Source organism: Halorubrum xinjiangense, from assembly GCF_049604745.1.
GTDB lineage: Archaea > Halobacteriota > Halobacteria > Halobacteriales > Haloferacaceae > Halorubrum > Halorubrum xinjiangense_A.
Genome location: NZ_CP187140.1, coordinates 2,655,019 through 3,098,115, shown reverse-complemented (window position 1 = coordinate 3,098,115; position 443,097 = coordinate 2,655,019). Strand labels below are relative to the sequence as shown.

Genomic DNA, 443,097 nt, shown 5'->3' with positions numbered 1-443,097 from the left:
TGCACCCACCACGGCCCGACGGACGTCGCCGTCCCCTCGCTGTTCGTTGAGCTGGGATCGGACGAGCCGCAGTGGGAGGATCCGGAGGCGGCCCGGGCGGTCGCGCGGGCGGTCCTCGACCTCCGGGGGACCGGCGCGGACTTAGTCGACGCCGACGCCGAGGGACACCCCCGCCACGTCGTCGGCTTCGGCGGCGGTCACTACGCGCCGCGGTTCACCCGCATCGTTCGCGAGACCGAGTGGGCGGTGGGCCACGTCGGCGCCGACTGGGCGCTCGCCGACCTCGGCGCGCCCGACGCGAACCGCGACGTGATCGAGGCCGCCTTCGATCGGAGCCGCGCCGACCGCGCCGTGATCGACGGTGACCACCCAGACCTCGTCGCGGTCGTCGAGGAGCTCGGGTACAAGGTAGTGAGCGAGACGTGGGTCCGCGAAGTCGGCGACGCGCCGCTCCCGCTCGTCGAACGCCTGGAGGCCGAGATCGGTCCCGTCGACGAGGGACTGCGGTTCGGTGGGGTCACACTCGACGGAGGGACGATCGACGACGCGGTCCGCGTCCGCGACCTCCCGGCGGACCTACTTGCGCGGGCGCAGGGGCTCGACGCCGACGCGGCGCGGGAGGCGGTCGAGTCCGTCGCCGTCGCGTTCGACACGGAACAGGGGGGGACCCGCGCGGCCGGGCGAGTCGCGTTCGCGACGGCCCCGGAGACGCGGGGGTACGCGGATCTCGTCGAGGAGTTGGCCGAGGTGCTGGAGGCGGGCTACGACGCGGTCGAGGTGGCGCCGGATCAGAATGCGGTCGTCGCCAAGGAGACGGCGTTCGACCCGGCGCTGGCGGCCGAGCGAGGCGTCCCGGAAGGGCCGGCGTTCGGGCGGCTGGCCGAAGGGGAGACCGTCGCGGTCGACGGCGAGACCGTCGAGCCGGAGGACGTGTCGCGGACGCGCACGGACCGGTTCCCGATCGACGCCGGCTCGCGCGACTGATTTATAAATAACGTCGCGATCGGCTGGCACGGGCGCGACGCCCGTACTCTCGGCGGTCGGCGGCGGACGCCGGTGATTTCGGCGTCCGACTCGCGTCAGACGAACGGGCAAAAATAAATACGTCCGGGTCGCAACCACACCATATAATGGACTCCATCGTTGAGGACGCCATCGACGAAGCCGAAGAGGCCCCCGCAGAGGACGCCGGGGGAGCCGGCGAGAGCGCCGCCGGAGGGAGCGCCGGCGCGCCGCCACAGACTGGAACGATGACCGACGACGAGCTGCAGGACGTCCTCCAAGACCTCCAGACGAACATCACGGTCGTCGGCTGCGGGGGCGCCGGCGGCAACACGGTCAACCGCATGACCGAGGAGGGCATTCACGGCGCGAAGCTGGTCGCGGCCAACACCGACGTCCAGCACCTCGTCAACATCGAGGCGGACACGAAGATCCTCATGGGCCAGCAGAAGACGCAGGGCCGCGGCGCCGGCTCGCTTCCGCAGGTCGGCGAGGAGGCCGCCATCGAGTCCCAAGAGGAGATTCAAGACGCCATCGACGGCTCCGACATGGTGTTCGTCACCGCCGGGCTCGGCGGGGGCACCGGAACCGGCTCCGCGCCGGTCGTCGCGAAGGCCGCCCGCGAGTCGGGGGCTCTGACCATCGCCATCGTCACGACGCCGTTCACGGCCGAGGGCGAGGTCCGCCGAACGAACGCGGAGGCCGGCCTGGAGCGCCTTCGAGACGTGAGCGACACGGTCATCGTCGTCCCCAACGACCGCCTGCTCGACGCGGTCGGGAAGCTCCCGGTCCGGCAGGCGTTCAAGGTATCCGACGAGGTGCTGATGCGCTCGGTGAAGGGGATCACGGAGCTCATCACGATGCCGGGGCTCGTCAACCTCGACTTCGCTGACGTCCGCACGGTGATGGAGAAGGGCGGCGTCGCGATGATCGGCCTCGGCGAGTCCGACTCCGACTCGAAGGCGCAGGACTCCGTGAAGTCGGCGCTCCGCTCGCCGCTGCTCGACGTCGACATCTCCGGCGCGAACTCCGCGTTGGTGAACGTCACCGGCGGCACCGACATGTCCATCGAGGAGGCCGAGGGCGTCGTCGAAGAGATCTACGACCGCATCGACCCCGACGCGCGGATCATCTGGGGGACCTCCGTCGACGACGAGCTCGAAGGCGAGATGCGCACGATGATCGTCGTGACCGGCGTCGAGTCGCCGCAGATCTACGGCAGCAACGGCGAGCCGCCGGAGGGGGGCGCGCCGAGCGACGTCGAGGACATCGACTACGTGGAGTAGTCCGCCCGCTTCGGGGCCGCATCAAAAGGTAAAAACCGTCTCGTCTCGAATCGTTCGGTAACATGGACGTTCCGTACGACCTCAACAGCTACATTCGGGTGCTGAAGCTGGCGAGCACGCCGAGCACCGACGAGTTCCTCCAGGTGTCGAAGATCGCTGGCGCCGGGATTCTGCTCATCGGGTTCATCGGGTTCCTGATCTTCGCGATCATGAGCCTGATCCCGGGGGTCGGCGCGTAATGCCGATCTACTCGGTCAAGACGACGGCGAGCCAAGAGCGCACCGTCGCCGACATGGTCGCCGAGAAGGAGGCGCCGGAGATCCAGGCCGTCATCGCCCCCGACCAGCTCACGAGCTACGTGATGGTCGAGGCGACCGACGGGACCGCATTCGGGCGGATCCTCGACGAGATCCCGCACGCCCGCGGCGTCATTCAGGGCGGCGACGGGCCCGCCGAGAGCCCCTTCTCCGAGGTCGAACACTTCCTCTCGCCGACCCCGGACGTGGAGGGGATCGCCGAGGGCGACATCGTCGAGCTGATCGCCGGCCCCTTCAAGGGCGAGAAGGCGCGCGTCCAGCGGATCGACGAGGGGAAAGACCAGGTGACCGTCGAGCTGTACGAAGCGACGGTCCCGATTCCGGTGACGGTCCGCGGCGACCAGATCCGCGTGCTCGACAGCGAGGAGCGGTAGCTCCTCATATTGAGCGAGCGGCGCTGAGGCGAAGCGACGCGCGGCGGACCGGTCCGGCGCTCTGACGCCGGCGCCGCACGCAACGACAAGGGCTTTATTCGACGACGACCGACCGCACGGATATGTTCGGCCACGGCGCGCCGGCGGTGTTGAGCGTGATCCCCGACACGTTCACGTTCGCGTGGATCGTCGCGATCCTCTTCGCGACGGCGTGGCTGCTCGACAGCCGCGGGCTGTCCGCGGGGCGGACGCTCGCGGCCGCGACGTGGGCGCTGTTCGGGCTGTTCTGGCTGTCGACGGTGCCGTACTTCGCGTTCGAACACCAGAGCTACGTCGAGTCGATCCTCGCGCTCGTCGGCTTCCCCGCCAGCGTGTACGCGGGGTACCTCCTGTACGACGGTCGGGCATCGCTTTTCACCCTCACCCGGGCCATCGCACTCATGTTATTCATCTACCTCCCGTTCGAGACGATCCCGGCGTTCACGTTCGCCGGGATCGCTGTCCCGGAGCCCCGTCGGGTCCTCATCGAGATCGTCGCTTCACAGACCGGGACCCTCATCGACCTCCTCGGGTACGCGCCGGAGGCGGTGACGAGCAGCGAGGGGTACGACGCCGCGTACTCGTGGACGCTCGACGACGGCCACACGGTCATCATCCACATCGTGCTGGCGTGTACAGGACTGGGGAGCATGGCCATCTTCGGCGGCCTCGTGGCCGCCGTCGAGGCGCCGCTCTCGCGGAAGCTCCGCGCGCTCGCGGTGTCGCTCCCGCTCATCTACGTCCTCAACATCCTCCGGACGACGTTCATCTCGGTGGTGGCGGGCAACCAGTACATGCACTGGTACCCGGACCTCGTGTTGACGATGTTCGGCGCGACCGACCCGTACCGCGTCTCCTTCCTCATCTCCGACCGGATCATGAGCCAGCTGTTGGCGGTCGTGGCGCTCATCGCGATCACCTTCCTCGCGGTGCGCGAGCTGCCAGAGCTCGCGGTCATCTTAGAGGACGTCCTCTACCTCATCACCGGCGAGGAACACGACCTGACGGAGTCGCTCGACCTCCCGCGCGAGCCGACGAACCGATAGGGCCGGAACCCGGTTCCCGGCACCGGCGGGCGGCCGAGGGCGGTCGCGTCCCGGAGTAATTCCGAGAATACATAGCGCTATATAGCAAGCTATAGGCGTGGGCGACGGATACGAGCGACAATGACTGCGAGGACGCGAGACTGGTCGCCGGGCTCCGACCGCAGAGCGCGGCCGCGACGGGGTGGTCGCCGGTGCTGAGCGGGGTCGATCCGTTCGTCTACCTGGAGACGAACGTCGCCAAGCTGGTCCTCGCGACCGCGCTCGGGATGTTCCTCGGGCTGGAGCGGGAGTGGTCTCAGAAGTCGGCCGGAATCCGGACGTTCGCGCTCGTCAGCCTCGCCGCGGCCGTGTTCTCGCTGCTCGACGAGCCCGGGCTGCTCGTCATCGGGGGCGTGCTGGTGGTCGCCAGCGCGGTGTTGCTCGCGGTCCGGAGCTTCGTCGAGCCCGACGTCGACGGGCTCTCGCTGACGACGTCGGCGTCGATGCTCGTCGCGTACGGGGTCGGGGTCCTCGTCGCGGAGGGGCTGTTCATCGAGTCGGTGACGGTGGCGGTGCTATCGTCGCTGCTGCTCGTGTTGAAGCGAGAGCTCCACGAGTTCGCGTGGGGGCTCTCGCGCGAGGAGGTCCGCAGCGCGGTGGAGTTCACCATCCTCGCGTTCGTCGTCTTCCCGCTCTTACCCGCCGAGACGGTCGACCCGTGGAACGCGGTCCAGCCGCGGCTCGTCTGGTCGCTGGTGGTCGCGGTCAGCGCCATCGGCTTCGTCAACTACGTCCTCGTCAAGCGGTACCAAGGGCGCGGCTACGCGGTGACGGGCTTCTTCGGCGGGCTCGTCAACTCGACGGCCGTCGTCGCCGAGATGGCGAAGCGCGCGAAGGGGCGCGCGGACCTCGGCGACATCGCGGTGGGGTCGATACTCCTCGCGAACGCGGCGATGGCCTTCCGGAACGCCGCGGTGGTGGCCGTCTTCGTCCCCGAGGCGGCGCTCGTCGTCGGCCTCCCGCTCGGCGCGATCACCCTCGCGGGGATCGGCGTCGCGGTGTGGCGCAGCGACTGGCGGACAACGATGGAGGCCGAGCTCACCTCCCCGTTCAGCCTCCGGAACGCGCTCACCTTCGGCGGGCTCTTCCTCGTCGTGCTGCTCGTCTCGGCGGTCGCCGAGGAGACGTTCGGCGCGGGCGGGTTCGTCGCCACCTCCTTCCTCGCCGGGCTGGTGTCGTCGGGGACCTCGACCACCACGGCCGTCTCGCTGCTCGGGACCGGTCAGATCGGGGTCGACACCGCGGTCGCGGGCGTGGTCGCCGGCACCGCAGCCAGCATCCTGATCAAGACCGCCTTCGCGGCGAGCATCGCGCGCGAGCTGGTCCGGCCGGTGTTCCTCTGGAACCTGCTGTTGATCGTCGTGGGGATACTCGCCGGGCTGCCGCTGTTGTTATTTTAAAAAAGCCTCGGCCGCGGCGTGCGGTCGGTTTCGGGGGCGCCTCGCCTCAGGAGAGGTGTTCGGCGATGTCCGTCGACGAGACCATCCCCACGTAGTCGTCGTCGACGACCGGGAGGTGTTTCACGCCGTACATCGTCATCATCGCGGCGACCTCCTGCATCATCAGGTCGGGCGTCACCGTCTCGACGTCCTCGGTCATCACGTCGCGGACCGTCGTCGCCTCGGGGTCGCGCCCGTCGGCGACCGCCCCGACGACGTCGCTCTGCGTGACGATACAGCCGCCGCCGGTCGTCACGACCAGCGCGCTGATCCCCCCGTCGCGCATCCGTCGGGCGGCGTCCCGAATGGGCTCGTTCGCGCCGATCGTCTCCAGCGGCGTCGACATCACGTCCGCGACGCGGGTTCTGTCGTCGAGATCCATGCGACGATGTGTGTTACCGTATCACATTACTCTTCCGGAACGCACAACGCGAGGCGCGTTTCGGTTCCGGTCCGTCCGTCACCGCGCCTTCGAGAGGTGCGCCGTGAGGTCCGTCGTCGACACGATCCCGATCGCCCTGCCGTCGGCGTCGGTCACCGGGAGGTGAGTGTAGCCGTGCGCGGTCGGCTGCGCCAGTTCGGCGACGGTGTCCTCGCGGCCGACCGTGACGACGTCGGTGGTCATGAACGCCTCGACCGGCGTCCGGTCCTTCGGATCGTTGTCGCGGACAAGCGCGACGAAGTCAGTCGCGGTGATCAGCCCGGCGAGCGTCCCGTCGGGCTCGACGACGAGGATCGAGCTGACGCCGGTCTCGCGCATTTTCTTCGCCGCGTCGGCCGCGGCGGCCCCGCGGTCGATCGTGGTGAGGTCGGTCGACATGAGCCGGTCGACGGGCACGTCTTTCATGGAACGTGGTAACGCGAGGCACGGTAATCAAACGTCCGGTCGGCGGGGGCAGTCGCGGGACCCGACCGTGCGGTCCGACCGCGAGCGGCCTCAGTCCTCGACGAGCGACTCCGGAGCGCCGGCGAGCCCGACGAGGGCGTCCGCCTCGACGTGGTGGAGGTCGCCGGGGATCACGAGCAGGTGGAGCGGGTCACCAAACTCGCGGTCCGCGAGCGCGCTCAGCCGATCGGCCGCGACGACCGCGTCGGGAGAGCCGGCGCGCGCGACGACGACCGCGAGCTCGTCGCCCCAGTTATCAGCCAGCAAGCCGGCGGCGACGTCCGCGGTCATGTACTCCTCGTGGTCGGGGTCGGGGCCGGTCGGCCCCGTCCCGACCTTGATGTCGAGGTAGACGACGGTGTGGAGCCCGCGCTCCCGGTTCGCCTCGATGGTCTCGATCACGCTCGCGGGCACGTCGTCGCCGCCGTGCGCGTACGGGAACGGCAGCGTCGTCGCCTTGCCGAACCGGTAGTTCTGGAGCCCGGTCAGGCTCGACGCGGCGGACTGAGCCGTCACGCCGTGGATCACCCGCGTGTCGATCCCGCGCTCCTCGGCGCGGAGGCGGAGGTCGGTGTGGGTGGTCGAGATCATCGTGTCGCCGGCGGTGAGGAACGCCGCGTCGCCGGACGCGGCCGCCTCGAGGATCGGCTCCGGGTCCTGCTCCACGCCGGCGCGGTCGCGGACCTCGACGTCGACGCCGTGGTGCGCCTCCAGGTCGGCGACGTCGGCGCCGACCAGCCGGCTTGTGTAGAACTCCGCGAAGACGCGGTCGGCCGCGCGCAGCGCCTCCCGTCCCTCGACGGTGACGGAGCGCTCGTCGTAGAGGCCGAGCCCGATGAACGTGAGCATGCGACCGCTCGGCGCGCGGCGAAGTAAAAGGGCGCGAAACCCCGGCCGACACCAAGGGCACGAAACCCCGGCCGACACCATGAGACTATGTGACACCCTAATAGACCTTCATGATTGTTCCTTGTGATTCCATAGCAAGCCCTAAGAGGGAACCAACACAACTTCGTGCCACGAGGCCCACTCGGGCTCACACACCACTATGACTGACGACGAACTCATCTGGCGGATATCGGGGGGATCCGGTGACGGGATCGCTTCGACCAGCCAGAACTTCGCGAAGGCCTTGATGCGATCGGGGCTCAACGTCTTCACGCATCGGCACTACCCGTCGCGGATCCGCGGCGGTCACACCTACACGGAGGTCCGCGCGTCGGCGGGCCCCGTCGAATCCCGGGGCGACGGCTACAACTTCCTGCTCGCGCTTGGCGACTCGTTCGCCCGCAACCCGCAGGAGGAGGCCGTCTACGGCAACGAGGAGATCAAGCCGCTCTCGGAGAACTTAGACGAGCTCCGCGAGGGCGGGGTCATCGTCTACGACGAGGGACTGTTAGACGCCTCGGAGATTCCGAACTTCGACGAGCGCGTCGAAGAGAACAACTGGCACGTCTACCCCCTCGACCTCCGCGGGCTCGCCCGCGACCAGGGGCGCGAGGTCATGCGGAACACCGCCGGCGTCGGCGCGACCTGCGCGCTGACCGGGATGGACCTCGACCACGTGCAAGACCTCATGCGCGACGCGATGCCGGAGAAGATCCTCGAGCCGAACCTCGAGATCCTCCAGATCGCGTACGACCAGGTCCGCGAGGAGTACGACGTGGACGCCCCGGACGTGTCGGTACCGACGGGCGAACACGACGAAGAGCAGCTGCTCATGTCCGGCTCGGACGCCATCTCCTACGGCGCCATCGACGAGGGCTGCCGGTTCATCGCCGGCTACCCGATGACGCCGTGGACCGAGGTGTTCACCATCATGACGCAGAACCTGCCGAAGCTCGACGGTATCTCCGAGCAGGTGGAAGACGAGATCGCTGCGGCCGCGCTCGCGGTCGGCGCCTCGCACGCCGGCGTCAAGGCGATGTCCGGCTCCTCCGGCGGCGGCTTCGCGCTGATGTCCGAACCGCTCGGGCTCGCGGAGATGACGGAGACGCCCGTCGTCCTCGTCGAGGCCATGCGCGCCGGCCCCTCGACCGGGATGCCGACGAAGCCGGAGCAGTCCGACCTCGAACACGTCCTCTACACCTCGCAGGGCGACTCCCAGCGGGTCGTCCTCGCCCCGGGGACCGTCGAGGAGGCGTACGAGCAGTCACGGCTCGCCTTCCGGCTGGCCTACGAGTACCAGATCCCGTCGATCCTTCTGTACGACCAGAAGCTCGGCGGCGAGCTGAAGAACGTCCCGAAGAGCCACTTCGACCGCGAGCCGAACCCGACGCTCGGGAAGACGCTCTCGGAGGACGCGCTGGCCGACGAGCCGCACAGCGAGGACGGGAAGTTCCACCGGTTCCAGCACGACGTCGAGGACGGCGTCTCGCCGCGGTCGATCCCCGGCCAGAAGGGCGGTCGCTTCCTCGCGACCGGCAACGAGCACGACCCCACCGGGCACATCGCCGAGTCGCCCGACAACCGCGTCGCGCAGATCGACCGGCGGACCCAGAAGCTGGAGGCCATCCGCGACGACCTCGATCAGGAGGATACCGGCTCGTATGCCGGCCCCGAGGACGCCGAGTACGGCATCCTCACGTTCGGTAGCCAGCAGGGGACCGTTGAGGAGGCCGTCGGTCGCCTCAACGACGCCGGGATTTCGGTGAAGTCCTACGGCGTCTCCGACATGCTCCCGTTCCCGACCGAGCAGGTCGAGGCGTTCGTCGAGAGCGTCGACGAGGTCCTCGTCGTCGAGATGACGGCGTCCGGACAGTTCCGCGGGCTCGTTCAGAAGAACCTCGGCCGCTACGGCGAGAAGCTGTCGAGCCTGCTGAAGTACAACGGGAACCCGTTCGAGCCGGCGGAGATCGTCGACGGGTTCGAGGCCGCCATCGTCGAGGGCGACGGCGACGCGTCCGGCCATCAGACCACCTTCGTCCCAGCCGCAGGTGACTAACCAATGAGCACGTTTTCAGCAATCGGTGACGAGCGAGAGATCGACCGCGACGAGTACACCCCCGGCGTCGAGCCGCAGCCGACCTGGTGTCCGGGCTGCGGTGACTTCAGTGTCCTGAAGGCGCTGAAACAGGCGCTTCCGGAGGTCGGGCGCACGCCCGAGGAGACCCTGCTTTGCACCGGGATCGGCTGTTCGGGCAAGCTGAACAGCTACCTCGACACGTACGGGTTCCACACGATCCACGGGCGCTCGCTGCCCGTGGCCCGTGCCGCGAAGCTCGCGAACCCCGACCTCGAAGTGATCGCCGCCGGCGGCGACGGCGACGGCTACGGGATCGGCGGGAACCACTTCATCCACACGGCCCGGGAGAACCACGATATGACCTACATCGTGTTCAACAACGAGATCTTCGGGCTCACGAAGGGGCAGACCTCCCCGACCAGCCCGAAGGGCCACAAGTCGAAGACGCAGCCCTCGGGCAGCGCCAAGGAGCCGATCAAGCCGCTCTCGATGTCGCTGAACGCCGGCGCCTCCTACGTCGCCCGGACGGCCGCGGTGAACCCGAACCAGGCGAAGGAGATCATCATCGAGGCGATCGAACACGACGGGTTCGCGCACGTCGACTTCCTCACCCAGTGTCCGACTTGGAACAAGGACGCGCGCCAGTACGTCCCGTACATCGACGTCAACGAGTCCGACGACTACGAGTTCGACAAGACGGACCGCGTCGAGGCCGCGGAGATGATGCGTGAGACCGAGGAGTCGCTGTACGAGGGCGAGGTCCTCACCGGCCGCTTCTACGTCGACGAGGAGCGTCCCTCCTACGGCGAGGAGAAGCAGGCGATCGGCGAGATGCCCGACGAGCCGCTCGCCGAGCGCTACTGGGACGACGACTACGAGTGGGAGCGCTCCCACGACATGTTCCTCGACAAACACGCCTGAGCGGGATCGGCGGCCGTTCACGGCGCCGTGCGTTCGTTTTTTGATTCGCAAGGTATTTTTTCATTGGTGACAAACGGAGTAGTATGAGTACCGTATCGACGGAAGAACGGATCCTCTCCGTGTTAGAAGAGGACGCGCAGGCGTCCTGCGGGGAGATCGCCGAGCGGGCCGACGTCTCGAAGCCGACGGTGCGGAAGTACATCGACCGCCTCGAGGAGCGAGGCGTGATCGTCGGCTACTCGGCGGAGGTCGACCCGAAGAAGCTCTCGTCGCAGTCGATCGCCATGGTCGGGATGGACGTCGACTCCGGACAGTACGTGGAGGCCACCCGCGAGCTGAAGTCGCTCGACGAGGTCCAGGCGCTGTACACTTCCTCGGGCGACCACATGCTGATGGCCGAGGTCCGCGCCGGCGACGGCGACGAGCTCGGCGACGTCATCTCCGAGAAGCTGCTCGGCGTCGACGGCGTCACCGCGGCGCACCCCTCGTTCCTCCAAGAGCGGCTGAAGTAGATCGGCCGGCGGCCGGAGCCCTTTCTCGCCGTACCCGCGTCAAGCGAGCACCCGCGGGTCCGCGACGACGACCGACTCGTCGCCCGCCGGCCCTCTGCGGGTCCCGCGCGGCGCGAACCCGTGCGCGCTGAAGAACTCCTCTGCGCTGGGGCGGTCCGGCGGGACCGTCGCACGGAGCACCTCGATGTCGCGGTCGGCGAGCGCGTCCCCGACGCGGGCGAGCAGCTCGTCCGCGACTCCCTCTCCCGCGCGGTTCGGGTGGACCCACAGCGCCAGCAGCTCCGCTTCGGTGCCGTCCGGGTCCGGGTGCGCGATCGCCAGGCCGACGGGCCCCTCCTCGTCGTGTTCCATCAGGAACGACCACTCCGCCTCGGCGGCGGCCTCGCGGACTCCGGCGGCGGACACGTCAAGCAGGGGCGCGCCGATGTCGTCGAACACCGTCTCCTCGCGGGCTCGTGACACCGCGGTCCGCAACGCCTCCGCGTCGTCGGGGCGAGCCGCCCGGACATACATGGTCGACCGTGAGTAAAGAACGCACCTATAGGTTTCGGCGTCGGCTCGATTCGCGGCCCGCGGCGGGGCGCGCGATCCGCTTCGGCGGGCGATCGAAAACCGGCCCGTACCCCGATCGAACCCCTACGCGACCGGCTCGATGCCGATCGTGAGGGTCGTCTCCTCAACGTCCCACTTCTCGACGAGGCCGCCCGCGGCCTCGGCGGCGTCGCTCGGGTCGTCGAGCCACGCGTCGGCGCGCACCTCGCCGGCGATGAGGTCGGCGTGGTCGTCGACGAAGCCGGCGACGCGCTCGTCGTCGACGGCGACGCCGACGCGGATCCGCGCCTCGACATCCAAGTCGAGCTCCTTGCGCATCTCCTGGATGCGCCGGATAACGTCGCGGGCGTACCCCTCGGACTCGATGTCGGGCGTCAGGGAGGTGTCGACGTAGACGGTGCCGCCCTCGAACTCTGCGCCGGAGACGTTCTCCGGCGGCTCCGCGACGTACTCGACCATCTCGTCGTCGAGGTCGACCGGCTCGCCGTCGACGGTCACCTCGCCGCCCTCGACCGCCGCGCGGGTCGCGCCCTGCACCGCCTCCATCACCTTCTGTGCGTCGCCGCCGAAGGCGGGGCCGATGGCGGCCATCTGCGGCTCCGCGGTCTCGACCAGCTCGTCGAAGGCGTCGGTGACGACGACCTCGCGGGCGTTGACGCGGTCGGCGATCAGCGCTTCGAGCCGGTCGACCGCGGCCGCGACCGTCTCGTCGTCCGACTCGACGACGACGCGCGGCACGGGCCAGCGGAGCTTGCGGCCGGCCTGCTGGCGCGCGTTCGCGGCCGCCTCCTCGACGTTACGGAACACCGCCACGTCGCGTTCGAGGTCGGTGTCGCGCAGGGCGGCGTCCGGCTCGGGGTACGACAGCGCATGGACCGTCGTCGCCTCGCCGTCGAGCCGCTGGTACATCCGCTCGGTCAGGTACGGAGCGATCGGCGCGAGCATGCGGATCACCTCGTCGAGGACGGTCGCGAGTGTGGCGTAGGCGCCGCGCTTCGAGGCGGAGTCGGCCTCCTCCCACATGCGGTCGCGGACCGCCTTCACGTAGAAGCGCGAGACGTCCTGCGTGACGAACTCGATCACGGCGTTGACGGCGTCGCTGACCTGGTAGTCCGCCCAGGCCTCGGCGACCTCGGCCTCGACCGACTGGAGCCGCGAGAGCACCCACTCGTCGACGAGCTCGAGCTCGCCGTCCGCGAGGTCGGCGTCGGCGGGGTCGTAGCCGTCGAGCTCCATGTACTCCAAGGGGAACCGGAACACGTTCCAGAGAATGTTGAGCTTGCCCTGCAGCTCGGCGAGCCCGTCCCACTCGAACGCGAGGTCGACCCCCTGCTGGTCGTGACTGAGGAGGTAGGTCCGGAGCGGGTCGCGGCCGGCGCGCTCGATTGCCTCCTCCGGCGTGACGATGTTGCCGACCGACTTCGACATCTTCCGACCGTTCTCGTCGTTGGCGAAGCCGTGCATCAGCACCTCGTCGTAGGGGATCTCGCCGACCGCGGCGGTCCCCATCCCGAGCTGCGACCAGAACCAGCCGCGCGTCTGGTCGTGCGCCTCGATGATCAGGTCGGCGGGCCACAGCTCGTCGTGCGCGGCCTCGTCGCTCGGGTAGCCGAGCGTGCCCCACGAGGCGACCGAGGAGTCGAGCCACACGTCGAACACGTCCTCGACCCGGCGGTACGTCGTCCCGTCCTCAACGATGGTGAGGTCGTCGACGGCGGGGCGGTGGAGGTCGATCGAGTCGGGGTCGACGTCCTCCTCGACGCGCTCGGCGAGCTCCTCGCGGGTGCCGATCACGATCATGTCCTCGTCGAGGTTGCCGGCCTCGGCGTCCTCCGGGACCCAGATCGGGATCGGGACGCCCCAGTAGCGCTGTCGGGAGACGTTCCAGTCGGGCGCGTCCTCGATGAAGTCGCGGAACCGGTTGTCGCGGGCCCACTGGGGGTGCCACTCGGAGTCCTCCATGTTGTCGAGGAGGTCCGCCTTCACGTCCGTGATCGAGATGAACCACTGGTCGGTGACGAGCTGGATGATCCCGGTGTCACACCGCCAGCAGTGCCCGTAGCTGTGCTCGACGGTACCGTGCGCGAGCATGTGGCCGTCGGCGACTAAGTCCTCGATGATGTCGTCGTTGGCGTCGCGCACGAACTGGCCGGCGTACTCGCCGGCCGCCTCGGTGAACTCGCCGTTCGGCCCGACGGGGCAGTGGATGTCCAGCCCGAGCTCCGTGCCGCGGTGGAAGTCCTCCTCCCCGTGGCCCGGCGCGGAGTGGACGAGGCCGGTGCGGTCGGCCTCGACGTAGTCGGCGGCGTACACCTGCCCGGCGCCCTCGAAGTCGGGGTACTCGGCGACGCGGTCGGCGAGCGGGTGGTCGTACGCCCAGCCGACGAGCTCCTCGCCCGTGAGCTCGGCCTCGACCTCGTAGCTCTCGTAGCGGCCCTCGCCGAGCACGTCCTCGACGCACTCGGCGGCGACGTAGAGGAGCTCCTCCTCGCCGTCCTTCTCCGCGCGGACCGCGTTGTAGGTGAGCTCCTCGTCGACGGCGACGAAGGTGTTCGCCGGGATCGTCCACGGCGTCGTCGTCCAGATGACGAGGCTTCCCTCGCGGTCCGCGAGCGGGAACTTCACGTAGATAGAGGGGTCCTCGACGTCCTCGTACTCGACCTCGTTGTTGGCGAGCCCGGTCTCGCAGCGCGGGCACTGCGAGATCGAGCGTTTCCCCTGCTCGACGAGCCCGTTGTCGGCGACCTCGGAGAACGCCCACCAGGCGGCCTCCATGTACTCCGGCGAGATGGTCTCGTACGGGTCGTCCCAGTCCATCCAGACCCCGATGGACTTGAAGTCCTCGTCCATCGCCGCCCGGTTCTCTAAGGCGAACTCCTTGCACTTCTCGATGAACGACTCCATCCCGTACTCCTCGATGTCCCGCTTGTTCTCGAAGCCGAGCTCCTCCTCGACTTTTACCTCGATCGGGAGCCCGTGCATGTCGTAGCCGGGGCGGTCGGTGACGCGGTGGCCGGTCATCCGCTTGTGCCGGATGACGGCGTCTTTCAGCGTCTTGTTCCAGGCGGTCCCGAGGTGCATCTGCCCGGAGGTGTACGGCGGCCCGTCCACGAAGAAGAACGGCGGGTCGTCGGCGTGCGCCTCTTTCGCCGCCTCGTAGGCGTCCTGCTCGTCCCAGTACTCGTCGACCGCGGCCTCGACGTCCGCGGGCGTGTACTGGTCGTCGATCTGCTCCATACGCGTTGGTCTTCGCGCGCGTATTTGAATACGGCGGAGTCGTGGGAACGGTTCAGCGGCCGCGGACGGGGACAAGAAACTTCTGCCGGGACCCGAACCCTCCGGACATGGAGACGCCGCCAGTCGTGCGCGAGAACCTCGGGTACGCGCTCCTCGGTGGGCCGGCGCTGGCCGCTGTCTCGTTCGTCGTCGGCGCGCAGTTCCTCGGTACCGCCGCGGGCGTCGCCGTCGCGGTCGCGATGTACGCGCTCGGCTGGGCGCTCTCGGCGCGGCGGTCCGGCTCGGCGCCGGAGCGATCGGCGTCGGACGCGAACGACGATCGCGAGCGCCGCGAGCGCGAGGCCGAGGCGGGGAAGGGCGGCTTCGGCGGGGGCGGCGGCGGGTAGCGGTCGAGGCAGCCGCCGTCGCTCACCGCGAGCCGGGCACGCCGTCGCTCACCGCGAGCCGGGCACGCCGTCGCTCACCGCGGATCGGCCGGCGTTTCCGGCGCGCCGTCCGCGAAGTAGTCGGCGAGCCGCTCGGCGGCCTCGGTCGCGCGCGGCGTCACCAGGGCGAACCGGATCCACTCGTCGCGGGCGGTGCCGAACGCCTCGCCCGGCATGCCGGCGACGCCCGCCTCGTCGACCAGCCGCTTGACGTTCGCCATCGTGCCGGGGAACCCCTCGAAGCGCGCGAGGACGTAGAAGGCGCCCTCGGGGCGGCTGTACTCCGCGCCGGCCGCGTCGAGCGCGTCGGTGAACGCGTCGACGCGCTCGGCGAGCAGCTCGCGTGACTCGGCGTAGTACTCCGGCGGCGTCTCGGCGAGCGCGTGGTACACCGCGTACTGGGAGGGGCGCGCACCGGTGACGTTCACGAGCATGTGCCGGGTCTTCGCGTCGCCGACGTGCGCCTCGGGGAAGATGCCGTAGCCGACGCGGAGCCCCGTGATCGCCATCGACTTCGAGAAGCCGCTGGTGACGACCACGCGGTCCGAGTCGAGGGTGAGGGCGGACTCGAACGAGCCGGCGAGGTCGAACTGGTCGTACACCTCGTCGACGACGACGAGCGCGTCGACCGCCTCGGCGACGCCGACGACATCGCGGACCGCGTCGATGTCGTACACCGCGCCCGTGGGGTTGTTCGGGGTGTTGAGGACGATGAGGGCGGTGTCCTCGCTCGCCGCCTCGCGGACCGCGTCGACGTCGAGGCCGCCGTCGCGCTCCGTGGGAACGAGCGTCGGCTCCCCGCCGAGCAGATGCGTCTTCCCGGGGTAGTACGGGTACACCGGGTCCATGAGCAGCGCCTCGTCGCCGGCGCCGCGGTCGAGCGCGCGCGCCATCGCGAGGTAGTTTGCCTCGCCGGTGCCGTTTGTGACGACCACGCGGTCGGGGTCGACGTCGCGGCGCTCGGCGATCGCCTCCCGCAGCTCGCGAAGCCCGTCGCTCGGCGGGTACTGGAAGTCTGCGGGCGGCAGGTCGGCGTACTCGCGGAGCGCCTCCCGGAGTGCGACGGGCGGCTCCCAGTCGGGGTTGCCGCTCACCATGTCGATGACGTCGCCGTCGGCGGCCGCGGCGTACTGCATCACGTGGAAGAACTTCGGCTCCTCGTACTCCATACGGGCGGGTCGGGCGCCCCCGCCGTGGCTCTTTCGGCCCGGGAGCGGCGGCCCGGTGGGGCGGACCGGGGCGGGTAAGCACCGCTTATGCGCGTCGCCGCGATCCGGTGGTTTGACCTATCGACACGCACAGCGAGCGATATGAACAAACGCGGTCACGTTCTCAACGGCCTGCTGCTCGCCCTCGGGCTCGGGTTCATCGTCGAGCCCGGCCTCGACATGGCGACCGCGACGACCGTCGCCGAGATCACCGTCCCGGTCGTGTTGGGGGCGCTGTTCCCCGACGTCGACACCGCCTTCGGGCGCCACCGGAAGACGCTCCACAGCCTCCCCGTGCTGGCGATCTTCCTCGCGTACCCGATCGTGTTCGGCAACCTCCAGTACGTGTGGATCGGCGTGTTGACCCACTACCTCCTCGACGTGGTCGGGAGCCGGCGCGGCATCGCGCTGTTCCACCCGCTCTCGGACAAGGAGTACGGACTGCCGAGCGGCGTGACGACGAGCAGCAAGTACGCCGACCTCGTCACCGTGATCATCACCGCGATCGAGCTGGCGGGCTTCTGGGCGATCCACACCTACGTCGTCAACCTCGATCTCGACCTCTCGGCGGCCTCGCAGGCCGCGGCCGGATTCGGTTTATAAATAAATCGCGGGTGTGGCGGTCGTGTGATCTGCGGCATCGACGATAGCGTGGAGGGCTCAGTCGGTCGCTTATAAATGAGTCACCGTGGATCGCCGGAGGACAGCTTTGGATTTTCAACCGTTTTCTTATAAATAAATGACCGCGGATCGGTAGATAGCACCGCCAAATCTCCAATCGATCACGTATAAATGAGTGACCGCTGATCGACAGAGGACACCTCCAAAGCCCCAGCCGCGAGGGCGGCGCACGCTCGCTGCGCGCTTCGGTCGTTCGCTTCGCTCACTCCCTCCAGTGCTTACGTCGCCTGCGCCGCCCTCGCGACTGCCCCTTTGAGTCCCGCCCCGCACCGCCCTACACGGCACCGCAGCCTCAAACCTCCCCAGCCTCGTCAGTCGCCTCCGCTTCGCTCCGGCGACTGACTCCCTCGCGCGTGCTGACTCGCGGCCGCCGATGGCGGCCGCTCGCAGGCACGCGCCACCGCATCTGTTTATAAACAAGCATCCTCGTCCCGGTGGCTTTTCGTCGTCGCTCGCGTGTCCCGAGGCATGATCGAGGAAGACGTGTCAGCGCCGACGGTCGCGGTCATTGGCGGCGGCGCGGTCGGCGTCACGGCGGCCCACGACCTCGCGGCCCGGGGCGCCGACGTGACGCTCTTCGAACGGGGGGAGCTGGCTGCCGAGAGCTCTGGGCGCGCGGCTGGGGTCCTCTACGACGCCTACGCCGAGGACGTCGACGCCGCGGTCGGCGCCCGCGCGCTGGCGCGGTTCCGCGCGTTCGACCGGTCGCTCCCCGGCTTCTCGTTTTCCGCGTGCCCGTACGTGATCGCAGTCCGCGAGGGCGACCCCGACGCCGACGCCGTCCCGGCGATGGTCGAGCGCATGCGCGACCACGGGCGCGAGGTGTCCCTCGTCGACCCCGACGAACTCGGCGAGCGCTTCCCCGCCCTCCACACCGACGACCTCGCCGTCGCGGCGGTCGCCGAGGGAGCGGGGTGGACCGACCCGCCGAGCTACGTCCGCGCGCTCGGCGAGCGGGCCGCCCGGGAGGGCGTCGCGGTCGAGACGGAGACCGTCGTCGAGCTCGGGGACCGGACTGACGCGGAACGAGAGCTCCGGATCCGCGAGGCCGGGGGCAACGGGAGTTCGGAGACCGAGACGCGCGCGTTCGACGCGGTCGTCGTCGCCGCCGGGGCACACACCCGGTCGCTGCTCGCGGACGCCGGGATTTCAGTCCCGGTCGTCCCCTACCGCGTTCAGGCGCTCGTCGCCCGATGGACCTACGACGGCCCGATGGTATACGACGCGAGCGCGGACGCGTACCTCCGCCCGCATCCGGACGGACTGCTCGCGGGCGACGGCACGGAGCCGGTCCCGGCCGACCCCGACGGCTACCGGCGCGAGGCGGACGACTGGTTCCGCGAGGACGTTGCCGCCGTCCTCGACGAGCGGCTCGTCGGCACCGAGCGCGGCGACGGCCGCACCGAGCGAATCGATCCCGACGCGGACGTCTCCCGGGCGTGGGCTGGACTCTGTACCGCGACGCCCGACGGCGACCCGCTCGTCGGGCCGATGGACGCGAGCGGGGAGGCCGACCCCACCCTCTTCGTTGCCGCCGGCTGGCAGGGACACGGGTTCATGCGCGCGCCGGCGATCGGCGAGACGGTCGCCGAGGGGGTGCTCGCGTCGCTCGCGGGCGTCGCGTTCGACGATCCGGATTCCCCGTGGATCGGCGCGTTCGATCCGAACCGGTTCGACGGTGACGAGGAGTTCGAGATCGCGGAGGGGATGTCGCTGTCGAACCGGACGGACGGGGAGTAAGGGATCGAAAAGGCGCGGTCAGTCGTCTTCTTCGACGACGTCCACGTCGCTCGACCCGCCGCGTTTGGGGATCTCGACGTGGAGCGTGCCGTTGCGCGTGAGCGTCGCGTTCGCGCCCTCGGGCGTCACGTCGGCGTCGCGCGGGAGGTCGACGCTGCCTGACAGCGAGACGCCGCGGCCCGGGAACACGAGCTCGTGGCCGTCGTAGAAGTCGCGGAAGCGTTCTAAGTTCACCTCGACGGTGCGGTCGAGGAAGGTGACGTCGACGTCCTCGCCCCGGACGCCGGGGGCGTCGAAGACGACGAGGTAGGCGTCGTCGCTCTCGAGGAGGTCGTGCGAGAGCGGGCGGCGCTCCTGGACGCGGCCCCACCCGCGGCCGACGCGTTCGAGGGCACTCCGGAGCGCGGACCGACCGGTCTCGACGAGTCGGCTCACGGACTCACACCTCGATTTCGACGAGGTCGCTCCCCCCGCAGTACGGACACGAGAGGTCCTCGACAGCGTGGTCGTCGGGCACGTCGTAGGTGTAGTGGTTCTCGAACATGTCCAGCTCGCAGTCGTCGCTTTCGCACTTGACCTCCATCGTCGATGGCATGCCCGACAGTTGTGTCGGCGAGGGCTTAAACGGCGTGGCGGCGGCGACCCGGGGGCGCGAACGCGCGGCGGTCAGAGCCCCGAACCCCGCATGCGCTCCGGAACGACCGTTCGCTCCGCGAACAGGACGACGAGGGTCCCGAACGCGACGCCGGCGGCGAACCCCGGGCCGTACGGGAACAGGCGCGGCGCGAACGCGAGCGAGACGCCGAGCCAGACGATCGCGGCGAGCATCGCGGCCCCCGCGGCGACGTACGCGAGCGTCTCGTACCGGTCCGGCGGGAGCCGGTCCCGCGCCAGCCACGCGAGCGGGCCGACGAGTAAAGCGGTGACGACCGCCCACGCGGCCGCGGCTCCCCACGGGCGCGGGTCGGCGCCGTAGAACTGCGCCGCGCCGAAGGCGCAGACGAGGGCGACCGCGAGGTACTGTCCGAGTCGCTGCCGGCGAGCGGGCGTATTGGAGGACACGAGTCGCGGTTTCGAGCGATCCGATATAAGCGATCGGCCGGAGTTCCCGACGTTCCGCACGCTTTTCCCCTCTCGGCCGACTACGGAGGGTAACATGACCGATTCGCCCGCGTCGGCTCGGGGGTCACTCCCGGCCGACCCGAACGACCTCTCCGTCACGATCGTCGACGGGTACGTCGACGAGCCGGCCCACTTCGGCGTCCCGCCGTACCTCTCGACGTACCCGCGGTACACGGCGGGCGCGCTCGTCGATGCGGGCGTCCCGGAGTCGCAGATCACCTACCACACCATCGACGAGCTCCGCGAGGACCGGGGCAAACACGCCGACGTCGCCGACGCGGACCTCATGGTGTACGTCGGCGGGATGACGGTGCCCGGGAAGTACGTCGGCGGCACCCCCGCGGAGCCCGACGAGGTGCGCGAACTCGGCTGGACCGCCGACGGCGTGACGCTGCTCGGCGGCCCAGTGCGGTTCGGGGTCGGGGAGGAGAACGCGGGCGCACAGGAGACCCAGCGCGACGACCTCGACTACGACTTCGTCGCGATGGGCGACGTCGAGGCCGCGGCCCACGACCTCGTGCGCGAGGGGTTAGAGGGGTACGGGAACCGGATGCGGACGAACGAGGAGGTCGACCGCTGGGCGCGGCGGGGGGCGTTCGTCGTCGAGCAGCACCCGAACCACCCCGACTACCTCATCTGCGAGATGGAGACCTCCCGCGGATGCGCGTACCGGTGTTCGTTCTGTACGGAACCGCTGTACGGCGACCCGGCGTTCCGCGCGGCGCGCTCGGTCGTCGACGAGGTCGACGCGCTCTCGAATCGGGGAGTCAGGCACTTCCGGCTCGGCCGACAGGCCGACATCCTCGCGTTCGGCGGCGACGGCGAGGCGCCGAATCCCGACGCGCTCCGCGACCTGTACGGCGGAATCCGCGAGGTCGCCCCCGACCTCCGGACGCTCCACCTCGACAACATGAACCCCGTGACGATCACGGATTACCCGGAGGCGTCGAGGGAGGCGATCCGGGTCATCGCCGAGCACAACACGCCGGGGGACACGGCCGCGTTCGGGCTCGAATCCGCCGACCCCGTGGTTCAGGAGGAGAATAACCTGCTCGTCACCGCCGAGGAGTGTCTGGAGGCCGTCCGCGTCGTCAACGAGGAGGGCGGCTGGCGCCCGGGCGACACGCCGGAGACGACGCCCGGCGACTCGACGCGCGTCACCGGCCCCTCCACCGGCCCGGACGCCTCGCCGCGGCTGCCGAAGCTGCTCCCCGGGATCAACCTCGTCCACGGGCTGACCGGCGAGCGCCCGGAGACGTACGAGCACAACAAGGAGTTCCTCCAGACGGTGTACGACGAGGGGCTGATGCTCCGCCGGATCAACATCCGGCAGGTGATGGCGTTCGCGGGCACGGAGATGGCCGAGACGGGCGCGGACGTCGCACAGGAGCACAAAGACCAGTTCCAGGCGTACAAGCGGGAAGTGCGCGAGACCATCGACAACCCGATGCTCGACCGCGTCGTCCCGCCGGGGACAGTCCTCCCCGACCTCCACTTGGAGTACCACCAGGACGGCAAGACGTTCGGGCGTCAGCTCGGCACCTACGCGCTCCTCGTCGCGGTGCCCGGCGAGCGCGAACTCGGCACGACCATCGACGTGGCGATCACCGACCACGGCTACCGCTCCGTGACGGGCGTCCCGTACCCGCTCGACGTCAACGCGGCCTCGATGGACGAGCTGACCGCCATTCCCGGGATCAACCGGAGCCGGGCCGGCGACATCGTGGTCGGCCGCCCCTACGAGTCGGTCGACGCGGTCGACGCCGGCGTGGCCGACTTGGCGGCGTACGCCGTCGCCGGCGACACCGACGTGCCGATCCCCGGCCGCGAGCGCCCCGGATCCGGTCCCGGTCCCGCCGCGCAATCCTCGCTCGGGCGTGGGGACTGAGCGATGGCTGGCAACGGTCCGAAATCGGGCGACGACCCCGCGGTCACCCGCGTCGAGGTCCCCGTCGACACGCGCGCCCCGGGCGGCACCACGAACGCGTACCTGCTCGACGGGGTCCTCGTCGACCCGGCGGCCCGGACCGACGCGCTCGACGCCGCGCTCGCAGAGCGTGGGTCGGCCGACGCGGCCGCCCCCGCGGTCGAGGCGATCGCGGTCACCCACGCCCACCCGGACCACGTCGGCGGGGTCGCGGAGTACGCCGCCGCGACGGGCGCGACCGTCGTCGCCCGCGAGGGGCACGCCGACCGGTTCGCCGCGGCGGCCGGCGTCGACCCCGACGAGACGGTCGCGCCCGGTGAGACGGTCGGCGACACCGCGGTCCGCGTCGTCGACACGCCGGGGCACACGCCGGACCACGTCGCGTTCGCGGCGGGTGAACCGGGGGAGAGTCCGAGACGCACCGCCCTGTGCTGTGGCGACCTCGCCGTCGCGGAGGGGAGCGTCGCGGTCGCCGCACCCGAGGGTGACCTGTCCGCGTACCTCGCGAGCCTCGAACGGGTGCGCGACGCCGGCTACGGCCGACTACTCCCCGGTCACGGGCCCGCGATCGACGACCCGGCGGCGACGTGCGACCGGCTGATCGAGCACCGGCTGGCGCGCGAGCGCGACGTGATCGCCGCGATCGACGACGGCGCGGCCGACCTCGACGCGGTCGTCGACGGCGCCTACGAGAAGGACCTCTCCGGCGTGCGGGACCTCGCGCTGGCGACGGTCGCCGCGCACGTCGAGAAACTTGTCGCGGAGGGGCGGATCGGCGGGGCGTGGCGCGCGCGGCTGGCGGACCGCGGTTTCGACTGACCGCGTCGCGCTCGCGCTTCGCTCCGGCGCTCTATCGGCCGCCGAATCCGCCTACGGCTCCGCTTCGAGCTCGCCGACGACCTCGGACAGCGGCGTCTCCGTCACGTCGACGAAGCGGCCGCCGGCGGCGACGATCCCACCGTCGGTCTCCGCGTCGTCGCCGACGTGGACGAGCCCGGTCGTGGTGGTCCCGAGCGCCTCCGCTGCGGCCTCGAACGCCGAGGGGTGCGGCTTGCGCCACCCGCAGCCGACGCTGGTCGTGACCGCGTCGAACTCGCCGCGGAGGCCGGCGCGGATCAGCGTCCGCGGGACGAGTTCGGGGACGGCGCAGTTCGAGAGGAGGCCGACCGGCCCGCGCTCGCCGGCACCGTGGACCGCGTCGAGTGCGCCGTCGCGTCGGGTCACGTCGGGGTCGAACGCCGCGATCACGGCGTGTCTGGCGACGTTCTGATCCGCGTCGACGCCGCGGGAGTCGAGCGCGCGGGCGACGTGCGCGGGGAGAGGGACCTCCGTGCCGGCGGGCGCCTCGACGTGTTGTTCCCCGTACGCGACGTGCCAGTCGTCGGGGACCGTCACGCCGCGGGCCTCCAGTTCGCGCGCGACCGCTTCCGCCGGGTCGGATGGGTACTCGACGTCGACGAGGGTCCCGAAGAGGTCGAAGGTGACTGCCACGATACCCCTGTTACGAGCAAACCCGGATTGAAGCTGTCGGTCGTGGGGAGGGGGGTGGCGGCGGGGACGGGCGTCGGCGGGACCGTTCCCGGCGCGCCGTGGTCAGATCATCGACGCGAGGTGGAGCGTGTACAGTCGGTAGAGTCCGGTCACCCACGCGCACAGCCACAAGAGCATGAAACCGAAGACGCCGGCGCGGAGCCGCTTCCGCCAGTGGCCCATGTCCTCGTGGATCTCGTCGATATCGACGTCGAGGTCCTCGTAGGCGTCCGCGTTCCGCTTCGCCTGGAAGATCCGCACGATTCCGGTGAGCGCGAACGCCAGGAGGGCGTACGCCTGAACGCCGAAGAACGCGTGGAGGATCGCCATCCCCGTCAGCTGTTCGAGGACGCGCGGGATCATCCACCCGACGATGGGGACCGTCGTGAGCACCAGTCCCGCGACGATGTACCGGAGGTGTCGCATCAACACGTTCCACGACACCGTCTCCGCGTCGATCATGATCCAGGCGCCGTACAGGAGGAAGGGGAGGCTCGTCGTCACGGACACCCCGGCGAGCGCCGCGATGACCGACTCGTCGACCATGCGAGCGGCTACGTACTCCGGCGCGTAAAGCCCCGCGATTCGCGTCCGGTGACGCGGTCCCCGAGCGTCCAGTCCTCGGGTGTCCGGTCCCCCTTCTCGGTCCTCGGGCGCGGACGAAAACAGTTAGCGTCAGGAGCACGTAGCGCCGAGGTGATGGAGGACACCTCGACGCGGTCGGAGTCGGAGTCGCCGCCGGAGGAGTCGGCCGATCCGGCGTCCGACGGTCCGGACGACCCCACGTCAGCCGACGACGGCGAGTCCGAAGCGGGCGAGGGAGACGAGTCCGCGGCAGCCGACGCCGACGACCCCGCGACGGCCGACGCCGACGGAACCCCAGAGGACGAGACCGACATCGAGGCCCTCCGCGAGCGCGTCGAATCGGAGTACGACTTCGACGACTTCGGGCCGTCTGACATGGCGCAGATGAGCGCCGAGGAGTGGGACGCCGCGTTCGACCCGGACACGTGGATCACCGGCGACGAACTCCTCGACCGCGTCGACGCCGAACTGAAGTCCCGAATCGCGACCCGCGACGTGTTCGGCGTCTTAGAGCGCGTCCGCGAGGACGGCGAGGAGCGCATCCTCGTCTACTCTGACGAGGGATACGCGATCATCCGCCCCACGGGCGAGGTGCGCGGCGAGGGGACGGTGCTTCGGGACATCGAGCCGGTCGTCGCGCTCGCGGCGATGGAGTCGTACGAGGTGGCCGAACCGCCGGAGAACTGGTCGCTCCCGCACCCGGACAGCGTCCCGGAGGGCTCCGGCGAGTTCGGCAACCTCGTGGTACAGGCTATCGCCGCGGTCCAGGTGCTCGCCGGTGCGGCGCTCCTCGTCGCGAGCGCCGTGGCCGACCTCGGGACGATCGTCGCGCCGACGATGGGCATCGTCTTCCTGTTGGTCGGCCTCTTCCTCTTCGCGATGGTGGCGAACGCGCGGCTCTCCGACCGGTTCCGCTCGGAGGAGTACCGGGACCGGCTGCGCGCGCTCCGCGAGGCGAAACAGCGCCCCGAGTTCGTCCCCGTCGAGGACGGCGTCGCGAGCGGTGAGGACGGCGACGCGACCGAGCGTGAGCGAGAGGAGTAATCCGACGATTTCGACGGTTTTAGCCCCCGAGACCTCCTCCACGTCGGCGGTTTCAGTCGGTGGGTTTAAGCGAACCCCGTCCCGAGTGAGCCTGTATGAAAAGGCGGGACTTCGTGCGGACGGCCGGCGGCGCGACCGCCGCCGTCGCGGCCTCCGCCGGGGCGACCGGAACGGTGGCTGCACAGGAGGTACAGCCCGACTGGCCCAGCGGGGCGGCCGACGGGAACGTCGGGTCGTACACCGACGCCCGCGGCCAAGACGAGGTGACCATCTCGGTCGGCGCCGGCAGCGACGGCCTCGCGTTCGACCCGACGCTGGTGTGGGTCGACGAGGGGACGACCATCGTCTGGGAGTGGACCGGTAACGGCGGCGACCACAACGTTCAGACGGTGGACGACGGCGGTCCGGCCGACCTCGACAGCGGGAACCCCGTCGGCGAGGAGGGGTACACCTACGAGTACGAGACGTCCGGCGAGGACGCCGGCATCACTCACTACCACTGCGTTCCCCACACCGCGGTCGGTATGCACGGCGGCCTCGCCGTCGGCGAGGACGTCGAAACCGTCGAGACAGGCGGCGCGAACACCGGGTGGCCGGAGGACATCGCCAAGGTCGGCGTCCCCCTCCACGCCCACTGGGTCGGGATCTCCGCGATCCTCGGCATCGGGATGACGTTCGTGTTCACGTTCTACATGCTCAAGTACGGCGAGTCGGCCCACACGGGCCACGGGGGTGCGAGATGAGCTCCGGCGGCTCCTCGTACGGCGACATCCACCGGTACGAGCCGGCCCGCGAGAGCACCGCCGCCGCGATCGCGATCGTCCTCCTCACCGTCATCGAGGTCGTGTTCGTCGCCCTGTTCACCTACGGACTGATGTCCGCGTGGGCGTCGACGGAGGCAGGGAACATGTACGTCGGCGCGCTGTTGGCGTTCATCTTTATTGATCTCGCGTTCATTCTACTCCTGTACCGGAAGGAGTTCCTCCCGGACGTGATGATCGTGAAAAAGCGCCGGCGGAAGTGGGAAGACCTGTACGTCCGCGAAGAGGACAAGGAGGGGAAGGGAATCGACACCGGCGGCCTCGCGGAGACGCTGAAGCGCGCGGTGTACCCGTACTACAAGAAGTGATTCGACAATGAGTCTGAAAAAACAAGACGACATGGACCACAACGCGTGGCTCAAGAGTCAGGACCTCACGGCCATCGAGACGGCGTTCCTGACCACGCTCATCTGGCTGGACAAGCGGCTCCGCATCGTCGACTACCTCGAGCTGCTGGAGACGATGTACTACCGCGCGAACCTCCAGATGCCGAAGAGCCACACCGAGCAGTACGACCTCGACAACAAGTTCTGGTACTGGTACCCGCTGTACTCGCTCGGGTCCCTCTCCATCATCGCGTACCTGCTCGCGGCGGTCTCGGGCGCGCTGCTCGGGTTCTACTACGCGCCGTCGACCGCGGGCGCGGCGGCCCAAGGCGACCCGACCGCCGCGTACGACTCGATGGTGATGATCATGAAAGACGTCCAGTTCGGCTTCATGCTCCGGTCGATCCACCGCTGGGCGGCACAGTTCATGGTGGCGGCGGTGTTCCTCCACATGCTGCGGGTCTACTTTACCGGCGCGTACAAGGAGCCGCGCGAGGTCAACTGGATCCTTGGCGTCGTGCTCATCGCCCTGACGCTGCTGTTCGGCTTCTCCGGGTACGTCCTCCCGTGGAAGCAGCTGTCCTTCTGGGCGGCGCAGATCGGCGTCGAGCTGGCCCTCGCGACGCCGATAATCGGCGAGTGGGCGGCCCAGCTGCTGTTCGGCGGCTTCACCCTCGGACAGGCGACGCTCGTGAGAATGTACATCCTGCACGTGTTCGTGTTGCCGTTCGTGGTCACCGCGCTCATCGCGATCCACGTCGGCATCGTCTGGGTGCAGGGCATCGCGGAGCCGCACTAATCCAATGACCGACGACACCACACCCATGACGGACGGAGGCACCGACGACGAGGCGCGCACCGACGGCGGCCCGCCGGCGACGGTCCCGCCGGACGACGAGACGCCGACCTGGTCCGATCGGAAGGAGCGCAGCCAGGGGCTCGCACAGCTCACCTACCAGTACTTCGAGCGCTCCCGGCGCGAGGACGAGGACCTGCGCGCGGAGTCGACGTACGTCGAGCGTGACGTGCTGGGCTTCCCGACGTGGCCTCACGAGACGATCCGCAACCTCGCGATCACCTCGTTCTTCCTCGGGGTCATCCTGCTCGTGGCTTCGATCCTGCCGTCGCACTTCGGCGACCCGGCGAACCCCGGCTCCACGCCGGCGATCATCCTGCCCGACTGGTACCTCTACTGGTCGTTCGGCCTGCTGAAGCTCAGCCCGATCAACCCCGAGCTCGCCGTGTTGGGTGGTAACATCATCGTGTCCAACGAGCTGTACGGGCTCATCGCCCACGGCGCCATCTTCGGCGTCATCACGCTCGTCCCCTTCCTCAACAAGGGCAACGCGCGGCGCCCCGTCGAGGAGCCGGGGTGGGCCGCGCTCGGCGTGGCCGGGGTCATCCTAGCGATCACGCTGGCGGTGCTGGCGATCCAGAACTTCTTCCCGGTCCCCCTCGAGCTGCTGTTCTCGCTCGTGTTCATGCTCCCAATCGCGGGCGGCGTCGTCACCTACGCGGTGTTGAAGACGATGCGCGAGGGGTACATGTACGACCTCAACCGGCGGTACTACATGCTGCGGCCGCCGAAGTAAGCGGCCGAGACCAGTCCGCTGCGGTCCCGCGACCGAAGCGCAGCCGGGCCCCCGTTCTCGGGCCCCGCCCCCGCCGTTCCGACGCCTCGTATCACCCATGTCATCCTCAACAGACGGCGACGCCTCGCAAGCGTTCGACGAGACCGGCGATCCGATCGCGGCCGACGACGACGAGGACCCACGCAACGAGCCGACGGGCCCACGAGACGGGCCGAGCGGCCGGGAGGTCGTCGTCCCCTTCCGGCTGTACAAGGCCGTCACCGTCTTCTCGACGCTCGCCGCGGTCGTCACCTACTTCGTCGGGTTCACGCTCATCGACGCCGCGACGCTCCAGATAAGCTTCGTCCGGACGACCATCGTCTACCTGCTCGACAGCGCCGGGATCTTACCGCCGGAGGACGTGCTCGTGGCGATACTGGCGATCACCGGCGTCGGCTTCATCGTCCTCGGGACCGCCGTGTACGTGCTCGGGACCCGGTTCCGCGGACAAGGGATGGGAAAGTCTCAAGACGACTCCAGCGAAACGTGAGATAATGGCAGACGAGTTCATGAAGGGCTTCGCCCTGTTCACGATTGGCGGTCTCGGGTGGATCACCTTCGGCGGCTGGTACCGGACGCCGTCGTACTACCAGGTGTCACAGCTCGTGAACCCGGCGGAGGGCGTGAACACGGCGTACGGCGAGGTCGGTCTGCTCGCGGGCGACGTGTTGTTCTGGCTGATGATCCTCGGCGCGCTGACGTTCTGGGTACTTATCCCTGCCAGCCGACAGCTCCGCGATTCCCTCAACGACGGCGACGACGACGCGGCCGCGAACTGAACGCACCCCCCTCGTCTCGCTTTTGCCGTCCGTTCCGCCGCCCGAGAGCGGCGGCGACGGTCCGCGCCGACGAACCGAGAGCTTTTCACCGCCGCTCGCCCCAGCCTCGCGCATGAGTGAGCCGACGCGCCGCCTCGCGGTTCTGGGCGACGGCGACCCGGCGGCGGCGATCCGATCGGCGGCCGACGGCGCGGGCGCCCGTCTCGTCGACCGCGCCGAGGCTGACGCGGTCGTCGCTGTCGGGGACGCCGCGCTTCGTGAGGCGATGCGCGCGGCCGCGACCGACGACGGGCGCTCGGGTCCGATCCTCCCGGTCGGAGACGGGCGTCACGCGGTCGGCCCGGACCTCGCGGCCGACCGCATCGCGGACGCCGACGACTGGCTCGGCGGGTCAGCGCGCGCGGTCGACGGGTTCTCTCGCGTCGCGCATCCGGTCTTGGCGGTCGACGGCGTTGGCGGCGGTCGCCGTCGGTTCGCGGCCGCGGACGTCGCCTTCGTGACGGCGGCGCCGGCCCGGATCTCCGAGTACGGGATCGCCTTTACCGGCGGGGAGTCGGTCTCGGTGCGCGCTGACGGCGCCGTGGTCGCGACGCCGCTCGGCAGCGACGGCTACGCGGCAGCCGCGGGCGGGCCGGTCGTGTCGCCCGGCGGCGGCCTCTCGGTCGTTCCCGTCTCGCCGTTCACGACTCGCCCCGACACGTGGGTCGTGAGCGGCGGCGTCCGCGTCACGGTCGAGCGGGAGGCGGAGCCGGTCGCGCTGGTCGTCGACGGCGATCGCCGCGGGACCGTCGAGCCGCACCGCGCGGTCAGCGTCGAGATCGCGTCGACAGTCGACCTCCTCTCGGCGACGGCGGAGTGAAGGGGACACCCCCACGGCCAGGGGCGTCCGCGACCCCGTCGCGAGCGCGCCGATCGGAAACACTCTAATACGTCGTGAACGGAAAAGGTGGATATGGACCCACTGCAGTTCCTTGTTCCCCTCGGCTGGCTGGCGGCCGCCGGGCCGGCGCTGCCGTACGCGATCTTCGTGATGACCGTCGCGAACCTCGCGACGCGGCACCTCGCGCACAGGCGACATGTCGATCAGGGAGAAGAGGCCGACAGCGTGGAGGCGTACACGCCCCACGTGTTCACCAACGTCGGGCTCGTCCTCCTGTCGTTCGTGTACATCCTCGTTGCGCCCGTGAGAGGGACGATCCTGTCGATCCTCGTCCTGTCGATGTTCATCGCCGACTTCTTCGAGCTGGAGGCGCGCAACGTCGAGGCCCGCAACGACATGGAGATCGAGGCGCCGAAGAGCTCGATCGCCGCCTCGCTCGTCGTGTTGGTGTGGTCGTCGTACTTCGCGCTGTTCTTCGTCGTCGAAGGGATCTGGAACCAGTTCGTCGTCGCCTGACGGACTCCGCCCCCGACCGCGGTTTCCCTTTCCGCCCTCCGCTCAGAACGTCCAGTCGCCGGTGAGCTTCATCCCCGTCGCCTTCCCCTCGGCTTCGAGCGCCGCGGCGATCTCGTCGGTGTCCCGGCGCGGGATCGACGCGTCCGCCTCGGCGAGGTCGACGACAAGTTCGGTGAGGAGGATCGCCTGTTCCCGGAGGTTCCGCGACTCCAACTTGTCGAGCGTGTCCGCGTGGGTGTGACCCCAGCCGCGGCCGCGCCCCTCGGTCTCACCGGAGACCATGTACCCGGGGATCCCTCGCTTCACGAACGGCCAGTGGTCGCTGTGGGGGACCAGTTCGCTCCCCGTCGCGATCGGGTGGTCGAAGCGGTCGCTCACGCGCTCGGCGGCGGCCGCCAGCGCGTCGAAGTCGTGGTGATCGAGCCGCAGCGTCCGGCCGAACACATTGCTGTCGACGTTGACGACGGCGCGGACCGCGTCCCGGTCGGCGGCCTCGGCGGCCACCGACGAGCCGACAAGGCCGACCTCCTCGGCGCCGAAGGCGGCGAACCGCACCCGCACGTCGAGCTCGTCTTCGCGGGCCGCGAGCGCCCGTGCGACCTCGACGATCGTCGCCGTGCCGGCCCCGTTGTCCATCGCGCCCTCCGCGAGGTCGTGGGCGTCGACGTGCGAGGAGACGATCAGGTACTCGTCGGTGTCGGGCCCCAGTTCGGCGACCGCGTTCCCGCTCGTCGCCGTCGGCGTCTCGCAGTCGACCGCGACGGTCAGGTCGTCGCCCTCGTTCCGTCGCGCGAGCCGGGCGCCGGTCTCCTTCGAGACGCCGACCGCGGGGATCGCCCCGATCGGGTCGTCCGCGGTCCCGACGCTCCCGGTCGGCGGGAGCGTCCCCTCGACGTGGTTAGCGAAGACGAAGGCGGCGGCGCCGGCGTCAACCGCGCGGTAGTACTTCTCGCGGCGGTGAATGAACCGGTCGACAGAGTCGGGGGTGTCCGACGAAACCATCACGACCTTCCCCGCTAGGTCGGCCTCGAAGTCCTCGGGGATACCGTAGCCGAGATCGACGAACTCGCCGGTCGCCTCGCCGCTGGGGCTGCGCGGCAGCGCGATACACTCGTTCGGGCCGGCCGCGACCGGCTCGTCGGCCGTCGCGTCCCGGACCGCGCTGTCGCCGCGCTCCCAGCCCTGGATCTCGAACTCCTCTATCGCCGCGTTTCGCGCGCCCGCGTCGGCGAACGCGTCGCGGGTCAGCTCCAGCGCCTCGCGCTCGCCCGCCGAGCCGGCCATCCGGTCGCCGACGTCGACGAGGTCGAGGAGGTGGTTCCAGCCCGCGTCGCTCGTGAACGTCTCGCCGATCCACTGTGTCATGGGTAGGCGTGTCGCGGCCGCCGCTCAAGCGTTTCGGTGGCGGCGGGGGCGGCCGGGATCGGGGGACGGACGGACGTGTGGGCAGCTTGGAGGGGGACGTCGATCAGACCGGTACGACCGGCAGGAGGACCGCTGCGGCCTCGGCGGCCGCGAACGTCGAGTCGTACAGGTGATTGAGGAGGAGGTAGGTGACGACCCCGAGCACGAGCGACAGGATCCACGCGCTCGCGGCGATCCGCCCGACGCGCCGGTGGGGCGTCTCGTTGCGAAGTTCCCGCTCGGTGTGTGTGAGCCCGAGGACGAGGGCGTAGAGGACGACGGGGACGGAGACGACGGAGAGGACGATGTGGATCGCGAGCATGATCAGGTACGCGGGGTACACCCAGTCCCACAGCGGGACCCACGCGTACGCCGAGTCCAGCACGAACTCCTTGGTACCGCCGCCGGCGACCTTCGGGAGGTACATCCCGAGGAACAGGAGGATGAGTCCGAACGAGGTCGTCATCGCGGCGGCGTGTTTCTTCACCTCGTCGTTGCGGATCCAGTACCAGCCGAGCGAGAGCGTGATCACGGTGACCGTGTTGACGGCGGCGATGGCGTGCGCGAGGAGGTTTACGGTCTCCTGCGTGAGCGTCGGGAACAGCGCCTGGAACTCGGGGACCAGGAACACGCCGCCGACGGCGCCGTAGCCGACGACGGTGAGGAGGACGGTTATCGCTGTGGCCCGCTCCTTGGCCCGCTCGCGAACGCTGGCGGTGGACATATCGGAGGGAGGGAACGGAGCGATAAGTCGGCTTCGGGTGCTCCCGCCGGTCGGGAGGTTTCGTCCCCTCTCGTCCCCACCGCGCCGTCGCTCCTACCGCTCGATGACGCCCGTCGCGGTCGCGACCTCTATCGCGGCCTCCTCGTTGATCCCGCCCTGAAGGATGGTGTAGCGGTCGCGGATCTCGTGGGCGCTCGTCAGGGCGGCGAGCAGCTCCGCGTCGTCGATCCCCAACCCGCTCGCCGTCGTCGGAGCGTCGAGCTCGTCGAGGGCGTCGCGGATGGCGCTCCACCGCCCGTTCTCGCCGCTGTGGAGGTACTCCGTCATGATCGAGGCGACGCCGACCTGGTGGCCGTGGAGCGCCTTTCCAGGGGCGATCCGGTCGAGCTGGTGAGAGATAAGGTGTTCCGCGCCTGAGGCGGGTCGCGAGGATCCCGCGATGGACATCGCGACGCCGGAGGAGACGAGCGCCTTCACGACGACCCACGCGGACTCCTCTAAGCCCGGGCGGATCATGTCGGCGTTCTCGACGAGCAGCTCTGCGGTCATCTCCGAGAGCGCGCCCGCGTACTCGCTGTACTCGACGTTGCGCAGGCGGCGGGCGAGCCGCCAGTCCTTCACCGCGGTGTAGTTGGAGATGATGTCCGCACAGCCCGCCGTGGTGAGCCGCCACGGCGCCTCCGCGAGCAGCGTCGTGTCCGCGACGACGGCGAGTGGCGGGTCAGCAGCGACTGAGTGGCGCGTGTCCCCCTCGGGGATCGAGGAGCGCCCGGAGACGATGCCGTCGTGGGAGGCGACGGTCGGGACGGAGACGAAGCCGACGTCGAGGTGGTCGGCGGCCATCTTCGCGATGTCGATCGGCTTCCCGCCGCCCAAGGCGATCAGGTAGCCGGGGTCGACCGCCTCCGCGGTCTCCTTCAGCTCCTCGACCGCGGCGAAGGAGGCCTCCTCGACGACGGCCGTCGCGGGGTCGTCGAACTGCGCCCGGACGCGGTCGCCGGCGATCTCGTTGGGCGTCGGGCTCGTCACGATCAGCGGCCGCCCCGTCAGGTACAGCTCGCCGACCGCCTCCCCGAGGTCGTCGATGACGTCGTGTCCCACGAGGACGTTCCGCGGGAGCTTGATCCACGTCGTCTTCTCGAACATACGGGTCGGTCGCGCCGACGGGTCAAAGCCGTTGTCCATGCGGGTCGCGACCCGCCGGCGGGCGGGGCGATCGGTTCGGTCGCTCGCGCTACGCGCCGAGCGCGGCCAGCGTCGTCGCCGCGTCGTAGAGGAAGTAGACGCCGAAGCCGGCGAGCACGACCGCGGAGGCGATGGCGACGAGCGGCGCGAACGTCTCGATCCGGCGCTCAGCGGCAACGAGCCCGGTCGGGAAGCTCACGATCCACGTCAGCACGCCGAGGAAGAACCCGCCGATGAGCGCCGGGGAGCCCGTGGCGACCACGAGCGTCCCGGCGAGGTCGCTCCCGACGACGGGGAGCCGGGCGAGCACGTCGAGCTCTCCCGGCCGGAGGAGGCCGACGCCGATCGTCAGCCAGAACAGCACCTGGTACGGGTTCGTTAAGGCGAGCACCAGCGCCTTGCGGAATCCCTTCCCCTCCGCGGCGATCGGTTCCTCGACCGAGGTCGGGCGGAAGGACGCCCGCGCGCCCTGTGCCGCGCCGACGGCGAAGTACAGCATCAAGACGCCGCCGACCGCGACCATCGCACCCTGTAACAGCGGGAACGACTCCACGACCGCGACGACGCCGACGTACGCGAGGACGAAGAAGATCGCGTCGGCGGTCGCCGCGCCGAGCCCGGCCCGGAACCCGGCGAGGCGTCCGCGGAGGACGGACTCCTCGGCGATCACCGCGTTCATCGGACCGGGCGGCGCCGCGAGCGCCAGGCCGAAGACGACGCCCGCACCGAGCGTAACGAGGGTACTCACACCGCTCGCAACGCCCGGTTTCGTGAAAAACCTCGCGACAGAGAGGCGGTCAGTAGCGGTCGGTTCCGGGCCGTGTGCCCGGGATCGACGCATCGAGGGACAGATCCGATCACGCTCGGCCGGGGAGACAGACGCCCGCACCGCGTATCGCTCCCGCGGCTACGCGTCTTGGAGTTCGGCCTCGCGAAGCGCCTCGTTGAGGTCCTCGCGGACGCGCTCGCCGGTCTCGCGGTCCATCGCCGTGGTGACGATCCGGTTCTCCTGAACGCTGGAGCCGTCGCGCAACAGGAGGCGGACGTTGCCGTTCGTCCCCGCGCGCGTCGCCTTCGCGCGGAGGCCCGTCCGCGACCCCGTCCCGCCGGCGTCGATGGGACCGGGGACGATCTTCTTGACGTGCGGGTGTTCCGCGACGGTCTGGACGGCCTTGCGCCCCTTGCGGTCGCCGATGAGCGTGGAGTGCGACCCGCCGATCTTCTCTCGCGGCGGCGTCTCGACGACCGCCAGCGACCGGTCACCCCGCCGGTCGAGCACCCACGCGACGACCGGGCTCACGTCCGCCTCGCGGTCGGTGCCGCCGTCTTGGTTCGGCCCGCCCGCACCGCTCGCACCGCCGTCGGGCACGCGGTAGAACTCGTGGTGGAGCTGTGCGCGCGTCTCGCGGAGCGGCTCGCGCTCGCCGGCGGCGTAGACGGTTTCGGGGCGCTTCCGTCGGATTTCGTCGGCGACGCGGCCCGCGAAGTTCCGGAGTTGGACCTCGCTCAGCCGCTCGCCCTCCTCCGGGCGCGTGGTGACCGTCGTCTCGCCGACGACGTCGTCCTCGTCGAGCATGGTCAGGTGTGCGCGGTCGGTCTCGAACTCGGCGACGACCGCGTCGGCGTTGGCGGTGTTGCAGGTCAGACAGTAGTCCCCCGGCTTCTCGATCGGGGTGCCACACCGCCGGCAGTTCATACCGATCGGACGGTCGTGTGCGGTAAAAGGGCGTCCGTTCGGCGTGGGACCGGGATCCCTTCGGTGTCCGGCCGACCTCCGTTCGACGTCCGCTCGGCTCCACCGAAGCGCGATCCGCGCTCGGCTCCGCGATCCGGAGCGACAGGTTATAACCCGCTCCGGTCTCCGTACCGAGTATGGATGGAAACGGGCGGCGCGACGTCGACGACGGCGCCGAGGTGGACGTCGGTGACGGGGCGGCGGATGCGAGCGTCGGTGACGGGGCGGCGGATGCTGGCGTCGGTGACGGAGCGACCGAGGCGGGCGTCGGTGACGGAGCGGCCGAGGCGGAGACCGTCGAGGACCGGCTGGCGCGGCTGGTTCGCGACGGCCGGCTTAACGCGCTCGTCGCGTGGGCGATGATCGCGGTCCTGGCGGGGGTCCTCGTCGAGAGCGCGCTCGATTACGACCTGCTGTCGGCGGCGATCGTCGTCGGCCTCGGCGCGGTCGTGCTGGCGCCGACGGCCGCGGCCCGGGACTGGCGGACGATGCTCCCGGCCGAACTGGTCGGACTGGCGCTGTTACCGATCCTAGTTCGGGTGTTCCGCGGCGGCGAGCTGGGGACGTTCGCAACGTACGTCGCCATCGCGGCGCTGGCGCTCGTGATCGCGGTCGACCTCCACATGTTCACGGCGCTGCGGCTCACGCACTGGTTCGCGGTCGCGTTCGTCGTGATGGCGACGCTGGCGACGGCGGCGATGTGGACGGTGCTGCGCTGGAACCTCGACCAGCGCGTCGGCACCGAGTTCCTGACGACGAACGACGCGCTGATGATCGAGTGGATCTACGTCACGCTGGCGGGGATCGCGGCCGGGGTTCTCTTCGACGGCTACTTCCGGCAACGCAGGCTCGTGCTCCGCCGCGCCATCCGGCGGGTGATGCGGTGATGACGCGGCTCCCCCGCCCGTCGCTCCGGTCGCAGCGGCGGCTCACCGGCGCGATGCAGGTCCTGCTCGTCGGCATCGTCGCGTACGGCTTCCTCGCGGGCGAGCAGAAGGCGATAAGCAACGGGATCATCGGGTTCCTCGTCACGCTGATCCCGGCCGCCTCGGAGCACCGATACGACCTCCCGCTCGACCCGTGGCTCGCGCTGTGGATCACGTCCGCCGTCTTCCTCCACACCGTCGGGTCCGCCGGCTTCTACGCCCGGATCGAGTGGTGGGACCACGTTACCCACTCGCTTTCGGCCTCGGTCGTCGCGGCCGCCGGCTATACGGCGCTCCGCGGGGTCGACCTCCACAGCGACGGGATCCGGATCCCGTCGCGGTTCGCGTTCATCTTCATCGTCGTCGTCGTGCTGGCGTTCGGCGTGCTCTGGGAGCTGTTCGAGTTCGGACTCGACATCATCGCGACGGAAACCGGGATCGACATGCCGCTGGCCCAACACGGGCTCGAAGACACGATCTCCGATCTCACCTACAACACGGTCGGCGCGGTCCTCGTGGGGCTGTTCGGGCAGGCGCACCTGTCGGGCCTCGCGGAGCGGGTCCGCGACCAGCTGTTGGCGCGCACACAGGGGTGAGGCTCCCGCGCGGCCGTCGTGCCCCTCGCCTCCGTCTCCCTCGCCTCCGTCGCGGACCGTCTCTACAGCTGTCGTCCGCACCGACAGCAGGCGGGCGCACCGACAGCAGGCGGGCGCACCGACAGCAGGCGGGCGGCACCTACGGCAGACGGGCGCACCTACGAGAGGCAGGCCGCCACGACCCGAAGCGCCGCCTCGCCCCGCACCTCGTTGGCGAGGAGGGGGACGCGCTTCACCTCCCGCCCGCGGAACAGGTCGGTGGCCTCCCGGAGCGCGTTCTGTTGGACCTCCCAGCGGCGCGCGCAGAACTCGCAGGTGTCCGGGTTCGGCTCGACCACCCAGTCGGGGTCGATCTCGGAGCCGTCCCCGCCGGTCACGTCGCCGACGCCCTCCATCACGCGGTTGACGACGAGGGTGTTCACCGGAATCTCGAACTCGTCGAGTCGGGCGACGAGGCGCTCGGACTCGACGACGCTCATCTCCTCGGGGATCATCACGACGCGGAAGTCGGTCTTCTCGGGGTCGCGCAGGACGGCTCGTAGGCGCTCGATGCGCTCGCGGAGCTCCTCGAGGTCGGCGGAGGGGTCGGGGTCGTCGTCGCCCCCGCCGAACATCCCCTTGATCCCGTCCATCATCCCGGAGAAGCGCTGGCGGAGCTTCATCACGCGGCCGAGCATCGAGTCCATGATCTCCGGCAGCTGGAGCAGCCGGAGGGTGTGGCCGGTCGGCGCGGTGTCGACGACGACGCGGTCGAACCGCGGGTCGTCGAGGTACTCCAACAGCTGGCGCATCGCCGCGGCCTCATCCGCGCCTGGCATCGTCCCGCCGAGGAGACCGCCGAGGCCTTCTCCGTCCTCGCCCGCGGCGCCGGGGTCGCCGGGACCACCGGCGCCGCCCATCCCGCCCATCGCGTCGCCCATCTCGCCGAGTCCGCCGAGCGGGTCGGCGTCGGCTCCGAACATCCCCTCGTCCATCGCGGCGTCGGGGTCGATCTCGGCGGCGTACAGCGGCATGTCCTCGCGGATGCGCGCCGGCTCGGCGGGAATTTCGGTCTCGTAGGTGTCTGAAAGGGAATGGGCTGGGTCGGTCGAGACGACGAGCGTCCGGACGCCGCCCGCGGCCGAGGCGAGCCCCGTCGCAGCCGCCATCGTCGTCTTCCCGACGCCGCCTTTCCCGCCGTACAGCACATAGTCGGGCGCGTCGACGCCCGCGGGAAGGTCGGCGAGGTCGTCGTCGACGGTCAGGGATTCGTCGCCGTCGGCCGGCTCGACGGCGGTCTCGTCTTCGGGCTCGTCGACCCGGTCGACGGGTTCGACGTCGATGTCGTCCATAATTGCGTGTCGTTCCGGCGGGCTTGTGTACCCGTCGGTCCCGAGACTACAGAGACGCGATTCCCGCGACGAACTCATTCGATCACTTATAAATGGTTGACTACGGATCGACCGCGAACACTCCCAGAGACTCAGTCGTTCGCTTATAAATGACTGATAACGGATCCATCGCGAACACCTCCAAAGCCCCAGCCGCGAGGGCGGCGCAGGCGACGTAAGCACCGCAGGAACGAGCGAAGCGAGTGACGAGGAGCGCAGCGAGCGTGCGCCGCCCTCGCGGCTGCCCCTTTGAGTCCCACCCCGCACCGCACAGCACCTCACGCCTCCCCAGCCTCGTCGGTGGTCCTCCGCTTCGCTCCGGACCCCCGACTCCCTCGCGCGTGCTGCTCGGCCGCAAAGCGGCCTCGCAGGCACGCGCCACCGCACCGCCGTTTGTTTATAAGGGGTTATTCGATCGCGCCGTCGCGCTCGACGTCCATCCCGAGGTCGGCCATGGCGTCGAAGAAGCCGGGGAACGAGACGTCGACGTGTTCGGCGCCGCGGACGGTCGTCGTCCCCTCTGCGGCGAGCGCGGCGACGGACAGCGCCATCACGATCCGGTGGTCGTGGCGGCCGTCGACGGTGGCCCCCTTGAGATCGCTCTCGTCGCCGTGGATCGTGAGCACGTCCGGCTCCTCGGTCGTCTCTGCTCCCAGCTTTTCGAGTTCCTCGGCCATCGCGGAGACGCGGTCGGTCTCCTTGTAGCGGACGTGCTCGCAGTTCTCGATCCGCGTGTCACCGTCCGCGACCGCGCCGAGCGCGGCGATCGTCGGGAGGAGGTCGGGCGTATCGCCCACGTCGACCGTGACGCCCGAGAGGTCGGCGCGCTCGACGGCGATCTCGCCGGCCTCGCGGTCCCAGTCGACGGGCGCGCCCATCTCCTCGACGATCTCGACGATGGCCGCGTCGCCCTGCGCGCTCGGTCGGGCGCCCTCGATCCGGACCGTCTCGCCGGGCGCGGCCGCGACCGCGCCCGCGCCGAGCAGGTACGAGATGGACGAGAAGTCGCCCGGCACGGCGTAGCTGCCGCCCGCGGGCTCGTAGGTCTGTCCGCCCGGAACGGAGAAGCCCGCGGCGCCCGCGGCGCCGTCGAGAGGATTGCCGGCCGCGTCGATTGGGGTCGCCTCGACGCCGAAGTCGGCGAGCAGTTCGAGCGTGATGTCGACGTACGGCGCCGACTTGAGGTCGGTCGTGAGCTCGACCTCGACCCCCTCCTCGGTGACCGCGCCGGCCATCAGCAGCGCGGTGACGTACTGCGAGGAGACGTCGCCCGGGAGCGCCACCTCGCCGCCTTCGAGGGGACCGGTGACGACGAGCGGGGCCTGTCCGTTCCCCCGCGTCGACTCCGCGCGCACGCCGAGCTCGTCGAGGGCGCCGAGGAGCGGGCCTTGCGGACGAGATCGGAGGGAGCCGTCGCCGGTGAGGATGGTCGTCCCGTCCGCGAGCGCGGCCGCGGCGGTGACGAGCCGCATCGTCGTCCCCGAGTTCGCGCAGTCGATCACGTCGTCCGGAACGGCGGGGCGGCCGCCGAACCCCTCGACTACGAGCGCGTCGGCGCCGGCGAGGTCGGCCTCGTCTAGGCCCGGCTCGGCCCCGCCGGTCGACACGTCTTCGCCCGCGGGCGCGACCGCTCCGCCGAACGCGGTCACGGCGCGGGCGGTCGCTCGCGTGTCCGCGGATATCAGCGGCGACTCGACGGTCGCGCCGTCGCTGTAGCCGGCGGCGAGCAGCGCGCGGTGGGTGTAGCTCTTCGACGGCGGCGCGCGGGCGGTCCCCCGGAGGTCTGAGCGCGTGACGTGGACGTCCATACCCCACTCTGCCGGCCGCGGCGACAAGTCGGTACCGACCGCGGCACGATTGCGCGCGGGGCGCGGTCGGCACACGTCCGCCCGCGCCACGGCGCCGGAACCCGATCGCGTCGTCGCGGCGCCGCGGCACACCCTTTATACCAACGGGAGCGTTAGCGTCGCGTATGCCCCAGTGTGAGATGTGTGGCGCCGAGGAGGCCTCGCTGACGACGACGAAGGTCGAAGGCGCCGAACTGGAGCTCTGTAGCTCGTGTACGGACTTCGGCACCGAGGTCCGCGACGAGTCGACGAGCTCCGGCGGCGGCAAGTACTCCACCAGCTCCAGCACCGGGAAGTCGTCCTCGTCGTCCGGGTCGTCGGGTGGCTCCTCCGGCTCTGGCGGCTCGTCGGGGAGTTCGACCCGTCCCCGCGACATGTTCGACGACATGGACGAGATCGCCACCGACTACGACGAGCGCATCCGAGAGGCGCGGGAGTCGAGCGGGCTGAGCCAGGAGGAGCTGGCCGACCAGCTCAACGAGAAGGCGAGCCTCATCCGCAAGCTCGAACGCGGCGACACGCTCCCGACCGACGAGGTCCAGCGCAAGCTCGAACGCGCGCTCGACATCTCGCTGGTCGAGGGCCAGTCGTCCGACGACGCCGACTGGGAGACGAACGACGCGGGCACGATGACGCTCGGCGACGTCGTCAAGCGGAAGGACTGACGCGTCCGCTCGCCTCAACCGACCCCTCCCCGTTTTTTCGCCTCCGCATTCGCTCAGAATCGTCGCCAGGTTCCGACCAGCAGGACCGCGAGCAGCCCGAACGCGGCCAGCGAGAGATTCGGAATCGTGAGTCCGAGGACCGGATCTTGCCACTGAACGGCCGCGCACGGCCCGCCGAGCGTACACTGCTCCTGCGTCGCTTGGAGATACGAGTGGTACGCGGCGAGGCTCAGGCCGACGGCCACGAGCGGCAGCGCGGTGCGCCGGACCGCCGGCCGCTCCTCGACCGCCGCTACGCCGAACACCACGACGAGCGGGTACATGGCGATCCGCTGGTACCAGCACAAATCGCAGGGCGTGAGCCCGAGTCCGAGACTGAACCAGAGGCTCCCCGCGGTCGCGACGGTCGCGACGAGCGTGGCGATCGAGAGCCACGCGGTCGGCGCCGACAGCCACGTAGTCGACGCCGACGGTCGGGCCGTCACGCCGGCGCGCCGCCGTCGTCCGTCTGCTCCGAGCCCCCGTACCGCTCGGTGAGGTAGTCGATAATGTAGTCGACCGTCTCGGGGTCGTAGCTCCAGAACCCGTAGAACTCGCCGGGGGCGCGCTCCTCGGCGAGCAGCGCGCACTTCGCGTCCTCGTAGCCGCCCCCGTCGTACGCGACGAACCACGTCTCGCGGATCTCGGCGGTCTTGCCGACGTGGACGGTGTAGTGTTCGACATCGGGCGCCTCGCCCTCGTCGGCGGCGTACGCGTGGACGTCGAGCCGCTCCTTCTCGCCGAGCAGGTCGTAGGTGTCCGCCTCGCCGGTGAGCACGTCGAGCGTCTGGAACCCCGCGTGGAGCTCGCCGTCGCCGACCCGCCAGGCGCGGTCTTCGATCTCCCGCGACGCGGCGACCATGTCCTCGCGGGAGTAGGAGGTAAACATCGTCTCGTCGAGGTGGTCCAACACCGGCCGCCCGACGCGGTCTCCGGTTGCGCCCGCGCGGCGCAGCTCGCCGTCTCCCGCGTCCCCCGCCTCCTCCGTCTCGTCTCCGCCGGGCCGCGACAACAGGTCGTCGACGGACGCGGCCGTGACGAACTCCCCGTCCCGCGCCAGCACGGCGAACTCCTCCGGTCCTGAGGCGGTCTGGTCGTCGACGATCCGGACGTTGCGGTCGGCGAAGTGTTCCCGGAGTTCGTCCGTCACCGCCGGATCGGCGTTGAACACGGTTAGCGTGGCCTCGTGCGCCTCCACGCCAGCGATGAGCTCGATGAGGGACATCCCTTGCCCGGACCCACAGCATCGGGGTATAAGGTCGTTTCTGCACCCGAAACCGCGAACGCCCCTCGGAACCGGGATTCGGGGTCGTGGCCGGAAGGCGAGTCTCCGAGCGGAGCGTCGCGAAGCATGAAGCTATTTGCGCCGCGGCCCCCGAGAGAGCGTATGTTCATCCTGGTGAACCTCAAGGCGTACCCGTGCGATCCGATCGAGGTAGCGAACGCGGCCCGCGACGTCGCCGAGGCGTCCGGCGCGCGGATCGCCGTCTCGCCGCAAGCGGCCGACATTAGCCGCGTCGCGGACACCGGCGTCGAGACGTGGGCGCAGCACGTCTCACCGAACGCGCACGGCTCGCACACGGGGTCGACGCTCGCCGAGGCCGTCGCCGACAACGGCGCCGAGGGGACCCTCATCAACCACTCCGAGAACCGGCTGAAGCTCGCCGACGTCGACGGCTCCGTGCGCGCCGCCGAGCGCGCCGACTTGGAGACGATCGTCTGCGCGAACAACCCCGCGCAGGTCGGCGCCGCGGCCGCGCTCGGCCCCGACGCGGTCGCCGTCGAGCCCCCGGAGCTCATCGGCGGCGACGTCTCCGTCGCCACCGCTGACCCGGGGATCGTCGAGGATGCGGTCGCGGCCGCCGAGGCCGTCGACCCCGCGGTCGACGTGTTCTGCGGCGCCGGCGTCTCGACGGGCGAGGACGTGTCGACCGCCGGCGAGCTCGGCGCCGCCGGGGTCCTGCTGGCCTCCGGCGTCGCGAAGGCCGACGACCCCGAGGCCGTGCTCGAGGACCTCGTGAGCGGGATCTGAGTCGGTAGTCCAAGCCGAAAATCTACGTCCGCGCTCGCGAACCCGCCGCGAGCGATCCCGACGGCCGCTGCGTTTGCGGATCTGTATAAAGACACCGATGTGAGCGACTCACACGATCGACAAATCGCACGACTGCGGCGGGTTCTCTCGTTCCGGAGTATGGCAGCATCTAGTAACCTTTAACCGAAACAAGCCGCTACCTATGAGCAAGATGGCGAGCAACAAGATTCTCGGTATCGACCTCGGTACCACCAACTCCGCGTTCGCGGTGATGGAGGGCGACGAGCCCGAGATCATCGCCAACGCGGAAGGCGACCGAACCACTCCGTCGGTCGTCGCCTTCGCCGACGACGGCGAGCGACTCGTCGGCAAGCCGGCGAAGAACCAGGCCGTCCAGAACCCCGACCGCACGATCCAGTCGATCAAGCGGCACATGGGCGAGGACGGCTACTCCGTCGAGATCGGCGACGAGGAGTACACGCCCGAGCAGGTCTCGGCGATGATCCTCCAGAAGATCAAGCGCGACGCCGAGGAGTACCTCGGCGACGACGTCAAGAAGGCGGTCATCACGGTCCCCGCCTACTTCAACGACAAGCAGCGCCAGGCGACGAAGGACGCCGGCGAGATCGCCGGCTTCGACGTCGAGCGCATCGTCAACGAGCCGACCGCCGCCTCCATGGCGTACGGCCTCGACGACGAGTCTGACCAGACGGTCCTCGTGTACGACCTCGGGGGCGGCACGTTCGACGTGTCGGTCCTCGACCTGGGCGGCGGCGTCTACGAGGTCGTCGCCACGAACGGGGATAACGACCTCGGCGGCGACGACTGGGACGAGGCGCTCATCGACCACCTCGCCGACGAGTTCAAGAACGACCACGGGATCGACCTCCGCGACGACCGGCAGGCGCTCCAGCGCTTGAAGGACGCCGCCGAGGAGGCGAAGATCGAGCTGTCGAACAAAAAGGAGACCACGGTCAACCTCCCCTTCATCACCGCGACCGACAGCGGCCCGGTCCACCTCGAACAGTCGGTCACCCGCGCGACGTTCGAGAACCTCACGTCGGACCTCATCGAGCGCACCGTCGAGCCGACGGAGCAGGCGCTCGCCGACGCCGACTACTCGAAGTCCGACATCGACGAGGTCATCCTCGTCGGCGGCTCGACCCGGATGCCGCAGGTTCAAGAGCAGGTCGAGGAGCTCGTCGGGCAGGAGCCGAAGAAGAACGTCAACCCCGACGAGGCGGTCGCGCTCGGCGCGGCAGTTCAGGGCGGCGTGCTCTCCGGCGACGTCGACGACATCGTCCTGCTTGACGTCACCCCGCTCTCGCTCGGGATCGAGGTGAAGGGCGGGCTCTTCGAGCGGCTCATCGAGAAGAACACCACCATCCCGACCGAGGAGTCGAAGGTGTTCACCACGGCCGCGGACAACCAGACCTCCGTCAACGTCCGCGTCTTCCAGGGCGAACGCGAGATCGCGGAGGAGAACGAGCTGCTCGGCGCGTTCCAGCTCTCCGGCATCCCGCCGGCGCCCGCCGGAACTCCCCAGATCGAGGTCTCCTTCAACATCGACGAGAACGGCATCGTCAACGTCGAGGCCGAAGACCAGGGCTCGGGCAACGCCGAGTCGATCACCATCGAGGGCGGCGTCGGCCTCTCCGACGAGGAGATCGAGGAGATGCAGGAGGAAGCCGAGAAGCACAAGGAAGAGGACGAGGCCCGCCGCGAACGGATCGAGGCCCGCAACGAGGCCGAGACGACGATCCAGCGCGCCGAGACCCTCTTAGAGGAGAACGAGGAGGAGCTCGACGACGACGAGCTCGTCGCCGACATCGAGGCGGCCATCGAGGACGTCGAGGACGTGCTCGAAGACGAGGACGCCGACACCGACGAGATCGAGTCGGCCACCGAGGCGCTCACCGAGGAGCTCCAAGAGATCGGCAAGCAGATGTACGAGGGCCAGGCCGCGCAGGCCGGGCCGGGCGGCGCGGGCGGCGCCGGTCCCGGCGGCATGGGTGGCATGGGCGGTGCCGGCGGTCCGGGCGGCGCGGCGGGCCCCGGCGGCGCCGGTCCCGGTGCCGACGGCGACGACGAGGAGTACGTCGACGCCGACTTCGAGGACGTGGACGACGACGAAGAGTAACTCCCCCCGACCCGACTTTCGAGGCCGCGACCCCGCCGCTTAAATCGACCCGTCGATCAACACCACTCAACCAACGCAACGCATGAGCGAAGATTTCTACGACGTCCTCGGCGTGTCGCGGGACGCCAGCGAGGAGGAGATAAAGAAGGCGTACCGCAAGCAGGCCGCAGAACACCACCCCGACGTCAGCGACGACGAGAACGCCGAGGAGCGGTTCAAGAAGATCCAGAAGGCCAAGGAGGTGCTCACCGACGAGCAGAAGCGCCAGCAGTACGACCAGATGGGTCACGACCGGTTCACCGAGGCCGACAAGCGCGGCGCGACCGGCGGTGGCGGCGGCCCCGGCGGCGCCGGCGGTCCCTTCGGGGGCGCGGGCGGTGCCGGCGGCGCAGGCGGGTTCGAGGACATCTTCAACCAGTTCTTCGGCGGCGGGGGCGGTCGCGGCCGCGGCGGTGGCGGCGGCAACCGACCGCGACAGGGCCGCGACCTCAAGACGGGCCTGACGATCGACCTCGAGGAGGCGTTCGAGGGCGCGACCAAGGAGGTCACGCTCACGCGGCCGACGACCTGCGACACCTGCGACGGCGCGGGCCATCCCCCGGACGCGGACGTGGAGACGTGCCCGCAGTGTAACGGTCGCGGACAGGTCCAGCAGGTCCAGCAGACGCCGCTCGGGCGCGTCCAGCAGACCTCGACCTGCCCCCGCTGTGAGGGCGAGGGCGAGCTGTACAGCGAGGACTGCGCCGACTGCGGCGGCGACGGCGTCGTCCGCGAGGAGGCGACGCTCTCGGTCGAGATTCCGGCCGGGATCCGCTCCGGACAGAGCCTCCGGATGGAGCGCGAGGGCGCGCCCGGCGAGAACGGCGGCCCGAAGGGCGACCTGCTGATCGAGGTCGACGTCGAGGTCGGCGACCGGTTCGAGCGCGACGGCGACGACCTCCGCGTCAACGAGGCGATCTCTTTCCCGCAGGCCGTCTTCGGCGACACCGTCGAGGTGGAGACGGTCGACGGCAGCGTCGAGATGGACGTCCCCGCCGGCACGCAGAGCGGCGAGACGTTCCGGCTCCAGGGGAAGGGAATGCCCCGGCTCCGGCGCCGCGGCCGCGGCGACCTCTACGTGCAGGTCGGCGTCGTCGTCCCCGAGTCGCTCAACGACGAGCAGCGCGAGGCGCTGGAGGCGTTCGCGGAGGCCGGCGGCGAGGACATCGACGTCGGCGGCGGCTTCTTCGAGAAGCTGAAGAGCTCCTTCTGACCTTCCGCGGCCCGTAGCTTTTCCGCCCTCCAGCCCCATCACCGACGCATGGGCTACGACACGACGGCCTACGACGACGTCGAACCGCGCGCGCCCGGGATGTACTTCCTCCGTGACGCGCTCGACTGCGAGCACCTCGGCGTGACCGTCGTTGAGGCCGACGACGGCTGGGAGGGGATGGAACACGACCACGCCGACGGCGACCACGAGGAGGTGTACGTGCTGCTCCACGGCGAGGCGACGCTCACCGTCGACGGGGACGCCGTCGACCTCGCCCCCGGCGATGCGGTCCGCGTCGACCCCGAATCCACCCGCGACCTCACCTTCTCGGCCGACGGCTCGAAGATGGTCATCGCCGGCGCCCCCTGACGCCGGCTCGATGATAGTCATCGCCGGCGCGCCCTGACGCCGGTCGCGACTCGGCTCGGTTCGGTCGGGGACTCTTCTCGTCGACGCCGCAGCGTTAAGGCTCGCGCGCCCCGAGAGCTGCGTATGGAACTCGTCGGGGACCTGCTCGCGCGCGACCGGCGCACCCGCGATACGGCGCTCGTCACGGCGGACGGACGGGAGCGGAGCCACCACGACCTGATCACGAACGGCTACAAGGCGGCGAACGTGCTCCGGTACCTCGGCGTCCGCGCGGGTGCGTCCGTCGCCGTCGACCCGACGCCGGGCTTTCACACGACGCTCGCGTTCCTCGGCGCCGCCGCGGTCGGCGCGCCGGTCCGGTTCGACCCGAAGGCGGGAATCGAGGCCGGCGACCGCGTCGTGCTCGCCCCGGTCGCGGCCGCTGCCGAGTTCGATCCGGCGCCCGGTACGAATCTCGCCGCGTTCGACGGCCCGCCCGAGCGCCCCGAGACCACGCACTGGGAGCAGGAGCTGTGGAGCGAGAACCCCGGGATGCCGCCGAGCGACGTCGACCCCGACGACGCCGCGATCGTCGGACCGGCTCGAGAGTTCAGCCACCGCGAACTGTGTTCGCTCGCCGCGGCCGCGGTCGAGACGGCCGAGATGGACGCGGAGACGCGTGTCGTCCTCCGGCGCCCGTTCTCCGATTCGCCGGCGGTCGCGGCCGGGCTCGTCGCTCCGCTCTCCGTCGGCGGGACCGCGGTGCTCGCGGCGCCGACCGGGGACGGAGAGGAGTTGGATGACGAACCGCGCGGCGACGTGGCGGTGGCTCTGGGTGATGTGAAGGTGCCGGAGCCGCGACGGATCGATCCGGCGTCGATCGCGTCGGCGGCGGAGTGACCCGTTCTGGCCCGGGTCGCGTCGGGCTCAGTCGTCCGCGGGGTTCGGCTCCGCGGCGGCCCGCTCCTCGTGTCGGAGACAGGCGGACTCGTGGTCGGACGCGTGGACCGTCGTCGCGGGCTCCTTCTCGGCGCACGGCGTCGTGATTTCATCCAAGAGGAATTCCCGCGCCATTTCGGCGTTATCACCCAGTAGAAGGTTCATCGCCTCCGAGAGCGTTTCCTCGAGGTCGGGGTCGTCGACCGTCTCGCTGATGTCGAACTCACGGCGGATCTCCGCTCGGATCTCTGAGTCGCTCGGGTCGGTTCCGCCGGCAGCGACGTTCTCACGGACCTGCTCGATATCTATCTCGCCAGTGGTAACCTTCTCGCGGAAGTTCAACAGCCCCCGCCAGTCGTCTTGATCGATGTCGACGCCGTCCGGCTGAATCACTTTGTGGCACCGGGTGTGGAACCGACAGCCGCTCGGCGGGTTCGTTGGGCTCGGGACGGTTCCCCTCAGCTCGATGCCGCCGATGCTCGCGCGGGGATCCGGTGTCGGAATCGACGACAACAGCGCCTCGGTGTAGGGGTGTTGCGGGTTGGTGAAGATCTCCTCGACCGGGCCGATCTCGACGATCTCGCCGAGGTACATCACGGCCACGCGGTCGCAGATCTGGCGGATCACGGACATGTCGTGGCTGATGAACAAAAGCGACAGGCCGAACTCCTCTTGGAGGTCGTCGATCAGCGAGAGGATCTCCGCCTGGATGGAGACGTCGAGCGCGCTCACCGGCTCGTCGGCGATGATGAGGTCCGGGTTCAACACGAGCGCCCGGGCGAGCGCGATCCGTTGTTTCTGCCCGCCGGAGAACTCGTGCGGGTACCGGTCGAAATCGCTCGCCGAGAGCCCGACGCGCTCAAGCAGATCCTCGACGATCGCGCGACGCCGGTGGCGGTCGCTCATCCCGTGAACCTTGAGCAGTTCGCCGACCCCGTTCCCGACCGACATCCGCGGGTCGAAGCTCGAGGACGGGTCCTGGAAGATCATCTGGGCGCCCCGCCGGAACTCCATCAGCTCGTCGTCGTCGAACTTCGTCACGTCGTTGGGATGGGTTCCATCGGAATTGCGGGTCGCGCTCCCGCGGTCGCCCCCGTTGAAGATGACCTCCCCGGACGTCGGCTCCTCCAACCGAATGACCGAACTCGCCGCGGTGGACTTCCCGCAGCCGGACTCGCCGACGAGTCCCAGCGTCTCGCCTTGGGCTATGTCGAAGCTGATCCCGTCCACCGCGCGTGCGGCGCCGACCTGCCGGTTGAAGATTCCCTTCCGGATCGGGTAGTGTTTCTTCAGGTCGCGAACCGAGAGTAGGGGCTCAGTCATCGGCCGGACCCACCTCGCTGTCGCCCTCCGCCGCGCCGGTCTCTCCGGCGATTCCGAACACCTCTCCGCCGATCACCGAGGGATCGCCGCCCGGACCGTAGTGGACACAGGAGACCCACTGCCCGGGTTCGACCTCGACTTCCTCCGGCTGCTCGCCGGTCCGGCACGCCTCCTCGGCGTACTCGCAGCGCGGCGCGAACCGACAGCCGTCCGGTGGATTGTGCGGATCCGGGAGCGTTCCCGGTATCCCGCCGCCCGTGCCACCGAACTCCGGCAGGCACTCCAACAGCTGCCGGGTGTACGGATGCGTCGGGTTGTCGAAGATGTCGAGGACGTTGCCGCGTTCCATGACCTTCCCGGCGTACATCACCACGATCCGGTCGGCGATCTGTGCGACGACGCCGAGGTCATGCGTGACGAACAGGATCCCCATTCCGAACTCGTCCTGTAGGTCGTCGAGCAGTTCCAGGATCTGCGCTTGAACCGTCACGTCGAGCGCGGTCGTGGGCTCGTCGGCGATGAGCAGGTCAGGGTCGCTCACGAGCGCCATCGCGATCATGATGCGCTGCTTCTGTCCGCCGGAGAACTCGTGCGGGTAGTCGTCGAACCGCGAGCTCGCGTTCGCGATCCCGACGCGGTCCATGAGTTCGACCGCCTTCGTACGCGCTTCTTCGTCGGAGACGTCCCGGTGGATCTGGAGCGCCTCGGTTATCTGCCACCCGACTGTGTAACAGTGGTTCATCGCCTCCTGCGGGTTCTGGAAGATGTGCGCGATCTCGTTGCCCCGGATCTGTCGGAGCTCCGACTCGGGAACCGACAGCAGGTCGCGCCCGTTGTACCGGACGGTTCCCTCGATCTCTCCCGGCGGGGTGTTGATGATCCTGGTGATCGACTCCGTCGCGACCGTCTTCCCGGAGCCCGACTCGCCGACGATACAGACGGTCTCTCCGGTGTCGACACTGAAATCGATCCCATCGACCGCGGTGAGCGTTCCGTCTTCGGTACTGAACGTCGTCGTGAGGTTTTCGACCTCGAGTAGTGGCTGATCGTCGGACATTATTCGCTCTCCGCCTCCGCTTCGGGATTCAACGCGTCCAACAGCGCGTCGCCGAGGAAGTTGAACGCGAGGATGGTTAAGAACAGCACGATGCCGGGCGCCAGCACGATCCACGGGGCGTACGAGAGGTCACTCCGACCGGCCGAGATGAGTTGGCCCCACGAGGGGACCGACGAGTCGCCGACGCCGAGGAACGCCAGCTGCGCCTCGAACAGCAGGAAGCCGGGGATAAGGAGCGTGAGTTGCGTGATGATGCTGCTCGCCACGTTCGGAACTACGTGGCCGCGGATCACCTGATACGTGCTCGCGCCACTGATGCGGCTCGCCTTGATGAACTCCTCTTCGGAGATCGACAGCGATTTACTGCGGACGTATCTCGCGGTTCCGCCCCATGCGAACAGGGAGAAAACGACGATGAACATCCCCAAGCCGCCGCCGTAGATGTACAGGATGAGCAGGAACATCAGGAACGTCGGGAACGAGAGGATGATGTCGACGAACCGCATCATGATCTCGTCGACCCACCCTCCGGAGTACGCGCTCAGCGTGCCGAACGTGATCCCGATCGTCGCGACGATGGTCGTCGTGATGAAAGCGATTTGCATGCTGATCGTCATCCCGTAGACGATCATCGTGAACACGTCCTTGCCGGCGTTCGTTGTTCCGAGCGGGTGCTCCCAAGTCCCGTAACAGCGCCCGTTCATCACTTCGCCGACACAGGTCGCCGGCGTCGATTCGACGACTGACGTGAACACCGGCGGCTGGTAGGCGATGAGCAGCTCCTGTTGCGGTGCGCTCATCACGAGCGGACCGATGATACCCCCGACGAACACGATCGCGAGCCAGATCATGCTCACGACCGCCGGTCGGTTACGCTTGAACTCCTTCCAGTAGTACCGCGTCATCCGCGGGTTCTGGTACAGCGGCAAGACGAGATACCAGAACGCCAACAGCAGCGTGAAAATGAAGAAGAAGTCGACCGCCTCCAGCGTTCGGTCGAGCCCGATGAACTCGAAGGTCGCGGTCCGCCGACCGGTGAACTGCCAGTCGTACACGGCGAGCAGCGCGACCGGGAGCGTCGTCAGCAGCATCCCGATCGAGTTGATCGACAGATCGAACCGCCCCGACCGCGAGAGGTCGCTCCAGTCGACTTGATCGAATCGTTCCGAGCCTTCAGTTGCCATTGTTTTCAGTTGAATTATCTGTCATCGTAGCTGATACGCGGGTCGAGTACGGTGAACACGAGGTCCTCGATGAGGTTCCCCACGACGGCGACGAACGTGAAGAACAGCGTTGTTCCCAGTACGAGGTTCGTGTCCTGTGCGGTTAGCGCCTCGAAGATGAGCCGACCGAGTCCGGGAATCCCGAACACGACCTCGACGAGCAGTGACGATCCAAGGAACAGCGCGAGGAGCTGTCCGACGAGCGTCGTCGAGAGAGGCACGAGCGTCGGCCGCATGACGTGATACGCGTACGCCCGAAGCGGCGATACACCCTTGGCCTTTGCCGTCTTCATGAAGTCCGCGTTCTGGAACTCGGCGGACTCGTTCCGGGAGACGCGCATGACCGCGCCGATCGAACCGGTCACCAGCACGAACACCGGAATCGCCAGCTGAATGGCGTTCTCGACGCTGAAGACCGCGACATCCGTGTTGTAAACGATCGGTATCACCTCCAGCCACACCCCGAAGATCAAAAGGAGGATGATGCCGAAGAAGAAGTTCGGGATGGCGTAGCCGAAGAAGGCGAATCCGGTCGCCGCGTGGTCCCTCCAACTGTACATGTTCGCGGCGGAGTACACGCCGACGAGCGGTCCGAGGATGACCGTGAGGACCGTCCACGGAATGGAGTACTGCGCGGTGTAGTAAAGCGAGTTGCCGACCGCCTCGATGACCGGCTGGCTCCGACTGCTCGACCAACCCCAATCGAGGGTGTACACTCCTTGGATGAAGTCGAAGTACCTGACGTAGAGCGGTTCGTCGAGCCCCCTGAGCTCTCTCGCTCGCTGTGTGGCCTCCGCAGGATCGCCCCCTTGGAGGGCCGCTTGTGTGGCTGCCTGCTGTACGTCCGGATTCGGAGCGGCCGACAGCAGCAGAAACGTGATCGTAGTGATGATTAGCGATACAACTCCTGCCCAGAGAACGCGAGCGGTTACGTACCTTCCAAATCCCATGTTGATATCGTAGAGGACGTGTGGTGGAGGCGAGCCGAGCTACTCCCCGTATCTCCACGCCGGGAGGTTCCAGCCGTTGGAGAAGTTCTCGATGGGACCTTCGAGCCCCTCGCGGTACCCGACCGTATCGTCGGGGAACGCGAGCATGATGTACGGCTGCTCTTCGGCGAGGTTGACGAACAGTTCGACGAGTGCGTCCGCCAATTCGTCCTCTGAGGTCGCCTCTCGCGCGTTCTGGAACAGCTCCTCCGCGTTGAACCCCGGGTAGTAGCCGACGGGGTTGTACAGCGGGTTCGCGCCCTCGAAGAAGACGCTGTTAGTGAGCGGGTTCCGTGGATACGTGTTCAGGCCGAACACGACCTCCATGTCCCACGCCTCGTTTGACGTGACATTGCGCGGACCGGGGTTGGTCGAGGTGGGCTGGGTCCACTCTACCTCCTCGCCGTTCACCGTGTCGACGAGCTCGTCCGGCACGTTGGTGACCTCTCCCTCCTCGTTCGTCTCCGGAGTCGGGTAGTCGGTCTGCGTCCAGTACTCGTTGTTGAATCGGGTCCCGTCGATAGCTTCGACGGACACGTCGATACCGAGGTTCTCACCGAGCTCCTGCGCGATGAAGTCCGCCATCAGCTGCTCGGTGTTCTGCCCGGCGCTGTGATAGAGACTGAGCTGTACTTGGTTTCCGTCGGGGTCGACCATCGTCTCCCCGTCGAACCGGTAGTCGTACTCGGACTGCTCGAACGCGTCCTCGGCCAGCCCGCGAGCCACCTCGCTCCCGTAGTTGTCTCCGACGCCGAACTGCGGGATATCCTCCTCCGGCGGGTAGAAGTTGCTGAACCGCGGCTGCCACGTGAAGTGCGTCTGGGCGAAGTCGCGGAACACGCCCTGAATCAGCCCCTCCTTGTCGATCGCGCAGGCCATCGCCTGCCGGAACGGCACGTGCCGGAACATGTTGCCCGGGCCAGTCGTCCACCCGTTGTCCCGCATATTGAGCGAGATTTTCTCGTTGTACGGCTGCGGGATCCGGTTGACGTATATCTCGTCGTTGTTCTGGTACGCTTCAACCTGATTCGGCGGGATCGCCGCCGAGTCGACCTCTCCCGTCTCCAGCGCACCGAGCCGCGAGGCCTGCTCACTGATCACTCGGATTTCGGCTTCCTCGAAGTACGGCGCCTCGTCGAACACGTCCGGAAGATCGTCCGCGTCTTGGAGGTAGTAGTCGTCGTTGCGGCTGTACCGGGTTCCGCCGTCTCGCTGCCACTCGTCGAGGACGTACGGACCGAGGTTCCCCGAGAACTGGAGTTCGAGCAGCTCCTCGTCCTGTCGAAGCCCCTCGGTGTCTTCCTCTTCGACGTACGGCTCGAGCAGTCCCTGCGGGATCGGGTAGAGCTGCGGCTCATAGCTCTCGGGCCACAGGAGCTGCGGCGTGTTCAGCGTCGCCTGGAACTCGTACTCTCCGGTCTCTTCGACCGTGACTCCGTCCCAATCCGCCGACGCGACCGAGCTCGCCCAGCTGCTCTTATGGACCTCCTGAATGAGGTAGACGAAGTCGCTCGCGGTCACTTCCCCGTAAGGGTCGCTGAATTCGAGCCCCTCGCGCACCTCGAACGTCCACACCTCACCGTCCTCGGTGGACATGTCATAGAGGAGCGGGACGTACTCGTTGTTCTCGTCGAACGTGTACCCCAGATCGAGCGCTCGGGCGATCGCGTTTCCGGCGCCGTTCTCGTCGTTGTATATGGGGTTGAGCGTCGAGAAGGAAGAAGCTGCGGCCGTCGCGTATATCTCCTCTTGGCTGAGTTCGTCCGATCCGTCGGAGCCGTCAGACCCGTCACCGCCGTCGGAGCCGTCGCCGTTTCCGGAACAGCCGGCAAGCGTTACTGCGCCGGCGAGGCCGAGCGCGGAGAGCCATTGTCGCCGGCCGACATGACGGGAATCATCACGATCTTCAATGTCTCGCCGTGGCATACCATGTAGTACGAGTGGGTATATAAAAAACTTCAGACTTCGGGACAGTTGTCGGGGACGATCATCTTACATCCGTTTTGATAATTGGCGGATTCAACGAGGAAACTGAACCACCAACGCATATTTCATCGAGTATCAGAGAGTTTGATGCGAACAGTGTGGTGAAATTTACCTCGATTGCCCAATTTCACGTCGCGCGCGAGTAGCCGACGCTTACCGGAGCGTTTTCCGGAGGTAACAGTTCGGAGCCAGTCGCTCTCCGCCCACCGCAGGAGGGTTTTCAGTCGCCGCGGCCGTCTCGACTGGCGGCGTCGGGCTCGGAGCCGGGAGTCCGCGTCGTGCGACCTGCCTCGGCGCTCCCGTCGGCCTCGCCCGCAGGACCGTCGCCGTCGGCCGCCGCCGACTCCTCGACCGCGTCACCGCCGATCGCCCGCTCGTACCGGACGATCTGTTCACGATGGAGCGAGTGGATCATGTCCGCGAGGAACCCGAACACGAGCAGCTGGATCCCGAGGATCGTGGCGCCGACCGCGCCGACGGCGATGACATTGTGGCTGATACCGAACGCGAGGTACCGATACAGCACGAACGTACCCATCGCCAGCCCCGCCGCGGTCGCGGCCGCGCCGACGCTCCCGAAGTAGAACAGCGGGTTGTTCGTCTTCGCCTTCCGGTACAGCTCTAAGAAGATCACGCCGCCGTCCCGGATCGGATGGAGGTTCGTCGCGGAGCCGCCGGGTCGCTCCCGGTACGTGATCGGGACCACGGCGACCGAGACGCGGTTCTTCACGCACTCGACGGCCATCTCCGTCTCGATCCCGAACCCGTCCGCGGTGAGGTGGAGCCGCAGGAACGACTCGCGGGTGAACGCGCGGTACCCCGAGAGGATGTCGCGGTAGCCCTCGCGGTGGATCGCCCGGAACGCGAGGTTGATCAGGCGATTGCCGATCCGATTGAGCCGGGTCATCGCGCCCGGGCGCATGTCCGCGAACCGGTTCCCGATGACGTGGTCGGCCTCGCCGTCGAAGAGGGGCTCGAGCATCGCCGCGGCGTCGTCGGCGTCGTACGTGGCGTCGCCGTCGGCCATCAGCACGTACGGCGCCGCGACGTGGTCCCGGACGGCCTCCCTGACCGCCTGTCCCTTCCCGCGCCCCGACTGCTCGACGACGCGCGCGCCGGCCTCGCGGGCGATAGACTGCGTCTCGTCGGTCGAGCCGCCGTCGATCACCAAGACGTTCCCGAATCCGGCGTCGCGGAAGTCCGTGACGACGCGTGCGACCGTCTCGGCCTCGTTCATCGTCGGCAACAGGACGCAGACGTCGTCGTGGTCGCTCATCAGACGAGCGATCACGGGGGAGTCGGTAAACTCTGTCCCTCCCGGTCGCCGCCGCGGGCCACCCGCGACGCCAACGCCTCGGGCGGGACCGCACCCGCGGGTGCTGCGGCCACCCACACGCTCATGTATGTGAGCATTGATCGTGGTCGTATGTCCCATCCACCGGACGAACACGCCGACGAACTACTGAGCGCGGCCCGCACGGCGACGGGCGACGAGCTGCGGAGCCTCACGTACTTCACGGAGGAGGCGGTCGAGCAGCTGTACCTCCGAAGCGACCTGAGCCGGACCGCCGACCTGATCGGGTTCGCCGAGAACGAGCGGCAGGGGTTCCACGCGCAGTCGATGTACGCGGACACCCAGCTCGGCGACTACCAGTTCACGGTCCGCGTGTTCGAGAACGGGTACCTCACGCGCGTCATCGCGAACGACCACGGCGTCTGGGTGACCACCGACTCGATGGAGATGGACCGGTTCGAGGAGCTGGCGAGCGCGCTCGCGTCGATCCTCCGGTCGTTTGACCCCGCCTGACGCTCCGTTGCTCGACCCCGCCCGATTCCGCACCGGCTTCGCGACTACGCTACCCGAGGTGGCTCTCGAACTCGCCGACCAGCTCGTCGGCGTCGACGGGCTTGGTCACGTACCCGTCGGCGCCCGCCTTCACCGCCTCCATCATCTTCTCCTGCTGGTCGACGCTCGTACACATCACGATCACCGCGTCGGGCCAGCGCTCCTTGATCGCCGCGGTCGCCTCGATCCCGGTCATCTCCGGCATCACGACGTCCATCGACACCGCGTCCGGCTCATACGCCTCGAAGAGGTCGACCGCTTCTGCGCCGTTTTCCGCCTCGTCGACGACCTCGAACCGGCCTTCCAGCGCGTCCCGGACGACCGTCCGCTGGAAGGAGGAGTCGTCGACCACGAGTACCCGCTCGGTCATATCCGTTCTCTCCGCCTGACAGACATAAGCGCGCGGATCGCTCGGCAAGAACGGACTTCGATACGCGAGCAAGCGCAGGTCACGACCGGCGTCAGTGTGTGACACCCTCTCAACCGCTACCCCTTGTATATTCGATGTAGCATATAATGAACATGGGAACAAGGTTAAGGTCTATCCCGCGATACGGTCGCGTATGGAAACGCGGAAGGTCCAGCGGTTGGGGCCGTCGACGCTGGCGATGACCCTCCCGGCCGAGTGGGCACAGGAACACGGCGTGAACAAGGGCGACGAGGTGTCGCTGCGGATGGGCGGCAAGGGGACGCTCACGGTGCTCCCCGAGTCGGTGAGCACAGAGGAGTCGGAGGCCGTCATCAACGCGGACGGGCTCGACGCGCGCTCGCTCGAACGCGCGATCGTCGCGCAGTACGTGCTGGGGCGGCGCGTGATCCACGTCCGCAGCGAGGGGACCCTCGACAGCGAGCACATCAACGCGGTGTACAAGGCCGAGACCCAGCTGATGGGGCTCGGCGTCATCGAGGAGACCCCGGAGGACATCTCGATCCGCTGTTCGGTCGACCCCGAGGACTTCACCCTCGACAACCTGCTCGAGCGGCTGGAGAACACGGGTTCGACGATGCGCGGCGAGGGCGTGAAGGCGCTCGCGCACGGCAACCCTGACCTCGCGCAGCGCGCGCTCAACCGCGAGCGGCAGGCGAACAAGATCTTCGTCCTCCTGCTCCGGCTCATCTTCACGGCCTACCAGAACCCGAACCTCGCGCGCGCGGTCGGCCTCGAGGAGGGGTTCCCGCTGATCGGCTACCGCTCCGTCGCGAAGAACCTCGAACTCACCGCCGACAACGCGGAGGACATCGCCGAGATCGTGATGGAGGCCGACGGGCACACCCTCGACGTCGACAGCGCGACGATGCGACAGATCCGCGAGTTCACCGACCAGGTGGACGAGCTGACCGCCCTCGCGGTGCGCGCCGTCGTCGAGCGCGACTACGACCTCACCGTCGAGTGTCGTGACCTGTTCTCCCGCTTGGAGGACCGCGAACAGGAGATCCTCGCCGAGCTGCCGGACGACCTGGACAACGAAACGCTGCTGATGACCCGCGAGGTGCTCGTCAGCCTCCAGCACACCGCGGAGTACGCCATGCGGAACGCGGAGATCGCGGCGAACCTCGCGCTCAACGAGGCGTCGGACCACGTCGAGATCATCTAATTGTGTCGCGTCGCCCGCGCCCCGGTCGTCGCCGGCGTCCCTCCGCGGCGGTGGCCGTCGGCCGCCGACCGCATCCGGTGGCCGTCGGCCACCCGCGTCGCGCGGTTCGCATGAACTAAGTGGTCCCCCGCGAAGCGGTTCGTATGAGCGAGGGTTCCATCGAATCGGACAAGGAGGTCGGCGTCGCGCTCGCGCTCGGTGCCGTCGCGGTCGTCGGCGCCGGAGTGATGGTAGCGTACCCGGGGCAGCTCGGGAAAGCGTGGGGATTCGCGGCCGCGTTCGTCTTTGCGACGCTCGCCGTCGGCGCGGTCCAGCTGTTCGACTGACCGACCGATCCACGGCGCGGACCGGTCACCCGGTCCGAACGACGAGAAACCGTTAAGGACGTCAGACGCGTACAGCTGATAATGAGCGAGTACACCGAGGAGGAACAGCGGATCCTCGCGTACCTCACGGACAGCGTCACCCGTGGCGAGCGGTACGTTCGCTCGAAGACGATCGCCGACGCGATCGGGCTCACCGCGAAGCAGGTGGGCTCGCGGCTCCCCAGACTCGCCGAGAAGTCGGACGATGTCGACATCGAGAAGTGGGGCCGCGCCAAGTCGACCACCTGGCGCGTGACCCCGGACGGCTGAGGACGCGGCCGGGCCTCGACGCGCTCGCGTCCCGATGCGCTCGCATCCCGACGCGGTCGCCGCGTTCTCCGAACCCGACTCCGCCGACGCGCATTTTTAATCCCCGTCGCCCCAAACGGGATCGTATGACCGTTCGAGTCTCCCGGACGTTCGAGTTCGACGCGCCGCCGGCAGACGTGTGGGCGTTCATCTCGGACGCGGAGCAGCGCGCGGGCGCCATCAGCGTGGTCGACTCCTTCGAGGTTCACGACGAGCGGAACGCGACCTGGCACGTCGCGCTCCCGATCCCGATGATCCGCTCGACGATCGACGTCGAGACGGAAGAAGTCGAGCGCGACCCCCCGCACCGAGTGAAGTTCGTCGGGAAGTCGCGGGCGTTCCGCGTCACCGGCGAACACGAGATCACGGAGACCGACGACGGCGGCTGCCGGCTCGCTAACGAGTTCGTCGTCGACGGGAACCTCCCCGGCGTCGAGTCCTTCTTCAAGCGCAACTTCGACGCCGAGCTGGACAACTTGGAGGACGCGCTCCGCGCCTCGCTCGCCTCGCCGGCATGAAGCTCGCCGGCGTCCAACTGGCGGTCGAGGGCGGCGCCGTCGAGGAGAACGTGGAGCGGGCGCTCGACCGCATCCGGGCGGCCGCCGACGAGGGGGCCGACCTCGTCGTCCTCCCGGAGCTGTTCGACGTGGGCTACTTCGCGTTCGACGCGTACGGCCGCGCCGCGGAGAGCCTCGCCGGCGACCGCCTCGCCCGATTCGCCGCCGCGGCCGACGAGTGCGATGTGGCGGTGCTGGCCGGAACGGTCGTCGAGGACCTGTCGGCGTCGGCCGCTGACGGGCTCGACGTGCCCGCCGAGTCCGGCCTCGCCAACGCCGCGGTGCTGTTCGACGCCGACGGCGAACGCCGGCTCGTCTACCGGAAGCGCCACCTCTTCGGGTACGGCTCCGAGGAGACGGACCGGATGGTGCCCGGCGAGCGGACGCCGGTGGTCGACCTCGCGGGCGTCACGGTCGGGGTGACGACCTGCTACGACCTCCGGTTCCCGGAGCAGTTCCGCGCGATGGTCGACGCCGGCGTCGAGTGCGTGCTGGTGCCGAGCGCGTGGCCGTACCCGCGGATCGAACACTGGCGGACGCTCGGCCGCGCGCGGGCCATCGAGAACCTCGCGTACGTCGCCGCGGTCAACGGGAGCGGCCGGTTCGGCGACGACGCGCTCTGTGGCCGGAGCGCAGTGTACGACCCGTGGGGCACTGCGCTCGCGTCGATCGGCGACGAGCCGGGCGTCGTCACCGCGACCGTCGACCCCGAGCGGGTCGCGGCGGTCCGCGAGGAGTTCCCCGCGCTCCGCGACCGTCGGTAAGTCCGCCCCCGCGTCGTGGGCCGGTTTTTCGCGGCAACCAACGCGTCCGGTTCGGATCCGAATCTCACACATTTATACCTGTGAGGCACGTACCATCTCTTGCCGAAGACCGACGCTTTTCTCGTTGGAATTCGGCGTTAATCGATCCGCGCGCCCGTCCCGACCACTGGGCGGCGTCGCCGACGACAGCCTGGGGGTCCGCTGTCCGGCCGCCGCCCGTCCGCCTCCCGCCGCTTCGCCTTTCGCCCGCCTCCCCTTCCCACTTCCACCCTTTCCCCCTTCCACCCTCTCCCACTTCCACCTCGTACTGACGAACCCCGGATCGATTCGGGGACGCCGCGGCCGGATTCGCTCCGTCCGGACCCGAGTATCCGTACTGATAACTCGGCCGGTAGGTTCTTACGTCGCTCGCAGGAGCAAGTAAACGCCGCGGACGAATCCGGTCGGCCCCATCCCGTTCCGGGCGGGCCGGCCGGCCACTCGCTTCCACCGTCCGTCGTCCGTCGGCTTGGGTTCGGGTCCACCCGCTCCCACACCGAGCCCGAACCCCTTTCGGTACGTGCCTCGCTCCGCCGGACAGCGGCGGCCAACGGAGCGCGCGGCCGAAGCGCAAGGCCGAAACCCTCGGCCGACGAACCGGCGGTCGAATGTTCCCCCGCGAGTACCGCGGCGTCGCCTTCGTCGTCGGGCTGTTCCTCGTCGTCCAGGTGGGCGCGCTGGCGCTGGTCCCCGAGTTCGCCGCGAGCGGCTATCAGGCGGTCGAGAACCCCGACAATCCCGCCAACAGCCTGCTGTACGTCGTCGCCATCGTCGCGATGACCGGGCTGATGCTCGCGGCGTTCCGGTACGACTTCGACGGGGCGATCCGGCTGCTGATCGTCGGCGTGTCGGCGTGGCTCTCGTGGTACGTGTTCTCCGCGCTCGTCTCGCCGCTCGCGGCCGCCGTCCCCGCGGTCGCGGTCGCCGTCGGCCTGCTCGTCCACCCCGAGTGGTACGTGATCGACACCGCCGGGGTGTTGATGGGCGCGGGCGCCGCCGGGCTGTTCGGCATCTCCTTCGGCCTGCTGCCCGCGCTACTCCTCCTCGCCGTCCTCGCCGTCTACGACGCGATATCCGTGTACGGCACCGAACACATGCTGTCGCTCGCGGAGGGTGTGATGGACCTGAACATCCCCGTCGTGTTGGTGATCCCGCTGTCGCTGTCGTACTCGCTGCTCGACGGCGAGTCGGCTAGCGACGAGGCTTCGGGGGTCGGCGACGAGGCGGATGCGGAGTCGGACGCAGATTCGGAGGATGCCCCAGATGACGAGGACGAGGCCGGCGACCGCGACGCCTTCTTCATCGGCCTCGGCGACGCCGTCATCCCGACGGTGCTCATCGCGAGCGCGGCGACGTTCTCGCCGGCGACTAACCTCGCGGTCCCGCTCCTCGGCGTCAACCTCCCCGCGCTGCTCGCGATGGTCGGGACGCTCGCGGGGCTGCTCGTGCTCATGCGGTGGGTGATACAGGGCCGTCCCCACGCGGGGCTCCCGCTTTTAAATGGCGGCGCGATCGGCGGCTACCTCATCGGCTCGCTCGTCGCCGGTGTCCCGCTTATCGAGGCGCTGGGGCTCGCGGGGTTCTTTTAAATCGATTCGGGCGTACGACGAAATTGTTTATAAACTGCTGATCGACACGAACACCACCGAAGCCCCAGCCGCTCGCTTATAAATGACTGACTGTGGAACGCCGGTGAACACCACCGAAGCCCCAGCCGCGAGGCGGCCAGACGCTCGCTGTGCTCCTCGTCGCTCGCGCTGCTCGCTCCTGCGGTGCTTGCGTCGCCTCTGACCGCCTCGCGGCTGCCCCTTCGAGTCCCGCCCCGCACAGCAACCGCGCCTCACACCTCCCCAGCCTCGTCGGCCTCCCTGCGGTCGGCCGACTCCCTCGCGCGTGCTGTCTCGCGGCCGCCGAAGGCGGCCGCTCGCAGGCACGCGCCACCGCAGAGAAATAACCGCAGAGAAGTTCGTCAGTCGCCGTCCGCGGGGTTCCCGTCGCGCGTCTTCACGGCGACGCCGGATCCCAGTTCCTCGGCCTCCGTACCAGAGAGTTCGGCCCGGCCGACCCCGAATATCGCGTCGCTCTCATCGACGATGAGGACTTCGTCGCCCGGCCGGATCCCGTCGTCGGCCGCGGTGACGAACTTCGCGAACGCGTTGCGCCCCTCGCGCACGAACGGTTCGCTCTCCTCGCCGACAACCATCCGGTGTCGCGGTTCGGGGAACGCCTCGCCGATCCGTTTCCCCCCCGCGAGCCCGAGGGTGAACCGACCGTCGGTACCGTAGGAGACGAGGCGGTTGCCCTCGCTGCTGCCCGGGGTGTCGTCGACGTCGCCGTCGATCACCTGGCGCGGGCGGCCGCCGCTGGACCGGCGCACCGTGAGGGCGTCGTCCGGCGGGAACAGGGCCTCGCCCGCGCCGGCCCCGAACTGGTAGTCCGCGGCGGTCCGCAGGTCCGCGAGCGTGTCGGCATCGGTCATGGCCGCGGTTCTCCGCGCGCGCTGAAAGCGATTGCGACACCGCCCGGGCGCGATATCCTCTCTCGACGCTCCCCAGCGATCTCGACTGGTCTCTCAGCCCAGCACGGGGTACGCCGCGGTGACCTCGTTACCCTCGACGCGCCAGCGATCGGCGATCTCGCGGTACGCCCCCGGATCCGTGACCGAATCCGCCGGGATCGGTTCCGGCGGTGCCTCCCGGAGAGCCTCGATCAGCGCCTCGCGGTCGACCGGATTCGACCCGACGACGCTCCCGGAGAGCAGGTCGGCGAGCCGGTCGGCCGCCGAAACGACCGCCCGCGCGCCCTCGATTCGGTGGCCCAGATCGAGGGCCGCGGTCAGCCGCTCGGCCGCCGCGACGGCGTCGCCGCGCTCGGCTTCCACGGCGCCCAGCGAGGCGAGCGCCTGCGCCTCGACCTGCGTGAACCCGCCCGCCCTCGCGGCGTCGACCGCGTCCGTCAGCGCCGCCGCCGCGGCGTCGCCGTCGCCGCGAGCGAGCGCCAGCCGTCCTCGGATCCGGTCCAGCTCGGCCAGTCGCTTGTGTCCGGCGTGGTCGTCGAGCAGCGACGCGGCACGCTCCGCCCGCCGCTCCGCCTCGGTCAGGTCGCCGCGGTCGATCGCCACCTCCGCCAAGATTCCGTCCACCATCGCGCGCCGCGTGTCGGCGTCGAGCGCGTCAAGCCGGTCGGCCGCAGCCGTCAGGAACCGCTCCGCGCGGTCGAGGTCGCCGGCGAGGTGCGCCGCGCTGCCGAGGTGGCTCAGCGCGAACGCCTCGTACATGTCCGAGCCGATCCGCTCGGCGATGGCCCGCGCCTCGGAGGCGCAGGCGACCGCCTCGTCGACGGCGCCGCGCTGCTCGGCGACCGCAGAGAGATTTAAAAGCGCGATGGCCTCGCGGTGCTCGTCGCCGACCGTCCGGTAGCCGTCGAGCGCGCGCCTCGCCGTCCGCTCGGCCCCGTCGAGGTCGCCGCGCCGCCGCAGCGCGACCGCGAGGTTCGCCCGGACGTTCGCCTCGCCGTGCGTGTCGTCGTAGGCGCGGAACAGGTCGCCGGCGACCCGGTAGTGGTCGAGGACGGCGTCCGTCCCGTCGAGCGCGTCGAGCGCGTTCCCGACGTCCATCAGCGCCTTGGCCCTCGCGATGGGGTCGCCGACCGCGGCGGCGATGGCGTACGCCCGCGAGGCCGCCTCGTAGGCCACCTCGTAGTCGCCGTCGAAGTGCGCCGCCTGCGCCCGCCCCCTGACCGCCGCCGCGAGCCCACCGCGGTCGCCCGCGGCCGCGAACAGCTCCTCGGCACGCTCGTACCGATCCCGCGCCGCGTCGTACTCGCCGCGCCGCCGCGCGACGTCGCCGTACCCGCGCTGTCGCTCGGCGGCGCCGGCCTCGTCGACCGGCTGCCACGCGTCCAGCGCCGCCGTCGCCCCGTCGAGGTCCCCCGCCTCGACGTACATCCGCGCCACCCACTCCGGCGGCCGGTCTCGCAGGTCGTCCGGGCATGCGTCAGGGAGGTCGATCCAAGCGTAGCGCACGCGCCCGTACAGCGGCGCGAGCCGGGGGTAGCGGCGCCCGACGCCGTACACCGCCCGGACCGTCTCCGCCGCCCACGCGCCCGGGTCGCGCTCGATCCGGTTCACCGTCGGCGCGTCCCCGCCGACGGCGCGCCGGACGCGGGCGCGTCGCGCGGGATCGTCTGCGAGCGCGAGAACCCGCGAGACAGCCCGTCCTACGCGCCTGGCGACGACCGGCGCCGGCTCCCGCTCGACCAGCCGCTCTAAGAACAGCACCGACCACTCGTCGTGGACCGCACGGTACTCTCCGTCGCCCGACCGGACGAGGGCCGACCCGACGAGGCGGTCGAGCGCGCGGCGAACGCCGTCGACGGTCGGCGACGGGTCGCGGTCCGCCCCCTCGCCGTCGGTCCCCCCTGTCCCGGTCCCCGATCCCGCGCTCCCGTCCGGGCCGTCGACGAGCGCGTACGCCAGCGTCCGGACATCTGCCACGCCGGCGACGTTGAGGAGGTTCACCAGCACCGCGACGTCTGCGGTCGGCGGCGGGCGGTTCCGGACCTCCCGGACCGCCTCGGCGACCGCCGCCTCCAGTCCGGACTCGGGGCCCCCGTCGTCGCGGCCGGCCGGCGCGTCGCTCGGGTCGGATTCCGTCCCCGACGTGCCGCGGACGCTCTCGCCTCCCTCGCCGACGCCGGTCGCGCCGTCACCGGTCGCGCGGACGAGGCGGTGGACAAGCGCGAGCAGTTCGCCGACGCGCTCGTCGTCGGCGCGCCGCACGTCGTCGAGCAGCGCGGCCGGGTCGGCCGCCGGCGCGGCCCCCGTACAGTCGGCGACGTGATCGACGAACCGCGCCACCTCGCGCTCGTCGAGCCGCGGCATCCGCACGGTATCGATCGCCCGGCGGTAGCGGAGGTGGGCGGGGGAGAGCGGGAGTCCGTCGGGGTCGTCGTACGGCTCCTCGCGGGCGTCGAACAGGAAGGAGACGTCGTCGCGGTCGGCCAGTTCGCGGGCGACGCCGAACGCCTCCGCGGCCCCGGGATCGACGGCGTCCTCGACGACGACGAGGTGGTGACCGTCGCCCTCAGTGACGCGCTCGCGCAGCCGCTCCGTCGCGGAAAACGGGTCGCCGCCGTCGCTCGGGCGGTACGTCACCGGACCGCGACCAGACCGGTACCACTCGACCGCGACGCTCCGGCAGACGGTGCTTTTCCCGCTTCCCGGCGGGCCGACCAGCACGTGGTCCGTTCCCTCGGCGAGGCCGTCGGCGAGCAGCCCGGCGATCGAGTGTCGGTCGCCGTCGCGCACCGTCGTCCTGTCGAGAACGTACCCCGCGTCGACTTCCGGGAACGACGCCGTGGCCCGCAGCGGTCCGTACGGGTCCGGGTCACCGGAGAGCCGCTCCCCGTCAACCGCGTGAAACCCTTGCGCCGAGAGCGCGCTCCGACTACCGTCACCCGAGCCGATCCGCCCGAAAAGCCCGCCGGCGGCGCTCGCTCCCCGCCCGTCCGCTCCGTCGTCTCGATCCGATCGGTCGGACGAGTCAGCGTCCCCGTCGCCCGCCGAGCCGTCGGACCCTTCGGTCTCGGCTCGGTCGCCCCCGGTTCGGTTGCCCTCGGCTCGGTCGCCCTCCGTCCGTTTCGGCTCGGAGCGATCCATCGCCGCGAGCGCCTCGCCAGCGTCGCGTCCGCGGTCGACTAGGTCTCGTACCTCGGTCTCCGCCCACGCGACCGCCTCGGGGTCGGTCGACGCCGCCGCGCCGTGGAGCGTGCCGTCACCGTCGAAGGTGAGGAGCAGCGCGGTCCCGTCGGCCGCGACGACCCCCGCGTCGACGGCGTCGACCGCGGCGACCCGGCAGTTGTCCCGCCGTGCGACGGCGCCAAGGTCGTCCGCGAAGCGTTCGGCCGCGTGTCGGTACGCCCGGTCCGCGAGCGCCAGATCGACGGCCCCGCCGCCGGCGGCCGCGCGCCGGAGCCGCTCCGCGACCCGCGGGTAGGGGAATGCGGGCAGCGCGGCGGCGACAGTGTCCGCGTCGGCCAGCGCCTCGTCGAGAACCTCCAGCGGTCGGTAGGGATCGGGGGCCGCGGCGCGGTACGTCTCCGCCTCGCGGAGGACAGCGGGGTCGATATCGACGTCCGCGCCGAGGGGGTCAAGCACGTCGCCCGCGGCCGCGAGGTCGTCGGCGACCGTCAGGAACTCGCGGTACTCGGTCGCGAGCAGGCGGCCGGAGACCGTCGTCCGGTAGCCGTCGGTCTCGCCGGCGACGAGCCCGGCCGCCTCCAGCTCGTCTATCGCGCGGTTCACCGTCGACCGGGAGTGGCCGAGCGCGTCGACGAGCTCGTGTTTGCGCAGGGGATCCGCGGCGAGCCGTTCGAGGAAGTCGAGGCGGCGCTCGACGACGCCCACGAGTTCCGACGGCTCCGTCATACGTCCGCTCGCACCGACCCAACCAACATAACTGTTTCTTCAGTGAAGACTCTCGCGCGTGGTGGCACAGTGTTTCACGGGGTGAGAATAAGCCGGATACCGACGCAGTGGGGTCCATGAAGGACCGCACGGGCGAGGGCGACGATCCCGGCACGGCGACCGGCCTCGACGAGGTGGAACCGACCGAACGAGACGGAGCGGCGGCGACCGAGGACGCCGAACCGACCTCGGCGGTGGAGGCGGACGCGACCACCGACAGCGCCGATACCGACACCGTCGTGGAGGGTGCCGCCCGCGAACCGACGGACGGCCGATCCGAAACGGGCGCCGCGGATCTGCCGAGCCGCGCGTCGCTGGCCGTCGGGACTGCGCGGACGGCGGCGGACGAACTGGCAGCATGGGACCCCGACGATGTCGACGCCCTCGTGCGGTCGGTCGGCGAGCGGTTGGCCGACAGAGAGACGGTCAGCCGCCTCGCGCGGTCGGCGGCCAACGAGACGGGACGCGGCCATCCGGGTACGAAGGCCGAGAAGGTCGCGACCGCGCTCGACGCCGCTCGGCAGACGCTGCGAGACGCGCCGACCGCCGGCGTGGTCGACCGCGACGGCGCCGCGGGCACGGTGACCGTCGCCGGACCGACCGGCGTCGTCGGCGCGGCGGTCCCCGCGACGCACCCGGTCGTGATCCCCGCGGTCCTCTCGCTGTACGGGCTCGCTGCCCGGAACGCGGTCGTGTTCGCGCCCTCGCCGTCGACCGTGGAGACGTGCGACGTCGTCGTCGAGACCGTCCGCCGCGCGCTCGCCAACGCGGGCGCGCCGACCGGGGCGGTCTCGATGCTTCCCGCGCCGCCCTCGAAGCCCGAGACGGACGCGCTGTTCGAGCGGGCCGACTTCGTCGTCGCCGCCGGCTCCGAGGCGACGGCCACCGCGGGGCAGCGCTGCGGGACGCCCAACGTCGCCACCAGCGCGGACGGCGTCGTCTCCGTCGCGGACGGCTCGGTCCCGGCCGAGGCGGTGGCGACCCGGGTCGCGGTCGGGGCGACCTACGACTTCGGCGCCCACCCCGCGAGCGACGCTGCGGTCGTCACGGTGTCCCCGGCCGTCGACCAGCTGTGTGCCGCGCTCGAAGCCGAGGGCGGGTACGTCCTCGACGCCGCCGAGCGCGACCGCTTCCGGGCGCTCCTCGACGAGGATGAAACGGACGAAAACGCCGAGGCGGACCCGCGCGGGAACTCGCCGCGGTGGCTGGCGGCCGCGCTCGACCTCCCGAGCGCGGCCCGCGAGGCGGCGTTCCTCATCGCCGAGCCCGACGGCGCCGACGACCGGCTCGCGACGCTGTCGGGGATCCCCGCGATCGCGGTCCACGGGCGGAGCGGGTTCGACGCTGCGACCGCGCTTGCCGCCGAGATCGGGTCACCCCACGCCGCGGCGGTCCACACCACCCAGCAGCGCCGCGCTCGGCAGGTCGCGGAGCGGCTCGCTCCCGGCCGTCTCGTGGTCAATCAGGCGGGGATCGCGGCGACGGGCACGCGCTCGAACGGGTTCGAGGCCGCGCCCGTCCTCAGCGGCGGGACCGCAGGGGGGAGCCAACTGTGTGGGGGACTCACGCCCGACCGCCTCGCGCAGACGACGACCGTCGCCGCGACGACCGTCGCGGACGAGGCGTCCCACCGGAACGGGGCGGGCGACACGCTCCGCGGACCCTGAGTCGAGACGATCCGACCCGGCCGCGACCGATTAGAGTTCGATCCGGTCGACGATGGGGCCGTTCCCGTCGTTCCCGTCGCTGTGGGTGTTGATCGCGACGGTCCGGATCCGGTCTTCGAGCAGCGATCCGTCGATCTTCGCCTTCAACAGCGAGTCGACCTGATAGACGCCGGCGGCGTTGTTCATCCGGATCACGACCTGTACCGGCGTCTCGTCGCCCGCGCGGAGCGAGACGCGCTCGATCGCCTGCGAGGAGACGGTGTTGATCCCGCGGCCGCCCTCCTCGTAGGGGACGCGCGAGCGCCCGCGCTCCATGTCGAGGCCGTCGGCGATCCGGACGACGCCGGCCTCAAGCGTGAGCGGCTGTTCCTCCGTGTGGTGGCACAAGATTGCGTGGAGCACCTCGGCCTTCACGCGGACGCAGTCGCCCACGTCGTAGAACGTGGGGAGGAGGTCGTCCAGCAGGTCCGCCGCCAGCGGGATCGAGTAGTACGGGTGGTCGTGGCGGTGGACGACGTGGCCGATGTCGTGAAGCGTCGCGGCCAGCGCGACGATCACCGGCTCGTCCGCCTCGTCGAGCCCCTGCTGGCGGGCGCCGTTGAACTCGACGCCGCCGGACTTCAGCAGGTCGTACAGCCGGAGCGCGCGGTCGCGGACGATCTCGACGTGTTTGGACCCGTGGTCGTTGTACCCCTTCCGCGCGACCGGGTTGACGTTCTGCGCCTCCAAGTAGGCGACGACCTCCTCGTCCGATTCGAGCCGGGCGAGGACCTCGTTGAGCCGCTCGTCGGGGAACGCGTGGTCGGCGTCCGGGTCGTACTCGTGGCGGCCGGCGTCGGTGTCGGCGTCGACCTCGTCGCGCGGGGTCGGCGCGTCCTCCGCGGTCGGATCCGGGGCGTCTTCCGTCGGGTCGGGAGTGTCGTCGGCAGGGTCGCTCATGCGTCTCCCAGAGTCGCCCGCCTCGGATAAATGTGCGAGCCGCTGGACGCTCCGTCCGGCACGCGGGTCGCCGTGTGTCGAACTGTGGGATCCTGCCGGCGCCCCGGCCGCTTATCCGGCCCCCTGCTGTGGCCCCGCACATGGCGTTCGATCCCGACCGCGTCTCGACGGTGACGTTCGACTCGTACAGCACGCTCGTGGACGTCGAGGCCGCCGAGGCTGCGCTCGCGGACCGCGTCGCCGACCCCGAGCCGGTGTCGCGGCTGTGGCGGTCGCGATCGCTGGCGTACACGTTCGTCGCGAACGCGGTCGACGCCTACCAGCCGTTTTATGAGATGAACCGCGACGCGCTGACGTACGCGCTCGACGCGCACGGCGTCGACCTCCCGGACGCGGAGCGCGACGAGATCCTCGCGGTGTACCACGAGCTGGAGGTGTTCGACGACGTGCGCGACGCCATCGGCCGGCTCCGCGACGCCGGCTACGACTGCTACGTCCTCTCGAACGGCGACCCCGAGATGCTCGCGTCGCTCGTCGACCACGCCGACATCGCGGACCTCGTCGCGGACACCATCAGCGCCGACGAGGTGGAGACGTTCAAGCCGGCCGCCGAACTCTACCGACACGGCGCGGCCCGGACCGGCACGCCGATCGACGAGGTGGTCCACGCGACCGCCGGCTGGTTCGACGTGCTGGGCGCGCGAAACGCCGGGATGCAGGCCGCGTGGGTCGACCGGAAGGGGACGCCGTGGGATCCGTTCGGCGGCGACCCGGACGCGACCGTCGAGACGCTCCACGAGCTCGCGGACCTGCTCGGGGCCTGACGGTGCAGCCGGCCCGCCCCGCCGGAGCGACCCCCGGAGCGGGGCCGCGACCGACCTCCGCGGCAGTTTCCACCCGAGACACAACGCATAAGCGGGCGACCGATCCATATATCCGTGTGATTCGACCCGCGTCCGAACGCGGCCGGCAGTCGGCGCCAGCGACGCGGCTCTTCTCGAAAAAACGCGCGTGAACCGTCCGTCGGCGGGAGTGGCGACCCTGTCCCGGACGACCCCCGACGCGCGCACAGGTCCGCTCACCGACCCGAACTCACCGCAGCACCCATGACAGACACGACCACCACGACACCCTACGCGACGCAGGACGAGACGGACAGCGAGAGGACAGACGCGCCCTTCGAGGGCGTCTATCCGGCGATGACCACGCCGTTCACCGACGACGACGCGGTCGACCACGACCAGCTCGCCGCGAACGCCCGCTACCTAGAGCGGGCCGGCGTCGACGGGGTGGTCCCCGTCGGCTCGACCGGCGAGTCGGCGACGATGAGCCACGACGAACACGTCGCGGTGATCGAGACGGTCCGCGACGCGCTCGACGACATCCCCGTCATCGCGGGCACCGGCTCGAACAACACCGCGGAGGCGCTCTCGCTGTCGCAGCGGGCGGCCGACGCCGGCGCCGACGGCCTGCTGCTCATCTCGCCGTACTACAACAAGCCCGAGCCGCAGGGGTTCTTGGACCACTACCGGACGATCGCCGACGAGGTCGACCTCCCGCAGATCGTCTACAACGTGCCGAGCCGAACAGGGCAGTCGATCCCGGCCGACGTCACCGTCGAGCTCGCCGAACACCCGAACATCCGGGGGTACAAGGCCGCCTCCGGCGACCTGAACCTGATCAGCGAGGTCATCGAGCGCACTCGCGACGAGGCGTTCGCGGTGCTGTCGGGCGACGACGGGCTCACGCTCCCGGTCCTCTCGATCGGCGGGACGGGGACGATCAGCGTGGTCGCCAACGTCGAGCCGGAGCGGACCTGCGCGATGGTCGGCGCCGCGCTCTCGGGCGACTACGACCGTGCGCGGGCGCTCCACCACGAGCTGTCGCCACTCGTCCGCGAGCTGTTCGCCGAGACGAACCCCATCCCGGTGAAGGAGGCGATGCACGTCCGCGGGCGGGGCGGCCCCCGCGTCCGCTCGCCGCTCTCGCGGCTCTCCGAGGATCGCCGCGAGTCGCTCCGTGAGCTGCTGGCCGCGTACGACGAGCACGCGCCTGGAACGCTCGACCCGACGGTTCTCGGATCGGCGGCGACGGGGGCGTCAGAATGAGCGAGGAACCGCTGTCTATCGCCGTCACCGGCGCCGGCGGCCGCATGGGCCGCGAAGTGATCGAAGCGGCCGCCGACCGCGAGGGAGTCGCCGTCGCGGTCGCGGTCAACCGCACCGCGACCGACCCCGTCGCTGGCGTCGCGGTCGACGACGCCGACGACCTCGACGGCCTGCTCGCGAGCGAGGAGCCGGACGTCCTCGTCGACTTCACCGGGCCCGACTCGGCGGTCGCGTACGCCGAGGCCTGCGCGGACGCGGGCGTCCCGCTCGTCACCGGGACGACCGGATTCGCGGAGTCCCAGATAAACGACCTCCGAGCCGCGAGCGAGACGGTGCCCGTCCTCAAGGCGTCGAACTTCGCACGCGGCGTCGCCGCGCTGCGCCGGGCGGTCCGCGAGGCGGCCGCGGCGCTCCCCGGCTACGACGTCGAGCTGACCGAGACGCACCACAACGCCAAGCGGGACGCCCCCTCGGGCACCGCGAAGTCGATCCTCGACGACGTGGAGGACGTCCGCGACGACCTCGACGAGCGCGTTCACGGGCGCGAGGGCGACGCGCCACGCGAGGCCGGCGAGATCGGGGTCCACGCCCGCCGCGCCGGCGACGTCACCGGCGAACACGAGGTCCTGCTGGCGGGGAACCGCGAGACGCTCGAACTCACCCATCGCGCCGGCGACCGCGGGGTGTTCGCCGAGGGCGCGCTCGACGCCGCCGCGTGGCTCGCCGGCCAGGATCTCGGCTGGTACGGGTTCGGCGACGTGCTGGACGGCGGCGAGGCTCGGGACGACGATGAATAACTACGGGGAATCAGTATATCGACGAGTAAATACCGACACTCATCCATACACTACCCAATGAGCCTCGAAGCCGACGTAGCCGACCTCTGGAACCGCTATCAGGACGGACTGACCGCCGCGGACGCGACCGACGAAGACGCTGTCGTCATCGACGAGTTCCTCGCCGCGCTGGAGGCCGGCGAGGTCCGCGCCGCCGAGAAGACCGGCGACGACGTCACCTCGTGGGAGGCCAACGAGTGGGTGAAGCGAGGGATCCTGCTCAACTTCGGCCTGCGCGAGACGGAGCCGCGCGAGTACGGCGGCGTCACCTACCACGACGTGCTCCCGCTGCGCGACACCGACGACCTCGCGGAGCGCGGCACCCGGAACACGCCCGACGGCACCGCGATCCGCCGCGGTGCGTACCTTGGCAGCGACTGCATCATGATGAGCCCCTCGTTCGTCAACATGGGCGCGTACGTCGGCGACGGCACGCTCGTCGACTCCTGTGACACGGTCGGCTCCTGCGCACAGCTCGGCGAGAACGTCAAGCTCGGCGCCAACACGCTGATCGGCGGCGTCCTCGAACCCGTCGAGGACGCGCCGGTGATAATCGAGGACGGCGTCTCGCTCGGCGCCGGCTGTCGAGTCACCTCCGGCTTCCGCGTCGGTGAGAACTCGATCGTCGGCGAGAACACGCTGCTGACCCCCCGCATCCCCGTCTACGACCTCGTCGAGGAGGAAGTGATCTACGGCCACCTCCCGGCCGAGCGCCGCGCGTTCACCCGGATGGTGGAGTCGTCCGTCGGCGACCACGAGCTCTTCGAGGGCGGGGCGTACAAGCCCGCCGTCGTGGCGACGCACGTCGAGGAGGACACCCTCGAAGCGACGCAGCGGGAGGACGCGCTCCGCGAATGAGTGGTCCCGAGTCGGGCGCAACGGACGCGCGAGAAAATCCCTCGGTCCGCCGCGTGAGCGACTGGGACGCTGAGCGGCTCCACGGGCTCGCCGACGCCCACGAGACGCCCCTGTACGTCCAGGACCTCGACCGCGTCCGCGAGAACTGCGAGCGCCTGGTCGCGGCGTTCCCCGACGCGGACGTGCGGTACGCCGTCAAGGCGCACACCGGGAAGCGGGCCCTCGAAGCGGTCCGCGACGCCGGCCTCGACGCCGAGTGCGCCTCGGCAGGCGAGGTCGACCGCGCGCTCGCGGCCGGCTTCGACGGCTCGCGGCTCCACTACACCGCGGTCAACCCGCCGGCCCGCGACCTCGACTACGTCGTCGGCGTCGCCGAGGCGGAGCCCGAACTCACGGTCACCGTCGGCGCGGTCGACACCCTCGACCGCCTCGCGGAGCGCGGCTACGACGGTCGGGTCTGCGTCCGCGTGAACCCCGGCGTCGGCGCCGGCCACCACGAGAAGGTCACCACCGGCGGCGCCGCGAAGTTCGGGATCCCGTACGACCGCGCCGCGGAGGCGGCCCGAGCGGCGGCTGAGCGTTTCGACGTGGTCGGAATCCACGCGCACGCCGGCTCAGGCATCGACCCGGACCAACTGGACAGCCACCGCGAACTGGTCGCGCGGATGGGCGAGCTGGCGCGGGAGTTGGCCGAACCGAGCGGCGAGGACAGCGACGTCGGCAGCGACGCCGCCCCCCTCGACCTCGAATACGTCGACATCGGCGGCGGGTTCGGCGTTCCTTATAAAGAAGACGCCCCGGCGCTCGACCTGCCGGCCGTCGCCGACGCCACTCGCGAGGCCGTCGCGCCGCTCCCCGCGGGCGTCGACCTCGCGATCGAACCCGGACGCTACGTCGTCGCCGACGCGGGCGTCCTCCTGACGCGCGTGAACACCGTGAAACCGACGCCGGACGAGACGGTCGTCGGCGTCGACGCGGGGATGACGGACCTCCTGCGTCCGGCGATGTACGACGCCTATCACCCGATCCGCAACCTGGGGGGCGGACGGGAGCGCGACGGAGGCGACGTACCCCCGGTCGCCGAGCGGGAGGCAACCCCTGTCACGGTCGCCGGACCTATCTGTGAGACCGGCGATACGCTGGGTAGGAACCGAGCGCTCGCCGACCCGAGCCGCGGGGATCTCCTCGCGGTCGGCGTCGCGGGCGCGTACGGATACGAGATGGCGAGCCAATACAACTCACGACCGCGGCCCGCGGAGGTCGCGCTCGACGACGGAACCGCGGCGATCGCCCGGCGCAGAGAGACGCTCGGCGACCTGACGACGGTCGAGCACGAGGCCGGCCGCGACCGAACCGACCGACTGGAGGGAGACCGATGAGCACCCACGCCGTCCCGGTCGAGAAGTACCACGGCACGGGCAACGACTTCCTCGTCGTCGACGCGGCCGCCGAGAACGTCGGCGACCGCGCGGCGTTCGCGCGCGCCCACTGCGACCGCGGGACGGGCGTCGACGGCCGCGACTTCGGCGCCGACGACAGCGGCGCGCCCGCGGACCGCCGCGGCGCCGACGGCGTCCTCTTCCTCAGCGTCGAGGAGCGGTTCAATCCGACCCGCGTCGTGATGACGCTGGTCCAGCCGGACGGCTCGACGGCAACGATGTGCGGCAACGGCGCCCGCGTCGTCGCGCGGTGGGCCCACGACCGGACGGGCGATCACGAGTTCATGATCGACACGCAGGCCGGCACCCGACGCGCCACCGTGACCGCGGACGCGACCGCGGCCACCATCGAGATGGGCGAGCCGACGTTCGATCCGCGCCGGGTCCCGGTCGCCCGCGACGGCGCGCTCGCGGACGAACCGCTGATCGACGAGCCGGTCGAGGGGTTGACCGTCACCGCCGTCAACACCGGCGTCCCGCACGCGGTCGCGTTCGTCGACGGCGGCCGCGACGATCCCGACGGGATCGACGCGATCGATCTTGAATCTGTCGCGCCGCCGGTCCGCCACGCCGACGTCTTCCCCGAGGGCGCAAACGTGAACCTCGCGGCGGTCGTCGACGACGGCTCCGGCGACGGCCCCGCGGTCCTCGACCAGCGCACCTTCGAGCGCGGCGTCGAGGGCGAGACGCGCTCCTGCGGCACCGGCGCGGTCGCGGTCGTCGCGGTCGCCCGCCGGCTGGGACTGATCGACGGCGACGCCGCGGTGAGCCGCCCGCCGGGCGGCGAACTGGAGATCACGGTCCCCGACAGGGGCCACGCCACCCTCACCGGTCCCGTCGCCCACGAGTTCTCGGGGACGCTCCCCGCCGACCCGCGATGAGCGACGGGAGCGACGCCGATTCCGACGCGGACGCCGGATCCGACTTCGATCCGGTCTCGTTCCTCGAAGACGCGGTCCAGATTCCCTCGCAAGAGTCGCCCGACGAGATGCGTGAGTTCGTCGTCGACCTGCTGGACGACCGAGGCGCCGACCCCGCGGTCGTCGCCGACGGCTGCGTCCTCGCGAAGAAGCGCTCACCGGCGCCCGAGGCGGGCCCGCACCTCGTGTTGAACACCCACCTCGACACGGTGACGCCGCACGTCCCGTTCGAGCGGGGCGAGGCGCGCGACGGCGAACGAGGCGCCTCCGCGGCAACCGCTGACGGGCCGGACGAGGTGATCCGCGGTCGCGGCGCCTGCGACGCCAAGGGGCCGCTCGCGGCGCTTTTAAATGCCTTCCTCGCTGCCGACCCCGACCGCGGGCGGCTCACGCTCGCGCTCACGCCCGACGAGGAGGCGCTGTCGCTCGGGGCGGCGGCGTTGACCGGGCGGCTTCCGGGGACCGAGGACCGGCTCGACGGCGACCTGTACCTGGTTGGCGAGCCTACCGGTCTCGACGCGTGTACCGCTGCGAAAGGGCGGTTTCAGGCGAGCGTCGAGCTGTCCGGGACCGCCGCGCACGCCGCGGAGTTCGCCGGCTCCAACGCGGTCGCGGCCGCGGAGGACGCGCTCGCGGCGATCCGGACGTTCGACGACGGGGCCGACGCGCACCCGCAACTGGGCCCGCCGAAGCTCACCCCCACAGTCATCGAGGGGGGCGCGGCGACGAACCAGGTGCCGGCGGACTGTGCGATCACCGTCGACCGGCGGAGCGTCCCGCCGGAGACCGCAGAGGGGTTCCGGTCGTCGCTCGCGGACGCGGTACGGGAGTCGCTCACGACTGCTACCGACGACCGCACCGGCGTCGACGCCGCGGTCGCACTCACCGACCGCGAGTCGCCGTTCTTGGAGGCGTTCGCGACGGACCCCGACCACGAACTCGTCCGCACAGTCGCGAACGCGGCGCGCGAGGCGGGCGACGCGGTCGGCCTGTCGAGCGACCGCGGCGGCGACGCCCGGCCGTTCGGCGCCGCGACGGAGGCCTCCTACTTCGCGCCCGCACCGACGGTCGTGTTCGGGCCCGGCGACCTCGCCGACGAGGCGGGCGCCGTCGCGCACGCCGAGCGGGAGTACGTGCGGGTGCGCGAGGTCGAGGCGGCCGCGGCGGCGGTCGAGGACGTGGTGGCGACACTGCTCGGCGCCGAGTAGCGGAACGCCGCAGACGCGCGACCGACTACAGCAGGAAGGTGTCTTCCTCCTCGGCGAGGTCGACGAAGTCGTCGGCGGCCTCGATCAGCTCGTCAGCCGCCGAGTTGCCGAACCCCATCGCCTCCACGCGGACGCCCTCGTGGCGGAGGTGCGAGCAGAGCCGGGCGAAGTCGCCGTCGCCGGTGCAGAGGACGACGGTGTCGACGTGGCTCGCTAAGGAGACGGCGTCGAGGCTCATCCCGAGGTCCCAGTCGGCCTTCTTCGAGCCGTCGGCGAACGTCTTGATCTCCTTGATCTTCGTCTCGAAGCCGATGTCGCGGAGCGCCTCGAAGAAGCTCTCCTCCTCGGGCGAGTCGGCGCGGATCACGTACGCGATGGCGCGGACGAGCGACCGGTCCGCGACAGCCTCGTCGAGCAGGCCGGAGTAGTCGATGTTCCGTGAGTAGACGCTCTGTGCCGAGTGATACAGATTCTGTGAGTCCGCCAGCACGGCGACGCGCTGGTCCGGGTGAATATCGCTCATGCCTCCCCCTTCACCGCCCGCCGTTAGGGGCTTTGGGATCCGCGCGACCGCGATTTCGGGGCGCGTCGAGGTCGCAGCGACCACCATGGTTTATGTCCGGCGCTGGCGACCGTAGCCCATGGACGAAAAGCGGTTCGTCGTCGCCCTCTTCGGCCTCGCGGTCGCGCTCGTCGCCGGCTACGTGGCCTATCGGTTCATCGCCCCGCTCACCGTCGCGGTCTTCCTCTACTACTCGACGCGGCGCTTCTACCACCGGCTCGAACGCTTCCGGCTCCCCTCCCGGGTGCGCGCTGTCGTGTCGCTGTCGGTTATCGGCCTCCCGCTCATCGGCCTGGTGAGCTACACGCTGGTGTTGCTCATCCTGGAGGCGCGGCGGTTCATCGAGACGTACCCCGTGGCCGACACCATCGGCGCGGAGAACTCGGTGATCGGGGACCTCGCCCAGCTGTCGAATCCGACGATGGACGAGCTGGTCGCGGCGTACCGCTCCGGGCAGTTCGACCCCCTCATCGAGCTCGTCTCCGAGCAGGCGTCGCTTTTGGCCAGCACGCTGTCGGGGCTCGCCCTGAACCTGCTCATCACCGTGATCGTCACGTACTACCTGCTCATCGACGGCTCCAAGCTCCACGACTGGCTGCTCCGCTTCGACGACGACGCGATCGTCCGCGAGTACCTCGAGACCGCGGACGACGAGCTGGAGGCCGTGCTGTACGGGAACCTGCTCAACGTCATCGCTATCTCGATCATCGCCGTCGTCACCTACCTCGCGTACAACGTGGTCGCTCCCGCCGCGGTCGAGATCCCGTACCCGACGCTCGCGGGCGCGCTCACCGGCGTCGCCAGCCTGATCCCCGTGATCGGGATGAAGATCGTCTACATCCCGATCGCGGCCGCGATGTCGATTCCGATCGCGCTCGACGGCGACCTCTCGCTGCTCGTCTACGTCGCCGGCTTCCTCGTCGTCGTGGCCGTGGTCGTCGACACCATCCCCGACATCGTCCTCCGGCCGTACTTCAGCGGCGAGACCACCCACGTCGGCCTGCTCATGCTGGCGTACATCTTCGGTCCGGTCGTGTTCGGCTTCCACGGGCTGTTCCTCGCGCCGATCATCCTCGTCGTGGCGCTGACGTTCGCGGACACCGCGCTGTTGCGCCTGCTCGGCGTCGAGCCGGACCCGGGGCCGGAGATCCCCGCAGATCAGCGCCGCCTCGAAGAGTTCTGAGCTGTCGCGGGCGCACGGCGGTCCGGTCGCGGCGGCAGCGCCCGACCGCGGCGGCTGCGTCCGATCACGATGGGTCACCCGACCGCGGCGGGACAGCCGACGGCTCGGCCGCAACTCGCGCCGAGCCGAAGTCATATATCCCCGGTCGACGACCGCCCCACATATGCGACTACACGTCATCGGCCTCGGCGGGGCCGGGGGGCGGATCGCCGACCGCCTCGCCGGCGACCACGACGGCGACCCGTTCCTCGCGGGCGTCCACGCCTTCGACACCGACATGGACGCGCTCGGGGCCCTAGACGCGCTCGGCGAGGAGCGCCGGTACCGGTTCGGCGACGCCGCGGGCGGGGACGGGCTCGAGGGGGACCTCCACGCCGGGCGCCGCCTCGGCGACGCGCACGCGAGCGAACTCGGCCGGGCCATGGACGACCAGCAGCCGTCGGTCGCGGAGGCGTTCCTGATCGTCGTCGGCCTCGGCGGCGCGGCCGGCGCGGGCGCGGCCCCCGCGCTCGCCGCGGAGCTCTCGCGGCTCTACGACGCCCCGGTCTACGCCTTCGGGTTTCTCCCCACTCACGACGAGACGGAGGAACCGGACGACGACGGGCCGCGGAGCGCGTCGGACGCGGCGGCCGGCGCCGCAGCAGCCCCCGGGGACGAGCCGGTGCCGTCGACGCCCCACCGCCCGCTGGCCGAGCGGAACGCGGCGCGGACCCTCGACGCGCTCTCGGACGAGTGCGCGGCGGTCCTCCCGTTCGACAACGGTGCGTGGCTCCGGCCGAGCGAGACACTGGGCGGGGCCCGCGACCGGCTCAACGAGGTCGCCGTCGAGCGGATCGCGGCGCTGTTCGGCGCCGGCGAGACGCCCGAGGGGACGGCGACGCCCCAGCAGGTGCTCGACGCGAGCGACGTCGCCCGCGCAGCGGGGAGCGACGGCGAGATAGCGGTGATCGGCCACGCGACGCAGGCGGTGGAGCCGCCGGAAAAGGAATCGAAGTTCGGGCTCGGGCTGTTCGGCTCCTCTGAGCCGGCCGAGGTCGACACAAGCGCCGCGGTGTCGGCGATCGAGACGGTCATCCGGAAGGCGGCCCGCGGGAAGAACACGGTCGAAGTCCCCGAGGGGCGCGCCGACCGGACCCTGCTCGTGGTCGGCGGCCCGCCCGCGTGGCTCAACCGGGAGGCGATCGCCGAGGGGCGGCGCTGGCTCGCCGAGGAGACCGGCTCGGACGCCATCCTGAGCGGCGACGCCCCGGTCCCCGATGGTGAGGAGGTGTTCGCGGTCGTGGTCCGCTCCGGGGTCGACGAGCCGGACCGGATCCGCGAGATCCGCGAGACGATCGGGTGACTGGCGCGTTGCCGCTGCGAACCGAGGGTCGGACGCCGCCGGCCGACCCGAACCGGTTAACCGGATGGCGCACCCACTGAGACCGTGACGACGCAGGCAGACCTCGGGATCGACCTCGACGTGCGCGACGCCGCGGCCGTCGCGGAGCGCCGCGACGAGCTCGTCGCCGCGGTGCGCGACCACGCCGGGCAGATCGCCTACCAGCTCGCGCGGCTCCAGGGCGGCGACTACGGCCGCGAGACCCTCTCGACGCCCGGCGGCGAGTGGACGGTGAAACACGAGGCGGGCGAGCTGGAGTTCCTCCTGTTCTCGCCGAACTCGGGCTCGGACACGTACGTCATCTCGACGAAGCAGCCGCCGGAGCCGGCGGCGCTCGCGACCGCGCTCGACGACTACGCGGCGTTCGTGGCGGCGTGGAACGACCACGTCGACTCGCTGTCCGGCGTTCTCGACGGCGTGAGCGCCGAGTTCCCCGACCCGGCGACCACCGACGGGCTGGTGGCCGAACGCGACCGCATCCTCGATGAAATCCGCGACACCTGCGCGGTCATCGCCGGGGAGATCCACCGGTACGAGGGGGACGACTACGGGACGTTCACCGCGCGCGTCGAGGGGGACCGCTGGGAGCTGAAGTACGACGAGGGGGCGGTGTCGTACCTCCGGATCGGCGGGTCGGGCGGGCTCTACCTCCTCTCGCAGTACGGCGCTCCCTCCGCGGCCGACGTCCGAGAGTACGCCGACCGGTTCCGCGGCTTCGTCGATGCGTACAACGAGTTCGTCGACGAGCTCGAAAGCGACCTCGAACGGATCTCGGTCTGACTCGGCCGCGCGCTCGGCAGATCGATCCGTATCTGTGCGTATTCTCTGGCTTGTTTGACAATACTTATTCACTCCTGTCCAGTACCGACACGCACATGTCGATCACTCTTCCGGGGCCGACGCTCGGCGTCGTCGGCGGCGGACAGCTGGGCCGGATGCTGGCCGAGGCCGCCGCGCCGCTCGGCGTCGACCTCGTCGTGTTGGACCCGACGCCCGACTGTCCGGCGGCGCCCGTCGCGAGCGACCAGATCGTCGGCGACTTCGACGACGCAGACGCGATACACGAGCTCGCGGCCCGCGTCGACGCCCTGACCTTCGAGATCGAACTCGCGGATCCGGAGGTCCTCGCGGCCGCGAGCGAGGAGCACGGCGTGCCGGTCCACCCCGACCCGGGCACGCTGGAGACGATCCAAGACAAGCTGGTTCAAAAGGAGGCGCTCGCGGACGCCGGGATCCCCGTCCCCGAGTTCGTCGCGGTCGCGACCGCCGAGGGGCTCGAACGCGTCGTCGAGGAGTTCGGCGGCGTCATGCTGAAGGCCCGCGAGGGCGGCTACGACGGCCGCGGGAACGTCCCGGTCGAGACGCCCGACGAGGCCGCCGGCGCGCTCGACGCGGTCGGCGGCGCCGCGATGGCCGAGGAGTTCCTCGACTTCGAGCGCGAGATCGCCGTGATGGGCCTGAAGGGCGCCGACGGCGAGACGCGGACCTACCCCGTCACGGAGACGATACACCGCGAGGAGATCCTCCGCGAGAGCGTCAGTCCGGCCCGCGCCGACGACGCGGTCGTCGCCGAGGCCGAGTCGGTCGCCAACGACGTGCTCGACGTCCTTGACGGCCGGGGCGTCTACGGGATCGAACTGTTCGAGACGCGCCAGGGCGAGGTGCTGGTCAACGAGATCGCGCCGCGCCCGCACAACTCCGGCCACTGGACGATCGAGGGCGCGCGCACCTCGCAGTTCGAGAACCACGTCCGGGCCGTCCTCGGCTGGCCGCTCGGCCCGACGGACCTCGTCGCGCCCGCGGTCACCGCGAACGTGCTCGGCGACGTGGACGAGACCGAACCGGCGACGCTCCGGAACGTCGAGACGGTCCTCGACGCGCCCGACGCCGACCTCCACTGGTACGGCAAAGACGACGTGTACCCGCTCCGGAAGATGGGCCACCTGACGGCGACGGAGCGGGACGCGGAGGGGTCCGCCGCCGAGGGGACCGACCGCGACGCCCTGCTCTCTCGGGCGCGCAATCTCCGCGACGGGCTGACGTTCCGGGACGCATAGTCACGTCCAGGTCGGTTCTCACGAGTTTCGGTCGATCCACGCACAGAAGGCGTCGAAATCGCGCGCTCCGGCGTCGTCCGCGATGCCCCTGAGCGTTCCCTTCCGAAGTTCGTCGTGGAGCGGGACGGTGACGTGTCTTTTGTCCGCCTCGTTCGTCGGGTGTTCGTAGTAGAGCCGCGCGTGGTCGCCGGTCGTTCGCCGCCACTCGAACCCGCCGTGGTTGACAAGTACTTTCACGACCTCTCGCCCGGAGAACGTGCGCTTCGCCACGCTATTCGAGGATGTCCGGCGGCTCTGTGTCCCCGGTCGCGTTCTCCTCGGGATCGATCCCGAGTTCCCGAAGCTCTTCGTCGGTCGGTTCGCGGCCGACCTCTCCTCGGTGGAGCGCGACGGCTTCGTCGAGGTTCTCCAGCGCGTCGGACCGGGACTCTCCCTGCGTCGTGACGCCCGTCCCCACGTCTCGGGCGATCCACCACCCCTCCTCTCGCCACAGGCGGATCTCGCCGTCGTAGTCCGCTCCGTCGTTCGTCGAACTCGCCATTATCGTATAGTTCGGGCGATTCGGTTGATAAGGGTTGGGCAGACGAACCACTGATACGGGTGCGCCGGCCAACGAATAACCCGATGACAGACGGTCTCGCACCGGGTGCGCCACGCGAACGCCAGTCGATCCGGCTCCCGTCGAATCGGATCGAGGCACTCCGCGAGTGGGCAGAGGAGGGAACTGCGCTCACCGCCGCCGCCCGCGTCCGAGGTCCTGACGGTCGGCTCGCGTTCGTGAAGACCGCGTGGTCGGACGGCTGGGTCCTCCCGGGCGGCGCGGTCGAACCCGGTGAGTCGCCGTCGACTGCGGCAGCGCGGGAGGTCCGCGAAGAAACGGGGCTCGACGCGGCGATCGGTGAGCCGGTCGTCGTGTTCGAGCAGTCGTACGTCGACGCCGAGCGGGACGAGGTCGCGTTCGAGGCCGACTACGTCGTCTTCGCGGCGCGCGCCGAGGGGCGTATTCCGGACGCCACCGATTTGGGGGTCGATCCGGACGAGATCCGCGCCGCGCGGTGGTTCGAAAATGTCCCGAGGGATCTCCACGACGGCGACCTCCTCCGATCACATCTCTGAGGGAGATCCGAGACGATCTATCGATCCCGGCGTCGCGCATCCGGGAGTTCCTTGTAGCCCTCCGCCGAACCTCCGTACATGACCACGGTGGACGACCTGATCGACCGACTGGAATCGGAGGCGGCGGCCGACGCCGACCCAGAGACCACCCCTGACGTGGGGATCATCATGGGCTCCGACTCGGACCTTCCCGTCATGGAGGAGGCCTACGACGCGCTCGACGACCTCGGCTTCGCGGAGCAGACCGACTTCGACGAGGCGCCGGACGCGCGGTTCACCTACGAGAGCTACGTCGTCTCCGCGCACCGGACGCCCGAGCTGATGTACGCGTACGGGGAGACGGCGACGGAGCGCGGGCTCGACGTCATCATCGCCGGCGCGGGCGGGAAGTCCGCCGACCTGCCGAACATGACCGCCTCGATCGCCTACCCGGTGCCCGTGATCGGCGTGCCGGTCCAGGAGAAGTCGGTCGACTCCGTCATCGGGATGCCGACGGGCGCGCCGATCGTCGCCGTCGACGCCGGGAAGTCGTACAACGCGGCGCTGTCGGCCGCGCAGGTGCTCGCGCGCGAACACGACGAGATCGAGGAGCGGCTGGTCGAGCTCCACGACGAGCAGAAGGCGGGCGTCGCGGACGTCTCGGCAGACCTCCACGATCTCGGGATCGACGGGTTCCGCGATCGGTGAGGGTTACTCTCGGTTTTATAAACGCGTACACGAGGTGCCTGCGGCGCGGTGAGCCCTTTCAGGGTCGGTTGTTTGCTTATAAACAACGGCTGACGTATCGACGGTGAACACCCTCAAAGCCCCAGTCGTTCATTTATAAATAGTCGTCAACAGATCAACGGTGAACTCCCCCAAAGCCCCAGTCGCGAGGATTGCGCACGCTCGCTGCGCTCCTCACTCGGTCGCTCACTTCGTTCGCTCCCTCGTTGCGGTGCTTACGTCGCCTGCGCAATCCTCGCGACTGCCCCTTTGAGTCCCGCCCCGCACAGCAACCGCACCTCACACCTCCCCAGCCTCGCCGCTCGTTCCCTCCGGTCGCTCGCGGCGTCCCTCGCGCGTGCTGACTCGCGGCCGCCGGTGGCGGCCGCTCGCAGGCACGCAGGGAGGCGCGACGCGCCTCTTGCAGCCGGCGGCTCCGCCGCCGGCGACGCCACCGCGGAACTACTTATAAAGGAGGTCGGCTCGTTCACCGTCGAGTCGCTGCGCCGCCATCGACTCGAACGCCGGTTCGGATCGAGGGTTCTCACTCGGTTCGAGGGTGCTTCCACCGCGAACGGCCGATACCGGCCCGCACGCCCGCGGACGCACAAGACTCAACGCTTATGAGGGGGCGGTCCAAAGGCCAGCACGTTACGGAGACCTATATGAGCGATTGGATAGCGATTGGCGCCTTGGCGGTCGTCGGCCTGCTCATCCCGATAGCGATGATGACAGTGTCGGCGTTGCTCCGTCCGAGCGTGCCTGAGACCGGTAAAAGTACCACCTACGAGTCCGGCGAGACCCCGACGGGCGGGACGCGGATCCGGTTCAACATCCAGTACTACATGGTCGCGTTGTTGTTCGTCGTGTTCGACATCGAGACCGTGTTGCTGTTCCCGTGGGCGGTCATCTACCGTCCGGCCGTCCAGGCCGGCGTGCCGATGGCTGACCTGCTGTGGCCGATGTTGGCCTTCGTCGGGATTCTCGCGGTCGGACTCGTCTGGGCGTGGCGGTCGGGGGCGATCAGCTGGGCTCGCAGTCCCCGCGCGACCAGCAGAAAAACGACGGAGGACATCAACTAATGAGCAGCGATCAACCGTTTATCACCGACGAATCGCAGGTCGTAACCGAGACCAGAGACGCCCGGATGACCGGGCAGGGAGACCGGTTCAACTCCCGGCTCCGGGAGGCGTTCGGCTCCTCGCCGTTCATCCTCACCAAGTTCGACAAGTTCCTGAACTGGTGTCGGGGCTCCTCGATGTTCATGCTGCAGTTCGGCATCGCCTGCTGCAGCATCGAGATGATGCACACCTACGCGGTGAAACACGACCTCGACCGCTTCGGGTCGGGCGTCCCCCGCGCGTCGCCGCGTCAGGCCGACGTGATGATCGTCCCCGGGACGATCGTCTCGAAGTTCGCCCCGCGGATGAAGCGCGTCTACGACCAGATGCCCGAACCGAAGTTCGTCGTCGGCATGGGTTCGTGTACCATCTCCGGCGGCCCGTTCCAGGAGGGGTATAACGTGATCAAGGGCGCCGAGGAGGTCATCCCGATCGACATCCACGTCCCCGGCTGCCCGCCCCGCCCCGAGGCGCTCGTGTACGGCGTCGTGAAGCTGCAGGAGCGCGTCGCCAACGGCGAGGCCGCGCCCGTCACCGTCAAGCCGTACGAGCTGGAGGAGTTCTCGGACCTCGAACGCGACGAACTCGTCGACAAGCTGGCCGACGAGATCGACGACGACGAGCTCGTCATGCGGTACAACTTCGCTGATTCGCCATGAGCCTCGAACGACCAGACACCGTCGACGACGGCGCCGTCAAGCAGACGCCGGACGAGCTGGAGGCGCTGCTCGGCGACCTCGTCGTCGACCGCGACGACCACCTGAACGCGCCCGGCTTCGTCATCCGCCCGGACACCGTTCAGGAGACGCTTCGGACCCTGAAAGAGCAGGCGGGGTACGATCACCTCTCCGTCGTCTCCGCACAGGAGTACGAGAACCGCTACGAGTCGATCTACCACCTGAAGAAGTACGACGACCCGACTCAGGAGGTCAGTATCGTCGTTCCCGCCGACAAGGATAATCCCGTCTCCGAGTCGGCCGAGCCCGTCTTCCGCACGGCCGACTGGCACGAGCGGGAGGCGTACGACCTGATTGGGATCGAGTACGACGACCACCCCGACCTCCGCCGGATCCTGCTGCCGGAGACCTGGCAGGGCCACCCCCTGTCGATGGACTACGACAAGGACCGGCCGCAGATCGCCACGCTGCCGGAGCACGCGAACCCGCTCGAGGACCACCACAAGGACGCTGAGTCCGACACGATGTTCCTCAACATCGGGCCGCACCACCCGGCGACCCACGGCGTGCTCCACCTGAAGACGGTCCTCGACGGCGAGCAGGTCGTCGACGTCGAGCCCGACATCGGCTACCTCCACCGCAGCGAGGAGCAGATGGCGCAGTCCGGGACGTACCGCCACCAGATCATGCCGTACCCGGACCGCTGGGACTACATCTCGGCGGGGCTGCTCAACGAGTGGGCGTACGCCCGCGCGGCCGAGGAACTCGCGGACATCGAGGTGCCCGAGTACGCGCAGGTCATCCGGACGATGGGCGCGGAGATGTGCCGGATCGCCGCGCACATGCTCGCGCTCGCCACGTTCGCGCTCGACATCAACGGCGACTTCACGGCGACGTTCATGTACGCCATCAACGACCGCGAGCGCGTCCAGAACCTCTTGGAGGATCTGACGGGCCAGCGGCTGATGTTCAACTACTTCCGGCTCGGCGGCGTCGTCTGGGACCTGCCCGAGCCCCGCGAGGAGTTCTTCTCGAACACCCGCGACTTCCTCGACCAGCTCCCGGAGTCGATCGAGGAGTACCACAACCTGATCACCTCGAACGAGGTGTTCCAGATGCGGACGATCGACACCGGGGTTCTCCCGCCGGATGTCGCGAAGAACTACGGCGCGACCGGGCCCGTCGCCCGCGGCTCGGGCGTCGACTACGACCTGCGCCGCGACGACCCGTACGGGTACTACGACGAGCTCGACTGGGACGTCATCACCGAGGAGGGGGGCGACAACTTCAGCCGCCTCCTCGTCCGGATGCGCGAGGTCGAGGAGTCCGCGAAGATCATCGAGCAGTGTGTCGACCTGCTCGAAGACTGGCCAGAAGACGAGCGGAACATTCAGGCGAACGTGCCGCGCACGCTGCGCCCGGACGACGACACGGAGATCTACCGGGCTGTCGAGGGCGCCAAGGGCGAGCTCGGCATCTACATCCGCGCGGACGGAACGGACAAGCCGGCCCGGTTCAAGATCCGGTCGCCGTGCTTCTCGAACCTCCAGACGCTGCCGGAGATGGCGAACGGGGAGTACATCCCCGACGTCATCGCCGCGCTCGGTAGCCTCGACGTCGTTCTCGGGGAGGTGGACCGCTGATGGGCACGGCGCCCGCGCAGCTGTTCCCCGAGTTCATCGTCGACACGCTCGGGCTCGACAGCGTCATCGGCGAGGTCGCGGCCTCGCTCGTCGCCGCGTTCGTCGTCGGCAACATCATCCTTGCGTTCACGGGCGTCGCGGGCCCGTGGGCGAAACGGAAGATCACGGCCGCGTTCACCGACCGGATCGCGGTCGACCGGATCGGTCCCTACGGACTGTTAATCATCCCGGCGGCCGCGGTCCAGCTCCTCGCGAAGGAGCTCATCATCCCCGAGGGCGTCGACCGCCCCTCGTGGGACATCGCGCCGATCCTCCTGCCGGCCTCGGCGCTGCTCGGCTTCTCCGTCATCCCGATGGGACAGCTCGGCCCGATCAACCTCCAGCTCGCGGACCCCGAGGTCGGGTTCGCGCTGGTGTTCGCGTTCGCGTCGATCGCGTCCGTCTCGCTGGTGATGGCCGGCTACGCGTCGAACAACAAGTACTCGCTGCTCGGCGGGCTCCGCGCGGTCGCGCAGAATCTCGCGTACGAGATCCCGCTCATCGTCACGGCGATGTCGGTCGTGATCTTCGCCGGGACGCTCCAGATGAGCGGCATCGTGGGCGCGCAGACGGAGACGCTGGTGACGATCGCCGGGGTCTCGATCCCGTCGTGGTACGCGCTCGTGAACCCGTTCGCGTTCGTGCTGTTCCTCACCGCGAACATGGCCGAGATCGGGCGGAACCCGTTCGACATCCCCGAGGCGCCGACGGAGATCGTCGGCGGGTACCAGACGGAGTACTCCTCGGCGTACTTCGTCCTCTTCTACCTCGGCGAGTTCGTCCACATCTTCCTCGGCGGGGCGATCCTCGCCGTGACGTTCCTCGGCGGCGCCTCCGGGCCGGGCCCGGAGAGCATCGGCTTCATCTGGTTCGTGGTGAAGATCTGGGGCTTCTTCCTGTTCACGCAGTGGGCCCGCGCGGCGCTGCCCCGCGTCCGTATCGACCAGCTGATCGAGATCGGCTGGAAGGGAATGCTGGTGCTGTCGTTCGCGAACCTGGTTCTCACGGCCGTAATCGTGGGGGTGATCGCGTAACATGATCGGACTCATGAAATCCATGGCGACGACGATGAAACACGCGCTGGACGGGTCGACGTTCACGGTGGAATACCCGGAGGACGCGCCCGAGGTGAGCCCGCGGTTCCGCGGGGTCCACAAGTTCAGCCAGGAGCGGTGTATCTGGTGTCGGCAGTGCGAGAACGTCTGTCCGAACGACACGATCCAGATCGTTCAGGACGACCAGCGCAACGGGGAGCAGTATAACCTCCACATCGGGCAGTGTATCTACTGCCGGCTCTGCGAGGAGGTCTGCCCCGTCGACGCCATCCTGCTGACGCAGAACTTCGAGTTCACCGCCGACACGAAAGACGACTTCGTGTTCAACAAAGAACAGCTCAAGAACGTCCCGTGGTACAAGGGAATCGACCCGCTGGAGTCCCGCAACCCCGATCGCGGCGCGTGGATCGGGGAGGGCGACGGCGAGGTCGACTACCAGTAACGGGCACGTCTCGAAATCTTCAAAGGGGTTCTCATAGGAGACAAACACAATGGTTTATGCTACCATCGCGTTCGGGCTGTTCGCCGCGGTCACGCTGGCGTTCGCCCTCGGGGTCGTCCTAGCGCGCGACGTGTTCCACGCCGCGCTGCTTCTGGGCGGAGCCCTCACGAGCGTCGCGGTGCACTACGTGATGCTGCGGGCGGAGTTCATCGCCGCCATGCAGATCCTCGTCTACGTCGGCGGGGTCCTCATCCTAGTCACGTTCGCCGTGATGCTCACGCGATCGGACACAGAAACGGAGGTGAGTAGCGCGTGAGCAACGACGAGAGCCGCGGCTCCCGGATCGCACCCGCGATCGCCGTGGGCGGGCTGTTCGCGGTGTTGGTCGCGACGGTCAGCGGGGCGACGTTCGGCTTCGGGGAGGTCGGCTTCCCGGCGGACGCCTCGATCGTCCACAACATCGGGTACGCCCTCTTCAACCTCGCCGAGTACGAGCTCGGCTCGGTGCCGTCCGAGGGGTTCCTCGCGGCCTTCCTGATCGCCGCGGTCGCGCTCGACGTCGCGGTCGACGGCGCAGTCTACCTGGCGAAGCGCGAGGAGGACGACTCCATCGTCTCCGCGCTCGGTCAGGCGTTCACCGACGGGGGTGAGCGGCGATGACCGCCGTCGCCGCCTCGATCCCGCCGTCGTGGTACCTGCTGTTGGCGTCGGCCGTGTTCTGTATCGGGCTGTTCGGCGTGTTGACGCGACGGAGCGCGCTGTACTTCCTCATGAGCGTCGAGCTCATGATGAACGCGGCCAACATCAACTTCGTCGCGTTCGCGCTGTACTACGGCGACCTCACGGGGCAGGTGTTCGCGCTGTTCGTCATCGCGCTCGCCGCCGCCGAGGTCGCCATCGGCATCGGCATCATACTCGTGTTATACCGCAACTTCGGCACGACAGACGTGACTGTTCCCGCGGAGATGAGGTGGTAAGATGGTGGACGCATTCGCATACGTTCCGGCGATCGTACTCCTCCCGTTCTTCTCGTTCCTGGTCGCGCTCGGCGCGGGCAGGTACCTCCCGAAGGGCGGCGCCTTCGGCGGCATCGCGGCGACGGCCGGCTCGTTCCTGCTGTCGATCTGGGTCGCCGCGACCGTCGCGGGCGGGCGGGCGTACAACGAGACGCTGTACTACTGGGCGAGCGAGGGCGGCGCCGGGATTGGCCCGACGGACATCGAACTCACGTTCGGCGTCCTGATCGACCCGCTGTCGGCGCTCATGCTCGTCATCGTGACGCTCGTGGCGCTCTTAGTCCACGTGTTCTCGCTCGGCTACATGAACGACGAGGGCGAGACGGGCCTGCCGCGCTACTACGCCGGGCTCGGCCTGTTCACGGCGTCGATGCTCGGCTTCGTCGTCGCCGACAACCTGCTGATGGCGTTCATGTTCTTCGAGCTGGTCGGGCTCTGCTCGTACCTGCTCATCGGCTTCCACTTCCGGGAGCCGGGCCCGCCGTCGGCCGCGAAGAAGGCGTTCCTCGTCACCCGCTTCGGGGACTACTTCTTCCTCGTCGGCGTCGTCGCGGTGTTCGCCACCTTCGGCACGGCGCAGTTCGCCGGCCCCGAGTCGTTCCCGGCGCTCGCTGACGCGGCGCTCAACGGCTCCGGCTCGGTCGCGTGGACGCCCGGCGGCCTCGACCTCGGGACGTGGCTGACGGTCGTCGGCCTGCTCGTCTTGGGCGGCGTCGTCGGCAAGTCCGCGCAGTTCCCGCTTCACACGTGGCTCCCCGACGCGATGGAGGGCCCGACGCCCGTCTCCGCGCTCATCCACGCCGCGACGATGGTCGCGGCCGGCGTCTACCTCGTCGCGCGGATGTACGGCTTCTACGTGCTGACGCCGACGACGATGGCTGTCATCGCCTTCATCGGCGGCTTCACGGCCCTGTTCGCAGCGACGATGGGCGTGGTGAAAGACGAGCTGAAGCAGGTACTCGCGTACTCCACCATCTCGCAGTACGGCTACATGATGCTCGCGCTCGGGGCGGGCGGCTACGTGGCCGCGGTCTTCCACCTCACCACCCACGCGTTCTTCAAGGCGCTGCTGTTCCTCGGCGCCGGGTCGGTCATCATCGCGATGCACCACAACGAGGACATGTGGGACATGGGCGGGCTCAAATCGCGGATGCCCGTCACCTACTACACCTTCCTCGCCGGCTCGCTCGCGCTCGCGGGCATCTTCCCGTTCGCCGGCTTCTGGTCGAAAGACGAGATCCTCTACGAGGCGCTCGTCCACGGCCTCAACGACCCGCTGCTGCTCGGGGGCTACCTGATGGGACTGCTCGCGGTGCCGGTCACCGCCTTCTACACCTTCCGGATGGTGTTCTTAACGTTCCACGGTGACCCGCGCAGCGACACCGCTCGCGACCCCGAACCCGTCGGCTGGAACGTGAAGGGGCCGCTGACGGTCCTCGGCTCGCTCGCGGTCGTCACCGGCCTCATCAACATGGTGCCGGTCCAGAAGGTACTCGGACTCGAGGGGATCGACCTCCTACACCGCTGGCTCGACAACGAGTGGGGCGGCATCGAGGGGCTCTCCTCGCACCACTACGCCGACATCGGCCCGTACAGTAGCGCGTACCTCGTCGGCGGTGAGGTCGGCACCGTCCTCGTCGGCGCGGCCGTCTCGCTCGGCCTCGCGCTGCTCGGACTCGGACTCGCCTGGCGGCTCTACAACGTGGCGTCGCCGACGGAACACACCGCCAAACTCGGCGGGGTCAAAGACGTGCTGTACAACAACTACTACCTCGACGAACTGCAGGTCTGGCTCGCGTATCGGACGGAAGACGTCGCGGGCGGCGCGAACACCTTCGACCAGGGGATCATCGACGGCGTCGTGAACGGCGTCTCGTCGGTGAGCCTGACCGGCGGCGGCCGGATCCGGAAGCTCCAGTCGGGGGTCGTCTCGCAGTACGCCGCGCTGCTCACCTTCGGACTCGTCGCGCTGTTGCTCGTGCTCGGCGCGACCGGGGGGTGGTTCCTGTGATACTCGAAGCGCTCATGGCGGCCGCGTTCGTCGGCGCGCTGACGGTGTTCCTCGCGCCCGACGAGTGGGCCGGCCGGCTGGCGTTCGCGATCAGCCTGATCCCGTTCGTCGGCAGCCTCTACCTCTGGTCCGGCTTCGAGGCCGGCGGCAACGCGCTGCTCGGCGGCGAGATCGCGTACGCCACCCAGATCGAGTGGCTCGAAGTGGGCGGCCGCAGCGTCTCGTGGTTCGTCGGGCTCGACGGGATCAGCCTCCCGCTGTTCGTGCTCACGACGTTCCTCGTGCCGCTGGCGATCCTCAGCGCGTGGACGCCCGTCGACACGCGACAGAGCCAGTTCTACGGGCTCATGCTGTTCATGGAGGCGAACCTGCTCGGCGTCTTCGCCGCGCTCGACTTCTTCCTCTGGTTCGTCTTCTGGGAGGCCGTGCTGGTCCCGATGTACTTCCTCATCGGGATCTGGGGCGGCCCGCGCCGCAAGTACGCCGCGATCAAGTTCTTCGTCTACACGAACGCGGCGTCGCTGCTGATGTTCATCGGCTTCATGAGCCTCGTGTTCGCGCTCGGCGACTCGGTGTCGTCGTTCGCGCTGCCCGAGATCGCACAGGCGATCGCCGCCGGCGACCTGAGCGCGTGGTTCGGCATCCCGCCGGACCGGATCGCGATGGTCGCGTTTCTCGCGATGTTCCTCGGGTTTGCGGTGAAGGTCCCGATCGTTCCGTTCCACACGTGGCTGCCGGACGCCCACGTTCAGGCGCCGACGCCCGCGTCGGTGCTCCTGGCCGGCGTCCTCCTGAAGATGGGGACGTACGCGCTACTTCGGTTCAACTTCACTATGCTGCCCGAACAGGCGTCGATGCTCGCGATGCCGATCGCCGCCATCGCCGTCATCAGCGTCATCTACGGCGCGATGTTGGCGCTGGCACAGAAGGACCTCAAGCGGATCGTCGCCTACTCCTCCGTCTCGTCGATGGGGTACGTCATCCTCGGACTCATCGTCTTCACCGAGTACGGGATCGGCGGCGCGACGTTCCAGATGGTCGCGCACGGCCTCATCTCGGGGCTGATGTTCATGGCGGTCGGCGTCATCTACAACGCGACCCACACCCGGATGGTCGGCGACATGGCCGGGATGGCCGACCGGATGCCGGTCACCGTCGGCATCCTCGTCGCCGGCGCCTTCGGCTACATGGGGCTGCCGCTGATGGCCGGCTTCGCCGGCGAGTTCTTCATTTTCGTCGGCTCGCTGTCCGCGCCGGCGCTCCCGTACGCGCCGGTGTTCACGGCGCTCGCGATGTTCGGTATCGTCATCGTCGCCGGCTACCTGCTGTCGGCGATGCAGAGCACGCTGTTCGGCCCGTTCGAACTTGAGACCGACTACGAGGTCGGCCCCGCGGCGTTCCACGATGTCGCCCCCCTCGCGGTGCTGCTGGTGGCGATCATCGTGCTGGGCGTCGCGCCCGACATCTTCTTCGAGATGATCCGTGACGCTGCCCTGCCGGTCGTCGAGGGGGTGACCGTCGATGGTTAACGGACTTCCCGCCGTGACGGCGCTGCTGCCGGCGCTGCTCTTAGCGTTCACCGGTCTCGCGCTGCTGTTAGTCGACACGATCCGGCCGGACGCGCGGTCGAACACGTCGATGGCGGTCGTCGGCACGGTCGGCTCGCTCGCCGCGCTGGCGGCCACCGTCTGGCTCACCGCGAGCGGCGGCGTGAGCCCGGACGGCGGCGCCGTGTTCCTGTTCGCCGACGCGATCAAGGTGGACACATTGGCGCTGTTCTTCACCGCCATCTTCGCGTCGGTGACCGCGCTGGTGCTGGTCGCGGCGCACGACTACTTCCACGACCACGCCAACCCGGCGGCGTTCTACTCGCTCGTGACGTTCGCCGCGACCGGGATGGCGCTGCTCGCGGCCGCGAACTCGCTCGCGGTCGTGTTCGTCGCCTTGGAGATGGTGTCGCTGCCGTCGTACGTGCTCGTCGCGTACCTCAAGCACAACCGCGGGAGCGTCGAGGCGGGGCTGAAGTACTTCCTCGTCGGCGCGCTCTCGTCGGCCATCTTCCTGTTCGGCATCTCGCTCGTCTACGCCGCGACCGGGTCGCTCATCCTCGCCGACATCGCGTCGGCGTCGGTCGAGGGCGTCACCGGCGTCCTCGGCGTTGGCGTCGTGATGATGATCGGCGGCGTGGCGTTCAAGACCGCCTCCGTCCCGTTCCACTTCTGGGCGCCGGAGGCGTACGAGGGCGCGCCCGCACCGGTGAGCGCGTTCCTCTCGTCGGCCTCGAAGGCCGCCGGGTTCGTCGTCGCGTTCCGCGTGTTCACCGAGGCGTTCCCGCTGGAGCTGGCGGTCTCGGCGAACATCGACTGGATGCTCGCCTTCGCGATCCTCGCGGCCGTCACGATGACGCTCGGTAACTTCGCGGCCGCGGTCCAAGAGGAGGTCAAGCGGATGCTCGCGTACTCCTCCATCGGTCACGCCGGGTACGCGCTCATCGGCGTCGCCGCGCTCACGGTCGACGGGCCCGCCAACGGCACCGTCATGGGCGCCGCGATGGCGCACCTGCTCGTCTACGGGTTCATGAACACCGGCGCGTTCCTCTTCGTCGCGATGGCGGAGCGCTGGGGCGTCGGTCGCACCTTCGAGGACTACGCCGGGCTCGCGCGGCGCGCGCCCGTCGCCTCGACGGCGATGGCCGTGTTCATGTTCTCGCTCGCCGGGCTCCCGCCGTTCGCCGGGTTCTTCTCGAAGTACTTCCTGTTCCAGGCGGCCATCGACAACGGCTTCCTGTGGCTCGCCGGCCTCGGCGCGATAAACAGCGTCGTCTCGCTGTACTACTACAGCCGGGTCGTGAAGGCGCTGTGGCTCGACGACCCCGAGTCGCCGAGCGCGCTCGACGCGATCGACGTGCGCCCGACGGCGCTGTACGCCGCGGTCGTCTTCGCGGCGGTCGCGACGGTGCTACTGCTGCCCGGCTTCGGCCCCGTCATCGAGACGGCTGAGGCGGCGGCCTCCGCGCTGTTCTGAGCGGCCGGGCTTCTTTCTCTTTCGACGCGTTCGACGCCCCAGCGACGGCTCCCGTCGCCACGGCTCCTGTCGCCACGGATCGCGACGCGCCGGCTCCCGATGCGACGCCTTCCGCTCGGCGAGCCGCGCGCCGGCGCCCACAGATACTCCTTCGTTCGGCCCTTCTGTTCGCTCGTGTCCCGGACTCGCACCTATCGGTGTCTAAGCTGTCTCGACGAGGTCGTCACGCGGGCGTTCGACACGTCGCACCTCTCGCGGACCTGCCCGACCTGCGGGTCGTTCGAGCGGTTCGCCAACCAGACGGTCGTCGACCGGTTCGAGGCGCTGGAGGCGTCGCCGCCGGCCGAACTCGACTGGGAGCGGCTGGAGCGACGGGAGAAGCTGCTCGTCGCCGAGCGGCTCGCGCGCACGGAGAAGACGCTCGCCGACTTCGACGTGACCGACGCAGCCGACGCGGTCGCAGCGGAGTGAGCGGAGGACGTTACCGCGCGTACAGCTTCCCGCCGACGAGGTCGGCGAGCCCGACGCCGTCGCCGGGCGTGACGGCCACGTACGGCTGCTCGACCGGCCCGAACACGTCGACGACGCGCCCGACCGTCGAGAGCGACTCGTCGACGACGCTCGCGCCGATACGCGGTGGGTCCGCGTCGGGGTCGCCGCGGGCGATCGCGAGCCCCCCGGCGGTCCGGACGACGGTGCCGACGCGCCGCACGGTTACTCCCGTAGCACGCCGAGGTACGCGGCGATCGCCTGAACGAGGTCGTTCTTGGCGGTGTCCTCGGTGCCCTTCACCACGACGGAGCCGCGGGGTTCGAACTCCCGGGAGTACGTTGCGTCGCGCTCGACGACCGCGTCGTAGCCGACCTGCTGGACGGCCTTCGCGATCTCGTCGACGGTCGGCGCTTCGACCGCCAGGTCCGTCGGGACGCGGCGGCCCTCCGAGCGCGACAGCTCGGCGTCGAAGTAGGCGGGGTAGACGACGTTCTCGACCATACCGGATACCTTCGCGCGCGGCGTAAGGTCGTTTCGGACCGGCGCGCGTCCGACGGCCGCTCAGCCGGTACGGAACTCGAAGCGAGCCCCGCCGTCCGCGCCGGCGAGCGCGTGGGCGGTCCAGCCGTGCGCCTCGGCGATGCGCTCGCTGATGGCGAGCCCGAGCCCCGTGCCCGACTCCTCGGTCGTGAACCCACTCTCGAACACGCGGTCGGCGTCTTCCGGGAGCCCGACCCCGTCGTCTTCGACGTAGAACCCCGGTACGGCTTCCCCGTCGTCGTCGTGGAGCGTCCCAGCTCCGACGCGGACCGAGAGCGGGTCGTCGGGTGAGTCGCGGCCGTGCTCGACGCTGTCGTCGGACCCCGTCCGACTGCTCGTGGAACCGTGTTCCACGCTGTTCCGAAAGACGTTCTCGAGCAGTTCCCGGAGCCGCGTCCGGTTCGCCTCCAGCGTCCCGTCGGCCTCGACCGTCAGGGTCGCGCCGTCCGTGTCGACGCTACTCCACGCCTCGTGGGCGATCGCCGCCAGCGAGACCGACTCCGTCTCGCCGACCGACCGCCCCTGCCTGGCCAGCGAGAGGAGGTCGGCGACGAACTCGTCCATCCGGTCGATCGCGTCCGCGGCCTTTTCGAGGTGGTCGACGTCGCCCGTCTCGCGCGCGAGGTCGACGTACCCCTCCGCGACCGACAGCGGGTTCCGGAGGTCATGGGAGACGATGGAGGCGAACTCGTCGAGCCGCTCGTTCTGCCGCCGGAGGGTCTCCTCGCGCTCGCGCCGGTCGGTGACGTCGGTGTAGATGGCGTAGCCCGCCGCGTTCGCGGCGTCGAGGTGGATCGGGATGACGTGGAGGATGAAGTGGCGCAGCCCCTCGGTCGTGGTCCGCGTCACCTCCCGGCGGACGTTCTCGCCGCGCTGTAGCCGCTCGTTGAGGTCGTCGGCCTCCGACTCGGCGTCGGCGGGGACGATATAGTCGTCGACGGACTCGCCGAGGACCTCGTCCGCGTCGTAGCCGAACGTCGCCTCGAAGGCGTCGTTCACCTGTCGGACGATCGGGTCGCCGTCGACGTAGTCGTAGGCGATGGCGGGGTCCGGGACGTTCGTGAACAGCGCGAGCAGCCGGTCCCGCTCGCCGCGGAGCGTCTCGGTGACGTCGATCCGATCGAGGGTCTCCTCGAGGTGGGAGGCGAGCAGCTCCGCGAGCCGGCGGTCGGCGCCGTCGAACTCGTCGGCGTCCGCGCCCGCCGCGAGCTGGAAGACGACGTCGTCGCCCACGGGGACGGTGAGCACCGTGTCGAACCGACTCTCGGGGTTCGGGTTCGGCGCGATGGAGGCGTCGCCGGTCTGGACGGCCCTGCCGGCCACGCCGGCCCCGACGCGGACCCGGTTACAGTCCTCGACGGGCGTCCCGCTGGAGGCGACCACGGGCTCGACCCACTCGCCGTCGCGGACCGCGACCACGCACTGGAACTCGGGAAACACCTGCTCGGCGACCGCGATGGTCGCCCGGTACGCCTCGTCGACCGACCTGACGGCGGCGAGCTCGGTCATCCCGGCGTTGAGCTGTTCGATCCGAGAGGGGGTCCGCGTCGGTTCCGACCGGACGACGGACCGTCGGTCCCGGGCGAGCAGCCACGACACCGTCTCCGAGAGCGCCTCGGGCGAGCCCGCGACCGCGTCCACGAGCGGGTCGGTCGCGATCCGACCCGTCGGGTCGTCGACCGACGCGACCACGGCGCCGACGCGCTCAACCGCCCGAACTCGGTCGAGCCCCGCCTCGTCGACGACGACGGTCACGTCGGCCCCGACGAGGTGTTCGTCGCCGACGCCGTCCGGGGCAGCGGCGTGCGTCTCGACCGCCTCGCCGTCGTCGGAGTCGCGGCGCTCGGCGCCGAGGTGGGACCCGAGTTCGACGGCGAACTCGGAGTCGTCGTCGAGCACGAGGACCGAGGCGTGCTCGCCCAACGCAGCAGTCACAATTGTACGTCTAAGGCCGCGCGGAGCGTATAAACCTTCGTACCGATCGGCGAAACGCGGCGCCGTCGTCCGTTTCCGACTGACCGGCGGCGTTCTCAATCGGCCGCGGGATCGGCCGTCGTCACTCTGTCCGAGAATGCTCCGTCGAGCCCGCCTCGCGGCGGCGAGCGGCGCCGTCGCGGCCGACGAGCAACCCCGGAACCCTTTTGGAGCAACACGGGCCACGTTCGTGTAATGAGCGATCTCGAAGCGGAGTACCGTCTCGACTACTTCGAGGAAGAAGGGTTCGAGCGCAAGGAATGTACCTCCTGTGGCGCGCACTTCTGGACCCGCGACGCGGAGCGAGAACTGTGCGGCGAGCCGCCCTGCGAGGACTACAGCTTCATCGACGACCCGGGCTTCCCGGAGGCCCACTCGCTGTCGGAGATGCGCGAGGCGTTCCTCTCCTTCTTCGAAGAGCACGGCCACGAGCGGATCGACCCGTACCCGGTCGCCGCGAACCGCTGGCGCGACGACGTCCTCCTGACGCAGGCGTCGATCTACGACTTCCAGCCGCTCGTCACCTCGGGGCAGACGCCGCCCCCGGCGAACCCCCTCACCATCTCCCAGCCCTGTATCCGGATGCAGGACATCGACAACGTCGGCAAGACGGGCCGACACACGATGGCGTTCGAGATGATGGCCCACCACGCGTTCAACACGCGCGAGGAGGTCGACGAGGGCGAGTACGCCTACCATGGCGAGGTGTACTGGAAAGACGAGACGGTCCAGTACTGCGACGAGCTGTTCGAGTCCCTCGGCGCCGACCTCGAGGAGATCACCTACATCGAGGACCCATGGGTCGGCGGCGGCAACGCCGGCCCCGCCATCGAGGTCATCTACAAGGGCGCTGAGCTGGCAACGCTCGTCTTCATGTGCATGGAGCAGGACCCCGACGGCGACTACGAGATGAAAGACGGGAACACGTACTCGTTCATGGACACGTACATCGTCGACACCGGGTACGGGCTCGAGCGGTGGACGTGGATGAGCCAGGGGACCGCGACGGTGTACGAGGCCGTCTACCCCGACGCCATCGACTTCCTGAAGGACAACGCCGGCATCGAACACACCGAGGCGGAACGCGAGATCGTCCACCGCGCCGCGAAGCTCTCCGGCCGGCTCGACATCGACGACGTCGACGACGTGGAGGCCGCCCGCGGCGAGATCGCCGACCGGCTCGACGTCGACGTCGACCGCCTGCGCGAGCTGGTCGAACCCCTGGAGTCGATCTACGCGATCGCGGACCACTCGCGGACGCTCGCGTACATGTTCGGCGACGAGATCGTCCCCTCGAACGTCGGCACGGGCTACCTCGCCCGCATGGTGTTACGCCGGATGAAGCGGCTCGTCGACGAAGTCGGCGTCGACGCGCCCCTCGACGAGCTCGTCGACATGCAGGCCGAGCGGCTCGGCTACGAGAACCGCGACACAATCCGCGAGATCGTCCGCAGCGAGGAGCGGAAGTACGAGCGGACGCTGGAGCGAGGCGCCCGGAAGGTCGAGCAGCTTGCCGACGAGTACGCCGGCACCGGCGAGCCGATCCCGACCGAGGAGCTGCTGGAGCTGTACGACTCCCACGGGATCCAGCCCGACATGGTCGCCGACATCGCGGACGATCGCGGCGCGACCGTCGACGTGCCCGACGACTTCTACGCGCTCGTCGCCGACCGACACGAGGAGGGCGACGCCGCGGCGGCGGCCGACGAGCGCGACGAGCGGCTCGCCGACCTCCCCGAGACGGAGAAGCTGTTCTACGACGACCAGGGGCGTACGGAGTTCGAGGCGGTCGTCCTCGACGTGGTCGACGCCGAGGAGGGGTACGACGTCGTCTTAGACCAGACGATGTTCTACCCCGAGGGCGGCGGCCAGCCGGCCGACAGGGGCCAGCTCACGGTCGGCGAGACGACCGTCGACGTCACTGACGTCCAAGAGCGCGACGGCGTCGTCCTCCACCGCACGGACGCCGACCCCGGAAAAGGCGAGTTCGTCAAGGGCCAGGTCGACGGCGACCGCCGCGAGCGGCTCCGCGCGCACCACACCGCGACCCACCTGATCGGCCACGCGGCCCGCGAAGTGCTCGGCGACCACGTCCGGCAGGCGGGCGCCCAGAAGGGGACCGACTCCGCGCGGCTCGACGTGCGCCACTTCGAGCGCATCACCCGCGAGGACGTGAAGGCGATCGAGCGCGTCGCCAACGAGCTCGTTCGCGACGACGTCCCCGTCCGTCAGGAGTGGCCCGACCGCAACGAGGCCGAGGCGGAACACGGGTTCGACCTGTATCAGGGCGGCGTCCCGCCGGGAACGAACGTCCGGCTGATCCACGTCGGCGACGCCGACGTCCAGGCCTGCGCGGGCACCCACGTCGACCGGACCGGCGAGATCGGCGCCGTGAAGGTGCTGAAGACGGAGCCGGTTCAGGACGGCGTCGAGCGCATCGCCTTCGCCGCGGGCGCCGCGGCGGTCGAGGCGACCCAGCGCACCGAGGACGCGCTGTACGACGCGGCCGACGTGTTGGACGTCGACCCGCTCGACGTGCCCGACACCGCCGAGCGCTTCTTCGAGGAGTGGAAGGCGCGGGGCAAGGAGATCGAGTCGCTCAAAGAGGAGCTGGCGGCCGCGCGCGCCTCCGGCGGCGCCGACGCCGAGGAGGTCGAGGTCGACGGGACGACCGCGGTGATCCAGCGGCTCGACGGCGACGCCGACGAGCTGCGCGCGACCGCCAACGCCCACGTCGACGACGGGAAGGTCGCGGTGATCGGCAGCGGCGCCGACGGCTCCGCGAGCTTCGTCGTCGGCGTCCCCGACGGGGTCGACGTGAACGCCGGGCAGGTCGTCTCCGAGCTCGCCGGCCGCGTCGGCGGCGGCGGCGGCGGCCCGCCGGACTTCGCGCAGGGCGGCGGCCCGGACGCCGACGCGCTCGACGACGCGCTCGACGCGGCGCCCGACGTCCTTCGCAGCCTCCAGGAGGCCTAGTTCCTTCCCCGCGAGTTCGATATGCCCTACGCGACCAACGCCGGCACCGAGATCCGGTACGAGATGGACGCCCCCGACGCCGGCGATCCCGACGAGGCAGTCGTCTTCTGCGGCGACGTCGGGCTCGGCGCCTGGCAGTTCGGCTGGCAACACGCCGCGCTGGCGGGACCGTACACGGTGATCACGCCCGAGACGCGCGGCGTCGGCCGGTCGGACGCGCCGCCCGGTCCCTACTCGGTCGAGTCGCTCGCGGCCGACCTCGACGCGGTCTGCGCGGCCGAGGGGATCCGGAACGCCCACCTCGTCGGCTACGGCCTCGGCGGGATGGTCGCCCTTACCGCCGCGCTGACCTCGTCGCGGCCGGCGAGTCTCGCCCTAGTGGGAACGCCCCCCGCGGGCGACGCGTACAATCCCGACGGCGTCTGGGCCGACCCGGCCGACCCGGCCGCGGTCGAGGGATCGCTCTCCGGGCTGCTCTCGCCCGACTTCCGCGAGGCGCACCCGGACGCGCTCTCGCGGATCGCGGAGTGGCGCCTCGCGGAGGACGCCGACCGCGAGACGTACGAGGCGCACCGCGCCGCGGTCGAGGGGTTCGACCTAACGGACGGCCTCTTCAAGGTCACGACGCCGGCCGTGGTCGTCCACGGGAGCGACGACACCGCCTGTCCGGTCACGGCCGGCGAGACGCTCGCGGAGGGGCTCCCCCGCGGCGAGTTCCACGCCGTCGAGGGAGCCCGACATCTCGTCGGGGTCGAGGCGTCGGCGGCGGTCAACGACCTGCTCGTCGGCTGGCTCGCGGAACACGCGAGCGCGAGCTTCGAGTAGGCTCGGCGGTCCGCAAGCGACGCCACGCGTCCGCGTCCTCGGCCGGCGTGTCCGACGCCGCAACCGTTTTGTCGCTCTCGCCTCTCCGTTCGGTCGATGACTCGCCTCCGGTTCGCCCTGTTGAACGCTGCCCACGACGGCGCGAACACCCGTCGGAACTTCCGCCGGGAGATCGACGCCGACCTCGTCGAGTTCGACGCGGTCGACGGAGACCTCCCCGACCACACCGAGTTCGACGGCGTCGTGGTGACGGGGTCCCGCTCCTCGGTCTACTGGGACGAGGCGTGGATCCCGCCGCTCGTCGACTACGTCGCCGACGCCGCCGAGGCAGGCGTCCCGGTCCTCGGCGTCTGTTACGGCCACCAGGTGCTCGCGGAGGCGCTCGGCGGCCGCGTCGCAGGGATGGACGGGTTCGAGATCGGCTACAACGAGATCCGCCGCCTGCGCGACGACCCGCTGTTCGAGGGGATCGACGAGTCGTTCACCGCCTTCACGACCCACGGCGACGCGGTCGTCGAGCTCCCGCCCTCTGCGACGCTGCTCGCCGAGAACGACCGCGGTGTCCACGCGTTCCGCGACGGGCACTGCTGGGGCGTCCAGTTCCACCCCGAGTACGACATCGAGACCGCCCGCGACGTGACGGACGGGAAGCGCGACCAGATCGGCGACGCCCGCGTGGACGGCGTCCTCGAATCGATCACCCCCGAGGCGTACGACGCCGCCTGCGAGGCGAAGGCGCTGTTCGAGAACTTCACCGCCTACGCCGAGCTGCTGGCGGCCGACGAGGTGGAGGCGGAAGCGGAGGCGGCCGCCGCGGACGACTGATCGACGACGTCGACGCGACCGCCGCGACCACCACGAACGACTGAGCGGAGTCGACCGCCGCGGACGACCGAGCGCCCCCGGTCGAACACCCTTATACGGTTCCCGGACCGATCCGTTGTATGAACGTAGTACCGGACACGAGCGCGGTCGTCGACGGCCGCGTGTCCGAACGCGTCGCGGACGGGACCTACGAGTCGGTCACCGTGTTCGTCCCCGAGGCGGTCGTGGGCGAGCTGGAGTCGCAGGCGAACGACGGGCTCGAATCCGGCTGGGACGGGCTGAGCGAGCTCAAGCGGCTCGCCGACTTCGCCGACGACGGCCGGATCGAGCTCCGGTACGTCGGCGAGCGCGCCAGCGGCGACGCCCGCTCGAACGCCCACGAGGGCGACGTGGACGCGCTGATCCGCGACCTCGCCGCCGACCACGACGCGACGCTGCTCTCCAGCGACGTGGTCCAGGCCGAGGTCGCCCGCGCGAAGGGCCTCGACGTCGAGTACGTCGAGCCCGTCGCCCGCGGCGTCGTCGACGACCTCCCGATTCAGGAGTTCTTCACCGACGAGACGATGTCCGTCCACCTCAAGACGGACACCGTTCCGAAGGCGAAGCGCGGGACGCTCGGCGAGATGCGCTACGTCGAGATCGACGACGAGCCGAGCGACGAGGAACAGATGCGCGAGTGGGCCAACTCGATCGTCGACCTGGCCCGCCAGTCGAGCGACGGGTTCATCGAACTCTCCGACGACGGGATGGACATCGTCCAGTTCCGCGACTACCGGATCGCGGTGGCCCGACCCCCCTTCGCGGACGGGATCGAGATCACCGCGGTCCGCCCTATCGCGAAGACGACCCTCGACGACTACGAGTTCGCCGACGAGCTGCGCGACCGGTTCACGGAGCGGAAGCGCGGCGTGCTCATCTCGGGGTCGCCCGGCGCCGGCAAGTCGACGTTCGCGCAGGCGGTCGCTGAGTTCTTAAACGACAGCGACTACGCGGTGAAGACGATGGAGAAGCCGCGCGACCTCCAGGTCGGCCCGGAGATCACCCAGTACGGCGCGCTCGGCGGCGAGATGGAGAACACCGCCGACTCCCTCCTCCTCGTTCGGCCCGACTACACCATCTACGACGAGGTCCGGAAGACGAACGACTTCGAGGTGTTCTCGGACATGCGGATGGCCGGCGTCGGCATGGTCGGCGTCGTCCACGCCTCCCGGGCTATCGACGCGCTCCAGCGGCTCGTCGGCCGCGTCGAGCTCGGGATGATCCCGCAGATCGTCGACACCGTCGTCTACATCGAGGCCGGTGAGGTCCACACCGTCTACGACGTGACCACCGAGGTGAAGGTGCCCGCTGGACTGACGGCGGAGGACCTCGCGCGCCCGGTCATCCAGGTGTCGAACTTCGAGACGGGCCGGCCGGAGTACGAGATCTACACGTTCAACCGGCAGGTCGTCACGGTGCCGCTCGACGAGAACGGCGGCGAGGCGGAGACGGAGAGCGGCGTCGGCCGCATCGCGAAAAAGGAGATCGAACGCGAGATCAAGTCGGTCGCGCACGGCCGCGTCGACGTGGAGCTCAACGGCGACGACGAGGCGGTCGTCTACGTCACCGAGGGCGACATCGGCACCGTGATCGGGAAGGGCGGCGGCCGCATCGCCGACATCGAGAACCGCCTCGGGATCGACATCGACGTCCGCACGCACGATGAGAAGCCGGGCGGGTCGGGCGCGGGCGCCGCGGGCGGCGCCGCCGAGAACGGCCGCGGCGACGGGCAGGTCGGCGCCGAGCGCGGGACGGTGGTCGCGCCGGAGATCACCTCCCGGCACGTCGTCATCGACGTCGACGACGGCGTCGGCGAGACGGTCGAGGTGCGCGCCGACGGCGAGTACCTCTTCACCGCCACGGTCGGCCGCGGCGGCGAGGTCCAGGTCTCCCGCGGCTCCGCCATCGCCGAGGAGCTGGAGGACGCGATCGACCGGAACCGGACGGTGACGGTCGTCCCGGCGCGCTGAGAGAGGGTAACTCAGCCGCGCCGCGACCGGACGCCGACGTTTCCGAACCCTGTCACGTCGTCGTCCGACGCGGTGGCGTACCACGATCGACGTATCGTATTCCTCCTGAAAGATAACGCTTTTTTGCCGTTGGTCGGAACGACGTGGTATGGCCGATGAGTTAAAACGCGGGCTCGAGGGCGTCCTCGTCGCGGAGTCGGATCTGAGCTACGTCGACGGCGAGGTCGGGAAGCTCGTGTATCGCGGGTACGACATCGAGGACCTCGCGCGCGGCGCGAGCTACGAGGAGGTGCTGTACCTGCTGTGGCACGGTTCCCTGCCGGCCGCCGCGGAGCTCGACTCGTTCGCCGCCGACCTCGCGGCGGAGCGCGAGGTGAACGACGACGTCATCGAGACGGTCCGCGCGCTCGCGGACGCCGGCGAGCGACCGATGGCGGCGCTCCGGACCGCGACGTCGATGCTGTCGGCGTATGACCCCGACGAGGAAAGCGACGACGGCGGCGAGGCCACCCTCCGTCAGGGCCGGCGGATCACGGCGAAGATCCCGACGGTCCTCGCCGCGTTCGAGCGCGTCCGCCAGGGCGAGGAGCCCGTCGCCCCGGACCCGGAGCTCTCACACGCCGGGAACTTCCTCTACATGCTCACCGGGACCGAGCCGGACGACGTGAGCGAGGAGACGTTCGACATGGCGCTCACGCTCCACGCCGACCACGGGCTCAACGCCTCCACGTTCACCGCGATGGTGATCGGCTCGACGATGGCCGACGTCTACTCCGGCGTCACGGGCGGTATCGGCGCGCTCTCCGGCCCGCTCCACGGCGGTGCCAACCAGGACGTGATGGAGGTGCTCCACGAGATCGACGCCTCCTCGAAGGACCCCGTTCAGTGGGTGAAAGACGTCCGCGCCGACGGCGGACGCATCCCCGGGTTCGGCCACCGCGTCTACAAGGTGAAAGACCCCCGCGCGAAGATCCTCGAAGAGAAGCTCCGCGACCTCTCGGAGTCGTCGGGCGACACGAAGTGGCTCGACTACACCACCGCCATCGAGGAGTACCTCACCGATCAGGGGCTCGTCGAGAAGGGGATCGCCCCGAACGTCGACTTCTACTCCGGCTCCGTCTACGACTCGCTCGGCATCCCGGTCGACATGTACACGCCCATCTTCGCGATGAGCCGCGTCGGCGGCTGGATCGCCCACGTCGCCGAGTACCAGGAGGACAACCGCCTCATCCGCCCGCGCGCCCGGTACACCGGTCCCGAGGGCTCCGAGTTCGTCCCCCTCGACGAGCGATAGACCGCCGCGAGCGCCGGACGCCCGCCTTTTTCCGCCGGTTCTCCGTCACTCGAACGCGGCGATCCCGGTTAGGTCCTCGCCGAGCACCAGCGTGTGGATGTCGTGGGTCCCCTCGTAGGTGTAGACGGTCTCGAAGTTCGCCATGTGGCGCATCGGCGAGTAGTCGGTCGTGATCCCGTTGCCGCCGAGCATCTCGCGGGCGACCCGCGACTGGTCGCGGGCCATCCGGACGTTGTTGCGCTTCGCCATCGAGACGTGCTGGGGCGTGAGGTCGCCGCGCTCTTTCAGCTCCGCGAGCCGGTGCGCGAGCAGCTGGCTCGTCGTGATCTCGGTCGCCATCTCCGCGAGCTTCTCCTGTTGGAGCTGGAACCGCGCGATCGGGCCGCCGAACTGGTCGCGGTCGAGCGCGTACTCCCGGGCCTGCTCGAAGCAGTCGCGGGCGGCGCCGACCGCCCCCCACGCGATCCCGTAGCGCGCCTGCGTGAGACACGAGAGCGGGCCCTTCATCCCGCTCACGTCGGGGAGAACGTTCTCCTCGGGGACGGAGACGTTCTGGAGGCTGATCTCGCCGGTGATCGACGCCCGGAGCGAGAGCTTGTCGTCGATCTCGTTGGTGGTGACACCGTCGCGGTCGGTCTCGACGAGGAAGCCGCGGACGGGGCTCCCCTCGGCGGACGTGTCGCGCGCCCAGACGACCGCCACGTCCGCGATGGGAGCGTTCGTGATCCACGTCTTCGAGCCGTCGAGGACGTAGCCGTCGCCGTCCCGCTCCGCGGTCGTCTCCATCGCCGAGGGGTCCGACCCGTGTTCCGGCTCCGTCAGGCCGAAACAGCCCACCGCCTCGCCGGTGCCGAGTTCCGGGAGCCAGCGCTCCTTCTGTTCGTCGCTGCCGTACGCGTGGATGGGGTACATGACGAGCGCCCCCTGGACGCTGGCCATCGACCGGAGCCCGGAGTCGCACGCCTCCAGCTCCTGCATCAGGAGGCCGTAGGCGGTCTCGGAGACGTTCGGCAGCCCGTAACCGTCGAGGTTCGAGCCGTAGAAGCCGAGCTCGCCCATCTCTTCGATCAGGTCCGTCGGGAACGTCCCCGCTTGGAAGTGGTCGCCGATGTCGGGGCGGACCCGTTCGTCAACGAACTGGCGAGCGGTGTCGCGGATCAGCCGCGCCTCCTCGTCGAGGTCGGCCTCCAGTCCCACGTAATCGAGCATGATCGTTCGTGTGCGTCGCGTCGGCAAAAGCGGTTCGACGTCGTCGCCGCTCTCTCGGCCGCCTCAGAGATCGAACCACTCGCGCCCGAACTTCGCGAGCAGCGGGGCGTCGTCGAGGTGGAGGAGCTTCGCCATCGCGCTTTTGTCGCCCTGGTTCGCCTTTTCGAGGGTGTTGTCGTCGGTTCGACTGAGGTCGCGCATGAACCGGTCGTACCGCTCGTTGGGCGCGAGGTACAACAGCCGCGTGAGCATCAGCCGCGCCTTCATCCGCGGAGCCACGTCGCGGTGCCAGAGCCGCTCGTACACCTCGAGGCTCTCCGCGTCGAGGCGGCGCTTCGAATCGGTGAGACAGCGGTCGACGGTGGCCGCCGCGGCGCGGGCCGACTTCATCCCCTTGTGGATCCCCTCTCCCCACAGCGGGTCAATCGAGGGGACCGTGTCACCGATCGCGAGGAAGCGGTCGGTGTGCATCTCGTCGGGCATCTGGATGTGCGCGGAGCCGCGGTGGACCTTCCCGCCGATCTTCTCGGCGTCGGCGAAGCGGGGGTCGCGGCTCACCCAGTCGTCGAGGTAGCCGTCGACGGTCTTGCCCGCCTCGGCGAACTCCCGGTGGCGGTCGTTCTGGATGTAACAGATCCCCACCTTCGCGGTGTCCTCGCCGGTCGCGAAGATCCACGAGTAGCCGCCGGGCGCGATGTCGTGGTCCAAGCGCAGCATCATCGCGCGCCGGAGGTCCGCGTACTCGGGGTGGTTCATCTCGACGCCCTCCATCTCGTACTCGATGCCGATCGCCTGGTTCTCGCGTTCGAGGTCGACGACGTCGAGCGCGCTCGCGAGCGGCGCGGCCGGCCCGGTTGCGTCGATCACGACGTCGGCGTACACCTCCTCGTCGCCGTTGTACCGAATCCCCTCGATCACGTCGTCGTCGTCGAGGATCGGCCGCGAGACCCGCGCGTCGAAGCGGTACTCCGCGCCGTTGTCGCGGCCGTCCTCCACGAGGAACCGCTTGAACTCGGCGAACTCCAACACCGCTCCCGGCTGGTAGCTCTCGTAGTACTCGTTGGGCGACTCCAACACGACGTCGTCGGTGTACGACATCACGACGTCGTCGGGGATCCCGAACGAGGACATCATCGACGGGAATGTGCCCGCCGTCGACTTGTTGCTCTGTCGCGGGAACTCGTCTTCCGACTCCGTCTCCAAGACGACGACGTCGTAGTCGCGCGTCGCCAGGTCGCGGGCGCACTGCGCGCCCGCCGGACCGGCCCCGGCGATAGCGACGTCGTAGCGATCAACCATACACGCCAGTTGCGGACCCTCCTAATTAGGCTTGCTGAAACTTGCCGAAAAATCCGTTCGAACCCGCCCGTTCGGCCGGTTTTGGCCGTCGAGAGAGGTCGGAATTACCCCGCCCTCCTCGGGCGGTCTCAGTAGAACTCGCGGACGAGGTCGGTCGCGCTCTCCGGGGCGCCGTCCGGGATGACGGACATGTCCTCGTCGACGCCGTGCTGCTCGTGGTACGGCACCGACGACTCGTCTTTGTAGATGACGCCCTGGTGTTCCTTCTCGTTGTCGAGAATGACGTCCTTCGCGTCCTCGCGGGAGGTCGGGTCGTGGTCCTCCTCTTTCAGATCGACCAGCGAGTCGCGGAAGTAGTCGTACGTGTCGACGTCGTTGAAGGTGACGCAGGGGGAGTAGACGTTGACGAAGCCGAACCCGTCGTGTTCGATCGCCTCCTGGATGATCTCCTGGTGGCGGAGCGCGTCCGAGGAGAACGACTGCGCGATGAACGTCGCGCCCGAGGCGAGCGCCAGCGCGTGCGGGTTCACCGGGGGCTGTTTCGGGCCCTCGGGGCTCGTCGACGTCTCGAAGTCCTCGCGGGAGGTCGGGGAGGCCTGTCCCTTCGTCAGCCCGTAGATGCGGTTGTCCATCACGACGTACGTCATGTCGACGTTGCGCCGGACGGCGTGGACGAAGTGGCCCGCGCCGATGGAGTAGCCGTCGCCGTCGCCGCCGGCGACCATCACTTCGATGTCGGGCCGGGCCATCTTGACGCCGGTCCCGACGGGGAGCGCGCGCCCGTGAACGCCGTGGAGCGCGTAGCTGTGCATGTACGTGCCGATCTTGCCGGAACAGCCGATGCCGGCGACGACGAAGGTGTTGTCGGGGTCGTTCCCCGTCTCCGCGAGGGCCTTCATCATCCCGTTCATCGTCCCGAAGTCGCCGCAACCCGGGCACCACGTCGGCTGCTTGTCGGACTTGAAGTCGGTGAATCGAATGTCTGAGCTCATTGGTTACGCCTCCGCCCCCGCCGCGAGGGTCGACTTGATCTCCGCTGCGAGTTCGTCGGCCTTGAACCGCACGCCGTTGTACTTGTTCACGCGGTCGACCCGTTCGAGCACGTCGTGCTCGACGAGGTCCGCGAACTGCCCCTGCTCGTTACACTCGACGACGACCGTCGTCTCGGCCGCTTCGACGTCCTCCGAGAGGTCCGGTCGCGGGAAGATGTACGGGACCGAGAGGACCCGCACGTCCTGCCCCTCCTCGTCGAGGATCTCGACCGCCTCGGCGAGCGCACCCTCGTTCGACCCCCACGTGATCACGAGGTCGTCGGCGTCCGCGTCGCCGAACTCGCGCGGGCTCCAGTCCTCGCGCTCGCGGGCCGTCTCCACCTTCCGGTTGCGCTTGTCGACCTGCGCGACGCGCATGTCGGTGTCCTCCGTCCGGCGGCCCTGCTCGTCGTGTTCGAGGCCGGTGGACATGTGGGCGCCGTCGGCGGTGCCGGGGAACGCCCGCGGCGAGATCCCGTCGTCGGTGATCTCGTGGGGCTGGAAGCCGCCCGACTCGCTCATGTGGTCGTCGATCGTCGTCTCGTCGACGACGTTGCCGCGGTCGACCTCGACCTCGTCCATGTCGAACGTCTCCGGGGAGAACGTCTGCTCGGTGACCGCCATCGAGAGGTCGGCGGTGAGGTAGACGGGGAGCTGGTACTTCTCGGCGAGGTTGAACGCCTCGACCGTCTTCCAGAAGCACTCGTCGATGGTGGTCGGCGCGAGGACGAACCGCGGCACCTCGCCGTGGCCGCCGTACAGCATCTGGTTTAAGTCGCCCTGCTCCTGTTTCGTCGGCATCCCCGTCGAGGGGCCCGAACGCATCACGTTACAGATGACGAGCGGCGTCTCCGAGGTGGCGATGAGCCCGAACGTCTCCGTCATCAGGTCGATCCCGGGGCCGGAGGTCGCCGTCATCGCGCGGGCGCCGCCGCGGGCCGCGCCCAGTGCCATGTTGATCGCGGACAGCTCGTCTTCCGCCTGGACGACGTGGCCGCCGAACTGATCGATGCGGCCCGTGAGGTACGTCATCACGTCGGTCGCGGGCGTGATCGGGTAGCCGGCGTAGAAGCGGCAGCCGGCCGCGATGGCGCCCATCCCGATGGCCTCGTCGCCGTTGAGGAGGACGTAGTCCTCGTCGGTGGTCTCTAAGTCGTAGTCGAACTCGTGGTCATACTCGTCGGCGACGTACGACTGACCGGCGCGCGCGGCCTCCTTGTTGTTGTCGACGAGCTTCTGCCCTTTGTCCTTGAAGCGCTTTTCGAGGGCGGAGTCGAGGTTCTCGATGGGGAACTCGGCGACCTCACACGCTGCGCCGAGCGCGACGACGTTCCGCATGATGGCGCCGCCGGCCTCTTCGGCCAGGCTCTTGAGCGGCACGTCGAGCCCGATCATCTCCTCGGGGATCTCGACGTCTTGCATCGTGGTCCGCTCGCCGTCGTAGATGATCACCGACCCCTCGTGGAGCTCGTCGAGGTTCTCCTCGATCGTCCGGGGGGTCAACGCGATGAGCACGTCGAGTCGGTCAACGACGCTCTGTACCTTGTCGACGGAGGTCCGCACCTTGTAGGCGGTGTACCCGCCTCGGATCCGCGATGCGAAGTCCTTCGACGTGAACACGTGCCGACCCGCGCGGGAAAGCGCCTGTGCGAAGATCTTCCCCGTCGAGTCGATGCCGTCGCCGGCCTCTCCGCCGACAGCCCAGTTGAAATCCGCGGCCATGTGCTATGGGCAAGGTTCCGGCGGACTCATCAAAAGGCTTCTGGAAGGAGCCACCGAGGTGTTTCTGGACGAACGTGTCCGTCCTCGCGAATATTGTCGGCTCTGAGCGGTGTATTCGGCCACTATGCGAAGATAATTGAACATACATCCACCGAATTCCTCACGATCGACCCCTCGCGTCGGACCCGTTTTCGACGATCATCGAATGTACTCGGCAGAGAACGGACCTCCCGGACGCGTCGGCGAGAGCGGGGATGTGACGATGGTGTACGTGTCCCCGAGCGCGCGCGTGTCGATCGAGTCGGGGCGCGCCGCCGGAAGCGGTTTCGACACGGGCAGGACCGACGCCGACGGGAAGGGGTTTGTGTCTCCCCCGCCGATCCGACGTATGGACACGACAGCGACGGTCGAGGCGGTCGAGGCGGTCGGCCCCGACACGTACGCCCTCCGCTTCCGCGCGCCCGACGGGTTCGCGGCCGAACCCGGACAGTTCGTGAAGCTCGGCACCGAGATCGACGGCGAGTCGGTCGCGCGCTTCTACACCCTCTCGTCGCCCCGCGTCGGCGAGACGTTCGAGGTCACGGTCGGCATCGACCCCGACGAGGGCGGCGAGTTCTCGGCGTTCCTCTCCGACGCCGAGGCCGGCACAGAGATGACGCTCTCGGGGCCGTTCGGCGACCAGCACTACGACGGCGAGCCGCGTGCGGTCGTGATCGCTGGCGGGCCCGGAGTCGGCCCCGCGGTCGCCATCGCGGAGCGCGCGCTCGACGAGGGCGCCGAGGCCGCGGTCGTCTACCGCGACGACGACGTCGCCCACGCCGACCGGATCGATTCCCTCCGCGAGCGCGGCGCCGAGTTTCGGCTCCTCGACGCGGACGACCCCCTGACCGACGCCGTCGCCGACGTCCTCACGGGCGCGGACGGCGAGACGGTCTTCGTCTACGGGTTCGCCGACCTCGTCGCCGACGCCGAGGCCGCGGTCGACGCTGCGGGCGGCGACGCCGACGCCGCGAAGGTCGAGAACTTCGGGTAGTCGCGGTCGTCGAGAGTACCGCTCTGCTGCCGGCCTCGCCCGCCGGTGCCGCCACGCTTTACGTACTCCCCCGAGAGGTGTGGGTATGGACTATCGACGACTCGGCGACACCGGGCTCAGCGTCTCTGAGCTCTGCTTCGGCACGTGGCGGTTCGGGCGCGAGACGAACGGCGTCGTGGAGACGGGCCGCGAGGAGGCCCACGAGCTGCTCGACGCGGCCGCGGACCGCGGGATCAACTTCATCGACACGGCCAACGTGTACGGGTCGCCGCACGGGACGAGCGAGGAGTACGTCGGCGAGTGGCTCGCGGACCGCGACCGCGAGGACTACGTGATCGCCTCGAAGGTGTACTTCCCGTTCGACGGGCGCGGCGAGCCGGGCCCCAACGACTCGGGGCTCGGCCGGAAACACATCCGCGCGCAGATCGAGGGCACGCTCGACCGGCTCGACACCGACTACCTCGACATTTACTACATCCACCGCTGGGACGACGAGACGCCCATCGAGGAGACGATGCGCGCGCTCGACGAGCTGGTCGCGGAGGGGAAGGTCCACCACCTCGGCGCGTCGACGATGGCGGCCTGGCAGCTGACGAAGGCGCAGTGGACCGCCGACGTCAACGACTACGCGAGCTTCGACGTGGTCCAGCCGCTCCACCACGCGGGCTACTACGAGGACGTGAGCGAGTACCTCGACGTCTGTATCGACCAGGACCTCGCGGTCTGTCCGTACTCCCCGCTCGCGGGCGGGTTCCTCACCGGCAAGTACGAGCGCGCCGACCCCGACGACCCCGAGCAGGTGATCGCGCCCGACGGCTCGCGCGCGAGCTTCGACGACCGGTTCGAGCGGTTCTACCTCTCCGAGCGCGGCTGGAAGGTGCTCGACGCGGTCCGCGAGGTCGCCGACGAGCTCGACGCGACGCCCGCGCAGGTCGCGCTGGCGTGGCTCACCGAGTGGGACGAGTTCACCTGCGTTCCCATCGTCGGCGCGCGGACGGTCGACCAGCTCGACGAGAATGTCGCCGCGGCCGACCTCGACCTCTCCGACGCGCAGTGGGACCGGATCATGGACGCGCGCTACGACCCGGACGGGAACCTCTGGGGGCACTAAACCGCGGAGACCGCGCAGTCGGACCGCGTTACTCGTCGAAGTCGGGGAGGTCGTCCGGCGCGTCGAAGTCGGCCTCCCAGTCGATGTACTCCTCCTTGAGCGTCTCGCAGACGATCTGTCCCAGCTCCGTGAGCCCCGCGTTGATCGCGGAGACGGTCCCCCACGAGTCGAGGTCGGGGTGGAGGTCCCGCTCCTTCCAGTCCTCTGGGAGCCCGGGCGCGTGGTAGCCGACGCGGTCGGCGAAGTCGTCCCAGAAGAAGTCGAACCGGGAGACGAGTTCGAGGTCGAGCGCGATTTTCCAGTCGGACTCGTCCATGTCGGTGGTGTCGGCCCACTCCGAGAACGCGTCCTCCCACGCGCCCTCGCGGAGGAGCGCCTCCAGGTCGTCGCGGCGGTACTCCCCGCCCGCGACCTCGGCGTCCTCGTACTCGTTGGGATCGACGGCGGCGAGTTCGGGGGGCTCCGGCGGGTCGACGTTGAGTGGCATGCCCGGAATTGGGCGCCGACGGGGCAAAACCCTACGGGAACGGGTCGCGCTCGGTCCGGTCCGGCTCTAGTATAAGCGCGCGTTCGTCCGGCACGCCCGATCCGGTCCTTTTACCGCGGTTCCGTTCCGAGAGCAGGTATGGACCTCCGCGCCGTCTCGCGTCGCGTCGGGATCGCCGCCGCCGTCGTCACCGTCGTCGCGCTCGTCGCGCCGTACGCGGTCATCTCGGGGCCGGAGTACGCTGACCAGCTGGCCACGTACTACGCCTCCGGCGTCGTCGGCTGGACCGGGATCGCGCTGTTCGCGCTGCTTTCCGCGGTCGTCATCGCCTCCGTCGAGCAGGGGAACGTCGACCCCGGGACGCTCGCGGGCGTGGCGGTCGTCCTCGGGGTCGCGACGACCGCGAGCGCGGCGACGTGGGCGCTGGCGGTCGAGCCGAGCCCGGTGTTCCGCGACCACCTCTGGCTCGTGTGGCACGCGCGCGCCGTCGTCGCGCTGTCGATTCCCGTCCCGCTCGCCGCCGCGGTGTACGCTCGGGAGCTGTTGGCGTAGCCGCGCCGTCGATTCCGGTCCGGCGCCGCCCGCCGAACGAAAGGCCCTTATGCCGCACCCGAATATTGTCGAACGGACTAGGTCGGGCGGTTAGGCCCCGCTCGTAACCCGTGAGGCAGTCTTTAGCGGGGACCGAACAGCGGGCACGTCCGGTCAGACCGGCGCGGGCCCCGAGAGCCAACGTGGAAGCCTCGTCCGCCGGGGACAGCGGTCCGTGGCGCCCGCTCGCAGGAGCGGTCCGTCGCGGTTCGTCGGCGACACTGGGTCAGGCGCGGAAGCGAGCAGCCCACCGCCGGACGCCCGTCGCTCGTCGGGTCGCGGGGTGGAGGAGGCAATCGGGATACCCCGTGCCGGAACGCCGGGCTACCCCGCCTGTCCGCCATTCATACTTCGTTTCATTCGCTGAGTGGTGACGCTACGATGTTGTCGTCGCCGGTGAGAGAGTCGACACCGTGAGTGTCTACTTATAAACAAACGCAGTCTGCTCGGAGATCTGCTTATAAATAATCGACGACGGATCGGCCACGAACACCGCCGAAGCCCCAGCCGGGAGGACGGCGCACGCTCGCTGCGCTCCTCACTCGGTCGCTCACTCCGTTCGCTCCCTTGTTCCGGTGCTTACGTCGCCTGCGCCGTCCTCCCGGCTGCCCCTTCGAGTCCCGCCCCGCACCGCAACCGCACCTCACGCCTCCCCAGCCTCGCCGCTCGCGCTTAAAAGCGCTCGCGGCATCCCTCGCGCGTGCTGACTCGCGGCCGCCGATGGCGGCCGCTCGCAGGCACGCGCCGACCGCAACCGCGGAAAACAGGCAGTTGTCGCGATTCAGCGACCGGTGTCGTACTTGTAGGTCGCCGAGTCCGGATCGATCCCGAAGTCCTCGGCGGACTCCTCCGGCTCGTCGTCACCGGTCGGCTCGGCGTCTTTGAACGCCTTCCGGAGGCTGTTCGGCATCTCGAACTCGTCGACGGCCAGTTCGAGGCCGACGACGCCGCCGCCGAGGAACTCCCGCTTCTCGGTGAGGCGGTCGGAGAGCGCGGGCGGGAGGTCGTCGGTGTCGACGCGCTCGAAGCCGAACTGCGCGAGGTACTCCGGCTGGTCGGTGAGCACGTACACCGTCTCGAACCCGTCCGCCGCCGCGGTGTCGACGAGGCGCTCGACGACGTGCGCCCCGACTCCGCGGTGCCGCCACTCGGGGAGAACGCCGATGCCGGTGAGCTCGATCCGGTTCGCCTCGTCTTCGTCGCCGCGGTGGAGGCGGAGCCGCCCGAACCCGGCCCGGTCGCCGGACTCCTCGTCGACCGCGATCACGTAGTCCCGTGACCGGAAGGCGACGTCGTCGAGCCCGAGCTGCTCGATCGCGTCCAACAACCACGCCTCGTCACGGTTTTTGGCGTCGCGGACGTACATAGAGAGCCGTACGAGACCGGAGGTGAAAAGCGGTTCCCCGGCGGCCCCTCCCGCGTCTCCCGACTCCGACGCCGGCGCGGATCGGTTCGCGCCCCCGAGGCGGGCCGCTTTTGCCCTCCGGCCGCCGACCGGACGCGTATGGAATTCGCCGCGCTGGCGGAACGGGCGGAACGGGTGGCCGCGAACGACGGCGACATCGAGACGACGCTCGCGGTCGCCGACCTGCTCGCGGACGCCGGCGCCGGCCACAGTGCCGAGGACGACGGCGCCGAGGCCGACGGGTCGACCGACGGCCTCCCCGTCGTCGTCCGGTTCCTCCTCGGCCGCGTCTTCCCCGCCCACGACACCCGAACCCTCGACGTCGGCCCCGCGCTCTGCCGCGAGGCGATCGCCCGCGCCGCGGGCCAGAACGTCTCCGCGGCGGACGTCGAGGACCGCCTCGCGGAGCGCGGCGAGATCGGCGCCGTCGCGGCCGACTACGACTTCGGCGGCCAGCGGGGGCTCGCCGCGTTCGGGAGCGGCCGCGACGCGCTCACGGTGGCCGCGCTCGACGCGGAGCTGCGCGGCCTCGCGGCCGAGAGCGGCGACGGCAGCGAGTCGCGCAAGCGGGACGCGCTGTTCGGGCTGTTCACGCGCTGCTCGCCGAGCGAGGCGGCGTTCCTCGCCCGACTTGTCCTCGGCGAGATGCGGCTCGGGGTCGGCGAGGGGACGGTCCGCGACGCGATCGCCGAGGCGTTCCTCGCGCCGGAGAAGGACTCCGAATCCGCCGACACGGACGCGACCGACGACCCCGAACCGGACGACTCGAACGCGACCGATGATCCCCGACTCGCCGCGCCAGAGGACGCCGTCGCGGCCGTCGAGCGCGCGCTTCAGGTGACGAACGACTACGGCCGGGTCGCGGTCCGCGCCCGCGACGAGGGGCTCGCGGGACTCCGCGAGGAGTCGCTCCGGGTGGGGCGTCCGGTCCAAGCGATGCTCGCGCAGGCGGGCACCGCGACCGACGCGGTCGACTCCTTCGGCGAGGTCGCCGTCGAGACGAAGTTCGACGGGGCCCGTGTCCAGGTCCACTACGCACCGGCTGACGCCGAGCCGGGAGGAAACGAGGCGCTCGGCCCGCGGCTCTACTCACGGAACATGGACGACGTGACTGAGGCGCTCCCGGAGATCGTCGAGTACGTCGCCGAGCGCGTCGACGCCCCGGTCATCCTTGACGGCGAGGTCGTTGCGGTCGACGACGACGGCGACCCGCTCCCGTTCCAGGAGGTCCTGCGGCGGTTCCGCCGGAAACACGACGTCGACCGCATGCGCGAGGCCGTCTCCCTGCGGCTCCACGCCTTCGACTGCCTCCACGCCGACGGGGACGACCTGCTCGACGACCCCCTCCGCGACCGCCACGAGCGGCTCCGGGAGGTCCTCCCGGACGCGGCCGCGGACCTCACGCTCGCCGCCGACGCGGACGCGATCGCGACCGAGGAGCGGGCCGCCCTCGACGCGGGCCACGAGGGGGTCATGCTGAAGAACCCCGCGGCGGCGTACACCCCCGGCGACCGCGGGCGCGACTGGCTGAAGCGCAAGCCGGACGTGGAGACGCTCGACGCCGTCGTCGTCGGCGCCGAGTGGGGCGAGGGGCGCCGCGCTGAGCTGTTCGGCACGTTCCTGCTCGCGGTTCGAGCAGAGGAAACCGAAGGCGACGCCGACGACCTCGCGCCCGCGGGCTACGCCACGGTCGGGAAGGTCGCCACCGGGATCACCGACGAGGTGCTTGCGGACCTCACCGAGCGGCTGGAGCCGCACGTCGTCGACGAGACGGGGACGGAGGTCGCGTTCGACCCCGAGCTGGTCGTTGAGGTCGGCTACGAGGAGATCCAGACCTCGCCGACGTACTCGGCCGGCTACGCCCTCCGGTTCCCCCGCTTCGTCGGGGTGCGCGAGGACAAGGGGGTCGACGACGCCGACTCGCTCGCCCGGGTCCGTCGGCTCGCCGGCGACGACTGAGCCGACGCGTAACGGTGCCCGACGACCACCCCATCGGCGTTCCGCCACGCGAAACCCCTTCACGGTCCGGCTCGTAGGTAATCGCATGCCAGGTCCGCTCGGCGACGCGACGCGACGCGACCTCACCGACGCGGCCGCCGCCCGGCTCGCGGCCGACGGCTTCGAGGTTGAGCGCCCGGAGAGCGGCGCTGAGCCGCCGGCGGTCGCGACCCGCGGCGACGACCGGGTCGCGGTGGAGCCGCTCGCCGCGGACGACGCCACGCCCACCGTGATCGTCTCGCGGCTCGGCCACGCGCTCGACCGCGACCGCCGGGTCCTGTTCGTCGCACGCGACGCCGACACCGCCGCCGCCGTCCGCGACCTCCTCGCCGACCCGCCGCTGCTCGCCGACCGGACCGACGGCCGGCGAACGTTCCACCTCGGCCCCGATCGGATCCCGGTCTCGGGCGGCGGCTACGCCTGCGTCCGCGCCGACGGCCTCGGCGAGCCGACGTTCCGCTGGCGGGAGACGGACACCCCCGTCGGCCCGGTGACAGCTCACTCGGACGTCGACGCCGCCGCGGTCGACGACGAGGGGCGACCGGTCGTCCCGCGGCTCGTCTGCGAGGTCGAAGGGGCGCCCGTCGCAGTCCTCGCGGGTGTCGAGAGCCTCCAGACTCCGCCGGACGCGGCGTTCCCGTTCGCATACCGCCGCGACCCGACGGACAAGCGGTTCCGCGTTCGACGAGGGGACGACGGGACCGTCGTCGAGACGGTCGGCGGGTTCGGCGCGATGCGCGAGGCCGGGTACGTTCCGGTCCCGATGCCGCTCGTTCCCGAGCACGCGCTAGGACGGTCGATCGACGACGAGGCGCTCGCGGCGGCGTGGGACCTCTCCGTGATCGACGAGGGGGAGCGATAGCCACCCTCAAGGCGCCCGCGGCCGCAGTCGGTGACATGACGGTCCGCTACGAGGAGCTCGCGGTGGAGTGGCTCGGCTACGCGACGGCGCGGCTGGAGACGGACGCGGGGGCGGTCGTCTACACCGACCCCGGCCGGTACGGCGTCCTCGACGACTACTGGGCACGCGACGGCGACCTCGTCGTCGTCACCCACGACCACCACTACGACAGCGACGGGATCCGGTCGGTCGCGAACGAGGACGCGACGCTCGTGATCTACGAGGCGGTCGACCCCGCCGGCATCGACCGCGACGTGGAGCCGATCGATGCGCTCGCGGCCGACTTCGAGGTGGTCCGCGTCGGCGAGGAGGACCGCGTCGACGTCGACACGCCCGCGGGCGAGGTCACGGTCTGGTCCGTCCCCGCGCACAACGACCCCGAGGGCCCGAACGCGGACGCGGACGGTTCGGTGGCACACCCACCCGGGTTCGGCTGCGGCTTCCTGCTGTCGCTCGGCGGGCGCACCGTCTTCTGGCCGGGCGACTCCGACGCGCTCGACGGCTTCGCCGAGCTCGACGTCTCCGTCTTCCTCGCGAACATCGGCGGCGGCGGCATCGTCGCCGACCGACACGAGGCGGCGGAGTTGGCCGAGGCGATGGGTCCCGACCTCGTCGTCCCGATCCACTACGACACGTTCGAGGGGCTGGAAGCCGACGGCGAGGCCTTCGCCGGCGACGTGGCGAGCCGGTCGATCCCCGTCGCGCTCGACGCGCGCTCGGCGAACCAGTAGTCGGGCGAGTAGCGCGGTAATCCCGCGGCCGGAGGCCTTTTTACCTCGCCGTGTCCTTCCTCGGTCGCATGACCACCGAGTCCGCGCTCGCCGACGGGGTCCGAGAGGCGCTTTCGGTCGACGCCGAGGCGTTCGCCGAGCGCGCGGCCGAGGAGGCCGAGATCGTCAAACAGGAGCTTCGCGACGGCTCCTTCGACAACCACCAGTCGATCGTCGGCTTCGAGTACGAGTTCTACGCGGTCGGCGACGGGCGGTGGAGCGAGGAGTCGCGGGCGGGCGAGTACGCGCTGATGCGCGTGCCCCGCCGGATGCTGGAGCTGATGGGGTTCGAGAAGGAGCTGGGGCTCCACAACGCCGAGATGTCGACGAGCCCGCAGCCCCTCTCCGACCACGGGCTCCGCGCCCAACTCGCCGAGGTCCGGGCGCGCTTGGAGGCCGCGGAGAACACCGCCGGCGTGGAGGGGATGCGGCTCGTCTCCGACGGGCTCTGGACCATCCCGCCGGCGGGCGAGACCGCCCGCGAGTACCTCACCGACAGCGTCGAGGTCGACGGGGTAACCGTCGCGGTCAACATGAGCGACTCGGTCCGGTACCACGCGATGGCCAACGCGGACCCCGACGGGGCGGACGGGTCGGCGGATGACGCGCGGTCGGCGGACGACCGGCTCGAGCTCTCCGCCCCTGGCGTGTCGCTGGCGGCGGACACGGTGATGCCAGAGAGCCTCATCACGTCGATCCAGCCGCACTACCAGGTGGCACACGCCGAGACGCTGCCGCGGCACTTCCGGTACGCGCTCCGCATCGCCGGGCCGCTGCTGGCGCTCGGTGTCAACTCCCCGTTCTTCCCGCCGGACCTGTACGACGACGATTGGGACGGCGAGCGGGTCCTCGCCGAGGGGGCGACCGAGAACCGCGTCCACGTGTTCGAGTCCGTCCTCAACGCCCGGACCGACGCGGACAAGGTGCGGTTCCCGCGCGACTTCCGCGACGTCGAGACCGCGGTCGACCGCATCGCAGGCGACGAGACCCTGATCCCGATGCCCGACCCGGGCGGCAGCGACCGCTTCGACGACGCGTTCGCGACGTTCCGGACGAAACACGGCAGCTACTGGCGGTGGGTCCGCCCGGTCTTCGAGGGGCCGAGCCGCTCGGCGGCCAACGCCCGGATCGAGTTCCGCCCGATCCCCGGCCAGCCCACGGTCCGCGACTCCATCGCGTTCCAGGCGGCGTTCGCGGGGCTGATGCAGGCGCTCGCCCAGCGGGAACACCCCGTCATCGGCCTCGACTGGGAGACCGCCCGCGACAACTTCTACGCCGCCGTCGCGGACGGCCTCGACGCCGACATGGAGTGGATCGGCCGCGACGGGGAGCGCACGACGGACGCGGAGGCGATGTACGCCGACCTCCTCGACCACGCGGAGGCGGGGCTCCGGACCGCGGGCTGCGCCGACGACGAGGCCGCCAAGTGGATCGCGCCGCTCCGCTGGCGCGTCGCGAACCGCACGACGCCGGCGAGCTGGAAGCGCGACCGCGTCCGGGCCCGCCTCGACGCCGGCGACGACTTCGAGACGGCCGTCGTCGACACCCAGCGCGAGTACATCCGCCAGCAGGCCGAGACGCTCATCGACGGCGGCTTCTCGGCGTGGACGGACGACTCCTGACCGGCCGACCGTTCTCCCGCGACCGCGACACAGTACAGTTATCGGCCCGCCGCGACATCTGAGGATATGGACGATGACGATCTGATCGCCGCGGCGCGCGAGGCCTTAGAAGCGGCCCACGTCCCGTACTCCGAGTACCGCGTCGGCGCCGCGCTCCGGACCGCCGACGGCACCGTCTACACCGGCTGTAACATCGAGAACGCGAACTACTCCAACAGCCTCCACGCCGAGGAGGTCGCGCTCGCGGAGGCGGTGAAGAACGGCCACCGCGAGTTCGACCGGATAGCCGTCTCCTCCGGCGTCCGCGACGGCGTCACCCCCTGCGGGATGTGCCGGCAGACGCTCGCGGAGTTCGCGGCCGACGACCTCGTCGTCGCCTGCGACGAGGGCGGCGACGAAGTGACGGAGTACACGCTGGGCGAACTCCTCCCGAACACCATCTCGGAGGGCACGCTCGACGACGCGCGCGGGAGGTGACGGCGGCCGAGAGCCCGCGGACCGAGACGGAACTACTTTTAAACGGCTCGCCGAAGGTCGGGGACATGACCGACGAACCCGACGCGAGCGGTTCCGACGGGGACTCCCCGGCCGCGGACGCCGAGAGCGAGGATCCGAACGACGGGGCGGGCTACCACGTCGAGGCCGCGCCCGAGGACGTCGCGGACGCGGTCCTCCTCCCGGGCAACCCCGAGCGCGTCGACAAGATCACGGCGCTGTGGGACGACCACGAGGAGGTCGCGCGCCACCGCGAGTACCGCACCGCGACCGGCACGTACGACGGGGCGCCGATCTCCGTCACCTCCACCGGGATCGGCTCTCCCTCGGCCGCCATCGCCGTTGAGGAACTCGCGCGCGTCGGCGTCGACACGTTCATCCGCGTCGGCTCCTGCGGCGCGATCCAGCCCGAGATGGACGTGGGCGACCTCGTGATCACGACCGGTGCCGTCCGCCAGGAGGGGACGAGTGACGAGTACGTCCGCGAGGACTACCCCGCGGCCGCGGACGGCGAGGTGGTCTCCGCCCTGGTCGCCGCCGCCGAGCGGCTGGGCCACGACTACCACACCGGCGTCACGATGAGCGCCGACTCCTTCTACGCCGGCCAGGGCCGCCCGGGGTTCGAGGGGTTCGAGGCCGCCGGCTCCGATGAGCTCGTCGCGGAGCTTCAGGACGCGAACGTGAAGAACATCGAGATGGAGGCGTCGTCGATCCTCACGATCGCGAGCGTGTACGGGCTCCGCGCTGGCGCGGTCTGCTCCGTCTACGCGAACCGCGTCACCGGCGAGTTCCGGACGGAGGGCGAGTCGCGGGCGGCCGAGACCGCGAGCCTCGCGGTGAAGCTGCTGGCGCGCATGGACGAGGTCAAGCGGGAGGCCGGCGCCGACCGCTGGCACGCCGGCCTCTCGCTGTAGCGGGCGCGCGGTCCCGCCCGAGTCGGCGATTCTCGCCTGCGAGCGTTCCAAAGCGACTTTATCTGCGCGCCGTGGAGTTACGGCCATGAGTACACAGGTCGTCGTCGTCGGCTCCGGGTACGCCGGCGCAGGGGCGGTGAAGGCGTTCGAAGACGAGGTCGGCGAGGGCGAGGCGGAGCTCACGTGGATCTCCGAACACGACTACCACCTCGTCTTACACGAGGTCCACCGCGCGATCCGCAACCCCGCCGTCGAGGACAAGATCACGATCCCCGTCGACGAGATCAAGTCGCCCGAGTCCGACTTCGTCCAGGGCCGGGTCGTCGACGTCGACACCGACGACCGCGTCGTCGAGACCGACGACGGGACGACCGTCGACTACGACTACCTCCTCCTCGGTATCGGCTCCACGACCGCCTTCTTCGGCATCGAGGGGCTGAAGGAGAACGCTCACCAGCTGAAGGGGCTCGACGACGCGAAGGCGATCCACGAGGACGTCCGCGAGGCGGCCGCGGACGCGACCCGCTCGGACCCCGCGCAGGTGATCGTCGGCGGCGCCGGCCTCTCGGGCATCCAGACGGCCGGCGAGATCGCCGCGTACCGCGACAAACACCGCGCGCCGCTCGACATCAAGCTGGTCGAGGGGCTCGACGAGGTGTTCCCCGGCAACGACCCGCAGATTCAGGGCGCGCTCCGCCAGCGGCTCCAGGACGCCGACGTCGAGATCCTCACCGGCGACTTCATCTCGGAGGCCGACGAGGACGCCGTCTACCTCGGCGGCGGCGACGAGGAGGAGCCCGAGGAGCTCGCCTACGACGTGCTGATCTGGACCGGCGGCATCACGGGCCAGCCCGAGCTGGAGAACGTCGAGGTCGAGAAGGACGACCGGTCGAACCGCGTCCACGCCGGCTCCGACTTCGCCACCAGCGACGACCGCGTGTTCGCCATCGGCGACACCGCCCTCGTCGAGCAGGGCGACGACGACGTCGCCCCGCCGACCGCGCAGGCCGCTTGGCAGGCCGCCGAGGTCGCGGGCGCCAACCTCGCGCGCGCCGCCCGCGGCGCGCCGCTCCGCTCGTGGACCCACGAGGACAAGGGAACGGTCATCTCCGTCGGCGAGGAGGCGGTCGCCCACGACGTGATGGGCATGCCGATCAAGACGTTCGGCGGCACGCCCGCGAAGCTGCTGAAGAAGGCTATCGCCACGCGCTGGATCGCCAAGGTCTCCTCCGCGAGCCGCGGCGTCGGCGCGTTCGGCGACATGTAGGCGCGGGCGACTCGCGACGGCAACGCGTCTCTCGGCTTCGAATTCCGACTCTTCTCAGCGACGAACCGGTCCGTTAGTTCCGTAAAACAGCGTTCGAAGCGGTCGAAGAACCGCTCTCGCAGTCAGTGCTCGGCCGGCTCGTCGGGCGCCCGCATGTCGTCGATCCGCAGGATGAGCACGTTCGCGGTGTCGTCTTTCCCGTCGACGGTGCCGTCGATGACGAGCTTCGAGAGCGGCGTCGGGCCGACCGTGACGCTGTCGCCCTCGTGGAAGTCTCGGACCGAGCCTTGGACGTGAATCTCGGCGCGACACAGCTCGGGGTGGTGGACGCTTGAGAGGTCGATCCCGTCGACGTTGACGCCCTCGATCTGCTCGCCCTCGTGGAAGATCGGGACGTCCGCCGGCTCGTCCATGCGCTGGATGTCGAGCGCCTCGTAGGCGTTCGAGGTGGGCTTGTAGCCGCCCTTCGGACCGGGTACCCCCTCGACCAGCTGGAGGGCCTTGAGGCTCTGCATCTGGTTGCGGATCGTCCCGGGGTTGCGGTCGACCTCCTCGGCGATCGCCTCGCCTTTCACGGCGTCCTCCTGTTCCCCGTAGAGGTTGATGAGGGCCGTGAGGATGCTCTTCTGGCTCGACGTGAGCTCGATCGATGACATGGTGCCGAATACACCGCGCCCCCGCTTAAATGCGATGGAATTCACTTATAAATGATCGTGTGGGATCTGCTCGACGAGCGGGCTCCGCCGGCGCTGCGCGTTCCGGGCTACTCGCCGCGCAGCCGCTTCATCCGGACGTACGCGAGCGGGCTCGACAGCGCGACGACGACGCCGACGCCGACCAGCGCGACCCCGAAGTCGACCGCGACGAACGACACTGCGGCGCCGACGAGCCCGATCGCCGCACCGGTGAACGCGACCGCGATGGTCGCGCCGATCGGCTCGATGTCGCCGGGGTCGACCGAGTAGGGATCGGAGTCGTCCATGACCGTCCCGTGGCGGGCCGGGCGCAAAACGGTGTCCGATCCGGCGAGGCGAGAGCCGGGGGGACCACCGGCGAACCGCCGACCACGGGCGCGTCGATCCCCACCATTGAAGCGGCGGCGCGCCGCGTTGCGGGTATGACCACGGTCAGGATCATCGGCGCGCCGACCGACTACGGGGCGAACCGACGCGGAGTCGACATGGGGCCTTCGGCGATTCGCTACGGCGGGCTCGCCGACCAGCTCGCCGGCGCCGGCGTGGAGACCGTCGACGCGGGCGATCTCCTCGTCCCGCGGGCGGAGGAGCGCGACCCGGACGCGGACGCGCCCAGCGAGGGGAAAGCGAAGTTCCTGCGCGAGACGGCCGACGTCTGCCGGCGGCTCGGCGACGAAGTCGCTGCCACGCTCGACGCCGGCGAGGTGCCGCTTGCGCTCGGCGGCGACCACTCCATCGCCATCGGGAGCCTCTCGGGATCCGCACGCGACGCCGACATCGGCGCCGTCTGGTTCGACGCGCACGCCGACCTCAACACCCCCGCGACGACCCCCTCGGGCAACGTCCACGGGATGCCGCTGGCGGCCGCGCTCGGGATCGACGAGTTCGCGGACACCGAGTGGGCGAACGCGGCGGGGCTCTCGCCGGAGAACGTCGCTCTCGTCGGGCTCCGCTCGGTCGACGAAGCGGAGGCGGAGCTGATCAACGAGCGCGACTTCGCCGCGTACACGATGTCCGACATCGACGAGCGGGGGATCACGGAGGTCACGGAGGAGGCGCTGTCGGTCGCCGGGGACGGCGTCGACGGGATCCACGTCAGCCTCGACCTGGACTGGCTCGACCCCAACGCCGCGCCCGGCGTCGGGACGCCCGTCCGCGGCGGGGTCACCTACCGCGAGGCGCACAGCGCGATGGAGATCGTCGACGAGACGGACGCGCTCCGCTCGATGGAGATCGTCGAGGTGAACCCGACGCTGGACCAGCACAACGAGACGGCCGAGCTGGCGACGGAGCTGGCGGCGAGCGCGTTCGGAAAGCGGGTTTTATAACTCGGGGTCGGGCAGGGGCCGAGGAGAGGTCTGGGTGTCGGGGAGAGGTCGGGGGGTCGGGTGGAGGTCGGCGGATCGGAAGAGCGGGTCAGACGCCCCGATCGAGCTCCTCGACGACCCGCTGGAGGTCGGCCGCGGACTCGATCTCGCCTTTGATCTCCTCGCGGCGGCGGACCGCCGCCGAGTCGGCGTCGTACGCGCGGACGAACTCGGCGCGGGTGTGTTCGTCGAACGCGTGGCGGATCGCAAAGTAGCCGTCCGGGACGATGGTGCCGCAGACCTTGCACTCGTGGCGCTGGTGCTCGTTCGTCTGGTGGACGATCGCCGCCTCCACGTCGTCGAAGGCGGCGTCGCAGTCGCCAATGCCGCACGTCCAGCGAGGGGCCATACCCCGAACTCTCGCCCGAGGGGGATTAACGGTTTCCCACCTCGGCGGGGGCGTGCGGCGGCGGCGGCGCGATGCGGCGGGGCGAGCGCCGTGAGTCCCCGTCACCGTCCGCGGTCGCGGCACCGTCGTCGTCGAACGATACGCCTTTGCGCGGGCGCGACGACCGTGCGACTGTGACCCGATCGAGAACGCGCGTCGACGCCCACGTGAAGGTGCTCGACGACGAGGTCGTCGCCCGCGCGAAGGCCCGCGGGATCGACGCGCTCGTGTACGCGCCGCACTTCACGCGCCTCCCGACGATCCGCGAGCGCGCGGCGCGGTACACCGACGACGAGCTGACCGTCGTCCCCGCCCGCGAGGTGTTCACCGGCGACTGGGGGAACCGGCGCCACCTCCTCGTCGTCGGGCTCTCCGACCCGGTCCCCGACTACATCACCTTCGAGGGCGCGATGGCCGAGTTCGAGCGCCAGGATGCGGCCGTCCTCGTCCCCCACCCCGGCTTCGCCACCATCTCGCTCACGCGGCCCGAGGTCGACGCGCACGCCGCACGGCTCGACGCGATCGAGACGTACAACACGAAGCTGCTCCCCCACCAGAACGCGCGAGCGCGCCGGACCGCCGAAAAGACCGGCTGCGCTGGCTTCGGCTCGTCGTACGCCCACCTCCCCGGGACGGTCGGCGAGGCGTGGACCGCCTTCGAGGGGGACCTCGACGACGAGGAGGCGATCGTCGACGCGTTCCGCGAGCGCCGGCCTCGGACGGTGATCCACCGCGGCGGCGCCGGCCACCAGCTCCGCGGGCTCGTGGAGTTCGCGCACCTCGCTTACGAGAACACGTGGGTGAAGCTCGACCGAATGTTCCTCTCCGGCAACGAGCCCACTCTCCCGTCGAACGTCGCCTACGAGGGTCGGTTCGACGGCGTGAGCGTCTACGAGTAGGAGGGGTCAACTCCGGCGGTCCGCTCCGCGTTCGGCGGGTGACACGCGTGTCCCCGCCCACGTTATACGGACGGAGGCCCACGTAACGGACATGAATCAGCTCGTGAACGGCGAGTGGCGCACGGACACCTACGAGGCGACGGACGAGGGCGGCGCGTTCCAGCGCGGCGAGACGACCTTCCGGAACTGGATTGCGGGCAGCGACGTGCCCGACCACGTCGACGCGGAGCCGGACGAGCGCTTCCAGCCGGAGGCCGGGCGGTATCACCTGTACGTCTCGTACGCCTGCCCGTGGGCGCACCGCACGCTGCTCGCGCGGTCGCTGCTCGGCCTCGAAGACGCGATCAGCGTCTCGGTCGTCGACCCGTACCGCGACGAGGACGGCTGGCAGTTCACCCCCGAGAAGGCGGGCTGCACCCGCGATCACCTCCACGACAGCGACTACCTCCGCGAGCTGTACGTCGAGGCCGACCCCGACGCCACCTGCCGGGTGACCGTCCCCGTGCTGTGGGACAAAGAGGAGGAGACGATCGTCAACAACGAGTCGCGCGAGGTCCTGCGGATGCTCTCGACCGCGTTCGCCGACCTCGGCAACGGCGTCTCGCTGCTCCCCGACGCGGACGACGACGCGACCGTCGCGGACGTCGACGAGGTGATCACCGACATCTACGAGCCGATCAACAACGGCGTCTACCGCGCCGGCTTCGCGACCTCGCAGAGCGCCTACGACGAGGCGATAGACGACCTGTTCGGCGCGCTCGACCGCTACGACGAGCGGCTCGCCGACCGGCGCTACCTCGTCGGCGACTCGCTTACCGAGGCGGACATCTGTATGTTCACCACGCTGGTCCGCTTCGATCAGGTGTACCACACGCACTTCATGTGCAACCGGAAGTTCATCCACCAGTACGAGAACCTCTGGCCGTACCTGCGCGACCTCTATCAGACCGAGGGCGTCGCGGAGACGGTGAACATGGAGCACATCAAGGAGCACTACTACACCACGCACCCCGACGTGACCCCCTCGGGCATCATCGCGCGCGGCCCCGACCTCGACTTCGAGGCCGACCACGACCGCGAGCAGCTCGGCGGCGAGGCGCCGACGCCGACCGCGGACGACTGAGAGGAGGCAGTTTCGACCGGCTGCGGCTCTTTTCGGAACAGTTTCGCGGTGGCGCGTGCCTGCGAGGCCGCCCCGCGGCCGAGCAGCACGCGCGAGGTCGCCGGCGCTACGCGCCGGCTGCCAGAGGGACCTTCGGTCCCTCGCTGGACGCGGCGACCGGAGCGAAGCGGAGGGAGCCGCGAGGCTGGGGAGGCGTGAGGTGCCGTGCGGTGCGGGGCAGTGCGGGGCGGTGCCGACGATCGATCACGGAGCGGAGCAGCTCATCGAGGGAGGGACGCAGCAGCGAAAACGAGAAACGAGAAACGCAGATCGGCCGAAGGCGGACCGCGCTCGGTCCGTTACCCCTCCATCCCGCCGAACGAGAGGCCGTCCTCGACGGAGCGCTGGGCCGCGAAGTAGACGATCGCGACCGGCAGCGCGAACAGGTTCGCGAACGCCGCGAAGCGGGTCCACGGCGTCGAGAACCGGCCCTCGGTCGCGATGTTGTACAGCTCCACCGAGAGCGGATAGTTCTCGGGACGCAGCAGCGTCTGCGCGATGATGAACTCGTTCCAGCCGGCGAGCCAGACGAAGATGAGCACGACGGCGAGCCCCGGCTTCGTCAGCGGGAGGATGACCTCCCGGATCGTGTCGAGGAAGCTCGCGCCGTCGACCATCGCCGCCTCCTCGTAGGAGACGGGGATGTTGTCCATGTACGTCTTCAACAGCCACGTGTTGAACGGGATCGCCGACGCGGCGTAGAACAGCCCGAGGACGAACAGGTTGTTCGTGAGCCCGTAGCTGCTGAACAGCGAGTACAGCGCCACGAGCGTCGCGATCGACAGCCCGGCGCCGATCTGCGTGAAGAGCACGTAGCCGTAGAGGATGCGCTTGCGGCCCATGAACTTCCGGCGCGAGAACGCGTACGCCGCCGGGACGATCATCCCGAACCCGGCCGCGAGCGTCACGCTGACGATGTAGAGGCTGTTGAACACCGCGCCGGGACCGGTCTCGGTGCCGGCCCACCGGAAGCTCACCAGCCCGCCGCTCCCGCCGAGGACGAGCTGGGGGTACCCCCAGTCGCCCTCGACGAAGAAGAAGTCGGACTCGAAGATCACCCACCGGTACGCGCCGAGGTTGTACGTCGACGGGTCCGGGAAGATGCCGCTGGTGGTGAACAGCCGCGTCCCCTCCGCAAGCGACGCGGCGAAGATCCAGAACAGCGGGAACAGCAGCACCAACACCATCGCGAACCCGAACAGCGTCATCAGGACGCTCTTCGAGACGTCCCACGCGGTGCGCTTGCCCGTGCGGAGGTCGTAGATCGCCCGCTGGACGGTGACGACGAAGCGCTTGGGTGCGGTCGCGAACGCGACCAGCTTGGCGGCGACGAGCGCCGCGAACGAGCGGAGCACGCTCATTCCTCACCCACCCCCTCTGCGAGGCCGCCGTAGCGCACGGCGACGAGCATGAAGAGTCCGACGAAGGCGATGGCGACGATGAGGATCGCCGCGGAGAGCCCGAACTCGTTGAAGCTGATCGCTTCGCGGTAGCCGTACACGATGATCAGCTCGTTCTGTCTGGCCGGCCCGCCCTGATTGAACACCCACGGGATCAGGAACTGCTGGAACGACGTCGCCGCCGTGAGGATCGAGGCGAACAGCACCGGCCCCTTGATCGCCGGGAGGGTGACCGTCCGGAACCGCTGGAGCCACCCGGCGCCGTCGACCATCGCGGCCTCGTGGAGCGACCGGGGAACGTCCTGTAAGGCGCTCACGATGATGATCACCATGAACGGGTACGCGAGCCACACCTCCGTGGTGACGTACGCGAAGAACGCCTCCCAGCGGCCGCTGAGGAAGCCGATCGGCACGTCGAACAGCAGAGCCTGCGGCGCGGACAGCGACGACATAACGTCGTTGTAGCGGCCGAGCAGCGTGTTGAACACGCCGAATCGGGCGTCGCTGAACATCCCGCGCCAGACGGTGATCGTGAAGATGCCGGGGAACCCCAGCGGGACGATCACCGCGGCGCGCATGTAGCGTTTCCCGACGACCCGCGCGTGGTTCAAGAGGAGCGCGATGCCGACGGCGACGAACACCTTGACGACGAGCGAGACGGCGACGAACAGCCACGTCGTCGACATCGACGTCCAGAACTGCGGGTCGCCGAACAGCTGTACATAGTTCTCGAGTCCGATCAGCTCGGCGCCGCCGCCGATCACCGACCCGGCGAACGTCGCGTCGGTCAGCGAGATGTAAAACAGGTAGACGATCGGGTACAGCATGAAACTCGAGAAGAGGACCACGCCGGGGATGACGAGCAGCAGTCCCCAGTCGCGGCCGGTGAACGGCAGCGCTGACCGGAGCCGCGAGAGCCCGTCTCTGCCGGCGTCGAGTTGTGAAGAGGCCATGGTGGCTGGTGGAGAGGCCGCCTACTGGTTCTCCCGGATCTCCGATGCGGCCTGGTCGAGGGCCGGACCGCTCTCCTGATTGCCGTTGAAGACGCGGGTCAGCGCCTCGGTCAGCGGCGTCCAGACGGCGTTCATGTTCGGGTGGGTCGGAATGGGGACGCCGTGGTCGACCTGCTGGGCGAACGCCTGAACGTCGGCGGAGAGGTCGCCGTCCTCCACGACCGAGGAGAGGACGGGGATGTACCCCTGCTCTTCGGCGTTGGTCTCGATGACGTCCTCGTTCGTGGTGTACCACTCGGCCAGCCCCGTCGCGGCGTCGACCGTGGACTGGTCGGCGTCGGACAGCATCGCGCTGAAGTAGAACGTCTGGATCCCCGAGTACGTCCGGGGGTGGTTGCCGTCGACGGTCGGCAGCGTCGTGACGCCGAGGTTCTCGATCTCGCTCTGGAGGTTCGCGATCTCCCACGGGCCGTTGATCGCGAACGGCGCGGCGCCGTCGGCGAACGCGACGATCTGCGACTCGTAGCCGGGGTCGGCCGGCACGTAGTCGAACAGCTGTTCGAGCGCGTCCATCCCCTGCTTACACTCCTCGCTGTCGAGGCCGGTCTCGAGGCTCTCCGTGTCGAAGATGTCGCCGCCGTACGCCTGGATGAACCCGCTGGCGAAGTAGGGGTCCGTCACGGGGTACGAGAGGCCGTACTCGCCGTTCTCGGGGTTGTGGTACTCGTCCATCACCGAGAGCATGTCCTCGAACGTCTCGGGCGGCTCGTCGACCATGTCCTCGTTGTAGAACAGCGTGACCGTCTCCGAGGCGAACGGAAGGCCGTGGAGCGCGCCGTCGAACTGGACCGCCTCCTGGGCGGTCTCGGTGAACACGTCGAGCGAGCCGTCGATGTCGTCGCTCGCGTCGTAGAGGAACGGCGGCTCCTCGCGGACCGCGAACCGGCCGATCCAGTCGTGCGCCCAGATCCACGAGTCGGGACCCTCTCCCGACGGGATGGCGGTCTCGAGCTGCTGGTCGAGCTCGCCGCCCGGCTCGTTCTTCTCGATCGTGTTGGAGCTCTCGGACTCGTACTCGTCGATGTACGAGGAGAGGGCCTCGTCCTCGCCGTCGGAGAGGTCGATCCACAGCGTCGCGGTTCCACCGCTTTCGCCGTCGCCGCCGTCGGAGCCGTCGGAACCGTCGCTTCCGTCGGAGCCGTCACCGCCGTCGCCGCCGGTGCTGATACAGCCCGCGAGTCCCGCGAGCGCAGTCGTTCCCCCCATCGCCTTGAGCAGCGTTCTACGTTTCTCGTTCATGTGGCTATAACAAATGATGAATTATATTTTCATACATTTAGTGTTTGGGGTACATCCCGATCGATCCGGATCGATCCGCGTCGACCGTGGGATTCGACGATCGACTGTCTCCGCGCAGCGGGCCGATATTTGAGAAGAGATTCTTCACCAAATATCAGGAAAACAGCAAAGAACTCATATGCCAGCGGACCAGTCTTCAGGGAAATGGCACGCGTCACGCTCGATACGCTCCGGAAGGAGTTCGACCGGGGAACCATCGTCGCCGTCGACGACCTCGACTTAGAAATCGACGACGGGGAGTTCGTGACCGTGGTCGGGCCGTCGGGCTGCGGGAAGACGACCACGCTCCGGATGGTCGCGGGGCTCGAAGAGCCCACGTCGGGCACCGTCAGCTTCGACGACGAGGACGTCACCGACATCCACGCGAAGGAGCGCCCCGTCGCGATGGTGTTCCAGAACTACGCGTTATACCCGCACAAGACGGTCCGCGAGAATATGGCGTTCGGGCTCAAGATGAGCACCGAGATGACGACCGAGGAGCGCCACGAGCGCGTCCGCGAGATGGCGGAGATGATGGGCATCGCGGACCTCCTCGACGACAAGCCCGACGAGCTCTCCGGCGGGCAGAAGCAGCGCGTCGCGCTCGGCCGGGCCATCGCGCGCGAGCCCGAGGTGTTCCTCTTCGACGAGCCGCTCTCGAACCTCGACGCGAAGCTCCGCACGGAGATGCGCGCGGAGATCCAGAAGCTGCAAAAGGAGTTCGGCGTCACCGCGATGTACGTCACCCACGACCAGGAGGAGGCGATGACGATGGGCGATCGCCTCGCCATCCTCAACGACGGCGAGCTCCAGCAGGTCGGCGCGCCCACCGAGGTGTACCAGAACCCCGTGAACAAGTTCGTCGCCGGCTTCATCGGCTCCCCGTCGATGAACTTCCTCGACGTCGACGTGGAGACGGACGGGACGACGGCGACGATCCGCGACGAGTCGTCGGGGCTCGCGTTCGCGCTCAGCCGCGAGTACGTCACGGGCCACGACCTCGAGAGCGGCCCGTACACGCTCGGGATCCGCCCCGAGAACATCGGGATCGTCGAAGAGCCGACCGGCGAGGAGACGCTGACCGCGACCGTCGAGGTCGTCGAGCCGATCGGCTCCGACAACTACGTCCACCTCGACGTGAACGACGACTTCCTCGCTCGGGCGCCGGCGGACGTCCAGCCCGAGGCCGGCGACGAGGTCGGCGTCGTCTTCGAGGAGGCGGACCTCCACCTGTTCGACGTCGAGACCGGCGAGGACGTGTTCCTCACCGACGAGGAGATCGCAGCCGCAGTCGCGTAAGAAGAGTCGATTTTCGCAGACCGGTTCAAAGTGTGAACCGATCGTTCGTACTTTCTCACTGCTCGGAGATCGAATTCCATTGAGAGCGTCAATAGATCCGTGACTGCTGCCATCGCGGTGAACACCGCCAAAGCCCCAGACGCTCGTTTATAAATAGTTGAGCGTGTATCAGCGCTGAACACCGCCAAAGCCCCAGACGCTCGTTTATAAATAGTTGAGCGTGTATCAGCGCTGAACACCTCCAAAGCCCCAGCCGCTCGCTTATAAATAGTTGAGCGTGTATCAGCGCTGAACACCTCCAAAGCCCCAGCCGCTCGCTTATAAATAGTTGAGCGTGTATCAGCGCTGAACACCTCCAAAGCCCCAGCCGCTCGCTTATAAATAGTTGAGCGTGTATCAGCGCTGAACACCTCCAAAGCCCCAGCCGCGAGGACTCGCGCGGCTCGCTGCGCTCCTCGCTCAGTCGCTACCGCTCCTTCGCTCCGGTGCTTGCGCCGCCGTGCTTCGTCCTCGCGGCTGCCCCTTTGAGTCCCGCCCCGCACCGCTCCGCACAGCACCTCACGCCTCCCCAGCCTCGTCGGTCGCCGTCGCTTCGCTCGGCGACCGACTCCCTCGCGCGTGCTCCTCGCGCCCGCTGGGCGCTCGGAGGCACGCGCCACCGCAAACGTTTATAAATGATATACTCTCTGTGCCTCGGTCCGTCTCGCGTCGCCGCGGGCGACAACGGCTTGAAGTGCGCGCTCGTCAGACGGAGCGTACGAATGGAGCCGCCAGACATCGAGCGGTTGGACGAGCGGACCGTCCAGCGGATCGCGGCCGGCGAGGTCGTCGAGCGCCCCGCAAGCGTCGTGAAGGAGTTGGTCGAGAACAGCCTCGACGCGGGCGCGAGCCGCGTGGCGGTGTCGGTCGAGTCGGGCGGCACCGAGGGGATCCGCGTCCGCGACGACGGCGTGGGAATCCCCGCGGACCAGCTGGAGGCGGCCGTCGCGGAACACGCCACCTCGAAGATCGGCGACATCGAGGACCTCGACCGCGGCGTCGGCACCCTCGGCTTCCGCGGCGAGGCCCTGTACACCGTCGGCGCCGTCTCCCGACTGACGGTGCGGTCACGCCCCCCGGACGCCGAGGCGGGCGCGGAGATAACCGTCGAAGGCGGCGAGGTCGGGGAGGTGCGCCCCGCCGGCTGTCCGGCGGGCACGACCGTCGAGGTCGACGACCTCTTTTATAATACCCCCGCCCGCGAGAAGTTCCTCAAGCGGACGGCCACGGAGTTCGATCACGTGAACACGGTCGTGACCGGCTACGCGCTGGCGAACCCCGACGTCGCGGTCTCCTTAGAACACGACGGCCGCGAGACGTTCGCGACCGAGGGGAACGGCGACCTCCGCTCGGCCGTCCTCGCCGTCTACGGCCGCGAGGTGGCCGAGTCGATGATCGACGTGGACTGGACGCCCGAGAGCGAAGAGAACGCGGACGGAGCGGCCGACGACGCCGTCGAGGGCGACGCCCCGGTCCGACGGGTCACCGGGCTGGTCTCGCACCCGGAGACGGCGCGCTCGACCCGCGACTACCTCTCGACGTACGTCAACGACCGCTACGTCACCGCGAGCGCGCTCCGCGAGGCGACCCTCGACGCCTACGGCGGCCAGCTGGCGCCCGACCGCTACCCGTTCGCCGTCCTCTTCGTCGAGGTTCCGGCCGGCGACGTCGACGTGAATGTCCACCCGCGCAAGCTGGAGGTGCGCTTCGACGAGGAGCCGGCGGTCCGCTCGGCGGTCGAGGACGCAGTCGAGTCGGCCCTGCTCGACCACGGCCTGATCCGCTCGACGGCGCCCCGCGGCCAGTCGGCGCCCGACGAGACCGCGGTCGACCCCGAGACTCCCGACGTCGAGGCCGTCGGGGGCGCGAACACCGATCACGAACGCGCCGCGCGCGAGGGGCGCGAGTCGGATGAGCCGGAAGCGTCGGCGGGCGCCACAGACTCTTCCGACCCCGGCGACCCCGCGACGCCAACCGAACTGGACCCCTCGGACGACGACGCGTGGGCGGTCGACGGCCTGAGCGGCGAGGACGCGGCGACGAGCGAATCGACCGACAGCTCTACGGAGCGGGGACTCGGTGACGCGGGCGACGACGCCCGTCCCTCGCCGCGGAGCTGGCAGGACGACTCCGCGGAACGCGATCCGGATCCGTCGACAGACCCCGGTGACAACGGGAGCAGGACCGGCACCGCCGCGGAGACCCTGACCGACGCGGTCGACCGCGGGATCGATTCGGCGGACGCGGACACGCCGCCCCGAACGCCCTCAGTCGGCAACGGACTGGACCGCGACGAAGAGTCGGTCGACGAGGACGCGTCGACCTCGATCGAGACAGATTCCGCAGACGACGCCACGCGTCCGAGCCCCCGAACGCGACCCGCGACACGCCAGCGCACGCTCGACGGCGACGGGACGGAAAGCGAGCGCGAGTTCGACTCGCTGCCCTCGCTGCGGGTACTGGGGCAGCTCCACGAGACGTACGTCGTCGCCGAGGCGCCCGACGGACTCGTGTTGATCGACCAGCACGCGGCCGACGAGCGGGTGAACTACGAGCGGCTGAAGGCGGCCTTCGCGGACGGCGCGGACGCGCAGGCGCTCGCGGAGCCGGTCCGCATCGAGCTGACCGCGCGCGAGGCGGCGCTGTTCGAGGAGTTCGTCGACGACCTGGCCGAGATCGGGTTTCGGGCCGAGCGCGCGGGCGACCGCGAGGTCGCGGTGACGGCGGTCCCGGCCGTCTTCGACGCCGCGCTCGACCCCGACCTCCTGCGAGACGTGCTCTCCGCGCTGGTCGACGACGCCGCCGCGGGCGACGAGCCGGTCGCGGACGTCGTCGACGAGCTGCTCGCCGACCTCGCCTGCTACCCCTCCGTCACGGGGAACACCTCGCTGACAGAGGGGCGGGTCGTCGACCTCCTCGACCGCCTCGACGCCTGCGAGAACCCCTACGCCTGTCCGCACGGGCGCCCGGTCGTGATCCGGCTCGACCGCGACGAGATCGGGTCGCGGTTCGAGCGCGACTACCCCGGACACGGTGGGCGACGGGCGGAGTGAGTCGGCGGGGAAGCCTCCCCTCCGTCGACCGCAGAGAGGTACGTTTTAGGCGACCCCGGTGGACCCATCGATATGGAACGCGTAGCGATCGTCGGCGCGTCGATGACCCGGTTCGGGCAGCGCGACGCCTGGGTGCGGGAGCTGCTGGCGGAGGCGGGCGCGGCCGCGCTCGACGACGCCGGCGTCGACGGCGACGACCTCGATCACCTGTACGTCTCGAACATGGCCAGCGGCGAGTTCGAGGGACAGACCGGCGTCCCGAACGCGCTCGCCCACGACCTCGCGGCTCAGCCGGCCTACACCGCCCGTATCGACCAGACCTCCTCATCGGGCGGCGCGGGCGTGTACGCCGCGTGGCAGTCGGTCGCCTCCGGCGCGAGCGACCTCACCATGCTCGTCGGCGGCGAGAAGATGACCCACCGGACGACGTCGGAGGCGACCGACGTGATCGCGTCGCTCACCCACCCGGTCGAGTACAAGCAGGGCGTCACGCTCCCCTCGTTCGCGGGGCTCACGGCTCGCCTCTACCTCGACGAGTACGACGCGCCCCGCGAGAGCCTCGGGAAGGTGGCGGTGAAGAACCACAAGAACGGCGTGGACAACCCCCACGCGCAGTTCCGGAAGGAGGTCGACCTCGACACGGTCCTCGACTCGCCGGTCGTCGCCGACCCCCTCCGGCTGTACGACTTCTGTCCGATCACGGACGGCTCCGCGGCGCTCGTGTTCTGCCCCGAGTCGGTCGCCGAGGAGTACGCGCCCGACGGGAACTACGCCGTGATTTCCGGGATCGGCGGCGCGACCGACACCCACGTCGTCCACGAGCGCGCGGACCCGACGACGATGGGTGGCGTCGTCGACTCCTCCGATGTCGCCTACGAGATGGCCGGGATCGGCCCGGACGACGTCGACGTGGCCGAGCTCCACGACATGTTCACGATCCTCGAGTTCCTCCAGAGCGAGGACCTCGGCTTCTTCGAGAAGGGCGAGGGGTGGAAGGCGGTCGAGGAGGGCGTCACCGACCGCGACGGCGAGCTCCCGATTAACACCTCCGGCGGGCTCAAATCGAAGGGCCACCCGCTCGGGGCCAGCGGCGTCGCGCAGGTGTACGAGATATTCAAGCAGGTCACGGGCGACGCCGGCCCGAGGCAGGTGGAGGCCGACACCGGCCTCGCCTGTAACGTCGGCGGGTTCGGGAACTGTGTGACCACGACGATTCTGGAGGGAAGCCAATGAGCGACAACGAGCACGACGACGCGACCGGACAAGACGGACGAGAGAGCGACGAGCCGGCGAACGGCGACGAACCGACGTTCGAGGCGGCGGAGTACGCGGACGGGACGGTCACCTACCCGCCCCACACCGTGAGCCCGAACGGCGCCGAGCGCGTCGGGACGGTCGACCTCCGCGAGTACGAGGGCCGCGTCGTCACGTGGACGACCTCGACCGCGACACCCCCGGGCGTCCGAGAGCCCAACACCCTCGCCATCGTCGAGTTCGAGATGGGCGGCGGGTACGACGGGCCGCCGGTCCGCGCGCTCGGCCAGATCGCGGAGCGCGAGGACGGCTCCGGGGAGGCGTTCGACGTCGACATCGGCGACCGCGTCGAGCCGGTCTACGCCGACGAGCTGCGCGAGCCGGGCGCCGGCATCCGCGAACCCGAGAGCCAGGACTGGGACGGGTTCCGATTCCGGCCGCTCTGAGAGGCCGGCGAGGCCGAGCGCTCAGGCTGTCGCGGGCTGCTCTTCCAGCGGAACCTCGGCGCACTCTATCTCGAATCTCGCGCCGCCCTCGTCGCTTTCCGAGACCGTGATCTGCCACCCGTGCGCCCTGACGATGTCCCTGACGATCGCGAGCCCGAACCCGGTCCCCTCGCGGTTGGTCGTGTACCCCTGTTCGAGCACTTTGCCGCGCTTGTCCTCGGGGATCCCCGTGCCGGTGTCCTCGACGTAGAACCCGAACGTCTCGGACAGCGACCCGACCCGAACGGTCAGACCCGTCGTCTCGTTGTGTTCGGCGCTGTTTCGATACAGGTTCTCGAAAACATTGAGCAGCCGGTCTTTGTCTGCGTCGAGGGTGAGCGACGTGTCGACGACGAGGTCGGCCTCGGCGGTGTCGACGTTCTGCCACGCGGTGCGGGAGATGTCCTCGAGCCGCACCTCGGTTGTCTCGGTGATCACCTCGCCCGACCGAGCCAGCGTGAGGGCGTCGCTGATGATCGCCTCCATCCGTTCGAGCTGCCGCTGAACCGTCACGATGGAGTCTTCCTGCTCGCTTCCGGCGTCCGATGCGAGCATGTCGACATGACCGGTCGCGACGTTCAGCGGGTTTCGGAGGTCGTGCGAGACGATGCTGGCGAACTGGTCGAGCCGCTCGTTCTGTCGCTCCAGCTTTCGCTTCTGCCGCTCTTTTTCCGTGACGTCGCGGGAGTTCAGCACGATACCCTCCACAAATTGGTCTTTGAGCAGGTTCCGCGCCCGTACTTCGAGAACCCGCCACTCTCCGTCGGCGTGCCGGAACCGAACCCTGTAGGAGCTGGTGTAGCCGTACTCGGTGCCGTGGGCGGAGAGTTCGGCGCGGAGTTCGTCTCGGTCGTTGGGATGGACGTTCTCGATGACGTTCGCACCGATCAACGCCGTCGGGCCGTAGCCGAGAATCTCTTCAACCGACTGGCTGACGTGCGTGATGTCTCCGCTCTCGTCGATCACCGCGATGACATCCGAAGACTGTTCGATGAGCCGTTTGAACCGCTCTTCGGCGATGTGTCGCTCGGTGACGTCGCGATAGATCAACAGCGACCCGATCGTCGCTCCGCTCCGGTCGGTCAGCGTTGTTCGGTTGATGTCGAAGAATCGAAGCGACCCGTCGCGCTCGACGGTCACGTCCGAGTCGGCGTCGTCGGTGCTCTCGTGGAACGAGTCGTACAGCGGAACCACCTCGGCCGCCGGTCGTCCGACTGGTTCACCCACTCCCTCGTCGAGAAGCTCCATCCCGGCCACGTTTACGTCGACGACGCGATCGTCGACGTCGACGACGTACACCGGGTCGACCATCTCGTCGACGAGGGTATGCCTCGCGATGGGAGCCAAATCGAGGAAGCCGAACCCGAAGAGCGCGACGGCGAACACGACGCCGGTAACCGTATTGGCGAACGCGGTCGGGTCGAAGGCCGACGACAGGTTACCCCTGTACAAGAGGAGGAAACTGCCGATAACCGGAATGATTCCACCGGAGAGCATCAGCAGGACCTGCGTGCGGTATTGGCCGCCACGCCTGATCCCGAAGACGAGCAGCAACGAGTACGTGGTGAGTATCAGGGTGTAGGTGTACGCCAGCGTCAACCAAAACAGCGGCCCGTTTGCTCGGTCGACGGCGGCCAGCGGAGCGGCGCTGCTGAACCCGCGAACGGTCCAGAGCAGGTCGTGTGCCGGTGCGGTCGCGACGAGCGCAAAGACGGCGGCCGGCCACGCGAGCAGGAGTGCCCAGCGGCGGCGAGTGAGGAGAGACTCCCGGCCGGTGTATATCAGTCCGAAGCGGAGTTGGGTCGGCCCGAGTCCGAGGATCCCGCCGAATTTGACGACCGTCCCGACCTGATACAGCGAGAGCGTCGTGCTCCCGGCGCGGATTCCGGTGCCCAGCGAGTAGAGGGACACACAGATCATCACCAGCGAGAACGCGACCGCGCCGCACACCTCTCTGCGCCGGACCGCGACGGCGGCGATGCCGAGGTTCAGCCCAGAGATGCCGAACAGGGCCCAAGAGACGATACCGGGTGAAAACCCCATACGAGGACGAATCCCCACCCGACAGATAAATCTATGGACATGTTTTCAGGCGTGGTAATAAGACCCGATCTGATGTGCGTTCGACGACCTCCGTAGGTCGAAATGATCGCCCTACACAGCCAAGAACGGTGTTTCACCGTACACACTCGCGGCTGTCGAGATCCGATTTGCTGTTCTTGCCTCGTGAGAATTACCAAGATTCCCGGTGAAAGTACCGCCTATGTGCCCGTCGACGAGGAGCGAGAGAGCGGGCCGAGGCAGCGCGTGCGAGCGACGAACGCACACGTTATCGATCCGCCGCGGGCTAAGCGGGCCGTGGCCAACGGCGACGCCTCACACCCGCCGGTACTCTCCGAGTCGCGTCCCGTCGAGCAGGTACGCGTCCCCAGTCGGGAGCGCGGCAGGGAGGAACGGTGCGAGGAACGACTGCCCCTCGACGTTGACCCACGTCCCGCCGGAGCGTTCGTTGAACGCGGGGAAGACGACGAGTTCGGGCGGGTCGGCGCCGTACTCCTTGTATCCGCCGTCCTCCACGAACGCCGCGGGATCGAGTGCCCCGCGGAGCCATGCGCGCTCGACGCGCGAGCCGCCGACCGCGTCCTCCAGTCGCACTTGGGGGTGTTCGTGGCCCATACACACCACGTCGGCGTCGAGCAGCTCGAGGTCCGGCCACGTGTGTCCGTGACAGACGGCGACGGTATCCCCGAGCACGCCGCCGCCCGCTCCGATCACGTCGAGGTCGTCAGAGAACGCCTCCGCGACGCCCGCGTCGTGGTTCCCCTCGACGAGCGTCATCGGGACGCGGTCCGTGACGGCGGTGATTAGGGTTTCCAGCTCATCGCGCTCGTCGCCGTCGGGCGCGCCGATCCGATGTGCGAGGTCGCCGAGAACGACGAGCCGGTCGGCGTCCGTCTCGGCGACGAGGTCGCAGAGCCGCTCGCGGCGCGCGTCGGCCCGGGAGTCGAGTTCGACGCCGCGCTCGTAGCGCAGGCCGACCTCGATGCCCGCGTGGACGTCCGCGACGAGCAGCGCGCGCTCGCCGCCGAGGTCGGCCACGGCCGCGGGCTCGCCGACGACCGGCTCGACCCGCGCCATCAGATCGGCTTGAGCAGCCCGTCGCCGGGCTCATAACACTGCCCGCTCATCAGCGCGTCCTGGATGGCGTCCTCGACCGCGCCGGGGTCGGCACCGTGCTCGTCGGCGACGCGCTCGACGACCGCCTCGCGGGGCGCCCCGTCGCCGTCGTCGAGGTCGTCCATCGCCGCGACCGCCGCGGCTTCGAGGTCGACGTCGCCGGCGTCATCCTCGTCGATTTCTCCGCCTGTCTCGGCCCCAGCCTCGGCATCGTCATCGGTCGTGGAGTCGGTGGCTTCGGGCTCGTCGCTTTCAGCACCGGGCGCGACCGCGTCGTCCGCGGCCGCCGCGGGATCCTCGGCCTCCTCGGCGAGTTCCTCCGGGTCGGGCACGTCGATGTCGGCCTCGCCGGGCTCGTCGACCTCGGTCCCGGTCGAGAAGTCGGTGCCGAACTCGGACTCGATCTCCTCGCGCTCCTCGTCGTCGAGCTGGTACATGTCGTCTGCGTCGGCGTCCGGGTCGAGGTCCGGGGTCGCGTCCGCGTCGCCGTCGGCGTCAGGTTCGAGGTCCGCGTCGCCGTCGGCGTCGAAGTCGCCGAGCCCACCTTCGCCGGTCGCGGCGTCGTCCTCGTCGACCGGGGCGTCACTCTCGGTGGAGTCGCCCGCGTCGCCGGGCGACTCGGGCTCGACAGACGGATCTGGTTCCGAATCGGTCGTTTCGTCCGCCGGGGATTCGGCGGACTCGTCGGTCGCCGTCTCGGTCGAGTCGTCGAGTGACAAGTCGGTATCGGCGGCCGATCCGGAGTCCACGGTCGGTTCCGACTCTGCGATCGACTCCGACTCCGCGGTGGGTTCGGCGTCGCCCTCTTCGGGAGACGGTTCCGGATCGGAGTCGTCGTCCTCGCCCGCGACCTCCTTGCTGTCGACCGTCTCCGTGGGCTCCGCGACCGTCACGTCGGTGTCCGGGAGCGGCCCGATCGCGGTCGCGTCGCCCTCGTCGGGGCTGATGTCGAGCGGACGGACCTCGTCGCGGTCGCCCGCGATCATCTCAAGGGCGTCGACCGCGAGCCGGCGGACCGCCTCGGCGTAGGCCGCGGTGGTGCCGTAGTGGTCGAGCGCCTTCGGGATCCCGGCCGCGAGGGGGGCGGGAGCGCCGCCCGTCTCCAGCGCGGCGCGGAGGTCGTCGCCCCGCAGGTCGGAGTCGAGGGCCTTCGCGAACACCGCGAGGCGGTCGAGGGTGGCCTCGGCGGCGGAGACCACCCAGCGGTCGCGGGTGTCGGCGTCGACCTCGTTGAGGCTCTCCGGGCGGACGGAGGTGAACACGCGGTCGGAGTCCTCGGGCTCGAAGGTGCGCGCCTTACCCGTGAGCGCGACGAACGCCGGCGGCTCGGCGCGTTCGAGGAAGGTCTGCGCCTCCGGCTGGTACTGGCCCGCGTACGTGACGAACGCGCCGGTGGGGTCGACGACGCGGCCGCGGCGCGTCTCGTCGTTGACGCGCTCGACCTCGGTGAGCACGCCGGCGGTGAACAGGCGGTTCACGCGCGCGCCGGTCGGCGTGACGACGTAGTTCGGGGCGCGCTCCTCGTCGCTCTCGGAGTAGGAGAGGGACGCGTCGTCGAACTCGGCGGCGAACACCCGGTAGGCGACCTCCCGGGCGCCCGGCCCGTCGTCGCTCATTCGCCCACCTCCGCGAGCGCGGCCCGGGCGTGGTCGGCCGGGTCGTCGTCCGCGAGCTCGAACTCGACCGCGTCGAGGGTGGCGCCGTAGTCGTCGACCGAGAGGTTCCCGCGGACGCGGTAGGCGCGTCCGACGAGCGTGTCAGCGATGTCGTCGGCGACGACCGCCTTGTCCATCGCGTCCTTCGCGGCGTCGAGGGCGTCGTCGAGCCCGCCGCCGTACACCTCGGCGGTGAGCTCGTCGTCCAAGACGACCGTGACCGTATCGGTGCCGTCGTCGAGGATCGCCTTCACGCGCAGGTCGTCCTCGCCGTCGACGTCGCCGTGGCTCCGGCACTGGCCGTTCTGGACGACGCGGCCGCACTCCGGACAGCGCTCGATGAGCCCGGAGCCGTCGCGCACTTCGAGGACGTTCCCGACGACCTCGACGTCGAACATCCCGCCTGAGCCGACCGCGTCGGCGACCGAGAGGCGCGGGGCGTCCTCGGCGACCTCGACCGGGTCAGGGAGCGGCGTCACCGTCGAGAACTCGGTGAGGTTGATCGAGGGGACGCCGCGGAACTCCCGAACGTACACGTCCTCGATCCGGAGGTCGGCGCCGGCCTCGATCTCCGAGCGCGGCTGCCAGTCGGTGAAGGGGAGCTTCGCCGTCTCGTCGCCGACGACCCCTTCGAGGATCTCCGTCTCGCCGTCGCGCCCGGAGATGGTCTTCTCGTCGACCTCCAGCACGCGGACCTCGACGTTGCGGCCGCGGTCGCCGGCCTTGATGTCGACGAGGCTGCGGTCGCCGCCGACCTCGCGGTCGACCTCGACCTCCTCGTCGGCGATGGCGACCGTCGTCGAGTCGTTGAGGTTGAGCTCCGGCGCCCCCTCCCACTCGCGGACGCCGGCGTTGCCGATCGTCAGCGAGTCGCCCGGCTCGAAGCCGAAGTCCTGCCACGCGGTGTAGGAGATCACGCCGGTCTCGTCGGCGATCTCTCCCTCGCGGATCGTGAGGTCGTCGCCCTGGTAGCGGATCGTGCGCGTCCCCTGGGTGAGGACTTTGACCGTGACCGTCACGCCGTCGTGGTCAGTGGTGATCTCGCCGACGTCGACGGCGTCGGGCGTGGGCGACGACCCGCCGCCACCGCCGCCGTGCTTCCGGCGGACGCTCTGTTTCGCCTCGTCGATCGGGACGCTGTACTCCAGTAGGTTCTCCAGGTCGGCTTTGACCTCCTCTTTGTCGACGCCGAGGTCGGAGGCGAGCTCCTCGGCATGGCTGTTGACGTCCATCGAAGCGAGGTTCGGCGCCGCCGCACAAAAGGATTCACCACCGCTCGGGCGACCCGCGCCGGGTCGGCGCCCCCCGAGGCGTCGCGGGCTCGGCGCCCCGCGCCCCCGCCGCGCCGCCGGCACAGCTAAACCGCTCCCGGTCGCAGGGGCCCACATGGACGACACCGACATCAATGTCGACGCGCGGATCGCCGAGGACCGCACGGTCATCGACGTGACGGGCACGAGGGACGTCGCCGTCGTCGTGCGGTCGGACGGCGGCGAGCGCATCTACCTCCCGCCGGAGGGGTTCGACGACCCGGTCTCCGGGTCCCCGTACACCTCACCGTACCAGGGCGCCGGCGCCGGCGGCGAGGAGAGCCCGTACGGCGGCGCGACCGGCAGCACGCGCGGCGTGATGGAGACCGCGGACGGCTTCCGGGTCACGCATCCGGAGCCGGTGACGGAGTTCGACGTGTTCCGAGGCGGCGAGGACTGACGGACGGATTCGCGAAGCGGGGGTTCGGACCGATTAGGCGACGTCTTCGTACACGGCGAGCGTGTCCTCGGCGACGTCTCCCCACTCGCGACGCTCGTACTGCGGCGGCTCCTCGCGGTCGAGCGCCTCGATGAGGCCGTCGACGATCGACTCGGAGTCCGTCTCGACCTCGACGAGGCAGCCGTCGGGGAGCACCTCCGCGACGCCCGAGGGGGTCGCGACGACCTGCGTCCCGGCTTCTAAGGCCTCCGTGATCGTGATCCCGAACGGCTCCGCGTAGGAGGGCGAGACGAACGCGTCCGAGGCGGCGTAGTAGTCACCCAGCTCGGCCTCGGGGACGTAGCCGACGAACTCGACGCGGTCCTCGATGCCGAGCAGCTCGGCGAACCGCTTCAGCTGGTCGGTCTGGTGGCCCGACCCGCCGACGACGAGCGTCACGTCGCGGCCGCGCAGCTTCTTGGTCGCGTACAGGAGGTGGGAGATCCCCTTCTGGTCGGTGTGGCGGCCGACGAAGAACAGCATCTCGCCGTCGATACCGAGGTCCTCGCGCACGTCCTTTCCGGAGAACTTCGGCGTCGAGAAGCCGTTGTACACGACCCGCGAGTCCGCGTCGTACAGCTCCCTGATGTCTTCGCGGACGATCTCGCTGACCGCGATGTTCGTGTCGGCGGCGTTCGCGAGCCGGCGCTCGGTCTCGACCTCGCGGCTCGGCGGGTCGATGTTGCGGTCGCTCGCCAGCGAGTGGAACGAGGAGACCCAGGTGGCGTCGGACTCGCGGGCGGCGGCGCGGCCGGGGCCGTACCCGAACCAGTCGTGGGTGTGGATCACGTCGTGGTCGGGCGCGAGCTCGGCGAAGCGGTCGGAGAGCTGCCCGACCCGCGCCGCGACGTCGCCCTCGCCGGTCTCGACGGGTTCGAGGCCCGGCTCGTCGTCGGGCGCGAACTCCGCGGGCAACACCAGCGTGGCGTCGACGCCGAGGTCGTCGCGAAGCCCGGTGAACAGTTCCCCTACGTGGACGTCCAGCCCGCCGGTGATGTTCGGCGGGAACCCCCACCCCAGCATGAGTACGCTCGGCGGCATACACCCCCGTTTCGGGAGTCGGCACTTAGGTATGCCCCTCGTGGCGTGCGGCGAAGCGAGGCAGAAAGGGGTGGAGGGAATCGGAGAGAGTCGGGCGGAGAAGGAAGTCGCCCGCGATCAGGCTGGGTGGAGAAGGAAGTCGGTCCGCTGTCAGGCGGCGCAGAGAAGCGAGTCGGTCCGCTGTCAGGCGGCGCAGAGAAGCGAGTCGCCGCGGTCAGGCCGCGCGGACCGCGTCGCGCAGCGCGTCGGTGCGCTCGGTGATCGACCCGGCGGCGTCCGCGAGCACGTCGAGCGGGTCGCCCTCCTCGGCCTTGACGGTGAGGACGGGCTCGGTCTGCCCACCGGACTGCTCGGGATTCATGTCGTAGGTCGCGGCCGCGACGTCGTCCGACTCCAGCAGGGCGCCCTTCAGCACGTTCATGAACGTGTGGTCCTCGCCCGCGATCTCGATGTGGAGTTCCGTGTCGGTCTTCTCGATGACCCGCAGTTCCATACCCGAGAGGTCGGGCGAGCGGCGTTTCAAGCTTTCGTCTCCCGAATATCGACGGATGCGGACGGATCGCACGCGACCCGAAAGCGTATGCCCCCCGCTCCGGTGCCCGCCGTATGGAGATCCGACGGTTGCCGGCGACGGAGCCGGCCGCGGAGCGGTACGCGAGGGAGCTGTGGCTTCCCTACCACCGCGACCTCGCGGCCGCCGTCGACGCCCACTCGCTCGCCGACCGGCCCGACGACGAGCTGATCGCCGCGGAGGCCGCGTTCCGGCTCGACCTGCTCCGTGAGGACGCGGACCGTCGCCTGTGGGTCGTGTCGGTCGATTCGGAAATCGCTCCGGGCGACGTCGATTCCGGGGCGCTCGATCCCGAGGAGCCCGCGCCCGTCGGGGTCCCCGACCCGGACCGCGACCTCGTCGCGTTCATCTCGACGAGCGTTGACGAGTGTCCGGAGGTGTTCGACCGGCCGGACCGGCTCGTGGTCGGCGATATCTACGTGGACGAGTCGTATCGGGGGACGGGACTCGCGGACCGGTTGATGGGGCGAGCAGAGGTAGATGCGCGCGGGCAGGGCTGCGGAGAACTCCGCCTCGACGTGGACATCGACAACGAGCGCGCGACGGCGTTCTACGAGAAACGGGGGTTCGAGCCGTACCGGAAGCAGCTGACACGAGAGGTGGAGTGAGCGGACTGTTTATAAGTCGTTGATTGAGGATCGGTGACGGACTCCGCCAGATTCCCAATCGTTTGCTTATAAACCACTAATCCCAGATCGGCGGCGAACACCTCCAAAGCCCCAGCCGCGAGGCCGCAGTACGCTCGTTGCGCTCCTCGCTCGCGTTGCTCGCTGCGGTGCTTACGTCGTCATCAGAACGCGGAGCGTTCTGATTGGCTCACGAGAGCTTTGCTCTCGTGAACGCCTACTGCGGCCTCGCGGCTGCCCCTTTGAGTCCCACCCCGCACCGCACGGCACCACCGGAAGACGTTCCTGCTCGCTCACTTCGTTCGCTGCGCGGGCTGCGACTTCCGTACTCCCGCTCGCTCCCTTCGGTCGCTCGCGGGGCCACAGCCTCACGCCTCCCCAGCCTCGTCGCTCACGCCCTGCGGGCGTTCGCGACTCCCTCGCGCGTGCTGTCGCCGGCGCGGAGCGCCGGCTTCCAGAGGGACCTTCGGTCCCTCGCGGCTCGGCCGCGGGGCGGCCTCGCAGGCACGCGCCACCGCATTATTCCGCACACCGATCAGAAGTTGGGTTTATAAATAGTGCCACGAGCGGTTCCTCGTTCACGACGACCTGCGGCAGCGCGGCCGCTACACGGTCGATAAACGCAAAACGGGTCGCGTCGGTCGGCCGAGTCGTTACTCGTCGGCGTCGACCGCGACTTCGTCGGCGTCGACGTCGACGGCGGCCTCCTCTTCGGCGGCGACCTCGCGCGGGCGCGCTTCGAGGGTCAGCTTCTGGACCTCGACGCGACGCAGCGGGTAGATCTCCTTGGCGTCGCCGTAGATGGCCGACGAGAGGTTCCCGTCGACGATCGCGTCGACGAACGCCTCGAAGGTGCGCTCCTCGGCGGCGGCGTGGACCTTGTCGATCATGATCCGACGGATCGCCTTCTCCTGGGAGCGGTCCGCCTTCTTCGTCGTCAGCGCGACGGGCTGGACGCGGATCCGGTAGTCGTCCGTCGTCAGCACCGTGATCGACGCCTCGACCTTCGAGGCGCCGCGGCGGACGAGCGAGCGCAGGTAGTCCCGCGTCAGCTCGTATTTGATGAACTCGGTGTACGCCGAGTCGCTGCCGACGTCGGTGATCTTGAACGTCAGCTTCGTGTTGTTCGCGTTGGAGTCGCCCGTCAGCTGGTCGAGCGTCGTCGTGATCGTGCGGCCGACGACCTGCTGGGGCTCCTCGGCGAGCGTCTCGCCGAGCTCCTGTCGGTCGAACTGTTCGGGCGCCAGCACGGTGTACCAGCGCTTCTGTTCTCTGCTCTTGGATACGGATCGTTCGCTCATATGTCGGGTTGTGTGTCGGTGTCGGTCGTCTGCGGTTCGTCTGTGGAGTCGAGGGTGTCGGTGGAGTCGGCGTCCGCGGCGGCAGCGGTGTCGGCGTTCGCGGCGATATGCGACTGAGCGCGCTCGACCACGCGGTCGGCGACGCGCAGGTTCACGAGGTGGTCGTCCAGCGTCGACTGGAGCCCCCCGGTCGTCGGGCGCCCGACGGCACAGGCGACGACGTCGCCGTCGACGCGCGTGCGCATCGAGTCGGTCTCGTCTGGTCCGAGCGCGGCCGCGACCGTCGCGGCGTCGTCGTGCGTCGTCCGGACCGTCGCGGTCCGTTTCGCGTCGTCGACCATCTCAGATCGCCTCCCTGAGCGCAGCGAGCGCCGCCGTAATGTCGGCGTCGCTCGCATCGCTTGCGTCCGGTTCGACGGCAATCCCGCCGCGTGCGGGGGTCCCCCAGCCGTCGCCGCCGACCTCGCCGGCGGCGGTGCGGCAGGCGTCGCCGAGGCTGATCGGCTCGGCGGCCGCGTCGCCCGCTGCGCGGCCCCCACCGGTCGCGGCGGCCGCCAGCCGACCCGCGCCCTCGTCGAGCGCGACTGCGACGGGCTCCGGCGATCGGAAGTCCCGGACGAGCCGGGCGACCGTCGGCAGGACCGCCAGCGAGGCGTCGACGCGGGCGACGACGCAGCCGTCGTACCGGCCGACCGTCGCGGCGTCGAGCGCGCGGTGGGCCGCCAGTCCGTGGCGGCGCCACGCGTCGAGCGCGGCCGACCGGAGCGACGGGTCCGGGTCACTCGCGAGCGCGAGCGCGACGCCCGTCCCGGGCGCCTCCCGGGCGAGCGCGTCGAGCACGTCGGCGTAGCCGCCGACCGTCTCGAACGGGTCGTCCGTCGCGTACGGGCGGAGCGCGCGCTCGACCGCCGAGGCCGCGCGCTCGCTCGCGTCGTCGCCGTCGACCGCGTCGACCGCGACCAGCGACGCGAAGCGCCGGCGATCGTCGGCGTCGGGGTCAGCCGGCAGCCCGAGGGGGGCGAGCGCGTCGCGCGCCGCCTCGGGGTCGCCGGAGTACCGCGTCGACGCGAGCGTCGAGGCCGCGAGGGCCTCGGCTCGGGACGGTGAATCCTCGGTCGCACCTGAAACCGGAAGCGCGACGCCGGGCCGGCGCTCGACGCGGCCGGCCCGCTCCGCGGCGTCGAGCGCGTCGCCGGAGCCGTCAGCGCCAGGAATCGACCCGGCCGCGACGACGCCGGCGAGCGCGACCACGGGGTCGGGCTCGGCGCCGAGCGCGCGGGCGACCGCGAAGGCCGCCGTGCTTGCCGGCCGTCCCGTGCCCGGAATCGCGTGCGGGCCGCGGTCGACGCCGACGGCCACCGCGACGCCGTCGTCGACGTCGTCGGGGACCGGGCCGGGGTCGACGCGCGCCTGGAACGGCGTGCCCGTCGCTCGGAGCGCTCGCGCGAGCAGCCCCGCGGCTGCCAGCGCGTCGCCGTCGTCGGTCGCGACGAGCCGAACGAACGGCGCGTCTGCGAGGACGCCGGCGAGCGCGTCGGGGGCGGGCGTGGCGGACGTCGCTTCGGTCATGGGGTGGGTCTCGTGGTGGGCTGTCGCCGCGTCGGGCCGCTTACTCCTCTAAGAGCTCGACGGCGTTCTCGTAGGTGTACGTGAATTCCTCGTCGATCTCGTCGCCGCGGTAGTAGTTCGCGAGGCGGCGGATCTTCGACTCCGTGTTCTGGAGCGCGCGCTTGTTCTGGTGGTCCTGCCCGTTCTCCTCCATGTGGCGGCGCAGGCGGATCGCCTGCGTCATGAGGTTGCGGAGGTCCTCCGGGATGTCGGCGTCGGCGTCGTGTTCCTCGAGGATCTCGGTGACCTTCTTGCCGGTCGCCAGCTTCACGTCGGGGACCGGGACGCCCTTGACGCCCTCGTCGCGCAGCTTGAGGCCGATGACGCTGGGGTCGTGGCCCTGCTCCGCCAGTTCGACGACGCGGGACTCGATGTCCTCGGCGTCGACGTCGCTCCACTCCGGGGTCTCGTCCGTCGCCGGTTTGTCCGAACCGGACGAACCGCGACGGCGCGTGTGCATTCGTGCCATTGTCTGTCTGGTTGGAACGGCACAACCGCAACGTGACCGCGACTCCGCGCGGCGCGGCTACGAATCCCTCGCGGAGCGAGCGATCCGACCGGACGGGCCGCGCGAGCGGCCCGACCGACCGCGACGCCGGAGGCGTCGGCGCACTGCTACATTCCCAAGCCGCGGGCGAAAGGGCCCCGGCGAGTCGGATCTGCAGCTGTGCTGTTCCCGTGTGTGGAGTCGCCGTCGGGGTCCTTAAGCGTGTTCTTGTGGACTGGAGCGGTGAGGCCCTCCCCGCGCCCGCCACGACCCGTTTCTCCCGCGTCAGTCGCTGGTTCGTTCCGCGCGAACTCTACGCAGAGGGGAGGATTTAGGTAGGTCGTCGGTATCGGGAGGGTTGTGAACGATCGATGACCGACACGACAGACGAGGGTCCGTCGGCGACCGACGGCGGGGACCCGCCCGACGGAAGCGAGTTCGGCGTCGGCGAACAGGACAGCGACGGCCCGCGGATCGAGTTCCGCGGCGGGAAGTGGGCGAGCACGGTCCCGCTCGCCTTCTTCATCGGCTGGGCGATCTTCCAGAGCGGCGTCCTCGGGATCGGTGACACCAACGGCCTCGTCGTGGGTGCGCTGATCGGGACGACGCTCGGGATGTTCCTCGTGCGCGGCGACTGGAAGGCGTACGCGGACACCATCTTCGAGGGGATGACCCAGCGCGTGGCCGCGACCGCGATCGTCGCGTGGCTGTGGGCCGGCATGTTCGCCGAGACGCTCCAGGTCGGCGGGTTCGTTGAGGGGCTCATCTTCGCGGCCGACGCCCTGAACGTCGGCGCAGCGACGTTCCCGGCGGCCGCGTTCATCCTGTGCGGCCTTCTCGCGACCGGCATCGGCACGGGGTACGGCGCGACCGTTGCGTTCGTCACCCTGTTCTTCCCGGCCGGGGTCCTCATCGGCGCGAACCCGGTGTTGCTCTTCGCCGCGATCTTGTCCGGGGCCGTCTTCGGTGACAACCTCGCGCCCGTCAGCGACACGACGATCGTGAGCGCGGTGACACAGGACGCCGACATCGGCGGCGTCGTCGCCTCGCGGTTCAAGTACGCCATCGCGGCGGCGATCCCGGCGCTCGTCGCCTACCTGATCGCCGGCTCCGTCATGTCCGGCGTGGAGCTTGAGGGCGCCGTCGCGCTCCGCGAGTCCGCGAACGCGCTCGGCTTAGTCCACCTGCTCTCGATGGGGATCGTCATCCTCACCGCCGTCGCCGGCCGCCACATCGTCGAGGCGATCTCGTGGGGCCTGCTGGTCGCGGTCGTCTTCAACCTCCTGTTCGGACTGTCGAGCGCCAGCGACATCGTCGTCTTCACCGTCACGGAGGCCGGGTCGCTCTCCGGGCTCCCGGTCGTTGAGGTCGGTGAGACCGCGGGCGTCGGCGGGAGCCTCTACTCCGGCGCGGTCGGCTTCTTCCCGCTCATCGTCCTCACGCTGCTCATCGTCGCGATGGCGCAGATCATGATCCGCGGCGGCGGCTTCGAGGCGATCCAGACGTTCCTCCTCGACCGCGTCGCGACGACGGTCCGCCGCGCGGAGCTGACGATGGTCCTCGGCACCGCGACGATCAACGGGATGATCACGATCAACACCGCGGCGGAGATCGCGATCGCCCCGTACGTCGCCCGCATCGGCGAGAAGTTCAACATCAACGGCTACCGCCGCGCGAACATCCTCGACGCCAACACCTCCGCGCTCGGCTACATCTTCCCGTGGGCGGGCGGCGTCCTGGTCGGGTACCAGGTGATGGTCGGTCCCGACGGCCTCGGTTCCCAGTACGGCCCCGAGATGGTCGTCAACCCGATCGAGGTCGTGCCGTACGTGTTCCACGGCTGGTTCCTCGTGGCGATCTTCGTCCTCGCCGCGATCACCGGCTTCGGGCGGGAGTACATTCCCGACCGCGTCTCCGAGGAGGTGTCGCGCGCATGAGCGTCTTCGACAAGTTCCTCGCCGGCTGGTCGTTCCGGGGGTCGAGGCCGGACTACGCGGCCGGTGACGTCCTCGAAGTGATGGTGACCGGCGAGGACGGCGGCGGTCACGTCGCCCGAATCGGCGACTCGACGCTCCAGATCGAGGGCGCGCCGGACGACGCGATCAACACTCGGATCATCGTCGACGTGGAGTCGTGGGACGACTCGGCGCACGCCGGCCGAGCGACCTACCGGAAGACGGTGGGCGAGAGCGCGTTCTAATCGGCGGTCGACGGTTCGGTTTACTTTTTGATCGATTCCGTCGATCGTTTATAAACGGCTGATGGCGGAGCGACAGCGAACGCCTCCAAAGCCCCAGCCGGTCGCATATAAATGGCTGCCGGCGGAGCGACGGCGAACGCCTCCAAAGCCCCAGCCGCGAGGACTCGATGCGCTCGCTGCGGTCCTCGGCGCTCACTCCGTTCGCGCCTGCGGTCCTTACGTCGCGCGTCTTCGTCCTCGCGGCTGCCCCTTTGAGTCCCGCCCCGCACAGCACCGCGCCTCAGGCCTCCCCAGCCTCGTCAGTCGCCTCCGCTTCGCTCCGGCGACTGACTCCCTCGCGCGTGCGACTCGCGGCCTGTCGGCCGCTCGTCGGCACGCGCCGCCGCAGTTGTTTTTAAATATAATGTCGTCGCAGCGATGTTCAGCCGCCGCGAATCGCCGCGGACCCGCGCGGACCGGGGCGCTTTTTATGACCACGCTCGAATCGGAGGGTGTGCTATCGGTCGAGCTACACGCGCACTCCGCGCTGTCGTACGACGGGCGCGACCCGGTCGAGCTCCTCTTGGAGCAGGCGGCCGCGGTCGGGCTCGACGCGCTCGCCGTCACCGACCACGACGAGATCGACGCCAGCATCGAGGCGGCCGAGAAGGCCCCCGAGTACGGCCTCGTCGGCATCGTCGGCATGGAGGTGACCTCGGCGGTCGGCCACGTCCTCGCGTTCGGCATCGAGGAACGCATCGAGACCGGCCTCCCCTTCGACGAGACGCTCGACCGCATCCGCGACCAGGGCGGGATCGCGGTCGTCCCCCACCCCTTCCAGAAGTCCCGCCACGGCGTCGCCGCCCACATCACCGACGAGCAGCTGGCGAGCGCCGACGCCATCGAGGTGTACAACTCCCGGCTGTTCACCGGGCGCTCGAACCGACAGGCCGAGAAGTTCGCCGTCCGCAACGGCCTCCCGATGACCGCCGGCAGCGACGCCCACATCTCCGAGATGGTCGGCCAAGCGGTGACGGAGGTGGGTGCCGACGAGCGCTCCGCCGCCGCGATCCTCGACGGCATCGCCGACGGCCGGACGAGCGTCGTCGGCAAGCGCACCCCGTGGCGGATCTCGCTCAAGCAGTTCGGCGGCGGCGCCAAGCGCCGCGCGCTCCGCACGCTCGACGCCCTCCGGTGACCGCGATGCCGACTTCACCGCCAACCGAACTGCGCGGCGCCTCCGCAGACCGCGTCCGCACCGCGCTCCGCGACGGCGAGCCCCTCCCCGGCGGGCGCGGCTTCGCCGGCCTGCTGGCCGAAGCGCCAGATCGCGAGGGACCGGTCCTCGTCCGCGACGTACTCGGCCGGCAACCGCTGTTCGTCGAGCGCGAGGCGCTCGACCCCGAGACCAACCGCCGACCGACGGCCCCAGAAGCGTGGGCCTTCGACCGTGACGGGCTCGACGACCCGGAGTCGGTTCCCGCCGGGAGCGTCGTCTCGGCAACGGGAGCCGAACGCGTCTGGCGACTCCCCGACTCCGAGCCGACCGCTGACCGAGAGGCCGCGCTGTCGGCGGTCGACGACGCGGTGAGCGCGGCGCTCGACGACCTCGGATCCTCTCCTTCCTCGGTAAACACAGACGGAACCGCTGACGGCGACCTCGCGGTCGCCTTCTCCGGCGGCGTCGACTCCGGGCTCGTCGCGGCCGCCATCCCAGAGGCCCCCTGTTACGTCGCCGGCTTCGAGGGGAGCCATGACGTCGCCGCCGCGCGCGACGCCGCGGACACGATGGACCGCGACCTGCGGGTCGTCGAGATCACGCACGACGACCTTAGGCGCGCCGTCCGCGCCGTCGCGGCCGCGACCGGTCGCCGAAATCCGATGGACGTCGCCATCGCGGTGCCGCTGTTCCTGACGGCCGAGGCGGCCGCCGCGGACGGGTTCGACCGGCTCGCGGTCGGGCAGGGCGCCGACGAGCTGTTCGGCGGGTACAGCAAGGTGGTCGACCCGGCGGACGACCCTCGCGTCAACGCCGAAACCGTCCGCGGGGCGCGGACCGAGACCGTCCGCACGCTGCCCGACCAACTGGAGCGGGACGCCCTCGCGCTCCGCGCCGCCGGCGTCGAGCCCGCGACGCCGCTGCTCGACGACCGGGTCGTCGCCGCCGCGCTGGCGCTCCCCGACGACCTCCTCGTCGACGGCGGCGAGCGGAAGGTCGCGCTCCGCCGGGTCGCGGCCGGGCGCGTGCCGGAATCGGTTCACGGCGCGGACAAGAAGGCGGTCCAGTACGGCACGTACGTCTCCCGCGAACTCGACCGCCTCGCGCGGCAGGCAGGCTACAAGCAACGGATGGACGACCACGTCGAGAAGTACGTCGACGCGCTGTGTAGCGAGGAAAAACCGGCCGGTGAGGGCCGGAGCTGACCAAGTCGCCGCGTGGAGTACCAGTCCTGCGGCCGACGCCCATTCGAACGGGCGTCTACTGAAATATCGACAGGACGGATATAAAATCCGGGCAGTAGTGACAAATATGACTCGGCCGCGGCCGGGTAGAAAACGATCGTCCGCGGATGCGACCGATTACTGCCGAATCACTGCATCGTGAACCCGCTTTGCCGGAGAAAGTTCACGACCATCCGGGCGAAAACCGACCGGATCGCTGGCTCGCGGGCGGTCGCCGCGTCAGCGGACCAAGTACGGCTCGTTGCCGGCGACGAACCGTCCGAGGTCGCTCTCGCGCCGGAAGTCGGTCGAGCGCAGCTCTCCGAGCGAGTCGACGAGGCGGTCGGCGTCGCCGTCGGTCCAGTCGGCGGGGTCCTTGATCGGGACGACGAGCCACCCGGCGCCAAGCAGCTCCTCGCCGTGGAGCGCGTCCATGTCGATCTCGGTCTTCCAAGCCCGCGCGGTGTAGGTCTCGAGGACGTGTTCGGTCGCCCGCGCGCCCACCGGGAGCAGCACGTGGGCCGCGATGGCGCGGAGCTCGGCGTCGAAGAAGCGCTCCATGTCGTCGTAGGCGTCGTCGTCCGGCATCCCCTCGCTCTCGCACATGTGGAGGTACGAGAGGAACGTCCGGTCGGTCAGGACGGGGTCGATCGCCGTCGGGTCGCCGTCGCTCGCCACCCCGTCGGGAGCGACGCCGTCGGCGAGTCCCGCGATCAGTCCGGCTTCCGCGAGCGCCGACAGGAACGCGGGCGACCACGCCTCCCCGGTGAAGGGGACGCCCGCCGCGCTCCCGCCGTGGACGCCGGGGTGATCGCCGACGACGTGGAAGTCGGCGTTGGCGTCGCCGTAGCCGGGGACGAACGATGGGCAGTCGGGACGCATCCCGAAGGGGTTCCGGATCCGGTCCGTGACGTTCTTCACGCGACCGGTTAGGCGCGCAGTCGGTTAAATCCCGTTCGGTCCGGCGCGGTGCCCTCGCATGCGGTCGGAGCCGGCGGGACAGCTCCGAACGCGATCCGCCGATGCGAGGCGCACGAACCCCCGTGAATTCCCATAAGTTATGGAGATAAACGCCGTCGGGCCGGCTTGGGATACGCGTCGATCGGCCCGGGACGAGCGAAGTTTCAGGATCGTTAATTTATAACCGAAAAACGCATGACTGCGTCGGGGTCGCCTCGGCGCTAGGCACGGAAGATATTTATATATCCCCGCGTTCGGGTCGGGCAGAAGTCCAATGTTCGACCGCATCCGAACCGCGGCCCTCTTCGGGCTGCACCAAGCGACCGTCGCCGTCGGGATCTCGCTGTTCCCGATGGCCGTCTTCGCGCGTCAGCGCCTCGGTATCAACGTCCCCGTCGGCCGGCTCGTCGAGACCACCACCGAGGCGTTCGAGAGCGCCGCCGAGGAGTGATCACGCGCCCGCAGTAGCTCGTTTTGCCCAGCCGACTGAACGCCGAACCGACTCGGAGCGGCCGCGCCGTCGATCTTCTCGGGGCGCCGCTCCCGTCACCGCCCGGCTTCGAGACGGCGTACCTCCCCGCCGTCGGCCGGTCGTGACCCGGCGACGGATAGGCCCGTCGGAACCGGTCGGCGGCCCCCGAAGGGTTGCCTTTATCAGCGCGCCGAGCCAACGAACGTGTAATGCGAACACCGACTGGCGACCTCTCCGACGGGCCGTCCGCCGACCTGGGCCGCGACCAGCCCGTCTTCGGACCGGAGCTCGGCGAGTTCGAACACAGCGAGCGCCGCGCCGCGAAGGCGGAGGAGGACGGCGAGATGAAGACCGGAACCACGACCGTCGGCATCAAGGCCGACGACGGCGTCGTGATGGCGACCGACATGCGCGCCTCCCTCGGCGGCATGGTCTCCTCGAAGGACGTCCAGAAGGTCGAGGAGATCCACCCGCGCGGCGCCTTAACCATCGCGGGCTCCGTCTCGGCCGCCCAGAACCTCATCTCGACGCTCCGCGCCGAGACGAGCCTCTACGAGGCCCGCCGCGGCAAGGACATGTCGATGGAAGCGCTGTCGACCCTGACGGGGAACCTCCTCCGCTCCGGGGCGTTCTTCGTCGTCCAGCCGATCCTGGGCGGCGTCGACGACGAGGGCGCTCACATCTACTCCATCGACGCCCTCGGCGGCACGACCGAGGAGGAGTACACCGTCACCGGCTCCGGGTCGCAGTACGCGCTCGGTGTCTTAGAACAGGAGTACGACGACGACGTCACCATCGACGAGGCGAAGACCATCGCCGCGAAGGCGATCCAGTCCGCCGTCGAGCGCGACCTCGCCTCCGGCAACGGGATCAACGTCGCGGTCGTCACGGACGACGGCGTCGAGATCACCCGGTACAAAGAGTTCGACGACCTGCTGTAAGGCGGCCCGCCGACGAGGCGAGTTCGCCGACCGCTTTTCGCTGCGATTTTCGATGAAATCCGCTCGCTACCGGCTGGATCGTTCGCTGATCCGTTCGCTGTTCCGTTCCGAACTCACCGCCGCAGGCCCGGCGGGGCGCGGATCCCGTCGCCCCAGTAGAACCGCGGGCCGAGCAGGAGGTAGCCACAGGAGAGGAACAGCAGCGCGAACGCGAACCCCTCGCCGATCCACGCCGGGAGCGCGCCCGTCGCCATGTGGCCCGCGGGGGTGAGTATCACGGCGGCCTGCACGACGCCCATCACGAGCGCGTCCTGCGCGTGAAGGTCGGGGTACGTGACGGTCGAGCCCATGAGCAGCGCGAACGCGGTCGTCGCGGCGACAAGGAGGAGGGGCGCGGTGTAACCCGCGATGACCGCGGCCGCGAGCACCGTCGCCGCCAGCGTCGTCGGGACACCCACCGTCTCCCGGGCACCGTCCTCGTCGACCGTGTAGAGCCCGAGCCGGGCGACAGCGGCGGCGACGAACACCGCGCCCGCGCCGACGCCGGCGCCGACGAGGACGGGGTCGGTCGCGAACGAGCGCCCGTCGCAGACCACGGCGGCCACGAGCGCGGCGGGCGCGACCCCGAAGGACGCGACGTCCGCCAGCGAGTCGAGGTAGGGGCCGGCCGGCGTCGACCCGCGGTGGCGGGCGACGACGCCGTCGAGCCCGTCCGCGACCGCGGCGAGGAGGACGAGCCGGGCCGCGAGCGCGACGTCGACCGTCGCGGCGACGACGGCGAGGAAGCCGACGGCGGCGTTGGCCACGGTCACCGCGTCCGCGAGCCCGAGCCGCCGAGCGAACCGCAGAGGCATACCGTATCGGTCGACGAGCCGGGTTTTAGGGCTTGTTATCTCGTCGACCGCGGGCGGGCGGCCCGCGTCGTAGCGGCGGTTCCGCCGACGGTTCGCCAGTCGTCAGGGCACGTACCAGATGCCGCGCCCGAAGTCCAGCCACTCGCCGACGACGACGTGCGGCATCGCGATGACGCAGACGAAGATGGTGTAGAAGGCGACGGCCCCGGACAGGAGGGAGCCGCCGGCCAGCGGGTTCGGCGCGACGGTCCACAGGCCGGCCGCGACGGTTGCCGTCACCAGCGCGCCGACGACGAGGACGCCCCACGCGACGACGAGCGAGACGCCCTCCGTCCGGTCGGGCTGCTCCTGCTCGACGACCATGCTCCGCGCCGACTGCCGCAGCGAGTACCACAGCGGGAAGTAGAGCCCGATGGCGACGACGACGGGCACCAAGGCGAAGTACGCGACGAGCAGCAGCGTCTCCGCGGCGTCGAGGAGCCACGAGCGCTCGATGCCGCCGGTCGAGCGCAGGCTGGTCGCGAGCCCCCCGCCGAGGTGCGCGAGGACCGCCAGCCCGAACGCCCCGCCGAGCACGGTGGTGAACCCCTCGGGGTTCGACGCCGCCGGGCCGGCCAACCGACCGTCGAAGACGCCCAGCATGATGCCGGTGAAGCCGTAGAAGGTGTCCGTCCAGAAGACCGCAGGGACGACCATCACGGCCCCGCCGCGCACCAGCGCGGCCAGGGCGCGCTGCGGTCTGGTCGGAAGGTGGTCGGTGCCGACAAGCGCGTCCATTACGCGGAGATCGCCGTGTCCGCCCTTCGCGACCGCCGTCCCGAACGCGAGCGCGAGCGCGGGCAGGGGCGCGACGACGAACAGCGCCACGAAGGAGGCGACGAAGCCGAGGTACAGCGCCACGTACCGCGCGCCGAACGGGAGCCCCCGCCGGCGGAGGTTCGAGAAGTGTTCGTACCCCCCGTGCGGGAGGTTCAGCGCGACCATCCCGACGAGGTACGCGATCATCTGGGTCCGGAGCGACACGTCGGTGCCGGCCGCGGAGAGCGCGCCGAATCCGACCGCGAGCAGGAGCAACGCCGCGCGGGACGCACCGATGGCCGTCCGTTCCGGTTCACCGAGGAGCCGCCGCACTGGACTCGCCGTCGACGTCGACATGGGTGTCTATTGGGACGTTACGGGGTTAGGGCCTCGTCGCCATTATTCGGGCTTTTATGTTCCCGTTCGGCGGCGCGGCTGGGAACGAGGATATCGGGACGGCTTGCGTCAGTACGTGTGGATCACTTCGCCGCAGCGCGTACACTCGATCGTGTCCGACCGGAACAGCCGCTCCTTCTTCTCGGTGGGGCCGTTACATTCGGGGCAGACGCCGAGGTTCCGGCCGTCGGCCACGCGCGCGGACAGGTCGAGGAACTGGTCCTCCAGCTTGTCGATCTGCTCTGACTGCTCTTCGACGACCGATCGGAGCTCCTCGATCGTCTCGTCGCGCTCCTCGACCGCGGTCGACAGCTCCTCGATGCGCTGCTCGTACTCGTCGATCGCCTCGACGTCGATGGTGACGTCGTCGGCCGCTTCCGTTTCGACCTCCCGCTCCGCGGTGGTTTCTGTCGTCGACTCCGCTTTCGCTTCGGTGTCGTCGTCGGCCATACAGCATCACTAGGGCCCCAGGTTGATTACTTTCGGGCCGACAACGTATCCCTCGACGGGCGACGCGACGCCGGCAGCGACCACCGAGGAGCCCTGACGGTCGACCGCCCGCGGACGCCGATACCTAACTGGGTTGGCATCGATCTGAATAGAATATATACAGTATCATGAAGTGGGTATGGACCCGATAGCGCTACAGGCGGGATACGACCTGCTCGGGGACGGTCGCCCCGAGACGCTCTGGTTGGGTATAGGCACGCTACTAATGTTAATCGGGACCTTCTACTTCATCGTCAAAGGATGGGGGGTCACCGACAAGGAGGCTCGCGAGTACTACTCGATCACGATCCTCGTGCCGGGGATCGCATCGGCGGCGTACCTGTCGATGTTCTTCGGCATCGGCCTGACGGAGGTCACGGTCGCCGGCGAAGTGCTCGACATCTACTACGCGCGGTACGCGGACTGGCTGTTCACCACGCCGCTGCTGCTCCTTGACCTCGCGCTGCTGGCGAAGGTCGACCGCGTGAGCATCGGGACGCTCGTCGGCGTCGACGCGCTGATGATCGTCACCGGTCTCATCGGTGCGCTCTCGCACACGCCGCTCGCGCGCTACTCCTGGTGGCTGTTCAGCACGATCTGCATGATCGTCGTGCTGTACTTCCTCGCCACGAGCCTGCGCGCCGCGGCGAAGGAGCGCGGACCCGAGGTGGCGAAGCTGTTCAACACGCTGACCGCGCTGGTGCTCGTCCTCTGGACGGCCTACCCGATCCTGTGGATCGTCGGCACCGAAGGAGCCGGCGTCGTCGGCCTCGGCATCGAGACCCTGCTGTTCATGGTTCTCGACGTGACCGCCAAGGTCGGCTTCGGCTTCATCCTGCTCCGCAGCCGCGCGATCATCGGCGACACTGAGGCCCCGGAGCCCTCCGCGGGCGCCGAGCCCTCGGCCGCCGACTGATCGGCGGACCCGATCGACGCAGCGGAACAGCACGATTCAACCGTTTTCACCGTTCATTTTTCGACATGACCGACACTACACCCGAACAGCCGCCAGTGTTGAATACGCGCTCCGTCGTTGGGCTGGGCGCGTGCGCCGCGATCGCCCTCGTCGGAATATTCGTGATCCCGACGCTACAGGAGCCGAGCGGCGGACTCAACGTGCGGTTCTGGACGATGGCGGCGCTGGAGTTGCTCGCCATGGGCGGCGTCGTCTACTTCGTCCTCAACCTCCACGAAGAGCCGGAGTAACGACGGCGGTCCGCCGCCGAAGCCCGGGACGCCGCCCTCACTCCGCCGGCGGGTCGCTTCCCGACCGCTCGGCGTCGCCGCGCCCGTCGGGGGTCGAGGGCGACGTCTCGGCGAGCGCGCGCTCGAAGTGGTCACGCCCGACGGTCGGGTCGGCGGGCGGGCCGTCGTCGACGATCGCGTCCTCGATCGCGAGCAGCCCGGCCTCGCGGACCAGCGCCGCGAGGTCGCCGCCGCTGTACCCGGCGGTGCGGTCGGCGAGGGAGTCGAGGTCGACGCCGGAGGCCACCGGCATCTCCCGGACGTGAATCTCCAGGATCTCACGGCGCGCCTCGCGGTCGGGAAGCGGCGTCTCGACCGCCTTCTCGATCCGGCCCGGCCGGAGCAGCGCCTCGTCGATGGCCTCCGGGCGGTTCGTCGCCGCGATAATCGCGACGTCGGTGAGCGGCTCCAGCCCGTCGAGCTCTGTCAATAGCTGCGACACCACGCGCTCGCCGGCGCCCGTGTCGTCGCCGCTGCGCCTCGGCGAAATGGCGTCGACCTCGTCGAAGAAGATCACCGCCGGCGCGTTCTCGCGCGCCGTGGCGAACAGGTCGCGGACGGCCTTCTCCGACTCGCCGACGTACTTGTCGAGCAGCTCGGGGCCGTTCACCGGGATGAAGTTCGCGTCGCTGAGGCTTGCCGCGGCGCGCGCGAGCAGCGTCTTTCCGGTCCCCGGCGGCCCGTACAGCAGCACGCCGGACGGCGGTTCGATCCCCAGCGCCGCGAAGCGGTCGGCGTACTCCAGCGGCCAGTACACCGCGCGGACGAGCTCGCGCTTGGCGTCGTCGAGCCCGCCGACCTCGTCCCAGCCGACCGCGGGGAACTCGACGGTGACCTCCCGGAGTCCGGTGGGCTCGACCACGTCGAGCGCGGCGTCGAAGTCCGCCATCCGGATCGCGGTCCGGCCGTCCCGGCGGACCGCCCGCTCCAGCGCCGCGTCCGCGAGGACCGCGAGGTCGGCGAACACGTAGCCGTTGAGCCGCCCGGCGACCGACTCGAAGTCGACGTCCATCGCGAGCGGCGCGCCCTCGCAGAGCGCTTCGAGCGCGGCCGCGCGCTCCGCGGTCGTCAGCGGCTCGATCTCGATCTCGCGGTCGAACCGGCCGCCGCGGCGCAGCGCCGACGGTACCTCGCTCGGGTCGGTCGTCGCACCGATCACGACCGTCCGCTCCCCAGAGCGGAGTTCGTCGACGGTCGAGCGGAAGCGGTCCGCCAGCGCGGAGCCGCCGTCCTCGGCTCCGAGCGCCTCGAGGTCGTCGAGGAGGACCACGGTCGGCTCGCCGGCCGGGACGGCCTCGACGACGCGGTCGAGCCGGTCCGACCGGTCGCTCGCCCGCTCGCCGCGGAGCTGCGCCGCGGAGGCGCGGACGAGCGCCGCATCGGTCGCGGCCGCGACGGCCTCGACCAGCGTCGTCTTGCCCGACCCCCGCGGGCCGTGGAGGAGCAGCCCCAGCGTCGCGGATCCCGCAGACTCGAACGTCTCGGCGGCGTCGAACCGGGTCGCGACCGCGTCCCGGAGGCGCTCGAACGTCGCCGTCGGGACGAAGCCGTCGCCGGCGCCGGCCCCGCCGGGGCGCTCGGCCTCGACCGCCGGCGTTCCGTCGTCGGCCGCGACGGTGATCTCGGTCTCGTCGCCGACGACCGCCGGCGAGGAGGGAGACACGTCCCGCACGTCGAACCGGAGCGTGAGCGCGCCGCCGAGGCGCGTAACCTCGACCTCGTCGCCGACGGCGACCACGCGCCGGTCGAGCCGGCGGCGGATCGCGTCCTCGCTCCGCTCCAAGTCGACCGACTGGCGGAGCCGCAGCGTGACCGAGGCGGCGACCGGGAGGTCGGACGCCGCCACGGTGGCGGCGTCGCCCGGCTCGACCCCGGCCGTCCGCCGGAGCCGCTCGGGGAGGAAAACGGCCCGGGCCTCGCCGTCGACCGCGACGACAGGGGCGGCGACGCGCCGCGCGCCCTCGACGGTCACCGTGTCGCCGAGGCCGATCCCGAGGTCGTCGAGGACGGCTGCGGGGAGGCCGACTCGGTCACCGGGAACCGACGTGGGGGGCTCCCGGACGGGGACGCGCACGCTCATGTTCCGCGGGCCCGCTCGCGGGACGGCTCCTCGTCGACGATGGTCGACACCATACGTCGGTCCCACGCGTAGCGACCCCAAAGTACCCGGGCCTAACTGGACAGTCGCGCCCCGACGGCCACCGCGATCGGCCGGTCGAACGCCGACGCTTCGGACTCTCGGAACGTAGGCAACCGTTAACCCGTCCGGGTGCGAACGGACGCCCATGGCGAACGCTCGAGCGCTCCTCGTCCACCCGGAGGAGGGGAGCGATCGGATCGAGACTGCGCTCGGCGCCGCGGGGTTCGAGGTGACCCGCACGGACACCGCCGCGTCCGCGGTCGCGAAGGCGACGACCGGGGAGTACGACTGCGTCGTCAGCGAGTACGCGCTGGCCGGCGACGACGGGGTGGCGCTCGCGACCGCGATCGAGGAGTCCGACGCCGGCGTGCCCGTCGTGATGTTCACGGCGACGGACGAGGAGGGGGTGCCGGAGGCCGCCTTCGAGAACGGCGTCGACAGGTTCCTCCAGAAGAACGGGTCGGCGTCGATCGACAAGCTCGTCTCCGACGTCTCGACGGTCTGCTCGGGGGTCCCGACCTCGGAGCCGCGACAGGACATCTCCGACCACGAGCCGACCGCGTCGGAGGTGACGCGCGCCGTCGAGGACGCGCCGATCGGGATCAGCATCAGCGACCCGGATCTCCCGGATTACCCGCTCGTGTACGTCAACGACGCCTGGGAGGAACACACCGGCTACCCGGTCGAGGAGGCGCTCGGCCGCAACCCGCGGTTCCTCCAGGGGCCGGGGACGGACCCGGAGACCGTCGAGGAGATCGGAGACGCGATCGCGAACGAGGAGGAGGCGACCGTCGAGATCCGGAACTACCGGCGCGACGGAACTCCCTTCTGGAACGAGCTGACGGTCGCGCCGGTGTACGACGCGGACGGCGACCTGGCCCACTACGTCGGCTTCCAGAACGACATCAGCGACCGGAAGGAGGCGGAGCGGCTCGCCGAGGAGCGCGCCGAGAAGCTCGCGACCGAGCGGCGCTCGCTCGACAGGGTCCTCGGTCGGGTGAACGGGCTCCTCAGCGACATCAGTCGCATCCTCGTCGAGAACCGGGACCCCGGCGTCATCCCTGAGCGCGTGTGCGAGGTCGTCGCCGGCGAGCCGGGGTACGCCGGCGGCTGGATCGGCGAGGTGTCGTCGGCGACCGGTCGCCTCGAGATCCGCGCCGCGAGCGGCGTGTCGGTCGAGGCCGGCGCGTCGTTCGACGTCGACGAGATGCCGACCGAGGTCCGGGAAGCGATCGAGACCGAGGAGATCCACAGCGGGTCGATAGAGCACGTCGCCGACGGACCGCTCGAACCGAAGTCCGCGGGCGGGCGGCGGCTCCTCGTCGTCCCGCTCACGTACGGGGACCGGCGGTACGGGCTGTTGGGGATCTACGGCAGCGGGGCGGACGTCCTCGACCGCCGCGAGCGGCGGGTGTGCGAGTCCGTCGGGAAGATGATCGCGAACGGGCTCCACTCGCTTGAGACGACGAAGATACTCACGACCGACCGCGTCGTGGAGCTCGTCGTCGAGATCCGCGACCCGGCCTCGTCGCTCGCGCAGATCGCCGACGCGGTCGGGGAGCCGGTCGAACACCTCGGGACGACGCGGCTCGACGACGACGCCTGCGAGCTGTACTTCCGCGTCGACGGCGAGGGCGTGAGCCTCGACGAGCTCGCGGCGCTCCCCCTGGTCGAGTCGATGCGGACGGTCTCGGAGACGAACGACGGCGTCACCTTCGGCGTCACGATCACCGAGTCGCCGCCGTTCACGCAGCTGGCCGACCACGGCGTCGTCGTCGCCGAGGCGACGGCCACCGCGGACGGGGCGACCCTGACGATCGAGGCGCCGCCGGAACACGACGTCCGGTCGATCCTCGACGTGTTCCGCGACGAGTACGAGGGCGTGGAGCTCCGGTCGCGCGTCGAGCGCGAGAGCCGGGACCGCACCGTCGCGGAGTTCGCGGCCGCGGTCGACGAGCGGCTCACCGAGCGCCAGCGCGCTGCCCTGAAAACCGCCGAGCTGAACGGCTACTTCGAGTGGCCGCGACCGGTCGACGGCTCGGAGATCGCGGAGCAGATGGGGATCACCCGACAGACGTTCCACCAGCACCTCCGCGCAGCTGAGCGGAAGCTGGTCGAGGCGTACGTCGACCCGCGGCCGAGCGAATGAATCGGGAGCGCGCCGCGGCCCCGAGAGATGGCGCGACCCCGGGAGGCGACGCATGAGCGACGACCCTTCGGACGCGGACGACGACCCGTTCGCCGCGAGCGACTCGGTCGTCGTCGCGGCCGACCCGGAGACCGTGTTCGCGTTCCTCGACGACCCCGCGAACCACGCGGCGATCACCCCCGGGCTCACGGACGTGCGAGTCGTCGAACCGCTGGCGAACGGCGGGAAGCGGCTCTCGTACACCTACCGGATGGCCGGGATCGGCATCGACGGCGAGATCGTCCAGACCGTCCACGAGCCGCCCGAGCGCCACGTCTTCGAGCTCCGCGGCCGCCTCACCGGCACCATCGACCTCCGGCTCGCCCCCGTCGACGGGGGGACGGAGCTGACGTACGCCGCGACGTACGACCTGCCGGAGAACGCGCTCACGAGGGTTGGCGCGCCCGCGATCCGCCGATTCAACGAGCGACAGCTCCGAGCGGCGCTGGAGAACGTCGCCGCAGAGTTCGACGCGGACGGGTGAGGACGTCTGACGGATGAGGACGTCTGACGGGTCCGTCACCGGCGGCCGAGGTCGGCCGAGGGGTAGCCGAGGGGCGGCGAGCCGACCGGGAGACGGCGCACCGATTCGGGGGCGGTGGGCGAACTATTAAGCGTACGATGGCCTAAACGAGAGGCATGGATCCGATCACCCTCCAAGGCGGGCTCGGTCTCGGGCTCGTGAGCGTCGGCCTGCTCGCGCTCTTGCTCGTGGTCGTCACGCTCTGGCAGTCGTTCGAGATCGTCGACGCCTACGAGAAGAAGACGCTCACCGTCTTCGGCGAGTACCGCAAGCTGCTCGAACCCGGTATCAACCTCATCCCGCCGTTCGTCTCTCGCACGTACCCGTTCGACATGCGGACCCAGACGCTGGACGTCCCCCGTCAGGAGGCGATCACGCGGGACAACTCCCCGGTGACCGCCGACGCCGTCGTCTACATCAAGGTGATGGACGCGAAGAAGGCGTTCTTGGAGGTCGACGACTACAAGAAGGCCGTCTCGAACCTCGCACAGACCACCCTCCGGGCCGTCCTCGGCGACATGGAACTCGACGACACGCTGAACAAGCGACAGGAGATCAACGCAAAGATCCGCAAGGAGCTCGACGAGCCCACGGACGAGTGGGGGATCCGCGTCGAGAGCGTCGAGGTCCGCGAGGTCAACCCCTCGAAGGATGTCCAGCAGGCGATGGAGCAGCAGACCTCCGCCGAGCGCCGCCGCCGCGCGATGATCCTCGAAGCGCAGGGGGAACGCCGCTCCGCCGTCGAGCAGGCGGAGGGTGACAAGCAGTCCAACATCATCCGCGCGCAGGGTGAAAAGCAGTCCCAGATCCTCGAAGCGCAGGGGGACGCCATCTCGACGGTCCTCCGCGCCCGTTCCGCCGAGTCGATGGGCGAGCGCGCCATCATCGAGCGCGGGATGGAAACGCTCGAAGAGATCGGGAAAGGCGAATCGACTACGTTCGTCCTCCCGCAGGAGCTCACGAGTCTGGTGGGGCGCTACGGCAAGGCGCTCTCCGGCTCCGACGTTCAGGAGATGGAGGGGCTCGACGGGAAGGAGTTCGACGACGACACCCGGAAGATGCTCGGGCTCGACGACATCGACGAGATCCTCGGCCAGATCGAGGAGTCCGCGGAGATGAACGTCGAGGAGCTCGAGAAGGAGGCCGAGGCCGTGAAGTCGGGCGACGCCGGCGCGAGCATCAGGTCCGCCGACGAGGTCATCCAAGAGATGGACGACGAGGAGGCCCCCGCGGAAGTCGAGAAGGAAGAGTAGCTCGGCGCGAAACGGGGAAGTTCCGGCGATTTCCGCCGCGAATCGCCCGCGAGCGAAGTGCTTTTGTCGAGGCGCCGACTAATACAGCTGTGACAGAGGGGTTCGACGGCCGAAAGCGTGAGACGCTCCGGCGGTTCGCCGCGATCGGAGCCGCCGCGCCGTTCGTCGGGACCGCGAGCGCCGACGACGCCGACGACGCGAACGAGACGCGGGAGGCGATCCGCGGCTACGTGCCGACGACCCCCGGCGCGCACTTCTCGAAGCTCCGCGACGACCTCCGCCTCGGCACCGGCGAGGCCCAGTACCACCTCCGGAAGCTGGAGGAGGCGGGCGCGATCGAGTCGGTGAAGGACGCCGACTACCGGCGCTTCTTCCCCGCCGGCCGGTTCGACGAGACGGACAAGCGGGCGCTCGGCTACCTCCGCCGGGAGACGCCCCGCGGGATGATACTCGCGCTGTTGCGCGACCCCGACGCGACCGGCGCCGACCTCGCGAGCGCCCTCGGCGTCTCGCGGCCGACGATAAGCGCCGCGGCCGCCGACCTGGAGCGGGCGGGCCTCCTCGACCGGACCGACGGCTACGCGCTCACCGAGCCGGAGCGGCTGCTCACGCTCGTCGTCCGGTACGCGGACTCCTTCGACGCCGAGGCCGTCGCGTTCGCCGACGAGGCGGCGTCGCTGGTCGCGTACGACCCCTGATTCCGACAGCTGTGAGGGATTTCAGGCGGTGACCATCCACGTCGTCCCCGACGAGTACCCCCACTTCTCGACATCGACGTCGGTCGCCGCGTCGGCGACGGCGCTCATGTTCGCGCCGACCTCCTTCGCCGAGAGGCCGAGATCGTCGGCGATCAGCCGCGATTTGAAGTACGTTCGGTCGGCCGCGTTCTCGCGGAGGTACCGCAGGATACGCGCCTGTTTCGCGGAGAGGCCGGTCGATTCAGCGGCGACCGCGTCCGGGTGGGCAGTGCTCATACGAGTACCACGTCGGCACGCCGCATAAGGCGGTTGGTAGACCGAACTAACGCCCCGCAGTCGTGCGATTTTGTGTATCATCGGGGCCGTGAGTCCCGCCCCACGACCGCGTTTGGGTACGGCCTTCGAACCGCGGCGGCGCCGCGCCGATGCCGTCGCGCCGGAGTCAGTACAGCTCGGTGACGAACGGCCCGAGCGCGCCGCTCACCCCGGCCGCGAGCGCCTCGGCGCGGTCGACGCGGCCGTTCGTCAGCGCGCCCGCCGCGCCGCCGCGCTTCGCGACGCCCTCGGTGTCGAGGAGGTCGTCCATCACCGGGCCCAGCTCTTCCCCGTCGTCGATGCGGGCGGCGACGTCCGCCGGGAGCGCGAGGCTCGGGCCGGCGCCGCGGCCGACGCGGTCGCCGTCGGTCACCGCGGCCCACATGATCAGGTAGCGGCCGTCGGCGCCGTCGAACGCCGCGACGCCGCCCTCGACGCCGACGCCGAGGTCGTAGGCCGGTTCGCTGTCCCTCGGTTCCGCGTCGAGAACCGCAGCAGCCCGGTTCTCGGCGCCCGCGATCGTCTCCGCGTGACCCGTCGGCTGTTCGCTCACGCCGGAGTCGACGGGGATCGACTCGATCGCGACCCCGGTCGGGTCGCTCGGCAGGTCGTCGTCCGCCGCCGATCCGAGCGCCAGTTCGACCGCGCGCCGCTTCACCGGGTTGCCGCTGCCGACGCCGACTCGCAGGGTCGTCATGTCCGGTCGTCGGCGTCGGCGACTGAAAACGCGTCGGGATGGAGCAAGCGCGCCAGCCGCTCGACCCCGTCCAGGAGCGCGGGGCTCGGCTGGTTGAGGAGGGAGTCGTCGATCACGCTCACAGGGGCGTCGACCCAGTCGCGCTCGGCGACGGTCGCGGGGTCGACTCGGTCGCCGTGCCCGCAGATGTGGACGACGACGTGGTCGGGGTCGGCCCGCTCGACCGCGGCGGGGTCGACCTCCCGAGAGCGCTCGCCGGCGTCGACGAACGGGTAGCGGCCCCCCGCGGCGCGGACGGCGTCGGGGACCCAGTTGCCGGCCGCCATCGGCGGGTCGGACCACTCCTCGCAGTAGGCGGTCGGTCTGGGGCGGTCGGCGACGGCGTCGGCGATCCGGTCGAGGCGGTCGCGGGCGTCGGCGGCGAGTCGCTCGCCGGCTTCGGGTCGGCCCACGTCGCGCCCGCGGGCCGCAAACCCGTCGACCACGTCGTCGAGCGTCGCGGGTTCGCGGTGCGCGACCTCAAGGCCGCGGTCGCGGCAGTCGTCGGCGAGGTCGGCCTGGAGCGCGTCGCTCGTGAGGACGACATCGGGGTCGAGGGCGGCGACGCGATCGAGGTCGGGGTTCAGCCAGCCCCCGACGGTGTCCGGGAGAGAGTCGCCGTGTGCCGATCCGGCGTCCGGGTCGTCCGACAGGTCGCAGTGGGCGGTGACGCCGACGAGGTTGTCGGCCGCGTCGAGCGCGGCGACCGTCGCGGTCGCGCTCGGCGCGAGCGAGACGACGCGGGGCGAAGACATGGCGTTCGGTCCGACCGCGAGCGTGTCAACGGTTTCGGTCCCGTCGACGTTCCGGCGAGGTCGGCCGCGTCGAGCGCGGTCGACGGCGCGTCACCGCCGATCGCCGGATCGGCGAAAACACGTGATAGATCGTGTCCTTTCGTCGGGATTCGAGCGACACGTTCCGGTCGTTTTAAGTTGTGTTCCGCCGACGGTAAACCAAGATCGCTCTCGGGCAGTTTCAGTTTCCGGGGGCAACCGAGCTATGAGTGAACGACTACACAAACGGGGGAGTCGCTCCCGAACGGAGACGAACGAGGAGGAATCGGAGAGCACCGACGAGACGCTCAGCTGCCCGGAGTGCGGGGGCCACGTCATCAACGACGAGGAACACGGGGAGACGGTCTGCAGCGACTGCGGGCTCGTCGTCGAGGCAGACTCGGTCGACCGCGGGCCGGAGTGGCGCGCGTTCGACTCCCGCGAGAAGGACGAGAAGAGCCGTGTCGGCGCCCCGACGACCAACACGATGCACGACAAGGGGCTCTCGACGAACATCGACTGGCGCGACAAGGACGCGTACGGCCGGTCGCTCGGCGCGCGCCAGCGCCAGAAGATGCAGCGCCTCCGCAAGTGGAACGAGCGGTTCCGCACTCGCGACTCCAAGGAACGCAACCTGAAGCAGGCGCTCGGCGAGATCGACCGGATGGCCAGCGCCCAAGGCCTCCCGGACAACGTCCGCGAGACAGCCTCCGTCATCTACCGCCGCGCGCTCGACGAGGACCTCCTCCCCGGCCGCTCCATCGAGGGCGTCTCGACCTCCTGCGTGTACGCCGCCGCCCGGATGGCCGGCGTCCCCCGCTCGCTCGACGAGATCGCCGACGTCTCCCGCGTCGAGAAGGCCGAGATCGCGCGGACGTACCGCTACGTCGTCCGCGAGCTGAAGCTCGAAGTGAAGCCGGCCGACCCCGAGCAGTACGTCCCCCGGTTCGCTTCCGACCTAGAGCTCTCCGAGGAGTCCGAGATGCGCGCGAAGAGCCTCCTCCGCAACGCGAAGGAGAAGGGCGTCCACTCGGGCAAGTCGCCGGTGGGCCTCGCCGCGGCCGCCGTCTACGCCGCCGCGCTCCTCACCAACGAGAAGACGACGCAGGCCGCCGTGAGCGAGGTCGCCGACATCTCTGAAGTCACCATCCGGAACCGCTACCACGAGCTGTTAGAGGCCGAGGACGGCCTCGTCGCGTAAGCCGCGCGCTTTTCGCCGCTCGTTTCGCTGACTCGTTTCGACCTCACGGTCCGCGCTAACCCGACCAGCTAAGACCCCGGCGACGGAACCGCCGCGTATGTTCGAGGAGTTCGTTCTCGCCGCGAGCACGGCCGACCTCACGGAGGAGCCGCGCGCCCGCGAGGACGCCGACGCGGTGGAGTTCCGGATGGACCTCGCAAACTCCCCGCTCGACCAACTGGCGGGCTACGACGGCGAGCTCCCGCTGCTCGTCACGAACCGGGCGTCGTGGGAGGGCGGCGAGGCCGAGGGGCTGGGGCGGTACGACGCGCTCTCGACGGCGATCGGTAACGACGCGGTGGCCGCCGTCGACATCGAGCTCGCTGCGCTGCGCGGGACGCGCCCGGACCCGGGCGAGGAGTCGCACGCGACCGCGCTGCGCAACGCGGCCCGCGAGGCCGGGGTCAAGGTGGTCGCGTCCGTCCACGACTTCGAGTCCACCCCGGAGCCGGCCGCGCTCGTCGACCTCCTCGCGGACGCCGCGAGCGAGGGCGACGTGGGGAAGCTGGCGACGACCGCGACCGCGCCGGCCGACGCGCTCGCGATGATCGAGGCGACCCACGAGGCGACCGCCGCGGGTCACCGCGTCGCGACGATGTGTATGGGTGAGCCGGGACGACACACCCGCGCGGTCACCCCGGTCTACGGCTCGAAGATCGGCTACGCGCCCGTCGACCCCGCGGAGGCGACCGCGCCCGGACAGTACCCGCTCGCGACGCTTAGAGAGCTCGTTGACGGGCTGCGAGAAGGTGACGCAGGCGAGTGATTGTTTGTAAGTAATTGATCGCGACTGCGGCGACTATTTATAAGTAAATACTGTGCGGTGGCGCGTGCCTCCGAGTGGCCGCCGAAGGCGGCCGCGAGGAGCACGCGCGAGGGAGTCGCTGGCTCCCGGAGCGAAGCGAAGGGTGCCAGCGACGAGGCTGGGGAGGTGTGAGGCGCGGGGCGGTGCTGTGCGGGGTGGGACTCAAAGGGGCAGCCGGGAGGCGGGCGCAGGCGAAGCAAGCACCGCAAGGAGCGAGTGGAACGAGCGACTGAGGAGCGCAGCGAGCGTGCGCCCGCCTCCCGGCTGGGGCTTTGGAGGTGTTCGCCGTCGATCCGCAGTTAACCATTTATAAGCAATCGGCTGGGGCTTTGGCGGTGTTCGCCGCGATACCACCAAACACTATTTATAAACAATCACCGAGACCGCCGACCGCCTCACGACAAACCACGTAGAGAGCCAAACCGCTTTACGACCGCCCCCGTAAGTGCCGGCAATGGCGACGTGCGACGTGTGCGGGGAGTACGAGAACCTCCCGTACCAGTGTAAGCGGTGCGGCCAGACGTTCTGTGCCGAGCACCGACTACCCGAGAACCACGACTGCCCGGGCCTCGCCGAGTGGGACGACCCCGGCGGCGTCTTCGACAGCGGCTTCGACGAGAGCGTCGAGGGCGGAGGCGGCGCGGACGGTGGTGGCCGCACCGGCGGCGCCTCCGCGGGGGTCGTCGGCCGCGTCAAGCGTCGGATCGACCGCGAAACCGGCACCGGCGGCATTCTAGGATACTTCCGCAACAACGCGACGTACGCCCTGCTGTTGGCGATGTGGGTGACGTTCGTCGCGCAGTTGGCGGTACTGTACTTCGGCGGGCAGTCCCTTCACAACACGCTGTTTGTGCTTCAGTCGAACGAGCTCCTCAACGTGTGGACCTGGGTGACGTCGGTGTTCTCGCACTCGCCGGGAGTGCTGTACCACATCATCGGCAACAGCGTCGTCATCCTGTTCTTCGGCCCCCTCGTCGAGCGCGCGGTTGGGTCGAAGCGGTTCGTCGGGTTCTTCCTCCTCTCGGGGATCATCGCCGGCCTCGGCCACGTTCTGTTCGCGATCGCGACCGGCGCGCCCCCGACGGGCGTCCTCGGCGCCAGCGGCGCCGGCTTCGCGATCCTCGGCGTTCTCACCGTCTGGCGGCCGAACATGCAGGTCCTTCTCTTCTTCGTCATCCCGATGAAGATCAAGTACCTCACGTGGGGGATCGCGCTCATCTCGGCGGTCCTCGTTGTCCAGAGCCTCCAAGCCGGCGGCGCCGGCAGCGCCGGCGGCATCGCGCACCTCGCGCACCTGATCGGCTTCGCCATCGGCCTCGCCTTCGGCAAGCGCAACGAGGGGCTCGCGCGCTCCGCGGGCGGCATGGGCGGCGTCTCGATGGGCGGCGCCCGCGGCCCGCGCGGACCGGGTGGCCCCGGTGGACCCGGTCGGCGACGCTGATGGACCTCGCGCGACCCGACCTCCGGCCGGATCCGTCGCTGTCGCACGACGAGATGGAGGCCCTCCAGCGCGACATCGCGGCGGCCGCGACGTTCGCGGACGACCACGGGCTCGACCCGGCCGCGATCGCGGTCGACGAGGCCGCCTCGCTCGCGGACGGGCTCCCGCCGGCGCGCGACGGGGCGCAGGAGCGGTTGGGGACCGGCGCGGGCGTGGAGTCGGAGGACGCAGGGGGTCCGGAGAGCGATCCCGACGCCCCCACTGTCGTCGGCGTCGACCAGGCGTTCCTCACCGACCGCGACGGCGACCGCCCCGACGCCGCCGTCTCGGCCGCGGTCGCGCTCCGCGGCGGGACCGTAATCGAGTACGCGAGCGCGACGACGCCGCTGTCGATCCCCTACATTCCCGGCCTGCTCGCGTTCCGGGAGGGCGAGCCAATACTCGCCGCGCTCGACGCGCTCGACGCCGACCCCGACCTGCTGGTCTGCGACGGCTCCGGTCGGATCCACTTCCGCGAGGCGGGGCTCGCGACCCACGTCGGCGTCCTCCGCGACACCCCGAGCGTCGGCGTCGCAAAGAACCTCCTCTGTGGCGAGCCCGACGAGTCGACCGCGGAGCGCTCCGAGGGCTGGTGGACGCCGATCCGCGCCGACGACGCGGTGACGACCGCCGAGCCGGGGACGGTGATCGGCCACGCGTTCCAGTCGCGCCAGTACCCGAACAGCAAGCGAGTGAACCCGCTGTACGTCAGCCCCGGCCACCGCGTGTCGGCGGAGAGCGCGGTCGAGTTCGTCGAAGCGCTCTGCGCGGGGTACAAGCTCCCGGAGCCGACGCGGCTGGCGGACGCGTACGCCGATACGGTGAAGCGGGACGCGGAGTAAGGGAACAGCGACGAGCCCGGCGCCGAATTCATGTCACCAGTTGCCACGGACAGGCGATTTTTATACGATCGACTCCGAACGCGAACGCATGGGAGACGACGACGCGGAGAGTCCGATGTCCGCCGAGGAGTTCCGGTCGCTGACCGACGGGTTGGTGCGACAGAGTTCAGGCGGCGGGACGACCGTCTACAAGAACGCGGCGGGCGTCGGCTGTCCGAACCCCGACTGCGACCGCGGCGTCTTCCAGACGCTGTTCGTCAGCGACCACGGCTGGCAGCAGATCGGCGCGACCCGCGACGGGATCGACCTCTGTCTCGTCAACACGGAGTCGAAGCGGCTCGTCTTCATCCACGACGAGTGAGTCGGGGGCGGCGAGTCAGGCGGTAGCGAGTCGGACAGAACGGTGAGAACCCTTTTCAGGAATCACGTACCAGCGGGCGTATGCCGTTCGCCCTCCCCATCAGCGCCGAGGATATCGCCGATGCGCTCTTCATGTCGGTCACGACGCTCATCGGGTTCCTCATCGGCGGGGTCATCGGCCTCGTCGTCGGCTTGTTCGCCGGCTACGCGTACCTCGATCTCACGAGCCGTATCGCCGACCTCGAAGCGACCGTCAACTCGCTCGCCCGGGACCGGGGTGATCTCCGCGAGCGCGTGGCGGAGTTGGAAGCCGACCGAGACGACGCGGCCGATCGAGACAACGCGACCGGTGGAGACGACCGACCGGACGACCGATAGCCCGCTATCGGCTGCTCAGTGGTGCGGATCGGCTTCAGTCGTCCGCAGCGGACCCGGTGTCGGGCTCGGCCGCACAGCGATTCGGGCCGAGTTCGAGCTCGATCGCCGCGGTCTCGTCCGGCGGCGACTCGACCCCGCGGTTGGCCGCGATCACCGACTCGTAGTTCGGCGGCTTCTCCGGGAGCGTCCGGGTGATACGGTCGACGAACTCGTCCGCGTCGAGGGCGAGCACCTCAATTTCGCGGCGCGCCGCTCCGACCGTCGTGAAGACGGGTTCGCCCGGGACGACGTCGCCGGTCGTCCCGTCGTTCGCGACCGCGAAGTGGCCGGGGCAGACGACGACGCCGTCCGGCTGCGCGAGGAGCGTCCCGTGGAGCGAGTCGTACAGCCGGCGAGCGGCGCCCGCGGCGCCCGTCTCTGACTCGTTTTCGTCGCCGCCCGCCGAGAACTGGAGCTCCGTCCGCCCGACGCTGTCGGTGAAGAGCGTGTCGCCCGTGAGGACCGCCGCGTCGCCGACGAGGTAGCTCGCGCCGTCATCGGTGTGGCCGGGCGTCGCGAGCGCCTTCAGGCCGACGCCGCCGACGTCGAGCGTCTCGTTGCGCCCGATCGGCTCGAAGGCGTGCGCCACGTCGCGCTCGGCGGCCGCGGCGGGCAGGTAGTACGGCACCCCGAGCTCGTCCGCGAGCGCCCGGCCCCCCGAGAGGTGGTCCGCGTGGACGTGCGTGTCGAGGACCGCCGCGATCGACGCGTCGTGCTCGGCGGCCGCCTTGACCCACTCCTCGCCGTGTCTGGAGACATCGATAGCGACGGCAACGCGGTTGGAGCCGTCGGAATCAGCAACGACGTGATCCGCGTCGCCCGGCTCGCGTCCGCCGACTACGAGGTATCCCAGACACCCCTTTGCGCGGCGCTGGACCTGGACAATGTCGAGCGGCGGCGCGGAATCGGGCGTGTCGGGGAGGGGGACGGAAGTTCGGTCATAAACGCCCGACCACCCGCGCATCCCGTCGGCGACGACCGTCACGTCCTCGTACCCCGCCGCGTCGAGTTCGGCGGCGAAGTCCTCCGAGGCCTTCCCCTTCGCGCACAGGGTTATCACGTTATCGTCGGACGAGAGACCGTTCTCGCGCTCGAAGTCGTCGACGTCGAACTCGTGGAACGGCTTGTAGAAGTAGTGGACCGCGTCCGCCACGCGCCACCCCTCGAAGCTCTCTTCGGGTCGCGTGTCGACGACGACGAACGAACGGTCGCCGCGCCGACGCGCGTCGATCCTGTCGCGGAACTCGTCGGCGGAAATGGTCTCGACCATGATCGTGATTCGGTCCGCTGGATCAAAAGCTCTCGGTGGACGAGAAGTACGAAGGAATCTCCGGCGGCAAATCAGGGGTGAACGTTTCCTACGCCCCAGCCGCTCACTTATAAATGACTAATGGTAGATCGGCGGCGAACACCGCCAAAGCCCCAGCCGCTCGGTTATAAGTGACTGACTGTTGAACGGCGGAGAACGCCTCCAAAGTCCCAGCCGCTCGCTTATAAATGACTGACTGTTGAACGGCGGAGAACGCCTCCAAAGCCCCAGCCGTGAGGCGGGCGCACGCTCGCTGCGCTCCTCAGTCGCTCGCGCTGCTCGCTCCCTGCGGTGCTTGCGTCGCCTGCGCCCGCCTCACGGCTGCCCCTTTGAGTCCCACCCCGCACCGCCGGAAGACGGTCCTGCTCGCTCACTGCGTTCGCTGCGCGGGCTGCGACTTCCGTGCTCCCGCTCGCTTCGCTCGCGGGAACGCTCCGCACAGCACCTCACGCCTCCCCAGCCTCGTCAGTCGCCCTCGCTCCGCTTCGGGCGACTGACTCCCTCGCGCGGGCTCCTCGCGGCCGCCGAGGGCGGCCGCTCGCACGCACGCGCCACCGCGATCGGCAGCAGGTGGGAATCACCGCGACCGCGATGAATAGCTTTTATTCGGACCGCCGGGTGAGCGGGCGTATGGTCGAGGCGTTCGCGGTCGCCAGCGGGAAGGGCGGCACGGGGAAGACGACGAGCACGCTCGCGCTCGGGATGGCGCTCGCGGCCGACCACGACGTGACGGTCGTGGACGCCGACACCGGGATGGCGAACCTCCTCTTTCACGCCGGGCTCGACGACGCGGCGGTCACCCTCCACGATCTGCTCGTCGAGGGCACCGCGACGGACGTGAGTGAGGCCACCTACGAGCGCTTCGGACTCTCGGTCGTCCCCTGCGGCACCTCCCTTGCCGGGTTCGAGGCCGCGGAGCCCGAGCGGCTCCGCGACGTGGTGGCCGAGCTCGCGCGCGACACCGACGTGCTCCTGCTCGACTCGCCGGCCGCGCTGGGGTCGAAGTCCGCCGTGCTGCCGGTCGTGCTCGCCGACCGCGTCGTGGTCGTCGTCGAGCCGACCATCCCCGCGCTCTCGGACGGACTCAAAGTCCAGGAGTACGCCCGCTCGTACGGCACGGAGACGGCCGGCGTCCTGTTCAACAAGGTCCGGGACGAGGCCGACGACGTTGCCGCGCAAGCGGAGCGCCACTTCGGCGGCCCCGTCCTCGCGAACGTCCCCGAGAGCGACGACGTCCGGGCCGCGCGCCGAGCGGGGAAGCCCCTCCTCGCGCACGCCCCGGAGAGCGAGGCCGCCGCGCGCTTCCGACGGGCCGCCGACCGGCTCGACGTGCGCGACGGCGACGGCGACGCGGTCGCCGACCGGTTCCGCAGCGCGGTCGTCCCTGACACGCCATGAGCGGGAGCTCGAAGAGCGACGGCTCGGAGCGCGACGGCTCGGAGCCGGCCACGCTCACCATCCCGCGGGGGACGCTCCTGCGCTCGCGCGTGGTCTCGGACGTGGGGACGACGCTCTCGCGAGCGCTCGACCGCGAGCTCACCGGCTACGCGACGCTCGTTCCCCAGGAGACGCTGCTGTTGTCCGGCGAGGCCCGCGGCGTGATCACCTTCGACGACGGCGTGCCCGTGCTCGCGTACAACACCGTGACGGACAGCGGCGGCCCGGACGCGCTCGCGGAGCTGGCGGTCCCCGGGCCCTACCGCGTCGAGCTCTACGCCGTCGACGCGAGCGGGCTGGCCGCGGCCCACGAGGAGGAGGCGCTGCGCGTCGCGCCCGACGCGGCCGCGACCGAGCTGGCCGACGACGCCGCCCTCGCCGAGCGGACTCGCGAAGCCGCGCCCGAGGAACGCCTGCGGGACGCTTCCGACGAGGACGACGCCGTCGCCGCCTTCCTCGCGGACGAGGAGCGGATCGACGCGATCCGCGAGCAGGCGCGGTCGGAGGCCCGCGACCGCGCCGTCGAGTGGGGGCTCGACGACGCGCTCGACGATCCGGATGGGACGGGTGAGAGCGACGCCGGCAGCTTGATCGAGAGCGACGCCGAGGGCGTGGTCGAGGGCGACGCCGGCGGCTCCGTCGACGGCTGACCGACCGAACAGTTATTTCGGCGCGGCCCCTCCGATCGGTATCACAGTCCTCCAACTCCTGCGCCTGACGACGCCCGCCGACTTCGCGGCCTGGTACGCCGCCGGCCGCGCGTACACGACCGAGGTGGCCGAGGGAATGGGCTTCGCCGGCGTCGACGAGCTCGACGCCGACCGGATCGCGCGGCGGCTCCGAACGGCACCCGACGAGCTGACGCCCGCCGAGGCGCGCTCGGTCGCGGCGACGCTGCTCGCGGACGGCGCGTTCTCGGAGCCGTACTGCGAGTGGCTGCCGACCTGGTACGAGCTCGCGCTGATCGCGCCGGTCCGGTACGGCGACTGGCGGCTGCGACGGGTCGCCGGCGCGGTCGCCGAGCGCGCGTCCGTCACCGCGACAGCGCCGCGGTTCTCGCGACCGACCGACGTCCGGATCGACGGCGCCCCGGCGCTGTCGCGGGTCTCCGGCTTCCGCAAGCGGTTCCTCCTCGCGGACTCGCTGCTCCACCTGGAGTGGTTCGACCACGTCGCCGCCGCCGACGGTATCGAGGTGCCCGACGGCCTCGTCGCGCGGACCCGCGAGGAGTCGCTGTCCTACTACGGCGGCGACCGCGACCGCCTCTCGCCCGAGGTCCGACGGTTCCAGCGCCACCTGTTCGCCGACGATCGCTGGGTCCGCCGGGTCGACGAGGCGTACGGCCTCGACAGCGCCCTGTTCGGGCTCTGGGAGCGGCTGCTCCGGGACGAGCGGCGGCGGCTCGGCGGCGACTGATCAGGGGCGACGGTCGACCGAGTCGCGGTGCGAGTCGACCGAGTCGCGGTGTTACAACTCCGGTAACAAGTTACGAGCCCTAATCGCGGAACCGGAGATAAGTATAGGCCGGCCCCTCCATTACTGCGTTGTACGAACCGCGATTCGGTTCGCTGTCCCCGACCTTCGGCCCTCGTTTTCGTTCGCGGTCGCAGGGTTCCCGACCAGATACCCCCTCCACGACGGCGTCGGACCCGAATGAGGCGTCGCGCGTCCGCTCGTACCCTTTCGCCTCGTTGAATTGCCGTCTGCCACGACCGAACACAACTCGGCGGCGAGTAATCTTTTATTCAGCGTTTCGGCCGCCGGAAGCTTCATAGGTCGCCTCGCGGATCCTCAGAGTACACGAATGGCAGTACTCTTGCTGGAGGACGTCGACGCCGACGACGTCGGGACCGTCGGCGGAAAGGCCGCGTCGCTCGGCGAACTCATCGGTGCGGGGCTCCCGGTGCCGCCGGGGTTCGCCGTCACCGCGGGCACGTACCGCACCTTCATCGAGGAGGCCGGGATCGACGCCGAGCTGTTCGACGCGGTCGACGTCGACCCCGAAGACTCCGCGGCGCTCCGCGAGGCCGAGGCGCGCGCGGAAGAACTCATCCTCGACACGCCGTTCCCCGACGAGGTGCGCGAGGAGATCCTCGAACAGTACCGGGCGATGGCCGAGGACGGCGAGGAGGCGTTCGTCGCGGTGCGCTCCTCGGCCACGGCCGAGGACCTCCCCGACTCGTCGTTCGCCGGCCAACAGGAGACGTTCCTCAACGTCCGCGAGGACGACCTCCTCCGGCGCGTGAAGGAGTGCTGGGCCTCGCTTTTCACCCAGCGCGCGATCTACTACCGACAGCAGCGAGGGTTCCCGCACGAGGACGTCGACATCGCGGTCGTCGTCCAGCGGATGGTCGACGCCGAGAAGTCCGGCGTGATGTTCACCAGCCACCCCTCGACGGGCGAGCCGCAGGTCACCATCGAGGCCGCGTGGGGGCTCGGCGAGGCGGTCGTCTCCGGCACCGTCTCCCCCGACAACTACGTCTACGACCGCGAGCGCGGCGAAGTCGACCAGGTCACCGTCGCGGACAAGAAGGTGGAGATGGTGAAAGACGAGGAGACCGGCGAGACGGTCCAGCTCGACGTCGACGAGGAGCGCCGACACGAGCGGGTGCTCTCGGACGCGGAGATCGGCGACCTCGTCGAGCTCGGCGAGCTGGTTGAGGACCACTACGGGTCTCCGCAGGACGTCGAGTGGGCGATATACGACGGCGAGATCTACATGCTCCAGTCGCGTCCGATCACGACGATTCAGGAGAACGCGGGCGAGGAGGACGGTGCGGACGCGGGCGGAACCGGCGGCGAGACCCCGCGGAAGTCCGCCGTTGGGGACGCGGCGTCGGGCCAGCCCGGCGCGGCCGGGGACGGATCCGCCGGAGACGACGCGGACGTCCTCGTCGACGGGCTCGGCGCGAGCCCGGGGATCGTCTCCGGCGCGGTCCGGATCGTCCACAAGCTTGACCACCTCGATCAGGTCCAGGAGGGCGACGTGATGGTGACGGAGATGACGATGCCGGACATGGTTCCGGCGATGAAACGCGCCGCCGGCATCGTCACCGACGAAGGTGGGATGACGAGCCACGCGGCGATCATCTCCCGCGAGCTCGGCGTCCCCGCGGTCGTCGGCACCGGCAACGGGACCCGCGTCCTCGAGGACGGCCAGCAGGTGACCCTCGACGGCGACAAGGGGACGATCCGCGCGGGCGAGTCGGAGTCGGCCGAGTCCGGCGAGGAGTTCGAGCCGGTGGAGGCCGCGCGCCCCGAGACCCCCGTCAAGCCGATGACGGCGACGGAGGTGAAGGTGAACGTCTCGATCCCGGAGGCGGCCGAGCGCGCCGCGGCGACGGGGGCCGACGGCGTCGGCCTGCTCCGGATCGAGCACATGGTGCTGTCGCTCGGGAAGACGCCCGAGAAGTACATCGCCGACCACGGCGCCCGCGCGTATCAGGACGAGCTCATCGAGGGCGTGCGCCGCGTCGCCGACGAGTTCTACCCCCGACCGGTCCGGGTACGCACCATCGACGCGCCGACCGACGAGTTCCGCGAGCTGGAGGGCGGCGAGGGCGAGCCCGCCGAGCACAACCCGATGCTCGGCTGGCGCGGGATCCGCCGGAGCCTCGACAAGCCGGAGCCGTTCCGGCAGGAGCTGGCCGCGTTCGCGCGGCTCTACGACATGGGGTACGACAACCTGGAGGTGATGTTCCCGCTCGTCAACGACGCGGCCGACGTCGAGGGGATCACGGGCCACATGCGCGAGGCCGGAATCGACCCCGAGACCCACCGCTGGGGCGTGATGATCGAGACGCCCGCCAGCGCGCTCCAGATCGAGGAGCTCGCGGAGGCGGGGATCGACTTCGCCTCCTTCGGCACCAACGACCTCACGCAGTACACGCTGGCGGTCGACCGCAACAACGAGCACGTCGCCGACCGGTTCGACGAGCTCCACCCGGCCGTGTTGCGGCTCATCGGCGACACGATCGAGACGTGCCGCGAGCTCGGCGTCGACACCAGCATCTGCGGCCAGGCCGGCTCGAAGCCCGAGATGGTCGAGTTCCTCGTCGAGAAGGGGGTCTCCTCCATCTCCGCGAACATCGACGCGGTCCGCGACGTCCAACACGAGGTCAAGCGGACCGAACAGCGCCTGCTGCTCGACTCGGTCCGCTGAGGCCGCCCGAACAGCGCCTGCTGCTCGACTCGGTCCGCTGAGGCCGCCCGCGGTCGGTCTCCGGACGCACCCCAGAGCGGAACGGGTAAGAGCCGCCCCCGGCAACAGGGGGGCAGATGCGACAGCCGGAACCGGAGCCGCAGTCGTTCGATCGGGTGCTCTCCTCGATGTGCACCGAGCCGCACCCGGAGGCCCGCGCGGCCGCCGAGCGCTTCCTCGCGACGAACCCCGGCGACCCCGCCACCTACGAGGCCGTCGCGGACCTCGAGGCGCGCGCGGTCGAGGGGCTCGCGACGCTCGCGGCCCACCCGGATCCGGAGTCCGCCGCCGGGTACGTCACCTCCGGCGGCACCGAGGCGAACGTTCAGGCGGTCCGGTCGGCGCGGAACCGGCACGAAGGGACCGATCTCAACGTTGTCGCGCCCGAGAGCGCACACTTCTCGTTCACGAAGGCGGCGGCGTTGCTCGACGTGGAACTCCGGACGGTGCCCCTCGACGACGACTATCGAGCTGACACCGACGCCGTCGCGGCCGCCGTCGACGACGCGACCGCGCTCGTCGTCGGCGTCGCCGGCAGCACGGAGTACGGCCGGGTCGACCCGATCCCCGAGCTGGCAGCGATCGCCGACGAGGTCGGGGCGCGGTTCCACGTCGACGCCGCGTGGGGCGGGTTCGTCCTCCCGTTCACCGACCACGCGTGGTCGTTCGCCGACGCGCCGGTCGACACGCTGACGATCGACCCCCACAAGTTCGGGCGGGCGCCCGTCCCGGCGGGCGGCCTACTCGCCAGCGAGGACGCTGCGCTCGACGCGCTCGCGGTCGAGACCCCGTACCTGGAATCCCGGTCGCAGGCGACGCTGACCGGGACCCGGAGCGGCGCCGGGGTCGCGGGCGCCGCCGCGGCGATGGACGCGCTGTGGCCCGACGGCTACCGCGAGACGGCGGAACGCGCGGCCGAGAACGCCGAGTGGCTCGCCGACGAGCTCGTCGACCGCGGGTACGACGTGGTCGACCCCGAACTCCCGCTCGTCGCGGCGGACGTGCCCGAATCCGAGTTTGCCGCGCTCCGCGACGCCGGCTGGAAGGTGTCGCGGACCGGGACGGGAGAGCTCCGCGTGGTGTGTATGCCGCACGTGACGCGCTCGGCGCTGCGGGCGTTCCTCGACGACCTCGACGGGATTCGGCGGTAGATCTTATTTAAATACGCGACCGCGGTGGCGACGCTCATTTATCAATAGACGATGCGGTGGCGCGTGCCGACGAGCGCCCGCAGGGCGCGAGTCGCACGCGCGAGGGAGTCGGCGGTCCGGAGCGAAGCGGAGGACCGCCGACGAGGCTGGGGAGGCGTGGGGTGCGGAGCGGTGCTGTGGGCGGGACTCAAAGGGGCAGCCGGGAGGCGGGCGCAGGCGACGCAAGCACCGCAGGAACGAGCGAAGCGAGTGACGAGGAGCACAGCGAGCGTGCGCCCGTCTCACGGCTGGGGCTTTGGAGGTGTTCGTCGTCTTGTGCTCAGCCATTTATAAGCGAGCGGGCGGGTATTCGGAGAAGTCCGCCGCAGGGCCGCAAACCGCTTATAAATAATCACCGGCACCGAGCGGCCCATGATCTCGCGTTCGGATCAACATATTCACTACGGGTCACCACGAACCGGGCTGTATGAGTTCGGACGACGTCTCTCGGCGCGCGTTCATGCGGACGGCCGGCGGTGCGGCGGCCGCCGCCGGCGCGGCGACGGCGACGGCGGGGACGGCGGCTGCACAGGAAGTGGCACCCGACTGGCCGAGCGGGGCAGAAGGGAACGTCGGGTCGTACACCGACGCCCGCGGCCAGGACTCGGTGACCATCTCAGTCGGCGCCGGCGACCAGGGCCTCGCGTTCGACCCGACGCTGGTGTGGGTCGACGAGGGGACGACGATCACCTGGGAGTGGACCGGCGCGGGCGGTTCGCACAACGTCCAGACGGTCGACGGCGGCGGTCCGGCCAGCCTCGACAGCGGCGACCCCGTCGGCGAGGAGGGGGCCACATACGAGTACGAGACGTCCGGCGAGGACGCCGGGATCACCCACTACCACTGCGTCCCCCACACCGCGGTCGGCATGCACGGCGGCATCGCCGTCGGCGAGGACGTCGCCACCGTCGAGACCGGCGGCGGCGGGGGCTCGAACGTGGTGTTCGTCCCGGACGCCGCCCGGGCGCTCGGCATCGCGACGTTCATCGCGATGGTGAGCACGCTGGGGCTGGCGTTCGTCTTCATGAAGTACGGCGGCACGATCACCCAGCAGGAGTAGACGTAGCGGACGCCGGTCGCTCTCTTCTCGGATTCCCCCGTCCGCGCAGCCCCGGTCACTCCCCGTCGACGAGCTCCTCGTACAGCGCCACGTAGCGGTCGATGACCGCCTCGTGGTCGAACGAGGCGAACTCGCGGTCGACCGCGCGGCGTTCAAGGTCGCCCACCGCGACGAACTCGTCGGCTAACTCCGCCGGGCTCGTCACGAGCCGCCCGCGCTCGCGCCCCTCGACGAGCTCGTGTGCGCTGGAGTCCGCCTGGTACTCGACGAGGGCGACGCAGCCGCAGGCGACCGCCCACAGCAGGTCGGTCGCGAACGTCTCCCACGTCGCGGTCGCGACCGCGACGTGCGTTCCTTTAAATATCGGAAGCCGCTCTTCGGTCGGAATGTCGCCGAGGAACTCGACCCGGTCGTCGATCCGAAGGTCGCTCGCGGTCGACTCGATCCGGCCGCGCTCGGGGCCGTCGCCGATCACCGCGGCGGTCCAGTCGCGACCGCGGAGCTCCGCGAGCCCGAGGAGGAACGTCTCGACGTTGGCGTGGCGGTCGAGCCGCCGCGAGTACACCGCGTCGAACCGGTCGTCGACGCCCGCGGCCTCGACGGCGTCGAAGTCGATGCTCTCGGGGAGGACGCGCACGTCGGCGCCGTCGGCGCCGTGTTCGCGGACGCGCGTCTTCGTGGTCCGCGAGGGGGTCGCGACCGCGTCCGCCCGCCGGGCGAGCGGCCGGTACCAGCGGCGGGCGTCGGCCGGATGGTCGCGCCACCAGTCGACGACGACGGGCGCCCGGGAGAGCGACCCGGCGACCGTGGCGGCGAGCGCGGGCGTCGGCGGGCTGTTGACCGCGTGGACGACGTCGGGCCCGACGCGCCGGAGCGCGGCCGGGAGTTTCGCGGCGAACGCGACCGGCGCGGGCTCGACGGTGACCGCCCGGTACTCGACCCCGTCCTCGTCGAAGGTTGCGTGGTCGCCGCCCCACCACTGCGCGCAGAGCCAGGTCACGTCGTGGCCGCGGTCGGCGAGCGCGCGGGCGGTCCGCAGGGTTCGCGTTCGCGCCGGGGTCTCCCCGTGTCCGGGGGCGAAAAGCGAGACGAACGCGACGCGCATACGCCGACCGCACGGCGGGCGCCGGTAAAAAGACACGGCATCCGGGTGTCAGACACCGTGCCGCGCCGGGGTTCCGTCACCCGAAACGGTTTCACGGCACGCGCGGAACCGGTTGGCATGCGACAGTACGACATCGAACGCTACCTCAACGTCCGGAACGCGGGCGGCGCCGACCTCGGTCCCGACGGCCGGCTGTCCTTCCTGCTCGACACGACCGGGACGGGCCAGGTGTGGTCGGTCCGGGAGCCCGAGTCGTGGCCCGAACAGCACACCTTCTTCGAGGAGTCCGTCTCCTTCGTCGACTCCTCGCCCGAGCGCTCCGAGGCCGTCTTCGGCATGGACGAGGGCGGCAACGAGCGCGCGCAGCTGTACCGGCTCGACTACGAGTCGGGAGAGATCACGGACCTCACCGACATGCCCGAGGCGAAACACCGGTGGGGCGGGTGGGACTCGACGGGCGACCGGTTCGCGTTCGACTCGAACCGCCGCGACGAGGCCGTCTTCGACGTGTACGTTCAGGGGCGCAACGAGACCGGCGACGACGCCGAACTCGTCTACGAGGGCGACGGCTGGCTCTCGGTCGCCGGCTGGTCGCCGAGCGACGACCGGCTGATCGTCCACGAGGCGCACTCCTCGTTCGACCACGACGTGTACACCCTCGACCTGTCGACCGGCGAGCTGACCCATCACACGCCCCACGAGGGGGACGTGCGGTACTCCGGCCCGGAGTGGGGGCCCGACGGCGAGGGGATCTACCTCGTCACCGACCGCGACACGGACACCCTCCGGTTAGAGCGGCTCGATGTAGAGACCGACGAGTTCGAGGTCGTCGCTGACGGCGGCGAGTGGAACGTCGACGGCGTCGCCATCGACGAGGACTCCCGCCGGGTCGTCTACTCCCGGAACGTCGACGGCTACACCGAGCTCACTGCCGGCGAGCTCGTCGCGCCCGCCCGGATCGACGAGTTCCCGGCGCCGGACCTCCCGGACGGCGTCGCGGGCGGCGTGAGCTTCGGCCCCGACGGCGACCGGTTCGCGGTGACGGCGACGGGCAGCACGCACAACGCGAACGTCTACGTGGTCGACGCGACCACGGGCGAGGCGGAGCGCTGGACGCGCGCCTCGACCGCGGGGGTCCCGCCGGACACGTTCGTCGAGCGCGAACTCGTTCACTACCCGACCTTCGACGGGCGGGAGATACCCGCGTTCTTCTCCGTGCCGGAGACGGAGCCGCCGGAGTCGGGCTACCCCGTCGTCGTCGACATCCACGGCGGACCGGAGTCGCAGCGGCGGCCCTCCTTTGCCTCCGTCACGCAGTACCTGCTGAACAACGGCTACGCCGTCTTCGAGCCCAACGTCCGCGGCTCCTCGGGGTACGGGAAGGCGTACTCCGGGCTCGACGACGTGGAGAACCGGATGGACTCGGTGAAAGATATCCGGGAGGCCGTCGGCTGGCTCCACGACCACCCCGAGGTCGACCCCGACCGCGTCGTGGCGATGGGCGGCTCCTACGGCGGCTTCATGGTGCTCGCGTCGCTGACGGAGTACCCCGAGCTGTGGGCCGCGGGCGTCGACATCGTCGGCATCGCGAACTTCGTCACGTTCTTAGAGAACACCGGCGACTGGCGGCGCTCGCTGCGCGAGGCCGAGTACGGCTCGCTCGACGAGGACCGCGAGTTCCTCGAGTCCGTCTCGCCGATCAACAACATCGAGCGGATCGAGGCCCCCCTCTTCGTCCTTCACGGCGAGAACGACCCGCGGGTGCCCGTCGGCGAGGCCGAACAGATCGTCGAGGAGGCCCGCGAGCAGGGCGTCCCGGTCCGGAAGCTGATCTTCGACGACGAGGGGCACGGCTTCGCGAAGCTCGACAACCGGATCGAGGCGTACCGCGAGATCGTCGACTTCCTCGCGGAACACGTATAGAAATATACATTTTTGGCAGAGGTCGTTCGGCGATATCCAGACGGGTCAGGGCGGCCGTGATGGTTATACACGTACGCGAGCTAATACGAGGAGATGGAACGGTCTGAGCCCTTCGGGTTGCTGCTCGACCAGGCCCAGGACAAGGTCGCCCTGTTGGACGAGGGGGGGACCTACACCTACGTCAACGGGGCCGTCGAGCGGATCTTGGGCTACGAGCCCGACGAGCTCGTCGGGACGAACGCCTTCGAGTACATACACCCGGACGAGCGGGCGGCCGTGCGGGACACCTTCGAGCGGGCGATCCGGGCCGATGAGTTCACCGAGGTCACCGCGGAGTACCGACACCGGACCGCGGACGGGTCGTGGGTCTGGCTGGAGAGCCGGATGTCGAACCTCACCGACGGCGCGCTCGACGGGTTCGTCGTCAGCTCCCGGGACGTCAGCGACCGCGTCCGGGCGGAGCGCCGGCGCGCGGAGGCGACCTCACACCTCGAGGAGATCGCCGCGGTCTCCAGCGACGTCCTCTGGATGTTCAACGCCGACTGGTCGGAGCTCCTCTTCGTGAACCCGGCCTACGAGGAGATCTACGGCGCGTCGGTCGACGAGCTCCGCGGCGACACCGAGGCGTTCATCGAGGCGATCCACCCGGACGACCGCTCCGGCGTCGAGGAGGCGATGGCACAGCTCTCCGCGGGAACGGCGGTCGACGTCGAATACCGGGTGAACGCCGGCGAGAACTACAACCGGTGGGTGTGGGTCCAGAGGGAGCCGATCGTTCGAGACAGCGAGGTCGTTCGCATCACGGGGTTCACCAAGGACGTCACCGACCGCCGACGGCGCGAGCGCCAGCTGGTCGTGATGGACAACCTCCTGCGGCACAACCTGCGGAACGACCTCAACGTCGTCCTCGGGACCGTTGAGGAGCTCGAAGCCGACGTGCCGAACTCGGCCGAACACACCGCGGTGATCCGGCGGGTCGGCGAGGGGCTCCTCGAGACCGCACAGAAGGAGCGGGAGATAATCGAGCTCATCACCGACCACCGCGAGACCGACCAGATCGACCTCCGGAGCCTGGTCGAGGAGTGCGTCGAGACCGTTCGCGACCGGTTCCCGGAAGGCTCGATAACGGTCGACGGCCTCGACGCGGTCGCGGTCGACGGGCGCTGCGAGCTCCGATCGGCGGTGATCGAGCTGCTGGAGAACCCGTTCCAACACAGCGATGGCGGGACGGAGACGGTGCGGGTGCGCCTCCGCCGCACGGAGGCCGGCGCCGAGCTCGTCGTCGAGGACGACCTCCCGGCGATCCCGGCCGTCGAGGCCGACGTGCTCACCGGCGACCACGACATGACCCGAGTGTACCACAGCAGCGGCCTCGGCTTCTGGCTCGTCTACTGGAGCGTGGAGCTGTCGAACGGCACCGTCTCGGTCGACGCCGGCGTAGCGGAGAACGGGCACGACGATCGCGGCGCGGCGAAGGCCGAGCGCGCCGACCGAGACGCGGCAGAGGGCGACGCCCGCGGCAACCGGATCACGGTGTCGCTGCCGCTCGCGTCGGAGTGAGGAGAGCGTTCGGCGCGCCTACCAGTCCGGCCCGAAGTCGGGGTTGAGCTGGCGGTCGGTGCGGCCGAGCGAGTCGATCGCCGCGACGTCCTCGTCGTCGAGCTCGAGGTCGACGCTCGCGAGGTTGTCGCGGATGTGGTCGATCCCGGTCGCCTTCGGGATGGCGGTGACGCCGGACTCGCGGAGCCACGCGAGGCTCACCTGCGCGGCGCTGACGCCGTGCTTCTCGGCGATGTCGACGATGTCCGGGTCGTCGAGGATCTCGCCGCGGGCGAGCGGCGAGTAGGCGACGAGCTCGACGTCGTTGGCGTCGGCGTACTCGCGGAGCTCCTCCTGGCGGAGCAGCGGGTGCATCTCGACCTGGTTCGCGAACGGCGCCTCGCCGAGCGCGTCCGTCGCGGCGTCGAGGTGTTCCGGCTCGAAGTTGGAGACGCCGATCCGGTCGATCAGGCCGTCGTCGCGCAGCTCGGCAAACGCCGGCAGCGTCTCCTCCGGCTCGTACTCCCCGGCCGGCCAGTGGACGTACATGAGGTCGACCGCGTCGACGCCGAGCTTGTCGAGGCTCTCGCGGGTCGACGAGGCTACGTCGGCGGGCGCGAGGTTGTCGATCCACACCTTCGAGGCGAGGAAAATGTCCTCGCGGTCGACGTCGCTCTGGGCGATCCCCTCGCCGACGGCCGCCTCGTTGCCGTATATCTGGGCGGTGTCGACGTGGCGGTAGCCGGCGTCGAGCGCGTTCGCGACCGACTCGGTACACTGCGCGGGGTCGTCGTTCTCCCACGTGCCGAGCCCGAGCACGGGCATCCCGTTGCGGGTCGGTACCGCGGGCTGCTGCTGTTGGTCTGTCATCACCCCTCTCTACTCGCGTGAGCCGAAAGTCGCTTGCGGTCGGGGCGGGTGCGGCCGCTTCGCGCCGGCCGCCTCACTCCTCGGAGAGCAGCGCCCGCGAGGAGTTCGTCACCACGAGCAGGCTCGACGCGCCCATCGCGACGGCGGCGAACAGCGGGTTGAGCAGGCCGGTCGCCGCGAGCGGGATGGCGACCGCGTTGTAGCAGAACGCCCAGCCGATGTTGCCCTTCACGCGCCGGCCCGCCGCCCGCGCGAGTTCGAAGACGGTCGCCACGGAGCCCAGATCGTCGTCGACGATCGCCACGTCGGCGGCGTCGGCCGCCATCGCGGTGCCGCCGCCGAGCGCGATCCCGAGGTCCGCGGCGGCGAGCGCCGGCGCGTCGTTCGTGCCGTCGCCGACCATCACGGTGACGCCGCGCTCCTTCAGCCGCCCGACCGCCTCGGCCTTCCCCTCCGGCGGGACGCCGGCGAACACCGACGAGACCGCGTCGTGCTCGGCGAACACCGTCGCCGCGCGCTCGTCGTCGCCGGTGAGCACGATCACCTCGACGCCCGAATCGTCGAGCGCCGTCACCGTCTCCTCCCACCCCTCGCGCAGCTCGTCGCCGACCACGACGAACCCCTCGGCGGCGCCGTCGCGGCCGACCGCGACCGGGACGCGGCCCACGTCGCGCGCGTCGGCGACCGCCTCGCGGATCTCCTCGGGGACGGTCCAGCCGCGCTCGTCGAAGAGGTCGGGGTGGCCGACGACGACCTCGACGCCGTCGACGACGCCGGAGACGCCGCGGGCGTGGCTCTCGAAGGACTCGACGGCGGGAGCGTCGCCTCCCTCGCCGGCGGCATCGACGGCTTCCGCACCGCCGTCGGCGACCGCCGGCGTCGCGCCGTCGTCACCGGCCTCGCCGGGGGCGGCGTCGACCGCGTCCGCCGCGGACCGCGCCGCGGCGATCGCCTGTCCCACCGGGTGCGCGGACCGCGATTCGAGGGCGGCCGCGAGCCGGAGCAGGTCGTCGTCGACTCGGCGGTCGAGCAGCCGCATCTCGCCGGTCGTCAGCGTCCCCGTCTTGTCGAAGACGACCGTGTCGGCGTCGCGGATCCGCTCGAAGACGGTGTCGTCGAAGACGACGATGTTGCGTTCGAGGGCGTCGCGGATCCCCGCGGCGACCGCGAGCGGCGTCGCCAGCCCGAGCGCGCACGGACACGAGACGATCAGCACCGTCAGCCCGACGAGCATCGCGTCCGTCGGCGCGCCGCCGAGCGCGAGCGACGCGCCGGCCGCGACGATCGCGATGACGAGGACGGCCGGGACGAACACCGTGGCGAGCCGGTCGGCGAGCTTCTGGACGCCGTGGTTCCCGCTCTGGAGGTCGTACACCAGCTCCGCGACGCGGTCGAGGCTGGAGGTCGCGTCCGGGCCGACCGCGACCGTGAGCGAGCCGTCGGTCACGACGGAGCCGCCGACGACCGCGTCGCCGGCGACCTTCCGGACCGGGAGCGACTCGCCGGTGACGACCGACTCGTCGACCGCGGCGTCGCCGTCGACCGCCTCGCCGTCGACCGGGACCCGCTCGCCGGCGCGCACGAGGAGCCGGTCGCCTGGTTCGAGCGCCTCGACGTCGACGGACTCGGCGTCGCCGTCGGGGGTCAACCGCCGCGCGTCGTCGACCTGGACCGCGGTGACCTCGGAGAGCAGCTCCGTCGCGCGGTCCTTCACCGAGTCCTCGTAGTGGTTCCCGACGGTGACGATGACGATGATCGCAACGGTCACGTCGTAGTAGATGGAGGGCGACTCGACGAAGATCACGGCGAGCGTGCTGTAGAGGTACGCGCTCATCGCCGCGATCGCGACGAGCAGGTCCATGTTCGGCGAGCGCGTCTTCGCGCTGACGTACGCGCCCCGGAGGATTGGCTTCCCGGTGAAAAAGAGGACGATGGTGGTCAACACGCCGATGACGATGAAGAAGTACGTGCCGGAGGTCGAGGCCATCGCCTCGTTGAGGTAGTCGAGGGTCCGCTGGTCGTAGAAGGGGAACGCGAAGTACGTCGGGTAGATGAGGACGATGTACTGCAGCATGACGGCCATCCCGACGAGGACGCCCGCTGCGAGCCGCGCCGTCGCCATGTTGCTCGCCTGCCGGCGCGAGAAGGCGTCGTCGCGGGCGTACGCGCTGTACCCCAGCCCGCTCACCGTCTCGGTGAGGTCGTCGATCGAGACGGCGTCCGGGTCGCGGTCGATCCGCACCGTGTCCGTGACGTAGCTCGCGCTCGCGCCGCTGACGCCGTCGGCGTCGGTCGCCACCGTCTCGATGAACGCCTCGCAGGTCGCGCAGTGCATCCCGTCGACCTCCAGGTACGTCGCCTCGTGGCCGTCGGGCACGTCGCGGTCGCCGTCGTCCGCATCGTCGCCCTCGGCGTCCTCGCCCGCCTGCCGGCGCTCGCGGACCGCGTCGGCGTCGACGTTCGCGTCGCCGAGCGCGCCGTACACGTCGCGGCAGCCGGTACAGCAGAACCGGTTCCCCTCGTCGTCGGTGACGTCGACGCCCTCGGTCGGGAGCTCACAGAGGGTACAGGCGTCGGTGCCCCCGCTCATCTCACATCCCCCCCATCATCCCGGCGTCGAGCGGGTTCCAGAACGGGAGCCGCGGGTGCGGCACGTGAATCCCGACGGACATCAGCCCGTGGGCGAACAGGACGTAGCCGAGCGCGACGAACGCGACGCCCAGCAGCCGGTGGATCCGGCGGCGGTGGACGGGGTCGACGCTCTCGATCAGCGTCCCGTACGCGAAGACGGCGGGGATCGTCCCGAGCCCGAGCGCGCCCAGCGCGACGCCGCCCGCGACCGCCGAGCCGCTGGCGAACGCGTACAGGTACGCCGGGTAGAGGATCGGACAGGGGAGCAGCCCGTGGACCGCGCCGAGCGCGACGATTCCTGGACCGTTCGCAAGCCGGTCGACGTGGCCCGTGAGCCACCCGGTGACGCGTTCGAGCCCGGGGAGGTGGACCCCGCCGGTCGCCCCGCCGAGGAGGTACCGGACGCCGACGAGGATCACGGCCGCGCCCACGAGGAGGCCGACCCCGCCGCGGACCGCCGTCGCGGCGCCCGTCAGGGTCGCGGTGGTGACGAGGACGGCTCCGCCGAGCGCGCCGAGGAGAGTCCCGATGGTCGCGTAGCTCGCCGCGCGCCCGAGGTTGAACAGCGCGTGCTGGCGGACCTCGTAGGTGGTCAGGTGTCCCTCGCGGCCGGTCGCCCCGCCGGCGGTGCCCGCGGCGCCCGCCCCGCCGCCGTCGGTTCGGCCGCCATCGGCGTCCATCCGACTCGCGTAGACGGTGACGAGCGGGCCGCACATGCCGATGCAGTGGGCGCCGCCGAGCAGCCCGATGGCGGCGAACAGCAGCACGTCGGTACCGAGGAGCGGCGAGAGGGCCATATCGATCAGTCACCGACCGTTCGGGGCGCGAGCGGAAACGGGTTTCGGCGGCCGAAACCAGCGGTGCGGGCCGCGGTGCGTCGGGCGGCGTCGAGACGGGCCACGCCGCTCACTCCTCGACGACGACGGTGCCGTACATGCCGCCCTTGCGGTGGGGGATACAGACGTACTCGTAGGTGCCGGGGACCGTGAAGGTGTGCTCGAAGCGGTCGCCGCTCTCCAAGCCGCCGCCAAGGTCGGACTGCCAGGCCGACAGGGCAGTCTCGTAGTCGTCGAAGCCGCCCGACGCGAAGAACTCTGCCTCGCCGGGGATACCCCCCGCGGTCGCGGTGACCGTGTGCGCTCGCACGCTCGTGTTCTCCCAGACGACGGTGTCGCCGACCGAGACCGTGACCTCTCGGGGTTGGTAGGCGGACGCAAGCATCCCGACGTCGAAGTCCGGTTCACCGCCGACGCCCGCGCACCCGGCGAGCCCGACGGTCGCCGCCGCGCCCCCGACGGCGCCGGCCTCTCGGAGGAACCGTCTGCGATACATACCCTGTCTGGGGGCCTGAACGGTTTCAATACCGCGGTCGACCCCGCCGCGTGGGAACGGATTTCTCGCCGCGGGCCGAGCGCGAGTCTCCCCGACGTGCCGGGCCGAGCGCGGCCGGCCTCACCTGCCGACGAGCTCCTCGAAGACGCGGCGCTGCGCCGCCGCGAGGTGTTCCGAGAAGGTCGCGCGGGCGATGCCGATGGCGTCGGCCACCTCCGTCGCGCTCGCTCCGCGGGGATGGTCGAAGTAGCCGAGCCGGTGGGCGGTCCGGACCACCTCGCGCTGCCGCTCCGTGAGCCGCCCGCGGTCGACGACGACCGGGTCCGAGCGGGTGTCGGCCCCGCCGGAGCTCGTGAGCCGCTCGAGTCGGACCGAGCCGCCAGTCGCCTCCAGCGCGTCGATCACGTCGCCGAGCGGGTCGGCCGCGGGCAGGGAGAGCCCCAGCCGAACGCGGTCCGGCGCCGTCCGGACCGTGACCGACGAGACGGGGTAGCCGAGCGACTCGACGGCGTCGGAGGGGAACTGGCCCGCCGCTCGGCTCCGGCAGCGGTAGACGAACTCGTCGCCCCCGTCGAAGACGAGTTCGGCGTCGACCGCGCGGTCGGCGCGGAACTGGGAGACGACCGCGTCGTCGACGCGGACGCGGTCGACGTCCTCCGCGACCGCGCCGGGCGGCAGCGCCGCCGCCACCGGCGCGGGCGTCGGGTCGCGGACGACCACCTCGACGCGGACGCCGGCGTCGCCGGAGCGGTCGGAACCGCACGATTCACCGGCGTCTCGGGGCGCGTCCGAACCGCCCCGAGCCGCGTCCGAGGGGCCGCCGCTGTCGGAGCCCGAAGGGTCGCCGCCGTCGGAGCCCGAGGGGCCGGCCGGACCCGACGCTGGGCGTTCGGCGCGGCTGGAGTCGGACGATCGCGACCGCCGTCCCATGTATCGATCTCGCGGCCGAAGCCGGAAAAAAAGGAACCCGAACGAGTACGCGTCGCGGCCGCCCGGCGGGTCGGTTGATAAAGCCCCGTCGAGAGTTGGCAACGACTCACACGGCGTGAGCCCCTACCATACCCATGAGCGACGAGTCGCTCCGCGGGCGGTCGGTCGGGGTGGTCGGGGCGGGCGTCGGCGGGCTCTCGGCGGCCGCCTACCTCGCGGCCGCCGGCGCGGAGGTGACGGTGTACGAGCGCGCCGAGCGCGTCGGGGGCGTCGCCGGGCGGCTGGAGCTCGACGGGTTTCAGTTCGACACCGGCCCGTCGTGGTACCTGCTCCCGGACCTCTTCGAGCGGTTCTTCGACGACTTCGGGCGGTCGCCGGAGGAGTTCTACGAGCTGACGCGGCTCGACCCGCACTACCGGGTGTTCTGGGACGACGGCGACCGCGCAGACGTACCCGCCGACCCCGCGGCCGCCGCCGACCTGTTCGAGTCGTACGAGGCAGGCGCGGGCGAGGCGTTCCGCGAGTACCTCGACGACGCCGAGCGGGCGTACGACGCCGGGATGGAACGGTTCGTGCTCCCCGGGCGGTCGCGGTTCCGCGACTACCTCTCGCTCGACGTGCTCGCGGGCGGCCGGGAGTTGGATCTTCTGTCCAGCCTCGACGAGCGGGTGCGGTCGTACGTCGACCACCCGAAGCTCAGGCAGCTGCTGGAGTACACACTGGTCTTCCTCGGCGGGTCGCCGCACAACACCCCGGCGCTGTACCAGCTGATGAGCCACGTCGACTACGGGCTCGGCGTCTACTACCCGCTGGGCGGGATGTACGAGGTGATCGAGGCCGTCGAGACGGTCGCCCGCGACGCCGGCGCCGACGTTCACACGGGCGTCGAGGTGACGGGGTTGGAGCCGATCGACGGCGGCGTCGCGGTCGAGCTCGGCGGCGACCGCTACGTCCACGACCGGGTCGTCTGTAACGCGCCGCCCGCCCACGTCGAGCGCGAGCTGCTCCCCGAGGGGACGGTGCCGCGGCTCGGCGACTACTGGGACCGACGGACGTACGGCCCCTCGGCGCACCTGCTGTACCTCGGCGTCGAGGGGGAGCTGCCGGAGCTGGAGCACCACACGCTCGCGCTCCCGACGGACTGGGACCCGCACTTCGCGGCCATCTTCGACGACCCCGCGTGGCCGACGGGGGAGACGGAGCCGGTCGTGTACGTGAACGTGCCCTCGCGCACCGATCCCGCCGTCGCGCCCGAGGGCCACGAGGCGGTGGTCACGCTGGTGCCGCTCGCGCCGGGGCTCGACGACACGCCGGAGCGACGGGCGGCCCTCAGGGAGCGCGTTCTCGACGCAGTGGCGTCGCGGACCGGCGTCGACCTCCGCGACCGGATCGTCGCCGAGGAGTCGGCCTGTGTCTCCGAGTTTGCGGGGCGGTTCGACCAGCCCGGCGGGACCGCGCTCGGGCTGGCGCACACGATGCGACAGACCGGACCGCTCCGCCCCGGCCCGCGGGTCCGCGGGACCGACCGGCTCTACTACGTCGGCGGGAGCAGCAACCCCGGGATCGGCGTGCCGATGTGCCTGCTCGGAGGCGAGCACTGCGCGGCCGCGGTCGAGGTGGACGCGGCCGGTGGGGGGCCCCTCGACCGGCTGCCGCTGGTGGGTCAGTGAGTGGCGCCGGGAAGAGCGGAGCGGCGAGGAGCAGAGAGGGGCGGGCGAAGAACGGAACGACCGTCCACAGTTAGTGAGGAAAGAAAAAATATTTCGAAAAACAGGCCGTGAGATCGGCAACTAACAGAAAAACCTTACCAGTCAGGTTAGTACATTTAATAAATACGCCACGTGATTAGCACTGTCGCATGATCGAAACAGCAGCGGCTGACTTACTCGCAAGCGGAACAGTCCCGCTCGAAATGACGCAGACGGAGATGTTCCAGTTCATTCAGGGTAACACACTCTTGAGCGCGTCGCTCTGGGTGAACATCGCCCTCGCCGGGCTGTCGATCCTCCTGTTCGTCTACATGGGACGGAACGTAGAGGACCCCCGCGCGCAGCTCATCTTCGTCGCGACGCTGATGGTACCGCTGGTGTCCATCTCCAGCTATACGGGGCTCGTCTCCGGACTCACCGTCAGCTTCCTCGAAATGCCGGCGGGGCACGCGCTCGCCGGTGCCGGGGCCGGGCCGGAGGGCGGCGTGTTCACCCCGTGGGGACGGTACCTCACGTGGGCGTTCTCGACGCCGATGATCCTCGTGGCGCTCGGCCTGCTCGCCGGGTCGAACATCACCAAGCTGTTCACCGCCGTGGTGGCCGACGTCGGGATGTGTATCACCGGACTCGCGGCCGCGCTGACCACGTCCTCCCTCCTGTTGCGGTGGGTCTGGTACGCCATCAGCTGCGCGTTCTTCGTCGTCGTCCTCTACATCCTGCTCGCCGAGTGGTCGCAGGACGCGGAGGTCGCCGGCACCGCGGACATCTTCAACACGCTGAAGGTGCTCACCGTGGTCCTCTGGCTCGGCTACCCGATCTTCTGGGCGCTCGGCGCGGAGGGGATCGCGGTACTGGACATCGCGGTCACCTCGTGGGCGTACAGCGGGATGGACATCATTGCGAAGTACCTCTTCGCGTTCCTCCTGCTGCGCTGGGTCGTCAACAACGAGCGGACGGTCGCCGACATGGCGTCCGGCCTCGGCTCGGCCTCCGCCGGCGGCGCGGCGCCCGCCGACGACTGAGGTCGACGCCGCCGCGGTCGCTGTCGCCTTCTGCGAACCCGTTTTCGCCGTTTTTGACGTCCGCCAGCCCGCGACGCGGAAACCGAGAGAAAAGCGCTAAACCCGCGGCGGCGGTGGAGACGGTATGAAACAGGCCATCGTCGCCCGGACGGACATCGGCATGGGCGAGGGGAAACTCGCCGCGCAGGTCGCGCACGCGTCGCTGTCCGCGTACCAAGACGCGGGCAAGCGCGCCCGGAAGAAGTGGCAGGGCGAGGGACAGAAGAAGGTCGTGCTGAAGGGCGACTCCGAGAGCCAGCTGTTCGAACTCGCCGACAAGGCCGACAAGGAGGGGCTTCCCTACGCCATCGTCCGCGACGCCGGCCACACCCAACTGGAGCCCGGCACCGTCACCGCGCTCGCAGTCGGGCCCGCCCGCGACGACAGCGTCGACCGCGTGACCGGCGACCTCTCGCTGTACTGAATGACCCCCGAACGCACCCTCCGCGAGGCGCACCCGACCGAGCGCGCGGTCGGCATCGCGTGCTACGTGAGCGGGGCCGACGGCATCGGCGGGCGGCTCCGCGAGTCGCCCGAGGACTTCCGTGTCCGCGAGCTGGAGGCGTTCGACGCGGAGCCGCTCGACGCCGACCCCGGAAGCTACCCCGAGCTCGTGCTCCGGGCGACGCTCCGCGACTGGGACACGAACGACTTCGCGCGCCGGCTTTCGGACGCGCTCGGAATCAGCCGCGAGCGCGTCTCGTGGGCCGGAACGAAGGACAAGCGCGCCGTCACGACGCAGCTGTTCACGGTCCGCGGGGTCGACGCCGACGAGCTCCCCGAGATCCGGGGCGCCGACATCGAGGCGCTCGGCCGGGCGGGGCGGAGCCTCTCGTTTGGCGACCTCGCCGGCAACGCCTTTGAGATCCGGGTCGCGGACGCGGTCGATGACGCCCCCGAGCGCGTCGCAGACGCGGTGCGGGACCTCCGGGGGTTCGCGGGCGACGGAGAGACTCCATCCGACGATGAGGGGGACGTTCCGATCGAAGCGACCGTCGGCGTCCCAAACTACTTCGGTCAGCAGCGATTCGGCAGCCGGCGGCCGGTGACGCACCTCGTGGGGCTCGCGATCGCGCGGAAGGATCCCCGCGAGGCGGTCCGGTTGTACGCCGGCAACCCCGCCGAGACGGAGCCCGACGACACCCGGGCCGCGCGCGACCGCGTCGACGCCGCCTTCGGGGTTAGCGGAGGTGGGGATTCGGATCCCGCCGCCGACGGCACGGGCGACGGCAACTGGGCCGACTGCCTTGACGCGATCCCCGGCAAGCTCCGGTTCGAGCGCTCGATGGTCCACCGGCTCGCCGACCGCGACGTCGACCCGGGCGCGCCGCCCGACGACGAGGACTGGTGGCACGCGCTGGAGGCGGTGCCCTCGAACCTCCAGCGGCTGTTCGTCAACGCCGCCCAGTCGTCCCTCTTCAACCGGGTCGTGAGCGAGCGGCTGCGCCGGGGGCTCCCGTTCGACCGTCCCGTCGCCGGCGACGTGGTCTGTTTCGCCGACGGCGACGCGCCCGAGGAGCTGTACGCCCCGGACACCGACCGGCTCCAGCGGGTCGACGCCGACCGGGTCGACGTGGTCTCCCGGCACTGCGAGCGCGGGCGGGCGTTCGTCACCGCGCCGCTCGTCGGCACCGAGACCGAACTCGGCGACGACGAGCCGGGCGAGATCGAGCGAGAGGTCCTCGCCGACGCCGGGATCAAGCCGGGCGACTTCGCGCTTCCCGGCGAGTTCGACTCCAAGGGTACCCGGCGGGCGATCCTTCTGCGGACGGACCTCGACGTGTCGTTCGAAGACGGCGACCCCCGGTTCGCGTTCGCGCTCCCGAGCGGCTCGTACGCGACCGTGCTGCTCCGCGAGTTCACGAAGCGCGGCCCGCTCGATCTGTGAGCGACCTGCGCCAGATCGATCCGCGTTCGTGTACTATCGTCCTCGAATCGCTGCCGAAACCACCACATTACTGTGTTCCGTTCCGAGCCGTTTTTGTGCGACAGCCCGCAATCGATGCCATGACCCGGATCGTCGTCATCGACCTCCACGGCCAGTTCACCCACCTCGAACGGCGGGCGCTCCGCGACCTCGGCGTCGACACCGAAATCATCTCCGCGGACACACCGGCTGACGAGGTCGACGCGGACGGGATCGTCCTCTCTGGCGGCCCGGACATGGACCGCGTCGGCAACGCCCCGGACTACCTCGAACAGGACGTTCCCGTCCTCGGGATCTGCCTCGGGATGCAGCTGATCGCCGCGGAACTCGACGGCGAGGTGGGTGAGGGAGATTACGGCGGCTACGCCGACGTCGACGTCGAGATCGTCGACGACGAGGACCCGCTCGTCGGCTCGCTCGCGCCCGAGACGCGCGTCTGGGCCTCCCACGCCGACGAGGTGACGGCGCTGCCCGACGGGTTCGGCCGCACCGCCACCTCCGACGTCTGCGGCATCGAGGCGATGTCGAATCCGGACGCAGGACTGTACGGCGTCCAGTGGCATCCCGAGGTCGCCCACACGGAGCGCGGCGAGGAGGTCTTCGAGAACTTCGTCGCGATCTGCGAGTCGGCGTAGGAACGTCGGGAGGAGGCGGAAGAGTAGCGCGTCAGGAAAGCCGCCGAGACTATTTGCCGATGTGCGCCGTCAACACCGGGAGATCGCTGTGTCGCACGACCCGCTCGGCGACCGACCCCGCCGTGACGAAGCGCCCGATCCCGGTGCGGCCGTGGGTCCCCATCACGATCAGGTCGACCCCGTAGTCGGCCGCGGCGTCGAGGATCGCCTCGTGCGGGCGGCCGCGCCGGAGATGGAGCTCGGCTTCGACGCCGCGCTCCGCGGCCGCCTCCGCGACGGCGTCGAGCGCGCGCTCGCCGCGCTCCTCCTCGCGTTCGACGACCATATCCCACTCGTCGGCGCCAGCGATGCCCTCGTCGACGACGAACAGCGCGTGGATCCGGGCGCCGGTCAGCGCGGCGAGGCCGCAGGCCTGCTCGATCGCCGCGGCGCTCCCGGCGCTTCCGTCGGTCGGACACAAGATCGCGTCGTACATCGGGACCAGCCTCACGCCCCCGTCTCAGAGCCGGTATCGCCGAACCGTCGTGTCGCCACAGCCGGGACACTCGTGGCGGTACGCGACGGTCGCGCCCGTCGTCGCGGCCGTCCACTCGCTCTCCTCGTCGACGAACCCGCACTCCTCGCAGGCGTGCGGCTGACCGTCGAAGCGCGCCCGGAGTCGGTCGAACGCCGTGGTACCGCCGTTGCGAGATGACATGTGGTAACGGTACTCAATGACATTATTAATAGTTTACTACGAGGGGTAGCAGCGGCGCCCAGCGGCAGGAGTGGCTCTTCGCGTCCGACGTCGACACCGAAAAAACGGGAGTGCCGCCCGTCTGACGAACGGACGGGAGCGCTGCCCGACAGTCAGGCGCGCCGCCTGACGAACGGGCGCGCCGCTTACTCCGCGAACAACTCGTCGACGGCCTCGCCCGCGGTCTCGACCGCCTCCTGCGCGACCGCCTCGCGGTCGGGCTCCGCGTCCTCGGGCGCGTTGAGGTAGACGTCCACGTCGAGGACGCCCTCCTCGAACGTGACGGTGACGTCGAGGTCCGTGACCGTCGACTGGTCGTAGTGCTTGAACACGATGCCCTCGGCCGCCTCGGCGGCGGTGCGAACGACCTCGTCGTCGCTCGGCTCCGCGGCGTCGTCGGCCTCGGAAGCGTCGGTTCCGTCGTCGGTCACGGCCTTACGCGCCGCCGGCGCCCGGGCCGCCCGGTCCCATCGGGCCGCCGCCGCCGCCCGCGCCGCCCTGGAGCATCTGCTGGAGCTCGCTCTGGAGGTCGTCGAACTGCTCTTCGACGCGCTCCTCCTGCTTCTGGAGCTGCTCGACGCGGACTTCGAGCGAGTCGACCTTGTCTTCGAGGTCGTCGTAGGCGGACTCGTAGTCCGTCTCGACGAGGACCTCGCCGATCTCGCGGTACATCCCCGCGTCCTCGTCGACGTCTTCGAGGGCGTCGAGGGCGGTCTTCGACTCGTTGAGCGCGGACTCCGCCTGCTCCTTCTGCTCGGCGACCTGCTGTGCGGTCTCCTGAAGCTCCTGCAGTTCCTCGATCTTCTCCTGTGCCTCGGGCGGCATGTTCCCTTGCATGGGCGGACCGAGGCGGCCCGGACAGAAAAACCCCTTACTTCTCCGACGAGGGGGAGATGGGCTCGCAGCGGCCCAAAGAGCCGCGGTATCGGCATATTCGGAGAACCTCAATCGCGTCCCGCGCCGACGCGTTCGGCGACGGAGACCAGCCGCGACCAGCTGTTGACGCCGGCGCGCAGCGCCACGAGGTCGTCGGCGAGCACGCGGACGCGGACCGCGTCGCCCTCGCGGTCGACGGTCGCGCTCGATCGGGCGTCGTCGATCTCGCCGACTTCGGGGCCGAGCGCGTCGGCCACGACACGGGCGCGCCGCTCAGTGGGGTAACTGAAAGAGAGGACCGTCTCGTGTGCGCGCGTCACGGTCCGAAATGGAGGGGGTCGCTTACTCGACGTCGACTTCCTTGATGTCGCCGCCGCGCTCCTTCAGGAGGACGCGGTGGCCGCAGTACGGGCAGCGCACGCCGCCGTACTCGTCGAGGGTGACGTCGCGCTTACAGCGGGAGCACTTGTAGCTCATCGTCCTATTCCTCGTCGGCGAGCGCGGCGCGGATAGAGCGGCGGACGGTGCGACCGCCGGGCGTCTCGGGGCGGTACGCGCCGCCCGTGAACGTCTCGCCGGTCTCTTCGTTGACCCAGATGCCGGTACCTTTGCGCGTGACGTCGTCGCCGTCGACGGTCGCGTTGCGCATCTCCGCTTCGATGTCCTGGACCCGCTTGCGGGAGACCCGGCCGTAGCGGGCGCCGAATCGGCCCGCGCTGCCGGTGCTTCGAGCCTTGTCCTCAGCCATAGTAGCCACTTCTACCGCCAGCGTAGGTAAAAAGGCTGCGAGTTGGAGGCGGACAGGAAATCACGCGCGACGATAGAAGACAAGCCGAAGGCGGTGGCGCGTGCCTGCGAGCGGCCGCCATCGGCGGCCGCGAGGCAGCACGCGCGAGGGAGTCGGCGGTCCGGAGCGAAGCGGAGGACCGCCGACGAGGCTGGGGAGGCGTGAGGCGCGGTGCGGTGCGGGGCGGGACTCAAAGGGGCAGCCGCGAGGGCGGCACAGGCGACGCAAGCACCGCAGTGAGTGAGTGAAGCGAACGAACGAGGAGCGCAGCGAGCGTGTGCCACCCTCGCGGCTGGGGCTTTGGCGGTGTTCTCCGCCGATCTGACAGTGGTCATATCTAAATGAGCAACTGGGACTCTGGCGGTGTTCGTGTCGGTAGCGTACGTGTATCACCGAGCGACTGCGGCTCTGGCGGTGATCGCCGCCGTTCCTGTTTCGGTCACTTATAAATGTACGAATTGGGCCCTGGCACGATCTCTCACATCTCCACCGTAACACCTATCACAACCAAGTAATACTACCAAGTTGTATGAAGGGATTCAACGGCTTCGCGGACGTGAGCGAGACCGACGTGACGAGAGCCATAGGCACCGAGTGGACGGACGGGTTCCTCGATTTCACCGATTCAGAGGTGATCATCCTCGGCGGCGGCCCCTCCGGGCTGATGGCCGCGAAGGAGCTGGCCGAGCGCGGCGTGAAGGTGATGATCGTCGAGAAGAACAACTACCTCGGCGGCGGCTTCTGGCTCGGCGGGTTCCTGATGAACACGGTGACGGTCAGAGACCCCGCCCAAGAGATCCTCGACGACCTCGACGTCGACTACGAGCCGGTCGCGGACGTCGACGGCCTCTACACCGCGGCCGGCCCTGAGGCCTGCTCCGGGCTGATAAAGGCGGCCTGCGACGCCGGCGCGCGCGTCCAGAACATGACCGAGTTCACCGACCTCGTCGTCCGCGACGACCACGAGGTCGGCGGGATCGTGATGAACTGGACGCCCGTCCACGCGCTCCCGCGCGAGATCACCTGCGTCGACCCCATCGCGGTCGAGTCCGACCTCGTCATCGACGCGACCGGCCACGACGCGGTCGCGATCAGCAAGCTCGACGAGCGCGGCGTCCTCTCGGCGCCCGGCATCGAGCACGCGAAGGAGCACAACACCGGGATGGACCAGACCGGCGACGGCGAGTACGGCGCCCCCGGCCACGACTCCCCCGGCCACGACTCGATGTGGGTCGGCGAGAGCGAGGACGCCGTCGTCGAGCACACCGGCGTCGTCCACGACGGCCTGATCGCCTCCGGCATGGCGGTCGCGACCGCGCACGGCCTCCCGCGCATGGGCCCAACGTTCGGCGCGATGTTGGTGTCGGGGAAGCGCGCCGCCCAGACCGCGCTGGACGAGTTGGAGGTGGACGCACCTGAGGTGTCGCTGTCGACCGGCAGCGCGCCCGCCCCCGCCGACGACTGATAAATTACCGCTGACGCTCCGGCAACGGTCCCCTCCAACGTCTCATTATCTCATTTATAAATCGGCGACTGTAGATCGACAGCGAACTCCGCTAAAGCCCCAGCCGATCACATATAAATGACTACCGACGGATCGACGGTAAACACTTCCAAAGCCCCAGCCGATCACATATAAATGACTACCGACGGATCGACGGTGAACACTTCCAAAGCCCCAGCCGCGAGGCCGCCGTACGCTCGCTGTCGCCCGAAAATCTTCGATTTTCGGGATGACGAGAGAGCTTTGCTCTCTCGAACCACGCTCCTCACTCGGTCGCTCACTTCGTTCGCTCCCTCGTTCCGGTGCTTACGTCGCCTACGGCGGCCTCGCGGCTGCCCCTTTGAGTCCCGCCCCGCACCGCACAGCCCCGCACCTCACGCCTCCCCAACCTCGCGGCTCACGCTTCGCGGCTCCGCCGCTCGCGTTCGCCGCGTCCCTCGCGCGTGCTCCTCGCGGCCTCCGCTTCGCTCCGGCCGCTCGCAGGCACGCGCCGACCGCGTGTTGACTCTGCGCTGTTGAAACCCTCATTGTCTGATATTTCGGAAGGTGCGTACCGAATACGGAACGCCAGTCTTGGAGGATTTCACCACCCGCCTCCTGTGGCGGAATCGCGGAGTGTGCGAGAGGGGGGGGTATCGCGTCGAAGCACCTCTTTGTATCTCGAGCGGGAACGTGGCGCGTATGGTCCCCTACGTCAGTGACGTGCTGTTCAACGAGCCACAGGGACGTGGAGTTGCGCTGGTTCAGTTCGGCGCGTCGCTCATCTTCCTGTGTCTGTTCGTGTACGTCTGGAGCGCCGGCGACGCGGCCGACGCCCGGTGGATACTGTTTCTCGTCGTCGGAAGTGCGCTGTCCGGCATCGCCGAGTCCCTCCCCGAGGACTGGCGACGGACGGCTGGTGTACTCCGCGCTGCCGGCATTCTGGTGTTACTAACCCTCGTCGCGACGGCCGTTCAACGGCTGTGAATTCGGTCTCGGAGGGCAGCCGCCCGCCTCAGACCGTTCCTCACGAACGTTTACTCGGGAGCGACGCAACCGGATGCCTTTTTCCGGCCATACGTCGAACCGGGCGACATGCGAAACGCCAAGATCGTCTGTACGATCGGTCCCGCCTCGGACGACCGGGACACGATCCGCGGCCTCGCCGACGCGGGGATGTCCGTCGTCCGGCTCAACGCCAGCCACGGAACGACCGACCACCGAGAGACGGTGATCGAGCGCGCCCGCGAGGTCGACGAGGAAATCGACGACCCGCTCGCGGTGATGGTCGACCTGAAGGGCCCGGAGGTCCGCACCGCCGAGATCGACGAGCCGATCCAGCTCGCCACGGGCTCGGAGGTCACGTTCGTCGAGGGCGACGAGGCGACGCCCGAACGCGTCGGCCTCACCCACTCGATCGGGGCCGCCGAACCGGGCGACACGATCCTCCTCGACGACGGCCGGATCGAGTGCCGCGTCGAGGACGTCGAGGGCGAGTCCGTGGTCGCGGGCGTCGTCTCCGGCGGGAAGCTCGGCTCCCGCAAGGGCGTGAACCTCCCGGGCGTCGCCATCGACGTCGACCTGATCACGCCGGAGGACGAGGCGGAACTCGACCTCGCGGCCCGGACGAACGCCGACTTCGTCGCCGCCTCCTTCGTGCGCGACGCCGACGATGTGTACAAGATCGCCGACGAGCTGGAGGCCCGCGGCGGCGAGGACATCCCGATCGTCGCGAAGATCGAGCGCGCCGGCGCGGTCGAGAACCTCGAGGGGATCGTCGACGCCGCCGACGGCGTGATGGTCGCCCGCGGCGACCTCGGCGTCGAATGTCCCCTGGAGGACGTGCCCGTGATCCAAAAGCGGATCATCCGGACCTGCGTCAACGAGGGCGTCCCGGTCATCACCGCGACGGAGATGCTCGACTCGATGGTCTCCTCGCGGCGGCCGACCCGCGCGGAGGCCTCCGACGTGGCCAACGCCGTCCTCGACGGCACCGACGCGGTCATGCTCTCGGGCGAGACCGCCATCGGCGAGGACCCCGTCAACGTCGTCGAGACGATGGACCGGATCGTCCGGCAGATCGAGGCCAGCGACGAGTACGCGGAGACGCGCGAGCAGCGGGTCCCGACCGCGGAGGAGGGGTCGCGCACGGAGGCGCTGGCGCGCTCGGCTCGCTACCTCGCGCGCGACATCGGCGCCTCGACCGTCGTCGCGGTCTCCGAGTCCGGCTTCACCGCGCGCAAGACCGCCATGTTCCGTCCGGGCGTCCCGGTCGTCGCCACGACGCCGGACGACCGCGTCCGCCGCCAGCTCGCGCTCTCGTGGGGCGTCCGCCCCGTCCTGACCGAGTACGCCAGCGACATGGAGGGGATCCTCGACAACGCGGTCGACGCCGCGCTCGACCGCGGCGGCGCCAGGTCCGGCGACACCCTCGTGGTCCTCTCCGGCATGCTCACCGAGTTCGAGGGGACGAACACGACAAACACCCTGAAGGTCCACGTCGCCGCCGAGACGCTTGTGACCGGGAAGGCGGCCGTCGCCGGCCGCGTCGCCGCCCCCGTCCACCGGACCGCGGACGGCGACCTCGACGCGCTGCCGGACGGCGCCGTCGTCGCGCTCGACGCCGACTTCGACGGCGAGTTCTCCGGCGACCTCGACCGGATCGCCGGCATCATCGACGCCCGCGAGGGGATGACCGGCTACCCCGCCGTCGTCGCCCGCGAGCTCGGCGTGCCGATGGTCTCGGGCGCCGGCCTGCCCGAGTCCGTCGCGGACGGGACCACGGTGACCGTCGACGGCGAGCGCGGCGTCGTCTACGACGGCGACGTGCTCCGCGCGGCCCGCGAGCGGTAGGTCGCTCCGCGTCGCGCCCGCCGCGACCGTTCCGCCCGCGCCCGCCGCGACCGCTCCGCCCGACCCAACCGCCCGCGCCCGCCAGCCATTTATTACGCAGTCGCGTACGTCCGGCCATGAGCGACGAATCCGGCGACGACGCCCGCGAGGGGGACTCGGCCGACGCTCCGGAGTCGGCGGAGTTCGGCGAGCGGAGCCGGGCCAACGACGCCGGCGACGAGAGCGCGGACGACGAGCGCGAGTGGCGCTTCGCGGTCGACGACGTCGGACCGGACGGGATCACGGAAGACACCGCCACGCCGGCGGACGAGCCGATAGAGCCGGGCGACGTCACCCTCGAACACGCGGTCTTCGTCGTCCTCGGCGTCGCGCTCACGGTCGGCGTCCTGCTGCTCGGCTTCTGAACCAGGTCGCCGCCGGTCGGGCGCGAACCGCGCGCCGACGGCGACCGACCCGACCGACGCCGCGGCCGCGCGCACCACCACTTATCAGGCCGCGGCCGTAGGACCGAACATGAACGCGCTCGCACAGTCCGGGCTCCTCTCGCCGGACACCCTCCCGCTCCTGCTTTTGACCGCGGGGCTGCTGCTCTCGATGGCGGAGGCGCTCGCCCCGGGAGCGAACTTCATCGTCGTCGGCATCGCGCTCATCGGCGCGGGGATCGGCGGGCTCGTGTTGAGTTCGCTCGGCGTCGCCGGCGTCCTCCTCACGCTGCTCATGGCCTTCCTCACGCTGGCGTTCGGCGCCGCCGCCTTCTACGGCTACCACGAGTTCGACCTCTACGGCGGGAAAGGGCAGCAACAGACCAGCGACAGCGACTCGCTGAAGGGGAAGACGGGGACGGTCACCGAGCGGGTGACCCCCACGGGCGGCGAGGTGAAGCTCACCGGCGGCGGCTTCAGCCCCCACTACTCCGCCCGGTCGATCGACGGCGAGATCGACGAGGGCGAGGAGGTGATGGTGGTCGACCCCGGCGGCGGCAACGTCGTCACCGTGGAGTCGATGGGGTACGTCGAGGACGACATCGACCGCGAACTGGCGGCCGACCGCGCCCGCAAGGCCGCCGCGAGCGACGCCGAGACGGACGGGACCGAGGAGGGGGACGCCGAGGCGGAGACAGAAGTCGACCGGGAGTGATGCGGCCCGGCGGAAACGCCGACCCGCGGCCCCGAACCGCGAGCGGAAAAGCACTTCTCAGTCGGCGCAGACCACCCGACGATGCCCTCCCCGCTCGCCGCCCTCGCAAGCCTGCCCAGTAGCCTCCTCGACCGCGTCCGCGACGCCTTCGACTCCCCCCGAGCCGGGACCGTCGCGGTCGCGATGGTCGTCGTCGTCACGATCGGCACCAGCGTCGGAATCATCGCGCTCGGCGCGGTGTTCGACGCGACCGTCGACCAGCAAATAACCGTCGACAACCCGGACCGGCCCCCGGAGTCGACCTGCGAGTCGTTCGGCGACGACTCCGACTCCGTGTTCGCCGAGGAGTGCGACGAGCCGGCGCGGATCGAGGTCGACGCGGGAGAGGAACTGCGCGACGCCGCGGGCGAGCTCCTCCACTACGGGCTGCTCGGCGTGCCGATCTGGTGGGCGCTGTTCGGGGTCGCGCTCCACGTCGGCGCGCGCGTCGCGGGCGGATCGGGCTCCGTCGGCGACTCCTTCGTGATCGCGGGCTGGGCGATCGGCGTCGAACTGCTCCGGCTCGCCGTCGGGCTCGCCGCGATCTGGTACGCGCTCTCGACCGCGTCGATCGCGGGGTCGACGTTCGAGGCGCTCTCGAACGAGATCGTCGCCGCCATCACGAGCGCGACGGGACCGCTCCTCGTCGCGTCCGCGGTCGGCATCGCGGTCCAGTGGGTCGTGGTCGTCGGCGGGCTGGAGGCGGAACACGACCTCGACCGCGGGACCGCGGCGGGCGTGGCGACGTTCTTTGCCGTCATCGCGCTACTGCTGGCGGCGATTTGAAAGCCTCCCGGAGCGCCCGCGACCGCGGATTCGGGAGTTTTTAAGCGCCGGCGCTCCCCCTCTCGGTATGATCCTGTCCGACGCCGACATCCTCGACCGGCTCGCCGAGGGCGACCTCGCGATCGAGCCGCTCGACGACGTCGACCAGCAGGTCCAGCCCGCGAGCGTGGACCTCCGGCTGGGCGAGCGGTTCCTGGAGTTCCAGCGCACCAACATCCCCTGCATCCACCCGACCGACGCGGGCGAAGTGAGCGAGTACGTGACGGAGACGACCGTCCCCGAGGGCGACGAGTTCATCCTCCACCCCGGCGACTTCGTCCTCGGGACGACCGTCGAGCGCGTCGCGATCCCCGACGACCTCGTCGCCCACGTCGAGGGGCGCTCCTCGCTCGGCCGGCTCGCGATCGTCGTCCACGCGACCGCGGGCCTCTGTGACCCCGGGTACGAAGGGCAGATCACCCTCGAACTCTCGAACCTCGGCACCGCCCCCGTGGCGCTCTCGCCGGGCATGCGCGTCTCGCAGCTCACCTTCACGGAGCTGAAACGGCCCGCCGACCGCCCGTACGGCGCCGAGCGCGGCTCGAAGTACCAGAATCAGGACGGGCCGCAGGCATCGCGGATCGGCGACGACCCCGAGTTCGTGGGCGAGGGAGGCGGGGGCGGCGAGGGGGGCGAGGGCGGCGACGCAGTTGACCGGGCGGGGGACCGGGAGGGCGACGAGCGATGAGGTTCATCGAGGAGGTCGTCGTCGACGAGTTCCTCCCGACCGTCCGCTCGATGCTCGCGGAGGACCTCCGTGACCGCGGGTTCACCCAGTCGGAAGTCGCGGACGCGCTCGGCATCTCGCAGTCCGCGGTCTCGAAGTACGCCGCCGGCGACGTGGCGAGACACGAGGACATCGTCGCCGACGAGCGCGTGCGCGACCTCGTCGAGCGCGTGGGCGAGGGGCTCGCGAGCGGCGACCTCACTCCGGTGGCCGCGCTCGTCGAGATCGAGGTGCTGATCCGCCAGCTGGAGGAGGGCGACCTCCTCGCGGACCTCCACGAGGCGGCGATGCCCGCGCTCGCCGACGCCGACGTGGAGTTCTCGGTCCACGACCCGGACAGCGGCCTCCGCGAACGCGAGCGCGTCCTCACCTCGGTCCGACGGGGGCTCCGGTCCCTGACGAACGCCTCCGGCTTCGCCGGGCTCATTCCGAACGTCGGCGCGAACGTCGCGGAGTGTCTCGCCGACGCAGCCACCGTCGACGACGTCGCCGCGGTCCCCGGCCGGCTCGTCGACGTGAAAGGGAGGGCGATGGTGCCGGGCGAGCCGGAGTTCGGCGTGAGCGAACACGTCGCGACGGTGCTGCTCGCGGCGCGCGAGGCGGGCGCCGGAGTCCGGGGCGCGGTTAACCTCCGATACGACCCGGAGACGGTCGAAGCGCTCGACGAGTCCCACCCGACCGTCGAGTTCGACGCGGAGCGACCGACCCGCGAGGCAGTCGCCGACGCGGTCGCGGCCGCCGACCGCGCGGCCGGCGAGGAGACAGAAACCCTCGTCCTGTACCAGACCGGCGCGGTCGGCGTCGAGCCGATCGTCTACGTCCTCGCGCCGACCGCCGCGGAGGCCGCGCGGATCGTCCGCGAGCTGCTGTGAGCCGGCTCGGGCCGCCCGCGGCTCGCTACGAATCAACCGTCGGCGACGCTTTTTAGACCGAACCGCACGAACGGCGGGGTGTGACTCGGATCCGACGGTTCGGGATGCGGATGCGCCCCTTCTAGCGACGGGCGGACCCGTCGCGTCGACGTCGGCCGGTAACGCGGTCGGCGCCGACGCGGCGGTGAATCCCGTCGCCTTCCGCAGCCCCGAGCCGTCGGCCTCGCGAACCGCGGAGCGGACGGCGATCCGCGACCGATCCGCACCGGCGCCGACGGCCCCGAACCAGCGGGCTTTAGGCCCGTATCCACGACAACTCGATACACACACCACATGAGCCACGACGACTTCCCCACCGACCGCCCGGCGGTGGTAACCTGTGGACTGCCGTACGCCAACGGCGACCTCCACATCGGCCACCTCCGCACCTACGTCGGCGGCGACGTGTACAGCCGCGCGCTCGAACGACTGGGCCAGGAGACCGCGTTCGTCTCCGGCTCCGACATGCACGGCACGCCGGTCGCGGTCAACGCCGAGCAGGAGGGCGTCTCCCCCGAGCAGTTCGCGCTCGACTGGCACGAGCGCTACGCCGAGACGTTCCCGAAGTTCAACGTCGACTTCGACAACTACGGCCACACCCACGACGAGACGAACACCGAGATCACCCAGCAGCTCGTCCGCGACCTCGACGAGGGCGGCCACCTCTACGAGAAGGAGATCATGGTGGCGTACGACCCCGTCGACGACCAGTACCTCCCCGACCGCTACGTCGAGGGGACCTGCCCGTACTGCGGGGCGCACGCCCGCGGTGACGAGTGCGACGAGGGGTGCCAGCGCCACCTCGAACCCGGCGAGGTCGAGGACCCCGAGTCGACGATCACCGGCAACCCCGCGGAGTACCGCGAGCGCACCCACCAGTTCTTCGCGGTCTCGGAGTTCGCCGACTACCTCTCCGACTTCCTCGACCGGCTCGAAGGCACCTCGAACGCCCGGAACCAGCCCCGCGAGTGGATCGAACAGGGGCTCCAAGACTGGTGTATCACCCGCGACATGGACTGGGGGATCGACCTGCCCGGAGAGAACCCGCAGGACCTCGTCCTCTACGTCTGGGTCGACGCCCCGATCGAGTACATCTCCTCGACGAAGCAGTACACCGAGCGCGTCGGCGCCGACGCGTTCGACTGGGAGACCGCCTGGAAGGAGGGCGTCAGCGACGACCACCCCGAGGGCGGCGAGATCGTCCACGTGATCGGCCGCGACATCATCCAGCACCACACGATCTTCTGGCCCGCAATGTTAGAGGCGACCGACCACGCCGAGCCGCGTGCGGTGATGGCGAGCGGGTTCGTCACCCTCGACGGCAAGGGGTTCTCGACCAGCCGCGACCGCGCGGTCTGGGCCGACGAGTACCTCGACGAGGGGTTCCATCCCGACCCGCTGCGCTACTATCTCGCGACCAACGGCGGGTTCCAGCAGGACGTCGACTTCTCGTGGGAGAAGTTCGCCGAGCGCGTCAACACCGAGCTGGTGGGCACCGTCGGCAACTTCCTCTACCGCTCCCTGCTGTTCGCCCACCGCAACTACGAGGACGGCCCAAACGCCGATGCCCCGAGCGACGACGTGGCGGCACGGATCGACGAGGCGGTCGACGAGTTCGCGGCCGCGGTCAACGACTACTCTGTCCGCGCGCTGGGCGACGCCGTCACCGATCTCGCGCGGTTCGGCAACGAGTACATCCAGCGCAACGAGCCGTGGAAGCTCGTCGACGAGGAGCCCGCGGAAGCGGAGCAGGTCATCTACGACTGCGTCGCGCTCGCGAAGGCGATCGCCGTCCTCTTCGAGCCGCTGGCCCCCGAGAAGAGCGAGCGCCTCTGGGCCCAGCTCGGCGAGCCCGGCACCGTCCACGACGCGACCGTCGAGGCCGCCCGCGAGGGCCCCGCCGGCGACCTGAGCGAGCCGACAGAGCTGTTCGAGCAGGTCGAAGACGAGCGCGTCGAGGACTTGAACGAGAAGCTCGAAGCCCGCGTCGCCGAGTCCGAATCCTCCGACGACGGCGACGAGAGCGACGACGACGAGAACGACGACCAAACAGACACCACAGACGACACCGACATGACCGACATCGAACCCCTCAGCGACGACCGCATCAGCTTCGACGACTTCCAGGAACTGGACATCCGCGTCGGCCGGATCGAGGAGGCCGAGGGGATCGAGGGCGCCGACGACCTCGTGAAGCTCACCGTCGACCTGGGCGCTGAGACCCGAACGATCGTCGCGGGACTCAAGCAGCTCCACGACGTCGACGACCTCCCCGACACGAAGGTGATCGTGCTCGCAAATATGGAGAAGGCGGAGCTGTTCGGCGTCGAGTCGAACGGGATGGTCCTCGCGGCCGGCGAGGACGCCGACCTCCTCACCACCTACGAGGACGCCGGACCCGGGACGAAAGTGAAGTAATCCGAACCGCGGTGGACTGCGGTGCGGCTTCTCGAAGTTTTATTTGATTGACTATTGAACACGGGACCGCAATGGCCCTCCTCCCCCGCTGGTTCGAAGCACTGTCGTTTCAGGCACAGATCATCCTCTTCGCGGTGGTGTTCGATCCGATCGGCTTCGCCGCCGGCTACCTGCTCGCCCCCGAGTTCGGCGTTGAGCCGATCCTCGGCGGCGCGTACGGGCTCGTGATCGCGAGCCTCCCGGTGACGCTGCTCGTGATGCGCGAGGCGAATCGGTAGCTGGCAAACGCGCGCGCCGCAGCCCGCATCGGGCGCCTTAGGCGTCCAACACTTCGATCAGGTTCCCCTCCGGATCGCGAACGAACAGGACGGTCGTCCCGCTCTCGGTCGTCCGCGGCGGGCTCAGCGTCTCCACGTCGTCCGCGAGGTCGGCGTAGAACGCCTCGACGTCGTCGACGGACAGGCCGAGGTGGGTCGCGCCGGGGCGGTTCAACTTGGGGCGGTCGACCGGGCCGGCGTCGTCGATCGGACCGTCGCCCGCCTCGTCCGCGGCGTCGTACGTCACGAGTTCGACGCGGACGCCGTCGGCGTCGAGGTGGGCGAACTCGGCCGCGGCGCCCTCGACGGCGACCGCCTCGGCGAAGGCGTCGCCGCCGACCGAGAACTCGGCGACGACGTCGAGGTCGAACGTCGTTGTGTAAAACTCGACGGCGCGGTCGAGGTCGGCGACGGTGATCCCGACGTGGTGTGCGGTTGGGTCGGACACGGTCCGCGGGTCGGCGGCGGGCGAGAAAACGGTGTCGGGCCGGACCGACCCCCGCGACCGAAACGACCATTCCGCGTCCGAACGACCCTCGCGTATGCACGTGGTCGTCAACGCGGCCCAGAGCGTCGACGGGAAGCTCGCCACCCGCCGCCGGGAACAGCTCCGGATCTCCGGCCCCGAGGACTTCGACCGGGTCGACCGCGTCAGGGCGGCCGCGGACGCGGTGCTGGTCGGGGTCGGGACCGTCCTCGCGGACGACCCGCACCTCACGCTCGACGAGGAGAACCGCCGCGTCGAGCGCCTGCGGAACGGGCGCCCCGGCGACCCCGCCCGCGTCGTGGTCGACTCGACCGGTCGGACGCCAACCGACGCCCGGATCCTCGACGACGCGGCGACGACGTACCTGCTCGTGGCGGCGGCGGCCGACCGGGAGCGACGGGAGGCGCTCGCCGACGCCGGCGCGGAGGTGATCGTGGCCGGCGAGGAGCGCGTCGACGTCGCCGAGGGCGTCGAGAAGCTCGCCGACCGCGGCGTCGACCGGCTGATGGTCGAGGGGGGCGGCGAAGTGATCTTCTCCTGCTTCGAGGCCGGCGTCGTCGACGAGCTTCACGTCTACGTCGGCTCGCTCGTGATCGGCGGCCGCGACGCGCCCACGCTGGCAGACGGCGCCGGGTTCACCGAGGAGTTCCCCGAACTGACGCTCACGGAGACAGAGGCGTTCGACGACGGGGTCGTCCTCTCGTACGAGGTCGGGGACGGCGACGGGCCCTGATCGGCGGTCGCGGATCCGCGCCTCCGTGTGAACGGTAACCACGGAAATCGCCGGGTACACGCGCCGTGGCACCGGTACGCACGAAAATCACCGAAGTATTTATGTATCGGCCGTGGGTAGTTGCGGGTACCAGAACGCCTCTGGCGCTGGTGGAATCGCACGCTGAAATGAACGGGAGTTCTTACAGACGGCCCGACGCACCACAGCGAGCGTCCGCTATCGCCGGAGCGGTGATGGAGAGATAACAAATGGTAACGAAAGAAGAAGTCATCGAGCAGTACGACGTGGAACCGATGGACGAGGCGGACAACGTGGACCTTTCTGAGGACGACCTGGAGAACGGCTCCAAGGGTCAGCTCATCAAGCGCGCCGGTCAGCTGCGAGACCGACGCAACGAGCTGAACCAGATGGCGTCCGAGCGCGCCTCCAAGCGCGACGACCTCAACGCGAAGACGCGCGAGAAGGTCGACGAGGCCCAGGAACACCGCGAGCAGCGCGACGAGCTCAACGAGCAGGTCCAGGAACACAAGGACAAGCGCAACGAGCTCAACGCCGAGGCCAACGAGCTGTTCGACGAGGTCGAGGAGCTCAAACAGGACCTCGAACTCGGCTCCGGGAAGTCCATCGAGGAGCTCGAAGAGGAGATTGAGGACCTCGAGTTCCGCCAGCAGACCGAAGTGCTCGACGCGGAGGACGAGCGCGAGCTGATCGAGAAGATCGACGACAAACGCGAGAAGCTCGCGGAGAAGAAAGAGAAGGTCGACGACACGAGCGAGCTCGACGACCTCGTCGAGGAGGCCGAGGAGGTCCGCTCCGAGGCGTCCCAGCACCACCAGAAGGTGACGGAGCTCGCGGACAAGGCCCAGGAACACCACAACCAGATGATCGAGGCCTACCGCGAGGCCGACGACATCCGCGACGAGGCCGACGAGATGCACGAGCTCTTCGTCGAGGCCCAGGAGGCGGCCGACCGCCACCACGAGGACTTCGTCCGCGTCCAGAAGCGCCTGCGCGAGCTCGACAAGAAGGAAGAGGAAGAGCGGCAGGACGAGCGCGCCGAGAAGCGCGAAGAGGAGAAGGAAGAGGCCGAGGAGATCTATCAGAAGTTCAAGGAGGGCGAGACGCTCGACACCGAGGACCTGATGAAGCTCCAGAAGACCGGCCTCCTGTAAGTCGGTCGACCCCCGGTTCCGACGTGGTTTTTCTGCGGTTTTTCGCGGCCGACAGCGTCGCCGCCGTCGAGCGGAGAGACCGACCACGACGGCCGGCGGGACCGCCACGGCAGCTTATAAACGCGTGCGCCGTCAACCGTCGGTATGGACGACGCGCCGACGAACGGACGGAAGGGGTTGCTCGCGGCCGCCGCGATAGGCGCGGCGACGACGCTCGCGGGCCGCGCGGTGCTCGCGCGGCTCACCGGCGGGCGGTTCGGTGACGCCGACGAGTACAACACCGCGAAGGTGACCGTGTCGGGGCCGATCCGGCGGAATCAGGGACGACCCTCGCCGCTGTCTGGCCCGGGCGGCGCGACCGCGGACGACGTGGTCGAGCAGATCGAGGCGGCCGACGAGGACGAGGACGTCGAGGCGCTGCTCGTCGAGCTCAACACGCCCGGCGGCGAGGTCGTGCCGAGCGACGACATCCGTCGGGCCGCCGCCGAGTTCGATGGGCCGACGGTGGCGTACGCGACCGACCTCTGCGCGTCCGGCGGTTACTGGATCGCGAGCGGCTGCGACGAGCTGTGGGCGCGCGACGCGAGCCTCGTCGGCTCCATCGGCGTCGTCGGCTCCCGGCCGAACGCGAAGGGGCTCGCCGACAAGCTCGGCATCTCCTACGAGCAGTTCACCGCCGGCGAGTACAAGGACGCCGGCGTCCCGCTGAAGGAGATCGAGGAGGACGAGCGCGAGTACCTCCAGGGGATCATCGACGGCTACTACGAGCAGTTCGTCGAGACCGTGAGCGAGGGCCGCGACATGGACCCCGAGGAGATCCGCGAGACGGAGGCGCGCGTGTACCTCGGCGACGACGCCGCGGAGCTCGGGCTCGTCGACGAGCTCGGCACCGAAGACGACGTCGAGGACCGGCTCGCCGACCTGCTCGGCGCCGAACCCGAGGTCCGGGAGTTCACCCCCGAGCGCGGGCTCGCCGAGCGGCTTGGCATCGGGGCCGAGCGCGTCGCGTTCGCCGCTGGAAGCGGCGTCTCGGACGCCTTCGTCGACGACGGCGGCGACATCGACGTGGAGTTCCGATAACGGGCGGAAGGCGGCCCACCGGAGCCGAACGACGCGCGGCGGTCGACGGGGAGGATTTTTGTCCGGTCGCGGTGTGGGTCGACACGTGACGACGCTGGTCATCTGCGTCGACCGGTCCGGGGCGATCGGTCGCGCCACCAACGTCCCGATGCCGGTCGCCGGCTGGGAGGCCGTCCGGTCGCTGGTCACGGACGCCGGGCTGGACGACCCCGAGGACGCCAGCGTGAACTGCCTGCTGGAGTCGCTGCGCGTCGCGCGCGACCTCAGAGACGAGCGCGAGGAGTCGGTCGTGGCGGTCGTCTCCGCCGAGAGCGACACCGCGGTGGGCGCCGACCGGTCGATCGCGTCCCAGCTCGACGACCTCGTGGACCGGTACGACCCGCGGGCCGCGATCGTCGTCGTCGACTCCGCCGAGGACGAGCGCGTCCTCCCGGTCGTCGAGTCGCGGATCCCGGTCGACTCGGTCGACCGCGTCGTCGTCCGCCAGGCCCGCGACATCGAGTCCACCTACTACCTCCTCAAGCAATTCCTCGCCGACGAGCAGCTGCGGTCGACGATACTCGTGCCGTTCGGCGTCGCGCTGCTTTTGGTGCCCGCGCTGTTCTACTGGTTCTCCGCCGGCGAGGCGGTCGCCGGCGTCGCCGGCCTGCTCGGCGCCGCGCTGCTGTACAAGGGCCTCGCGATCGACCGGTTCGTGGCGGGGATGCCGGAGCGGGTCCGCGAGGCGCTGTACGCCGGGCAGGTGTCTATCGTGACGTACGTCGTCGCCGGCGGACTCGCCCTCGTCGGCGGGTTCTTCGGTTTCCTCGCCGCCTCGGACCTGGGGCCCGGATCGCCCCGGCTCGTCGAGGTCGTGGAGTTCGCCTACGCCGCGGTCCCGTGGTTCGCCGTCGCGGGCGTGACCGCGGCCGTGGGGCGGCTGCTCGACGAGCTGATCCGCGATGAGGGGATCCGGACGCCGTACCTCAACCTCCCGTTCGTCATCGCCGCGGTCGCCCTCGTCGTCCGCGGGTTCGCCGGCTACTTCCTCGCGCAGGAGGCGATCCACGAGCCGCTGTCGATGTACGGGATGACGATGACTCCGGTCCAGCAGCTCGCGGCGTTCATCGTCGGCGGCATCGTCGTGTCGCTCGTCGGCGTCAAGGTCGCCAGCGACGTCGGCACCGAGACCCTCGAGGACGTCATCGACGCCGAGCGGGACGCCGAAGGGCGACGGGAGTGAGACCGGACGGAACCGGAGGAGCCGCCCCCGACCGACCGCCTTTTGTCGGTCGCGGCCGCGTGAGCGGGCATGGACGTGTACGGACTGATCGGGAACCCGGTCGGCCACTCGCTGTCGCCGCCGATGCACGAGGCGGGCTACGAGGCGCTCGGGCTCGACGCGCGGTACGTGACCTTCGAGCCGGACGCCGACGCCGCGGCCGCAGCCGTCGCGGGCGCGGCCGACCTCGGCGTGGCGGGGCTCAACGTGACGGTCCCGTTCAAGCAGGACGCGCTGCGCGCGGTCGACGCGGCCCCGCTCGCCGAGCGCATCGGCGCGGTGAACACGGTCGACTTCTCGCCGGTCCAGACCGGCGAGGCCGACCGCCCGCGCGGGCACAACACCGACGCCGCCGGGGTGACGCGGGCGCTCGCCCACCACGACGTAGCCGTCGACGGCCGCGACGCGCTCGTGGTGGGCGCGGGCGGCGCGGGGCGCGCGGCGGCGTTCGCGCTGGCCGACGCGGGCGCGACGGTCCACGTGGCGAACCGCACCGCCGAGCGCGCGGTCGAGTTGGCCGAGGACGTGCCGGGCGCGACCGGCGGCGGCCTCGACGACCTCGCTAACCGCGTCGCGAGCGCCGACCTGCTCGTCAACGCGACGAGCGTGGGGATGGAGGCGCCCGAAGAGACGCCCGTTCCCGCGGAGCACCTCCACGGCGATCTCGCGGTCCTCGACGCGGTGTACGCGCCGATCGAGACGCGCCTGCTGCGTGAGGCCGCCGCGGCGGGCGCGACGACGGTCGACGGCGCGTGGATGCTCCTCTACCAGGGGGTCGAGGCGTTCGAGATATGGACCGGCGAGGACGCGCCGGTCGAGGCGATGAACGCGGCGCTGCGGGCGGAGTTGGAGTGACTCAGTAGAGCGATTATTTATAAGTGAAGATGCGGTGGCGCGTGCCTCCGAGCGCCCGCAGGGCGCGAGGAGCACGCGCGAGGGACGCCGCGAACGCCCGAAGGGCGTGAGCGGCGAGGCTGGGGAGGCGTGAGGCTGCGGTTGCGGTGCGGGCGGGTGGGGCTCAAAGGGGCAGCCGTGAGGCGGCAGTAGGCGACGGAAGCACCACAGGAACGAGCGAAGCGAGTGACGAGGAGCGCACCGAGCGTACTGCCGCCTCACGGCTGGGGCTTTGGAGGTGTTCGCCGTCGATTCAGCAGCGACGTTTTATAAGCGATCGACTGGGGATTTGGAGGTGTTCACCGCCGATCTGTTGTCAGCCATTTATAAGCGAGCGACTGGGGCTTTGGAGCTATTCGCCGCCGATCTGCTATTAGCTATTTATCAGCGGTCGACGACATCTTAAAAAGATCGGACTACCCGACCCGGATATTTTTAAAATAGCGTCGGACTCGCGAGCAGTCCGGCGGTGACGATGAGCCCGACGGAAACGGCGGACGCCCCGTAGAGGAACGGCTTGGCGTCGCGGGCGGGCTCACGGAGCTTGCCGGCGTCGAGACCGTCGACGATTTTCGAGCCGGCAACCTCAACAAGTCCGGTGCCGACGAACCAGAGCCCCAGCATCGTCAACACGAGGTGACCGCTGGCGGTGCTCGTCAGCCCCGTGAACGTGTACTGCGTCCCGGCCATGTGACCGCCGGAGGCGACGAACGCGACCGCGGCGATCCGAGTGATCCAGCGCAGGCGGCCGACGACCGAGCCGAGCGCCTCGCCGCCGATGTCGCCGCGGAGGGCGGGCGGGAGGATCGCAAGGGTGACGAACAGCACGCTGCCGACCCAGAGGACGGCGAAGCCGACGTGGACCGACCACATGACCGGATTGAGAGCGTTCATACCATCAGAACGCGCCGGTCCCACTTATAAACCGGCGGGACGGCGGCGGCGGTTGCTTGCGGCGGAGAGGGTTTTTAAATATCTCGCACGTGTAGCCGCCGGCAATGGCTCTACTCCAGAAGCTCAAAGAGAAGCTCGGATTCGGGAGCGGTTCGAGCGAGCGCGAGTCCGGCGAGACGGAAGTGACGGTCGAGCGCGAATCGGAGCCGGCGGCCGACGCGTCCGCGACCGACGGCGATCCGACCGACGACGCCGAGGCGAGCGATCCGGTCGAGGCAGAGGAACCGGAAGCCGCCGAGGAACCGGAAGCGACAGAGAGCGAAGTAGCGGAAGCCGACGAGGTCGACGAGAGCCCGGAGGCCGAGGAGGACGACGAGGCCGACGACGACGACGAGGCCGACGACGAGGCGGTCGCCACCGAGACGGAGGCCGCCGCTTCGACCGAGTCCCTCGTCGACGACGAGGGGGCGGCGGCCGACGAGGCGGCCGAGCAGGCGGAGGCCGCGGGGACCAAGGCGGACGACGTCGCGGTCGACGACGACGACCGCGGGCCGAGCGTCGAGGAGATCAAAGGGATCGGCCCGGCGTACGCCGAGCGGCTCGCGGAGATCGGTATCGAGACGGTCGACGACCTCGCCGGCGCGGACGCCGCGGCGGTGGCCGAGGGGACGAGCGTCGGCGAGAAGCGCGCCGCGACGTGGATCGACCGCGCGAGCGAGTTCTGAGGGCGGGTCGGGCGACCGCAACTGTTTCGTCGCCGCCGCCGAACGGAGTCCCATGAGGCGAACGGTACACACCGACCGGGAGCGGTTCCGCGCGGTCGCGGCCGCGGCCCCGGACGGCGCGCGGGTCCCGGTCGAGCTCCGCGTCGCCGTCGACGACCCCTTCGCGGCCTACCGCCGGGCACGCGACGGCCCCGGCGGCGTCTTCTACGAGACGACCGGCGGCCAGTCCGGGTGGGGGTACTTCGGCGTCGACCCGGTCGAGCGGCTGACCGTCGCCGGCGAGGCGGTCGTCGCCGGCGCGGGTGACGGCCCGGAGCGATCCGGCGACGGCCCGGAGCGATCCGGCGACGGCCCGGAGCGATCCGGCGACGGCCCGGAGCGATCCGGCGACGGAGGCGACTCCGGATCCGCTGGCGATTACCGGCGCCCCTCGCCCTCGCTCGCTGCGCTGGAAGGGATCCTCGACGGCGAGACGCTGGTGCGCGGCGACTGCGAGGTGCCGTACCCCTGTGGCGCGTTCGGCTGGCTCTCCTACGACGTCGCCCGCGAACTCGAGGCGTTTCCGCCAGCAGCGCCCGAGGGCCCCGGCGCGGTCGACGACCGCGGGCTCCCGCGGCTCCGGGCCGCGCTGTTCGACCGGATCGCGGCCTGGGAGTGCCCGGTGGAGACGGGTGATAGCGACGAGGCCGTCACGCTCCGGGTGACCGCCTGCCCGCGCGTCCCGAACGGACTCGACGACCCCGAGGCCGACCGCGACGCGCTCGACGCGCTGTTCGACGAGGGCCGAACGCGGGCCGGGGACCTGATAGCCCGGATCGAGACCGGCGAACCGGCCTCGGGACCGGCGCCCGATCCGACCGCCGAGAGCGCGACCTTCGAGAGCGACGTGGGTCGCGAGGGGTACGCCGACGCGGTCCGGCGGGTCAAGGAGTACATTCGCGAGGGCGACACGTTCCAGGCAAACATCTCCCAGCGGCTGACCGCGCCGGCCGCGGTCCACCCGGTCGAGGCGTACGACGCGCTTCGGGAAGTGAACCCGGCGCCGTACTCGGGACTGATCGAGTTCGGCGGGAGCGGGGCCGACCGTCCGACCGGCGTCGACCTCGTGAGCGCGAGCCCGGAGCTCCTCTTGGAGCGCGAGCCGACGGAAGACCCCGAGCGCGGCGCGCGCCTCGTCACGGAGCCGATCGCGGGGACGCGGCCGCGGGGGGAGACGGAGGCGGCCGACGCCGAACTGGAGACCGAGCTCACCGGCGACGCGAAGGAGCGCGCCGAACACGCGATGTTAGTCGATCTGGAGCGCAACGACCTCGGGAAGGTGTCGCGGTTCGGCACGGTCGACGTCGCGGAGTACCGCCGCGTCGACCGCTACAGCGAGGTGATGCACCTCGTGAGCCTGATCGAGGGCGAGGCCCGCCCGGACGCCGGGTTCGCGGACGCGGTCGCCGCCTGCTTCCCCGGCGGGACCATCACGGGTGCGCCGAAGCCGCGGACGATGGAGATAATCGACGAGCTGGAGCCGACCAGACGGGGGCCGTACACCGGGTCGATGTTCGCGGCCGGGTTCGACGGCCGCGCAACGCTGAACATCGTCATTCGGACGCTCGTGCGCCACGCAGCCGAGTACCATCTCCGGGTCGGGGCCGGGATCGTCCACGACTCCGACCCGGACGCCGAGTACGAGGAGACGCTCGCGAAGGCGCGCGCCCTGGTGAGCGCGGTCGACGAGGCGCTCGCCGCCGGCGGGATGGCGGTCGACGAACCGGTGGAGGAAGCGGCAGAGGAGGCGGTGGAGCGATGACGGGCTCAGACGTCGAAAGTGCGGACAGAGACGACTGGCGCCCGGGCGCGGGCGAGTCCGACGCGCGGGTCCTCGTCGTCGACAACTACGACTCGTTCGCGTACAACCTCGTCCAGTACGTCGGCGAGGTCGCCGGCGCGGTGACGGTGCGGCGGAACGACGCGGTCGATCTCGCGGGGATCCGCGCACTCAACCCCGACGGCGTCGTCGTCTCGCCCGGGCCGGGCACGCCGGCCGAGGCGGGCGTCTCGACAGCCGTCTTCGAGCTCGACCGGCCCGTGTTCGGCGTCTGCCTCGGCCACCAGGCGCTGTGCGCCAGCCGCGGGAGCCGCGTCGGTCACGCGCCCGAGGTCGTCCACGGGAAGCCCTCGACGATCACCCACGACGGCGAGGGCGTCTTCGCCGGCCTCCCCGACAGGCTCCGCGTCGGGCGGTACCACTCGCTGTGCGTCGAGCGCGAGGACCTCCCGGACGAACTGATCGAGACCGCGCGCACCGCCGAGGAGCGCGAGGTCGTGATGGGCGTGCGCCACCGCGAGAAGCCCCACATCGGCGTCCAGTTCCACCCCGAGAGCATCCTCACGCCTCGCGGGAAACGGCTGGTGAAGAACTTCGTGGAGGTGTGCGAAGCGCATGAGTGACGACCCGCTGCGGTACCACGTCGACGGCGAGCTCGTCCCCGCCTCTGAGGCGACCGTCTCCGTCGAGGACCGCGGGTTCGCCTACGGCGACGCCGCCTTCGAGACGATGCGCGCGTACGGCGGCGACGTCTTCCGGTGGGAGGCGCACGCGGACCGGCTCGCGGACACCTGCGAGACGCTCGCGCTCGACCACGGAATCGCCGACGCGGAGCTGAAACGGCGGGTCGACGAGACGCTCGCCGCGAACGACCTCGCAGACGCGTACGTCAAGCTCTCGATCTCGCGGGGGGTCCAGCCCGGCACGCTCGACCCGCAACCGGAAATCGACCCAACCGTCGTCGTGATCGCGAAGCCGCTCCCGCGGGGCGGCGTCGAGAGCGACCCGGTCCACGACGGCCCGGCCGCGCTCCAGACGACGAAGACGCGCAAGCCCGCGGACCGCGCGCTCCCGGCCGCCGCGAAGACGCACAACTACCTCAACGGAATCCTCGCCCGGCTCGAACTCCGCGTCACCGACGCCGACGAGGCGCTCATGCTCGACCCCGACGGCAACGTCGCCGAGGGCGCGACCTCGAACCTCTTCTTCGTCGACGGGACCGCCCTCAAGACCCCGTCGCTCGACGGACCGATCCTGCCCGGCGTCACCAGAGCGACCGTGATCGATATCGCGGAGTCGGAGGGGATCCCGGTCGAGGAGGGAACGTACGCGCCGGACGCGGTCCGCGAGGCCGACGAGGCCTTCCTCACGAACTCGACGTGGGAGATCCGACCGGTTGCGACCGTCGACGGCATCTCGGTCGGCGGCGAAGGGGGCGGCGGCGAGGGCGAAGGGGGCGACGACGAGGGCGTCGCCGGCCCGCTCACGACCCTCCTCTCGCGGCTGTTCGCCCGACGGATCGAGGAGTCGCACTACGACGGCGAGCGGCTGTAGGCGGGACGTCGGGCCGCTCGACGGATTCCGCGGGCCACCGCCGAACCGGTCTGCGAGTCACGCTCGACCACACCGTTATCCCGCCGGAAGCCGTAGATAAGGAATGGCAGACGACAAGGACGGACGAGAGAAACAGGCAGCAGACGAGGACCGGCGACAGCGCGAGCGAGACATGGAGGAAGCGCAGGACCGCGCCGACGAGCCCGAGCCGCCGATCGACCCCGACGAGGCCGACGAGTTCGAGTCGGCGCTCGAACCGCTGACGTTCCCGGCGACGGGCCGCGAGATCGTCGCCGCGATCGGGAGCCGCGAACTCGAGTCCGGGGCCCGCGTGTACAACGTCGCGGACCTCCTCCCCGACGCCGACATGGAGGCGTTCGACACGCCCGCGACGGTCCGGGAACGGGTCCGCCGGCCGGCGGTCGCGGCCGCGATGAAACGGGTGGTCGAGGCGGCGGCGACGCTCCCGAACGAGGAGTTCGGGCGGTCGCAACACGAGGCGTTCGAGCGGACCTTCCGCGCGCTGAGCGACATCGACGAACTCGACGACGAGGAGGGGGTCCGCGCGATCGCCGACTGGGTCGTTGACCAGATAGCCGAGACGGAGTCGGTCCCCGGGTCGCGGGACCTCCGCCGACAGGCGGCGAAGTACTGTCGGAAGCACGGCTACGAGGTGCGCGACGACGAGTGGCTCGGGGTCTGATTCGGACCGTCCGAGGAGTTCACTTCGGCAAGCGGACCGCGTCCGACGCCGGAACGCACAACGTTCAAGCCGGTCGCCGGCCTCGCTCGGGCATGGACGAGCACCGCCGGATCGCCGGCGTCGAGGAGGTCCCGGAAGAGAGCACGCTGCTCGCGACGCTGCGCCCGGTCGATTCCGCGGCGGTCGACGAGGGCGAGGGCGACCTCGGAGAAAGCGAGGACGGGACCCCGGAGGTCGAGGCGATCCTCACCCGGGCCGCCGGCGAGGTGCGCGCGTTCCGGAACTACTGTCAACACTGGACCGACGTCCGCCTCGACAAGGACGAGGGGGCGTTCGTGCGCAACGGCGAGGTGTTCTGTCAGACGCACGGGGCGACGTTCGAGGCCGACGGCGGCTACTGCAACTTCGGCCCCTGTGAGGGCGCCGTCCTCGAATCGGTCGACGTCGCGGTCGCGGACGGCGCGGTGTACCTCAACGACGACGCCTACGAGTTCGTCCGGCTCGGCCCCTCGGCCGGGAAGGGCGACGGGAGCGGCTCGCGGATCGACTTCACCGGGAACTGACCCTCCCGAGCGCGTCCGGTCAGAAACGCGTCCGACCGCCGCCGCCGCTCGCGTCGTCGCGGCCGAGCGCCTTCTTTAAGAAGTTCATCCAGCGCTTCCGGTCGGCGGCCTCCTGCCGCTTCGCCTCGGTCTCCGGGTCGGGCGCGTCGAGCCCCTCCAGCGCCTCCAGCGCGCGGTCGATACCGATGATCGACGCCGCCAGCCGCTCGCCCTCCTCGTAGCTGACCTCGTTCTCCTCGATGGGTTCCAGCCGGTCGAGCCGCTCGCGTCGCAGGTTCCGCTTGGCGCGGTCGACCCGGTCGCGCTCGCCGGGCGGGACCGAGTCGCGGCGCTTGATCTCGAAGACGAACGACCGGAGGTCGATCGCCTCGCCCTGGATCTCGATCGACTCCGGGATGTCGACGCCGATCGTCGAGGACTCTCGGTTGACCCGTTCCAGGAGCTGTTTTCGCTCGAACTCCTTCACGCTGAGTCGGTAGGGAGCGGGCGTACTTCGCTCCTTCGACCGGGGTCGTCGTCGGCCGAGCGGGGCGTCCGGGTCCGGCCAAACGCGTCGCACGCCCGCAAGGGACGATGTTAACCGCGCCGCGCCGCAACCGGGAGACATGAAGTCGCTCGAAGCCGAACTCGCCGCGGCCCGCGACCTCGACGTCGCGGAACTCGCGGACGCCATCGAGTCCATCGGCTTCGAGTGCACGCGCTGTGGCGGCTGCTGTACGGGCTACGCCCCCGACGAACCGGGGGGTGCGCCGGCGGAGGAGGGAAGCGGAAGGGACGGCGGCGGCGGAGAACGCGACGAGAGCGCCGAGACCGATTCCGGATGCCACGACGGCGGCACGGACGACGACGCCGACCGCGAGCCCCACACCGCGACCGTCTTCCCGGACGAGGTGCGCCGCGTCGCCGACGCCGCCGAGGAGATGTCCGGCGAGTCGTACGACTGGCGGGACGTGGCCCGGCCGATGCCGTTCGGCCTCGACGCCGACGCGGACGGCGAGCCGGTCGGCGAGACGTTCGAGTGGGCGCTCGCGACCGACGACTGCGGCGACTGTACGTTCTACGAGGAGTCAGACGGGCAGGGCGCGTGTACGGTCCACGACGCGCGGCCGCTGATCTGCCGGACCTACCCGTTCAGCGTCGCGCTAGAGGGGACGAGCCAGCCGATGGGCGAGGCGGTCGACGAGGCGGGCGTCGTCCGCGCCCACGAGTGCGAGGGGCTCGGCCGCGACATCTCCCGCGAGGACGCCGAGGAACTGGCCGGCGCACTGAAGGAACGCGCGGTGCGCGAGTTGGAGGAGGCGATCGGCGTGCGCGACAACTACGATCCGAGCGCGCGAGAGCGCGCCGACGGTGACGTCGTCGTCTTTGACTCCGAGGGCCCGAAGGAGGCCGACGGGGCCCCTATCGGCGGAGAGTAGGAGTCGGGTTCCGGATTTTCGGCGCGCTCAGACCACGTCCAGCGCCGCGTCCACGTCGGCGCGGATCGCCTCGCGGGCGTCCTCGTCCGGGAGCGTGAGCGGCGGGCGCACGGCCGGGTCCGGGATGAACCCGCGGTGGGCGGCCGCGACCTTCGTCGCGGGCGCGAAGCCGTGGTCCCCGCACCGGTCGAACAGCGGCGCGACCGCGCGGCGGTGAAGCGTCAGCGCCCGCTCGTCGTCGCCGTCGCGGATCGCCTCGCCGAGCGCGACGAAGACCTCCGGGATCACCTGCGAGAGGGCGTGGATCCCGCCGTCGACCCCGAGGCTCGCGCTCGGGTACAACAGCGCGTCGACGCCCTGGAAGACGGTGAACTCGTCCGGGGTCCGGTCGACGGCGGTGTCGACCGCCGAGATGTCGCCGCTGGTGTCTTTCAGCCCGACGACCGACTCGCGCTCGGCGACGGCCGCGAGGACGTCGGGGTCGATCGGCTCGCCGACCGTCGACGGGATGTCGTAGAGGTAGATCGGGAGCGGCGCGTCGTCGGCGACCGCGTCGAGGAAGGCCCGCTGTCCCGCCGGCGCCGTGGAGTTGTGGTAGTACGGGAGGGTGACCAGCGCCGCGTCCGCGCCGGCTGCGTCGACGGCGTCGAGGCGCTCGCGGACCCCCGCGACCGAGGTATCCGCCGCGCCGGCGATCACCGGGATCCGCCCGTCGGCCGCGTCGACGACGGTCTCGACCACGGTCCGCCGCTCCTCGTCGGTGAGGCTGGCGAACTCGCCCGTGGTCCCGCAGGGGACAATCCCGTCGAGTCCGGCGTCGACGAGCGCGTCGACGTGGCCCGCGAGCGTGTCGGTGTCGACGTCGCCGTCGGCGTCGAACGGGGTGACGATCGGTGGTGAAACGGCGCCGTGTCGGAACTCCGGAGCAGTCATGTGAGCCGGTTCGACGGGGCGTGACAAAGACCTTGGTCCGGTGGCAGGCGGTGCCGAAGAGGGCGGCGACGGAGGAGAAGAGAGCGACCGCAGCCGTCAGTCGACGTCGACCGGGTCACGCTCGGGGAAAGTCCGGTTGGCCGTGCCGCGGTACCGGTCCCAGAGCCCTCTCGCGAGGGCGCCGAGGCCGAGCAGGAGGACGAGCAGCTCGACGAGCCCGCCGACCCACGGGAGCAGCCCGATCAGGGCGACTCCGCCGACGCCGATCAGGAGCGCCGCCCACCGGTTCCGGCCGCCGACGCGCTCGAGCACCCACGCGCCGAGCGCGTACCGACCGTACACGGACCCGACCCAGAGCGCGACGCCGTAGGCCGCGAACCCGGCGAGCGCCAGCGGGATCCCGACGACCGTGACCGCCACGAGGGCGAGGGCGATAGGGGTGAGGACCAGCGCGAGGAGACCGATCCCGCCGCTGACGAGCGGGTCGGCGCCGACGCGGTCTCCGACCGCCCGGGAGAACCGGGGGAACGCGAGCAGCAGGACCGCGCCCAACAGCAGGTTGGCGGCGACACCGTACGCGGACCCGGCCCACGGGGGCAGCCGATCGGCCCCGCCGGCGACGCCGGTGCCGCGGTCGCCTCCGAGGCTCGTGTCCTCGACGACGCCGCCGGCGACCGCCGCGTTCGGGCTCTCAGTGAACTCGTCGGCGTCGTACCGGAACTCGCCGCCGACGTCCGCGTTCGGCCCGAGAACGACGGAGTCCGCGCTCACGCGGACGTCGCCGCCGACCGCGCCGTCGACGCGGACCGACCCCGCACCCGCGTCGAGCATCCCGTCGATCCGCCCGGTCTCCGTCAGTTCGAAGGATCCGGCACCGACCTCGACGCTCCCGTCGACCGTGCCGGCGACGGTTACCGACCCGGCGGCAGCGCGGACGTCTCCGGCGACGCGACCGGACTCCGCGATGCGGATCGACCCGGCCGCGCCCGAGAGGTCGCCGTCGACGGTCCCGTAGACGACCACCGTTCCGGCGACGCCGTCGAGCCCGTCGACCGTCTCGCCCTCCTCGACGACGACGGACCCGGACGGGCCCTGAACCGACTGGGCCGTCGCGAGGCCCGTCGCGAGCGGCGAGAGGAGCAGCGCCGTCGCGAGCACGACGGCGACGCGACGACGGGTACTGGTATCTGAGAGGACGGTGCGCGGGGAGTCGCTGTCTGGACACATTGGGTATCAGTTATCTGGAAACGGCCGGATCGGTTTCTTCGGGCGATTCGTCTCGCGTGCGAACGCGCACGCGTACCGGCTCGGCCGGCCGCGTGTTCGCGCTCGCCCGCACCGACAGGTCGGCCGTCACGGGCTCCAGCCGCAGCCGCCGGAGCAGCGTCGCGGTCGCGAGCCGCAGCTCCTGTCTCGCGAAGCGCATCCCGATACAGTGGCGCGGCCCGCCGCCGAACGGGAAGTACGCGTACTCCGGGCGCTCGCCGACCGCCGGCCCGGCAGCGTCGTCGCCGTGGGCGGGCCCCGCCGCCTCGTCGCGGAGCCAGCGCTCGGGGCGGTACGCCTCGGGGTCGTCCCACCACCGCTCGTCGCGGTGGACCGCCCACGGGGAGAGGGTCAACACGACGCCCGCCGGGACGCGGTGGCCCCCGAGCGTCACCGGCTCGGTCGGCTCGCGGAAGAAGGAGTGAACGGGCGGGTACAGCCGGAGCGCCTCGTCGACGGCCGCGGTCAGCGCGGGGCACGCCCGGAGGTCGGCGGGCTCGGGGTCGCCGTCCAGCGCCGCGACTTCGCGCCGGACTCGGTCCTGAAACGCGGGGCGGTCGGCGAGGCAGTACAGCGTGTACGTGAGCCCGAGCGCGCTCGTCTCGTGACCGGCGAACAGGAACGTCACCGCGTTGTCGACGAGCCGGTCGTCGTCCATCGCCCCCATGTCGGCGGCCGCGACGAGCGTCCCGAGGAGGTCATCCGCGGCACCGGGGTTCGCGGGCGGGTCGGCCGCGCGGCGCTCGGCGACGAGGTCGCGGATCGTCGACCGGAGGGCGTCCAGCCGCCGCCGGTACCGCCGGTTCGTCGGGGTCGGCACCCACGCCGGGAGGAACGAGGTCAACCGCCGCGTGTCGAACCGTTCGGTGACGCTCTCGGCGGCCGCGCGGACGGTCTCGCGCTCCCGTTCCACGTCGCTCCCGAGCAGGCTCTCGGCGAGGACGTCGAACGCGTAGTCCGTCGCCGCGGCGTGGACGTCGACGACGTCGCCGTCGTCCCACGACGCCGCCGCGCGGCGCGCGTGGTCGACCATCGGGTCGCCGTACTCGGCCACCCGCTCGCGGAAGAACGCGGAGCGGATCGCCGTCCGCTGGTCCCGCCAGTCGTCCCCCTCGGCGAGGAACAGCCCGTCGCCGAGCAGCCCGCCGAGCTGCTCTCGGGGCATCGACCCCTTCTCGTATCGGTCGTGGTCGTCGACGAGGATCCGCCGGATCGCCGCGGGGTCGGTGACGAGGTAGCTCTCCGTGCCGAACACGTCGTACCGGACGACGCCGCCGTGCGTCGCGGCGCGACGCTCGTAGAAGGCGAGCGCGTCGCTCGCCAGCTCGTGAACGTTCCCGAGCAGGGGAAGCCCTCCGGGCGCCGGCGGTCGCGTCGGGTCGGCGTCGTCACCGGTGCGCTCCGTCGACGGATCGGCGTCGTCGCCGGCGCGTTCCGTCAACGGATCGGAGCCGTCGTCTGCGCGGCTGGTCGCCCGATCGGCGTCGCCGTCGGATCGAGTCGTCGTCTCGCCCATACGGATCGATCGACGCCGCGGCGGACTGAGCCTTGGCACGGACTCGTCCGTGTATTTTAAATTAAAGTGTGCGGCACCGCGTGTGAGACCCATGCGTTACGTCCACGTCGAGTTCGAGTTCCCGCCGCCGATCCGGCACCCGATGCACGACTTCCTCGACGGCGGCGACGACCGGCGGAGCGAGCTGGTGACGTGGCGGCGGCTGCCCGACGGGACGCTCGCGACGCTGTTCCGGGTCGCGGCCCCCCGCGAGCCGTACCTCGAACGACTGCGGGAGGTCGACGCAATCGAGCGATTCGAGACCGCCCCGGGGGAGGCGCCGTTCTACCTCAAGGCGTACGAGCGGTTGGGCGGACCGACCGAGACGTTTCTCGACGCGTTCGTCGACACGGAGTTCCTCTCGGTCCCGCCCGTCGTGTTTCGCCCGGGGGGTCGGCTGTCGTTCGGACTGATCGGGCCGCCGGACCAGCTTCGCGACGCGCTCGACGCGGTGCCGGACCCGATAGCCGTCGAAGTCGACCGCATCGGGTCGTACGGGGGCGGTCGGCAGCCGGCCGGCGTCCGGCTCACGGAACGCCAGCGGGAGGCGCTGCGAGCCGCGCACCGCGTCGGCTACTACGAGGTCCCGCGGACCGGGTCGGTGGACGACGTGGCGGCGGCGATCGGCTGCTCGTCGTCGACCGCAGGCGCGCACCTCCGCAAGGCCGAGGCGGCGCTGGTCGACGCGTTCTTGGGGTAACCGGGGAGTTGCCGCGACGAGGCGACCGGCGGCGGGGATCCGGCGGCCGGCCGGGGCTCGGATCGGCGCGAAGCCTGACTGTGTCGGCGGTACAACTATACTGGCTCGCGATCAGGTTCCGGTGGAGTCTACTATGGAAATCTCCGAGAAGCTCCTCTGTCTGTTCAGCGCGGAAGTTCGCGAGACCGACGACGGCGAGTACGTCGTCGACGTGCCTAACCGAGAGATCGACGCCGGATCGCTGGAGCCGGGCGAGACGTACCGCGTCGCGCTCGTCGCCCGCGACGGGACCGCGGCGTCGGCGGACGACGCCGACGCCTCCCCCTCGCGGAGCGACGACGGCCCGCAGCCCCCGGTCGAACCGGGCGAGATGCGGTACGTCGAGATCGAGGACCTCGGCAAACAGGGCGACGGGATCGCCCGCGTCGAGCGCGGGTACGTGATCATCGTCCCCGACACCGAGGTCGGCGAGCGCGTGAAGATCGAAGTGACCGAAGTGAAGTCCAACTTCGCCGTCGGCGAAGTCGTCGAAGAGGCGGGCTGAGCGGCTACGGTCGTTCTGTTAGCGGCGGGACAGGACGCGTCGGCTCCGTCGCGCCGCTCACTTTCCTGCGACGCGTCGCGTCGCTCATTCTCCTGCGGCGCGTTGCGCCGCTCACTCCTCGTCCGACACCCGAGCGTCCCAGTACGACACGGAGGCGACGTAGTCGCCGGGAATCGTGTCGCCCGCGAGCTCGTCGAGGGCCCGGAACGGCTTCGCGACGGCGCCCGGAAGCTCGCGGTAGAAGCCGTACGGCAACACAAAGTCGTGCTCCTCGTTCGCGAGCGTGAGCCCCGCCTCGCCGAGCATGGCGGCGACCTGTCGCTCCGAGTAGAGCCGCGAGCCCATCGGGAGCAGCCAGGTGTACAGCGTCCGCAGGCTGCGGCCGTTGAACGTGTCGAAGAACACCTGATCTCGGCTCACCCGGCGGAGCTCCTTCGCGAACGGGACCGGGTCGTCCATCAGGTGGAAGAATCGCATCGCGACGACCGTGTCGAAGTGGTCGTCCGGGAACGGGAGCCGCGAGGCGTCGCCGCGGAGGAACTCGACCGTGTCGGCGTGCCCGGCGGCGGCGACCTTCTCGCGGGCCTGTTCGAGCATCTCGCGGGAGACGTCGAGCCCGACGACGTCCGCGCCCTGGTCGGCGAGCATCGTCGTGAACCGGCCGGTGCCGCAGGCGACCTCCAGCACGCGGTGGCCCGGATCGATCGGGCCGAGCGCGGCGAGGACGGCCTCCTTCTCCCGGCGGTCGATGAGCTGTCCGCCGCCGGAGAAGCGGACGTCGTCGTACTCCTCGGCGACCTCGTCGGCCTGGTACCAGTCCTGTCCCTTCACGTTGTCCGTGATGGAGGCCGGACCGACAAAACCGTACTGGATGCGGTTCGGCGGCGGCCCCAACGCGGTCGGGCGGACGACATCCCGACAGCCGCCGAAGCTACCCGCTCGTGGCCACGTTCTCGGCCGGAATCTTGACGATCACGCGCGCGCCCTCCTCCTCGTCGTGGTGCGGATACTCGTCGACGCCGAAGTAGCGGCGGGCGAGCTCGTCGATGTGTTCGTGCGCGCCTTCCTCCGTCAGCTCCGCCTCGCCGCGGACGGAGACGTACCGGTACGGGTCGTCGGGGTCGAGCACGCTGACGCCGACCTTCGGGTTGTTCCGGACGTTCCGCTCCTTGCGTCGGCCGCGGGCGGTGTTCACGAGGACGTACTCGCGGTCCTCGTGGTCGACCCACACCGGGGTGACGTGGGGGAGCCCGTCGGGTCCGACGGTCGCGAAGTGCGCGTACGACTCGGCTTCGAGGATGTCGACGTGGGACTCGGGTATCACGGGGACGAGTAGGGGCCGCCGCCGGAAAACCTGCCTGATAGATCGTCTATGATAGCCGGACGAGGAGTGATATTAACACATTATATTATCACAGGCAGATTCCCCTATATGTAGCCAACCTTTACCACTACCCACGGGATTCGTGTGAGACATGAGTACCAGTCCCGCGGAGACCGCTGATCAAGACCGCCTGTCGGAGTCCGAGTACCGCGACCGCCTACGCGAGCTGCCCCCGAGCGCGAAGCTCGTCGCGAAGGTACTGGAGGGGGACGCCCCCCTCTCGCAGGGCGGCCTCGCCGAGGAGTCGCTGCTGCCCGACCGCACCGTCCGCTACGCGCTCAACCGCCTCGAGGAGGAGGGCCTCGTCGACTCGCGGTACAGCTTCAAGGACGCGCGCAAGCAGGTGTACTACCTGACGATCTGAACGGCACCGGCACCGCCGTCGCCGGCACCGCCGCTCCCGGCCGCGGTCGACGCGGCGTCGGTTCGGGCCGGGCGAACGCACACGCATTCCTTTTTACCTCCTCGCCCCGATAGCGGCTCGTATGGACCTCTCGGTCGTCGTCCCGACGCTCAACGGTCGGGACCGGTTGGCCGCCTGCCTCGACGCGCTGGCGGCCACCGCGCCGGACGCCGAGGTGATCGTGGTCAACGGGCCCTCGGCCGACGGCACGACCGGCATGGTTCGCGACCGCGACGACGTCGACGTGCTGGTCGAAATCTCCGACCGCACCGTCAACGTCGCCCGCAACGCCGGCATCGAGGTGGCGACGGGCGACGCGGTCGCGCTCGTCGACTACGACAACCGGATCGAGCCGGGGTGGCGCGACGCGGTCGCCGACGGCCTCGACGCGGCCCCCGTGGTCTCGGGACCGGTGACGCCGATCCCGCCGAGCGAGGCGGACGAGAAAGAGGAGAGCGATTTGGTGGAACTGAAGGAGACCGATGCGGACCGCGATCCGACCGAACCGGAGCGCAATCGGATCGCGGGCAGAGACGTCACCTACTTCCAGAGCGGGAACGTCGCGTTCCGGCGGGACGCCCTCCGCGATCTCGACGGCTTCGACGAGTACCTCCGGGTCGGCGGCGCGCGCGACGCGGCCCACCGGCTCGCGCGCATGGACCGCGAGGTGGCGTGGCGGCCGGCGATGGCCGCGCGGAAGGAGCTCCCGACCCCGACCGCCGCGGACGGCGGGCGCAGCGCCCACGAGTGGGGCTGGAAGTACCGGGGGCTCGCCTACCGGCTGCTGAAGAACTACGGCGTGCGGCCGACCGTCCTCCTCCGGACGGGGTCGCACGCGGTCGGGGACGCGCTCGGCGCGGCGAAAGACGTGATCAGCGGCGAGTCGACGCCGACGCGCTGGGCCGCGACGGGCCGCGACGTGCTGGTGGGGCTCACCGGCGGGAGCTCCGACGGGTTCGTCGCGCGGCGCCGCGACCGGAGCCCCGCCCGGAACCCGAACGGCATCTCGACGCGCGCGGACCGCGCCGTCGCGAAGTACGACCGGCGAGCCGATGCGGATGACGGCAAACCGACCGAAGTCGACGGCGCGACCGACGACCCCGAGTGAGCCCCGGGCCTTTTAACCGAGGGCGCGGCCTACGCTCCGGCAACGAATGGGACTCACGAAGCGCATCATCCCCTGTATCGACGTCGACCTCGACGATGACGGCGACGCCGCGGTGTACACCGGCGTCAACTTCGAGAACTTGGAGTACACCGGCGACCCCGTCGAGCTGGCGAAGAAGTACAACGAGGCGGGCGCCGACGAGTTCGTCTTCCTCGACATCACCGCCAGCGCCAACGGCCGCGAGACGATGCTCGACGTGGTGAACGCGGTCGCCGACGAGTGTTTCATCCCGCTGACGGTCGGCGGCGGCATCCGGACGAAGGCCGACATCAAGGAGACGCTCCGTGCCGGCGCGGACAAGGTGTCGATCACGACCGGCGCCTTAGAGCGCCCCGAGCTCATCGAGGAGGGCGCGGCCGCGTTCGGCAGCCAGTGCATCGTCATCTCGGTCGACGCGCGCCGCCGGTACGACGACGAGGGGGAGCACTTCTACGAGGACGAGGACGGCGAGACGGTGTGGTTCGAGTGCACGAAGAAGGGCGGCCGCGAGGGCACCGGCATCGACGCCGTCTCGTGGGCGAAGGAGGCCGAGGAGCGCGGCGCGGGCGAGCTGTTCGTCAACTCCATCGACAAGGACGGGACGAAGGACGGCTACGACATCCCGCTGATGAAGGCGGTCGGCGAGGCGGTGTCGACGCCGCTCATCGCCTCCTCCGGCTGCGGCGGCCCCGAGGACATGTACGACGTGTTCACCGAGGCGAACGCGGACGCCGGCCTCGCGGCCTCTATCTTCCACTTCGGCGACTACTCCATCGAAGAGACGAAGGCGTACCTCGACGAGCGCGGCGTGCCGGTGCGGCGCTGAGCGCGGCGTGCCGGTTAGCGTTAACTACCGCTGTAGTGTGTATTTTTCCGCGTCCGAAACCAACAGTTATTATCCGATCGGGTGCGAAGCGTGACGTATGTCCACGTCCACGTCATCCGCGCGTGTTCGCGACGGGTCGCCGGCGCTCGTCTGTAAACGGACCGACGGCGACGACGGCGGCGAGGTGACGTTCTTCGAGCGGGACGTCGACCCGGACGAGCGGACCACCCGGTGGATCACGGTCCGCGAATCCGACTGTGTCTCCCGCGACGAGTGGCGATAGGAGGAGTTCTGTCGCTGTTTTGGCGGTTATTTATAAATCGTTGTGAGCGGAGCGGCAGCAACCACCTCCGAAACTCCGGTTGATCGCTTATAAATAGCAGACGGTAAATCGGCGGCGAACACCTCCAAAGCCCCAGTCGCGAGAGCGGCGTACGCTCGCTGCGCTCCTCACTCAGTCGCTTACGCTCCTTCGTTGCGGTGCTTACGTCGCCTACGCCGCTCTCGCGACTGCCCCTTTGAGTCCCGCCCCACACAGCTCCGCAGCCTCACGCCTCCCCAACCTCGCCGCTCACGCCCTGCGGGCGTTCGCGGCGTCCCTCGCGCGTGCTGCTCGGCCGCGAGGCGGCCTCGCAGGCACGCGCCGACCGCAGTTGATCATTTATAAATAGTCGCAGAGATCCGGTCAGTCGTCGTCCGCGGCCGCTCGGTCGGCGAACTGGGGCAGCTCGTCGTCGAGGAGGGCGACCGTCGCCAGTCGGATCGCGTGCGGCCAGCCGAGCGGGGTCGCGCTGTCTGGCGTCCCGTCGTCGAAGAACTGCTCCGGGAGGTACGTGGTCGGTTCACAGAGCGTGCCGCCGGGCGACACGTGGGCCAGCAGGTCGCGGGCACGGGCCGTCATCTCGGCGGCGCGCGGGTCGTCGTGCGCCGCGAGCAGGGCCGCGAGCTCCGCGCAGGCGTTCGCGCCCCACGCGGTCGAGACAGTCCACACCTTCTCCGAGAGCTGGTCCGCCCGTCGCCAGCCGTCCCCCTCATAGCGGATCAGCCCGGTGATGTCGTCGGTCTCGTGGTGGAGCCCGTCGACGACCGTCTCCACGTGCGAGACCAGCCGGTCAAGGCGCTCGTCGTCGACCGCGCCGACCGCGTCGAACGAGCGGTGCGCGGCCGCGAGCGCCAGCGTCGCGGAGTCGAGCCGGTCGTCGATCCCGCCGTCGAGCGTCTCGCGCACCGCGTAGCAGCCGCGTTCCGGCACCCACAGGTCGTCGAGCGCGTCGTACACCTCGCGGGCCCGGTCGCGGGCGTGCGCGGCGAGGTCCTCGGGAAGCGAGTCGGCGCCGGGCACCGCGTCGGGGTCGTCCAGCGCGTCGACGGCGAGCCCCTCGCCGTGGCGGCCGAGTTCGCTGTACGCCTCCAAGAACGTCGCGGCGGTGTGGGCGAACCGGCCGGCGGCGTCCTCCCACGCGTTCTGACAGACGACCGGGCGGCCGTCCGGTTCGAGCGTCCGGTCGAGGCCCGCGAGCGCCGCGACGAGCGTCCGGTCGAGCCCCTCGACGTCGACCCCCGCCGCGCGGGCCCGCGCGAGGTACGCGACGACGCTGCCGGTCTGGTCGGCTTGGTAGTCGACGTCTGGCCCGTCCTCGATGCGGGCGTTCGCCCAGCCGGGCGCGAGCGCGCCGTCGCGCGGCCACACCCGGTGAGGCCAGGAGCCGTCGGGGCGCTGCGTGGCGACGTACATCCGCGCGGAGCGGGCGTGCCAGTCGTCGAGGTCGACGCCGACCGCGTCCGCGGCGCCGAGCAGGAACCCGGAGATCTCCGCGTCGTCGCGGAACCACGTGTAGCCGTAGCCGCCGGAGTGCTCGTAGTAGGGGTCGAAGTCCGGCCCCGCGATCCGGAGCCCCGACGGCGCGGAGAGCAGCGAGAGAACGCGCAGGTCCGCGACGACGGACTCGCGGGCGGGCGCCGACTCGGGCACCGACGGGAGGGCGTCGGCGGCCGCGTCCGCGAGCGCGTCGACGCCGTCAAGGTCGGCAAAGAGCGCGTCGAGCCGGTCGCGGGCCGCCTCGCGGTCGGTCTCCGCCCCGTCCGTCAGGAGCGTGGCGACGGTCGCGACCCCGTCCGAGAAGGGCACGTCGGCGATAACTTCTCCCGAGAGACGCTCCTCTTCGTAGCGGTCCCCGTCGCGGTCGCGCGGGAGGTCGGTCGGGTCGTCGTCGAGCAGTTCGGGGAACGTCGCGGGGAGCTGGCCGCGGAGGTCCGCGAAGCCGGTCGCGCTCGCGAGGAAGTCGTGCTCGTCGGCGTGATACACCTCGACGGCGTCGTCGAACCGGAGCTGCCCCACGCGGTCGTCGCGGCCGTCGGGCGCGAAGCGGGCGTAGACGACGAGCGAGGCGTCCGCGGAGTCAATGTCCTCGGCGAACTCCACCGACGCCCGGGTAACGTGCGCGTCGCCGAGCGTGACGTCGTGGCGGGTCACCGTCGCGCGCGCGGTCTCGTGGACTGTCTCGACTAACGCGGTGTCGCCGACGTACCGCTGGGTCGTGTCGGCCTCGTCGAGCCACGCCACCTCGTCGCCGACGGCGAGGCCGATCCGGGACCGGACGAGCCCGGTCCGGCCGGTGAGCGGGTAGCCGAAGTCGCGGAGTTCGCCGTCGTCGCCGACGTGGACGAGCCGTCCGTCGCCGCCCGAAAACCGGCCGGAGACGGTGCGCCGCTCGCCGGGGAAGCGCGTCCCGTCGCCGGCGTGGCGCTTGTAGTCGTCGAGCGCGTCGCGAAGCTGCATTACGCGAACACACGCCGCCGTTCGGTATGAAGCTTTGGTGTAATTATTGTTCAATCGTTTAGCGAACGGAAACCCTCAAACCGCGGCGCGACGAGAGGCGGAGCGTGTACGAACCCGGACCCCCGCGAACGACGAGCGTCGGCGAGCCCGTCGAGCTTGCGCCGCGCTCTCCCGACCCCGACGGGACCTACCGGTGGACCGTCCGCGACGCGCCCGCCGACAGCGACCTCTCCCCCGGAGACAGTCCGGACCCGAACGCGACCGGCCCGCCGAGTTCGGCGACCATGGTCGGTTCGGACGGCTCGGCCGCGGTGCTGCGCGCGGGCGAGACGGGCCGCGACGACGACCCGGTCGTCCACCTCGACCCGGACGCCCCCGGAACCTACATCCTCACGCTCAACGCGCCGGACGGGACCCACCGCCAGCGCGTGCGCGTCTTCCCCGACGAGCGCCGCGAGACGGAGATCCGCGTGCCGGTCGAGGAGCTCGCCGGCGACGATCACACCAGCGATGAGACTGAGGTCGATCGCGTCTCCCTCCTGTGGCCCCTCAACGAGAACCGGCTCGCGCTCGACCGCGCCGAGCGCGACGGCGACGAGTGGGTCGCGTCGGTGCGCGTCCCGCCGGGGAGCCACGGCTTCGGCTTCGTCCCCGACGGCGACCGCTCGGCGGCGTTCCACGGGGAGTGCGAGGTCCCGGGCCCCGGGCGCCCTCGGCTCTCGCTCGACGCGACGGTCGTCGATGGCGACAGTTCCGAGGAGCCCGACCGGCTCCGCCTGACGGCCACGGTCGAGCCCGCGCCCGCGGTCGACGACGTCGAGCGCGGCGGCAACCCGGACGCGCTCGACGCGACCTTCCTCGTCGACGACCGCGACGCCAACCCGGAGACGGTCGCGGCGGTCGAGTCGCGCGCGGACGGGCGGACGCTCACGGTTCCCTTCGGCGAGCTTCCGGACTCGGTCCGGATCCACGCGGTCCCGCACGGCGAGCGGTACGGCGCCGCAGAGACGGTGCGGATCGAGGCGCCGGAGGGCGGCGACAGCGGATCGATCGAAATGAGCGACCCGAACCCCACGCCCGACTGGGCCGAGTCGCCGACGATCTACGAGGTCTTCGTGCGGTCGTTCGCGGGCGACACGCTGCCGACGACGTTCCGGGAGATCGAGCGCCGGGTCGAGTACCTGGAGCACCTCGGCGTCGACGCGCTCTGGCTCACGCCCGTCCTCGCCTCGCCGACGGACCACGGCTACCACGTCACCGACTACTACGACACCGCCGACGACCTCGGCTCGCGCGAGGCGTTCGAGTCGCTCGTCGACGCCTGCCACGAGGTCGGCATCCGCGTCGTCTTCGATCTGGTGATCAACCACACCTCCCGCGACCACCCCGCCTTCCAGCTCCACTCGGCCGGCGTCGACGCGTACGCCGACCACTACCGGCGCACCGACGCGAGCGCCGACGTGACCGGGATCGACTGGGCCGAACTCGACGCGGGCGCGGCGCCCGACTACTACTTCGAGTGGGGCCGCATCCCGAACCTCAACTACGACAGCCCGGTGGTCCGCGAGTGGCTGCTCGACGTGGTCGACGAGTGGGCCGGCGTCGTCGACGGCTTCCGCGCCGACGTGGCGTGGGGCGTCCCGCACGGCTTCTGGAAGGAAGTCGCCGACCGCGTTCCCGACGACTGCCTCCTCCTCGACGAGACACTCCCGCACGACCCTTTCTACGGTGAGGGCGAGTTCCACCGCCACTACGACACCTCCCTGTACGAGATGCTCCGTGCGATCGGCGCAGGCGAGGAGCCGGCCGGCGCGGTCGAGACCGCGCTCGCGCGCGGCGAGTGGCTCGGCTTCGACGACCAGACCGCACAGATGCGCTACGTCGAAAACCACGACGAGGACCGCTATCTCGCCGAGTACGGTCGAGACGCGCTCCGCGCGGCCGCGGCCGTGACGTTCACGCTGCCGGGCGCGCCGATGATCTACGCCGGCCAAGAGCGGGGCAACGAGACGTACCGCGGTCCGATCCGGTGGCACGACGGCGACAACGACCTCACCGAGTTCCACCGAAAACTGGCCGCGCTGCGTGAGGCCGAACCGCTCCTCCACGACGGTGGTGTGCGGTTCGACGGCCGCGCGGCCGCCGCCCGCGTCGTCGAGGGCGACGCCGATCGCGTGGTCGCCTACGAGCGGACGCCGCCGGCGGACGGGGCGGCAGATGGCGGCGACGCCGAGCACGATCCGCTCCTCGTCGTCGTCAACTTCGCCGAGGCGCCGGCGACCGTCGCCGTGCCCGACGCGGTCGAGACCGACCTGTTCGCGGGCGACCGCGACACGGGTGACGGCGACCGCGGCGGCGCGAGGGACGGCGAGACCCGAATCGAGGTCGACGCGGTCGCGGTCCTCCGCTGACCGTCGGTCCCGCTCGGACGCCCCGGACCGACCCTTATAAGTGCCGCTCGGAAGAGGCGTGCGTATGGACGACCGGACGCTGACCGACCTCCTCCGTCGATTCGGGCTCTCGGACAAGGAGGTCGACACCTATCTCAGTCTGCTGGAACACGGCGAGGCGAAGGCGAGCACCGTCGCCGACGCGGCGGGCGTCTCGAAGCGGTACGTCTACAGCGTGAGCGAGTCGCTGGCGGAGCGTGGCTTCGTCGAGGTGAACGACCACGTCGTGCCGACGACAATCCGCGCGAACCCGCCGGACGAGGTGATAGACCGGCTCCGGTCTGACGTGGACGCGATGCGGCCCGGGCTGGCGGAGCGGTACTCCCGCGTGGAGCGCCAGGCCGAGCAGTTCGAGGTGATCAAGTCGCGGGCCACCGTCATCAAGCGGATCCGCTCGCTGCTCGCCGACGCCGAAAGCGAGGTGGCGCTGTCTATCACCGCAAAGCAGCTCCCGGAGGTGAAGGAGGCGCTGGTCGACGCGGTCGACCGCGGCGTCTTAGTCCTCCTCGTCGTCTCCGACGCGGCCGCGGACCTCGACGCGGACGACCCCGGGCTGGCGGGCGTCGCGAACGTCGTCCGGACCTGGAGGGAGGCGATGCCGACGCTGCTCACCGTCGACTCGGCGGCCGGCGTCGTCTCCCCGCCCGAGCTCCTCCGACGGTCGACGACGGACCGACAGGCGATCGCCTTCGCACAGGAGCAGCTCGCGCCGGTGATCGTCGGCTCCTTCCTCGGGAACTACTGGCCCGCCGCGACCGAGCTCGCCGTCGCCGACCCGGCGCCGCTCCCGGCCGAATACACCGACTTCAGGCACACCGTCCTCCAGGCGACGCTGCGACTCCGCGCCGGCGACCCGCCGCGCGTGACCGTCGGCGGCCGGTGGACCGACGACGACGAGCCGGCCGAGGTCGTCGGCCGCGTCGTCGAAACGAAACAAGGGATGGTGGAGCCGACGAACAACGAGTTCCCGGTCGAGCATTCGCTCGTCGTCGAGACCGACGACGGCGACGTCACCGTCGGGGGCCAGGGCGCGTTCGTCGAGGACGTCGAGGCCGACCTCGTCCGGATCGAGTCCGACGCGGAGTAGAGACGGGACTCACCGATCGCCGCGGGTGCCCGTCACTCCTCCAAGCTCGGGTGCGTCTCCTGCGGGTCCGGGTGGGGCTCCGCGAACCGGTCGCGGGTCGCGTCGAGCGCGGCCGCCTCGCGCTCTTTGCGCTCCGCGGCGTCGATCTCCTCGCAGCCGGGCGGCACCTCGCGGTCGCGGTCGGTGAAGTACCCCTCGGGCGCGACCCAGTCGTGGTAGAACGGCTCGTCGGACTCCTCCAGCAGCGTCACCGCGACCTCGGCGCCGTGACCCGCGCACACTGCCGCCTGATGGGGTTTGCGCGCGAGCCCCCCCGCGGCGTACAGCCCGTCGACGCCGGTCCGGCCGCGCTCGTCCGCGTCGACGTACGCCTTCCCGCGGTCGACGATCGCGACGCCGTCGAGATCCTCCAGGTAGCCGGTCTCGTTCTTCGTCGCGGCGACGACGTGCCGCGCCCGGATCTGGTCGTCGCCGTCGGTCGCGACGACGAAGCGGGCGTTGTCGGTCCCGTCTGCTTCCCCGTCCGCGTCGACGAGCGAGACCCGCGTGACGCGGGCGTCGAGGCGGTCCGCGCCGGCGGTCTCCGCCTGCTCGCCGAGCAGGTCGAGCAGGCGACGCGCGTCGACGCCGAGCGGGAATCCGGGGAAGTTTTCCAAGCGAGCGTTCCGCCGGAGGATCGAGCCGTCGGGGTCGACGACGAGCGTGCCGAGGCCCTGCCGAGCGGTGTAGACGGCCGCCGAGAGGCCGGCGACCCCGCCGCCGACGACGACGACGTCGCGGTTCAAGTCCATACCCGTCGATGCGGCCGAGGCGAGATACGGGCGTCGGTCTCGGGTCGCGTCGGTCGCATCGAATCGAGGGGTCGAGGAGGAGATCGATCGGAGACGGGATCGGTCGGGAATCCCGGGTTACCGTCGCACCCGAACCGGACGGTCCGCGGCGATGAACGGCTCCTCTCGGCCGGCCGCCGCGAACGCGATCTCGCCGGCCTCCCCGCGCTCGACGCGCCAAGTCGGCAGCGCCGGGACGTCGTAGTCGGTCGGGTCGCCGTAGGTCGCGGCGACGGCCCACTCGCGGGCGCGCATCTACAGGTCCCCGTTGATGACGTCCGCGACGCGCTGGCGATCGAACAGCCGCTCGTCTGCCGGAATCTCCGGGTACGGGCCCTCCTCGTATCGGGGCCACTCGCCGAACGCGTCGGGGTAGAGCTGCTTCGCGGTCATCTCCAGCTGGAAGAGGTTGAGGATCGGCCCCTGATACCGGGCGCCCTGCGGGTGGATCCGGTCGTTTTTCACCGCCGTGACCTCCGAACCGACGGGATCCTCCTCGAAGGCGGTCCGCCGCCCGGCCATGTCGGTTCCCGGCTCGAAGCCGCCGAGGTAGAGGATGACGTCGGGGTCCGCCTCCAGTATCGTCTCGAAGTCGACGACCGTGCCGGACTCGATGCTCCCCTCGAAGGCGTCTCGCGGCCCGAGCGGACGCGTGTGCGCCGTGAGGAACCCGGGGTTGCTCAGGGTGTACGCGTAGATCTCCTCGATGTCGGCGGCCGCGACCATGATCGCGGTCGGGCGCTCCGCTTCCGGCGGAAGCCGCTCCTCGATCGTCGCGAGGAGCTCCTCGCGGACCGCCGCGAGCGCCTCGTAGCGCTCGCGCTCCCGGAACGCCTCGGCGACGATCTCGAACTGCTCCCAGAGGCCGTAGTACTGGTAGCCGTCGGCCCACTCCTGAGGCGGATCCTGATGCCGGTCGCTGAGGGAGTTGCCGAACCACGGCGAGACGCGCTCGGCGATCTCGTCGACGTCCTCGCGGCTCCACGCGTCCTGTCGCGTGATCCACGCCGGGTCCGCGAGGTGGACGTCGCTGTCCAGCTCGTACAGCTTCTCCTTGTCCGGCTGCCACGAGGAGTAGAGCCCTGTCCAGTCGAGCGAGACGCCGGGGAGGCGCTCCACGAACTGGTTCCAGAGGCCGTCGTAGTAGTCCGGCGCGTGCATCGCGGTGATCTCGTCGCTCCGCCCCAGCGCGAACGCCATGTCCGCGTGGTGGGTAAGCCGGGTGAACACCGTCTCCGGCGGCGACTCGAACGTCACCTCGCCGGTCGGCGAGATCGACGCGGTGTAGCTCCCGGACTCGGCGTCGTCCGTCGAGTCGCCGTCCGAGTCGCCCGACTCGCCGCCCGCCGATTCGTTCTCGCCGCCGTCGCCGCCGGCCGGATCGGACTCCGCGTCGCCGCCGGTACAGCCGGCGAGGAGACCGCCGAGCGCGACCGTGCCGCCGTACTTCGCGAAGGTTCTGCGGGTCGGTTCCGTCGGGACCTCGTCGCCGTTGGGCATACTTTTAGGCTCGCCTAAACCAATTTAACCGTTCCGATTTTTAGGTATACCTAAAATAAGCGGACCTGCCGGTCCCCGCGCGCCGGACCGGTTACTTCTCGTGGCGCGCACGGAGCGGCGTCACTCGCGGACCGTTCTCGGTCTCGACGACCTCGGCGTCGACGCGGAACACCTCGGAGAGCAGCTCCTCGGTGACGACCTCCTCGGGCGGGCCGCGCGCCCGTATCTCGCCGTCTGCGAGCGCGACCACGCGGTCGGCGAGTCGCGCTGCCTGCTCGATGTCGTGGAGGACGACGACGACGGTCACCTCGCTCTCGTCGCGCAGCGTCTCGATGATCTCCATCACCTCCATCTGGTGGTGCAAATCGAGGAACGTCGTCGGCTCGTCCAAGAGGAGCACGTCGGTGTCCTGCGCGAGGACCATCGCGATCCACGCCAGCTGCTTTTGCCCGCCGCTGAGGCTGCCGACCTCGCGGGCGCGCAGGTGCCCGCAGCCCGCTAGGTCGATCGCGCGCTCGACCGCGCGGGCGTCCTCGGCGGTCGTCCGCTCGAAGAACCCGCGGTGCGGGTAGCGGCCGTGGTACACAAGGTCCTCGACGGTGATGCTGTCCGGCGAGGTGCTCTCCTGTGAGAGCAGCCCGAGCTGCTTCGCGAGCGACTTCGTGTCCATCGAGTGGACGTCGCGCCCGTCCAAAAGCACCGAGCCGTCGTCGGGCTCGATCTGGTTCGCGAGCCCCTTCAGCAGGGTGCTCTTCCCGGAGCCGTTCGGTCCGACGAGCGCCGTCACCGCGCCCGGCTCGGCCGCGATCGACTCGCCGTCGATCACCGGCTCCGGCGCCGTCGGGTACCCCAACACGAGGTCCTCAGCGTCGAGGTCGCTCGCGTCGGCTGCCGCGTCCGACTCGGTCGGTTCGGCCGAGCCGCGCGGCCCGTCCCCATCGGTCGATTCGCTCGCGCCGTTCAGTTCGGCCGCGCCGCTCGATTCCGCCGCCTCGGTCGCGTTCGCGCTGAAGATGGACATTCAGAGGTCACCCACGTTCTGCTGTCGCCGCATGAGGTAGAGGAAGTACGGCCCGCCGACGAGCCCGGTGACGATCCCCACCGGGATCTGCGCGTCCGCGCCGGTGAGGACGCTCATCCCGAGGCGCGCCCCGACATCAGCGCCGACCATCAGCGCCGGGCCGACGAACAGGCAGCCGACGATCACCCGCTTGTAGTCGCTGCCGACGAGGTTCCGGACGACGTGCGGGACGATGAGCCCCACGAAGCTCACGATCCCAGCCACCGCGATGCTGGCGGCCGCCGCCAGCACGGCAACGCCGGAGAGCGCGAACCGCACCTTCTCGATCGACATCCCCAGCGACTTCGCCGTCTGCTCGCCGAGCAGGAGGAGGTTCAGCTGCCGCGATCCCGCGAGCGCTAGCCCCATCGCCGCGAGCGTCCAGGGGAGCGCCATCCGGACCTGCTCCCAGTCGGTCCCCGTCAGCGACCCCGTCGTCCACTGGATCGCGGACTGGACGACGCCGATGTCGTCGGCGAAGAAGAACAGCCCCGTCTGGAGGCTGTTGAAGACGGTGCCGACGATGACGCCCGCGAGCACGAGCCGCACCGGGCTCGTCCCGTTTTTCCACGCGATGGCGTAGACGATCAGGAACGCGACCGAGCCGCCCAGCGCCGCGATGATCGGGACGAACGCCGAGAGTCCGCCGAACACGACGAGCGTGAGCAGGATGGTCAGCCCGGCGCCGGAGGAGACGCCGAGGATGAACGGGCTCGCGAGCTCGTTCCGGGTTACTGCCTGGAAGATGGCCCCAGAGACCGCGAGGTTGGCGCCGACGACGACCGCGACGAGCACCCGCGGGAGGCGGATGTTCCAGACGACGAGCGTCTCGCGCGCGAGCTCCGGCAGTTCCCCCTGGAAGCCCGTGACTGCCCGCATTAGATCCTCGCCGAGGAGGAAGTTGAGGAACCACCGCGGGTCGAGCAGGACGGCGGGGTCGAGGACGGCCCGCCACGCCTGGCCGGCCGTCATCGAGTACGCCCCGAAGCTCACCTGAACGAGGCCCGCGACGACGACCAGGAGGAGGCTCGCGGCCGCGACGGTCAGCAGCCGCGGCTCGATGAGCCACCCGAGTCGCCCCCCTTCGGCCGGTCGTCGGGCGGCGGACTCGCCGCCGACCGCACGGCCCTCGCCGCCGGTCACCGATCCCCCGTCGGTCGCCGGTCGCTCGCCGCTCATCGCGTTCCTCCGTCGGCTTGCGGTGCGTCCAGCCCTCCGTCGCTCGCGTACGCCGCGACCGCCTCGTCGTCCATCGCGTCGAGCAGCGCGTCGGGGCCGTGGGCGTCGACGACCGCTTCGGGGTCGAGGTGCTCGGCGAGCGCGCGCTGGCCGGCCGCGGCGCGGGCCGCCTCCTCGTCGGCGTCGACGTACGCCGACAGCGCGTCGTCGACCGCGGCGTCGCGGACGCGCGCGAACCGCTCCGAGTCGGGGTCGACCGGGCCGTCGGTGTGCTCCGCGTCGAACCACTCGACCCACCGGTCGCGGTCGGCCCACTCGCCGTCGAGTTCGGCCTCGCGGCGGACCCAGTCGACACTCTCGGCCGCCGCGGGCCACCAGCCGTCGTCGATCCGGGCGTCGGCGACGACCCGCTTGCCGACGGGCGCGCCTCGCCCCGCGGCCGTGACGGCCTGTCGGTCGGCGTCCGACGGGGACGCGACGTACAGACCGTCGACGGGCGTCGTCCCGTCGCGGTCGGCGTACTCCCGGTCGAAGCCCTCGTGCGTCTCGCCGCCGTGGTCGTGGATCTCGAACATCGCGTCGTCGGCGTCGAGCCCACGGAGGTACTCGCCGCCGTAGCGCGTCGCCGCGACCACCCGGCGGGCGGCGACCGACTCGCCCGCCTGCGGGGTGACGACGAACCGCGGTCCCTCGGGGTCCTCGCCGGAATCGCCGACGTCGCCGGACTCGCCGTCGGCGCGCTCGACGGACTCGACGAGGTCCTCGACGACCGCACAGCCCGCGCGCTCGGCCTGCTCGCGCATGACCTCAGAGAGCGTCCCGACGCCGATCCCGGCCGGGAACCCGGGGTAGTTCTCCAGGTGCGCGCAGCGCGCGAGCGACGACCGGCCGCGGTCGAAGACGGCGACGTCGAGGCCGTCGCGCGCGGCGAACACCGCGGCGGCGCAGCCAGCGGGCCCGCACCCGACTACGACGACGTCGCGGTCGGGGGCGCCGCTCATTCCGGTCCTCCGGCGACGATCGAGGCGACCTCCTCGCGGTCGAAAAGGCGCTCGTCGGCGGGGATCTCGGGGTAGTCGTCGCCGTGCTCGTAGCCCGGCCACTCGCCGAACTGCTCGGGGAACAGCTGTTTCGCGGTCATCTCCAGCTGGAACAGGTTCATGGTCGGTCCCTGGACCGGGTCGCCGGAGGGGTAGAAGCGGTCGTTCGCTATCGCGGCGAGGTCGCCGGCGACCGGGTGGTCGGACAACTCCCCGCGGATCGCCCCGACGTCGTAGTAGGAGGCGATCCCGTACTGGTGGAGGATTACGTCGGGGTCGACCTCCAGCAGCTGCTCGTGGTCGTAGGCCGTCTCGTAGGTGACCTCATCGGCGGCGAACGCGTCGGGCACGTCGAACGGGCGCACGTGCGCGTTCGCGAACCCCGGCTCGTCGGTCCGGGAGGGGTAGTAGGTCCCGTCCATGTAGATGAGCGCCGCGACCGTGGGGCGCTCCGACTCCGGCGGGAGGTCGCTCCGGATCGTCTCGACCAGATCCTTGCGGACCGCATCGAGCGCGGCGAACCGCTCCTCCTCGCGGAACGCGGCGGCGACGCGCTCGCCGATCTCGGGGAGCGCGTAGTACTCGTAGTCGTCGCGGTACGGCTCGGGCGGCTCGGCGTGTCGGCGGCTGTAGACGTTGCCGAACCACGGGCCGACCCTGTCCCGGATCTCGGCCACGTCGTCCTCGTCCCAGCCGTCGAAGGAGGCGAACAGGGCCGGGTCCGCGAGGTGGAGGTCGGAGTCGAGCTCGTAGAGGAGTTCGCGGTCGACGGAGATGCCGCCGCCCGAGCCGGTGTTGAGCTGCGTGAGCCCCTCGCGGTCGAAGGAGACGCCGTCGAGGGTCGCGTAGTAGGCGTCGAGCGTGTTCCCGCCCGCGTCGGCGTCGAAGCCGAGGGAGTTGACCGCGTCGCCGTGGCCGAGCGCCACCGCGAGGTCGGCGTACAGCAGGCTGTACACCATGATGTCCTCCGGGACCGCGTCGAAAGAGACCTCGCCGACCGGCGCCATCGTGGCGGTGTACGAGTCCGCGTTCGCGTCGGCATCCGACGAGTCACCGGCACCGCCGGCCGCCGAACCGTTTCCGCCGTCGGATCCGCTCTCGCTCGGCGACGCCCCCCTTCCGCTACACCCGGCGAGCAGTCCCGCGCCGGTGACGGCGCCGGCGTACCTGATCGCGTCGCGTCGCGTGCCGACGAGTCGGTCCGCGTCTGGGTCCATACGGTTTAGGCCACCCTAAAGATTTAAAGCGGTTTCGAATCTTAGGCACCCCTAAATCCTCGGCGCCCGGTATCGGTTCCCCGAGCGCGCGGCCCGCGACAAAGACCGACGGAACGGCCGCCGAGGCGATAAGGCGCTGTGGCGCCGGATAGAGACTCGCTCGGAGGGCGACAGAATCCGAACGCGCAAAACCCCGGATCGCCGGTGGGAACAGATTTTGTATCGCGCTATACGATTTATTCGGCGTCGAACGTCCGAACGCTCTCGAACGAGCCGTCGGCGATAGCGGCGGCGATCCCGTCAATATCGGCGTCTCGGGGCACCTCGTGGGGATATTTCCGAGCGAAGTACCGCATGAGGTTCTCGACGTCGCGTTCGAGGAACTCCCGGGCGTTCTCGTGGTCGACGGACACCGCTTGCGGCCAGTCGAAGATCGTGATGCCGCTCTCGGCGACCGCGACGTTGTGTTCGGAGGCGTCGGCGTGGATCCAGCCCAGCTCGTGAGCGGTCGCCAGCTCGCGGAGAATCAGATCGAGGACGCCGACCGCCTGCTCGGGGTCGAGTTTCGCGCGCGAGAGCTCGACGCCCGCGAACTTCTCCATCACGATGGCGTGCCGGTTGTGATCGACCGGTCGCGGGACGCTCACGTCCGGATACAGCTCCTCCATTGCCTCGTACTCGCGTTCGGCCGCCTTGCGCGCGGTGTAGAGCCATGAGACGTGGTCACGGTCGGCGGTGTACTCGCGCTCGCGGTTCACTTCGCGGAAGTTGGTGTACCCCTCGCGGTGGTACTTTAAGGCCAGCGGCCGGAACGACTGCGCCTCGTACACGTCGCCCTCCTTCCCGAGTCCCAGCGGCGAGCCCACGCCGTCGATCGTCTCGCGCTCGGCGAACGTCCGGAGGGCCAGGGCGTCGTACCCCTCGAAGGTGAGCTGGTACCCCTCGTACTGGATCGTCTTCCGCTCGATCAGCTCGCGGTCGAGACACCGGTCGATCCGGTAGTCGACCTCCTCGCGCGTCAGATTCGCGTACTCCGGGATCTTGTCGCGGCGGACCCACTCCGAGAAGCGCATCCCCTGCTCGACACCCGAGAGGAGGTAGAAGTCCTCGGGGTCGAGCTCCGCCATGTCGCCGGCGACGTTTCGCACCATACGCGCCCCTACTCCGGCGAATCCTAAAAGGGACGCGCGTTCGGCGGGAGCGGCCGATATAGCGTATACCGCGATAGCAAATCCAGTTCGCGCCGGGTGCGAGCCCGAGCGCAACCGCTTTCGGCGGGGTGCCCGAAAAGGGCGGTATGACCGCGCCCGCCGTCGATTGGCGGCTGATCCGCGAGGAGGCCCGCCCCGGCCCGATGCAGATGGCGTTAGACGAGGTCGCCGCCGAGACCGCCGCGGCGGGCGGCCCCGCGACGCTCAGGACGTACCGCTGGGAGCCGAGCTGTCTCACCCTCGGCCGTCACCAGGACCCAGAGACGGTCGACTGGGCGTTCTGCGAGCGCGAGGGGATCGACGTGACCCGTCGGCAGACCGGCGGCGGCGGGATATACCACGACGGGCGCGGAGACATCGCGTACTCGATCGCGGTCCCCGCCGAGACGGTGCCGGGCGAACTGCTCGACTGCTACCATCTCCTCTGTGAACCCGTCCTCGACGGGTTCGATCGTCTCGGGGTCGACGCCGACTACGTCGACGAGCCGATGCCGGAGCTGTATCATCCCGCATGCTACCTCCGGGAGCTTCATCCGGCGCACGACGTGGTGGCGAAGGGTCCCAAGGAAGATCGCCGCCGGAAGATCGCCGGCAACGCGCAGTATCGCAAGCGGGAGGCAGTGATCCAACACGGATCGTTGACGTTCGCGGTCGACGCGGGGCGGCACCTCGGGGTCTTCGCCGACCCGCCGGTGACGCCCGAGGGGTTTCGCGAGCGCGTCGTCGGGATGGAGGAGCTGGTCGACGTCGACCGCGCGGATGCGGTGGCCGCCTTCGAAGCCGCGCTTTCCGACTGGGCGAGCGCGGCGCCCGAGGCGTCGGTGGAGACGGACGGGTCGTGGACGGACGCGGAACTGGAGCGAGCCGAGGAGCTCGTCGCGGAGAAGTACCGGGACGGCGAGTGGATCCGGACGCGACCCGGAAGCGGCGGGGCGTAGGCGGCGTCGGCGGCGTCGGCGGCGTCGGCGGCTTCGGCGGCGTCGGCGGCTTCGGCGGCGTCGGCGGCTTCGGCGGGTGTCTTGGGGGGATCCGCCCGGTTCCGAAGGGGCTTTTTCGACCGCCGCCCAGTATGCGGTATGAGTCTCAAGGTCGGCGCGCACGTCTCCATCGCCGGCGGCGTGGACAACGCCGTGGCGAATCAGGTCGAGGTCGGCGGCAACTGCGGACAGATATTCACCCACTCGCCGCAGGTGTGGCAGGACCCGAACATCGACGACGAGGAGGCCGAGCGCTTCCGCGAGGGCACCGAACGGGACATGGAAGGGCCGTGGGTGATCCACACCTCCTACCTCGTGAACCTCTGTACGCCGAAGGAGGGGCTCCGCGAGAAGTCGCTCGACTCGATGCAAAAGGAGGTCGACGCGGCCGACAAGCTGGGAATCCCGTACGTCAACGTCCACCTCGGCGCGCACACGGGCGCCGGGGTCGAGGGCGGCCTCGACAACGCCGCGTCGGTTATCGACGACCTCGACGTGCCCGAGGGCGTCACGATCCTGATCGAGAGCGACGCGGGCGCGGGGACGAAGCTCGGCGGCGAGTTCGAACACCTCGCGGGGATCATCGACCGCACGGAGACGGACATCGACGTCTGCGTCGACACCGCGCACGCGTTCGCGGCGGGCTACGACCTCTCGACGCCCGAGGCGGTCGACCAGACGATCGGGGAGTTTGACGACGTGGTCGGGTTAGACCACCTGGAGTACATTCACCTCAACGACTCGAAACACGAGTGCGGCACCAACAAGGACGAACACGCCCACATCGGCGAAGGGTACATCGGCGAGGCGGGGATGGAGCGGTTCCTCAACCACCCCGACCTGACGGACGTGCCGCTCGCCCTAGAGACGCCGACGGAGGACGGGAAGAGCTTCGCGTGGAACATCGACCGGGTGCGCGAGCTCCGTCAGGACTGAGGCCTGCTTGTTCCCGGCGGCGCCAAGTTCCTGTTTTCTCCGGGGACGCCGTCCGTCCGACGCGGATTTAAGTGATCCCGTGGTCGATCCACGGATATGCCCACCACGAAGGCGTTGCTCTTCGGACAGCGCCGCGACCGCGCGGTCGGGCTGGTGGTCGGGTTCGCCGGCGCCGTGACGCTCGCGCTCGTCGCCGCGTTCGTGGCCGAGTCCGCGGGCGCCACGACGGCGACGGCGCTGACCGACCGACTCCTGCCGCTGCTGGTGTTCTACGCGCCCGGGCCCCTCGCGGCCGCCGGGGCGTACGCGCGCTGCGGCGGGCCGGCGTGCCTGGCCGTCGGCGTCGTGCCAGCGCTCGTCCTCGGGGGGTTCGTCCTCCTCGGGACGCTCGTCGGCGTCCCCGGCGTCAACGGCGGGAACCCGGCGATCGGCGACGTGACGGTGAGCTTCGCCGCGATCGGGGTGACCAGCGCGTTCGTCGGCTACTGCGCCGGCGTGACCGCCGTCCTCGCCGCCGACGTGCTGGGGTTCGGGAGCGGCGACGGCGGCGAGGGCGACGAAGGGACCGACGCCGACGAGGAGTGAGAGGCCCGACGGCGAATCGGGCCCCGACCGATCTCCGGACGTTTATTTTCGCCCGCGACGAAGCGAGCCCGTGCGACGCTTCTCCGCCGAGTACCTCGAACACACCCGCCGCGGGATGTGGGAGGACGGCCGCGACGCGCTCGCTGATCTGGAGCTAACGAGCCGCGAGCGCGTCCTCGACGTCGGCTGCGGCACCGGGGAGCTGACGAGGGTGTTGGCCGCGGAGGCGGGGAAGGGAGCGGGCGGAACCCTCGCCACCGTGATCGGCGTCGACGCCGACCCAGAACTCCTCTCGGTCGCCCGCGAAGCGGAGCGGGAGGCGGACGCCGGCGCGCGGATCGACTACCTCGCGGGCGACGCGACGCGGCTCCCGGCCGGCGACGACGCGGTCGACCTCGCGGTCTGTCAGGCCCTCCTGATCAACCTCCCGGACCCGGCCGCGGCGGTCCGGGAACTCGCCCGCGTGTCTTCGGACCTCGTCGCCGCGGTCGAGCCGGACAACGCCGACGTGCGGGTGGCCTCGACGGTCGACGCCGAGGAGCGGTTGGAGCGCGAGGCCCGCGAGGCGTACGTCGACGGGGTGGACACCGACGTCGCGCTCGGCGACCGCGTGCGCGAGGCGTTCGACGCGGCCGGGCTGGTCGACGTGCGCACGCGGCGCTACGTCCACGAGAAGCGGACCGAGCCGCCGTACGCCGAGGCCGCGCTGCGGTCGGCGGCCCGGAAGGCCTCCGGCGCCGGGCTGGCCGACCACCGGGAGGAGCTGGTGGCGGCGACCTCGGAGCGCGCCTACGACGACCTCCGCGGGCGCTGGCGCGAGATGGGTCGTGAAGCGGTCGATCAGATGGAGGCGGGCGAGTACGAGCGCGTCGAGTACGTCCCCTTCGACGTGACCGTCGGACGAGTGGCGTGAGATAATGGAAGCGAATCGGAGCGTCCGCGTGGTCGTTTATAAATAGCGAGCGGTAGCGTCGGCAGCGTCGGAGACAGTTTATAAATGGATGACAGCGCTGCGGCGAACACCGCCAAAACCCCAGCCGCTCGACAATACGTGGTCGCTGCCGCGGGGAACACCGCCAAAGCCCCAGCCGCTCGACAATACGTGGTCGCTGCCGCGGAGAACACCGCCAAAGCCCCAGCCGCGAGGGCTCGGTGCGCTCGCTGCGGTCCTCGGCGCTCACTCCGTTCGCGCCTGCGGTCCTTGACGTCGCGCGCCTTCGCCCTCGCGGCTGCCCCTTTGAGTCCCGCCCAACCGCACAGCACCTCACGCCTCCCCAGCCTCGTCAGTCGCCTCCGCTTCGCTCCGGCGACTGACTCCCTCGCACGCGCTCCTCGCGGCCGCCAAGGGCGGCCGCTCGGAGGCGCGCGCCACCGCATCGAGTTCTACTTATAAATAGCGGCGCGGCGCGTCCGAATCACACCATGTCGCCGCGCACGGACGCTCCCTCCTGCTCGGCGCGCTGCTGTTTCAGCACGTCGGCGGCCTCATTCGCGGCGTCCTCGTCGGCGCCGAGCATCCCGAGCGCGGCGGGCAGCGTCGGCATCGCCAGCGAGGCCTCGCGGAGACGCTCGAACGCCTCGTCGTCGCGCTCGCCGTCCACCCAGAGGCAGACCCCGCGCGGGTCGAGCACCTCCTCATAGGCGTCGCGGGCGAGCGCCCCCTTCAGACGCTGGCGGACGTTGTCCTCGAAGCCCGCGTTACACACTTCGAGGTGGATCGGCTCGTCGTCGTCGACCAACTCGGCCGCGAGGCACTTCTCGGGCGCCGCGTACCCGTTGTCGCTCGTTCGCACGCGGTCCGGGTGCGCCTCGGCCCACTCGGCGTCGACCGTGGTGCCGACCCCTTTCACGCCGTACTCGGCCTCGAAGTCGGCGGCCGCGTCGCTGTCGCCGCCCATAATCACGTCCTTCGTCAGGTAGACGTCGAGGCGCTCGACCGGGTCGAGTCCGAGCGCGACGTCGCCGAACGCCCACACCTCGCGGACGGGCACCGGCATCGGCTCGCTCGCGACGCGGTCGACGAGCGACTCCAGACGGTCGACGGCCCGTTCGCGTTCCATTGGCGAGGCGTAGGCGGCGGGCGGGCAAACCGGTTACGCTCGGCCCCGCGGGCGCGGGAGCGCGTCGCCGCCGCTTACAGGTCGTCCAGCCGCGCCGCGACGTCGTCCCAGTGCCCGCCCTTCCAGAACCACTGCCCGCACTCGGTACAGCGCCACCCGGGCCGGTCCGAACCCACGTCGTCCGGGACGTAGTCGGGCGGATCGGTTGGAGCGGCGTTCGCCTCGGGGGCGCCGACGCGTTCGACGGGGCCGTTACACGAGCCGCACCGCGTCGGCTCGTCGGCGAGTTCGACGGGGAGGCCGGCCGCGTCGAGCTCGCGGAGCTGGTCGAGCACGTCGCGCTGGGTGAGGAGGACGGCCGCAGGCCGTGGGTCGGCGTCGGCCGTCGCGCTCGCGCGCTCCGCCAGCTCGCGATCGCGAGTGAGAAGCACCCGGTCCTCGGCCGCCGCGAGCGACAGGAGCCGGTCGTCGGCCTCGACCCCGCGGTCGAGCGCGTAGGCGGCGTCGTAGCCGCAGAGTCGGAGGTAGGTGGCGAGCTTCCCGCACATCACGTCGAGGAGGACCCGCGGACGGTCCTCGGTGGACGAGTCGGCGCCCGCGACCCCGTCGGGCGGGCCGGCGCCCCGTCGCTCCGTCATCTACAGCAGGAACGACCGCAGCCCGTTGAGCGAGCGCGCGTTGAGCACGTTTGACGTCTCGGCCCAGCCCCGTCGCGCCGTGTGGATCCCGTACCGGGCGTTGTCGAGCTCTCGGGGCGAGTGGGCGTCCGTGTTGATCGCGATCGTCGCCCCGGCCTCGATCGCGGCCCGGACGAACTCGCCGTCGGCGTCGAGCCGGGCCGGGTTCGCGTTCACCTCGATCGCGGTGCCCGACGCGGACGCCGCCGCCGCGATCGCCTCGACGTCCGGGTCGAGCCCGGGCCGTTCGTTGATGAGTCGGCCGGTCGGGTGGCCGAGGACGTCGACGTGCGGGTGTTCGACCGCGCGGACTAGCCGCTCGGTGGCCGCCTCCGAGTCCTGGCCGAGCGCGGCGTGCGGCGACGCGATGACCAGATCGAGGGCGGCGAGCGTCTCGTCGTCGGTCGAGAGCCCGCCATCGGCGTCGATGTTGGCCTCGATCCCGTGGAGGATCGGGATCTCGACCTCGTCGGCCGCCTCGGCGATCGCCGCGGCCTGCTCTTCGATGTCCGACTCGTCGAGGCCGACCCCGCCGACCATCCCCGGCCCGGTCGCGTGGTCGGTGACGACGTGGTAGTCGTAGCCGCGCTCCGCGGCCGCCCGAGCCATCTCGGCGATCGAGAAGCCGCCGTCGGACCAGTCGGTGTGGGTGTGGAGGTCGGCGCGGAGGTCGCCCGGCTCGACGAGGAACGGGAGCCGCCCCTCGGCGGCCGCGTCGACCTCGCCTCGGTCCTCGCGCAGCTCGGGCGGGATAGGGTCCAAGTCGAGCGCGCGGTAAACCTCCTCTTCGCTCTCGCCCGCGACGCGCTCGCCGGCGCGGGTGGCGTCCGGCTCCTCGGCCTCGGCGTCAGCCTCGTCGTCGACCTCGTCGCCGTTTTCGGCGTCGGCCGTCTCGCCCTCCACGTCGCTCACGTCGAAGAGGCCGTACTCGTTCAGCTTGAGCCCGCGGTCGATCGCCCGGTTGCGGACGGCGACGTTGTGCGCCCGCGACCCGGTGAAGTACTGGAGCGCGGCGCCGAACTCGTCGGGGTCGACGATCCGGAGGTCGACGCGGGTGCCGTCCGCGCGCACGCTCGCCTTCCCGGTGCCCGCTTCGATGGTCGCGTCCGCGGCGTCCCAGTCGGTGAACGCCTCGACGATCGGCTCGCGCGCCTCGCTCGCGACGAGCAGGTCGACGTCGCCGATGGTGGGTTTCCACCGCCGGATCGACCCGCACACCTCGGCGGCCTCGACGTCGTCGCGCTCGGCGAGGTAGGCGAGCGCGTCGTCGGCGACGGGGCGGGCGTCCCCGAGCCGAGTGCGCTCGCGGGACTCGCGGGCGAACGGAATGTTGTCGAGGATGTTCTGCTCCGTCTTGGCGCCGAAGCCCGACACCTCTTGAATCTCGCCCGCCTCCGCGGCGGCCTCCAGCTCGTCGAGGTCGCTGATTCCGAGCGCGTCGTACAGCGATCCGACCGTCTTCGGGCCGACGCCCTCGACCGCGGTCAGCCCGGCCATGTCGACGGGAAGCTCCTCGCGGAGCTCGGTCAGCTCCTCGATCTCGCCGGTCTCGACGTACTCGACGATCTTCGCCGCGATCGCGTCGCCGACGCGGTCGATCTCGGCGACCGCGTCCTCGCCATCGGCCGCGACCCCCTCGATCGGCGCGGGGTGCTCGCGGACGTTCTCGGCCGCTCGTCGGTAGGCGGTCGGCTTGTACTCGACGCCCGTCGCCTCGAGGAGGTCGGCGAACTCCTCCAGCCGCGTCGCGACCTCGTCGTTCCGGCTCATGACACGACCGTTCGACGGCGCGGCACTTATACCGCCGGCCGAACGCCCGACGGCCGGCGCGCGGCGACCCGCCGGGCGCTTATGCCGCCGGCGGCCGAACCCCGTCCCATGTCGACCGACGACCGCGGCGGAGACGGGCGCGACCCTGGCGACCGCGACGAGCGCAACGTGTTCGGCGGCGAACTGGCCCCCTGCGGCGACGATCCCGTCACGGGATACCTGCGCGACGGGCGCTGCCACGACGTCGAGGGCGACATCGGCGAGCACACGCTCTGTGCGGTCGTCACGGCCGAGTTTCTCGAGTACAGCCGGGCGCGCGGCAACGACCTGATCACCCCCCGTCCCGAGTTCGACTTCCCCGGGCTGGAGCCGGGCGACCGCTGGTGCCTCTGCGTCGGCCGGTGGGTGGAGGCCGCCGAGGCGGGGGTCGCCCCGCCGGTCGTCCTGGAGGCCACGAACGAGTCCGTGCTGCGGGCGGTCGACGCCGACCGGCTCCGAGAGCACGAGTTCGACCCGGAGGCGTTCGAACCCGGGAGCCTCGATTGAGCGTCGCGGGCGCCGCGGGAGGACCACCGAACCGTCACTCGGTCACCCAGAGCCCGGCGGCGACGACCGCCGCGAGCCCCATCGAGCCGGCGAGCAGCGCGAACGCGGGCCGGAACCCGACCGCGTCCGCGATGATGCCGACCGCGCTGGGCGCGAGCGCGCCGGCGCCCATCAGCAGCGTTCTGACGACGCCGAGCCCCCCGCCCGCGAGGCGCTCGGGGAGCAGCTCCATCAGGTACGCGCTGCGCACGGGCTGGAACCCGTGCGAGCCGAGCCCGAAGGCGGCGACGACGACGGCGGCCGCGACGGCGCCGAGTCCGAGGCTCGGGAGCGCGACGAGCGCGACGAGCGCCGCCGCCGCCAGCCCGAGCGTGCCGACCATCACGGGGAAGCGCCCGACGCGGTCGGAGAGGTCGCCGGTGACCAGCTGGACGAAGGTTACGGTGAACACGAGCGAGTAGAGGAGGTTCGCGGTCGACGTGGCGAGGTCGGCGGCCTCCGAGAGGTACAGCGGGAGGAACGCGACGAGGCCGTTGTGCGCGAACGAGAATCCCACGGTCACCAGCACGAACACCGAGAACCGCGGGTTCCGGAACAGTTTGAGGTACTCGCGCGTCGCCGGCGAGTCGTCGCCGTCGGCCTCGCTCCCGCCGGTCGCCGCGGGCGACCCGGAGAGCCGGACCGCGGTCGCGGCCGCGAGTCCGATCGCGAGGACGCCGGTGAGGAGGAACGGGGCGCGCCAGTCGGCCCCGGGCAAGCGTGCGAGGACGGCGGCGAGCGCGGGCGGCGCCGAGAGGACCGCCACGACGACCGCGGGCGCGGCCACCCCGCCCATCGCGCCGAGGGTGTCGTGCGCGCCGAGCATGCGCCCGGTGCGGGCCGGGTAGACGCGGGCGATCAGCCGCACCGAGACGGTCTTGTGGACGCCCGTCCCGGCGCCGACGACGAGCATCGCCGCGACGAGGACGGCGAAGGGGGCGTCGACGACGATGGCGAGCGACCCCGCGCCCGCGACGAGCGCGCCGGCGACGATCACGCGCACCGGGCCGAGCCGGTCCGCGAGCGCGCCGCTCGGGAACTGAAGGAGGGCGTACACGATCATGAAGCCGGTGAAGGCGGTCCCGACGGTGGCGTTGCTCACGCCGTAGGCGCCCCGGATCGACTCGAACAGCGGCGGGAAGAGGTAGCGGACGAACTTCCCGAGGAACCAGACGAGCGAGACGAGGACCAGGGCGTCGTACTCGCCGATCCGGTCGCGGTCCATCGCCGGAGCGTAGCCCGGTCACCCGTATAAAGGGCCTGAAGCGCTCGGGGGCTGCCGGTACGGATCGATCTTGACATCTCAGTTTCCGCGGTGGCGCGTGCCTGCGAGGCCGCCCTGCGGCCGAGCAGCACGCGCGAGGGACGCGGCGAACGCGAGCGGCGAAGCCGCGAGCGTGAGCCGCGAGGCTGGGGAGGCGTGAGGCTGCGGTGCTGTGCGGCGCGGGGTGGGACTCAAAGGGGCAGCCGGGAGGACGAAGACGGGGGACGTAAGGACCGCAGGAGCGAACGTAGTGAGCGACGAGGACCGCAGCGAGCCCATCGAGTCCTCCCGGCTGGGGCTTTGGAGGCGTTCTCCACCGATCCACCACCAGCCATTTATAAGCGGTTGGCTGGGGGAGGTTCGAGATTCAGTACGACGGGCACCACGCAGTCAAGAAGAACCGAGCAATCAGTTCCCGAACAGTATACTACTTAGAACGGCCCCTTGCCGCCGCCCATCATGTCGCCGAGGCCGCCGCCCTCGCCGCCCATCTTCTTCATCATGCGCTGCATGTCGCCCTCGCCCATCCCCTGGAACTGGCCGATCGTCTCCTCCATCATCGAGTGCTGCTCTAAGAGCTGCTGGACAGTCTCCTCGTCGGTGCCCGAGCCGCGGGCGATGCGCTCGACGCGGGACTGACCGACGACGCGGGGGTTCTCCAGCTCCTCCTCGGTCATCGAGTCCATGATGCGCTCGAAGCGGCGCATCCGGTCTTGGGTGACGTCCATCGCGTCGTCCGGGAGCTCGTCCATCATTCCGCCGCCGAGCCCGGGGATCATGTCCATCACCTGGTCGAGCGGCCCCATCTTGTTCATCGCGTCCATCTGCCGTTTCATGTCCTTCAGGGTGAACTCCCCTTTCAGCATATCCTCCGGGTCCCAGTCCTCGTCCTCCTCCTGGGTCTCCTGCATCGCGCGCTCGACGCGCTCGGAGAGCTGCTTCAGGTCGCCCATCCCGAGCAGCCGGGAGATGAATCCCGAGGGCTCGAACCGCTCGATGTCCTGCACCGTCTCCCCGGTGCCGAGGAAGGCGATGGAGGAGTCGGTCTCGTTGACCGCGGTGAGCGCGCCCCCACCCTTCGCCGTCCCGTCGAGCTTGGTGATCACGACGCCCTCGATGCCGATCGACTTCTCGAACTGGCGGGCCTGCTCCTTGGCGCCCTGGCCGATCGCGGCGTCGAGCACTAAGAGCGAACGGTCGGGGTCGACGACGCCCTCGATCTCTTCGATCTCGGCGATGAGGTCGTCTTCGAGCGCGTGCCGCCCCGCCGTGTCGACGATGTGGACGTCGGCGTCCTCGGTTTCTTCAAGGCCGGTGCGGGCGATGTCGACCGGATCGTCGTTGTCGGGGTTCCCGTAGAAGTCGACCTCCGCGCGCTCGCACATCTGCTTCGCCTGGTCGTACGCGCCCGGCCGGAACGTGTCGGTCTGGATGACCGCGGGGCGGAGCCCCTTCTTCGAGAACCACCAGGCCATCTTCGCCGCGGAGGTGGTCTTCCCCGACCCCTGGAGGCCGGCGAGGAGGATCGTCTGGTTTTCGAGGGGGAGCTCGGTGGAGTCGCCCACCAGCTCGACCATCTCCTCGTAGACGATCTTGAGGACGTGGTCCTTCGCGGTGGTGCCGCCCGGCGGCTCCTCTTCGAGCGCGCGGGACTTGATCGAGTCCGACAGCTCCATCACGAGGGAGACGTCGACGTCGGCGGAGAGGAGGGAGCGCTGGATCTCCTTGACGATCTCCTCGACGTCGCTCTCGGAGAGTCGGGACTTCCCCTGGAGCTTGTCGAGGCTGCTCCGCAGGGACGTGCCGAGGTCGTCGAGTACCATTTGCCGGAGCTAGGCGGGCGACGCGGTAAAGCTTTGTTCGTCGGCGGACGCTGATACGTTTCGAGAGTGTGGTCAGTGGAGAGTGTCTTCTTTGCCCTCGTCGGTTACTTATAAACAGCTGAGAACAGATCGACAGCAAACACCTCCGAAGCCCCAGCTGCTCGCTTATAAATGGTTGATTGCGGATCGGCCGTGAACACCTCCAAAGCCCCAGTCGCGAGGACGACGCACGCTCGTTGCGCTCCTCGTCACTCACTTCGTTCGTTCCTGCGGTGCTTACGTCGCCTGCGTCGTCCTCGCGACTGCCTCTTTGAGTCCCACCCCGCACCGCCCCGCACAGCGCCTCACACCTCCCCAGCCTCGCCGCTCACGCCCTTCGGGCGTTCGCGGCGTCCCTCGCGCGTGCTGCTCGGCCGCAAGGCGGCCTCGCAGGCACGCGCCGCCGCGGAATATTTATAAACCAAAGTCGATACCTCGACCCAGCGATTCTCGGCTATTCGCCCGCCTCAGACCTCCTCGGCGATGTACCGCTCGATCCGCCTCACGAGCTCCGGGCGGAACGTCCAGAACCCGTCCCAGACGTTCGGTTCCTCTTCGAGCGCGAGCAGCGCGACGTGGTCCCCGTCGCCGCCGTCCGGCGGCGTGTAAACGACGAACCACGACCGCTGATACGGGTAGGAAGTCCCGGTGTGGACGGTGAGCGGAAGCTCCGAGAGGGAGTCCGCGTCCCCGACGCCGTACACGTGGACGTCGACGTCGGTCCCGGCGACGCGCTCGTACACCGATCGGGTGCCGCGCTCGTCGTCGATCCGCGAGAGGCGCTGGAAGGAGGCGCGCAGTGTTCCCGTCCCGTGTTCGGCCGCGATCCGCTCTATCACGCGCGAGATGATGATGAGCAGGAGCTTCTCCTTGCTGGAGGCGGGGTAGCCGCGGACCCGGAACGGCACCTCGTCGAGCCCCTCGAACACGGCCGGGAGCGCCACCTCGTCGAGTTCGATGGCGCCGGTCTTGTAGAGGTCCGAGTTGATGAGCAGCACCGATTCGAGCAGCTCGTCGAGGGTCGAGCGCGCGACGACCGACCCGTCCTCGACGAGCGCGACCACGTCGTCGTCGTCCGCCGCGGTGTCGGCCTCGATCTCGCTGACCGAGACGGGCTGCCCCTCAAGCAGCGAGTCCAGCAGGTTTCGGACCGGGTCCGGCGACGACCGGTTCAGGAGGACGAGGTGCCGGTCCGGCGCCTCAAGCTCGTCGAAGAACGAGCGGAGCGATTCGGCCATACCGCTATTCCGGCCGAGCGAGACAAAGTCCTTACTCCCGACCGTGCCCGTCGACGAGCCGCGCGCCGGCGGCGTCGATCCGGCAGGCTTCGGGGTCGTAGCCCGCGTCGGAGAGCCCGGTCCCGAGGGCGAAGACCGTGCGGCCGAGCATCGCCATCGCGGCCTCGCCGCCGGCCGTCTCGACCGCATCGATCGCGTCGGCCACTTCGGGCACGAGCAGGTCCGCCTCGCGGGCGAACCCGCGAGCCGCGTCCAGCAGCGTCGGGAGTCGCGGGTCCGCGCGAAGGCGGTCGAGGGCGTCCTCCCCGGCCGCGGAGAGGGAGGCCGTGTCGCCGTCCAACACCGCCTCCGTCGACAGTTCGCCGAACGTGACGTACTCCACGCGCGCGGTCGCCGGGACGCCGTCGAGCGCGCCGACCCCCGGCGAGCCGGGTTCGAGCCGGACCGGGACCCCGCCGCGCGCCTGCGCAACTACGTCGCCGAGGCCGGTCCCGCGGCCGACCTCCGCGGCGTGGGCGATCCCGACGAGCTCGTTCTCGGAGCGGCCGCGGTCGAACGCGTCGTTCGCGGCGAGGGCGGCCCCCAGCGCCGCGGCGCCCGAGACGCCGAAGCCCGCGCCGATCGGGAGGTCGGTCTCGACCGCGACGTCGGCGCCGACCGCGTCCAGTTCGGCGAGGACATCGTCGACCGCGCCGATCGATCCGGGCTCGCCGTCGATGGTCGTCTCCCCCGCGCCGCCAGTCGTCGCTTCCGCGCCGCCAACGGCCGCGCCGCCCGTCGCCGCTTCCGCACCGCCGTCGACCGCGCCGCCCGTCGCCGACACCCGGACGGTCACGCCGTCAGTGAGCGTCACGCCCGCGCCGCGCGAGCCGGCGACCGCCGGGTCGTCGGCGGGGTGCGCGCTGAAGAAGGCGGTGACGTGGCCCGGGACGAACGCGGTCGCCCGCTGACTGCTCATGTGGCCGCCGACGAGCGGGCCGCGATTAACGGTTGTTATCCGGGGCGAGTCGGTCGGAGAGGCGACCGCCGCGCGACGGCGGCGACACCGCAGGCCTAAATACCGGCCGACCGAATCCCGGCCGTATGCGAAACCAGTTGCGCCCCCTCCTCGCCGCCCTGCTCGCGCTGGTGTTCCCGGGGCTCGGCCACGTCGCGTTGCGCCGGTGGGGACGGGCGCTGCTGTGGCACCTGACGATCGTCGGCGGCGGGGTCGCGCTGTTCACGCTGTACGACGTCGAACCGGTGGACCCCCTCGCCGACCCGACGGCGGTGTCGGCCGCGGTCCCGAGCGACGTGGCGCTCCCCATCGTGCTCCTCTCCGCGCTGTCGGCGCTCGACGCGTACCTCGTCGGGCGGGCGGACGCCGCCGAGCGGAACCGCGTCGACGCCGCCGCCGAGGCGATGCGGCGGCGGGCGGCGAACGCGGACGGCGACGACGGGCCGGGAAGCGGTCAGTCCCCGCCGGCCGCGGCCGTGGCTGCCGAAGACGGCGAGACGCTGGAAGTCACCTGTCCCAACTGCGGCAAGGAGGTCGACGCCGAGCTCGACTTCTGTCACTGGTGCACCGAGCCCCTCCCGTGGGCCGAGTCGGACGACCGGTGACGCCAACGACCCCCGGGCTACCGAGACAGCGTCCCCCGCAGTAGTTTCTCACCGCTGATAACTGAGAGCCAACTATCATATAACCCCGCCGAGACGGTTCGGATACGGACGCGAACGACGGACGGAACATGAGTCTGAATCCACGACGATACGACGTACGGGAGCTGCGCCGGATCGCGGACGCCCCGCGAGACGGTGCGGACGGAGCGCCTCGGGAGCGGGCGCTCCGGCGGCCGAACCGGAACCGAGCCGAGCAGGCGGCGCGCTCGGCCGCGTTCACGGAGCTGCTCCAGCGTCAGCGTGGTGCGCGGTTGAACGGCGATAGCGGTGAACGGCCGTACCTGACGGCGATCCCGGCGTCGCCCGCGGCGGAACGCGAGATCGGCGAGTGGCTCGGCTACCTCGTCGACGTCGGCGGCCACGTGCGGGGCCGGGACGCGCTGTCCTACTACGGCGAGATCGACTGGGTCGGCGACGACGCGGTCGCGGCGCTTTCGCGCCGGCTGGAGGGGTTCGACGCCCCGACGCGCGACCGGCCCTTCACGCCCGCGGACCACCGGATCAGCCTCGTCTCCATCGTCCGGATCGCTTCGTGTGCGAGTGACCAATGAGCGACGACGAATCCACGGACATCAACGAATCGGACGAATCGGCAGCGGTCGGCGTGAAACTCGGCAGCACCCGGACGGTACTCGACATCCCCGACGGTCGAGGCGGCCGCGAGCGCCACTCGATACTGACCTGCCTGGCGACCTACGAGGACGCCATCACCGGCGAGGAGAAGGTGCTGTTCGGCGAGGAGGCCGCGGTGGAGTACCCCGACCGCGTGCGCTTCATGCTGCGCTCGGGCCTCCCCGAAGACGACGACAGCGTCGCGGACGCCGAGCGCTTCTTCGAGGCGGTCGTGGACGCCCACGACGTGCCCGAGGATAGCGCGGTCGTCTACGCGGTGCCGACCATCGACAACGAGGCGGGCGTCGAGAACCTCAAGTCGGTGATCGAGGGCTCCTCGATCGGCGAGGTCGAGACGCGGAGCTACCCCGAGTCGCTGTGCGGGGCGATTCCCGCCTACGGCGACGACCTCGACGCGATCGACGAGGTGTTCGTCTCGGTGAACCTCGGCTCGACGACGATGGAGGCGTGCGCCTACCGGCGCGGCGAGCAGCTCTCGCCGTTCTCGACCGGCTCGGTGACGGGCAACGAGGTCGACCGCCGGATCGTCGCCGCCGTCGAGGAGGAGACCCAGGGCCGCGTCCACATCGACCGGACGACCGCTCGGGAGTACAAAGAGCAGCACAGCGACGTGTACGACTTCGAACCGTTCACCGACGTCGTCCAGCAGCCCGGCGGCGGGAGCCACGAGTTCACCGTCGACCGCGGCGTTCAGGAGCCGATCGACCGCTACATCGACGAGGCGGTCGACGTCGTCGCCAACGAGTTCCTCCCCGAGCTCGCGAACGACCACATGAAGCCCTACCAGCTGGCGCTCGGGCGCCCCCTCGCCGTCACCGGCGGCATGGCGTGCATCCCCGGCCTCACCGAGGAGTTCGAGAAGCGGCTCAGCGACGAGCTCGACCGCGACGTCGAGGTCGTCTCGCCCGACGAGCCCGCGCTCGCGGCCGCGGACGGCGCGGCGCGCATCGCGGCGCGACTCGTCTGAGCGGCGCACGAGCGGTTCGGGTTTTCTACCATTTTTAAATCCCACAGCCGCCGATCCGCGCTACGCTGATCGAGACCAACGCGGTGGCGCGTGCCTGCGAGGCCGCTCCGCGGCCGAGCAGCACGCGCGAGGTCGCCGGCGCTACGCGCCGGCTGCCAGAGGGACCCTCGGTCCCTCGCTGGAGTCGGCCGGCCGGAGCGAAGCGGAGGCCGGCCGACGAGGCTGGGGAGATGTGAGGTGTTGTGCGGAGCGGTGCGGGCGGGACTCAAAGGGGCAGCCGTGAGGGCGGCGCAGGCGTTCACGAGAGCGGAGCTCTCGTGAGCCAATCAGAACGCTCCGCGTTCTGATGACGACGCAAGCACCGCAGCGAAGGAACGGAGTGACTGAGCGAGGAGCGTGGTTCGAGGCGCCTTCGGCGTCTCGTCATCCCGAAAATCTGCGATTTTCGGGCGACAGCGAGCGTGCGCCGCCCTCACGGCTGGGGCTTTGGAGGTGTTCGCGGTCGATCTAGTATTAATTATTTATAAGTGATCTTCTAGGTCTTTGGCGGCGTTTGCCGCCGATTCGGGTCGCGTTAAGTTTGGCGTGAATTGTGGTAGACGGCGAAGGCTTCTAGCCAGTTTTGAGCTGTCTCTAGCGCGACATTGCTAAAACTATTCGCAAAAGATGATGTTCGGCGTTCTATTTCCCAAAAGACACGTTCGATAGCATTCCGATTTCCATGTCGAATGATTTGAAATCGATAGCCGTCTTTAGCGAGAACTGATCCAAGATAGTCTGCGTCATCGACGAGAAATTCCACGTTATCGAGCTGATAGCGCCGGTGGAGCTCGGTGAGAAACCATCGCGTCGTCTGTTTATTTGCGGTCGGATAGAGACTCACGTGAAGGATCTCGTTCGTCTGTGGGTCAACCGCGCCGTACAGCCAGAACTGCTGGCCGTGGAGTCGGATCATCTTTTCGTCAACCGCGAGTTGATCCTCTGAGACGGTCGAGATCGGCTGTAGATCAGCTTTATGAACCCAGTTATGGATCGCGACGTGACTCCGCTTGATCCCAAACAGTTCAAGATGTTTACTTACCTCCCAAAGTGACATATCGGCCAAGTGACAGCGGATCCCTACTTCAATCGCCCAGCGCGGAGTTCGATCTCGCTCCACAAACGACAAGTCGATCCACGTGATACGTTCGCTGAGGCGGTCGAATTCTGCCATAGACACTCAGAAATCGTCCGCCTCATCCTCTAACTTAACGCGACGCCGATTCGTTGTCAAATATTTATAAGGGGGAGACCCGCACATCGGCGGCGCTCACCCCGGATCCGCAATCGACTATTTACACGTCAAAGAGGCGCTCGGCGTCGTCAGCCTGGCGGCGGTAGATACCGCGTCCCTTCAGCCGCGGGACCTCGTGGCGGTAGAGCCGCTCCGCCTCGGTGTCGTACACGAGCGGGAAGACGTTTGTTCGCCGCTTCGCGACGGTGAAGTTTGCCATCGCGTCGAGCAGCGACGCGTCGGGATCCGAGGTCACGAACGTCACGTAGCCGATTGGAGTCGGCGCCTCGCCGCCGTCGGCGCGCCCGGGTCGGGGGTCGACGGTGTCGGCGAGCACGTCGCGCAGCGACGCCGCGGTCTCGGCGAGCGTCGCCGCGTCGATCCCGTCCCCCTCGGTATCGTCCGCCTCGACGAGCGTCGCCAACACCGCGACCTCCCCGAGCGTCTCGTCCGTCTCGCGGGCCGCCCACAGGCGCTCGAACGCGTCCGTCCGCTCGTCGACCGCCTCGAAGCCCTCTTCCCGCCGGTTCGCCGCGACCGCCGAGCGGTAGTCGGAGATGTCCATGGGACTTCCACGATCCGCATGGTAAAAAATCACACACATGATGGGCAGGTGGACCGTTTCCCGACAACAGGGCTATACGTTCCCCGGTGCTGTCGGACCTATGATATCGACGCGACGGCGCTACCTCCGCGGGGTCGGGGGCGCGAGCGCCGGCGGGCTCTTCGCGCTCGCCGGCTGTGCGTCGACCGACCCCCGCGACGGTTCGGACGACGACGGCAACGACTCCAGCGACGGCAACGGTTCCGACGACGACGGCCTCCCTGGATCCGGCGACAGCAGCGACGGCGAATGCGGCACAGACGCCGGCGACACGCGCCCCGAGGGGACCGGCGGGCCGGGCGTCTCGATCGTCGCCGTCGACGACGAGGTCGACCTCCCGATTCGGCCGGCCGTCGAGGTCGTCCGAGAGGCCGCGACGACAGAGCACCCGCCGCGGCTGCGCACGACGCTGACGAACACGGGCGACGAGCGGGTGCGGGTCGGCGAGGGGCGCGCCGCGCACTTCGAGTACGTCGCCGACGGCTGCGACGCGCTCACGCTCCTCCCGGCCGACGGCGAGTACCCCGCCGAGCCTGACTGCTGGCGACTCACGGACGCCATCGCGATCACCGAGGAGTACCGGACGTTCGCGCTCGACCCCGGCGAGTCGAGCGAGCGCCTCGTCGACCTGTACGCGACGCCCGGCGAGGACGCCTGCCTCCCGGTGGGCGAGTACCGGTTCGAGACGACGATCTCGGTCGTGTCCGAGGACGCCGAGCCGGAGTCGTCGGCGACGTGGGGGTTCGCCGTCGTGCTGGAGTGAGAGGCCCGCGACAGACAGCGCGTTGCGATTAAAATAGTCCCGGGCGGATTCGAACCGAAATCGGACGTGCTCGCTCGCTTCGCTCGCTGTGCGCGACCGATAGGGTTCGACTCCGTGGTCGGGACTATTCGTCCTCACTTCGTTCGGAGAATAGTCCCGGGCGGATTCGAACCGCCGTCAATGGCTGACTTCGGGCATCCGACGGGCGTTCCGGCAGAAACGCCCAACAGCCGCGCGTGAGCCGCAGACGCGGACGGATTCCCTCCAAAGGCCATTATGATTGGCCACTACACCACGGGACTGCGAGTCCGGCTAACCGGCGGGCACTCAAGTACGTTACTCTCCGCGGCGCGTCGAGGCCGTCTCTCCGCTACGCCCCCTCCTCGATCCGGTCGAACCGCGCCTCGAAGTTCTCCCGGCAGGAGCCACAACAGAAGTGGTACAGCGTCCCGTCGATCCGCGCCGACTCCCCCTCCGCGGTGACGGTGTTGCCGCACTCGACGCACTCGACCGCGAGGTCCGCGTCGCCGACCGCGGGCGACCACTCGTGGGCGTCGAGCGGGCGTACCGACAGCTCGGTCACGCTCTCCAGCCCGACCGCGTCGTCGACGAGGTCGCGGGCGGTCCCCTCCTCGACGCGTGCGACGACCGTCACCTCGCCGTCGGCGGTGAGGAACGCGTGTTCGACGCGCTCGTGGCCCGCGACCGCCTCGTGGACGCGCTCGGCGTCCGCGGGCGCGACCGAGAGCGTCGCGAGGACCCGCAGCCCGTCGGAGAGCGCGTCGCCGTCGATCCGGAGCGTGAACCCCTCGATCACCCCGATCTCGCGGAGCCGGTCGACGCGGTCCGACACCGCGGGCGCCGACAGGTCCACGCGCTCGGCGATGTCGCTGTACGGCCGCCTGGCGTCGGCCAGCAGCAGCCGGATGATCTCTCGGTCCGTCTCGTCGAGCGTGCGCATGGCCGGGCGTTCGACCGGCGCGGGCAAAAGGCGTCCGGGGGAATCGGATCGGCGGAAACGCTCCCGGAACCGGCCGCCCACGGGGGCGACGGAAAGGCAGTTGTGTCCGCGGCGCTAACGGGCGCGCATGACGACGATAGACGTCGACGGCATGTCGTGTACGGGCTGTGAGGACAACGTGACCGACGCGCTCGGCGAACTGCCGGGCGTCGAGTCCGCGAGCGCCGACCACGAGGCGGGCACCGCGACCGTCGAGGGCGACGTGGACGTCGACGCCGTGGTGGCCGCCATCGAGGACGCCGGCTACGAGGCGTCCGCGTAAGCGAATCGCCGGACCTTTTTAAACTGAACGCGCTCGCGGGGACATGGACACCGTACTCGTGACGGGCAGCGCCGGCGGCGTCGGCGCGTGGACGGTCGACGCGCTCGCCGACGCGGACCGAGAGGTGGTCGCCGTCGACCGCCGAACGCCCCCGAGCGACGAGCGCCGCGACGACGTCGACTACAAGGAAGCGGACCTCACCGACTACGGCGAGACGTGGCAGGTAGTCGACGCCGCCGCGCCCGACGCGGTCGTCCACCTCGCCGCGATCCCGCACCCCGAGGACCACGCCGGCTCGCGGGTGTTCGCGAACAACGTCGAGAGCGCGTACAACGTCTTCGACGCCGCCGGCGCCGCGGGCGCCCGCATCGTTTGGGCGTCGAGCGAGAGCCTCTACGGCACCGTCTTCGCCGCGGACGACTGGCTGCCCGACCGCCTCCCGATCGACGAGGAGACGCCGACGGAACCCGAGGACCCGTACGGTCGAAGGTCGTCGGCGAGGAGGTCGCGGCCGCCGCCGCACGCCGACACGGCGTCCCGACGGTCTCGCTGCGCCTCTCGTGGGTCACGTTCCCGGGCGACGAGCGGCGCCGCGAGGCCCGGGAGACGTTCAACCCCGCGACCGCGGAGCCGAGCGGCAACTGCTGGTCGTCCGTCGACATCCGCGACGTCGTCGCCGCAATCGAGGCCGCGATCGACCCCGAGACCGCGATCGAGGGCCACGAGGCGGTGCTGATCGTCGCCGCGGAGAACTTCCTCGGCCGCGACACCGCCGCGACGATCGAGGCGGTCCACGGCGACCTCCCCGCCGACTGCGACCTCGACGGCGACGAGTCCGTCTTCGACTGCTCGAAGGCGAAGCGCCTGCTCGGGTGGGAGCCAGCGCACTCGTGGCGCGACGCGGAAGCGAACGGTCGCGAGGCCGACAGCGGCTGAACAGCGGTTCGGAGAATCCGTCGCGGCCGAGCGGGTCAGGACCTATCCTCGTCCTGTTCGTCCTGTTCGTCCGGTCCGTCCGCGTCATCTCCCGTCGGTCGGGAGTCCGACTCCCGGGCGTCCGCCTCCTCGGGCACGTCGATGTCGGTAGCACCGGTCTCGTCGTCCGCGGTCGTCGGCGCTGGCGGGCGGTAGGTGTAGACGAACTCGCCGGCGACCGCGTGGAACGCGCCGGTCTCGGGGTCCTCCACGACGCCGGTGTCGTTGTCTATCGCGAAGTCGACGAGGTCGCGAAGCGACTCCGCCTCGGCGGTCGGGCGCTCGTGGACCGACGCCGGGAGCCGGAACGTCGTGATCCACTCCGCGAACTCCGAGCGGTCGTCGCGGTACGAGAGGTACTCGCGCTCCGCCGGCGTGAGCGCGAGGTCGTACTCCCGCGTCGCATACCCGATCCCGCCGGCGCCGACGAGGCCGACGAGCAAGAGGAGCGGCCCGCCGAACGACCGGAGCACGCCGTACTCGCGCTCGACGGTCACCTGTTCGCTTCGGTCGGTCGTGTCGGACTGGACGCCGGGCTCGTCGACGGAGTAGGTGTCGCCGCCGTGGGTGACCGTCATGTCGAGTGTCTGCGTCGACGCCGTCGGGACGCCGCCGATCGACCCGTCGACGGCCACCTCGGTCGTGACGAACGTCTCCGTCTCGCCGGGGGATGCGCCGAGCTCTTCTTCGATCGACGCCACCCGCTCGTCTATCGCCGTGCTGTTGAGCGCGAACGAGGCGTTCACCGTCTCGCCGGGCGGGACGTTCGAGACCGTCTCCGATGCGAGCGGCTCCGTCTCGCTCCAGTAGACGGTCCCCTCCTCGCCGACGTTCCGGATCACGAGTACGGAGTCCACCTCGACGGTCACGTTCTCGGCGGTCGACGCCGCGTAGCTCGTCGCCACGTCCACGTCGAGCTCCGGCGCGACCCGCGTGAAGTACGTGTCGCGCCCGTCGAGCACCCTGCCGGTCTCGAAGACCGCGTTCGGCTCCGTCACCGTCGCGCTGTGGCGGTACTCGCTCTCGACGGTGAGCGACGAGACCGTCCGGCTCTCCGTCTCCGTGCCGGGGTCGACGTGCGTCGTGTACGCGAGCCCCGCCCCGACCGCGACGAGGAGGAGACAGACGACGAGGATCGCGGTGGACTGTGCGTTCAGGACGGCGCGGAGTCGGAGTCGGCGTTCGTTGGGAGCGTCTTCGGACATGTGTCACCTGTAGAACTCGCGGAGGAGTCGCTTGTAGAGCGGGGGGCGCTCGCGGGAGCCGCGCGACCGGATCCGGGCGGGCTCGCCGCGCAACAGCAGCAGTCCGATCGCGACGATGCCACCGCCGAGCAGGCCGTTTATCGCGACGAGCGGCGCCCACGGGTGGACCCCGTACAGCTCGTCGACGACCCCGGGCGGCAGCACGGCGAGGTAGCGGTGTTCAGCGACGAACAGGCGGTAGTACCCCGTCTCGTCGGGCGCCGACAGCGTCACCGTCGTCGACGCCTCGCCGCGGCTCGCCACCGAGAGCCGCTGCGGGTCGACGTCGACGCCCGGGCTGGCCGGCGTGACGTACGCGTACACCGGGACGAGTCCGGCGTTGGGGACGACGTACTCGAGCTCCTGGCTCGTGCCGCTCTCGATGACGGTCGGGTTCTCCGACTCGAACTCGGCGCTCACGACGCCGTACTCCTGCGTTCCGGCCGGGACGACCATCGCGGCGGTGGCCGTCGCCATCAGCACCAGCGCGAGCACGCCGAGGATCGCGAACACGGAGGTGCCGTCGTCACGGGAGCGGTCGCGCGACTCGCGGTCGCGCGAGCCGGCGTTGAGGTACCAGTCGACCGCGTACGCGACCATCGACAGCCCGAAGACGATGTACGCGAGCCCCTGTGTCCCCTGGAACGAGCGGACGCCGAACGTGACCGCGAGCCACGTCTGGAGGGACTGTAACGCGGACTGGAAGCCCATGGCGGCGGTTCCCAGGTGGGGGATCACGACGACGCCACCGCCGATCTGGAGCGCCTTCGCGACGATCTGCGCGTCCTGAACGACCGGCTCACCGCCGTCCTGATCGGTGAAGGGGTTGTTGTCCCCGCGGGTGATGTACCCGCGTTCGGTCTCCTCGACGACTCGGTGGGTCGTGAGGCCGCCGCCCTGGATCTCCTGGGCCTCGAACGTCACGACGTCGCCCGGGCCGATCCCGCCGGCGAGCTGTGCGGGGATCGCCACGAACCCGTCGCCGGGGGCAAGCGTCGGCTGCATGCTCCCGGTCTCGACGTAGCTGAGGAGGATCGGCTGTCCGAGGAACTGGCCGACGACGAGCGAGACGACGACCAGCACCGCGGCCGCCTGAAGGGCCACGGACAGCGTTCGTTTGATGGACATGGTGTCGGTCTCGGGTCGGTATCGGGTCGGCGACGTTTTCGGGGCAGCGGCGTTCTCGGGACAGCGGCGATCCGGGGCGGCCACCGCGGCGAAGCGGTTCCTGTCGCCCGAGCGTCAGGTAGCCGTCGATCGCTGAACGGCGGCGGGCCCTAATAAGTTCGTGGGTGGAGGCGAATCCGGGGGTCGCCGGTGGACTCACTCGTCGAAGGCGCCGCCCGCGAGCAGCGCGAAGGGGCCGATAAAGCCGAGACAGAACCCCAGGAAGTGGACGTAGAGGTTCACGACGCTGCCGTCGCCGGCGGGGTCGGCAGGGAACCCGACGACCGGGTAGCCGACGGCCACAACCGCGCCGACGGCGAGCAGGTCGCCGTAGCCCGGACGCGACGCGACCGACTTCGCGCGGGCTCGGACCGACCGCGGGGGCCGCACCCCGCTGCTGGCCGCGTACAGCAGCGCGAGGAGCGCGCCCGCGATCCCGATGGCCAGCCCAGCCAGCCCGATACCCTCGGTCGAGACGGGCAGCGCGAGGAGCGCGATCCACCCGACGAGCGCGAAGAAGACCGCGGGCAGCGCGGCGATCGACGCCGCAGGCGCGAACCGCTCGCGGGCGTAGCAGTACCACAGGATCGGGAGCAGTCCGGCGAACGCCATGTTGACGCCGGAGAACCCGAAGCCGATCGCGTCCCGCGGGACGGCGAGGTTCAGCGCGGAGAGCGCGAACGGGAAGGCGAGGAGGAAGGCCGCGAGCGCCGTGAAAAAGAGGCGCCGGCGCCCGCTCAGAACCGCGAGCGCGTAGCCGACCCCGGCGAGGAGCCCGTACCCGACGAGGTTCCCGAGGAGGTGGTCGGCGCCGAGGTGGACGTAGTGGGCCGTGAACGCCGACAGCAGCGTCGGGTCAGTGTAGGCGAACGCGAGCGAGCGCCGGGTCGCTTCCGGCAGCGCGAAGACCGCGAGCAGGACCGCCGGTACCGCGAGTAGGGCGAGCAGGTCGATCGTTCGGACGCTCGCGAGCAGTTCGTGGCGGAACGCGCGGTCCGCGTGCCGGTCGGCGGCGTCGGCGGGGTCGCGCTCGTCTGTCGCGGGCGTCGTCACGGACAGAAAGATGTCGACCAGCGGTTAAGAACTGTCGGGGCGCGCCTCGGGAGCGCCGATCGGCGAGCGTCGCTCGCCGACCGAGACGGCGGTCGCCCGGAGGCCGCGCGGCTCACGAGCGCGGCATCCGGCGGAACAGCACGACGGTGGCCGCGGCGATCGCGAGGGCGGCGAGCAGCCCGCCGAGCTGGATGAATTCGATCCCGAACGGCTCTTCCGGGGGCCCGGTAACAGTGGCGGACTCGTCAGTGCCGACATTCGACTCGTCGCCCGATCCCCCCGCATCGTCGCTCGCTGGGTCGCCGACGAGCAGCGTCCCGACGGCGGTCCCGTCGACCGCGAGGTCGTAGGCGCCGGCGGTCTCGAAGGTCGAGTCGAACGCGACCGTCGCCGTCTCGTTCGGTTCGAGCGTCACCGTCTCGTTCGCGATCGGGGTGCCGTTTGCCGTCAGCGTCACCGCACGCTCGCCCGCCGCGCCGCCTCCGTTCCGCAGGGTCGTCCGGACCGTGACGTTCTCGCCGGGCTCGATCGCCTCGGGAGAGAGCGTCGCCTCGGTCACGTCGTACCGGGGGGCGTGCGCCGCGACCGCGAACGTCGACGACAGGTCGGTCGTCGCGCGGAAGTGGACGCGGTCCTCGGGGAGTCCGAGGATATCGACGACCTCCTCGTCGACGATCTCGACCGACACCTCCTCCCAGTCGCCCGCGTCCGTCTGCCGGTAGAGCGTCACGTCCTCGGGGTCGGTCCCGGTCTCGTTGAGGTACGCCGGGTCCGCGCTGAACCGGATCGTCGTCGCGTCGACCGCGTCGGGCGCGAAGTCGTAGTCGAGCGAGAGGTACCCGACCGGGCGCGGGCGCGTCGGCGCGGTCAGCGCGCTCTCGTTCGCGAAGGGGTCCGGACTCCCCGCGGCGTTCAGTTCGACGCGCTCGTTCCGGACGCCTTCCAAGTCGATCCCTTCGAGCGTCACGTCGTCGCCGGCGAGTTCCATTCCCTCGGCGAGGAACCGGACCCCCTCGCCGCGCCCGATGCCGCTCGCGACGAACTCGCGGCGGTCCGCGCTCGGCGAAGTGACCGTCGTGGTCGGGCCGCCGTCGCCGGTCTGCTGTGTCGACGCGCCCGTTCCCCCGACCTCGTCCGGCTCCGCGATCCTCGCCTCGATCGAGAACTCGTCGGCGCCCAGCTGCGTCCCGGCGGCCTTCCCGCGCGTGTCGAGTTCGAGGCCGACCGTGACGGTCTCGTTCGGCGCGAGCGTGACGTTGTTCGCCTCGCCCTCGATCGAGTCGCCGTCGGCGACGAAGGTGACGTTCTCGCTTGCGTAGTCGATCCAGACGTGCGCGTACTCGTCGGCCGTGTACGTGACCGTGAACACGTCGTCGATCGTCCCGGTCGTTCCGACGTTCACACCCTCGAAGGAGGGGTCCTTGATGTTCGGGTTCGACGCCGAGACGTCGATCGCGATCTCGTCGTCGTCGTTCAAGTAGGCGTATTTCCCGTTCGGGCCGTCGGCCGGCTGGATCGCGAGGTCGCCGTCGGCGACGGTGTCAGCCGGGCCGTCGACCACCGCCGCACCCGTGGCGAACGCGAGGGACCCTGCGGCTACGAGGAGGAGGGCGAGGGTCAGGGTGCGACGGGTAGTTGACATATGTTGGTTCTATGGATGGAATGAGACACGGGAGTATAATTATACCGTACTTGAAAACACTGAAGGGATTGATTGAATCGGGAAATCCCCCTATCTAGGGAATACCTATATAAAATAAATAATATTATTTCTATATTAAATACTGGTACATGTAAACCGAGAGATGCCCGACTACGTGTCGGGCAGATCAGCGATGATGGTCAGCGTCTCGCTGAAGTCACCGATTTCCGCGTCGTGAGTTCGAATACGAAACCCTACATCAACGAAGTCCCCGACAGTAAGTTCAGCCGGATCGTCTCGGAGCGCTGTGTTCTCAGTGCTATCGACATCGAAGAGTTCGATCTCCAGACCGGAGTCGGTGTTCTGCTTCGAGTAGACCGCCACCGGTTGCGTCCCTCTATTTTCGATACGTGCTAAACCGGCTTCGGCATCGTCTCCGCTGTCTCGACTGAATTCGTACACCGAGTCGACTCCGAGACCGAGGTCCGGGTTACTGATCCGTCTCCCCGTTCCGGGGAAACTAAACGAGACTGTGTCTCCATCACTCCAACTTCGTCCACTGAACCCATCCCCACTGTCACCGCGGTCTGAAAGCGCTAATAGGGCTTCGTCGTCATCGGCAGTTTCGATCGTAACTGTTCGCTCCGCACTAACCGTCGTGAACGCACCTGAACCTACGGCGAGGACGCTTGCCGCAGCCCCACCGAAACCGGCGATAACGGTGCGTCGCTTCATTTGTCTACGTTAGCTGTCGTCGTTGACCAGCTTGGCGAGGGTAGCATCCGCGATGATCTCAAAGCCGACCTCAACATCGTCGACCGCGCCATCGGTCTTGATATACAGCCCGAGGTCGAAGTTGTCACCAGGCCCGAGGATAAACGTATCTGGGCTGTACGGAACCTCAGAGTTATCTTCCCGAAGGTCCTGCTCAAAGCTTTCGACAGAGCCCCCGATTCCGGTCAGACTGCCGTACTTTTCTCCGTTCCCAAGCGTTTTGAGACTTGGGTCATCGCTGTTCGGCATGTCGCTGAACTGTGGATCGAGATATAGCCCGTTTGGTGTAGTTTTGTCGAAAGCGTTGTCGTCTTCCAACGACGCCGGATCGACGTAGACGAGGACATCCTGTGTACCCTGGTTTCTGACAGAAAAGATGTCGTAGATCGTTGTTAGCGAATCCTCATTCACACCAGTTGCGCCTTTCGAAGTGGTGAGAGTACTGAAGTCAACAGTCGCCTGATTACCGTCCGTTGACGCATACTCTCCGTTCCTATTGCTGTTCGAGGTGAATTGGAGTAGAGCGTCGTTATCGGCCGCGGTCGAAATAGTGACCGAACGGTTCGCTTCAACACTCGTGAACGCACCCGTACCAACCGCAGCCGCGCTACCTGAAGCCAATGCGCCGATTCCGGCGAGGAACTTGCGTCGGTTTGCCATAGTTGTGTAACCTCGTTGTCCGCACACGACCCGCGGGCCGCCGACGCGGGACATCCCGCGTCACCCGGGGTCGCTCTACTTCACCCATGGGGCCTATCCCATATCGTTATGAATTTCCAGAAACACTTCCGGGTGGGACTGAACATCCGGCCGATCGGTTCCGCCCCCGCCTGAACCACGGCCGCCCCGGTTCAATCGACGCCTGAAGACGGATTTCCATCGGTTCAGTGGCGGCCTGAACGACGCCGATCGACCGTTAAACGATACATAATCTGATAAATTCGCCCGACTAATCGGATTTACAATGTACTAACCAATTCGAAAAATACGCCATAAGACAGTTAGATTCCTGTTTTCGAGTGTTTGAGCGATCGGCCACCACCTGTTTTTGAACTCCGAGAAACTTCCGTAAAGTATCACGACCACGGGTTTTATGTTGGCGTATTCATATGTGTCAGACAGAAATGGCGTCGGCAGGGCAGCTTGACGGGGGAGAAGTAGAACCGGCGACGGAGGTGTCCGAAGACGAACTGTTCGACGTGCTGGCGAACCAGCGGCGACGATTCGCGGTCCATCTGCTGAAGCGGGAGGAGCGGGAGCGGATCGAGATCGGCGACATGGCCGAGCAGATCGCGGCCTGGGAGAACGGGATCGACACGGCCGAGATCACGGGCAACGAGCGCAAGCGCGTGTACACCGCGCTCCAGCAGTCGCACCTGCCGAAGATGGACGACGCGGGCGTGGTCGACTTCAACAAGGACCGCGGGATCGTCGAGCCGACGCCCGCGCTCCAGAACGTCGACTTGTACATGGACGTCGTCGAGGGGAAGGAGATCCCGTGGAGCACCTACTACCTCGGGCTGTCGGGCGTCGCCGTCGCGCTCACCGGCGCGGTGTGGCTCGGCGCGTGGCCGTTCGCCCTGTTGCCCGACATGGCGTGGATGCTCGCCATCGTCGTCGCGTTCGCGTTCTCCGCGATCACGCACAAGTACTACACCGCGGAGATGAAGGTCGGCGAACCCGAGGAACCCCCGGAACTGACGTAGGGCGTGCGGTTTCAAGCGGCGCCTGTCAGGGGTTCCGGCGCCGCATAACCTTAGGGTCGGGGCGCGTTGTGTCGCGTAACCGAACCGTGCGATCCCATCGCAAATGAAACGACGAAACCTCATCCTGCTGCTCGGCGGCGCGAGCTCCGGCGCGATGAGCGTCGGCACCGGCGCGTTCAGTAGCGTCGAGGCCGAGCGCGGCGTGGAGGTGAACGTCGTGGAGGACGAGAACGCGTATCTCGGAATAGCGGTCGACGAAGAGGTGGACGCGGTTCAGATCAAAAACCAGTTCGCCGATCGCCTCGACCTGACGGTGACGCTGAACTCGGCGGACGGCGCAATCGGCGAAATTGAGGCTGAGGGACCGATAACGTTCGTAGACGGGACGGGCGGAGAGAGTGATATCGACGTAGACGACGAGAGCGATCAGGGCGAACTCGGCCCCGGGAACGAGGCTCACGTACGGATCGATTTCGACGAGGCGGGTGGGGGGTCGTTCGCCCTGTCGTTCGCGGGCGAGGCCGGCGGCGCGAGCGTCGATAAGACCAGAGAGTTCACGCTTCGACCGAGGGACGTCACCGAGCGTGTCACGAAAGTCAAGTTCCCGGGGAAGAGCGGAAATCTTCGGATACTCACCGGAGAGAGCAGAGGCAACAGCGGCGTTGACGGCGTCGTTAGCGCGAAATTGTACTGCGAGGACGACGACGGTAACGTGACATCTAGCGACGGCTTCGAGTACGTGCTGGTGAACGAGAACCTCGGTATCGAGGACTTCGACGGCGGTCCGGAAGGAACAATCGCCGGTATCGAGATAGAAGGGATCGAGGGCGTCTTCGTGAAGCCGGATAGTTCGGACGACAGTACCGGAAACACGGTCGCTACAGACGACACAAAAACCGATCCGTTCGGCGGATAGTCTCGTTCTTGAGGTAGTATTCCGGCCGTGTGCGTGGGTTCAAACCGCTTATACGACTTGTTAGCGGCCGCCGAAACCTATGAATACATCGTACACATAGCAAACAGTATGCCTACGATCTCCACGCGCGTCCCCGAGGACCTCGAAGCAGAACTCGAGGCGTACCTCGAATCGGAACGCCTCGACCGGAGCACGGCGGTCCGAAAGCTCCTCTCCGAAGGCCTCGAAGCGTGGCGCACCGAGCGCGCGCTCGAACGGTTCGCCGACGGTGAGGTATCGCTCACGAAGGCCGCGGAGCTCGCCGGTCTCTCCGTCTGGGAGTTCGCCGACCTCGTCGAGGACGCGAACGACGCGTGGGTCTCGTCCGATCACCTCGAAGCCGACCTCGACGAGCTGTGAGCTGGGTCTTCGACGCGACGCCGCTGATCTACCTCGCGAAGGCGGAGCGGCTCAACGTGATCGAGACGCTGGACGAACCGCGAGTCGTTCCGAAGGCCGTCTACCGCGAGGTCGTGACGACCGGCGTCGAACGGGGGTACGACGACGCGCGCCGGATCGAGCGCGCCGTCGAGGACGGGCGCCTCGACGTCGTCGAGGTCGACCTCGACGGCTCTCCGGTCGCGACGCGGCTGGATCGGCATCCGGGGTTGAGCGACGCCGACGTCGCGGTACTCGCCTGTGCGGACGCCCGCGACACGGTCGCCGTGATGGACGAGTCCGCCGGGCGCTCCGCGGCCGCGGTCGAGGACGTCGAGACGCGCGGGACCGCGTACCTCGTCCTCGCCGCGGTGAAGGACGGAGAGCTGTCGAAAGCGGAGGGGCGTGACACCATCGACGCGATGATCGATCACGGCTGGTACGTGGCGCCGGACGTGTACGCGAAGATCGTCGGGAAATTGGAGTCGTTCGAGTAACGACTATGAGGGCTCGTGAGAGAGACACCGATATGGCATCGTCGCTCCCTCTATCAGAGGAAGAAAAGGAACGAATGCGGCGTGGTCGGGTCAGTTCCGGGGTCGCGACCGACGAAGCAGAGATCGACGAGATACTCTACGGCTGAGTTCGGGTGTCGATCTACTCCTCGTTGTTATTTTTTCATCGGTCTCACCTTCCGCCCGCAACGTCTCGTCCGCGAACTCCCGAATCCGCTTTCTGTCCTCGGCGCTCACGTCGACCGCCTGCGCGCTCTCGATCTGTCCGTTCACGACGGCGTTCTGCTGTGGTCCCCACACCTCCGGCGGCTGTGCTTTGATGTACTCGGCCCACTGCATCACCAGCTCGTAGAGGGGCGGTCCGTCCAGACTGTCATCGGCATCGGACGAGTTCTCCTCAGGTGTTTGTGAGTCGGTCATTACGTTCGAATCGGCGCTCAGTCGTCGCCCGGGCGATACGCGCCCGATCGATGCTCGATGTCGTAGATCACCACGACCTCTCGATCGCGTTCAGCATCGGCGCCGAGGCGAAAGTCACCGATACGGATCTTCCCGTGCGGAACGCCGGAGAGGGGTTCGATATACTCTGGTGGGTCCCGCCACTCGTCGGTCACGATGTCGTCGAGCTTGGAGACGATCCGCTGCTGTATCGGCGCGTCGAGCCCCTCGAACGTTCTCGCAGCAGGCGGTCGAAACTCCCACGTCCAGTCGTTACTCCTCGTCATCGATCAGCTCGAGAACCTCGTCGCGAGAGACGGCCTCGGTCTCACCCTTTCGCATCGCGTACTCCTCGGCGGCGATGCTCGCCAGCATATCGCGTGACGCGCCCGGATGCTCCGTCGCGTCCCGGATCGCGTGCCGGAGGAACTCGCTCCGAGACGTGTAGCCCTCTTCCTTCCAGGCCGCGTCGATCTCCGCCAGCTGGCGCTCGGTGACGCGGACGTTGATCGTCGTCGTCTCGGGGTCGTCGACGTCGGGGTCGTTCGTACCCGTTTCAGACATACGTGTGTATTGCGTCAACGGTCACATAAAGCACCGCCCCCGAACCGACCCGTCGCGGGGTCAGAACAGCCCGGGGACGAGGACGTAGCTCAGGAGCATCCCGAACAGCCCGGCGAACAGCGCGAACAGCGCCATCGGGACGATCGCCTTGCGAAGCAGGTCGCCCTCGCGGCCGGTGATACCGACGACGCCGCAGATGGCGGCGACGTTGAGCACCGAGACCATGTTGCCGAGGCCGCCGCCGACGTTCTGGAGGCTGACGACGATCGTCCGGGAGAGCTCGACCGTCTCGGCGGCGTTGTACTGGAGCACGCTGAAGAGGATGTTCGAGGAGGTGTTGCTCCCGGTCATGAACGAGCCGATGGCGCCGATCCACGGCGAGATCATCGGGAGCAGGCCGCCCGCGCCGATCGCGAGCGCCCGGCTCAGCGCCTCCATCATCCCGAGGAGGTCCGCAGTGTTCGTCTGCGACTGGATCATCACCTGCGTCATCGACACCGCGATGATCAGCGTGAGCGCGGCGGGCGCGACCTGCTCGACCGAGCGCCGCCACGCCGCCCCCATCTCGTCGAGGTCCATCTTGTGGATGAGCCCCGTGAGGACGGCGATCGGGATGAACGGCATCGTCCCCGGGAGGTAGAGGTACTGGAGCGTGTAGCCGAGCTCCGTGCCGAGGATCGAGTCGATGCTGACGGAGAAGCTCTGGATCCACGCGAGCACCTCGGTCCCGGCGAGGGTAAGGTCCGGCCACCGCGTGACGAGCAGCGCGACCGCGACGAGCAGGTACGGCGTCCACGCCAGCAGCACCGACATCTCCTTTTTCGGCTGGTCCCGGGAGATCTCGTCGAGTTCGAGCCCGCCGAGCCAGGTGTCGCTCCAGCGCGAGTCGCTCGGGAAGTCCCACTCGCGGTCGGGGACGAGGATGTTGTTGTTCGCGAGCAGGAGCCCGACGCCGAGGACGACAAACCCGGCCGCGATGTCGGGGAGCGCGGGGCCGACGACCCACGCGATCGCCAGTTGCGTCCCGCCGGTGACGGCGCCGAGCAGGAGCGCGAACGGGGCGATCGGAAGCGTGTCGCGGACGGCGCCGCCGACGCTCCGGCCGCCGTCGGCGTCGCCGAACCAGTACGTCAGGAAGAACACGCCGAGCAGGCCCCAGAACACGTAGGTCACCCCCGTGACGATGCCGGACCACGCGGAGACCATCGAGAGGAACTCGGAGACGCTCACCGAGCCGGACAGCGCCGGTTCGATGACCGCACCGGTCCCGCCGATGACCGGGGTCCCGGCTGCGCCGAACGGCGGGTTCGGCGCGTTGAAGAACAGGCCGAACACCGCGGCGGCCAGCGGCGGGAAGCCGAGACCGATGAAAAGCGGCGCGGCGAGCGCGCCCGGCGTCCCGAACCCGGCCGCGCCCTCGATGATCGTCATGAAACCGAGCCCGATGAGCAGCACCTGAATGCGTCTGTCCTCCTCGATCTGTCCGAAGTACCACCGGATGGTGGCGATGGCACCGCTCCCCTCGAGGTAGTTCATCAGGAGGATGGCGCCGAAGACGATGAGGATGATGTCGACCGCCTGGAACGCGCCGTAGACGGCCGACGCGATCAGCCAGTCGAGCTCCATGCGCCAATAGGTGATCCCGATCCCGCCCGCGAGCAGCCACCCGACCCCCATCGCGCGGGCGGCGGACCACCTGAGTCCGGCGAGCAGGATGAACGCGACGGCGATCGGGATCACGCCGACGAACGCCAGAGTGAGGACACTTGTCATGGTATGTTCCTTGGCTGTATGTTTCCGTCCCGCAACGGACCATATGTAATTTTCTTTTTGACTGAGATTATCCACCGCGATTGGGACGCCGGAACGCGGTGTGTGCTGTGACCAGTGACCCGTCAATCGAGAGGATCACTTCAGGGCCGCGGCGACGGGCGTGGTCTCCGCCGGGTACAGGTGGGCTTATGTGTCCCCCGACCGGATCCGCGAGCATGGACGACCACTCGCACGAGCCCGACCCGGACGCACGCGTGACCGCCCCGATGCAAGAGTTCGGCAGTCGCGAGGTCGGTATCGGCGCGGCCGTCACGCTCGTCGGCCTGCTGATCGCGTACGCGGTCCCGTTCCTCGCTACCTTTTAAGGCCGCTGCTCGGCGATTTCTGAATTACACGCGATCCGACAGCCGCGGCGCGATTATCGCGGGTACCAGGCGAGCGGGTGGTCCGCGGTGAGCTCCAAGGAGACGGGCTCGTCGAGGTCGAACTCCTCGACGTGGTTGTGGAGGCAGTGGACCGCCTCGCCCGAGTCGAGTTCGACCCGGTAGACGAACGAGGGGCCGACGTACTGCCGCGAGGTGACGACGCCGTCGGCGAGTTCGGGGCTCGCGGGCGTCGCACGGAGGTCGTCGGGCCGGACCAAGACGTCGACGGGCGCGCCGTCGTAGACGGTGTCGTACCCCTCCAGCGTCACGGCGTCGAAGCGGCCGATCCCGGTGTCGACCTTCCCGTCGCGGAGCTCGCCCTCGAGGAACGACGCCCGGCCGAGGAAGGAGGCGACGAACTTCGACTCGGGCCGCTCGAAGACGGACTCGGGGCGGCCCACCTGCTCGATCGTCCCGTCGTTCATCACGGCGACGCGGTCGGAGATGGAGAGCGCCTCCTCCTGGTCGTGGGTCACCGAAATCGCGGTGACACCCGCCTCCTTCAGGATGCGGCGCACCTCCTCGCGCATCTCCACGCGGAGGCGCACGTCGAGGTTCGAGAACGGCTCGTCGAGGAGGAGCACCTCGGGCTCGGGCGCGAGCGAGCGGGCGAGCGCGACGCGCTGCTTCTGCCCGCCAGAGAGCTGGTCGGGCGTCTTCTCGCCGTGGTCGGTCATCTCGACCAGTTCGAGCAGCTCGTCGACGCGCGCCTCGCTCTCCGCGGCGTCGGCGTCCGTGAGTCCGAACGCGATGTTCTCGCGGACGGTGAGGTGTGGGAATAAGGCGAAGTTCTGGAAGACGATGCCCACGTCGCGCTGCTCCGGCGGGACGAACGACCCGTCGCCGGCGACCACCTCGTCGCCAAGCGCGATCTCCCCCTCCGTGGGCTCTTCGAGGCCCGCGATGGTGCGGAGCGTCGTCGTCTTGCCGCACCCGGAGGGGCCGAGGAACGTCAGCAGTTCGCCGGAGCGGACGTCGAGCGAGACGTCGTCGACGGCGGTCTCGGGGCCGAACGCCTTCGTGACGTCCGACAGCGACAGGACGGGGTCCGCGGCGGCGTTCGACTCGTCGGCGGCGGCGGCGCTCGCCCGGTGTTCGGCCGCCGAGTCCTCCGATCCCTCGGCCGTCGCGTCGTCCGACTCGACCGAGCGCGTCGTGCCGACTGGTTCCGTGGATGCCATCAGTGAGTGGCGGGCGCCGGGCGGACCGGCAACCCGCGGTTGCCGCCACATACTTTAGGAGTACCTAAAAGCGTATCGCTCGCTCTCGCGGCGTCGAAATAGGGTGATCGCGGGGAGTCAGCGTGTGTGGCTCGCCGCTCGCCCACCGCGTCGCGCCGGTTCAGGCGAGCTCGCGGTCGATCACGTCACGGTGATCGCGGACCGCGTCGGCCGAGAGCGCGACCGACTCGTCGCCGACGGTGAGCGAGAGGGTGCCGTCCGTCGTCACCTCGTCGAGCCGGAAGACCGGGAGGTCGCCGACCTCGGCCGCGACCGCCTCGGGGTCGGTCGTCTGGACGAGAAGGCGCCCGGGCGTCTCGTCGAAGGCCGCGACGCGGTCGGGGAGGGTCGCGTCGACGCCCGCGTCGTCGGTCACCAGCTCGGCGAGCGCGACCGCCAGCCCGCCCTCGCTCACGTCGTGGGCCGCGAGCGTCGACTCGTGGCGCGCGGCCGCGGCCAGCGACGCGACGAGGTCGCCGAGGTCGTCGGCCGCGCCGGACTCGTCGGGCAGCGTCGGGAAGCGGTCGCTCCCGCCGGCGTGCGCGAGGTACTCGGAGCCGCCGAGCGCGTCGCCGCCGGCGCCGACGAGCAGGAGTTCGGAGTCGGTCGCGCGGTCGGCGTCGAGCGCGGCGGGCGGCGCGTCGTACCCCCGCGTCGTGCCTAACACCGCGAGCGTCGGCGTCGGCGGGATCGGCCCCTCGACGCTGTCGTTGTACAGCGAGACGTTGCCGCCGACGACGGGCGCGTCGAGCGCCGAACAGGCGTCCGCGAGGCCGTCGACGATCCCCTTGAACGCGCCGTACACGTCCGGCTTCTCCGGGTTGCCGCCGTTGAGGCAGTCGACCGCGGCGAGCGGGACAGCGCCGGTCGCGGCGAGGTTCGTCGCGTTCTCTAAGGCGACCGCGCGGGCGCCCTCGTACGGCGCGACCGCGGTCCACTTGGGGTTGGCGCCGGAGGCGAGCGCGAGGCCGACGCCGTCGGCGGAATCGTTGTCGGCGGAGGCGTTCTCGCCCTCCGTCTCGCGGACCGCGAGCAGCGCGGCGTCGTCGCCGGGCTTCACGGCCGTCCGCGTCCCGACCTCGTGGTCGTACTGGCGGTACACCCAGCGCTTGCTCGCGGTCGACGGAGCTCCGAGGACGGCCGCGACCGCCTCGTCGAGCGGGGGCTCGTCGTCCGGGAGGTCGCGCTCGGGCTCGCTCGGCGGCTCGCTCGCGAGGTCGTTCATCGGGGCGCCGTCCGCGAGGAACTCGGCGTCGGCGTCGACGACGACCTCGGATTCTCCTTCGCCCTCGCCGTCCGCGTTGCCCGCGAACTCGCAGACGTAGTTCCCGTCGGTCACCTCGCCGATGACGGAGCAGCCGAGATCGAACCGGTCAGCGAGCTCGGCGACGCGGTCGACGTCGTCGGGCGCGACCTCGTAGCACATCCGCTCCTGGCTCTCGGCGAGCAGAATCTCCATCGCGTTCATGTTCGGCTCGCGCTGGTGGACGCTGTCGAGGTCGATCCGGGCGCCGAGCCCGCCCTTCGCGACGAGCTCCGAGGAGGCGCCGCCGAGGCCGGCCGCGCCGAGGTCACGGGCGGACAAGACGAGGTCCTCGTCCACGAGGGCCTCGTTACACTCGATCAGGCGCTTCTCGGCGTAAGGGTCGCCGACCTGGACCGCGGGGCGGTCCTCGGTCTCGGCGTCCTCGGCGAGATCCTCCGAGGCGAAGGAGGCGCCCCCGAGCCCGTCGCGGCCGGTGCCGTTGCCGACGAGGACCAGCTTGTTGCCCGGCTCCTGCGCGGTGGCCGTGACGAGTCGGTCCTCGTTCGTGACGCCGACGCAGGCGACGTTGACGAGGGGGTTTCCCTCGTAGCCGCCGTGGAAGGCGACGCTGCCGCCGACCGTGGGGACGCCGATACAGTTACCGTAGTGGGAGATGCCCTCGACGACGCCCTCGAAGAGGTACCGGGAGCGCTCGCGGTCGAAGCCCCCGAAGTACAGCGAGTCGAGGAGGCCGATCGGGTACGCGCCCATGCTCATCGTGTCGCGGACGATGCCGCCGACGCCGGTGGCTGCGCCGTCGAACGGGTCGACGAAGGAGGGGTGGTTGTGGCTCTCGACGCCGAAGGTGACGTAGGTGTCGCCGTAGTCGTCGGCGTCGCGCTCGGCCGCGGGCGCGTCCGCCGCCTCCGGATCCGGCAGCGCGAGGACCGCGGCGTCGTCGCCGGGGCCGACCACGACCTGGTCGCCCTCGCTGTCGAACGCCGACAGCAGGGGCCGCGAGGAGCGGTACGCGCAGTGCTCGCTCCAGAGGTTCTCGAACAGCGCGGCCTCGGCCGCCGTCGGCTCCCGACCGAGCTCCGCGGTCACGAGCTCGTGGTCCGCATCGGACAGACTCATTCACTTACGTGGTTACCGAGCCGGTTCTAATGCTTTTCTATACGCACGTTCGTGTGTATTCGGCGACCGCGACGCCGACACCGACGCGAAACGAGACGACCAAGGTGTTGTGCGGTGGCGCGTGCCGGTGAGCGCCGCACCGCGGCGCGAACCGCACGCGCGAGGGAGCCGGCCGACCGGAGCGAAGCGGAGGGAGGCCGACGAGGCTGGGGAGGCGTGAGGTGCTGTGCGGGCCGGTGCGGGGCGGGACTCAAAGGGGCAGCCGGGAGGCGGGCGCAGGCGACGTAAGGACCGCAGGGCGGGAGCGAGCGAAGCGAGCGACCGACTGAGGACCGCAGCGAGCGTGCGCCCGCCTCCCTGCTGGGGCTTTGGAGGTGTTCGTCGGCGATCCGCAGTCGACTGTTTATAAACAAGCGGCCGGGCTTGAGGTCTGTTCGCTGCTTGCTCAACAAGGTTGTTTATAAGCGACGGGCCGCTCTCACGCGATCTCTTATAAAAGAACGGTCACCGCACCGAAGACGGCGACCGTCCCGGCCGCGCCGATCGCCATCGCCTTCGCGTTGAGCCGGACGGCCTTCTTCCGATCAGCCGCGAGCGCCTCCTCGTTCTGAACCTCGTTCGTCCCGTCTCCCACGTCGAAGACGCCGATGCCGGCGAAGCCGATACAGAAGCGCTCGCGGTACTGTAACGCGCCCATCGCGGCACCGTACAGCGGGAATACCGTGAGCACGAGCGACCACCGCGGCCACGCGAGCGCGACGACGGCCGCGACGAAGCCCGCGGCGAGCAGCAGCGAGGCGACGCCGAGGAGGAGCCGCCGTCGCTGTTGAGTCGGTCCGATGTTACACACGCCCGGTTGGTACTCCATACGGGATCGAGGGCGTAGGACGACGAAAACACACCGGATCCGCGCGGGAACCGAACCCGTTCCGACGAGACGAACCCCGAAAGCCGTCGACCGAGAACCGTCGACCGAAAATCGTCGACCGAGAAACGAGCGGACGACGTCACGACCGGCGATCGTCACGGCCGTCGATCGTGACGACCGACGAGCGCGACGGCCCATTTATTACTGAATAGCTGAAACGAACGCACCAGAGTAGCCATGACGGATAGGTCACCTCGGGACAGGGAGCTACGGCGGTACGAGACCATTCTCGACTCGCTCGACGACGCGGTCTACGCCGTGCGTCCCGACGGGACCATCGCGTACGTCAACGATCGGTACGCCGAGATGAAGGGCGTGAGCCGCGAGGAGCTGATCGGCACGGACATCTACGACTGGGTGACCGAGGAGGCCGCGGAGAAGGCGAGGGAGGTGCGCCGCGAGATCGAGGCGGGAGAGCGAGCGGCCGGCGCCGTCGAGTACGAGTTCCTCACCGCGGACGGCGACCGGTTCCCGGTGGAGATGCGGTTCAATCGGCTCGTAGACGGAGAGATCGAAGACGGAGCGGACGGAGACCGGGCGTCGGAGCTCGACCGCGTCGGCGTCATCCGAGACGTCCGCGAGCGGAAGCGACGCGAGGAGGAGCTCCGGGAGAACAACGAGCGCCTCGAGGAGTTCGCGAGCATCGTCTCGCACGACCTCCGGAACCCCCTCAACGTCGCGCAGGGGCGGCTCGACCTCGCCCGCGAGGAGCACGACTCCGAACACCTCGACGCCGTCGCCGACGCCCACGAGCGAATGGCGACGCTCATCGACGACCTCCTGACGCTCGCCCGCGACGGCGAGGGCACCGAGGAGACGGAGCGGGTCCCCCTCAGGGAGTTCGCCGAGACGTGTTGGGCGGGCGTCGAGACCGGGTCGGCCTCGCTCCGGGTCGAGACCGACCGCGCGATCAGCGCGGACCGGAGCCGGCTCAGACAGCTCTTCGAGAACCTCCTGCGAAACAGTGTGGAACACGCGGACGAAGATGTCACGGTGACCGTCGGCGACCTCGACGGCGGCTTCTACGTCGCCGACGACGGCCCGGGCATCCCACCCGACGACCGCGAGAGGGTGTTCGAGACGGGGTACTCCACGAGCGACGGCGGGACCGGGTTCGGCCTCGAAATCGTCGCGACGGTCGCGGAAGCCCACGGCTGGGACGTGCGCGTCACCGACGCCGCGGACGGCGGCGCCCGGTTCGAGTTCACCGGGGTCGACGTGCTCGAGTAAGCACCTCCCGAGTCGCGGTCGCCAAACTCCCCTCGCTCCGCGTTCCGCGGTGGCAACCCTCAAAAGGGTCCCCGACGACCGTATCGTGTGAAACGGATCCAGCTCGGAAACACCGTCTTCGAGGGAGAGAACGACGCGTACCTGCTCGACGGCGAGACGACCGCGCTCGTCGACACCGGCGTCGCGCTCCCGGACGTGCGCGAGGAGTTGGTCGACGGCCTCGCCGAGTACGGCCACGCGTTCGCCGACGTCGACGCCGTCGTCCTCACCCACTGGCACCCGGACCACGCGGGGCTCGCCGGCGAGATTCAGGCCGCGGGCGGCGCCGAGGTGTACGTCCACGAGGCCGACGCCGGCCTCGTCGACGGGACGGAGACGCCGCTGTTCGCCGACCGCGACCTCCAGCGCGAGACGTTCGAGCGGTGGGGGATGCCAGCGGCCGACCGCGAGCGCCTCACCGACTTCTTCGACGCGGTCAGCGCGGACCTCTCCGGAGAGCCCGCGGACGTGACGACGTTCGCCGACGGCGACGCGATCGAGGCCGGCGGCGTCGAACTCGAAGCGCTCCACCTGCCGGGCCATACTGCGGGGCTCTCCGGACTCGCGTTCGACCCGCGGGCGGTCCCCGATCACGAGCCCGTCGCCGGCGCGGACGCGACGGAGGAGGTCTTCACCGGCGACGCGCTGCTCCCGAAGTACACACCCAACGTCGGCGGCGCGGACGTGCGCGTCGAGGGCGCGCTCGCCGCCTACGCCGAGAGCCTCGCGCGGATCGTCGCCCGCGACTTCGACGCCGCCCACCCCGGCCACCGCTGGCGGATCGACGAGCCGAGCCGCCGCGCGGCGACGATCCTCGACCACCACCGCCACCGGACCCGCCGAGTGATCGATGTCCTCGACGAGTCGGGGCCCGCGACAGCGTGGGAGGTGTCGGCCGCGCTGTTCGGCTCGCTGGAGGATATCCACATCCTCCACGGCCCCGGCGAGGCGTTCTCGCACCTCGACCACCTCGCGGACGCCGGGGTCGTCGAGCCCGACGGGACCGCGTACCGCCTGATCGACCCCGACCCCGACGTCGGCGCGCTGTTCCCGACGACGCCGCTCGACGACTTCGTCGACGGGAGCGAGGACGCATAGGGACACGAACCAGCGGGTCATCGCTGGAATCGCCGCCGAAAGCTATTCCCGCCGTCCGGCGTATTCGGGGACGTGAAGCGGGACGCCCTCGTCGCGGTCGCCGTCGCCCTCCTCGCCCTCCTCGCGCTCGGCGTCGCAGCGGCGACGCTGGACACCGCGGTCGACACGGGCAGCGGCGGGTTCGGCGGGACCGGCGGCGACGCCCCGAGCGTCGGCGAAGAGCCCGGGGACCCCGGCGTCCTCTCCTCGTCGGGTGAGGCGGGCGAACTCTCCGCGTCGGGGTTCTGTTTCCCGTCGCTCAGGGAGCCGCCAGCCGTGCTCGCGCTGCTCGCCGGACTGATGCTGCTCGCCGGGATCACCTATCGCGACACCGCGTCGCCGTTCGCGAGCGTCGCCGTCGCCGGCGTGATCGGCGTCCCGATCGGGATCCTCTTCTGGGTGCTGTCGACGTGCCGTTCGGTCGCGGAAAGCGTCTCCATCTCGCTCGGTCTCGGGGGCAACGGAACGGGGCTGTTACCGGAGGGCGCCGCCGGCGGTGGCGGGTTCGGCAGCGCCGAGGGCGCGGCGTCGGCGCCGCAGCTCCTGTTCGCGCTCGTCGTCGCCGCCGCGGTGATCGCGAGCGTCGCCGCGCTCCTCCTCGCCGGCGGCGACGACGAGGCGGACGGGGACGCGGGCGGGCAGCCCGACGAGGCGGACGAGGAGCCGCCGGCCCTCGACGCGATCGGCCGGACCGCCGGCGAGGCCGCCGACCGGATCGAGTCGTCGGACGCGGACAACGAGGTGTACCGGGCGTGGCGGGACATGACCGACGTGCTCGACATCGACCGCCCGGCCTCCTCGACGCCCGCCGAGTTCGCGACCGCCGCGGTCGACGCGGGCGTGGACGAGGAGCCGGTGACCGCGCTCACCGAGGCCTTCGAGCGCGTGCGCTACGGCGGCGAGGACGCGACCGACGACCGCGAGCGCCGCGCCGTCGAGGCGCTGCGCCGGATCGAGGAGCGGCACGGAGGGGATTCGTGAGCCGAGAGTTCTTCGGAGGTGACGCGTAGTGCGCCCGCTCGCGGTCGCGGGGGTGCTGGCGGTCGCCGTCGGGCTCCTCGCGGCGCTCGACCGTGGAATCGCGGCCGCAATCTCCCCGACCTCGGCCGTCGTCACGCTGATCGGCGTCCTCGGCGTGGTCCAGGGGGTCCGGTACGCGAACGCGCGCCGCGACCGGCGGCGGCTACTGACGGACCCCGGCGAGCCGGAGCGGCGCGCGCCGGCCGCGGTGCCCGGGTCGGACCTCAACGAGCGAATCGCGCGGGTGGCCAGCCCGGCGCCGGGCGGCTACCGGGACCGCAGGGACCTCCGCGACCGGGTCCGCGAGGTCGCGGTCGATGCCGTCGCCCGCGACCGCAACTGCTCGCAGGAGGCCGCGGCGACCGCCGTCGACGACGGGACGTGGACGGAGGATCCGGCCGCATCCGCGTTCTTCGACACGCGGACGGCGTACCCGATCCGGGTCCGCCTGTCGGCCACGGTTCGGGGACGGTCGCGCTACTGGTACGGACTCCGGGCCGCGATCGACGAGATCGAACGGATCGAGGGAGGTGCGGCGTGAGCGCCCCGCGATCCGCCGAGGGCGAGGCAGCCGTTGGAGATACCGAGGCAACTGGTGAAGACACCGAGGCGGCCGGTGAAGACACCGAGGCGGCCGGTGAAGACACCGAGGCGACTGGTGGAGACACCGAGGCGGCCGAAGCGGCTTCCGGGCGCTCGACCGCTCGGGAACACCGGCGCGAGGTCGCGACCGACCGCTGGCTGGGAATCGCCGGCGCGGCGCTGTCGCTGGTCGGCCTCGGCGTGCTCGTCCGGCAGTCGTCGCTGGTGCTCGCCGGCGCGGTCGGCGTCGGCTACGCCGTGTACGCCCGGGCGGGCGACGCGCCGACGCCGACGCTGTCGGTGACCCGTTCCGTGAGCGACGAGGCGCCGGCGCCCGGCGACGAGGTGCGCGTCACCGTCCGTGCCAAGAACGTCGGAGAGACATCGCTCCCGGACCTCCGGCTCGTCGACGGCGTCCCGCCGGGGCTGGCGGTCGTCGACGGCCCCGCGCGGGTCGCGACCGCGCTGCGCCCCGGGACGGCGGTGACGTTCGAGTACACCGTGCGCGCCGCCCGGGGAGACCACGAGTGGGAGGCGCTGACGGCGATCACGCGCGACGCCGCCGGCGCGCGAGAGCGCACGACGACCCTCGACGCGCCGACCGCGATCGCCTGTACCCCCGAGCTGGCCGCCGGCGGGGACCTCCCCCTGCGCGGGCTGACGACCGTTCACCACGGACGGGTGCCGACCGACGTGGGCGGCGCGGGCGTCGAGTTCCACGCGACGCGGGAGTACCGCCGGGGCGACCCGCTGAAGCGGATCGACTGGAACCGACGGGCGCGGACGGGCGAGCTGTCGACCGTCGAACTGCGCGAGGAGCGCGCGGCGACCGTCGTGCTGCTCGTCGACGCCCGCGAGTCCGCGTACGCCGCGGCCGACCCCGACGCCGAGACCGCGGTGGAGGCGAGCGTCGCGGCCGCCGGTCAGGCGTTCTCCGCGCTCCTCGACGGCGGCGACCGGGTCGGGATCGCGGCGCTGTCCCCGCTCGACTGCTGGCTCCCGCCCGGCAGCGGGACGGTCCACGCCGCCCGCGGGCGCGAGACGCTGGCCACCGACCCGGCGTTGGCGCCGACGCCGAGCGACGAGCGGTTCTATCGGTCGCTGTGGCTGCGGCGGTTCCGGCGGCGGCTCCCGGCCGACGCGCAGGTGCTGTTTTTCACCCCCCTGATCGACGACACCGCGGCGACGCTCGCTCGGCGTATCGACGCACACGGCCACCTCGTGACGGTGCTCTCGCCGGATCCGACGGCGACCGAGACGGCCGGGCAGCGGCTGACGACCTTCGAGCGACGGCAGCGGCTCCGGACGCTGCGGTCGGCGGGGATCCGTGCGCTGGAGTGGGGCGACGACTCCTTCCCGGTCGCCGTCGCGGCCGCAACGAGGCGGTGGTCGCGATGAGCGGGGAGGGGCCGTCGGGCGCATCGAGCGGCGACGGCTCCGCGGGCGCACCGAGCGGCGACGGCTCCGCGGGCTCACCGAGCGGTGACGACCCTGCCGGCGAGGACGCGCTCGTCGATTTCCACGAGACGGACGCACGACCGCCGACGGTCACGATAGTCGCGAGCCTCGCGGCCGCAGGCGTCGCGGCGACCGCCGCGCTGGTCGCGAGTCCGACTGGCGGCGCGCTGCTCGGCGTCGCCGCGCTCGGATTCCTCGCCGGGTCGCTCCGAAGTTCGACGCGGGCCCTGACGTGGGGCGCGGCCGTCGGCGTGGTCGGCCTCGCACTCGCGGGGTACCGCGGCGCGCCCGCCGAGGCGCTGCTCGTCGCCGCCGTCGGGCTCGCGGTCGCGTGGGACGTCGCAGACCACGGCGTCGGCCTCGGCGAGCAGGTTGGCCGGGGCGCGCGCGTCCGGCGCAACGTCGCGGTCCACGCGGGGGCGAGCCTGCTCGTCGGCGCGCTCGCGGCGGCCCTCGTCTACGGCGTCTCCCTCGCGGTCGGCGGCGGCCAGCCGGTGGCCGCGCTCGCGCTGCTCCTGGCGGGCGGCATCGCGCTGATCTCGGCGCTGCGGTGACGGCGAGGACAGCGAGACGATGGGGGCGGCAAAGACGCCGAGACGAGCGGCCTCGATCGGGAGGGCGCGAACGCCCCGCGACGGCGGAGCTAAACCCTTATCAGCGCGCGGGTGGCAGGTACGGTCGTATGAGCGACCTCCCGGACGACTTCGACTGCACGCTCACCAACTGGGAGTACATCTACGGGCTCTGCCGCAACGTCTCCGACGCGGTGAAGCGGGCCGACTTCGAGCCGGACGTGGTCGTCGCCTTAGCCCGCGGCGGCTGGTTCGCGGGGCGCTGCGTCTGCGACTTCCTCGGGCTCAACGACCTCACGAGCCTCAAGATGGAACACTACGTGGGGACCGCCGAGAAGAGCGGGGAGCCCCAGATCCGCTACCCGATGCCGGAGGGGAGCGTTGAGGGGAAGAACGTCCTCATCATCGACGACATCGCCGACACCGGCGGCTCGATCCGCCGCGCCGAGGAGTACGTCGACGACCGGGACGCCGCCGAGATCCGCACCGCGACGCTCCAGCTGCTCGGCACCTCCGAGTTCCAGCCCGACTTCGTGGGCGAGCGGCTCGAACAGTGGACGTGGGTCGTCTACCCGTGGAACTTCCTCGAGGACATGGTCGACCTCACGGAGGGCGCGATGGAGCGCGCCGACGACACGGCGTTCTCGCGGGAGGACCTGCGCCACTACTTGGAGGAGTTCCACGGCATCGGCCGGATCGAGATGGAGGTCGCCCAGCCCGACCGGCTCGACGAGGTCATCGACGAGATGGTCCGCCGGGACGTCGCGGAGCCGGTCGGCGACGAGACCTGGGCGCTCGCCGAGTAGCGGGCCGGAGCGATGGAGGGAGAATCGCTCGACGACGACCGCGACGCGGCGCTCGACGCCCTCCTCGCCGCCTACGACCTCAAAGACGAGCGGCGCACCGGCTGGCAGCTCCGCGGGGTCGACGACCCCGAGTCCGTCGCCGCCCACTCGTGGGGGGTCGCGTACCTCGTTTTGACGCTCGGCGACCGGTTCCGCGAGGATCTGCCCGACGTCGACCTCGACCGCGCGCTGCGGCTCGCCGTCGTCCACGACGTGGCCGAGGCGGAGACCGGCGACGTGGCGACGCGGGCCGCCGACGTGGCGGACCGCGGCGACGACTCGACCGCCGACGCGGTCGACCGCGAGGCGAAGGTGGCCGCCGAGCGCGAGGCGATGGCGGACCTCGCCGGCCCGCTCCCCGAGCGCGTGCGGGACGCGTGGGAGGCGTACGAGGCCCGCGAGTCGCCGGAGGCGATCCTCGTCAAGGAGTGTGACCTGCTCGACACCTGCCTCCAGGCCGTGATCTACGAGCGGGACGACCGGTACGATCCGGAGCGGGGTGAGCCCGACGCGTTCCGCGAGTACGACGACCTCGACGAGTTCTTCGCGACGGCCGAGCCGCGACTCCGGACCGACGCGGGCCGAGCCCTGTTCGCGGCGGTCCGCGAGCGGTACCGGGCCGAGAGAGACGAGTAGGAGGAACCGGCACGCGCGGGACGGGGAGGCGAGACCGATTCGAGACGCGGCCCCGCCGGATGTTCGACGATCGTCGTATTACCAATCGACGTTTGTAGGCTCTCTACCCGGCGATTTCGCGCGAGGATGGTAAAAGGGTTAACGGGGGAGGTCATCTCACGAGGTGAGCTTTCACCACGCATGTCTGACACCGATCTCGTAATCATCGGCGGGGGGATAAGCGGGGCGTCGCTGCTGTACACGGTCGCGAAGTTCACCGACGTCGACGACGTCACGCTGATCGAGAAGGAACGGGAGATCGCCGCGATCAACTCACACCGGACGAACAACTCCCAGACGCTCCACTTCGGGGACATCGAGACGAACTACACCCTCGAAAAGGCCGAGGAGGTCAAGGAGGGCGCCGAGCTGCTCGCCGGCTACCTCGAGGGGTCGGACCCCGACCGCGAGATGCACAGCAAGCGGAGCAAGATGGTCCTCGGCGTCGGCGACGAGGAGGTCGCCAAGCTGGAGGAGCGCTACCGCGAGAATGGGTTCGGCGACCTGTTCCCGAAGCTCCGCGAGATCGGCCGCGATGAGATCGCGGAGCTGGAGCCGAAGGTCGTCGAGGGGCGCGACCCCGGCACCGAGCTGAAGGCGCTCCAGACGCCCGACGGCTACGTCGTCGACTACGGCGCGGTCGCGGAGTCGTTCGTCGACGCCGCCCGCGAGGAGGACGGCGTCTCCGTCCACCTCGGGACGGAAGTGACGGGCGTCGACGACCGGGGCGACGGGTTCCGCGTCGACACCGACGACGGCGAGTTCGACGCCGAGGCGGTCGTCGTCGCGGCCGGCTCGCACAGCCTCCAGTTCGCCAAGGAGATGGGGTACGGCGAGGGGATGTCCCTGCTACCGGTCGCGGGGAGCTTCTTCCTCGCGGACGATCTGCTGAACGGGAAGGTGTACACGCTCCAGATGAAGAAGCTCCCGTTCGCGGCGGTCCACGGCGACGCCGACGTCCACGACGGGAGCGTCACCCGGTTCGGGCCGACCGCGAAGCTCGTGCCCGCGCTCGAACGCGGCCACCTCTCGACGGTGAGCGACTTCGTCGACGTGTTCGGGTTCAACCCCGACTCCGTGCTGAGCTACGTCAACATCCTCTCGGACAAGATCCTCTTCCCGTACGTCGTGCGCAACCTCGTGTACGACCTCCCCGCGGTCGGGAAGCGCGCGTTCCTCCCGAACGTCCAGAAGGTCGTGCCGAGCGTCGACGTCGACGACATCGACCGCGCGAAGGGGTACGGCGGCGTGCGCCCCCAGATCGTCGACACCGAGAACAAGGAGCTCGACATGGGCGAAGCGAAGATCGTCGAGGACGGAATCTTATTCAACATCACGCCCTCGCCGGGCGCGTCGACCGCGCTGAAGAACGCGATGCGGGACGTCGACACCGTCCTCGACTTCTTCGAGGACGACTACGAGTTCGACGAGGACGCCTTCCGCGACGCGACCATCGAGAACTTCCCGCGGCTCGACGACGAGACGGAGGCGGACGAAAAAGCGGCCGAGGAGGCGACCGAAAACGACGACGCTGACGGCGATGAAGTCGCGGCCGAGGCCGACGACTGATCCGGTCGAGAGCGATCCGGCTGTCGACGGCTGCTCATCCGCTCACGCGCTCGTTTTTCCCGTGATCTCCCGCTCGAACGCTTCCTTGAGCACGCGGATCGCCCGTCGCTTCGTCCCGTCGGGGACGAAGACGAAAGGAATCGGCACGTCGAACGCGCGGTCGCCGTACAGTCCCCAGTCGGCGACCGACCGCGTCGTGCCGCCGTACGCGATGGGGATGTCCTCCAGTTCGTCGGGGTCGTAGGCGGGGACGTACGAGCGGTCGATCCACACCTCGTGGACCGGCACGTCGAGGGCGTCGGCGAGGAGCCGCTCTAAACGGTCGTCGCCGGCGGTGAGCCACGCGGTGAACTCGTCGAGGGGGTCGCCGTCCACGTCGAGGTCGGCGGCGAGGTCGCCGCCGACCCGGTCGGCGAGCGCGATCCGATGTTTCCAGCAGGTGGCGGGGAAGCGCCGCCCGCGGAAGCGGTCGTACATCGACGCGAGCGTCGAGTCGGGGTTCTCGCGGGCGGCGGTCCGGAGCCGTTCGAGCACCGCGTTGTCGTCGAGCTCGCGGTCAAGGATGCCGTCGACCGTGACGGGGCTCTCCCCGGTCTCCCGCTCGTACTCTCCGAGCAGGGCCTGAAGAAGCCGGTTTGCGTACACCGACTTGTGGTGCTGGGTGACCCACATGTACAGCGCGATCCGCCCCTCGAGGTAGTTGCCGATGGTCGAGAGCGCCTTCTCCGAGAGCGCGAGGCCAGCCTCGGGGTGGGCGGTGTACGCGTCGACCATGCGCTCGACGTCGAAGCTCAACACGCCCGCGCCGGTCATCTCGTTGTCACGGGTGATGTAGTCCAGCCGGTCCACGTCGATGGGAGAGTGGAGCAGCTGGGCGCCGACCCCGTACTGCCATGGCTCGCCTCGCTCGTACGCGAGGCTGTAGCCGAGCACGTACGCGCACACCTCGAAGGGGTCCACGTCGAAGTCGCGAAGGGCGTCGCCGTACTCCTCGACGATGATCACGCAGCCGAGCAGCTCGTGCGGGTTCGCCGAGCGGAGCGGGGCGCCACCGACGCCGGCCGCGTCGAAGGCGTCGACTAGCCCGGTCTCCGCGACGCGCTCCCGGAGGACGCCCTCGTCGAGGAACCCCTCGGAGAGGTGCGAGAAGGGCGGGTGGCCAACGTCGTGGAGCAGGCAGGCGCACGACAGCGTGCGCTGGATCTCTTCGAGCTCGTCGACCGCAGCGTCCCGGGTGAAGTACGACTGCTGACGGAGGTTCTCGAAGACGGTCCGCCCGAGGTGGTAGACGCCGAGCGAGTGCTCGAACCGGGTGTGGTTCGCGCCCGGGTACACGAGGTGGGTCGCCGAGAGCTGGCGGACGTACCGCAGCCGCTGGAACGGCCGCGTGTCGACGACCCCCTCGACGAGCGCGTCCGGCAGCTCAATGTAGCCGTGAACTGAGTCTTTGATCTGTGTGGTGGGCATCGATTGTGGGCACTACACCCGCCCGCGCCCTGCCTCTTTCGGTCGTCGCCCGGTCGCCGTGCGCTCTCCGCCCCCGAGAACGCCCCGAGTCACACCGTATAAATGCGAGCGCGGCGAGTCACGCGTATGGTATCGGACGCCGCCGACGGCGCGGACGCTCGGCCCGACGCGGCCGACGCGACGGACGCGCGGCCGGACGCCGCCGACGCGACCGACCCCTCGCTCGTCGACCGCTGGACCGCGCTCGACCGCGGCTGGCAGGCGCTCGCGCTGGGGCTCGGGATCGTCGCCGCGCACCTCGTCGGCCAGGCGCTGTGACGGGGGTCGCCGAGGTGGTCCGGGCGTACCTCCCCGGCCTCGCGCTGCTCGCGGGCGGCGCCGTCGCGGCGACGCTCGTCGCAGACGCGGTCCCCGGCCTCCAGCCGCTCGTCGTCGCCGTCGCGATCGGCGTCGGGGTCGGGAACACCGTCGGGATCCCAGAGGTCGCGGAGCCGGGCGTCGACGTCGACAAGCTGTTCCTAGAGACCGGGATCGTCCTGCTCGGCGCGGCGGTCGCGGTCGAGGAGTTCCTGACCGCCGGCCCGACCGTCCTCGGCCTCGTGGTGGCGTTCGTCGCCGGCGGGCTCCTGTTCGCGGAGGTCGTCGCGCGCGGGCTGTTCCGAATCGGGTCGCCCACCTCCTCGCTGCTCGCGGCCGGGGCGAGCATCTGCGGCGTCTCCGCGGTCGTCGCGATCGGCAGGGTGCTGGACGCGCGTGGAGCCTCGATCACGTTCGCGGCCGCGACGATCCTGCTGTTCGACGCCGTAACGCTCGTCGCGTTCCCGCTCGCGGGCGAGTGGCTCGGCCTGACAAGCCGGCAGTTCGGCGTCTGGGCGGGCGTGAGCATGTTCTCGACCGGCCCCGTCGCGGCCGCGGGGTTCGCCTACTCGCCCGAGGCGGGCCAGTGGGCGACCGTGACGAAGCTGGCGCGCAACTCGCTGCTCGGCGGCGTCGCGGTCGCGTACTCGCTGGCGTACACGGCGCGCTCGGCCGCCGACCCCGGCGTTAGGCGGCTGTGGGCAGAGTTCCCGAAGTTCCTGCTCGGCTTCCTGATAGTCGCCGCGATTGCCAACAGCGGGCTGCTCTCGCCGGCCGCGCTGGTGTCGATCGGCCGTGTCTCGGACGCGCTGTTCGCGCTGGCGTTCGTCGGCCTCGGGCTCTCGATCCGAGTCGACGACATGCGCGCGGTGGGCGCCGCGCCGGTCGGCGCGGTGTTGGTCCACCTGCTCGTCGTCAGCGCGGTCGCGCTCGCGGCGGTGCGCTGGCTGCTGTGAGGCGCGTGCCCTGAGGCCGGCGCCGAGGCCGTCGACCACGCGCCGCGATCGGGTTCACGTCATATAAGTAGCGAGCGGGCGCACTCCGAGTATGGGAACCATCGGATTCATCGGCGGCAGCGGCATCTACGAGGCGCTCCCCCTCAACGACGTGCGGGAGGTCGAGTTCGACACGCCGTACGGCGAGCCGAGCGATGCGGTGACGATCGGCGAGTTCGGCGACACGGGCCGCGAGGTGGCGTTCCTCCCGCGCCACGGCTCGGACCACGGCGTCTCGCCGACCGATCTGCCGTACCGCGCCAACATGTACGCCTTAAAAAAGGCCGGCGTCACCCACATCTTCGCGTCGAACGCGGTCGGGAGCCTGAAGGAGGAGTTAGAGCCCGGAACGCTCGTCGTCCCCGACCAGATCTACGACCGAACGAAGGGCCGCGACCTTTCCTTCTACGGCGACGGGGTCGTCGTCCACCAGCCGTTCGCGGACCCGTACAGCCCGGAGCTCGTCGACCACCTCACCGAGGCCGCGGAGTCGGCCGTGGGCGCCGACGGGGACGCTGCCGCCGACACGAAGGTCGTGAAGGGCGGCACCTACGTCTGTATCGAGGGGCCGCAGTACTCGACGCGCGCGGAGTCGGAGTTCTACAAGAGCCAGGGCTGGGACCTCGTCGGCATGACCGCGATCCCCGAGGCGAAACTGGCCCGCGAGGCTGAGATCGCGTACGCGACGATCGCCGGCGTCACCGACTACGACGTCTGGAAAGAGGACAGCGAGGTGACGCTCGAAGAGGTGCTCGAAAACGCCGAGCAGAACCAGAAGGCGATCAAGGCTGCCGTCGAGGCGGCCGTGCGGACGCTCCCGGAGGACCTGGAGTGCGACGCGCACACCGCCCTCGAAGGCACCGTCAACACGCCGACCGAGGCGATTCCGGAAGAAACGCAGGAGCGCGTCGAGCCCCTGCTAGGCGACTACTTATAAGTCGTTGAGACCGGATCGGCGGAGAATCCCTCCAAAGCCCCAGTCGCGAGGCCGACGTACGCTCGCTGCGTTCCTCGGTCGGTCGCTATCGCTCCCTCCCTGCGGTACTTGCGTCGCCTACGTCGGCCTCGCGACTGCCCCTTTGAGTCCCGCCCCGCACAGCAACCACCGGAAGACGTTCCTGCTCGCTCACTCCGTTCGCTGCGCGGGCTGCGACTTCCGTGCTCCCGCTCGCTCCCTCCGGTCGCTCGCGGGACCGCAGCCTCACACCTCCCCAGCCTCGTCGGTGGTCCTCCGCTTCGCTCCGGACCACCGACTCCCTCGCGCGTGCTCCTCGCGGCCGCCTTCGGCGGCCACTCGGAGGCACGCGCCACCGCCTCCTTTGTCGATAACTGATCGCCTGAGGCTTTGACGGGGTCCACCGTCGGTTTGGCGCTAACCGTTTATAAAAAGGACAGAGATTCCGGAGCCGGCCACGGTCTCGAAAACGTACTAGTCCGCGATTGCCTCGGACTCGCCGGTCATCGCGGTCGGGTCCTTCACCCAGAGGTCGCCGAACAGGTCGTCCTGCTGGAGCCGGACTGATCCCCGATGAGCCATGAACAGCAGCGCGAGGTACGTCATGAACGGGCGGCCGCCCGCGGTCTCGATCTCCGCGAACAGCACCTCCGTGCGCCCGCGGTCGAAGTGGGTCCGGAGGGCGTTGTCGATCTCCACGATGACCTCCTCGATGCCCTCGTCGTGCGTGCGGTCGGTCGCCTCGCCCGCGGTCGGCTCCCCGTCCTGTCGGAACTCGTCGCCGGCGTGGTAGTCGAGCGTCTGCGTGCCGCGGGCGTGGCCGTGCGGCGACTCCGAGGTGTCGTACTCGCGGGAGTCCTTCCACCACGAGCCGCGCTCGGCCTCGCGGAGCTCGCGGACCAGCTCGTCGAGCGTCTCCGGCGACCCGCGGGTGTTCTTGCGATCGAGCCGACGGTGGATCTCCTCCTCTAACTTGTCGACGGGGTCGAAGTCGCCGTCGGCCGGATCGGGCGCGCCGCCCTCCATGGCGACCTCCCACGGCTCCGGCTCGGGCTCCTCGTCTTCGTCGTCGTCAGCCAGCATCCCGTCGCTTTTCATCCGGAGGAGGACGCTGGCGTAGAACAGCGCCCGCCCGGTCGTCCGGAGGTCCGTCTCGTCGAGCTTCTCTAAGAACGCGTCCGTCACCTGGACGATGTCGATGTCCCACGGCTCGATCTCGCCCTCCTCGGCGAGCTGGACGAGGAGCTCGACGGGCTCGACCTCGTCGTCGTCGGTCTCGTCAGGGGGTGAGACGTCGGGCACCGGGTCGGACTCGTCCGTCGCGTCCGGATCGGACTCCTCGCGCGAGTCGGCTCCGTCGCCCCCCGACGCGTCGTCGGCGAACGGGTTTGCGCCGTCGCGCTCGCTCGTCAGGTCGAGGCCGGGGACGCCACCGTCGGTGGCGCCGTCACCCTCGTCAGTCATCCGCGCTCACCCCCTCCTCGTCGGCGTCGTCGCCGAACTGCATCCCGGTCACCGCCGAGAGGTTGTCGCCCTGCATCGTGACGCCGATGGCGCGGTCCGACCGCTCCAAAAGCGCCGAGCGGTGGCCGACGACGACGAACTGGGCGTCCTGAGCGAGTTCCTCGATCATCTCGCCGACGCGCTCGGCGTTGACCGCGTCGAGGAACGCGTCGATCTCGTCGAGCGCGTAGAACGGCGCCGGGTTGTGCCGCTGGACCGCGAAAATGAAGGAGAGGGCGGTGAGCGACTTCTCGCCGCCGCTCATCGCGTCGAGCCGCTGGACCGGCTTGTCCGCGGGCTGCGCCTTCATCGTTAACCCCTCCTCGAAGGGGTCCTCCGGGTTCTCCAAGACGAGCTCTCCGCTGCCGGCCGAGAGCCGCGCGAAGATGTCCTCGAAGTGGTCGTTGATCGAATCGAACGTCTCCATGAACGTCTCCTTCTTCGCCGCCTCGTACCCCTCGATGCGCTCCTCGATGGCGTCCCGTTCCTCGACGAGCACGTCGCGGCGCTCCTGGAGCTCGTCGAGCGCCGCCTGGACCTCCTCGTACTCGTCGATGGCGAGCATGTTCACCGGTTCGAGCGCCTCCATCTCCGATTCGAGCTCCTCGATCCGCGACTCCACCTCGTCGAGGTCGGGGATCTCGTCGGCGTCGTAGGCGCCGACCTGCGACTCCAGCTCGTCGATCTCCCACTCCAGCCGGTCCCGGCGGTCGGTGAGGTCCGAGAGGTCGGACTCGGCCTCCGAGACGAGCGACCGCTGCTCGTCGCGCTTCCGGGTCGCCTCGCGGATCTCCTCGCGGAGGTCCTCGCGTTCCGCCTTCAGCTCCGTGAGCTCCTCCTCGAGGTCGGCGATCGCCTCCTTCTTTGCCGCCAACTCCGCCTCCTTCTCCTCGATCGCGGCCTCGTGGTCGGCGATAGCCTCCTCGGCCTCCGCCTTCGCGTTCTGCGCCTCCTCGACGTCGTCGTGGAGGTCGTCGAGCGCGTCCTCGGCGTACCCCTTCTCTAGCTCCAGCTCGTTGATCCGGCTGTCGAACGAGTCCATCCGCTCCTCCAGCTCGTCGATCTCCGCGCGGATCTCGTCGGCGCGCTCGGAGAGCTCCGGGATCTTCGAGTCGGCGAGCTCGGCCTCGATGTCGTCGATCTCCGCGGCGAGTTCGTCGATCTCCGCATCGGTTGCCGCGAGCTCCTCGTCGAGTGCCGTCATCTGCTCGTCGACCGACTCGCGTTCGGCCTCCAGCTCCTCAAGCTCGTCTTCCAGCTCCTCGATCCGATCTTCCGCCTCCGCGAGGTCGTCCTCGGCGCGCTCGACGTCCGCCTCCAGCGAGCGCACGCGCTCGGCCGCGTCGGCCTTCCGGTCGCGCGCGTCCTCGATGTCGTCGTCGAGCGCGTCGATCTCCGACTGGACCGACTGCCGCTCGTCCTCGAGGTCGGAGATCTCCGTCGCGAGCCGCTCGAGCTTGCCGCCGCCTGACTTCGTGAACGAGTAGCGGGAGCCGCCGCCGGAGCCGCCGGTCATCGCGCCCGACTTCTCGACGAGGTCGCCGTCGAGCGTCACCATCCGGTAGTCGCCCATCAGCTCGCGGGCGGTCGACATGTCCTCGACGACGAGCGTCGAGCCGAGCACGTACGAGAAGATCGACTCGTACTCGGCGTCGTAGTCGACGAGGTTCCGCGCGAAGTCGACGACGCCGGGCAGCGAGGGCTTCCGCGGCAGGCTCCGGTCGTCCATCTTCGTGATGGGGAGGAACGTCGCCCGGCCCGCGTTCCGCTGCTTGAGGTAGTCGATACACGTCGAGCCGACGCCGTCGTCGTCGACGACGACGTTCGCCAGCCGGCCGCCCGCGGCGGTCTCGCAGGCCTCGGCGTACTCCGCCTCGACCGACCCCAGCTCGCCGACGGCGCCGTGGACGCCGTCGATGCCGCCGTTCTTCACCTCGGTGACCGCGCGGGGCCAGGAGGCGTCGCCGCGCTCGTCGGCCGCCGCCTCCAGCTTGGCGTACTCGTTCTGCTTCTCGCGGAGCGTCCCCTCGATCTCCTCTAAGCGCTCCTCCTTTTCCGCCTTCTCGGCGAACAGGTCGGCGACCGCGTCCTCGATGGTCGACTGGTTCTTCTCGGCCTTGTCGAGCTCGCTTTTCAGCTCGGAGATGCGCGCCTTGTGTTCCGGCAGCGACTCGCGGGCCTCCTCTAACTCCTCGCGGGCCTCGCTCACGGCGTTCGAGCGGCGGCGGGCCTCGTCGAGCAGCCGGTCCTTCTCGCGTTGCGTCTCGTTTTTCTCCTCGCGGAGCGACTCGATCGCCTCCTTCTTCTCCGCGAGATCGCTTTTCAGCTCGTCGAACTCCGTGTCCGCGCCCTCGATCTCGGCCTCGACGTCGGCCAGCTCCGAGCGCTTCGTCGCCAGCTCCGACTTCACCGACGCCTTCTCGACTTTCGTCTCGCGGATCTCCGCCTCCAACTCCTCGACCTTCTCTTCTTTCCTATCGATCTGAACGAACGCCTGCCGCCGGTCGTTCTCGGCCGACTCCGCGCGCGACTCGGCCGATTCGATCTTGTCCTCCAGCCGCGAGACCTCGCCTTTGATCTCTTCGATCTCCGAGCGGATCTCGATCTGTTCCTCCTCGCCTTTCGTCTCGATCTCGTGGTTGAGGTCCGCGAGATCCTCCTCGAGGCGGGTGAGCTTCCCCTGTCTGGCGTCGAGCTCCTCGCGGAGATCCTCGAGGTCCGCCTCGGCCTCGTCGACGTCGCCCTCGACGTCCGCGAGCGCGTCGCGCTTCTCCTCTAACTCGGAGGCCTTCCGGAACCCGCGGTACTCCTCTAACTCGTCGCGGAGCTCCTGGTACTGGAGGGCGGTCTCGCGCTCGTCGGCGAGCTGGTCGAGCCGGTCCTGCTTCTCGCTGATGCGGAGGTCCGCCTCGCCGATCCGGTCTTCGACCGTGTCCAGCTCCTCGTAGGCGGCCTCCTTCTTCTCGTCGAACTCCGCGACGCCCGCGATCTCGTCGATGATCCCCCGCCGCTGGTAGGGGGTCATGTTGATGATCTCGGTCACGTCGCCCTGCATCACCACGTTGTACCCCTCCGGGGTGACGCCCGCGGCCGCGAGCAGGTCCTGGACGTCCGAGAGGTTCACCGAGCGCCCGTTGAGGTAGTAGTACGAGTAGTAGTTGTCCTCAGTCTCTTTCACGCGGCGCTTGATCGTGATCTCGGAGACATCGCCGACGTTCTCCGTGCCGGCCGCAGAGACGACCTGTGACCGGTCGAGGGTGCCGTCCTCGTTGGAGAGCACGACCGTGACGGAGGCCTCGCTCGGCCCGTCGGCGGCCTCGCCGTCGTCGTGGCCGGGGTTGTAGATGAGGTCGGTGAGCTTCTGGGCGCGGATCCCGCGGGTGCGGGCCAGCCCGAGCGCGAACAGGACGCCGTCGATGATGTTCGACTTCCCGGAGCCGTTCGGGCCGGTGACGACGGTGAAGTCCTCGTAGAACGGAATCCTCGTCGTTCGCCCGAAGCTCTTGAACCCGTCCAGAACGACTTCAGTGATGTGCATGGGGTCTGACGACCGCTTACGCGACGATGATGTCGTCGCCCTCGCTCGACTCGCCGTCGTCGTCCTCGGCGGCCTCTTCGGCCCCTCCGTCGGCGTCGGGCGTCGTCGCCGACTGCTCGGGGACGATGACGTCGTCTCCCTCGCCCGCGTCCTCGGTCGCCGCCTCCCCGTCGGTACCATCAGACGACTCCTCGACCGACTCGAAGACGTCGACGTGGTCGTCGGAGTGCGTCGTCCTCTCGCCGCCGGACACCGCTGACGCGTCGGCGTCGGCCTCGTCGCTCGCGGCCTCGTCGGCCGCGGGCTCGCTAGCCGCGGCGTCCGCCGCTTCGGAACCGGCCGTCGCGCCGGCGGCCGCCTCCTCGACCGCGACCGACCGCTCGTCTTCCAGCTGTCGGACGCGCTCTTTCATCTCGACGAGCTCTTCGGTGAGCCCGTTGACCGCCGCCTGTAGCTCCGCGACCTGCCGTTCGAGGTCCTCGACGCGGTTACTCATTATATACACGCATGCTCGCGCGACGCGTATAAATCTGCGTCAGACACATGTGTGACCAAACCGCACGATTCGACCGTCGTTCGCCCGAACGTTTCGGCGCTGTGAAACGTGTCAGACGCCAGGGGAAGATACTTGTACTGACCGAGGATACCCCTTCGGTATGAGCAAGATCACCTTCCGGGCGGACGACGACCTCGTCGACCGGCTGGAAGCGTGTGACGCCTCCAAAAGCGAGGTGATGCGGGAGGCGCTCCGGACCCACCTCGACGGCGAGGGGGACGCGTCCGACGCGTCCGACGCGACGACCGGGAGCGTCGACGACGCCCTCGCGGACCGCGTCGACGATCTGATCGCGGAGCGGCTCGACGCCGCGCTCGACGAGCGGCTCGGTCCGGCGGGCGGCGCCGCAGCGGGGACGTATACGCCCGGAAACGCCGGCGATATCAACGTAAACGTCACGCTCGACGCTCCGAACGCCGGATCCGACGAGCGGGACGACGAGGTGCGTGTGACGCGTGAGACGGCCGGCGAGACGGAGCCGAGCGCGCGTAAGACGGAGCCGAGTCCGGGCGCGCAAACGCGCGAAAACGCCTGCGGCGGATGCGGCGAAATCGTCCCGTCTGACCACGTATACTGCCCGAACTGCGGTGAGAAACAGTCACACAGAGCGTTCTGTGAGTGCGGCGACGAGCTCCGAACTGACTGGGCGTTCTGCCCCGGATGCGGACGCCGGACCCCGGCAGCGGACGTTTTGAAAGACAAATAACCGGCCATAGTACGCCGTATACGCCGATATTCGGGCGTTTTCACGTTCTGTCTTACAGCCGCCGGTAGTTTTATAATGGTTCGCTCGGTGACTTCAATTGCGTAAGACGGTCGTCTTACAGCGGGCGTCCGGTGTGGGGTTCCGCCCCGCAGTCGGGCGGTTTCGCGCTGTAAGACACACGCGTCGCGTGTTCGCCGTCTTACCGGGGGAATACCAATGGAGCGTGTGACACTACGAATCCCGAAACAGCAGATCGACGAGGTCGAACAGATGGTGGAGACGGGCGAGTTCCCGAACCGGAGCGAGGCGATCCGGTCGGCCGTCCGCGACATGTTGAACGAACAGGACGGCGAGCGCGACGAGCGCGGCCGCAACCGCAACTGGGCGAAGGTGTAAACTGATGCAAGATCTCGTTCAGGACGCCCTCGACAACGCGGAGGCGGAGAAGCGCGACATGGATGACGTCGACATGGGCGACGACGAGTTCGGGGACCCCCGGATCGTCATCGTCGGTGCCGGCGGCGCCGGGAACAACACGGTCAACCGGCTCTACAACATCGGCGTCGACGGCGCCGACACCGTCGCGATCAACACGGACAAACAGCACCTCAAGATGATCGAGGCCGACACCAAGATCCTCGTGGGCAAGTCGCTCACGCAGGGGCTCGGCGCCGGCGGCGACCCCAAGATGGGCGAGCGCGCCACCGAGATGGCTCAGGGCACGATCAAGGAGGTGCTCGGCGACGCGGACCTCGTCTTCGTCACCGCCGGGATGGGCGGCGGCACGGGCACCGGCGCGGCGCCGGTCGTCTCGAAGATCGCCAAAGAGCAGGGCGCCATCGTCGTCGGGATGGTCTCGACGCCGTTCAACGTCGAGCGCGCCCGCACGGTGAAAGCCGAGGAGGGCCTCGAAGACCTCCGCAACGAGGCAGACTCGATCATCGTCCTCGACAACAACCGCCTGCTCGATTACGTCCCGAACCTGCCGATCGGCAAGGCGTTCTCCGTGATGGACCAGATCATCGCGGAGACGGTGAAGGGGATCTCCGAGACGATCACCCAGCCGAGCCTCATCAACCTCGACTACGCGGACATGTCGACGATCATGAACCAGGGCGGCGTCGCGGTCATGCTCGTCGGCGAGACGCAGGACAAGAACAAGACCCAAGAGGTGGTCAACGACGCGATGAACCACCCGCTGCTCGACGTCGACTACCGCGGCGCCTCGGGCGGGCTCGTCCACATCACGGGCGGCCCGGACCTCACGCTGAAGGAGGCCGAGGGGATCGCGAACAACATCACCGAGCGGCTGGAGGCGAGCGCCAACGTGATCTGGGGCGCCCGCATCCAGGAGGAGTACAAGGGGAAGGTGCGCGTCATGGCGATCATGACGGGCGTCCAGAGCGCGCAGGTGCTCGGCCCCTCCACCCAGAAGCAGGCCGACAAGTCCCGCGCCGCGGTCGACGCCGACGACCTCGGCGACTCGCGCTCGCGGGCGGCCGAGGCGAGCGAGAGCCCGGGCGCCGGCGGCGACCGGGGCGAGCCGGCGGTCTCCGGCGGCACCGACCGCGGCTGGGAGTCCGACGGCGGCAGCGAGCCGATCGAGAAGAACAACGGGCTCGACGTCATCCGCTAAGCGTCTCGCGACGCAGACCGCTGCGGTTCGGTTTCGATTCCGTTTTCCGTCGATACCGTTCCGACCCGCGCACGGCGCGAGGACTTAACATCACACGGTCCGTGTTGAGCTACGTGTCACGTCACCAGCCGAGCCGGGGGGCGCGGCGTCGCTCCGGCCCCGTCCGCGGACGGGCCAAGTTCGCGACGACACGATGACCGACGCGGCGCTCTACTTCACCGGCCCAGAGGCCGTCGAGGTGCGGGAGACGGCGGTCGGCCCGCCGGACGCCGACGAACTGCTCGTCGACACCCGGGCGTCGGCGATAAGCGCCGGGACGGAACTGCTCGTGTACCGCGACCAGACGCCGGGAGACTTCCCGGCCGACGAGACGCTCGACGCGCTCGACGGCGACCTCTCGTATCCCCTCCAGTACGGGTACGCCGCGAGCGGGGTCGTCAGCGAGGTCGGCGCGGACATCGACCCGGACTGGGTCGGGCGGTCGGTGTTCTCGTTCGTTCCCCACCAGACGAGCTTCCGAACCACCCCCGACTCGGTGGTCGCGCTCCCGCCGGGGACGACGCCGGCCGTCGGTTCGCTTCTCCCCTCGGTCGAGACCGCGACGAACATCGTCCTCGACGCCGCTCCTCGGCTCGGAGAGCGGGTCGTGGTGTTCGGCGCCGGCGTGATCGGGCTCTGCGTCACCCGACTGCTGGCCGCGTTCCCGCTGGAGTCGCTCGTCGTGGTCGACCCCATCGAGCGTCGGCGGGCCCTCGCCGCGGCGTTCGGCGCCGACCGGACGGCGACGCCGGGGGCTCTCAACGACGCCACTGACGCCGACGCCAACCTCACCGGTTCGGACGCCGCCCTCGACGACGCCGACCTCGCGGTCGAGCTCTCCGGCCAGCCGAGCGCGCTCGACGACGCGCTCGGCGTCGTCGGCTACGACGCCCGGATCGTCGTCGGGTCGTGGTACGGCACCAAGCGCGACCCGATCGGGCTCGGCGGGCGGTTCCACCGGGACCGCATCGACATCGTCTCCAGTCAGGTGTCGACGATAAGCCCCGAGCTCCGGGGGCGCTGGGACCGCGACCGACGCATGGACGCGGCGCTCGAACGGCTCGATCGGGTCCCCGCCGACGAGCTGATCACCCACCGGATCCCCTTCGAGCGCGCGCCGGAGGCGTACGAGCTGCTCGACTCGGCGGCCGACGAGACGGTACAGGTAATCTTGGAGTATTCGTGAGCGGCCGCCGCGGTCACCGGCTGTCGGAGAGGCGCCCGCTGACGAAGAGGTAGTCGCGCGTGAACACCGCGAGCGACGGGAGCAGGACGACTGGCGCGACGGTCCACACGAGCCTCGTCGGGACCGGCGGGACGAGCGCGACCGTCACGAAGACCATCTGGACGCCCGCGAGGTACTTCCCGAGGTCGCTGTCGGGGAGGTCGCCGACGGGGAGCCCGCGGACGCGGCGCAGCCACACGGCGCCGCGGAAGACGTATCGTGCGGCGGAGATCGAGAGGTACCAGACCGGCAGCAGCCCCCACAGCACCGCCACCAGCGGCGCGGCGACGAACCCGAAGGTGTCGAACGCCATGTCGAGCCGGCGGCCGACCTCGGTCTCCTGACCCAGCGTCCGGGCAAGAGTCCCGTCGAGGTTGTCGAGGACGACGCCGGCCCCGTAACACAGCGCCGGCGCCCACGCGAGCGACGTCCCCGGCGGGACGACTGCGAACCCGGCGACGACAGCGTACAGCGCCCCCCGAACGAGCGTGACCGCGTTCGCCAGCCCGAACAGCCGGCGCCAGAACCGCCCGGCCAGCCGCTCCGGATCGAGCCGGTAGCCGACGTACCAGAGCTGGCCGGCCCAGCAGGCGCTCGCGACGACGGCGGGAGAGAGCCCCCACCGGCCGGTCGCGTCCGTCGGATACAGCCAGAACAGGAGCGCTGCGAGCGCGACCGCGGCGACGAGCGGGAGCCCGACGCCGACCCCGACGCGGACGGAGCGCCGCCGGCGCGCGCCGGCCATCTACTCGTCACCCCCGATCTCGGTGGCCCCGGCGGCGGTGCCCGCGACCGCGGTCCCGTGTCGCGGTCGGCGCTCCCGAGCCGACACGGTTATCGGCGGAGCAGGGCGACCAGGACGGCGAGCAACACGACCTGTGCGACCTTGTCGACGGCGCCGAGCGTCCCGACGTCGGCCGGGAACGACTTCCCCCCGCCCGCGAAGTTGAAGACGTACCACAAGACGATCTGGACGAGCGTGAAGGGGATCCCGACGGCGTACACCGCCCGGCGGCGGTAGTCGAGCAACACCAGCACGACCGCTCCGAGGAAGCCGAACCCGGCGAGAAGGAAGCTGACCCGCAGCGGCAGCGGGAGCCCCCCGACGCCGAGGCGGATGTGGACGGCGGCGGTGATCAGCGCAGCGGCGATGCCTACCCAGTGGAGGCCGCTCAGCGACCCGACATCTATCGCCGGCCCTTGTGATTCGGTCGTTGCCATATCACACGCACGGGCTTCACTCACATAGAAATACCGCCCGAATTGCCGGTTCCCGCTCGATCCCGACCGTCACCGCTCGAAGTCTGGGTCGCGCAGGGCGTCGACGCGCGCGATCTCGTCGGCGGTCAGCCGCTCGCTCCCGGCCGCGAGGTTCGCGACGACGTGCGACTCGGCGGTGCTCGACGGGATCGGGACGACCCCCTGCGAGGCGTTCCACGCGATCACGACCGCGGCCGGCGAGAGCCCCCGCTCCGTCCCGATCGCGTTCAGGACGGGCTCGTCGAGGAGGCCCGGCGCCGACAGCGGCGAGTGCGCGACCACCCGGATCCCGCGCTCGTGGCAGAAGTCGACCAGATCGTTCCGGGGGCGGTAGGGGTGCCGCTCCACCTGCACGAGCGCCGGGTCGATCTCCCCGGTCTCCAGCACCGTCTCCAACTGCGCCCGCGAGACGTTACAGATCCCGAGCGTTCTGGTCCACCCTCGCTCGTGAACGGCCTCCAAGTTCTCCCACGCGGTCGCGAGCGACACGTCGTCGGCCGCGAGCTCGCCGTCCGCGTCCTCGGGGAAGGTGAGCGCCTCCTGTCGCTCGACCGGCTTCTCGGCGAGGCGGCGAAGCTCGCCCCGGTGTTCGAGCGCCGACGGCCAGTGGAGCGCGTAGCAGTCGAACGCGTCGATCCCGAGCTCCTCGCGGCTGCCCGCGCAGGCGGCGAGCAGGTGCTCGCGGCGGTGGTTCGTGCGCCACGCCTTCCCGAGGAGGAACACGCGCTCGCGGTCGGGCGCGCCCGGCGCGGCGAGCAGCTCCCCGATCCGGTGTTCGTTGCCGTACAGCTCGGCCGAATCGAGGAGACGGTAGCCGGCGTCGAGCGCGGTCGCGATCGAGTCGGCGCGCTCGACGTACTCCCCGTCGCGGTAGCGCGAGCAGCCGAAGCCAACGGCGGGGAGCCGGAGGGCGGCGGCGCCCGATTCGGTCCGCCCTCCGATCTGCGTTTCTGGCCTCACCACCGACGCCGGCGGCGGGTCGGCGGTCGCGCCGCAGTCGTCGACCGCGACCGGGCCGTCGCCCTCGGCGGCCGCCTCGATCGCGTTGCAGACGGCGACGACGTGGGCGCCACGTCGTCCCCCGGCCCGCGACGGCGACCCGGCCTCGACCGACGCGACGAGGCGCTCCACGGCGTCGACGTACTCGTAGGGTTCGTCGGGCGCGTCCGGCGGCGCGCTCACGTACTCCCGGCCGACGCGGCCGAACCGGACGGCGTCGCGGTCGTCGCCCATCGCGCCGGTCCCCTTCAGGTACAGGGAGCCGTCGTCGCCGTGGAGCTCCAGTCCGTAGAACTCCCGGCTCCGGTGAGGCGCGTAGAAGCTGGCCGTGAGTCTGACGGTCGGCCCCGCCGCGAACGCCAGCGTCGCCTCGACGTGGCTCGGCGTCGACGGCCGCCGCTCCTCCCGGGCGGGCCAGACGTCGAGGGCGTCGGCGACGCGGACGCGCTCGACCGGCCCGAACCACGAGACGAGGAGCGCGAGCGGATACACCGCCCCGTCGTACAGCGGCCCGATCTCGAGGAAGGAGTCGGGCCGGTCGTGCCAGTCGGTGACGCGGCCGACGTGGGCGTGGGCGTAGCCCAGTCCCACCGGCCCGAGCCGCCCGTCGGCGAGGAGGCGGCCCGCGCGGCGCTGCGAGGGCGCTCGCGGCGTCCCGGGCGCGCAGCCGAGGGCGAGCCCGCGGTCGCGGGCGAGTCCAACCAGCGCGAGCGCCTCGTCGGCGTCGAGCGCCAGCGGCTTCTGCGAGTAGACGTGGCGGTCCGCTTCGAGCGCGGTCCGCGTCACCGCCGCGTGGGCCGCGTGGCTCGTCAGGTTCACCACGAGCGGCGCGTCGACGCGCTCCAGCGCGGTCTCTAGGTCGGTGAACGACGGGCAGCCGTGGGCCGCGGCGAGCGACGCGGCGCGGTCGGCGTCGAGGTCGACGACGCCGGCCAGCGACAGCGAGCTCTCCGGCACGCCGGCGGCGTACTCCGGCGCGATCGCCCCCGCGCCGACGAACAGGCAGTTCACGGTCGTACCGAGGCGGCGAGACGTATAGGTGTCCCGACGAGATCGGCGTCGCCGGGGGCGACAGCGGCGCTCCCGCCGGAGCGGTTTAGTCGTCTCGCGCCGAACTCACGGTCGTGACGGAGCCGGGCATGGGCCGCCTTGGGACCGCCTACCTGCGCGGGCTACAGGCGATCGGTCGGCGGCTCGACTACGGAACGAACGCCTTCGACCGCGAGTGGGACGTCCTCGTCGTCCTCGACGCCTGTCGGGCCGACCTGCTGCGCTCGGTCGCGCCCGACTTCGAGTTCCTCGGTGAAGTCGAGACGGTTCGGTCGGTCGGGAGCTCCTCCTCGGAGTGGCTGGAGAACACCTTCGTCGGCCACCCCGAGACGGCGCGGACCGCGATGGTGACCGGCAACACGTGGACCGACCGCTACCTCGACGCCGACGCGTTCGCCGCGCTCGACGAGGTCTGGAAGTACACGTGGGACGAGGAGGCGGGAACCGTGCCGGCGGCGGCCGTGAGCGACCGGGCGATCGCGCTCGCCCGCGAGCGCGACCCCGACCGGCTCGTCGTCCACTACATGCAGCCGCACCACCCGTTCGTCCCGGATCCCCTCGACGGCGACGACGGGCTGGCGCGGACCGGGAGCCACAGCAACGCGGGGAACCCGTGGGTGCTGCTCCGGCGCGGCGAGGTCTCGGTCGAGCGCGTCTGGACGGCGTACGAGGCGAACCTCCGACACGTCCTCGACGAGGTCGAGTCCCTCGCGGCGAACGTCGACGGGCGGATCGCGGTCACCGCCGACCACGGCAACTGCTTCGGCGAGTGGGGGCTGTACGGCCACCCGATGCACACGCCCGTCTCCGCGCTGCTCGACGTTCCGTGGGCGACGATCGACGGCGCGGACGAGGGCACGCGCCAGCCGACCCTGACGCCGCCCGAGCCGCTACCGGTGTCGCGGGTCCACGGCGGCGAGAGCGAGACGGACCGGGACCGGCTGCGCGCGCTCGGCTATTTGTAAGCGGCCGTTACCGCCGCTCGCGGATCGGTATCGGTACCCTGACGCGTCGAACGGCCTTCCGCCGCCCTCCGGATTTAGGTTGCTCGCGCCCGTGGATCGGTTCATGTACGCGACGACGGTGCTGACGGACTTCGTGGCCCAGCACTACCTCACGGTCGTCGACGAGGGGCCGGAGAGCGTCCCGCACTCCCACCACTTCGAGGTTGAGCTGACCTTCCGCGGCCCCGAGCTGAACGAGCACGACTACCTCGTCGACATCGACGACGCCGAGGCGGCGCTCGGCGACCTCGCGGACCGCTACCGCGACGAGCTGCTCAACGACCTGCCCGAGTTCGAGGGGTACAACCCCAGCGTCGAGCGCTTCGCCCGCGTCGTCTTCGAGCGCGTGACCGACGCCGTGACCGACGACGCCGTAAGCGAGCTGGCCGTAACCGTCTGGGAGGACGACGCGGCCGCCGCGACCTACGACGCGCCGGTATGAAGGTCGGGCTCGCGCTGTACGGCAGCCTCGACGAGCAGTCGGGCGGGTTCCGCTACGACCGGCAGCTCGTCGAGGGGCTCCGCGCGGCTGGCGACGCCGTCGAGGTCGTCGAGCTCCCGTGGCGGGGGTACCCGCGCGGGCTGCTGGACAACGCGCTCCCGGGGGTCCGCGACCGCCTCCGCGTCGACGTCGACGTGCTGCTCCAAGACGAGCTCGCGCACCCCTCGCTTTTCCTCGCCAACCGCGACCTGCCGTACCCGGTCGTGAGCGTCGTCCACCACCTTCGCGCGAGCGAGCCGCGCCGGCTCTCGCCGCTGTACCGCGCCGTCGAGCGCCGCTACCTCGCGACCGTCGACGGCGTCGTCTGCAACAGCGCGGCGACCCGCGACGCCGTCGCCGCCCTCGGCGTCGATCCCGCGGCGACCGTCGTCGCGCCGCCCGCGGGCAACCGGTTCGACCCCGCGATCGACGACGCTGAAATCGGGGAACGGGCGAGAGAACGTCCCCTCCGGGTCGCGTTCGTCGGCAACATCGAGCCGCGGAAGGGGCTCGACACGCTCGTCGAGGGGGTCGACCGCGCCGACGCCGCCGTCGACCTCACGGTCGTCGGCCGCGCGGTCGACGAGTCCCACGTCGCCGACGTGCGGCGACTGGTCCGGGAGCGGGGGCTCGGCGACCGCGTCCTCTTCGCCGGCCGGCTGTCGGACGCCGAGCTGGCAGACGCGCTCCGCGAGAGCCACGTCCTCGCCGTCCCCTCCCGGTACGAGGGGTTCGGGATTGTCTACCTGGAGGGGATGAGCTTCGGCCTGCCGGCGATCGCCTCGCGGGCGGGCGGCGCGAGCGAGACGGTCGCCGATGGCGAGACGGGCGTCCTCGTCGATCCGGACGACCCCGACGCCGTCGCCCGCGCGCTCGACGGGTTCGCGGCAGATCCCGACCGGCTCGCCGAGATGGGTCGCGCCGCGAGGCGGCGGTACGAGCGCCACCCGAGCTGGGAGGAGACGACGGCCCGCGTCCGGGGGCTCCTTGCCGACGTCGCCGACACCTCGGACGCGCCCGAGGCCGTCGACGCGGCCGAGCCGGAGGTGTCGACGTGACGGGGACCGACGACGCCACGGGCGGCGACGGCGGTCCCGCGGACGGCGACGCCCTCGCCGCCGACGCCGCCGCCTTCCGGCGCTACCTACGAGCGAAGCGAAGCGTCGACGACCGGGCGCTCGACCGGCGGCTCGTCGGGACCCTCCGCGAGCGGCTGGCGGACCGCGCGGCGGCGCGTGGCGATCCCCTGCGCGTCTTGGAGGTTGGCGCGGGCGTCGGGACGATGATCGCCCGGCTGATCGACTGGGAGGTCCTCCCGCCCGGGGAGACGCGGTACGTCGCGGTCGATCGCGACCCGGACGCGCTCGCCGGGCTGGGTCCCTTCCTCCGGGAGTGGGCAGCGGGACGAGACGCACCGACGTCCGTCGACGATGGCGGCAGCGGCGACGACGCCCTCGTCGTCGAGACCGACGCGCGCACGGTCAGGGTCGAGCCCGTCGCGGCCGACGGGGTCGCGTACGCCGCGGCGCACGCAGACGAGTTCGACGCGCTGATCGGGATGGCGCTGCTGGACGTGCTCGGGCTCGACCGGCTCGACGCGCTGCTCGACGCGCTGGCGCCCGGCGGGACCTACTACTTCCCGATCACGTTCGACGGCGGGACCCGGTTCCGCCCGGCACATCCGGACGACCGGGCGATCGAGCGGCTCTACCACCGGCACATGGACGAGAAGCCGGGCGGGAACAGCCGCGCCGGCGGCGCCGCGCTCGCGCGCCTGCGCGAGGCGGAGGGCTCGACGCTCCTCGGAGTCGCCGGCTCCGACTGGGTCGTGCGCCCCGCCGACGGCGAGGCGGGCTATCCTGGCGACGAGGCGTTCTTCCTCCGACACATCCTTGACACCGTGGAGGAGGCGGTCGGCGAGGTGATCGCCGCTGACGGAGGAGAGGCAGGGTCCGTCTCGGCCGCCGACCTCGACGCGTGGCTCGAAGTTCGTCGGCAACAGGTCGACGACGGGGAGCTCGTCTATCTCACCCACCAGCTCGACCTCATCGGTCGCGCCGACGGTGAGGCGTGAGTGACGGCCCGGTCACGTCGACGGTGATGGCGGCGGGTGAACGACGCCCCAGTCAGGTCGCCGCCTCGATCGAGTCGAGCAGGCGGCACTTCCGACAGACGTCCCGGCTCGTCTTCGAGCCGCAGCGCTCGCACTCGCGGAGGGCGGAGCTCTCGCCGTCTCCCTCGTCGCCGTCGTCCTCCCCGTCGCCGCCGGCTCCCTCCTCGTCGCCCCCGCGGTAGGCGTCGGCCGCGAGCGCGGACAGCTCCTCGTAGCCGGCCATGATCGAGTGGCGGGCGCCGGGGTGATTTTCTTCGAGTTCGTGGATCGTCGACTGGATCTCGCCGCGGTACGCCTCCTCGGCGTGGGGGCACTCGGCCATGTGCGTCGGGAGGTCGCGGACGTGACAGTATAAGGCGATCTCCTTTTCGGGCACGTCGCGGAGCGGCTTGGCGCGCGGGACGAACGCGTCGGTGGCCTCGCGCTCGTCGAAGGGCCCGAGCGAGGCGTCGAAGTGTTTCGCCACCTGCCGCACGTCGCCTTCGAGGAAGTTCATCATCGCCGTCTGCGCCTCGTCGTCGAGGTTGTGGCCGGTGAGCAGCTTGTCGGCGTCGAACTCGGCGGCGTACTTTTCGAGCAGATCGCGGCGGAACACGCCGCAGTACGCGCAGGCGGCCATGTTCTCGGGGTCGTCCTCGACGACGTCGTCCATGCGCACGTCGAACTCCTCCTCGTAGGAGACGAGCTCGTGGCGCAAGGAGAGCTCGTCGGCCAGCTCGACGCAGGCGTCGACGCTCGCGTCGCGGTACCCCTTGATCCCCTCGTGGATCGTCAAGGCGAGCATCTCGACGCGAGGGTCCTTCCCGAACACGTCGTCTAAGATCCGCGTCAGGGCAACGCTGTCTTTCCCGCCGGAGAGCCCGATCACCCAGCGGTCGGGGTCGTCGGGCGTCGCGTCCGGATCGAGGAGGCCGTCCTCGCGGACCCGACGCTTCACGCGCTTCTCGACCGACTGCCGGAGGTGTTCACCACAGAGGTGTGCCCCGGAGTAGGCGGCGTGGTGGATCGCGTCGGCCCCGCACTTGTCGCACTCCATCGATGTCGGGTTGCGGTCGCGCGGGGATACGGGTTTCGGGCCGAGACGACGTGAGCGCGGTGGTGGGATTGAGCGGTAGCGACGCCGGCGAGAGCATCTTCGAACTCCCAGCGACTCATTTATAAATGAATACTGGCAGATCGGCGGCGAATACCTCTGAAGCCCCAGCCGCTTACTTATAAACAGCTGCTGAGGGATCGGCGGTGAACACTTCCAAAGCCCCAGCCGTGAGGGCGACGCACGCTCGCTGCGCGCTTCAGTCGCTCGCGTTGCTCGCTCCTTCCAGTGCTTGCGTCGCCTGCGTCGCCCTCACGGCTGCCCCTTTGAGTCCCACCCCGCCCCGCACAGCACCGCACCTCACGCCTCCCCAACCTCGCGGTTCGCGCTCTCCGAGCGCTCACCGCGTCCCTCGCACGCGCTCCTCGTGGCCTATCGGCCACTCGGAGGCGCGCGCCACCGCAGTCGGCATAAGTAAGCGTCCGACATCGACAACCCCCGGCCGGTTGTCGCCGGTTCCGACACCGGTTTGTCGCCGGCCCGTCGCGGATCGCCGTGAGCGATTCCCCGACCGGGATCGACCGCGACCCGGATCCGCGGCCCCTGCGCGAGGACCCGCCGGCGGAGAGCCGCCGGACCCGGCTCTGGCGGCTCGGGTTCAACCTCCTCCCCGCGTACCGCGGCACGGGGGCGCGCGTCGACCACATCGCGGCCGACTGGCGCTATATTCGAATTCGACTGCCGCTGAACTGGCGCACCCGCAACGCGGTCGGCACCATCTTCGGCGGCAGTATCTACGCCGCGATCGACCCTGTGTACATGATGATGCTGCGGCGGGTCCTCGGCGACGCGTTCACGGTGTGGGACAAGTCGGCCGCACTGGAGTTCATCGAGCCCGGCCGCGACACGCTGTACGCGGAGTTCGACCTCCCGGTCGCGCAGACGGAGGCGATCCGCGGGGCGCTGGATCCGGGCGAGTCGACCGACCGCGAGTACCTCGTCTCGCTCGTCGACGACGAGGGAGAGGTCCACGCGGCCTGCGAGAAGACGCTGTACGTGCGGCGCGACGCGTGAGTCGGACGAGAGCCCTGCGGTTCGCGCCCGGTCAGTCGTCGGCGACCTCTCTGACCGCGTCGAGCGGCGACACCGAGATGACCAGCCGGTCGTCCGCCGTCGCGCTCACCATCTTCGACTCGGCGAACCGACTGCCGTCCGCCCGGAGCCCCGTGCTCGTCCCGGTCCACCGCTCGCCGTCGGTCACGACCGGGATGATGTTCGTCTCGATGTGTTCGACCTCGGTCTCGGGGTGGAGCCGCTGCCACGGCTCTCCCTCCAGCTCCTCCGGGTCGTACCCGTACAGCGCGCCGTACTCCTCGCCGACGAACTCGAAGGTCCCGTCGGGCGCCACGGTACAGACCCCGTCGAGCGCTACGTCTGCCTCGGTCAGATCGTCGGCGTCCCGAGCCCCGAAGCGGCCGTTCTCGCCGGCGGCGGTCCGCTTGACGCGCCGCAGCAGCGCCGTGTACCCGTCGGCGCCGCCTCGTTTCGAGACGTAGTCGCTGACGCCCGCGCGGACCATCTCGGCCGCGATGTCCGCGGGGCCGGTCGCGGAAAACAGGAGGAAGGGGAGATCCGGCTCGACCTCGCGGGCGGCCGAGAGCAGTTCCACGCCGGTCAGGCGGGGCATGTCGTAGTCGCTGACGACGCAGTCGAACGACTCGCGCTCGATGCGGCGGAGCGCGTCGTCGGGACGGGTCTCGACCGCAGTCTCGCAGTCGAGGTCGGCGTCGCGTTCGAGGTGGGTCGCGACGAGCCGCGCGAGCCCGGGCTCGTCGTCGACGCACAGCACGCGAAACGTCTCGCTCGTCATACCCGTCTTCGGCGGAGGGCCTACTTATTCGTGTTCGCCCGATGCTCAACGCTGAGAACCGGCGGGGCGGCGGCGACCGGGGTGTGCCGGTCGAGGAGGCAGCCGGGCTACGCCGTCGCGCCCGCGACGAGCGCCTCCTCGACCGTCTCGACGAACCGCTCGGGGTGTTCGACGTGGGGGAGCAGCCGCGCGCGGTCGAAGACGACGAGGCGCGCGTCCGCGGCGTCCGCGAGCTCGCGCCCGTCGGTCAGCGGGCTGACGGTCGCCTCTCGGCCCCAGACGATCGTCGGGGGCACTTCGAGGTCGGCGAGCGCGGCGGCGAGGTCGATCTCGCTGTTGAGCGTCCCCGAGACGAACGAGGCTGGCGCGAACCGCGCGTTCTCGACGTGGGTCGTGCGCCACTCGTAGTCGGTCCACTCCGCGCTCGGGTTCGCGGGGTCGTCGTAGCCGTGGTCGGCGTTGAAGTAGCGGATCGACGGCTTCGCGGTGATGACGTTGAACAGCGCCTGCCCGACGAGCGGCGCGCGGAACAGCTCCCGGAGCCAGTCCTTCGCCGGACTCGGCCCCGCGGTCGCGGTCGGGCAGACGGCGACGAACCCGCTCAGTTCGACGCCGCCCTCACCGGCGCCGTCGGTTGCCGCGGCCGCGTACGCCGCCGACAGCGAGGAGGCGACGACGGCCGGCTCGTCGAACTCGGCGAGGAAGTCGTGGACGAAGTCCTCGTACAGCGCGGCGGAGTACCGGAGCGGCGGCCGGTCGGAGCGGCCGTACCCCGGGAAGTCCGGCGCGACGACGTGGTAGTCGGCCGCGAGGTCGTCGAACACCGCGCGCCACTCGCCGGAGGAGCCGGCGGCGTTGATCCCGTGGAGTAAGACGAGGTCAGGGTCGTCCGGGTCGCCCGCCTCAGTGTACGCCACGTCCATCCCGCGCCAGCGGAAGGTGCGGTCGTCGCCGTCGAGCGGGGACTCCAGTTCGCCCTCGTACCGGAGGCCGGTGTTGATCGCGGCGAGCGCGCCGACGCCGAGGACGGCGCCGCCGAGGAGGTTCCTGAGCTTCATGGAAACCTGTTGGTTCGCTGGCGACTTATACTCGTGGGACGCGGTCGCGGCCGCGGTCCGCCCGACCGGGAAGATCCCCGGTCGTCAGTCGTCGCGGTCGCCGTCCGCAGCCTCGTCGACGCAGTCGGCGATCGGGCCGACGATCGCCTCCGCGACCGCGTACGGATCGGTCTCGCGGTCGCGGACCCGCTCCGCGAGCCGGTCGATCCCGCCGTGTCGCTCGATCTCGGCGGTCGCGAGCGACCCCACGTCCGCCCGCACGAGCGTGCGGATCTCCTCGGCGTACCGCCGGCGTTCGGTCGTCTCGATCTCGCCGGACTCCCGGAGGTACGCCGCGTGGGCGTCGAACGCCTCGATCAGCGCGTCGACCCCCTCGCCGCTGTTCGCGACTGTCTCCAAGACGTCGGGCGTCCACGAGTCGTCGGCGTCCGCGTGTGCGTCGGCGTCCGCGTGCGTGTCAGCGTCCGCGTGTGCGTCGGCGTCCGCGTCGGACTCACCGTGCCCGGAACCGCTCGCGTGATCGCTGTCGTGGTGGCCGTCGCCGTGGTTGCCGCCGTCGTGATGGCCGTCGTCGCCGTGGCCGGCCGCGGAGCCGTCCCCGCCCGCCGAGGCCATCGAGGCCGCGCCGTGGTGGCCGGCGCCGCGGCCGGTCGTCCCGCCCTCGCGGCGGTGGACCATCTCCTCCAGTTCGGCGACTGTCCGCTGTGCGCCGTCCATGTCGGCCTTGTTGACGACGAAGACGTCGCCGATCTCCAAGATGCCGGCCTTCAGCGTCTGCACGTCGTCGCCGGAGCCGGGCTGGACCAGCACCGCGACCGTGTCGGCGGTGCGGACCACGTCGACCTCGTTCTGGCCGGCGCCGACGGTCTCCAAGACCACGACGTCCTTCCCGAAGGCGTCGAGCGCCTTCACGGCGTCCGCGGTCGCGGTCGAGAGGCCGCCGAGCTGGCCGCGCGCGCTCATCGACCGGAAGAACACGTCCATATCGCCGACGTTCGACCCCATCCGGATCCGGTCGCCGAGGACGGCGCCGCCGGTGTACGGCGAGGAGGGGTCGACCGCGATCACGCCGACCGTGTCGCCGCGATCGCGGTAGGCGGCCGCGAGCTTGTCGACGAGCGTCGACTTCCCGGCGCCCGGCGAGCCCGTGATCCCGATCACGTCCGCGCCGCCGGTGTGCTCGTGGAGCGCGGAGACGATCGCGCGGTACCCCGGCGTCCGGTTCTCTATCTTGGTGATGACGCGGGCGAGGGCGCGGTGGCTCCCCGAGAGGAGGTCCTCGACGAGTGCCGCGTCGTCGTCGGAGAGCGTCGGCGCGTCCGCGAACGCGGGTGCGTCCGACCCGGCCATCTACGCGCGCTCCGGGACGTTGTTCCGGATGAACTCGATCGTCTCCTCCATCGGCGTTCCGGGGCCGAACACCTCGGCGACGCCCAGCTCCTTCAGCTCGTCCTCGTCCTCGTCCGGGATGATCCCGCCGACGAGGATCAGGGTGTCGTCGAACGCGTCGTACTCTTTCAGCCCCTCGATCACCTTCGGGACGAGGGTGTTGTGCGCGCCCGAGAGGATCGAGATGCCGAGGACGTCGACGTCCTCTTGCACCGCCGCCTGAACGATGTCCTCCGGCGCTCGGTGGAGCCCGGAGTAGACGACCTCGAAGCCTGCGTCGCGGAACGCCCGCGCGATCACGTGTGCGCCCCGGTCGTGGCCGTCGAGCCCGACCTTCGCGACCAGACACCGGACGGCCCGCTCCTGCTGTTCGGCGCTCATACACCCTTCTGGGTCGCGTGCGGGTTTGATTCTAACGGAAGATTGGGAAGGTTCAGGCGAGCGGGCGGACCCGTACAAACCGGATCCGCGACCGACGCGTTGAACGCGCGGGCAACCGTACTCCGGGTAATGACCGACACCGACGACGATGCCGCGGCCGGCGCCCCGGGAACCCCCGGACGCTCGCTCCCGGACAGGACGCGCATCGGCCGCGCCGCGCTCCGGGTCGCCGACCTCGACGAGACGACCGCGTTCTACCGGGACGTGGTCGGGCTCGCGGTCCTCGACCGGACCGACGGGCGCGCGGCGCTCGGGGTCGACGGGACGCCCCTGCTCGTCCTGGAGCGCGACGCCGACCGCCCCGCCCGGAGCCGGACCGACGCCGGCCTCTTTCACACGGCGTTCCGGGTCCCGTCGCGGGCCGCGCTCGGCGAGGCGCTGGGGCGCGTGCGGGAGCGGTGGCGGCTCGACGGCGCCTCCGACCACCTCGTCAGCGAGGCGCTGTACCTCGACGACCCCGAGGGGAACGGCGTGGAGATATACCGCGACCGCCCCCGAGAGGAGTGGCCGACCGACGACGACGGAACCGTGCGGATGGCGACCGACCCGCTCGACATCGAGGGGGTCGCCGCGGCGGCGAGCGGGTCGAATATTGTCGACCGCGCCCCCGCCGGCACCGACGTGGGCCACATGCACCTCGAAGTCACCTCGCTGTCGGCGTTCGAGGCGGTGTACGTCGACGGCCTCGGCTTCGACGTGGGGATGAGCGGCCCGGACGTGCGGTTCGTCGCGGCCGGCGGCTACCATCACCACCTCGGCGCGAACACGTGGCGAGGGCGGACGACCCCCGCCGCGGGGCGCGGCCTCGCGTGGTTCGAGGTGGTCGTGCCCGACACGGCGGCGCTGGAGGCGACCCGGACGCGACTCGACGCAGTCGCGGCCGACGGCGACGTCGAGTTCGCGGTCGAAGGGCGCGAGGACGGCTTCGCCGTCACCGACACCGACGGGATCGAGGTCCGTGTTCGGGCAGCGGAAACTCAGTCTTTATAAATGAATGTGGTGGCGCGCGCCTGCGAGCGGCCGCCCTCGGCGGCCGCGAGACAGCGCGTGCGAGGGAGTCAGTCGCCGGAGCGAAGCGGAGGCGACTGACGAGGCTGGGGAGGCGTGAGGTGCTGTGCGGAGCGGTGCGGGGTGGGACTCAAAGGGGCAGCCGCGAGGGCGGCGCAGACGACGTAAGCACCGCAGGAACGAGCGCAGCGAGTGACGAGGAGCGCAACGAGTGTGCGCCGCCCTCGCGGCTGGGGCTTTGGCGGTGTTCGCGGTCGATCTGTGGTCTGTTATTTATAAACGAGCGACTGGGGCTTTGGCGGTGTTCGCGGTCGATCTGTGGTCTGTTATTTATAAACGAGCGACTGGGGCTTTGGCGGTGTTCGCGGTCGATCTGTGGTCTGTTATTTATAAACGAGCGACTGGGGCTTTGGCGGTGTTCGCGGTCGATCTGTGGTCTGTTATTTATAAACGAGCGACTGGGGCTTTGGCGGTGTTCGCGGTCGATCTGTGGTCTGTTATTTATAAACGAGCGACTGGGGCTTTGGCGGTGTTCGCCGTCGATCCGCAAGCGCCATTTATAAATGCGTACTCGAGCGCTGTCGGATGTCCCGAACCGATCGATCGCTGTGTTAGTCGTCACCCGACGATCGTCCGGAGCGTCGACTCGGTCAGGAACGTGGTGATTCCGAGCGCCTCGGTCGTCATCCAGCCGAGGAAGGCGATGTACATCGCGAGGAAGACGTACCCCTCCTCGGTGGTGATCTCGAAGTCCGTCGCGGCCATCACCACCACGACGAGGGTGGTGTAAAACAGGAACAGCAGGAGCGGCACGGAGGTGAGGAAGCCGATCGAGACGCCGCCGGCGAGGATGACGCCGATCGGCAGCGCCGCGACGAGGTTGAACGTGTTCGTCCCGAAGACGTTCGCGACCGCCGCCCGCTTGTCGCCGGCCTTGCCCATCTTCACGCCGACGAGCAGGTCGGGGAAGGAGCTCAGCGCCGACAGCACCGTCACGGAGATGAGGAACGGCGGCGCGTCGAGCGCGGCCGAGAGCTGTACCGTCATGGTGACCATCGACTCGACGCCGACGAGCACGACGACCAGCCCGGCCACGAACAGCCCGGCCTGCTTCGGGACGTTCGCCGACTCGGTCCGCTCTAAGTCCGACGCGCCGCTCTTCCCGCCGGCGAGCAGGATGACGTACACGCCGTACAACACCAGCAAGCCGACGCCCATCTGCGGGGTGATCCGCGCGAGCTCCCGCCCGTCGGTCCCGAGGACGCCGAGCGCGATCACGCCGAAGAGGGCGAGGACGGCGACCATGTAGAAGATGGCGTCGCGGTAGACGATCCCCTGCGTCGTCGTCGTGTCGCCGCTCGTGATGGAGACGGCGGCCGGGATGACTAAGATGTTGAACACCGCCGTCCCGATGAGCGCTCCCGCGCCGATGCCGAAGTCGCCGAGGAAGACCACCGAGATGATGATAATCGCGAGCTCGGGGAACGACGTCGCGGCCGCGACGATGAGCCCGCCCTGAACCGCCTGCGAGACGCCGAAGTGGTCGCTGATCTTCGAGGTCGTCGACTCGATGACGTTCGCGCCCTTCCAGGTCAGCAGGAACCCGATCGCGCCCAACACGATCCAGACGGCGAGCGCTTGGTCTCCGATGAGTTCCTGCAGTACGGTCACGTCCGAACGATGGGCCCGGAGTCGATTAGGGCTTCCGGAGGCGAACGCCCTACTCGCCGTCGAACTCGCCGAACCGCTCGTCGAAGACGGCGACCACGCGGCGCTCGATCTCGTCGCGGATCTCGCGAACCGCCTCGATCGGTTGCTCCCCCGGATCGTCGAGGGCCCAGTCGTCAGTGTCGACGCCCGAGAGGTCGAGCGTCGAACAGCCCATCGTCGCGACGAAGTCCGACTCGGCGAGCGACTCGTCGGAGATCTCTCGGGGGGTCCGGCCGTTCACGTCGAGGCCGACCTCCGCGAGCGCCTCGACGACGACGTCGTGAACGCTGTCCGCGGGCGCGGTGCCGCCGGTCCGGATCTCGACGCGGTCGCCGAGGCCGCGTCGGTCGCGCTCGCGCTCGGCGAACGCCGTCGCCATCTGACTGCGCCCGGCGTTTCGCACGCACATGAACGTGAGAACCGTCGTCTCGTCGGTCGCTTCGTCGCCGGCGTCGGTCGCATCGGTGGGTGTCGTCATTGGAACTCGTGGAACCGCGAACCGCCCGCACCGAGCCGAACCGCGAATCGCCCGCAGCGGGCCGAACCTCGAACCGGCCGCAGCGGGCCAAACCTCGAATCGCCCGCAGCGGGCCGAACCGCGCTCCACTCAGTAGATCAGCTCGTCGTCGTTCTCGATCATGTACAGCGTCCGCGCCGCGACGTTGACCGCGTGGTCCGCGACCCGTTCGAGGTCGCGCACCGCGAGCAGCGCCTGCGACACCTCGTCGAGGGAGTCCTCGAGCGCCTCGCCGTCCGTCGGCGCCGGACCGTCGCGCGCCGCGTTCCGGGCGCGGTCGGCCTCCAGCAGCTCGCGGACGACCGCCTCGCTCGCCTCCCGACAGCGCTCGTCGAACGCGTCGTCTCGGGCGGCGATCTCGCGGCAGGCGTCCGGGTCGCGCGCCGCGTAGGCGGCGACCGCGTCCGCGACCATCTCGCGGGCGCCCTCCCCGAGGTCGCGCACGTCGACGGCGTCGTGGACGCCGCCCTCGGGACCGCCGTACGCCGCGACGTTCGTCGCGAGGTCGGCGACGCGTTCGAGGTCGGTGATGATCTTGAATGAGGCGGTGACGAGCCGGAGGTCCCCGGCCACCGGCTGCTGGAGCGCCAACAGCTCCGTACACTCGTCTTCCAGCGCGAGGTACGTCTCGTTGACCTCGTGGTCGCTCTCGATCACCGAGCGGGCGAGCTCCTCGTCGCCGGTGACCGCTGCCTCGATCGCGTCGTCGAGCCGGTCGCAGACGGTCTCGCCCATCGCGACCACGCCGTCTCTGAGCTCGTCGAGCTTCTCCTGGTAGTTCTCGCGGGGCATCTATCCGAACTTCCCCGTGATGTAGTCCTCGACGCGCTGTTCTTCGGGGTCCTCGAAGATCTTCGCGGTGTCGTCGTACTCAACCAGCTCGCCGCCGGTGAGGAACACCGCGGTCCGGTCTGAGATCCGGGCCGCCTGCTGCATGTTGTGCGTAACGATGATGACGGTGTACTCCTCTGCGAGGTCGTCGATGAGGTCCTCGATCTTCGAGGCCGCGACGGGGTCGAGCGCCGAGGTCGGCTCGTCCATCAGGATGACCTCCGGGTCCGGCGCGATGGCGCGAGCGATACAGAGCCGCTGTTGCTGGCCGCCGGAGAGTTCGAGCCCCGAGGAGTCGAGTTGGTCTTTCACCTCGTCCCACAGCGCCGCCCCCTTCAGCGACTCCTCGACGCGCGCGTCGACGTCGCCGTCGAAATCCTGAATCTTCAGGCCGTACGCGACGTTGTCGCGGATCGACTTCGGGAAGGGGTTCGGCTTCTGGAACACCATCCCGATCTTCCGGCGCAAGGCGACGGGGTCGACGTCGCTGTCGTACACGTTCTTGCCGCCGAACTCCACGTGGCCCTCGACGCGGCAGATCTCGATCATGTCGTTCATCCGGTTGATACACCGGAGGAACGTCGACTTCCCGCAGCCCGAGGGGCCGATGAGCGCGGTCACGCGCTTCTCGGGAATCTCCATGGTCACGTCGTCGATCGCCTGTTCGTCGCCGTAGAAGACGTCGAGGTCGCGAGCCGCCACCGCGGTCCCGGCCGCGGGCGCCGCGCGGTCGTCGTTCGAGTCCGCCTGTACCTCCGTCGTGATGAGCGAATCGTCTGTTGTGCTGTTACTCATGTTAGCTCCCCCGTTCCGCGCGGTTCCGCAGCAGAATGGCCGTGCCGTTCATGCCGACGAGAATGATAAGCAGCGTGATAACGCCTGCGGCGACGACGCCGTACCGGAAGTCGGCCTGCGGGAAGCCGGCCCACGTGTAGATCTGCATCGGCATGGCGCTGAACCGGCTGAACAGGCTGTCCGGCGCCCTGAACACGGTCGTCGCCGCGCCGATCATGATCAGCGGCGCGGTCTCGCCGATCGCCCGCCCGAGCGCGAGGATGGTCCCGGTGAGGATCCCCGGCATCGCCTCGGGGAGCACGACGTTCTTCGTCGTCTGCCAGCGCGTCGCGCCCATGGCGTCGGAGCCGCGCCGGAGGTCGTCCGGCACCGACCGGATCGCCTCCTGGGCGGAGATGATCGTGATCGGTAAGATTAGCAGCGACAGCGTCAGCGCCGCGGTCACCGCCGTCCCGATCCCGAGCCCGAGGAGGTTCGCAAACAGCCCCAAGCCGAGGAGACCGTAGACGACCGACGGGACGGCCGCGAGGTTCGCGATGTTGACCTGGAGGATCCGCGTCAGCGTCCCGAGCGGACCGCTCCCCGGCGTGTACTCCTCTAAGAAGACGGAGGTGCCGACGCCGAGCGCGAACGATAACACGGCGACCATCGCGATGATGATGACGGACCCGACGATCGCCGGGTAGAGCCCCGCATTCTCCGGCGTTCGGGAGGGCGCCTGCGTGAGGAACGACGCATCGAGCCACGGGTCGGGCGCCGGGACCCCCCACGCCTCGACGACCAGCGCTCCGGCGATCGCGCCGGCAGCGAGGAGCAGCGGGAGCCCGAGCCCGGCGAGCCCCTCGCCGGCGTCGACCACGCGGGAAACGTACACCGCGGTCGGCACGCCGGTCAGGACGATAACGAGGAGGACTGTCGGGGCCGGAAGCCCGGCGCCCGCGGCGAGGAATCCCCCGGCGGTCGCCGCGGCGAGCGGGACGCCGCCGACGACGGCCGCGGCGGTGCGACCCCTCCGGTCGGCGACGAGGAACGCCCCGGCGGCCGCGACCGGAACCGCGACCGTCCAGAAGTAGATGATGAGGTCCGACGGGTACGTCCCGACCACGCCGCGGAGGAACACCGCGGCGATCAGTCCGACGAGGCCGGCCGGCGCCGCCGCGGTCCGCGCCCGCGGCGACGAGCGGGCCCGGCCGAGCGCGTACAGCCCGACGGCCGGGAGGACGCCGAGCGTGTACGCGAGGAACCACAGCAGCGGGTCGAACACTAAGAACAGCGTGCCGACCGCGAGGCCGATCGCCGCCCCGCCGACGAGCCGCCCGAGGAGTCCGAAGCCGACCGCGCCGACGCGGCCGCGGTTCCCGACGTACGCGAGGTACGCCGCAACGGGGGCGGCGACGACGAAGAGGTACGCGAGCTGCCAGTTGAGCCGCGGGATCGGCGCGACGAGGGTTTCGATCGCGGTGAACAACACGGCCACGCCGACGAGCCCGCCGCCGAGCGCGCCGAGCGCGCGCCGTGTCACGCCGGGGTCGCTCGCGCTGTACAGACAGAAGCCGAGGAACGGCACGACGAGGGTGAGGAAGTACGTCAGCAGCCACTCGGGGCTGGCGTTCGCCAAGTCGAAGGCGTCGACCGCGACGTACACGAGCAGCACGCCGAGGGCGACGAGGCCGAACACGCTCGCGCCGAACGAGAGGTACTCGAAGACGATCCCCCGGACGCGGCTGACCTCGCCGAAGCCGTCCGCGTTCGGATTGTCGGTCGCCATCAGTACTCCTCCCGGTAGCGTTGCGCGATGATGTCGCTTATCACGTTCATAACGAGGGTTACCACGAACAGCGCGAGGCCGAGCGCGAACATCGAGTTATACGGGAGCGTGCCGCCGGTGAGGTCGCCGCCGGTGATTTGGACCATCGCGACGGTGATCGTCATCCCCGACTGGAGGAGGACGTCGGCAGGGTTGACGAACGGGATCCCGAAGACCGCCTGCTGGATCTCGGGCATCCGCGCCTGCGCGCCCATCGCGACGACGACGATCATCGTCTCGCCGACCGCGCGCGAGACGGCGAGGATGTACGAGGAGGCGATCCCGGAGATCGAGGCGGGAACGACGATCCCCGTCGACACCTCGAACTTCGTCGCGCCGAGCCCGTAGCCGGCCTGGCGGAGCTCGTCGGGCACCGCGCTCATCGCGTCCTCGGAGATCGACGACACCATCGGGATCGTCATGATCCCGACCATGATCGACGCCGCGAGCGCGTTGAACGTGCTCATCTCCGGGAACAGCGTCGCCTTCAGCGCCGGCGTGATGTACACCAGCGCGAAGTACCCGTACACAACGGTCGGAATTCCCGCGAGGATCTCCAGCAGCGGTTTCAGGATCGACCGGGCGTTCGGAGTCGCGTACTCGCTGAGGTAGATGGCGGTGAGCGTCCCGATCGGGATCGAGATGAACGCCGCCGTGATCGTCACCGTGAGGGTGCCGATCAACAGCGGGATGATGCCGAACGCTTGCCCGCCGCCGGCCGGATTTGGGCTCCAGTTGGTGCCGGTGAGGAACTCGACTATCGATATCGACCGGAAAAACACCACCGCGTCCGACAGGAGCGTGACGAAGATCGCGGCCGTCGTGAGCAGGGTGATCGCCGCACACGCCGCGAAAAGCCCGCCGTAGGTGCCCTCCTTCAGTCGTGTGAGCCCGCCCCGCCGGGACAGGTCGGGACTCTCTGTGCTGTCAGTCACGAACGGTGGGGTATCAAACGCAGTCGTAAATCAATACACCGGTTCATCCCCGGGTGTTACCCCTGGGCTCGCTCGATCGCGTCTTCGAGCTTCTGCATCTGCTCCTCCTGCGTCTCCTCGGTGGCGGGGACGTAGCCGACGTCGCCGGCGACGAGATCCTCGTTGGTCGTCTGCTCGACGAAGTAGCGGGCGAACTCCGCGATGTGTTCCTCGCCCAGCGACTCGATCGAGGGGTACGTGAACAGCGGCCGGGAGAGGGGGGTGTACTCGCCCGAAGAGGCCGTTTCGAGGCTCGGCTCGACCGGCCCGTCGCCGTCGTCGATGCCGAGCGCCTTCAGCTGGTCGGGGTTCTGGAAGTAGTACGCGAAGCCGAAGTAGCCGATCGCGTACTCGTCGCCGGCGACGCCCTGCGCGATGGTGTTGTCCTGCTCGGTCGCCTGGTAGTCGCCGGTGTGACCCTCCTCGCCGAGGATCGCCTCGATGAAGTAGTCGTACGTGCCGGAGGTGTCGGCGGCGCCGAAGCGGTTTATTTCCTCGTTCGGGAACTCGTCGCGGACCTCGTCCCACGTCTGGGCGGGGTCCGACTTCCAGATCTGCGCGAGTTCGTCGGTCGTGAGTGAGTCGACGAAGTCGGCGTCGGGGTTGACGACGACGGTGAGCGCGTCGGTGGCCGCGATCAGTTCGATGTACTCGACGCCGTTGTCGGCGCACAGCTCCTCTTCCTCGGGCTGGATCGGGCGGCTGGCGTTGTTGAAGTCGGTGTCGCCCGTACAGAAGAAGTTCGAGAAGCCGCCACCGGAGCCCGTCGAACTGATGTCAGGATCGACGCCGGGGTGCTCCGCGGCGAAGTCCTCCATGACCGCGCTCATCAGCGGGAACACCGTACTCGATCCCGCGATGTTGATCGGACCGGAGAGCTCGTTTCCTCCGCCTGAGCCGTCCCCGCCGTTTGAGCTCTGCGTACAGCCCGCGAGGCCGAGCGCCCCCGCGCCGGCGATTGCCGCGAGCGATTTCCGCCGCGTGATTCCCGCTGTGTCCGCGTCGTGGCTGGAAGCCATCACCTGTTGGTGGGCGAGTTCCGGTTAAGTAGTATGCTATGAGGAGTACGGGGGGGGCGCGTACGGCCCCGTACGACTATGTTCGACTATATACTCTATATAGCAGCACGCGTGCGTTCGGACCGCCGCCGTCGGGTCGAGCGCGGGGTCTCCGGGCCGTCCGCGGTCCCGAACCGAGACGTGGTTTTAAGTCCCCGTACCGGGAGAACCCGGACGAATGACCCCTCCCACCACTGACGGGCCGCCGGCGCCGACCACCTCCCGGGAGGAGGCGTGGGTGGCTCACGCCGCGCTGCTCGACGCCGCGGAGCGCGCGACCGACGAGGACGTCGCGTACCGCCGTCCGATCGAGTCGATAGAGCGAGGCGCCGCGCTCGACGACGAGGACATCGCGCTGCTCCGGGACGCGCTCGTCGACTACCTCGGCGACGCGCCGGTCCGCGATCGCGCCCCCGGCCGCGCGCTGTTGCGCCGCACCGACGACGCGACGGACGCGCTCTCAGGGCGCGCGTAAGGTCGACACCGCGGAAAACCGAACCTCCGACCGCTACGAGCCCGCCTCCACCGCCTCGATCAAAAGCTCCGCGACGTCGACGATCTCGACGTCGTCCTCGAAGTTCCCCGTCTTCCGCCCGTCCTCGAACATCGTCGTACACATCGGGCAGGCGACGACGAACTTCTCGACCGCGGCGCCCGCGTCGGTGTCCTCGACCGCCTCGCGGAGGCGCTCCTCGCTCGGCTTCACCTCCTCCTCGTGCTCGGTCCAGAGGCCGCCGCCGCCCCCGCCACAGCAGAAGGAGTCGTCGCGCGAGCGGGGCATCTCGTGGAGGTCGGCGCCGGTCGCGCGGATCAGTTCGCGGGGCGCCTCGTACTCGTCGTTGTACCGGCCGAGGTGGCAGGGGTCGTGGTAGGTGACGGTGTAGTCCAACTCGTCGCCGGCGAGGCCGAGCCGGCCCGCCTCGACCAGCTCCTCGACCACCTGCGTCCAGTGGAACACGTCGACCTCCCCGTCCGGGTTCCACGGCTCCTCGCGATCGAACGGCATCATCGGGTCGTCCGCGAACTCCGCGAAGTCGACCTCGGGGTACTCGTTTTTGATGGTGTTATAGGAGTGCGGGTCGGTACAGACGATGTTCTCGAACTCGCAGTCCGCGAACGTCTCGACGTGGTGGCCGGCGAGTTCGAGGTAGAGGAACTCCTCGCCGATCCGGCGGATGTCGTTGCCGTCGGTCTTCTCGTCGTCGAAGAGAACCCCGAACGACACGTCGGCCTCGTCGAAGAGGCGGGCGAGCGCGCGGGCGACCTTCTTGTTCCGGTCGTCGAAGCTCGGGTAGTCGCCGACGTACCAGAGGTACTCGACCTCCGTCTCGCGGGCGTCCGGGACTTCGACCTCCTCGTCGAGATCGTCCGCCCAGTCGCCGCGCGCCGACTGCGACTCGCCGAAGGTGTTCCCCTTCTGCATCACGTCTTGGAACACGTCCTGGAGGTTCGAGTCGACCGCCCCCTCGTCGACGAGCTGGCGGTTCATCTTCGTGAAGGAGGTGAGGTGCTCGATGTCGACGGGGCAGGCGTCCATACACGCCATACAGGACATGCACGACTCCATCGACTCGGCGTCGATGACGCCGCCCTCGTCGGCGACGATGGGGACGGTTCCGCCATCGGAGGCGGCCACGCCGCCGTCGGTCGCGATCGACTCCCCGCCGCCCGACCCGGCGACCGGGTCGTCGCTCACGGACTCGCGGTACGCCTTCAGGTCGAGGATGACGTTCCGCGGGTCGAGGTTGCGACCGACCGTGTCGGCGGGGCAGGCGTCGGTACACCGCCCGCACTTCGTACAGGCGTCGCCGTCCAGCAGCTCCTTCCACGTGAAGTCGTCGAGCGATTCCGCGTTGGTGTGATCGAGGTCCGCGGGGACGTTCGGAAGCCGGGCGCCGGCCTTCTCGTCGCGGGCGACGACGTTGGCGAACGAGGAGATCATGTGGAACGGCTTCGCGTACGGGATCCACGCGACGAACGCGAACGCCAGCAGCGAGTGGCTCCACCAGAGGACGCCGTAGGCCGCCTCTGCGCCGGCAGCCGTGAGCCCGGCCGTCTCCAGCCCCGTCGCGAGCGCCATCCCGACGAAGCTCACCGTCTCGGTCGCGCGTTGCGGCTGGCCGACCATGCTCACGCCCTCGACGAGGAAGCCGCCGACCCCGAGTAAAAAGAGGGTCCAGACGAACGCGTCGTCCTCCAGCGAGGTGTGTTTGCCCCACAGCCGCCCCTCGCGCTTCCGGTAGCGGCGGAACCCGGCCATGCCGACGCCGACGACGAACAGCAGGCCGAACGCGTCGACGGCGAACTGGTAGGCGAGGTAGAAGTCGCCGACCCAGAACGACTCGCCCGTGAGCGGGCGGTAGAGGTCGATGTCGATCCCGAGGATGGTCGTCGCGACGAGGAGGACGAGGAACCCCCACAGCACGAACGTGTGCATCACGCCGGTGTAGAGGTCCCCGTCGAACTGGTTCTCGTTCGCGAGGACGGTCTTCGTCGCGGCGACGACCCGACCGGGGAGGTTCGACAGTCGATCCCGCGGGTCCGCGCTCCCGCGCGCGTACGCCGCGAACCGGGCGTAGACGCCGTAGAGGAAGACGAGGATCGCGACGGCCGCGAGCCAGTAGAACGCAGCCTTCCCCACCGGACCGATCGTCCAGAAGGTCTCTCGGGTGGCCGCCTGCAGAGGAGTCATGATCGATCACCCGGATACGGTCCGGTTAAAACTTGCCACAACGCGGAGTTCGTCGCTCGGCGTTCACGCGGTTCGGGGGTCGGGCCACGCTCCGCCGTCACGCAGCCGCCTCACGCGACCCGGAGGACCGCGGCCGTGAACATGACCGCCGCGAGCGCCAGCGCCGGGGCGTCGACGCGGCGGAACGCCAGCCGCGGGAGTGTCGGGTTCCACGCGAAACACCGAGCGACGAGCGCCGTCCCGAGCCGGTCCGCCCGGGAGAACGCCCGCGAGAGGCCGCCGACCGCGACCAGCCGCATCCGCTCGCGGCGGGAGCGTTCGGCACCGAGCCGGGCCCGGACCGCCTCGCGCGTCGCGAGGAGATCCCGCTTCAGCAGGGGGAGGAACCGGAAGACGAGCGCGACGCCGACGCCGAGGAAGACGCCGGGCCGCCCGGGAATCGTCCGCTGGAGCGCCGCGCGCGACTCGCGGACCGGCGTCGAGCGCACGTACGCGGCCGCGACGACGAGCAGCAGGAGGACGCGGTAGCTCGCGAGCCCCGTCGCGGCCGCGCGCTCGACCCGAAACCACGGCGCGCCGAGCGTCGCGCCCGCGACGAGGGGCGCGAAAAGGAGGACCGGGAACGCGACGCGGTAGCTCCACAGGTCTCGGGCGCCTCCGTCGGCGGCGAGCAGGCAGCCGACGGCGACGAGCGTGAGCAGGGCGAGCCCCCGCGGGGTGGTGTACGCGTACGCGACGGCCGCGAACGCGACCTGAACGAGCAGCTTCGACCGCGGGTCGAGCCGGTGGGCGAGCGAGTCGCCGGGGACGAAGGAGAGCGTCATCCGGTCGGATTTCGGAACTCGCCGCTCTCCGGCACCCGCACGTCCAGCCCGGGCAGCGCCGAGATCGCCTCCTCGGGCGTCGCGTCGACCGCGACTCGCCCGTCCGCCAGCCCGACGATCCGGTCGGCGAGCGCGGCGACGTCGCGGAGGTCGTGCGTGACGACGACGACGCTCGTCCCCTCGGCGTGAAGCGCCCGGAGGCGCTCCACGACCGACCGCCTCGCGGGCTCGTCAAGGCCGGTGAACGGCTCGTCGAGGACGAGGTGGTCAGGTCTCATCGCGAGCGCGCCCGCGATCGCGACGCGCTCGCGCTCGCCCCCGGAGAGGGAGTCGACGCGCTCGCGCTCCCGGCCCGCCATGTTCACGGCCGCGAGCGCCTCGTCGACGCGCCGATCGATCTCGTCGTGAGAGAGCCCGAGGTTCTCCGGCCCGAACGCGACGTCCGCGCCGACGGTCGCGGCGACCAGCTGGTCGCGGGGGTCCTGGAACACCATCCCGACCGCCGAGCGCGCGGCGACGAGGTCCTCGTCGACCGGGGTTCCGTTCACCGCCACCGTCCCGGCGTCCGGCTCGACGAGCCCGTTGAACGTCCGCACGAGCGTCGTCTTCCCCGAGCCGTTCGCGCCCGCGACGACGAGGAACTCGCCGTCGGGGACCGAGAGCGAGACGTCGTCGACGGCGACGGTGGCGACGGTATCGTCAGCGTCGTCGGCGTCGCCGTCGCCGTTGTCGTCGTCGCCACCCTCACTACCGCCCCGACCGTACCGACACGTGACGCCGTCGAGTTCGATCACGATCTCACCGTATGAGCGCTCGCGATCGCCTCACGCCGCGGCGATCGCGTCGGACCTGACGACGCCGACGGCGGCGGCGATCTTCAGCGCCTCCGCCGGGAGGAACGCGACGGCGCCGACGGTAATGGCCTCGATCGGCCCGAGCGAGAGGACGAGCGCGAGGCCGGCCACGCCGAACCCGTAGATGACGACGGTTCCGAGGACCATCGCGCCCACGAGCGACGGGAGGCCGACGGAACCGAGGTCGCGGAGCGTCGCGCCGCGGTGGACGACCGCGCCGACGACCGCCGCGGCGACCGGGTACGACCAGAGGTAGCCGGCCGACTGGCCGACGAGCGCGCCGACGCCGGCCGACCCGCCCTCGAAGACGGGCGCGCCGAGCGCCCCGGCCGCGAGGTAGAGGACGAGTGACGCGCCGCCCCACACCGGGCCGAGGAATATCCCCGCAAGGAAGACGCCGAGCACCTGGAGGGTCACGTCCACGGGCGAGACCGGGTTCGGGAACGTGACGTATGCGAACGCCCCGACGAGCGCCGCGAACAGCGCGGCGCGCGCGAGGTTTGTCGCCGCCTCGTCGCCGACGAGGTCGACGGACTCCGTGTTCGTTGCCATGTCCCGACGGACCTCGTAAACTCACTTCAAGATAGCGGTTTACGAGTTCGGGAGACGCGAACCGCTGGCGGTTCAGGGAGAGATAAGACTCCCGAGAGTGCCCCTCGATAATCCTCAGATAATAACATTCATGCCCGCCCGACGTCCACGACGCGAGTATGCCCAAGATAAGCGTCGAGATCCCGGCGGAGCTGCTCGCCGACCTCGACGAGCACGTCGGCGACGACGGGAAGTTCGTGAACCGCAGTGATGCGGTGCGCGCGTCGATCCGGAAGAACCTCGACCTGCTCGACGAGATCGACGCCCGACACGACCGCCTCGACGGCGATTCCGCGTCGACCGCGGCTGGCTCGGCGGAGGAGACCGATGAGTAGCCGGACGGCAGCCGGCGGCCAGGACGGCCCCTTCCGGACCGACCCGCTGGACCGGTCGGCGGTCGCGGCGGTGGCGCTTATCACGCTGTTCACGGTCGCGCTCGCGACCGCGCAGCTCACCGCCGTGAAGGTGCTCGCGCTCCCGCTCCCGTTCGCGTTGCCGGTCGTCGGGGCGGAGATCCTGCTGCCGGGCGCCGCGCTCGCGTACGCGCTCACGTTCCTCGCGTCGGACTGCTACGCGGAGCTGTACGGCCGGCGCGCCACGCAGGTCGTCGTCAACGTCGCGTTCCTCGCGAACTTCCTCGTGCTGGCGCTCGTGTGGTCGACGCTGGCGGCGCCCGGGGTCGACCCCGAGGTGTCGGCCGCCTTCCAGACCGCGCTCGGGCCGACGGGGAACATCGTCGCCGGCAGCCTGCTGGCGTACGTCGTCAGCCAGAACTGGGACGTGTTCGTCTTCCACGCGATCCGCGACCGGACCGGGGAGCGCATGCTGTGGCTCCGCAACATCGGCTCGACCGCCACGAGCCAAGCGCTCGACACCATCATCTTCGTCGGCGTCGCCTTCTACGCCGCGCCGACCCTGTTCGGCGTCGGGATGGCGTTCGACCCGCCGGCGCTGCTCGCCCTCGGACTGGGCCAGTACCTGCTGAAGCTCGCGATCGCCCTCCTCGACACGCCGGTCGTCTACCTGATCGTCGGCGCCGTCCGGAACTGACCGGACCGGGCGCGCTCGGGTCTCGTTCCGCTGTTTCTCTTCGCTCAGGCGACGGCCAGCGCCCGCGCCGCCCGGTCGGGGAGATCGACCGGAACCTGCTCGAAGGAGTCGCCCGCGTCGCGGGTGACGAAGAGCCCGCGGTTCGAGAGCGCCCATATCTCCCCGGCGGCGCGGCCGGACGCCAACACGGCCCGATAGGTGCCCTCCCCAGTCGGGAATCCGCGGTCGTCGAGGCGTTCGAACCCCTCGTCGCGCCGGTAGCGGTACAGGTGTGCCTCGCCACGGCGGTGGGCGGCCGTCGCGCTCTCGGCCGCGCTGACCAGGGCGGTGTCGGGGTCGCCGGGGTCGACCGCGAGCCCCCAGACGTAGCCGTGGTCGAGCCCACCCTGGCGGACGCGCCACGAGTCGCCGCGGTCGTCGCTCTCGGCGAAGCCGTCGCCGGCGGCGGCGTAGACGCGGTCGGGCGCGTCGGAGTGGGTCGCCATCGCGTGGGTGTCGCGGCGCGACCCCGGCGGGCGGTCGGTCCACGTCTCGCCGCCGTCGGCGGTCACGGCGAGCGCGCCCGCCTCGATGCCGAAGAGCCACCGCTCCGGGTCGGCGGGGCAGGGTTCGATCCACCGGACGTGGTGGGTGTCGGGCCGCGGCGGGAACGACCACTCGTCGGCGGACGGGAGGTCGGTCAGCCCGCCGACGCGCTCGGCCGTCTCGCCGCCGTCGACGGAGCGGTACGCCCGCGAGGGCTCCGTGCCGATCCAGACGACGTCGGAGTCGTGCGGGCTCGTCGCGACCGCGGTCACCGCGTCCGGGCCGGCCCCCTCGGGGCCGAGCGTCGAGGCCGCAACGCACGCGAAGCGGTTCCCGCCGTCGACGGAGCGGAAGAGCCCCGCGTCGAACGTCCCCGCGAGGACGCGCGGCATCTCGGTCGCGTCACCCCCGTCTGCGCGGGCTTCGCCGTACGCGACGGAGAGACACTCGACGCGCTGGCCGGAGAGGCGCGTCTCGACCGCGCCGGTCGCGGGGTCGACGACCCGGAGCCCGTCGTCGTAGGCCGCGTAGATGCGCATAGCTCGGCGTTCGGCGGGAAGGCCCAAAAGCGTACGCCGAGTGGCCGGAGCGCCGGGGCGCCGAGGCGTCGGCACGCTGAACTTAGCGCCTCGGCTCCCGACGCGTCGGCGATCCGGGGTTCCACGAGCGCAAGAGACTTACCGCCTCCCCCCGTGTGAACTGTACGCATGGATCTTCGCGTTCAGGGGGACGTACCCCCCGACCCGTTTCTCGGCGCCGCGGACCTCTTCGAGACCGAGCGCTCCGTGGAGGCGCCGGTCCGCGTCGTGGTCCGTGAGGACCCGGACGAGCGGACCTGGGCCGGCCACTACGACGACCACCACGTCCTGAACGTCTCGCGGCGGGCCGCCACGAGCGCGATGGCGCGCGAGCTGGCGATCCACGAGCTCGCGCACATGGCCCGGTACGAGGAGGGCCACCCCTCGCACCTCCAGTCGACGGAGGAGGCGCTGTACCTCGGCCTCTCCGGCGAGAAGGTCGAGCGCCGGAAGCTCGCACACTGCTACCAGATCGCGAACCACATGAAGGACATCTACGCCGACGACATCACGCTCTCGGTGGCGCCCGCTGACAAGCTCCTCGGGTTCCTCGAATCGACGCTGGCGGCCGCGGTCGCGGACCGGCCCGACGTGTCGCGCACCGGCTCGCCGCCCGTGACGGCCGGCGCCGACCCGGAGATAACGGCCGTCAACGCCGCGTTCGCGCTCGCCCTTGTCGAGCGGCACGACATCGCCGGCCCCGACCACCGCATCTACGACCTCGCGCGCGCGGCCGGCAGCGACACCGACGCCGTCGACGTCGACGCATTTAAAGACAGATTCCTCGACCTCGGCCACGACCCCTCCGAGAGCGACTACCGGAAGGCGCTCGTCGCGGCCGCCCGCGCCTACGCAGTTTAAAAACGGAACGCGGCGCACGGACGGTCGAGTCGCGGACGACGCCTTTTCGAGCCGAGACCGACCGCGGCGACTACTTATAAATAAAACAGCGGTGGCGCGTGCCTGCGAGCGGCCGCCATCGGCGGCCGCGAGTCAGCACGCGCGAGGGACGCGGTGAGCGACGCGGGCGACCGGAGGGAGCCCCGAGCGAACCGCGAGGCTGGGGAGGCGTGAGGCTGCGGAGCGGTGCGGGGCGGGACTCAAAGGGGCAGCCGCGAGGACGGCGCAGACGACGGAAGCACCGCAGCGAGCAGAGCGAGCGAGGAGCGCAACGAGTGTGCGCCGTCCTCGCGGCTGGGGCTTTGGTGGTGTTGTCAGCGGATCTGGATTCAGCCATTTATAAACGAGTAGCTGGCACTTCGGCCGCGTTTGCGACTAAAACGGCGACAACCGCTTATAAACAGTCACTCCGCTCTCCGAAACCCTCGGACTCCGCGTCTTATTCCGCGTCGTTCTGCGTGGGCTCGCCGTCGCCGTCCGCCTCGACCGCCGCGTCCCCGTCGGTCGAGTCGGCCGTCTCCACGGAGGCGGTCGAGTCCGCCGCCGCGGCGCCGCCGTCGAGGACGGTGACGCGCGCGGACATGATACGGGTGTTGTCGACGCGCTCGATGCGGATCCGGATCTCGTCGAACTCGATCTCCTCGCCCTCCTCGACGAGGCGCCCCGCGCGGTTGAAGACGAAGCCGGCGAGCGTCTCGAACTCCTCGCCCTCGGGGAGGTCGATCCCGAGTATCTCGTTGACTTCGTCGATGTTCACCTCGCCTTGAACGACCGCGACGTTGTCGTCGACGAACTCCACCGGTGCCTCCTCGTCGCCCTCCAGAATCTCGCCGACGATCTCCTCGACCATATCCTCTAAGGTGATGATCCCCTCCGTGGTCCCGAACTCGTCGATGACGGTGACCATCTGGAGGCGGTTGTCCTGCATCTCCGCGAGCAGCTCGTCGGCGTTTTTCGACTCGGGGACGTGGAGCGTGGGCTTGACGACGCGCTCTAAGGAGGGCGTCCCCTCGGAGTAGCGCAGCTCGCGGACCAGGTCGCGCACCGTCACCACGCCGATGATGTTGTCGAGGTTCCCCTCGTAGACGGGGACGCGCTCGTGGTCGGCCTGGATACACGTCTCGATCGCCTCCTCGACGGAGTCCTCCTTCGCAACGGCGGTGACGTCGAGCCGCGGCGTCATCACCTCCTTGGCGATGGTGTTGTTGAACCGGAAGATGCGGTCGAGCATCTCCCGCTCCTCCTCCTCGATGACGCCCTCGCGCTCGCCCGTCTCGATGATGTCCTGAATTTCGTCGCGGGTGACGTACGTCGACTCGATGGCCGCCGAGCCGCCGATGATGCTGTTGACCCCCTTGACGATGTAGTCGAAGAGGACCACGAGCGGGTACAGCGCGTATTCGGAGGCCTTCAGCGGCCGAGCGATCCGGAGCGCCCACGACTCGGTGTTCTCGACGGCGTACGACTTGGGCGCGCTCTCGCCGAAGATCAGCACGAGCGTCGTGATCCCGAACGTCGTCGCCAGCACCGACTCCCCCCGCGAGAGGTAGATCCCGAACAGCGCGGTGGCGATGGAGGTCATCGCCACGTTGACGATGTTGTTACCGACGAGGATCGTCACCAGCAGCCGGTGGGGGTTCTGTTTCATCTCGCGGATCGTCTCCGCGCCCGTCACCCCCTCGTCGACGAGGCTGTCGATGCGGTGTTGCGGCAGCGAGAACATCGCGATCTCGGACGAGGAGAAAAACGCCGAGAGCCCGACTAAAAAGAGGATCGCGACGACGCCGAGCGCGGTGATAACCCCGTCGCCCGGCATCGGTACTTGGAGGACGTCGACCAGCGACGCAGTAGACGACAAGCCCATGTTCGTTTGTCTTCCGTCGGCCCGCGATTAAAGCGTTCCCTTCGAGTACCCGCGGCGCGCCCGTCCGTCGCCGCGCCGCGCGACGCTCGCCACACCCGCCTCGTCGACCCTCGCCGAGACGCGCGACGCTCGCCACACCCGCCTCGTCAACCCTCGCCGAGACGCGCGCCGCTCGCCACACCCGCCTCGTCGACCCTCGCCGCGCCGCGCGACGCTCACCGACCCCACCGCCCCCGAGGGTGCCGCTGCCGACACGATTACCCGTCTCGCGGGCGAATCACGCGACATGAGCGATCCACAGATCACCCTGTACCGGCTCCAGGCGTGTCCGTTCTGCGAGCGCGTGGTCCGGACGCTGAACGAGCTCGGCGTAGAGTACCGCTCACGGTACGTCGAGCCGATGCACTCCGAGCGCAACGTCGTCAAGCGCGTCTCCGGCGCCCGGAGCGTCCCGGCGATCGTCGACCGCGAGACCGGCGTTACCATGTCCGAGAGTGCGAACATCGTCGAGTACCTGGAAGGGACCTACGGCGAGGGAGGTGCCTGAGATGGTCGACTTCGACGTCGTCTCCCTGCCCGAGGCCGACCACGTCGACGAGGGCGACACGGCGCCCAACTTCACCCGCCCGCTCGTGAACGGCGAGTACTGGGAGGACCGCGCGCTCGCCGACGTCGTCGACGGCCCGACGCTCCTGCTGTTCCACCCGATGGACGGCACCTTCCAGGGGACGTACCTCTACAACACGGTCGACGACAACGAGTGGAGCGACGACCTCGACGTCCTCGGCGTCTCCATCTCGACGCCGTACGCGCACAAGCGCCTGCTCGCCGAGCGCGGCGACGGCGTCCGGATCTTCTCGGACCCGGGCGCAGACGTGGTCGAGGAGTACGGCCTCGCACACGATATCGACGGGATGACGGGGATCACGGAGAGCCGCCCCGCCGTCTTCCTCCTCGATTCCGACCGCACCGTCGAGTACGCGTGGGTCGCGAGCGAACACCCCGAGTTCCCCGACGCCGAGGCAATTGGCGACGCGGTCGCCGACCTCGTCGACTGATTGGAGGAGCGATTCCCTCTCGATCGATTCCGGGATCGCACCCACTCGTCACCCTTTTTCAACTCGCCGCCGAACGGACGCGCGTGACCGCCGACACGAGCGACGACCGACCGGACCGATCCGACGAGCTGCGCGCGGCGGCCGCCGCCGTCGACCGCGGCGAGCTCGTCGTCTACCCGACCGAGACGGTGTACGGGCTGGGCGCCGACGCGCTCGACCCCGACGCCGTCGAACGCGTCTTCGAGCTGAAGGGCCGCGACCGGTCGAACCCGCTCTCGCTCGGCGTCGCGAACGTCGACGACGCGCTCCGCTACACTCGGCCGACCGAGCGCGCGGTCGCCTTCGCGAGGGCGTTCCTCCCGGGACCGGTGACCGTCGTCGTCGAGCGCGGCGACCGCGTGCCCGACACGCTCACCGCCGGGCGCGACCGCGTCGGGATCCGCGTGCCAGATCACGACCTCGCGCGGGCGCTGCTGGACGAGACCGGCCCGCTCACCGCGACGAGCGCCAACGTCTCCGGCACGGGCAGCGTCACGGACCCGAGCGACCTCGACGACCGGATCCGCGACGGCGTCGCCGCCGTGATCGACGACGGGGAGGCTCCCGGCACCGAGAGCACCGTCGTCGACCCCGAGGCGGGGACGATCCACCGGCGCGGCGCGATGGCCGGCGCCATCGAGGCGTGGCTGGCGGACCCGCCGGTAGAGGAGTAGGACGGCCCGAGAAAAGCGTTCGTTCGCGCCGTTTAGACGGACAGCTCGCCCTTCGCTTTGATCACGTTCAGGTCCTCGGCGTCGACCGTCTCGACGTCGAGCCAGTGGGGGACGTACTCGCGTTTGTCGTACGCCTCGCGCTCGTCTTCGGTGCCGACGGTACACCAGAGCTGCGGCTCGTCCGGGCCGTGCCAGCCGCCCTGAACGTTGATTCCGAAACAGACCAGCTCCTCGCCGTCGTGCTCGATCACCGCGTCCCGCCGGATGTCGGGGTCGCCGCGGATGATGAGGTGGTGCATGTGCCAGCGTTCGCGTGTTCCGGGCTTAATCGCTTCGATAGTGAGGATCGGATCACGGGGATCGCGGCGGTGCCGCGCGCGAGCTGACGAGCCGCCTTCCTCTCACTATCCTTGATCTCTCACTATCCTTGATCTCTCACTATCCTTGATCTCTCACCATCCGCGATCGAGGTCCTCGACGAGCGCGCCGAGGATCTCGCGGGTCGTCGCGGCGACGATCGGTTCGAGCGCGTCCGGGTCGCTGTTCGTCGGGTCGCCGTGCCCGCCCAGTTCCGTCACCTCGTCGAAGTACTCGTAGCTCCGCGTTCGGGGCATCTCGTCGGCCTCCTGCGGCTCCTTCTTCTCCGTCCGAACGAGGTCCGGGCGGTACAGCTCGACGAAGCTCGTCTCGTGGTCGCCCGCGTGGCCCCACCCCTCCCCGTACGCCTCCTCTAAGTCCTCCCGCGCGAAGTCCGTCCAGTGAACGAAATGGACCGTGAGGTCGGTGTCGCGGCCGAGGCGGTCGGCAGCGACCGACAGCGGCTCGCGGTTCCCGCCGTGGCAGTTGACGATGAGCAGCCGGTCGACGCCGTGTTCGGCCACCGACTCGCCGATCTCGCGGACGACGTCGACGTACGTCTCCGTCGAGAGGGTGATCGTCCCCGGGAACCGCATGTGGTGTTCCGACTGGCCGTACGGCAGCGTCGGGAGCCGCAGCAGATCGAGGTCGAACTCGTCGGCGGCGGCGCCGAGCTCGGCGGTGAGATGGTCAGCGCGCAGCGTGTCGGTCGACACAGGGAGGTGCGGGCCGTGCTGTTCGATGCTGCCGGTCGGGAGGACCGCGAAGTCGGCGTCGTCGATCGCGTCCCCGGCGTCCTCCCAGGTCATGCCGAACAGGTCGGCGTCCGTCTCGGGCATGGCGGGGACTCCGGAGTCGGGCGAGGAAAGGTTCGGGGTAGCGGCGAAGAGAGGGCCGAGGAGCGGAAGAAGGAAGGGGGGACCGACGGCTCGGCGACCGCCTCACCCCGAGTAGTAGTACTCGCCGTCGCGCTTCTGCTGGCTGTCGAGCTGCGACCCCGGCTTGTTGATCCGGGGGCGGCCCGTACGCTCGTCGCGGCGGAAGGTGATCTCGAGGTCGGCGAGGAACTCGTTCATGCCGTCGCGCATGTCCTGGGGCGGCGCCGCGCGCCCGCGCTCGGCCGGCTCGCCGTCGAACACCATCAGGCGGTCGGCGAGCAGGTCGATCATGTAGATGTCGTGGTCGATCACCATCACGGTCGCGTCGTGGTTCTCGGCGTACCGGCGGATCGCGGTCGTGGCACGGACGCGCTGCTCAACGTCAAGGTGTGCGGAGGGCTCGTCGAGCAGATAGAGGTCGGCGTCGTCGGAGAGACAGGCCGCGATGGCGACGCGCTGGCGCTCCCCGCCCGAGAGGTCCGAGAGGTTCTGCTCCATCACGCGCTCCAGCTGGAGCGGCTGCGCGATCTCGGTGTTCCAGTAGGAGGAGCCGAACTCGTCGGTGATCGAAGAGAGGAACGCGTCGACCCGCATGTGCTGGTCGATGTCGATGTACTGCGGCTTGTAAGAGATGTCGAGCGCGAAGTCGAGCTCGCCCTCGTCGGGCTCCAGATCGCCCGTGAACAGCTGCGCGAGCGTGGACTTCCCGATCCCGTTCGGACCGACGATGCCCAGCACCTCGGAGCGGTTGATCTCGCCGCCCTCGACGCGGAGCTCGAACTCGCCGTCGCCGTACGACTTCCGGAGGTCGGGGTACTCGATCAGCGTCTCGCTCCGGGAGGCGACCCGCGGCGCGTGCTCCTCGAAGGTGATCGCCGACGGGCGGATCCGCATGTTCTCGTTGTCGAGGTACCCCTTCAGGTACTCGTTAATTCCCTTCCGGACGGATTTCGGGTCGGTGATGACCCCGTACGCGCCCGGCTCCCCGTACGCGACGTGGAGGGTGTCGGCGAGCAGGTCGAGGATGGCGAGGTCGTGTTCGACGACAAGCATCGACCGGTCCGCGGCGTCGTCGTCCGCCAGCTCGCGGATGAGCCGGGCGACGATCATCCGCTGACCGATGTCGAGGTACGGCGTGATCTCGTCGAGGAAGTAGAAGTCGGCGTCGCGGGCGAGACACGCCGCGATGGCGACGCGCTGGAGCTCGCCGCCGGAGATGGAGTCGATGTCCTGGTCCATCACCGGCCGGATGTTGAGCCGGTCGACGAGGTCGTCGAGCGCGCCGCGCTCGTCGGTCCGCTCCAGCAGCTCGCGGGTGTTCCCGTCGAACTGGTTCGGGATCTGGTCGACGTACTGCGGCTTGCGCGCGACCGTCACGTCGCCGTCGCGGAGCGACTCGAGGTAGTTCTGGAGCCCGGTGCCGCGGAAGCGGTCGAGGACGCGCTCCCAGTCGCCGTCGGCGGCGTAGTCGCCGAGGTTCGGGACCATCTCGCCGGCGAGCGCGTGGACCGCGGTCGACTTCCCGATCCCGTTCGGCCCGAGAATGCCGGTGACGCTGCCCGGCTCCGGCGTCGGGAGGCCGTACAGCGAGAAGGCGTTGTCGCCGTAGCGGTGGACCGGGTCGTCGTCGAGCTCGGAGGGGAGGTTGATGATCTCGATCGCGTCGAACGGACAGGAGTTGACGCAGATGCCGCAGGTCTCGCCCAGGCAGATCTCCTCGGAGATGTGGATCTGGTCCGGGTCGCCCTCTTCGGTGTCCTCGCCCCGCTTCGTGATGCACTCCTTGCCCGTCCGGTTGGGCGGGCAGTCCTTCATACACTCGTAGTTACAGCGGTCGGGCTGACACCGATCGAGGTCCACGACCGCGATGCTGTCGTCGGCCATCTCAGACCCCCAGGTCGACGGCGGACGTCAGCAGGACGGTGTAGCTGATGAACCAGAGGGTGAACGTGAGAAACGCCACGTAGAGGTTGTCTTTGATCCCGAGGTCGCCGACGCCGATCGCCTTGAATATCGGGTACTGCGCGATGACGAACGCCCCCAGCACGAACACCGCGGTGGTGCTCGCGGCGGACGCCGGATCGGTGCCGACGTAGACAGCCGAGACGACGCCGGCCGCGATCCCGGCGAGACAGCAGATGGTCGTGACGACCACGCCGCGCGCGTGGTCGGACAGGCCCGAATCGTCGCTCATGCCTTCGGATCCGCGAGCGCCCGTGAAAAGCCGTTCGTTCCGACCGCCGCCCGCGACCGCGAGGGGGTGCCGCCGGTGCCGCTCCGTTCGTCGGCCCGCTGCGCGACGGCGCGGCCGAGGCGCGCGCGAGCTAAATCGCTGACTGACTGGTCAGTCCAGCGGCCATTTACCAGAGAATTCTTCCGGTTTTCGGCGCGGAATGCGGCTGATTTCGCCGGTAAACGCCGCTCAGACGGGGAAGCTCCATCAACATTTATGAGCGTGTGCGGTTTCGAATCGTAACGATGGAAGGAACTCAAACGGAGGGGCTCGACGACCTCCCACCGAGCGCCAAACTCGTCTTCAAGGTGCTCGAGTACAACGGACCGTTGACCCAGAAGGGGATCGTCCAAGAGTCGATGCTGTCGGCCCGCACCGTCCGGTACGCGCTCGAACGGCTCGAGGGGATCGGCGTCGTCGACGAGGACGTCTACTTCGCGGACGCCAGACAGAATCTCTACAAGCTCACGGAGCCGGCCCAGGAGTTCACCGCCGACGAGAGCGAGGCCTCCTGCACCGCCGACTGACGCGCTGATCGGAGCCGTCCGCACGGTCTCTGTCTTTTACGCACCCGCGCCGATGACCCCGAGCGGCGCGTCGCCGCTGCGCCTGCCACCTCGCGAGGCTCGGCTACTCCGGACGCTCCGCCCCGCCCTCGCGCGCGCCGCGGACCGCCGCCGCTATCGTCAGGACGACCGCCACCGACAGCGCCGACGTCGCCGCCAGCACGAACGCGAGCAGGAGGAACCAGACGTCCGGGCCGAACAGCGGGTAGTCGCGCGTATCGATCACCGGCCCGAGCAGTTCGAGGGTCCGGACGAGGTACAAAAGCGCGGCGAGCAGCGCGCCGGCCGCCGCGCCGACGCGGACGTTGCGGTAGAACGACAGCGACTCCAGGAGAACCAGCATCGGCGGCTTCGAACTGTCCTCGCTCACGAGGGGTCGTACGGCCGGCGACCGCAAAGAGCCATCGGAACGCGACGCGTGTGGCGACGTCCTTCACGATCGAAACGGACGTACGAGGGCCTGACAGCGTCAGTGACAGCCGTCAAGTGGGTCGGCGGGGAACCGACGCGTATGCCCAGAGTCGTGCTGTCGGCGTTCCCGATGATAGACCCGGAGACGTACCGCGAAGTCCTCGCCGACGCCGTCGACGAGCCGGTCGACATCGAGGTCGCGGAACTGGGGTCGACCGAGCGGCTGATCGAGGCGGCGGCCGGCGCCGACGCGGTCGTCACCGACATCAACACGCCCGTCACCGAGGCGGCGCTCGACGCCTTGGATCTCCGGGTCGTCGTTCGCTCGGCCGTCGGCGTGGACAACATCGACGTCGCGGCGGCCGCGGAGCGCGGCGTGGCCGTCACCCGGGTGCCCGACTACTGCACCGAGGAGGTGGCGACCCACTCCGTCTCGCTGCTTTTCGCCTGTCTCCGCTCGCTGAAGCCGTACGACGACGCGGTCGAAGCGGGCGAGTGGAGCTGGGAGGTCGGCACCCCGGTCCGGCGCGTGAGTGCGTCGACGATCGGCCTGCTCTCGTTCGGGCCGATCGCTCAGCAAGCGGCCGAACAGCTCGCCGGGTTCGGCGCCGACCTCGTGGCGTACGACCCGTTCGTCGACGCCGACGAAATGGCCGACTACGGCGTCGAGAAGGTCGACTTCGAGGCGCTGTTCGACCGTGCGGACCACGTCGGCGTCTACGCCCCCCTGACGGACGCGACGCGGGGGATCGTCGACGCGGACGCGCTGGCTCGGCTGAGCGAGGACTCGGTCGTCGTCAACGTGAGCCGCGGGCCGGTCGTCGATTCGGACGCGCTGCTCGACGCGCTTGAGGCGGACGAGATCAAGGCCGCCGGCCTCGACGTGCTCGCCGAGGAACCGCCGGAGGATGACCCACTCGTCGGCCGCGACGACACGGTCGTCACGCCGCACGCCGCGTGGTACAGCGAGGAGGCGAGAGACGACCTGAACCGGAGCGGCGCCGCCGACGTGGCGGCCGTGTTGAACGGCGAGATGCCGGACGGTCGGGTCGACCCCGACGCGGACTGGCTGTGACGCGGCGGTGGGCCGCAGGAGGCGAGACAGGCTAGAGGCGGTCGAGTGCGTCGAAGTCGTCGTCGGGATCGTCGCCCTCGCCGCTCTCGTCCGAACCGCCGGGGACGGTCGGGTCGCCGCCGTCGCCGCCCGGGTAGCTCGCGTCGAGCCCCGCAGCGAGGCCGGGACCGAGGTCGTAGGTGTCCCGGACCGTCTGCGCGAGGACGCCGTCGCGGTCGAAGACGACGTAGACGGCGACGAACTCGTGTTCCGCGGGGCGTAACACGAACACCTCCCGCGGGTCGTCGTCGTCCCGCGACTCGTTCACGCGCGCGACGAGGGGTTCGATCGGGAGCCGGCCCGTCCGCACCTCGCCGAAAGTGTCGCTGCCGGGCGCGTCGGCGAAGAGGTACAGCGCGCCGTTGGGGTCGCCGTCGTTCGACCGGGTCGTGATCGAGCCGACGGGCTCGCCCTCGGCGCGGATCTGTTGCCACGTCTCGACGGCCGCCTCGAACATCCCCTCGACGCCGTCGGCGAAGCGGAACCGCGTCTCGCGGACGACGTCGACCTCGCGGAAGCGCGCGGAGCCGTCGGTCCACGCCAGCGTCGCCTCGACGACGAAGCCCGGCCGAAGCGCGTCGACGGCGTCGGCCAGCTCGCCCTCGTACCCCTCCGCGGTGGCGTAGAGGGGGTCGAAGCGGTCCTCGGCGTCGGGGGCCGTCGGGTCGACCGGCCCGTCGGCGAGTTCGACGAGGACGAACTCCTCGTCGCCGTCGACGCCGGTCGCGGCCGCCCCGTCGTCGGCGCCGCTCCCCGTCTCGTCGACCGCGCCGGTCCCGTCCCCGTCGTCGATGTCCGGCCGCTGGCGGCGGTCGTGGACGCGGAACCGGCCGCTCGTCGTCGGGTCCATACCCGTCGGTGGGGCGGCGGGCGGAAAAGCCGGTCGGAAGCGGAGCGGCGGGGTCGTGCGCCCCGGGTCCCGGTCGCGGATTCGTATCAGAACCCCCTCGCGGATCCGTGTCGTTATGGGGCCGCCGGTCCAAGGAACCTGTAAATGGGGATCCTCGAGAACAAGTCGAACGCCCGGCTCTTCTACAAGTACCTCTCGAAGGTGTACGACCGGGTCAACCGGTTCACCTGGACTGAGAAGATGCGCACGGAGGCGCTCTCGTGGCTGGAGTTCGGCGACAACCCCAAGGTCCTCGACGTCGGCTGCGGCACCGGGTTCGGGACCGAGGGGCTGCTCGAACACGCTGACGACATCCACGGTCTCGACCAGAGCGTCCACCAGATGGAGAAGGCGTTCGAGAAGTTCGGGAAACACGACCGCGTCAACTTCTACCGCGGCGACGCCGAGCGCCTCCCGTTCCGCGACGACACGTTCGATATCGTCTGGTCGTCCGGGTCCATCGAGTACTGGCCCAACCCGGTCGAGGGGCTCCGCGAACTCCGGCGCGTCGCGAAGCCCGGCGGGCAGGTGCTCGTCGTCGGCCCCGACTACCCGCACAACCCGATTCTTCAACGGGTGGCGGACGCGATCATGCTGTTTTACGACGCCGACGAGGCCGACCGGATGTTCGAGGCGGCCGGCTACGAGGAGTACGAACACCACATCCAGCAGGCCAGTTCCCAGAGCCCGCGAGCGATCACGACCGTCGCTCGGGTTTCGGGCGGCGACGAGACGGACGACGACTCGGCGTCGATCGCCGCGGACGCGGACACCTCGGCGCCCGACGCCGAGTAGCCGCGCAGACACCACCGTACGTCCCTCTTACCCCTCCTCGACGGTCGTCTCCAGCGACGCGATCGGTTGGCCGTCGGTCGTGATTTCGACCGTGACCCGCCGCCCCGGTTCGAGCGTCGGGTCGTTGGTGTCAGCGACGCGGAACGTCGCCGTCTCCCCGACGCGCAGCGTGTCGCCGCCCGCGGCGTTGAACGCGCCGGTCGGTCCGGGGTGGAAGCCGGCGGCCGAGAAGAACGGGACCGGCGGCTGTTCGTCGAGCGGTTTGCCGTCGACGCTGACGCGGACCGTCACCGCAGAGACGTCGATCGGGTCGCCGCCGCGGTGCTCGATCGCGATCCGGTCGTCGGTCGCCGACAGCGACAGCACCGCCGAGGGCGGTACCGTCGCGCTCGGGCCGTCGAGCGTGGCGGCCGCGACGCCGCCGGCCAGCACGACCGTGATCGCGATGAGCAGCACGCCCGCGACGGGCGCCATCCCTCGGGCACGACGAACGGCTGGTGACACGGCGGCCCTGCGGCGGTTTCGCGTAAAAGGGTCGGCCCGAAAGGCGACGCCCCGAGTCGGGCCGTCACTCGTCGTCGACTGGCCGCGGCGTCGGGAGGGGCTCGATGTCGCCGAGGACGACGACACGGGGCTCGTCGACGACCGTGATGCGGTACGTCTCGGCCGGCGAGAGCGTCCGGACGACCCCGTCCTCGTCCGTGGTCCCGATCGCCTGGCTGTCGCCGCCGCCGACGGACTTGGTGACGGTGACGTCGGAGACCGGCTCGCCCGTCTCGTCGTCGAGGACGGTCACGGTCACCGGGCCACCGGAGTAGGTCCGCTCGACGCTGACGTTGAAGCCGTCGCCCGTTGCCCCGACCGGCTCGCTGTCGGGGAACGCGGCCAAGTCGATGCGCTGGTGCTCGACGAACACCTGTTCGGTCCCGCCGCTGACGAACGTCCGGAGGGTACCGAGCTCGTGGGGGATCGTGATCCGGTGGACGGAGCCCGCGCCGAAGGCGTCGGGCTCGCGGAGCGCCGCCGTCTCGGGGTAGGAATCCTCCGTCACCCCGATCGCGATGTCGTTCGAGATGTCGCTGCCCCCGCGGTCCCAGCGGTCGGTGCGGAACACCTCGCGGACGTACTCGCCGTCGACGACGGTGGCGAGCACGACGGCGCCCTGGCTCGACTGTACGTAGATGTCGCTCGGGCCGGTTTGGCCGCGGGCGATCGCGAGCGCGTGATCGCGGACCGGCCCCTCGTACACCTGAAGCGCCACCTGAAGCTCGTCGAGCCGACCGGGCGAACTGAAGCCGTCGGTCGCTTCGGCGAGCGCGTCGATCTCCTCGAGCCGCTCGTCGTACTCGCGGGCGGTCGCGGCCACGCGGACGAGCTCGTCGACCAGTTCGCGGTCGCTGAGTTCGCCGGACGCGTGGGCGCGGAACGCGTTCGCCTGTTGGCTGTTGAGCGCCACCTCGGCGCGCTCGACGCGGTTGATCTCCGCGAGGATCTGCTGTTGGCGCTCGACGCCCCCCTCGGCGCGTTCGATCCGGTCGACGACGGCCGCGGTCTCGAAGGCGGCGTCGGCGTCGGCTGTCGCGAACCCGAGCGACGATCCGAGGTCGGGACCGCGGGTGTATTCGCTGACGCGGGTCTCTGCGCCGACCGGCGTCGAGAGCGTCCGGAGCGTGAGGTTCGCCGTGTCGATCTGCGGCCTCGTCTGTCCGGTGGCGGTCGATGCCGAATCGGCGGACAGCGGGGAGTCAACGGAAACGGTCGAATCGGCGGCCGGCGCCGAATCGGCGGACTGCGAGACGGCGCCGGGCGCGGTGACGCCGGCGACCGGGGCCACGAGCAGCAGGACCGCGATCGTGGCGATCGGGAGGGCTCTCATCGTCTTGGAGTTCGCCCCGCGATACAAAAAGTCCACCCACTGCGGTCGGCCGGCGGATCGTGCGGGTCGGCGTCCCGGTCGAGCCGCAGCCCGCGAGTGCGAACGGGGACTCGGCCGGCCGTCTTGTCAAAAAACATCGTATGGAAAGCATTTTGCCCGGCGCGCGAGTGGCCCGAACGTATGCGGAACCCCGCCTTTCGCGCGCTCTTGGTCGCCCTCGTCGCGCTCGCGCTGGTTGCGAGCGCCGGCGGCGCGGCCGACGGTGCGGCCACGACTCCCTCCCCCCTCGACGCGGCCGAGACCCCGGCCCACGCGCCGGCCGTCGACGACGAACCGCGCGTCCGCGACTCGGTCGGCGACCGCTCGACGACGGTTCGCCAGCAGACCAGCGACGGCATCACGTCGCCGTCGACGACGCGGATCCGACTCGCGTTGAACCCCGATCGCAGCTCCGACTGGACCGTCGCGGTCCGGTACTCGCTGGCGGACGAGAACGAGACGAGGGTGTTCAGAGACGCCGGCGACCGCTTCCGCGACGGCGAGGTCGGCCCGAGCGCGGAGCTGTTCGAGGGGTTCCGCCGCGAGGCGAACCGGAACGTCGACCGGTCGATGGCGATCGAGGACGTCGAACGCGAGGTCGTCGTTCACGAGAACCCGGGCGAGTTCGACGTCGCCACGGAGGATGCGGTCGCGGTCGGCGAGCTCCGACTACACTTCACTTGGACGTCGTTCCTCGCGCAGGACGGCGAGAGCCTCGTCCTCGGGGACGCGCTGACGACGCCCGGCAACGAGACGTGGCTCCGAAGCCTCGAAGCGAGCCAGACGCTGGAGGTGGCGACGCCGGAAGGGTACACGGTCACCGGAACGCCGAGCAGCGCCGTGACGCAGCTCTCGGACGGCGACGTGATCATCGAGGGGCCCCAGACGTTCGAAGGAGGTGAGCCCGTGGTCATTGTGTACGGGCCCGCGGGCGCGGGCGCCCCGTGGACGATGTTGATAGCCGCGATCCTGCTCGCCGCGGTTCTCGTGGCCGGGAGCGTCGTCGGGTACCGCCGGATCAGCGACGGGGACAACGACCCGGACGAGTCGACCGCGAACGGCAGCGAGGAAGCGGCGAGCGGCGCCGAACGGGAGCCCACCGGCGACCCGAGCGCGGGCGGTGCTCCGGAAACCGGCGCCGGCGCGGCCGCGGCCGAAGCGGCGGACGACGAGGAGGAGGACCTCTCGCTGCTCTCGGACGAGGAGCGCGTCGAGCGGCTCCTCGACGCGAACGGCGGCCGGATGCGCCAGGCCGACATCGTCGCCGAGACCGGGTGGTCGGACGCGAAGGTGTCGCAGCTGCTCTCGGCGATGGCCGACGAGGGGCGCGTCGAGAAGCTCCGGCTCGGCCGCGAGAACCTCATCTCGCTGCCCGACGACGCGGAGGGCGAGGGCGGTTGGGAGGGTCGCGGCGGCTCGGTCGAGGACGGTCGTGGTGAGGACGGTCGCGATGAGGACGGTCGCGATGAGAACGGTCGCGGTGAGGACGGTCGCGATGAGGACGGTCGCGATGAGAACGGTCGCGGTGAGGACGGTCGCGATGAGGACGGTCGCGGCGGCGGCGAGTAGCGAAGCCGACGCCGACGGGGAGGAACGCGTTACCGTCCGCGTCGACCGTCTGACCGGGCACCGGCCGGACCGAGCGGAAACCGTTGGTCCGCCGTCGGCCGTTCCGAAAACCATTACAGGGCGAGCGACCGAGTATCGATCATGAAAGTTCTGGTGACCGTCAAGGAGGTCGCGGAGGCGGACGACGACTTCGCGATCGAGGGGACCGACATCGCCGAGTCTGACCTCGAGTACGACCTCAACGAGTGGGACGACTACGCTGTCGAGGCCGCCGTCCAGCTCGCCGAGGCCGGGATCGCAGACGAGGTCGTGACCGTCACCGTTGGCCCGGAGCGCGCCGAGGAGACGATCCGCATGGCGCTCGCGAAGGGCGCGGACCGCGCGGTCCGCGTGTGGGACGACGCGCTCGAGGGCGGGTTCGCCGACGTCGCCTCGAAGGTCGCACTGTTCGAGGCGGTCGTCGACGAGGAGGAGCCGGACCTGATCCTCGGCGGCGTCCAGGCCGCGGACACCGGCTTCGGCGCCACGGGCGTCGCGCTCGCGGAGCGGATCGGCTTCGAACACGCCGCGGTCGTCAACCACTTCGACGTGGACGCGGACGCGGGCGTCGCGCACGTCCACCGCGAGCTGGAAGGGGGCGTTGAGGAGCTGACCGACGTCGACCTCCCGGCCGTGTTGACCGTCCAGACCGGGCTCAACGAGCCGCGGTACGCGAGCCTCCGCGGCATCCGACAGGCCCAGCGCAAGGAGATCGCCGCGAAGGACCTCTCCGATCTCGGGCTGACCGCGGACGACGTCGAGAGCGCGCTGACGATCACCGAGATGTACGAGCCGGAGAGCGAGTCCGACGCGGAGATCATCGAAGGCGACGCCGGCGAGTCCGCGGGGCGCCTTGCCGAGGTCCTCCGCGAGAAGGGGGTGAGCGCGTGATGAGCGTGCTCGTCGCCGCCGAACACCGCCGCGGCGCGCTCCGAGACGTCACGTACGAGGCGATCACGGCCGGGCGAGAGCTGGCCGACGCGCGCGGCGGCGACCTCCACGTGGCCGTCGTCGGCGGCGACGTCGACGGGTTCGCGGAGGACCTCAACCGCGACGGCGTCGACGTCGTCCACGCGGTCGCGGACGGCGAGGAGTTCGACCACAACGCCTACCAGGCGGCGGTCTCGACGCTTGCGGACCGGATCGACGCCGGCGCGGTGGTGCTGCCGAACTCCGTCAACGGGCTCGACTACGCGCCCGCCCTCGCCGAGGACCTCGGCGTCCCGATCGCGACCGACACGGTCGGGATCGACTACGACGACGGGCTCACCGTCACCCGCGAGATGTACGGCTCGAAGGTTGAGACGACCGTCGACGTCGCCGGCGACCGGTTTGTCCTCACGGTCCGGGGCGGCGAGTGGCCGCCCGCGGAGGGCGTCGGCGACGCGACTGTCGAGGCGGCCGACGTCGACATCCCCGAGTCCGGTGCCCGTGTCACGGGCTTCGAGGAGGTCGGCGGCGGCGACGTCGACATCGCGGACGCCGACGTGCTCGTCTCGGTCGGGCGCGGCATCGAGGAGGAGGAGAACCTCGAACTCGTCGAGGAGCTCGCGGACGCGCTCGGCGCGACGCTGTCCGCCTCTCGGCCGATCGTCGACAACGGCTGGCTGCCGAAGAACCGACAGGTGGGCCAGTCGGGGAAGGTCGTCACGCCGGACGTGTACATCGCGATCGGCATCTCCGGCGCGGTCCAGCACGTCGCCGGGATGAAAGGATCCGACACCATCGTCGCGATCAACACCGACCCGAACGCGCCCATCTTCGACATCGCCGACTACGGGATCGTCGGCGACCTCTTCGACGTGGTGCCCGAGCTGATCGACGAGTTTACGTAAGCGAACCGGTCTCGCGCCGGCAGCAACGTTCTTAGACTCCGGCGGAGTACCGGACGGGCAGACGGCGTCCGCCGTCGGCTCCCGATGATCCCGATCCGTACTGCCGCCCCGAACGCGACGGAGGCCAGGGCGCTGCTCGCCGGTCTCCGACGGACGGTCGACGTCGACGCCGGCGCGGTCGTCGCGGAGCTGGCGGGCGAGGAACCGGACGCGGCGCTGCTCGATCTGGTGTCGGCGCCGTTCGCGTCCGTCGCCGATGTCGCCGAGCGGCTGGCGCGGACCGAGTCGTACCTCCGCGAGCGCGGCGACCGGCGCGCGGTGTTCCTCACGGTGTACAGCCGGATGACGGCCGCCGTCCGGACCGCAATCGGCGACGGCGCGTTCGTCGACCCCGAGTGGGCAGCGTCGTACCTCGTCGCCTTCGCGGAGCGCTACCGGCGAGCGCTGGTCGCGTTCGAGCGCCGGGCGTTCGACTCGCTCCCGCGGCCGTGGCTGATCGCCTTCGCCGCCGCGGCCCGCGGGGAGACGCTGGTCGCGCAGGACGCCCTGCTGGGCATCAACGCGCACATCACCTACGACCTCACGTACACGCTCGGCGACGCGGGTATCGACCCCGACCGCGACGCCAAGCGCGAGGACCACGACCGGATAAACGCGATTCTCGCGCGCCTCGTCCAGACCGCGCAGGACGCCCTCGTCGAGGCCTACGACGCGGTCGGGATCGCCGGGATCGACCGGCTGCTCGACCCCATCGACGACCGGCTGGCGCTGCTCGGCCTGCGGGGAGTCCGGGAGTTCGCCTGGCGGAACGCCGTGTTGCGCGCCGACCTCCCGGAGTGGGTCGGCGAGCCGTACGTCGACTGGCGGACCGAGACCGTCGCGACCGGCGCCGCCGCGGTCGTCGTCGCGCCCGAGTTCGACGCGACCGAGAGCGCGCGCCTGCGGGACGCGGAGGCCGACGCGGACGTGGCGAGCGCGCTCGTCGAAGCGGTCCAGCGGCGGATGTAACGGGCCCGCGGACCGTTCCAGCGGAGTCCAGACGTAACGAACCCGCACCCCCGGAGGCGCATCTGCCAAGGGAGAAACACCTATCACACTCGTCGCGGATCTGACGACTATGCCACATATTCGGGGGACGATCCACGGCGTCGCCGCGATGGTGATGCTCGTCGTCGGGTCGATGCTGACGAACACGGTCCGCGAGGAGTACGAGCTGTTCGCGCAGATCGCCGCGACGACCACGCACCTGCTCCTCAACGTCGCGGAGCTCCCGGTGTCGCGGGAGATCGCCGAGGTGGTCGTCCCCCTCGGCGTCCTGATGGGCGTCTGGGTGTTCGCCTACGAGCTCCAGCGAGTGTCGCGGAGCGAGTGACACCGAGGGAGGCGGGTCAGTCTCGGTTCGTTTATCACCCCGCCGACCCTCGGATCGAGCAATGAGCGAGGCCGACGAGCAGCCGGCTGCGACCGCCACCGGCCGGGAGATCTGGATCGAGAAGTACCGGCCACAGACCCTCGACGACATCCACGGCCAAGAGGAAATCGTCGAGCGACTCCAGAGCTATATCGCGCAGGACGACGTGCCCCACCTGCTCTTTTCAGGTCCTGCGGGGATAGGGAAATGTGTGACCGGAGACACCCCAGTTTTGACCGACGCCGGCATACGGCCGATAGAGGACGTAGTCGGTGACACCGACGGCTTCGACGAGCCGAAAGATGGGCTTCGGGTGGCAACGATGACGGATCGGAACGAGTTCGAACACGTCGAGCCGTCGCACGTGTTCGGGAAGCAGGCTGAGGAACTCGTCGAAGTGACGACCCGTGACGGCGCCGAGTTTCGGGTGACGCCGGAACACAGGCTCCGTGTCATTACTCATGACGGGTTCAAGTGGGTTACGGCCGGTGAACTCTCGGACGGCGATCGGATCGCTCGACCTAGCCAAGTTCCGACACCTGATTCGACGACAGAACGGACGCTACGCTGGTACGACGAAATGAATCCGGAGCGGACAGAGGTGACGCTTGCCGCCGAGCGCGCGGAAGAGATGGGTCTCGATCGGACGGTTTCGCTCGCAACGATCCACTCGACGACTGACGACGTGGATACGTGGATAAACGATGTCGAATCGATCGAGCACGTCAGACAAGGCCGTCGCTCCCGATCGATTACCCCGCCGACGGACGTGACACCGGAACTCGCGCGTTTCGTCGGCCTGGCGATCAGCGAAGCGAGGATAGACGGCGGTCGGATCAAGTTCTACAACACCGACGACGGGCTCCTCGACGCGTTCGAGTCAGTCGCACACGACGTGTTCGAGGTGGAAACGAGACGAGGAGTACAGAAAGACGTTCCCTACGTCGCGATCGGTTCCCGGACGCTGACACACTATCTGGAATCGGTTTTCGACGCGTTCGCTAGCGCGAGCGGCGACGAGGGAATCGGTACGTCCCTCGTCACGGCCGAGGACGACGCGCGTGCCGCGTTCCTCCGGGCGATGTTCGACGCCGAAGCGCATATCAGCGCCAACGGACTGGTCGAACTGACACAGCGAAATCCCGACCACATCACGCTGCTTTCGTACCTCCTCTCGACGTTCGGTATCTCCGCTCGTCGGAAGGAAGTTCAGAAGTCCGCGACCAATGGGTCAGGGATCGAACGAACGTACCACGCACTGTACATCTCGGGTGCACAGGATCTACGGCGCTTCAGAGACGCGGTCGGATTCTCGATCACTCACAAGTCCGAGCGGCTTGACGAACACGCTGAAAAGCGATCGAACCCGAACTACGACACGATTCCGACACAGACAGTCCTTCGGGACCTCTGTCGACAACTCGATATTCCGATCACCGATCACTTACCCAAGAGCATTAATCCGGAGTCACCCGGAAGAGAGCGCTACTGCTCGATTCTCGACGACGTAGTCGATGCCGCAACAGAGCGGATCGAAGACACGCAGCGGGCACTCGAACGCATCGAAGCGCTTCGACCGGAACTCGAAGCGGTGACGACCGTGCCGGCACAGTGGGTCGAAAGCCGCGAGGAACTCGCACCGATCGAGGTCAGAAAGGAGGTCTCCGAGGAGGTCGGTGCGCGCTCGGACCGCCTTCTGGAGTACAGCGACGGTCGTCGGACGCCGCGGGCACATCGGACGGTACAGATACTCGGAGAGCTGGATCAACCCGTCGAGGACGCCGAAATTGACCGTGTAGAAGCAGAACTAAACGAGTGTATCGATCTGCTCGGCGTGGAGTACGCCGAGGTCGTAGATGGGCTTCAGATCGAGACGCCGGACCTCACGAATCTGCTTCGCTCTGACGACTCAACGTTGACGTCCCTCACCCGTCTCGAAACGGTTGCGGAGCGACTCAAAGAGATCGCCGCGGAGCGGCTGTCACCCGAGACCGTCGAGCTCCTCGATGAGGCGTCTCGGATCGCGAACGCCGACCTACGGTACGACGAGATAGAGACGGTCGAGCGCGTGGATACCGACGAGCGTGTCTATGATCTGACGATCCCGGAGACGCGGAACTACGTCGCAGGAGAGGTTCCGACAGTGATGCACAACACGACCGCGGCAACCGCGATCGCCCGCGAGATCTACGGCGAGGACAACTGGCGCGGGAACTTCCTCGAACTCAACGCCTCCGACCAGCGCGGCATCGACGTCGTCCGCGACCGGATCAAGGGGTTCGCGCGCTCGTCGTTCGGCGGCGACTTCCGGATCGTGTTTCTCGACGAGTCCGACTCGCTTACGGATGATGCACAGTCAGCGCTCCGCCGCACGATGGAGCAGTTCTCCGACAACACCCGCTTCATCCTCTCGTGTAACTACTCGTCGAAGATCATCGACCCGATCCAGTCGCGGTGCGCCGTCTTCCGGTTCTCGCCGCTCTCGGACGAGGCGGTCGGCGGGATGGTCCGCGAGATCGCGGCCGCCGAGGGGATCGAGGTGACCGACGCGGGCGTCGACGCCCTCGTCTACGCGGCCGACGGCGACATGCGCCGCGCGATCAACTCCCTTCAGGCGGCGGCGACGACCGGCGACGTGGTCGACGAGGAGGCGGTGTACGCGATCACGGCGACCGCCCGCCCCGAGGAGATCGAGTCCATGGTGACCGACGCGCTGAACGGCGACTTCGCGCGGGCGCGCTCGACGCTCGACACGCTGCTCACGGAGACGGGGATGGCCGGCGGCGACGTGATCGACCAGCTCCACCGCTCCGTCTGGGAGTTCGAGCTGAGCGAGCGCGAGGCGGTGCGGCTCATGGAGCGCATCGGCGAGGCCGACTACCGGATCGCCGAGGGCGCCAACGAGCAGGTCCAGCTTGAGTCGCTGCTCGCGGCGCTTACATTGGACGAATAGCGATAGACTGGTTCCGGATCTCTGCTCGTCTCTTTATAAACTATCGACCGCGGATCGGGAGTGGACACCACCAAAGTCCCAGTCTCTCGTATATAAATGGCAGATAGCAGATCGGCAGCGAATACCGCCAAAGCCCCAGCCGCTCACTTATAAATAGCTAACCGTGGATGAGCGGAGAACACCACCAAAGCCCCAGCCGCGAGGACTCGGGGGCCTCGCTGCGCTCCTCGTCACTCGCTACGCTCGTTCCTGCGGTGCTTACTTCGGCCGCCTTCGTCCTCGCGGCTGCCCCTTTGAGTCCCGCCCCGCTCCGCACGGCACCTCTCACCTCCCCAGCCTCGTCAGTCGCCTCCGCTTCGCTCCGGCGACTGACTCCCTCGCGCGTGCGACTCACGCCCTTCGGGCGTTCGTCGGCACGCAGGGAGGCGCTACGCGCCTCTAGCAGCCGGCGGCGGAGCCGCCGGCGACGCCACCGCAGCAGGCGCGCTTTTTAAATCACGGCGGCGCCGACGGTCGGTATGCTCGTCGTCGTCTCCGACACGCACGCACGCGAGGAGTCGAGGCTTCAGGGACGGACCGCGGAGGCGGTCCGCGAGGCGGAGTTGGTGGTCCACGCGGGCGACTTCTACCGCGAGCCAGTCCTAGACGCGTTTCAGTCGGCCGCCGCGAGCCTCCGGGCCGTCTACGGGAACAACGACGACGCGGCGATCCGCGACCGAGTTCCCGAGGTGCGGACAGTCGAGTACGCCGGGGTCCGGTTCGCGGTCACGCACCGCCACCGGAGCGGCGACACGGGGCTCGTCATGCTCGGTCGCGGCCGCGACGCGGACGCCGTGATCTGCGGCCACAGCCACCGCCCGCGGTTCGACGACTCAGGCGGCCTCCCAATCTTGAACCCGGGCAGCCACGCGCAGCCACGCGGGAACCGCCCGGCGCACGCCGAGCTGACGCCCGCCGAGGGCGAGCGCGGAAGCGCGCTGGACGGGAAACTGGTGACGCCGGACGGCGAGTCCTTCGAGACGTTCCGTATCGAGGGCGGGAACGCCGAGTAACGGGGGCGACTGAGCGGGTCGAGGTGAGAAGCAGACGAAGCGGGTCGCCGCTGCGTCGGCGGGGACCGATCGCGACGCCCCGCGTGCGGCCAGACCGGCCGACCGTCGTGTGCACGGTGGCGGACCCGAATCGGCGCGGGCGCGGACGCCGGCGGTCGGACGGGACGGCCGGGGAGGGGTTCCGGGCAGGAGAGGGAGCGGCCGCGAGTCCGACCGGCCGGCGGGTCGACCGGCGTTTTCGAGCGTGTGAGGGCCGAAGCGGGGGTCGCGGCTACACGTTGTGCGGGTACCGACATATACGTGGCTGAGAGACAAAGGCGCGTTTTAGTCACCGGTCCGATCGCCCGCAGGCGGCCGCGGCTCGAAGGGCCGACGACCGCCCGCTCGAAACTTATAACCGCGTGCCGACGGATTCGAGCGTATGCTCCCGGTCCAACCGCTGTTCGTGCTCTTATTGGTGGGTCTTCTCGGGCTGTTCTTCTTCGGATTCCTCCTCGTCCGGCGCACGGTGGCCGGGCTGAACGAGGGGTACAACGACGGGCAGAACTGATGGTCGTCATCACCGCCGCGACGCTGGTCGTCGCTGCCGCCGCCAGCCTCTTCATGGCGTGGTCGATCGGCGCCGGTTCCTCCGGGTCCACCCCGTTCGCGCCCGCGGTCGGCGCGAACGCCATCTCCGTGATGCGCGCCGGGCTGATCGTCGGCGTCCTCGGGCTGCTCGGCGCGATTCTCCAGGGCGCGAACGTGACGGAGGCGGTCGGGACCGAGCTGATCGGCGGAGTGACGCTCACGGCCGCGGCGGCCATCGTCGCGCTCGTCACGGCCGCCGCGCTGGTCGCGATCGGCGTGTTCGCGGGGTACCCGATCGCGACGGCGTTCACCGTCACCGGGGCGGTCGTCGGCGTCGGCCTCGCGCTGGGCGGCGACCCGGCGTGGCCGAAGTACGCCGAGATCGCGACGCTGTGGGTGCTCACCCCGTTCGTCGGCGGCGGCGTCGCCTACGGCGTCGCCCGAATGCTCATCGGCGAGTCGCTCCCCGAGCGGCCGCTCACGGCGGTCCTCGCCGGGCTCGTCGGCGCGATCCTCGCCAACGTCGGGTTCGCGCTGCTCGGTCCCGCCGGCGAGCAGGCCTCGGTCGCGAGCGTCCTCGGCTCGGGGCTCGGGATCGGCAGCGCAGGGGCGCCCGCGGTGAGCCTCGCGATCGCTGCGCTCGTCGCGATCGCCGTGTACGCCGACCTCGGACGCGACCGCGAGGGCGCCCAGCGGCGGTTCCTGCTCGCGATGGGCGGCCTAGTCGCGTTCTCGGCGGGGGGCTCACAGGTCGGCCTCGCGATCGGCCCGCTCGTCCCGATCTTCAGCGAGGTCGGCGTCCCGGTGTGGGCGCTGCTCGTCGGCGGGGGGATCGGGCTGCTGGCCGGGTCGTGGACGGGCGCGCCGCGGATGATCAAAGCGATCGCCCAGGACTACGCCTCGATGGGCCCGCGACGGTCGATCGCGGCGCTCATCCCGTCGTTCGCGATCGCGCAGACCGCCGTCGCCTTCGGCATCCCCGTGTCGTTCAACGAGATCATCGTCTCCGCGATCGTCGGCGCGGGCTACGCCGCCGGCGACGCGGGCGTGAGCCGGAAGAAGATGGGGTACACGGTGCTCGCGTGGGTCGGGTCGCTCGTCGGCGCGTTCGTGCTCGGGTTCGGCGTCTATTCGGCGGTCGACTTCGTTGTGTGAGGGGCTCCGGGAGCTCTCCCGTCCTGCCTCGTCCGTCTCAGGCCCGCAGTTCCGGATACGTCGGCAGCCGCGCGGACTCCGCGCTCCCGTCGACGAACGGGAGGTCGACAGCGGTCGCCGAGACCTCCTCGCCGTCGACGCGGACGGTGACGCCGTCGCGGTCGGCGTCGACGGCGTCGAACGCGACGAGCGCGAGGGCGATCGGGACATCGGTCGCGGGGCCAACCGCGGCCCGGGTGACCTCGCCGATCGCCTCGTCGCCGTCGAAGACGGCCGCGCCGGCCGCGGGGAGCGCGTCGTCGATCCCCTTCGGGTCCGCGTTCGCGTCGAGGTCGGCGACCGCCTCGGCAATGCCGTCGAGCTGGAGGCCGACAAGCCGGCGGCTCGGTCGCCCCTGGTTCTCCACGCGCGAGACGACCTCCTGACCGACGTAACACCCCTTCTCGAAGTCGAGCGCGTTCCGGAGGCCGAGGACGTTCGGGACCGTCCCCGCCAGCTCGTACTCGAAGAGCGGCGTGCCGGCCTCGACCGTGAGCGCGTCCCACGTCCGGTAGCCGAACGGCGCGGCGTTGAGCCCGCGGTTGATCAGGGTGTCGAACACGTCGCCCGCGTCCTCGGCGGCGCAGACGATCTCGTACCCCTCCTCGCCGAGCGGCGCGTCCGTCGCGATCACGGTGACGCCGGCGTCGACCATCGACCCGCGGACGAAGGATAGCGGCCCTTCGGGCGCGCCCGGGCCGCCGAGGACGGAGGCGACCTTCTCGGTCGACTTGGGGCCGTGGACCCCGAACACGCCGAACTCGTCAGAGACATCGTCGATCTCGACGTCTTGGATGAACACGTTCTCCGCCCAGTCGGCGGCGACCGATTCGACCCGTTCCGGGGGGAGGAAGACGAGCAGTCGCTCGTCGGCGTGGTACACGTACATGTCCGTCTCGATCCCGCCCTGCGGGTCGAGCAGGAGGGCGTACGTCCCCTCGCCGTCATCGGTCGGGACGCGGTTAGAGACGGCGTTGTCGACGAACTCGACGCGGTCGTCCCCTCTGACGGCGAGGACGCCGTACCCCATCTCGATCACGCCGGCAATGTTGCGGACCGCCTTGCCGACGCGGACGGGCTTCCCATAGTGGTCGACCACTTCGCGGCCGCCGCGGTCGCGGTACACGGCGCCGTGCGCGTCGTGGGTCCCGGAGACGAGCGTCATGGTCGGAGGGACGCGATCGAGGGCCAAAAGGCCGCCGTCTCCGGCGGCTACAGTCCGAGGCGGTCGCGGATCGCGTCGACGAGGCTCTCCGAGGGGTCGTCGTCCGGCGCCTCGGGGTCCGGAACGACCCGGTCGTGTGCGTACACCCGGACGCGCTCCTCGGACTCCACCGTGATGAGCGAGTCCTCCTTCAGCGCCGAGAGGGCCTCCTCGACGGCGTCGATATCGGCGTCGACGGCCGCCCGAAGTTCGAGGACGGTCATCCCCTCGTCGCCGCGGTCGACGAGCGCGTCGAGCAGCGCGACCTCGACGTCCGGCCGGTCGCGGTATTCCGGCTTTGCGGCCATACGCGTCCCTTATGCGGGGCGGACTTTACGTCTACCGGCGGTCGGCGAGGGAGGCGATCGTCGACCGGCGACTGTCAGTGAAGCTCAGCGTCGAGCGGACGAGGGTGCGGAATCAGCGAACGATCCGAGAACAGGTGCCACAGAGGTTCTCCTCTTTCACGTCGACCTCGCGGACGGTGGGGGAAAACGACATCACGCACTTGCTGTTGTCGCAGTGTTCCAAGCCGAGCGTGTGGCCGATTTCGTGGACGACCTCCTTGCGGACGCGGTCGCCGAAGACGTCTGCCGCGGGCTTAGTCGAGACGCCGCCGTCCGAGGAGGTGCGGAGGCGGTGCGTGGAGATGACGGAGCCGCTGCCGTTGAGGTACGCGAGCCCGAACACGTAGTTTCGGCGGCGGTAGTAGAGGTCCTCGGGCGTGATTCCGATGTTCTTCTCGCCGCCGCCGACCCGCGTGACCGTCTCGATGAGATCCTCGGCGCGGTACTGGCCGCGGTCGGCGTCGAACGCGGAGTCGGGGATCGCCTGATCGTCGTGGACCGTCACGTCGCAGTCGTACACGGAACGCAGCGCACCGGAGGCCTCCCGTTTCACTTGGGGGGTGACCTCTCCGACCGGGACGATGTCCACGAGCATGGAACCGCTTTTGACCGCCGCGGTCATAAAGGCCGCGCCGTGGGCCAACCATCGCCGTCGGAACGGGCGCTCGTTGCCGCGCTCGACCCGTACGCACGACTGATCGAGGTCGGCGTCGGGCGGCGCCCGGACGTCGCCCGCGCGCTCGCCGACCGCGGCCGCAAGGTCGTCGCGTTCGACGTCGAGGTGAGCGAGGCGGCGCAGGACGCGGCGGCGCGAGACGCGGCCACGTCGACCGAGGCGTCGAGCGCGGCGTCGAGCGCGGGATCGCTTCGCGTCGTCACGGCGGACGTAACGGCGCTGGCGACGACCGACGACGAGGGGGCGATACGGAACGCGCTCGGCTTCGACGCGTTCGAGGAGGGGTTCGACGCCGTGTACGCGCGAAACCTCCCTGCCGAACTCCAGCGGCCGACCGTCGCGCTGGCGGAGCGGCTCGACGCCGCCTGCCTGTTCACCACGCTCGGCTTCGAGGAGCCGGTCGTCGACGTCCGCCGGCGGTCGAGCGAGTCGGGGACCGTCGTGTACGTGGCGCGGTGACGCGGCGGGAGCGGTCGCCGACCCGCAACGCACTCCGAACCGGTGACGCCGGCCGCGAACCCGAACGTTCATTCCGCCGCCAACCGGGGTTGCGGTATGCAGGTCGACGCAGTGGTCCTCGACATCGACGGGGTGTTGGTCGACGTGGCCGACTCCTACCGGCGGGCGATCCTCGAATCGGTCGACCGAGTGTGCGGCAAGCCAATCGACCGAAACGCGGTCCAGGCGTTCAAGGACGCCGGCGGGTTCAACAACGACTGGGAGCTGACGGACGCGGCCGCGCTGTTCGTGTTGGCCCGCCGCGAGGGGCTCCGGATGGACGTCGACGAGTTCACCGACCGCGTTCGCGAGCTCGGCGGCGGTCTCGACGCGGCCAAGGAGGTCGTCGGCGACCTTCCGCGGGTCGCGCAGGCCCGCGTCCGCGACCAGTGGGACAGAGACGCGCTCCGCGAGACGTTCCAGGCGCTCTACCTCGGTGCGGAGCTGTACCGCGAGCTGGAGGGCGGCGAGCCGCCGATCGAGGCGGACGGGTACATCCACGACGAGCCGACGCTCGTCGACCCCGAGACGATCGCCGACCTCACCGCGCGGTTCGACGTGGGCGTCCTCACCGGGCGACCGGCCGCGGAGGCGGACATCGCCTTGGAACGCGTCGGCCTCGACGTGCCCGAGGACCGCCGGTTCACGATGGACGACTGGGAGGAGGGGAAGCCGCACCCGCGGGCGCTCGTCGAGCTCGCCGAGCGGTTCGACGCCGAGCGCGTCGCGTTCGCGGGCGACACCCTCGACGACGTGCGGACCGCGCGCAACGCCGACGAGACCGACGAGACGCACGTTTACTATGGTATCGGCGTCCTCACCGGCGGGCTCACCGGCGAGGCGGGCCGCGAGAAGTTCGCCGAGAACGGAGCCGACGCGGTGATCGACGACGTGAACGAGCTGGTGGAATTGTTGGAGTAGTCGGCAGCGTGCCGTGGCTGTGGCTCGCGCAAAGCGAAGACAGGGAGTGGGCCCTGCCGGTACCCCACTTCGAAGGTGGCGCCGGCTCCCGATGGGCGACCAGTAACGTGATGATGTGATTCTCGGTGGGTCATAGGTCGGGAAGGTGGTCGCGACGCTGCTCGGATTTCTCGCGCGCGCTCCGCCGGTCGTAATGCTCGTCGAGGATGGTGTTGCTCGCGTCGAGTCGGTCGGAGACGACGCGCCGGGGTACATCCTCGCGACGGTACGCGGTGACCCGTCCGCTCCGAACGTCGTGCGGGGACCGGGACGAGGGGCAGGTACTGGCTTTGACCATCGCCGTCGCCTCGCAGGTGTCCACGTCGCGATCGTGGGGACACTCGGCACCGCGCCAGCAGGGACGAGTGATCCGATAGAGAGTGTCCCGAATAGTCGAGATGGACGCGCGCCCGTACTGCGTTGAGATGAGCGGGTCGCGGCCGTAGTCGTCTTTCACCTCGTTGCGCGGACCGTCGATGTAGTCCTCCAGAACGCGGGAGACGTGCGGACTAATCGCGTTCCACCGCTCGCCTTTCTCCTTGTTTTTGAGCGGCGTATCGACCTCCGGACGGTGACGGAACTGGACGCCCGGCCGGTCGGTGTCGAGGTCGAGGTCGCCCAGGTCGAGCGAGCGAACGGCACCGGCCCGCGCGCCCGTGTGCCACATCAGGAGCAGCGTGACGTGTTCGCGGCTGGCGTAGTTGTAGCGGTTCAGGTACTCCAGAATATCACCGACGCGCTCGGGTTCGAGCGTCGTGTCGCTCACGTTTTGCCCGTTGCTGACCGTCGGAAGTGGAACGTCCTCGCGAAGCCCGCCGCGGACTGCGTCGATCTCTTCCGCGAATCGGAGGAACGAGCGAAGCGTCGCCAGCTGGCCGCGGAGGGTCACCGGGGCGATGGGGTCGCGACCGTCGCCGTTTCCCTCCCGTCTCCAGACGCGGTATCGATAGAGGTCGCGACCGGCAAGCTCGTTCAGATTCTCGATCCCTTCCTCGGCACACCACTGCTGGAACGCTTCGAGTCGGTACCGGTGACTTTCGAGCGTCCGCTCACTCAACTCGTCGCGACGAGCTTCAAAGTACATCTCGACGCCCTCGCTCGGGGAGAGGGGTTCGAGGTCGTCGCTCATCGCTGTCCTCCGTCATCATCGAGGATGTTTGCGCACCGCTCGCAGACGGGTTCGTCCCGATCGGCGTCGTACCCGTCAGCGTAGTCGTCGCAGTAGGAACAAGTGCCGTCGGAGTTTTTACTCAGCGTTACATCTGACCGTCTGGGGCCTGTAACCCCCGATATGGTTCCGTGCATTGGCATCACGGGAACCACCGTGGGGCCGCGTGTCAGCGCGGCCCTTCTTCACTAACCGACCAGAGTCATCAGGAACCAGCTGATAGTCCCCGAGTAGATGAACAACAAGATACTACTTAATGCTTTTGCTGAATAGAAATTACTAATTAGTAAACTCGCCTGCGATATCACTATCAGTCAGGACGCTGTATTCCGGATATGAGCGATGAAGGTGACGAAGGTGGGCGGCCGACACCTCCTGAGGGATATAGGCGAGTTACAGGGCCGGAAATGCCTGATGAGGAAAAGGAGCTACTGAAAATAGCCCCACAAGACACTGATTGGATGACAGATCTCGACAGCCAGATACTCTACGTATTATTGACCGGCCTAACACTCACACCGTCGGTGATAGCCGATAATTTGGACAAATCCAGACAGGCAGTCTCACAGAGACTTAACGCTCTTCGAGCGGGGGGACTTGTAAAAAAGGAGGAGCGGGGAAAGTATTCACTGACGGAAGAGGGATACGCATATACACAAGTCGGAGGGAGAAACTGACAGCAAGTCAATAAATTAGGGCAAAGGACAAATACCAGAGGATAAGATCTAGCCGTTTTAGAGATCAGTCACCAGAGCGAGAATCGCGGATAGATTCTAGATAAGGCCGAAGTTTTGTACGGACTGTCTGTCCCCGGTTTCGGGGTAAGCTGTCCTGATCCCAGTCAGATTCGTTCCATGAGATTTCAACCCTACCGGACTGTTTGATGGTAATCATATTCTCATCGCCAATTTTGACATTCAAGCTGGCGATCTCGAGAGAGTCAGAGGCCTCATCAATGAGGGTCGCTTCTCTCAGGTCACCATCATCACCCCGGCCAGTACTGAAGCTCAGACCATCAGCGACTCTCGCTAGTTCTTGAAGTTTTTCACCGGCACCGGACAGGTCAGATTCACCCTCAGAAACTTGAGAGAATTTTGCCTTTGAGATACGATCAGCTCTATCGTACCAGTTCTCAATTTCATCTTGTCCGATACTATCCATCACAAAGTCGTTGTCCGTGACCTCCACGCCAGCTCTCTTCTTTATGAATCGCGGAATCCAAGCACGAGGAATATCCTGTCGAGACTGATAGGCAAATTGCCCATTGTCGAAATAGATCACCCAAGCAGTTTCCAACACGATTTGGCTATCGTCTTCAATATCATTTCCATCACGAATGCGGAAGCTCTCAAGAGTATCCGCCACATATGTGAAAAAGCAGAAATTATATTCGTCGTACCCATCTCCTAAGAAAACATTTCGGCCCTTTTCAGCATACTCAACTGTCTCTCCTGTATCGGGGTCCTCCTCCTCGGACCGGACAGTAAAGTCATCCTGAATCCCATCAGCAAGCTCCTCAGGAGAAGGCAATTCGCCGTTCTCTGTTCGTAGCTTTCCAAGCCGGAAGGTGGCTCCTGTCATCAAAATATATTTTGAGAATCATATACATATACTTTCTGCTTATTTTTGTTCTCATGGATTTAGATAGATGATGTAATTATGGAGGGTCCTCGTCATTACTATTGCGAATCATACAATCCCTCTGATGGCCATAATTATCATCAACACTTATCAGAAACTCAGCGTACTGGGCTGTCTTAGCACCATGTGCGAGTAAGTGGTCCGCCATTGCTCCTGAACTATGGGTAGCGAAATTACATTTCTCGCAGCGGAATTTTTCGCCACTTTTCAATTTATACTGTAATCTCGTTCTTTCTAACAACCGAGTCTTTGGTAATTCCAGTCGAACAGTATCAACGCCGCCAGTTCCGGGCGAGTGTTCAGTTCCGTCCTTCTCGACGATAGCCTTCAATTTGTATTCCTCATCGACTGTCACACGTTCAAACGATTCTGAAGGAGTCGAGGTTTGATCGTCGACAATCCTCTCAACAAACTCGCGCCGCGATGGGTTGATGTTCAGATGACCCATAAGAGCGGGAACCGACACCTCCGAGCCGTTGACATCGAGGTAGGTCAGTACACGATCGCGGATGACCGCCTCTCGGTGTGTCTCACCGATGGACGCGCCAGCGTCCGCAGTCGGCCAACGAGACGCGAGGTCATCCGGCCGATCCTCTAGTTCAGACTCGTCAGGAAGCGCGTCGTGCAGCTGTTCGTCAGTCGGCGGCTCGTCGAGCCGGGACTGGTCGATACTCCACCCGGATTCACAGCAGGAGCAGACAACATCGAGGCCGCGCCCCTCGTTCCATCGGACGTGTTCGCCGTGGGAACGCGACTGGTTCGCGGTCTCTGACTCAAATCGCTGGTGGCACCTATCGGCGCGGATAGACTCGTTGACGAGTTTCGATCGAGAGGTCCGTCGACGTGCCGCGGACCAGTAGAGCGCGCCCCACGCGATGTACTCGATCGGCTTGTCGAGCAGCGATTCGGTGTAGCCGCCCATGTACGCGGCCATGTACGAACCGAGGTTTTGCACGTCGGCGTTGAGCGAGATACACCCGTCCTCTTCGCGCAGGTAGTCGTCGATCTCCGTGTAGTCGTGACCGGCGAATCCGGCCGGGTCGCACTCTTCTACGTGTTTGTCGATGACGCGCTCGAACTCCGACCCGACCGAGTTGAGGTCGAGCGAGGTCGCGGCCGCGTCGAAGTAGACGCCGACGTGCAGGTGCGTGTAGCAGGCGTTCGGACCGGACCGCTTGTCATCGTCCGCGGCCGTGCCCATCCCGTGCGGTTCGCCCTGAAGCCAGTAGCCCCAGTCGTCGGACTCCAGCCCGAGATGGTACTCCATCGTGTTCCGGAGGGTGTCGCGGACGCCGCCGTAGCTGAACGCGTCGTGAATCGCGTCGAGATGGTCGACCGGAGAGAGCCGGTCACCAGACGGCACAGATGACGCCGTAAGCGTTAGCATCGTCGTCGCCGGGTCACCCCACGCGGGGACGGCCTCACCACCCGTCGGGCGCTCGCCGCCGCCCATCTGTCGCTGGAGCGCGCGGGCACGGGCGTACTGCTTCCGGCTGTACTCTTCGCCCCACGCGTCGACGAGCGGCACGTCGAACTCGTCGCCGGACTCCCGGTCAGCGAAGCGGGCGACCAGTCCCTCGTAGTCGACGTGCGACCGCAGAAACGCGTGAATCGCGTCAGTCCACGTCGCCGCGGTCCGTCGGTCGAGCGACCGCACCGAAAAGGCGTCTTCGAGAGGCTGTTCAGGCTCGACCCACTCCTCGGAGAACTCCGGGTCGGTGACAATGCGGCGAAGCTTCCGGCCGTGGGTCACCGACAGGGGAAGATCAGCGAGGTCGGGGTACTGGGATGCGAACTCAGCGACCCTTTCGACAACGCGATCGTCGTCCTCCTGAAAAGAGGCGGTAGAGCCGTTTACAGAGTTAGTCTCCTTGGAAGGCCAAGACGCAGACCGGGGCGAACTCTCGCTACTCATCGCCCGACCTCCGGTGAGTCGCACCCACACCGCCACTCGTTTGGCTCCCTCCGGTCGCCGTGCGCGGCCGGCGCCGTTCGGTCCGCGTCCGGCGGACCTCACGGACCACAAGGTCGCCGGCCGCTTGGAGAGACTGACGGGCGGGCGCGAAGCGACTCATTTGTCCGCTTCGCTCCCCCCGTCAGCGACGAGGTCGCGGTCGAGGCAGTTTTCGAGCTGAGTGGTCCGGTTGGAAGGCTGCCGTCCACCGAACCGTGGGAGATCTCGGTTCGGGCAGTCGACGTGATGCCCGTACTCGGTAGTCCCGTCGGGCGACTCAGTACACCGAGCGCCGCAGCCGGGACACCAGAACTCCCCTGGTTTGTCCGTCCCGAGGGTTCCCCCACCTGATTGATCGGTGAGGCTCACCGCAGATCACCCCCGTCGGGACGATCGCGGCCCGCCTGCCCACCCCGTAAAGGGGTAGGCAGGCAGGGCAAGGCGAGAGCGTCGACGGTACTAATCGCACCACGGAACGGGGAAACACCTACACCAATGGGTGGGTAGGTGGGCGGGTGGATCGACGTAGCGGCGACTACGGAATTCGCACGACAGCAGGAACCCGGAACCGACCGCTGGTCGACATACCACTCAGAAGCCGATTTTCCGGAACGTCGAGAACGCCGAAACCGGACGTTTGAGCCACCGAGAGAGTCGTTTCGGAGACCACCCAGTAACGGGTTTAAAAGCGATGGGCCCTGCCGGATTCGAACCGGCGATCGACTCGTTATGAGCGAGTCGCTTTAACCAGACTAAGCTAAGGGCCCGCTTACAGCGTGTCTTCTCTCTCGATTCCTCTTTATGTTGTCGGGTCGGAACAGAGGGAGACCAGTACCTCGTCAATGAGGTACTCTTCGTGCCAGTTGGTGTTTTGGACGTTGCCGTTTTTCGCCCGCTCATACCGGATCGACATTTGCGTTTTGCCGGTCTCCTCGATTGGGACGAGATACGTTTCGTCGCACGCGGGCGCGTAAACGGCAAAGAAGTCGACCGCCCCCTCGTATCCCTCTCGGTCGTACCCTGAACTCTTCGTCCGAGTGCTCCGGGTTCGGAACCGTACCGCGCCGCTTGTCGTCGCTTCGAACGCCGTCTTTACCTGAACTCGGTGGAACGATCCCTCAACCTCGACGACGAGATCGTACGGTTCGTTGTCGTACGCAGGGGTCAGGACGGGGATACCACGGCTCACGAACTCCGATTTCACTATCGCTTCCGCTGCCTGACCGCGCTTGTGTGGCTCCGATAGCGAGGCGAATCGATCGCTCCGATCCGACATGTTCAGCGGACACGAAGCTGCGGGGGAAATACGTTCCCGTCTGGCGGAAGTGGCGTCGAAACGAGAGGAAGGCGCCGAAGCCAGGACTCGAACCTGGGACCGCCTCGTTAACAGCGAGGCGCTCTACCAACTGAGCTACTTCGGCTCACTTCCGGGTACTCGCGTCGTTTTGATAGGGCTTTCGTTTCCGCCCGACGGCGGGGAATCCGACTGCCCGGAGGGCGGCGCTACGGCCCCCAAGCGGACGCACCGCTACGGCCCCGATCCGACCGACACGTTTTCGGCCGGACCGCGAGACCGTTCGGTATGGACGAGTTGGAGGCGGTGCTGTCGCGGGTGCGCGAGCGGGTCCTCCCGGAGCCCGAGGAGCGCGAGCGGCTGCGCGAGACGGCCGCGACGCTGACCGACCGGACCCGCGAGGCGATAGCCGATCTCCCCGTCGACGCCGACGTGGTCCAGGTCGGGTCGACGGCGCGCGGGACGTGGGTCGCGGGCGACCGCGACATCGATCTCTTCGTCCGGTTCGACGCGGCCCTTGACCGCGCAGAACTGGAGGAGTACGGCCTCGCGGTCGGCCACGCTGTCCTCCCCAACGGCCACGAAGAGTTCGCCGAACACCCGTACGTGAAGGGGAGCTACGAGGGGTTCGACGTCGACCTGGTCCCCTGTCACGACGTGGATCGGGCGGCCGAGTTGGTATCCGCGGTCGATCGCACGCCGTTCCACGACGCGTACCTCTCCGCGCGGCTCGACGACGACCTCGCGGCGGACGTGGTGCTGGCGAAGGCGTTCCTGAAGGGGATCGGCGCGTACGGGAGCGACCTCCGCACCGAGGGGTTCTCGGGGTACCTCACCGAGCTGCTCGTGTTGGAGCTCGGCGGGTTCGTCCCGCTGGTCGAGTCGGCGCGGAGCTGGCACCCCCCGGTGGAGTTTGACCCGGAGGGCCACGCCGAGCGCACGTTCGAGGACCCGCTCGTCGTCGTCGATCCCACGGACCCGACGCGGAACGTCGCGGCGGTGCTGTCGGCGGCGAACCTCGCGCGGTTCCAGCACTACGCGCGGGAGCTGCTCGCGGCCCCGAGCGAAGCGCTCTTCGACCCCGACGACCCCGAGCCGCTCGACTCGAAGGCGGTGCGCGCCCACCTCGACCGGCGGGGGACGACGCCGGTCGCGGTCGTCTTCGACGCGCCCGACGTGGTCGACGACCAGCTGTGGCCGCAGCTCCGGCGCTCGCTGGACGGGATCGTCGGCGGCCTCAACGAGCGCGGCTTCGACGTCCTCCGGGCGCGAGCGATGACGGACGCGTCGGAACCGACGGAGGCGGCAAGAGCGACCGAGTCTGACGCGGCGAGCGACGCTGAGGCGACGGCCGAGCGCGACGGATCCGGCGAGCCGACGCGGGCTGCGCTGTACGCCGAGCTGGAGGTGACCGAACGGCCGACCGTCGAGCGACACGAGGGGCCGCCGGTCGCGGTCCGGAAGCACGCCGCGAGCTTCTACGAGTCGTACGTCGACGACGTCGACCCGGACACCTACGGCCCATTCATCGACGGAGACCGGTACGTCGTCGAGCGGGAGCGGGAGTTCGCCACGGTCCGGGAGTACTTGGAGAGCGACGCCGCGAGCGACGTCGCGCTCGGCGCGCAGGTGGAGCCGGCGTTCGACGACCGCGACGTGTTGGTCGGGGAGGCGGTCGCGACGCTCGCGCCCGCGTTCGGCCGGCCGCTCCGGGAGTTCTACGAGCCGCGGCCGTGAGCATCGTCGGCGAGAACGTTGATCGTCAGCGAGAGACGCTGTCGAGGAGCCAGTAGACGAGCGCGGCGACGGCGGCGACGATCAGCGCGACCGCGGAGAGGAGCCCGGCGACGCGGGGGAACGACAGCCAGAACGCGGCGTAGAAGGCGAGCGCGAATGCGAACAGGCCGACGACCAGCAGTCCGCGAGAGGGGTTCTGCGCGGCGGCGACGAACGCACGCTGGGGGATCGAGAGGTCGCCGAACTCGGGGACGTCCTCGGGGTCCGGCTCGTTGGATCGCGGTCCCGAGTCGGCCGGATCTGTCGACTCGCCGTCGACGGAGCGGTCGGTGTCGGTCACGGACACTGGTACGGGCCGGGGGATGCTGTACCTATCGCTTGCCGAGGCGACGTCCGTCAGGCGGTGAGGGATCGGCTGTCAGCCGAAGACTCCGGCGACGAGGAACGAACCGAGGAGAAACGCCGCCAGCGCGGCCGCGAGGTTCGAGGCCGCGACGACCGCGGCTGCGCGGGCGCCCGTCTCGCTCGCCGCCCGAACGGTCCCGACCGCGAACGAGGAGAACGTCGTGAACGCGCCGCAGAACCCGATCCCGAGGAGCAACGCCGCCGTCGACCCGATCGGCGCGGCGGAGACGGCGCCGAGCGCGAAGCTCCCGAGCGCGTTGACGACGAGGACGGACCTGCGTCCCTCGACGCGGAGCCCGACCGCGTGCCGGGAGACAGCGCCGAGCGCGCCGCCGACGCCGACAAGCACCGTCGCGAGGAGCGGTGAGGCGGTCATCGGCGGCCCCGCCCTCCGACCGCGAGTCCGAGCGCGGCCGCGGCGAATCCGGTCGCGTAGCTGACGGCGACGTACCAGGCGCCCGCGGGCGTTCCGAGCGCGACCGCGTCGGCGACGAACGTGCTGTACGTCGTGAACGACGAGAGCGCGCCGGTGCCGACGAACAGGCGGATCCGGTCGCTTGACGTGCGAGTCAAGAGGAGCCCCAGCGCGAACGACCCGGCGACGTTCGCGACGAGCGTCCCCGCGCCGGTCGGGGCTCCGTCGAGGACCGAGAAACCGGCTCCGGCGGCGCTCGCGGCGAGAACCTCGCCGACCCCGACGTCGACCGCGTGTCTGGCGACCGCGCCGAGAAACCCGCCGAGCGCAACGAGTAGGAACCCGTACGGCCTCCGTTCCATGCGCGTGGGTGAGTCCGGGAGGGCTTGTGCGTTCTGTATCTCGTCACCGTGACGCCGCGCCCGACAGCCGGCTCGCGCGGGGGCTCTCCCCTTCGTGTGGCGTTCGTCGCTCGCGAATTCGGAGTGTGTGAGCAGTCTCGGTGGCGTCGTCGACGACGAGCGCCTCGCCGACGCCCTCCGGGAGCCGCGAGGCGAGGTCGCCAGCGAGGTACGTCGCCTCCGCTTCCGCCAAGCGGTCGACGTCGCGCGCGGCGGTGAGGCGGTGGGAGACGAGAAGGTCGGACTGGGAGACGGCGACACTCGGCAGCGCGGCCGGACGCTGCGTCGCACAGACCAGCGAGACGCCGGGCGCGCGGCCGCGGGTGAGGAGCGTCCGAAGGGCTGGCTCCGCGACCCCGTCGAAGAACGCGTGCGCCTCGTCGACGAGCAGCCACGGGAGCAGCGGGATATTCTCGGCGACCCGCGCGTCGTAGAGCCCGCGAGCGACCGCGCGGACGACGGCCGCTGCGGCGGCATCCGGGACACCGGCGAGGTCGAGGACGATGGGGTCGCCGTCGGCCGCGAAGGACGCGACCGGCGGCGCGTCCGCGTCGAAGACGCCCCACGACGCCGCCAGCCGGAGGTAGTTCGCCGCGGCGCGCCTCGTCTCTGCCGGTGCGTCGGCCGCGTCGACCGCCTCGCGGAGCGCCGCGAGCGACGGGGATGGACTCGTCCCGCCATCGGAGCCGCTGCCGTTCGCGTCGCTACCCTGGGCCTCGACAGCGTCCGCGACGACGCGCCAGACGAGGCTCCCGGGGCCGCTCGCCGGGTCAAGTCCGAGTAAGTCCGGCCACGTGGACGGCGGTATCGAGGCGGGGCGGACCGCGGGGTCGACGACGCGGCCGCCGGCCGCTTCGAGGCCGCCGAAGACGCCCATCGGATCGACGACGACCGGGACGACGCCGTCGGCGTCGGCGAGTTCCTCAGCGAGGACGCCGAGCGTGTACGACTTCCCTGTCCCGCGCTTCCCGAACACGACCCCCGCGTGCGGGCGGTCGAGGTCGACGCCGACCGCAGCGCCGGCGCTCCCGTCGCGGGCGAGGAAGGATCCGATTCGGGCGGTGTGCGGGGGACGGCCGTTGCGGTGAGGTCCGGCGTCGCGGTCGCTCGCGTCGTCGCGGGCAGAGTCCGTTTCGTCGCGGCCGAGTACGTACACGCGGCCGGGTGGCCTCGGTATCGGATAAAAACGGTCGGACCGAATTCCTCTACGTCGAGCGCGCCACGAGGATGCCGGCCGCTGTGCCGTCCGACTCTTTATAAACGATGCCGCGGCCAGCGGGCCGTATGTCCGATCGAACACACGACTCGCGCACCGCGAATTGCCGGACGTTCAGCACCGACACCCGCGCGATCGAGGGGCTCCCGGTCCGGCTCGTCATCGCGCTCGTCGTCGGCGTCGCCAGCCTCAGCGTGATGATGGGGATGATCGGCGACATCGACGGGCTGGCCGCGACCGAGCTCGACGCCCAGCCGCAGCCGGAGGTGACCACGCCCGGCGACCAGTCGATCGACGTCGCGGTCGTCGACCCCGACGGCTCCCGCGTCGCGGACGCGACGGTCATCGTCCGCGGCGGCTCCGCGCAGATCGACGGCGTCGTCACCGCGAAGACGAACGGGGAGGGGGTCGCGACCGTCGACGTGGACCCCGAACTCGGGCCGAACCAGGCCGACGGGACGCTCACGATCGACATCAAGCCGCCGGCGGAGGGCGACTACGTCGACGAGCGGGGGAACACCGAGGTGCTCGTCGTCGAGGAGTGACGCGGCGAGCGACGGAGAGGCGGAAGCCCGGTCAGAGGTGATCGTCCCAGTCGATCCAGTCCTGCTCCCAGCCGTGCCGGCGTTGACGTCCGCGCTCGGCGCGTTCGGCGTCCTCCCGACGGGTCCGGTTCCGTTCCGCCCCGGGCTGTTCGCCGTCGACGAGCATCGGTTGGAGCCGCGCCGGCCCGTGCGTCTCGACCGTCTCGAACCCCGCGGGCGCCGGGTCGTCGTCCGGAGCGGAGTCGGCGGCGGGCGACGGCTCGATCGCCGCGACCGTCTGGACGCCAGCGCCGCGCGGGTAGACGATCCGTCCGCCGGGCGCCAGCTGTTCGCGGAGGGAACGCGGCGGCTCGACGACGGCGGTTTCGAGGAGGATCCGGTCGTAGGGCGCGTACGCGGGGAGCCCGTCGGCGCCGTCCGCGCGGTCGACGAGGACTGCCCCGTAGCCGGCCGCGTCGAGGTTCGACCGCGCAGTGATGACGGCGGACCGATCGATGTCGACCGCGTGGACGCGGCGCGCGCCGGCTATCTCCGCGAGCATCGCGACCGAGTAGCCGACTCCCGCGCCGACGACGAGGACCGAGTCGCCCTCCTCGGCGTCGAGCGCGGTGATCAGCCGGACCAGCGTCGGCAGCGAGAGCGAGTGCGGGTCGTCGCCGTCGACACCGCTGCGGGGCGAGTCGTCGACGAAGGGGTCGCGCGGGACGCGCTGGAGGGCGGTCAGCACGGGCGGCTCGATCGGCTCGCCGATCTGGTGTTCGAGCCCCTCGATCATGTCCGCCCTGAGCGACGCGTCGTCCATGACCGCTCTCGGGGCTCGGCCCTCTAAAACAGTGCGTTCGGTCGGCCGATTACCGCATCGGGACGAACCGCACGCCGCCGTGGTCCTCGCGGTCGATCCCGTCCTCGCGAACCGTGAGCCGGACGAGCCGCTGGCGGCCACCCTCGCGGACGGGGGCGACGACGCGGCCGCCCGTCCGGACGCGGTCGACGATCGCGTCAGGGACCGACTCGGGCGCCGCGCAGGTGAGGTAGGCGGCGTCGAACGGGGCCTCGTCGGCGAACGCCTCGCGGCCGTCGCCGGCCGCGACCGTCACCTCGTACCCGAGTCGATCGAGCCGCTCGCGGGCGGCGGCGGCCAGCTCCGGGACGCGCTCGGCCGAGAAGACGTTCCCCGGGCCGACGATCTCGGCGACAACCGCGGCGTGGTAGCCGCAGCCGGTCCCCACCTCGAAGACGCGGTCGCCGCGCTCGACGTCGAGCAGGTCGGTCATCATGGCGACCATGTGCGGCGCGCTGACCGTTTGATCGTGGCCGATCGGGAGTGGACGGTCAGCGTACGCCGACGCCCGCTGCGGCTCCGGGACGAACTCGTGGCGCGGGACGGCGCCGATCGCCGACAGCGTCCGCTCGCTCGCGTCGAGGCGGTCGCGGAGCGCGCGCACCAGCTCCTCCCTGGCGGCCGCGTGGTCGGCGTCGCTCATGCGGATAGTTAGCACGGGGAGCGTGGAGAAAGCATCGGCCGGAGAGAAAGGGCGATCAGTTCACGTCGATCCGGTGTCCATCGTCGGCGTCGACGGTGTCGAGGGGCACTGTCACGGTGAGCACGCCGTGTCGGTACGACGCGGTGGCGTCCTCATGGCGGGCGGTCCGCGGGAGGTCGACGGTCCGGGTGACGGACTCGTGGCGGCGCTCGCGGCGGAGGTACCGCCGGTCCGCGTCCTCGCGTTCCGTGTCGCGCTCGGCAGCGATGGTGAGCCGGTCGTCGCGGGCGCGAACGTCGATTTCCTCGCGGTCGAACCCCGGGAGGTCGGCCATCACGACGAACTCGTCGTCGTACTCGGCGACGTCGATGTCGGCGGTCCGGAGGTCGCGGCCCCAGGCTCGGTCGCCCGCGAAGGGCGTGCGGCCGAGGAACTGCTCGATCTCGTCGAAGGGATTCGTCGTGTTCATAGCAACAGGAAGGCGCCGTGAGATATTAAACAGCGAGTGACGCGTGCTATCTCGCGATCGCGGCGGAAAATGTCGATCTCGAACGACGCGTCCAAGGCTTAGCTGACGTCGATCGTGTGTCCGCGGTCGTCGTCGGGCGAGCGCTTGGGGAGCGTGACGGTGAGCACGCCGGCGTCGAACGACGCCGTCGCGGCGTCGGCCTCGACCGGTTCCGGGATCGGGATCCGGCGGGAGACGGATCGGAGGCGGCGTTCGCGCCGGTGGTAGCGGACCTCGTCGTCGTCCTCGTGTGCGCCGTCGGCCGCGTCGCCTGCGGCGTCCGCATCGGTTTTACCGGCCTCGTCAGCGTCGCCCGCGTCCGCGACGGCGAATTCGCTCGACTCCTCGCGGGATCCGGTGATTACGAGCGCGTCGTCGCGGAACTCGACGTCGACGTCGGCGGCGTCGAACCCGGGGAGGTCGGCGACGACGGTGACCGTCTCGTCGTCCTCGATCACGTCGACGTCGACGTCGCGGGCGCCGGGGAAGCGCGGGACGTCGGGGCCGGTCCCCTCCAGCGTGCCGCCGAGCTCCTCGAACTCGCGGCCCATTCGTTCGAGCAGGTCCTCGATTTCGTCGAAGGGATCGCGTCGTGTCATACAGGTCAGGATTTGTGACGGAGCGTCTTGAACGTACTGGCGGATCCGGGCGCGCGGGCACTCCGGGGGCGACGCTCGCGGGGGACGGCCGACAGACACTATCCGCTCGCGCCCCAGGCGATCGTATGCGCCTGTTCTGGCACCGAGGCGACGCGCGGACGCGGGACAACGCTGGCCTCGCCGCTGCGGCTCGGGAGGGGGAGGTCGTGCCGGCGTTCGTCTACGATTCCGACCTGCTCGCGACGGTCGGCGCGCGCCAGCGTGCCTTCTTCCTCCGACACGTGAAGCGGCTAGAGGCGCGGTACCGCGAACTCGGAAGCGACCTGATCGTCCGCGCGGGGGACCCAGAGGAGGTTCTCGTCGACCTCGCCGCGGAGTACGACGCGGACGCGGTGATGTACAACGACCACTACCGGCCGGCGCGCCGGAACCGACAGCGGGCGGTCGCGGACGCGCTCGCCGGCGCGGACATCGAGACGGAGTCGCGGACCGACCTCGTCATGGTCGATCCCGGGCGATTGGACGAGCGCTACCCGAACCACAGCCAGTTTCACGACGACTGGGAGGCCGTTCCGAAGCGCGGGCCGTACGCGGAGCCCGGTCGGGACGCACTGGCCGACGTGCGCGACGGGAAGACGGTCCCCGAGCCCGACGCCGACATCGACCTCCCGGACGCGGGGTACGAGGCCGCACGCGAGCGGTTCGACGGCTTCCTCGAAGGCGGGATCGCCTCGTACAACGACACCCGCGACGACCTCGCGCGGGCGGTGGAGGCGCCGACGCACGCGGTCTCGCGGATGTCCCCGTACCTCGCCACGGGAGCGATCGGGATCCGGGAGCTGTGGGCGGACGCGAGCGACGCGTACGACGCCGCGACCGGCTCCGAGCGCCGCAACGTCGACAAGTACCGCTACGAGCTGTCGTGGCGCGAGCAGATGTACCACCTGCTGTACTACACCCCCGACCTCGCCGTCTCGAACTACAAGTCGTTCCCGAACGAGATCGCGTGGCGCGACGACGACGCGTCGTTCGAGGCGTGGGCCCGCGGCGAGACCGGCTACCCGCTCGTCGACGCCGGGATACGGCAGCTGAACGCAGAGGGGTATATTCATAACCGCCCGCGGCAGGTCGTCGCGAGCTTCCTGACGAAACACCTCCTGATCGACTGGCGGCGCGGCGCGCGCCACTTCACCAAGCAGCTGATCGACCACGACTACGCCTCGAACCACGGCGCGTGGCAGTGGACCGCCTCGACCGGGACCGACTCCGTCGACGTGCGCATCTTCGACCCGGTGAGTCAGATGTCGAAGTACGACGCGGACGCGCGCTTCGTGAAAGAGTACGTCCCGGAGCTGTCGGACGTACCGGCCGGGAAGGTCGTCGACTGGCCCACCCTCTCGCGGGCGGAGCGCGAGGAGCTGGCGCCCGACTACCCGCACCCGATCGTCGACCGGAACGAGGGGTACGAGCGGGCGCAGCGCGTGTTTGAGGAAGCACTCGGCAAGCGGTGAGGCGAGGACGCAACGAAGTGCCAGCCGGACAGACACCGTTCCGAAACCGAGTTCTTTTGCGGGGACCCGGCGAACACCGCGCTCATGTCCTCCGTCACGATCGACGACGTCGAGACCGCCGCCGAGCGGCTCGCCGGCACCGACATCGTCCAGCGCACGCCCGTCGAGCGGAGCCGGTCGCTGAGCGAGCGGTGCGGCGCCGACGTGCGCCTGAAGATGGAACACCTCCAGCGCACCGGCTCGTTCAAGACGCGCGGCGCGTACAACGCGATCTCGCTGGCGATCGGCGAGTCCGGAGAGGGGTCCGGAGCGGGGAGCGACGAGCCCGCGATCGAGCGCGTCGTGGCCGCGAGCGCGGGCAACCACGCGCAGGGGGTGGCGCTGGCGGCGGCCGACGCCGGGATCGACGCGACGATCGTGATGCCGGAGTCGGCGCCGGCGGCGAAGATCGAGGCGACGCGCGCGTACGGCGCCGAGGTCGTCCTCCGTGGGAGCGCGTTCCCGGAGGCGATGGCGCACGCGCAGACGCTGACCGACGACCCCGGGACGCGGTTCGTCCACGCGTTCGACGACCCGAACGTGGTCGCCGGACAGGGGACGCTCGGCCTAGAGGTGTTCGACCAGGTGCCAGACGCCGACACCGTCCTCGTCCCCGTGGGCGGCGGGGGGCTCGCTGGCGGCGTCGCGACCGCCATAAAGTCGCGCTCGCCGGAGACGCGCGTGGTGGGCGTCCAGACCGAGGGCGCCTCCACGCTCTCGGAGAGCCTCGCGGCCGGCGAGCTCGTGACGCGCGACGAGCCGGACACCATCGCGGACGGGATCGCGACCGGCGGGCTGAGCGACCTCACCTTCGAGCTGCTGGACGAGCATCTCGACGAGGTGGTCGTCGTGAGCGACGACGACGTGGCGAGCGCGATCTTGCTCCTCCTCGAGCGCGCGAAGCAGATGGTGGAGGGCGCGGGCGCGACCGCCGCGGCCGCCCTCTTAAACGACGACGCCCTCGAGGAGCTCGGCCTCGGGGGCGAGACCGTCGTCCCGCTCCTCTGTGGCGGCAACATCGACGTGACGACGCTGAAGGAGGTGGTGACCCACGCCCTCGTGGAGCGCCATCAGCTGATCGAGCTCTCCGTCCGCATCGACGACACGCCCGGGACGATGGGCGAGATCGCGACCTTGATCGGCGGGGAGCGCGCGAACATCCGGACGGTGCGCCACGAGCGCAGTCGCCCGGACCTGCCGGTGGGCGATGCCGACCTCGTGTTCGAGGTGGAGACGAACGGCCCGGCCCACGTCGACCGCGTCCTGTCGGCGGTTCGCGAGGCGGGCTACGAGGTGGAGTGGACGACGCAGGAGGGGTGAAGAAGAGGGTCGTCGATTTATAAATAGAACTGCCGTGGCGCGTGCCTGCGAGGCCGCCTCGCGGCCGAGCAGCACGCGCGAGGTCGCCGGCGCGTAGCGCCGGCTGCCAGAGGGACCTTCGGTCCCTCGCTGGAGTCGGCCGACCGGAGCGAAGCGGAGGGAGGCCGACGAGGCTGGGGAGGCGTGAGGCTGCGGTCCCGCGAGCGACCGGAGGGAGCGAGCGGGAGTACGGAAGTCGCAGCGCCGAGCGAAGCGAGGCGACCGTCTTCCGGTGGTGCTGTGCGGTGCGGGGCGGGACTCAAAGGGGCAGCCGCGAGGCGGGCGCAGGCGTTCACGAGAGCGGAGCTCTCGTGAGCCAATCAGAACGCGAAGCGTTCTGATGACGACGTAAGCACCGCAGGGAGCGAACGGAGTGAGCGACCGAGGAGCGCAGCGAGCGTGCGTCCGCCTCGCGGCTGGGGCTTTGGAGGTGTTCGCCGCCGATCCGCTGTCAACAATTTATAAGCGAGCGGCTGGGGCTTTGGAGGCGTTTGCCGTCGATCCCCCGCCGACATCGACTACGTTCACCCGAGCAGACGAATCGGTAACAGACCCGTCCTCGTCTCGCTCGATCCGACGATTTAAAACGCTCACCTCGGCAACCACCTCGTAATGAGTCTCGTCGTTACCGACACCCTGGAAGACGAGCGCGTCGAGTTCACGGCCGACGGCGACGTCACGCTGTACGTCTGCGGCCTGACGGTGTCGGACGACCCCCACCTCGGGCACGCCCGCCTGTGGTTCCACGCCGACGTCCTCCACCGGTGGCTCGAACACGTCGGCTACGACGTGCGCCACGTCGAGAACGTCACCGACGTCAACGAGAAGATCACGGCCCGCGTCGGCGAGCGCGACGACTGGGCGGCCGAGCGCGACGTGGCCGAGACGTTCACGGCGAGCGTCTTCGACTCGATGCGCGGGCTGAACCTGAAGCGCGCCGAGGTGTACCCCCGCGTCACCGAACACGTCCCGGAGATCGTCGACCTCGTCGAGACCCTGGTCGAGCGCGGGTACGCCTACGAGTCGAACGGCTCGGTCTACTTCGACGTGACGCGGTTCGAGGAGTACGGGAAGCTCTCGAACCAAGACCTCGAGAATCTTGAGGCGCAGGGCGAGCCCGACGAGCGGTCGGAGAAGCGCAACCCCGCGGACTTCGCGCTGTGGAAGGCCGACGGCGTGAGCGAGACCGCCGCGCGCGAACATGCGAAACACGACCACGGCGCGGAGACGCCCGACGGCGAGACGTGGGAGTCGCCGTGGAGCGAGGGGCGCCCGGGGTGGCACGTCGAGTGCTCGGCGATGTCGACGACGCACCTCGGCGACACCCTGGACATCCACATGGGCGGGCGGGACCTCGTCTTCCCGCACCACGAAAACGAGATCGCGCAGTCGGAGGCCGCGACCGGCGAGGCGTTCGCGCGCCACTGGCTCCACGTCGGCCTGCTGGAGATGGACGGCGAGAAGATGTCCTCCTCGATCGGCAACTTCTGGACCGTGCCGGACGCCCTCGAAGAGCTCGGCGTCAACGTGATCCGCACCTTCTACGCCGGCGCCGCCTACCGCTCCGAGCAGGCGCTCACCGAGGAGACGATCGCCGAGGCCGAGGAGCGCTGGGAGCGCCTCTCACGCACCTACGACCGCGCCGTCGAGGCGCTCGACTCGACCGACGCCCGCGCGAAGGCCGCGGACGGCGACCTCCGCGACGCGGTCGAGGCCGCGCGCGACGACTTCGCGGCCGCGATGAACGACGACCTCAACCTCCGGGAGGCGACCGCGGCGCTGCTGGACCTGACCGACGCGGTGAATCGGCACGTGGACGCGGTCAACGCCGACGGCGCGAGCGACGGCGACGCCAACAGCGAGTCCGCCTACGACTACCGCGGACTCCGCGAGGCGGTCGAGGCGTTCGAGGCGCTCGGCGGCGACGTGCTCGGCCTCCAGTTCGAATCGCCGAGCGAGGGCGACGTGGACCTCGCCGGCGAGCTGGTCGAGCTGGTGCTGGACGTGCGCGAGGCCGAGCGCGAGGCCGGCAACTACGAGCGCGCCGACGAGCTCCGCGACGCGCTTCGTGACGTCGGCGTCGAGATTGAAGATGGCCCCGACGGCGCGACGTACCGATTCGAATAATACGGGAATTCGTGTTTCTCCGGTATGGGCGTCAGTGTGGTGACAGTAGCGGAAATCGCGGCCGCTCGCTTATAAATACCTGACAACGGATCCACTGCGAACACCTACAAAGCCCCAGCCGTGAGGCGGGCGCACGCTCGCTGCGGTCCTCGGTCGCTCGCGCTGCTCGCTCCCTGTGGTCCTTACATCGCCTGCGCCCGCCTCACGGCTGCCCCTTTGAGTCCCACCCCGCACAGCGCAGCCTCACGCCTCCCCAGCCTCGCCGCTCGCTCCCTACGGTCGCTCGCGGCGTCCCTCGCGCGTGTTCCTCGCGGCCGCCTTCGGCGGCCACTCGGAGGTACGCGCCACCGCACAGCACCGAAGTCAGACTCTCAGTCGAGCACGTGCTCGGTGTCGTACGAGCCGAGCACCTTGACCCACCCCTTGTCCGCGATGGCCTCGACGTCCTCGACCGCCTTCGCCATGTGGTCCTCGTAGAGGCCGGCGTCCACGTCGAAGTGGAACAGGTAGTCACCGAGGCGCTCGCCGCTCGGGCGCGACTCGATCCGCGAGAGGTTGAGGTTGCGGTCGGCGAACGCCTCCAAGAGTTCGAGGAGGAGTCCGGGGTAGTTCGCGTTCGGGTAGACGATGAGGGTCGTCTTCCCACCGGCGTCGGTGCGCGCGGACTCGGGCGCGACGACGAGGAACCGGGTCGCGTTCGAGGTGCGGTCCTGGATGTCCGCGGCGAGGATGGAGAGGTCGTCGCCAGCGTTGTCCGGGTGGCCGATCCCGGCGACGCGGGCGTCCTCGCGGGCGCGCTCGACCCCGCGGGCCGTGGAGGCGACCGCTTCGAGGCCGGCGTCCGGATAGTTCGCCTCCAGCCAGTTGCGGCACTGCGCGAGCGCCTGCGAGTGGCTCGCGACGACGTCGAACTCGTCGTCCTGCGCGAGGAGGGCGTGGCGGATGGGCGTGACGACCTCGCGGGTGACGGCGACGTCGTAGTCGGCGAGGGCGTCGAGGCTCTCCGTGACGGAGCCCTCGATGCTGTTCTCGATGGGGACGACCCCGCGCTCGAACTCGCCGGCCGCAACGGCGTCGACGATGGCGGTGACCGACTCCCGGAACGACACCTCGGCGGCGACGGAGCGAGCGGCGCGGTGCGAGTACGTGCCGGCGGGGCCCAGCGTGACGGCGTTCATCACCCCATCGTTCCGGGGGCGGTGAGAAAAGCCTGCGGGGCGCGGCGATGTTTCCGGGGCGCGCAGACCGGCGCGGTTCGTCGCGGTCCCGCCAGAGCGTCACTCCTCGTCCGAATCGGTCGGCACGCCGCCGAGGTTCCCCTCGTCGTCGAACAGCTTCGCCCGGAGGAATCGCGCGCGGTAGCGGTTCGCCCCCTCTTTCGTGTCCGCCTCGCGGATCTCGTCGATCCGGCCGTCCGCGACCGCGTCGATGATATCCTCCACCTGCTCCTTCTCGCTCGGGGTCAGCTCGAACTCGTACGTCTGCGGCTGCTCGCTCTCCAGCCGCGTCCACTTCCGCGCGGCCGACACCACGACGGAGCAGGGCTCGCGACAGGGGAAGACGCCGTCGCCGCCGTCGACGTCGAGGTCGGTGTCCTCGTCGTACTGCCACTCCCGGCGCTTGAGACACTGTGAGTCGTCACAGCACGCCTCCGCGACCCAGTTGACGTGTTCGTGGCCCTCGCCGCGGTCCCACGTCTTCACGACGCCGTAGATGCCCGACTGACGCTCCATCGTCTCGCGCCAGTGGGTCACGTCGAGTTCGCCCTCGCGCTCGCGGTGCCAGTTGGCGACCGTCGCGGGGTAGATCGTCTCCACCGTCTCGTAGAGGTCACGCGGTCCGAGGTCCGGGAAGACCCAGCCGCCCGCGAGCGACGGCGCCGTCTTGAGGGGGCGGTACCGCCCCTTCTCGTCGAAGGTGACCAGATCGCGCGCGTCGAGCGGGTCCTCGTGCGCCTCCAAGTCGTCGACCGGGACGCCGGCGTCGTCGGCGTGGCGCACGTCGTAGCGGCGCTCCCCGCGATCGGTGATCGTCGCCGTAATCTTCAGTTCGCCCCAGGCGCGCTCGATCCCCTCAGCGAGCGCCGCGTACCGGGTCGCGACGGTCTCGCCGTCGGCGTCCTCGATCCAGCGGATGAAGGCGCGCCGCGGGCCGAACTCGCCGACGACGCGCTCGAAGACGTACCAGTCCGTCACCGCCGGCGCGCGCTCGGACAGCGCCTCGTGGAGCTCGCGCTCGTCGAGCGGGACCGGGGCGCTCCCGTCGGCGAGGACGTATCCCTCCTCCTCGTCGCGCGCGACGCTGAACCCCTCGAACCGAAGGGGGTCGCCCGGCTCGCGGTCGTCGAGCGCGTCGAGGACGGCGTCGAAGGCGTCGCTCGGGAGGTCGATATCGGGGATTTCGGGCGTGTCGTCGCCCGCCTCATTACCGTCGCCCGCCTCGTCATCGTCGGTCGCGGAGGTGGAGTCGGTCACGGTCAGTCCCCCGTGGCGACGCGGGTCGTCTCGCGCACGTCGTCGAGCGCGGTCCCGAGGTCGGCGCCGGCGTCGGCCGCGCGCTCCAAGACCACGTCGGCCATGAGCGGCTCCGTCCCCACCGCGCCCGCGTACCAGATCCGGGTGCTGTCGACCGTCTCGGGCACGTCGTACCCCTCGGTGTGGTCCTCGCAGAGCCCGACGTCCTCCGGGATGTCCTCCTGGGTGTGGTAGCCGTCGGCGATGAAGAGGGGGACCAAGACGACGTCGTCGCTCTCGAAGTGCTCCGGGAGGTCGTCGACCTCGGGCTCCTCGTCCATGTACAGCGCCTTCACCTCGTCGAAGCGGTCGCGCTCGGCGATCCGGTCGGCGTGGTACTCGATCGCCTTCGCCGAGTTCTCGTTGCGCTCGGTGCCGTGGCCGACGACCGCGAGCCCGAACCCCTCGCCCACGTCGGCGTCATTCGTGACCGACTCCGCCCGGCGGACGATCACGTCGGTCATCGCGCGGTGGGTCCCGACCGGGCCGCAGTAGTGGACCTCGCGGTCAATGTCCTCGGCGACGAGGGTGGCCTGGTCGGCGGAGAGGCCGTCGGAGCCCCACTCGGAGACGTCCCAGCCGGCGAGCCGGAGCTCCCGGGGGATCACCTGCTCGGTGAAGTACCCCTCCGAGATGAACAGCGGGACGACGTAGATCTCGTCCCCCTCGACGGTGCGGAGCACCTCTCGGAAGTGCGGTTCCTCCTTCCAGAACCCGGTGCGGACCTCGTCGAAGGCACCGGTGGCGCGGATCGTGTCGGCGTGGTCGTATGTCGGCGCGCTCGACTCGGGATTGAGGTGGGAGCCGTGCGCGACGATGACGAGCGACTGCATACCCGTGCTGGGGCCGCGCCGCTCTTAGGGACTTCGGAGGCTGCGAGGCGCCGAGAACGCCGCGCCGTCCACGCGTCGATGCGAGCGGTCCGCGCGCCCGGCGACCGGCCCCCGGACCGAAACGATCATGCCCGCCCGACGCGCAGCCCCGCGCATGTCGCTGGCAGCCGAGACGCGCGAGGCGGTCAGAGCGCACCCGTTCGTCCGCGACGCGCTCCGGGCCGGACTGGTGAACCACAGCGCCGCCGCGGCCTGGCTCGCCGAGCGGGCCGACCTCGACGGCGACCCCGACGCGATCGCGGCCGCGCTCCGCCGGTTCCGAGAGGACCTCCCGGCGTACAAGACCGAGTCACGGACCGCGAGCGTCACCATGCGGAGCGGGGTGGGCGTGGTCGACGACGCGGGCGACGGCGACGCCGGCCCGATCGACGGCGACTCCGACGCCCTCCTCCGCGTCCGCGACGCGGCGGTCGTCGACGGCGGCGACCGCACGGCGATCCTCGCGACCGGCGACGTCGACACCGCGGCGCTGGCGAGCGCGCTCGGCAGACTCGCCGCCGCGGACGTCGGCGTCGAGGCCGCGGGGGTGACGGGCGACGCGCTCGTCTGCGTCGTCTCCCGGCGCGACGGCGCGAGCGCGGTGCGGGTCGTCGAGGCGGCGCTCGACGCGGTGCCGGTCGCGGAGAGCTAACGGGCCGACTGGAGAGGGACCCCGGTCGAACCGATCCTGTCCGGGACGGTCTTTTTCCCGCACTCGCCCCCACCCGATCCCGTGTTGCTCACGACCGCCTTCGTTCTCCACGTGCTCTCCGGCGCGCTGTGGACCGGCGCGACCCTGTACGTCGTGTACGCGACCCTGCCGCGGGCGACCGACGGGACGCTCGGCCGCGCCGCGTTCGTCGACGCCGCGCACCGACTGCTCCAGATTACGCGCTGGACCGGCGTGGTCCTCCCGGTCACCGGCGCGTACATGATCTGGCGGCTGTACACGCCGGTGGAGACCCTCGCGACGACCGGCCGAGGATGGGCCGTCCTCGCGATGCTGTCGCTGTGGGGCGCGATGAACGGGCTCGTCGAACTGGGCATCCTTCGGATGCGCCGCGAGGTCGACCCCGACCTCGGGTGGGGCCGGTACATGGCCGAGGGGTTCCCGGTCGACGCGCTCGCCGGCGTCGGGGGCGTCCCCGGGTCCGCCCGGTTGGCGTCGGTCGCGCGCCCCTACCTGCTGGCGAGCGCCGGCCTCGCCGTCCTGCTGCTCGTCGACGCCGCGCTCCTCGCCGGCGGGATACCGGGGTGACGGGAGCCAAACGTAGTATATAAACGGCGTCGAATTGCCTATCTCGTGGCGACAGAGATCAATGCTAACTCCCCGCATGAATGGGAGACGAACACCGCCGAGTCGTGTGGTTTTGTGTAAACAGCACCGCCGCCGGCGGTCTGCGCGTGACGGCCCCTCACCGAGAGATTTATATAGAATCACAATCAATCAAACGCTGTATGAGTCAGCGAATGCAGCAGGGCCAGCCGATGATCATTATGGGCGAGGACGCCCAGCGCGTCCAGGACAAGGACGCACAGGAGTACAACATCTCCGCGGCGCGCGGCGTCGCCGAGTCCGTCCGCTCGACACTCGGACCGAAAGGGATGGACAAGATGCTCGTCAACTCGATGGGCGACGTCACCATCACCAACGACGGCGTCACCATCCTCCAGGAGATGGACATCGACAACCCGACCGCCGAGATGGTCGTCGAGGTCGCCGAGACCCAAGAAGACGAGGCCGGCGACGGCACGACCAGCGCGGTCGCCATCGCGGGCGAGCTGCTGAAGAACGCGCAGGACCTCCTCGAACAGGACATCCACCCGACAGCGGTGATCAAGGGATTCAACCTCGCGAGCGAGTACGCCCGCGAGCAGGTCGACGAGGTCGCGACGGCCGTCGACCCCGACGACACGGAGACGCTGCGTAACGTCGCCGAGACGTCGATGACCGGCAAGGGCGCCGAGCTCGACAAGGAGACGCTCGCCGACCTCGTCGTCCGCGCGGTACAGGGCGTCACCGTCGAGGCCGACGACGGCTCCCACGTGGTCGATCTGGCGAACCTCAACATCGAGACGCGCACCGGCCGCGCGGCGGGCGAGTCCCGCCTGCTCACCGGCGCCGCGATCGACAAGGACCCGGTCCACGAGGACATGCCGACGGACTTCGAGTCCGCGAACGTCCTCCTCCTCAACGACCCGATCGAGGTCGAGGAGGCGGACGTCGACACCTCCGTCAACGTCGACTCCCCGGACCAGCTCCAGAAGTTCCTCGACCAGGAGGAAGAGCAGCTCCGCGAGAAGGTCGATCAGATCGTCGAGTCCGGCGCGGACGTCGTCTTCTGTCAGAAGGGCATCGACGACCTCGCGCAGCATTACCTCGCGAAGGAGGGCATCCTGGCGGTCCGCCGCACGAAGAAGTCCGACCTGACGTTCCTGAAGAACGTCCTCGGCGCGCCGATCGTCACCGACCTCGACTCCCTCACCGCCGACGACCTCGCGGTCGGCTCGGTCACCCGTGACGACGACGAGGAGCTGTTCTACGTCGAGGGCGAGGACGCCCACGGCGTCACGCTCCTCCTGTACGGCACCACCGACCACGTGGTCGACGAGCTCGAACGCGGCATTCAGGACGCGCTCGACGTGGTCTCGACGACCGTCTCCGACGGCCGGACCCTGCCCGGCGGCGGCGCGGTCGAGGTCGAGATCGCGCGTCGCCTGCGCGACTACGCCGACTCCGTCGAGGGACGCGAGCAGCTCGCGGTCGAGGCGTTCGCTGACTCCCTCGAACTGATCCCGCGCGTGCTCGCCGAGAACGCGGGCCTCGACGCGATCGACCTGCTGGTCGACCTGCGCGCGGCCCACGAGGCCGGCGACCAGAACGCCGGGCTCGACGTGTTCGCCGGCGAGGTCGTCAACACGGCCGACGCGGGCGTCGTCGAGACGGCCCACGCGAAGGAGCAGGCGATCGCTTCCGCGGCCGAGGCGGCGAACCTGGTCCTGAAAATCGACGACATCATTTCGGCGGGCGACCTCTCGACGTCGGGCGGCGACGACGAGGGCGGCGCCCCCGGCGGCGGCATGGGCGGCATGGGTGGCATGGGCGGCGCGATGTGAAGTCGGGAACGCACCCCTGACACCCCCCGATTCGACCGCGATCGCCCCGACGACTTCCCCCGTTCGAACGCTCCGATTTTTCCCCGTTTTCGCGCACCGCCCGATAGCGTCCCTCAGATCCCTGTCCGCGACCGAGACGGTCGATCGTCGACGCGACCGCCCCGACCGCCCGTGCGCGGCGGACGCATCCGCGGCCGCACCTCTTTACGGATCCAAGCCGTATGTGGCGGTGATGGCGAACCTAACGCTCTACGAGCTCGAGGGCTGTCCGTACTGCGCGAAGGTCAAGACGAAGCTGGCGGACCTCGACTTGGAGTACGAGTCGGTGATGGTGCCGCGCTCGCACGGCGAGCGCACCGAGGTCGAGGAGGTCTCCGGGCAGACCGGCGTCCCCGTCCTCGTCGACGAGGAGCACGGGGTCGAGGGGATGCCCGAGAGCGACGACATTGTCGAGTACCTCGAGGAGACGTACGGGAGCGCGAGCTAAGCGCCGACGTGATCGGCGGCGCGCCGGGCGACGACGCCGACCGAACGAGAGGCTATTTATCCGCCCGCGGCGAGGTGGCGGGCGTGCGACTCGTTCACCGTCCCGCCTCTGGGTCCGAGACTGTCCTCGCGAGCGACGTCGACGTCGCGCGCTCGACGCTCGAACAGGCCCGCGGGCTGATGTTCCGGCGATCGATCCCGGACGACTACGCGCTGGTCTTCCCGTTCGACGAGCCCGACACGCAGTGGCTCCACATGCTGTTCGTGCCGTTCGCGATCGACGCGGCCTGGCTCGTCGACGGTAAGGTGACGGCGAAAAAGCGGCTCGCGCCGTTCGTCGGGCTGGGTCGCGGCCGCGCCGACACCGTCGTCGAACTCCCGGCGGGCGCGGCGGAGTCGGTGGCAGTCGGCGACGAACTGCGGCTCGACGAGTAAAGCGGAATCCCCCGAGACCTACGCTCCGTCCTCGAACTCCCCTGGACCGAACAGCTCCGCGTCGTCGATCGGTTCCCCCTCCGCGGCGCGCAGCGACAGCTCGATCCGGCTGCCGCCGGCCTTACTCTCGGCGATGTCGAGGCTCCCGCCGCCCGCGGTGACGATCCAGTTCACGTACCAGAGGCCGAGCCCGCTCGCGTGTTCGAGCGGCGTCTCCTCGCCGGTGAGGACGGCCCGCTCGGCCGGCGGGATCCCCGGCCCGTCGTCGGCGACGACGAGCGAGACCCACGACTCGCTGGGTAGCTCCGCGGCCGAAATCCTGACTCGGGGGTCGTCCGCGTCGTTGTGCCGGACCGCGTTGTCGACGAGCTCGGTGATCGCCTCGGGGAGGAACGCGACCGCGGAGACCGCGAGGTCTTCGGGAACGTCGACGTCGACGGCGGCGCGCTCGCGGATCTCCGGCGAGAGCGATTCGAGCGCCGCGTCGACCGCGGGCGCGAGCGCGACCGGCCGCGGCGAGGGGCGCTCGGAGAGCAGTCGCTCCACCTTTCGCGAGGTCTCGCCGAGGCGAAGCAGCCGCTCGGCGGTGTCGACGACCCGCTCGAGTTCGGTGACGAGGTCGGGGTCGTCGACCGCCTCGATTGCCCGTCCGGTGAACCCCGTGACCACGTTGAGGTCGTTCCGGAAGTTGTGCCGCAGCACGCGCGTCAACACCGCGAGCCGCTCCTCCCTGAGCGACGCCTCAGTGAGGTCCTCGCCGACGCCGACCGCCCCGACGACCCGGTCGCCGTCGGTGACGGGTCCGAGCGAGAGCCGGTACGGGACACGCTCGCCGGAGCGGGTGAGCAGCCGCGCCTCGCAGGAGGCCGGCTCGCCCTCGCGGTACACCCGGGAGAGGGAGTCGCTCACGAGGCCGCTCGTCTCGTCGTCGAACAGCGAGGTGAGCGCCGTCCCGGACAGCGACGCCGGCTCGTAGCCGGAGTCCGCTTTCAGCCGGTCGTTCCACCGCGAGAGCGTCCCCTCCTCGGTACAGCGGAACAGCGCGAGCGGCACCGCGGCGGCGAGGGCGTCGACGAGCCGGCGTTCGGCGTCGCGCTCGGTCTCGGCGGCGACGCGGGCGGTGGCGTCGGAGAGGCCGACGACGAGCCACTCGCCGCCGGCGATCGTCGCCGCGTGGAGCGCGCCGTCGACCCGCAGTCCCGGATTCCCGACCCGGAGGTCCCACTCGAACCGCTCGACTGCGGCGTCGGACCCGTCGGAAGCGGGAGACGCGGCGGGCGACGCGGCGGCGGCGACGTCGGCGATCGACTCTCCGGAAACGGTGACGTCGTTCTGACCGAGGTCGGGAAGGCCCATCAGCGTCAGCGTGCCGCGGTCGTGTCCGAGGAGGTCGGACGCGGGCGCGTTCGCGGCCCGGATCGTCAGCGTCTCCGGATCGCAGACGAGCGTCGGGGTCGGAACCGCCTCGACGAACGCTCGGAGGATCCCGGTCGGAGCGGCGTCGCCGCTCGGCGACGGTCGGTCGTCGGCCGACGGATCCCCCTTGCGGTCCCCCATCTGTCGGTAATCGAGACACTCCGTCTATATGTGTTTATGGATTTATGAGTCCTGTCGGTCCGGAAACAGCTGTCGGCCCGAAACCGGTCAGTCCGCCTTGGCCTGCCAGTCGCGGACGGTGTCCGCTCCAACGCCGTCGACGTCGCTCGCGAGGTCGTCCGGGTCGGCGGACTTGAGCTCGTCGACGCCGTCCACGCCGGCGTCTTTCAGCTTCGCGGCGGTCTTCTCGCCGATCCCCTCGACCGCCTGGAGCTCCGACCCCTCCTGGCGGGCCGTGAACTCGCGGTAGTTACAGATCGGACAGCCGAGCTCCCACGGCTCGTCGCCGGAGTGGACGCGGAGGTGCGGGAGGTCGTGCTCCTCGCAGGTCTCGTCGGTGATCTCGATCTCGCCGCGTCTGGGGAGCGGCAGCGAGTAGTCGCAGTCGGGGTAGCGCGTACAGCCGACGAGCCGGGAGCCGGAGCGGAGGCGCTTGATCGCGAGTTCGCCGCCGGCGTCGGCGGTTTCACCGCCTCCGTCGCGCGGCGAAGCCGCGCCCTCCCCGCACTCCGGACAGACCCCGATCACCTCGTCCTCCTGCTCGTCGGCCTCGTCCGCCTTACACTGCGGGCAGCCGTGGACGAACGTCTTCCGGCCGGCGAGCATCTTCACGTGGCGGAGCTCGTGGTCCTCACAGGTCTCGTCCAGGATGAGCGGCTTCCCGGTCGATGGGAGCGGCAGGGTGTACTCGCAGTCGGGGTAGCCGTCGCAGCCGACGAAGTACGACCCCTGTCGCGACTTCCGGACGAGGAGGTCCGCGCCGCACTCGGGACACGGACCGAGCGTCTTGTCCGCCTTCAGCGAGTTCTGGAGGTGGTCGCCGACCGCCTCGCGCGACTCCGTGAGGTCGTCGAACACGCGCGAGAGCAGCTCGCGGGAGGCCTCGGTCACCTCGTCGTACTCCTTCTCTCCGGCCGCGATGGCCGCCATGTCCTGTTCGAGCTGGGCGGTCATCTCCTCGCTCACGATCCGGTCGGCGAACTCCTCGGCGGCCTCCACGACCGCCTCGGCGAGCCGCGTCGGCCGGGGCGGGTCGCTCTCGACGTAGTTGCGGTCGTACAGCTTCTCGATGGTCCGGTGGCGGGTCGCCTTCGTACCCAGCTGCCGCTTCTCCATCTCCTCGATGAGCCGCGACTGGCCGTAGCGGCGCGGCGGCTGCGTTTCTTTCCCCTCGGTGGCGCGGTCCGACAGCGACAGCGTCTCGCCGACCTCGACGTCCGGGACGATCCGCTCGTCGCTGGAGCGGTACGGGTAGACGTCGTGGTAGCCGGCCTCCAGCAGCCGCTTCCCGTTGGCCTTCAGCCGCAGGCCGCCATCCGCGACGAGGTCGGCGGGCCTCGCCGCCTCGTCCGGATCGCGGAGCGCGGCGAGCCCGTCGGCGCCCTCGGCGATGGGCGTCGCCTCGCCGTTCGCGAGCGCGACGACGCGCAGGCGCTCCCACGTCGCGGGGTCGGCGCAGGTCGCGAGGAACCGGCGGACGATCAGCTCGTACACCTCCCACTCGTCGTCGGAGAGGTCGGAGGCCGAGGGGAGCTCGCCGGTCGGGTGGATCGGCGGGTGGTCCGTCGTCTCCTCGTCGCCCTCGGTCGGCTCGATGTCTCGGTCCTCGTCGAGCAGGCTCGTGGCGTCCTTCCCGAACGTCGAGGCCGCCGAGAGCTCCTCGATCAGCTCTTCGGGCTCCAAGTCCTCGGGATACACCGTGTTGTCGGTCCGCGGGTAGGTGACGTAGCCGGCGGTGTAGAGGTCCTCGGCGAGCGACATGGCGCGCTGCGCGGAGTAGCCGAGCGACCCCGCCGCGCGGATGAACGCGGTGGTGTTGAACGGCGTCGGCGGGTCGTCGGTCTGGGTCCGTCTGTCGACGTCGTCGACGGTCACCTCGGCGGCGGCGGCGAGCGCCTCGGTGAGCGTCTCCGCGACGGTCTCATCCCAGACGCGCTCGCGCTCGTTGCCCTCGTCGTTGAGGTAGAAGTAGCGCGCCTCGAACGGGTCGCCGCCCGACTTCGCCAGCTCGCCCGTCAGCTCCCAGTAGGACTCGGGGTCGAACGCCTGGATCTCGCGCTCGCGGTCGACGATGAGCTTGAGCGTCGGGCCCTGGACCCGGCCGACGGAGATGAAGTCGTCCCCCATCTGTCGGGCCGAGAGAGAGAGAAACCGGGTGAGCGCCGCGCCCCACGTGAGGTCGATCGTCTGGCGGGCCTCGCCGGCGGCCGCCAGCTCGAAGTCGAGGTCGTCGGGGTTCGCGAACGCCTCCTGTACCTCGTTTTCGGTGATCGAGGAGAAGCGCACGCGGTCGACGGGGACGTCCTCGTTCACTTCGCGGACCAGCTCGTACGCCTCCTTGCCGATCAGCTCGCCCTCGCGGTCGTAGTCGGTCGCGATGACGACGCGGGAGGCGTTGCGCGCGAGCCGGCGGAGCGCGGCGACGATCCCCTCCTGCGTCGGCGTCTTGGTGACGGGCGCGTCGATGAGCTCGACCGGCTCGACGTCGCGCCAGTCGTTGTACTCGGCGGGGAAGTCGACGCCGACGACGTGACCGGAGAGCCCGATGCACCGCTTGCCGCCCCACTCGTAGACGTTGACGTCGTTCATCCGCTCCGCGGTCGCGGACTCGCCGCTCAGGATGTCGGCGATGCGCCGCGCAGCGTTGTCCTTCTCCGTGATTATCAGCTCGGGGCCGCGACTCATTGCGCCGAGATACGCCGCTCCCGGGTCTAAAGCTTTCGCGACGCGAGATTACGGGCAGGCTCGGGGACGGACGGCTTCAAAAAACGAGTCGGCGCGCGACCGTCACCGGGCCGCGTCGTCGGATTCGGCGAGGAACTCCGCGTCGGTGGCCTCGGCATACGGCTCCGGCGGTTCGTCGTCCGCGTCGAGTTCGCGCCGTGCGAGGTGGTTCTCGAGTTGGCGGCGCTTGTTCCTCCCTTTCCGCTCGCGGCCCGATTTCGTGTCTGGCATCGTCATCCGTGTCAACACTTCCCACACATATGAATCTTGTGTCGGTGTGTGGACGCATCCGCGAGCGGCGGCAGCAGCTGCCCTCGAAATAGCGCAGCCTGACGACAGCGGTTGAGTATTTAAATATCGACGGGCGACAGCGACAACCACTTATAAATAAACGATGCGGTGGCGCGTGCCGGTGAGCGCCGCACCGCGGCGCGAACCGCACGCGCGAGGTCGCCGGCGCGTAGCGCCGGCTGCCAGAGGGACCTTCGGTCCCTCGCTGGAGTCGGCCGACCGGAGGGAGGCCGACGAGGCTGGGGAGGCGTGAGGTGCGGTTGCGGTGCGGGGCGGGACTCAAAGGGGCAGCCGAGAGGCGGGCGCAGGCGACGCAAGCACCGCAGGGAGCGAACGAAGTGAGCGACCGCGGAGCGCAGCGAGCGTGCGCCCGCCTCCCGGCTGGGGCTTTGGCGATGCTCGCCACCGATCCGCAGTGAAACGTTTATAAATAACTAACACCGTCGCCACTCGGTTGGTTATAAATGGGCAATTGAACAGGATCGTCGACGCCGGACTCGCTCGTCACTGTCGCTCCTCATTTGCCGTGTTGTTCGTCGAAAACGCCAGGAGAGGGATTTGAACCGAAATCAGACGTGCTCGTTCGCTTCGCTCACTGCGCGCGACTGATATGGTTCAAATCCCTCCGCAGGGTTCGTCGACGCCGGACTCGCTCATCGCTAGCGCTCTTCGCTCGTAGTCGGCGTCGACAGAACGCCAGGAGAGGGATTTGAACCCCCGATCCCGGATGGGAACACGCTTTCCAGGCGTGCGCCTTACCACTCGGCCATCCTGGCTCACGCGGAGATAATCCGGTGCGACTGTTAAGTCCTTCTTTTCGCCCGGAGGCGTGCCTCGGCGAGGTAGGAGAGACCGCCCGAGGCGACGCCGACCGCGAGCGCGACGAGCACCAGTCCCCAGAGGCCGACCGGCAGCGATCCGGGACCGAGGAGACGGTACCCCTGCGCGAGCACGAGGAAGGCGAACCCGCCGACGATGCCCCACAGCGCCGCGGACCGCGCTCTGGCGCGCGGGGTGGCCGGGGCGCCGCGCGCCCTCGCCGATTCGCCGCCGCCGTCCGCCATCACTCGACGACGGCGACCGCCTCGATCTCGACGCCGGCACCTTTCGGGAGCGCGCCCGCCTCGACCGCGGAGCGGGCCGGCGGCGACTCGTCGAAGTAGTCGGCGTACGTCTCGTTCATCTCGTCGAAGTCGTCCATGTCGTCGAGGAACACTGTCGTCTTGAGCACGTCCTCAGGGGCCGCGCCCGCCTCCTCCAGCACCGCGAGGAGGTTGTCGAGCGCCTGCTCCGTCTGGACCGCGATCGGCGCGTCGTCGAGGAGGTCGCCCTCGGGCGTCAGCGGGATCTGCCCCGCTGTGAACACGAGGTCGCCGTCGGTCGTCGCCTGACTGTACGCGCCCACCGCCGCCGGAGCGTCGTCCGTGTGGATGGTCTCCTTCATGCGAGTGCGCCTTCGACCGGCGGCCTCAAGAGTACTCTGGAGCGGCACGCCCGACCCAGACCGAACCGATCCACCGGCCCCGACCGAACGGAGCCGCCGAACCAGACCGAACCGGCCCGCCGAATCCGCCGGCCTGACCCACCGTCAGACACAAAACGCTGGGATGGTAACATTACGCACATGACGGGTGATCAACTCCTCCCGCTCGCCGCGATCTTCGTCGGCGTGGCCGCGCTCAACCTCGCGGTAACGTGGCTCCTCGTCCGGCGGAACCGCGACCCTGCGGAGCTGTTCGGCTCGTTCGCGGCTCGGTCGTCGGGCGGTGACGCCGAGGGCGCCGATGTCGGGCCGACGCTCGCGCTCGACCGCGACCCGGACGCCGATCCGGCGGACGGGACGGGCGAGACGAGCGACGGCGGCGGTGGAGACGATCCCCCGCCGCTCGACGCCGACGGGGAGACGGTCGTCTGCCGGCACTGCGGCGCCGAGAACCGCGCCGGCTACCGGTACTGCCGATGGTGCGTCCAGTCGGGATTCGTCGACGAGGACGCCGGCGTCACCGCGGGGACCGCGATGGCCGACCGGTCGCTGTGAGCGTTCGAGAAGGGTGACGAGGGTCCCGCGGCCGAATCAGGCCGCGTCGATCTGACAGCCGGCCGCGTAATCGATCCCGTCGATGGTGTCGATGCCGTCGTCGCCGCACACCGGACAGTCGGGGTTACGCGCGTACGGCACCGTCTCGAACGAGAGGTCCATCGCGTCGTAAAACAGCATGCGACCGACGAGCGGGTCGCCCACGTCCATGATCAGCTTCACGGCCTCCGTCGCCTGAAGGCAGCCGACCGTCCCGGGGAGGACACCGAGGACGCCCGTGCTGGCGCAGTCCGGCACCGTCCCCGGCTCCGGCGGCTCCGGGAACAGACAGCGGTAGCAGGGCCCGTCGGGCGAGAGCGTCGTCACCTGCCCCTCGAACTTGTAGATGGCGCCGTGCGAGACCGGCACCCCCTCGATCCGGGCGGCGTCGTTCACCACGTAGCGGGTGGCGAAGTTGTCTGAGCAGTCGACGACGACGTCGTAGTCCGCGATCAGCTCGCGGGCGTTGCCAGCGTCGAGGCGCAGCTCGTGGCGCTCGACGTCGACGTCGGGGTTGAGGTCGGCGACGAAGTCGGCCGCCGAGTCGACCTTCTTGCGCCCCACGTCGCTGTCGCCGTGAATCACCTGCCGCTGGAGGTTCGAGCGCTCGACGACGTCGTCGTCGACGACGCCGATCGTCCCGACGCCCGCGGCCGCGAGGTACTGGATCGCCGGCGCGCCGAGCCCGCCCGCGCCGACGACGAGGACGCGAGCGTCGAGCAGCCGCTTTTGCCCCTCCGGGCCGACGTCGTCGAGGATGACGTGCCGGGAGTAGCGGTCGAGTTGGGTCGCGTCGAGCGAGAGACTCATGTCCGCACCCAGTGCCGGCGCGGATATAATCGTGTTCCCGGAGCAGCGCCGCGCGTCGTGCGGTCACTCCGTCGACGCCGCCACGGCGTCGGTCATCCAGCAGTCGTCCACGTCGCCGAGGGAGCTGTCCGTGTCCCCGCTTCCGCCGCCGACGCGGACGAGTCGGAACTCGTAGCGGCCGGTGACGCTGCCGTTCTCCCGGGTGACGACCTCGACTTCGGCGCCGTCATCGGCTATCTCCGGCACCGAGTACTCGGCGGTGTCGTACGTGAGCATCGGCGCGTACCGCGCCGTCTCGAACAGCTCGACGTACTCGCCGATCGAGCCGACGATCTCCTTGTTCTCCGGCGATGCGAATGCCCGCAGAGTCCGGATGCCGTCGTTCGTCGCGTTGTCGTTGTAGCGGAGCGCGTTCATCTGGATCTGGACGACCTGAATCGCGGACCGCTCGCAGGTGGGAGACAGCGCCGTGTTCCGTTCGGCCTCGCCGGTCGGGTCGCCGTCCGTGACCGCGACGGTGTCCCCGGTGTCGTCGTCCCCGGATCCCTCGCTCCCGTCGTCGCTGCCGTTCGTCGACCCGGCCGCGTCCGAGTCCGTCGCCGACGGGTCGGTCGTTCCGTCGCCCCCGACCCCGGCGACGCCGTCGAGTCCGCCGACTCCGGCGGTGCCGGCGGCGAATCCGGCCCCCGCCGCCGCGACGAGGAGCGCGGCGACGGCGACCGCCGCGAGGACGGTCCGCGGAGAGCGACGATCGCTCGGCGCGTCGCTGGTGGCGGACTCGGTCGGTGTCGCCTCGCCGCTCAGAGCGGACGCGGCGGCGGCGTCGCTCGCTCGGTCGCGAGTCCGCGAATCGTCGGCCGAGTCGCCCGCGGCCCGGTCGGTGGGCGAGAGAGCGGTATCGCCGCCCGTCACGCCCGACGCGACGGCGCCCACCGCTGCGCCGTCATCGGCCGCCGTTCCGTCGCCGGACGACTCGTCGCCGTCAACATCGGTCTCACCGTCGCCTTCGTCGTCCGCCGCGTCGGTGTCGGAAGCGGCCGAACCGTCGTACGCTTCGGACCGAACCGAGACGCCGAGGAGTCGGTCGGCGATGGCGTTCGCCTCCGCCGGCGGCACGGCGTAGAGGAGGCGCTCTCGGAGGTCCGCCGGCGTCACCACGTCGGCGTCGAGTTCGGAGCCGAGGTCGGCGAGTGAGTCGCTCGCGACGACAACGGCGTCAACTGCGTCGTCGGGGGCGGCAGGACCGCCCGAGGCGACGGGGGCGTCTCGGTCCGCGGCCGCGACGGCGAGCAGTTCGGTTCTGCGGACCCCCTCCGTCACCGTGACGCGCGGCGGGTCGACCTCGACGCCGTCGGCGGTGGCCGCGTACGCCTCGCCGACGAGCGCCGCGAAGGCGTCGCTGTCGAGCGACTGGAGTTCGGTCGCGAACGCGTCGAGGGGGATGGGGCTGCTCGCGGTCACTTGGCGATCGCCACGTACTATTGGTAGTATGTGACGCGGTCTCTTTGCTCTTGCGTCGAGGCCGCACAGTGCCGCGGCTAGCCGGAAAAGCGGACCGGGAGTAAAACGTCGGAGCGGTCGAGGGCGCTACTTGCCCTGCCGGTCGTTCGAGGTGACGCTCGGGCGCGTCTTCTCGGTGCCCTTGCCGCGCTTGCGCTGGCCGCGGCCCTTGGTGCCGGCGGAGGTGAGCCCGCGGTACGCGCGGCCCTTGTGGTCGTCCGAGCAGATCCAGTTCAGCTGGTCGTCGTTCTCGATCGCGGGGTGGGCGGGGTCCACGAGGATGACCTCGTGCCACTTCTGGGAGCCGTCCTCACCGACCCAGTAGGAGTTGAGCACGCGGAGGTTGCGGTACTTCCGCGAGGCGCGCTCCTCGGCGATGCGCTGGATCGACTTGCGGCGCGAGACGCGGTTGACGCCCTGACGCTTCGAGCGGCGGCCCGCCTTGAAGCGCTGCTTGCGCGAGCCGCCCTTCCGGACGCTCACGCGGGCGACGATGACGCCCTGCTTGGCCTTGTAGCCCAGTTCGCGGGCCTTGTCCAGCCGAGTGGGGCGCTCGATGCGCTCGATGGCGCCCTGGTCGCGCCACTCCTGTTTGCGCTGCCACTGCAGCTCCGCTAGTTTCCCCTCCTTGGGGGACCGCCACGCCTCCTTGATGTGCGAGTAGAAGCTTCGTGCCATTGTGTGTCCGCGGACGGTTGCGATTCAGCCGCGAGGGGCCACATGTCGTCTCGTCCCGGGGCGCGCAGCGGTCGGTCCGACCGCGCCCCCGGCGGCGAGTGCCCGCTGTGTCCGCACCAGCGAGTTGACGAATATACCGATGGTTCGCCCTTAACCGCTTCGCTCCGCGGGCCGCGTGGGGGAGCGTAGCAGGCAGCGGCCGGACCGGAGCTGGTCGGCCTCTCCCGTCGGCGCGGTCGGACGCGCCCGTCGCCCAAGCGCGCCCGGCTTATGTCCCGGGGACCGCAAACAGGTGACGGGCGCGGGCGTTCGCATCCGCCGGAGTCCGGCCGAGCGCTCGTCCGCGTCGGGCCGCGCCGATCGCCGAGCGTTCCCCCGGGCGGTCGGCCCGCGACCCGAGCGAGAGACAGAGGCACACGCCGCGACTAATCGAGGGAAAGCAGCACGCGACACGCTCCTCGACCGAGCCGCGGCCCGCACGCTCCCGACCGCCACGCGTCGATCGATTAAAGTCCACTTGTATCGATGAACCGCCAGTGGTACACATCGACGCCGCGCCGGGAAGCCCCGGGCTCGACCGAGGGGGGTCCGGATGGGCGACATGAGGCTCGTCGTCGTCGCCGGGACGACCGCGACCGCCGCGATCGACGGGATCAGCGCCGCGGGCGCCGATCCGGAGCTGCGCGTCCACACGCCCAGCGCCGACCTCGAGATCGTCGAGGCGGGGCGCCCGGCTCCGGACTCGCCCGTACCGGTGAGCCCGAGCGGCTGTCCGACCCCCGCGGTCGTCACCCGCGCGGTCCGCGAACTGCTCGGCCCCGAGTCGCTCCCCGTCGAGTTCCTCGACGCCGGGCTCGGCGCGCCGACCGCGGCGATGGCCCGGGACGTCGGCGCCTCACCAGGCGGGGACCTCCGAGAGCCGGAACCGGTCCCGGAGGCGGCGACCGTCTTCGAGCGCGCCCGTAAATTAGCCCCTGAACTCGCCGCGTCCGACGGCGACCCCGACGACGAGGGGACGGGAGACGACACTGAACTCCTCGTCGCCGAGACGATCCCCGGCGGGACGACGACCGCGCTCGGCGCGCTGACCGCGCTCGGCGAGCGCGCCGCGGTCTCCTCCTCGCTGCCGGCGAACCCGATCGAGCGCAAGCGCCGCGTCGTCGCCGAGGGGCTCGACGCGAGCGGCCTCGATCCGGGCGACGCGGCCGGCGACCCGATCGAGGCGGTCCGACTGGCGGGCGACCCCGTCCTCGCCGCCGTCGCAGGCCTCGTCGTCGGCTGCGCGGACGCCGGGATCGACGTCACCCTCGCCGGCGGCACCCAGCTCGCGGCCGCAGCGGCGCTTGCCCGACACGCGGGCGTCGACCGCCCGATCCCGCTGGCGACCACGTCGCTCGTCGCCGACGACCCGACCGCGGACCTGCCCGCGCTCGCAGACGACCTCGACCTGCGGCTGGCGGCCGCCGAGCCCGGATTCGCCGAGAGCGACCATCCCGCGCTGGCGGCGTACGCCCGCGGCGAGGCGAAGGAGGGCGTCGGCATGGGCGGCGCGCTCGCGCTCGCGGAGCGTGCCGGGATCGCCGACGCCGCCGTCCGCGAGCAGATCGCGGCCGTGACCGACCGACTGCTCGCCGAGCGCGCGGCAATCGACGGAGAGGAGGGACACCCGGCCGCGAAGGGAGGCGACGCGTCGTGAAGGGACTCGTCCTCGGCGGCACGGCCTCCGGCGTCGGCAAGACGGTCGCGATGCTCGCGACGCTGCGCGCGTTCGAGTCCGCGGGGCGGACCGTCCAACCGGCGAAGGCGGGCCCGGACTTCATCGACCCGAGCCACCACACACGGGTCGCTGGGCGCGCCTCGCGGACCCTCGACCCGTGGCTCCAAGGGAAAGGCGGACTCCGGCGCAACTACGCCCGAGGCGACGGCGACGTCTGCGTTATCGAGGGGATGATGGGACTGTACGACGGCAGCGCCGCCAGCACGGCCGGGGTCGCCGCCGCGCTCGACCTCCCGGTTGTCCTCGTCGTCGACGCGAGCGCCGGAATGGAGAGCGTCGCGGCGACCGCGCTCGGGTTCGCGACCTACGCCGACCGAACGGCCCACGACGTCGACGTGGCGGGCGTGATCGCCCAGCGGGCGCACGGCGGCCGCCACGAGGAGGGGATCCGCGAGGCGCTCCCCGACGAACTCGCCTACTGCGGCCGGATCCCGCCCCGCGAGGACCTGGAGATCCCCGACCGCCACCTCGGGCTCCGGATGGGGGAGGAGGCCCCGCTCGACGAGGCCGCGCTCGACGACGCCGCCGAGACGCTCCGGACCGACCGGCTGCTCGATCTCGCACGGGAGCCGACGCCGGCCGCGGCCGAGCCGAGTGCGGGAGCACTCGACCCCTTCGCAGGGGAAGGTGCCGAGGGCGACCACGACGACACCCCGCGGATCGCGGTCGCCGACGACGCCGCGTTCCGGTTCGTCTACCCGGCCACCCGCGAGCGGCTGAGCGAGCGCGCGACCGTCGTCCCGTTCGCGCCCGCGGCCGGCGACGACCTCCCGCCCTGCGACGGCGTCTACCTCCCCGGCGGCTACCCGGAGCTCCACGCCGCAGCGCTCGCCGAGGGCCCCGCGCTCGGGTCGATCGCGGACGCCGCGGCCGAGGGCACGCCCGTCCTCGGCGAGTGTGGCGGGCTGATGGCGCTCGCGGAGACGCTGACGACGGTCGACGGGGACACCTACGAGATGGCGGGCGTCCTCCCCGCGACCGTCGAGCGCCGCGAGCGGTACCAAGCGCTCGACCACGTCGAACTGCGGGCGCGACGGGACACGCTCACGGCAGGGGCCGGCGAGCGGCTCCGCGGCCACGAATTCCACTACTCCGCGGCCGACGTCGGGTCCGACGCCCGGTTCGCGTTCGACGTGGAGCGCGGGACCGGGATCGACGGCGACCGGGAGGGGCTGACCGAGCACCGCACGCTCGGAACCTACTGTCACCTCCACGCCGCGAGCGGGGCGTTCGACGCGTTCCTCGACGAGGTGGAACGGTGACGGGGGTCAGCTCTCTCCCGGCCACAGCCGTCACGCTCGTCGCCCCGCTCCTCTTGGCCGTCGCGCTGGACCTCGCGTTCGCGGAGCCGCCCCGTCGAGTCCATCCGGTCGCGCTGTTCGGGAGCGTCGTCGGGACCTTCGACCGAGAGTGGGCCCGTCCGGGGCTCGTCGGCGTCGCGGTCGCGGTCGCGCTCCCGCTCGCCGCGGCCGCGGTCTGCGGCGGCGGCGTCTGGCTCGCGGCCGAGTACGGACCGCAGGTGGGGGACGTGCCGATCCTCGCCGTCGCGGTCGCGGCCGGCGTTCTCTTCTCGACCGCGAGCCTCCGGATGCTGCTCGACGTGACCAGCGACGTGGTCGCCGAGACAGAGACGGACCCCGACGCGGCCCGCGAGTCCGTCCGGGCGCTCGTCGGGCGCGACCCGGCCAACCTCTCGCCGGCCGACCTCCGGAGCGCGGCGGTCGAGAGCGCGGCCGAGAACCTCGCGGACGGGTTCGTCGCGCCGCTCGGCTGGTTCGTCGCGGGCGCGACCGTCGCCGTCGCGCTCGCGGCGGTCACCGGCATCTCTCCGGACGCCGGAACCGCGCTGGCCGCGGGAATCGCGGCCGCGGCCTGGGTGAAGGCCGTGAACACGCTCGACTCGATGCTCGGCTACCGGTCGAAGCCCGTCGGCCGGGCGAGCGCCCGCCTCGACGACGCGGTCATGTTCCTCCCGGCGCGGGCCGCGGCGTGCTGTCTCGCCGTCGCCGCCCGGTCGCCCGGGAGCCTCCGGCGCGCGCGGCCGCTGGCCCGCAAGCCCGCGTCGCCGAACTCGGGGTGGCCGATGGCGACGGCCGCGGTCGCGCTCGGCGTCCGTCTGGAGAAACCGGGTGCGTACGCCCTCGCCGGGGGACCGGAGCCGCCGACGCCCGGGGTCGCACGCGACGCCGTGCGGCTCGTCGGAGCCGCGGGCGGCGTCGCGGTCGCGGCCGCGGCGGGATGGCTGCTCGCGCTTACGGGGGTGATCGCGTGGTCCTGACGGTCGCTGCGCTCCGCGGCGCGCTCGGGTTCCTCTCCCGGATCCCCGTGGGCGGTAGCGAGACAGACTGGGAGGCGTTCCGCCGGACGCCCGCGGCCATGCCGGCAGTCGGATACCCGATCGGCGCCCTCGTCGCGCTCCCCGTCGCCGCCGCGACGCTGCTCCCGGTTCGCGTGCCGTCGCTCACGGTCGGGATCGCGTTCGCCGCGTGGCTCTACCTCGTCACCGGGATCACCCACCTCGACGGCGTCGCAGACCTGGGCGACGCGGCTGTCGTCCACGGCGACGCGGACCGCCGTCGCGAGGTCATGAAGGACTCCGCGCTCGGCGTCGGCGGAACGGTCGCGCTCGCGTTGGTGGTCGTCGGACTCGTGACCGCTGGGACGGTAATCGCCGATCTGGCCCGCCTCTCCGTCGTCGACGCGGTCCTCCTCGTCGTCGCCGCCGAGGTTGGCGCGAAGGCCGCGACGGCGACGCTCGTCTGCGTCGGCGACGCGCCGCACGAGGGGCTCGGCTCCGCGCTGACCGAGGCCTCCGGCCCGCGCGCGCTGGCCGGCGTCGCGCTCGTAACGGCGCCCGTACTGCTGCTCGGGTGGCCGGCCGTCCGCCCCGACGCCGTCGCCTCGGTCGCCGTCCTTCCCGGCTCCGTCGGCTCCGTCGCCCCGATCGCCGTCGTGCTCACCGCCGCGGGCGTCGCCGCCGCGCTCGCGTTCGCGTGGGCGCGCTCGCGTCTCGGCGGGGTCAGCGGCGACGTCCTCGGCGCGACGAACGAACTCGCCCGCGTCGCCGGGCTCCACGCGGGGGTGATCGCGTGGACGCTCTCGTGATGTGCGGCGGCCGCGGCACGCGGCTCGGCGACGGCGAGAAGCCGCTCGCGCCGGTCGCCGGGAGATCGATGGTCGACCGCGCGCTCGATGCCCTCGCCGCGAGCCGGGTCGAGACTGCGTACACCGCCGTCTCACCGCACACTCCGAAAACACGGGAGCGGCTGGTCGAGAGACGGGATTGCGACGAGGGCGGGCGGAGCGGTGACGGGACCGAGCCGGAAGCGGGGTCGCTCAAACTTGTCGTCGTCGACACGCCGGGCGACGGGTACGTCGCAGACCTTCAACTGGCGATGGCCGAGGGACCGACGGCGCCGACCCTCACCCTCGCGGTCGACCTCCCGCTGCTCGACGGGGCGGCGGTCGACGCCGTCCTCGACGCCCACGCCGCGGCGGACGCCGAGGCGCTGTCGGTCCGCGTGCCAGCGGCGCGCAAGCGGGAACTGGGCGCGAGCGCCGACGCCGCGAGCCGGTACGACGACGGGGGCGGCGGAGGCGATTCACCCGCCGAGCGCGTCCCCGCCGGGATCAACGTCGTCGGGGCGCTCGACGGCGCGGGCGACGAGGCGGTCCGCGCGACCCGCGACGCGCGCCTCGCCGTCAACGTCAACCGCCCGGGAGACCGCCGGCTGGCCGAGCGGATCCTCGCCGGCGGCCAGGACGCGCCGGCGCTCCCGAGCGACGGAGTCGACTGGCTCGACGCGGGCGACATGGGCGCGACCTCCGAAGGGGGTGACCCCTTGTGAACCGCGAGCGCGCGGCGGCGCTCGGTCGCGAGCCGCACGGGAGCAGCGACGATCCCGACCTGATCGACTTCAGCGCGAACGCGAACCCCGAGGTCCCCGAGGGGGTCGAGCGCGTGTACCGGGCGGCCTTCGAGACGGCGCGGACCTACCCGCCGGAGCCGCCGGAAGCGTTTCGCGTGGCCGCCGCCGACTACGTCGGCTGCGACCCGGAGCAGGTGGTCCCGACGCCGGGCGGGCTGGCGGCGATCCGGGCCGCGGTCGCGGTCGCGGTCGACGACGGCGACACCGCCCTGCTCCCGGCGCCGAGCTTCGGCGAGTACGCCCGCGAGGTCCGGCTACAGGGGGGCGAGCCATCGTCCGTCGATGCCGACCGCGTCCTCGACGTCGACCCAAGCGGCCACGCGCTGGCGGTCGTCTGCACGCCGAACAACCCCACCGGGACCGGCTACGACCGCGAGGCCCTGCTCGCGTTCGCGGAGCGGTGCCGGACGACCGACACCGTCCTGCTCGTCGACGAGGCGTTCCTCGGGTTCACGGAGCGCGAGTCGCTCGCGGGGACCGACGGCGTCGTCGTCGCGCGGGCGCTCACCAAGCTGTTCGGCCTCCCCGGGATCCGGGCAGGTTTCGCGGTCGCGACGGGCGACCTCGGCGCGGCGCTGCGGGGCGCCCGCCGCACGTGGAACCTGGGTGCCCCCGCGCTCGCGACCGGCGAGTACTGCCTCCGGCAAGAGGAGTTCGTCCGCGAGACCCGCGAGCGCGTCCGGCGGGAGCGCGAGCGGATGCGGGCCGCGCTCGGCGAGCGCTACGAGGTGACGCCCTCGGAGGCACCGTTCCTCCTCCTCGACGTCGGCGACCGCGACGTCGACCGCGTGATCGAGCGCGCCCGCAACCGGGACGTCGCCGTCCGCGACGCGCGGTCTTTCCGCGGGCTCGACTCGCACGTTCGGGTCGCGGTGCGTCGCCCGGCGGAGAACGACCGGCTGCTGGCGGCGCTGGGCGTGGGGGAAGCCGATGTTTGAGGCGACCGTCAGCGAGGGCGTCCTCCGGCTCCGACGGCCGGGGACGCGCTGGCTCTCGACCGGGTGGGACGGCGGGCGGTCGCGGGCGGCGACCGTGTACAACGTCACCGTCCCGGAGGGGTTCGACCGGACCGACCTCGCGGCCTACCGCGACGAGCGGCTGGCGCGGGCGGGGTTCGGTGCCGGAGGTAATGACGAGAACGATAGCGACGCCGCCCCGACGCTGTTCACGGGGGTTTCGATGGACCACGCGCGGGGCGCGCGGCTCGGCTCGGTCGTCGCGTACGCGACGGTCGGGCTCTCGAACCCCGCGATGCTGCCGGTGGAGTCCGAGACGGCGTCGGCCGCGGAGCCGACGGGTGCGCCCGACTCGCGCGACTCGACGGGACGTACCGAGGGACACCCGGACCCCGGCACGGTCAACCTGATCGTCGGCACGACCCGGCGGCTGGCGCCCGGCGCCGCGGCGAACCTCGTCGCGGTCGCGGCCGAGGCGAAGGCGGCGACGCTGCTGGCGGCGGCGGGGGTTCCCGGGACGACGAGCGACGCGGTCGTCGTCGGCGACGACCCGGAGGGCGAGCCCACCGAGTTCTCCGGCAGCGCCACGGCGGTCGGCGGGGCGGCCCGCGCCTGCGTCCGGGACGCGGTCCGCGCGAGCCTGCGGTCGCGGTACCCGGACGGCGACGTGCCCGGCCCGGCGGCCGACGCCGAACACGGCGTCGTCACCGACGAGCGGGCGGAGGTTTTCGATCTATGACAACGAACCACGACGACACAGAGGCGGAGGAAGCGGAGGCATCGACCAACGGCGACGAGACGAAGACGAACGACGACGGAGTCGCTCCCGGCCCCGCCCGCACCCCGGGCGGCGGCGCGGCCCCCGAACCGGAGCCGATCGAGCCCGCCGCGCCCGAGGAGTTCGGGCTGGTCCAGGCGTTCTGGGGCGACGGCAAGGGGAAGACCACGGCGGCGATGGGGATGGGATTCCGGGCCGCGGGACACGGCTACCGCGTCCACATGCTCCAGTTCATGAAGGGCGGCGCCGACAGCGTCGAGGGCGTCAGAGGCGAGTACAACGCGATCGCGGCCGTGCCGGGGTTCTCCTACGAGAACGCCGGGCACTACGGCTGGCACGGCCTGCTCGACGGCTCGGCCGACGACGAGCACGAGGCGAAGGCGGCCGCCGCCTTCGAGCGCGCGCAGGCGCTGGTCGCGGGCGCGGCCGACGCGGACCTGAGCGAGCCGCTCCCGCTCGACGGCGACCCCGAGGACGGCGTCCACATGCTGATCCTCGACGAGCTGCTGTACGCGGCCGACCGCGGGCTCGTCGACCCCGACGACGTCGTCGCGCTCGCCGAGTCGAAGCCGGACGACCTCGAACTCGTCCTCACCGGGAGCCACGCCGAGCCCGACTACCTCGACGGCGTCGCCGACCTGATCTCGAACGTCCGGAAGGTCGCGCACCCGTTCGAGGACGGGCAGCGCGCTCGCCGCGGGACGGAGTACTAACCGTGAAATTCGTTGGCACATGACCGACGCCGACACCGTCCTGATCGCGGGCACTGCGAGCCACGTCGGCAAGAGCACGCTGGCTGCCGGGCTCTGCCGACTGCTCGCCCGGCGAGGCGTCTCGGTCGCCCCGTACAAGGCGCAAAACATGAGCAACAACGCGCGGGTGGCGCTGACCCCGAAGGGCGAGTGGGGCGAAATCGGCGTCTCCCAGCACGTCCAGGCGCGGGCGGCTGAGATCCCGGCGACGACCGACATGAACCCGGTCCTGCTCAAGCCCCGCGGCGGCGGCGAGAGCCAGGTGATCGTGGACGGCGAGGCGGTCGCGAACGCCCCCGCGTCGGCGTACTACGACGACCACTGGGACGACGCCCGCGCCGCCGCGATCGCGGCGCACGAGCGCCTCGCGGCCGACCACGACGTGATCGTCGCGGAAGGGGCGGGGAGCATCGCCGAGATCAACCTCCGCGACCGCGACCTCGCGAACGTCGAGTGCGCGCGGTTCGCGGACGCGGCGATCCTGATCGCGGTCGACATCGAGCGCGGCGGCGCGTTCGCGAGCCTCTACGGGACTCTCGAACTGCTCCCCGACGACCTCCGCGAGCGCGTCTGCGGCGCCGTGATCACGAAGTTCCGCGGCGACCCGGCCCTCCTCGAACCCGGCATCGCCGAGATCGAGGAGCGAACGGGGGTATCGATCGTCGGCGTCGTCCCGCACGACGACCCGGGGCTCCCGGCCGAGGACAGCCTCTCGCTGCCGGACGGGAAGACGGGAGACGACGGCGACAGCGGCGTCCTCGGCGACGGCGACGGCGTCCCCGACGACGCGGCCGTCCGGATCGGGGTCCCACGGCTCCCGCGCATCTCCAACTTCACCGACCTGGAGCCGCTGGCACGCGAGCCGGGGGTCCGCGTCGTCTACCTGCCGCTCGACGCCGACCTCGACGAGGTCGACGCGGTCGTCCTCCCGGGGTCGAAGAACACCGTCGACGACCTGCTCGCGCTCCGCGAGGCGGGTTTCGACGCGGCGCTGCGCGCGTTCGACGGCCCCGTGGTCGGCGTCTGCGGCGGCTACCAGATCCTCGGCGAGCGGCTCGTCGGCGCCGACATCGAGGGGGTCGGCGACCGCGAGGCGGCCCCGGGAGTCGGGCTCCTCCCCGCCGAGACCGAGTTCTCGACGGAGAAGCGCGTCGAGCGCGTCACCTGCGCGGTCGACGGCGTCGGCCCCATCGCGGGCGCCGAGGGGCGCGCGACCGGGTACGAGATTCACGCCGGCCGGACGCAGCTCCTCGACGACGAGGGGACGGGGGCGGGGCCGGAGACGGAGGCGACGACCCCGTTCGCGACCGAGCCGCTCGGCGCGGAGAGCGTCGCCACCGACCGCGTGCTCGGTACGTACCTCCACGGGCTCTTCGAGACGGCGGCGGTGCGAGACGCCTTCGTCGAGACCGTCTTCGCGAGCGCGGGCCGGACGCGTCCGGACGCAGGGAGGGCGGAGCGTTCCCCCTACGAGCGGGCGGCTGACCTCGTCGCGGATCACGTGGACCTGACCGCGGCCGGGCTCGACGACCTCGGTGAGTCGGCGGAGCGGGCAGACGGGTAGATCCGGAGGCGGAAGGTATATTGTTCTAAACACCCAATACTGACGTATGAGTGACGCAGCCGACGCGAGCGAACCGGCGGGCGACGACGCGAAGACGGAACGCGAGCGCATCCGTGAACGGAAGCGGCGGGAGCTCGAAGCGCGCCTCGACGAGGGGGAATCGCTCGACGAGGCCGTCGGAACCGATGCCGGCGACGATGGCGGAGCGGCGACCCCGAGCGAGCCGATCCACGTGAACGGAATCGACGAACTCCGGCGCGCGGTCGACGACCACGACGTCGTCCTCGTGGACTGTTACGCCGACTGGTGCGGCCCGTGTCAGATGATGGAGCCGACGATCGAGGCGCTGGCGGCCGAGACCGACGCCGCAGTCGCCAAGGTCGACGTCGACGCGAACCAGGCGGTCGCCCAGCAGCTGGGGGCGCGCAGCATCCCGACGCTCGTCCTGTACGCGGACGGCGAGGTCGTCGACCGGTTCGTCGGCGCGCAAGACCGCACGACGCTCGAGTCCGCGATCGACGAACACGCCGCCTGAGACGGAGGGAAGCCCGTCAGTTTCCGGCGAGCGTCTCTTCTAAGAGCTTCCGTTGGGCGGTCGCGAGGTGTTCGGCGAACGTCGACGGGGAGATGTCGAGTTCGGCGGCCACCGCCTCGGCGTTGGCCTCGCGGGGGCGCTCGAAGTAGCCCATTCGGTAGGCGGTCCGCAGCACCTCGCACTGGCGGTCGGTGAGCCGGCCGCGGTCGACGAGCGTCCGGTCTGACACCCCGTCGCCGCGCGCCGCGCCCTCGACGAGGTAGCGGACCTCGACGCGGTCGGCGACCCCGTCGAGCGCCGAGACGATGTCGCGGAGGCGCTCGAGGTTTGGGAGGTGAAGCGTGAGCACGAGGACCCCGTCATCGGCGCGCGCGTCCGCGATCGGGCAGTCGAGCTCCTCGATGATCCGGCAGGCGCACTCCCCGTCGCGCGGGCGGTCGTACCGGTACACCCGCTCGTCGCCGAGGTCGACGACCGAGGTGGGCGTCGGGACGCCCTCCGCGCGGTCGACCGCGTCCGGGTCGCGGGCGCGGAACTCCTCGGTGTGCGTGTCGCCCACGTGCGTCCAGTTGACGCCCGTCACCGGGCCGTCGTGGGCGGTCGACGCGGCGACGACCGGGCAGTTGCTCGTCCCGTGGATCGCGACGCCGGCGCGAACGCCGCCGGGCGTCACCCCCGCGCCGTCGTCCGCCGGCTTCCCTTCGGTTCCCATCGCGTCGAGGTTGGAACGACGGGTACAAAGGCCTGATCCCCAACGAACCGGGCGCTCGCCGGGGTGTCACCGAGAACACCCGCAATACTGAGGGCCGGTCGGTATCGGTCCCCCGTCCGGAGTCGCGGGCGTGAACCGAGCGATCCACGCGGTCGGAGCGATCGCCTTGGCCGCCGCCGGGGCCGGGATGGTCGTCGCGGCGACCGCCGGGCTGGCGGGCGGGGCCGGCGGGGGCATAGTGACGCAGACGAGCAGCGACGCCGGCGCGTTCGTCGGCGGCCTCCTCGCCGCATCCGCGGCGACGGGACTAGTGTACACCGCGGCGAAGGAGACGCGGTACGCGCTGCGGACGGACGGGTTCCGCGTCACGCGGACCGACCTCGGCAACGCGACCGCCGTGGCCGCCGGGGCGCCGTTCACCTACCTCCTCTCCGTCCGTGCGGGCGTCGGACCGGTCGTGGCGTCCGCGCTCGTGGGGCTCTGCGCGTATCTCCTGAGCGAAACGTACGGCGCCCCCGCGTACTGCGGCTCGTTCGTCGGGATGGCGACGCCGGCGGCCGACGCCGACCTCGGGTCGGTGGCGGCCGCGGGGGTCGCGGCCGGCGTCGTCTTCGTCGTCGCCAAGCGGGCGTTCAACGGGTTCGGCGGGAAGCTCGGCACGACAGCGTTCGTCGGCTGCTTGTCGGTGGCCGCGGTCGGCGGGCTGGCTCCCGGGGCGGGGTCGGTCCCAGCGCCGACCGTCGCGGCGCGGCTCGTCGTCGCGGCGGCCCTCGCCGCCGTCGTCACGTTCCTCCTCTCCGTCCGGCTCGGCCACGGCCCGGTCGTCGCCTCGGCGGTCGTCGGGCTCGTCGCCGGACTCCTCTGTCCGCCGCTGTTCGCCGCGGGCGACGCGGTCGCGGCGGTCGTCTTCTGCGCGTCGTTCGCCGGGATGGCGACGCCGGAGCGGATCCCGGGTCCCGGCCCGATGCTGCTGGCCGGCGGGACCGCGGGGGTCGTCTTCGTCGGCGCAGCGCCGTACTTCGTCGGGTTCGGCGGAAAGCTCGGCACGATCGCGTTCGCTGCCTGCCTCGTGACGACGGGCGGCCTGTCGCTGGGGCGCCTACTCGCGCCGGCTGGGATCGACGCCGTGACGGGGTGAGTCGCTGGGGTCGGCGGTAGAGTTGCCGCGGTCGGCGGTAGGGTTGCCGACCACGGGGACGTACGTCCGCCGGCCGCGGGGCGGTCGAACCGCGCGCCGGCGCGCGGCGGGTTTATTTAAAACACCACGTAGCTCCGGTGGCATCTGGAGGGTCGTGGAACCCGTACCGTGATCCGATGACCGACCCGACCGAGACGAGCGAGCGGGACTTCGAGTCGAACCCGACCGTCTGTCCGTTCTGCGGCGTCGGCTGTAGCGTCGAGTACGCCGGGCGGGGGAGCGCGACCGGCGTCGAGGGGCCGGTGAACGAGCGCGGCGAGATCTGTCCGAAGGGGGCGGCCGCGTTCGACGTCGTGGACCACGACGACCGGCTGACGGAGCCGCTCGTCCGCCACAACGGACACTTCGTCACGGCGCCGTGGGAGGAGGCGCTCGACCGCGTCGCGAGCGGGATCGGCGACGTGGTCGACGAGCACGGCCCGGACGCCGTCCAGTTCTTCGCGTCGTCGAACTGTACGAACGAGGAGAACTACGTCCTCCAGAAGCTCGCGCGCGTCCTCGGGACGAACAACGTGGACAACTGCGCGCGGCTCTGTCACGCCTCGACGGTCGCCGCGATGAGCGAGCGGTTCGGCGCCGGCGCGATGACGAATACCTTAGACGACCTCGGGGAGGCCGACTGCATCCTCGTCAACGGCGCCAACCCGGCCGAGCAGCACCCCGTGGCGTTCCGCTCGTACGTCCTCCCGGCGATTCGCGACGGCGCAACGCTGGTCCACGTCGACCCGCGGGCGAATGACACGACCGAGGCGGCGGACGTCCACCTCCCGCTGCGGCCCGGCACCGACATCGAGGTGGCGAACGCGATCGCGGCGGTCCTCGTCCGGGAGGACCTCGTCGACGAGGCGTTCCTCGCGGAGCGCACGACCGGGTTCGACCGGCTGCGCGAGCACCTCGCGGACGTGGACGTCGCCGCGAACGCCGAGGCGGCCGGCGTCGACCCCGAGGCGATCCGCGAGGCGGCGCGGGCCTACGGCGAGGCAGACCGCGCCGCGATCGTGACGGGGATGGGGACGAGCCAGCACCGCTGCGGCACCGACAACGTCCACGCCCTGCTCAACCTCGCGCTTTTGACCGGCAACGTCGGTCGGCCCGGGACGGGCGTGAACCCGCTGCGCGGACAGAACAACGTCCAGGGCGCGAGCGACGTCGGCGGGCTCCCGGGCGTCCTCCCCGGCTACGAGCCGGTGACGGACCCGGACGCCCGCGAGCGCGTCGCCGCGGAGTGGGGCGTCGAGCCGCCGTCGGAGCCCGGCCTCACCGAGGTCGAGGCGACCCACCGGTTCGGCGACGAGGTGCGCGCCGCGGTCGTCTTCGGGGAGAACCCGGCGGTCACCGAGCCGAACGCAACCGCGGTCGCGTCGGCGTTCGACGAGCTCGACTTCTGCGTGGTGATCGACCTGTTCGAGACGCGGACGGCGACGCACGCCGACGTGGTCCTCCCCGGGAGCGCGTGGGCCGAGAAGTCCGGCACCGTGACGAACACCGACCGGCGCGTGATGCGGATGCGGCCGAACGCCGACCTGCCGGGGAACGCGCGGCGCGACTTCGATATTCTCGCCGACCTCGGCCGGCGGCTCACGGACCGCCCGGCGGCGTTCGACTACGACGGCCCGGAGGCAGCGTTCGACGAGCTGACGCGCGTCGCACCGATCTACGAGGGGATGACCTACGAGGGGATCGGCGACGGCTACCAGCGGTGGCCGTTCTCGCCGGCCGACGGGTCCGGCACTGACGTGTTACACGCCGAGGCGTTCGCGACGGACGAGCGCACCGCCCCGCTCGCGGTCGTGGACCCGGTCCCGCCCGCGGACAACCTTGAGGACGGCGAGTTGACCCTCACGACCGGGCGCGTGCTCCAGCACTTCAACAGCGGGGCACTCAGCCGGCGCTCGGACCGCCTCACCGCCATGCGCGGCGAGGATGTTCTCCAGATCCACCCTGACGACGCCGCAGAGCGCGGGATCGACGACGGCGACCCGGTGACCGTCTCGAACGAGCGGGGGAGCGTCGAGGTCGCGGCCGACGTCACGCCGGCGGTCCGCGAGGGCGTGGCGTTCTGTACGTTCCACTACCCGGAGCCGCTCGCGAACGTCCTCACCGGCGACGCGCTCGACCCTGAGGCGAAGATCCCCGAGTTCAAGCACTCGGCAGTCGCGGTCGAACCGGCCGCGGAGGGCGACGCGCCCGCCGAGAGCGACGCGGCCGGCGCCGACTGAACGGCCGTCGGCGGCGCGAAACAGATCGATCCCCCAGAGCGGCGCCGCACGAGTCCGCTATCACTCGTGAGACGCGGGTGTTGTATCTTATATAACCCAAACGGGGAGCCTCCAGCATGGCTACATCCGGAGAGTACAGCCGAGACGATTTCGGACAGGGGGGCTTAAACGACGGACTCGACGCGTCCGCGCTGGTCGACGAGATCGGGCTGGACGCCGACGAGATCGCGTGGCGAAAGGAGTTCGTCGGCTTCGACGAGGAAGACGAGCGGCGACTGAGCCGGTACGAGGACGCGTTCGCGGAGAACGCGGAGCAGATCGCGGACGACTTCTACGAGAACCTCACCGGCCACCAGCAGACCGTCGACGTGATCAGCCGGTCGGAGAAGGGGCTCGAACAGCTCAAGCGGACGCAGTCGGCGTACCTCGTGACGCTCGCGGAGGGCGACTACGGCTCGGACTACTTCGAGGACCGGGCGCGGATCGGCAAGATCCACGACATGCTGGAGATGCCGATGAAACACTACATCGGTCAGTACGGCGTGTACTACGACCTCATCCTCCCGCTCATCGGCGACCGCCTCGTCGACTCGCTCACGGACCGGCTGGCGGGCGACGGCGTCGACGAGGAACTCGACGACGCGACCGCGGCGGCGGTCGAGGAGGAGGTCGACGACGCGATCGAGGACCTGCTCTCCGTCCTCCGGATCGTCAACCTCGACATGCAGGTCGTCACGGACACGTACATCCACTCGTACAGCGAGAAGCTCACGGAGGCGGTCGAGGAGAACGAGCGGCTGATGGCGGAGGTGGAAGACGAGGTCAAAGGGCCGATCGGCGACCTCCGCGAGTCCGCGGGCGACGTCGCCGATCGCGCCGCCGAGGTCGGCGACGCGGCCGAGGACCAGTCGGACCGGGTCGCCGAGATCTCCTCCGAGGTGGCGAACCTCTCGGCGACGGTCGAGGAGGTGGCGTCGACCGCCGACGAGGTCGAGCGGACGAGCAGCCGGGCGGAGACGCTCGCGGAGGACGGCCGAGACGCGGCCGACGACGCCGCGGCCGCCATGGACGACATCGGCGACGCCGTCGACGAGGTGGCGGAGGACGTCGAGGCGCTCCAAGAGCGCGTCGAGGAGATCGACGAGTTCGTCGACGCGATCAACGGGATCGCCGACCAGACGAACCTGCTCGCGCTGAACGCCTCGATCGAGGCGGCGCGGGCCGGCGAGGCCGGCGCCGGGTTCGGCGTCGTCGCCGACGAGATCAAGTCGCTCGCGGAGGAGTCACAGCGGCACGCGAGCGACATCGAGTCGATGGTCGACGGCATCCGCACCGACACCGAGGAGACGGTCGAGAGCCTCTCGGAGACGACGGTGCGGGTCGACGAGGGGAGCGAGCGCGTCGACGACGCGACCGAGAACCTCACCGACATCGCCGAGGCGGTGACGGAGACGGCGGACGGGATCGACGAGGTCTCGGACGTGACCGACGAGCAGGCCGCCGCCGCCGAGGAGATCGCCGCGACGATCGACGGGGTGGTCGAGCAGTCGAACCGGATCAGCGAGCGGATGCAAGAGCTGGCCGACGAAAGCGAGCGCCAGTCGACGGCGGTCGAGGCGGTCGAACGGACCGTGCGCCGGCTGTCCGCGGACGGCGGCCCCCGCGGGGCGTCTCGGACGGACGGCGGACGGCAACTGACGGAGGCGAGCGGCGGGAGTCGAGCGGAGGCAGCGGACGGCAGTCGGTCGATTCCGGCGGGGGTTCCGGACGGGATACCCGCGTTCGTGATCGATCGCCTCTCCGAGGAGGAGCTCCGCGCGATCGCGGCCGGAGAGCTGGAGATGGACGACGTGCGGTGAGGCGGTCGGGGTGACGCGTCGCCCGCGTTCCGAGGTCCGCGACCGCAGCCCGCACCGGTCTCAGGGCGCGAAGTACGCGTCCGGGCCCCGGATTCCAGTGAGTTCGCGGAGCGGACCGGCGCCGCACCGATCGCAGGCGGTCGGCTCGTCGGGGTCGTCCGGTTGCGCGAACACCGTCTCGCAGGCGTCGCAGGCGACGTAGCGGAGCGCCAGCGACGGCGTGTCGGTCATACGTCCGGTACGCGGCCGGCGCACTTGAACCGACGCCCCAGGGGCGTCGCTATTCGCCGGAGCCGGGGTCGCCGGTCGGGTCGCTATTCGTCGGAGCCGGGGTCACCCGACGAGGCGATCCGCGCCTCGTACTTCGCCAGCGCCTCGTCGAGCGCGTCGTCGGCGTCGACGTCGGCCGCCTCGGCGAGCGCGAGCAGCGCGAACAGCGCGTCCCCGATCTCGTCGGTCGCGATCGACGCGGCGCCCGGGTTGCGTCCGTAGTCGGTCGAGGTCGTCACCTCCTTCGCGATCTCGCCGACCTCGCTCTCTAAGTCGAGCGCGTGGTACGCGAGGTCGGTCTCTAACCCGTACTCGTCGACGAACGCGGCGACGCGGTCCTGCTCGTCCATGGCCGTCGGCTCCGCGCGCTCGGACGAGAAGCTTCCGCTTCGATCGCCGCGGCGGCGTCGCCTTCGACAGTGGCGAGGACGGCCGGTCGCGCAACCCCTAAGACGCGAGCGACCCCACGGATCGTATGAAAATCGCCATCCTGGGCGGCACCGGCGACATCGGCGAGGGGCTCGCGCTGCGGCTGGCGGCGGACACGCCCCACCGGGTCGCGGTCGGGTCGCGGGAGGCCGAGAAGGCCGAGAACAAGGCGGAAGAGTACACGACCGAGCTGGAGAGCCGCGGGCTCGACGCGACCGTCGCGGGCGGCGAGAACGCCTCAGTCGCCGCCGACGCGCGGATCGTCGTCCTCGCGGTCCCGCCGTACCACGTCGGCGACACCGTCGAGGCGGTGGCGGGGTCGCTCGACGACGGCGACGTGCTGGTCTCGCCGGCGACGGGGATGAAACGCGACGACGAGGGGTTCCACTACCACAAGCCCGGCGCGGGCTCGGTGACGAAGATCGTCGCCGACGCGGCGCCCGAGGGCGTCGCCGTCGTCGGCGCGTTCCACAACCTCGCGGCCGCGCGCCTCGCGAACCTCGACGCCGAGCTCGGGGTCGACACGCTCGTCATCGGCGACGACGAGGACGCGAAGCGGACGGTCGCGGACGTCGCCGAGGGGATCGAGGGGCTCCGCGCGCTCGACGCCGGCGGCATCGCCAACGCACCCGAAATCGAGGGGTTGACGCCGCTACTCATCAACGTCGCCTCGAACAACGACGGGCTTCACGACCTCGGCGTCCGGTTCCAGTAAGAGAGCGCGCGGCGGTTCCGCACGCGAAACGGAGGGAAGCGAACGCCAAGCGACTCGCCGCCGTTCGGCTCCGGGCGGACACCGGACAACTGACGCGATGATGCTCCCGAAGCGGGAGCGCGGGCAGCGCCATAACATCGCCGAGTTATTCATTTTGAAACTGACACTATGCGGCGGTCGGTTCGGCCCGCGATCTGTAACCGGCTGATCTCGCCGGGGAGTTCGCGGGTAGCCACACTCTCGGAATTATCATAATCTTTTAAAATACCGAACAGCGAATTACGTTATAGGACGATGCCCCCCAACAGCCGGGTGAATCCTGTCAGTATCGTGGGGGCGTCGATTATCGTCGCGACGGCAGCGGTGGGCATGCTCGCGGACGTCAGTGTGGGGGTACTCTCGCTCCAAGCCGCGGTCCCGGGTGCTATCGGGGTCGGACTGGTCGCCTACGGGTGGTTCCGAGCGGACAGCGTCGTCGGAGCGAAACGGTGGACCGTGCTGAAATGGACCGTGACGGGGCTGCTCGCGTTTACGATTCTCGGAGCCTGGTTCGGGGAGATGGCCGCCCGGCCGGACACGTCGATTCCGCTCTCGATCACCGGCTCGTTGAGCGTCGGCGCGGCGCTCGGCACCGTCATCGGCATTTACGCGACCCGGATCCACCGGTCGAACGAGCTCCTCGCGGAGACGGTGACCGAACTCGAACGGGCGAACGACCGCCTCGAGCGGAAGAACGAACAGCTGGACCAGTTCGTCGACATCGCCAGCCACGACCTCCGAAACCCGGTGAACGTGGCGCAGGGGCGGCTCGAAATCGCCCGGGAGGAGTCCGACAGCGAGCACCTCGAGAAGGCGGACGACGCGCTCACGCGGATGAACACGCTCATCAACGACCTCGTGTCGCTGACGAAGGCCGGGGACCAGATCGAGGCGGTCGCGCCCGTGGACCTCGGCGCGGTGAGCCGGTCGGCGTGGGGCAGCGTCGAGACGAAGGGCGCGTCGCTGGCCGTCGAGACGGACGGGGAGGTTTGCGCCGACGAGAGCCGGCTGAGACAGGTCTTAGAGAACCTGTTCCGCAACGCGATCCAGCACGGCGGCGAGGACGTGACCGTGACGGTCGGACAACTCGCCGAAGGGTTCTACGTCGAAGACACCGGCGCCGGCATTCCGGACCACCTCCGCGGGCAGGTGCTCGAAGACGGCGTGACCACGGGCGGTGACGGCGTGGGGCTCGGACTGAGTATCGTCGAGCAGATTTCCACCGCCCACGGGTGGAAGATAGCCATCGAGGAGAGCGCCGAGGGCGGCGCTCGCTTCGAGTTCGTCGACGTGGAGTTCCCGGAGTGACGGGTAGCCGCTCGGTGGTGAGTGGGTTTCGAATTATCGGGGAAGACGGCCGAATCCTCGGCCGCTCATTTATAAACAAGTGACTACGGATCAGCGGCGAACACCGCCAAAGCCCCAGCCGAGAGGGCTCGCGCGGCTCGTTGCGGTCCTCGCTCAGTCGCTGACGCTCCTTCGCTGCGGTCCTTACGTCGCCGTGCTTCGCCCTCCCGGCTGCCCCTTTGAGTCCCACCCCGCACCGCAACCGCCCCGCACCTCACGCCTCCCCAACCTCGTCGCGGCCGCTTAAAAGCGGCCGCGACTCCCTCGCGCGTGCGACTCGCGGCCTGCGGCCGCTCGTCGGCACGCGCCACCGCAGAAATTGTGTGCGAGATAACGTCGTCGCCGTCGTCCGAATCCGGCGTTCGGAGGGCGTTCCGTTAGGCCTTTGCGCGCCGGGGCCCTCCGGACGGTAGATGGAGTACCTGGAGCGTCGGGTCGGGCTGGTCGAAGACCGGATCGAGTCGGTCATCGACGACGTCGAGCCCGAGGAGCTGTCCGACGACGTCGGCCACGTCGTCCTCGCGGGCGGCAAGCGCGTCCGGCCCGCGGTGACCGTCCTCGCCTGCGAGGCGTTCGACGGCGACCCCGAGGCGGCGGTCGACTTCGCGGCCGGCATCGAGTTCGTCCACAACGCCTCGCTCGTGATCGACGACATCATCGACCGCTCGGAGGTCCGCCGCGGCACCGCCGCCGCGTGGGCGGAGTTCGGCTACGGCCCGGCGATCATCGCCAGCGACGGCCTGCTCGGCGAGGCGTTCGCGCTGTTCTCCGCCGAGCCGCGCGCGATGCGCACCGTCGCCGAGGCGATGGTCGAACTCGGCGAGGGCGAGGCGACCGAACTCGCCGCGCGACCGACCAACGAGGAGGAGTACATGGAGCTGGCGCGCCGGAAGACGGGCGCGCTGTTCCGCGCCGCCGCCGAGCTGGGCGCGGTCGCGGGCGGCGCGGATCCCCACGCGATCGACTCATTCGGCGAGTACGCCGAGCGCGTCGGCGTCGCCTTCCAGATGCGCGACGACGTGTTAGACGCCACCGCCGACGCCGACGACCTCGGCAAGCCGACCGGGCAGGACGCGGAGATGGACCGCCCCTCGGTCCTCCAGGTCACGTCGCTGTCGCCCGAGGAGATCAACGAGCGCGCCCGTGCGGAGTCGGACCGTGCGCTCGCCGCCCTCGACGACGCGAACCCCCCGGAGACCGAGGCGATCGAGTACCTCCGCGACCTCGCGGAGTTCGTCGTCGTGCGCGAGCGGTAACGGAGAAGAAATCTTGCGGTCGGTGTTACTCGGGGCTTAGAGCTCGTAGCCCGCCTTGTCCATGAGGTCCGCGAACACGTCCGAACCCATCGCCTGCTCGTAGACGATGGCGGTGAGCATCCCGCCGGGGTAGACGCCGCCGTTCCGGACGTGGTCGACCTTGTGGCAGTGGATCGGGTAGATGCCGGGGTCGGCGTCCGCCTCGAACTCGACGGTGTACCGCTCCGCGGGCGCGACGTTCACCACGTCCTCCGGGAGTTGCATCACCTCGGGGTACTCGGCGCCGTCCTTCTCGACCGTGCGGAACCGGTGGTTGTGCGTGTGCATCGGGTGCGACATGAACCCGGCGTTGACCAGGTGCAGCCGCACCGTGTCGCCCTCGCTGACGACGACCGGCGAGCCGTGGTCGGGGTTGAACGTGTACGGCGCGACCCGCCCGTTGATCGTGAACGCATCGGGCCGGCGGTTCTGGAGGTCGTACGTCGCGTCCTCGCCGCCGTACGACCGAGAGAGCCGCGTGTCCCAGTCCTTCAGCGTCATGAACTGCTCGACGTCGGCCTCCTCGTACCCCTCGGGGTCGATGCGGAGGATCCCGTACATTCCCATGTCCATGTGCATCGGGGTGTTGAAGTGACAGTGGTAGAGGTGGGTGCCGGGCACGTCCGCGCCGATCTCGTAGGTGTGCTTCTCGCCGGGCATCACCGTGATCCCGGTCGTCGACGGGACGCCGTCGTCCTTCCACGACTTCGAGACGCCGTGGAAGTGGAGCGTGTGGGGCATCTCCGCGTCGGTGTTGTCGAGCGTGATCGACAGGTCGTCGCCCTCAGTCGCCCGGAGGACCGGCCCGGGCACGCTCGGCGTGCCGTCGTCGGCCTGGAACGCCCACGTCACCGGCATCTCGACCGGCCCGCCCAGCGAGCTCCCGGGGTGGGCCGCGTGGCGGGCGTGGACCGAGCGCAGCGTCACCTCACGGCCGCGCTCGTCGAGGTCGACGACCTCCGGCGACCCGGTCTCGGGGAGCGTGGGCTCCTCGTCGTCGGTCTGTGCGGCGTCCGCGCCGTCGCCGGCCGCCGCGGTGGTCGCCGCGTCGCTCAGACAGCCCGCCAGCCCGGCGACCCCCGAGAGGCCAGCAGCCTGGAGGATCGATCGTCGCGCGAACCCGCCGTCGGAACCGGAGTCACTGTGCGTCATGTCTCAAGCGATGCGACGGTGACGAATAACCGGGGCGCGGCTTCCCGTCTCGAGATACGACTAACGAACTGGTTCGGTGCGTAGTATATAAAAGAATCAGCGGTCGCGGAGGCCGTCGCCGCGACGAGAACGCGCGGTCGCCCGGGGACGCGCTCTAGTCGCCCCCGGAGGCGCTCAGTCGTCCGCCGGTTCGCCGGTGTCGGCCGCTCCCTCGGCCGCCTCGTTCTGGCCGATCGGCTCGCTGTCCCAGTACGCGTGGTCGTCGTCCGCCCGGAAGCAGGCGGCGGTCCGGCCGTCGCCGACGTCGTATCCCGGCGGCGCCGACTCCCGGCAGGCCGCGCGGGCCGCCGGACAGCGCGTGTGGAACCGACAGCCCGCCGGCGGGTTCCGCGGCGAAGGCACGTCGCCGTGGAGCGTGGTGAACTCCTCATCGCGCGCCTCCGTGCTCGCCCGCGGGACGCTCGATAACAGCGCCTTCGTGTACGGGTGCGCTGGGTCGTCGAAGATCTCCTCGACCGGGCCGATCTCGACGATCTCGCCGAGGTACATCACCGCGACGCGGTCGCAGACGTGCCGGACCACGCCGAGGTTGTGCGCGATGAAGAGGAACGTGAGCCCGAAGTCGTCTTGGAGGTCTTCGAGCAGGTTCAGGATCTGCGCCTGGACGCTCACGTCGAGCGCCGACACCGGCTCGTCGAGGACGACGAAGTCGGGGTCCAAGGCGAGCGCCCGCGCGATCCCGATCCGCTGGCGCTGGCCCCCGGAGAACTCGTGCGGGTACCGGTCGATCTGGTCGGCGGAGAGGCCGACGCGCTCGAGCAGGTCCCGGGCCGTCTCCCGGCGCTGGCCCTTGTCGGCGATGTCGTGGATCCGGAGCCCCTCCGTGATGATGTCGCCGGTGGTCATCCGCGGGTCGAGACTGGAGAACGGGTCCTGGAACACGATCTGCGCGCGCCGCCGGAACTGGTTCAGCTCCGCGTCGGTCATCCCGCGGACGTCCGTCCCGTCGAAGGTGATCTCGCCCGCGGTGGGCTCGCGCAGCCGTAACACCGTCTCGCCGGTCGTCGACTTCCCGCAGCCGGACTCGCCGACGAGCCCGAGCGTCTCGCCCTCCCGCACGTCGAAGGAGACGCCGTCGACCGCCTTCACGCTCTCCGACTCCTGGCCGAGCAGGCGGTCGACGAGCGACGGGTCGTCCGCGTAGTACTTCTTCAGCCCCTCGACGGAGAGCAGCGGGTCGCTCATTCGTCGTCACCTCCGTCGGTCGCGGCCGTCGCCCCGTCGTCGGGATCGGCGGCCTCGCCGGCCCCGCCGAAGTAGTCGTCCGGGAGCGCGTCCGCTGGGTCGTACTCGCGGGACGCGAGGACGCACTTGGCGCCGTGGTCAGCGTCGGCGTCGACAGTTGCCTCGGGCGGCTTGTCGAGGCACGCGTCCATCGCCTTCGGACACCGGTCCGCGAAGTAACACCGGTCGCCCATCTCGGCGTCGATCAGGCTCGGGACGTTGCCCGTGATCGGTTCGAGCCGCGCCCGCGGGTCGTCCACGTCGGGGATCGAGCCGAGCAGCCCCTGCGTGTACGGGTGGACCGTGTCCTCGAACACCGAGTCGAGCGTGCCGCGCTCGACGACCTCGCCCGCGTACATCACGCAGACGCGGTCGCACATCTCGGCGATGACGCCCAAGTCGTGGGTGATGAGCACGATGCTCATCCCGCGGTCGGCCTGGATCTCCTTCAGCAGGTTCAGGATCTGCGCCTGGATCGTCACGTCGAGCGCGGTCGTCGGCTCGTCGGCGATCAGCACGTCGGGCTCGCCGGCGAGCGCCTGCGCGATCATCGCGCGCTGGAGCATCCCGCCGGAGAACTGACCGGGGTACTCGTCGACGCGCTCCTCGGGGTCGGGGATCCCGACCTGCCCGAGCAGTTCGACGGCCCGCTCCATACTCTCCTCGCTGGTGTAGTCGCGGCCGGGAACGATTCCGTCGAGGAGGTACTTGCCGAGCCCGTACCCCTGCGTCCGCGAGCGCGTCGAGCGCGGGTTCGCCCGCGCCCGACGCTGCACCTCGACCGCCTCGGCGATCTGCTCGCCGACCGTGATCGAGGGGTTGAAGCTGCTCATCGGGTCCTGGAAGATGACGCTGAAGGAGGGGCCGCGCAGCGAGCGCCGGACGCGCGGCGGCACGGTCCGGAGGTCGACGTGGTCGCCGTCGACCCGCACGGCGTCGTTCCCGCGGAACTCCTCGGCGAGGTCGGGGTCGCGGTACCACACCTCGCCGGCGGTGATCCGGCCGGGCGTCTCGACGAGGTCGACGAGCGACAGCGCGGTCACCGACTTGCCGGAGCCGGACTCGCCGACGACGCCGAGGATCTCGTCTTCCCGGAGGTCGAACGACACCGACTCCACCGCGTTGATCTGCCCCTCCTCGGTGAAGAACCGGGTCGAGAGATCGCGGACCGACAGCACGTCGTCCGGTCCGGGCGTTCCGGTCGGGGTGGCGTCGCCGGTCCCGAAGGCGTCGCTCATGCGGCACCCCCTTCGCCCTCGATTCCGGGGTCTAAGGCGTCACGCAGCCAGTCGCCGAGCAGGTTGATCCCGATCACCGACAGCATGATCGCGAGCCCGGGGATGGAGGCGATCCACCACTGGCCGGAGGAGACGTAGTCGCGCCCCTGCGCGATGTCGAAGCCCCACGACAGCGTCGTCCCGGAGAACCCGAGGAACGACAGCGAGCTCTCCAAGAGGATGATCGCCGCCACCTGCACCGTCCCGAGGACGATGATCGGCGTGATCGCGTTCGGGAGGACGTGCCGGAGGATGATCGTGTTGTCGTCGGCGCCGAGCGCGCGCGACGCCTTCACGTACTCTTGGCCGCGCAAGGAGAGCGCCTCTCCGCGGGCGACCCGGGCGAACCACACCCAGTTGACAAGGCCGACGACGATCACCACCGTTATCGGCAACACGAAGCTCTCCGGCATCTCCGGCGCGAGCCCGGCGACGACGAACGGGTCAGGGATGTCCACCGCCGCCCGCCCCCATAGCCCGATTAACGCGACCGCCAACACGAGCGAGGGGAACGCGAGGCTCACGTCCGCGATCCGCATCAGCGCGTCGTCGACGCGCCCGCGGTGGTAGCCGGCGAGTAAGCCGACCGGAACGCCGATCGACGCCGCTAGCAGCGTGCCGAGCACGCCGACGACGAGCGACGTGCGAGCGCCGTACACCACCCGTGAGAACATGTCGCGGCCGAGCCCGTCGGTGCCGAACACGTGGTCGGGGTCGGCTGTGATCTCGACCTCCTCGGTGACCGTCTGGATCTCGCCGTCGACCATCTGGGAGGAGGTCCGCTCCGACGTCTCCGAGAAGCCGATCGGCGGCAGCTCGCTCTGGTCGAGCTGCTGGTCGGTGGGGTTGTGGGGCGCGATGAAGGGGGCGAACACGGCAGTCAAGGCGATGATGACCACCAGCGCCAGCCCGAGCTTCGCGAGCCCGCTCTGTCTGAACTCCTTTTTGAGATTTCGAATGACACGTGAAGAAACCATGTTAGTCGTTCACCACCTCGGGGTCGAGGTAGGCGTACACCACGTCGACGAGGATGTTGACGAGGACGAAGCTCGTCCCGATGACGATGAGACTGCCCTGAAGCGTCGGCCAGTCCCGGTCGTTGATGCTGTCGATGACGAGCGATCCGAGCCCCGGCCACGAGAACACCGCCTCCGTGATGACGGCGCCGCCGATCAGCGTTCCGAGCTGGAGGCCGAGGACGGTGATCACCGGGATGAGCGTGTTCCGGAGCGCGTGTTTGTACCGGATCAGGGTCCGCGGGAGCCCCTTGGCCCGGGCGGCCTGGACGTAGCCCTTGCTGAGCTCGTCGAGCATTCCGGACCGCGTCAGCCGGGTGATGAGCGCCATGAAGTATGTTCCTAAGGCGATCGCCGGCAGCGTGATGTACGCGAGCCACGTCAAAAGCGTCCCGAGCACCGGCTCCGGCCCGACGAGCGAGAGCGCGACGTCGCCGACGTCGACCCCGCGGCCGCTGGTGTTGAAGATGTTGAACTCCACGGCGAAGACCAGGATGAGCATGATCCCGAGCCAGAAGTTCGGCGTGGAGATGCCGCCGAGCGACAGCAGCGTCGCGCCGTAGTCGACCGGCTCGTTGCGGCGAGTCGCGCTGATCACGCCCAGCGGAATCGCGAGAACGATGGCGACGACGCTGGCGGCGACCGCCAGTTCGATCGTCGCGGGGAGACGGCCGAACACGAGCGTCACGACGTCCTGTCCCTTGATGTACGAGAACCCCATATCGCCGCGAAGGAGGTCGAAGATGTACTGGCCGTACTGGACGTACAGCGGCTGGTCGAGCCCCAGCTCGGCGGCGATCGCCTGCCGCGTCTCTTGGGAGGCGTCGAGCGGCGCGACCGCGTTGATCGGGCTACCGGGCGTGACGAACCGGAGCGCGAACACGACCGTGACGACGCCCCAGACGACGCCGATTCCTTGGAGGCTTCTTTTGAGTGCGAATCTTCCGAGTGACATTAATAACGGTGTAAAGCGGTAGCGGTAGGGGTCGCGTTACTGTTGCGTGGCGGTGTCCGGGTCGATGAACTCGTCGGCCCGCGGCTCCCAAGAGATGTCGTCCGAGACGCCGTAGACGCTGAACTGCTGGTGCATGAACACCCACGGCGCGAGGTCGTGGGCGAGCTGGTTCGCCTCCTGGAGGATGTCGACGCGCTCGTCGGGATCGCGGGTCGACTCCGCCTCTTCGAGGAGCCCGTCGAGCTCGTCGTTTTTCAAGATCGTGAGCGCACCCTCGGAGGAGAGCAGCGGCGTCAGCGTCTGGCTCCCGTCGAACTCGGCGTTCCCCCACCCGAGGAGGTTGAAGTGCGGGCGGTCCTCGATGTTCGGCGCGGTGACGTCCTGAACGAGCGAGGAGAACTCGCGCTGTTGGACCTCACAGGAGACGTTCGACAACGAGTCGATCTGGCTGGCCGCCGCCTGCGCGATCTCGACGTCGCGGAGGTAGCGCCCGATCGGCGTCTCCAAGGTGATCTCGACGCCGGCGTGTCCCGACTCCTCGACGAGCCGCTCGGCCTCGTCAGGGTCGTACGGGTACGGGTCGATGTCGGGGTTGTAGCCGACGTGGCCCTCCAGCGTCGGCTGTCCGGTGATGTTGCCGAAGCCGTTGAGCACGTTCTCGATGATGCTCTCGACGTCGACCGCGTGGTTCATCGCCTGCCGGAACTCCTGGCTGGAGAACGGCTCCACGTCGTAGCGCATCTGGAGGAAGATGATCCGCGCGCTCGCCACGGAGTTGATCGACGCGACGTCGGACCCCTCCACCCGGGAGACCTCGTTCGGCGGGACGTTCGTCACGATGTCCGTCTCCTCGGCGAGCAGCTGGTTGACCCGCGTACTCGACTCGCTGGAGGCGCTCATCCGGAGCTCGTCGACCTCGGGCGCGCCGTCCCAGTAGTCCTCGAACGGCTCGTACAGCACCTCGTTGCCCGAGTCGTACTCGGAGAGGCGGAACGGCCCCGTCCCGTTTGCGTTCCGGTTGATGTAGTCGCCGCCGTTCTCCTCGACCCACGACTGCTGCATGATGTCGCCATTCGTCGCGAACAGCTGGAACGCGATCGGGTTGTACCCCTCGAAGGAGACCGTCACCTGTCCGTCGCCGGTCGTCACCTCGTCTATCACGCCGAGGTCGTTGGACTGCGGGCTGACGATGCCGACATCCTCGAAGACGATCCGGCGGATGCTGTACCGAACGTCTTCCGGCGTGACCTCGTCGCCGTTGTGGAAGGTGAGCCCGTCGCGCAGCATGAACCGGACGCTGCCGTCGTCGGTGCGCTCCCACTCGTTCGCGAGGCCGGCGATGATGCCGCCCTCCTTGTCGCGGTCGAGCAGGCCCTCGTACAGCTGCCCAGTGATGATCTCGGTGTTCGTCTCGGCGTGGTCCTGCGGGTCGAGCCCAGAGTCCATCTGGCCCATGGTGACGCCGACCTCGAAGGCGTCGTCGCCCCCGTCAGAGCCGTCCGACCCATCGGAGCCGTCCGACCCGTCGCTCCCGTCAGAGCCGTCACCGCCGTCGCCGCCGTTTCCGGAACAGCCCGCGAGTCCGACCGCACCGGCCGTTCCCGCGTACTTGAGCACCGTCCGCCTGTCGACGTGATCGTCGTTGTCAGTAGGCATAGGCGATACCAAACCATAGAGCGTTATGAACCTACCGGCAGAGACCGCTCCTTCCGGGGGCTGCTAGCGATCCGCTGACAGTAGGGGCCCGTCGAATCGGGGCAGTCGAATCGGTTCGTGAGCGCGGAACAGGCGGGGACTCGGGCGAGGGGAAACCGACGCCTATGTAGGGACGCCGGCGGTAGGCGAACCGTATGGACGCACCCGATCCCGGACCGCGGTGGGACGCGGTCGAGGAAGACGCGGAGTCGACGGCGGCGGCGTACCGAGAGCGCGGCTGGACCGCGATCGCCGGGCATCCCGGCCAGGTGAACCCGGTCGCGGACGCCGCGCGGATCGACGTGCTGTTGCCCGGGTCGGAGTTCGATGCGGCGCTTTCCGCGGTCGACGACGCCGCGATCGACGGCGTCGACGTGTACGCCGGCGCCGCCGACGGGGTCGCGTACCGGCTGGTGGTCGCGACCGACGAGGCGGCGCAGGTGGCGCTGTGCGTGCCGACGTACCTCGAGAGCGACGACCTCGCCTCGCTGCGCGCGGCCGCCGAGGCAACGGGGGCGCTCACCGTGCGGCTGCGCCCCCTCGACGACCGCGACCACGTCGAGATCGCGATCGACGAGCCCGCCGTCTTCTTCGACGCGCCCGAGGCGTGAGGAGGTCGCTGAGGACTGGGCCCCGCCAGTCGAGCAGCACGCTCGTGCGTATCGATACCACGATTTACTTCGACGTATTCATAGTTGTGCGATCGCGATCATCCGTATGAACCGCGCAGAGAAGGCGGCCCTCCAGCTACAGGCGGTCGCCGTGTTGCGGATGCTGAAGGAGACGCGAACGTACGAGGAGCTGTCCGAGGTGACCGGGCTGCCCGCGGGCGACTTGAACCGATACGTGAACGGCCACGTCCTGCCCGGCACCGGCCGTGCGAGCGAGGTCGTCGAGTCGGTCGGGCGCGAGGCGCTCGCCGACGAGCTGGTCGCGCGCGTCGAGTTCGACGACGAGGGGTACGTCGACAACTCCGGCGTCGTCTTCGACCAGTCGTTCCTCGACCTCGTCGCGCCGGTCGCGGCGGAGACGTTCGAGTTCGAGTCGCCGGACGTGGTCCTGACGGCCGCGACCGACGGGATCACGCTCGGGGCGGCGATGGCCTCCTTCTTCGACGCGCGCCTGGCGTACGCGAAGAAGTCGAAGGAGACCGCGGTCGAGGAGTTCATCGAGTCGCGCCAGCGGCTCGCCTCCGGCATCGAGCTCACCTACTACCTCCCCGCGAGCGCGATCGACGCCGGCGACACCGTCCTCGTCGTCGACGACCTGATCCGCTCGGGCGAGACCCAGGAGCTCCTCTTGGACATCGCGCTCCAGGGCGACGCCGACGTCACCGGCGTGTTCGCGCTCATCGCGGTCGGCGACGAGGGGATGGACCGCGCGCGAGCGATCACCGACGCGCCGGTCGGGGCGCTGACGACGTTCGAGTAGCCACGTTCACGCATACTCTTCGAGAAAAAATCGCCGTAGCGGGTTTTTTGATCCACAGTAGTGGATCACATCTCGGCACGTTCAGCAAGGCTTATCACCCGATCCGCGGGAACCTCCACCCGTTCAATGGGGCTCTCAGACACGCTGGCCGCGCGGTTCGACGTGGAGGCGCACGGGTCGGACGTCCGCACCGAACTGATCGCCGGGCTCACGACGTTCCTCGCGATGTCGTACATCATCGTCGTGAACCCCGCCATCCTCTCGGAGGCGGTTCAGATCGAGGGGTACGGGCAAGGCGAGGTGTTCCAGATGATCGCCATCGCGACGATCCTCTCGGCGGCGATCGCGACGGTCGTGATGGCGCTGTACGCGAACCGGCCGTTCGGGCTCGCGCCCGGCCTCGGGCTCAACGCCTTCTTCGCGTACACGGTCGTGCTGGGGCTCGGCGTCCCGTGGCAGACGGCGCTGGCCGCGGTGTTCGTCGAGGGCGTCCTGTTCATGGTCCTGACCGCGGTCGGCGCGCGGGAGTACGTCATCCGGCTGTTCCCCGAGCCCGTGAAGCGCTCGGTCGGCGCCGGTATCGGGCTGTTCCTGCTGTTCATCGGCTTTCAGGAGCTACAGATCGTCGTCCCCGACGACGCGACGCTCGTCACGCTCGGCGGGATCTTCGGGAATCCGTGGGCAATCTTAGGGCTGCTCGGACTCGCGTTCACCTTCGGTCTCTGGGCGCGCGGGATCACGGGGTCGATCGTGATCGGCATCGTGACGACCTCGCTGGTCGGCTGGGGGCTCACCCTCGCCGGCGTCTTCGGGCGCGGCACGGTCACCCCGGAGTCGCTGCCGAGCGCGCAGTACGACATCACGCCGCTGGCAGGGGCGTTCGTCGACGGGCTCGGCCAGATCGACCCGCTCACGTTCGTCCTCGTCGTGTTCACGTTCTTCTTCGTCGACTTCTTCGACACCGCGGGGACGCTCATCGGCGTCTCGCAGTTCGGTGACTTCCTCGACGAGGACGGCGACCTCCCCGACATGGACAAGCCGCTGATGGCCGACGCGGTGGGGACGACCGCGGGCGCGGTCCTGGGTACCTCCACGGTGACGACGTACATCGAGTCGTCGACCGGCGTCGAGGAGGGCGGCCGCACCGGCCTCACCGCCCTCGTCGTCGCGCTCCTCTTCGTCGCGTCGCTCGTGGTGATCCCTGTCGTCGCGGCCATCCCGGCGTACGCCTCCTTCATCGCGCTGATCGTCGTCGGCGTGATGATGCTCCAAGGGCTCGTCGAGGTCGACTGGGAGGACCCCGCGTGGGCCGTCTCCGCCGGGCTCACCGTCACCGTGATGCCGTTCGCCTACTCCATCGCCGACGGGCTCGCGGCCGGCATCATCGCCTACCCGCTGATCAAGGTCGCGGTCGGCGAGTACGACGACGTCGCGCTCGGGCAGTACGTCATCGCTGCGCTGCTCGTCGTCTACTACGTGCTCCAGACGCGCGGCGTCATCCTCTAACGCGGTCGACGCGTCGCGACGGACGTTCCGGACACCATTTTCGACTTATAAATGTCCACGAGCGAGAGCGGCGGCTCTTATAAAAGGCAGATGCGGTGGCGCGTGCCGACGAGCGCCCGGAGGGCGCGAGTCGCACGCGCGAGGGAGTCGCTGGCTCCCGGAGCGAAGCGGAGGGTGCCAGCGACGAGGCTGGGGAGGTGTGAGGTGCTGTGCTGTGCGGGGCGGGGCTCAAAGGGGCAGCCGTGAGGGCGCAGTACGCTCGTTGCGCTCCTCGTCACTCGCTTCGCTCGTTCCTGCGGTGCTTACGTCGCCTACTGCGCCCTCACGGCTGGGGCTTTGGAGGTGTTCGCCGTCGATCCGGGTTCGACTATTTATAAGGCAGAACGCTCTTGAGCCGGCGGGACGCATCCCGACCGAGGCGACAGAAACAGTGACAGACCAGCCCGCCGACCCCTCCGTGACTGTTGCCGACCGCGAGCGACACGCGAGCAGCCCGGCCCGCGAACTCGCGCTCGACTGCGTCACGGCCGGGATCGAGGCCGCGCACCCGGAGCGAGTGGTCGCGGACGCGCTTTCGCTCGACGACAACGTCCTGACGGCCACCGCCGTCGACGGCACCTCGACGACCCGCGACCTCGCTACGTACGACCGCGTGCTGGTCGTCGGCGCGGGCAATGCGGCAGGCCACTTCGCGGCCGCGGTCGAGGGACTCCTCGGCGACCGGATCGACGACGGCGCGGTCGTCACCGACGACCCGGTCGAGACCGAGCGGATCGCGGTCCTCCCCGGCGACCACCCGACGCCGAGCGAGGCGGGCGTCGAGAGCGCCCGAGACGTGCGCGAGGTCGCGGCCGACGCTGGCGAGTCCGATCTCGTGCTCGGCCTGATCACCGGCGGCGGGAGCGCGCTGCTGGCCGCGCCCGCGAGCGAAATCGGCCTCGACGACCTCCGCGAGACGACCGAGTCGCTGCTGGCGAGCGGCGCGACCATCTCGGAGATTAACGCGGTCCGGAAACACCTCTCGGCGGTGAAGGGCGGACGGCTCGCGCGGGCGGCCGCCCCCGCCGACGTCCTCGGCCTCGCAGTCAGCGACGTGACCGGTGACGACCCGGCCGTGATCGCGAGCGGGCCCCTCTCGCCCGATCCGACGACCTACGCGGACGCGCTCGGCGTCCTCGACCGATACGGAATCGACGCGCCGGCGGCCGTGACCGACCGGCTCGAACGCGGCGCCGCGGGCGAGCTCGCGGAGACACCGAATCCGGGCGATCCGGCGTTCGACGGGGTCGATTTTCGGGTCGTCGCGAGCGCGCGCACGGCCCTGAATGCGGCCCGAGATGTCGCCGCGGCGCGGGGGTACGAGCCGCTCGTGCTCTCCTCGCGGGTGCGCGGCGAGGCGCGGGAGGCGGCGAAGACGCACGCGGCGGTCGCCGAGGAGTGCCGGGCGGCCGGCGAGCCGGTCGAACCGCCCGCGGTCCTCCTCTCGGCCGGCGAGGTGACGGTGACGCTCGGGGAGAATCCCGGGAAGGGCGGGCCGAACCAAGAGTTCGCGCTGTCGGCGGCGCTCGAACTCGGCTCCGGAGGCGGCGCTGCGGGAGCGAGCGAAGGCGTCGCCGTCGCGAGCGTCGACACCGACGGGATCGACGGCGCCACGGACGCGGCGGGGGCGCTGGTCGACGACCGCCTCGTCGGGGACGGCGCCGACGGCGCCGATGGTGGCGACAGAGACGAGCCGCTGGACCGCGAGACGGCCGCGGACGCGCTCGACGCGCACGACGCGTACCCGGTCCTCGACGGAGCGGGCGCGCTGCTCCGGACCGGGGCGACGGGGACGAACGTCAACGACCTGCGCGCGGTCGTGGTCGCCGAACACGACGCCCCCTCCGGCGAGCGCGGCGCCCGTTCGGAGGGCCCCGGCGCGTCTTCGGAAGACACTAAGTAGCGGCTGGCAAATTCTGCGGCATGCAGACGCTGCTCCTCAACGCGGACGACGTCGACGAGAACGCCGAGATGGACCGCGTGATCGACGCGGTCCGCGGCGCGTTCACGGCCTACGAGCGCGGCGACGCCAAGATGCCGGCGAAGTCGTACATCGATCTCCCCGAGTACAACGGCGACTTCCGGTCGATGCCCGCCTACCTCGACGTGCGCGAGGAGGACGTCGCCGAGGAGACCGAGACCGGCGACGGATGGGACGCCGCCGGGATCAAGTGGGTCAACGTCCACACCGACAACCCCGCCGACCACGACCTCCCGACCGTGATGGGGACGATGATCTACTCCGACCCCGAGACGGCGTTCCCGCTGGCGGTCCTCGACGGCACGACGCTGACGATGAAGCGCACCGGCGCCGCCGCCGCGGTCGCGACCGACCACCTCGCGGTCCCCGACGCGAGTTCGCTGGGGATCGTCGGCGCCGGCGTCCAGTCGTACACGCAGCTCGAAGCGATCGCGGCGGTACGGGACATCGAGGAGGTCGTAATCAGCGACCTCGACGAGGAGCGCGTCGCCGACTTCGTCGACGCCTTCGAAGACCGGTTCGACGTGCGCGCGGGCTCGATCGCCGAGGCCGGCCACTGCGACGTACTCTCGACGGTGACGCCGGTCGAGACCCCGATCGTCGGCCCCGAGGACGTGGGCGAGCACACCCATATCAACGCGATGGGCGCGGACGCCGAGGGGAAACACGAGCTCGCGGACGACCTCCTCTTGGACGCCACCGTCGTCATCGACGACCACGAGCAGTGCACCCACTCCGGCGAGATCAACGTCCCCTACGCCGCGGGGACGCTCACCGACGACGACATCTACGGCGAGATCGGCGAGATCGTCGTCGGCCGCCGCGCCGGCCGCCCCGGCACGCCGGGCACCCCGGCTGACGCCGACGGCGTGCGCGGCGTCAGCGTCTTCGACTCGACCGGCCTCGCGATCCAGGACGTGGCGGCCGCGCGCGTCGTCTACGAACGCGCCGATGAGCTGGACAACGGCTACCCGTTCGACCTGCTCGGCCTCGACAACTAAGGAACGGCCGACGCGCGGATTTTTCACCGCCGCTCCCCTACTTGGACCGTGAAACTCGTCAGCGTCGCCGCCGTGGCGGAGAACCGCGTGATCGGGAGAGACGGCGAGGTGCCGTGGCCCCACATCGAGGCGGACGTCAGGCAGTACCGCGAGCGCGTTGCGGGGTCGCCGGTAATCTTGGGCCGCCGCACGTTCGACTCGATGCGCGGCGACCTCCCCGGGAGCCGCCAGATCGTCGTGAGCCGGAGCGTCGACGCCGTCGACGTCCCGACCGCGACGGTCGCGAACGGCGACGAGGAGGCGATCGAGCTGGCCCGCGAGGCCGCAAGCGAGGTCGGGGGCGACACCGTCTACGTCCTCGGCGGCGGCGGGATCTACGAGCTGTTCCAGCCCCACCTCGACGGGATGGCTCTCAGCCACGTCGACGGCGCCTACGAGGGCGACACGCGGTACCCCGAGTGGGACGAGAGCGAGTGGGAAATCGCAGAAGAGACGGAATACGACCGGTTCACGCTGCGCGAGTGGGTGCGTCGGGAGCGCTGATCCGGGCCGGGATTCCGACCGCTACCGACGGCTCCCCCGTATCGGCAACGACGCCTACGACCGGTCGGCGCGCTCCTCGGCGTACCGTTCGAGCTGGAGGGCCGTGCTGTCCGCGAGCCGTTCGACCGCGGACTCGACGCCGTGTTCGCGGGCGTCGACGGAGGCCTCGGCGACGAGCGTCCGGACCGTATCGAACGGGCCGATCCGGGCGCCGGTCGTGGCGACCGCGTCCTCGGCGTCGAGCAGCTGGTTCATCGCGGTGCGGTAGCCGGGGTTCTCGTCGAACCACCCGTCGCGGTCGAGTCGGTCGACCGCGCCCTCGTGGACCGGGAAGTAGCCGGTCTCGCGGTGCCAGCGCGCCTGTCGCTCCGGCGCCGCGAGCCAGCCGAGGAACGCCGCGGCCGCGCGCTGCTCGGCCGGCGACGCGCCGTCCGCGACCCACAGCGACCCGCCGCCGACGACGACGCCGTGCCGCTCGTCGGCGACCGGGAAGTAGCCGACGCCGACCGGGAAGGAGGCGCCCTCGCGCACGCCGACCATCGAGGAGGTGGAGCCGATCAGCATCCCGGCGCGCCCCTCGTGGAACGCCTCGCGGGCCTGGCCGCGGGCCTCGATGCCGGGGTCGTGGTAGAGGCCGTCGGCGGCCATGTCGGCGATCCACCGGTAGACCCGCTCGCCGACCGGCCCGTCGAACCGGCTCTCGGTCGGCGTGCCGCCCCGCCCGTTGTCGGCGTCGACGAGCGGCTCGCCGGCCTCGGCGAACCACTGCTCGACGAACCACGAGTACGTCGCGAACGTGATCCCCGTCTCCGTCGCGCCGCTGTCGACGAGCCGCTCGGCGCAGCGCCGGACCTCCTCGAACGTCTCCGGCGGGTCGTCGGGGTCCAACCCGGCGCGCTCGAACGCCGCGCGGTCGTAGTACAGCACGGGCGTCGACGCGTTGAACGGCATCGAGTGGAGGACCCCGTCGGTCCGGTAGTAGTTGGCGACGGGGTCGAGCAGGTCGTCGGGGGAGAAACCGGCGGCCGCGGCGTCGGTTGTCCCGACTCCGCCAGCGTCCGCGTCGAGGAGGCGCTCGACCGGTGTGAACGCCCCGCTGTCGAGCGCGCGCTGGGTGCCGATCTCGTAGAGGTGAGCGATTGCGGGCGGGTCGCCCCGCTCCGCCGCCGCGAGCGTCGCCTCGAACACGCCGCGGTAGCTCCCCTTCGAGGAGGGGCGGACCGCGATCCCGTCCGTCTCGGCCGCGAACTCGGCGGCGAACTCGGCGAGGAGCCGCGCCTTGCGGCCGCCGAACGCGTGCCAGAAGTCGAGGACGACCGCGTCGTCGGCCGCGGCGCCGTCCGCGTCGTAGGCGTCGAGCGCGTCGTCGAGGGTGCCGGTCCGGTCCGAGAGCGTCGACGCCCCGGCGGCCACCTCCGCCAGCGACGTCTTCTGCGCGTGCGCAACGGCGGTGGCGTCGCCCGCGTCCGCGGCCGTCTCCTCGGCGAGGTCGCCGACCGACTCGACCGCGTCGACCACCGCCTCGATCGAGGTCGCCTGGTCGTCGGTGGCGTCGCGGATCTCCTCGACGCCGCTCGTCGTCTCCTCGACGTCGGCGGCGAGGTCGGTGAACGCCTCCAGCGCCTCCTCGGCGGTGGTTATTCCCTCGTCGGCGCGCTCGCGCATCTCGGACATCTCGTCGACGGTCGCGTCCGTCTCCGCGCGCACCGACCGGATCGACGACTCGATCTCGCTGGTCGCGTCCCGCGCCTCCTCCGCGAGGCTCTTGACCTCCTCGGCGACCACCTCGAAGCCGGCGCCGGCCTCGCCCGCGCGGGCCGCCTCGATCGAGGCGTTGAGCGCGAGGATGTTCGTCTCGTCGGCGATGTCCTGGATCAAGTCGGTGACGTCCTCGATCGCCGCGACCTCCGATTCCAGCGTCTCGACCCGGTCGAGGGCCTCCTCGGTCCGCTCGTCGACGACGCGCAGCTCCTCGATCGCAGCGCTCGCAGCGTCGGTCCCCTCGTCGGTCCGCTCGGCGACGCCGGCCGCGGTCTCGGCCACCTCGTCCGCGGAGGCGGCGACCTCCTCGGTGGCGGCCGAGACGGTCTGGAGCTCGCTCGTCGCGGCCGCGATATCGTCGCGCTGGCGGGTCGCGGCCGCCTCGATGTCGTCGACCGCGGCGTACACCTCGTCGCTCTGGTCTTTCGCGCGGTCGACGTTCGACCGGACGTGCTCGGTCGCGCCCGCGACCTCGTCGCCGAAGCCGTCGACGGCGGACACGGTCTCCGCGACCCCGTCGACGAACTCGTTGAGCGTCGCCGCCAGCGCCGCCGCCTCGCCGTCCGCGTCCGCGGCCGGGAACCGCGCCCCGAGGTCGCCGTCGGCGAGCCGCTCCGCGACCTCGCGGAACGCGGAGACCGGAATCTCGTCTTCGGCGCCCGAACCGGGAGCGGCCGCCTCGCCGGACGCGACCCCGCCGTCGGTGGTCGCGTCCGCGTCCCTCGATGCCGTCGAGCGGTCCCCGTCCCTCGATGCCGTCGAGCGGTCCCCGCCCCTCGGTGCCGTCGAACGGTCTCCATCGGCGGAGCCGCGCTCGGACCGGGGTCTCGCGTCGTCACTGTTCATTCGTCGTCACTCGCCCGCGGGGGTATATAAGACTCAGAGTCGAATTATCTCGGCTGATAGCGACCGCGAAGCCGTTCGGATCCCGGCAGAGGAAACGAGAGATCGACCGACCGCGGCGGCGCAGTTCGACGCGGTCTACTCGTCCGGCCCGTCTCCGACGACGGGCTCCGCGAAGCCGAACCGGGGCTTGACGTCGGTGACCTCGACCGTCAGCGTCTCGCCGACGTCGCCGTCGACGAACAGCGTGTACCCCTCGACGTAGGCGATGCCGTCGCCCTCGTCGCCCTCCTCCTCGATAGTCACCTCGACGCGGTCGCCCTCGGCGACCGGCGACGTCGTGTACCCCTTCGCGACGAGGTACACCTCCGAGGAGGAGTCCCGCGAGGCGGGCGGCGAGACGGTCCGGACGTACTGGAACGAGTCCGCCACGTCGTCGCGGAAGGCGTCGAGGTCCTGCCCCTGGAACACCTTCACGACGAAGTCGCCGCCGGGCGCGAGCAGCTCCTCGGCGGTGTCGAGCGCCTGCCGCGCGAGGTGGACCGACCGCGCGTGATCGAGAGAGTACTCGCCGGTCATGTTCGGCGCCATGTCCGAGAGAACGACGTCGGCGCCGCCCTCGTCGACCGCCTCCCGCAGGTAGTGGCGGGTGCGCTCCTCGGTCATGTCGCCGCGGAGCGTCTCGATGTCGTGGTCGTCGAGCTCCTCGATGCGCTGGAGGTCGACGCCGACGACGGTGCCGCTTTCGCCGACTTCCTCGGCGGCGACCTGAAGCCACCCGCCGGGCGCGGCGCCGAGGTCGACCACGGTGTCGCCGGGGCCGAGGAGGTCCGCCTCCTCGTCGAGCTGTTTCAGCTTGTAGGCGGACCGGGCGCGGTACCCCTGTTGTTTGGACCGGTTGTAGTAGTCGTCTTTGCCGCTCATATCTCGATCACCGCGGGGGAGGAAGTCGCCGAAATCGAGGGCGAAGTAGCGCTCATACCCGTAACGACGGGGGCGACCCGGAAATGAACGTCGAATCCGCGGTGGCCGGGGCGCTCTCAGCGGTCCGGTTCGCCGGGAGGCCGGCGGCGGGCGGCTACTCGCGTCCGGGTCGCAGCCACGCCGCGAGCCGGCCGGTTCGGGACGCGACCGCGGCGAGGAGTCCCCGTCCGTCGCTCGTCGCCGACGCCGCGGCGCTCGTTTCGGACGAGCGGTCGGGATCCCGTTGGGCCGCGACGATCGACTCGTAGTTGTCGATCACCTGCTGGCGCTGGCGCTCCTTCCACTCGACCTCCGCTTCGAGCGCTTCGACCTCCGCTTCGAGCGCGGCCACCTCCTCCGTGAGCGCGCGAACCCGCTCGGCCGGCAGGTCACGGTCGGACGGCAGGTCGGGATCGACCGCAGATAGATCGCGGTCGGCCGCGAGGGCGTCGTCACGGACGCGTCGGTCGCCGCCGAGCCGACCGCCGGCGTCCGAGCGGGCACCCGCGGACGCGGTCGGTCGGAGCTGGGAACCGTCGATCGAGTCCACCGCTTCGACGTCGATACTACCGGAGTCGAGGGAACCGGACGCTGAGGGCATCATCTATGGGAGATATGTGTACACATACCACACTCAAAAAGCTCAGTCAGCCACGAGTCGGACGCGCCGCTTGCGATCGGTCACGGCGACTCGCGGCCGCCCACCGACAGTTTCCCGTCGAGGCGATCCGGGCTCCTGTCCGCGGCGTCGCTCGCCTCTCTCTCCGGGCGGATCGTGAACCCGAGTCCCTCGTAGAACGCCCGCAGATCGGCGTCGAACGTCGCGGTGACAGCGTCGACCGCGGGGTCCGACTCCGCGCGGTCGACCGCGGCCGCGACGAGCGCGGAGCCGATTCCCCGGCCGCGACGTGCGCGCCTGACCGCGACGGCGTCGACGTGGAGGCGGTCGGCGTCGGGGCGCACGGCGACCAGCGCGCCGACGACACCGCCGGTTCGCGTCGAGCGCGCGACGAGGGCGTCGCCGGCCGCGATCCGGTCGTCGACGGCGTCCGCGTCGGTCTCCAGCATCGCGGCGTCGAGGATTCGGAGGACATCGAGGCGGTCGTCGGGGGTCGCGGGGTCGATAGTCGCGTCCGCGGGCGGGTCGGAACGTCGGGTCACGCGCCGCCGTCCGTCGCGCCGCCCTTTATTAATCGGAGGACCCGCACCACCTCGGCGTCGACGACGCGGTCGCCCGGGACCGGCGAGCCGTCGACCAGCGCCGACGCCTCCTGCGGGTGGTAGCCCGCGGCGCGGATCAGGTCGTCGTACGTCGCGTCGGCGGCGAGGCTGTGCTCTTCGGTCCCCTCGCCGACGACCTCGACGGTCACGTCCATGGACGCCGTAGCGGGCGGGCAGGCGTCAATCGCACGGTTCGGGTCACCGCGTCGTCGACGGCGGTTCGCGGACGTTCCACTTCCAGAGGAACCACGCGACGGGGGCGGCGATCAAGAGCGTTGCCAACAGGTCGGGCCGGGGGACCACGCCGGTCGACGCGTCGACGGTGAGGAGCCTCGTCGCGGCCGCCGCGACGATGAGGACCCGGGACGCGTCGCGGGCGAGTTCGGCCTCGCGCTCGGGCGGGAGGCCGCCGTCGTAGCCGGCGATCAGGCCGACCTTCCCGCGGACGCGGATCTCCCACGCGAGCAGGAAGAGCAGGGCGGCCGGGACGGCAGACAGGAGGGTGGAAGCGAGGGCCATAGCGGGTCTACGTCGCGCGATCGGAATAAAAATCGGCAGGTCGTTGAGGTTGGTGAATCGGATCAGCCAAGCGACGTCGCTGGCGGCTGTTTATAAACGAACAACGACGCTACGACGAACACCGCCAAAGCCCCAGCCGCTTACTTATAAATAGTCGAATCCGGACCGGCGGCGAACACCTCCAAAGCCCCAGCCGCGAGGACTCGCGCGGCTCGCTGCGGTCCTCGTCGCTCACTCCGTTCGCTCCTGCGGTCCTTGCGTCGCCGTGCTTCGTCCTCGCGGCTGCCCCTTTGAGTCCCGCCCCGCACAGCACCACCGGAAGACGGTCGCCTCGCTTCGCTCGGCGCTGCGTCTTCCGTACTCCCGCTCGCTCCCTCCGGTCGCTCGCGGGACCGCAGCCTCACGCCTCCCCAGCCTCGTCGCTGGCGCCGACGGCGCCAGCGACTCCCTCGCGCGTGCGACTCGCGCCCTGAGGGCGCTTGTCGGCACGCGCCGACCGCGTCGTCACTTATAAGCTAGCGTCGCCGCCGCTCACGCATATTTACGTATCGTATCGCCACCGCAGATCCAATTTGTCCGCTGCCGAAACCGCTCGACGGCAGACCCTCTCAGCCGTCCAGTTGTTCGCGGAGCAGGCCGTTCACCTGGCCGGGGTCGGCGCTGCCGCCGGTCGCCTGCATCACCTGGCCGACGAGGAAGTTGATCGCGCCCTCGTCGCCGTCGTGGTAGTCGCTCACGGCGTCGGGGTTCTCGTCGATGGCGGCCGCGACCGCGGCCTCGACCTCGCCGCTCTCGGCTTTCCCGAGGTCCTCGCGCTCGATGACAGTCTCGGGGTCGTCGCCCTCGTCGAGCATCTCGCGCAGGACTATCTCCTCGGCGTTCTTCGTCGTCAGCTCGTCGGCGGCGACGAGCTCGATCAGGCGCGTGAACTCGTCGAGCCGGCCTTCGACGTCAGTAATCTCCATCTCGCGGTAGTTGAGCTCGCCGAGGAGGTTGTCGGCGACCCACGTCGCGGCGAGGTCGGGGTCGAACTCGCTCGCCACGTCCTCGAAGAAGTCCGCGACCGCCTTCGTGGAAGTGAGCTTCGAGGCGGCCTCGCGGTCGAGCCCGTACTCCTCGCGGAAGCGCTCGCGGCGGGCGTCGGGGAGTTCCGGGATCGCGATCTGTTCCTTCCAGTCGGCCACCTCAAGCGCGGGGAGGTCGCCCTCGCGGAAGTAGCGGTAGTCCTTCTCGGCCTCCTTCGAGCGCATCCCGACGGTGACGCCGCGGTCCTCGTCCCAGTGCCGAGTCTCCTGTTCGATCTCGCGGCCGCGCCGGAGGACGTTCTCCTGGCGTGTGACCTCGTAGGCGAGCGCCTGCTCGGCGCCCTTATGGCTGGAGATGTTCTTCACCTCAGCGCGGTTCACCTCGCCCAGGGCCGCGTCGTCGATCGTCCCGTCGTCCGCGACGTGCTCTGCGGGGACCAGGGAGACGTTGGCGTCGACGCGCAGGCTCCCGTCGCGGCCGGGGTCGAAGACGCCGAGGTATTCGAGGACCTCCTCGAGTTTCGCGAGGAACGCCCGCGTCTCGGCCGGCGAGCGGAAGTCCGGCTCCGTGACGATCTCCATGAGGGGGGTGCCCGCGCGATTGTAGTTCACCAGCGTGTGGGTCGCCGACTCGATGGAGCCGCCGGCGTGCTGGAGGCTCCCGGGGTCCTCTTCGAGGTGCGCGCGGGTGATCCCGATCGTGCGCGGGTCGCCGTCGACGCGGACCTCCAGCTCGCCCGACTGGCAGATCGGCGCGTCGTACTGGGTGAGCTGGAAGTTCTTCGGGAGGTCGGGGTAGTAGTAGTTCTTCCGGTGGAACGTGGTGGTCTCGGGGATGTCGGCGTCGATCGCCTTCCCGATCTTCACGGCGGCCTCGACGGCGCCCTCGTTGAGGACGGGAAGCGCGCCCGGCAGCCCGAGGCAGGTCGGGCAGGTGCGCGTGTTCGGCTCCTCGTCGTCTCCGGGCTCCGTCGAGCAGCCGCAGAAGATCTTCGTGTCGGTCTCGAGCTGGACGTGGACCTCCAGCCCGATCACGACTGTCCGGTCCGCCGTCGCGGCCTGCGTGCTCATTACCGGTCCGTTGTGAGCGGGCCGCCTAAATCGTGTCGGGACGATCGCCGCCGAACGCGCGCCCCAGTCAAAATCCCCTTCCGAAAGTTCGGAAGCAACGATTATCAGGGGGCAGTCCGTAGCTTTTGCGATGAGCGAACCGATGATCTGTGGACGCACCGACCCGGACGGTGCGAACGGGCCCCGTCGGGCGCCCACCCGAGCGCGTGAGACGAGAGGGCTGCGGCGGGAATGACCGCCGCGGACCACCCTCGTCGCGGACGACCGTCGCGGACCCCCCTCCTCGCGGATGGCCGTTGAACCGACGCTTCACGTCGGAGCCCCGGTCGACGCCGCCTGGGGAGTGCTCCCCGAGGAGACGCGTATCCGCCGAGCGAGCGACGCCGCGAGCGACGGGGACGCGGATTCGGGCGCGGCCGGCGACCCGGACGTAGGCGACGACTCGGACGCGGCCGCCCCTCCAGAGCGCGTCGTCGTCAGGCTGCGCGACGACGAGGGGCTCGGCGACGGCGGGTCCGAGCCGAGCGGCGGCGCGTCCAAACCGAGCGGCGATAGCGCGTCCAAACCGAGCGGCGATAGCGCGTCCAAACCGAGCGGCGATAGCGCGTCCGAACCGGGCGGCGACGGCGCCGCGAACGCCGACCTCGGGGTCGGAGGCGACGCGGTCGCGCTCGGCCGTCTCGAGTCGGTCCGCGACCGCTACCCGGACGCGGATATGCTCGCCTACTCGGTGCGAGACCTCCCGGACGCCGCCATCGACGCGAGCCGGCTCGGGGTCGAGTACGTCTCCGGGCGGCGGCTCGCGGCCGACGGCGAGACGCTCGCGGACAGGCTGGCCGAGCGATCGGATGAGAAACGTACGCGAGGACGCGGCACCGACGAGGAGTCGGTCCTCGAACCGTTCATCCGGATCGTCTCGGACCGGGCCACCGACCTCGACGAGAAGCTCGACGCGCTGCTCGAACTGGGGCGCGACCGGCTCGGGCTGTCGATCGGCTACTCCTCGCGCATCGAGGACGACCGGCTCGAGATCCGGCAGTACAGCGACGGGACGGGGATGCTAGACGCGTTCCTCGAGAACAACCCCGACGCGGACCGGTCGATCCCGCTGGAGCTGACCTACTGCCAGCAGACGGTCCGCGGCGACGACGTGGTCGCGTTCACGGACCCCGAGGCCGCGGGGCTGGGCGACGACCCGGCCTACGAGCAGTTCGGGTTCGGCAGCTACGTCGGCGGCAGCGTCGTCGTCGACGACGCGGTGTTCGGGAGCCTCTGTTTCCTCGACCCGGAGCGCCGCGACCGGCCGTTCGACGAGTCGGAGCGGCTGTTCGTCGAGCTGCTCGCCGACTGGCTGGGCCGCGCGCTCGAGCGGGAGATCGCCCGCGAGGAGCGCGAGGCGGCGATCGAGCGGTTCGAGGAGACGCTCGAACGGGTCGACGACGCGTTCTTCGCGCTCGACGATGAGTGGCGGTTCACCTACGTCAACGAGCGGGCGGCGACGCTGCTCGAACGCGACCCGGAGGAGCTGCTCGGCGCGGACGTCTGGGCGGAGTTCCCGGCCGCGCTCGGTGAGGCGTACGAGCGGCACTACCGGCGGGCGATGGAGACGCAGGAGCCGGTCTCCTTCGAGGACCTCTACGAGCCGCTCGACCTGTGGGTCGAGGTGACCGCGTACCCCTCCGCGGACGGGCTCTCCGTCTTCTTCGCGGACGCCTCGGAGCGGAAGCGCCGCGAGCGGATCCTCGAACGGCTCCTCGGCACCGTCGAGCGGATCCAGCGCGCCGACGACAGGGAGGCGGTCGCGGACGGGCTGATCGAGGCCGCGGACGAGGTGCTCGGCCACGAGATCAGCGGCGTGCGGCTGTACGACCCCGAGACGGAGCGCCTCCGGCTGGTCGCCACGAGCGACGGGCTCGGCGAGCGGTTCGCGGACAGCCGCGGGCCGCGCCGCCCTGGCAACGGGTTCACCGGCGGGGTGTTCGAGTCGGGGGAGCCACGGGTGGAGGACGACCTCGCGGCGGTCGACGACGGGCGGTCGTACCACGGGATGCGCTCCGTCGCGGCGGTGCCGCTCGGCGAGCACGGGGCGTTCGTCGTCGGCGCCGTCGAGCCGAACGCCTTCGACGAGAGCGACGTCTCCGTCCTCGAACTGCTGGCGACGAACGCGGTCGCCGCGATGGACGCCGCCGACCGCCGCCGCCGGCTCCGCACCTACGAGG

Annotated in this window: 437 protein-coding genes, 4 tRNA genes, 1 other RNA gene and 1 pseudogene (2 of these 443 cut by a window edge); 244 read left to right on the top strand and 199 right to left on the bottom strand. The window is 70.0% G+C overall.

Translation table 11 applies throughout. The features are described 5' to 3' along the window. From ACOZ35_RS16730 to ACOZ35_RS16705, 6 genes are all read left to right on the top strand, one after another. Window positions 1-984, top strand: partial view of a D-aminoacyl-tRNA deacylase gene (locus ACOZ35_RS16730; RefSeq protein ID WP_424016089.1) — the 3' portion only. 411 nt of this gene lie to the left of the window's left edge; 984 of the gene's 1,395 nt are visible here — the last part of the coding sequence; its start codon lies off the left edge, out of view; its stop codon occupies window positions 982-984. A gap of 146 nt (window positions 985-1,130) precedes the next feature. Further along, on the top strand, window positions 1,131-2,288 hold the full coding sequence (ftsZ, locus tag ACOZ35_RS16725; RefSeq protein ID WP_086220492.1) for a cell division protein FtsZ: 1,158 nt from the start codon (window positions 1,131-1,133) through the stop codon (window positions 2,286-2,288). Between the two features lie 62 nt (window positions 2,289-2,350). Further along, window positions 2,351-2,527, top strand: coding sequence for a protein translocase SEC61 complex subunit gamma (locus ACOZ35_RS16720; protein ID WP_004598344.1), 177 nt, complete (start codon window positions 2,351-2,353; stop codon window positions 2,525-2,527). Continuing rightward, entirely contained in the window at window positions 2,527-2,979 is a 453-nt protein-coding gene (locus ACOZ35_RS16715) for a transcription elongation factor Spt5 (RefSeq protein WP_424014615.1), read from the top strand. The genes ACOZ35_RS16720 and ACOZ35_RS16715 overlap by 1 nt, the downstream gene beginning before the upstream one ends. 122 nt (window positions 2,980-3,101) lie before the next feature. Beyond that, window positions 3,102-4,064, top strand: coding sequence for an archaeosortase A (artA, locus tag ACOZ35_RS16710; protein WP_424014614.1), 963 nt, complete (start codon window positions 3,102-3,104; stop codon window positions 4,062-4,064). Window positions 4,065-4,255: 191 nt separating this feature from the next. Further along, entirely contained in the window at window positions 4,256-5,503 is a 1,248-nt protein-coding gene (locus ACOZ35_RS16705) for an MgtC/SapB family protein (protein ID WP_424014613.1), read from the top strand. Window positions 5,504-5,549: 46 nt separating this feature from the next. On the opposite strand, the gene ACOZ35_RS16700 is transcribed toward ACOZ35_RS16705, so the two are convergent. The 3 genes from ACOZ35_RS16700 to dph5 form a co-directional block, all read right to left on the bottom strand. After that, a complete protein-coding gene (locus tag ACOZ35_RS16700; RefSeq protein WP_424014612.1) occupies window positions 5,550-5,924 on the bottom strand; it encodes a cyclic nucleotide-binding/CBS domain-containing protein in 375 nt (124 codons plus the stop codon). A gap of 78 nt (window positions 5,925-6,002) precedes the next feature. Continuing rightward, window positions 6,003-6,389, bottom strand: a complete 387-nt coding sequence (locus tag ACOZ35_RS16695) for a cyclic nucleotide-binding/CBS domain-containing protein (RefSeq protein ID WP_424014611.1) — start codon at window positions 6,387-6,389, stop codon at window positions 6,003-6,005. Window positions 6,390-6,479: 90 nt separating this feature from the next. Next, complete coding sequence (gene dph5, locus ACOZ35_RS16690; RefSeq protein WP_424014610.1) at window positions 6,480-7,277, bottom strand: diphthine synthase; 798 nt, start codon at window positions 7,275-7,277, stop codon at window positions 6,480-6,482. 199 nt (window positions 7,278-7,476) lie between these two features. On the opposite strand from dph5, the gene ACOZ35_RS16685 reads away from it, so the two are divergent. The 3 genes from ACOZ35_RS16685 (at window position 7,477) to lrpA1 (ending at window position 10,826) form a co-directional block, all read left to right on the top strand. Beyond that, on the top strand, window positions 7,477-9,372 hold the full coding sequence (locus tag ACOZ35_RS16685; protein ID WP_424014609.1) for a 2-oxoacid:acceptor oxidoreductase subunit alpha: 1,896 nt from the start codon (window positions 7,477-7,479) through the stop codon (window positions 9,370-9,372). A gap of 3 nt (window positions 9,373-9,375) precedes the next feature. Then, window positions 9,376-10,314, top strand: coding sequence for a thiamine pyrophosphate-dependent enzyme (locus ACOZ35_RS16680; protein ID WP_424014608.1), 939 nt, complete (start codon window positions 9,376-9,378; stop codon window positions 10,312-10,314). Between the two features lie 83 nt (window positions 10,315-10,397). Further along, window positions 10,398-10,826: an HTH-type transcriptional regulator LrpA1 gene (gene lrpA1 / locus ACOZ35_RS16675; RefSeq protein ID WP_004598353.1), complete on the top strand. Its 429-nt coding sequence runs from the start codon at window positions 10,398-10,400 to the stop codon at window positions 10,824-10,826. Between the two features lie 39 nt (window positions 10,827-10,865). Here lrpA1 and ACOZ35_RS16670 read toward each other — a convergent pair whose 3' ends face one another. Both ACOZ35_RS16670 and ileS read right to left on the bottom strand, forming a co-directional pair. Further along, the gene (locus ACOZ35_RS16670) at window positions 10,866-11,339 is read right to left on the bottom strand and encodes a GNAT family N-acetyltransferase (RefSeq protein WP_424014607.1); all 474 of its coding nucleotides are present in this window, start codon (window positions 11,337-11,339) and stop codon (window positions 10,866-10,868) included. A gap of 123 nt (window positions 11,340-11,462) precedes the next feature. Beyond that, complete coding sequence (gene ileS / locus ACOZ35_RS16665; RefSeq protein ID WP_424014606.1) at window positions 11,463-14,615, bottom strand: isoleucine--tRNA ligase; 3,153 nt, start codon at window positions 14,613-14,615, stop codon at window positions 11,463-11,465. 107 nt (window positions 14,616-14,722) lie between these two features. Here ileS and ACOZ35_RS16660 point away from each other — a divergent pair, with 107 nt between their 5' ends. Next, complete coding sequence (locus ACOZ35_RS16660; protein ID WP_424014605.1) at window positions 14,723-15,001, top strand: hypothetical protein; 279 nt, start codon at window positions 14,723-14,725, stop codon at window positions 14,999-15,001. A 74-nt stretch (window positions 15,002-15,075) separates the two neighbouring features. Here the strand turns inward: ACOZ35_RS16660 and ACOZ35_RS16655 are convergent, their stop codons facing one another. Beyond that, the gene (locus ACOZ35_RS16655) at window positions 15,076-16,209 is read right to left on the bottom strand and encodes a pyridoxal phosphate-dependent aminotransferase (RefSeq protein ID WP_424014604.1); all 1,134 of its coding nucleotides are present in this window, start codon (window positions 16,207-16,209) and stop codon (window positions 15,076-15,078) included. 141 nt (window positions 16,210-16,350) lie between these two features. Here ACOZ35_RS16655 and ACOZ35_RS16650 point away from each other — a divergent pair, with 141 nt between their 5' ends. Then, window positions 16,351-16,851 (top strand): metal-dependent hydrolase, encoded by a 501-nt coding sequence (locus tag ACOZ35_RS16650; protein ID WP_424014603.1) that lies wholly within the window; start codon window positions 16,351-16,353, stop codon window positions 16,849-16,851. A gap of 546 nt (window positions 16,852-17,397) precedes the next feature. Beyond that, window positions 17,398-18,669, top strand: a complete 1,272-nt coding sequence (locus ACOZ35_RS16645) for an NAD(P)/FAD-dependent oxidoreductase (RefSeq protein WP_424014602.1) — start codon at window positions 17,398-17,400, stop codon at window positions 18,667-18,669. Between the two features lie 18 nt (window positions 18,670-18,687). On the opposite strand, the gene ACOZ35_RS16640 is transcribed toward ACOZ35_RS16645, so the two are convergent. The 3 genes from ACOZ35_RS16640 to ACOZ35_RS16630 form a co-directional block, all read right to left on the bottom strand. After that, the gene (locus tag ACOZ35_RS16640) at window positions 18,688-19,104 is read right to left on the bottom strand and encodes an Hsp20/alpha crystallin family protein (protein WP_424014601.1); all 417 of its coding nucleotides are present in this window, start codon (window positions 19,102-19,104) and stop codon (window positions 18,688-18,690) included. 4 nt (window positions 19,105-19,108) lie between these two features. Beyond that, on the bottom strand, window positions 19,109-19,264 hold the full coding sequence (locus ACOZ35_RS16635; protein WP_008581677.1) for a DUF7559 family protein: 156 nt from the start codon (window positions 19,262-19,264) through the stop codon (window positions 19,109-19,111). Window positions 19,265-19,335: 71 nt separating this feature from the next. Next, window positions 19,336-19,731 carry a hypothetical protein gene (locus ACOZ35_RS16630; RefSeq protein WP_424014600.1) on the bottom strand — a complete coding sequence of 132 codons (396 nt, stop codon included), beginning with the start codon at window positions 19,729-19,731 and terminating at the stop codon, window positions 19,336-19,338. 94 nt (window positions 19,732-19,825) lie between these two features. Here ACOZ35_RS16630 and ACOZ35_RS16625 point away from each other — a divergent pair, with 94 nt between their 5' ends. Both ACOZ35_RS16625 and ACOZ35_RS16620 read left to right on the top strand, forming a co-directional pair. Then, complete coding sequence (locus ACOZ35_RS16625; RefSeq protein WP_424014599.1) at window positions 19,826-21,679, top strand: radical SAM protein; 1,854 nt, start codon at window positions 19,826-19,828, stop codon at window positions 21,677-21,679. 3 nt (window positions 21,680-21,682) lie between these two features. Next, window positions 21,683-22,537, top strand: a complete 855-nt coding sequence (locus tag ACOZ35_RS16620; RefSeq protein ID WP_424014598.1) for an MBL fold metallo-hydrolase — start codon at window positions 21,683-21,685, stop codon at window positions 22,535-22,537. A gap of 51 nt (window positions 22,538-22,588) precedes the next feature. Here the strand turns inward: ACOZ35_RS16620 and ACOZ35_RS16615 are convergent, their stop codons facing one another. Next, window positions 22,589-23,209 (bottom strand): HAD family hydrolase, encoded by a 621-nt coding sequence (locus ACOZ35_RS16615; protein WP_424014597.1) that lies wholly within the window; start codon window positions 23,207-23,209, stop codon window positions 22,589-22,591. 102 nt (window positions 23,210-23,311) lie between these two features. Continuing rightward, window positions 23,312-23,794 carry a DUF7321 family protein gene (locus ACOZ35_RS16610; RefSeq protein WP_424014596.1) on the bottom strand — a complete coding sequence of 161 codons (483 nt, stop codon included), beginning with the start codon at window positions 23,792-23,794 and terminating at the stop codon, window positions 23,312-23,314. Between the two features lie 153 nt (window positions 23,795-23,947). Here ACOZ35_RS16610 and ACOZ35_RS16605 point away from each other — a divergent pair, with 153 nt between their 5' ends. The 9 genes from ACOZ35_RS16605 to ACOZ35_RS16565 all read left to right on the top strand — a co-directional run bounded on the left by ACOZ35_RS16605 (window position 23,948) and on the right by ACOZ35_RS16565 (window position 29,830). After that, window positions 23,948-24,877: a DUF7319 domain-containing protein gene (locus ACOZ35_RS16605; RefSeq protein WP_424014595.1), complete on the top strand. Its 930-nt coding sequence runs from the start codon at window positions 23,948-23,950 to the stop codon at window positions 24,875-24,877. Window positions 24,878-24,972: 95 nt separating this feature from the next. Beyond that, the gene (locus ACOZ35_RS16600) at window positions 24,973-25,620 is read left to right on the top strand and encodes a halocyanin domain-containing protein (RefSeq protein WP_424014594.1); all 648 of its coding nucleotides are present in this window, start codon (window positions 24,973-24,975) and stop codon (window positions 25,618-25,620) included. Then, window positions 25,617-26,006 (top strand): DUF7318 family protein, encoded by a 390-nt coding sequence (locus ACOZ35_RS16595; protein ID WP_004598369.1) that lies wholly within the window; start codon window positions 25,617-25,619, stop codon window positions 26,004-26,006. The genes ACOZ35_RS16600 and ACOZ35_RS16595 overlap by 4 nt, the downstream gene beginning before the upstream one ends. 7 nt (window positions 26,007-26,013) lie before the next feature. After that, a complete protein-coding gene (locus ACOZ35_RS16590; RefSeq protein WP_008440242.1) occupies window positions 26,014-26,823 on the top strand; it encodes a cytochrome b in 810 nt (269 codons plus the stop codon). Window positions 26,824-26,827: 4 nt separating this feature from the next. Continuing rightward, complete coding sequence (locus ACOZ35_RS16585; protein WP_424014593.1) at window positions 26,828-27,616, top strand: cytochrome bc complex cytochrome b subunit; 789 nt, start codon at window positions 26,828-26,830, stop codon at window positions 27,614-27,616. Between the two features lie 97 nt (window positions 27,617-27,713). Further along, window positions 27,714-28,145 carry a DUF7315 family membrane protein gene (locus ACOZ35_RS16580; protein WP_424014592.1) on the top strand — a complete coding sequence of 144 codons (432 nt, stop codon included), beginning with the start codon at window positions 27,714-27,716 and terminating at the stop codon, window positions 28,143-28,145. A 4-nt stretch (window positions 28,146-28,149) separates the two neighbouring features. Beyond that, the gene (locus ACOZ35_RS16575; RefSeq protein ID WP_424014591.1) at window positions 28,150-28,434 is read left to right on the top strand and encodes a DUF7314 family protein; all 285 of its coding nucleotides are present in this window, start codon (window positions 28,150-28,152) and stop codon (window positions 28,432-28,434) included. Window positions 28,435-28,546: 112 nt separating this feature from the next. Next, complete coding sequence (locus ACOZ35_RS16570) at window positions 28,547-29,293, top strand: ATP-NAD kinase (protein WP_424014590.1); 747 nt, start codon at window positions 28,547-28,549, stop codon at window positions 29,291-29,293. A gap of 93 nt (window positions 29,294-29,386) precedes the next feature. Beyond that, entirely contained in the window at window positions 29,387-29,830 is a 444-nt protein-coding gene (locus ACOZ35_RS16565; RefSeq protein WP_424014589.1) for a DUF7313 family protein, read from the top strand. Window positions 29,831-29,872: 42 nt separating this feature from the next. Here ACOZ35_RS16565 and ACOZ35_RS16560 read toward each other — a convergent pair whose 3' ends face one another. From ACOZ35_RS16560 to ACOZ35_RS16540, 5 genes are all read right to left on the bottom strand, one after another. Further along, window positions 29,873-31,195 carry a M28 family peptidase gene (locus tag ACOZ35_RS16560; RefSeq protein ID WP_424014588.1) on the bottom strand — a complete coding sequence of 441 codons (1,323 nt, stop codon included), beginning with the start codon at window positions 31,193-31,195 and terminating at the stop codon, window positions 29,873-29,875. 103 nt (window positions 31,196-31,298) lie between these two features. Then, window positions 31,299-31,958, bottom strand: a complete 660-nt coding sequence (locus ACOZ35_RS16555) for a DUF420 domain-containing protein (RefSeq protein WP_424014587.1) — start codon at window positions 31,956-31,958, stop codon at window positions 31,299-31,301. Between the two features lie 93 nt (window positions 31,959-32,051). Continuing rightward, on the bottom strand, window positions 32,052-33,104 hold the full coding sequence (locus ACOZ35_RS16550) for an NAD(P)-dependent glycerol-1-phosphate dehydrogenase (RefSeq protein WP_424014586.1): 1,053 nt from the start codon (window positions 33,102-33,104) through the stop codon (window positions 32,052-32,054). An 88-nt stretch (window positions 33,105-33,192) separates the two neighbouring features. Next, the gene (locus tag ACOZ35_RS16545) at window positions 33,193-33,891 is read right to left on the bottom strand and encodes a LysE family translocator (protein WP_424014585.1); all 699 of its coding nucleotides are present in this window, start codon (window positions 33,889-33,891) and stop codon (window positions 33,193-33,195) included. A gap of 159 nt (window positions 33,892-34,050) precedes the next feature. Beyond that, entirely contained in the window at window positions 34,051-34,839 is a 789-nt protein-coding gene (locus ACOZ35_RS16540; protein WP_424014584.1) for a DUF2103 domain-containing protein, read from the bottom strand. A gap of 176 nt (window positions 34,840-35,015) precedes the next feature. Between ACOZ35_RS16540 and ACOZ35_RS16535 the strand changes: the two genes are divergently transcribed. Next, complete coding sequence (locus ACOZ35_RS16535) at window positions 35,016-35,765, top strand: hypothetical protein (RefSeq protein WP_424014583.1); 750 nt, start codon at window positions 35,016-35,018, stop codon at window positions 35,763-35,765. Beyond that, complete coding sequence (locus ACOZ35_RS16530; protein WP_424014582.1) at window positions 35,765-36,400, top strand: hypothetical protein; 636 nt, start codon at window positions 35,765-35,767, stop codon at window positions 36,398-36,400. Before ACOZ35_RS16535 ends, ACOZ35_RS16530 begins: the two co-directional genes overlap by 1 nt. A gap of 158 nt (window positions 36,401-36,558) precedes the next feature. Here the strand turns inward: ACOZ35_RS16530 and ACOZ35_RS16525 are convergent, their stop codons facing one another. Then, a complete protein-coding gene (locus ACOZ35_RS16525) occupies window positions 36,559-37,731 on the bottom strand; it encodes an ArsA family ATPase (protein ID WP_424014581.1) in 1,173 nt (390 codons plus the stop codon). Between the two features lie 446 nt (window positions 37,732-38,177). Next, the gene (gene aroA, locus ACOZ35_RS16520) at window positions 38,178-39,578 is read right to left on the bottom strand and encodes a 3-phosphoshikimate 1-carboxyvinyltransferase (RefSeq protein ID WP_424014580.1); all 1,401 of its coding nucleotides are present in this window, start codon (window positions 39,576-39,578) and stop codon (window positions 38,178-38,180) included. A 164-nt stretch (window positions 39,579-39,742) separates the two neighbouring features. On the opposite strand from aroA, the gene ACOZ35_RS16515 reads away from it, so the two are divergent. Continuing rightward, entirely contained in the window at window positions 39,743-40,282 is a 540-nt protein-coding gene (locus tag ACOZ35_RS16515) for a multiprotein bridging factor aMBF1 (protein ID WP_424014579.1), read from the top strand. A gap of 53 nt (window positions 40,283-40,335) precedes the next feature. Here the strand turns inward: ACOZ35_RS16515 and ACOZ35_RS16510 are convergent, their stop codons facing one another. Both ACOZ35_RS16510 and ACOZ35_RS16505 read right to left on the bottom strand, forming a co-directional pair. After that, window positions 40,336-40,767 (bottom strand): disulfide bond formation protein B, encoded by a 432-nt coding sequence (locus ACOZ35_RS16510; protein WP_424014578.1) that lies wholly within the window; start codon window positions 40,765-40,767, stop codon window positions 40,336-40,338. After that, window positions 40,764-41,546 (bottom strand): DICT sensory domain-containing protein, encoded by a 783-nt coding sequence (locus tag ACOZ35_RS16505; RefSeq protein ID WP_424014577.1) that lies wholly within the window; start codon window positions 41,544-41,546, stop codon window positions 40,764-40,766. The genes ACOZ35_RS16510 and ACOZ35_RS16505 overlap by 4 nt, the downstream gene beginning before the upstream one ends. 162 nt (window positions 41,547-41,708) lie before the next feature. On the opposite strand from ACOZ35_RS16505, the gene tpiA reads away from it, so the two are divergent. The 5 genes from tpiA (at window position 41,709) to ACOZ35_RS16480 (ending at window position 46,993) form a co-directional block, all read left to right on the top strand. Further along, window positions 41,709-42,353, top strand: coding sequence for a triose-phosphate isomerase (tpiA, locus tag ACOZ35_RS16500; protein ID WP_424014576.1), 645 nt, complete (start codon window positions 41,709-41,711; stop codon window positions 42,351-42,353). A 202-nt stretch (window positions 42,354-42,555) separates the two neighbouring features. Beyond that, window positions 42,556-44,493 carry a molecular chaperone DnaK gene (gene dnaK, locus ACOZ35_RS16495; protein WP_424014575.1) on the top strand — a complete coding sequence of 646 codons (1,938 nt, stop codon included), beginning with the start codon at window positions 42,556-42,558 and terminating at the stop codon, window positions 44,491-44,493. A gap of 82 nt (window positions 44,494-44,575) precedes the next feature. Further along, the gene (dnaJ, locus tag ACOZ35_RS16490) at window positions 44,576-45,745 is read left to right on the top strand and encodes a molecular chaperone DnaJ (protein ID WP_424014574.1); all 1,170 of its coding nucleotides are present in this window, start codon (window positions 44,576-44,578) and stop codon (window positions 45,743-45,745) included. Between the two features lie 48 nt (window positions 45,746-45,793). Then, entirely contained in the window at window positions 45,794-46,114 is a 321-nt protein-coding gene (locus tag ACOZ35_RS16485; protein WP_424014573.1) for a cupin domain-containing protein, read from the top strand. Window positions 46,115-46,237: 123 nt separating this feature from the next. Further along, window positions 46,238-46,993, top strand: a complete 756-nt coding sequence (locus tag ACOZ35_RS16480) for a hypothetical protein (protein WP_424014572.1) — start codon at window positions 46,238-46,240, stop codon at window positions 46,991-46,993. Window positions 46,994-47,020: 27 nt separating this feature from the next. On the opposite strand, the gene ACOZ35_RS16475 is transcribed toward ACOZ35_RS16480, so the two are convergent. The 6 genes from ACOZ35_RS16475 to aglJ all read right to left on the bottom strand — a co-directional run bounded on the left by ACOZ35_RS16475 (window position 47,021) and on the right by aglJ (window position 54,886). Further along, window positions 47,021-48,355: an ABC transporter ATP-binding protein gene (locus tag ACOZ35_RS16475; RefSeq protein ID WP_424014571.1), complete on the bottom strand. Its 1,335-nt coding sequence runs from the start codon at window positions 48,353-48,355 to the stop codon at window positions 47,021-47,023. Beyond that, the gene (locus ACOZ35_RS16470) at window positions 48,348-49,412 is read right to left on the bottom strand and encodes an ABC transporter ATP-binding protein (protein WP_424014570.1); all 1,065 of its coding nucleotides are present in this window, start codon (window positions 49,410-49,412) and stop codon (window positions 48,348-48,350) included. The genes ACOZ35_RS16475 and ACOZ35_RS16470 overlap by 8 nt, the downstream gene beginning before the upstream one ends. After that, on the bottom strand, window positions 49,412-50,596 hold the full coding sequence (locus ACOZ35_RS16465; RefSeq protein WP_424014569.1) for an ABC transporter permease: 1,185 nt from the start codon (window positions 50,594-50,596) through the stop codon (window positions 49,412-49,414). Before ACOZ35_RS16465 ends, ACOZ35_RS16470 begins: the two co-directional genes overlap by 1 nt. A 14-nt stretch (window positions 50,597-50,610) precedes the next feature. Next, window positions 50,611-51,585: an ABC transporter permease gene (locus ACOZ35_RS16460; RefSeq protein ID WP_424014568.1), complete on the bottom strand. Its 975-nt coding sequence runs from the start codon at window positions 51,583-51,585 to the stop codon at window positions 50,611-50,613. A gap of 39 nt (window positions 51,586-51,624) precedes the next feature. Beyond that, entirely contained in the window at window positions 51,625-53,550 is a 1,926-nt protein-coding gene (locus ACOZ35_RS16455) for an ABC transporter substrate-binding protein (protein WP_424014567.1), read from the bottom strand. A 280-nt stretch (window positions 53,551-53,830) separates the two neighbouring features. Then, window positions 53,831-54,886 (bottom strand): S-layer glycoprotein N-glycosyltransferase AglJ, encoded by a 1,056-nt coding sequence (aglJ, locus tag ACOZ35_RS16450; RefSeq protein WP_424014566.1) that lies wholly within the window; start codon window positions 54,884-54,886, stop codon window positions 53,831-53,833. A gap of 150 nt (window positions 54,887-55,036) precedes the next feature. Here aglJ and ACOZ35_RS16445 point away from each other — a divergent pair, with 150 nt between their 5' ends. After that, entirely contained in the window at window positions 55,037-55,417 is a 381-nt protein-coding gene (locus ACOZ35_RS16445; RefSeq protein WP_424014565.1) for a DUF7522 family protein, read from the top strand. 49 nt (window positions 55,418-55,466) lie between these two features. On the opposite strand, the gene ACOZ35_RS16440 is transcribed toward ACOZ35_RS16445, so the two are convergent. After that, window positions 55,467-55,826, bottom strand: a complete 360-nt coding sequence (locus tag ACOZ35_RS16440; RefSeq protein WP_424014564.1) for a response regulator — start codon at window positions 55,824-55,826, stop codon at window positions 55,467-55,469. 193 nt (window positions 55,827-56,019) lie between these two features. Between ACOZ35_RS16440 and ACOZ35_RS16435 the strand changes: the two genes are divergently transcribed. From ACOZ35_RS16435 to ACOZ35_RS16410, 6 genes are all read left to right on the top strand, one after another. After that, on the top strand, window positions 56,020-57,051 hold the full coding sequence (locus tag ACOZ35_RS16435; RefSeq protein WP_017342631.1) for a phosphate signaling complex PhoU family protein: 1,032 nt from the start codon (window positions 56,020-56,022) through the stop codon (window positions 57,049-57,051). Between the two features lie 143 nt (window positions 57,052-57,194). Continuing rightward, window positions 57,195-57,377 (top strand): DUF7525 family protein, encoded by a 183-nt coding sequence (locus ACOZ35_RS16430; protein ID WP_424014563.1) that lies wholly within the window; start codon window positions 57,195-57,197, stop codon window positions 57,375-57,377. An 81-nt stretch (window positions 57,378-57,458) separates the two neighbouring features. Next, complete coding sequence (locus tag ACOZ35_RS16425; protein WP_004598402.1) at window positions 57,459-57,686, top strand: DUF7123 family protein; 228 nt, start codon at window positions 57,459-57,461, stop codon at window positions 57,684-57,686. A 125-nt stretch (window positions 57,687-57,811) separates the two neighbouring features. Next, window positions 57,812-58,243, top strand: a complete 432-nt coding sequence (locus ACOZ35_RS16420) for a CoxG family protein (RefSeq protein WP_424014562.1) — start codon at window positions 57,812-57,814, stop codon at window positions 58,241-58,243. Continuing rightward, window positions 58,240-59,046: a carbon-nitrogen family hydrolase gene (locus tag ACOZ35_RS16415; RefSeq protein WP_424014561.1), complete on the top strand. Its 807-nt coding sequence runs from the start codon at window positions 58,240-58,242 to the stop codon at window positions 59,044-59,046. The genes ACOZ35_RS16420 and ACOZ35_RS16415 overlap by 4 nt, the downstream gene beginning before the upstream one ends. Window positions 59,047-59,693: 647 nt before the next feature. Then, complete coding sequence (locus ACOZ35_RS16410) at window positions 59,694-60,674, top strand: presenilin family intramembrane aspartyl protease PSH (protein WP_424014560.1); 981 nt, start codon at window positions 59,694-59,696, stop codon at window positions 60,672-60,674. 380 nt (window positions 60,675-61,054) lie between these two features. On the opposite strand, the gene ACOZ35_RS16405 is transcribed toward ACOZ35_RS16410, so the two are convergent. Together ACOZ35_RS16405 and ACOZ35_RS16400 are read right to left on the bottom strand one after the other, a co-directional pair. Further along, entirely contained in the window at window positions 61,055-61,564 is a 510-nt protein-coding gene (locus tag ACOZ35_RS16405) for a PUA domain-containing protein (RefSeq protein WP_424014559.1), read from the bottom strand. A 93-nt stretch (window positions 61,565-61,657) separates the two neighbouring features. After that, complete coding sequence (locus ACOZ35_RS16400; protein WP_424014558.1) at window positions 61,658-65,512, bottom strand: MarR family transcriptional regulator; 3,855 nt, start codon at window positions 65,510-65,512, stop codon at window positions 61,658-61,660. Window positions 65,513-65,628: 116 nt separating this feature from the next. Between ACOZ35_RS16400 and ACOZ35_RS16395 the strand changes: the two genes are divergently transcribed. Continuing rightward, window positions 65,629-67,218, top strand: a complete 1,590-nt coding sequence (locus ACOZ35_RS16395) for an aldehyde dehydrogenase family protein (protein ID WP_424014557.1) — start codon at window positions 65,629-65,631, stop codon at window positions 67,216-67,218. 30 nt (window positions 67,219-67,248) lie between these two features. Here ACOZ35_RS16395 and ACOZ35_RS16390 read toward each other — a convergent pair whose 3' ends face one another. After that, window positions 67,249-68,157: an HD domain-containing protein gene (locus ACOZ35_RS16390; protein WP_424014556.1), complete on the bottom strand. Its 909-nt coding sequence runs from the start codon at window positions 68,155-68,157 to the stop codon at window positions 67,249-67,251. A gap of 140 nt (window positions 68,158-68,297) precedes the next feature. On the opposite strand from ACOZ35_RS16390, the gene ACOZ35_RS16385 reads away from it, so the two are divergent. The 7 genes from ACOZ35_RS16385 (at window position 68,298) to ACOZ35_RS16355 (ending at window position 75,526) form a co-directional block, all read left to right on the top strand. Beyond that, on the top strand, window positions 68,298-68,981 hold the full coding sequence (locus ACOZ35_RS16385; RefSeq protein WP_424014555.1) for a haloacid dehalogenase type II: 684 nt from the start codon (window positions 68,298-68,300) through the stop codon (window positions 68,979-68,981). A gap of 282 nt (window positions 68,982-69,263) precedes the next feature. Beyond that, window positions 69,264-70,265: a 4-hydroxy-tetrahydrodipicolinate synthase gene (gene dapA / locus ACOZ35_RS16380; RefSeq protein ID WP_424014554.1), complete on the top strand. Its 1,002-nt coding sequence runs from the start codon at window positions 69,264-69,266 to the stop codon at window positions 70,263-70,265. Continuing rightward, window positions 70,262-71,062, top strand: a complete 801-nt coding sequence (gene dapB, locus ACOZ35_RS16375; protein ID WP_424014553.1) for a 4-hydroxy-tetrahydrodipicolinate reductase — start codon at window positions 70,262-70,264, stop codon at window positions 71,060-71,062. The genes dapA and dapB overlap by 4 nt, the downstream gene beginning before the upstream one ends. 57 nt (window positions 71,063-71,119) lie before the next feature. Next, window positions 71,120-71,959 carry a 2,3,4,5-tetrahydropyridine-2,6-dicarboxylate N-succinyltransferase gene (locus tag ACOZ35_RS16370; protein WP_424014552.1) on the top strand — a complete coding sequence of 280 codons (840 nt, stop codon included), beginning with the start codon at window positions 71,120-71,122 and terminating at the stop codon, window positions 71,957-71,959. Further along, window positions 71,956-73,338, top strand: a complete 1,383-nt coding sequence (gene lysA, locus ACOZ35_RS16365) for a diaminopimelate decarboxylase (RefSeq protein WP_424014551.1) — start codon at window positions 71,956-71,958, stop codon at window positions 73,336-73,338. Before ACOZ35_RS16370 ends, lysA begins: the two co-directional genes overlap by 4 nt. Continuing rightward, complete coding sequence (gene dapF / locus ACOZ35_RS16360) at window positions 73,335-74,279, top strand: diaminopimelate epimerase (RefSeq protein ID WP_424014550.1); 945 nt, start codon at window positions 73,335-73,337, stop codon at window positions 74,277-74,279. Before lysA ends, dapF begins: the two co-directional genes overlap by 4 nt. Continuing rightward, entirely contained in the window at window positions 74,276-75,526 is a 1,251-nt protein-coding gene (locus ACOZ35_RS16355) for a M20/M25/M40 family metallo-hydrolase (RefSeq protein ID WP_424014549.1), read from the top strand. Before dapF ends, ACOZ35_RS16355 begins: the two co-directional genes overlap by 4 nt. A 25-nt stretch (window positions 75,527-75,551) precedes the next feature. Here ACOZ35_RS16355 and ACOZ35_RS16350 read toward each other — a convergent pair whose 3' ends face one another. After that, complete coding sequence (locus tag ACOZ35_RS16350) at window positions 75,552-76,049, bottom strand: NYN domain-containing protein (protein ID WP_017342617.1); 498 nt, start codon at window positions 76,047-76,049, stop codon at window positions 75,552-75,554. Between the two features lie 118 nt (window positions 76,050-76,167). Between ACOZ35_RS16350 and ACOZ35_RS16345 the strand changes: the two genes are divergently transcribed. The 4 genes from ACOZ35_RS16345 (at window position 76,168) to ACOZ35_RS16330 (ending at window position 80,709) form a co-directional block, all read left to right on the top strand. Beyond that, window positions 76,168-77,271 (top strand): AI-2E family transporter, encoded by a 1,104-nt coding sequence (locus ACOZ35_RS16345; RefSeq protein WP_424014548.1) that lies wholly within the window; start codon window positions 76,168-76,170, stop codon window positions 77,269-77,271. Between the two features lie 163 nt (window positions 77,272-77,434). Continuing rightward, window positions 77,435-78,613, top strand: a complete 1,179-nt coding sequence (locus ACOZ35_RS16340) for a cell division protein FtsZ (RefSeq protein ID WP_424014547.1) — start codon at window positions 77,435-77,437, stop codon at window positions 78,611-78,613. A gap of 84 nt (window positions 78,614-78,697) precedes the next feature. After that, a complete protein-coding gene (locus ACOZ35_RS16335) occupies window positions 78,698-79,432 on the top strand; it encodes a hypothetical protein (RefSeq protein WP_424014546.1) in 735 nt (244 codons plus the stop codon). Window positions 79,433-79,527: 95 nt separating this feature from the next. Then, window positions 79,528-80,709 carry a 5-(carboxyamino)imidazole ribonucleotide synthase gene (locus tag ACOZ35_RS16330; protein ID WP_424014545.1) on the top strand — a complete coding sequence of 394 codons (1,182 nt, stop codon included), beginning with the start codon at window positions 79,528-79,530 and terminating at the stop codon, window positions 80,707-80,709. Between the two features lie 18 nt (window positions 80,710-80,727). Here ACOZ35_RS16330 and ACOZ35_RS16325 read toward each other — a convergent pair whose 3' ends face one another. Further along, window positions 80,728-80,979: a type II toxin-antitoxin system HicA family toxin gene (locus tag ACOZ35_RS16325; RefSeq protein WP_424014544.1), complete on the bottom strand. Its 252-nt coding sequence runs from the start codon at window positions 80,977-80,979 to the stop codon at window positions 80,728-80,730. A gap of 1 nt (window position 80,980) precedes the next feature. Beyond that, complete coding sequence (locus tag ACOZ35_RS16320; RefSeq protein WP_424014543.1) at window positions 80,981-81,250, bottom strand: type II toxin-antitoxin system HicB family antitoxin; 270 nt, start codon at window positions 81,248-81,250, stop codon at window positions 80,981-80,983. 83 nt (window positions 81,251-81,333) lie between these two features. Between ACOZ35_RS16320 and ACOZ35_RS16315 the strand changes: the two genes are divergently transcribed. The 14 genes from ACOZ35_RS16315 to ACOZ35_RS16250 all read left to right on the top strand — a co-directional run bounded on the left by ACOZ35_RS16315 (window position 81,334) and on the right by ACOZ35_RS16250 (window position 94,029). Further along, complete coding sequence (locus ACOZ35_RS16315; RefSeq protein ID WP_424014542.1) at window positions 81,334-81,825, top strand: NUDIX hydrolase; 492 nt, start codon at window positions 81,334-81,336, stop codon at window positions 81,823-81,825. Window positions 81,826-81,903: 78 nt separating this feature from the next. Continuing rightward, window positions 81,904-82,512, top strand: coding sequence for a 5-(carboxyamino)imidazole ribonucleotide mutase (gene purE, locus ACOZ35_RS16310; RefSeq protein ID WP_424014541.1), 609 nt, complete (start codon window positions 81,904-81,906; stop codon window positions 82,510-82,512). Between the two features lie 683 nt (window positions 82,513-83,195). After that, complete coding sequence (locus tag ACOZ35_RS16305; protein WP_004596397.1) at window positions 83,196-83,612, top strand: NADH-quinone oxidoreductase subunit A; 417 nt, start codon at window positions 83,196-83,198, stop codon at window positions 83,610-83,612. Further along, window positions 83,612-84,310 carry an NADH-quinone oxidoreductase subunit B gene (locus ACOZ35_RS16300; protein ID WP_371162772.1) on the top strand — a complete coding sequence of 233 codons (699 nt, stop codon included), beginning with the start codon at window positions 83,612-83,614 and terminating at the stop codon, window positions 84,308-84,310. Before ACOZ35_RS16305 ends, ACOZ35_RS16300 begins: the two co-directional genes overlap by 1 nt. Continuing rightward, window positions 84,307-85,971 (top strand): NADH-quinone oxidoreductase subunit D, encoded by a 1,665-nt coding sequence (locus ACOZ35_RS16295; RefSeq protein ID WP_424014540.1) that lies wholly within the window; start codon window positions 84,307-84,309, stop codon window positions 85,969-85,971. The genes ACOZ35_RS16300 and ACOZ35_RS16295 overlap by 4 nt, the downstream gene beginning before the upstream one ends. Further along, window positions 85,971-87,044, top strand: coding sequence for a complex I subunit 1/NuoH family protein (locus ACOZ35_RS16290; RefSeq protein WP_424014539.1), 1,074 nt, complete (start codon window positions 85,971-85,973; stop codon window positions 87,042-87,044). Before ACOZ35_RS16295 ends, ACOZ35_RS16290 begins: the two co-directional genes overlap by 1 nt. 1 nt (window position 87,045) lies before the next feature. Further along, the gene (locus ACOZ35_RS16285; RefSeq protein ID WP_004596401.1) at window positions 87,046-87,507 is read left to right on the top strand and encodes a NuoI/complex I 23 kDa subunit family protein; all 462 of its coding nucleotides are present in this window, start codon (window positions 87,046-87,048) and stop codon (window positions 87,505-87,507) included. A 49-nt stretch (window positions 87,508-87,556) separates the two neighbouring features. Further along, window positions 87,557-87,823, top strand: coding sequence for an NADH-quinone oxidoreductase subunit J (locus tag ACOZ35_RS16280; protein ID WP_008440357.1), 267 nt, complete (start codon window positions 87,557-87,559; stop codon window positions 87,821-87,823). Beyond that, window positions 87,820-88,167, top strand: coding sequence for a hypothetical protein (locus tag ACOZ35_RS16275; protein ID WP_424014538.1), 348 nt, complete (start codon window positions 87,820-87,822; stop codon window positions 88,165-88,167). Before ACOZ35_RS16280 ends, ACOZ35_RS16275 begins: the two co-directional genes overlap by 4 nt. Beyond that, a complete protein-coding gene (gene nuoK, locus ACOZ35_RS16270) occupies window positions 88,164-88,484 on the top strand; it encodes an NADH-quinone oxidoreductase subunit NuoK (protein WP_004596404.1) in 321 nt (106 codons plus the stop codon). Before ACOZ35_RS16275 ends, nuoK begins: the two co-directional genes overlap by 4 nt. 1 nt (window position 88,485) lies before the next feature. Further along, window positions 88,486-90,534: an NADH-quinone oxidoreductase subunit L gene (gene nuoL, locus ACOZ35_RS16265; protein WP_424014537.1), complete on the top strand. Its 2,049-nt coding sequence runs from the start codon at window positions 88,486-88,488 to the stop codon at window positions 90,532-90,534. A gap of 14 nt (window positions 90,535-90,548) precedes the next feature. After that, window positions 90,549-92,063 (top strand): complex I subunit 4 family protein, encoded by a 1,515-nt coding sequence (locus tag ACOZ35_RS16260; RefSeq protein ID WP_424016088.1) that lies wholly within the window; start codon window positions 90,549-90,551, stop codon window positions 92,061-92,063. Next, window positions 92,056-93,558 (top strand): NADH-quinone oxidoreductase subunit N, encoded by a 1,503-nt coding sequence (locus tag ACOZ35_RS16255; RefSeq protein WP_424014536.1) that lies wholly within the window; start codon window positions 92,056-92,058, stop codon window positions 93,556-93,558. The genes ACOZ35_RS16260 and ACOZ35_RS16255 overlap by 8 nt, the downstream gene beginning before the upstream one ends. 174 nt (window positions 93,559-93,732) lie before the next feature. Then, entirely contained in the window at window positions 93,733-94,029 is a 297-nt protein-coding gene (locus tag ACOZ35_RS16250) for a hypothetical protein (RefSeq protein ID WP_424014535.1), read from the top strand. 10 nt (window positions 94,030-94,039) lie between these two features. Here the strand turns inward: ACOZ35_RS16250 and ACOZ35_RS16245 are convergent, their stop codons facing one another. The 3 genes from ACOZ35_RS16245 to ACOZ35_RS16235 are packed head-to-tail and all read right to left on the bottom strand — an operon-like array spanning window position 94,040 to window position 96,525. Beyond that, the gene (locus tag ACOZ35_RS16245) at window positions 94,040-94,270 is read right to left on the bottom strand and encodes an H/ACA ribonucleoprotein complex subunit GAR1 (RefSeq protein ID WP_424014534.1); all 231 of its coding nucleotides are present in this window, start codon (window positions 94,268-94,270) and stop codon (window positions 94,040-94,042) included. Window positions 94,271-94,272: 2 nt separating this feature from the next. After that, the gene (gene srp19 / locus ACOZ35_RS16240; protein WP_004596410.1) at window positions 94,273-94,551 is read right to left on the bottom strand and encodes a signal recognition particle subunit SRP19; all 279 of its coding nucleotides are present in this window, start codon (window positions 94,549-94,551) and stop codon (window positions 94,273-94,275) included. A gap of 60 nt (window positions 94,552-94,611) precedes the next feature. Further along, entirely contained in the window at window positions 94,612-96,525 is a 1,914-nt protein-coding gene (locus ACOZ35_RS16235) for a GAF domain-containing sensor histidine kinase (protein WP_424014533.1), read from the bottom strand. Between the two features lie 234 nt (window positions 96,526-96,759). Here ACOZ35_RS16235 and alaS point away from each other — a divergent pair, with 234 nt between their 5' ends. The 5 genes from alaS to citZ all read left to right on the top strand — a co-directional run bounded on the left by alaS (window position 96,760) and on the right by citZ (window position 104,493). Further along, a complete protein-coding gene (gene alaS, locus ACOZ35_RS16230; RefSeq protein WP_424014531.1) occupies window positions 96,760-99,540 on the top strand; it encodes an alanine--tRNA ligase in 2,781 nt (926 codons plus the stop codon). 21 nt (window positions 99,541-99,561) lie between these two features. Then, a complete protein-coding gene (locus ACOZ35_RS16225; protein WP_424014530.1) occupies window positions 99,562-100,365 on the top strand; it encodes an alpha/beta fold hydrolase in 804 nt (267 codons plus the stop codon). Window positions 100,366-100,461: 96 nt separating this feature from the next. Beyond that, window positions 100,462-101,190: a type 1 glutamine amidotransferase gene (locus ACOZ35_RS16220; RefSeq protein WP_424014529.1), complete on the top strand. Its 729-nt coding sequence runs from the start codon at window positions 100,462-100,464 to the stop codon at window positions 101,188-101,190. Window positions 101,191-101,309: 119 nt separating this feature from the next. Then, window positions 101,310-103,199: a PINc/VapC family ATPase gene (locus ACOZ35_RS16215; RefSeq protein WP_424014528.1), complete on the top strand. Its 1,890-nt coding sequence runs from the start codon at window positions 101,310-101,312 to the stop codon at window positions 103,197-103,199. Window positions 103,200-103,347: 148 nt separating this feature from the next. Next, window positions 103,348-104,493 (top strand): citrate synthase, encoded by a 1,146-nt coding sequence (citZ, locus tag ACOZ35_RS16210; protein ID WP_424014527.1) that lies wholly within the window; start codon window positions 103,348-103,350, stop codon window positions 104,491-104,493. Window positions 104,494-104,538: 45 nt separating this feature from the next. Here the strand turns inward: citZ and ACOZ35_RS16205 are convergent, their stop codons facing one another. The 4 genes from ACOZ35_RS16205 to ACOZ35_RS16190 form a co-directional block, all read right to left on the bottom strand. Beyond that, window positions 104,539-105,702 carry an acyl-CoA dehydrogenase family protein gene (locus tag ACOZ35_RS16205; RefSeq protein WP_424014526.1) on the bottom strand — a complete coding sequence of 388 codons (1,164 nt, stop codon included), beginning with the start codon at window positions 105,700-105,702 and terminating at the stop codon, window positions 104,539-104,541. A 63-nt stretch (window positions 105,703-105,765) separates the two neighbouring features. After that, window positions 105,766-107,001, bottom strand: coding sequence for a digeranylgeranylglycerophospholipid reductase (locus tag ACOZ35_RS16200; protein ID WP_424014525.1), 1,236 nt, complete (start codon window positions 106,999-107,001; stop codon window positions 105,766-105,768). Window positions 107,002-107,129: 128 nt separating this feature from the next. Continuing rightward, window positions 107,130-107,993, bottom strand: coding sequence for a 2-oxoacid:ferredoxin oxidoreductase subunit beta (locus ACOZ35_RS16195; protein WP_424014524.1), 864 nt, complete (start codon window positions 107,991-107,993; stop codon window positions 107,130-107,132). Window positions 107,994-107,996: 3 nt separating this feature from the next. Next, the gene (locus ACOZ35_RS16190; RefSeq protein ID WP_424014523.1) at window positions 107,997-109,754 is read right to left on the bottom strand and encodes a 2-oxoacid:acceptor oxidoreductase subunit alpha; all 1,758 of its coding nucleotides are present in this window, start codon (window positions 109,752-109,754) and stop codon (window positions 107,997-107,999) included. A gap of 388 nt (window positions 109,755-110,142) precedes the next feature. Here ACOZ35_RS16190 and ACOZ35_RS16185 point away from each other — a divergent pair, with 388 nt between their 5' ends. Together ACOZ35_RS16185 and ACOZ35_RS16180 are read left to right on the top strand one after the other, a co-directional pair. After that, window positions 110,143-110,787, top strand: a complete 645-nt coding sequence (locus ACOZ35_RS16185; RefSeq protein WP_424014522.1) for an FAD-dependent oxidoreductase — start codon at window positions 110,143-110,145, stop codon at window positions 110,785-110,787. Window positions 110,788-110,872: 85 nt separating this feature from the next. Then, window positions 110,873-111,898, top strand: coding sequence for an aldo/keto reductase (locus tag ACOZ35_RS16180; protein WP_424014521.1), 1,026 nt, complete (start codon window positions 110,873-110,875; stop codon window positions 111,896-111,898). A 28-nt stretch (window positions 111,899-111,926) separates the two neighbouring features. On the opposite strand, the gene ACOZ35_RS16175 is transcribed toward ACOZ35_RS16180, so the two are convergent. Beyond that, the gene (locus ACOZ35_RS16175; protein ID WP_424014520.1) at window positions 111,927-112,385 is read right to left on the bottom strand and encodes a hypothetical protein; all 459 of its coding nucleotides are present in this window, start codon (window positions 112,383-112,385) and stop codon (window positions 111,927-111,929) included. Between the two features lie 138 nt (window positions 112,386-112,523). Between ACOZ35_RS16175 and ACOZ35_RS16170 the strand changes: the two genes are divergently transcribed. Next, the gene (locus ACOZ35_RS16170; RefSeq protein ID WP_424014519.1) at window positions 112,524-112,937 is read left to right on the top strand and encodes a DUF7548 family protein; all 414 of its coding nucleotides are present in this window, start codon (window positions 112,524-112,526) and stop codon (window positions 112,935-112,937) included. 70 nt (window positions 112,938-113,007) lie between these two features. Beyond that, window positions 113,008-113,319: signal recognition particle sRNA (gene ffs, locus ACOZ35_RS16165), an RNA gene on the top strand. 438 nt (window positions 113,320-113,757) lie between these two features. Here ffs and ACOZ35_RS16160 read toward each other — a convergent pair. Next, window positions 113,758-114,342, bottom strand: coding sequence for a GNAT family N-acetyltransferase (locus ACOZ35_RS16160; protein ID WP_424014518.1), 585 nt, complete (start codon window positions 114,340-114,342; stop codon window positions 113,758-113,760). A 138-nt stretch (window positions 114,343-114,480) separates the two neighbouring features. On the opposite strand from ACOZ35_RS16160, the gene ligA reads away from it, so the two are divergent. The 7 genes from ligA (at window position 114,481) to ACOZ35_RS16125 (ending at window position 122,348) form a co-directional block, all read left to right on the top strand. Further along, window positions 114,481-116,340: an ATP-dependent DNA ligase LigA gene (gene ligA / locus ACOZ35_RS16155; protein WP_424014517.1), complete on the top strand. Its 1,860-nt coding sequence runs from the start codon at window positions 114,481-114,483 to the stop codon at window positions 116,338-116,340. A gap of 85 nt (window positions 116,341-116,425) precedes the next feature. Continuing rightward, window positions 116,426-117,241 carry a hypothetical protein gene (locus tag ACOZ35_RS16150; RefSeq protein WP_424014516.1) on the top strand — a complete coding sequence of 272 codons (816 nt, stop codon included), beginning with the start codon at window positions 116,426-116,428 and terminating at the stop codon, window positions 117,239-117,241. Window positions 117,242-117,276: 35 nt separating this feature from the next. Then, window positions 117,277-118,011 carry an MBL fold metallo-hydrolase gene (locus ACOZ35_RS16145; RefSeq protein WP_424014515.1) on the top strand — a complete coding sequence of 245 codons (735 nt, stop codon included), beginning with the start codon at window positions 117,277-117,279 and terminating at the stop codon, window positions 118,009-118,011. Between the two features lie 68 nt (window positions 118,012-118,079). After that, on the top strand, window positions 118,080-119,672 hold the full coding sequence (locus ACOZ35_RS16140) for a hypothetical protein (RefSeq protein WP_424014514.1): 1,593 nt from the start codon (window positions 118,080-118,082) through the stop codon (window positions 119,670-119,672). Between the two features lie 66 nt (window positions 119,673-119,738). Continuing rightward, entirely contained in the window at window positions 119,739-120,149 is a 411-nt protein-coding gene (gene cdd, locus ACOZ35_RS16135; RefSeq protein ID WP_424014513.1) for a cytidine deaminase, read from the top strand. Window positions 120,150-120,214: 65 nt separating this feature from the next. Further along, window positions 120,215-121,081 (top strand): nucleoside phosphorylase, encoded by an 867-nt coding sequence (locus ACOZ35_RS16130; protein ID WP_424014512.1) that lies wholly within the window; start codon window positions 120,215-120,217, stop codon window positions 121,079-121,081. Window positions 121,082-121,166: 85 nt separating this feature from the next. Beyond that, window positions 121,167-122,348 carry an NAD(P)/FAD-dependent oxidoreductase gene (locus ACOZ35_RS16125; protein ID WP_424014511.1) on the top strand — a complete coding sequence of 394 codons (1,182 nt, stop codon included), beginning with the start codon at window positions 121,167-121,169 and terminating at the stop codon, window positions 122,346-122,348. Window positions 122,349-122,470: 122 nt separating this feature from the next. On the opposite strand, the gene ACOZ35_RS16120 is transcribed toward ACOZ35_RS16125, so the two are convergent. Continuing rightward, window positions 122,471-123,004, bottom strand: a complete 534-nt coding sequence (locus ACOZ35_RS16120; RefSeq protein WP_424014510.1) for an Rrf2 family transcriptional regulator — start codon at window positions 123,002-123,004, stop codon at window positions 122,471-122,473. 107 nt (window positions 123,005-123,111) lie between these two features. Beyond that, window positions 123,112-123,330 carry a hypothetical protein gene (locus ACOZ35_RS16115; protein ID WP_424014509.1) on the bottom strand — a complete coding sequence of 73 codons (219 nt, stop codon included), beginning with the start codon at window positions 123,328-123,330 and terminating at the stop codon, window positions 123,112-123,114. Between the two features lie 135 nt (window positions 123,331-123,465). Here ACOZ35_RS16115 and rocF point away from each other — a divergent pair, with 135 nt between their 5' ends. Further along, window positions 123,466-124,371, top strand: a complete 906-nt coding sequence (gene rocF / locus ACOZ35_RS16110) for an arginase (protein ID WP_424014508.1) — start codon at window positions 123,466-123,468, stop codon at window positions 124,369-124,371. Between the two features lie 88 nt (window positions 124,372-124,459). Here the strand turns inward: rocF and ACOZ35_RS16105 are convergent, their stop codons facing one another. Further along, complete coding sequence (locus ACOZ35_RS16105; RefSeq protein ID WP_004596437.1) at window positions 124,460-124,759, bottom strand: DUF7565 family protein; 300 nt, start codon at window positions 124,757-124,759, stop codon at window positions 124,460-124,462. A gap of 146 nt (window positions 124,760-124,905) precedes the next feature. Between ACOZ35_RS16105 and ACOZ35_RS16100 the strand changes: the two genes are divergently transcribed. Further along, window positions 124,906-125,697: a PHP-associated domain-containing protein gene (locus tag ACOZ35_RS16100; RefSeq protein WP_424014507.1), complete on the top strand. Its 792-nt coding sequence runs from the start codon at window positions 124,906-124,908 to the stop codon at window positions 125,695-125,697. A 91-nt stretch (window positions 125,698-125,788) separates the two neighbouring features. Beyond that, window positions 125,789-126,820: a glutathione S-transferase family protein gene (locus ACOZ35_RS16095; protein WP_424014506.1), complete on the top strand. Its 1,032-nt coding sequence runs from the start codon at window positions 125,789-125,791 to the stop codon at window positions 126,818-126,820. 338 nt (window positions 126,821-127,158) lie between these two features. Here ACOZ35_RS16095 and ACOZ35_RS16090 read toward each other — a convergent pair whose 3' ends face one another. Genes ACOZ35_RS16090 through ACOZ35_RS16080 form a run of 3 tightly spaced genes read right to left on the bottom strand, consistent with a single transcriptional unit; the run spans window position 127,159 to window position 130,511 of the window. Next, the gene (locus ACOZ35_RS16090; RefSeq protein ID WP_424014505.1) at window positions 127,159-128,220 is read right to left on the bottom strand and encodes a sugar ABC transporter permease; all 1,062 of its coding nucleotides are present in this window, start codon (window positions 128,218-128,220) and stop codon (window positions 127,159-127,161) included. Next, window positions 128,217-129,212: a carbohydrate ABC transporter permease gene (locus ACOZ35_RS16085; protein WP_424014504.1), complete on the bottom strand. Its 996-nt coding sequence runs from the start codon at window positions 129,210-129,212 to the stop codon at window positions 128,217-128,219. Before ACOZ35_RS16085 ends, ACOZ35_RS16090 begins: the two co-directional genes overlap by 4 nt. 21 nt (window positions 129,213-129,233) lie before the next feature. Next, complete coding sequence (locus ACOZ35_RS16080; RefSeq protein ID WP_424014503.1) at window positions 129,234-130,511, bottom strand: extracellular solute-binding protein; 1,278 nt, start codon at window positions 130,509-130,511, stop codon at window positions 129,234-129,236. A 204-nt stretch (window positions 130,512-130,715) separates the two neighbouring features. Here ACOZ35_RS16080 and ACOZ35_RS16075 point away from each other — a divergent pair, with 204 nt between their 5' ends. The 4 genes from ACOZ35_RS16075 to ACOZ35_RS16060 all read left to right on the top strand — a co-directional run bounded on the left by ACOZ35_RS16075 (window position 130,716) and on the right by ACOZ35_RS16060 (window position 136,641). Then, window positions 130,716-131,849 carry an ABC transporter ATP-binding protein gene (locus tag ACOZ35_RS16075; protein WP_424014502.1) on the top strand — a complete coding sequence of 378 codons (1,134 nt, stop codon included), beginning with the start codon at window positions 130,716-130,718 and terminating at the stop codon, window positions 131,847-131,849. Between the two features lie 761 nt (window positions 131,850-132,610). After that, window positions 132,611-134,941, top strand: coding sequence for a DNA mismatch repair endonuclease MutL (gene mutL / locus ACOZ35_RS16070; protein WP_424014501.1), 2,331 nt, complete (start codon window positions 132,611-132,613; stop codon window positions 134,939-134,941). 72 nt (window positions 134,942-135,013) lie between these two features. Next, entirely contained in the window at window positions 135,014-136,174 is a 1,161-nt protein-coding gene (locus tag ACOZ35_RS16065) for a thiolase C-terminal domain-containing protein (RefSeq protein WP_424014500.1), read from the top strand. Further along, window positions 136,171-136,641, top strand: a complete 471-nt coding sequence (locus tag ACOZ35_RS16060) for a Zn-ribbon domain-containing OB-fold protein (protein ID WP_424014499.1) — start codon at window positions 136,171-136,173, stop codon at window positions 136,639-136,641. Before ACOZ35_RS16065 ends, ACOZ35_RS16060 begins: the two co-directional genes overlap by 4 nt. Before the next feature lie 21 nt (window positions 136,642-136,662). On the opposite strand, the gene ACOZ35_RS16055 is transcribed toward ACOZ35_RS16060, so the two are convergent. From ACOZ35_RS16055 to ACOZ35_RS16040, 4 genes are all read right to left on the bottom strand, one after another. Then, window positions 136,663-138,723, bottom strand: coding sequence for a histidine kinase N-terminal 7TM domain-containing protein (locus ACOZ35_RS16055; RefSeq protein WP_424014498.1), 2,061 nt, complete (start codon window positions 138,721-138,723; stop codon window positions 136,663-136,665). 333 nt (window positions 138,724-139,056) lie between these two features. Continuing rightward, window positions 139,057-139,818: a metallophosphoesterase gene (locus ACOZ35_RS16050; protein WP_424014497.1), complete on the bottom strand. Its 762-nt coding sequence runs from the start codon at window positions 139,816-139,818 to the stop codon at window positions 139,057-139,059. Then, the gene (locus ACOZ35_RS16045) at window positions 139,818-141,473 is read right to left on the bottom strand and encodes a hypothetical protein (protein ID WP_424014496.1); all 1,656 of its coding nucleotides are present in this window, start codon (window positions 141,471-141,473) and stop codon (window positions 139,818-139,820) included. Before ACOZ35_RS16045 ends, ACOZ35_RS16050 begins: the two co-directional genes overlap by 1 nt. After that, a complete protein-coding gene (locus tag ACOZ35_RS16040; RefSeq protein WP_424014495.1) occupies window positions 141,470-142,744 on the bottom strand; it encodes a Single-stranded DNA binding protein in 1,275 nt (424 codons plus the stop codon). The genes ACOZ35_RS16045 and ACOZ35_RS16040 overlap by 4 nt, the downstream gene beginning before the upstream one ends. Window positions 142,745-142,898: 154 nt before the next feature. Here ACOZ35_RS16040 and ACOZ35_RS16035 point away from each other — a divergent pair, with 154 nt between their 5' ends. Beyond that, entirely contained in the window at window positions 142,899-143,222 is a 324-nt protein-coding gene (locus ACOZ35_RS16035; RefSeq protein WP_424014494.1) for a DUF7510 family protein, read from the top strand. A gap of 33 nt (window positions 143,223-143,255) precedes the next feature. On the opposite strand, the gene ACOZ35_RS16030 is transcribed toward ACOZ35_RS16035, so the two are convergent. Next, window positions 143,256-144,284 carry a glycosyltransferase family 4 protein gene (locus ACOZ35_RS16030; protein WP_424016087.1) on the bottom strand — a complete coding sequence of 343 codons (1,029 nt, stop codon included), beginning with the start codon at window positions 144,282-144,284 and terminating at the stop codon, window positions 143,256-143,258. 232 nt (window positions 144,285-144,516) lie between these two features. Next, window positions 144,517-144,795 carry a DNA-directed RNA polymerase subunit L gene (locus tag ACOZ35_RS16025; protein WP_004596453.1) on the bottom strand — a complete coding sequence of 93 codons (279 nt, stop codon included), beginning with the start codon at window positions 144,793-144,795 and terminating at the stop codon, window positions 144,517-144,519. 113 nt (window positions 144,796-144,908) lie between these two features. On the opposite strand from ACOZ35_RS16025, the gene ACOZ35_RS16020 reads away from it, so the two are divergent. Next, a complete protein-coding gene (locus ACOZ35_RS16020) occupies window positions 144,909-145,481 on the top strand; it encodes a GNAT family N-acetyltransferase (protein ID WP_424014493.1) in 573 nt (190 codons plus the stop codon). A 671-nt stretch (window positions 145,482-146,152) separates the two neighbouring features. On the opposite strand, the gene ACOZ35_RS16015 is transcribed toward ACOZ35_RS16020, so the two are convergent. Genes ACOZ35_RS16015 through ACOZ35_RS16000 form a run of 4 tightly spaced genes read right to left on the bottom strand, consistent with a single transcriptional unit; the run spans window position 146,153 to window position 148,877 of the window. Beyond that, on the bottom strand, window positions 146,153-146,800 hold the full coding sequence (locus ACOZ35_RS16015) for a 30S ribosomal protein S3ae (protein ID WP_424014492.1): 648 nt from the start codon (window positions 146,798-146,800) through the stop codon (window positions 146,153-146,155). After that, a complete protein-coding gene (locus ACOZ35_RS16010; RefSeq protein WP_424014491.1) occupies window positions 146,797-147,141 on the bottom strand; it encodes a KEOPS complex subunit Pcc1 in 345 nt (114 codons plus the stop codon). The genes ACOZ35_RS16015 and ACOZ35_RS16010 overlap by 4 nt, the downstream gene beginning before the upstream one ends. Window position 147,142: 1 nt before the next feature. After that, window positions 147,143-148,369 (bottom strand): exonuclease RecJ, encoded by a 1,227-nt coding sequence (locus ACOZ35_RS16005; RefSeq protein ID WP_424014490.1) that lies wholly within the window; start codon window positions 148,367-148,369, stop codon window positions 147,143-147,145. A gap of 40 nt (window positions 148,370-148,409) precedes the next feature. Continuing rightward, window positions 148,410-148,877 (bottom strand): 30S ribosomal protein S15, encoded by a 468-nt coding sequence (locus tag ACOZ35_RS16000; RefSeq protein ID WP_424014489.1) that lies wholly within the window; start codon window positions 148,875-148,877, stop codon window positions 148,410-148,412. 389 nt (window positions 148,878-149,266) lie between these two features. On the opposite strand from ACOZ35_RS16000, the gene ACOZ35_RS15995 reads away from it, so the two are divergent. The 4 genes from ACOZ35_RS15995 (at window position 149,267) to ACOZ35_RS15980 (ending at window position 153,498) form a co-directional block, all read left to right on the top strand. Beyond that, on the top strand, window positions 149,267-150,832 hold the full coding sequence (locus tag ACOZ35_RS15995; RefSeq protein WP_424014488.1) for a Na+/H+ antiporter NhaC family protein: 1,566 nt from the start codon (window positions 149,267-149,269) through the stop codon (window positions 150,830-150,832). Continuing rightward, on the top strand, window positions 150,829-151,095 hold the full coding sequence (locus ACOZ35_RS15990; RefSeq protein WP_424014487.1) for a DUF7513 family protein: 267 nt from the start codon (window positions 150,829-150,831) through the stop codon (window positions 151,093-151,095). Before ACOZ35_RS15995 ends, ACOZ35_RS15990 begins: the two co-directional genes overlap by 4 nt. Window positions 151,096-151,588: 493 nt before the next feature. Further along, window positions 151,589-152,272 carry a PHP domain-containing protein gene (locus ACOZ35_RS15985; protein ID WP_424014486.1) on the top strand — a complete coding sequence of 228 codons (684 nt, stop codon included), beginning with the start codon at window positions 151,589-151,591 and terminating at the stop codon, window positions 152,270-152,272. Window positions 152,273-152,277: 5 nt separating this feature from the next. Then, window positions 152,278-153,498, top strand: coding sequence for an asparagine synthase C-terminal domain-containing protein (locus tag ACOZ35_RS15980; protein ID WP_424014485.1), 1,221 nt, complete (start codon window positions 152,278-152,280; stop codon window positions 153,496-153,498). 258 nt (window positions 153,499-153,756) lie between these two features. On the opposite strand, the gene ACOZ35_RS15975 is transcribed toward ACOZ35_RS15980, so the two are convergent. Then, window positions 153,757-154,437, bottom strand: coding sequence for a uracil-DNA glycosylase family protein (locus ACOZ35_RS15975; protein ID WP_424014484.1), 681 nt, complete (start codon window positions 154,435-154,437; stop codon window positions 153,757-153,759). Window positions 154,438-154,750: 313 nt separating this feature from the next. Between ACOZ35_RS15975 and ACOZ35_RS15970 the strand changes: the two genes are divergently transcribed. Together ACOZ35_RS15970 and psmB are read left to right on the top strand one after the other, a co-directional pair. Next, complete coding sequence (locus ACOZ35_RS15970) at window positions 154,751-154,927, top strand: hypothetical protein (RefSeq protein ID WP_424014483.1); 177 nt, start codon at window positions 154,751-154,753, stop codon at window positions 154,925-154,927. A 230-nt stretch (window positions 154,928-155,157) separates the two neighbouring features. After that, window positions 155,158-155,889 (top strand): archaeal proteasome endopeptidase complex subunit beta, encoded by a 732-nt coding sequence (gene psmB / locus ACOZ35_RS15965; RefSeq protein ID WP_424014482.1) that lies wholly within the window; start codon window positions 155,158-155,160, stop codon window positions 155,887-155,889. A 113-nt stretch (window positions 155,890-156,002) separates the two neighbouring features. On the opposite strand, the gene ACOZ35_RS15960 is transcribed toward psmB, so the two are convergent. From ACOZ35_RS15960 to ACOZ35_RS15950, 3 genes are all read right to left on the bottom strand, one after another. Then, window positions 156,003-156,743 (bottom strand): protein sorting system archaetidylserine synthase, encoded by a 741-nt coding sequence (locus tag ACOZ35_RS15960; protein ID WP_424014481.1) that lies wholly within the window; start codon window positions 156,741-156,743, stop codon window positions 156,003-156,005. A 102-nt stretch (window positions 156,744-156,845) separates the two neighbouring features. Continuing rightward, window positions 156,846-157,898 carry a Brp/Blh family beta-carotene 15,15'-dioxygenase gene (locus ACOZ35_RS15955; RefSeq protein ID WP_424014480.1) on the bottom strand — a complete coding sequence of 351 codons (1,053 nt, stop codon included), beginning with the start codon at window positions 157,896-157,898 and terminating at the stop codon, window positions 156,846-156,848. A 108-nt stretch (window positions 157,899-158,006) separates the two neighbouring features. Beyond that, entirely contained in the window at window positions 158,007-158,387 is a 381-nt protein-coding gene (locus tag ACOZ35_RS15950) for a hypothetical protein (RefSeq protein WP_424014479.1), read from the bottom strand. A 178-nt stretch (window positions 158,388-158,565) separates the two neighbouring features. Between ACOZ35_RS15950 and ACOZ35_RS15945 the strand changes: the two genes are divergently transcribed. Both ACOZ35_RS15945 and ACOZ35_RS15940 read left to right on the top strand, forming a co-directional pair. Then, the gene (locus tag ACOZ35_RS15945) at window positions 158,566-159,342 is read left to right on the top strand and encodes a bacteriorhodopsin (RefSeq protein ID WP_424014478.1); all 777 of its coding nucleotides are present in this window, start codon (window positions 158,566-158,568) and stop codon (window positions 159,340-159,342) included. 65 nt (window positions 159,343-159,407) lie between these two features. Next, window positions 159,408-159,632, top strand: coding sequence for a hypothetical protein (locus ACOZ35_RS15940; protein WP_424014477.1), 225 nt, complete (start codon window positions 159,408-159,410; stop codon window positions 159,630-159,632). A gap of 37 nt (window positions 159,633-159,669) precedes the next feature. Here ACOZ35_RS15940 and ACOZ35_RS15935 read toward each other — a convergent pair whose 3' ends face one another. Further along, on the bottom strand, window positions 159,670-161,751 hold the full coding sequence (locus tag ACOZ35_RS15935) for an AAA family ATPase (protein WP_424014476.1): 2,082 nt from the start codon (window positions 161,749-161,751) through the stop codon (window positions 159,670-159,672). 205 nt (window positions 161,752-161,956) lie between these two features. Here ACOZ35_RS15935 and ACOZ35_RS15930 point away from each other — a divergent pair, with 205 nt between their 5' ends. From ACOZ35_RS15930 to ACOZ35_RS15915, 4 genes are all read left to right on the top strand, one after another. Beyond that, entirely contained in the window at window positions 161,957-163,960 is a 2,004-nt protein-coding gene (locus tag ACOZ35_RS15930; RefSeq protein WP_424014475.1) for a bacterio-opsin activator domain-containing protein, read from the top strand. 52 nt (window positions 163,961-164,012) lie between these two features. Next, window positions 164,013-164,483, top strand: a complete 471-nt coding sequence (locus ACOZ35_RS15925) for an SRPBCC family protein (RefSeq protein ID WP_424014474.1) — start codon at window positions 164,013-164,015, stop codon at window positions 164,481-164,483. A gap of 155 nt (window positions 164,484-164,638) precedes the next feature. Next, the gene (locus tag ACOZ35_RS15920) at window positions 164,639-165,775 is read left to right on the top strand and encodes an SPFH domain-containing protein (RefSeq protein WP_424014473.1); all 1,137 of its coding nucleotides are present in this window, start codon (window positions 164,639-164,641) and stop codon (window positions 165,773-165,775) included. A gap of 89 nt (window positions 165,776-165,864) precedes the next feature. Further along, window positions 165,865-166,473, top strand: coding sequence for a winged helix-turn-helix transcriptional regulator (locus ACOZ35_RS15915; protein WP_424014472.1), 609 nt, complete (start codon window positions 165,865-165,867; stop codon window positions 166,471-166,473). Window positions 166,474-166,494: 21 nt separating this feature from the next. Here the strand turns inward: ACOZ35_RS15915 and ACOZ35_RS15910 are convergent, their stop codons facing one another. The 3 genes from ACOZ35_RS15910 to ACOZ35_RS15900 all read right to left on the bottom strand — a co-directional run bounded on the left by ACOZ35_RS15910 (window position 166,495) and on the right by ACOZ35_RS15900 (window position 168,279). Beyond that, window positions 166,495-166,749, bottom strand: coding sequence for a DUF7123 family protein (locus tag ACOZ35_RS15910; RefSeq protein ID WP_004596485.1), 255 nt, complete (start codon window positions 166,747-166,749; stop codon window positions 166,495-166,497). Between the two features lie 166 nt (window positions 166,750-166,915). Next, entirely contained in the window at window positions 166,916-167,485 is a 570-nt protein-coding gene (locus ACOZ35_RS15905; RefSeq protein ID WP_424014471.1) for a DUF84 family protein, read from the bottom strand. After that, window positions 167,482-168,279 (bottom strand): helical backbone metal receptor, encoded by a 798-nt coding sequence (locus ACOZ35_RS15900; protein WP_424014470.1) that lies wholly within the window; start codon window positions 168,277-168,279, stop codon window positions 167,482-167,484. The genes ACOZ35_RS15905 and ACOZ35_RS15900 overlap by 4 nt, the downstream gene beginning before the upstream one ends. 244 nt (window positions 168,280-168,523) lie before the next feature. Between ACOZ35_RS15900 and ACOZ35_RS15895 the strand changes: the two genes are divergently transcribed. The 6 genes from ACOZ35_RS15895 (at window position 168,524) to ACOZ35_RS15870 (ending at window position 173,402) form a co-directional block, all read left to right on the top strand. Further along, window positions 168,524-169,498 carry a transcription initiation factor IIB gene (locus tag ACOZ35_RS15895; protein WP_092921068.1) on the top strand — a complete coding sequence of 325 codons (975 nt, stop codon included), beginning with the start codon at window positions 168,524-168,526 and terminating at the stop codon, window positions 169,496-169,498. Window positions 169,499-169,595: 97 nt separating this feature from the next. Then, window positions 169,596-170,303 (top strand): type I 3-dehydroquinate dehydratase, encoded by a 708-nt coding sequence (locus ACOZ35_RS15890; protein ID WP_424014469.1) that lies wholly within the window; start codon window positions 169,596-169,598, stop codon window positions 170,301-170,303. Between the two features lie 493 nt (window positions 170,304-170,796). After that, window positions 170,797-171,783 carry a rhomboid family intramembrane serine protease gene (locus tag ACOZ35_RS15885; protein ID WP_424014468.1) on the top strand — a complete coding sequence of 329 codons (987 nt, stop codon included), beginning with the start codon at window positions 170,797-170,799 and terminating at the stop codon, window positions 171,781-171,783. Further along, window positions 171,783-172,664 carry an endonuclease V gene (locus tag ACOZ35_RS15880; protein ID WP_424014467.1) on the top strand — a complete coding sequence of 294 codons (882 nt, stop codon included), beginning with the start codon at window positions 171,783-171,785 and terminating at the stop codon, window positions 172,662-172,664. The genes ACOZ35_RS15885 and ACOZ35_RS15880 overlap by 1 nt, the downstream gene beginning before the upstream one ends. An 88-nt stretch (window positions 172,665-172,752) precedes the next feature. Next, window positions 172,753-173,025: a DUF7385 family protein gene (locus tag ACOZ35_RS15875; protein WP_004596496.1), complete on the top strand. Its 273-nt coding sequence runs from the start codon at window positions 172,753-172,755 to the stop codon at window positions 173,023-173,025. Between the two features lie 80 nt (window positions 173,026-173,105). Beyond that, complete coding sequence (locus ACOZ35_RS15870) at window positions 173,106-173,402, top strand: hypothetical protein (protein ID WP_424014466.1); 297 nt, start codon at window positions 173,106-173,108, stop codon at window positions 173,400-173,402. Window positions 173,403-173,436: 34 nt separating this feature from the next. Here ACOZ35_RS15870 and ACOZ35_RS15865 read toward each other — a convergent pair whose 3' ends face one another. Next, window positions 173,437-174,711, bottom strand: coding sequence for an MBL fold metallo-hydrolase (locus tag ACOZ35_RS15865; RefSeq protein WP_424014465.1), 1,275 nt, complete (start codon window positions 174,709-174,711; stop codon window positions 173,437-173,439). Window positions 174,712-175,380: 669 nt separating this feature from the next. Between ACOZ35_RS15865 and ACOZ35_RS15860 the strand changes: the two genes are divergently transcribed. The 6 genes from ACOZ35_RS15860 (at window position 175,381) to ACOZ35_RS15835 (ending at window position 182,638) form a co-directional block, all read left to right on the top strand. Next, entirely contained in the window at window positions 175,381-176,148 is a 768-nt protein-coding gene (locus tag ACOZ35_RS15860; protein ID WP_211553480.1) for an AAA family ATPase, read from the top strand. Continuing rightward, complete coding sequence (locus ACOZ35_RS15855) at window positions 176,145-176,837, top strand: hypothetical protein (protein WP_424014464.1); 693 nt, start codon at window positions 176,145-176,147, stop codon at window positions 176,835-176,837. The genes ACOZ35_RS15860 and ACOZ35_RS15855 overlap by 4 nt, the downstream gene beginning before the upstream one ends. 136 nt (window positions 176,838-176,973) lie before the next feature. Beyond that, entirely contained in the window at window positions 176,974-177,603 is a 630-nt protein-coding gene (locus ACOZ35_RS15850) for a hypothetical protein (protein WP_424014463.1), read from the top strand. A 388-nt stretch (window positions 177,604-177,991) separates the two neighbouring features. After that, window positions 177,992-180,349 (top strand): phosphoenolpyruvate synthase, encoded by a 2,358-nt coding sequence (gene ppsA, locus ACOZ35_RS15845; protein ID WP_424014462.1) that lies wholly within the window; start codon window positions 177,992-177,994, stop codon window positions 180,347-180,349. A gap of 116 nt (window positions 180,350-180,465) precedes the next feature. Then, on the top strand, window positions 180,466-181,539 hold the full coding sequence (gene mfnA / locus ACOZ35_RS15840; protein WP_424014461.1) for a tyrosine decarboxylase MfnA: 1,074 nt from the start codon (window positions 180,466-180,468) through the stop codon (window positions 181,537-181,539). A 466-nt stretch (window positions 181,540-182,005) separates the two neighbouring features. Next, window positions 182,006-182,638 carry a halocyanin domain-containing protein gene (locus ACOZ35_RS15835; RefSeq protein WP_424014460.1) on the top strand — a complete coding sequence of 211 codons (633 nt, stop codon included), beginning with the start codon at window positions 182,006-182,008 and terminating at the stop codon, window positions 182,636-182,638. A 55-nt stretch (window positions 182,639-182,693) separates the two neighbouring features. On the opposite strand, the gene ACOZ35_RS15830 is transcribed toward ACOZ35_RS15835, so the two are convergent. Beyond that, on the bottom strand, window positions 182,694-183,743 hold the full coding sequence (locus ACOZ35_RS15830; RefSeq protein WP_424014459.1) for a glycosyltransferase: 1,050 nt from the start codon (window positions 183,741-183,743) through the stop codon (window positions 182,694-182,696). 117 nt (window positions 183,744-183,860) lie between these two features. Here ACOZ35_RS15830 and ACOZ35_RS15825 point away from each other — a divergent pair, with 117 nt between their 5' ends. Both ACOZ35_RS15825 and ACOZ35_RS15820 read left to right on the top strand, forming a co-directional pair. Further along, the gene (locus ACOZ35_RS15825; protein WP_424014458.1) at window positions 183,861-185,666 is read left to right on the top strand and encodes a S9 family peptidase; all 1,806 of its coding nucleotides are present in this window, start codon (window positions 183,861-183,863) and stop codon (window positions 185,664-185,666) included. A 93-nt stretch (window positions 185,667-185,759) separates the two neighbouring features. Beyond that, window positions 185,760-187,226 carry a PAS domain-containing sensor histidine kinase gene (locus tag ACOZ35_RS15820; RefSeq protein ID WP_424014457.1) on the top strand — a complete coding sequence of 489 codons (1,467 nt, stop codon included), beginning with the start codon at window positions 185,760-185,762 and terminating at the stop codon, window positions 187,224-187,226. A gap of 18 nt (window positions 187,227-187,244) precedes the next feature. On the opposite strand, the gene ACOZ35_RS15815 is transcribed toward ACOZ35_RS15820, so the two are convergent. From ACOZ35_RS15815 to ACOZ35_RS15795, 5 genes are all read right to left on the bottom strand, one after another. After that, window positions 187,245-188,030, bottom strand: coding sequence for an aldo/keto reductase (locus ACOZ35_RS15815; protein WP_424016086.1), 786 nt, complete (start codon window positions 188,028-188,030; stop codon window positions 187,245-187,247). Window positions 188,031-188,148: 118 nt separating this feature from the next. Continuing rightward, window positions 188,149-190,665, bottom strand: a complete 2,517-nt coding sequence (locus ACOZ35_RS15810) for a heavy metal translocating P-type ATPase (RefSeq protein WP_424014456.1) — start codon at window positions 190,663-190,665, stop codon at window positions 188,149-188,151. A gap of 1 nt (window position 190,666) precedes the next feature. Continuing rightward, entirely contained in the window at window positions 190,667-191,503 is an 837-nt protein-coding gene (locus tag ACOZ35_RS15805; RefSeq protein ID WP_424014455.1) for a sulfite exporter TauE/SafE family protein, read from the bottom strand. Between the two features lie 109 nt (window positions 191,504-191,612). Beyond that, window positions 191,613-192,038: a cupredoxin domain-containing protein gene (locus tag ACOZ35_RS15800; RefSeq protein ID WP_424014454.1), complete on the bottom strand. Its 426-nt coding sequence runs from the start codon at window positions 192,036-192,038 to the stop codon at window positions 191,613-191,615. A gap of 120 nt (window positions 192,039-192,158) precedes the next feature. After that, on the bottom strand, window positions 192,159-192,968 hold the full coding sequence (locus ACOZ35_RS15795) for a helix-turn-helix domain-containing protein (RefSeq protein ID WP_424014453.1): 810 nt from the start codon (window positions 192,966-192,968) through the stop codon (window positions 192,159-192,161). Window positions 192,969-193,102: 134 nt separating this feature from the next. On the opposite strand from ACOZ35_RS15795, the gene ACOZ35_RS15790 reads away from it, so the two are divergent. From ACOZ35_RS15790 to ACOZ35_RS15770, 5 genes are all read left to right on the top strand, one after another. Then, window positions 193,103-194,638, top strand: a complete 1,536-nt coding sequence (locus ACOZ35_RS15790) for a phytoene desaturase family protein (protein ID WP_424014452.1) — start codon at window positions 193,103-193,105, stop codon at window positions 194,636-194,638. A 242-nt stretch (window positions 194,639-194,880) separates the two neighbouring features. Beyond that, complete coding sequence (locus ACOZ35_RS15785) at window positions 194,881-195,699, top strand: bacteriorhodopsin (RefSeq protein ID WP_424016085.1); 819 nt, start codon at window positions 194,881-194,883, stop codon at window positions 195,697-195,699. A 124-nt stretch (window positions 195,700-195,823) separates the two neighbouring features. Beyond that, on the top strand, window positions 195,824-196,162 hold the full coding sequence (gene pth2 / locus ACOZ35_RS15780) for a peptidyl-tRNA hydrolase Pth2 (RefSeq protein ID WP_017342511.1): 339 nt from the start codon (window positions 195,824-195,826) through the stop codon (window positions 196,160-196,162). Beyond that, window positions 196,163-197,626 carry a tRNA pseudouridine(13) synthase TruD gene (gene truD, locus ACOZ35_RS15775; RefSeq protein ID WP_424014451.1) on the top strand — a complete coding sequence of 488 codons (1,464 nt, stop codon included), beginning with the start codon at window positions 196,163-196,165 and terminating at the stop codon, window positions 197,624-197,626. It begins immediately after the preceding gene. A 119-nt stretch (window positions 197,627-197,745) separates the two neighbouring features. Further along, a complete protein-coding gene (locus ACOZ35_RS15770) occupies window positions 197,746-198,300 on the top strand; it encodes a GMP synthase subunit A (RefSeq protein ID WP_424014450.1) in 555 nt (184 codons plus the stop codon). 49 nt (window positions 198,301-198,349) lie between these two features. Here ACOZ35_RS15770 and ACOZ35_RS15765 read toward each other — a convergent pair whose 3' ends face one another. The 7 genes from ACOZ35_RS15765 to ACOZ35_RS15735 form a co-directional block, all read right to left on the bottom strand. Further along, window positions 198,350-198,775 (bottom strand): universal stress protein, encoded by a 426-nt coding sequence (locus ACOZ35_RS15765; RefSeq protein ID WP_424014449.1) that lies wholly within the window; start codon window positions 198,773-198,775, stop codon window positions 198,350-198,352. 24 nt (window positions 198,776-198,799) lie between these two features. Then, window positions 198,800-198,997, bottom strand: coding sequence for an HVO_0649 family zinc finger protein (locus ACOZ35_RS15760; protein ID WP_424014448.1), 198 nt, complete (start codon window positions 198,995-198,997; stop codon window positions 198,800-198,802). A gap of 185 nt (window positions 198,998-199,182) precedes the next feature. Continuing rightward, the gene (locus ACOZ35_RS15755) at window positions 199,183-199,467 is read right to left on the bottom strand and encodes a DUF3194 domain-containing protein (RefSeq protein WP_424014447.1); all 285 of its coding nucleotides are present in this window, start codon (window positions 199,465-199,467) and stop codon (window positions 199,183-199,185) included. A gap of 4 nt (window positions 199,468-199,471) precedes the next feature. Next, the gene (locus tag ACOZ35_RS15750; RefSeq protein WP_424016084.1) at window positions 199,472-199,861 is read right to left on the bottom strand and encodes a prefoldin subunit beta; all 390 of its coding nucleotides are present in this window, start codon (window positions 199,859-199,861) and stop codon (window positions 199,472-199,474) included. Between the two features lie 119 nt (window positions 199,862-199,980). Further along, window positions 199,981-200,232 carry a KEOPS complex subunit Pcc1 gene (locus ACOZ35_RS15745; protein ID WP_424014446.1) on the bottom strand — a complete coding sequence of 84 codons (252 nt, stop codon included), beginning with the start codon at window positions 200,230-200,232 and terminating at the stop codon, window positions 199,981-199,983. A 22-nt stretch (window positions 200,233-200,254) separates the two neighbouring features. After that, window positions 200,255-200,389: a DNA-directed RNA polymerase subunit P gene (locus tag ACOZ35_RS15740; protein WP_007994536.1), complete on the bottom strand. Its 135-nt coding sequence runs from the start codon at window positions 200,387-200,389 to the stop codon at window positions 200,255-200,257. A gap of 4 nt (window positions 200,390-200,393) precedes the next feature. Further along, window positions 200,394-200,660, bottom strand: coding sequence for a hypothetical protein (locus tag ACOZ35_RS15735; protein ID WP_007994537.1), 267 nt, complete (start codon window positions 200,658-200,660; stop codon window positions 200,394-200,396). 568 nt (window positions 200,661-201,228) lie between these two features. Between ACOZ35_RS15735 and ACOZ35_RS15730 the strand changes: the two genes are divergently transcribed. From ACOZ35_RS15730 to ACOZ35_RS15685, 10 genes are all read left to right on the top strand, one after another. Beyond that, on the top strand, window positions 201,229-202,164 hold the full coding sequence (locus ACOZ35_RS15730; protein ID WP_424014445.1) for a thiazole biosynthesis protein: 936 nt from the start codon (window positions 201,229-201,231) through the stop codon (window positions 202,162-202,164). Between the two features lie 720 nt (window positions 202,165-202,884). Beyond that, window positions 202,885-203,169: a hypothetical protein gene (locus ACOZ35_RS15725; RefSeq protein WP_424014444.1), complete on the top strand. Its 285-nt coding sequence runs from the start codon at window positions 202,885-202,887 to the stop codon at window positions 203,167-203,169. 108 nt (window positions 203,170-203,277) lie between these two features. Further along, window positions 203,278-205,035 (top strand): pyruvate kinase, encoded by a 1,758-nt coding sequence (gene pyk, locus ACOZ35_RS15720; RefSeq protein WP_424014443.1) that lies wholly within the window; start codon window positions 203,278-203,280, stop codon window positions 205,033-205,035. Window positions 205,036-205,151: 116 nt separating this feature from the next. After that, window positions 205,152-205,439: a DUF7312 domain-containing protein gene (locus ACOZ35_RS15715; protein ID WP_424014442.1), complete on the top strand. Its 288-nt coding sequence runs from the start codon at window positions 205,152-205,154 to the stop codon at window positions 205,437-205,439. A gap of 109 nt (window positions 205,440-205,548) precedes the next feature. After that, window positions 205,549-206,172, top strand: coding sequence for an NfeD family protein (locus ACOZ35_RS15710; protein ID WP_424014441.1), 624 nt, complete (start codon window positions 205,549-205,551; stop codon window positions 206,170-206,172). A gap of 81 nt (window positions 206,173-206,253) precedes the next feature. Continuing rightward, window positions 206,254-206,997 carry a YIP1 family protein gene (locus ACOZ35_RS15705; protein WP_424014440.1) on the top strand — a complete coding sequence of 248 codons (744 nt, stop codon included), beginning with the start codon at window positions 206,254-206,256 and terminating at the stop codon, window positions 206,995-206,997. A gap of 67 nt (window positions 206,998-207,064) precedes the next feature. Beyond that, on the top strand, window positions 207,065-207,724 hold the full coding sequence (gene dcd / locus ACOZ35_RS15700; RefSeq protein WP_424014439.1) for a dCTP deaminase: 660 nt from the start codon (window positions 207,065-207,067) through the stop codon (window positions 207,722-207,724). After that, window positions 207,721-208,635, top strand: a complete 915-nt coding sequence (locus ACOZ35_RS15695; protein WP_424014438.1) for a thiamine-phosphate synthase family protein — start codon at window positions 207,721-207,723, stop codon at window positions 208,633-208,635. Before dcd ends, ACOZ35_RS15695 begins: the two co-directional genes overlap by 4 nt. Window positions 208,636-208,968: 333 nt before the next feature. After that, a complete protein-coding gene (gene metG / locus ACOZ35_RS15690) occupies window positions 208,969-211,092 on the top strand; it encodes a methionine--tRNA ligase (RefSeq protein WP_424014437.1) in 2,124 nt (707 codons plus the stop codon). A gap of 71 nt (window positions 211,093-211,163) precedes the next feature. Further along, window positions 211,164-211,370, top strand: coding sequence for a hypothetical protein (locus tag ACOZ35_RS15685; protein WP_424014436.1), 207 nt, complete (start codon window positions 211,164-211,166; stop codon window positions 211,368-211,370). Between the two features lie 37 nt (window positions 211,371-211,407). On the opposite strand, the gene ACOZ35_RS15680 is transcribed toward ACOZ35_RS15685, so the two are convergent. Beyond that, complete coding sequence (locus ACOZ35_RS15680; protein ID WP_424014435.1) at window positions 211,408-211,857, bottom strand: VOC family protein; 450 nt, start codon at window positions 211,855-211,857, stop codon at window positions 211,408-211,410. Between the two features lie 94 nt (window positions 211,858-211,951). On the opposite strand from ACOZ35_RS15680, the gene ACOZ35_RS15675 reads away from it, so the two are divergent. The 5 genes from ACOZ35_RS15675 (at window position 211,952) to ACOZ35_RS15655 (ending at window position 216,997) form a co-directional block, all read left to right on the top strand. Further along, on the top strand, window positions 211,952-212,629 hold the full coding sequence (locus ACOZ35_RS15675) for a 2,5-diamino-6-(ribosylamino)-4(3H)-pyrimidinone 5'-phosphate reductase (RefSeq protein WP_424014434.1): 678 nt from the start codon (window positions 211,952-211,954) through the stop codon (window positions 212,627-212,629). A gap of 248 nt (window positions 212,630-212,877) precedes the next feature. Beyond that, complete coding sequence (locus tag ACOZ35_RS15670; protein ID WP_424014433.1) at window positions 212,878-213,801, top strand: coiled-coil protein; 924 nt, start codon at window positions 212,878-212,880, stop codon at window positions 213,799-213,801. Window positions 213,802-213,945: 144 nt separating this feature from the next. Beyond that, window positions 213,946-214,881: a signal peptide peptidase SppA gene (gene sppA / locus ACOZ35_RS15665; RefSeq protein ID WP_424014432.1), complete on the top strand. Its 936-nt coding sequence runs from the start codon at window positions 213,946-213,948 to the stop codon at window positions 214,879-214,881. 85 nt (window positions 214,882-214,966) lie between these two features. Then, the gene (locus tag ACOZ35_RS15660; RefSeq protein ID WP_424014431.1) at window positions 214,967-216,103 is read left to right on the top strand and encodes a DUF373 family protein; all 1,137 of its coding nucleotides are present in this window, start codon (window positions 214,967-214,969) and stop codon (window positions 216,101-216,103) included. Between the two features lie 69 nt (window positions 216,104-216,172). Continuing rightward, complete coding sequence (locus ACOZ35_RS15655; RefSeq protein ID WP_424014430.1) at window positions 216,173-216,997, top strand: shikimate dehydrogenase; 825 nt, start codon at window positions 216,173-216,175, stop codon at window positions 216,995-216,997. Window positions 216,998-217,471: 474 nt separating this feature from the next. Here the strand turns inward: ACOZ35_RS15655 and ACOZ35_RS15650 are convergent, their stop codons facing one another. Beyond that, window positions 217,472-217,930, bottom strand: a complete 459-nt coding sequence (locus ACOZ35_RS15650; RefSeq protein ID WP_424014429.1) for a transporter — start codon at window positions 217,928-217,930, stop codon at window positions 217,472-217,474. A gap of 104 nt (window positions 217,931-218,034) precedes the next feature. Here ACOZ35_RS15650 and ACOZ35_RS15645 point away from each other — a divergent pair, with 104 nt between their 5' ends. The 6 genes from ACOZ35_RS15645 to ACOZ35_RS15620 all read left to right on the top strand — a co-directional run bounded on the left by ACOZ35_RS15645 (window position 218,035) and on the right by ACOZ35_RS15620 (window position 223,294). Then, entirely contained in the window at window positions 218,035-218,655 is a 621-nt protein-coding gene (locus tag ACOZ35_RS15645) for a helix-hairpin-helix domain-containing protein (protein ID WP_424014428.1), read from the top strand. Between the two features lie 52 nt (window positions 218,656-218,707). Further along, window positions 218,708-220,456, top strand: coding sequence for an anthranilate synthase component I family protein (locus ACOZ35_RS15640; RefSeq protein WP_424014427.1), 1,749 nt, complete (start codon window positions 218,708-218,710; stop codon window positions 220,454-220,456). Beyond that, on the top strand, window positions 220,453-221,097 hold the full coding sequence (locus tag ACOZ35_RS15635; protein ID WP_424014426.1) for an anthranilate synthase component II: 645 nt from the start codon (window positions 220,453-220,455) through the stop codon (window positions 221,095-221,097). The genes ACOZ35_RS15640 and ACOZ35_RS15635 overlap by 4 nt, the downstream gene beginning before the upstream one ends. Beyond that, the gene (locus ACOZ35_RS15630) at window positions 221,090-222,028 is read left to right on the top strand and encodes an aminotransferase class IV (protein ID WP_424014425.1); all 939 of its coding nucleotides are present in this window, start codon (window positions 221,090-221,092) and stop codon (window positions 222,026-222,028) included. Before ACOZ35_RS15635 ends, ACOZ35_RS15630 begins: the two co-directional genes overlap by 8 nt. 103 nt (window positions 222,029-222,131) lie before the next feature. Continuing rightward, entirely contained in the window at window positions 222,132-222,731 is a 600-nt protein-coding gene (locus ACOZ35_RS15625; RefSeq protein ID WP_424014424.1) for a hypothetical protein, read from the top strand. A gap of 92 nt (window positions 222,732-222,823) precedes the next feature. After that, window positions 222,824-223,294, top strand: coding sequence for a Rieske (2Fe-2S) protein (locus ACOZ35_RS15620; RefSeq protein ID WP_424014423.1), 471 nt, complete (start codon window positions 222,824-222,826; stop codon window positions 223,292-223,294). A gap of 19 nt (window positions 223,295-223,313) precedes the next feature. On the opposite strand, the gene ACOZ35_RS15615 is transcribed toward ACOZ35_RS15620, so the two are convergent. Next, window positions 223,314-223,760 carry a DUF5788 family protein gene (locus ACOZ35_RS15615; protein ID WP_424014422.1) on the bottom strand — a complete coding sequence of 149 codons (447 nt, stop codon included), beginning with the start codon at window positions 223,758-223,760 and terminating at the stop codon, window positions 223,314-223,316. A 139-nt stretch (window positions 223,761-223,899) separates the two neighbouring features. On the opposite strand from ACOZ35_RS15615, the gene ACOZ35_RS15610 reads away from it, so the two are divergent. Beyond that, window positions 223,900-224,712, top strand: coding sequence for a YkgJ family cysteine cluster protein (locus ACOZ35_RS15610; protein WP_424014421.1), 813 nt, complete (start codon window positions 223,900-223,902; stop codon window positions 224,710-224,712). A gap of 27 nt (window positions 224,713-224,739) precedes the next feature. Here the strand turns inward: ACOZ35_RS15610 and ACOZ35_RS15605 are convergent, their stop codons facing one another. From ACOZ35_RS15605 to ACOZ35_RS15595, 3 genes are all read right to left on the bottom strand, one after another. After that, window positions 224,740-225,645, bottom strand: coding sequence for a dihydrodipicolinate synthase family protein (locus tag ACOZ35_RS15605; protein ID WP_424014420.1), 906 nt, complete (start codon window positions 225,643-225,645; stop codon window positions 224,740-224,742). 96 nt (window positions 225,646-225,741) lie between these two features. After that, complete coding sequence (locus ACOZ35_RS15600; RefSeq protein ID WP_424014419.1) at window positions 225,742-226,872, bottom strand: bactofilin family protein; 1,131 nt, start codon at window positions 226,870-226,872, stop codon at window positions 225,742-225,744. A gap of 10 nt (window positions 226,873-226,882) precedes the next feature. Next, window positions 226,883-228,427, bottom strand: coding sequence for a cytochrome P450 (locus ACOZ35_RS15595; RefSeq protein WP_424014418.1), 1,545 nt, complete (start codon window positions 228,425-228,427; stop codon window positions 226,883-226,885). A gap of 91 nt (window positions 228,428-228,518) precedes the next feature. Between ACOZ35_RS15595 and ACOZ35_RS15590 the strand changes: the two genes are divergently transcribed. Continuing rightward, on the top strand, window positions 228,519-229,166 hold the full coding sequence (locus ACOZ35_RS15590) for a helix-turn-helix domain-containing protein (RefSeq protein WP_424014417.1): 648 nt from the start codon (window positions 228,519-228,521) through the stop codon (window positions 229,164-229,166). Window positions 229,167-229,299: 133 nt separating this feature from the next. Further along, entirely contained in the window at window positions 229,300-229,710 is a 411-nt protein-coding gene (locus ACOZ35_RS15585; RefSeq protein WP_424014416.1) for a TRAM domain-containing protein, read from the top strand. Window positions 229,711-229,821: 111 nt separating this feature from the next. Here the strand turns inward: ACOZ35_RS15585 and ACOZ35_RS15580 are convergent, their stop codons facing one another. Then, window positions 229,822-230,541, bottom strand: a complete 720-nt coding sequence (locus ACOZ35_RS15580) for a class I SAM-dependent methyltransferase (protein ID WP_424014415.1) — start codon at window positions 230,539-230,541, stop codon at window positions 229,822-229,824. Window positions 230,542-230,641: 100 nt separating this feature from the next. Beyond that, window positions 230,642-231,034, bottom strand: a complete 393-nt coding sequence (locus ACOZ35_RS15575; protein WP_424014414.1) for a PPOX class F420-dependent oxidoreductase — start codon at window positions 231,032-231,034, stop codon at window positions 230,642-230,644. 151 nt (window positions 231,035-231,185) lie between these two features. Between ACOZ35_RS15575 and ACOZ35_RS15570 the strand changes: the two genes are divergently transcribed. The 4 genes from ACOZ35_RS15570 to ACOZ35_RS15555 all read left to right on the top strand — a co-directional run bounded on the left by ACOZ35_RS15570 (window position 231,186) and on the right by ACOZ35_RS15555 (window position 233,753). Continuing rightward, on the top strand, window positions 231,186-231,458 hold the full coding sequence (locus tag ACOZ35_RS15570) for a MarR family transcriptional regulator (protein ID WP_053771729.1): 273 nt from the start codon (window positions 231,186-231,188) through the stop codon (window positions 231,456-231,458). Between the two features lie 121 nt (window positions 231,459-231,579). Continuing rightward, window positions 231,580-232,605: a glycosyltransferase family 2 protein gene (locus ACOZ35_RS15565; RefSeq protein WP_424014413.1), complete on the top strand. Its 1,026-nt coding sequence runs from the start codon at window positions 231,580-231,582 to the stop codon at window positions 232,603-232,605. A 46-nt stretch (window positions 232,606-232,651) separates the two neighbouring features. Continuing rightward, window positions 232,652-233,470, top strand: a complete 819-nt coding sequence (hisF, locus tag ACOZ35_RS15560; protein WP_424014412.1) for an imidazole glycerol phosphate synthase subunit HisF — start codon at window positions 232,652-232,654, stop codon at window positions 233,468-233,470. A gap of 97 nt (window positions 233,471-233,567) precedes the next feature. Continuing rightward, window positions 233,568-233,753, top strand: a complete 186-nt coding sequence (locus ACOZ35_RS15555; protein WP_008365898.1) for a DUF7511 domain-containing protein — start codon at window positions 233,568-233,570, stop codon at window positions 233,751-233,753. A 402-nt stretch (window positions 233,754-234,155) separates the two neighbouring features. On the opposite strand, the gene ACOZ35_RS15550 is transcribed toward ACOZ35_RS15555, so the two are convergent. After that, window positions 234,156-236,249 (bottom strand): glucan 1,4-alpha-glucosidase, encoded by a 2,094-nt coding sequence (locus ACOZ35_RS15550; RefSeq protein ID WP_424014411.1) that lies wholly within the window; start codon window positions 236,247-236,249, stop codon window positions 234,156-234,158. Between the two features lie 104 nt (window positions 236,250-236,353). Between ACOZ35_RS15550 and ACOZ35_RS15545 the strand changes: the two genes are divergently transcribed. Together ACOZ35_RS15545 and ACOZ35_RS15540 are read left to right on the top strand one after the other, a co-directional pair. Further along, window positions 236,354-238,660 (top strand): alpha-amylase family glycosyl hydrolase, encoded by a 2,307-nt coding sequence (locus tag ACOZ35_RS15545; RefSeq protein WP_424014410.1) that lies wholly within the window; start codon window positions 236,354-236,356, stop codon window positions 238,658-238,660. 64 nt (window positions 238,661-238,724) lie between these two features. Continuing rightward, the gene (locus ACOZ35_RS15540; RefSeq protein ID WP_424014409.1) at window positions 238,725-239,786 is read left to right on the top strand and encodes a TrmB family transcriptional regulator; all 1,062 of its coding nucleotides are present in this window, start codon (window positions 238,725-238,727) and stop codon (window positions 239,784-239,786) included. 32 nt (window positions 239,787-239,818) lie between these two features. Here the strand turns inward: ACOZ35_RS15540 and ACOZ35_RS15535 are convergent, their stop codons facing one another. From ACOZ35_RS15535 to ACOZ35_RS15500, 8 genes are all read right to left on the bottom strand, one after another. Continuing rightward, the gene (locus ACOZ35_RS15535; RefSeq protein ID WP_424014408.1) at window positions 239,819-240,577 is read right to left on the bottom strand and encodes an FAD-binding protein; all 759 of its coding nucleotides are present in this window, start codon (window positions 240,575-240,577) and stop codon (window positions 239,819-239,821) included. A gap of 117 nt (window positions 240,578-240,694) precedes the next feature. Further along, on the bottom strand, window positions 240,695-240,871 hold the full coding sequence (locus ACOZ35_RS15530) for a hypothetical protein (protein ID WP_424014407.1): 177 nt from the start codon (window positions 240,869-240,871) through the stop codon (window positions 240,695-240,697). Continuing rightward, window positions 240,872-242,116, bottom strand: a complete 1,245-nt coding sequence (locus tag ACOZ35_RS15525) for an ABC transporter substrate-binding protein (RefSeq protein ID WP_424014406.1) — start codon at window positions 242,114-242,116, stop codon at window positions 240,872-240,874. 91 nt (window positions 242,117-242,207) lie between these two features. After that, window positions 242,208-243,137: an ABC transporter ATP-binding protein gene (locus tag ACOZ35_RS15520; RefSeq protein WP_424014405.1), complete on the bottom strand. Its 930-nt coding sequence runs from the start codon at window positions 243,135-243,137 to the stop codon at window positions 242,208-242,210. Continuing rightward, complete coding sequence (locus ACOZ35_RS15515) at window positions 243,138-244,355, bottom strand: FecCD family ABC transporter permease (RefSeq protein ID WP_424014404.1); 1,218 nt, start codon at window positions 244,353-244,355, stop codon at window positions 243,138-243,140. Then, complete coding sequence (locus ACOZ35_RS15510; RefSeq protein ID WP_424014403.1) at window positions 244,352-245,356, bottom strand: FAD-dependent oxidoreductase; 1,005 nt, start codon at window positions 245,354-245,356, stop codon at window positions 244,352-244,354. Before ACOZ35_RS15510 ends, ACOZ35_RS15515 begins: the two co-directional genes overlap by 4 nt. Beyond that, entirely contained in the window at window positions 245,353-246,612 is a 1,260-nt protein-coding gene (locus ACOZ35_RS15505; protein WP_424014402.1) for an ABC transporter substrate-binding protein, read from the bottom strand. The genes ACOZ35_RS15510 and ACOZ35_RS15505 overlap by 4 nt, the downstream gene beginning before the upstream one ends. A gap of 236 nt (window positions 246,613-246,848) precedes the next feature. Beyond that, window positions 246,849-247,763 (bottom strand): RIO1 family regulatory kinase/ATPase, encoded by a 915-nt coding sequence (locus tag ACOZ35_RS15500; RefSeq protein ID WP_424014401.1) that lies wholly within the window; start codon window positions 247,761-247,763, stop codon window positions 246,849-246,851. Window positions 247,764-247,909: 146 nt separating this feature from the next. On the opposite strand from ACOZ35_RS15500, the gene ACOZ35_RS15495 reads away from it, so the two are divergent. From ACOZ35_RS15495 to ACOZ35_RS15480, 4 genes are all read left to right on the top strand, one after another. Next, window positions 247,910-248,761: a lipoate--protein ligase family protein gene (locus ACOZ35_RS15495; RefSeq protein WP_424014400.1), complete on the top strand. Its 852-nt coding sequence runs from the start codon at window positions 247,910-247,912 to the stop codon at window positions 248,759-248,761. 138 nt (window positions 248,762-248,899) lie between these two features. Beyond that, window positions 248,900-249,736 (top strand): deoxyribonuclease IV, encoded by an 837-nt coding sequence (locus ACOZ35_RS15490; RefSeq protein ID WP_424014399.1) that lies wholly within the window; start codon window positions 248,900-248,902, stop codon window positions 249,734-249,736. A 96-nt stretch (window positions 249,737-249,832) separates the two neighbouring features. Beyond that, on the top strand, window positions 249,833-250,321 hold the full coding sequence (locus ACOZ35_RS15485) for a hypothetical protein (protein ID WP_424014398.1): 489 nt from the start codon (window positions 249,833-249,835) through the stop codon (window positions 250,319-250,321). Between the two features lie 70 nt (window positions 250,322-250,391). Then, window positions 250,392-251,234, top strand: a complete 843-nt coding sequence (locus tag ACOZ35_RS15480; protein ID WP_424014397.1) for a class I SAM-dependent methyltransferase — start codon at window positions 250,392-250,394, stop codon at window positions 251,232-251,234. A 502-nt stretch (window positions 251,235-251,736) separates the two neighbouring features. Here the strand turns inward: ACOZ35_RS15480 and ACOZ35_RS15475 are convergent. The 3 genes from ACOZ35_RS15475 to ACOZ35_RS15465 form a co-directional block, all read right to left on the bottom strand. After that, entirely contained in the window at window positions 251,737-252,381 is a 645-nt protein-coding gene (locus ACOZ35_RS15475; RefSeq protein ID WP_424014396.1) for a DUF7095 family protein, read from the bottom strand. A gap of 74 nt (window positions 252,382-252,455) precedes the next feature. Then, window positions 252,456-253,019 carry a Mut7-C RNAse domain-containing protein gene (locus ACOZ35_RS15470; RefSeq protein WP_424014395.1) on the bottom strand — a complete coding sequence of 188 codons (564 nt, stop codon included), beginning with the start codon at window positions 253,017-253,019 and terminating at the stop codon, window positions 252,456-252,458. Beyond that, window positions 253,020-254,828: a helix-hairpin-helix domain-containing protein gene (locus tag ACOZ35_RS15465; RefSeq protein WP_424014394.1), complete on the bottom strand. Its 1,809-nt coding sequence runs from the start codon at window positions 254,826-254,828 to the stop codon at window positions 253,020-253,022. It lies immediately after the preceding gene. Window positions 254,829-254,936: 108 nt separating this feature from the next. Here ACOZ35_RS15465 and ACOZ35_RS15460 point away from each other — a divergent pair, with 108 nt between their 5' ends. Then, complete coding sequence (locus ACOZ35_RS15460; protein ID WP_424014393.1) at window positions 254,937-255,374, top strand: DUF2237 family protein; 438 nt, start codon at window positions 254,937-254,939, stop codon at window positions 255,372-255,374. 34 nt (window positions 255,375-255,408) lie between these two features. On the opposite strand, the gene ACOZ35_RS15455 is transcribed toward ACOZ35_RS15460, so the two are convergent. The 4 genes from ACOZ35_RS15455 to ACOZ35_RS15440 all read right to left on the bottom strand — a co-directional run bounded on the left by ACOZ35_RS15455 (window position 255,409) and on the right by ACOZ35_RS15440 (window position 260,735). Continuing rightward, window positions 255,409-256,638: an MFS transporter gene (locus ACOZ35_RS15455; protein WP_424014392.1), complete on the bottom strand. Its 1,230-nt coding sequence runs from the start codon at window positions 256,636-256,638 to the stop codon at window positions 255,409-255,411. A gap of 470 nt (window positions 256,639-257,108) precedes the next feature. Further along, complete coding sequence (locus tag ACOZ35_RS15450) at window positions 257,109-258,500, bottom strand: signal recognition particle protein Srp54 (RefSeq protein ID WP_424014391.1); 1,392 nt, start codon at window positions 258,498-258,500, stop codon at window positions 257,109-257,111. A 506-nt stretch (window positions 258,501-259,006) separates the two neighbouring features. Then, complete coding sequence (locus ACOZ35_RS15445; RefSeq protein WP_424014390.1) at window positions 259,007-259,777, bottom strand: DICT sensory domain-containing protein; 771 nt, start codon at window positions 259,775-259,777, stop codon at window positions 259,007-259,009. Window positions 259,778-259,808: 31 nt separating this feature from the next. After that, the gene (locus tag ACOZ35_RS15440; RefSeq protein ID WP_424014389.1) at window positions 259,809-260,735 is read right to left on the bottom strand and encodes a pantoate kinase; all 927 of its coding nucleotides are present in this window, start codon (window positions 260,733-260,735) and stop codon (window positions 259,809-259,811) included. A 125-nt stretch (window positions 260,736-260,860) separates the two neighbouring features. Between ACOZ35_RS15440 and ACOZ35_RS15435 the strand changes: the two genes are divergently transcribed. From ACOZ35_RS15435 to ACOZ35_RS15425, 3 genes are all read left to right on the top strand, one after another. Then, window positions 260,861-261,379, top strand: a complete 519-nt coding sequence (locus ACOZ35_RS15435; RefSeq protein WP_424014388.1) for a DUF7575 domain-containing protein — start codon at window positions 260,861-260,863, stop codon at window positions 261,377-261,379. 128 nt (window positions 261,380-261,507) lie between these two features. Beyond that, the gene (locus ACOZ35_RS15430; protein WP_424014387.1) at window positions 261,508-261,990 is read left to right on the top strand and encodes a FlaD/FlaE family flagellar protein; all 483 of its coding nucleotides are present in this window, start codon (window positions 261,508-261,510) and stop codon (window positions 261,988-261,990) included. Further along, on the top strand, window positions 261,987-263,039 hold the full coding sequence (locus ACOZ35_RS15425) for a hypothetical protein (protein ID WP_424014386.1): 1,053 nt from the start codon (window positions 261,987-261,989) through the stop codon (window positions 263,037-263,039). The genes ACOZ35_RS15430 and ACOZ35_RS15425 overlap by 4 nt, the downstream gene beginning before the upstream one ends. Window positions 263,040-263,613: 574 nt before the next feature. Here the strand turns inward: ACOZ35_RS15425 and ACOZ35_RS15420 are convergent. Further along, on the bottom strand, window positions 263,614-264,252 hold the full coding sequence (locus ACOZ35_RS15420; RefSeq protein WP_424014385.1) for an IS6 family transposase: 639 nt from the start codon (window positions 264,250-264,252) through the stop codon (window positions 263,614-263,616). A gap of 121 nt (window positions 264,253-264,373) precedes the next feature. Continuing rightward, entirely contained in the window at window positions 264,374-264,877 is a 504-nt protein-coding gene (locus tag ACOZ35_RS15415) for a hypothetical protein (protein WP_424014384.1), read from the bottom strand. 100 nt (window positions 264,878-264,977) lie between these two features. On the opposite strand from ACOZ35_RS15415, the gene ACOZ35_RS15410 reads away from it, so the two are divergent. Then, window positions 264,978-265,679 (top strand): hypothetical protein, encoded by a 702-nt coding sequence (locus ACOZ35_RS15410; protein WP_424014383.1) that lies wholly within the window; start codon window positions 264,978-264,980, stop codon window positions 265,677-265,679. Between the two features lie 151 nt (window positions 265,680-265,830). Here ACOZ35_RS15410 and ACOZ35_RS15405 read toward each other — a convergent pair. Both ACOZ35_RS15405 and ACOZ35_RS15400 read right to left on the bottom strand, forming a co-directional pair. Further along, window positions 265,831-265,981 (bottom strand) — tRNA-Gln (locus tag ACOZ35_RS15405). Between the two features lie 68 nt (window positions 265,982-266,049). Beyond that, window positions 266,050-266,640, bottom strand: a complete 591-nt coding sequence (locus ACOZ35_RS15400) for an AsnC family transcriptional regulator (protein ID WP_424014382.1) — start codon at window positions 266,638-266,640, stop codon at window positions 266,050-266,052. 127 nt (window positions 266,641-266,767) lie between these two features. On the opposite strand from ACOZ35_RS15400, the gene ACOZ35_RS15395 reads away from it, so the two are divergent. Together ACOZ35_RS15395 and ACOZ35_RS15390 are read left to right on the top strand one after the other, a co-directional pair. Continuing rightward, complete coding sequence (locus tag ACOZ35_RS15395; RefSeq protein ID WP_007344879.1) at window positions 266,768-266,962, top strand: heavy-metal-associated domain-containing protein; 195 nt, start codon at window positions 266,768-266,770, stop codon at window positions 266,960-266,962. 43 nt (window positions 266,963-267,005) lie between these two features. Further along, window positions 267,006-267,898, top strand: a pseudogene (locus ACOZ35_RS15390) (NAD-dependent epimerase/dehydratase family protein). A gap of 35 nt (window positions 267,899-267,933) precedes the next feature. On the opposite strand, the gene ACOZ35_RS15385 reads toward ACOZ35_RS15390, so the two are convergent. From ACOZ35_RS15385 to ACOZ35_RS15360, 6 genes are all read right to left on the bottom strand, one after another. Beyond that, complete coding sequence (locus ACOZ35_RS15385; protein ID WP_424014381.1) at window positions 267,934-269,142, bottom strand: DUF5305 domain-containing protein; 1,209 nt, start codon at window positions 269,140-269,142, stop codon at window positions 267,934-267,936. Window positions 269,143-269,145: 3 nt separating this feature from the next. Next, window positions 269,146-270,309 carry a signal peptidase I gene (locus ACOZ35_RS15380; RefSeq protein ID WP_424014380.1) on the bottom strand — a complete coding sequence of 388 codons (1,164 nt, stop codon included), beginning with the start codon at window positions 270,307-270,309 and terminating at the stop codon, window positions 269,146-269,148. A 195-nt stretch (window positions 270,310-270,504) separates the two neighbouring features. Next, window positions 270,505-271,401: a hypothetical protein gene (locus tag ACOZ35_RS15375; RefSeq protein ID WP_424014379.1), complete on the bottom strand. Its 897-nt coding sequence runs from the start codon at window positions 271,399-271,401 to the stop codon at window positions 270,505-270,507. A 112-nt stretch (window positions 271,402-271,513) separates the two neighbouring features. Further along, window positions 271,514-273,043 (bottom strand): CARDB domain-containing protein, encoded by a 1,530-nt coding sequence (locus ACOZ35_RS15370; protein WP_424014378.1) that lies wholly within the window; start codon window positions 273,041-273,043, stop codon window positions 271,514-271,516. 171 nt (window positions 273,044-273,214) lie between these two features. After that, a complete protein-coding gene (locus ACOZ35_RS15365; RefSeq protein WP_424014377.1) occupies window positions 273,215-273,778 on the bottom strand; it encodes a hypothetical protein in 564 nt (187 codons plus the stop codon). Between the two features lie 9 nt (window positions 273,779-273,787). Next, a complete protein-coding gene (locus ACOZ35_RS15360) occupies window positions 273,788-274,477 on the bottom strand; it encodes a hypothetical protein (RefSeq protein ID WP_424014376.1) in 690 nt (229 codons plus the stop codon). A gap of 464 nt (window positions 274,478-274,941) precedes the next feature. On the opposite strand from ACOZ35_RS15360, the gene ACOZ35_RS15355 reads away from it, so the two are divergent. The 4 genes from ACOZ35_RS15355 to ACOZ35_RS15340 all read left to right on the top strand — a co-directional run bounded on the left by ACOZ35_RS15355 (window position 274,942) and on the right by ACOZ35_RS15340 (window position 277,353). Then, window positions 274,942-275,523: a DUF7344 domain-containing protein gene (locus tag ACOZ35_RS15355; RefSeq protein WP_424016083.1), complete on the top strand. Its 582-nt coding sequence runs from the start codon at window positions 274,942-274,944 to the stop codon at window positions 275,521-275,523. 154 nt (window positions 275,524-275,677) lie between these two features. Next, complete coding sequence (locus ACOZ35_RS15350) at window positions 275,678-276,439, top strand: hypothetical protein (RefSeq protein WP_424014375.1); 762 nt, start codon at window positions 275,678-275,680, stop codon at window positions 276,437-276,439. Between the two features lie 108 nt (window positions 276,440-276,547). Beyond that, window positions 276,548-276,838 (top strand): UPF0175 family protein, encoded by a 291-nt coding sequence (locus tag ACOZ35_RS15345; protein WP_424014374.1) that lies wholly within the window; start codon window positions 276,548-276,550, stop codon window positions 276,836-276,838. After that, complete coding sequence (locus tag ACOZ35_RS15340) at window positions 276,835-277,353, top strand: DUF3368 domain-containing protein (protein ID WP_424014373.1); 519 nt, start codon at window positions 276,835-276,837, stop codon at window positions 277,351-277,353. The genes ACOZ35_RS15345 and ACOZ35_RS15340 overlap by 4 nt, the downstream gene beginning before the upstream one ends. A 90-nt stretch (window positions 277,354-277,443) precedes the next feature. On the opposite strand, the gene ACOZ35_RS15335 is transcribed toward ACOZ35_RS15340, so the two are convergent. Genes ACOZ35_RS15335 through ACOZ35_RS15320 form a run of 4 tightly spaced genes read right to left on the bottom strand, consistent with a single transcriptional unit; the run spans window position 277,444 to window position 280,146 of the window. After that, window positions 277,444-277,791 carry a hypothetical protein gene (locus ACOZ35_RS15335; protein ID WP_424014372.1) on the bottom strand — a complete coding sequence of 116 codons (348 nt, stop codon included), beginning with the start codon at window positions 277,789-277,791 and terminating at the stop codon, window positions 277,444-277,446. 17 nt (window positions 277,792-277,808) lie between these two features. Further along, entirely contained in the window at window positions 277,809-278,096 is a 288-nt protein-coding gene (locus tag ACOZ35_RS15330; protein WP_424014371.1) for a type II toxin-antitoxin system RelE family toxin, read from the bottom strand. Beyond that, the gene (locus ACOZ35_RS15325) at window positions 278,083-278,373 is read right to left on the bottom strand and encodes a ribbon-helix-helix protein, CopG family (protein WP_424014370.1); all 291 of its coding nucleotides are present in this window, start codon (window positions 278,371-278,373) and stop codon (window positions 278,083-278,085) included. Before ACOZ35_RS15325 ends, ACOZ35_RS15330 begins: the two co-directional genes overlap by 14 nt. 60 nt (window positions 278,374-278,433) lie before the next feature. Continuing rightward, window positions 278,434-280,146, bottom strand: coding sequence for an L-lactate permease (locus ACOZ35_RS15320; RefSeq protein ID WP_424014369.1), 1,713 nt, complete (start codon window positions 280,144-280,146; stop codon window positions 278,434-278,436). A gap of 215 nt (window positions 280,147-280,361) precedes the next feature. Here ACOZ35_RS15320 and ACOZ35_RS15315 point away from each other — a divergent pair, with 215 nt between their 5' ends. Further along, window positions 280,362-280,511 carry a DUF7550 family protein gene (locus ACOZ35_RS15315; protein WP_188127972.1) on the top strand — a complete coding sequence of 50 codons (150 nt, stop codon included), beginning with the start codon at window positions 280,362-280,364 and terminating at the stop codon, window positions 280,509-280,511. Window positions 280,512-280,564: 53 nt separating this feature from the next. Here ACOZ35_RS15315 and ACOZ35_RS15310 read toward each other — a convergent pair whose 3' ends face one another. The 3 genes from ACOZ35_RS15310 to ACOZ35_RS15300 all read right to left on the bottom strand — a co-directional run bounded on the left by ACOZ35_RS15310 (window position 280,565) and on the right by ACOZ35_RS15300 (window position 285,042). Then, complete coding sequence (locus ACOZ35_RS15310) at window positions 280,565-281,752, bottom strand: ABC transporter ATP-binding protein (RefSeq protein ID WP_424014368.1); 1,188 nt, start codon at window positions 281,750-281,752, stop codon at window positions 280,565-280,567. A 160-nt stretch (window positions 281,753-281,912) separates the two neighbouring features. Then, the gene (gene purL, locus ACOZ35_RS15305; protein WP_424014367.1) at window positions 281,913-284,174 is read right to left on the bottom strand and encodes a phosphoribosylformylglycinamidine synthase subunit PurL; all 2,262 of its coding nucleotides are present in this window, start codon (window positions 284,172-284,174) and stop codon (window positions 281,913-281,915) included. Between the two features lie 490 nt (window positions 284,175-284,664). Further along, window positions 284,665-285,042 (bottom strand): hypothetical protein, encoded by a 378-nt coding sequence (locus ACOZ35_RS15300; RefSeq protein WP_424014366.1) that lies wholly within the window; start codon window positions 285,040-285,042, stop codon window positions 284,665-284,667. Window positions 285,043-285,279: 237 nt separating this feature from the next. Between ACOZ35_RS15300 and ACOZ35_RS15295 the strand changes: the two genes are divergently transcribed. The 9 genes from ACOZ35_RS15295 (at window position 285,280) to ACOZ35_RS15255 (ending at window position 294,229) form a co-directional block, all read left to right on the top strand. Next, window positions 285,280-286,332, top strand: a complete 1,053-nt coding sequence (locus ACOZ35_RS15295) for an ATP-binding protein (protein WP_424014365.1) — start codon at window positions 285,280-285,282, stop codon at window positions 286,330-286,332. A gap of 87 nt (window positions 286,333-286,419) precedes the next feature. Further along, window positions 286,420-287,469: an MBL fold metallo-hydrolase gene (locus ACOZ35_RS15290; protein ID WP_424014364.1), complete on the top strand. Its 1,050-nt coding sequence runs from the start codon at window positions 286,420-286,422 to the stop codon at window positions 287,467-287,469. 72 nt (window positions 287,470-287,541) lie between these two features. Continuing rightward, window positions 287,542-288,489, top strand: a complete 948-nt coding sequence (locus ACOZ35_RS15285) for a DUF4129 domain-containing protein (RefSeq protein ID WP_424014363.1) — start codon at window positions 287,542-287,544, stop codon at window positions 288,487-288,489. A 28-nt stretch (window positions 288,490-288,517) separates the two neighbouring features. Continuing rightward, entirely contained in the window at window positions 288,518-289,069 is a 552-nt protein-coding gene (locus tag ACOZ35_RS15280) for a DUF7269 family protein (RefSeq protein WP_424014362.1), read from the top strand. After that, entirely contained in the window at window positions 289,066-290,508 is a 1,443-nt protein-coding gene (locus tag ACOZ35_RS15275) for a DUF58 domain-containing protein (protein WP_424014361.1), read from the top strand. Before ACOZ35_RS15280 ends, ACOZ35_RS15275 begins: the two co-directional genes overlap by 4 nt. Beyond that, entirely contained in the window at window positions 290,448-291,122 is a 675-nt protein-coding gene (locus tag ACOZ35_RS15270; protein WP_424014360.1) for a DUF7519 family protein, read from the top strand. The genes ACOZ35_RS15275 and ACOZ35_RS15270 overlap by 61 nt, the downstream gene beginning before the upstream one ends. A 128-nt stretch (window positions 291,123-291,250) precedes the next feature. Beyond that, the gene (locus ACOZ35_RS15265) at window positions 291,251-291,946 is read left to right on the top strand and encodes a phosphoribosyltransferase (RefSeq protein WP_424014359.1); all 696 of its coding nucleotides are present in this window, start codon (window positions 291,251-291,253) and stop codon (window positions 291,944-291,946) included. A gap of 12 nt (window positions 291,947-291,958) precedes the next feature. After that, window positions 291,959-292,621, top strand: a complete 663-nt coding sequence (locus ACOZ35_RS15260; RefSeq protein ID WP_424014358.1) for an HD domain-containing protein — start codon at window positions 291,959-291,961, stop codon at window positions 292,619-292,621. 180 nt (window positions 292,622-292,801) lie between these two features. After that, window positions 292,802-294,229: an FAD-dependent oxidoreductase gene (locus ACOZ35_RS15255; protein WP_424014357.1), complete on the top strand. Its 1,428-nt coding sequence runs from the start codon at window positions 292,802-292,804 to the stop codon at window positions 294,227-294,229. Between the two features lie 42 nt (window positions 294,230-294,271). Here ACOZ35_RS15255 and ACOZ35_RS15250 read toward each other — a convergent pair whose 3' ends face one another. Next, window positions 294,272-295,696: an HD domain-containing protein gene (locus tag ACOZ35_RS15250; protein WP_424014356.1), complete on the bottom strand. Its 1,425-nt coding sequence runs from the start codon at window positions 295,694-295,696 to the stop codon at window positions 294,272-294,274. A 126-nt stretch (window positions 295,697-295,822) separates the two neighbouring features. On the opposite strand from ACOZ35_RS15250, the gene ACOZ35_RS15245 reads away from it, so the two are divergent. From ACOZ35_RS15245 to mtnP, 3 genes are all read left to right on the top strand, one after another. Next, window positions 295,823-296,014: a hypothetical protein gene (locus ACOZ35_RS15245; protein ID WP_424014355.1), complete on the top strand. Its 192-nt coding sequence runs from the start codon at window positions 295,823-295,825 to the stop codon at window positions 296,012-296,014. Continuing rightward, window positions 296,011-297,009, top strand: coding sequence for a YeiH family protein (locus ACOZ35_RS15240; protein ID WP_424014354.1), 999 nt, complete (start codon window positions 296,011-296,013; stop codon window positions 297,007-297,009). The genes ACOZ35_RS15245 and ACOZ35_RS15240 overlap by 4 nt, the downstream gene beginning before the upstream one ends. Before the next feature lie 91 nt (window positions 297,010-297,100). Continuing rightward, the gene (mtnP, locus tag ACOZ35_RS15235) at window positions 297,101-297,985 is read left to right on the top strand and encodes an S-methyl-5'-thioadenosine phosphorylase (RefSeq protein WP_424014353.1); all 885 of its coding nucleotides are present in this window, start codon (window positions 297,101-297,103) and stop codon (window positions 297,983-297,985) included. A 492-nt stretch (window positions 297,986-298,477) separates the two neighbouring features. On the opposite strand, the gene ACOZ35_RS15230 is transcribed toward mtnP, so the two are convergent. From ACOZ35_RS15230 to ACOZ35_RS15220, 3 genes are read right to left on the bottom strand one after another with little or no spacing between them, the layout of a single operon-like run. Next, the gene (locus tag ACOZ35_RS15230; RefSeq protein WP_424014352.1) at window positions 298,478-299,467 is read right to left on the bottom strand and encodes a segregation/condensation protein A; all 990 of its coding nucleotides are present in this window, start codon (window positions 299,465-299,467) and stop codon (window positions 298,478-298,480) included. Then, window positions 299,460-303,044, bottom strand: coding sequence for a chromosome segregation protein SMC (gene smc, locus ACOZ35_RS15225; RefSeq protein ID WP_424014351.1), 3,585 nt, complete (start codon window positions 303,042-303,044; stop codon window positions 299,460-299,462). The genes ACOZ35_RS15230 and smc overlap by 8 nt, the downstream gene beginning before the upstream one ends. 16 nt (window positions 303,045-303,060) lie before the next feature. After that, complete coding sequence (locus tag ACOZ35_RS15220; protein ID WP_424014350.1) at window positions 303,061-303,540, bottom strand: DUF7518 family protein; 480 nt, start codon at window positions 303,538-303,540, stop codon at window positions 303,061-303,063. 160 nt (window positions 303,541-303,700) lie between these two features. On the opposite strand from ACOZ35_RS15220, the gene ACOZ35_RS15215 reads away from it, so the two are divergent. From ACOZ35_RS15215 to ACOZ35_RS15200, 4 genes are all read left to right on the top strand, one after another. Then, the gene (locus ACOZ35_RS15215) at window positions 303,701-304,306 is read left to right on the top strand and encodes a double zinc ribbon domain-containing protein (protein WP_424014349.1); all 606 of its coding nucleotides are present in this window, start codon (window positions 303,701-303,703) and stop codon (window positions 304,304-304,306) included. A 216-nt stretch (window positions 304,307-304,522) separates the two neighbouring features. Beyond that, window positions 304,523-304,702, top strand: coding sequence for a ribbon-helix-helix domain-containing protein (locus tag ACOZ35_RS15210; protein WP_004595187.1), 180 nt, complete (start codon window positions 304,523-304,525; stop codon window positions 304,700-304,702). 4 nt (window positions 304,703-304,706) lie between these two features. Then, a complete protein-coding gene (gene ftsZ / locus ACOZ35_RS15205; protein ID WP_424014348.1) occupies window positions 304,707-305,942 on the top strand; it encodes a cell division protein FtsZ in 1,236 nt (411 codons plus the stop codon). Window positions 305,943-306,135: 193 nt separating this feature from the next. Then, window positions 306,136-307,167 (top strand): zinc-binding dehydrogenase, encoded by a 1,032-nt coding sequence (locus tag ACOZ35_RS15200; RefSeq protein WP_424014347.1) that lies wholly within the window; start codon window positions 306,136-306,138, stop codon window positions 307,165-307,167. Window positions 307,168-307,180: 13 nt separating this feature from the next. On the opposite strand, the gene ACOZ35_RS15195 is transcribed toward ACOZ35_RS15200, so the two are convergent. The 3 genes from ACOZ35_RS15195 to ACOZ35_RS15185 all read right to left on the bottom strand — a co-directional run bounded on the left by ACOZ35_RS15195 (window position 307,181) and on the right by ACOZ35_RS15185 (window position 310,476). Further along, window positions 307,181-307,951: a CDP-alcohol phosphatidyltransferase family protein gene (locus ACOZ35_RS15195; RefSeq protein ID WP_424014346.1), complete on the bottom strand. Its 771-nt coding sequence runs from the start codon at window positions 307,949-307,951 to the stop codon at window positions 307,181-307,183. Window positions 307,952-308,040: 89 nt separating this feature from the next. Beyond that, on the bottom strand, window positions 308,041-308,427 hold the full coding sequence (locus tag ACOZ35_RS15190; RefSeq protein WP_424014345.1) for a DUF7475 family protein: 387 nt from the start codon (window positions 308,425-308,427) through the stop codon (window positions 308,041-308,043). A 69-nt stretch (window positions 308,428-308,496) separates the two neighbouring features. Continuing rightward, window positions 308,497-310,476, bottom strand: coding sequence for an aldo/keto reductase (locus ACOZ35_RS15185; protein ID WP_424014344.1), 1,980 nt, complete (start codon window positions 310,474-310,476; stop codon window positions 308,497-308,499). A 128-nt stretch (window positions 310,477-310,604) separates the two neighbouring features. Between ACOZ35_RS15185 and ACOZ35_RS15180 the strand changes: the two genes are divergently transcribed. From ACOZ35_RS15180 to ACOZ35_RS15165, 4 genes are all read left to right on the top strand, one after another. After that, the gene (locus ACOZ35_RS15180) at window positions 310,605-311,480 is read left to right on the top strand and encodes a hypothetical protein (protein ID WP_424016082.1); all 876 of its coding nucleotides are present in this window, start codon (window positions 310,605-310,607) and stop codon (window positions 311,478-311,480) included. A gap of 103 nt (window positions 311,481-311,583) precedes the next feature. Then, entirely contained in the window at window positions 311,584-311,961 is a 378-nt protein-coding gene (locus ACOZ35_RS15175) for a 6-pyruvoyl trahydropterin synthase family protein (protein ID WP_017342394.1), read from the top strand. After that, window positions 311,958-313,058 (top strand): glycosyltransferase family 4 protein, encoded by a 1,101-nt coding sequence (locus ACOZ35_RS15170; protein ID WP_424014343.1) that lies wholly within the window; start codon window positions 311,958-311,960, stop codon window positions 313,056-313,058. Before ACOZ35_RS15175 ends, ACOZ35_RS15170 begins: the two co-directional genes overlap by 4 nt. Next, window positions 313,055-314,074: a hypothetical protein gene (locus tag ACOZ35_RS15165; protein WP_424014342.1), complete on the top strand. Its 1,020-nt coding sequence runs from the start codon at window positions 313,055-313,057 to the stop codon at window positions 314,072-314,074. The genes ACOZ35_RS15170 and ACOZ35_RS15165 overlap by 4 nt, the downstream gene beginning before the upstream one ends. Window positions 314,075-314,126: 52 nt before the next feature. Here the strand turns inward: ACOZ35_RS15165 and ncsA are convergent, their stop codons facing one another. Beyond that, window positions 314,127-315,149 (bottom strand): tRNA 2-thiolation protein NcsA, encoded by a 1,023-nt coding sequence (gene ncsA, locus ACOZ35_RS15160; RefSeq protein ID WP_424014341.1) that lies wholly within the window; start codon window positions 315,147-315,149, stop codon window positions 314,127-314,129. Window positions 315,150-315,701: 552 nt separating this feature from the next. Between ncsA and ACOZ35_RS15155 the strand changes: the two genes are divergently transcribed. Further along, the gene (locus tag ACOZ35_RS15155) at window positions 315,702-316,220 is read left to right on the top strand and encodes a DUF4442 domain-containing protein (RefSeq protein ID WP_424014340.1); all 519 of its coding nucleotides are present in this window, start codon (window positions 315,702-315,704) and stop codon (window positions 316,218-316,220) included. A 31-nt stretch (window positions 316,221-316,251) separates the two neighbouring features. Here the strand turns inward: ACOZ35_RS15155 and ACOZ35_RS15150 are convergent, their stop codons facing one another. The 4 genes from ACOZ35_RS15150 to ACOZ35_RS15135 all read right to left on the bottom strand — a co-directional run bounded on the left by ACOZ35_RS15150 (window position 316,252) and on the right by ACOZ35_RS15135 (window position 319,844). Continuing rightward, entirely contained in the window at window positions 316,252-317,016 is a 765-nt protein-coding gene (locus ACOZ35_RS15150) for a response regulator (protein WP_424014339.1), read from the bottom strand. A gap of 107 nt (window positions 317,017-317,123) precedes the next feature. Then, entirely contained in the window at window positions 317,124-318,074 is a 951-nt protein-coding gene (locus ACOZ35_RS15145; RefSeq protein ID WP_424014338.1) for an alpha/beta fold hydrolase, read from the bottom strand. 84 nt (window positions 318,075-318,158) lie between these two features. Further along, window positions 318,159-319,424, bottom strand: coding sequence for a methylmalonyl Co-A mutase-associated GTPase MeaB (meaB, locus tag ACOZ35_RS15140; protein WP_424014337.1), 1,266 nt, complete (start codon window positions 319,422-319,424; stop codon window positions 318,159-318,161). Next, the gene (locus ACOZ35_RS15135; protein WP_424014336.1) at window positions 319,425-319,844 is read right to left on the bottom strand and encodes a cobalamin B12-binding domain-containing protein; all 420 of its coding nucleotides are present in this window, start codon (window positions 319,842-319,844) and stop codon (window positions 319,425-319,427) included. Between the two features lie 129 nt (window positions 319,845-319,973). Here ACOZ35_RS15135 and ACOZ35_RS15130 point away from each other — a divergent pair, with 129 nt between their 5' ends. Further along, entirely contained in the window at window positions 319,974-320,894 is a 921-nt protein-coding gene (locus tag ACOZ35_RS15130; protein WP_424014335.1) for a VOC family protein, read from the top strand. Between the two features lie 636 nt (window positions 320,895-321,530). On the opposite strand, the gene ACOZ35_RS15125 is transcribed toward ACOZ35_RS15130, so the two are convergent. From ACOZ35_RS15125 to ACOZ35_RS15095, 7 genes are all read right to left on the bottom strand, one after another. Next, window positions 321,531-322,583 carry a sodium:calcium antiporter gene (locus ACOZ35_RS15125; RefSeq protein WP_424014334.1) on the bottom strand — a complete coding sequence of 351 codons (1,053 nt, stop codon included), beginning with the start codon at window positions 322,581-322,583 and terminating at the stop codon, window positions 321,531-321,533. A 49-nt stretch (window positions 322,584-322,632) separates the two neighbouring features. Then, window positions 322,633-323,100, bottom strand: coding sequence for a low molecular weight phosphatase family protein (locus ACOZ35_RS15120; protein WP_424014333.1), 468 nt, complete (start codon window positions 323,098-323,100; stop codon window positions 322,633-322,635). Window positions 323,101-323,229: 129 nt separating this feature from the next. Then, window positions 323,230-323,931 carry a phosphate signaling complex protein PhoU gene (gene phoU, locus ACOZ35_RS15115; RefSeq protein WP_424014332.1) on the bottom strand — a complete coding sequence of 234 codons (702 nt, stop codon included), beginning with the start codon at window positions 323,929-323,931 and terminating at the stop codon, window positions 323,230-323,232. Further along, a complete protein-coding gene (pstB, locus tag ACOZ35_RS15110) occupies window positions 323,932-324,765 on the bottom strand; it encodes a phosphate ABC transporter ATP-binding protein PstB (protein ID WP_424014331.1) in 834 nt (277 codons plus the stop codon). 1 nt (window position 324,766) lies between these two features. Further along, entirely contained in the window at window positions 324,767-326,533 is a 1,767-nt protein-coding gene (gene pstA, locus ACOZ35_RS15105; RefSeq protein ID WP_424014330.1) for a phosphate ABC transporter permease PstA, read from the bottom strand. Continuing rightward, the gene (gene pstC, locus ACOZ35_RS15100; RefSeq protein ID WP_424014329.1) at window positions 326,533-327,507 is read right to left on the bottom strand and encodes a phosphate ABC transporter permease subunit PstC; all 975 of its coding nucleotides are present in this window, start codon (window positions 327,505-327,507) and stop codon (window positions 326,533-326,535) included. Before pstC ends, pstA begins: the two co-directional genes overlap by 1 nt. 56 nt (window positions 327,508-327,563) lie before the next feature. Next, window positions 327,564-328,565 carry a PstS family phosphate ABC transporter substrate-binding protein gene (locus ACOZ35_RS15095; RefSeq protein WP_424014328.1) on the bottom strand — a complete coding sequence of 334 codons (1,002 nt, stop codon included), beginning with the start codon at window positions 328,563-328,565 and terminating at the stop codon, window positions 327,564-327,566. A gap of 217 nt (window positions 328,566-328,782) precedes the next feature. Here ACOZ35_RS15095 and ACOZ35_RS15090 point away from each other — a divergent pair, with 217 nt between their 5' ends. Beyond that, a complete protein-coding gene (locus ACOZ35_RS15090) occupies window positions 328,783-329,079 on the top strand; it encodes a hypothetical protein (protein ID WP_424014327.1) in 297 nt (98 codons plus the stop codon). A 33-nt stretch (window positions 329,080-329,112) separates the two neighbouring features. On the opposite strand, the gene ACOZ35_RS15085 is transcribed toward ACOZ35_RS15090, so the two are convergent. The 4 genes from ACOZ35_RS15085 to ACOZ35_RS15070 form a co-directional block, all read right to left on the bottom strand. Next, complete coding sequence (locus tag ACOZ35_RS15085; protein ID WP_424014326.1) at window positions 329,113-331,296, bottom strand: (Fe-S)-binding protein; 2,184 nt, start codon at window positions 331,294-331,296, stop codon at window positions 329,113-329,115. Window positions 331,297-331,406: 110 nt separating this feature from the next. Further along, entirely contained in the window at window positions 331,407-332,120 is a 714-nt protein-coding gene (locus tag ACOZ35_RS15080; protein ID WP_424014325.1) for an energy-coupling factor transporter transmembrane component T family protein, read from the bottom strand. Continuing rightward, window positions 332,117-332,914 (bottom strand): energy-coupling factor ABC transporter ATP-binding protein, encoded by a 798-nt coding sequence (locus ACOZ35_RS15075; RefSeq protein ID WP_424014324.1) that lies wholly within the window; start codon window positions 332,912-332,914, stop codon window positions 332,117-332,119. Before ACOZ35_RS15075 ends, ACOZ35_RS15080 begins: the two co-directional genes overlap by 4 nt. A gap of 30 nt (window positions 332,915-332,944) precedes the next feature. Further along, window positions 332,945-333,526, bottom strand: coding sequence for a biotin transporter BioY (locus ACOZ35_RS15070; protein ID WP_424014323.1), 582 nt, complete (start codon window positions 333,524-333,526; stop codon window positions 332,945-332,947). Between the two features lie 158 nt (window positions 333,527-333,684). Here ACOZ35_RS15070 and ACOZ35_RS15065 point away from each other — a divergent pair, with 158 nt between their 5' ends. Then, window positions 333,685-333,900, top strand: coding sequence for a ribbon-helix-helix domain-containing protein (locus tag ACOZ35_RS15065; RefSeq protein ID WP_424014322.1), 216 nt, complete (start codon window positions 333,685-333,687; stop codon window positions 333,898-333,900). After that, window positions 333,893-334,615: a queuosine precursor transporter gene (locus ACOZ35_RS15060; protein WP_424014321.1), complete on the top strand. Its 723-nt coding sequence runs from the start codon at window positions 333,893-333,895 to the stop codon at window positions 334,613-334,615. Before ACOZ35_RS15065 ends, ACOZ35_RS15060 begins: the two co-directional genes overlap by 8 nt. Before the next feature lie 44 nt (window positions 334,616-334,659). On the opposite strand, the gene ACOZ35_RS15055 is transcribed toward ACOZ35_RS15060, so the two are convergent. Beyond that, the gene (locus ACOZ35_RS15055; RefSeq protein WP_424014320.1) at window positions 334,660-335,679 is read right to left on the bottom strand and encodes a WD40/YVTN/BNR-like repeat-containing protein; all 1,020 of its coding nucleotides are present in this window, start codon (window positions 335,677-335,679) and stop codon (window positions 334,660-334,662) included. A gap of 168 nt (window positions 335,680-335,847) precedes the next feature. On the opposite strand from ACOZ35_RS15055, the gene ACOZ35_RS15050 reads away from it, so the two are divergent. Next, the gene (locus ACOZ35_RS15050; protein WP_424014319.1) at window positions 335,848-336,579 is read left to right on the top strand and encodes a DUF5781 family protein; all 732 of its coding nucleotides are present in this window, start codon (window positions 335,848-335,850) and stop codon (window positions 336,577-336,579) included. Between the two features lie 478 nt (window positions 336,580-337,057). On the opposite strand, the gene ACOZ35_RS15045 is transcribed toward ACOZ35_RS15050, so the two are convergent. Further along, window positions 337,058-338,482, bottom strand: coding sequence for a hemolysin family protein (locus ACOZ35_RS15045; protein ID WP_424014318.1), 1,425 nt, complete (start codon window positions 338,480-338,482; stop codon window positions 337,058-337,060). 286 nt (window positions 338,483-338,768) lie between these two features. Here ACOZ35_RS15045 and ACOZ35_RS15040 point away from each other — a divergent pair, with 286 nt between their 5' ends. From ACOZ35_RS15040 to ACOZ35_RS15030, 3 genes are all read left to right on the top strand, one after another. Beyond that, a complete protein-coding gene (locus ACOZ35_RS15040; protein ID WP_424014317.1) occupies window positions 338,769-339,029 on the top strand; it encodes a glutaredoxin family protein in 261 nt (86 codons plus the stop codon). Window position 339,030: 1 nt separating this feature from the next. After that, window positions 339,031-339,540: a redoxin domain-containing protein gene (locus ACOZ35_RS15035; RefSeq protein WP_424014316.1), complete on the top strand. Its 510-nt coding sequence runs from the start codon at window positions 339,031-339,033 to the stop codon at window positions 339,538-339,540. Between the two features lie 83 nt (window positions 339,541-339,623). Next, the gene (locus tag ACOZ35_RS15030) at window positions 339,624-340,253 is read left to right on the top strand and encodes an L-threonylcarbamoyladenylate synthase (RefSeq protein ID WP_424014315.1); all 630 of its coding nucleotides are present in this window, start codon (window positions 339,624-339,626) and stop codon (window positions 340,251-340,253) included. Window positions 340,254-340,285: 32 nt separating this feature from the next. On the opposite strand, the gene ACOZ35_RS15025 is transcribed toward ACOZ35_RS15030, so the two are convergent. The 4 genes from ACOZ35_RS15025 to ACOZ35_RS15010 all read right to left on the bottom strand — a co-directional run bounded on the left by ACOZ35_RS15025 (window position 340,286) and on the right by ACOZ35_RS15010 (window position 343,682). Beyond that, window positions 340,286-340,552, bottom strand: a complete 267-nt coding sequence (locus ACOZ35_RS15025) for an HAH_0734 family protein (protein WP_424014314.1) — start codon at window positions 340,550-340,552, stop codon at window positions 340,286-340,288. Between the two features lie 153 nt (window positions 340,553-340,705). Continuing rightward, window positions 340,706-341,449: a creatininase family protein gene (locus ACOZ35_RS15020; protein ID WP_424014313.1), complete on the bottom strand. Its 744-nt coding sequence runs from the start codon at window positions 341,447-341,449 to the stop codon at window positions 340,706-340,708. Window positions 341,450-341,551: 102 nt separating this feature from the next. After that, window positions 341,552-343,372, bottom strand: coding sequence for a ribosome biogenesis/translation initiation ATPase RLI (locus ACOZ35_RS15015; protein ID WP_424014312.1), 1,821 nt, complete (start codon window positions 343,370-343,372; stop codon window positions 341,552-341,554). 1 nt (window position 343,373) lies between these two features. Then, complete coding sequence (locus ACOZ35_RS15010; RefSeq protein WP_424014311.1) at window positions 343,374-343,682, bottom strand: hypothetical protein; 309 nt, start codon at window positions 343,680-343,682, stop codon at window positions 343,374-343,376. Window positions 343,683-343,966: 284 nt separating this feature from the next. Here ACOZ35_RS15010 and ACOZ35_RS15005 point away from each other — a divergent pair, with 284 nt between their 5' ends. Beyond that, window positions 343,967-344,248, top strand: a complete 282-nt coding sequence (locus ACOZ35_RS15005) for a MarR family transcriptional regulator (RefSeq protein ID WP_004598013.1) — start codon at window positions 343,967-343,969, stop codon at window positions 344,246-344,248. A 103-nt stretch (window positions 344,249-344,351) separates the two neighbouring features. On the opposite strand, the gene ACOZ35_RS15000 is transcribed toward ACOZ35_RS15005, so the two are convergent. Next, window positions 344,352-344,657 carry a DUF7536 family protein gene (locus ACOZ35_RS15000; protein ID WP_424014310.1) on the bottom strand — a complete coding sequence of 102 codons (306 nt, stop codon included), beginning with the start codon at window positions 344,655-344,657 and terminating at the stop codon, window positions 344,352-344,354. Between the two features lie 141 nt (window positions 344,658-344,798). On the opposite strand from ACOZ35_RS15000, the gene ACOZ35_RS14995 reads away from it, so the two are divergent. Beyond that, window positions 344,799-345,773, top strand: a complete 975-nt coding sequence (locus ACOZ35_RS14995; protein ID WP_424014309.1) for a C-terminal binding protein — start codon at window positions 344,799-344,801, stop codon at window positions 345,771-345,773. 31 nt (window positions 345,774-345,804) lie between these two features. On the opposite strand, the gene ACOZ35_RS14990 is transcribed toward ACOZ35_RS14995, so the two are convergent. Continuing rightward, the gene (locus tag ACOZ35_RS14990; protein ID WP_424014308.1) at window positions 345,805-346,662 is read right to left on the bottom strand and encodes a DUF6663 family protein; all 858 of its coding nucleotides are present in this window, start codon (window positions 346,660-346,662) and stop codon (window positions 345,805-345,807) included. Window positions 346,663-346,806: 144 nt separating this feature from the next. On the opposite strand from ACOZ35_RS14990, the gene ACOZ35_RS14985 reads away from it, so the two are divergent. Continuing rightward, complete coding sequence (locus ACOZ35_RS14985; protein ID WP_424014307.1) at window positions 346,807-347,496, top strand: methyltransferase domain-containing protein; 690 nt, start codon at window positions 346,807-346,809, stop codon at window positions 347,494-347,496. 27 nt (window positions 347,497-347,523) lie between these two features. On the opposite strand, the gene ACOZ35_RS14980 is transcribed toward ACOZ35_RS14985, so the two are convergent. After that, a complete protein-coding gene (locus tag ACOZ35_RS14980; RefSeq protein ID WP_424016081.1) occupies window positions 347,524-347,970 on the bottom strand; it encodes a type IV pilin in 447 nt (148 codons plus the stop codon). A 94-nt stretch (window positions 347,971-348,064) separates the two neighbouring features. Then, on the bottom strand, window positions 348,065-349,372 hold the full coding sequence (locus ACOZ35_RS14975) for a DUF7094 domain-containing protein (protein ID WP_424014306.1): 1,308 nt from the start codon (window positions 349,370-349,372) through the stop codon (window positions 348,065-348,067). Between the two features lie 180 nt (window positions 349,373-349,552). On the opposite strand from ACOZ35_RS14975, the gene ACOZ35_RS14970 reads away from it, so the two are divergent. The 9 genes from ACOZ35_RS14970 to ACOZ35_RS14930 all read left to right on the top strand — a co-directional run bounded on the left by ACOZ35_RS14970 (window position 349,553) and on the right by ACOZ35_RS14930 (window position 359,995). Beyond that, on the top strand, window positions 349,553-350,980 hold the full coding sequence (locus ACOZ35_RS14970) for a helix-turn-helix transcriptional regulator (protein WP_424014305.1): 1,428 nt from the start codon (window positions 349,553-349,555) through the stop codon (window positions 350,978-350,980). Between the two features lie 141 nt (window positions 350,981-351,121). Beyond that, entirely contained in the window at window positions 351,122-351,910 is a 789-nt protein-coding gene (locus tag ACOZ35_RS14965) for an electron transfer flavoprotein subunit beta/FixA family protein (protein WP_424014304.1), read from the top strand. After that, window positions 351,907-352,854: an electron transfer flavoprotein subunit alpha/FixB family protein gene (locus ACOZ35_RS14960; RefSeq protein ID WP_424014303.1), complete on the top strand. Its 948-nt coding sequence runs from the start codon at window positions 351,907-351,909 to the stop codon at window positions 352,852-352,854. The genes ACOZ35_RS14965 and ACOZ35_RS14960 overlap by 4 nt, the downstream gene beginning before the upstream one ends. 84 nt (window positions 352,855-352,938) lie before the next feature. Beyond that, window positions 352,939-353,862, top strand: coding sequence for a DUF5995 family protein (locus tag ACOZ35_RS14955; RefSeq protein ID WP_424014302.1), 924 nt, complete (start codon window positions 352,939-352,941; stop codon window positions 353,860-353,862). Window positions 353,863-353,971: 109 nt separating this feature from the next. Then, window positions 353,972-354,226: a hypothetical protein gene (locus ACOZ35_RS14950; RefSeq protein ID WP_424014301.1), complete on the top strand. Its 255-nt coding sequence runs from the start codon at window positions 353,972-353,974 to the stop codon at window positions 354,224-354,226. A 61-nt stretch (window positions 354,227-354,287) separates the two neighbouring features. Next, entirely contained in the window at window positions 354,288-357,218 is a 2,931-nt protein-coding gene (locus ACOZ35_RS14945) for a replication factor C small subunit (RefSeq protein WP_424014300.1), read from the top strand. A gap of 518 nt (window positions 357,219-357,736) precedes the next feature. Continuing rightward, window positions 357,737-358,270 (top strand): metallophosphoesterase, encoded by a 534-nt coding sequence (locus tag ACOZ35_RS14940; RefSeq protein ID WP_424014299.1) that lies wholly within the window; start codon window positions 357,737-357,739, stop codon window positions 358,268-358,270. 421 nt (window positions 358,271-358,691) lie between these two features. After that, the gene (locus tag ACOZ35_RS14935) at window positions 358,692-358,820 is read left to right on the top strand and encodes a hypothetical protein (RefSeq protein ID WP_424014298.1); all 129 of its coding nucleotides are present in this window, start codon (window positions 358,692-358,694) and stop codon (window positions 358,818-358,820) included. Further along, window positions 358,820-359,995 carry an anion permease gene (locus ACOZ35_RS14930; RefSeq protein WP_424014297.1) on the top strand — a complete coding sequence of 392 codons (1,176 nt, stop codon included), beginning with the start codon at window positions 358,820-358,822 and terminating at the stop codon, window positions 359,993-359,995. The genes ACOZ35_RS14935 and ACOZ35_RS14930 overlap by 1 nt, the downstream gene beginning before the upstream one ends. Before the next feature lie 37 nt (window positions 359,996-360,032). Here ACOZ35_RS14930 and ACOZ35_RS14925 read toward each other — a convergent pair whose 3' ends face one another. The 3 genes from ACOZ35_RS14925 to ACOZ35_RS14915 form a co-directional block, all read right to left on the bottom strand. Next, window positions 360,033-361,199, bottom strand: coding sequence for an aminomethyltransferase family protein (locus ACOZ35_RS14925; protein WP_424014296.1), 1,167 nt, complete (start codon window positions 361,197-361,199; stop codon window positions 360,033-360,035). Between the two features lie 47 nt (window positions 361,200-361,246). After that, a complete protein-coding gene (locus tag ACOZ35_RS14920) occupies window positions 361,247-361,546 on the bottom strand; it encodes a DUF6432 family protein (RefSeq protein WP_008442982.1) in 300 nt (99 codons plus the stop codon). 112 nt (window positions 361,547-361,658) lie between these two features. Then, a complete protein-coding gene (locus ACOZ35_RS14915; RefSeq protein WP_424014295.1) occupies window positions 361,659-362,180 on the bottom strand; it encodes an archaemetzincin family Zn-dependent metalloprotease in 522 nt (173 codons plus the stop codon). A 39-nt stretch (window positions 362,181-362,219) separates the two neighbouring features. On the opposite strand from ACOZ35_RS14915, the gene ACOZ35_RS14910 reads away from it, so the two are divergent. Together ACOZ35_RS14910 and ACOZ35_RS14905 are read left to right on the top strand one after the other, a co-directional pair. Further along, window positions 362,220-362,720 (top strand): UPF0146 family protein, encoded by a 501-nt coding sequence (locus ACOZ35_RS14910; protein ID WP_424014294.1) that lies wholly within the window; start codon window positions 362,220-362,222, stop codon window positions 362,718-362,720. A gap of 96 nt (window positions 362,721-362,816) precedes the next feature. Continuing rightward, window positions 362,817-363,680, top strand: a complete 864-nt coding sequence (locus ACOZ35_RS14905) for a TIGR01548 family HAD-type hydrolase (RefSeq protein ID WP_424014293.1) — start codon at window positions 362,817-362,819, stop codon at window positions 363,678-363,680. Between the two features lie 130 nt (window positions 363,681-363,810). Here ACOZ35_RS14905 and ACOZ35_RS14900 read toward each other — a convergent pair whose 3' ends face one another. Continuing rightward, the gene (locus ACOZ35_RS14900; RefSeq protein WP_424014292.1) at window positions 363,811-364,848 is read right to left on the bottom strand and encodes a tyrosine-type recombinase/integrase; all 1,038 of its coding nucleotides are present in this window, start codon (window positions 364,846-364,848) and stop codon (window positions 363,811-363,813) included. A 374-nt stretch (window positions 364,849-365,222) separates the two neighbouring features. Between ACOZ35_RS14900 and ACOZ35_RS14895 the strand changes: the two genes are divergently transcribed. Further along, window positions 365,223-365,564, top strand: a complete 342-nt coding sequence (locus tag ACOZ35_RS14895) for a helix-turn-helix domain-containing protein (RefSeq protein ID WP_424014291.1) — start codon at window positions 365,223-365,225, stop codon at window positions 365,562-365,564. A gap of 64 nt (window positions 365,565-365,628) precedes the next feature. On the opposite strand, the gene ACOZ35_RS14890 is transcribed toward ACOZ35_RS14895, so the two are convergent. From ACOZ35_RS14890 to ACOZ35_RS14870, 5 genes are all read right to left on the bottom strand, one after another. Further along, window positions 365,629-366,468: a hypothetical protein gene (locus ACOZ35_RS14890; protein WP_424014290.1), complete on the bottom strand. Its 840-nt coding sequence runs from the start codon at window positions 366,466-366,468 to the stop codon at window positions 365,629-365,631. A gap of 76 nt (window positions 366,469-366,544) precedes the next feature. Then, window positions 366,545-368,443 carry a hypothetical protein gene (locus ACOZ35_RS14885; RefSeq protein WP_424014289.1) on the bottom strand — a complete coding sequence of 633 codons (1,899 nt, stop codon included), beginning with the start codon at window positions 368,441-368,443 and terminating at the stop codon, window positions 366,545-366,547. Window positions 368,444-369,174: 731 nt separating this feature from the next. After that, a tRNA-Ile gene (locus tag ACOZ35_RS14880) sits at window positions 369,175-369,249 on the bottom strand. Between the two features lie 32 nt (window positions 369,250-369,281). Further along, window positions 369,282-369,758 carry a group I intron-associated PD-(D/E)XK endonuclease gene (locus ACOZ35_RS14875; RefSeq protein ID WP_424014288.1) on the bottom strand — a complete coding sequence of 159 codons (477 nt, stop codon included), beginning with the start codon at window positions 369,756-369,758 and terminating at the stop codon, window positions 369,282-369,284. A 72-nt stretch (window positions 369,759-369,830) separates the two neighbouring features. Then, a tRNA-Asn gene (locus ACOZ35_RS14870) sits at window positions 369,831-369,903 on the bottom strand. Window positions 369,904-370,064: 161 nt separating this feature from the next. Here ACOZ35_RS14870 and cca point away from each other — a divergent pair. Continuing rightward, complete coding sequence (gene cca, locus ACOZ35_RS14865; protein WP_424014287.1) at window positions 370,065-371,513, top strand: CCA tRNA nucleotidyltransferase; 1,449 nt, start codon at window positions 370,065-370,067, stop codon at window positions 371,511-371,513. A gap of 25 nt (window positions 371,514-371,538) precedes the next feature. Here cca and ACOZ35_RS14860 read toward each other — a convergent pair whose 3' ends face one another. The 4 genes from ACOZ35_RS14860 to ACOZ35_RS14845 form a co-directional block, all read right to left on the bottom strand. Continuing rightward, the gene (locus tag ACOZ35_RS14860) at window positions 371,539-371,853 is read right to left on the bottom strand and encodes a hypothetical protein (protein ID WP_424016080.1); all 315 of its coding nucleotides are present in this window, start codon (window positions 371,851-371,853) and stop codon (window positions 371,539-371,541) included. Window positions 371,854-371,931: 78 nt separating this feature from the next. Continuing rightward, window positions 371,932-372,294 carry a CrcB family protein gene (locus ACOZ35_RS14855; RefSeq protein WP_424014286.1) on the bottom strand — a complete coding sequence of 121 codons (363 nt, stop codon included), beginning with the start codon at window positions 372,292-372,294 and terminating at the stop codon, window positions 371,932-371,934. Further along, window positions 372,291-372,695, bottom strand: a complete 405-nt coding sequence (locus ACOZ35_RS14850; RefSeq protein WP_424014285.1) for a fluoride efflux transporter FluC — start codon at window positions 372,693-372,695, stop codon at window positions 372,291-372,293. The genes ACOZ35_RS14855 and ACOZ35_RS14850 overlap by 4 nt, the downstream gene beginning before the upstream one ends. Before the next feature lie 43 nt (window positions 372,696-372,738). Then, window positions 372,739-373,890: an ATP-binding protein gene (locus ACOZ35_RS14845; RefSeq protein WP_424014284.1), complete on the bottom strand. Its 1,152-nt coding sequence runs from the start codon at window positions 373,888-373,890 to the stop codon at window positions 372,739-372,741. 128 nt (window positions 373,891-374,018) lie between these two features. Between ACOZ35_RS14845 and ACOZ35_RS14840 the strand changes: the two genes are divergently transcribed. Then, window positions 374,019-374,495 (top strand): DUF7382 domain-containing protein, encoded by a 477-nt coding sequence (locus ACOZ35_RS14840; protein WP_424014283.1) that lies wholly within the window; start codon window positions 374,019-374,021, stop codon window positions 374,493-374,495. A 31-nt stretch (window positions 374,496-374,526) separates the two neighbouring features. On the opposite strand, the gene ACOZ35_RS14835 is transcribed toward ACOZ35_RS14840, so the two are convergent. The 4 genes from ACOZ35_RS14835 to ACOZ35_RS14820 form a co-directional block, all read right to left on the bottom strand. Beyond that, entirely contained in the window at window positions 374,527-375,297 is a 771-nt protein-coding gene (locus tag ACOZ35_RS14835) for a protein-L-isoaspartate O-methyltransferase family protein (RefSeq protein WP_424014282.1), read from the bottom strand. A gap of 49 nt (window positions 375,298-375,346) precedes the next feature. Next, on the bottom strand, window positions 375,347-375,979 hold the full coding sequence (locus ACOZ35_RS14830; RefSeq protein WP_424014281.1) for a protein-L-isoaspartate(D-aspartate) O-methyltransferase: 633 nt from the start codon (window positions 375,977-375,979) through the stop codon (window positions 375,347-375,349). Between the two features lie 55 nt (window positions 375,980-376,034). Continuing rightward, the gene (hsp14, locus tag ACOZ35_RS14825; protein WP_424014280.1) at window positions 376,035-376,448 is read right to left on the bottom strand and encodes an archaeal heat shock protein Hsp14; all 414 of its coding nucleotides are present in this window, start codon (window positions 376,446-376,448) and stop codon (window positions 376,035-376,037) included. A 98-nt stretch (window positions 376,449-376,546) separates the two neighbouring features. Further along, window positions 376,547-377,086 (bottom strand): Hsp20/alpha crystallin family protein, encoded by a 540-nt coding sequence (locus tag ACOZ35_RS14820; protein WP_424014279.1) that lies wholly within the window; start codon window positions 377,084-377,086, stop codon window positions 376,547-376,549. A 125-nt stretch (window positions 377,087-377,211) separates the two neighbouring features. Between ACOZ35_RS14820 and ACOZ35_RS14815 the strand changes: the two genes are divergently transcribed. From ACOZ35_RS14815 to cysS, 3 genes are all read left to right on the top strand, one after another. Further along, on the top strand, window positions 377,212-378,597 hold the full coding sequence (locus ACOZ35_RS14815; protein ID WP_424014278.1) for a cryptochrome/photolyase family protein: 1,386 nt from the start codon (window positions 377,212-377,214) through the stop codon (window positions 378,595-378,597). Between the two features lie 84 nt (window positions 378,598-378,681). Next, entirely contained in the window at window positions 378,682-379,956 is a 1,275-nt protein-coding gene (ilvA, locus tag ACOZ35_RS14810; protein WP_424014277.1) for a threonine ammonia-lyase, read from the top strand. A 651-nt stretch (window positions 379,957-380,607) separates the two neighbouring features. After that, window positions 380,608-382,122 (top strand): cysteine--tRNA ligase, encoded by a 1,515-nt coding sequence (gene cysS, locus ACOZ35_RS14805; RefSeq protein ID WP_424014276.1) that lies wholly within the window; start codon window positions 380,608-380,610, stop codon window positions 382,120-382,122. 371 nt (window positions 382,123-382,493) lie between these two features. Here the strand turns inward: cysS and pheA are convergent, their stop codons facing one another. The 3 genes from pheA to ACOZ35_RS14790 form a co-directional block, all read right to left on the bottom strand. Further along, a complete protein-coding gene (gene pheA / locus ACOZ35_RS14800; protein ID WP_424014275.1) occupies window positions 382,494-383,300 on the bottom strand; it encodes a prephenate dehydratase in 807 nt (268 codons plus the stop codon). Between the two features lie 99 nt (window positions 383,301-383,399). Then, complete coding sequence (locus ACOZ35_RS14795) at window positions 383,400-384,596, bottom strand: DR2241 family protein (protein ID WP_424014274.1); 1,197 nt, start codon at window positions 384,594-384,596, stop codon at window positions 383,400-383,402. Window positions 384,597-384,598: 2 nt separating this feature from the next. Continuing rightward, window positions 384,599-385,468: a CbiX/SirB N-terminal domain-containing protein gene (locus tag ACOZ35_RS14790; protein WP_424014273.1), complete on the bottom strand. Its 870-nt coding sequence runs from the start codon at window positions 385,466-385,468 to the stop codon at window positions 384,599-384,601. Window positions 385,469-385,622: 154 nt separating this feature from the next. On the opposite strand from ACOZ35_RS14790, the gene ACOZ35_RS14785 reads away from it, so the two are divergent. From ACOZ35_RS14785 to ACOZ35_RS14765, 5 genes are all read left to right on the top strand, one after another. Further along, window positions 385,623-386,159 (top strand): DUF7523 family protein, encoded by a 537-nt coding sequence (locus ACOZ35_RS14785; RefSeq protein WP_424014272.1) that lies wholly within the window; start codon window positions 385,623-385,625, stop codon window positions 386,157-386,159. A gap of 81 nt (window positions 386,160-386,240) precedes the next feature. Next, window positions 386,241-386,765, top strand: coding sequence for a copper resistance protein CopD (locus tag ACOZ35_RS14780; protein ID WP_424014271.1), 525 nt, complete (start codon window positions 386,241-386,243; stop codon window positions 386,763-386,765). A 212-nt stretch (window positions 386,766-386,977) separates the two neighbouring features. Continuing rightward, complete coding sequence (gene thsB, locus ACOZ35_RS14775) at window positions 386,978-388,624, top strand: thermosome subunit beta (protein WP_424016079.1); 1,647 nt, start codon at window positions 386,978-386,980, stop codon at window positions 388,622-388,624. A gap of 232 nt (window positions 388,625-388,856) precedes the next feature. Continuing rightward, window positions 388,857-389,111 (top strand): glutathione S-transferase N-terminal domain-containing protein, encoded by a 255-nt coding sequence (locus ACOZ35_RS14770; RefSeq protein ID WP_424014270.1) that lies wholly within the window; start codon window positions 388,857-388,859, stop codon window positions 389,109-389,111. 74 nt (window positions 389,112-389,185) lie between these two features. Continuing rightward, window positions 389,186-389,545, top strand: coding sequence for a DUF192 domain-containing protein (locus ACOZ35_RS14765; RefSeq protein WP_424014269.1), 360 nt, complete (start codon window positions 389,186-389,188; stop codon window positions 389,543-389,545). Between the two features lie 18 nt (window positions 389,546-389,563). Here ACOZ35_RS14765 and ACOZ35_RS14760 read toward each other — a convergent pair whose 3' ends face one another. The 6 genes from ACOZ35_RS14760 to ACOZ35_RS14735 all read right to left on the bottom strand — a co-directional run bounded on the left by ACOZ35_RS14760 (window position 389,564) and on the right by ACOZ35_RS14735 (window position 395,600). Further along, the gene (locus ACOZ35_RS14760) at window positions 389,564-391,102 is read right to left on the bottom strand and encodes an ATP-binding protein (RefSeq protein ID WP_424014268.1); all 1,539 of its coding nucleotides are present in this window, start codon (window positions 391,100-391,102) and stop codon (window positions 389,564-389,566) included. A gap of 87 nt (window positions 391,103-391,189) precedes the next feature. After that, complete coding sequence (locus tag ACOZ35_RS14755; RefSeq protein ID WP_424014267.1) at window positions 391,190-393,826, bottom strand: DNA topoisomerase; 2,637 nt, start codon at window positions 393,824-393,826, stop codon at window positions 391,190-391,192. A gap of 102 nt (window positions 393,827-393,928) precedes the next feature. After that, complete coding sequence (locus ACOZ35_RS14750; RefSeq protein WP_007994803.1) at window positions 393,929-394,096, bottom strand: hypothetical protein; 168 nt, start codon at window positions 394,094-394,096, stop codon at window positions 393,929-393,931. Between the two features lie 754 nt (window positions 394,097-394,850). Further along, window positions 394,851-394,932: transfer RNA gene (locus tag ACOZ35_RS14745), tRNA-Ser, on the bottom strand. A 27-nt stretch (window positions 394,933-394,959) separates the two neighbouring features. Beyond that, a complete protein-coding gene (locus tag ACOZ35_RS14740) occupies window positions 394,960-395,220 on the bottom strand; it encodes a hypothetical protein (protein ID WP_424014266.1) in 261 nt (86 codons plus the stop codon). Then, entirely contained in the window at window positions 395,220-395,600 is a 381-nt protein-coding gene (locus ACOZ35_RS14735; RefSeq protein ID WP_424014265.1) for a Rid family detoxifying hydrolase, read from the bottom strand. The genes ACOZ35_RS14740 and ACOZ35_RS14735 overlap by 1 nt, the downstream gene beginning before the upstream one ends. Before the next feature lie 180 nt (window positions 395,601-395,780). Here ACOZ35_RS14735 and ACOZ35_RS14730 point away from each other — a divergent pair, with 180 nt between their 5' ends. Next, window positions 395,781-396,194 carry a DUF7577 domain-containing protein gene (locus ACOZ35_RS14730; protein WP_424014264.1) on the top strand — a complete coding sequence of 138 codons (414 nt, stop codon included), beginning with the start codon at window positions 395,781-395,783 and terminating at the stop codon, window positions 396,192-396,194. A gap of 36 nt (window positions 396,195-396,230) precedes the next feature. Here ACOZ35_RS14730 and ubaA read toward each other — a convergent pair whose 3' ends face one another. The 3 genes from ubaA to ACOZ35_RS14715 form a co-directional block, all read right to left on the bottom strand. Then, complete coding sequence (gene ubaA / locus ACOZ35_RS14725) at window positions 396,231-397,043, bottom strand: SAMP-activating enzyme E1 (protein WP_424014263.1); 813 nt, start codon at window positions 397,041-397,043, stop codon at window positions 396,231-396,233. A 63-nt stretch (window positions 397,044-397,106) separates the two neighbouring features. Further along, window positions 397,107-398,504, bottom strand: coding sequence for a hypothetical protein (locus ACOZ35_RS14720; RefSeq protein WP_424014262.1), 1,398 nt, complete (start codon window positions 398,502-398,504; stop codon window positions 397,107-397,109). Between the two features lie 126 nt (window positions 398,505-398,630). Continuing rightward, on the bottom strand, window positions 398,631-399,221 hold the full coding sequence (locus ACOZ35_RS14715) for a 50S ribosomal protein L15e (protein ID WP_004598111.1): 591 nt from the start codon (window positions 399,219-399,221) through the stop codon (window positions 398,631-398,633). A gap of 592 nt (window positions 399,222-399,813) precedes the next feature. Here ACOZ35_RS14715 and ACOZ35_RS14710 point away from each other — a divergent pair. The 10 genes from ACOZ35_RS14710 to trxA are packed head-to-tail and all read left to right on the top strand — an operon-like array spanning window position 399,814 to window position 409,512. Continuing rightward, window positions 399,814-400,917, top strand: coding sequence for a nicotinate-nucleotide--dimethylbenzimidazole phosphoribosyltransferase (locus ACOZ35_RS14710; protein WP_424014261.1), 1,104 nt, complete (start codon window positions 399,814-399,816; stop codon window positions 400,915-400,917). Next, entirely contained in the window at window positions 400,914-402,260 is a 1,347-nt protein-coding gene (locus tag ACOZ35_RS14705; RefSeq protein WP_424014260.1) for a cobyrinic acid a,c-diamide synthase, read from the top strand. Before ACOZ35_RS14710 ends, ACOZ35_RS14705 begins: the two co-directional genes overlap by 4 nt. Further along, on the top strand, window positions 402,257-403,276 hold the full coding sequence (locus ACOZ35_RS14700; RefSeq protein ID WP_424014259.1) for a CobD/CbiB family cobalamin biosynthesis protein: 1,020 nt from the start codon (window positions 402,257-402,259) through the stop codon (window positions 403,274-403,276). The genes ACOZ35_RS14705 and ACOZ35_RS14700 overlap by 4 nt, the downstream gene beginning before the upstream one ends. Beyond that, a complete protein-coding gene (gene cobS, locus ACOZ35_RS14695; protein ID WP_424014258.1) occupies window positions 403,267-404,103 on the top strand; it encodes an adenosylcobinamide-GDP ribazoletransferase in 837 nt (278 codons plus the stop codon). The genes ACOZ35_RS14700 and cobS overlap by 10 nt, the downstream gene beginning before the upstream one ends. Further along, a complete protein-coding gene (locus ACOZ35_RS14690) occupies window positions 404,103-404,846 on the top strand; it encodes an NTP transferase domain-containing protein (protein WP_424016078.1) in 744 nt (247 codons plus the stop codon). The genes cobS and ACOZ35_RS14690 overlap by 1 nt, the downstream gene beginning before the upstream one ends. Then, on the top strand, window positions 404,843-405,865 hold the full coding sequence (locus ACOZ35_RS14685) for an aminotransferase class I/II-fold pyridoxal phosphate-dependent enzyme (protein ID WP_424014257.1): 1,023 nt from the start codon (window positions 404,843-404,845) through the stop codon (window positions 405,863-405,865). The genes ACOZ35_RS14690 and ACOZ35_RS14685 overlap by 4 nt, the downstream gene beginning before the upstream one ends. Further along, a complete protein-coding gene (locus ACOZ35_RS14680) occupies window positions 405,858-406,622 on the top strand; it encodes an adenosylcobinamide amidohydrolase (RefSeq protein WP_424014256.1) in 765 nt (254 codons plus the stop codon). The genes ACOZ35_RS14685 and ACOZ35_RS14680 overlap by 8 nt, the downstream gene beginning before the upstream one ends. After that, entirely contained in the window at window positions 406,619-407,374 is a 756-nt protein-coding gene (locus tag ACOZ35_RS14675) for a cob(I)yrinic acid a,c-diamide adenosyltransferase (protein ID WP_424014255.1), read from the top strand. Before ACOZ35_RS14680 ends, ACOZ35_RS14675 begins: the two co-directional genes overlap by 4 nt. Window positions 407,375-407,393: 19 nt before the next feature. Then, window positions 407,394-408,977: a cobyric acid synthase gene (locus ACOZ35_RS14670; RefSeq protein WP_424014254.1), complete on the top strand. Its 1,584-nt coding sequence runs from the start codon at window positions 407,394-407,396 to the stop codon at window positions 408,975-408,977. A 46-nt stretch (window positions 408,978-409,023) separates the two neighbouring features. Next, entirely contained in the window at window positions 409,024-409,512 is a 489-nt protein-coding gene (gene trxA, locus ACOZ35_RS14665) for a thioredoxin (protein ID WP_424014253.1), read from the top strand. A 16-nt stretch (window positions 409,513-409,528) separates the two neighbouring features. Here trxA and ACOZ35_RS14660 read toward each other — a convergent pair whose 3' ends face one another. Then, window positions 409,529-410,224: a helix-turn-helix domain-containing protein gene (locus ACOZ35_RS14660; RefSeq protein WP_424014252.1), complete on the bottom strand. Its 696-nt coding sequence runs from the start codon at window positions 410,222-410,224 to the stop codon at window positions 409,529-409,531. 187 nt (window positions 410,225-410,411) lie between these two features. Between ACOZ35_RS14660 and ACOZ35_RS14655 the strand changes: the two genes are divergently transcribed. From ACOZ35_RS14655 to ACOZ35_RS14645, 3 genes are all read left to right on the top strand, one after another. Further along, window positions 410,412-411,362, top strand: a complete 951-nt coding sequence (locus ACOZ35_RS14655) for a hypothetical protein (protein WP_424016077.1) — start codon at window positions 410,412-410,414, stop codon at window positions 411,360-411,362. Between the two features lie 176 nt (window positions 411,363-411,538). After that, window positions 411,539-413,641, top strand: a complete 2,103-nt coding sequence (gene fdhF, locus ACOZ35_RS14650; protein WP_424014251.1) for a formate dehydrogenase subunit alpha — start codon at window positions 411,539-411,541, stop codon at window positions 413,639-413,641. A 116-nt stretch (window positions 413,642-413,757) separates the two neighbouring features. Continuing rightward, window positions 413,758-415,500: a methyl-accepting chemotaxis protein gene (locus tag ACOZ35_RS14645; protein WP_424014250.1), complete on the top strand. Its 1,743-nt coding sequence runs from the start codon at window positions 413,758-413,760 to the stop codon at window positions 415,498-415,500. 60 nt (window positions 415,501-415,560) lie between these two features. Here ACOZ35_RS14645 and ACOZ35_RS14640 read toward each other — a convergent pair whose 3' ends face one another. Next, window positions 415,561-415,731 carry a hypothetical protein gene (locus ACOZ35_RS14640; protein WP_424014249.1) on the bottom strand — a complete coding sequence of 57 codons (171 nt, stop codon included), beginning with the start codon at window positions 415,729-415,731 and terminating at the stop codon, window positions 415,561-415,563. Window positions 415,732-415,814: 83 nt separating this feature from the next. Then, on the bottom strand, window positions 415,815-416,120 hold the full coding sequence (locus ACOZ35_RS14635; protein ID WP_424014248.1) for a MazG-like family protein: 306 nt from the start codon (window positions 416,118-416,120) through the stop codon (window positions 415,815-415,817). Window positions 416,121-416,245: 125 nt separating this feature from the next. Between ACOZ35_RS14635 and npdG the strand changes: the two genes are divergently transcribed. The 3 genes from npdG to ACOZ35_RS14620 all read left to right on the top strand — a co-directional run bounded on the left by npdG (window position 416,246) and on the right by ACOZ35_RS14620 (window position 419,556). After that, window positions 416,246-416,914 carry an NADPH-dependent F420 reductase gene (npdG, locus tag ACOZ35_RS14630; protein WP_424014247.1) on the top strand — a complete coding sequence of 223 codons (669 nt, stop codon included), beginning with the start codon at window positions 416,246-416,248 and terminating at the stop codon, window positions 416,912-416,914. Between the two features lie 294 nt (window positions 416,915-417,208). After that, the gene (locus tag ACOZ35_RS14625; RefSeq protein WP_424014246.1) at window positions 417,209-418,261 is read left to right on the top strand and encodes a sensor histidine kinase; all 1,053 of its coding nucleotides are present in this window, start codon (window positions 417,209-417,211) and stop codon (window positions 418,259-418,261) included. Window positions 418,262-418,713: 452 nt separating this feature from the next. Next, window positions 418,714-419,556: a polyprenyl synthetase family protein gene (locus ACOZ35_RS14620; protein ID WP_424014245.1), complete on the top strand. Its 843-nt coding sequence runs from the start codon at window positions 418,714-418,716 to the stop codon at window positions 419,554-419,556. A 36-nt stretch (window positions 419,557-419,592) separates the two neighbouring features. Here ACOZ35_RS14620 and ACOZ35_RS14615 read toward each other — a convergent pair whose 3' ends face one another. The 6 genes from ACOZ35_RS14615 to ACOZ35_RS14590 form a co-directional block, all read right to left on the bottom strand. Beyond that, a complete protein-coding gene (locus ACOZ35_RS14615) occupies window positions 419,593-420,747 on the bottom strand; it encodes a multicopper oxidase domain-containing protein (protein ID WP_424014244.1) in 1,155 nt (384 codons plus the stop codon). 174 nt (window positions 420,748-420,921) lie between these two features. Next, complete coding sequence (locus ACOZ35_RS14610; protein WP_424014243.1) at window positions 420,922-421,992, bottom strand: ABC transporter ATP-binding protein; 1,071 nt, start codon at window positions 421,990-421,992, stop codon at window positions 420,922-420,924. Continuing rightward, window positions 421,989-423,269, bottom strand: a complete 1,281-nt coding sequence (locus ACOZ35_RS14605; RefSeq protein WP_424014242.1) for an ABC transporter ATP-binding protein — start codon at window positions 423,267-423,269, stop codon at window positions 421,989-421,991. Before ACOZ35_RS14605 ends, ACOZ35_RS14610 begins: the two co-directional genes overlap by 4 nt. Next, window positions 423,266-424,285, bottom strand: coding sequence for an ABC transporter permease (locus ACOZ35_RS14600; protein WP_424014241.1), 1,020 nt, complete (start codon window positions 424,283-424,285; stop codon window positions 423,266-423,268). Before ACOZ35_RS14600 ends, ACOZ35_RS14605 begins: the two co-directional genes overlap by 4 nt. Before the next feature lies 1 nt (window position 424,286). Then, a complete protein-coding gene (locus tag ACOZ35_RS14595) occupies window positions 424,287-425,279 on the bottom strand; it encodes an ABC transporter permease (protein WP_424014240.1) in 993 nt (330 codons plus the stop codon). 36 nt (window positions 425,280-425,315) lie between these two features. Then, on the bottom strand, window positions 425,316-426,935 hold the full coding sequence (locus ACOZ35_RS14590; RefSeq protein WP_424014239.1) for an ABC transporter substrate-binding protein: 1,620 nt from the start codon (window positions 426,933-426,935) through the stop codon (window positions 425,316-425,318). A gap of 194 nt (window positions 426,936-427,129) precedes the next feature. On the opposite strand from ACOZ35_RS14590, the gene ACOZ35_RS14585 reads away from it, so the two are divergent. The 6 genes from ACOZ35_RS14585 to ACOZ35_RS14560 all read left to right on the top strand — a co-directional run bounded on the left by ACOZ35_RS14585 (window position 427,130) and on the right by ACOZ35_RS14560 (window position 433,475). Further along, entirely contained in the window at window positions 427,130-427,585 is a 456-nt protein-coding gene (locus tag ACOZ35_RS14585; RefSeq protein WP_424014238.1) for a DUF7529 family protein, read from the top strand. 106 nt (window positions 427,586-427,691) lie between these two features. Next, entirely contained in the window at window positions 427,692-428,405 is a 714-nt protein-coding gene (locus ACOZ35_RS14580; RefSeq protein WP_424014237.1) for a phosphoribosyltransferase family protein, read from the top strand. 126 nt (window positions 428,406-428,531) lie between these two features. Next, window positions 428,532-429,911: an NCS2 family permease gene (locus tag ACOZ35_RS14575; RefSeq protein ID WP_424014236.1), complete on the top strand. Its 1,380-nt coding sequence runs from the start codon at window positions 428,532-428,534 to the stop codon at window positions 429,909-429,911. A 430-nt stretch (window positions 429,912-430,341) separates the two neighbouring features. Next, window positions 430,342-431,853 (top strand): glycerate kinase type-2 family protein, encoded by a 1,512-nt coding sequence (locus ACOZ35_RS14570; RefSeq protein ID WP_424014235.1) that lies wholly within the window; start codon window positions 430,342-430,344, stop codon window positions 431,851-431,853. Between the two features lie 20 nt (window positions 431,854-431,873). Further along, complete coding sequence (locus ACOZ35_RS14565; protein ID WP_424014234.1) at window positions 431,874-432,932, top strand: ornithine cyclodeaminase family protein; 1,059 nt, start codon at window positions 431,874-431,876, stop codon at window positions 432,930-432,932. 48 nt (window positions 432,933-432,980) lie between these two features. Continuing rightward, a complete protein-coding gene (locus ACOZ35_RS14560) occupies window positions 432,981-433,475 on the top strand; it encodes a dihydrofolate reductase (RefSeq protein WP_424014233.1) in 495 nt (164 codons plus the stop codon). Between the two features lie 54 nt (window positions 433,476-433,529). On the opposite strand, the gene ACOZ35_RS14555 is transcribed toward ACOZ35_RS14560, so the two are convergent. The 7 genes from ACOZ35_RS14555 to gatB form a co-directional block, all read right to left on the bottom strand. Next, window positions 433,530-436,082, bottom strand: a complete 2,553-nt coding sequence (locus ACOZ35_RS14555; protein WP_424014232.1) for a methyl-accepting chemotaxis protein — start codon at window positions 436,080-436,082, stop codon at window positions 433,530-433,532. A 135-nt stretch (window positions 436,083-436,217) separates the two neighbouring features. Next, complete coding sequence (locus ACOZ35_RS14550; protein WP_424014231.1) at window positions 436,218-437,003, bottom strand: SAM-dependent methyltransferase; 786 nt, start codon at window positions 437,001-437,003, stop codon at window positions 436,218-436,220. A 154-nt stretch (window positions 437,004-437,157) separates the two neighbouring features. Further along, complete coding sequence (locus ACOZ35_RS14545; RefSeq protein WP_424014230.1) at window positions 437,158-437,646, bottom strand: hypothetical protein; 489 nt, start codon at window positions 437,644-437,646, stop codon at window positions 437,158-437,160. A 77-nt stretch (window positions 437,647-437,723) separates the two neighbouring features. Beyond that, window positions 437,724-438,203: a GNAT family N-acetyltransferase gene (locus ACOZ35_RS14540; RefSeq protein ID WP_424014229.1), complete on the bottom strand. Its 480-nt coding sequence runs from the start codon at window positions 438,201-438,203 to the stop codon at window positions 437,724-437,726. Beyond that, window positions 438,200-438,418, bottom strand: a complete 219-nt coding sequence (gene samp2 / locus ACOZ35_RS14535; protein WP_424014228.1) for a ubiquitin-like small modifier protein SAMP2 — start codon at window positions 438,416-438,418, stop codon at window positions 438,200-438,202. Before samp2 ends, ACOZ35_RS14540 begins: the two co-directional genes overlap by 4 nt. 43 nt (window positions 438,419-438,461) lie before the next feature. Continuing rightward, window positions 438,462-438,782, bottom strand: coding sequence for a hypothetical protein (locus tag ACOZ35_RS14530; RefSeq protein WP_007994864.1), 321 nt, complete (start codon window positions 438,780-438,782; stop codon window positions 438,462-438,464). A 608-nt stretch (window positions 438,783-439,390) separates the two neighbouring features. Next, complete coding sequence (gatB, locus tag ACOZ35_RS14525) at window positions 439,391-440,878, bottom strand: Asp-tRNA(Asn)/Glu-tRNA(Gln) amidotransferase subunit GatB (protein ID WP_424014227.1); 1,488 nt, start codon at window positions 440,876-440,878, stop codon at window positions 439,391-439,393. A gap of 289 nt (window positions 440,879-441,167) precedes the next feature. Here gatB and ACOZ35_RS14520 point away from each other — a divergent pair, with 289 nt between their 5' ends. Beyond that, window positions 441,168-443,097, top strand: partial view of a PAS domain-containing protein gene (locus ACOZ35_RS14520; RefSeq protein ID WP_424014226.1) — the 5' portion only. 1,463 nt of this gene lie beyond the right edge of the window; the window shows 1,930 of its 3,393 coding nt (coding positions 1-1,930); it begins with the start codon at window positions 441,168-441,170; its stop codon lies off the right edge, out of view.

Excerpts from the sequence above, each read along its gene's own strand:
- ftsZ (WP_086220492.1), top strand. The coding sequence starts at position 1,131 with ATGGACTCCATCGTTGAGGACGCCATCGACGAAGCCGAAGAGGCCCCC.
- ACOZ35_RS16720 (WP_004598344.1), top strand. The coding sequence starts at position 2,351 with ATGGACGTTCCGTACGACCTCAACAGCTACATTCGGGTGCTGAAGCTG.
- ACOZ35_RS16715 (WP_424014615.1), top strand. The coding sequence starts at position 2,527 with ATGCCGATCTACTCGGTCAAGACGACGGCGAGCCAAGAGCGCACCGTC.
- artA (WP_424014614.1), top strand. The coding sequence starts at position 3,102 with ATGTTCGGCCACGGCGCGCCGGCGGTGTTGAGCGTGATCCCCGACACG.
- ACOZ35_RS16700 (WP_424014612.1), bottom strand. The coding sequence starts at position 5,924 with ATGGATCTCGACGACAGAACCCGCGTCGCGGACGTGATGTCGACGCCG.
- ACOZ35_RS16695 (WP_424014611.1), bottom strand. The coding sequence starts at position 6,389 with ATGAAAGACGTGCCCGTCGACCGGCTCATGTCGACCGACCTCACCACG.
- dph5 (WP_424014610.1), bottom strand. The coding sequence starts at position 7,277 with ATGCTCACGTTCATCGGGCTCGGCCTCTACGACGAGCGCTCCGTCACC.
- ACOZ35_RS16685 (WP_424014609.1), top strand. The coding sequence starts at position 7,477 with ATGACTGACGACGAACTCATCTGGCGGATATCGGGGGGATCCGGTGAC.
- ACOZ35_RS16680 (WP_424014608.1), top strand. The coding sequence starts at position 9,376 with ATGAGCACGTTTTCAGCAATCGGTGACGAGCGAGAGATCGACCGCGAC.
- lrpA1 (WP_004598353.1), top strand. The coding sequence starts at position 10,398 with ATGAGTACCGTATCGACGGAAGAACGGATCCTCTCCGTGTTAGAAGAG.
- ACOZ35_RS16670 (WP_424014607.1), bottom strand. The coding sequence starts at position 11,339 with ATGTATGTCCGGGCGGCTCGCCCCGACGACGCGGAGGCGTTGCGGACC.
- ileS (WP_424014606.1), bottom strand. The coding sequence starts at position 14,615 with ATGGAGCAGATCGACGACCAGTACACGCCCGCGGACGTCGAGGCCGCG.
- ACOZ35_RS16660 (WP_424014605.1), top strand. The coding sequence starts at position 14,723 with ATGGAGACGCCGCCAGTCGTGCGCGAGAACCTCGGGTACGCGCTCCTC.
- ACOZ35_RS16655 (WP_424014604.1), bottom strand. The coding sequence starts at position 16,209 with ATGGAGTACGAGGAGCCGAAGTTCTTCCACGTGATGCAGTACGCCGCG.
- ACOZ35_RS16650 (WP_424014603.1), top strand. The coding sequence starts at position 16,351 with ATGAACAAACGCGGTCACGTTCTCAACGGCCTGCTGCTCGCCCTCGGG.
- ACOZ35_RS16645 (WP_424014602.1), top strand. The coding sequence starts at position 17,398 with ATGATCGAGGAAGACGTGTCAGCGCCGACGGTCGCGGTCATTGGCGGC.
- ACOZ35_RS16635 (WP_008581677.1), bottom strand. The coding sequence starts at position 19,264 with ATGCCATCGACGATGGAGGTCAAGTGCGAAAGCGACGACTGCGAGCTG.
- ACOZ35_RS16625 (WP_424014599.1), top strand. The coding sequence starts at position 19,826 with ATGACCGATTCGCCCGCGTCGGCTCGGGGGTCACTCCCGGCCGACCCG.
- ACOZ35_RS16620 (WP_424014598.1), top strand. The coding sequence starts at position 21,683 with ATGGCTGGCAACGGTCCGAAATCGGGCGACGACCCCGCGGTCACCCGC.
- ACOZ35_RS16610 (WP_424014596.1), bottom strand. The coding sequence starts at position 23,794 with ATGGTCGACGAGTCGGTCATCGCGGCGCTCGCCGGGGTGTCCGTGACG.
- ACOZ35_RS16605 (WP_424014595.1), top strand. The coding sequence starts at position 23,948 with ATGGAGGACACCTCGACGCGGTCGGAGTCGGAGTCGCCGCCGGAGGAG.
- ACOZ35_RS16600 (WP_424014594.1), top strand. The coding sequence starts at position 24,973 with ATGAAAAGGCGGGACTTCGTGCGGACGGCCGGCGGCGCGACCGCCGCC.
- ACOZ35_RS16595 (WP_004598369.1), top strand. The coding sequence starts at position 25,617 with ATGAGCTCCGGCGGCTCCTCGTACGGCGACATCCACCGGTACGAGCCG.
- ACOZ35_RS16590 (WP_008440242.1), top strand. The coding sequence starts at position 26,014 with ATGAGTCTGAAAAAACAAGACGACATGGACCACAACGCGTGGCTCAAG.
- ACOZ35_RS16585 (WP_424014593.1), top strand. The coding sequence starts at position 26,828 with ATGACCGACGACACCACACCCATGACGGACGGAGGCACCGACGACGAG.
- ACOZ35_RS16580 (WP_424014592.1), top strand. The coding sequence starts at position 27,714 with ATGTCATCCTCAACAGACGGCGACGCCTCGCAAGCGTTCGACGAGACC.
- ACOZ35_RS16575 (WP_424014591.1), top strand. The coding sequence starts at position 28,150 with ATGGCAGACGAGTTCATGAAGGGCTTCGCCCTGTTCACGATTGGCGGT.
- ACOZ35_RS16570 (WP_424014590.1), top strand. The coding sequence starts at position 28,547 with ATGAGTGAGCCGACGCGCCGCCTCGCGGTTCTGGGCGACGGCGACCCG.
- ACOZ35_RS16565 (WP_424014589.1), top strand. The coding sequence starts at position 29,387 with ATGGACCCACTGCAGTTCCTTGTTCCCCTCGGCTGGCTGGCGGCCGCC.
- ACOZ35_RS16560 (WP_424014588.1), bottom strand. The coding sequence starts at position 31,195 with ATGACACAGTGGATCGGCGAGACGTTCACGAGCGACGCGGGCTGGAAC.
- ACOZ35_RS16555 (WP_424014587.1), bottom strand. The coding sequence starts at position 31,958 with ATGTCCACCGCCAGCGTTCGCGAGCGGGCCAAGGAGCGGGCCACAGCG.
- ACOZ35_RS16550 (WP_424014586.1), bottom strand. The coding sequence starts at position 33,104 with ATGTTCGAGAAGACGACGTGGATCAAGCTCCCGCGGAACGTCCTCGTG.
- ACOZ35_RS16540 (WP_424014584.1), bottom strand. The coding sequence starts at position 34,839 with ATGAACTGCCGGCGGTGTGGCACCCCGATCGAGAAGCCGGGGGACTAC.
- ACOZ35_RS16535 (WP_424014583.1), top strand. The coding sequence starts at position 35,016 with ATGGATGGAAACGGGCGGCGCGACGTCGACGACGGCGCCGAGGTGGAC.
- ACOZ35_RS16530 (WP_424014582.1), top strand. The coding sequence starts at position 35,765 with ATGACGCGGCTCCCCCGCCCGTCGCTCCGGTCGCAGCGGCGGCTCACC.
- ACOZ35_RS16525 (WP_424014581.1), bottom strand. The coding sequence starts at position 37,731 with ATGGACGACATCGACGTCGAACCCGTCGACCGGGTCGACGAGCCCGAA.
- aroA (WP_424014580.1), bottom strand. The coding sequence starts at position 39,578 with ATGGACGTCCACGTCACGCGCTCAGACCTCCGGGGGACCGCCCGCGCG.
- ACOZ35_RS16515 (WP_424014579.1), top strand. The coding sequence starts at position 39,743 with ATGCCCCAGTGTGAGATGTGTGGCGCCGAGGAGGCCTCGCTGACGACG.
- ACOZ35_RS16505 (WP_424014577.1), bottom strand. The coding sequence starts at position 41,546 with ATGTCCCTCATCGAGCTCATCGCTGGCGTGGAGGCGCACGAGGCCACG.
- tpiA (WP_424014576.1), top strand. The coding sequence starts at position 41,709 with ATGTTCATCCTGGTGAACCTCAAGGCGTACCCGTGCGATCCGATCGAG.
- dnaK (WP_424014575.1), top strand. The coding sequence starts at position 42,556 with ATGAGCAAGATGGCGAGCAACAAGATTCTCGGTATCGACCTCGGTACC.
- dnaJ (WP_424014574.1), top strand. The coding sequence starts at position 44,576 with ATGAGCGAAGATTTCTACGACGTCCTCGGCGTGTCGCGGGACGCCAGC.
- ACOZ35_RS16485 (WP_424014573.1), top strand. The coding sequence starts at position 45,794 with ATGGGCTACGACACGACGGCCTACGACGACGTCGAACCGCGCGCGCCC.
- ACOZ35_RS16480 (WP_424014572.1), top strand. The coding sequence starts at position 46,238 with ATGGAACTCGTCGGGGACCTGCTCGCGCGCGACCGGCGCACCCGCGAT.
- ACOZ35_RS16475 (WP_424014571.1), bottom strand. The coding sequence starts at position 48,355 with ATGACTGAGCCCCTACTCTCGGTTCGCGACCTGAAGAAACACTACCCG.
- ACOZ35_RS16470 (WP_424014570.1), bottom strand. The coding sequence starts at position 49,412 with ATGTCCGACGATCAGCCACTACTCGAGGTCGAAAACCTCACGACGACG.
- ACOZ35_RS16465 (WP_424014569.1), bottom strand. The coding sequence starts at position 50,596 with ATGGCAACTGAAGGCTCGGAACGATTCGATCAAGTCGACTGGAGCGAC.
- ACOZ35_RS16460 (WP_424014568.1), bottom strand. The coding sequence starts at position 51,585 with ATGGGATTTGGAAGGTACGTAACCGCTCGCGTTCTCTGGGCAGGAGTT.
- ACOZ35_RS16455 (WP_424014567.1), bottom strand. The coding sequence starts at position 53,550 with ATGCCACGGCGAGACATTGAAGATCGTGATGATTCCCGTCATGTCGGC.
- aglJ (WP_424014566.1), bottom strand. The coding sequence starts at position 54,886 with ATGAGCGACCACGACGACGTCTGCGTCCTGTTGCCGACGATGAACGAG.
- ACOZ35_RS16445 (WP_424014565.1), top strand. The coding sequence starts at position 55,037 with ATGTCCCATCCACCGGACGAACACGCCGACGAACTACTGAGCGCGGCC.
- ACOZ35_RS16440 (WP_424014564.1), bottom strand. The coding sequence starts at position 55,826 with ATGACCGAGCGGGTACTCGTGGTCGACGACTCCTCCTTCCAGCGGACG.
- ACOZ35_RS16435 (WP_017342631.1), top strand. The coding sequence starts at position 56,020 with ATGGAAACGCGGAAGGTCCAGCGGTTGGGGCCGTCGACGCTGGCGATG.
- ACOZ35_RS16430 (WP_424014563.1), top strand. The coding sequence starts at position 57,195 with ATGAGCGAGGGTTCCATCGAATCGGACAAGGAGGTCGGCGTCGCGCTC.
- ACOZ35_RS16425 (WP_004598402.1), top strand. The coding sequence starts at position 57,459 with ATGAGCGAGTACACCGAGGAGGAACAGCGGATCCTCGCGTACCTCACG.
- ACOZ35_RS16420 (WP_424014562.1), top strand. The coding sequence starts at position 57,812 with ATGACCGTTCGAGTCTCCCGGACGTTCGAGTTCGACGCGCCGCCGGCA.
- ACOZ35_RS16415 (WP_424014561.1), top strand. The coding sequence starts at position 58,240 with ATGAAGCTCGCCGGCGTCCAACTGGCGGTCGAGGGCGGCGCCGTCGAG.
- ACOZ35_RS16410 (WP_424014560.1), top strand. The coding sequence starts at position 59,694 with ATGTTCCCCCGCGAGTACCGCGGCGTCGCCTTCGTCGTCGGGCTGTTC.
- ACOZ35_RS16405 (WP_424014559.1), bottom strand. The coding sequence starts at position 61,564 with ATGACCGATGCCGACACGCTCGCGGACCTGCGGACCGCCGCGGACTAC.
- ACOZ35_RS16400 (WP_424014558.1), bottom strand. The coding sequence starts at position 65,512 with ATGACGGAGCCGTCGGAACTCGTGGGCGTCGTCGAGCGCCGCCTCGAC.
- ACOZ35_RS16395 (WP_424014557.1), top strand. The coding sequence starts at position 65,629 with ATGAAGGACCGCACGGGCGAGGGCGACGATCCCGGCACGGCGACCGGC.
- ACOZ35_RS16390 (WP_424014556.1), bottom strand. The coding sequence starts at position 68,157 with ATGAGCGACCCTGCCGACGACACTCCCGACCCGACGGAAGACGCCCCG.
- ACOZ35_RS16385 (WP_424014555.1), top strand. The coding sequence starts at position 68,298 with ATGGCGTTCGATCCCGACCGCGTCTCGACGGTGACGTTCGACTCGTAC.
- dapA (WP_424014554.1), top strand. The coding sequence starts at position 69,264 with ATGACAGACACGACCACCACGACACCCTACGCGACGCAGGACGAGACG.
- dapB (WP_424014553.1), top strand. The coding sequence starts at position 70,262 with ATGAGCGAGGAACCGCTGTCTATCGCCGTCACCGGCGCCGGCGGCCGC.
- ACOZ35_RS16370 (WP_424014552.1), top strand. The coding sequence starts at position 71,120 with ATGAGCCTCGAAGCCGACGTAGCCGACCTCTGGAACCGCTATCAGGAC.
- lysA (WP_424014551.1), top strand. The coding sequence starts at position 71,956 with ATGAGTGGTCCCGAGTCGGGCGCAACGGACGCGCGAGAAAATCCCTCG.
- dapF (WP_424014550.1), top strand. The coding sequence starts at position 73,335 with ATGAGCACCCACGCCGTCCCGGTCGAGAAGTACCACGGCACGGGCAAC.
- ACOZ35_RS16355 (WP_424014549.1), top strand. The coding sequence starts at position 74,276 with ATGAGCGACGGGAGCGACGCCGATTCCGACGCGGACGCCGGATCCGAC.
- ACOZ35_RS16350 (WP_017342617.1), bottom strand. The coding sequence starts at position 76,049 with ATGAGCGATATTCACCCGGACCAGCGCGTCGCCGTGCTGGCGGACTCA.
- ACOZ35_RS16345 (WP_424014548.1), top strand. The coding sequence starts at position 76,168 with ATGGACGAAAAGCGGTTCGTCGTCGCCCTCTTCGGCCTCGCGGTCGCG.
- ACOZ35_RS16340 (WP_424014547.1), top strand. The coding sequence starts at position 77,435 with ATGCGACTACACGTCATCGGCCTCGGCGGGGCCGGGGGGCGGATCGCC.
- ACOZ35_RS16330 (WP_424014545.1), top strand. The coding sequence starts at position 79,528 with ATGTCGATCACTCTTCCGGGGCCGACGCTCGGCGTCGTCGGCGGCGGA.
- ACOZ35_RS16320 (WP_424014543.1), bottom strand. The coding sequence starts at position 81,250 with ATGGCGAGTTCGACGAACGACGGAGCGGACTACGACGGCGAGATCCGC.
- ACOZ35_RS16315 (WP_424014542.1), top strand. The coding sequence starts at position 81,334 with ATGACAGACGGTCTCGCACCGGGTGCGCCACGCGAACGCCAGTCGATC.
- purE (WP_424014541.1), top strand. The coding sequence starts at position 81,904 with ATGACCACGGTGGACGACCTGATCGACCGACTGGAATCGGAGGCGGCG.
- ACOZ35_RS16305 (WP_004596397.1), top strand. The coding sequence starts at position 83,196 with ATGAGCGATTGGATAGCGATTGGCGCCTTGGCGGTCGTCGGCCTGCTC.
- ACOZ35_RS16300 (WP_371162772.1), top strand. The coding sequence starts at position 83,612 with ATGAGCAGCGATCAACCGTTTATCACCGACGAATCGCAGGTCGTAACC.
- ACOZ35_RS16295 (WP_424014540.1), top strand. The coding sequence starts at position 84,307 with ATGAGCCTCGAACGACCAGACACCGTCGACGACGGCGCCGTCAAGCAG.
- ACOZ35_RS16290 (WP_424014539.1), top strand. The coding sequence starts at position 85,971 with ATGGGCACGGCGCCCGCGCAGCTGTTCCCCGAGTTCATCGTCGACACG.
- ACOZ35_RS16285 (WP_004596401.1), top strand. The coding sequence starts at position 87,046 with ATGATCGGACTCATGAAATCCATGGCGACGACGATGAAACACGCGCTG.
- ACOZ35_RS16280 (WP_008440357.1), top strand. The coding sequence starts at position 87,557 with ATGGTTTATGCTACCATCGCGTTCGGGCTGTTCGCCGCGGTCACGCTG.
- nuoK (WP_004596404.1), top strand. The coding sequence starts at position 88,164 with ATGACCGCCGTCGCCGCCTCGATCCCGCCGTCGTGGTACCTGCTGTTG.
- nuoL (WP_424014537.1), top strand. The coding sequence starts at position 88,486 with ATGGTGGACGCATTCGCATACGTTCCGGCGATCGTACTCCTCCCGTTC.
- ACOZ35_RS16260 (WP_424016088.1), top strand. The coding sequence starts at position 90,549 with ATGGCGGCCGCGTTCGTCGGCGCGCTGACGGTGTTCCTCGCGCCCGAC.
- ACOZ35_RS16255 (WP_424014536.1), top strand. The coding sequence starts at position 92,056 with ATGGTTAACGGACTTCCCGCCGTGACGGCGCTGCTGCCGGCGCTGCTC.
- srp19 (WP_004596410.1), bottom strand. The coding sequence starts at position 94,551 with ATGGTCGAGAACGTCGTCTACCCCGCCTACTTCGACGCCGAGCTGTCG.
- alaS (WP_424014531.1), top strand. The coding sequence starts at position 96,760 with ATGAGCGATCTCGAAGCGGAGTACCGTCTCGACTACTTCGAGGAAGAA.
- ACOZ35_RS16225 (WP_424014530.1), top strand. The coding sequence starts at position 99,562 with ATGCCCTACGCGACCAACGCCGGCACCGAGATCCGGTACGAGATGGAC.
- ACOZ35_RS16220 (WP_424014529.1), top strand. The coding sequence starts at position 100,462 with ATGACTCGCCTCCGGTTCGCCCTGTTGAACGCTGCCCACGACGGCGCG.
- ACOZ35_RS16215 (WP_424014528.1), top strand. The coding sequence starts at position 101,310 with ATGAACGTAGTACCGGACACGAGCGCGGTCGTCGACGGCCGCGTGTCC.
- citZ (WP_424014527.1), top strand. The coding sequence starts at position 103,348 with ATGGCCGATGAGTTAAAACGCGGGCTCGAGGGCGTCCTCGTCGCGGAG.
- ACOZ35_RS16205 (WP_424014526.1), bottom strand. The coding sequence starts at position 105,702 with ATGCTCGATTACGTGGGACTGGAGGCCGACCTCGACGAGGAGGCGCGG.
- ACOZ35_RS16200 (WP_424014525.1), bottom strand. The coding sequence starts at position 107,001 with ATGGTTGATCGCTACGACGTCGCTATCGCCGGGGCCGGTCCGGCGGGC.
- ACOZ35_RS16195 (WP_424014524.1), bottom strand. The coding sequence starts at position 107,993 with ATGAGCTCAGACATTCGATTCACCGACTTCAAGTCCGACAAGCAGCCG.
- ACOZ35_RS16190 (WP_424014523.1), bottom strand. The coding sequence starts at position 109,754 with ATGGCCGCGGATTTCAACTGGGCTGTCGGCGGAGAGGCCGGCGACGGC.
- ACOZ35_RS16185 (WP_424014522.1), top strand. The coding sequence starts at position 110,143 with ATGGACACGACAGCGACGGTCGAGGCGGTCGAGGCGGTCGGCCCCGAC.
- ACOZ35_RS16180 (WP_424014521.1), top strand. The coding sequence starts at position 110,873 with ATGGACTATCGACGACTCGGCGACACCGGGCTCAGCGTCTCTGAGCTC.
- ACOZ35_RS16175 (WP_424014520.1), bottom strand. The coding sequence starts at position 112,385 with ATGCCACTCAACGTCGACCCGCCGGAGCCCCCCGAACTCGCCGCCGTC.
- ACOZ35_RS16170 (WP_424014519.1), top strand. The coding sequence starts at position 112,524 with ATGGACCTCCGCGCCGTCTCGCGTCGCGTCGGGATCGCCGCCGCCGTC.
- ACOZ35_RS16160 (WP_424014518.1), bottom strand. The coding sequence starts at position 114,342 with ATGTACGTCCGCGACGCCAAAAACCGTGACGAGGCGTGGTTGTTGGAC.
- ligA (WP_424014517.1), top strand. The coding sequence starts at position 114,481 with ATGGAATTCGCCGCGCTGGCGGAACGGGCGGAACGGGTGGCCGCGAAC.
- ACOZ35_RS16150 (WP_424014516.1), top strand. The coding sequence starts at position 116,426 with ATGCCAGGTCCGCTCGGCGACGCGACGCGACGCGACCTCACCGACGCG.
- ACOZ35_RS16145 (WP_424014515.1), top strand. The coding sequence starts at position 117,277 with ATGACGGTCCGCTACGAGGAGCTCGCGGTGGAGTGGCTCGGCTACGCG.
- ACOZ35_RS16140 (WP_424014514.1), top strand. The coding sequence starts at position 118,080 with ATGACCACCGAGTCCGCGCTCGCCGACGGGGTCCGAGAGGCGCTTTCG.
- cdd (WP_424014513.1), top strand. The coding sequence starts at position 119,739 with ATGGACGATGACGATCTGATCGCCGCGGCGCGCGAGGCCTTAGAAGCG.
- ACOZ35_RS16130 (WP_424014512.1), top strand. The coding sequence starts at position 120,215 with ATGACCGACGAACCCGACGCGAGCGGTTCCGACGGGGACTCCCCGGCC.
- ACOZ35_RS16125 (WP_424014511.1), top strand. The coding sequence starts at position 121,167 with ATGAGTACACAGGTCGTCGTCGTCGGCTCCGGGTACGCCGGCGCAGGG.
- ACOZ35_RS16120 (WP_424014510.1), bottom strand. The coding sequence starts at position 123,004 with ATGTCATCGATCGAGCTCACGTCGAGCCAGAAGAGCATCCTCACGGCC.
- ACOZ35_RS16115 (WP_424014509.1), bottom strand. The coding sequence starts at position 123,330 with ATGGACGACTCCGATCCCTACTCGGTCGACCCCGGCGACATCGAGCCG.
- rocF (WP_424014508.1), top strand. The coding sequence starts at position 123,466 with ATGACCACGGTCAGGATCATCGGCGCGCCGACCGACTACGGGGCGAAC.
- ACOZ35_RS16105 (WP_004596437.1), bottom strand. The coding sequence starts at position 124,759 with ATGGCCCCTCGCTGGACGTGCGGCATTGGCGACTGCGACGCCGCCTTC.
- ACOZ35_RS16095 (WP_424014506.1), top strand. The coding sequence starts at position 125,789 with ATGAATCAGCTCGTGAACGGCGAGTGGCGCACGGACACCTACGAGGCG.
- ACOZ35_RS16090 (WP_424014505.1), bottom strand. The coding sequence starts at position 128,220 with ATGAGCGTGCTCCGCTCGTTCGCGGCGCTCGTCGCCGCCAAGCTGGTC.
- ACOZ35_RS16085 (WP_424014504.1), bottom strand. The coding sequence starts at position 129,212 with ATGGCCTCTTCACAACTCGACGCCGGCAGAGACGGGCTCTCGCGGCTC.
- ACOZ35_RS16080 (WP_424014503.1), bottom strand. The coding sequence starts at position 130,511 with ATGAACGAGAAACGTAGAACGCTGCTCAAGGCGATGGGGGGAACGACT.
- ACOZ35_RS16075 (WP_424014502.1), top strand. The coding sequence starts at position 130,716 with ATGGCACGCGTCACGCTCGATACGCTCCGGAAGGAGTTCGACCGGGGA.
- mutL (WP_424014501.1), top strand. The coding sequence starts at position 132,611 with ATGGAGCCGCCAGACATCGAGCGGTTGGACGAGCGGACCGTCCAGCGG.
- ACOZ35_RS16065 (WP_424014500.1), top strand. The coding sequence starts at position 135,014 with ATGGAACGCGTAGCGATCGTCGGCGCGTCGATGACCCGGTTCGGGCAG.
- ACOZ35_RS16060 (WP_424014499.1), top strand. The coding sequence starts at position 136,171 with ATGAGCGACAACGAGCACGACGACGCGACCGGACAAGACGGACGAGAG.
- ACOZ35_RS16055 (WP_424014498.1), bottom strand. The coding sequence starts at position 138,723 with ATGGGGTTTTCACCCGGTATCGTCTCTTGGGCCCTGTTCGGCATCTCT.
- ACOZ35_RS16050 (WP_424014497.1), bottom strand. The coding sequence starts at position 139,818 with ATGGCGCGGGTCGAGCCGGTCGTCGGCGAGCCCGCGGCCGTGGCCGAC.
- ACOZ35_RS16045 (WP_424014496.1), bottom strand. The coding sequence starts at position 141,473 with ATGAGCGACGACGGGCCGGGCGCCCGGGAGGTCGCCTACCGGGTGTTC.
- ACOZ35_RS16040 (WP_424014495.1), bottom strand. The coding sequence starts at position 142,744 with ATGGACGTCAACAGCCATGCCGAGGAGCTCGCCTCCGACCTCGGCGTC.
- ACOZ35_RS16035 (WP_424014494.1), top strand. The coding sequence starts at position 142,899 with ATGGACGACACCGACATCAATGTCGACGCGCGGATCGCCGAGGACCGC.
- ACOZ35_RS16030 (WP_424016087.1), bottom strand. The coding sequence starts at position 144,284 with ATGCTGGGGTGGGGGTTCCCGCCGAACATCACCGGCGGGCTGGACGTC.
- ACOZ35_RS16025 (WP_004596453.1), bottom strand. The coding sequence starts at position 144,795 with ATGGAACTGCGGGTCATCGAGAAGACCGACACGGAACTCCACATCGAG.
- ACOZ35_RS16020 (WP_424014493.1), top strand. The coding sequence starts at position 144,909 with ATGGAGATCCGACGGTTGCCGGCGACGGAGCCGGCCGCGGAGCGGTAC.
- ACOZ35_RS16015 (WP_424014492.1), bottom strand. The coding sequence starts at position 146,800 with ATGAGCGAACGATCCGTATCCAAGAGCAGAGAACAGAAGCGCTGGTAC.
- ACOZ35_RS16010 (WP_424014491.1), bottom strand. The coding sequence starts at position 147,141 with ATGGTCGACGACGCGAAACGGACCGCGACGGTCCGGACGACGCACGAC.
- ACOZ35_RS16005 (WP_424014490.1), bottom strand. The coding sequence starts at position 148,369 with ATGACCGAAGCGACGTCCGCCACGCCCGCCCCCGACGCGCTCGCCGGC.
- ACOZ35_RS16000 (WP_424014489.1), bottom strand. The coding sequence starts at position 148,877 with ATGGCACGAATGCACACGCGCCGTCGCGGTTCGTCCGGTTCGGACAAA.
- ACOZ35_RS15995 (WP_424014488.1), top strand. The coding sequence starts at position 149,267 with ATGACCGACACGACAGACGAGGGTCCGTCGGCGACCGACGGCGGGGAC.
- ACOZ35_RS15990 (WP_424014487.1), top strand. The coding sequence starts at position 150,829 with ATGAGCGTCTTCGACAAGTTCCTCGCCGGCTGGTCGTTCCGGGGGTCG.
- ACOZ35_RS15980 (WP_424014485.1), top strand. The coding sequence starts at position 152,278 with ATGCCGACTTCACCGCCAACCGAACTGCGCGGCGCCTCCGCAGACCGC.
- ACOZ35_RS15970 (WP_424014483.1), top strand. The coding sequence starts at position 154,751 with ATGTTCGACCGCATCCGAACCGCGGCCCTCTTCGGGCTGCACCAAGCG.
- psmB (WP_424014482.1), top strand. The coding sequence starts at position 155,158 with ATGCGAACACCGACTGGCGACCTCTCCGACGGGCCGTCCGCCGACCTG.
- ACOZ35_RS15960 (WP_424014481.1), bottom strand. The coding sequence starts at position 156,743 with ATGCCTCTGCGGTTCGCTCGGCGGCTCGGGCTCGCGGACGCGGTGACC.
- ACOZ35_RS15955 (WP_424014480.1), bottom strand. The coding sequence starts at position 157,898 with ATGTCGACGTCGACGGCGAGTCCAGTGCGGCGGCTCCTCGGTGAACCG.
- ACOZ35_RS15950 (WP_424014479.1), bottom strand. The coding sequence starts at position 158,387 with ATGGCCGACGACGACACCGAAGCGAAAGCGGAGTCGACGACAGAAACC.
- ACOZ35_RS15945 (WP_424014478.1), top strand. The coding sequence starts at position 158,566 with ATGGACCCGATAGCGCTACAGGCGGGATACGACCTGCTCGGGGACGGT.
- ACOZ35_RS15940 (WP_424014477.1), top strand. The coding sequence starts at position 159,408 with ATGACCGACACTACACCCGAACAGCCGCCAGTGTTGAATACGCGCTCC.
- ACOZ35_RS15935 (WP_424014476.1), bottom strand. The coding sequence starts at position 161,751 with ATGAGCGTGCGCGTCCCCGTCCGGGAGCCCCCCACGTCGGTTCCCGGT.
- ACOZ35_RS15930 (WP_424014475.1), top strand. The coding sequence starts at position 161,957 with ATGGCGAACGCTCGAGCGCTCCTCGTCCACCCGGAGGAGGGGAGCGAT.
- ACOZ35_RS15925 (WP_424014474.1), top strand. The coding sequence starts at position 164,013 with ATGAGCGACGACCCTTCGGACGCGGACGACGACCCGTTCGCCGCGAGC.
- ACOZ35_RS15920 (WP_424014473.1), top strand. The coding sequence starts at position 164,639 with ATGGATCCGATCACCCTCCAAGGCGGGCTCGGTCTCGGGCTCGTGAGC.
- ACOZ35_RS15910 (WP_004596485.1), bottom strand. The coding sequence starts at position 166,749 with ATGAGCACTGCCCACCCGGACGCGGTCGCCGCTGAATCGACCGGCCTC.
- ACOZ35_RS15905 (WP_424014471.1), bottom strand. The coding sequence starts at position 167,485 with ATGACGACCCTGCGAGTCGGCGTCGGCAGCGGCAACCCGGTGAAGCGG.
- ACOZ35_RS15900 (WP_424014470.1), bottom strand. The coding sequence starts at position 168,279 with ATGTCTTCGCCCCGCGTCGTCTCGCTCGCGCCGAGCGCGACCGCGACG.
- ACOZ35_RS15895 (WP_092921068.1), top strand. The coding sequence starts at position 168,524 with ATGAGTGAACGACTACACAAACGGGGGAGTCGCTCCCGAACGGAGACG.
- ACOZ35_RS15890 (WP_424014469.1), top strand. The coding sequence starts at position 169,596 with ATGTTCGAGGAGTTCGTTCTCGCCGCGAGCACGGCCGACCTCACGGAG.
- ACOZ35_RS15885 (WP_424014468.1), top strand. The coding sequence starts at position 170,797 with ATGGCGACGTGCGACGTGTGCGGGGAGTACGAGAACCTCCCGTACCAG.
- ACOZ35_RS15880 (WP_424014467.1), top strand. The coding sequence starts at position 171,783 with ATGGACCTCGCGCGACCCGACCTCCGGCCGGATCCGTCGCTGTCGCAC.
- ACOZ35_RS15875 (WP_004596496.1), top strand. The coding sequence starts at position 172,753 with ATGGGAGACGACGACGCGGAGAGTCCGATGTCCGCCGAGGAGTTCCGG.
- ACOZ35_RS15870 (WP_424014466.1), top strand. The coding sequence starts at position 173,106 with ATGCCGTTCGCCCTCCCCATCAGCGCCGAGGATATCGCCGATGCGCTC.
- ACOZ35_RS15865 (WP_424014465.1), bottom strand. The coding sequence starts at position 174,711 with ATGGTCGAGACCATTTCCGCCGACGAGTTCCGCGACAGGATCGACGCG.
- ACOZ35_RS15860 (WP_211553480.1), top strand. The coding sequence starts at position 175,381 with ATGGTCGAGGCGTTCGCGGTCGCCAGCGGGAAGGGCGGCACGGGGAAG.
- ACOZ35_RS15855 (WP_424014464.1), top strand. The coding sequence starts at position 176,145 with ATGAGCGGGAGCTCGAAGAGCGACGGCTCGGAGCGCGACGGCTCGGAG.
- ACOZ35_RS15850 (WP_424014463.1), top strand. The coding sequence starts at position 176,974 with ATGGGCTTCGCCGGCGTCGACGAGCTCGACGCCGACCGGATCGCGCGG.
- ppsA (WP_424014462.1), top strand. The coding sequence starts at position 177,992 with ATGGCAGTACTCTTGCTGGAGGACGTCGACGCCGACGACGTCGGGACC.
- mfnA (WP_424014461.1), top strand. The coding sequence starts at position 180,466 with ATGCGACAGCCGGAACCGGAGCCGCAGTCGTTCGATCGGGTGCTCTCC.
- ACOZ35_RS15835 (WP_424014460.1), top strand. The coding sequence starts at position 182,006 with ATGAGTTCGGACGACGTCTCTCGGCGCGCGTTCATGCGGACGGCCGGC.
- ACOZ35_RS15830 (WP_424014459.1), bottom strand. The coding sequence starts at position 183,743 with ATGCGCGTCGCGTTCGTCTCGCTTTTCGCCCCCGGACACGGGGAGACC.
- ACOZ35_RS15825 (WP_424014458.1), top strand. The coding sequence starts at position 183,861 with ATGCGACAGTACGACATCGAACGCTACCTCAACGTCCGGAACGCGGGC.
- ACOZ35_RS15820 (WP_424014457.1), top strand. The coding sequence starts at position 185,760 with ATGGAACGGTCTGAGCCCTTCGGGTTGCTGCTCGACCAGGCCCAGGAC.
- ACOZ35_RS15815 (WP_424016086.1), bottom strand. The coding sequence starts at position 188,030 with ATGCCCGTGCTCGGGCTCGGCACGTGGGAGAACGACGACCCCGCGCAG.
- ACOZ35_RS15810 (WP_424014456.1), bottom strand. The coding sequence starts at position 190,665 with ATGAGCGGGGGCACCGACGCCTGTACCCTCTGTGAGCTCCCGACCGAG.
- ACOZ35_RS15805 (WP_424014455.1), bottom strand. The coding sequence starts at position 191,503 with ATGGCCCTCTCGCCGCTCCTCGGTACCGACGTGCTGCTGTTCGCCGCC.
- ACOZ35_RS15800 (WP_424014454.1), bottom strand. The coding sequence starts at position 192,038 with ATGTATCGCAGACGGTTCCTCCGAGAGGCCGGCGCCGTCGGGGGCGCG.
- ACOZ35_RS15795 (WP_424014453.1), bottom strand. The coding sequence starts at position 192,968 with ATGGGACGGCGGTCGCGATCGTCCGACTCCAGCCGCGCCGAACGCCCA.
- ACOZ35_RS15790 (WP_424014452.1), top strand. The coding sequence starts at position 193,103 with ATGAGCGACGAGTCGCTCCGCGGGCGGTCGGTCGGGGTGGTCGGGGCG.
- ACOZ35_RS15785 (WP_424016085.1), top strand. The coding sequence starts at position 194,881 with ATGACGCAGACGGAGATGTTCCAGTTCATTCAGGGTAACACACTCTTG.
- pth2 (WP_017342511.1), top strand. The coding sequence starts at position 195,824 with ATGAAACAGGCCATCGTCGCCCGGACGGACATCGGCATGGGCGAGGGG.
- truD (WP_424014451.1), top strand. The coding sequence starts at position 196,163 with ATGACCCCCGAACGCACCCTCCGCGAGGCGCACCCGACCGAGCGCGCG.
- ACOZ35_RS15770 (WP_424014450.1), top strand. The coding sequence starts at position 197,746 with ATGACCCGGATCGTCGTCATCGACCTCCACGGCCAGTTCACCCACCTC.
- ACOZ35_RS15765 (WP_424014449.1), bottom strand. The coding sequence starts at position 198,775 with ATGTACGACGCGATCTTGTGTCCGACCGACGGAAGCGCCGGGAGCGCC.
- ACOZ35_RS15760 (WP_424014448.1), bottom strand. The coding sequence starts at position 198,997 with ATGTCATCTCGCAACGGCGGTACCACGGCGTTCGACCGACTCCGGGCG.
- ACOZ35_RS15750 (WP_424016084.1), bottom strand. The coding sequence starts at position 199,861 with ATGCCGCCCGAGGCACAGGAGAAGATCGAGGAACTGCAGGAGCTTCAG.
- ACOZ35_RS15740 (WP_007994536.1), bottom strand. The coding sequence starts at position 200,389 with ATGAGCTACAAGTGCTCCCGCTGTAAGCGCGACGTCACCCTCGACGAG.
- ACOZ35_RS15735 (WP_007994537.1), bottom strand. The coding sequence starts at position 200,660 with ATGGCTGAGGACAAGGCTCGAAGCACCGGCAGCGCGGGCCGATTCGGC.
- ACOZ35_RS15730 (WP_424014445.1), top strand. The coding sequence starts at position 201,229 with ATGAAGGGATTCAACGGCTTCGCGGACGTGAGCGAGACCGACGTGACG.
- ACOZ35_RS15725 (WP_424014444.1), top strand. The coding sequence starts at position 202,885 with ATGGTCCCCTACGTCAGTGACGTGCTGTTCAACGAGCCACAGGGACGT.
- pyk (WP_424014443.1), top strand. The coding sequence starts at position 203,278 with ATGCGAAACGCCAAGATCGTCTGTACGATCGGTCCCGCCTCGGACGAC.
- ACOZ35_RS15715 (WP_424014442.1), top strand. The coding sequence starts at position 205,152 with ATGAGCGACGAATCCGGCGACGACGCCCGCGAGGGGGACTCGGCCGAC.
- ACOZ35_RS15710 (WP_424014441.1), top strand. The coding sequence starts at position 205,549 with ATGAACGCGCTCGCACAGTCCGGGCTCCTCTCGCCGGACACCCTCCCG.
- ACOZ35_RS15705 (WP_424014440.1), top strand. The coding sequence starts at position 206,254 with ATGCCCTCCCCGCTCGCCGCCCTCGCAAGCCTGCCCAGTAGCCTCCTC.
- dcd (WP_424014439.1), top strand. The coding sequence starts at position 207,065 with ATGATCCTGTCCGACGCCGACATCCTCGACCGGCTCGCCGAGGGCGAC.
- ACOZ35_RS15695 (WP_424014438.1), top strand. The coding sequence starts at position 207,721 with ATGAGGTTCATCGAGGAGGTCGTCGTCGACGAGTTCCTCCCGACCGTC.
- metG (WP_424014437.1), top strand. The coding sequence starts at position 208,969 with ATGAGCCACGACGACTTCCCCACCGACCGCCCGGCGGTGGTAACCTGT.
- ACOZ35_RS15685 (WP_424014436.1), top strand. The coding sequence starts at position 211,164 with ATGGCCCTCCTCCCCCGCTGGTTCGAAGCACTGTCGTTTCAGGCACAG.
- ACOZ35_RS15675 (WP_424014434.1), top strand. The coding sequence starts at position 211,952 with ATGCACGTGGTCGTCAACGCGGCCCAGAGCGTCGACGGGAAGCTCGCC.
- ACOZ35_RS15670 (WP_424014433.1), top strand. The coding sequence starts at position 212,878 with ATGGTAACGAAAGAAGAAGTCATCGAGCAGTACGACGTGGAACCGATG.
- sppA (WP_424014432.1), top strand. The coding sequence starts at position 213,946 with ATGGACGACGCGCCGACGAACGGACGGAAGGGGTTGCTCGCGGCCGCC.
- ACOZ35_RS15655 (WP_424014430.1), top strand. The coding sequence starts at position 216,173 with ATGGACGTGTACGGACTGATCGGGAACCCGGTCGGCCACTCGCTGTCG.
- ACOZ35_RS15650 (WP_424014429.1), bottom strand. The coding sequence starts at position 217,930 with ATGAACGCTCTCAATCCGGTCATGTGGTCGGTCCACGTCGGCTTCGCC.
- ACOZ35_RS15645 (WP_424014428.1), top strand. The coding sequence starts at position 218,035 with ATGGCTCTACTCCAGAAGCTCAAAGAGAAGCTCGGATTCGGGAGCGGT.
- ACOZ35_RS15640 (WP_424014427.1), top strand. The coding sequence starts at position 218,708 with ATGAGGCGAACGGTACACACCGACCGGGAGCGGTTCCGCGCGGTCGCG.
- ACOZ35_RS15635 (WP_424014426.1), top strand. The coding sequence starts at position 220,453 with ATGACGGGCTCAGACGTCGAAAGTGCGGACAGAGACGACTGGCGCCCG.
- ACOZ35_RS15630 (WP_424014425.1), top strand. The coding sequence starts at position 221,090 with ATGAGTGACGACCCGCTGCGGTACCACGTCGACGGCGAGCTCGTCCCC.
- ACOZ35_RS15625 (WP_424014424.1), top strand. The coding sequence starts at position 222,132 with ATGGCAGACGACAAGGACGGACGAGAGAAACAGGCAGCAGACGAGGAC.
- ACOZ35_RS15620 (WP_424014423.1), top strand. The coding sequence starts at position 222,824 with ATGGACGAGCACCGCCGGATCGCCGGCGTCGAGGAGGTCCCGGAAGAG.
- ACOZ35_RS15610 (WP_424014421.1), top strand. The coding sequence starts at position 223,900 with ATGAAGTCGCTCGAAGCCGAACTCGCCGCGGCCCGCGACCTCGACGTC.
- ACOZ35_RS15605 (WP_424014420.1), bottom strand. The coding sequence starts at position 225,645 with ATGACTGCTCCGGAGTTCCGACACGGCGCCGTTTCACCACCGATCGTC.
- ACOZ35_RS15600 (WP_424014419.1), bottom strand. The coding sequence starts at position 226,872 with ATGTGTCCAGACAGCGACTCCCCGCGCACCGTCCTCTCAGATACCAGT.
- ACOZ35_RS15595 (WP_424014418.1), bottom strand. The coding sequence starts at position 228,427 with ATGGGCGAGACGACGACTCGATCCGACGGCGACGCCGATCGGGCGACC.
- ACOZ35_RS15590 (WP_424014417.1), top strand. The coding sequence starts at position 228,519 with ATGCGTTACGTCCACGTCGAGTTCGAGTTCCCGCCGCCGATCCGGCAC.
- ACOZ35_RS15585 (WP_424014416.1), top strand. The coding sequence starts at position 229,300 with ATGGAAATCTCCGAGAAGCTCCTCTGTCTGTTCAGCGCGGAAGTTCGC.
- ACOZ35_RS15570 (WP_053771729.1), top strand. The coding sequence starts at position 231,186 with ATGAGTACCAGTCCCGCGGAGACCGCTGATCAAGACCGCCTGTCGGAG.
- ACOZ35_RS15565 (WP_424014413.1), top strand. The coding sequence starts at position 231,580 with ATGGACCTCTCGGTCGTCGTCCCGACGCTCAACGGTCGGGACCGGTTG.
- hisF (WP_424014412.1), top strand. The coding sequence starts at position 232,652 with ATGGGACTCACGAAGCGCATCATCCCCTGTATCGACGTCGACCTCGAC.
- ACOZ35_RS15555 (WP_008365898.1), top strand. The coding sequence starts at position 233,568 with ATGTCCACGTCCACGTCATCCGCGCGTGTTCGCGACGGGTCGCCGGCG.
- ACOZ35_RS15550 (WP_424014411.1), bottom strand. The coding sequence starts at position 236,249 with ATGCAGCTTCGCGACGCGCTCGACGACTACAAGCGCCACGCCGGCGAC.
- ACOZ35_RS15540 (WP_424014409.1), top strand. The coding sequence starts at position 238,725 with ATGGACGACCGGACGCTGACCGACCTCCTCCGTCGATTCGGGCTCTCG.
- ACOZ35_RS15535 (WP_424014408.1), bottom strand. The coding sequence starts at position 240,577 with ATGGACTTGAACCGCGACGTCGTCGTCGTCGGCGGCGGGGTCGCCGGC.
- ACOZ35_RS15530 (WP_424014407.1), bottom strand. The coding sequence starts at position 240,871 with ATGCGCGCCCGCGAGTGGGCCGTCGCCGCGACCTACGGCGACCCGACC.
- ACOZ35_RS15525 (WP_424014406.1), bottom strand. The coding sequence starts at position 242,116 with ATGCCCAACGGCGACGAGGTCCCGACGGAACCGACCCGCAGAACCTTC.
- ACOZ35_RS15520 (WP_424014405.1), bottom strand. The coding sequence starts at position 243,137 with ATGTCCATCTTCAGCGCGAACGCGACCGAGGCGGCGGAATCGAGCGGC.
- ACOZ35_RS15515 (WP_424014404.1), bottom strand. The coding sequence starts at position 244,355 with ATGAGCGGCGAGCGACCGGCGACCGACGGGGGATCGGTGACCGGCGGC.
- ACOZ35_RS15510 (WP_424014403.1), bottom strand. The coding sequence starts at position 245,356 with ATGAGCGGCGCCCCCGACCGCGACGTCGTCGTAGTCGGGTGCGGGCCC.
- ACOZ35_RS15505 (WP_424014402.1), bottom strand. The coding sequence starts at position 246,612 with ATGGACCCAGACGCGGACCGACTCGTCGGCACGCGACGCGACGCGATC.
- ACOZ35_RS15500 (WP_424014401.1), bottom strand. The coding sequence starts at position 247,763 with ATGGTGCGAAACGTCGCCGGCGACATGGCGGAGCTCGACCCCGAGGAC.
- ACOZ35_RS15495 (WP_424014400.1), top strand. The coding sequence starts at position 247,910 with ATGACCGCGCCCGCCGTCGATTGGCGGCTGATCCGCGAGGAGGCCCGC.
- ACOZ35_RS15490 (WP_424014399.1), top strand. The coding sequence starts at position 248,900 with ATGAGTCTCAAGGTCGGCGCGCACGTCTCCATCGCCGGCGGCGTGGAC.
- ACOZ35_RS15485 (WP_424014398.1), top strand. The coding sequence starts at position 249,833 with ATGCCCACCACGAAGGCGTTGCTCTTCGGACAGCGCCGCGACCGCGCG.
- ACOZ35_RS15475 (WP_424014396.1), bottom strand. The coding sequence starts at position 252,381 with ATGGAACGCGAACGGGCCGTCGACCGTCTGGAGTCGCTCGTCGACCGC.
- ACOZ35_RS15470 (WP_424014395.1), bottom strand. The coding sequence starts at position 253,019 with ATGACGGAGCGACGGGGCGCCGGCCCGCCCGACGGGGTCGCGGGCGCC.
- ACOZ35_RS15465 (WP_424014394.1), bottom strand. The coding sequence starts at position 254,828 with ATGAGCCGGAACGACGAGGTCGCGACGCGGCTGGAGGAGTTCGCCGAC.
- ACOZ35_RS15460 (WP_424014393.1), top strand. The coding sequence starts at position 254,937 with ATGTCGACCGACGACCGCGGCGGAGACGGGCGCGACCCTGGCGACCGC.
- ACOZ35_RS15455 (WP_424014392.1), bottom strand. The coding sequence starts at position 256,638 with ATGGACCGCGACCGGATCGGCGAGTACGACGCCCTGGTCCTCGTCTCG.
- ACOZ35_RS15450 (WP_424014391.1), bottom strand. The coding sequence starts at position 258,500 with ATGGTACTCGACGACCTCGGCACGTCCCTGCGGAGCAGCCTCGACAAG.
- ACOZ35_RS15445 (WP_424014390.1), bottom strand. The coding sequence starts at position 259,777 with ATGGCCGAATCGCTCCGCTCGTTCTTCGACGAGCTTGAGGCGCCGGAC.
- ACOZ35_RS15440 (WP_424014389.1), bottom strand. The coding sequence starts at position 260,735 with ATGAGCAGTCAGCGGGCGACCGCGTTCGTCCCGGGCCACGTCACCGCC.
- ACOZ35_RS15435 (WP_424014388.1), top strand. The coding sequence starts at position 260,861 with ATGCGAAACCAGTTGCGCCCCCTCCTCGCCGCCCTGCTCGCGCTGGTG.
- ACOZ35_RS15430 (WP_424014387.1), top strand. The coding sequence starts at position 261,508 with ATGAGTCTGAATCCACGACGATACGACGTACGGGAGCTGCGCCGGATC.
- ACOZ35_RS15425 (WP_424014386.1), top strand. The coding sequence starts at position 261,987 with ATGAGCGACGACGAATCCACGGACATCAACGAATCGGACGAATCGGCA.
- ACOZ35_RS15420 (WP_424014385.1), bottom strand. The coding sequence starts at position 264,252 with ATGGCAGAATTCGACCGCCTCAGCGAACGTATCACGTGGATCGACTTG.
- ACOZ35_RS15415 (WP_424014384.1), bottom strand. The coding sequence starts at position 264,877 with ATGGACATCTCCGACTACCGCTCGGCGGTCGCGGCGAACCGGCGGGAA.
- ACOZ35_RS15410 (WP_424014383.1), top strand. The coding sequence starts at position 264,978 with ATGATATCGACGCGACGGCGCTACCTCCGCGGGGTCGGGGGCGCGAGC.
- ACOZ35_RS15400 (WP_424014382.1), bottom strand. The coding sequence starts at position 266,640 with ATGCGCACGCTCGACGAGACGGACCGAGAGATCATCCGGCTGCTGCTG.
- ACOZ35_RS15395 (WP_007344879.1), top strand. The coding sequence starts at position 266,768 with ATGACGACGATAGACGTCGACGGCATGTCGTGTACGGGCTGTGAGGAC.
- ACOZ35_RS15385 (WP_424014381.1), bottom strand. The coding sequence starts at position 269,142 with ATGTCCGAAGACGCTCCCAACGAACGCCGACTCCGACTCCGCGCCGTC.
- ACOZ35_RS15380 (WP_424014380.1), bottom strand. The coding sequence starts at position 270,309 with ATGTCCATCAAACGAACGCTGTCCGTGGCCCTTCAGGCGGCCGCGGTG.
- ACOZ35_RS15370 (WP_424014378.1), bottom strand. The coding sequence starts at position 273,043 with ATGTCAACTACCCGTCGCACCCTGACCCTCGCCCTCCTCCTCGTAGCC.
- ACOZ35_RS15365 (WP_424014377.1), bottom strand. The coding sequence starts at position 273,778 with ATGAAGCGACGCACCGTTATCGCCGGTTTCGGTGGGGCTGCGGCAAGC.
- ACOZ35_RS15360 (WP_424014376.1), bottom strand. The coding sequence starts at position 274,477 with ATGGCAAACCGACGCAAGTTCCTCGCCGGAATCGGCGCATTGGCTTCA.
- ACOZ35_RS15355 (WP_424016083.1), top strand. The coding sequence starts at position 274,942 with ATGGCGTCGGCAGGGCAGCTTGACGGGGGAGAAGTAGAACCGGCGACG.
- ACOZ35_RS15350 (WP_424014375.1), top strand. The coding sequence starts at position 275,678 with ATGAGCGTCGGCACCGGCGCGTTCAGTAGCGTCGAGGCCGAGCGCGGC.
- ACOZ35_RS15345 (WP_424014374.1), top strand. The coding sequence starts at position 276,548 with ATGCCTACGATCTCCACGCGCGTCCCCGAGGACCTCGAAGCAGAACTC.
- ACOZ35_RS15335 (WP_424014372.1), bottom strand. The coding sequence starts at position 277,791 with ATGACCGACTCACAAACACCTGAGGAGAACTCGTCCGATGCCGATGAC.
- ACOZ35_RS15330 (WP_424014371.1), bottom strand. The coding sequence starts at position 278,096 with ATGACGAGGAGTAACGACTGGACGTGGGAGTTTCGACCGCCTGCTGCG.
- ACOZ35_RS15325 (WP_424014370.1), bottom strand. The coding sequence starts at position 278,373 with ATGTCTGAAACGGGTACGAACGACCCCGACGTCGACGACCCCGAGACG.
- ACOZ35_RS15320 (WP_424014369.1), bottom strand. The coding sequence starts at position 280,146 with ATGACAAGTGTCCTCACTCTGGCGTTCGTCGGCGTGATCCCGATCGCC.
- ACOZ35_RS15315 (WP_188127972.1), top strand. The coding sequence starts at position 280,362 with ATGGACGACCACTCGCACGAGCCCGACCCGGACGCACGCGTGACCGCC.
- ACOZ35_RS15310 (WP_424014368.1), bottom strand. The coding sequence starts at position 281,752 with ATGGCATCCACGGAACCAGTCGGCACGACGCGCTCGGTCGAGTCGGAC.
- purL (WP_424014367.1), bottom strand. The coding sequence starts at position 284,174 with ATGAGTCTGTCCGATGCGGACCACGAGCTCGTGACCGCGGAGCTCGGT.
- ACOZ35_RS15300 (WP_424014366.1), bottom strand. The coding sequence starts at position 285,042 with ATGGAGTACCAACCGGGCGTGTGTAACATCGGACCGACTCAACAGCGA.
- ACOZ35_RS15295 (WP_424014365.1), top strand. The coding sequence starts at position 285,280 with ATGACGGATAGGTCACCTCGGGACAGGGAGCTACGGCGGTACGAGACC.
- ACOZ35_RS15265 (WP_424014359.1), top strand. The coding sequence starts at position 291,251 with ATGAGCGACCTCCCGGACGACTTCGACTGCACGCTCACCAACTGGGAG.
- ACOZ35_RS15260 (WP_424014358.1), top strand. The coding sequence starts at position 291,959 with ATGGAGGGAGAATCGCTCGACGACGACCGCGACGCGGCGCTCGACGCC.
- ACOZ35_RS15255 (WP_424014357.1), top strand. The coding sequence starts at position 292,802 with ATGTCTGACACCGATCTCGTAATCATCGGCGGGGGGATAAGCGGGGCG.
- ACOZ35_RS15250 (WP_424014356.1), bottom strand. The coding sequence starts at position 295,696 with ATGCCCACCACACAGATCAAAGACTCAGTTCACGGCTACATTGAGCTG.
- ACOZ35_RS15245 (WP_424014355.1), top strand. The coding sequence starts at position 295,823 with ATGGTATCGGACGCCGCCGACGGCGCGGACGCTCGGCCCGACGCGGCC.
- mtnP (WP_424014353.1), top strand. The coding sequence starts at position 297,101 with ATGGGAACCATCGGATTCATCGGCGGCAGCGGCATCTACGAGGCGCTC.
- ACOZ35_RS15230 (WP_424014352.1), bottom strand. The coding sequence starts at position 299,467 with ATGACTGACGAGGGTGACGGCGCCACCGACGGTGGCGTCCCCGGCCTC.
- smc (WP_424014351.1), bottom strand. The coding sequence starts at position 303,044 with ATGCACATCACTGAAGTCGTTCTGGACGGGTTCAAGAGCTTCGGGCGA.
- ACOZ35_RS15220 (WP_424014350.1), bottom strand. The coding sequence starts at position 303,540 with ATGAGTAACCGCGTCGAGGACCTCGAACGGCAGGTCGCGGAGCTACAG.
- ACOZ35_RS15215 (WP_424014349.1), top strand. The coding sequence starts at position 303,701 with ATGAGCAAGATCACCTTCCGGGCGGACGACGACCTCGTCGACCGGCTG.
- ACOZ35_RS15210 (WP_004595187.1), top strand. The coding sequence starts at position 304,523 with ATGGAGCGTGTGACACTACGAATCCCGAAACAGCAGATCGACGAGGTC.
- ftsZ (WP_424014348.1), top strand. The coding sequence starts at position 304,707 with ATGCAAGATCTCGTTCAGGACGCCCTCGACAACGCGGAGGCGGAGAAG.
- ACOZ35_RS15200 (WP_424014347.1), top strand. The coding sequence starts at position 306,136 with ATGACCGACGCGGCGCTCTACTTCACCGGCCCAGAGGCCGTCGAGGTG.
- ACOZ35_RS15195 (WP_424014346.1), bottom strand. The coding sequence starts at position 307,951 with ATGGCCGGCGCGCGCCGGCGGCGCTCCGTCCGCGTCGGGGTCGGCGTC.
- ACOZ35_RS15190 (WP_424014345.1), bottom strand. The coding sequence starts at position 308,427 with ATGGCAACGACCGAATCACAAGGGCCGGCGATAGATGTCGGGTCGCTG.
- ACOZ35_RS15180 (WP_424016082.1), top strand. The coding sequence starts at position 310,605 with ATGGGCCGCCTTGGGACCGCCTACCTGCGCGGGCTACAGGCGATCGGT.
- ACOZ35_RS15175 (WP_017342394.1), top strand. The coding sequence starts at position 311,584 with ATGTACGCGACGACGGTGCTGACGGACTTCGTGGCCCAGCACTACCTC.
- ACOZ35_RS15170 (WP_424014343.1), top strand. The coding sequence starts at position 311,958 with ATGAAGGTCGGGCTCGCGCTGTACGGCAGCCTCGACGAGCAGTCGGGC.
- ncsA (WP_424014341.1), bottom strand. The coding sequence starts at position 315,149 with ATGGAGTGCGACAAGTGCGGGGCCGACGCGATCCACCACGCCGCCTAC.
- ACOZ35_RS15150 (WP_424014339.1), bottom strand. The coding sequence starts at position 317,016 with ATGACGAGCGAGACGTTTCGCGTGCTGTGCGTCGACGACGAGCCCGGG.
- ACOZ35_RS15145 (WP_424014338.1), bottom strand. The coding sequence starts at position 318,074 with ATGAAGCTCAGGAACCTCCTCGGCGGCGCCGTCCTCGGCGTCGGCGCG.
- meaB (WP_424014337.1), bottom strand. The coding sequence starts at position 319,424 with ATGGCCGGGTCGGACGCACCCGCGTTCGCGGACGCGCCGACGCTCTCC.
- ACOZ35_RS15135 (WP_424014336.1), bottom strand. The coding sequence starts at position 319,844 with ATGAGCGCCGAACAGCAGGAGCGGGCCGTCCGGTGTCTGGTCGCGAAG.
- ACOZ35_RS15130 (WP_424014335.1), top strand. The coding sequence starts at position 319,974 with ATGACCGACACCGACGACGATGCCGCGGCCGGCGCCCCGGGAACCCCC.
- ACOZ35_RS15120 (WP_424014333.1), bottom strand. The coding sequence starts at position 323,100 with ATGACGACACCCACCGATGCGACCGACGCCGGCGACGAAGCGACCGAC.
- phoU (WP_424014332.1), bottom strand. The coding sequence starts at position 323,931 with ATGCCCCGCGAGAACTACCAGGAGAAGCTCGACGAGCTCAGAGACGGC.
- pstB (WP_424014331.1), bottom strand. The coding sequence starts at position 324,765 with ATGAGTAACAGCACAACAGACGATTCGCTCATCACGACGGAGGTACAG.
- pstA (WP_424014330.1), bottom strand. The coding sequence starts at position 326,533 with ATGGCGACCGACAATCCGAACGCGGACGGCTTCGGCGAGGTCAGCCGC.
- ACOZ35_RS15095 (WP_424014328.1), bottom strand. The coding sequence starts at position 328,565 with ATGGCTTCCAGCCACGACGCGGACACAGCGGGAATCACGCGGCGGAAA.
- ACOZ35_RS15090 (WP_424014327.1), top strand. The coding sequence starts at position 328,783 with ATGACCCCTCCCACCACTGACGGGCCGCCGGCGCCGACCACCTCCCGG.
- ACOZ35_RS15085 (WP_424014326.1), bottom strand. The coding sequence starts at position 331,296 with ATGACTCCTCTGCAGGCGGCCACCCGAGAGACCTTCTGGACGATCGGT.
- ACOZ35_RS15080 (WP_424014325.1), bottom strand. The coding sequence starts at position 332,120 with ATGACGCTCTCCTTCGTCCCCGGCGACTCGCTCGCCCACCGGCTCGAC.
- ACOZ35_RS15070 (WP_424014323.1), bottom strand. The coding sequence starts at position 333,526 with ATGGCAACGAACACGGAGTCCGTCGACCTCGTCGGCGACGAGGCGGCG.
- ACOZ35_RS15065 (WP_424014322.1), top strand. The coding sequence starts at position 333,685 with ATGCCCAAGATAAGCGTCGAGATCCCGGCGGAGCTGCTCGCCGACCTC.
- ACOZ35_RS15060 (WP_424014321.1), top strand. The coding sequence starts at position 333,893 with ATGAGTAGCCGGACGGCAGCCGGCGGCCAGGACGGCCCCTTCCGGACC.
- ACOZ35_RS15055 (WP_424014320.1), bottom strand. The coding sequence starts at position 335,679 with ATGCGCATCTACGCGGCCTACGACGACGGGCTCCGGGTCGTCGACCCC.
- ACOZ35_RS15050 (WP_424014319.1), top strand. The coding sequence starts at position 335,848 with ATGGATCTTCGCGTTCAGGGGGACGTACCCCCCGACCCGTTTCTCGGC.
- ACOZ35_RS15045 (WP_424014318.1), bottom strand. The coding sequence starts at position 338,482 with ATGGGCTTGTCGTCTACTGCGTCGCTGGTCGACGTCCTCCAAGTACCG.
- ACOZ35_RS15040 (WP_424014317.1), top strand. The coding sequence starts at position 338,769 with ATGAGCGATCCACAGATCACCCTGTACCGGCTCCAGGCGTGTCCGTTC.
- ACOZ35_RS15035 (WP_424014316.1), top strand. The coding sequence starts at position 339,031 with ATGGTCGACTTCGACGTCGTCTCCCTGCCCGAGGCCGACCACGTCGAC.
- ACOZ35_RS15025 (WP_424014314.1), bottom strand. The coding sequence starts at position 340,552 with ATGCACCACCTCATCATCCGCGGCGACCCCGACATCCGGCGGGACGCG.
- ACOZ35_RS15020 (WP_424014313.1), bottom strand. The coding sequence starts at position 341,449 with ATGCCCGAGACGGACGCCGACCTGTTCGGCATGACCTGGGAGGACGCC.
- ACOZ35_RS15015 (WP_424014312.1), bottom strand. The coding sequence starts at position 343,372 with ATGGCCGACGACAGCATCGCGGTCGTGGACCTCGATCGGTGTCAGCCC.
- ACOZ35_RS15010 (WP_424014311.1), bottom strand. The coding sequence starts at position 343,682 with ATGAGCGACGATTCGGGCCTGTCCGACCACGCGCGCGGCGTGGTCGTC.
- ACOZ35_RS15005 (WP_004598013.1), top strand. The coding sequence starts at position 343,967 with ATGGAAGGAACTCAAACGGAGGGGCTCGACGACCTCCCACCGAGCGCC.
- ACOZ35_RS14995 (WP_424014309.1), top strand. The coding sequence starts at position 344,799 with ATGCCCAGAGTCGTGCTGTCGGCGTTCCCGATGATAGACCCGGAGACG.
- ACOZ35_RS14990 (WP_424014308.1), bottom strand. The coding sequence starts at position 346,662 with ATGGACCCGACGACGAGCGGCCGGTTCCGCGTCCACGACCGCCGCCAG.
- ACOZ35_RS14985 (WP_424014307.1), top strand. The coding sequence starts at position 346,807 with ATGGGGATCCTCGAGAACAAGTCGAACGCCCGGCTCTTCTACAAGTAC.
- ACOZ35_RS14980 (WP_424016081.1), bottom strand. The coding sequence starts at position 347,970 with ATGGCGCCCGTCGCGGGCGTGCTGCTCATCGCGATCACGGTCGTGCTG.
- ACOZ35_RS14975 (WP_424014306.1), bottom strand. The coding sequence starts at position 349,372 with ATGAGAGCCCTCCCGATCGCCACGATCGCGGTCCTGCTGCTCGTGGCC.
- ACOZ35_RS14970 (WP_424014305.1), top strand. The coding sequence starts at position 349,553 with ATGCGGAACCCCGCCTTTCGCGCGCTCTTGGTCGCCCTCGTCGCGCTC.
- ACOZ35_RS14965 (WP_424014304.1), top strand. The coding sequence starts at position 351,122 with ATGAAAGTTCTGGTGACCGTCAAGGAGGTCGCGGAGGCGGACGACGAC.
- ACOZ35_RS14955 (WP_424014302.1), top strand. The coding sequence starts at position 352,939 with ATGATCCCGATCCGTACTGCCGCCCCGAACGCGACGGAGGCCAGGGCG.
- ACOZ35_RS14950 (WP_424014301.1), top strand. The coding sequence starts at position 353,972 with ATGCCACATATTCGGGGGACGATCCACGGCGTCGCCGCGATGGTGATG.
- ACOZ35_RS14945 (WP_424014300.1), top strand. The coding sequence starts at position 354,288 with ATGAGCGAGGCCGACGAGCAGCCGGCTGCGACCGCCACCGGCCGGGAG.
- ACOZ35_RS14940 (WP_424014299.1), top strand. The coding sequence starts at position 357,737 with ATGCTCGTCGTCGTCTCCGACACGCACGCACGCGAGGAGTCGAGGCTT.
- ACOZ35_RS14935 (WP_424014298.1), top strand. The coding sequence starts at position 358,692 with ATGCTCCCGGTCCAACCGCTGTTCGTGCTCTTATTGGTGGGTCTTCTC.
- ACOZ35_RS14930 (WP_424014297.1), top strand. The coding sequence starts at position 358,820 with ATGGTCGTCATCACCGCCGCGACGCTGGTCGTCGCTGCCGCCGCCAGC.
- ACOZ35_RS14925 (WP_424014296.1), bottom strand. The coding sequence starts at position 361,199 with ATGACGCTCGTCTCCGGGACCCACGACGCGCACGGCGCCGTGTACCGC.
- ACOZ35_RS14920 (WP_008442982.1), bottom strand. The coding sequence starts at position 361,546 with ATGGCCGCAAAGCCGGAATACCGCGACCGGCCGGACGTCGAGGTCGCG.
- ACOZ35_RS14915 (WP_424014295.1), bottom strand. The coding sequence starts at position 362,180 with ATGCTCGTGGACATCGTCCCGGTCGGAGAGGTCACCCCCCAAGTGAAA.
- ACOZ35_RS14905 (WP_424014293.1), top strand. The coding sequence starts at position 362,817 with ATGCAGGTCGACGCAGTGGTCCTCGACATCGACGGGGTGTTGGTCGAC.
- ACOZ35_RS14900 (WP_424014292.1), bottom strand. The coding sequence starts at position 364,848 with ATGAGCGACGACCTCGAACCCCTCTCCCCGAGCGAGGGCGTCGAGATG.
- ACOZ35_RS14895 (WP_424014291.1), top strand. The coding sequence starts at position 365,223 with ATGAGCGATGAAGGTGACGAAGGTGGGCGGCCGACACCTCCTGAGGGA.
- ACOZ35_RS14890 (WP_424014290.1), bottom strand. The coding sequence starts at position 366,468 with ATGACAGGAGCCACCTTCCGGCTTGGAAAGCTACGAACAGAGAACGGC.
- ACOZ35_RS14885 (WP_424014289.1), bottom strand. The coding sequence starts at position 368,443 with ATGAGTAGCGAGAGTTCGCCCCGGTCTGCGTCTTGGCCTTCCAAGGAG.
- ACOZ35_RS14875 (WP_424014288.1), bottom strand. The coding sequence starts at position 369,758 with ATGTCGGATCGGAGCGATCGATTCGCCTCGCTATCGGAGCCACACAAG.
- cca (WP_424014287.1), top strand. The coding sequence starts at position 370,065 with ATGGACGAGTTGGAGGCGGTGCTGTCGCGGGTGCGCGAGCGGGTCCTC.
- ACOZ35_RS14855 (WP_424014286.1), bottom strand. The coding sequence starts at position 372,294 with ATGACCGCCTCACCGCTCCTCGCGACGGTGCTTGTCGGCGTCGGCGGC.
- ACOZ35_RS14850 (WP_424014285.1), bottom strand. The coding sequence starts at position 372,695 with ATGGAACGGAGGCCGTACGGGTTCCTACTCGTTGCGCTCGGCGGGTTT.
- ACOZ35_RS14840 (WP_424014283.1), top strand. The coding sequence starts at position 374,019 with ATGTCCGATCGAACACACGACTCGCGCACCGCGAATTGCCGGACGTTC.
- ACOZ35_RS14835 (WP_424014282.1), bottom strand. The coding sequence starts at position 375,297 with ATGGACGACGCGTCGCTCAGGGCGGACATGATCGAGGGGCTCGAACAC.
- ACOZ35_RS14830 (WP_424014281.1), bottom strand. The coding sequence starts at position 375,979 with ATGAGCGACGCCGACCACGCGGCCGCCAGGGAGGAGCTGGTGCGCGCG.
- hsp14 (WP_424014280.1), bottom strand. The coding sequence starts at position 376,448 with ATGAACACGACGAATCCCTTCGACGAGATCGAGCAGTTCCTCGGCCGC.
- ACOZ35_RS14820 (WP_424014279.1), bottom strand. The coding sequence starts at position 377,086 with ATGACACGACGCGATCCCTTCGACGAAATCGAGGACCTGCTCGAACGA.
- ACOZ35_RS14815 (WP_424014278.1), top strand. The coding sequence starts at position 377,212 with ATGCGCCTGTTCTGGCACCGAGGCGACGCGCGGACGCGGGACAACGCT.
- ilvA (WP_424014277.1), top strand. The coding sequence starts at position 378,682 with ATGTCCTCCGTCACGATCGACGACGTCGAGACCGCCGCCGAGCGGCTC.
- cysS (WP_424014276.1), top strand. The coding sequence starts at position 380,608 with ATGAGTCTCGTCGTTACCGACACCCTGGAAGACGAGCGCGTCGAGTTC.
- pheA (WP_424014275.1), bottom strand. The coding sequence starts at position 383,300 with ATGAACGCCGTCACGCTGGGCCCCGCCGGCACGTACTCGCACCGCGCC.
- ACOZ35_RS14790 (WP_424014273.1), bottom strand. The coding sequence starts at position 385,468 with ATGCAGTCGCTCGTCATCGTCGCGCACGGCTCCCACCTCAATCCCGAG.
- ACOZ35_RS14785 (WP_424014272.1), top strand. The coding sequence starts at position 385,623 with ATGTCGCTGGCAGCCGAGACGCGCGAGGCGGTCAGAGCGCACCCGTTC.
- thsB (WP_424016079.1), top strand. The coding sequence starts at position 386,978 with ATGCAGCAGGGCCAGCCGATGATCATTATGGGCGAGGACGCCCAGCGC.
- ACOZ35_RS14770 (WP_424014270.1), top strand. The coding sequence starts at position 388,857 with ATGGCGAACCTAACGCTCTACGAGCTCGAGGGCTGTCCGTACTGCGCG.
- ACOZ35_RS14760 (WP_424014268.1), bottom strand. The coding sequence starts at position 391,102 with ATGGGGGACCGCAAGGGGGATCCGTCGGCCGACGACCGACCGTCGCCG.
- ACOZ35_RS14755 (WP_424014267.1), bottom strand. The coding sequence starts at position 393,826 with ATGAGTCGCGGCCCCGAGCTGATAATCACGGAGAAGGACAACGCTGCG.
- ACOZ35_RS14750 (WP_007994803.1), bottom strand. The coding sequence starts at position 394,096 with ATGCCAGACACGAAATCGGGCCGCGAGCGGAAAGGGAGGAACAAGCGC.
- ACOZ35_RS14740 (WP_424014266.1), bottom strand. The coding sequence starts at position 395,220 with ATGGCGGACGGCGGCGGCGAATCGGCGAGGGCGCGCGGCGCCCCGGCC.
- ACOZ35_RS14735 (WP_424014265.1), bottom strand. The coding sequence starts at position 395,600 with ATGAAGGAGACCATCCACACGGACGACGCTCCGGCGGCGGTGGGCGCG.
- ACOZ35_RS14730 (WP_424014264.1), top strand. The coding sequence starts at position 395,781 with ATGACGGGTGATCAACTCCTCCCGCTCGCCGCGATCTTCGTCGGCGTG.
- ubaA (WP_424014263.1), bottom strand. The coding sequence starts at position 397,043 with ATGAGTCTCTCGCTCGACGCGACCCAACTCGACCGCTACTCCCGGCAC.
- ACOZ35_RS14715 (WP_004598111.1), bottom strand. The coding sequence starts at position 399,221 with ATGGCACGAAGCTTCTACTCGCACATCAAGGAGGCGTGGCGGTCCCCC.
- ACOZ35_RS14710 (WP_424014261.1), top strand. The coding sequence starts at position 399,814 with ATGGGCGACATGAGGCTCGTCGTCGTCGCCGGGACGACCGCGACCGCC.
- ACOZ35_RS14690 (WP_424016078.1), top strand. The coding sequence starts at position 404,103 with ATGTGCGGCGGCCGCGGCACGCGGCTCGGCGACGGCGAGAAGCCGCTC.
- ACOZ35_RS14680 (WP_424014256.1), top strand. The coding sequence starts at position 405,858 with ATGTTTGAGGCGACCGTCAGCGAGGGCGTCCTCCGGCTCCGACGGCCG.
- ACOZ35_RS14675 (WP_424014255.1), top strand. The coding sequence starts at position 406,619 with ATGACAACGAACCACGACGACACAGAGGCGGAGGAAGCGGAGGCATCG.
- ACOZ35_RS14670 (WP_424014254.1), top strand. The coding sequence starts at position 407,394 with ATGACCGACGCCGACACCGTCCTGATCGCGGGCACTGCGAGCCACGTC.
- trxA (WP_424014253.1), top strand. The coding sequence starts at position 409,024 with ATGAGTGACGCAGCCGACGCGAGCGAACCGGCGGGCGACGACGCGAAG.
- ACOZ35_RS14660 (WP_424014252.1), bottom strand. The coding sequence starts at position 410,224 with ATGGGAACCGAAGGGAAGCCGGCGGACGACGGCGCGGGGGTGACGCCC.
- ACOZ35_RS14655 (WP_424016077.1), top strand. The coding sequence starts at position 410,412 with ATGGTCGTCGCGGCGACCGCCGGGCTGGCGGGCGGGGCCGGCGGGGGC.
- fdhF (WP_424014251.1), top strand. The coding sequence starts at position 411,539 with ATGACCGACCCGACCGAGACGAGCGAGCGGGACTTCGAGTCGAACCCG.
- ACOZ35_RS14645 (WP_424014250.1), top strand. The coding sequence starts at position 413,758 with ATGGCTACATCCGGAGAGTACAGCCGAGACGATTTCGGACAGGGGGGC.
- ACOZ35_RS14640 (WP_424014249.1), bottom strand. The coding sequence starts at position 415,731 with ATGACCGACACGCCGTCGCTGGCGCTCCGCTACGTCGCCTGCGACGCC.
- ACOZ35_RS14635 (WP_424014248.1), bottom strand. The coding sequence starts at position 416,120 with ATGGACGAGCAGGACCGCGTCGCCGCGTTCGTCGACGAGTACGGGTTA.
- npdG (WP_424014247.1), top strand. The coding sequence starts at position 416,246 with ATGAAAATCGCCATCCTGGGCGGCACCGGCGACATCGGCGAGGGGCTC.
- ACOZ35_RS14625 (WP_424014246.1), top strand. The coding sequence starts at position 417,209 with ATGCCCCCCAACAGCCGGGTGAATCCTGTCAGTATCGTGGGGGCGTCG.
- ACOZ35_RS14620 (WP_424014245.1), top strand. The coding sequence starts at position 418,714 with ATGGAGTACCTGGAGCGTCGGGTCGGGCTGGTCGAAGACCGGATCGAG.
- ACOZ35_RS14615 (WP_424014244.1), bottom strand. The coding sequence starts at position 420,747 with ATGACGCACAGTGACTCCGGTTCCGACGGCGGGTTCGCGCGACGATCG.
- ACOZ35_RS14610 (WP_424014243.1), bottom strand. The coding sequence starts at position 421,992 with ATGAGCGACCCGCTGCTCTCCGTCGAGGGGCTGAAGAAGTACTACGCG.
- ACOZ35_RS14605 (WP_424014242.1), bottom strand. The coding sequence starts at position 423,269 with ATGAGCGACGCCTTCGGGACCGGCGACGCCACCCCGACCGGAACGCCC.
- ACOZ35_RS14600 (WP_424014241.1), bottom strand. The coding sequence starts at position 424,285 with ATGGTTTCTTCACGTGTCATTCGAAATCTCAAAAAGGAGTTCAGACAG.
- ACOZ35_RS14595 (WP_424014240.1), bottom strand. The coding sequence starts at position 425,279 with ATGTCACTCGGAAGATTCGCACTCAAAAGAAGCCTCCAAGGAATCGGC.
- ACOZ35_RS14590 (WP_424014239.1), bottom strand. The coding sequence starts at position 426,935 with ATGCCTACTGACAACGACGATCACGTCGACAGGCGGACGGTGCTCAAG.
- ACOZ35_RS14585 (WP_424014238.1), top strand. The coding sequence starts at position 427,130 with ATGGACGCACCCGATCCCGGACCGCGGTGGGACGCGGTCGAGGAAGAC.
- ACOZ35_RS14580 (WP_424014237.1), top strand. The coding sequence starts at position 427,692 with ATGAACCGCGCAGAGAAGGCGGCCCTCCAGCTACAGGCGGTCGCCGTG.
- ACOZ35_RS14575 (WP_424014236.1), top strand. The coding sequence starts at position 428,532 with ATGGGGCTCTCAGACACGCTGGCCGCGCGGTTCGACGTGGAGGCGCAC.
- ACOZ35_RS14565 (WP_424014234.1), top strand. The coding sequence starts at position 431,874 with ATGCAGACGCTGCTCCTCAACGCGGACGACGTCGACGAGAACGCCGAG.
- ACOZ35_RS14555 (WP_424014232.1), bottom strand. The coding sequence starts at position 436,082 with ATGAACAGTGACGACGCGAGACCCCGGTCCGAGCGCGGCTCCGCCGAT.
- ACOZ35_RS14550 (WP_424014231.1), bottom strand. The coding sequence starts at position 437,003 with ATGAGCGGCAAAGACGACTACTACAACCGGTCCAAACAACAGGGGTAC.
- ACOZ35_RS14545 (WP_424014230.1), bottom strand. The coding sequence starts at position 437,646 with ATGATGCCCTCAGCGTCCGGTTCCCTCGACTCCGGTAGTATCGACGTC.
- samp2 (WP_424014228.1), bottom strand. The coding sequence starts at position 438,418 with ATGGACGTGACCGTCGAGGTCGTCGGCGAGGGGACCGAAGAGCACAGC.
- ACOZ35_RS14530 (WP_007994864.1), bottom strand. The coding sequence starts at position 438,782 with ATGGCCCTCGCTTCCACCCTCCTGTCTGCCGTCCCGGCCGCCCTGCTC.
- gatB (WP_424014227.1), bottom strand. The coding sequence starts at position 440,878 with ATGAGCACGCAGGCCGCGACGGCGGACCGGACAGTCGTGATCGGGCTG.